Source organism: Neptunomonas phycophila (assembly GCF_001922575.1).
GTDB lineage: Bacteria > Pseudomonadota > Gammaproteobacteria > Pseudomonadales > Balneatricaceae > Neptunomonas > Neptunomonas phycophila.
This window is the reverse complement of record NZ_MRCI01000001.1, coordinates 1614804-2076176: the sequence shown is the minus strand read 5'-3', so window position 1 is coordinate 2076176 and position 461373 is coordinate 1614804. Positions and strand designations below refer to the sequence as shown.

Sequence of the window (461373 nt, the reverse complement as noted above, 5' to 3'; positions counted from 1 at the left end):
AAAGCCTTTGGTGATTCGCCTAAGCAGTACCTTATGAGCCGCTAATAGATTGATTATGAATCTATTTAGATGGTTTATAGGGAATAACTATTAAACTGATAAAATCAATTGGTTACCAATATTCGAATAACTGGTTAATACTGTAGTCCTACTCTTGAACAAGCAACGTACTTCATACGAAAGATAGGATATTCAACATGTCTAATAATAAATGCCCAGTTATGCACGGTGGCGCTACAGAAAGCAGCCAATCAGTAACCGAATGGTGGCCAAAAACATTAAATTTGGACATCTTGCACCAACATGATGTTAAAACGAATCCGCTAGGTGAAGACTTTGACTACCGCGAAGCGGTTAAATCCCTTGACGTTGCTGAATTGAAAAAAGACATGCACGCCTTGATGACTGACAGCCAAGCGTGGTGGCCTGCTGATTGGGGACATTACGGCGGCCTTATGATTCGTACTTCTTGGCATGCGGCGGGCACGTATCGTTTATCTGATGGTCGTGGTGGTGCATCTACCGGTAACCAGCGTTTTGCTCCACTAAACTCATGGCCTGATAACGCTAACACGGATAAAGCGCGTCGTTTGTTGTGGCCGATTAAAAAGAAATACGGCAACAAACTAAGTTGGGCAGACTTGATTACTTATGCAGGCACGATTGCGTATGAATCCATGGGGCTAAAAACGTTTGGGTTTGCATTTGGTCGCGAAGATATTTGGCATCCAGAAAAAGATATTTACTGGGGAGCTGAGAAAGAGTGGTTAGCGCCTAGTGGCAGTGAAGGTAGCCGTTATTCCGGAGAGCGCGACCTAGAGAACCCGCTTGCTTCAGTTATGATGGGATTGATTTATGTAAACCCTGAAGGGGTAGACGGTAACCCAGACCCACTAAAAACGGCTCAAGATATTCGCGTTACTTTTGAACGCATGGCCATGAACGATGAAGAGACTGTTGCGTTAACGGCAGGTGGCCATACGGTAGGTAAGTGCCACGGTAATGGCAGTGCAGAGATCCTAGGGCCTGAGCCAGAAGGCGCTGAATTAGAAGATCAAGGCTTGGGGTGGTTGAATAAAACCACGCGTGGTATTGGTCGCGATACGGTCACTAGTGGCATTGAAGGGGCGTGGACAACCAACCCGACACAATGGGATAACGGATACTTTGAGTTACTACTTAATCACGAATGGGAGTTGAAGAAGAGCCCAGCGGGTGCGTGGCAGTACGAGCCAATCAACATTAAAGAGGAAGACAAGCCTGTTGATGTAGAAGACGCATCAATCCGCCATAACCCCATCATGACCGATGCCGATATGGCCATGAAGATGGATCCAGAATACCGGAAAATAGCTGAGAAGTTTTACAATAACCCGGATTACTTCTCAGAGGTGTTTGCACGGGCGTGGTTTAAGTTAACTCACCGTGATTTAGGCCCTAAAGCGTGCTACATCGGCCCGGATGTACCACAAGAAGACCTAATTTGGCAGGACCCAATACCCGCAGGTAATACCGACTACGATGTTGATGCGGTAAAAGCAAAAATTGCAGCCAGCGGTTTAACCGTTAGCGAAATGGTGTCAACTGCGTGGGATAGCGCACGAACATTCCGTGGCTCTGATAAGCGCGGTGGTGCAAATGGTGCGCGCATACGCTTAGCTTTCCAACGAGCATGGGAAGGCAATGAACCGGAGCGTCTTGCTAAGGTGTTGCCTGTGCTTGAAGCGATAGCGGCTCAAACGGGTGCCAGTGTAGCGGATGTTATTGTGTTGGCGGGTAATGTCGGTGTTGAGCAAGCGGCTAAAGCGGGTGGTTTTGACATAACCGTTCCGTTCTCTCCTGGACGCGGAGATGCGACCGAAGAGATGACTGATATTGAATCATTCGATGTACTTGAACCAGTACATGATGGATACCGTAACTGGGCTAAGCGTGATTACGTAGTCAGCCCAGAAGAGATGTTGCTTGATCGCACTCAATTGATGGGACTAACCGCACCAGAAATGACCGTATTGGTTGGAGGTATGCGTGTAATAGGCACCAATTACGCTGGTACTAAACACGGTGTGTTTACTGACCGTGAAGGCGCATTGAGCAATGACTTCTTTGTGAACTTGACTGATATGAATTACACATGGAAGCCGTACCGCAAAAACCTTTATGAGATCCGCGACCGCAAAACGGATCAAGTTAAGTGGACCGCAACCAGTGTTGATTTAGTGTTTGGTTCTAACTCAATCTTACGCGCTTATGCAGAACTATATGCGCAGGATGACAGCAAAGAGAAGTTCGTGAAGGACTTTGTCGCTGCCTGGACCAAGGTTATGAACGCAGACCGGTTTGATTTGGTGTAACGTCATAAATTAACGTGTAACCCGCGAGCCAATATCCCCACCTGTCTAAGGCAGCGTGGGGATTTTTTTTGTCATATGTTGGGGTGGTTATTCATATGCCTGTTTATAAAAGCGCATTTAGCTTTTGAGTTTAAGCGGCTACTTGAGTTGCAATGTGAACTTTATAATTAGATGCTTATCTTCCTATGTAGACAATAAAAATAACAATAATGGGTACTACTCAAGCTATACAGGAATCTTAACGTTATGAATCAAATCCTTATCTACTCCGACAGCCTGACTTGGGGCATTATTCCTGATACTCGTGAGCGCTTGGCATTTAATAAGCGCTGGCCGGGGGTGTTTGAAAACGCGTTGAACTCGTCTGGGAAGAATGTACGTGTGATTGAAAACTGCCTCAATGGACGCCGGACAACATGGGAAGACCCTTTCAAAGAAGGCCGAGACGGTTCGCAAGGTGTTGCTCAAGTGATCGAAATGCACTCTCCATTGAGTTTGGTAGTCATCATGCTGGGTACTAATGACTTCCAAGTAACACACAACAATACTGCTTGGTTATCGGCTCAAGGCACGGGCAAAATCATTCAGATTATTCGTCAAGCACCGGTTGAGCCGGGCATGCCGTTACCGGAAATTATGGTCGTTGCCCCTCCACCCATTACAAAGCCAACGGGAGCTATTGCTGATAAGTTTGACGGGGCTGAGAAACGTGGCGCTGGTTTAGCGATGGAGTTAGAAAACATTGCCAAAGTACATGATACCTATTTTTTTAATGCGGGCAGTGTTACTAAGGCCAGCGTTAAAGATGGGATTCATTTAGACGAAGATCAACATCAGGTCTTAGGTAAGGCGATTGCGCAGGCCGTAGCTGAGCGAATAGACCTGTGGTAAAGGTTAATCCGTTTAATCGCGACTAATGTTCTATAGGTGAGGCTTTAAAAAAGTAAAAATCCAACGGTTAAGAGTGTTAGTTTATACAAAGAAACCTTTGGATATTTTTATAAGAGATTGTTATGGAAGCTAGTTTTTGGCATCAAAAATGGGAGCGTAAAGAGATTGCTTTTCACGAAGGTGATACAAATGCCTTGTTATTAGCACACTTTGATAAGTTGAATTTAGCGCCTAGTAGCCGCGTATTCATCCCGTTATGTGGTAAAACGCGAGATATAGCTTGGTTATTGGCATCTGGCTATCAGGTTGTGGGTGCCGAGTTAAGCGAGCTGGCTATTAAAGCGTTATTCGAAGAGCTGGGCGTTGAGCCAAATATTACATTGCACGGCAATTTTATGCGTTATCACGCGCCTGATATTGATATTTTTGTCGGTGATTTTTTTGATTTAACCGCTGAAATCATTGGAGAGGTTGATGCTATTTATGACCGGGCTGCTTTGGTGGCGCTTAATGACAGTTTACGTGGTCAATATGCCGAGCACCTTATCAATATTAGCCGTGCAGCGGCGCAATTAATTATTACTTATGAGTATGATCAAACGGTTATTCCGGGACCTCCTTTTTCGGTAGAAGAATCGCAAGTCCGCGAATTTTATGAAGCGACCTATCAGCTTACATTTGTCGAGCGCCAAGCTATAGAAGGCGGTTTAAAAGGGAAGGTGGCGTCTTCGGAAGCGGTTTGGCTACTTAAAGCCAGCGTCTAAGCTTATGAGTTGATAACGGTCATGTTGGGCTGCTGACCGTTATCAATAGTAAAAATCACAATGGGTTATCCTTTCCAAAATGGCTTGTTGGCTTCATTGAGTGCTTCTGCACGGCTGACACCAATATCTTTTAATGCATCATTATCAAGTTCTCTTAGCGCAAGGCGGGTGCGACGGCGCTGGTTCCATGTTGTTAAGTCTTGACGTCGTTGCGCGATAAATGTGCGAGCATGCTGTGCAAGTGGCGTAAAGAATACGGCCAACGAGTGGGATAGCGGTGCATGCGTGCTGTGTATGGCTAGCGTGTTAAGTGGTGCTTTCATGGTAAATCTCCTTAGTGGAATTGTCGTTCTTGGTGCTGGATGTAGATTGCTACTAAGGGGAAAGTAAATCTAATCGTTCCTTTTTATAGGGGTGTTCAGTAATTGTGATCATAGGCTGTGGTTACATGTGCTTTAATAATGCAGGACTAGCACGCAACTGATCATGAGGGATTGGCAGATGGAGTTATATCAACTGAAATCATTCGTTAAAGTAGCTGAGCTGGGTAACTTGACCCGCGCATCCGAGGCTCTGTTTACAAGCCAACCCGCGATTAGTGCCCAAATTAAAGCATTAGAAGAGTTTTTAGGAGTTCAGCTCTTTGTTCGTTCGGCTAAAGGCATGAATTTAACTGAGGCGGGTAATCGCTTATATGATGACGCCTGCGTTACGCTGGCGGCGGCCGATAAACTGCACCAACGCGCTTTGTTATTGCGTGATGAAATTGTCGGTGAGTTAAAAATTGGTATCCATACGGACTTTGACTTTGTAAAAACAGGGGCGTTATACCAAGCCATGAAAGCGCGCTGTCCTCAATTGAATTTGCATTTTTATCAAACCTCCAGCGCAACAATTATAAGGCCCTTACGCACCGGCGAGTTTGATGCGGGCTTCTCATTTGGTCCTAAAAAAAGTGGAGAGTTGAGTGTTGAGGTGCTAACCCAGGTACCATTGAAGGTGGTGATCCCTAAAGTATTCTCACCTGAGTTAGGGCAGGCTGACCTAGCCACCTTGGCCGAATTACCGTGGGTTTATACCTCTAATTCATGTCCTTTTTACGGTATTTGCGAAGCATTATTTGCGGGCGAGTCCGTGTCGCCGCAGCAACTGGCCTGGGTGGATACAGAAGAGGCAATGGTTGCACTCGTTAAAGCGGGCGCTGGTTTATCCATTTTACGAGAAGACATGGCGGCTCGGTTGGAGCAAGAAGGTTTGGCGTATGTATGGGAGGGAGAGGTGCCTGAAATTGAATTTAACTTTGTTACCACGTTGCGTCGTCAGCATGATCCTCTCATTTCATTGTTCCGCGAATGTATTTATGACTGTTGGCAGCTAGAATTCCCAAAAACTACAGACGTACAAAGTGCATAGATGACGATAAATACCATTGAACAGACTCTGTGCACGGAAGCAGGAAAAGGAAAGAAGACATGTTAGGAATAGTTGTTTGGGGGCTAGCGCTAGGGCAAGCATTATTGATCACGGGGAATATTCTTTTAGTGTCGGTCACTGCTTTAATAGGCCAGAGCATCGCACCGCAGGGGTTGGCAACTGTGCCTGTGGCTCTACAATTTTTGGGTTTAATGAGCAGTACATTACCCGCCGCGTTATTGATGGGGCGTTTAGGTCGTAAAAAAGGCTTTTTACTAGGTAATGTAGTGGGGGTAATCGGAGCTGGTTTAGCGTTTTATGCCGTTAGTGAATCGCTATTTTTGCTGTTTTGCTTATCCACCTTCTTACTAGGGATTGCTATTGGCTTTGGGCAGCAATACCGGTTTGCTGCAACAGAGCATGCTCCTAGCCATAAAGCACCGCAAGCAATCAGTTTGATAATGGGGGCCGGTGTTATTGCTGCTGTTTTAGGGCCTAATATGGCAATTTGGTTTGAGTATTTGTTCCCTGATGTGCAATATTTGGGAGCTTTTGCCGTGTTGTTTGTTTTGTATGTACTAACCACCTTGCTCATTTACTTTTTGCCGCTTAAACCATTGAGTGTCGACGAGCGCGCTAGCTCACCACGCTCATATGGGCAGTTGTTGCGACAGCCGCCACTGATTGGAGCCATAGCCGCTGGGGCTATTGGTTATGGTGTTATGGTGCTTATTATGACGGCAACGCCATTGGCGATGCACTCAGGGGGCTTTAAATTTGGTGATACCGCCATTGTTATCCAATGGCATGTGTTAGGTATGTTTTTACCCTCGTTTTTAACGGGTAAGCTTATTTCCCGATTTGGGTCTTACGCCATTATACAACTCGGCTGTGTGTTGCTTTTGGCCTGTATTGTTATTAATCAGTTGGGGCAAAGTTACTCAATTTATATGGTGGCGTTGATCTTGTTAGGGGTGGGCTGGAACTTCACGTTCATTGGTGCAACCACGTTACTCACCCAGTGTTATGAGCCTGCTGATAAAGCGCGCGTCCAAGGTGTTAATGATCTAATTGTTTTCTCATTTAGCGCTGCAGCGAGTGTCTTAGCGGGTTATTGGCACAATTTGTTTGGTTGGGAAATGCTTAATTTAATGATGGTTCCAGCCATAGTCGTGGCTATGTTGGCATTGATCGTGACACAACGCAGACCAATAAAGGAAATGTCGGCACTTAATTAGGGAAGAATGCTTGAATGCAAATTAAAGGAAAAATTGTCTCTTGGGATGATGACAAAGGTTTCGGGTTTGTAGAACCTTGTTTGGGCGGCCGTAAAATATTTTTACATGTTAAAGCGCTTAGCAATCGTAGTTTGCGGCCAAAGATAGGGCAGTTGGTTACTTATCGGGAGTCTACTGACGCGCGAGGCCGCCCATGTGCGGCTGATGCGCTCCTAGCGGGTGAACGAGTTTCGATTAAGTCTAATAGAAAAACACATCGTGCTACTCAATCTTCTGGCGGACATTTTGCTCTTTCTGTGGCTGCAATATTTTTAGTGGGGGTTGCCGCTTCGGTTATTTGGTTGGGTACTCCTATTGTGCTTTTAGCGGCCTATGTGGTGTTAAGTTTAATCTCATTGGCGATTTATGCTGGCGATAAAGCTGCCGCTGAAAGAGGACATTGGCGTACAGCAGAAAGTACGCTCCATCTGTTTGCGCTTATGGGGGGCTGGCCGGGAGCTTATGTTGCCCAGCAAACCATGCGGCATAAGACTAAAAAGGAATCATTTCAGGTAGTCTTTTGGGCTACAGTGCTGATTAATGTGGGCGCTTTTTTATGGTTGTCTTTATCGGGCGGTGCTGAACCACTTCGCTCGTTGTTAAATAGTATTATCTAATCGCTTTTAGCGGTCTTAAGGTCGAGGTTAGGAGAAGTCATGCTTTCGCAAAATGATACCGGCTTAATTATTGTTGATATTCAGGGTAAGTTGGCCGAGATTGTTCATCAGAGTGAATCCGTGATTGCCAATGCCACGGGTTTAGCCAAAGGGGCTAATTGTTTAGGCTTGCCTATTGTGTGGTTGGAACAAAACCCCAGCCGGTTAGGCGCTACAACGGCAAGCTTGAGTGATGCTTTAGGTGATTATCAACCTATACCCAAAATGACGTTTGATGGCTGTGGGGCTGATGCATTTAATGAGGCGATTGAAAAAGCCGGTGTTAAAAGCTGGCTAATCTGCGGCATTGAGACACATATCTGTGTATATCAGACGGCGATGAGCTTGCTACAAAAAGGCTACAACGTAGAGATTGTCAGCGATTGCGTGGCGTCGCGAACCGCGCAAAATAAGGACATGGCAATCACGAAGCTACTGTCTAAAGGTGCGGGTGTCACGAGTTTGGAAATGTGTTTGTTTGAGATGATTGGCGATTGTCGTTCACCAGCATTTAAGGACGTGTTACGGCTTATTAAATAAGCAGTACCGCCGATTTTAACTAGGCGGTACTGCTCATCACTTAAGCGTTATCTAGCTCAACAGCCTCTAGTAGTTGTTCAGGTAGATCAGGGAAAGCGCTAAATACACGGTTCCAGTTAGGAATAAACGGTATCTCCATTGGGTTATGCAGGTACTTTTCGCCTGCATCTAAAATGCTGCCTGAGAAAAACTCAATCGTGCTAGTTTCACTATTGATATCAATCGATAATCCATTGATATGGGCGTCTGCATCGTATTTTTCCAACATATCTAAGGCTTCACGCAAGTAAACTGCCTTTAATGCACGGAAGAACGAGCTATCCATTGTGGTGCCTTCTGTTCCTAACTTGCGGAAGACAGCTTTGGCAATCTCGTATGTCATGCGCGATAGTCCGCCGTCGTGGTCGGAAGTGCCCATGTCTTGATGTTTGTGGTCATAGTTATCGGCAATATCAACCTGACACACACGGCGTGGGGTCATGTTGCGGTAAGCTTCCGACAAGATCCCAATCTCCAAGCCCCAATCACTGGGGATTCGGATGGCACTGAGTAGGTCTGTACTGAGCGAGAATTCCCCGGAAAGCGGATATCGGAATGCATCGAGAAATTCGAGATAATCAGTGTTGCCCAATAGTTTTTTCAGGGAGGTAATCAGTGGTTGTACAAATAAGCGAGTTACGCGGCCACTGAGTCTGCCTTCGCTGTTAACACGTGTGTAGTAACCCTTACAAAACTCGTAGTCTAATGCTGGGCTAACAATGGGGTAGAAGAGCCGAGCGGGGATATCACGCGAATAGGTTAAAATATCGCAATCGTGTAATGCCACCGCTTTACTGTTATTGGCCGCTAGTATGTAACCAATGCAGTACCATACATTGCGCCCTTTGCCGGGTTCTGATGGGCCTAACCCTGCTTTTTCAAGTGAGTCCGCTATGGCACGCAAGCGAGGGCCGTCGTTCCATAAAATCATTTTCTTTTGCGGTAAACGGTCGAAAAACTTTTTAGCTTTTTCAAATTGTTCTTCATCGGCTTGGTCGAGACCAATCACAATTTGGTTGATGTAGTCTGCTTTCTTAAGTTCTTCGATAATGTTTTCTAGTGCAGGACCTTCTAATTCTGAATACAGCGAGGGTAATAACAAGGTCATTGGGTTGCGTTTGGAATAACGACGCAGTTCTTTTTCTATCTTTTCTAATTCGTAACCCGGAAGACGATGAAGCGTTGTAATGGATCCGGTTTGTTTGTAATCAGACATGGTTCTCTCCGTATTATTCTTGTAAAAGCATCATAATGGCGGTGTTCCATCCGAGTGGCCCTGGTTCTTTTGTTCGGATAATTCGACGACCTTCCGCTTTTGCGCTCTGTTCCGATATAGCAAGAGGCGTGCCATCAGGATTTAAAATAACAATCCCGATATCTGCTGCCGAAATCATTTCTTGATCATTGGGGCCATCACCCAATGCAATGACCGTTGGCTTTATTTGGTGTGTTGTTTGGTATTCATTGATAAGGTATTGCATGGCTTTAACCTTATCGGTATCGCCCATTACATGCCAAAAGCGCCCACCGCGTTTTAAGGTGAGGCCTTTTTCGTTGAGTTGGGTTGTAAAGCGTTCGAGTGCTTCTTTGGTGTCTTTCCAAATCAGTGGTTCTGACGCTTGTCGTTTGGCCGCGCGTGCTGCGGATTCAAGAGGTAACCCCGTGATATCGGATATTTCTTGGTCTGTCCAATCATGGAAGCCCGCAAACAAATAGTCATGTGCTTGCTTTAGCTCGTCTAATGTTTGGCAAATAAAGTCATAATCTTTGCCTAGGATAACGGGGGCCGCGTGGTTGGGCTGTTGGATAATACTGCCGTTTTCAGCAATTATGGCGGTATCTAAGCTCAATTCACCTGCAATTGCTTCAATTTCGGCAATCGTTTTGCTGGAGTTTAAAATGACGGGGATGTGCCTTTCGTTCAGCTGTGCCAAGGCGGGTTTTGCAGGCGCAAAACTATAAGAGTGGTGATCCAAAAGCGTGCCGTCGAGATCGGTAAAGACCAGTGCATGTGTCATCATTGGCGGCTCTCCTTATCGTGTATCGCATTCACTTTATCAAGGCGTGATGCCGTCTAAAAACGGTATCAAATCTACCAGCTACCAATTTACTCTCATGAATATTTGTGGTGCGCTTACTTCATCGAGAGTAGGCCATTGAGTTTCTATTTAACTGATAAATAATGATAATTTAATGACATAAAAACATGATGAAGATTTTTTTACCAGCTATCTTATTCTGCTTAAGCGAATTCTGGACCCGTTCTGCATGTTTTTGTGCTTAATAACTTTTGGGTACGTGAACGCTAAATGATAAGCCCTGTACGGTTGTATTTTTTTCCATCGCTAATCAATAGGTAAAGAGGATGGTCTCTACGCATGCGTCGCTGAACAAAGGCGTTAATTAGCAGACTAAAAAGCTATTCATGCTGCGCTGCAGCTAGTTATACTGACGTCACAAGCTAACATTGCTACTTAAAGGAAACACCATGCTTGAAGATCTGCATCTGAAAATCCGCAACCTTGAAAAGTCAGATTACCCTCAACTAAAGGAGTTGATGGATTCTATCTATGACGATATTGGGGGGGCGTGGCCAGAACATACAATCTTTAAGTTGATGGAAGATTTACCTGAGGGGCAAATTTGCTTAGTGGATCACGACCAAATCGTCGGCGTAGCACTCTCTGTGCAAGTAAACTACCTTCGTTTTAGCAACCCGCATACATACGATGATCTTATTAGCGCAAAAGAAACCATTTTGAATAATCCTGATGGCGATGCGTTATACGGGCTAGATGTACTTATTCATAAGGATTATCGGGGGTATCGTTTAGGACGACGTTTGTATGAAGCGCGTAAAGAGCTATGTCGTCAACATAACTTGCGCGCCATTCTGGCGGGTGGGCGCATACCCAATTATTACCAGTATGCAGACGAAATGACGCCAGTTGAATATATCGAAGCGGTTGACCACAAGCGAATTTATGATCCTATTCTAACTTTTCAGTTATCAAATGACTTTCAGGTAACACGGTTATTGAAACAATACCTACCTGAAGATGAAAAATCTCAGGGGTATGCAACGCTATTAGAGTGGCGGAATATCTTCTTTGAGCCAGAAGGCAGTGTTCTTGAATCCCGTAAAACGCTTATACGTATTGGTGCTATTCAATGGCAAATGCGAGAAGTGGAGTCTGTTGAAGAAATGCTCAAACAGGTTGAGTATTTTATTGATGCGCTTTCAAGTTATAAAAGCGACTTTGCTTTGTTTCCCGAGTTTTTCAATGCACCATTAATGGGCTTGAGCCCAGATCAGCGCAACCAAACAGAAGCCATTCGTTTTGTGGCTAGTTTTACTGAGTTATTTAAAAACGAAATGTCTCAAATGGCTGTGAGCTATAACATTAATGTGATTACAGGGTCGTTGCCGTTAGTAGAAGATGATCAACTGTATAACGTGAGTTACTTGTGCCGTCGAGATGGCACCATTGAGGTGCAAAGTAAGATTCATATTACACCGCATGAACGTCGTGACTGGGTTATTCAGGGCGGTAATGAAGTTAGGGTATTTGATACTGATGCGGGCCGAGTGGGAATATTGATTTGCTATGATGTCGAATTCCCTGAACTGGGCCGTATCTTGGCTGAGCAAGATATGGACATATTGTTTGTACCGTTTTGGACAGACACAAAAAATGGGTATTTACGCGTGCGCCATTGTGCTCAAGCGCGCGCAATTGAAAACGAGTGCTATGTGGTTATTTGTGGTAGCTGCGGAAACCTCCCTCAAGTTGAAAATTTGGATGTTCAGTACTCGCAAGCGGCGGTGTTCTCCCCATCGGATTTCTCCTTCCCGCATGATGCTGTCATGGCGGAAACAACACCCAACACGGAAATGATCATGTTTAGCGACCTCGATTTGGATAAGCTAAAACTGGTACGCAGTGAAGGGTCAGTTAATAATTTGAAAGATCGCCGGACAGACCTTTACAGCCTCGCTTGGAAGAACAAAACGCTGTAATTGCTTTGAAAAGTTTGAGAAGAGCTCAGTTCGGCTCTTCTCAAATGTTGGGTGTGACTTTACTGGCTGGCTAGGTACACATCGTAGAAGAAATACAGGGTTGTAGCGACACTCGCCACAATGACAAAAGCGCGAACCCCTTTTTGTGGCAAACGACGAGATAGATGTGCTGCAAAATATCCCCCCGTGAGCGTCCCCAGTAGCACTAGCGTACCCGCGTACCAAGCGATGACGCCGTCCCAGATAAATAATGCTACCGCAATGATTGATACCGCTGATGAAACCAATAACTTGATTCCGTTCATTGCGTTAATGTTGGTATAACCCGCTAAGGCTAAATAGCTTAGGCTTATAATGCCTAAACCGGCATTAAAAAAACCGCCGTATGTGGATACGCCAATTAATAACAAACTTAATAAAAAACCACCCAATGCGGATGCATGTTTATGATGCGAGGCGGTATGTTTGAGCCAACGGTTTACATCGCCCCCCCAAATAAACATCACTGTCGCAAATAATAATAGCCATGGTATCGCTTGTCTGAAGGTTGCATCAGAGGTGTGCAGCAGTAAATACGCGCCTGCTAGTCCGCCAATCAAACTCAGTACTAAGATTTTAGGAAGTTCCGCTTTGTGCTCTATCAGCTCTTGGCGCAAAGCAAACGTACCGCTTAAATAACCAGCCGATGACGCAAAAGTATTGGTGGCGTTTGCGCTGACAGGGGGGATCCCCATAAAAATAAGGGCTGGGAAGGTAATAAAACTACCTCCACCGGCAATGGAGTTAAGAATGCCGCCTAAAAAGCCTGCAACAAATAAAAATACAATTTCAAACACAACGACCGCTCCGTGGAACAAACCAAAGGGGCGCACATTAGCATTGCGTGGCAGGGATGAGTAGATACAGATTGCTTCGTTATGAGCAGAACAGTTCACAACAATTTAGGTGTTTTTGTTGCTAACAGGGACACCGCGCTGATAAGTCAGTAAAATGCGGCCTTTACTATAACTAAGTAACCCTCGGTCTAATTTTACGAAACTAGCGCCGCGTGTGTGGAAGCCAACATGATACGCCTTACAAATATTCAACTACCCTTAGATCACGATGAGTCTGCTATACGCTCTGCGGTGCTTGCGTTTTTATCGATTAATGACCACGAACTCATCAGTTACCACATACACCGGCGTGGTTATGATGCCCGTAAAAAAACAAATATTATTCTTATCTACACATTGGATGTAGAAACGACCAAAAATGAGAGCTTGCTCGAAAAATTTGCAGATCATCAGTTAGTTAAACCCACACCCGACATGAGCTACAAGTTTGTTGCACAAGCACCAAAACAACTGGAAGAGCGTCCTATTGTTATAGGTTTTGGCCCTTGTGGTTTGCTAGCTGGCTTGGTTTTGGCTCAAATGGGTTACAAGCCGATTATTCTCGACCGTGGTAAAGAAGTGCGCGAGCGCACTAAAGATACATTTGGCTTCTGGCGCAAAAAGATACTGAATACTGAATCCAACGTACAATTTGGTGAAGGCGGTGCCGGTACTTTCTCTGACGGTAAGCTATACAGCCAAGTAAAAGATCCCAACCACTATAGCCGTAAAGTACTGCATGAGTTTGTAGAAGCCGGAGCGCCCGAAGAGATCCTGTTTGTGAGTAAACCACACATAGGCACTTTTCGTTTAGTTTCTATGGTAGAGAAAATGCGCGCCCGTATTATCGAACTCGGTGGTGAGATACGCTTTAGTGCACGTGTTGATGATATCCAAATCGAGGACGGAAAAATTTCAGGTGTGGTGTTAGCAAATGGTGAGGTCATTAAATCGAGCCATGTTGCTCTAGCCATTGGCCACAGTGCGCGTGATACCTTCGAAATGCTGCATGCAAAGGACGTATACATCGAAGCGAAGCCGTTTTCGGTTGGCTTCCGTATTGAGCACCAGCAATCACTAATTGACGAAGCCCGTTTTGGACCTAATGCAGGTAATGAGATTTTAGGGGCTGCTGATTATAAGCTAGTACACCATTGTAAAGGTGGTCGTTCAGTTTATAGTTTCTGTATGTGTCCTGGAGGCACGGTAGTGGCGGCCACATCAGAGGAGAACCGTGTAGTCACTAATGGCATGAGTCAGTACTCGCGAGCGGAGCGTAATGCGAACAGCGCCATTGTTGTTGGCATAGACCCAACGGACTACCCGGGCGGCCCTCTGGCGGGTATTGAGTTCCAGCGTCAGTTAGAAAGCAACGCCTATCGGTTAGGTGGTGAAAACTATGATGCCCCAGCCCAAAAAGTAGGGGACTTTCTTAAAGGGGTATCTTCTGAAGCACTTGGTACGGTGGAGCCTTCATTTAAGCCGGGCATTAAATTAACCGACTTGTCTCACGCGTTACCTGATTTTTGTATTGACGCTATACGCGAAGCGATACCCGCATTTAACCGTAAAATAAAAGGCTTTGCACTGGACGATGCGCTGTTAACTGGCGTTGAAACGCGAACGTCAGCGCCTATTTGTATTAAGCGAGGCCCAGACTTCCAGAGCATAAGTACAAAAGGTTTATTTCCGGCAGGAGAGGGCGCCGGTTATGCTGGTGGGATCATGTCGGCGGCAATAGATGGCATTAAAGTAGCAGAAGCAATGGCGTTGAGCATCAATGCGCAGCGATAGCATAAGTTAGTCAATCGCTCACGCAGATTACTTGCGTGAGCGGTGTTTTACCACATTATTGTGCCGAGCGGCTTTTGCTAACCTTGTGGCGTGTATTAACGTTCCGGCTACAGCGCTTTTTTCTTGCCTTCTCGCATCGCCAGCCACCACATCACCAATCCACATACACTGAGAAATGATGCGGCATAGCCTGTATCAGCAATACTGAATCCCGCTGTGATCACTAAGCTACCCGCCCAAGGGCCAATGGCGTTAGCTAAGTTAAAAGCACATTGTACGAGTGCACCCGCCATAGCTTGACCTTCGGGCGCGATATCCATGAGGCGAGGTTGGATAATGGCGGCAAGGCCTATGCTGCAACCAATCAGAAAAACGACCGGCACTAGTGTGAGTAGGCTGCCCGCTGCGCTGGGGTAGATAGCCAGTACAATGGCAGAAAAAATAAGTATGAACAGTGCCGCTTTCATTGTGGACTTATCGGCCGCCCAGCCACTGACTAAATTACCGATGGTTGAACCCAAACCAAAGATGACCATCATAATAGGTATCCAGGCTGCCGGAGCGTGGGTTACTTGTCTTAGTGTTTCTGAAAGATAGGTATAAACACAAAAAAGGCCGCCACCGCCAATGGCAGCTATACCTAGGGTGTACCACACTTCGCGGCTTTTGAGCGTTTCTAGTTCTTTTAACGGACTAGCGCCTTCTTTAGCGGGTGGGTTAGGCGCAAAGACATAAATCATGATGGCTGCCATGATAAAAAGTAACGTGACCATAACGAAACTCCAACGCCAGCCAATGTTTTGTCCCATCCAGGTGGCTAAAGGAACACCGGCGATAGTGGCAATGGTCAACCCTAAAAATACCTGCGACATAACACGTGCTTTCATTGTCGAGGGGACCAGAGACGCGGCAAGCAGCATAGCTGTGCCAAAGTAGGCTCCGTGAGATAAACCACTGAGGAAGCGAAAAAACACTAACCACCCCAACGATGGTGATAGGGCACTTAAACCGTTGGCAACCGCCATAGCGGCTGTAAGTATAAGAAGTAATTTGCGGCGCCTAACCCTTACGGTCATCACCATTATAATAGGTGAACCAACCACCACGCCTAAGGCATAAGCACTGATAGCATAACTAACATGCTCAACACCAACCCCTAGGTTTTCGGCAATGTATGGCACCATTGTCATGGATGCGAACTCTGTCGTACCCAGCGCAAATGTACCCAAAGCAAGCGCAATAACAACCCACACAAGTCCTGCCTTAGGTGGTGTCGAATGAGTGATTGATGTGTCCAATGTCGTTAAGTCCTGTTATCGATCGTTACGAACACGATCAGGCATCATGTAAGAAGCGTATTTTGTGCTAGAAGTTTCAGAATGGGAAATGATTTGATGCAGTGAGATTGGAACAGTGTAATCTAGTCTTCAGTTGCTTAGCGTTCGCTTTAAAAAAGCAAATAGCTAAGGTCACCTAGAGTACGGCTTTTTGGTGGTTATTCGAATGACAGTACACATTGAGCTACCTGATAATTTTTCTGTTGATGCATTTTTATCTTTTCACCGACGCGATAACGCTATTGTCTCCGAGCAGATCACTGAGCGCACTTTGCAAAAGGCAATCATGCTCAACGCTAAGCCGGTAGTGTTAACTTTTATGTTTGGTAATAAGACGGTACAGGTTAGCGCTAAGGTCGCTGGGAGTGGCCCGCTTGTAAATAAGGGGGCATTGGAGAATGAGCCGATCGAGCATCTAGCTATTCATATGCTAGGACTAAGGCAATCGAGTGGGGAGTTTGAACATAAATTTTCTGATCACCCTCAAGTAGGGGAGCTTATACAACGGCAACGAGGTTTGCGTGTGCCGCAAACGGCAACTCCATTTGAGGCACTGAGTTGGGCCATCATTGGTCAGCAAATTAGTGTTGCCGCTGCTGTTAGTATTCGGCGCCGGATGATTATATCGGCGGGTCAATCGTTAACTGGGGAGGCACTATCGCACGCTTATCCAGATGCCAATGATTTGCTCTTACTAGGGCATGACGGGTTAAGAGCTTCTGGCTTCTCGCAAAACAAAGCGGCCACCATGATACGCGTTTGCGAGGGGGTGGTAGAGTACGATTTGTTACCAGTCCATGTATCATCCCAAACTGAGATGCAACGTGTGGTAGACAAGTTAGTTGCCATTAAGGGGATTGGTCCGTGGACGGTTAGCTATGCGTTACTTCGTGGATATGCATGGCTGGATGGTTCATTACATGGAGATGTTGCGGTAAGACGTAATTTGCAACCGTTCTTGTCGCTAGATGAGCCGCCAAGCGCAAAAGACACCGAAAAGTGGCTCAATCAGTTCTCACCTTGGCGGGCATTAATTGCAGCTCATTTATGGCAAAGCCAATCATTGTCGGGCTTTTGATTGGCTTTGCATATTAGGGAGGTCGGTTTACAAGCTTGCTAAATAAGCTCTCCAGCCTCCAAAGTGAGTAATGTCTGTAGCACCTTGTGTACCGATAGGCTCGCAAATGAAGCCGGCCACCCGTCGACCATCTAACAGTTCGACTTTACCTATCCCCAAGGGTTCTGGAATACCCGCCACAAAGCTTCCAAACTGCTCGGACGGCATTGCCCATATCTCAACTTCAATGGCAGCGCCATCGTTGCTGTCGGTATAAATAAGCCCGGGACGTAATGGAGGACCTCCTGCTAACGCCACCATTTTGTAATTCGGTGACGTTGTTGTTGCTTCCAATAAAACAGCGCCTCTCTCAGTAAGCTGCCAATTTAAGGGTTGTCCGCTAAGGTGAGCGCCGCATACCATCACGTTAATGACACGGCTATCAGCAACATTTGATTGTGTTAAAGCCGGTTGCGGACAATTAAAAGCACCTGTGGGTAAGGGGAATGTCTGTTGTACGCGGTTTGCAATGGATAGCAAAGCACGGTCGCTGAGTGCGGCGCCTACTAATGTAATACCAAAAGGCATTCCGTCGGCAGTAAATTGGGTCGGTACGGCAATCGAGGCCATATCCAATAGGTTCATAAAGTTGGTGTAATAACCCAGTTGGCTATTATGCAATATGGGTTCGGCTAGCATTTCTTCAATAGTAAAGTGGCGCCCAGCTGTGGGGGTTAGCAGGCAATCCAATGCATTTAATTGCGCGTAGCAAACTTGCTTTAGGTCATGCAGGCGGTACTCGGCGCTAAACAAGTCAGTGGCTTTAGGTTGGCTACCTTGTTCAATAATTTGGCGAACTACCGGGAATACCTGCTCAGGCTGCTCATCAATAATGGGTTGCGCGGCAAGGTAGCGTTCAGTCACCCAAGGGCCTTCGTATAGGAGCTTAGCCGCTTCATCGAAAGGTGCATAATCAATCTCTATCAGTTCAAAGCCGTTAGATGAGAGCGTATTGATCGTATCAAAATAGGCTTTTTCGTAAGCATCACTGCCAAAAAAGTTAAGTTGTTCTTTCGGGATAATACCCACTTTGAGCGGGCCTGATCTTAATCCGTATTGTCGTGTTTGATTACTGTATGGATTAGCGCGGCTATAGCCATCGGTAAGATCAAAACCTTCGGCAACCGAGAGCACTGTGTTGGCATCGTCTGTGTTGTATGCGAAGACGGTCATGCAGTCGAGGCTTCGGCAAGCCGGTACCATCCCCGTAGCGGAAAGAAGACCGACAGAAGGTTTCAGGCCGATGAGGTTATTAAAGCAAGCCGGAACCCGTCCAGAGCCTGCGGTATCCGTTCCAAGGCTAAACGTTGCTAGGCCCAAACCTACCGCGACGGATGAGCCAGAACTGGAACCTCCACTGACATAGGCGGGGTCAAAACTGTTATGGCAAGGCCCAATAGGTGATCGTGTGCCATTTAGGCCGGTAGCGAACTGATCTAAGTTCGTCTTGCCGACTGGAATAGCGCCAGCATCAATCAGTTGTTGAACCACTTTAGCTGATTGCGTGGGGGTATAGGCAAAGGCTTCGCAACCAGCTGTGGTCGGAATATGCGCTAAATCGATATTATCTTTTATTGCGAATGGAATCCCCCAAAGAGGATGAGTCTCTATCGGTTTGTGTTGTAATGCGTCTAAATAGATTTGAATCTCGCTATTGGTGAGAAGATGAATCCAAATATTGTAGTGGGATACTTCAGCGGCTCGTGCGTGAATATCAGCGATGAGCGACTCAGGCGTTTGTTTACCTGCTAGGTAGTCTGCGCGCAGTTCGCTGATTGTCATCGGCTGTTTAGCCGCCCCTAGGCGTTGTGTTGACGTGGATGTGTTCATGCGGATTCCTCCATAACAATAAGAGCGTGCCCTGCCTGCATTTGTTGGCCAGAAGAGACTAAAACGTGAGTAACAGTGCCTGCCGTTGGCGCATAAATGGGGATTTCCATTTTCATGGATTCGAGTATGAGTAGTTCTTGGCCTGCGCTAACGGTGTCACCCACTGTGACACTGGATTGCCACACGCTCCCTGATACAGGGGAGTCGATAACGGTACTGGATTCAGGCCATTGTGCTTCTGTCTGTTGGATTGTTTGTTCTTGCGCGGTGTAATTAAACTGCCCATCGCGATGCCAGCGTGCAAGCTCGTCACTAAAGGCTTGTTGGCGTTGTTCTGTGAATTGTTCGGTAGCGGCTGTGTTGTCAGCTAAGAAAGCCTCGTATTCAGATAAACTAAAGCAAGTCTCTTCAATGCGAAGGGGGTAACGGCCTTGCGGGAAGTCCTTGCGTATTTGAGTAAGCTCGTCATGCGATACTTCATAGAATCGGATTTGATCAAAAAAGCGCAATAACCAAGGCTGTTCAAATTCTTTAGTTTGTTTAAAACGGTTCCACATTTGCAGTGTCCGTCCAACAAACTGATATCCTCCGGGGCCTTCCATACCGTATACACACATATATGAGCCGCCAATACCCACAGAGTTTTCGGCAGTCCAGGTACGAGCCGGGTTGTATTTTGTAGTCACTAGGCGGTGGCGAGGGTCGACCGGTGTGGCTACAGGCGCGCCTAAATAAACATCGCCTAGTCCCATAACTAGGTATGAGGCGTCATAAACAATAGATTTAACATCCTCAATGCTATCTAACCCGTTAATTCGGCGGATGAACTCTAAATTACTTGGGCTCCATGGCGCGTTTTTGCGTACGGATTGATCATACTTTTCTATCGCCAGACGACAAGCATCATCATCCCAAGATAAGGGAATGTGTACTATGCGAGAAGGCACCGATAGTTCGGTAAGTTGTGCGTATAGTGCAAGCTCGCCTGTTTGAAGGTGAGTTAACAAATCCGATAAGCTGAGTTGCTGGCTGTCATAATGTATTTGTAATGAGCGGATACCCGGGGTGAGCTCGGCCATGCCTGTTAAGGGGTTTTGCTGAAGCCATTGCATGAGGGCATGCGCTCTAAACCGCAAACGGATATCAAGTACTTTGTCTCCATATTCGACAAGTAAAAAATGATCGCCAGCGGTGCGGTAAACGACATCGTCACCGACACGATCGGCGGACAAGTGCGCTACGATAGGTGAGCGAATATCAGCCGTTTTATAGTGACTAACTATGGGTGTTAGGCTTTCAATCGCTTGATTTTGCGTCGCTTCTAATTGGACGGCTTCTTCGATACTGACAGGGTGAAAGGCTATTTTATCTCCGGCTTTGAGCTGACCCAGTTTCCATAAATCGGCTGTGATGACGGTAGCCGGGCAAACAAACCCACCGAGTGAAGGGCCGTCGGGGCCTAAAATAACAGGCATATCGCCTGTGAAGTCGATGGTTCCAAAGGCGTAAGCATTGTCATGGATATTAGACGGATGCAGGCCGGCTTCTCCGCCATCTTTACGAGCCCAGTCAGGTTTGGGGCCGATCAAACGCACGCCTGTGCGGCTGGAGTTGTAATGGACCTCCCACTCATGCGCCAAGAAGGTGGTGATATCTTCTTCGGTAAAGAAGTCGGGGGCTCCATGAGGCCCGTATATAACGCGTATAGTCCAGGGTGCTTCTTGACTGGAAGGGAGTAACTCAGAATAGAGTGCTTCTGGGCTTACTCTGTCTGGTGTGGTTTGTTGGCAGCAAGACTCATCCATTGAGAGCACATCTCCAGCTCGCAAGGATCTGCCGTTATGGCCACCAAATTGGCCTAGGGTAAATGTGGAACGTGACCCCAAGTATTCGGGACAGTCGATTCCGCCTTTAACCGCTAAATAGGCCCGTGCTCCTTGCTCCTTTATACGCCCAAGCGTGAGTGTTTGTCCGGCCTGCACTGGTACGGTTTGCCACATAGGCACAGCCTTACCATCCAGTTCGGCGCTAATCTGAGCACCCGTGATGGCAATGGTCGTCTCTGTGCTAAACAACAGCTGTGGACCTTGAACGGCAATTTCGAGACCAGCACTATTTTCTGTGTTGTTGAGTAAACGATTGGCTAGCCTGAATGATCGTGTATCAAATGGACCTGAGGGCGGAACACCAACGTCCCAGTAACCTCGTCTTCCGGGTACATCTTGGATGGTCGTTTGTGTGCCTCCTTGAAGCACATCAATACGGCTAGGTGTAAAACGGAAGTCGTTGAGGTAGCGTGTAGTCACCTTACCTTGCGTTAAGGTTGGATCAACTGCCAAGGCGCTTAAGTAACTAATGTTGGTGACGCAGCCATAAATATGAGTGCTGGCAAGTGTATTGGATAAACGCGAAAGTGCTTTAGGGCGGTCGTCAGCATGTACAATAATTTTCGCCAGCATAGGATCAAAATACGGTGGTATTTCAATACCCGCCTCAATCCAATGGTCAATACGGATACCCTCACCGCAAGGAAACTCTACTTGGGTTAGTTTATCGGCACTGGGTTGGAAGTTTTTGTAGGGATCTTCAGCATAAACGCGAACTTGGATTGCATGGCCTGACGGCGATAATTGTGGGCGTAAACGCTCTATATCCCGTAATTCGTTTGCGGCTAGTTTTACCATCCATTCGACGAGGTCGATCTCATAAACCATTTCGGTTACGCCGTGCTCCACTTGCAGGCGAGTGTTGACCTCTAAAAAGTAAAACGCATTTGTGTCGGCATCCACGATGAATTCGACGGTTCCTGCGCCGCGATAGTGGGCATGTCGGAACAAAGACTCAGCGGTCTCATGTAACTGTTTGGCAACGCTGGCTGGTAAGTTAGGAGCTGGGCATTCTTCAACCACTTTTTGGTTGCGGCGCTGACTAGAACAATCTCGTTCGCCAATCGCTAGTGCGCCCCCCTCACCATCGCCAAACATCTGTACTTCAATGTGACGCGCTTTTGCGATAAATTTTTCAAGAAAGACGCCATCATCAGAAAAGTTATTAGCACCTAACCGCTTGATCGAATCAAATGCGCGAACAAGCTCGTCGCTGCTGTGGCACAGCTGCATACCAATACCACCGCCGCCTGCTGTAGTTTTGAGCATTACGGGGTAACCAATATGCTCAGCTGCTGTTGTAGCTTCTTCGATATCAGCTAATAATTCTGTACCGGGTAATAATGGAACGTTTGCATTGATCGCGAGAGCTCGTGCTTCGTGTTTAAGGCCAAACTTGCGAATCTGCTCGGGTTTGGGCCCTATAAAGCATAGGTTGTTGGCTTCACATGCTTCGACAAAGCCGGCGTTCTCACTGAGGAATCCATATCCAGGGTGAATCGCTTGCGCTTTTGATCGCCGGGCGATGTCAAAAATTTTATCTTGGTTTAAATACGTATCCGCTGCAGAACCTTCGCCTAGGGAGTAGGCCTCGTCTGCCTGCTGTACATGCAAACTATCCGCGTCACACTCGGCATAAACAGCAACACTAGTAATTTGCATGGCTTTGAGTGTGCGAATGATACGGGTGGCAATAGCACCACGGTTCGCGATCAGTATTTTAGTAAACATTGTTCACCTGATCCGGGCCGTCCCGGTGTGTTGTACACTGCAGGGTCGTCCATGCAGCGATGATCTGTTTGACTTGGCTTACCTATGTTTTGACCTTGGCTTAGTCCCACACAGCAATTTGGACTGGTGTAGGGTTATAGCCATTGCATGGGTTGTTGAGTTGAGGGCAGTTTGAAATCAGCACAATGACATCCATTACGGCTGTTAACTCTACATATTTACCGGGCGCCGAGATCCCGTCCTCAAACGTTAAACCACCTTCAGGAGTCACGGGTACATTCATGAAAAAGTTAATGTTGTGACTAATATCTCGTTTGTGCAGCCCATATTCAGGGTGTTCGGCAATAGCTAACATCCAACTATCACGGCAGGCGTGCATACAGCGTTTTTCCAAATCGTAGCGCACGGTATTACTCTCGGTAGCACAGGCACCACCCAGCGTGTCATGTCGACCACACGTATCCGCAACAATGCGGAGTAGGACATTGTTTAAGTTAGAGCGCAGCTCTGATCCGGTAGTGAGGTACACATTGCTTTGCTCGCGAATGGTATCCATGGCGCTGTAGCGTTCGGAAGGGTCGTTAGCGTTGAAAAACAGTGTATCAGCCGCTTGGTTACCCTCTAGGTCTACTATGCGAAAGGTTTGCCCCGCTTTAATCGTGCCTAGGTAGTAATTACCCGCTTTTATTGATTGGGTGTAACGTGCGTTGTCTATGAGTAAGTCGCTAGCAATAACTGACATTTTTGAGCTCCTTATCGGCCTAAGTGGTAAAGCGCATTGTTTTGGAAGCCACGACGGTTTTCATCGCAGGCAGTAAGGCATGCATCAGTGGTTGTGACTGGTTCTGCTTCCCCTAGTTGGATGTGCACTGGCTTGCGCGGGTAGTTGTCTGCTTGGTTCATGGGGTGAGGGCAGGTATGTAAAATGACGAGTGTGTCCATTTCAAATCGTAAAGTCAGCTGGGCTCCAGCGGCTTTGCTGGGGGCTAATTGCATCTTGCCGGTTTCATCGGTCACGATTTGGCTAAACCAGTTAACGTTGGCGGCTAGGTCTGCTTGCCCCAGGCCATATTTTGCTAGTTCAACGAGGAAGGCATCATGGCCATTTTGCATCCAGTCGTTACGGTTGCTTTGGTAATCCCTAACACCCCAGCGCTTAATATGGTTCGCATGGCTATTACCGCATACGGTGTCGTGCCAGCCGTGAGTATCTTCAATAATCGATGCAAAAATACGACCCATATCTGAGTAAAGACAGTGCCCTTGGGTAAGTTTGAAAGTATGTTGGCACTTGAGGCTGTCAGGCGCGTTATAACGCTCTAACAGGTTCTCAGGGTTATAAAATAACATGCCAACATTTGCGCCACCTTGCGTGTCGGTTAGCCGCATGATGGTTCCTTTACGCATACGCAAGGACCAATGGCTCGCACCGGGGATATCTGTGCTGTAGTCCATTGAACGTATCAGTGAGGGATTAGGGCGTGACGAATCTATTGAATTAGACATAGTAAGTTCCTTCAACGGGTCGAGCCGCTTACCGCAGCAAAAATAGAAAAAAGCACTATAAAATGTGTGCTCACGGCAAGGCGTGTTGGGGGAAGTAGGAGCGGTATTGCGAATGATCTAAGTTGTGTCATGCAGAGCCTCTCTTGTAGATAACACGTTGAATACACATGGCATTTTGCCAAATGAATCTCCCGGGCTTTTGTCCCGCCGTGTAACCTTTGCAAGAAAGGTCGAGTGCTCTTGGACCAGGCATTAATCCCACATTATTTTCAATGTTGGGGATATAATCGGAACCCTAGCGCTCTATTAATCAGATTGTATGTCTCGTAACCACTAGGTTACCGACCCTGTAGATTAAGCAATTTAAATTCCATTTTTTATAAAGTCATTTAATATCATGGAGTTATGTTTGTTTTCGAAATTTGTAAATGTACAAAAACTGAGTACATAAGTGTTTTTATGCACTAGAGTGCGCCATTTTGTCGGTTTGTAAATCAATATGGTGCGCCTTAGCGTAGGGCAAGCTTTAGTTTTTCACTATAATGATGCTTTAAGCTGCCCCACTATGTCTTAATTGGGCACTATAACAATTTAAAAATAACAGAGTGCTCATTTACGTTGACGTGGGCGCTGGGATTGGATTTTCATCATGACGTATTCAAAATTTGAAGATGATGCGGCAGTTGTCGCGTTTGTGCGTGCGCATACTGATCAATTTACCGCTGATGAGCCTCTGCACGTCGAAGAGATTGGCGACGGCAATATCAATTACATTTATCGGGTAAAAGGCAATGAGGGCAGTGTCATTGTGAAACAAGCATTGCCTTACATTCGAATTATTGGCACTGATTGGCCGCTTTCCATTGATCGTATCCGTATTGAGGCGCAAGTTCTTCAAACAGAAGCGATGTGGGCGCCTAATTTTGTGCCTAAAATGTATGCGTTCTCTGCTGAAGAGTCGGCGTTTGCCATGGAAGATATTGGCGATCACGAGAACCTGCGTTTTGCCTTTATTGAGCGGCACCCATTGCCATCATTAGGTGAGCATTTAGGCCTGTTTTTAGCTGAAACCTTATTCCATACGTCTGATTTTTATCTGGATTACGAGACTAAAAAACGCGCTGTAGCCAACTATATTAATCCTGGCTTATGCAAAATTACTGAAGATCTGTTTTTTTGGGATCCGTATTGCGACCATGAACGCAACAGCATTAGCCCACCGGTATTAGAAGCTGCTCAGGGCTTGTGGAATGATAAAGCGCTTAAGATAGAAGTGACCAAGCTAAAGCGTCAGTTTATGAACTGCCCAGAGGCTCTGGTTCATGGTGATCTACATGCGGGCTCTGTTTTTGTTCGGGCTGATAGTACTAAAGTCATTGACCCTGAATTCGCCTTTTATGGCCCCATGGCGTTTGATATTGGATCGATCATTGGTAATGTTTTGCTGAATTACGCAGGGCAGTTTGGTCTTGCAGGCCCCAAAAACGAACGAGATGATTATCAGGCATTTTTGTTAGGTGAGATTGTTAATTGCTGGTCTGCTTTTCATAAACGCTTTACAGACCTCGTAGCCGAAAAGTCAGACGAACCGACAATGAGTCAGCCCGATTATGTTCAGGCATTTTTGGCTGATGTGTGGTGTGAGACCGTTGGGTTTGCCGGTACTGAAGTGATCCGACGCACTATTGGGCTGGCTCACATTGCGGATATAGACTCAATTGACGACATTGAACTGCGCGCTAAGTCTGAGCGTTGGGCGTTAGCGTTAGGGCGTGAGATGATTGTTAACAGACACTCGATTTCTAGTCCAGATGCGTTGAATGCCATTGCTTTAGCCTTGCCCTACTGAATTGTGTATTAAATATGTCAGTTTGATTAAGTTTTGATCAAATTGGCAGGGTGATCTAGCCTTGTGATGCATTTATCGCTAGATTACCCGCCACTTTTAAATTACCTACCAAATGACCGGTCCGCTATGTGGATGGGGCATTTTTAAATTTATCAAATACGAGCTTAATCACACACATGATAACTAAATCACGGGGGCTGGCGCGTTTATATTATGCGTCAAAGTATACGGTCCAAGGCATCAAAGCTGCTTTTCGGCATGAGCCCGCTTTTGAATACGAGGTGTATGCCTTTATTGTTTTGTTTCCTGCTTCATTTTTCGTAGCACAATCACCAACTCAATGGGCTTTGTTGGTGGGTAGCTGTGTTCTTGTCTTTGCTTTTGAGTTAATTAACTCAGCTATAGAGGCGGTCGTCGACCGTGTTGGGGCTGAGTATCATGAGCTAGCAGGCCGGGCTAAGGATTTAGGTTCCGCCACTGTGACCATGGGGCTAATCATTGTCGTCCTTATGTGGGGGGCTGTAATAGCAGAGAACGGGAGCCTTTTTTGAAAAAAGGCTCTGATGCTTCAAGCTCGCCTAATTGAGTCCGTGCCCTTAGGCGGCAGTTTCTTTGGCTTGGTGCTCTAGGGTTAACGCTCTCAGTTCGGGTATACAGGAGCCGCAGTTAGTGCCGCACTTCAGGAGAGCTCCAAGCGATTCAACCGAATCCGCTTCGCCGTTTAATATTGCATTAATGATCGTTTGCTCGCCCACTTGATAACACGAGCACACGGTACGTCCTGTCTGGCTAGCAGGGTCAGCAGGGACACCCGCCAACAGGCGTAAACGGTCACTTTTGGTTTCGAATTCTGTTCCTATTTGCGCTTTTAACCAATTGCGATCCATCTCAGGCAGGTCTGGCTCACTCATTAGCACCACGCATAAGCGGTTATTTTTGAAACCTGCTGCACTTAAATAACGCCCTTCCGTGTCTTGCAGATGAACCCAATCATCCATATCACTGAATTGAGTTCTTAACCACGCCATATCCGGCAGGCGTTGCTCAGAAATCAATTCCCATAATGTGCAGTTGGCTAACGGTGTTCTGAACCATTCTAGGTCGCTATCGGGAGTGAATGTTTCATTGGTCATCAGCCAGCCTTGCCACTGGGCAACCAGTGGTGTGATAGTCACCGGGCTATGCTTAAACTCAGGTTGTCCTGATAGCGCATCGCTAATAGGGCGAACTAAGCTATTTGCGCGCGCATGACTGGCAAACATATCATTCCAATGCATTGGGATGAATAAAGAGTCAGCCCTGACCGACTCGGTAATTTCAGCGCGGGCAATATAACTAATGCCTCGATCACTCAACTTAACTAATGCGTTGTTGGCAATGGCTTGCTGTCGGGCCGTTTCTGGGTGAATTTGTACAGTGGGGGAGGCGATGTGCTCCAGAAGGCGTGCTGATTTTCCGGTGCGTGTCATGGTGTGCCATTGATCGCGTATGCGCCCCGTATTTAATGTGACTTGCCCACTGTTGGGGGTATAGGTCGGTAGGCGAGGCTGAACGGCTATTAAGTTGGCTTTTTTATCGGCCGTATAAAAGCGTCCGTCATCAAAGAAACGTGAACGCCCATTAGGGTGACGTGTGTTAACCGGCCACTGTATGGGAGTTAAATTGTGGTATTCGGCATTACTGATTTGGCTGAGTAAAGAGATATCAAAATCGCGTTCATCATCATTTTCAAACCCAGAAAGGGCGGCATGCTCGCGAAAAATATCAGCGCTGTTCTCATAGTTAAAGGCTTCTTCAAAGCCCAATCTTTTGGCTACTTCGCAGATCGCTTGCCAGTCGTGCTTTGCATCGCCAGGGGGAAGTAAATAACCCCGTTGCCGGGAAATAAAGCGTTCGGAGTTGGTTACCGTTCCGTCTTTTTCGGCCCATGTAGTAGCAGGGAAGCATGCATCGGCATATTGAGAGGTGTCTGTCATAGCTTGCGAGTCAGACACGATAACAAGATCACATGATTGTAATGCCGCTTTAATTCGGTCGGCATCTGGCATAGATACCACCGGATTAGTAGCCATAATCCAAATGGCTTTGATACGACCATCGGCAACGGCATCGAACATGTCTACGGCTTTTAAACCCTCATTTTTGGCCATGTTAGTGGCATTCCAAAATCGAGCCACACGGTCAATGTGCTCGGGTTTTTTGAAATCCATATGCGCCGCTAACTGGTTAGCTAACCCTCCGACTTCACGCCCGCCCATCGCATTGGGTTGGCCGGTAATAGAAAAGGGAGCCGCTCCAGGTTTACCTATTTTTCCGGTCAATAAATGACAGTTGATAATTGCGTTGCCTTTATCAACCCCACTGGACGATTGGTTAATGCCTTGAGAAAACAAGGTAACAACCCGTTCATTGTTCGCAAATAGTGAATAAAAGTGATTAATTTGATCTTCAGTTAAATCACAATCTTGAGCCGTCTGCTGCGAGGTTTGGTCTATGACGGCCTGTTGAATCGCCTCCAGTCCATTGCAGTGGTTGGCTAAAAAACTATCATCTAATTTGTTGTGCGCTATTAGGTGGTGCGCTAGGCCGTTGAATAAAAAAGCATCACTACCGGGCTTTAGCGGTAAGTGTAAATCGGCAATATCACAACTGGCTGTTTTACGTGGGTCAATAACGACCACTTGTAAAGACGGGTTTTGCTTTTTGGCGTTGGCCAAACGCTGATAAACAATGGGGTGTGCCCACGCTAAATTGGAGCCTGTTAGGATGACAACGTCAGCATGGTTAAGGTCATCATAATTACCAGGTACGGTATCTGTTCCAAAAGCGCGCTTGTGAGCAACAACAGCTGACGCCATGCACAGGCGAGAGTTCGTGTCGATATTAGCCGTGCCAATAAAGCCTTTAATGAGCTTATTAGCGACGTAATAATCCTCTGTCAGGATTTGTCCTGACACATAAAATGCGAACGCATCTGGGCCGTGCTCCGCAACAATGGCTTTTATTTTGTCACTGACATAGGCCAGTGAGGTATCCCAATCGGTAGGTTGCCCGTGTAGCATGGGCGTTAGCATACGACCTTCGTGATCCACTGTTTCATGCAGTGACGAGCCCTTCACACATAACTTACCGTGATTAGCAGGGTGATCTGTTGTGCCGCTAACGGCTATTAAGTTGCCGTTTTCTAGCTTGGCATCTACACCGCAGCCAACACCGCAATAAGGACACGTAGTTTTTACGATCGACGAAGTCATATAATTTACCCAAAAAAAAAGGCGCCTACAGATACGAATATCTGAAAGGGCGCCATTGCCATTGCTCCTAAAACCGATAATGTAGACTCGGTATTATTTTGTTAAAAGCATAATTTATGCCATCTACGGTTTTTTTATTAAGTTGCTGATTTTTATTGATTTTGTTTTTTATTAGTTAGTTGGATCGAAAGGGATTGCTGTGATTTTATAAAAAGTTGATGCGCTAAATGTGTGCGCGCACCAAATTAGTACGCTTTTGGCGTCCGTATTGAGGGGGGCTTAGCCCTATTTTTTGTACCGTTCTAGACCTTGGGTTAGTCCAACCATACAGTTTGAAAACCTCAATGCCTATTATTAGTCATTGTCACCTTTGTCAATCACTTGTTATAAGTAGACTAGTGACAAGGATGAAATCACATGAAATTGAGTGTTTTAATTGTTGAAGACGATGACGCGACTCGTGAGCGGCTAGAAAAAGCGATTAACGAAGGCGGCCAATTCCGTCTGGTAGGATCGGTTGGCTTTTTTAAAGCGGCTGCGTTCTTTTTGCAACACACCTCTCCCGATATTCTCTTAACCGACTTAGATCTCCCTGATGGTAACGGTCTTGATTTAATACGTATGCTACGAGAGCCAGAGGTAAAAACCGAACTGGCCGTCGTCATCACTATTTTTGGTGATGAAGAGCACGTGATCAATGCCCTCAAAGCGGGTGCCTCTGGCTACCTGTTAAAAGACGACGACTTTATAGAAATCAATAACGCTATTCAGCAAATGGTGGAAGGCGGAGCGCCAATAAGCCCGAGTATTGCTCGTTACTTATTGTCTGAGTTGAGCTTGCCTGAGCCGCAAAGCTTGATCAATTGCTCACACCTGAGTGTTCGTGAGCAGGAAATTTTAGTGCTAGTAAGCAAGGGCTATACCGCAAAAGAGATTGGAGGGATGTTGGACGTATCCTTCCATACGGTTAACGCCCACGTGAAAAACATTTATAAAAAGTTATCCGTTAGCAACAAGGCAGAGGCAATCTACGAAGCCACCCGACAAGGGCTTATTTAACGTATTTGCAGTGCAGCCTCTCTGTAAGCCGGTTGACAAAGGAGAGTCATGATAACGAAACCCCCAACGCTTTTGTGCTGGTTGTACCTGCTGATGTTCAGCCCTGTTGTCGTATTGGCAAAGCCTTTAGTCGCCTTAACGAATGACACACCGTTATTAAACGATAGTTTTGATGCCGACTTACCTGTCGTTATTAGTGCCAGCCGCTTAAATCAATCGATTCTTAAAGCACCTTCGGCTGTAACTGTATTAGACCGCGAGATTATTGAGGCGTCTGGTTTTACCGATATCGCTGATCTTTTTAGGTTAGTACCGGGCTTTCAGTCTGTTCGTGCTGACGGTCGTACGTTTGCATCGACTTATCATGGCGGTGGTTGGGAGATGACCAGCCGCTTACAAGTGCTGGTAAATGGGCGTTCAACGTACATGCCGACGTTATCTACCGTTGATTGGGATATTTTAGGCGTTCATATTAATGATATTGATCGCATAGAGGTTGTACGCGGGCCTTCCTCATCGGCTTATGGCAGTAACTCTTTTTCAGCGGCTATCAATATTATTACCCGTCCAATAGCACTCGATAGTCGCTTCGAAACGCAAGTGCGTGTGGGGGATCGTGGTGAGCGGGAAGTTTTCATTAAAACGAATCAACTGGGTGATTTGTTAAACTATCGCTTAAGTGCTTGGCATCATCAAGATAATGGCTTTGATCATTACCCTGATGATCGACGTTTTAATAACCTCAGCATCCAATTAGACCCTATGTTAAGTCCCGATCAAGATTTATCACTGTATCTTGCACTGGCTGAAGGTGATACGGGCATTGAGCATAACCAGTTCTATCCAAAGCGTGATCGTGATGTTAATGCAGCAAGTGCGCATATTTCATGGGCGAACAAGCTCAATAGCCGGTATGAAACAAAACTGAATTTTTATCACAATTACTCCAAAAATGATGACTTGGTAGAAAGTTTGCCGCTCTCAGAAGTGTTTGGTATCACGCCTGATCAATTTGAAGCGTTATTTGCTTCACCAGATCAGACGTTGTTAATGGGGACGCATACATTTACTACCGCTAAAACTGATCTAGAATGGCAGCTCAGTGGTATACAGGATTCAGGCTTACAGTATGTGGTTGGTATTGGGGGGCGTTACGAAACTTTCGGAAATTCTGTTTTCCTTGAAGATGATGTTTCGGCAACGACCTTGCGGGCGTTCAGTAATTTTCAGCTACCTATAGGAGGACGCTGGACAGTTAATGGCGGCGCGATAATAGAACGTGATGATTTTCAGCGTAATTATTTTTCCCCGCGTGCAAGCATTAACTGGCGCTTTTCAAACTTACAATCCTTACGCTTGGGGTATGGAAAAGCGTGGCGTATTCCTTCTTTATTGGAAAAGAATTTTGCGATGAAGACGACCCTTGATAATGGGGTGGTGGTTGATGAACGCATATTGGCGGACCCGTCATTGAAAGCAGAAGAGTTAACAAGCGTTGATTTAGGTTGGATAGGAAAACACCAAGAATACCCTTTGCAGTGGGAGTTAAAACTTTACCGAGAGCGTATCGATAATATAATGCGCTTCGTTTTAGATGAGTCAATCACTAATCCTATCGGGATTGAGCGAGAACAGATCGCTAATGTTGGGTATTACATTACTGATGGTTTTGAGGGAGAGTTGATTTACAGACCATTAAAAAAGAGCTTTTTACGCTTTCATTTTAATTGGGGAAGGAACGAAGAATATGCAAGGCGTCGGGCTATAGCGCCCTATAAATACATAACCAATACCAATCGCGCGCCTCAATCGAGTGTAGGGCTATTATTTAGCCATGCTTGGCGTAATTGGCAGGTGAGTTCGGCTTTGTATCACGTAGATTCGATGCGCTGGACGGGGAAAGGAGATGAAGTGGATGCGTATACGCGTTTTGACATTTCGGCCTCCCGTGTATTTTCAATAGGGCCCAAGCAGTCGTTATCTTTTAAATTAGCTGCTCAAAATTTAGGTCAGTCGTACCATGAGTTTTCTTTTAGACAACGGGTCGAGCCTAGGTACTACATCAGCGTTACTTTTTCAAAACACTAGATGGTAAACATACTTAAATACTTAATTTTTCTACCGTGCTTACTGAGCGCACTCTTTTCTGGCGCTGCGATCGCGGCAAAGCCTGTTTATTTGGTCTTATCGGATAACACCCCGCTGTACGACGAAGTGACCACGCTTATCAAGCATGGTCTTTCTGCTGATGTACCGTTACAAGTGGTTTATGCTGATGATTTTAAAGGCAGTAACGTTTCGTCAAATAGCTTACTTGTTCCTGTTGGTCGTCGTGCGGCTGAGGATGTCGCTCTAATTGAGGGCGGTAATTCTGTGATTTACAGTTTTATTGAAGCACAAACTTTAAACCGTATCCTCGAAGGTCGACCAAAGCAGCATTGGCAGGCTTCCGTTATAAATCAGCCTTTGGAACGATTAATAAGAACAGCTAAGCCGCTTATTCGAAATGACTATCGCAATAAGTTATTGATTGTTATTGCTGAATCAAATTTATGGGCTAGAAAACAAATTGAAGAATTACCTTCTGATTTGCGCGAGTTTATTGAAATTTTAGTCGTTGAGAAAGGTGAGGTAGCAGCTCGCCTTATTGATGACTCTTTTTATAAAGTGGCAGCCGTCGTTGCGGTGAACGATACCGCTATTTGGTCGGGCAATAGTGCTAAATGGATTCTGCACCAGGCGTATAGCTATCAAGTTCCGGTAGTGGGTTATGCGCAAACGTTTCAGAAGGCCGGAGCCATGATCGCGGTGTATTCGTCACTTTCTCGTATTGCTGAGACAACCTCAGGGTTAATCAATAACTGGATGTCAACCGACCAATTATCAGGCCAAGGTTTTGTTTACTCTGATTACCAGGTCGAGGTAAATGAATTTATTGCACGCGCATTGAGCTACCAGCCTGATAAGATAAAAATAAAGCATGACTGAGTCTAATGTTTGCATCCCGGATTAAAACGCAGCTGTTATTGATATCGCTAGCGCCCTTGCTGCTGGTGATGCTGTTGGTGTTGGGCTTTTTAGTAGGGACTACGCGTGACGGTATAGAGGAGCAAGTACAGAATCGAGGAGATGAAATAGCCGCTCAGATAGTCAGTATGTCCGAATTCTTTTTTTACACCGGAGACATGGAAAAGCTCAGTGAGGTTGTCGAGCTTATGATTAATATAGATGAGCTAATCTCTATTAAATTTAGTGATGCTAAAGGGCGTATCCTATTAGCCAGAGAGTTAGATAGTGTTAATCAAACGATTCGTACGTTTCGGGTAGCGATTCGAAATCAAGATCCGTTGGTCGATGAGCTTATCGAATTAGCCGCCACATCAGAGCCTGCGACTATATTGGGCTATCTTCATATCGGTATTTCTGAAGACCGCATTACAACCCAGCTGCAAGCTTTTTACATCCGTACCTTATTAATTGGCCTAGTGGCACTGTTACTCGGTTTGGTTTTAGCCTATCTGATGAGCCGGAAAATGACGTCGGCTTTGTCATCTCTTGCCGTCACGGCGCGCGAAATAGAACTTAAATCTTTGACTGCGCGTTGCCCTGAAAACGGACACGGAGAACTACTCGAACTACAGCACATATTTAATGAGATGGCTGAGTCCTTAGAGCGGAATGAGCAGCATATGTTGCGCCGCATAGAAGAGGCAACGAGAAGTTTAAATGCGTCTGTCGATGAACTGTCTCAAAAAAATGAAGAGTTGGCAAAGCAGCGTCAAGAGGCCATAGAGCTTGAACGCTCTAAAGCTATTTCGGATGAACGCGCGCGCATTATGAAAGATATGCATGATGGGGTAGGTGGGCAACTGGTGAGTTCTTTAGCGATCATAGAACGCGAGAGCGATTCTGAGGCAAGAAACAATATAGCGGCCACCTTAAGAGAGTGTTTGGATGATTTTAGGCTGATTATTAACTCGCTCAATGTTAATGCGAACAACCTTGATGCCATTATGGCGGACTTTAAATACCGATTAGATAAGCGTATTAAGTCACTATCGATTAGTTTGCACTGGCAAATTGATCCTAAGGCCGATCAAATTACGTTGCAGCCCCAGCAGGCATTGCATTTGCTACGAATACTTCAAGAAGCTACGACGAATATAATTAAGCACGCTGACGCCACCCGTATCAGTATCAGTTTGCAGTCTGATGGCGATGGAGTGCAGTTGATGATTTGCGATAACGGGAATTGCCGACTACTTGAGCGCAACGACTATGATGCTTCTGTCAGTTCTGAGGGATATGGGTTGACTAATATGCAGTGGCGGGCGCGACAGTTAAAAGGAACCATCAGTTTCTTGAATAACGAACCAAGTGGTTTCTGCGTGAAACTCATTCTGCCTGAGTTTGTTATTCACTGATTGCCTATCCCTTATTCTAGTGATGTTCAATCTCACGTGGTGGGCATATGATGGGCTTGTGGGTTGCCAATGGATTGATAATCTACTCAGCTGCATTGAGAAAACAGCGGCAGACTTTCAGGGAGGTCTGCCGCTGTGATCTTGTTTGATCACTCATTAATTATCTATGTAAATCAACACGTTTTATATCCGCGCTTGTTTCACTGTTATGACAATAAACAGTCCTACCCCCGTCAACATGCCAACAATGTGCACGTCTGATGCTACCGCAATACCATACAAATTGTTGTCGATAGGCATTAACCATTGGCTAAGGCTTTTGAATATAAGAAAGCCAATAACGGCGAGGCTGATGACCTTAGTAGTCTTAAAGTGAATCAAAGCCGCGATGCTAAATAGCCCATATAAAATTGAAGAGAAGCCAAGATAAAAGGCTCGTTCATACGCAAAATACAGATAGACATCACAACTAATAATGATAGCTAGGCAGTAAGTTACAAACGATCTAGCCGAAAGATAACGTCCATAAATCGCTAAAAAAGTGATAAATGCGCATAAGTTAGTCCAAAAATGTGGCCAAGACCAATGAGCAAAGTGAGCACTCAATACCGACCATGGGTATGGCTGGCTATTGTTCCATACCCAGAGTTGAGTCCATTCAGTGGCCCAAGGTGCGCAGGCTAAAAAAAGGGCTACACAGAGCACAGCAAACCAATGAATAGGCTCTAGTTTGCTGATGAATGTGTCCCCCTTTCTTTGCCGCCACTCCTTTTTTAGCAATAGCAACATGGCTTAACGAGCAAGATAGTCGCTGTTAAGTTGCGTGGCTAAATATCGGTTATATTCGGCGGCATACTCTATCCAATGGTCACGCTCGTGCTTATCTTGAGCCGACTGTAATGCATCAGAAACAGGAATATTTTGTGTTCCGTATTGAGTATTAATGGAGCTGACGTGTTGTTGCGCTATGCCCGGCAATATTATTTCGCGCCCAGGAATAGCAAAAAAACGATAGTCGTTATGTTCCATGGCGTGTTTGGCATCGGCTTGAGCACGAGCCGTATCTCCCGTACTAGGATGATGATGGCTACCATGATGAGGGTCTACGGGGGCATGTGGACTAGCTACCGTTTTGCAGCCAGTTAGGCTAAGTGCACCGGCTATCACTAAAGCGAGTAAGGCAAATGGGGGAATACTACCGCCGCCACCGCCACTATTCGACGAGCCTGAAGATGGCGGGGTGACCTCGGTTGTGGGCGTAGTGTATGGATCTGTATCAACCGTAGTTAAATCGGTATTGCCTCCAGATACTATAGAAAAGCGACCCGGATTAATCGCAAAAAAGATATTGTTAGTGCAACGCACCATCAATCGTGCGTCATTACTGGTTACTGCTGGCATCACAAAAGTTTGCTCGCCGTTATTGGTCGTGCCAGATAATAAAGCAGTTGGGAAGCTGGCTCCGCCATCAGTTGATAATAGAATATCCACGGCGGGACAATTAACCGGGCTGGTATTCGTCCCTGCTACGTCCCACTCCACGCTAACTTCCTCACCCGTTGTCCATTGTTCGTTTAGCACAGGGCTGTTAACAGTAAAAGGCCCGGAATCCCGATCAACGGTAATGACATTCGCATCATAACTAACGCCTCCATTACCATCGCGAACTGTGACTTGGAAATTGAGGTCTCGGTTTGTGGTTGGGTAAGCTTCTCCTAACGACGTGGTGTCATCAAGAAGGTCCGTTAGTTGAGGAAAATATCGGATAGCCGAATCGGTGGGTTCATAGGACCTAAAAAGAGCGCCTGAGCCATTGTCTATCATGGTTGCAGCACTAGATGATGCGCTACCTGCGTCCAACTCTTCCCAAATATAGCTCAGTGTATCGCCATTGGTATCAGATGCTGATGCCTCTAGCATAAACGGCGTTAGCGCCGGGATAATATAATCGCTACCGGCTGAAACGGTGGGGGCAGCATTGTTTAAAGAGCGGGTAGCCGCACACGATGTGCCGCTCAGGTAGCTTTGAATCTCTTTAATCGAGCCGCCATGAAAAAAAGCGCTAGAATCATTCTGTATGTTTTCGCTATCGCACAAGCCAGAGTAGGACATGATTGTAGAGCCGCTTCCGGGTTCCCATGCCGTCTCTGCATTGCGCCCTGAACTGCACACAGCTTGCGTGCCATTAAAAGAATGGTTGGCGCCAAATTGATGGCCTAGCTCATGCGCCAATAGCCCAATGTAGAAAATATCTGAATTAGGCTGTGAAAGCCCAGAAACGGCACCTGCTTTATAATAACCGCCTCCGCTGATTTGTGAGTTATCACAGACGCTTCCCACATAGGCGAGGCCGCTACCTGTTGTGGTAAACACATGGCCCAAGTCAAAGGCATTGACGCCCAGCACATTAGCCGCAAGCACCATATTAGTATCTATATCAGAGTTAGGGTCATTGTTGACAAACGGGTCTGTGTTCGGGTTTGTGTAAATTAGCTCATCACTGTTGCTGACTAATTCAAGTTGTACCGCTAAATCTTGTTGAAAAATGGTATTAACACGGTTGAGTGCAGTTGTTATCCCGGCTATCGCATTGGCTTTTGTTCCCCCAAAAAATTGGGTGTACTCGCCCGTAGCACTGACTGCAATACGATAGGTACGTAATTGAGATCCTGACGCCGTTGTTTGAGCAAGCGATTTAGCCTGCAGGGCATTGTTAGCGTAATTACTGAAAGGATTAAGGGCTTCATCCTGTACAGAAGTAGACAATGGGATGGCGTTTTTAGCGCTATAACTGAGGTATGCTTGTGTATCTTGGTGGTTGGCAGGATCAATTAATACCCATTCACCTTGGTGTAGAAACATGCCATGAAACCCAAGTGGTGTGATATCAAAACGACCTTTGTTAGCAGGGTTGGCTAAATCGACCCCTTCAAAGGTTTTGATATTTGGATATTTGTTGCCCAAATCAACGGCCATGAGCTGTGTTAATGTCAGTTGGTAGGTAGCACTGAGGCCGTCGGGTAATGGAATCACTACATCAATCGGGGTCGCATCTGTTATGGCTAACAGCGTTTGAGTGAGCTGGTCAAAATCAGCATTAAGGGCACGTGCTTGCTTGGCCGAAACATTAGGGCGCTTGTCACTATATGATTTTGCTTGTACTGACGGTGCGTTGCTGTCTATCCAGGGGTTGAGAGGGGCCGCTACACTTGATAACGAGGTGAGGGTAGACGTAAAAAAAATAGCCGCGAAAGATGCTTTAAAGAGATACATATTATTAGCCTAATTATATTGTGCGTTAACTATAGACAAGGAATGTGATGGAGCCTACTAGAAAGCAAAAATCCACTATCAGTTAGGATTTTATGTATCCAATTGAAGACTTTCTTCGATTCTGATGCGAAAAAAAAGGGCTTAAGGGTAATAATTATCCGTTAGCCCCAAAGGTAGGAGGAGGATCGCTTTTCTGCTGGTTAACGAGCAAAACTGCCTAGGGTTTGCTGGGCATGCTAGTTAGCAAAATGACCAACATTGCCCCTGTGCGAGTTATGCTTGAATTTTGACGCGGTTATCAACTATCTGCGCTGTCCAGCACGGAAGTGATACCGTCTCGTCATCTAAACATACGCCGTCGTTTAGGCGAAAACGCTGCTTATATAAAGGTGAAGCTACGTAAATATCATCACCGCTTGATCCAATAATGCCACGAGACATGACATTCGCTTTGCCGATAGGATCAAACTGACCTAACGCAAATACCTTATTTTCGGTTGGTAGATAGAAGAGTGCGACTTGCTTGTCGCCGAGTAGCGCACAAACGCCACTATCGCTTACTAAATCTTCAACTCCGCACAAATCAATCCAATTAGCTGTTGTCATCGTTTTATACCTCACCCAACCAGTTTGATCGGTTCTGCTTTTTCTTCATCGCGTGCGGGGCGTATTTGGCCACGCTCTTCGACGAACAAAATGTTGTTATCTTTCTCTTCACTATTAACAAATGTACGGAAGCGTTTAAGTGCAATAGGGTCTTCAACCGTACGTTTCCACTCACACTCATAAGTCCCTACAATGCTGTCCATTTGATCTTCAAGCTCTTGCGCAACATTGAGATGGTCATCGATAACCACTTTTCGTAGGTAATCCAGCCCACCTTCTAGGTTTTCCATCCAAACGGATGTGCGCTGTAGGCGCTTACCGGTCTTAACGTAAAACATTAAGAAGCGATCGATGTACTTGATGAGGGTATCTTTATCGAGATCGGTTGCAAAAAGATCACCATGACGGGGTTTCATCCCACCGTTACCGCAAAGATAAAGGTTCCAGCCATTTTCGGTTGCAATGATACCGACGTCTTTACTTTGTGCTTCGGCACATTCCCGGGTACAACCTGAAACAGCAAACTTAATCTTATGCGGTGCACGTAATCCCTTGTAGCGGTTTTCTAATTCGATCGCTAAACCCACACTGTCATCGACACCGTAACGGCACCAGGTGCTGCCGACACAGGATTTAACCGTACGCAAAGACTTGCCGTATGCGTGGCCAGTTTCTAAACCGGCATCGATTAGTTTTGACCAAATAGAAGGTAGCTCTTCTAAACGGGCGCCGAATAAGTCGATTCGTTGACCGCCAGTGATTTTAGTGTAGAGGTTGTATTCTTTGCCTACTTGTCCAATAGCAATCAATTGATCAGGTGTGATTTCTCCACCCGGTACACGAGGCACGACTGAGTAAGTCCCATCTTTCTGCATGTTGGCTAAGAAAGTATCGTTCGTATCTTGCAGGCTTACATGCGGCGTATCTAGCACGTATTCATTCCAGCAAGAGGCCAGAATAGAGCCAATTAATGGTTTGCAAATTTCGCAACCATGACCGCCATTTCCGTGCGAGTGGAGTAGGTCTTTAAAGGTTTTTACGCCTTCTACACGGATAATGTTGTATAGGTCTTCTCGCGTATATGAGAAGTGCTCGCAGATATCAGTACTTACTTCTACACCGCGAGCGGATAACTCGTGATTTACAAGGTCGGTTAATAGTTGTACGCAACCGCCGCAGCCCGTACCAGCTTTGGTGTCGGCTTTTACATCCCCAACAGTTTGAGCTCCATTATCAATTGAGCAACAAATGCCTCCTTTTGTTACATCGTGGCATGAGCATATTTGCGCTGTTTCAGGGAGGGAGCTAACACCTAAGCCGGTTTGTGCGTCGTCACCACCAAAGTTAGGGACGATTAACACTTCTGGGTTGGCAGGTAGTTCGATGGCATTTAACGCGTATTGCAGTAATGTGCCGTACGCTTCGGCTTCACCGACTAAGATAGCTCCTAGAAGAATTTTGCCGGATTCGCTAACCACGATTTTTTTGTAAATCTCGTTAACTTCATCGTTGTACACATAGCTTTTGGCACCGGGAGTATGCGCGTGTGCATCACCGATGCTCGCAACGTCAACACCCATTAGCTTTAACTTGGTGCTCATATCGGCACCCAAGAATTGTGTATCGCCCTTATTGAGCTGTGAAACGACCACTTTCGCCATGGCGTAGCCAGGAGCCACTAAACCAAAGATACGGTTTTCCCACAGTGCGCACTCACCAATGGCATAGATGTTTTCGTCTGAGGTCTGGCAGTTGTTATTGACGACGATACCACCACGTTCACCTACGTCTAAGCCACATTGGCGTGCCAGATTATCACGTGGTCGTATACCGGCGGAAAACAGCACCAAGTCCGTTTCTAATGAATCCCCGTCGGCAAATTCCATACGGTGGTAAGCATCTTCACCGTCGACAATTTGCTGAGTATTTTTGCCGGTATGCACTTTAACGCCCATACCTTCTATTTTGCTACGTAGTAAGTTACCGCCACCCTCGTCTAGCTGAACAGCCATTAGGCGGGGTGCAAATTCGACGACATGCGTTTCTAGGCCTAAGTCTTTTAAGGCTTTTGCTGCTTCTAGCCCGAGCAGTCCACCACCGACGACAACCCCAATTTTACCTTTTTCAGCAGACGCTTTGATGGCTTCTAGGTCTTCTATTGTACGGTAAACTAAGCAGTGTTCACGGTCATGCCCTGGCATTGGCGGCACAAATGGATAAGACCCTGTAGCAAGCACAAGTTTGTCATAGAAAAGCTTGGTGCCTTTATTGGTTAGTACGTGCTGGTGGTCACGGTCAATGTGAGTAACCGCTTCGCCGATCAGGACATTTAACCCCCAGCTTTGGTAGACTTCTATGTGACCCATAGCTAAGTCATCGGCGGTAGCGCCAGAGAAATAACTGCTCAGATACACGCGGTCATAAGCCAAACGTGGTTCTTCACAAAACACAGTGACGTTAAATTGTTCTAACTGCCCGCTATCAGCAAGGCTTTGTAGGAATTGGTGTCCTACCATGCCGTTACCGACAACCACGAGATTTTGCTTATTCATAACGATGCTCCTGTCAGCGCATTCTCAGGCTGATTGTTGTGTTCTAGTGCTTGTCGGCAAAAGGCTTGCCCAAACATCAGGTGAGGCAGCAAATCATCAACCTTGCTCTGCTGCTCAAGTAGTTCGAAATACCAGTTGCCATCTTGAACATCGCCAAACAAGACAATGCCCACCAGCTTTTGGTCGCGGATAATTAATTTGCGATACGCCCTTTGGGAAGGGTCTTGTAATATCACAATGCGGTCTTCTGGAAGGCCGTTAACCTCGCCTGCCGAGAACAGGTCAATGCCTGACACTTTGAGCTTGGTTGGGACTGCCGAAGAGAGATACGGAAGTTGAGTATTGAAGACCAAGCGATCTGCGAGTAAACGCGCCTGATCCCAGATGGGTGCGACCAAACCAAAGGTTTCGCCACGATGTTCTATGCATTCACCTAAGCCACTAATGTGTGGGTCGGATGTGACCAAGTAGTCATCAACAATAATGCCACGACCAACATTTAAGCCTGCTGCGTGTGCCAAGGCTGTATTGGGAGTGATCCCAATAGCAATGATTACGAGGTCGGCGGCGATTACTTCGCCGCTTTCTAGCGCAACGCCGGTAACGCGGTCGGAGCCGGTAAATTCTTTAATGTCAGCGTTTAATGCGGTGTCCACGCCTTTTTCAAGCATGGCTTGGCGTAGCATTTCGCCAGCGGCTTCATCGAGCTGACGATTTAGAACATGGCCAGCACGGTTAACTACAGTCGTTTTAATTCCTTTAATCGCTAGCCCATAGGCGGCTTCTAATCCTAATAAGCCACCGCCGACAACAACGGCAGATTTGGCCGATTTGGATGAGTGGATAATAGAATCCACATCCGCCATCGTTCTAAACGCATAAATATGATTGAGGTGCTGACCTGGAGTAGGGATGCGTGCAGGTAAAGATCCGGTGGCAAACACCAGATGATCGTATTCAAGCTGAGTGCCTTGATCGCCAACCACTCTTTTAGCGGCTTTATCAATACCAACAATGCGCTCACCCGCGTAAAGCGTAATATTGTGCTCTTTGTACCAGTCCAATGGGTTAAGAACGATGTCTTCTGCTGAAACTTCGCCCGCCAGTAATGGTGAAAGCATAATGCGGTTGTAATTAGGGTGCGGTTCTTCGCCAAAAACAGAAATAGTGAAGTGGTCAGTACTTCGGCGCATCAGCTCTTCTAGTAAACGCCCACCAGCCATACCGGTGCCGATAATCACTAAATGTGGTTTTGATGTCGCTGCTGTCATGTTAGCCGCCCCTAAAACGAAAAAAGGCGTTCACCGCGGCACTTTTAATATGCACGAGGTAGAACGCCTTTGTTCAATATTCGAATTGTATAATTTTACATTTTTAGTAACTTTAAATTGGGTGGTAAGTTACTAAAGCAACAAGAGAATCTCTGTTGTTAAAGTTTAATAAGCTAAAAGTGTGCCAGTTTTTAAATGTGTTTTAAAACAAAGGCTTATCATTATCTTGAGTGGTTTTTATATTGAATTAGCGCACCAAAACCGTGATTTTTTAGTATTTTGCTCGCCTTTGGTGCGTAGTGGTTAGAATAACCATTGATATATATTTAAAAGTACCAGCGCAGCGCAGCAGCTTTGCCAAAACAAAGTAGGGTTGCGTTCCATGAGTGGTTTGGCTTTGATGCTGGCTTCCAGTGATCGGTTGGGAACAGTCAGGTCGTGCAAAAATTCTGAAAAAGCCGCGTATCGATGGGATGGATTAGGTTGAAGAGCTTTGCGTAAACAGCCTTCTATCCAAAGAGGTAGGTCTTTTCGGTGCTGGATAGAAGGTAAATAATCCAGCTCACTGTAGTATTTTAGTTGAGCTGCGTTAGGGGGACGCTCTTTGTAGGGGAGCTTGCCAGTGAGCATTTCGTAAACAATAACGGCCAGCGAGAACAGGTCAGATTGCGAGTTTCCACTTTCACCCATTAAATATTCAGGTGCGATGTAATTAACACTTCCCTGCGGAATCGATTTATCCAAAGGGGAGATGATTTCATTGCTGCCAGCCACTAGGACGGTTCCAAAATCCAAAATCTTGATAGTGCCATCGATCGTCAGCATGATGTTTTCGGGCTTTAAATCCTGATGGACCATGTCCTTACGTTGAAAGGCTCTTAGCCCTGCAATTATCTGCTTGGTGATTTGGCGAACCACATCAATCGAGGGTTCAGGGTTATCTCGCATCCATTGCCGTAAATCGGTGCCTTCAATGTACTCACCTAAATAATACATGAACTGTTTAGGACGTAGGGGGCGAAAGGTTTTCATCACATTATTATGGTCTAGGGTTTGGCCAACCCACTCTTCACGAATAAAACCATCGAGGTAGACTAAATCCTCTGTAAAATTCTCTGAAGGCGCTTTTAAAACGTATTTGTCGTTTGATTCTATGTCCTTGACTAGATACATGTGACTGCGTGTACCGCTAAAGATAACCTGCTGGACTTCGTAACCGTCTATCTTGTTACCGACGGTTAAAACAGGAGGGATAGGTAAACGTGTTAACCGTTGCTGTGTTTCGTCTAGCGTTTCTATACCTAACTGCCTTATATCGAGGATTAAAGCGGTCAGGTTGTCATCACTGCCGGCTTCAACAGCAGCATTAACTATTGCTTTAGCGTGCTCTTCAAGAGTCTCGTGCTCAGCCAGCATGAGAGTTTTTAATTGGCTTTGTGATAAAAAGCCATGCACCCCATCGGTTGTCATTAAAACGCGATCCCCCTCGTTTAAAAGCCGCTTAAAAAAATCGACTTCTAAGTGTGAATCAGCACCCAGTGCGCGGGATAAATACTCTTGTGATCCACCGTTCAACACATGGTCAGTTGAAAGCTGCTCCAAGTTACCGTTACTCATCAGGTAAATACGAGAGTCGCCCACGTGAAAGCAATATAAGCTCGATGACTTGATCACGACCGATGAAAACGTGGTGAGCATGCTAGAGAGATGACCTTGCCGGCTTTGGTTTTCTTGAAATAGCCAGCGATTCAAACTGGTGAGGACGCGAGAAGCGCTGGTACTGACACTCCAGCTAGGAGAGGTGCTTAAGTAGTCAGAAATAAAGCTAGTCACTGCGGTTTGGCTTGCAATGTGAGAGTCCTCGCAGCTGCTTACGCCATCGGCAATAGCAGCGGCAATGCCTTTAAACTCGCGTTCATTTCCCGTTGGGTTAGAAGCTGCAAAGGAGTCTTGATTTAGGCTTTTAAGGCCGGCAATGGAATAACCACCAAAATTGACATCTAATTTCTGACTCATTAAACCTATTGACCCATTGTTTCAATTTTTAAACGAAAAACGGCTACCCAAGTAGCCGCTGTTATGTATTCAGTATAGATGGCCCATTAGCTAACTTGGATTAGCTCAACAGTACCATCTTCGTTGACTTCCGCCATATGACCTTTAGGTTCTTTTAAGAACAATAAGGTAACAAAACCAATGACAGCCGTCGCTGCAATCACCATGAAGAACGTGGAGTAATCAACCATGGATAGCACGGTTAAATAGAATACAGCACCGGTGTTGCCGTATGCGCCTGTCATACCTGCGATTTGCCCTGTTAGGCGACGTTTGATCAACGGCACTACCGCAAAAACGGCGCCTTCACCTGCTTGAACAAAGAAAGAACATGCCATAGCAGCAACCACTGCCAATACTAAAGGCCAGCTGCTATCGATCATCGCCATAAGGGCGTAACCAGCAGCGAGGCCAGCCGTTAGAATGAGTAGTGTCTTTTTGCGACCAAATCTATCACTCAACCAGCCTCCACCGGGGCGCGACATCAGATTCATAAACGCATAAGCTGACGCTAATAAGCCCGCGTAAACCATATCAAGGTTAAAGGTATCTGAGAAAAATAGCGGTAACATAGACACCACGGCCAGTTCCGAACCAAATGTTGCAAAATATAATATATTTAGCACAGCAACCTGTTTAAATGGGTAACGCTGGATTTCGGGTACCGGTGTGGCAAACATGTCACGGTTAACATTGTACGCGCTGTAACAGTCGTAGATAAAAATAGCGATCAAGATCAGATAGATAATCGTGGTCACGCCTTCGGATAACATCGAGACACCGTTAGGCGACAATTTCCATGCGAGTAGCGCAAGGGCTGCATACATGGGAACTTTCATGATTAGTAGAAAAACAAAATCACCTTTACTCGTGACCTCTAAGCCCCCAATCTTTTTAGGTTTGAAGTAGGTTGAGCCTTTAGGTGTATCACTAACATTGGCATACCAAACAAAGCTGAATAAAAAACAAATAACACCGGTAAGGCCAACGGCATAGCGCCAGCCATCTTCACCACCAAAGATCAGGGCCAGTGTCGGTAAACTCATGGCTGCTGCTGCAGAGCCGAAGTTGCCCCAGCCACCATAAATACCTTCAGCGGTGCCTAGCTCATTAGCGGGGAACCACTCGCTGACCATACGAATACCGATGACAAAACCTGCGCCGACAAAACCGAGTAAGAAGCGCGAAATAGCCAGTTGCGTGAAATCCGTTGCCATGGCAAACCAAAAACATGGCAAGCTTGAGAAAAAAAGCAACGCCGCATACGTAATACGGGGGCCGTACTTATCGGTGAGCATCCCAATTAAAATACGTGCAGGAATGGTGAGTGCCACGTTTAGGATCAATAGGGTTTTTAACTCTGACTTAGTCAAGCCAAGTGACTCGGCAATTGAGCCTAATAAAGGTGCATGGTTAAACCATACAAAAAACGTAATAAAGAACGCTAACCAACTGAAGTGCAGTACCTTCATTTTGCCGGTGAACGACAGCAGATTAAATGATTTATCGTGGTTCATTGTCGGGTATCCGTATTTGCTTACACGCCAAAAACGAAAAACGCCCGGAAAACCAATAATTATTTATCGGTTTGCCGAGCGTCTTTGCTCTGTAACAGTGCTTTTTATTGAGCCATTGATTTAATTTGCACCATAATGATGCTGGCTAAATGGCGGCTTTCTCTAAAAATGCCTATTAAATCATGCAGCTTCTGAGTTTGAAGCGGATCTTTTAACAGGATCTTTGGGTTCCGTTGAATCAGGATGCAGGTTCTGTGCCGGTTTTTCAGCCGAGGCTTCATCAGGCTTTCGCTGCTTTTCGTAAAGGAAGCTCAGTACTTCGTGACGGTAATGGTTATATTCAGCGTCATCGGCTAACTCAATACGGTTACGCGGTCGTTCAAGCTTAATGTCCAACACTTCCCCTACCGTAGCGGCAGGGCCGTTGGTCATCATAACGATGCGGTCAGATAGCAGCACCGCTTCATCGACATCATGTGTGATCATAATGACGGTGTTGTTTAGGTCATTTTGGATGTCCATTAAGGAGTCTTGCAAATGAGCGCGCGTTAGCGCATCTAATGCACCAAAGGGCTCATCCATTAACAATACGGTAGGTTCCATCGCCAGTGCGCGAGCTATACCAACGCGCTGCTTCATACCGCCCGAAATTTCATCAGGACGTTTATCAAGAGCATGGGACATGTGCACTAGATTTAGGTTGTGCAAGATCCACTCGCGCATTTCGGCCTTCGTTTTCTTGCCTTTAAAAACCTGTTTAACGGCTAATTCAACATTTTGATAAACGCTAAGCCACGGCAGCAGTGAGTGGTTTTGGAACACAACGGCACGTTCAGGGCCTGGTTCGTTTACTTCTTTGCCATCCAGCACCACGCCACCACGAGTGGCTTGGTATAGGCCTGCCACAATGTTGAGAACGGTTGATTTACCGCACCCTGAGTGACCTATTAGGGAGATGAATTCTCCTTGCTGGATTTTTAGGTTGACCCCGTCCAGGGCCACATATGGGCCTTTTGGAGTGGGGAATTCGATTGAAACGTCTGTTAAGTCTAAGTGAACCATCTTTTTTCTCCAATTAGCGCAAGGCGACTGATTTGTCCCAAGAGACTTTACGTTGAATCATGAGCATTAAGCGGTCTAATAAGAATCCGATAAAGCCGATAGCAATGACAGCGACCATAATGCGTCCCAGTGATTGCGAGCTGCCATTTTGGAATTCATCCCATACAAATTTACCCAAGCCAGGGTTCTGAGCTAGCATCTCAGCGGCAATCAACACCATCCATGCAATACCCAGCGACAAGCGCAGGCCAGTAAAGATAGACGGGATTGCTGACGGAATAACAATCTTAATAACATGTGTAATCCAGTTAAGTCGCAGTACTTGGCTGACGTTTTGCAGATCTTTACTGATGCTAGATACACCAACTGCCGTGTTTAAAAGTGTTGGCCAAATAGAGCATAAAGAGACGGTAATCACCGATGTAACAAAGGACTTGGCAAACATAGGATCGTCTGTGACATACACTGCCGAGACGACCATAGTCACCAGCGGTAACCAAGCCAAAGGCGAAACTGGCTTGAACAGTTGAATAAGGGGGTTGATAGCCGTGTATAACGTTGAATTTAATCCAATCATGATGCCTAGAGGTATCGCCACCAACGAGGCGACTAAAAAGCCCGTCATGACTGTGCCTAAACTGGTCCAGATTTGATCAATAAATGTTGGTGCACCTGTGTAGGGGCGAATCTTTACTTCTGCATCTGGGTTCTTAGCCAGCTTTTTTTCGTTGCGCACTTCTTGGCGCTCGTAAAATGCTTTTTCTTTTTCTCGCTCTGCGTTGTGCTCGGCAAACAAATTAACTGTTTGCTCATACACCGCAGCAGGGCCGGGGAAGGTACCGAGCGATGTATTGATATTTTTGGCGCCAACTTGCCAGATGAATAAAAAGATCACTAGTCCAATTAACGGCACTCCAATTGATCGAAGTATTACCATTAATTGATCACCCGGACGCTCGCCCTGTGCGATCTTAACAAACGGCTCAAGCCAACTCATTTTTAATAATATAGCGCTCATCATTCGGCTCCTGTAGGTGCCCCACCAGCCGTGGTGGGGCAGGGTCAGGTTTTACTGTGATCTACAATTAGATCTTTTCGTCGTTTTTCAAACCAATTTTGAACTTGGTGAGGTAATCGTTTGGTTGCTTACCATCATAGGTAATCCCATCGATAAAGCCTGTCTGCGGTGGTTTGAAACCATCTTCTGTTGCGAAGTCTGGAAAGTCAGACGCTTCCATCGTGCCTTCTTCAATTAAGGCTTGAGCGGCTTGGGCGTAAATGTCAGGACGATACACTTTTTTAGCGATATCCATGTACCAGCTATCAGGCTTTTGCTCGTCAATTTGCCCCCAACGGCGCATCTGCGTTAGATACCAAATGGCGTCTGAATAGTAAGGGTAGGTTGCGTTGTAGCGGAAGAATACGTTGAAATCAGGCACATCACGCTTGTCGCCTTTTTCATACTCAAATGTACCTGTCATCGAGTTGGCGATAACGTCGTAATCTGCACCCACATAGTTGGGCTGCGACAATATTTTCACCGCTTCAGGACGGTTGGCGTTGTTGTCTTCATCTAGCCATTTAGCGGCGCGGATCATCGCTTTTACGACACGTAAGTGTGTATTGGGGTATTGATCAGCCCATTGGCTGGATACGCCAAAGACTTTCTCTGGGTTATCACGCCAAATTTCGTAATCGGTCACCACAGGAACCCCAATCCCTTTAAATACAGCTTGTTGGTTCCATGGCTCGCCCACGCAATAACCATAAATAGTGCCAGCTTCCATTGTGGCGGGCATTTGAGGTGGTGGCGTTACCGATAGCAAAGCGTCAGCATTGGTAATGCCTTGCACATCAGAGCCTGAAGAGTAGAACCCTGGGTTTATACCGCCAGCAGCTAACCAATAACGTAGCTCGTAATTGTGGGTCGAAACAGGGAAAACCATACCCATTTTGAAAGGTTTGCCTTCTGACTTAAACTTTTCGACGACAGGCTTTAAAGCATCTGCTTTGATGGGGTGTACGGGTTTTCCATCATCGCCTGTTGGAATATTGGGTTTCATTTGCTCCCAGATATCGTTAGAAACGGTAATTGCGTTACCGTTTAAGTCCATGCTGAATGCAGTGATGATATGCGCTTCAGTACCGTAACCGATGGTTGCACCTAAGGGTTGGCCTGCGAGCATATGAGCACCGTCAAGCTGGCCGTCGATTACGCGGTCTAGTAAGACTTTCCAGTTTGCTTGTGCTTCGAGAGTGACATACAAGCCTTCATCTTCAAAATAGCCTTTCTCGTAAGCAATGGCCAAAGGCGCCATATCCGTTAATTTAATGAAGCCGAACTTAAGATCTTCTTTTTCCGGCTCGCCTATTTCTGCGTGAGCAGGTGTGAAAGCCAATAGGCTTGAAACCGCAGCCGCACCAAATGTCATAACGGTTTTGCGTAACAAGTTACGGCGGCCGATGACAGACTTCAGAACATTCTTTTTCAGAAAATCGTTGGACATGTTTCAAGCTCCCTAAGTATAAAAACAGAAAAGGCGCCCCGACCGGAGGGTGAGATCCGGTCCAAAGGGCGCCTTTGCCTAAATAAATTATGTGTACATATGTAATGATGTGTATGTACTTAATTTGATATAGCAGAGAGCGTGCCAAATATTTAAAAAGCCCGCTATAACGGGCTTTTAAGAGAAAAGCTATGTGAGTTTAGTGGGGATGATCTAGCTAATTGTGCATTAATTTGTGCATTTTTTGAGCGCCACTACCCAGTTAGGCACTAGGTTGGCGCACATTTACTAGGCCTTTAGTCCTCTATCGAAAACGAATATCGGACGGCATGACAATAGGGTGGTGTGTGCCGGCTATTTCCCAATTGCCAGCATGAACGCCTTCGTCTTTTGTGTTCTCACAAGGGAGGTTTATGTCGAGCGCACTAGCCACCTCGCGGTATAAGCTCGTTAAATAGGTTTGTTCGACAATGTTATCCAAAGATTCTGGAGCCTGATTGTGATCGCTGACATTGAGAATGTGTTGGCTAAACCATCTGGCCTGCGATAGCCATGGGAAGGTAGCAATGGGCGGAGTAAAACTATGCTGCCCAAATAGCAGGTTTATACTATCAATGTCATCAATAGGGATGTAATCGTTGTTTAATAACAGTGCAAATCCACTCAGTTTATTTGTTTCGTTATCTAACCACGAGCAAGCCTTTAAAAGAGCGGCAATGAGGCGTTGGTGGGTTGCAGGGTTGCTTTCGCTCCAAGCTTTAGTCACACCGAGCACTTTATCTGGTGCATTTTCCCAAATTTGATGGCCGCTTAGCAGCTTGTGTCCAACGCCTTTGGCCTGCGCCAAACTGTTCCAAGGTTCGCCCACACAAAAAATATCAATCACGCCGCGCTGCATGGCATCAACCATTTGCGGAGGAGGCACAACGATCAGTTTTAGTTTCCCTTGCGGGTCTATATCGAAGTGCTGCAGCCATTCCCGTAATAGAAAGTGATGAGTGGAATACGTATGGACAGAAGCAACGTTTAGAGTACCCTCAAAACCTTCAAGGTAGCTTTTTAGTGCCAGCGCCGCTTGCTCGCTATTGAGTGCAATATTGGATGGGTTGATTGCCTCCCATAAGGTATTTGATACCGTAATGGCATTGCCGTTTAGCCCCAGTCCCATAGCCGTCACCATAGGTTGGCTAGCGCCTAAGCGCATAGCACTGGCCAACACAATACCTGCCGGCATTGGGGCGGCGTCTAACAGGCCATACTGCACTTTATCCCGAATGCTTGCCCACGATGATTCGCGGCTAAGTGTTACGGATAAGCCCGCTTCTTCAAAAAAGCCTAACTCTTTTGCAGCGACTACGGGTATACAGTCGAGTAGGGGGATATATCCAATGTTCAATTCAGATTTTTCGGCAGCAGGAAAATCGTCAGGTAAACGGATATCGGTGGTTGCTGAATTCATGACACCAACTCCAAAACAGAAATAATATTTTTAGCAATATCGTTTAATGGCTTTTGTTGATCCATCGCCATTTTGCGCATTGCTTTAAAGGCTTGCTCTTCTGAGCAGCGGTTATGTTTCATGACTAAGCCTTTAGCACGCTCAACTATTTTACGGTCAGCTAACTCATTTTTGGCGTCAGCTAACTCAGAGCGTAATGCTTGGAACTCTCTAAAACGTGCAGCGGCCACATCTAAAATGGCTTTCATACGGTGATGTTCTAGTCCATCAACAATATAAGCACTTACACCTGCACGAATCGCCTTTTCGATGGTTGGCTGATCACCCTGTTCGGCAAACATTACAACCGGGCGCGGCGAACTCTGGTTAAGGATTGCCATGTTCTCTAGGACGTCGCGATCGGGCGAGTCTAGGTCCACAATAATCATATCGGGTTTTAGCTCTTCCACTCGGTCAGCTAAATGATCGGTTGTATCAAGGCGGGCTAAAACGTCATAGCCTTGATCACGCAACGCCTGCTCAACCAGAGCGGCACGTCCTCGATCTTCATCGATAACCAGTACAGATAAACGTTTCTTCAATTGAGAGTCCTAAGCAGCTTTCATCATAGATAAACAAGAATACTGGCCGGTGGAGCCAGCGAACCTCACCCAATTCATTATTCCCGCTATTCTACACATAGGCGGGATAAGCAATAAATACGCCATGCGTCCCATTGTTGCTCAGAAAAAATAAACCATTAGCTAGGTGGCATGTCGATTAGCACGGCGCGGTTTGCATGCGTATAATACCGCTTTTTCGTATGTCTTATTTCATTATTAAGCTTTACGCATTGATTCACTCATATATTCAATCATCGTTGTTGTGGTAGGAAGAGAATGACTGTACGTACACGTGTTGCACCATCGCCGACAGGCGATCCTCATGTAGGCACAGCCTACATAGCCTTGTTTAACTTGGCGTTTGCGCGCCAGCATGGCGGGCAATTTATCCTCCGCATAGAGGATACCGACCAGACACGTAGCACGTCAGAATCGGAACAAAAGATCCTCGATTCATTGCATTGGTTAGGCCTGGAATGGGATGAAGGTCCAGATGTTGGAGGCCCTCATGGTCCTTACCGCCAAAGCGAACGTAAAGACATGTATGCGCAATATGCTTACGATTTAGTAGAGAAAGGGCATGCGTTTATCTGTTATCGCACGTCAGAAGAGCTAGACGAATTGCGCGAAGCGCGTCGCGCTGCGGGTGGCCACACCGCGCTAAAACAGAGCGATTTAGCCTTACCGGCAGACGAAGTCGAAAAGCGTAAAGCGGCAGAGGCTCCTTTTGTTATCCGTATGTGCGTCCCTGAAGATGACGGCGTCTGCGTGGTTGATGATCTATTACGCGGACCAATCGAATTAGAGTGGGGCATGGTTGATGCTCAGATCTTGCTAAAATCAGATGGTATGCCAACCTACCACCTTGCAAACGTGGTTGATGATCACCTAATGGAGATCACTCACGTTATTCGCGGCGAGGAGTGGATCAACTCGGCACCTAAGCACAAGCTGCTGTACCAATACTTTGGTTGGGATATGCCAACGCTATGTCACATGCCGTTGTTGCGTAACCCAGATAGATCCAAGCTATCTAAGCGTAAAAACCCGACCAGTATTTTGTATTACCAGCGCATGGGTTATATGGCCGAAGCCTTGCTTAACTACTTGGGTCGTATGGGCTGGTCTATGCCGGATGAGCGCGAGAAGTTTACGCGTGACGAGATGTTCGCCAACTTTGACATCACTCGTGTTTCACTGGGTGGCCCTGTTTTTGATCAAGAGAAGCTTAGCTGGCTAAACGGCACATGGTTACGTGAGAACTTAACCCACGCCGAGTTTGCAGAGCGTTTTCAACAGTGGGCACTTAACCCTGAGTACCTGATGCAGATCGTTCCATTAATCCAGCAACGCGTCGAGAAATTCTCGGATGTCGCGCCATTAGCCTCGTTCTTCCTCTCGGGCATGTTGCCAATTAACGAAGCGGACTTTGAGCATAAGAGCCTAACGATTGATGATACCAAACGTATCCTTCAATACGCCGTATGGTTGCTTGATACCGAAAACAACTGGGAAAAAGACCACTTGTTTGCTCAGATGAAACAACTGTCTGAAAAGATGGGCTACAAACTACGTGATTTCCTATTCCCGTTGTTTATTGCCGTGGCAGGAACAAACCAAACCGTATCGGTCATGGATTCGATGTCCATTTTAGGCCCAGACATGGTGCGTGCTCGTTTACGTCATGCCGTTAACACCGTCGGTGGTCCATCTAAAAAAGAAGCAAAACGCTGGGAAAAAGAATTCCGCGTTATTGCAAACGAAATCGCATAAACGACTTCATGATCATCAAGCCCGCCTATGCGGGCTTTTTTATGAGTGCGCCGCTATAAAATCGATAAAAGTCATTGACATGGCCGTCAAATCTATAGATTATAAGCGCCGATTCCAAGGCACACATCAACACCCCTCGTGCTAATCAATGGGGCCTTAGCTCAGCTGGGAGAGCGGTTCGCTGGCAGCGAACAGGTCAGCGGTTCGATCCCGCTAGGCTCCACCATTCTAAAATACCAGTGCTTCTAAACCATCCTAAGTAATCTCAATAATCTAGTCATCTGTCGGTACGCTACATAAATTAGTGTTTTATCTCCTTTGTTGTCATAACCCCTGTCTCATGTTCCTGAGCAGTATTACGTCAACCGCCAAACATGATCTCTATCAATGCAGATACTATGTATTAGTATAATCTAATGTTATGTATTCAGTGCTGATAGGGATTTCATATGCGTAAAGTCAATATTGCTGTGATCGGTGCTGGTAGCGCGGGCCTTACCGCCTATCGTTCGGCTCGTAAATATAGCGATTCGGTTCTACTGATTGATCCGGGTCCGCTTGGCACTACGTGTGCGCGTGTTGGTTGTATGCCCAGTAAGCTTTTGATATCCGCAGCCGATGCCGCGTGGAACATCCAGCATGCCAGTACTTTTGGGATTACTGCACGTCAGGTGCACGTTGATGGCGTTGCCGTTTTGGAACGCGTGCGTCAGATGCGTGATCGCTTTGTAGCCAAGGTGCTGAAAGGGATGGAGTCCATTCCGGAACTGGATAAATTGGATCAATCAGTACGCTTTGTAGCGGATCACCGGCTTGAAACGTCTGAGGGTGAATTGATAGAAGTTGATCGGGTGATTATTGCTACCGGCTCGCGTCCTGCCGTGCCGGATATGTTGCGGTTAGCTGGCAAACGGTTGTTGCTGAATGATGATCTGTTTGAGCTGTCGACTTTACCTAAGTCCGTAGTTGTTTTTGGTCCTGGAGTTATTGGTCTGGAGTTGGGCCAGGCGTTGTCTCGTTTAGGTGTGAGGGTTCGGATGTTGGGTGTGGGTGGCTCTGTGGGGCCTCTTGGAGATACGGACATTCGTCAAGCCGCACTTGAGTGCTTTAGCCGTGAATTTCCACTGGACCCTGATGCACAGGTAAATGGCATCAAAGAATTTGCTGATGGTGTTGAAGTGACTTTCGTAAACAATGGCCAACTAAAGACAGAGACCTTTGATTACCTCCTAGCAGCGACTGGCCGTCGTCCTAATGTTGATCATTTAGGTCTAGAAAATACAAGCCTAGCGTTAGATGAGCGTGGCGTCCCTGTTTTTGATCCTCATACACTGCAGTGCTCTCTTGCACATATTTTTATTGTTGGTGATGCCAACAACCACTTACCACTATTGCATGAAGCGGTTGATGAAGGCGCTATTGCTGGGCGTAACGCAGCCCAGTTGTCTGATGTACAGCGAGGGCGAAGGACTGTTCCGCTTGCTATCGTGTTCTCAGACCCACAAATGGCGACGATAGGTTTACAACCTTCGCAAATTGAGCAGGCTTATGCCGGTAATTATGCGGTTGCCAGTTTTGATTTTGCTAATCAGGCTCGGGCGAAAGTATTAGGTCGTGATTACGGCCTTATGAAAGTTTGGGCAGAAAAAGAAAGTGGGGTCCTCCTTGGTGTTGAGATTTTGGGCCCTGATGCTGAACATTTAGCTCACCTCTTGGCATGGTCGATACAGCAACAGCTCAGCGTTGATGATTTATTAGGGATGCCCTTCTATCATCCTGTATTGGAAGAGGGGGTGCGTAGCTTGTTAAAAGAGTTAAAAGGCCTTATCTGATGATGAGCATGATTAGTTTTTACTATAGGTGTAATTGTCATGATAAATTACAAAAAGTTATAAGCTTATAATATTATGTTCTTAATGAGGAGCAATTATGCCCTTCAATTTAAGACAGCTGGAGAGATAAAAATGGCACTTCGAATTAATGACATTGTACCCAATCTCGATTTGAAAACTGATCTGGGGGATTTCACTCTACATGATTTCATTGGTGACAGCTGGGCTATCCTGTTCAGTCATCCAAAAGACTTTACGCCAGTTTGTACTACTGAGTTTGGTGCTGTAGCCCAATTATCAGCCGAATGGGAAAAGCGGGGCACTAAGGTTATCGGGCTGTCGGTAGACGGTGTTGATGAGCATGTAAAGTGGAAAGCAGATATCGAAAAATACTCATGCGCACCTGCTACGTTTCCAATCATTGCCGACGATGATATGGCCGTTGCTAAAGCATTGGATATGTTACCCGCCGATGCTTATCTGCCGGATGGCCGCACGGCTGCAGATTCAGCTAGTGTACGTGTGGTTTTTATTTTTAGTCCTGATAAGAAGCTACAGCTTGCCATGACTTACCCTATGTCTGTCGGGCGTAATTTTGCAGAAGTGTTGCGTGCTTTAGATGCTTTACAAGCTACCTATAAAGTACCTATTGCTACGCCTGCCAATTGGAAAGCGGGGGAAGATGTCATTGTTGCTTTGTCGTTAAATGATGAAGAGGCAAAGGCTAAGTTTGGGGATGTTGACGTAAAATTGCCTTATTTACGTACCGTTAAACAACCGTAGTTAGTGTTTGGTTGATCTTTAATAACCCAGCTCGCAGTTTCAAGTTGCGCGCAGGGTTTTTTGCTAATAAGCAATTCATTGTTTTTTCTTGGCGCGGGCTAAGTGAAATTTTTCTTAAACCCCCCTTATTTTTTCCTTCATGTTAATCTTTGCTGCATGTTTCGCCAGATATAATCGGGAAAATTATCGTCCAACGTTAGCGTTGCCCTTTCTTTGTTACATGGAGTTCTTATGTCAAACATCACATTTAAGTATCTTGATAAAGCACTAACGCAGGTTCGTGAGTTGGGTTTAATGCCCGAAAAGGTAGATGAAGCACCTGTGGTCGCTCTTATCGAACGTTTGTCTGATATTGATGAAATGAAAACACTCGCTATAGCCCGCACCCTAACGCAAGCGTCTGTTTTTAATGAGATTGTGCGTGAGCAAGTGTCGCAAATGCGCATTGGTGAGCGTTATGAAGAAATTACCGAAGCGTTTAATAGTATCCGTACTGATGCAAAAACCATGGTTGAACAGGTTGAAGATGGCAAAATTGATACCTTTGAGCGCGTCAATAATATTTGGATGAAGGCTACACGCGGGGATATCGCGACACGTTTCGATAAAATCAAAGACACCTTTTTAGAAGTGGCGAGTGACTCTAAAGAGCAGATTGAACGTGAGCATATTATTTTGAATGCGTATCAGGATTTCCGAGGTGCGATTAAAGAGTCAGAAATCTATGCATTGGATTTGTTAAAACAAACCGAAGCCATATGGAACAGTGAAAAAGGCTCATTGCAGCAGGCCAGTGAAGCCGTAGCCGCTTATGCGGGTGAAGATTTAGCCGAGCGCGCGAAGCTAGAGTTGGCGCGAGATGAGCGTATGCGTAAGTTGCAGTTTGCAGAAGATCGCTACCAAATCGCGAAAGATTTAGCGGATAATTTAACCGTCAGCTATAACACCTCCGAAGTTATCATGGCGCGCTTGATGCAAACGAACAGTGCAAAACAACGTGTATACCAGCAGTCTATTACTTTCTTTGGTACGAATGAATCGGTCTTTACGGCGCTAACGGCATCATTTACCGGTATGTTTGGTTTACATGAAAGCACCCAAGCATTGAATGCGATGAAAGATGGCGTATCGGATAGTCTAGAGGATTTAGCGTCCATTGGCGGCAAGATTCAAGAAGCGGCGGTCAAAGCCGGTTATGGCCCGACAATCCGTGCAGAGTCTGTTAAAAAATTGGTTGATTCGGTAGTGAACTTCCAAGAACGCTCGCGTGAGATTATTGAAGAGATGCGCGTGTTATCCACCAAAAATGCAGATGAGATCCGTGACTCTGTTGAAGATGGTAAAAAACGGTTAGCCAATGTCATTCAACGTGGCGGTTCGTTACCGTTGCCGGATATGGCAACGTCTGTTTAAACACGAAGAGCTTTGTTAGATGGGGCGGCGGGAGCTTGCCCCTCTAACCAGTGTGTAAATAGGGTTAAGCGAATATGACTACTACGAGTAATGGCATGGAAAATACGGCTTCAGCTACTGAATCAGCGGCTACATCCGCTAGCGAATCATCAGCACCCAGAGCTAAACTTGAAAATGTAATGGCGGCAATGGATGTGGTAGATACCTTACGCCACCGTCAAGGCATGGTTGAACGAGAGTTAGATGCCGATAGCCGCCGTTCGCAGCTGCTTGAGCGGCTACGTACGATCTACGCCGATCAAGGCATGGAGGTGCCGGATCATATTCTAGAAGAAGGCATCAAGGCGCTTGATGAGGATCGCTTTAAATATCACCCAACCAAAAAAAGCATCTCTACCGCGTTAGCACACGCCTATGTCAGCCGCAAAAAATGGGGTTTACCCTTGGGGGCTGTTGCGCTTGTCGCATCGTTATTATTCGGTGGTAATTACTGGCTCAATGAGCGGCCTCAGCAACTAGCGTTGGAAGCTTTGCCGTCCAATTTGCAGCAAACTTATACTGAAATCCAGACCTTAGCCAAACAACCCGATATAGCGGTACAAGCCAAAGGATTGCAGAATTCGGCTAATGCCGCTTTGCAAAATGATAAACAGGATACGGCTGAAGCATTACTAGCCGACATGGAAAACATGTTGGTACAGCTACGAATGTCTTATCACATTAAAGTGGTGTCGCGAGCGGGCGAGCAGTCAGGGGTGTGGCGTATTCCGGATATTAACTCTACAGCACGTAATTATTATCTGATCGTTGAAGCCATTGATGGGAACAATAATGTACTGACATTGCCTGTGCTCAATGAAGAGACGGGTAAACAAACCTCGGTTGATAAATGGGGATTACGTGTCGACTACAAAACCTTTAATCAGGTTGCCGCTGACAAACAAGATGATGGCATTATCCAAGGTAATGTAGTGGGTGAAAAGCGTGTGGGTTACCTGTCACCTGAATATCGAATAGCGACTTCTGGCGCGACTATCACCGCGTGGTAACTTTAAGTATCCATATGTTATGCATATATCAATAAAAGGGTTTAGATAATGTGGAGCGGTTCAACAGCCTTAAATAATATCGATAGCGCGTTAAAAACCGTGCGTGATGATATTGCTCGTCTTGATCAAAACTTAACACGCCTCACCGAGAGCTTAACCGAGAATCGCCTTCAGCAGAGTAAGGTGATTAATGAGATTGCGCGGGTTCGTTTGCAGGAAATAGATACCGGACAGTTGCAAGAAACGCTAACAGCGGCTGACCATGACGCAAAAAAAATTCTGGGTGAGCGTGTACACAAAATCGAAAGCCTTCAGCAAGAAACAGACGCCGTAAAGCAGCAATTAGAGCAAGCTGAGCAACAGCGGGAAGTGTTGCTGGCATCTGCAAATGTTATTGCTCAGGAGCTTGCTGATCGAGAAGCATCGGTGCAAGCCAATTTAAAGATGGACGCAAACTACCAAGCACAGTTTGAGCGAGCCAACAAAGCCGAGTCCATTGCGGATGAAGCTCACAGCAAAAGTGAAGTGGCTCAAGTAGATATGGATAAAAAGGATGAGCCATACCAGCAAGATAAGTTGTTTATGTACCTTTGGGGACGTAAGTATGGCACTGCGGATTACGAGGGTGGCGTATTAACTCGCAGTTTAGATAATTGGGTTGCTAAGCTGATTAAGTACGAACGTAATCGCGTAAATTATTGGAATTTGCAAGAAATCCCTAAACGTCTAAGTGCGCATGCAGAGCACGTAAAGCGAGAAGCAGAAGCCGAATTTAAGGCGCTGCAATTGATTGAGAATGCCGCGTTGGCTGACGCTGGTGTACCCGAAATATTGCAGCGTTTAGACAAGGCTAGGCAGGCGCTCGATGCTCACGATGATCAAATTGAAGCCACAGAAAACAAGTTGCATCTCATATTAGAACAGCGAGCCTCGTTTACGGCGGGCTTAGATGAATATATGCAACGCTCACTCCATTGTTTAAATACCGCTATGCAGCATAAAGATATCTATCAGATAGAGCGTTATGTACGAGCAACTCGTTCATTGGTGGATGATGGTCTTGTCAATGAGCTACGTGATTATCGTGATAATTATGAAGATAACGAAGACGACTTAGCTGATTTGCGAAAAGCCCATTCTGTTAAACTTTCAAAGCTAAAAGAGTTAGAGGGTGTAAGGCGTAACTTTAAAAACAACCGTTTTGATGATGTTCGCTCGGGCTTTGGCAATGAAAGGCTTATCCAATCAGTATTGAGCCAGTTTGTTCAAGGTGTATTGAGTGGTGCAGAAGTGTGGCGGGTGATTCAGCGTAATCAACGCTACAGCGATATTAATGCCCGTCCTGATTTTGGCAGCGGTGGTATCAGTGGCCGATCTCCACGCCGGTCTACCTCAAACAGCAACACCACTTTCCATTGGCCCAGCAATCGCAGTGGCAGTGGCGGTTTTAGAATGCCTGGCGGCGGTGGCGGTAGTCGACGATCAAGCAATAGTGGTGGTGGCTTCAGGACAGGTGGCGGGTTTTGATGTTAATCGTCTAAAGCGAGTTATGTTCAAAGTTTTTATCACATAATGATCAACTAATAGAGCATTCTATAGTATTGTTATATATAGGATTTATAGTGTTGAGAATGCAAATTTGAAAGGGAAACTTCGGTACGAACTAATTTACCAGACCTTAGACGAAGCCATAAGGTCGGGTACGTTAACAGAAGGGTTAGTTTTACTGGAAGGTCCGCTAGGAGATTTGTTTGGAACTAGCCGGGTTCCTGTACGTAAAGCGCTAATGCTTTTAAATGATGAGTTAAAAATCAGTCGCTTTGATGGGCGGGGCTTTGTTGTTGGTGATGCTAACAGCAAGGATATAAAGCCCATCAGGCGCATGGTTACTAAGGTCGACGTAGGGCTTGAGTCTGATCAGGCGGTTGATAATCGAACACTCAGCGAGAAAATCTTTGAAGACCTGTTTGAGCAGATTTCCACATGCATGGTGTTTGGTCATTACCGTGTAGAGGAGGGGCGCGCGGCTGAGTATTACGGCGTTAGCAAGATGGTTATACGCCAGGCTTTGCTGAGGTTGCGGGATAGAGGCGTGGTCGAAAAAGAGCCTTATTCATCTTGGTTGGCCGGCCCGCTAACAGCTCGTGAGATAAGAAATGATTATGAAATTCGTGCTGAGTTAGAGCCAGCGGCTTTAAAGTTGTCGGCAAAGCACATTGATCAATCGCTTATCGCGCAAATGGTAACAAAGCATGAAGAAATGATTAACGGACAAGAGATTTCAATTGAAGACATTACGACGGTTGAAGATTTCTTGCACGGTAGTTTGATTAAGCATATTGATAATAAAAAACTGTTGGATGTGTTAAATCACTGCCGCAGTTCTGTTGTATTAAACAAAGTCTTTTTTACCAGCTTGAATTTATCTATGGATGTGGCTGCACTTAAAGAGCATAAGCTGGTGTTAGAACTGCTTTTACAAGGGGCGGTTGAGGCGGCTTCAGCGAGTTTAAAAGATCATTTGATTAACGCGCGAAAGCGTTCACTCCAACGTTTGAAGGTGGTCTCTGTACTGCCTGACCCTAAGCTGCCGGCGTATTTGGTTAAGGTGTAGTTGCCGAATTATCTGATGTAGTTAGCGGTAGCGCTAGACTTTTGTAAGCTCTCGCCACTTACGGACAAGGTAATTATGCTCGTCCATTACGGAGTTCCACACAGCTATGTTTGACATGCGTTGTGTGTAACTTCCGCCTGACCGCACAGTGCCTTCTGGTATTAATGGGTGGTCATCGATACCGTTTAGTACTTTTAGGGCGGGTTTACCTTCGTACCAGAATTGCCACTCTTCTTCCGACAGGTAGTTTTTTACGCTCTCGGTATTTGATATGTAATAACCTTGCTTGGCAATGATCGACCCCGGCCATCCAGATAGCCACCAGTTTAAGTACTGGTAAACCATATCCAGCTTTTTGCCCGAAGCACACTTTGATACGGATAACCCACCGCACCAAGCTCTGTAGCCTTCAATAGGGCAGGCGAGTTTGTATCCGTCTATATTGCAACGGTTACTGTAGTACATGGGGGCCCATATACTCTGAATGTAGGAACGTTGTGATTTAAGCAAGTTTACGGACTGCTCATGATCTTTCCAAAACTCGACAAATTGACCTTGGTCCTTTTTCCCTTTCAATAGCTTTATGAGCAGATCGATCTCTGAGAGAGTTAGATTTGACGGGTTTTTAAATTCGGCTAACCCTGCCGCATTAATCGCGATAGCAGCATCAATCGTCCCCATGGCTGCATCATCTTGAAAGGCTGACCTGCCTTTCATGGCGGGAGAAAGTAACCATGCCCAGCTCTCGGGTTGCCCCTTAAGTACTTCTGGCAATTGGGCGGCATTGTAGGCAAAGCTATCTACATTATGCGCTAACGGTAGCATGCTAATCTGTTGAGTAGGCGTTGCGCCGAGAGTCCCGTTGTGTTGAACATACAGGCGGCCCGAAGGTTCTGAACCGGGAGCAAGAGGCTGCGAGGGGATAACGCGACCAGTTTTAGGTAAAGAGTTAACTTGTGACCAATTATCTATACGATCGATGTCAATTGGCTGAATAGCCTGTGCTGGCCAGACAAAATCAACGTTATGAAACCATTGGTCATATATGTCATAGCTCTGCGGTTGCATCACGGCAATGCGTTCAGCATCCTTAACGCCTCTCACATCAAATTCTATTTCGATATTGAGTTCTTTTTCAGCTTGTTTTCTGATTTTTTCGATCAAGGTGACCGATGTACCTAAAACGCGCAGAGGGCTAGTTTTTTTTGACATGGTGCTTCGCTATGCAGTCTCAATTGTGTGAGATATCAAATGCGTTAAATGACGCCGTAATATCGTTAGGGGTGAGTCCTCGTGTTATGAAAACAAGGCCTAACGACGGTGAGTTTAAGGTTTCTTTATCGATAATCTCTAAGGGCGCAAGGATCTTTCTGACTGAGTTTAGTAATACATAATTCCCTGTATTGCTGTCTTTTAATATCCCTTTTACTCGCAATATTTGATCATTGTAACGGTAGAGTATCATTGAAAGCCAGATTGAAAAGCGTTGCCAATCAACCGATTCTACGTTTATAGCTTCGGTTTGAATTGCGCTGTGGTTCGCCATGCTTCGAATAGAAAAGTAAGCGGGTTGCTCGTGAGTGGCCTGTAAAAGTCTGGGCGGCGTTGTTGAGTGGATTGCCTGAGCAAGTGTTGCTGTGTTGTTTGGGTGCTTTATGTAGAAGCTGGCAAATGGATTTGTGGCTGAGCACAGGTTTTGTAACCTGTGTATATCAGACTCAGACAGTTTTTCTGTTTTAGTAAAAATTAGGCTGTCGGCACTACTGAGTTGATTAGCCCATTCGGGGATATCGCGCGCGCATTGCTCGGCGGTTAATGCGTCCACGGTGGTCACTATTTTGCCTTTCACGACTGCTTGGCTTAATTCTCGGTCATTGAAAATGGTAGCCAGAATGGGAGCGGGGTTGGCTAAGCCGGTGGTTTCTATGATGATTTGTTCAAGGTGCTCGTTTGTATTTTGGTTGAGCAAGGCTAGCAATGATGCTTTTAAGTCGTTTCTTACTTCACAGCAAAGGCATCCACTTTCGAGCAAAAGAGTTTCGCCATCGAGACGCTGAGTGAGGTGATGGTCAATGCCTATGTCGCCTACCTCGTTAATAATAAAAGCAGTATGGTGTGCCGAGCCCTGCTCGATGTACTCCCTTAGCAGCGTTGTTTTGCCGCTCCCTAAAAAGCCAGTAAGAATATGAACAGGGATTCTTTTATTCTTATTAATCATTATTGTGTCCTCGTTCTAGGTGCTGCAATAACTCGTTGTTAAAAGGGTCTAGAGGTTCTCCTGTGAGCTTTTCTATGCTTTGCCATAACTCATGTAGATTGGAGAAGAGTTTTTGGTTGCCCTTAAAGTCTTCCAGCAGATAGTTAACGCCATGAACATCACTGACTCTTAACCGAATGTGGGTCAATATCGTTTGTAAGTAGTTAATTTGGATAAGCCGGTTACGCCTGAGACTATTAGCATCGGTATTGGGTGATTGATTCCATAAATCCGGCTCTGAAAAAATGCCACATAGTCCGCACATAAGATATTCCGTTGGTAGCTGAGGGGGCCTTGGTAGCCCCCCTTTGAAGATTAGGGCATCACATCGCCCGAATTCGGACCGAGTGTCTGTCCTACAAACAAGTTGCCGCCTGGCGAGCTGGCTAGCAATAATGCTGTAGGGGCTATTTCTTCAGGCTGTCCAAAACGCCCGAGTGGGAGTTCTTTGGCTTTGGACTCTTTCCAAGAAGCGCTAATCCCTTCAACGAGCGCCGTTTCGATAGGTCCGGGAGCGATAGCATTGACCAATACACCATAAGGGGCGCACTCAATGGCAAGAGATTTTGTAAGCCCTATGACGCCTGCCTTTGCGGCGACATAATGACAAAGCTCAGCGCCTCCTTTAATACCCAACTGTGATGAGATGTTAATAATTCGTCCATGCTGCTGGCTTTTCATATGAGGTATAGCCGCTTGGGAGGCTAAAAACACGCTGCGAAGGTCAATGTTAATCATGTTATCCCACATGCTTAACGTTACTTCTTCACAAGGTGCTTGAGTTAATATACCAGCGTTGTTAACGAGAATATCGATACCGCCTAATGCTTCTACACATTGGTTAACACCGGCAATAGCACCCGATGGTTTGCTCACGTCGCTTGTTACGGTGAGTACCTGAGCCCCTTCTTGTTGGCAGCAATGTGCGGTCTCGTTCAGTGCATCCGCGTTGATGTCGGTCAGTACTAGGGTGGCTCCTGCCTTGGCATACTCAATGGCAATCGCTTTACCTATACCGCTTCCGGCACCGCTGATGACGGCGCGTTGGTTTTTAAGCTGCATTTATTTCTCCTGTTACTCGGGCCATTTAACCGTTAGACCGCCGTCGACAATGAAGGATTGGCCTGTAATGTAAGAGGCATTATCCGATGTCAAAAAGTCGATCAGGTTAGCGACTTCTGATGGCTTACCAACACGCCCTAGTGGAATAGATTTGGCGGCTTTAGCTAAACCTTCAGGGCCTAACGAGTTCTTTTTATCCAATGATTGAGGTGTTTCGATAAGGCCAGGGATAACCGCGTTGCAGCGGATATTACGGTGAGCTAACTCAACAGCAACACTTCTGCATATGCCCGGAACGCCAGCTTTGGCAGAAGCGTAATGAACATGGTCTCCCCATCCATAGACACCGCCTGCAATGGAAGAGATGGCTACTAAGCTTGCGCCGTCCGACAAATGCTGGGTGCTGTCTCTAAATAATCGAAAGACACCCGTAAGGTCTACATCGATCATCTCGTACCACTGCTCATCTGACATGTCCGCCAGCGGGGAGCTACGTAGTAGGCCTGCATTCGCCACGACGATATCTATTTTTCCAAAGCTGGATACTGCTTCGTTGATGAATTCTTTAACTGATTCCTTAGATCCCACATCCAGAGGCAGCCACGTGGCATTATTGCTGAATTCGCCCAATGTAGCGGCAGCTGCTTCTGGGTCGTGTGGGTCTTTATCATAAAAGCCCGCGACTACTTTGTAGCCTTTTGCACAATAGAGTTGGGTCAATGCCAAACCTATACCGCTAGCGGCGCCACTGATGAGAGCTACTTTTTCGTTATTCATACTTTTACAAACTTCCTTAAGCAGGCCTCCGGTGCGGGAGACCTGCCTTGACGATTTTATTTAACAGTTGCTGGGTCGACGTGTCGTGCAAACAGAATGATCAAGCCGGATAAGAAGCAAGGAACGGCGCCAAAGTACAAAGCCGATGTCTGCCAGTCACCACCGCTACTGAGTACGGCAGTAGAGCCAAAGCTTGCTAATACCGCGCCCACTGGGCCCATCGCATTGATGATGGCACCTGCTGTTGCGCGGATAGACGTTGGGAAACTTTCGCTGATAAAGAATAGTGCTGCAGCGTAAGGGCCGATAAGGAAGAACAAGCCTAGGCTGTATAGCGCAATCACGGCTAATTGGCTGCTAGGTCCGTACAGCATGGCACTGAAGGCCAAACCACCCATTACCCAGCCAATCGCGATGGTGTTACGGCGGCCAATTTTGTCACCAAACCATCCGTGAGCCATGTAACCCAAGTAGCCTAGCAAGTTAGATGCAACGAGAATGATCAGCGAGTTTTCAAAAGACACGCCATGAACACGCGTGAGCACGGTTGTACCCAAAACGCTGAAGATTTGGATAGCAAACCAGTTCAGTAAGATCGCACCGCCCAATACCAGAGTTGCACGTAAAGAAGTGCCCTTAAATGCAGCTGAAACGCCTGCGCTTTTGTGCTCTGAGTAGTCTACTTTATGTTCTACGGCTAAATTTTTAGCAGCAATTTCGTCACCGGCTTCGCGTAGCTCGCGAATACGTTTATGTACCTGAAACTGTGGTGTTTCTTTCAACTTCATGGCGAAGAAGATAAGAATAAAAGAAGGAATAGCGGCGAAGATAAAATTGCCTTGCCATCCAACAATCGGTAACAAGATGGCGGTAATGCCAGCGGCAATTAATGCGCCAATAGGCCAGCCACCTTGAACAAGGCTATAAATGAAACCTTTCTTCTTTTGCAGCTCTGGGTCATCTACGGCTGAGTACATCTCAGTTAAATACGTAGCATTGACAGTTTGTTCTGCATAACCTAATCCGGCTATTGAGCGGATTAATGTTAAGGGGCCTTTACCTGCACTGGCACCAAAGGCAGTGAGCAAAGAGCATAGACCCGCACCGCCTACGGTGAAGATCAGCCCTGGTTTGCGTCCCATTCGGTCAACAATAGGGCCGATAAGGAATGCTACAACAGCGCCGCCTACGGCAACCCACGTAGCAATTTGTGCTTGTTCTACTTCTGACCAACCATAGTCGTTGCCCATTAACGGTAGTAACGTACCGAATAAAATAAAGTCATAAACGGCTAGTACCCATGCAATGAATGCAATCCACGTTGCAAACTTCACATCTTTCTTTTGCAGTTTGTTGGGTTGCCAATCACTTTTTGCGCTCACAGGCTTTGTGTCTTGGTCGAGCGTTTCTGATTTGTTCATGATAGAAGCTCCGTATTGTTATCGTTATTTTGGATTGCGTGTTAAAAAGTCATCTGCGATTTCGTCAAAAGTGACGAAGCGAACACCCTCGTGGCTTTTCATATGCTTAATCAGACGCTCTAGCATTAAGAGAGCTTGCGGACGGCCCGAAACGTCTGGGTGGATTGTCATCGTGAATACGGCGTAATCGTTCTCGCGATAAACCCAATCAAATTGGTCTTGCCACATTTCACCCAAATGACGAGGGCTGACAAAGCCGTGGCTGTTCGGGGATTTTTTGATAAACATCATGGGTGGTAGGTCATCGAGATACCAGTTGGCAGGGATCTCAACCAAGTTGGTTTCTTCGCCTCGAACGAGTGGCTTCATCCATTCGTCAGGGTGTTTGGTGTAATCAATTTTGGTCCACTTATCGCCTACGCGAACGTAGTAGGGGTGGAAGTCGTTGTGCATCAAGCTGTGGTCGTACTTAATTCCTTTTTTAAGCAGTAACTCGTTAGTGACGTTACTGAACTCCCACCAAGGTGCTACGTAGCCCGTTGGTCGCTTGCCGGATAATTGAGTAATTAGCTCAATAGATTTATCCAGTACTATTTCTTCTTGTTCAGGTGTCATGGCAATCGGGTTTTCATGACTGTAGCCATGAATGCCGATTTCGTGGCCAGCTTCTGCCACGGCTTTCATTTGTTCTGGGAAGGTTTCTACTGAGTGGCCAGGAATAAACCATGTTGTTTTGAGGTCATGCTCTTTAAACAGTTTTAATAATCGCGGAGCGCCTACTTCGCCAGCAAAAAGGCCGCGTGAAATATCGTCTGGGGAATCCTCACCACCGTATGAGCCCAACCATCCCGCAACTGCGTCGACGTCTACACCAAATGCACATAAGATTTCTTTAGCCATGATTATTTCCTTTTGATTGTTTAATTAAAAGTGAGGCAATGGCCGGCTCAATGGTCTTGGCAAGGCTAATGAGCGCGTCGTCATTACCTGAGCACTGCGAGAGCAGTAAACTGGTAGGGAGTCCGTTCGAGTTGTATCCATTAGGTAAGGCGATACCGGGGCAATCTAGGTAGCTACCAATCATTGTTAAACGCAGAGCATTGATGTTGTGTTCGTTAAATGACTCTACTGATTGGGTAACCTGAGATAGCAAAGGAGCGGTAGTCAGCGTGGTAGGCATCAAAAAAGCGCGACCTGCTAGCTCGTTTGATAACCGTTGTTGTAGTTTTTCACGCTGCTGATATAAGTAAGAAATTTGTGTGGCGGGCAATTGGTTGGAAGCGGCAAGTCGCTGAGCGACTAGAGGGTCAACCTGCCCAAGTTTATCGGTATTAATTAAGTCTTCGTATGTTAGGTAGGCCTCAATACTGCCTAACCATCCAATGTTTTTGATTAAATCTAATGTGGCATCAAGCGTACTTAGCCTTACGTCTTCAACGGCAACTCCAGCGTTTTGGAGTGCATCTAGGGATAAATCAAAAGCGCGTCGAGTATCACAATCTAGGGGTAGTTGTTGGCAAAATTGCGCATCAAATACTAGACCAGAATGACTAGAACCGGCGGGCTGCTCCGTTGGCGAATACAGTATGCTGTCTACTAAAAGAATATCGTCAACACAGTGGCCGATGGGGCCTGTTGTATCCAAAGAAGGTGATAAAGGGGCAATACCTCTATTGTCGTAACGTTTACGAGAAGCTCTAAAGCCAACCAACCCGCAATAAGATGATGGAATGCGAATAGAGCCTGCCGTATCAGTTCCGAGTGTGAACGGCACGATATTTTCGAGCACCGCGGCGGCTGAACCGCAAGAGGAGCCACCTGTGATGTAAGCATTATCGTTATATGTCTGTGTGGGGGTTCCAAAATGAGGGTTAAGCCCCAGCCCGGAGTAAGCAAATTCGCTCAGGTTGGTTTTGCCGATAAGTACGGCACCGCTTTCTATTAATGCTAACACTTGTGGCGATGTTGAATCGGATAACGCGCTGTATAACGTAGAGCCTCTCGTGGTTGCATAACCTTTGATATCAAATAAATCTTTAACTGCAAAAGGGATTCCATCCAGTTCACTGGCTGGTGTTCCGTGGCGCCAGCGTTGTGTTGATTCATTCGCTTGTATCAGCGCTTCTTTTTCACACACTTGAGTAAATATCTGTGAGTGTGCTCGCGCTTGTTTCAACGCGTGCTGAGTCACATCCATCGGCGTGAAACGCTTCTCTCGAAAGCCTTTCTGTAGGAAACAAATGCTGTATTTAGAATCAGATGATTTCATATTTAATAACGTATTTTTAATTTAAAGTACGTTTTTAATGTATGTTAATACGCTTATTGATTGCAAATAAAATTTAATAAAATTTTAAGTTGTTGTTTTTAAATGATTAATTGTTTTTGTATTAAATGTATAAATAATTAAAAATGCTTTAAAAGAGTGCTCTTTATAATCAGGCTTCACTGTTTTGGTGCAAGATGGGTTGGGCTACGCTCGAATGCAGTCAGTGCTTCTACCGGTGAGTAGGGCGTGCTAAAAAAGATGATATGTTGCTAATGTCAGGGGTGAGTAGATTGGTTTGCCATGTATGAAGGCTGCTTTACGGGCTGTGTTAATTAATTGAATGGTTAGAGGGTCTGCTTATGCAGTGGTAAAAGATTGCTGAAAAGGATGTTGCTATGTTGACTTTTTGCAAGCGCTTGCATTAATGTTTGTTTGATCCATTAACACGACATAGGAAGTATAAAAATAATGAAGCTTCAACTATCAAATGCGCCTTGTTCATGGGGTGTCGAGTTCGCCGATAATCCTAGCAACCCTTCATGGGAAACTGTATTACAAGAAATATCACTGGCAGGTTATAAAGCTACAGAGCTTGGACCGTTAGGCTACTTACCTACAGACACGGGTGTGTTAGCGGCAAAGCTGGATGAAAACGGCCTAGGTCTTATTGCGGGTACTATTTTTAAGCATTTACACAAAGCAGAAAAACGAGCTGAAATTTTAGAGTATACCGAGGCGACCTGTAAGCTACTAAAGGCTCAAAATGCACAGTATATGGTTGTGATTGACCATGTTTCATCGCCGAGAACGGACCAAGCAGGCCAAGTGGAAACGGCTTATCGTCTGCCTGATGAAGAATGGTTTGAAATGATGAAAACCATTACTGAGCTGTCTTTAATTTGTCGAGAATACGATATTGTTCCTGTTATACACCCGCACGCAGGGACCTTTATTGAATATCGCGATGAAATTGATCGTGCTATGCAGGATTTGGATAGTGATTTGGTTAAGTTGTGTGTTGATACAGGGCATAGTAAATATGCGGGTATTAATCCGGCTGAGCTGATTGAGGCTTATCAAGATCGCGTAGCTTATATCCATTTTAAAGACATCGATGAAATGGTGTTGGCTCATACCGTGGAAAATCATGTGGATTTCTACAAGGCCATTGGCAACGGTGTTTTCTGTCCACTGGGTCAAGGTTGTGTTGATTTTTCTGCAGTAAGAAATACGCTGGAGAAGATTAACTATACCGGCTGGATTACCGTAGAGCAGGACGTCGACCCTACCAAGAACAATAGCTCTTTAGAGAATGCGCAAGAAAGCCTTCGCTTTATCAATCAGCATTTTACTAACTAAAGCGGTTCTCGCTCAGTGCTGGCAACGGGAGCATTGTTGATCTTGAATCAGCAGTGCTCGACAGTTGTTTTAGTGCCTGAAAGTAGTTTTAAAGGACAGATATATGACCAATCCAGTGATTAAAGCTTTAGGGCGAAAGTTAAGGCTTGGGGTGATTGGTGGGGGGCCAAGCTCGTTTATTGGGATTGTCCACCGAGGAGCCTCGACACTTGAAGAGTACTACGAAGTGTCGGCAGGTGTGCTTTCATCTAACCCAGAAAAGTCGGTAGAGCACGCGCGCGAAATGGGGATAGAGCGCGGATATGCGACCGCGCAAGACATGATCTTAGCCGAAGCTAACAGGGATGATGGGGTTGATGTTATAGCGATTATGACGCCCAACAACAGTCATTATTCTATTGCTTGTATGGCGGCTGATCATGGTTTTCACATTATGTGTGAAAAACCACTAACCAATGATCTAGATGAGGCAATGGCTTTAGTCTATAAGATACAGGCAAGCTCGGTTGAGTGTTGTGTGGCTTATGCGTACTCGGGTTATCCCATGGTGCGGGAAGCGCGGGCGATAATTGAAGCTGGGGAGTTGGGAGAGGTTAGAATGGTTCAGTGCGATTATGTGCAAGGCCATTTGGCGGAACTTACCGAGTCCGAGAAAACGAATACCAATTGGCATATGGATCCGGCTATGGCGGGGCCGTCGTTGATCTTAGGTGATATAGGTACTCACTGTTACCACTTGGCTTCGTTTGTTACAGGTATGGTGCCAGCCGAGCTAAGTGCTGATTTAGCTTCGATTGTGCCGGGGCGTGAGGCCGATGATTATACCGGTATTCTAACCCGCTATAAGAATAATGCGCGTGGCTCTTTTTTTATTACTCAGGCTGCTGCAGGTGCTGATCATGGCTTGTATTTACGAGTTTTTGGTAGCAAAGGCGGTTTGGAGTGGCATCAGGAGCAGCCAAACCAGCTATTGGTGCGTCGCATTGGGCAGCCTACTCAGTTATTGCAAAAGGGTGGGCCTGGTTTGCACGAAGCGGCTAATCGGGTCTCACGAATTGCAGTAGGGCATCCAGAAGGCTACCGTGAAGCGTTTGCTAATCTGTACACTGATTTGGCCGAAGTCATCATTGCGCAAAAAACAGGTGTAAAAGAAAACCCCTTAGCCCGCTACTTTCCTGATATACAAGATGGAGCGCAAGGCGTGGCGTTTGTGAGAGCCGCTATTAACTCGCACCAAAAGAATGGAGAGTGGGTGAGTCTTGCGTCTAATGCCTAGCCGCTATTGGCCTGTTACGAGGTGTGCTTTTGCGATGTTTTGAGCGTGCCTCGTTCTATGAGCTTGCAAGGTAGTAGGCGTGTTTCCGTGGGTAGATTTGGCTCCTCAATGCGCTTAATAATAATGTCTACAGCGGCTGTCACCATTTCTTTGATTGGCTGTTTGATTGTCGTTAAGTTGTAGGCGTTCCATGAGGCCATCGACATATCATTAAAGCCTAGGACGCCGAAATCTTCTGGACATTTTTTACCTAGCTCCCGTGCCGTGTCTAGTGTGGCTATCGCTAAGATATCATCGCCACAAAAAATGGCTTCTAAACTAGGGTTTTGTTCTAGTAATTCTAATGCTTTCTGCTTGCCCGCTTCGTATGAGTAAGTTTCACAATGTTCGATTGCAACCAGCTTGAGCTTATGGGCTTTTAGCGTTTCTATAGCGCTTTGTTTACGGTCAATGGTGGTGGTTGCATTCATAGGGCCGCCTAAAAATGCAATTTTTTTATAACCGCGATCGATTAATAATTCGATAGCCATTTTGCCGCCATTATAATTATCAGCCGTAACCGTATTAATTGAGTCGCTATGGCTAGACCGGCCAAACATGATAGCGGCAGGGAGCTTTGCCTTTTCGCATACTTCAGCAAAAATAGTAGGCAGCACAGAAGATAAAAACAATACGCCGTCAACGCGGTATTGAAGTAGCCGCTCTAATACGTCTTCGGGTTTGGACTCTGTTGTTAGGTTTTCAATCAAGGATCGATAGCCTCTTGATTGGAGTTCTTTAGTGATTAGGTCGAGTACTTCAATAAAGGCTGGATTTTCAAAGTTGCTAGAAATAACACCCATTAGCCGCGTGCGATTGGTCATCAGTGATTGGGCTAAGATGTTTGTTTTATAGCCTAGCTCGTTAGCGGCTGCTTCTATTTTTTTTCGTGTTTTTTCTGAAACGCTTGCTCCCGGCGTAAAAGCTCTTGAAACGGCCGATAATGAAACGCCTGCTTTGTCAGCGACTTCTTTTTGAGTGATGTGTTTATATCGGCTTTGGTCCATAGGTCACCTGTAATAAGTTGGGCGATGCACGGGTTTTCTATCGTGCAACCCTTTGTTTAATAATACATTCCAGTTTGGATAAAGGCTATTTTTACAGAAGATTAAGTTATTTCTGGATTAGCTTTTAGCTCTGTTTTTCGTGCGTGGTCATACGCTGACTTTTATTTTTATTGTCTTTATAAACTATAGATTAAAAGTTTATTAAATACTTTTTGCAAGCGCTTGCAAAGCGTATTTCATATTGTTAATCTTCAGGTAAGCGGTTTCTGTATAGCTGGGAATCGCGGATCCTTATTCATCAATAAAAACAAAAAAGGACTGGATGCAATGATCAAGAAAACTCTATTAGCTGCTTCTGTTATCTGTTCGATATCGAGCTTCGCCATAGCAGACTCCTACGTTATTGGCGCTCCTATGCCAAGCTTTGCTGATAAATGGTTAAGTTACCTGTTTGAAGGTGTTAGCGATTTTGATGCTGAGCACGATAACGTCGATATTAAACTGACGGATGCAAATGAAGATCCGAGCAAAATGCTAAATGATGTGGATAATTTTATTGATGCTCAAGTGTCGGCGCTGCTCGTTGTTCCTACTGATGTGGCTATTGTGAAACCCATCGCTAAAAAAGCGAGTCGTGCGGGTATTCCATTGGTTATAGTCAATCGCCTTCCCGATAGCGACACCATGGATAATGTGGACGCCTATGTGGGTTCAGAGTCGATTCAAGCAGGCATTATCCAAGCGGAAAGTATCGTTGGAATGCTGGATGGTAAGCCTGGCAATGTGGCGATTTTGATGGGCGTTTTAGGGCATGAAGCTCAAATAAACAGAACTCAAGGCAATAAACAAGTTTTCGATAAACACCCCAATATTAAAGTCGTGGCCGAACAAGAAGGGCGCTGGGATCGAGCCAAAGCTCTGCAAATTACAGAAGATTGGCTGCAGGCAAACCCGGATATCAATGTCATCGTTGCTAACAATGATGAAATGGCCATTGGCGCTTTGTTAGCTGCTAAAAAAGCAGGGAAAACAGATGCTGATCTTATTATTTCAGGCGTGGATGCAACGCCAGATGCGCTCGAATATTTAGGTAATGGTTTAGATTCTACTGTTTTTCAGAGTGCGAAAGGCCAAGGATATAAAGGGGCAGAAATAGCTTATAAGTTAGCACAAAAAGAAGAAGTCCAGAAAATGAATTGGATAGACTTCGAACTTGTAAAAGAAAGCCAAAAAGAAGCGTACTTATCTCAATATTAAATAAGTGTTAACGGCTTTTTTGCCATTAAACGCCAAGGTCGCTATTGATTTTTATTTAACGAATGAATGCCTTTTATAAGCAGTATTCAATAAGCGACCTTTCTATTTTATAACGCTATTAATAAAAATAATTAGGCTTATGAAAAACTCAGATTGCATATTAGAAATGATTAATGTGAGTAAAACCTTTCCGGGAGTTAAAGCGCTGGATCAGGTTAACTTATCAATCAAAAAAGGCAGTATACATGCGCTAATGGGAGAAAATGGCGCAGGCAAATCAACATTAATGAAAATCCTATATGGGCTTTATACGCCGGATGCAGGCGGAGACATTTTCTTTGATGGTCAGCCGTTTACCCCAAAAGCCCCCATTGATGCTATCCGGTCGGGTTTGGCTATGGTTCCTCAAGAGATAAGCCCTTCTGCCAACCTTTCTGTTGCTGCTAATTTTTATTTGGGGCGCGAGATTAAGAAAGGCATTTTGATGGATCAAAATGCCATGAATAATCAAACTAATAAAATTTTAGATGAGCTCGGAATCCCCATGAGTGTGGAAACACTTATGCAGGATGTTTCCGTCGCTAAAGCGCAATTGTTGGCTATTGCTACGGCTGTCTCCTACAACGCCAAGCTCATTATTATGGATGAGCCAACAACGGCATTAACCGAATCAGAAGTGCATCAGTTGTATCGAATTGTCAAAAAGGTACAGCAGCGCGGTATAGCCATTATCTATATCTCTCACAAGTTAGGTGAGGTTTTTGAGCTATCAGATGAGGTATCGGTGATTCGTGATGGGCAGTATATCGGAACTAAAAAGACGACTGACATTAGTAAAGAAGAACTCATAAATATGATGGTTGGTCGTGAAATGGACGAAATGTTCCAGCGCGAAGATGTCACGATCGGAGAAACGTTGCTGGACGTTCGCCATTTGAGTTTACCTGGTAAGTTTGAAGATATTAGTTTTACTGTTCGTAAAGGAGAAATTTTCGGTATTGCTGGCCTAGTTGGCGCGGGTCGTAGCGAGGTCGTTGAAGCCATCTTTGGTTATAAAGCGGCTAAAAGTGGCGAAATTCACCTGCATGGTGAGCAAATTGATATTCGTAAACCTTCCGATGCTATACGGCATCGCATTGGTTTTGTAACAGAAGACCGGAAATTAACAGGCTTGATGTTAAACATGAGTGTTACCGACAACATGATCATGCCTGAACTGCACCCTTACGAAAAAAATCACCTTATTTCTGAATCCTTAGCCAGTGATGTGGCTAACACGATGAAACAGCAGTTACGTATAAAAACGCCAACGGTGGATACCATTATCGGCAACTTATCGGGCGGGAATCAGCAAAAAGTGCTCATTGCTCGTTGGTTGTTGTTAGAGCCTGAAATTCTGATTTTAGATGAACCCACTAAAGGTATCGATATTGGTGCCAAAGCCGAGATCTATAAATTAATTGTTGAATTAGCGCGCCTAGGTAAAGCCATCATCATCGTTTCTTCCGAAATGCTAGAGCTCCTGTCGCTAAGCGATCGTGTAATGGTCATGGCGGAGGGACGAGAGGTAGGCATTGTTGATCGAGAAAATGCAACACAAGAGTTGATCCTAGAAATGGCAGCCGGTGGTGATGTGCCAGCGGTACACGAACAAGAAATGGCATCTCAATGTCAGATTAAAGGAGTGGCATGATGGTTAAGGCAATGGCTGCAACAGTGCGAAAAACACACTACACCGAGATTCTTAATAAGTATGGAATGCTGCTTATTCTGGTTTTATTGTTCGCCGCTTTATCGATAAAAATTGAAGGGTTTGCATCCTTACGCAATGTGTTCAGTATTTTGGAACAAGTTTCCATGTTCGGGATTATTGCGATAGGTGTGACTTTTGCGATAGTCACTGGCGGTATCGATCTATCTTCGGGGGCTGTAGTGGCGTTAGCTTCCGTTGTTGGGGCTACTATTGTGACTGGTAGTGAAGGCTATGGCATGGCTATTTTTGCTTTTGGAGCAGCCATGTTTGTGGGCAGTATTTGTGGGCTTATTAACGGCTCGATTACTGCTTTTGGACGAATCCCTCCTTTTATCGCCACGCTCGGCATGATGACGATGGCGCGCGGTGTCGCTCAGTTAGTGAGCAACGGCCGGCCTATTGATGCAAGCTCTGATGCTTTTACCTCAATTGGTGATGGTTCGGTTTTTGGGGTACCCGGGCTTGTAGTTATATATGTCATTGTGGCTGTGGTTTGTCACATTATGATGAGCCGCATGACCTTTGGTCGCCATGTCTTCGCGATTGGTGGCAACGTTAATACCGCTAGAATCTGCGGCGTTAATGTTGAGCTTACCTTACTTAAAGTTTATGTGTTGGCGGGTGCTTTGGCAGGGCTAGCTGGAGCGATGCTGACCTCACGAGCTTATGCTGGCAACCCTACATTCGGCAACATGTGGGAATTGGATGCGATTGCTGCCGCTGTAATTGGCGGCACGTCGCTGGCTGGCGGTGTGGGCTCTGTTCCTATGTGTATTGTTGGTGCGTTGATTATCGGCGTGATGAATAAAGGCCTAAATATGCTGGGAGTAGACCCTTACTGGCAGCAAATCATCAAGGGCATGATCATTATCGGTGCCGTGTTATTAGATGCTCAAAAACGCAAGAAAGCTTAATCAATAGCTTCATAATTTCATTATCCATTTAAGAATAAAAAGAGAAATATTATGAATACAGTCCGTCTAACTGTAGCGGAAGCGCTTGTAAAATATTTAGTGGCCCAGCACATAGAAATTGATGGGCAAGTTCAACCACTGTTTGGCTGTTCATTTGCAATTTTTGGACATGGGAATGTGACTTGTCTAGGGCAGCAGCTGAAAAATGTGGAAGATCAGCTACCGACCTGGCGAGGTCAAAATGAGCAATCCATGGCTATGGCCGCGGTAGCTTATGCGAAGGCAAATAATCGTCAACGGATAGGCATTGCGGCCACATCGATCGGCCCTGGTGCCACTAACATGGTTACTGCTGCGGGTATTGCGCATACTAATCGCTTGCCACTATTGATGCTTTCTGGTGATGCGTACACTAGCCGTTTACCCGATCCAGTACTACAGCAGACAGAGCATTTTCATGCGCCGTCCATTACAGCCAATGACACCTTTAAAGCGGTAACGCGCTATTGGGATCGTGTGATTCATCCTGCTCAGTTATTGCAGACGTTACCTTTAGCAATAGATACGTTGCTAGACCCCGCTGACTGTGGCCCAGTTTTCCTTGGCTTGCCGCAAGATGTTCAAGGTATGGCATACGATTATCCCACACGTTTTTTTGAAACGAAGGTTCATCGTATTCGTCGTCCTCAACCCGAAATGTGCGATTTGGAAGCTGCCGCTGACATTTTACGTGCCGCTAAAAAGCCGCTTGTGATTAGCGGGGGCGGTGTTCATTACTCACGGGCAACTGACGCGCTAGCCTCGTTTATTGAAAACCATCAAATTCCAACCGTAGAGACCATTGCTGGTCGTGCTTCTCTCCTGCAAGAACATCCTTTAAATGGTGGCCCTATCGGAGCGACCGGCTCTGATTCGGCAAACTATCTGGCTGCACATGCGGATGTGGTGTTGGCGGTTGGCACACGTCTACAAGATTTTACGACAGGCTCTTGGTCGGTATTTAGAAACCCTAATCTAAAAATTATCAGTATTAATGTGGGCCGAACAGACGCCATTAAGCATTTAGCCATGCCTGTCGTGGCGGATGCCAAAGATACGTTGGTGCAACTCGATGCTGTTTTAGGCGATTGGAAAAACGATACCGAATGGGCGGCTACCGCGCAGTCGCAAGCAAGCGAGTGGAAGGCATTATGCCACCAGAGAGCTAAAGTGATGGGCGATGAAATGGCATCCTATGCGCAGGTGGTTGGTGCTGTTAACCGTGTGGTTGAGCCCGGAGACACCGTTTTAACCGCCGCAGGGGGCTTGCCTGCGGAGCTCAATATGAACTGGCAAAGCCAGCAAATAGGCAAGTTTGATATTGAGTTTGGTTTTTCGTGTATGGGGTATGAAATAGCTGGAGGGTGGGGAGCCAAAATTGCTAATCCAGACAACGATGTTGTTGTTTTAGTGGGCGACGGCTCCTACATGATTCTGAATTCTGACATTTATAGCTCTGTGTTAACCGGTCACAAAATGATTGTCATTGTGTGCGATAACGCTGGCTATGCGGTTATCAACAAGTTGCAAAACAACACAGGCAACGATTCGTTTAACAATCTTTTGGAAGACTGCCGTCGGCCCGATGGTGAGTTGGCTCGTGTCGATTTTGCTAAGCACGCTGAAGCTCAGGGCGCTATCAGCGAGAAAATTAGCAACATGCAGGAGTTTGATGCGGCATTTGCGCGCGCCAAAGCCGCTGATCGCACCTCCGTTATCGTTATTGATATTGATCCAACCAAATGGTCTAGCTGCGATTGCTGGTGGGAAGTAGGTCTACCGGAAATAGCACGAACAGAAAAAGTAGAAAAAGCAGTCGCTAACTTTAGCGAAGGTCGAGTACACCAACGCCCTGGCGTATAAGGAGAATAAAAAAATGTTTAATGAAGAAATGCGTTCTGAACAACCTATTCGTTGGGCAATGGTTGGCGGCGGTCGTGGCAGCCAAATTGGCTATGCTCATCGCTCCAGTGCTACCCGAGACGGGCACTTCACATTAGTTGCCGGAGCATTTGATATTGACGCTGAGCGTTGCCGCGATTTTGGGACAAACTTGGGGCTTAATCCTGAGCGTTGCTATGCCGATTACCAAACAATGTTTGCTGAAGAGGCAAAGCGTGAGGACGGTATTCAAGCGGTTTCTATCGCAACGCCTAATTCCACACATTACGCTATTTCGAAAGCGGCTTTAGAATCCGGTTTACACGTAGTGTGTGAAAAGCCTGTGACCTTCACGGTAGCTGAAGCCGAAGATTTAAAACGTATCGCGCAGGAGCATGGCCGTATTTTTGGGGTTATGTATGGGTACACTGGGTTCCAAATGGTGCACCAAGCGCGAGAAATGATACAGCGCGGTGATATTGGCAAGGTCCGCGTTATCTCCATGCAATTCGCCCATGGTTTTCATAGTGAAGAAGTCGAAAAGGATAACCCTGGCGCTAAATGGCGCATGAACCCTGAAGTTTCGGGGCCAACGTACGTGTTGGGAGATATAGGTACACACGCCTTTTACATGGCACAGCTCATGACTGGCTTGGATGTTGAACGTTTGTGCTGCACACGCCAGAGTTTTATTGCCTCAAGAGCGCCTCTAGAAGACAACGCTCATGTCATGATGCAATTTTCAAATGGCGCAGTGGGTACTTTATGGGCAAGCGGTGTTAATGCTGGCTCTATGCATCAGCAAAAAATACGTATCGTCGGCGAAAAAGCAAGCATCGAATGGTGGGATGAGCGGCCTAATCAGTTAAGTTTTGAAGTGCAAGGCGAGCCAGCACGCGTGTTAGAGCGCGGTATGGGTTATCTCCATAACGACGATTCAGCCGTGAGTAGCGATCGCATAGGTGGAGGCCATGCCGAAGGCTTCTTTGAGTCGTGGGCCAACCTTTACAGCCGATTTGGTACGGTTATGAAGGCTGCTAACAGGGATGATCAAGCTACCGTTGCTGCAACCTGGTTCCCAGGTATCGATGCTGGTATTGAAGGGGTCAGATTACTCGAACGCTGTGTAGAGTCTGCTGATAATGATGCTCAATGGGTGAAGTACTATGAGTAAGCTGTCTATCCCAACTAGTCGCTCTCTCGATGTGATCTGTTTAGGACGTGCGGGTGTTGATTTATATGCCAGCGAAGAGAACGTCGACCTGACCAATGTATCAAGCTTTGATAAACATGTGGGCGGATCGCCCGCCAATATCGCGGTAGCTTTGTCTAAACTGGGCGCTAAAGCCGGAATCATTAGTTGCGTATCAGACGACGGTTTAGGGCATTACGTATGCGACTATTTACGCCGCTTAAACGTGGATCTCCAAGGCATGTTGGTAGACAACAAAGGATCCAGAACCAGCTTGGCAATTACAGAAATGAAAGCTTCGAATTGTGAGGTGGTTATCTACCGCAATAACGCGGCTGATCTGACGCTATCAATTGAGCACATTGATAAGGCTTACATAGCGCAATCAAAAATCCTGCTGATTTCAGGTACGGCGTTATCGTCCAGCCCATCTCGCGAGGCTACGCTAGCGGCGATTCGTTACGCGAGAGAAGCAGGCACTCTGGTTGTCCTAGATGTTGACTATCGTGCTTATTCTTGGCGCTCAGAAGAAGACTCCTCTTTGTACTATCAAATGGCTGCGAGTATGTCGGATGTCGTGATAGGTAATCGCGAAGAGTTTGATGTGATGGAGGCTTTGGATAGAGATTCCGTTAAATCGGACGATGATCAAACCGCTGCGCGTTATCTCCAAGGAGCGACTCAAATACTCATTATAAAAGCCGGTGAGCTTGGCTCCACTGTGTATACCCGAGATGGGCAAAAGTTTGCTCAGGGAATTTACCCCGTGGAGGTTAAAAAGCCATTTGGAGCCGGTGATTCGTTTGCTGGTGCCTTCATGTACTCAATCCTGCAAGGGTACGACTTACAAGAGAGCGTGAAGATGGGGTCTGCCTCAGCGGCGATCAATGTGTCCCGAAAAACCTGTACAGATGCTATGCCGACGTTGGATGAGTTATTGAGCTTTATTGCAGTGCGTGAAGCGGCTTAATCCTGACCAGAGCAGGGTGCAGGTCGCGTATTACGTAGTCATTAGGCTAACAGCACCCCGCTTTTATTGATAAAAATTTTGAGTGAGACACACATTATGGGCAAACATATTCCAGCTTATGACAACAAGAATGAACCAATTATTGATGTAAACGACGACACAACGCCGCTTATCTATTTTAACCAAGTGTTTTTAGAAAAAGGTGAATCGTACCAATACCAACTCGACGGCTATGAAACAGCCGTGGTGTTAGCGGGTGGCACCTGTTCGATCAGCGTAGATGATAAGGTCTTTACCGATATCGGTAGGCGCAAAAACGTGTGGGATGGTAATCCGGCAGCGGTGTACGCACCTTTAGGTGCTTCGGTAACGGTTACCTGCACGTCTGAGAATGCGGATGTAATGATTGCGGGCGGTCGCTATGAAGAGGCACTAGAGGCGTTTGAGGTAAAACCAGAAGACAGTGATCAAGTTCAATACGGTAGTGATGATACAAAAACGCATCGCAAAATTAAGCATATATTAGGGCAAAAAAATGCCGACAAACGTGGCCGCTTGTTAGTCAGTGAGCTGTTTACGGTGGGGGCTGGTGGTTGGTCGGGTTTCCCCGCCCACAAGCATGATACGGAACGAGGCACTGATGAAACACGATACGAAGAGGTTTACCAATTTAGGTTTAACCCAGACCAAGGCTTTGGTGCTCAGTTTTTGTATGAGCACGAAGATGATTTAGGGCCTGTTTATCATATTAAAAACCGCAGTGTTATCGCGATTGATAAAGGGTATCACCCCTGTGTCGCAGCACCGGGTTATGAAATGTACTACTTCACCATTATTGTGGGTGAGCATTCTAAATCACTGATTCAACACTTTGATCCGCACCATGAGTATCAGGTTCATACCATACCCGGTATCAAGGACATGATTAAAAAATTTAAATAGGGGGGTGTTGGAATGCTAGTCACGCTAAATGATATTTTGCCCGCAGCCGCTAATTCTGATTATGCCATACCCTGCTGTAATGTATTTGGATATGAGGAAGGGCGCGCTATTGTAGAAGCGGCTGAGTCGTTAAACAGTCCTATAATTTTAGCGGCGAATAAAGACATGGTCGATTTTATGGGGGTGGAGGCGTTAGCTAAAATGCTGTTGTCTTTAGCGAACGCGAGTTCCACCCAGGTTTGTGTGCATTTAGATCATACCTACGAAGAAGAGATCGTTTATAAAGCGATGCATCATGGCTTTTCGTCGGTCATGTTTGATGGGTCACAATTACCGCTAGAGGAAAACATAAAACGAACTAAGCAAGTAGCTCAGGTCGCTCATGCGTTAGGGGTGAGTATAGAAGGGGAGATTGGCTCTGTTGCTTACAAAGAAGGCAGAGATCATATTAAATCGATCAATACCTCACCGGACGATGCTTACCGCTATGCGAGTGAGAGCGACCTTGATGCGATGGCAATTGCTATCGGAAACGTACACCGGTTGACGACGCCTGATTCGGTTATTGATTATACTTTGCTCAATGCGATCACCGAGAAAGTCACGCATGTTCCTTTGGTGATTCATGGCACTACCGGTATTAAAGAAGACGATATTAAAAAACTTAAAAAAACACGAGTATCCAAATTTAACATTGGAACCTCACTACGTATGGCGATGGGATCAAATTTGAGGCGTCTAATGAACGAAGAGCCTAACAAGTTTGATAAATTGTATTTTATGCAAAAAGCGATGCCGTATGTCCAAGCTGAAGCGCAACGTATTATTCAGCTACTGCGATAATAGCACTATCCTCTTTTAGGGCCTTTGGGCCCTTTTTTTGTGGCTGTTAAACACGCAAGGTGTATTTTTCCTCATATTTTTTATTAAGACTAAACAGAGTAAACTGAGCCAAATTTTTTAAGGTTATGTATCCATGTCACTCACGCTTGCACTCGCTATGGTCGTCGCTATTGTTGATGGCGACTCTATTAAAGTTACGGATAAACAACAGAACCAATATGATGTTCGCTTGGCGTATATTGATGCGCCAGAGTTGAGCCAGCCTTATGGTGAAATGTCTAAAGAAATTCTAGGCAGTATGATTACTAACGAGCGTGTGACATTGCGTTGCCCAACACAAGATGCATCAGGCGAGTGGGTGTGCATTGTATGGAAAGAAGGCTACGACACCAGCCGCCGGATGATTAATAAAGGCGGTGCTTGGGTTGATCCAACCTCAGATGCTGGCGCCGCTTGGTATCGTGATGAGCAAAAAGCCCGTAAAGCTAAGAAAGGGCTTTGGTCACTCCCTGAAGAACAGCGTGTTTTGTGGTCATGGAAGCCTACAAAATAGCTTAATTCGTATGTCTACATCGGGGCGCGCTCGGCGTCTCGATAGCGTCTTCGCTTCAACGGTTCACATGTTTGTCCGTTGCGTGTATTGCAACATATCGTCCCGTCCTAGTTCACGAAATTGTATTCCCAAAATGAGATAATGATAATTATTATCAAATAAGATAATGAATCAATTATTCTATAGATGGATACGTAGGTAACGGTGAAAATGATAAATATGCGTAAAATTATGGCTGCAGGCGCGTTATTGGCGGCTACTCAGTTGACTGTTGCTGATCAATTACCCACCACTGTAGCGGTGTTTGATCATGGAAGCTTAGACACTTTAACGGCGCTTGGGTTACAAGCATCCGTAGTGGGAGTGCCAAAACAGGGTCTGCCTGATTATCTAGAACAGTATAACAATGTTCAGTACACCGATTTAGGTGGATTGAAAGATCCTGATTTAGAGGCATTAACACGAATAAAACCTTCCTACATTCTTATTACTGGGCGTCAAGCGGCTAAAAAAGCAGATTTAGAGGCTATCAGTGAGGTTAAACAGATAGATGTGTCTGGAGAGAACTATTGGGATGCATTCAGGAACAATGTGAAGTCTGTGGCCGCTTTGTTTGATAGCGAAACGTTTGATGCCCAGAAAGAGTCGGAAGCGGCCTTAGAACAACTGCAAAAATATATATTGGCGCAAAAAAGTGGAATTAAAGATAACCCAAGTGTTTTAGTGGTAACGCATAATAAAGGCTCGTTTGGGTTACGTAATGAGCCAGTTATTACCCAGTTACTCGGTTTGAGTGTGCCTGCGTTGCCTGCCGATGTTAAATCTAAGACACGAGGTACGCGTACCTTTACCCCGCTCACTTTAGAAAACATGGTAGAGATGGGACCGGATGCCCTTTATATAATTGATAGAAGTGCTGCTATCGGAAATACGGGTGAGGCTCTAAACATTAACCAGTTCACTGGTCAATTATCAGAGAAGGGCGGGACTTCAATTAACGTGGTCTACTTAACCCCTAAGCTCTGGTATCTATCAGGTAATGGTTTGCAAAGCGTAAGGCTGCAAGTTAAGGAGGTAACCGACGCTTTATGAGTTATAGCGAATAATCTTGTAACAAAAACCTCTCTTTGAATCAAAGAGAGGTTTTTGTGTTTAACGAGTGGCGTTGCTAATGCAATTTGAGAAGGGATAAAAAGCCATTAAAAAGAGTAATTGAGCGCAAATGTATAGCGCCGCCCGTCTGCTACATAGCCATATTCATCATATATAATTTCCTCGTTAAATAGGTTGTATACACCGGCCTTGAGGGTGAAAGCGGGTGTTAACTGGTAGGCTAAGCCGGTATCGACCATTGTGCTGGATGGCGCGACAATTGCGCTGGTAGATGGGCCTGTATTGGGTTGGCTTTCTTTGCCGCGGTAGGTGATACGCGCCCATGAATTTAGCTTGTCACTGTTTTGCCAATCGACTCCTGCGCTGAAAAGGTGTTTTGGTAACTGTGTAAGAGGTTCGCCTTTATATTCGCCTGTTTTCTGCTCTGAATAGGTGTAGGTATAACTCGCGTTTGCATTGATAGTACGCGTGAGCGCGCGGCTAACGCTGGCTTCTACACCGCGGGTTATGGCTTCGTCTACGTTAATTCGATAAGTGGGGTCGGAACCAAATGAGTTGGGCCCATCAGTACAAATAGTGGAAGGGCAAGCAACACGAGTAATCTTGTCTTTAAACTCGTTATGGAAGATCGTTATTGAGGCGTTAAGCTGATTCGCGCCGCTGTAGTTTAAGCTTACCTCTTTGCTGACCGACGTTTCGGGTTTTAGATCTGGGTTGCCGTATACATCACCCCCACGACTGGTTTGTCCCCAATCTGCCGTTACTTCGCGAAGACTCGGGGAGCGGAAGCCGCCCGATATACCCCCTTTGAGAATTAAGTCGGGTGTCATTTGCCAAACAGCATAGATGCGCGGGCTAACATGGCTGCCATAATTCTCATTATGGTCTAATCGAGCGCCCCCGGTGATACTGAGTTCATCAGTAGCGTACCACTCGTCTTCTGCGAAAATAGCCCACTGTGTGGTTTCGATTTGGGTGCGGTCAGAAATTTGGTTAGAGTTTTGGTCGTTGAGTTCTGCATGTTCATAATTGACACCTAGCGATAACGTTTGAGTGTTTAATGGAACAACTAACGTACTTTTAGCCGATGTATTTGTGATACTGATATCTCTACCTTTGTTAGTGGTTTTTTCGCGTTGGACAAAGGTGTCTGTTGTACCTAATTCCCAGCGTCCTGTATGCGATAACGCGACATGCTCTTGCGTTGTTTTTGTATCTGAATCGGTGCAGCCACCTCGGCAGCCTTCACTTGCGGCTGTTCTACCCATCAAGGAAACACGATGCTGGTTTGTGCGGCCTGCTTCTACTGTAAAATCATGATCGGCTGTCGGTGTAAATGTGAGTTTTGCGGTTAGGCTATTGAGGTCCTTGTCTTCGTAGCCATTTAATATGTTGTCTTCTTTGCGGCTATAGTTACGACCATAAAGCTGCAAGCCTAGTGTGTCTTGCATTAGGGGGCCTGTTACGTTGAAGCTCGTTTGATGATAGTTACCTGAATCATCATGGGTTTGGAATGTCATTTCTTGCTGAATGCTGCCTGCCCATTCTGTTTGTGTTTTACGGGTAATAATGTTGATGACACCGCCTATGGCATCCGAGCCATACAGAGTGGACATGGGACCTTTAACGACCTCGATGCGTTCGATTGCATCTAGCGGTGGGAGCCAGTCGGTTTCGTAACCAGCGTTACCGTTAGGGCGGCTCTCTCGGCTTGCGACGCGCTTACCATCTACCAAAATGAGAGTGTAGTTGGCCGGCATGCCTCGTAAGCTAATATCTACTCCACCATCGCCAGCTCCACCACCGGTGACAATTACGCCAGGGACATTACGTAATGCATCCGTTAAATCTGTATAGGATTTAGATTCAATATCGTCGCGACTAATAACACTGATGGACGCAGGTGCGCTTGCGGCTTGTTGTTCGTAACCTGTTGCGGTTACAACGAGCTGATCTAAGTTTGTGGCATCTTCTGCAATAGCTACTGAAGAAGCTATAGCCATACTAATACCTAAAAAAATTCCTGTCCGCTTAAGTTTGTACTCAACACCTGTAGCAATGCTCATAAAGTCTCCATGTTGTAAAATATATAAAGCATCTAAATGATAATAGTTCGCATTAATATTTGACACGGTGTAGACTTGAACGTTGCGTTCCGTTTTCTAAAACTTGAGGTGTGGTATGTTCGATCTGAAAGAGCTGGAAGCTTTTTCATCAGTGATGCAATCAGGCAGTTTGACGCAAAGTGCTAAGCTATTAAATCTTCCTAAGTCGACGCTGAGTCGCCGTATCCATCAGCTTGAAAAGGGGCTTGATCAAGCTTTATTACGTCGCGAGTCTAACCGTTTATTGCCGACTGAAGCGGGGTTACTCTTTCACGATTATTCCCAAGGCATTCTCAACCTTGCTTGCCAGGGACGAACCGCGTTAGAAGAGCTATGTCATGAGGTTTCAGGGGAGTTAAACCTGTATTGTCATGATGCACTGTTGCGTTCTTGGTTTGGCCCGACTGTCACTGCCTATTTATCCGAATATACTGGGGTCAACATTTCGCTTCAGGCGTACAGTAAAGATATTGATCCTGAAATGAATAATGCGATTGGTATATGTGTAGGAGAGGAGCCTGTCACAAGCTTACGTACCGAACTAATAGGCACTTTAAGACAAGGTGTCTATGCTCAGCCTCAGTATTTATCCCGCTGCGGTCGTCCACAGCATCCACGAGATTTAAAGGGGCATAAATGGGTTAATTTGATGGGCAACCCTGACAAGGTGATTAGGTTTTCAAGCAAGGAGCTTGGGGAATATGATATCGAAATGCCGACCTCTCGCCTAAAAGTAGATCGCTTTGTACTTCAAAGTGATGCCATCGTTAAAGGTACAGGCTTAGGTTTGTTGCCACATTGGTTAGTCAAAGCGCGGTTACGTCATCACCCGGGCTCGCTCGAATTATGTATGACTCAATGGTCTGGCCCCGATCTTAATGTTTATATTCTTTATCCTTTTGGACAAAAGTCGAAACGCGTTCGTAGTTTTATTGATTACGTACGTCGAGCGGTGCCGGCACAATGGCAGATTGATGGCTGATAGCTTGTAAATCCCCGCTAGTTTTCTATCTCGCTTGTAAAGAAATGTAAAATAAGCATTTTTTTATTTAAGATTTCATCAAATAAGGTGATATTAGGAGCCTCTACCTGAGTGCTCGTGGCGAGCATATTGTATCAACAAGGAAAACTAGTTACGTGTTAAGTCCCCCTTGTCTACTTAAACAACCCAGCCTAACAATGATTAAACGGGTTTGGCCTGCTGTAATAGCAAGCCTGCTAGTTGGGTGTGCAGCTCCTCAGCCTTTATCGATTCAGCCTGATGCCATCGCACCTGAGCAATGGTCCTCAGCACAAGGCATGCAGCTTGATGCACACGATAGTGCCAAAGGTCTTGATGCCGAGGCGCAGATGGCTAATTTCTTTGGGCTGCATACCCCTCAGTTACTGACGTTAGTTCAAGAAGCGTTAGCGCATAGTCATACGCTGGCATCGGCCCGGGAGAAAATGCTGCAGTCAGAGCTAGCGTTGCGTATCGCTAAAGCTGATCGTTTTCCAACGGTGGGGCTTACGTCAGGTATAGATCGTGTGGAGGACAGTGGTAACACCGTGTCTTTAAGTGCTAACGCGAGTTGGTCAGTTGATATTTGGGGGGAGCTCAGTGCCTCGCAGAAGCAAGCTCAGCTTGAGTATGCAGCGGCGGTTGCGACTTTTAATCAAGAGCAAATAACGCTGATTGCGGATGTTTACCGTCAATGGTTTCAGCTTCAAGAAGCTCAGTTATTAGTCGATTTACTAACAGAGCGCTCACAAAGTCTCCAGTCTGATTTGGAAGTCATCGAATCAGGTTATCTAAACGGCCTCTATGAAGCACTGGATTTGTATTTAGCTAGAAATGACGCAAACGCTCAAGTCGCCGCCTTGGCAGAGCAAGAGCAGGTGTTAAAAGAGACTCAGCGCTCGTTGGAGCAGTTGCTTGGGCGCTATCCTGATGCGGCTATTGGTGCGGACGAAGCTTTACCGTTGATTCCTATGATGTCGGATGTGCCTTTACCGGCGAGTATTATTAAACAAAGACCGGATTTGCAGGCCAGTTGGTTAACCTTGTTAGCAACAGATCAAGCACTTGCTGCAGCTCACCGTGCACGCTTCCCTAGTTTAACGTTGACGGGCAGTTATGGTGGTAGCAGTGATGCTTTATCGAATTTGGTGGGCAGTAATCTAGCGTGGAGTGTGGGAGCGTCATTAGCGGCTACCATTTTTGATGCGGGCCAACGTGAAGCGAACCAGTCAATTAAAGCTTCTCAACGCCGAGAGCAAGAGCAGGTCTATCTTGATGCGGTTTATACAGCGTTTACTGAAGTAGAAAATGCCCTGACGGCAGAAAGCTCGCTGCGCAAGCAATACACCCTGTACTTAGAGGCTCAGGACAATGCAAAACAGGCGGAGAGTTTGTCTTTTGAGCGCTACCAGCGAGGGCTTGAGGACTACAATACCGTTTTAGAAGCGCAGCGGCGCTCACTTGATGCACAGACCAATATTTTGTCTTTAAGGCGTGCATTGTTACAGAATCGGGTTGATCTCATGGTGGCTTTAGGTGGCCAGCTTGATCCGTCATTGACCGTAGAGCACACCCCCGTTAACACTTCGCAAGTGGAGATTCCTCACTCATGATCAGGCGTATCATACCTGTTTTATTAATTGTTGTTGCTGGGGTTGCTAGCTACGTTATTTTAAATAATCCACCACAGCTTGGGCGAGGAGCTCCGCAACGGGTAGCCAGTTTGAGCATTGATGTCGACACAATAAGCGCTAAGCCTTACTCCGTTACTATTGATAGCTACGGTAAGCTACAGCCCCGCACTGAGGGTGAGCTGTTGGCTCAAGTTTCAGGTCAAGTTGTTTGGGTGAACCCTGCATTTAGAGCCGGTGGTTTTTTTGAAGAAGGTGATGAGCTGCTTCGCATCGACGACCGCGATTATCAAGCGGAGTTGGCGACGCAAGAAGCCACACTAATGACAGCCTATCAAACATTAAGTGAAGAAAAAGCACGCAGTGCGCAAGCAAAAGCAGACTGGAAGCGCTTAGGCAATGGTGGAAAAATTCCAGATTTAGTGGCGCGGGCGCCTCAAGTGAAAGCAGCCGAAGCAACGGTGGCTTCGGCTAAAGCCGCCGTTGCTCAAGCTAAATTAAACCTTGAGCGCACACACATTCGTGCGCCTTATGCTGGTCGAGTATTGAGCAAATCTGTAGCGCTAGGGCAAATAATAACGACAAGTACCTCATTAGCCACTTTATATGCTGTTGATGTAATTGAAGTACGCCTGCCGTTACAAGCCAGAGATTTGGCCTACATCGACTTGCCAGAGCGCTATCGATTTAATGATAAAGTGGCGGACAATTTACCGAGCGTCACTTTGATTTCTACTTTGGTTAATAAGGAGGAATGGAAGGGGGAGGTTGTTATGACCGAAGGTGCAATCGATGAAGATAGCCGCCAATTGTACGTGATTGCCCAGATTACAGATCCCTACGGCGAAGGTAATGAAGACAAGACCCCGTTAAAAATTGGCCAGTATGTACAAGCAAAGATTCAAGGAAAGACGCTTGAGCGCGCCATCGTCATTCCTAACCGGGTTATTTATCAAGGTACCTATGTCTATGTATTTGAAAACGATGCAGTGACGCGCCGGGAAGTCAGTATCGCATGGCAAAATGAACAAGAAGCTATTATTGCCTCGGGTTTGGTTGAAGGCGACACCATTGTGACGACGGCATTGGGCCAAGTGATATCCGGGACTCCCGCTCAGTTAAGGTCGCAAGAACAGGAAGGTGCACGGCCCAACAAAACCGGTGGTAGACCTGAGGCGCGGAGTGCTGTGCCCGTTACCGGAGGGCAGGCGCAATGATTGCTTGGTTTGCGCGCAACCATGTAGCGGCCAACCTATTGATGGTATCGATTGTCCTTGCGGGCTTAATGTCGCTTAATTTTCGTATCCCATTAGAAATATTCCCAAGCTTCGAATCAGATACCATTAGTGTAAGTGTGAGTCTCAATGGGGCTACCCCCGAAGATGCAGAACTAAGCTTAGCCACACGTATAGAAGATGCCGTATCTGATCTAGAAGGGGTTAAAGAATTAAGCAGTCGCTCTGTTGAAGGGGGGACTACCGTCACTATTGAGGCAGAAAAAGGGTATGACGCTCGGGAGCTATTAGCGGATGTTAAAGCTCGTGTAGATGAAATTAACTCTTTTCCTGATGATGCCGAAAAACCCGTTGTCGCGCTAGCCACAAGGGTGCGGGAAGTGATCAGTGTGGCTTTGTCTTCGGATAACCTGACTGAAAAAGAACTCAGGTCCTATGCCGAAAAAGTACGTGATGATCTATTACGTTTACCTAATATTACCCAGGTTGAATTGGACGGTGTGCGAGATTACGAAATATCCGTAGAAATCGCGCAGGATAATTTACGAGAATACAACCTCACGTTGTCCGAGGTGGCCGATAAAATAGCCAATAGCTCACTGGACTTGTCTGCGGGTAGTTTGGATACGGATGGCGGAGAAATTTTAATACGCTCTAAAGGCCAAGCGTACAACCGCGACCAGTTTGAATCGATGGTCATAAAGAACAATGCTGACGGCAGTGTGCTGTATTTGCGTGACATTGCCACGGTCAATGATGGATTCGAAGAAAGTGCAATGCGCAGCCGGTTTAACGGCTCTTTGTCAGCTATGATCGATGTTTACCGAGTTGGTCAGCAAAGTGCGATTACGGTTGCTGATGAAGTTAAAGATTATGTGTCAGAGCAACAGGCATTGTTACCCAACGGTTTAAAAATGTCGTTTTGGGATGATGATTCCGAAATTGTTAAAAGCCGATTAGAAACGCTAATCGTTAACGCCTGTCAGGGTGGGGTGCTTGTACTTTTATTGCTCACGCTTTTCTTGCGGCCCTCCATCGCTTTCTGGGTGTTTATTGGCATCCCTGTTAGTTTTATGGGCGCTTTTTTGGTGATGCCTTTGTTTGGCATTACGTTAAATATTATCTCCTTATTTGGTTTTATATTGGTACTCGGTTTGGTTGTGGACGATGCCATCGTGACCGGAGAAAATGTATATACGCACCTAAAAACGTCAGAAAGCGGCCTAGAAGCCGCTATACGAGGTACTCAGGAAGTTTCGGTGCCTGTTACCTTTGGTATCTTAACAACCATAGCGGCCTTTTTACCGATCGCGTTTGTGGAAGGGGATCGAGGCCCCATTTTTGCGCAGCTACCTTTTATTGTGATCCCTGTTCTGTTGTTTTCGTTAATCGAATCTAAGTGGGTTCTGCCTGCTCACTTAAAACATGTACGTATTCGTAAACATCAATCTGAAGGCCGCTTCGCACGTTTTCAGCGCCGCTTTGCGGACGGGTTTGAGTCCTTTATTCTCCGTTATTATCACCCTTTGTTAGCTGTGGCTTTGAAAAATCGCCTAACAACTCTGATGTTGTTTATTGCTGTGCTCATGTTATCGCTGGCTATGATTTTTAGCGGTTGGACTCGCTTTGTTTTTTTCCCGCGGGTTCAAAGTGACACGGCAGTGGCTACACTCACAATGCCGGCGGGGACACCTTTTGAAGTGACTGACCGTGTCGTGGTTAAAATGGTAGAAGCGGCCCGTAAGTTAAAAGCGGATTACAGTGATGAAGAAACAGGTGAAAGTGTCGTACAAAATATATTTTCAGCGAGTGGACGCGGTGGCAGTGCTGAAAACGGCATGGTGCGTTTTGAACTAACACCAGCAGAGGATCGTGATCCGGCATTGACCACGACACGTTTAGTGCAAGAATGGCGGCAAATGATAGGAACAGTGCCTGGGGCTGAATCTTTAACCTATAGAGCGGAGCTTGGTCGCGGGGGCGACCCTGTTGACATCCGCATGAGCTCTAGCAATGTGGCTGATTTATCGGCCATGGCAGATCAGGTAAAAGCTCACTTAAAAACCTACCCCACGCTATTTGAAATAGTCGACAACCTCTCAGATGGTAAGGAAGAACTACAAGTAGAGTTGACTCAACAAGCATACGCGCTGGGGCTTACGCGCGGCGATATCATTCGCCAAGTGCGTCAAAATTTCTTTGGCATTGAAGTTCAGCGTGTACAGCGAGGCAGTGATGAAGTGAGCGTGTATGTTCGTCTGCCTAAAGATGAACGACAAGCGATCAGCAACTTACGTAATATACAAATCGAAACTGATGCGGGCTTTGTGCCGCTCAATGAAGTGGCCTATCTTGTGCCGTCCCGCGGGGCTTCAGCTATTTATCGGATTAATCAGCAGCGCACTGTCAGTGTGACGGCGGATTTAGATAAAACGACGACTAATACGACGGTTTTGCAGCGTAACTTAGCTGAATTTATGGACGGGCTAGTATCTCAATATCCTGGTTCAAGTTATACCTTGGAAGGTGAAGCCCGAGAGCAGCAGGAATCGTTCTCGTCACTGATAATTGGGTTGGTTTTTGTGTTCTTTGCCATTTATGCCTTGCTGGCTATTCCCTTTAAATCTTACGCTCAGCCATTAATTGTCATGTCGGTGATCCCCTTTGGCGCTATCGGAGCCTTGGCCGGACATTGGCTAATGGGGATGGATTTAACCATTATGAGCCTGTTGGGATTGTTGGCGCTGGTGGGGGTTATTGTTAATGATAGTCTTGTGCTAGTGGAGTACTCAAACCGGCGTCAGCAGGAGCTTAGTAAAACAATGTCGGCTTTTGAGGCTGTTGAAGAAGCAGTGAAAACGGCTGGCGTTGCTCGTTTTCGTCCTGTTGCTCTAACGTCGATGACGACATTTTTAGGGCTAATGCCGCTCTTGTTTGAGAAAGCCGTGCAGGCGCAGTTCTTAATTCCTATGGCCGTATCTTTAGGTTTTGGAATTTTGTTTGGTACGTTAATTACTTTGATTATGGTTCCTGTCAACATCATGCTGTTAGAGGACGCTAAACGCTTTTTTCGTAAGCCGCTAGAAGAGCAAGTGACCGTCAGCAGCTAGCCACAAAAAAAGCCAGTTAGGCAGCACGCGCTAACTGGCTTTTAACACATTTATCCATTGTCCACATCAGTATTACGATAAATACGCCTAGCCGTAATGAGAGTAAAGAGTACTGCAGCCTGTTTTGGGTTTCTGTTGATACTGCGTGCGACATTCTGGGGTTCCTTATCGATGAAGGTTAGTTTAGTGTAAGTAAACTAAGACGCTTTTAAGTAGTTTTGGTTTCTAATATTGTTCCGTTTTGTGCCGATACTATAAGTAACCTCGGTGCATTACGTGTGAGTTATGCATCATTATCCTTAAAGGCTTGTTGTAGGTGCGAAATTGTCGTCATTGACACAATGGTTAGAACTGGTTTGTAAGATGGTTCCTGATACTCAGAGTGCCGTGTTGCAGCACATTAGTGAGCAGGCCAACACAAAGCCTGTGTACTCATCGTGGCCTAACTCTAAAAAACCATCCGAAAAACTATTGGAGACTCTCGTATTTTCCTCTCAGAGAGGCGCCGTAGTGACGTCTTATTCGGACCCATACCTGATTGTATCTACTCATATTTCAACTCAGCAGGGGAACTATCCTTTTGCAATACGAGTAAAAGTGAAAGAAGACTCTGTAGAGGCGACTAAAAAATTAATTCAATGGTCCATTCGATGGTTGGCGGAGCTATTAAATCAAGCGGCAGATCCCTTAGCAGGGCCTAGCACAAAAACGGCAGTTGACTCTGTCAGTGATGCGTCGGTGCAAACGTCTTCTCTAGAGAACACTACCTCATCAAGCTCTTGGTACATCAGATGGAAATACGGATTGTTGGCACTTATCTGCTGCGCCATTTTAGTGTTTGTTCCGGTTAATTATCGTGTAGCGGTCGACACTGTAATTGAGGGCAAGGTGCAAATGGCTGTTGTGGCTCCGTTTGACGGTTATATTAAATCAGCGACTTTAAGTGCTGGTGATACCGTCAATGAAGGAGATGTGCTGGCGATGTTGGATGACCATCCACTTCGTTTAGAGCAATTGCGCCTTGAAAGTCAGTTGCAAGAGTATGACAAAGGTTACAGAAAGCATTTAGCGGGGCGCGACTATGGCCAAGCTAACGTAGCGAAAGCTAAACGCGATCAAGTCCAGGCGCAGCTTAACCAGGCATCTTTGCGCGTTGAGCAGGCTCAGCTTAAGGCGCCAATGTCAGGAATAATTATAAAGGGTGATCTCACCCGTCAGATAAATGCTCCTGTCGACAACGGCGATGTCTTATTTGAAATATCACCGCTTAATGCTTACCGAGCCATGTTGAGCGTAAAAGAAGCAGATATTCGTTTCATTAAAGAGGGACAGAGCGCTGAGCTTAAATTGGCGGCGCTGCCTAATCAGATTTTTACACTAACCTTGCTGCACGCAACGCCTTTGTTTGATGATCAAGACGGTGCGCCGGTGTATTTGGCTGAAGCACAACTGGAAGATGACGATTTAAATAATTTACGTCCCAATATGGAAGGGGTAGCGCGAGTCGAGGTTGGGAAAGCGCCCATTGGTTGGGTCTTGTTTCATCACTTTATTGATTGGTGCCGTATTCAGTATTGGCGGTGGCTACTATGACGGCGCCAGCGCCTCAGAATACGCTGTCCACGGGTTTGTTGTCTCGGTTAGCCGCCGCTAGTCTTTATGTGGCTAAAGAAGTGGAGTTCATCCCTCAAGCTTCGCACACTGACTATCCGTATCTACTCTATGTGAAAAACAGCGATGCTTATTTACGTTGCGCAGAGTGGGCACGTGAATTAATTGTCCGTTGCGATGGCGAAACACCACTCGCTTCTATACTCGCCACGTTGCCTGATACAGAGGTTGAGCACCATCGGCGCGACGTTGAGGATACTCTGAGTTTGTTAATAAGCATGGGGGTTTTGGCCATCGCCGATGAGGAAGACTCATCTTTGTCATGGTTGCAAAAATTGAAACAGCCCATGGCGGTTAAAGTTCCTCTTCATAATCCAGACCACTGGTTGGCGTTGTTAGGTCCACTCAGCCGCGTGATTTTTAGCCTCCCTTTTATGTGCTTTTTTGGGTTGCTCTTGCTTTATTCTGTGTCTGTTTTTGCAATTGAATGGTCAGCGATTACTTTGCACTGGGAAAGCCGGTTTTTTGACCCGAGCAATGCATTACTCATGATCTTAATTTACCCATTGATGAAATTTTGTCATGAGCTTGGCCATGGCCTAGCGGTGAAACGATTTGGTGGTCATGTCTATGAATGCGGTATTGTTTTTTTAGTGTTTATACCGTTACCTTATGTTGATGCATCATCCAGTTATCGTTTTCCACGCCGTCGCCAGCGCGTGATTGTTGGTTTGGCCGGTATGTTAATTGAGTTTTTTCTGGCCTTATGTGCTCTAAATCTCTGGGCTTATTCCTCAAGTGGTACTTTGATGTCTGATCTGTTGTTCGATGTGTTCTTTATCGGCACCTTTTCGACTCTCGTTTTTAATATTAACCCCCTTATGAAATTTGATGGTTACTACATACTGGCCGATGCGTTAGGCATTGATAATTTGAGTACGAAGGCTAAAAACTATGTTGGAGGCTTATTGGCGCGTTGGGTTTTAGGTTTGTCTGGCAGGGTCGAAAATTACAGCCGTAGAGAACAATACTGTTTTTTTATATACGGAATATTGTCGATACCGTATCGGTTATTTATCAGCCTGTGGATTACTCTGTATTTAAGTACTGTGTTTTTTGCGTTAGGTAGTTTATTGGCTCTGTATGTGCTGTTTCAGCAATTGTTGTTCCCGATTATCCGTGGCTTGAGTCGAGTCTATAAAGACGTAACACTACAGCAGCAACAAGCACGTTTTTATACGGTATTAGGTATCGTGGTTTGTTGTGTTTTTGTAGTGGGTTTTATTTTTCGCTTCCCGATTACGTTGCCCGCCTCGGGAATCGTGCTGCACGATAATAACGAGCGGGTTATAGCTAAAGCCAGTGGTGTTGCTCAGCGCCCATTGGTGCAAGCGGGTGATTGGGTTGAAAAAGGGCAAGCTATTCTCCAGCTAACTAACCCCGTTCTTCGTGAGCAGCAAACAAATTTAGAGGCGCAGTTATCCGGTTTAGAAGCGCGCTATGACCAATTTTTGTCTCAAGACCCGCTAGCGGCCGCCGATATGTGGGAACAAATAGCGAGTATGAAAAAACGTTTGGTTGAAGTCAGTGCTCAAGTCGACGCCCTTACGGTTACATCTCCAGCGAGTGGTTTTTTAGAAAAGGCGCGCTGGCAGGATATTTCCGGGCGTTATTTGGAAAGGGGAGAGGCCTTCGCTGCTGTATTTAATGCCAATAATGTGCAGATAACAACGGTCATTGACCAGGCGGATATCAACAAAATAAGGCATGGTTTAAAGAGCGTACACATTTTATTTGATGCCTTACCTAGCCGGTCGCTAACGGGGAAAATCGAGCGCATTGTCCCTGCGGCGGCCGACCAACTTCCATCAAAATACCTAGGCAGTTTAATGGGGGGCGGTATAGCGGTTGATGATCGTGATGCGTCGGGAACTCGCTTGTTAAGCAAGCATTTTATTGTTGATGTGCAGGTCGAAGCCGCTTCTGTTTCTGACTTGGATTTTAAGCCAATTAATGCACGAGTAAAATTTGAGTTTGAAAATGTCAGTTTGGCTAATCGTCTACTAGACTGGCTATATGTGAATCTTTTGCGTACATACGGTTGGGCTCTTTGAGTGTTAGTTTTGTAGTCAATGTCTTACGTGGTTGGGTTAAGAACGAGTGAATTTTTAAGGGACATTAATGAATTATAAAGAGCTATTCACAGGTTGGTTTTTTTATAGCGCCTCAGCAACGTTAATAAGTGCTGCCATAGTAGGCTCTAACTCTGCGTGGGCTTTGGATTTGCCTGCTGTGGACTGTGTGATTACTCCCAGTAAGTCGGTAGATTTAAGTGTGGCTACCTCAGGTGTGATCCGTCACATACATGCAGAGCGCAGTGAGCATGTTAAAGCTGGGCAGCTGTTAGTTGAGCTGAACTCCCGTGTGGAAGAGGCCAATTTAAACTTGGCTAAGTTAAAAGCGAACATGAAGGCAGAAATTTCGGCTGAGGAGATCAACCTTCGTTATGACCGCTTGCAAAATGAGCGTGTTCGTAATTTACAAGAAAAGAAGCTAGTGTCCGGTCAAAATATCGATGAATCAAAACGCTCTGAGCAAGTGTCGTACTGGCGCTTACAACAAGCCAAAGATACTTATGCTGTTCGCCAGCTAGAGTTAGAGCGAGCGGCAGCTCAGTTAGATAATACTCGCGTATTTGCACCCTTCGATGGTGTCGTGACACAGGTATATAAGTCAGAGGGCGAGTACGTTGAAGACAGCCCGGTTATGCAATTGGTACAACTTAATCCGCTGCATGTAGAAGCGGTGCTAGGCATGGAATACTTCGGCCAAATACATAACAACATGTTGGGCGATGTTTACCCAGAGACAAACCTAAATACACCTTACAGTGCGCATATAGAAGTGGTTGACCCCGTGGGGGACACGGCCAGTGGGACATTTGGTGTTCGGTTAACCATGGACAACCCCGGGAACCATATTGTGTCGGGCGTGAAATGCATTCTAAAGTTAAGTGATGCGCTTTACACCGAACCTAATAACTCCGAACAGGCGCCCAGTGATACAGCCTCTGCCAGCGAAGCCCCCTTAACGGACAGTGCTAAGCTTCCTGCTTCTGCAACATCCAGCGAAGAGTCGTCTAAAGAGTCAATGACGCAAAGCATTGAGCTGTCAGGTGGCGTAATACCTAGTTATAAGTTTGGCCCTTTTGCCAGCGACAAAGAGCAAAAAAAAGCCGCGCAAATAATCGAGTCTTATGGGTTTGATCCTCAACGTGTTGATGCGGATTTTGATTTTATTAAAGGTTATTTGGTGTTGTCGGCGGACAGTTATCGGCAACCATCTTCGCAGCTACTAGCTCAGTTTGGCCGTTTGGGGGTTAAAGATATGATGGTCATGCCACAAAAAACCTACCAAGGCCGTATTTCGTTTGGGGCATATAATGGCCCTCAAAGTGCCAATATGCGCCAAGCGGCATTGACGCGCATGGGTATTAAGTCCGAAGTGGTAGCGCGTACCGAAAAAGAATCAGCCACGTGGTTAGCAGTAGAGTCCATTAACGAAGCTAAACGAGAGGCTATTCTGCAGAAATTGGGTAGTTTATAAGCCTGCATTCCTCACTAGAGCTGACATGTAAGCTCTGTGCAGGGTGAGAAATAGAGGTGGTTGCGGCTATGATAAGTGATAGAAAACAGCGTTTAGTTCATAGAGCTTATCGTATAGAACGATTAGAGCCACGTGTGATGCTGTCTGCAGATCCGTTGGGCGTTGCTGACTCAGCCCTGGATTTATTAGTGCAGCAAACAGACAAGATCAACAACCCCGTTGATGTCGATTTGTTTGTTGAGGAGTTCGCGCAGAACCAGCACTCGCCCAATAACTCAGATTTAACCCATGACGACTTCTCTGGATTACTTGTTAGTGAAGCTGATACTTTGCTGGCAAGCGCCGATAGCTTTTTAGACCCCATAGATAAAACAGGCTCAGTTGAGCTTATTGTTATTGACGCGGGCGTTGAAAATCAGACTGAGCTGCTTAGCCAAATTACTTCTCATAACACGCCCAATGCCTACGAAATTGTCTATTTAAATGCTGATGAGAATGGCCTTGAGCAACTGTCATCTATCGTGACAAATTATGAAGAGATTAGTGCTATTCACTTACTTTCTCACGGTAATAGCACTGGCTTACAGCTAGGTAATAGCTGGGTTACGCAACAGACCTTAACTGAGCAGGCCGATCTGCTGGCTCAATGGGGGGCCTCTGTTACCGAAAACGCTGATCTACTAATATACGGTTGTGATTTACTATCAACAGATGGTGGCGTGGCTTTTGCTGAGCTTTTCCAGCAGTTATCTAGCATGGATGTGGCTGCCAGTGATGATACAACAGGCGCAAGTGATTTAGGTGGCGATTGGCACCTTGAACGATCATTTGGTGCGGTTGAAGCCGTTAGTTTACAGCTGAATGACGATTGGTCATCTACATTGGCGGCACCTTCAGTCGGCCTTATTCTGGCCACTTCTGATGACATTGATGACTCCGAGGTTAATGGTTTGGAAGCATGGGAAGCCGGTGATGTCCTCAGCTTATCGGGCCCTAATTTGAACTTTGGTGATGACTCCGATGGTACGTTAAGTGTTTATTTTTCGTTATCCAATTTAGGTGATGGTGATGTCACCATTTCGGGGCTGCATTATGTTACTTCGTATGTCACTGTGGGGACCGACAGCAGTGGTGACCCTGTCACGTTGATGCCCGGTGATTTACTGTTTTCGACAGCTGACGATGAGAATTTCGATGATGTAGCTGTCAAGAAAAAAGACATTGCTCTCTTTAGGCCTGACACCCCAGGGGATTACACCAGCGGGACCACCTCTGTGTTACTGGATGACCTGACCAGTAAAGATCTTTTTGATTTTGCTCTTATTGAAAAAACAGTAACCGTAGCGGGTGTGACTTTAAATGCAGGTGATTTGGTTTTTAATGATAGCGATGATAAAAATGGAGAAATTCAAGCCCTAACCATCGAAACCGTAGGTGAGGATAATACAAGCTATAGCAATAATTTTGTGCTCTTCGATTCAGGAGATGCTTTTTCGACAAGCACGGCTATTCGCGGCATTGAGGTGATCCAAGAAGATATCACGTTGGGAGGGGCGAATTTTACGGCAGGTCAAATGCTCTTCTCCTTTGAAAAAAATGAAAGCACTTTACTGGGTTTGATTCCTACGATCAGAGCCACCGATATTTATGCTCTGGATGCTACATCATCGACCAGTGGAACAGCAACCCTTGCATTCGACGGTTCAGATATTGAATTGGATGACCAAAAAGAGTCGCCCGATTCTATAGCACTCATCCCATATTATAATGACCCTGTCGGTGCACCAACGGTAACGGGTAATACGGTCGAAGGGGACGTACTATCGGCCGATTTGTCAACGATGTCTGACGACGATGGGATAGCCCCAGAGCAGGTTAACTATCAATGGCAAGTATCAACGGATGGCTCTACTGGCTGGAGTGATATATCCGATGCAACCGAATCGACGTTATCCTTATTAGAAGAATACGCTAATCAATATATACGTGTAGAGGTTTCCTATATTGATCAACGAGGCCAATCCGAAGGACCTATCTACAGTGATGCTAGTGCTCAAATAGCCGCGTTAAACGATCCTCCGACAGTCTCTTTGACTCCACGAAACCCTGTGTTTTGGGAGGGAGATAGCCCAGTAGCCTTGTTTGCAGATGCCAACGTGGATTTAGGAGAGAGCTTTGATTCGGTAGCGGCGTTTACATTCAGCCTAACCAATGTTGTGGATATAGGCTCCGAGAAGCTAAGTTTTAGTGGCTACGATATTATATTAACGGGTGGAACTGCTGGCAGTATTGCGTCAGCGGATTTTAGTTATGCCTATAATGTTTCGTTGGTCGGTGGGACCGCGACAATAAACTTTACGGCCTCTGGAGTATCGGGGAGTGAATTGGCCGATGCCTTAAATGGACTTACCTATGAGAATACAAGCTCAGGCCAAACCGATGCCACTAAAGTGTTCACCTTTGAGTCTTTACAGGACTCTGGTGGAACCAGCAACGGCGGTACTGATACGATAACCCCCAATATAGTATCGACAATCACACAAAACTCAGTTAACTCGGCACCCACTAGTAGCGGCCCTGTGGTTCTCAATAATACTGAAGAGGATAATTCGTTAGAGATTAGTCGAGCTGATCTTGCACAAAATACTACCGATCCTGAAGGTACATTGTTAGACGTACGTGACTTAACTATCTCGATAGGTGGGGGTAGCCTGCTCGATAACGGCAATGGGACCTGGTCTTATACTCCCGCTACTGACTACAACGGACCTGTCGAACTTTCTTATACTGTTTCTGATGGTGCAAACGACATTTCAACCTCTGCTTCATTTGAGGTGACTGCCGTAAACGATAAGCCAGAGAGTACGGTTGTTGTATTATCCCCAATTGTCGAAGACAGTGGCGCCCGTACGATTAACCAAGAGCAACTATTGGTTAATACGACGGATGTTGATAGCGCTGCATTTACGGCAAGTGCACTGATTATTACTTCAGGTAGCGGAAACCTAAACGATAATGGCGATGGCACTTGGAGTTACACGCCGGCCGCAAACGATAACGGTACAATTGAATTTAGCTACACCATTAGTGATGGTACCGATGACATTGTTAATACCGCCTCGTTAGAGATTACGCCGCAAAATGATGCGCCAACCAGTACATCGGCTACGTTAGCTCCCATTCTAGAGGATAGTGGCACTTACACAATTACGCAGGATGATTTGTTAGTAGGTTATGCCAATGATGTGGATGGTGACAGCCTTACGGCTAGCGATTTATTGATTATCGAAGGTAATGGTAGCCTTGTAGCTAATGCTGATGGGACATGGGACTACACACCGACTACGAACGATAATGGTACGATTCTTTTTAGTTATACCATCAGCGATGGAACTGATAGCGTCGTTAATACCGCCTCTTTGGACATTACGCCGGTTAACGATGCGCCCACCAGTACCCATGTTACTTTGTCGCCAACCAATGAAGATGACAGTGGTTTAGTTTTCCATAAAAACGAGCTTACAAGCAATGCCAGTGATGTGGAGACTACTGATAACCGAGACTTATTAGTTGAAAACTTTGTTATCGATTCTCCCGAGTGGGGCAATGTATATCGGGTAGGCAATCTTTTTTATTTTAATAGTGCAGAGAATTACAACGGGTTGGTAACGTTTAGCTACACCATCAGTGATGGAGATAAAACCACTGAAGGTACAGCGAGTATTTTTGTAAACCCTGTAAATGATGCGCCCGTTAGCACTCCCGCGACGCTTACTCCCATCGATGAAGATAGCGGTGTTCGTGTGATCACCCAAGATGATTTATTATCCGGTTATGCCAGTGACGTGGATGGCGATAGCCTAACCGCTAGCGATTTATTGATCACCGAAGGTAATGGCAGTGTGGTAGCTAATGCTGACGGTTCATGGAACTACACACCGGCTGCTGATGATAATGGCACTATTAGTTTTAGTTACACCATTAGTGATGGAACCGATAGCGTCAGTAATACAGCCACACTCTATATTATCCCAGTGAATGATGCGCCGGTCAGCACGCCTGCCACGTTAGCGCCGATAAACGAAGACAGCGGTGTTCGTGTGATCACCCAAGATGATCTATTAGCCGGTTATGCCAGTGATGTGGATGGCGATAGCCTAACCGCTAGCGATTTACTGATCACCGAAGGTAATGGCAGCTTGGTAGCTAATGCCGACGGTACATGGAACTACACGCCGGCTGCTGATGATAATGGCACTATTAGTTTTAGTTACACCATTAGTGATGGAACCGATAGCGTCAGTAATACAGCCACGCTCGATATTATCCCTGTGAATGATGCGCCGGTCAGCACGCCTGCCACGTTAGCGCCGATAAATGAAGACAGTGGTGTTCGTGTGATCACTCAAGATGATTTATTAGCCGGTTATGCCAGTGACGTGGATGGCGATAGCCTAACCGCTAGCGATTTATTGATCACCGAAGGTAATGGCAGTGTGGTAGCTAATGCCGACGGTACATGGAACTACACACCGGCTGCTGATGATAATGGCACTATTAGTTTTAGTTACACCATTAGTGACGGAACCGATAGCGTCAGTAATACAGCCACACTCTATATTACCCCAGTGAATGATGCGCCGGTCAGCACGCCTGCCACGTTAGCGCCGATAAATGAAGACAGCGGTGTTCGTATGATCACCCAAGATGATTTGTTAGTCGGCTATGCTAGTGATGTGGATGGCGATAGCCTAACCGCTAGCGATTTATTGATCACCGAAGGTAATGGCAGCTTGGTAGCTAATGCCGACGGTACATGGAACTACACACCGGCTGCTGATGATAATGGCACTATTAGTTTTAGTTACACCATTAGTGACGGCGCGGCTAGCACGAGCAATACGGCGACTCTGGTGGTCAACCCATTAAATGATTTGCCAGTGAGTACGCCGCTAACCTTAAACCCCATTAATGAAGACAGTGGCGTACGCATTATCACTCAAAATGAATTGTTAGCGAACGCTAGTGATATTGATAGTGTGGGTCTTGTGGTAAGTAATCTAGCGATAACGCAAGGAGAAGGTCAGCTCGTCAGCAATGCGGATGGCTCTTGGAGTTTTGTGCCTGCTGAAAACTATAATGGCCGTGTTTCGTTTAGTTATTTGATCAGTGATGGTACCGGCAGTATTACTAATACAGCTAGCGTAATGGTTACCCCTGTCAATGACGTGCCCGTGGGTTCAATAACACTGGTGGGACAGCCTGTAGAGAATACGACAGTCACCATTGACGACCGGTTATTCGATGCCGATGGAGTGACGAATCTCAGTTATCACTGGTTACGTAACGGCGTTTCCATTGGCGTCATTGGTGATAGTTATACATTGGTAGATGCTGACGTTGGGCAATCTATTCAAGTAGAGGCTCGGTACATTGATGGCTTGGGTAACAGTGAACGTTTCTTGAGTGATGAATTACGTGATATCGCAAATGTTAATGACCTGCCAATGGGTTCGTTTGAGGTGGCAGGTGATTTAGTTATTGGCTCAGTGCTAACAGCAAATAGCCAAATTGCAGACGAAGATGGCTTAGGTGACTTTAGTTATCAATGGTACCGCAATGGAGAAATGATCACAGGTGCTAATCAGCCAAGCTATACATTACAAAGTTCAGATGCAGGGCAACAGTTTTCAGTAGCGGTAAGTTACGTGGACGGTTTTGGCACCGCTGAGTTGGTCGTCAGCGCCAACACTGATGCTATCACCGAAGGCGACAGCATAGCCCAGCCCCCCGTAGTTACAGAACAAACTGAAGAACTGGCTGAACTGGTTATGTCCCCAGTGGCGCCTGTTGAAGCGTCCGAAACTTCGGCGGCAAAAACAGAGATTACGGCCACTGAATCAGCCGATAGCAATGACGAGGTGAGCGAAGAACAATCGTCAAATCAGGCAGGTGCGGATGTGCAAGACCCGTCTTTGGTTCCATCAAATGAAGGGGGGCGTAGCTCCGCTGTGGCTGCGCAATTATTAACCGATGAAATAGAAGTGGTTGGCCAAGTGACATTATCCGAATTGGCTAACGCAAAGATCAACATACTCGCGGTAGAAGTCGGCAAACAAATAGCGTTGAGTAATCAACTGCAGCAGAGTTGGGCGCAATTATCTGATCCGATGATGTTAATGAAGTCAGAGGGGTTAATGCAGAGTTTAGATACCATGAATAACCAGGTGGCTGAGCAACTGGCTTTGGATAAAATGGTCGTGGGTGGTGGTATCGCCGTATCTTCTGGTTTATCAATAGGTTATGTAACATGGTTACTACGTAGTGGCGTGCTTTTATCAAGCGTTCTGTCGTCGCTGCCAGCGTGGCGCTTTATCGATCCATTGCCTGTGTTATCGGGGTTAGGTGCAACGGATGTAGACGCAGGTGACAACACCTCTCTAGAAGATTTAGTAAAAGAAGCACCAGAAACGGCTGTAGGATCAGATGATCTAGATGCCCAGCATACAGAAGGCGAGACGCCGAAGTGATAGAGCGCATTTTTGGAAAGCAAAGTTCAATAGCGCGTATTGCTATTGGCCAAATCAGCATTGTTATTAGTATGGTAATGGTCGCCGCTTTATTGGGGCTTTTTCCCGATGTATCTAATTCGACTAGATTGCACCGAGTTACCTTAGCTGAAACCATTGCGGCTAACGGTTCAATTTTTATTACGCGCTCTGATTTACAACGAATGAATGCCACTTTAGAGGTAACTGTATCCCGCAATGAAGAACTACTCAGCGCTGGTGTACGACGAAAAGATGGACGGCTCATGGTAGATGTTGGTGACCATTCTCAAGTATGGGAGCCTCTAGAAAATGATATTTCCAGTGATACTGAAATTATGGTGCCCATATGGGAAGGGGCAACTCAATGGGGGCAGATTGAGCTACGATTTACGCCCATAGAACACGAAGGCATCATTGGGTTCTTATATAAGCCTGTGGTTTTATTCACGCAGTTCTTGGCCTTGGGGTGCTTTGTACTATTTTTTTGGTATTTGCGTAGGATGCTCAAACAGCTGGATCCATCGCAGGCGATCCCTGATCGCGTAAAATCGGCACTCGATACCATGGCTGAAGGTTTGTTGGTCATGGATGTAAAACAAAATATCGTTTTGGCAAACCATGCATTTGCCACGTTAAGTAACATGCCCGCTGAAAAGTTAGTGGGTGTAAAAGCGGATATTTTTCCCTGGAGCCTACCTGAGGATGCCGAGTTTTCTGATTTACCTTGGTCACGCGCATTAGCGTCTGGTGATCCGCTGATCAATAGCATCGTTAAGCTAGAATTGCCTGACCAACCTAAACGAACCTTTATGGTGAACTGCTCTCCCGTGCTTTTGCCTGGCGGAAAAGTGGGCGGGGTTTTGGTCAGTTTAGATGATGTGACAGCCTTAGAAGAAAAAGAAATAGAATTGCGTCGTTCTAAGGATGAAGCGGAGCAAGCAAACCGAGCTAAAAGTGATTTCTTGGCTAACATGAGCCATGAAATCCGAACGCCGATGAATGCTATTCTTGGCTTTACTGAATTACTGCGACGTGATCGAAATGGACTAGAACCCGATCAGCAAAAGCACTTGAATACGATATCTTCAAGTGGTGAGCATTTGTTAAATCTGATTAATGATATTTTAGATTTATCAAAAGTAGAGTCGGGCCACTTAGATGTGGAATCGATCGACTGCAAGCCAGCACAGCTGATCCAGCAAGTGCTACAGGCCATGAAGGTGAAGGCAGATGAGAAGGGCCTAGCCTTAATTTTTGAAGCTGACACAGCGCTACCCTTACAAATCTTGACTGACCCAGGTAGGGTGCGGCAGATCCTTACCAATTTAATTGGTAATGCTATTAAGTTCACTGACACAGGTAGTGTGACCGTGAACGTTAGTGTGCTCAATAATGCAGTACCACAATTAAAAATATCGGTGAATGACACTGGTATAGGGATGACTGAGCAGCAAGTAAACTCAGTATTTGATCCATTTGTTCAAGCCGATAGCTCTATTACCCGTCGATTTGGCGGAACGGGGCTTGGTTTATCAATTAGCCAAAAATTCGCACATGCTTTGGGTGGGGATATTGAGGTTAGCAGTGTGATGGGGCAGGGCAGTTGCTTTGCTTTAATTTTAGATGTGGTAGTGGCTGATGATGCTATCATTGAATGGATTCAGCCAGAGCAAGTATTGGTCAGTTTAGACGATACGTCACATCAAGAAGGAACGCGCTGGCAATTTAAGCCTGCCAACATTTTGGTGGTGGATGACGGTAATGAAAACCGTGAGTTGCTGCAATTGGTATTAGAAGACTACGGTTTTACCATTACTACGGGTATTCATGGTCAGGAAGGGCTTGAGAAGTCGTTGGCCGAGTCGTTTGATGTGATTTTGATGGACGTTCAAATGCCTGTCATGGACGGCTATACAGCCGTAAAAGCGATGCGTGAAGCGGGCTTAACCCAGCCTATTATCGCGCTGACCGCTCATGCAATGAAAGGAATAGAAGCTCGCTGTTTAGAGGCCGGTTATAGTCACTATATGACCAAGCCGATCAATATTGATGAGTTGTTAGCCACATTAGCTGATTTGTTGGGTGCAACCCAATCTGACGCAATTGATACACTGGTAGAAACTAACACTAACACCGCTACGCCTGAGCAGGTGAGCCAACCTACAGCATTATCGGGATCAATGACGCCTTTGATCTCTACGTTAGCTACTCATGAGCGCTTTGCCGGTTTAATTAAACGGTTTACCGATAAGTTACCAAGCCAAGTGTCAGCAATGGAGCATGCGTTAAATACTCACCGCTTTGATGATCTAGCTGATTTAGCGCACTGGCTAAAAGGCTCTGCTGGTAGTGTTGGCTTTGCAGACTTTACCGAACCGGCTAAAGAGTTAGAATTAGCAGCAAAAGCTAAAGATTACTCAAATGCGAATGCGCACCTAGAGAAAATTTCTGTATTAGTTAAGCGCGCTAAAATGGGTGTTGGGTCCGTTTCCGAACAAACTGCGCCAGTTTCGACAAATCACAACATAGCTAAGACTCCCATAAAGACAGCGGGGCTTGCTAAAACGCATCCTAAATATCAAGCAATCAGCCATCAAGTAACGCAAAGGCTGCAGGAGCATATGCTCCTCATGCATGCTGGGTTAGAAGCACATAATAGTGAGCCACTTAAAGAAGGGGCTGTCTGGATACTGAGTACAGCGAGTAGCTTAGGATATGCAGATCTGATTCAGCACGCAGAAGATTTAAAACGCGCGGCTGACGCCGATAACCGAGAAGGTCAAATTCAAGCGTTTATGCACCTGAAATCCAGTGTCCTTAAGTTAGATGGTGTTGACACGCAGCATCTGATTGATGCACTAAAACTTACCGATGATAACGTCGGTGAAAATGAGTTAGCCCATAAAATTCATTCCAGCTTATTAGCTAAGAATGAAAAATTCAGACCCATTGTGGAACGATTTGTTACGCGCTTGTCTGAGCAGGTTGGCTTAATGCAATCGGCACTGGCTGAGCAAGACTTTAAGTCGCTAGCTGAGCTTGCTCATTGGTTAAAAGGATCGGCAGGTAGTGTTGGTTTTGATGAGTTTACAGAACTTGCTGAAGAGTTAGAAAACTGTAGTAAGAGTCGTGATGAGAAAGCCGCAGAGCACGCATTATCGATGATAGCTCACATGGCTAAGCATATTGATCTAGACTAGTACTATAGTTGTAGAATAATTCTTTTTTGACCTAACAGGCTTAACCAGCCGAATTACGGTTAGGACGCGCTACAAGATATTGAGGTAGGTAATGGTGGCTGAACAAGGAACCGTTTTAGCGGATTCTTTTATAATGATGGTCGATGATGAACCCATCATGTTAGATCTTATTCAAGTTTTCCTTGAAGACGCGGGCTGCGAGCAATTTATGGGCTTGAGCGAGTCGACTCAGGCCGTAGAACAAGTGACTAATAATCAGCCAGACGTTTTATTACTCGATTTAGTCATGCCGGAAGTGAACGGTTTTGAGGTACTTCGCAGTTTGCGTAACCAACCAGAAACCAAGCATCTCCCTATCGTTGTGCTGACTTCTTCTAGTGATGGACCAACAAAGTTAGAAGCTCTTGAGTTAGGTGCGACTGATTTTTTAGCTAAGCCCGTTGACCCCAGTGAACTGGTTTTGCGAGTTCGCAATATATTAACTGTTAAAGCCTATCAAGATCAGTTGGCTTACTATGATGCGTTGACGGGGTTGCCTAATCGTATTCTATGCCGTGACCGTTTATCAGCGGCGTTGAGCGCTCCGTGCGCTGACGATAGTCGTTCAGCAATTTTAGTACTGCGCTTATCCGGCTTTAAACGAATCAGTGACAGTTACGGTTCTCGTATTGGAGATGCGTTACTTAAAGCGGCCTCTAAACGTTTAATAAATACCTTGATGTCGATCGATTTTTTATCGACAGAAAATGTTGCTGACGTTCAGCGATTAGTGGCGCGCATTGGTGCCGAAGAGTTGGCTGTATTGGTCCATGATGTAGGCACACCAGAGAATGCATCGTTTATTGCCGAACAGCTCGTTAATGCATTTGAACGTGCTTTTCAAATCGACACCTTTGAACTTTTTATGAACATTAGTATTGGTATTTCGTTAGCCAAAGATGATGGTGATGATGCTGATACATTATTGAAAAATGCTAGCTATGCCGCCGACTTCCTTGCAGAAGAAGGCGTGAGCCATATTAACTTCTACAGTGTAGAGGCCAATGAAGACTTAAAAGAACGCGTGGATCTTCAGCAAGATTTGAGAAAGGCGTTACAGACTAATGAAGAATTTTTCTTGCTCTACCAGCCTCAAGTTGATGCTCAAACGGGTGTGGTTAAAGGGGGAGAAGCGCTGGTACGTTGGCGTCATCCGGTCAATGGTATAGTGCCGCCTTTTCTCTTTATCCCGGTAGCGGAGCAATACGGTTTAATGGTCGCGCTAGGAGAATGGATATTTAGACGTGCTTGTACACAGGCAGCGCAGTGGCAGCAAGAGGGAATGAAGGACGTTTCCATATCTATTAATGTATCTGGAAAACAGTTTAGTGCCCCCAATTTTGTTGATTTTGTAGCCCAGTGCCTTGCCGAGACTCAAGTTGACCCTTCGGGCATCATCATAGAGCTGACAGAGAGTTTGGCAATGGATGATGCGGCAGCAACCATAAATTTATTGCATGAGCTTAAGTCGTTAGGTTTGCAGATATCCGTAGACGACTTTGGTACCGGCTATTCATCGCTCAGTTATCTTAAGAACTTCCCATTGGATGAGCTTAAAATAGATAAAGCGTTTGTCGATGGCTTACCTAACGATAAGGGCGATCAAGCGATCACCTCTGCCATTATAACAATGGCGAAAAAGCTGAGTTTTAAAGTGGTAGCAGAAGGGGTTGAGCACAAAGAGCAGGCAGACTACCTCGCGCAGGCCGACTGCGATTTAATCCAGGGATACTACTTTTCTAAACCGATATTACCCGAAGAGTTCATGTCGTTTTATCGAGAACATTCTTAGGGTGGTTCAGGCATTTCAAAAAACGCTTCTCAAGGGATTACTGCATCGTAGAGCATCGTATTGCTCCACTCGTTGATGAAGCGTCTTTGTTTGAGTTGGTCTAAATACACCATCAATGCAGGCCCGAGAGGGATGGGCTTAAAGCGTAAAGGATAGTCCTGAGTCAGTTTGCCGCTGGTAAAGGGGCCTTGTGCTTGCGGGTGCAACGCAATTAAACCGCTGTCATCTGCGATAATTTGCTGCCCTTCAATGGACAGCAGAAAGCGTAAAAATGCCTTAGCATTGGTTGGATTAGGCGCCTGCTTTGTAATAAAGGCGACGCGACTCATGACCAAGGTGTAATCTTGCGGGAAAATTACCCCAATATTAGGGTCGGTTTCGGCATGTTTCATTACGTAAGAGCCTAATAGATTGTAACCTAGCACTGATTGGCCATTGGAGAGGTTTTCGATGATTTGGCTGGTACAGCAATGCAGGTGGGTGACCACTCGGCCTAAATTTTCTTTTAAGCGGCTACTAATACTTGAGTTAATTTCGTCCTGCGAAGCAAATAAGTAACCAACACCGGAAAGGCGTATATCGTAAGAGTCCACCCTGTTAGTGTAAAACTGGGTGTGGTTGCGTAATGAAAGCGCTAATTCCTCATGGGTTTCAGGAGGAATCAATCCAGTGAATGCTGCTTTATTGTAGGCAATAACGACGGGTTCGAAGGTGAAGCCAAAAGCTTCGTTTCTCCAGTTTGCCCATTGAGGGAGTGCTTGCGTTACTGGGTCGGTGAATGCCTGAGCATAACCGTCATTCACTAATTTGATTTGTAAGTCCATCGCAGAGCTAATAACTAAATCGGGCATTTGCTCTGACGTTAAATGTTGAATGCTATGGTAAAGCTCGCTCGTTTGATATTCCTGATAATCGACGGTGATGTGTGGCATGCGTTGTCGAAACGCAGCAATCACAGGCTGGATAGCTTCGGTGTCAGTCGCACTGAAGATAATGAGTTTTTCTTGGGTATTGCCATCCGTTAGCGCGCTGACAGGTGTGGTTGTCAAAAAATAGCTCAATAAGATAAGTAACCCTGTTTGGCGAAGTCTTACTATCATGATGCAGTGCTCTTGGGCAGTTGAATCGTCACCGTTAATCCGCCTCTTGCGTTAGTCGACAAAGTCAGTATTCCATTATGAGCTTGGACAACCGTTTCTACTATGGCTAGCCCTAATCCAGACCCCGTTGTTTTTTGAGATAGCCGAGTAAATCGTTGCAGTGCTTGGCGGCGCATGTATGCCGGAATACCGGGGCCAGAATCATCGATTTGGATAATAAATTCAGCCGCCGTTTTATGAGTTAAAACGATATCGATATGGTTGTTGGGTGGTCCGTATTTGATGGCGTTGTCGAGCAGGTTCTTGATAGCTTCACGTAGGCTTATGTTGTCACCTAGTAATTTACAATCTGCTGCATCGGCGTGGTATGAAAACTCAATATCAGTATGGGCATGGTCGCGTACTACCTCTGTTAAAACGCTTTGCATGAGTATATTGATATCAATGATTTGCGGCTCTTGGGTGTCACTACGATGGGTGACCAGTGCATGAGCTAACAATTGATTGGCTAAACGCGTTAGTTGTTGTAGTTGATCCTTTATTTTCTTTAAACGTGCTGACATCTCGTGGGGATCGTCTGTTTGCAGTGCAATGTCGAGTTGTCCTTGTAATCCACCTAAGCTACTGCGAATTTGGTGCGAGGCATCAGCGATAAATACTTTCATGGTATCTAGGTTGTTAATGAGCTGCTGCTGATAGCTATTAATGGCGTCAACCAACGGTGCTATTTCGTGAATCGGTGTGGCTTCTAAATTATGGTGTTGAGTGGCGCTGTGCGATTTTAGTTTTTGTGACAGCGTACTTAAAGGCTCTAAGGCTCGCCTTACCCCTAACCAGACAAGTATTAATGTGAGCAACAGGATGCCTAGCAAAGTGGCTATGGCGCTATAAAATATTTCGTCGGCTAGCTCTTGTCGGGCTAATCGGGTTTGGCCTAGTTTGATAGTGACCCAGCCATGAGCTTCGGGTGCGATGAGACGTTTGCTTTGTGCAACTAAACTAAGGGCTTCGCCGCGGTAATTTGCGGTATAAAACTCAGGTTCGTTGTGTGGGCGATAATCGTTAGGGGAGGGGATGTTTTTATGCCCAGTAAGGTGCTGTCGGTTATGGTCAATGACTTCATAGAACACTTTATCACTGGGCGCTAATTCAAGCATGGAAAGTGCCGCGTAGGGTAGGTCTAAATCAATTTGCCCGTTGCTGACGGTGACACGTTCTAAAATGGACAAGCTAGCGCTGTTGAGTAGCCTATCAAAAGAGATGTCAGCCGCTCGGCGAGCGTAATCCCATACGCCAGCACTGAGGATTACAAACACTAACGTCATTAGCAGAGCGGTGCGTACAATCAGTTGCTGACGTAATGAATAACCCGCTTTAGTCATCGATATGCCCTAAATAACCGAGTCCACGAATAGTCTTTATTAATAACGATGAATTGGCGAGTTTTCTTCGTAAGCGAGTTAACGTTTGCTCAATAGCGTTAGGTGTGTGTGCTTCGTCAAATGTGTACAAACGGTTGGCTATTTCTTCTTTCGTTAGTACGCGGTCTAAATTATTTAGAAAAAGCTCCAGTAGCTGCACTTCGCGTAAGCGTAATTCGACGAGCTCGCCGTTCACTGTGACTTGGTGTGTCGCTAAATCAAATACGAGATTTCCGCAAATCAGGGCGTTGCTGGCTTCGCCTCGTTCACGACGAAGTAAGGCACGGCAACGGGCTGCTAGCTCACGAAAGTCGATGGGTTTTACCATGTAATCATCTGCGCCTAAATCTAAGGCGCTTACCCTATCATCGATTTCGGCACGTGCAGTAAGGATGAGTACCGGTATTGTTTTTCCTTTACTGCGTAACGATTGCAATAGCTGGTAACCACTACGCCCGGGTAGGTTTATATCTAAAATCAACAGGTCAAAGTCATCCCAGGATAGCGTGCGTTCGGCTTGCTCTACCGAAATAGTCCAATCCAGTGGATGGCCTATTTGACGGAAGTATTCTTGGGTGGCGTCTGCCAGTGTTTCATTGTCTTCTATGAGGAGTATTCGCATCCGCTAAGCATATCGGGGCCGATAAATTGCGCAATCTCTTTGTTATTTTTTCTGTGCTTGTCAGGTAGCTGTCAGCTTGAAGGATTATATTTCATGGGCGCTAAGAAGCGCCTATAAAACTAACAACAAAAAATATCTATTCTGGAGATGCTCCCATGAAGTTAAAACTTCACGCGCTAGCGATAGCGGCTGGTCTAGCAACGGCTATGAATGTTATGGCTTACGAACCTTCAAAACCTGAATGTATTGCACCGGCTAAACCGGGCGGTGGTTTCGATTTGACGTGCCGTATCGTATCTAACGGCTTTAAGGAAGCGGGTATTACCGACATCCCTATGGCGGTTACATTCATGCCAGGCGGCGTGGGTGCAGTGGCTTATAATTATATCAATTCAAACCGTCGTGATGATGGCAACGCTTTAGTGGCTTTTAGCTCTGGCTCGTTGTTGAACATTGCTCAGGGCAAATTTGGTCGTAAGTTAAGTGAAGATGATGCCCGTTGGGTAGGCGCGGCGGGTGTTGATTACGGCGCCGTTATTGTTAAAGCTGATGCTCCTTGGAATACATTAGCTGAGTTAGTGGCTGATGTTAAAAAAGATCCGACTAAATATGTATTGGGCGCTGGTGGTGGTGTTGGCAGCCAAGATTGGATGAAAGCCGCTATTTTGATGAAATCGTCTGGTGTGGATCCAAAATCAATGCGCTATGTTGCCTATGAGGGCGGTGGTGAAGCAACAGCGGCGTTACTGGGCGGACATATTCAAATTTATCCGGGTGATGTGGGTGAAATGGTTGGTCAGCTAGAAGCTGGCAAACTTAAAATGCTAGCGGTAATGGCTCCTGAGCGTTTAGAAGGTGAGTTTGAAGCCATTCCTACTGCCAAAGAGCAAGGCTATGATGCTGAGTGGACTATTCTACGTGGTTTTTATCTAGGCCCAGACGTGTCTGACGAAGCTTATGATTACTGGGCTGCCCAGTTTGATAAAGCGTATGAGAACGAGGCCTTCTTGCAAACGGTACAAGATAAAGGGCTTATTCCTTTCAAAATGTCGGGTGATGAGTTCGACTCATATGTTAAAAGTCGCGTAGGTTATATGCGTGATCTTGCAAAAGAAGCTGGCTTAATTAAGTGAGACTAGGCATGTATGACCGCATTTTTGCGGGTGCATTGCTGCTGCTGTCCGGACTGATTGTCTGGGCAGCGCTTAAGCTAGATGTACCCTTCCAGTACGAGCCTTTAGGCCCTAAAGCGTTTCCAGTAATTTTGGGTGTGATCTTAGCCATCACATCTGTGTGGCTACTTATTAAACCCAGTAAGAATGATTGGCATCCTTCCAAAGAGATCTTGGGGAAAATCCTAGCAGGTCTTGTCCTAATGACCGTTTATGCCGCTTTGTTTGAGCATGCAGGCTTTATTGTGGCGACATTCATTGTCGGTGGTGTATTCAGCTGGTTATTTGGCGAAAAGCCGATTCGCGCTGGCGTTTATGCACTGGTAATGAGCGTGGTTAGCTACTTCTTGCTGTCTTCTTTGTTGCAGCTCAATGTTCCTTCTGGCACTTGGTGGGCCGGCGTCTTCTAGGGAGTTGATCGATGGATGTTTTAAGTTATTTAGCGACCGGATTTTCCGTGGCGCTGCTCCCGCTCAACCTTTTATTGGTTTTGATGGGATGTTTTATTGGCACCTTGATCGGTTCTTTACCGGGGATCGGTCCTATTAACGGTGTTGCTATTTTATTGCCACTGGCTTATGCCTTAGGTTTGCCGCCTGAATCAGCATTAATATTGTTGGCAGGTGTTTACTACGGAGCCGAGTATGGTGGCCGGATCTCAAGTATTTTGTTGAATGTCCCAGGGGATGCGGGCGCGATTATGACAACGCTTGATGGTTATCCGCTTTCACGCAAAGGTGAGGGTGGTCGAGCATTGGCGTTATCAGCGGTGAGTTCGTTTGCTGGGAGTATGGGCGCCTTACTTTTAATGGTATTCACGGCTCCGCTTTTAAGCCAATTGGCGATTAAGTTTGGTCCATCTGAATACGTTTGGTTAATGGTTTTTGCCTTTACGTGCTTAGCGACTATGGTGGGTAGTCGTCCCGTTAAAACGTTGGTAGGGGTGGTTATTGGCTTGCTTTTAGCGACTGTAGGGATCGATTCAGGTACAGGCGTTTTACGTTTTACAATGGGTATCCCCAATTTCTTCGATGGCATCGACTTTTTAGTGGTTGTTATTGGGATGTTTGCTATCAGCGAAGTGTTTGTTCTTCTGGAATCTTGGGCACGTAATGATCTGAAAATAACACCTGTGGGTAAAAGCTTTGTGACCTTTGCTGACTTAGTTGCGGTTAAATGGGTTGTATTGCGCTCAACGCTATCGGGCTTCTTGATAGGGGTCTTACCAGGTACGGGGGCTTCTATTGCCAGCGCCGTTGCCTACGGTACCGAAAAACGGTTTGCTGAGGGTAAAGACGAGCACTTTGGTGAAGGTGATATCCGCGGTTTAGCGGCACCAGAAGCGGCTAACAACGCATCTGCTGCGGGAGCCATGGTACCTATGTTGACGTTGGGAATACCGGGTAGCGGAACCACCGCTATTTTGCTGGGCGCACTCATGATGTTTAACATTACACCTGGGCCACTATTGTTTGAGCAACGTCCTGAAATTGCTTGGGGCCTAATTGCATCGATGTTTGTGGGCAATATCGCGTTATTAGTCATGAACTTACCAATGATCGGTTTGTTTGTTCGCTTGTTGTCTATTCGCCAAGCTTACTTGGTTCCTGTAATCGTGATGCTTACCTTTATTGGTATCTATTCGATTCACGGTGATAGTTTTGATTTGTTCTTTATGGTGGTGCTGGGCGTTATTGGCTTTATCCTTCGTAAGCTTCACTTCTCATTGGCTCCAGTTATCTTAGGGCTTGTGCTAGGCGAGGTATTGGAAGAAAACTTACGTCGTGCATTGTCAATTAGTGGAGGCGATTGGAACATTTTACTCAATGGGCCAATGACCTATGGTTTAGCGGTTGCTACGGTGTTAGCTATTGTTGCTCCTCTGTCCATGCGCGTGCTTAAGAAGCGTAAAACGATGGCTACTGCTGCCGAAGTGGATGAGTAGTTTGTTGTAAAGGTTCTGTCGTTTTCTGCCTAGCAGGAGATTTTTGGGGTGGCCTTTGGTTGCCCCTTTTTTTGGTTTAAGGAGATTAGCTCAGTATGTGGTTAATCATTAGGACACTGTTTATTGGTGTTTGCGGGGCGTTCCTAGCTCATCTTGTTGGTTTGCCATCGGCGTGGCTAGTCGGGGCGCTGATTTCTGTTGTAGTGGTCGCGATCAGTGGCATTAAAGTCGCTATGCCTAAGTCAACCTCGTCAATGGTCAGTTTGTTTTTGGGTATATCTGTTGCGCTTAACATCGAAGCTGATTTGATTGATCAACTCATCTACTGGGGACAGTCCGCCGTGTTGATGTGCGGTATGATGGTTGCGTTACTGGCAGTGACCTACCGTTATTATGCCCGTTTACCGGGCTGGAAAATGAATGAGGCTCTCTTTTGTGCGGTGCCGGGTAACTTAGCGATAATGTTGGCCATGGCACAAGATACTAATGCAAATGTGCGTCGTATTGCACTGACTCACAGCGTTCGTTTGTTGTTTCTTGTTTTTTTGGTTCCTCTTTTCTTACCTCTTGCCGAACGTGAAGTTACCCTTAGCGGCTTTTATATTGAGCATCCAGAACAAATGATAGCCACGGTGTTTTTAGCCGTTATCCTGGGCTGGATTTTGGGTAAAGTACGAGTTCCGGCAGCCATGCTGGTTGGGGGGATTGCCGCAACACTCATTTTGAAACTGAGCTTTGGGTGGCATTGGAAGTTTCCGGAAATGATGCTTCTCACTCTACTGGTGTTTTTGGGCTGTGCGATCGGGTCTCGCTTTGATGGTTTGGTGCTAAGAGAGGTTATTCCAGAACTAAAAGCGGCAATGGGCGGCTTGATTATTACACTCATTATTTCCGGGAGCTTTGCGGCTATTTTGCATTATTGGAATGATATTCCTTGGACGCAAGCAATGCTGGCTTATGCACCTGGAGGAATGGAGGTGATGGTCGCTATAGCGATGAATCAAGAGGTGGATGCTTTATTTGTTGCAACCCATCAAATGTTTAGGATGTTAACCATGAGTATGGTTATACCTGTGCTGATGTATTGGTTGGATAAGAAGCGTACCCTCACGTGATTTTGCGATCATCGCTGAAACGATGATACCATCAATGAAAAGCCCTGTTTCCCGCAGGGCTTTTTAGTTATACACCTGCACCTTAATGAAAATTAGTCTCTCTTGGAAGATTAGGGTATATGCCAGCCAGCCCATTAACCGTGTTTGAAGCACAGCTGTTAAAAAACAACTTTGCACGTGACCCCGTTCAATTAGCTGCCGTGAAGCGGTTGGACGACATTCATAAAGAGTTAACACTCCCGCCTAAAAGAAAGGGTTTGTGGGGTGCGACTCCTCCTGTAAAGGGGCTTTATATGTGGGGCGATGTGGGCCGAGGTAAAACGTTCCTTATGGATTTGTTTTACGATAGCTTGCCTGAAAAGGGAAAGTTACGGATGCACTTTTATCAATTTATGATGCATATCCATGCTGAAATGAGGCTGGTGAGTGGTCAGAAGAACCCTTTAGACGTTGTCGCGCGGCGTTTAGCTAAACGGTGCCGTGTTTTATGCTTTGATGAGTTTTTTGTCACCGATATTGGTGATGCCATTTTGTTGGGAGGTTTATTGAAAACCTTATTTGAAAGTGGTGTCACATTAATTACAACGTCTAACATCCCTGTGCGTTTGCTATTTATGGATGATTTACACAAGCATAAATTTGACCCAGCCCGGGCATTATTACAAGAGTACATGCATGAGTTTCATTTAGACGGTAAGGAAGACCATCGCCTACGGCATATGGAGTTAAAAAAGACGTTTTTTAAAACGCATGAAGTACTACCCGATGCACTGTTTGATCAGCTTAATCAGAATGCGTCTTACGAAAAAAACAGCGCTTTACTCATTAATCATCGACAAATGAGCCCTCAGCGGTATTCGGATCAGGTCGTTTGGTTTGATTTTAACGATATATGCTCAGGCCCAAGGGCGCCGCAAGATTATGTAGAGCTGGCGAACAAATTTTCCACGATATTGATTACTGGCGTACATGCTTTAGGTGGAGAAATACGAGACTGGATTAAAGCGCGTGGCACGGAGGACGGCAGTGGCGAGCCAACTGAGACAGGCAATAGAGTGGTAAAATATGCGCGTTTAGACGACGCTGCGCGCCGGTTTATTGCCTTGGTTGATGAGTTATATGATCGGCGTGTTAATTTGTATCTAGTAGCAGACGTAGCCTTTGAAGACCTTTATGGGGGCGGGGCGCTAAGCTTTGAATTTGCACGAACTCATAGCCGTTTGATCGAGATGCAGTCTCTCGAATATCTCAATCAAACGCCTATTAATAACGCTGTATAACGCGTCTTTATTGCGCTAGCTGTAGAGCCATTGGCCCATGAGTAAGCTACCGACATAACCAACGCTGTAGCAAAGCAAGAGTAAAAAGCTGTACTTCATATAACGGAAGAAGCTTAGGCCGTTCACTTTACTCATAGCGACTATACCAGCCGCAGAACCTATCACTAACAAGGAGCCGCCTACGCCAACAGCGTACGTTAGGGATAGCCATTGCGCAGGGTTCATCATAATGCCTGCTTTTAGCAAAGCAGCGGTTAATGGCACGTTATCTACTAAAGCTGACAGTAACCCTAGGAAGTAATTGGCTAGTTCGGTTGGTAGTAAATCGTAAATTTTTACCATCTGATCAAGTACGCCAATATCTTTAAGCATACCTACCAGTAACAAGATGCCTAAAAAGAAAAGTAGTGTGTCGTATTCTATGAGCCGCACATAGTCGAGCAAGCTTTCACGCTTTTCATCTCGGTATAAAATTTGTCCCAGCAAGAACATTACCGATAAACCGAAGAGGAACGTAAGTACAGGAGGAACACCAGCTATCAGGTTTAAGAGAATGGTGGCTAAAATAGTGCATAAAAATAGAGCCGCAATACCGAGGCCCGTTTTATCGTATTCTACGCTTTTTCTCTGTAAAACAACGATATTGTTCGAGCCAATACTTAACAGGCTTGCTAGTAATAAGACACTGCAAAAGGAAGGGATACTGAGCCATAACAAGTTATCAATTGATGCTTTTCCTTCTAGGAAAATCATCAAAGTAGTGACGTCACCTGTGATTAAGGAAACTCCTCCCGAGTTAACAGCAAAGACCGATAGCACCGCTAATCGCATGGTTCGATTTTTAGGTAGGCCCAGTGACATGACTAACGTGATCGATACTAAAGTGGCGGTGATGTTGTCTGATAATGATGAAAACACAAATGCGAAAGCAGCGACTAAAAAGGTTACACGGCGCTCTGAAACCTGCTTTGGTAAACAACGGTGTATGATCGATTCAATTAGGCCTTTTTGGTTGAGGAAAGCCACAAAGGTCATAGCGGCCATTAAGAACAGCCACAGCGAAGCTATCTCCATAAGGTTTTCACCTAGAGCCTCGTTGAGAGACTCTGGGCTTGCACCGTGGGGCGGCGACAAAAATAAGATTAACCAAGCCAACGTACCAAAAAATAGAGTAGTTTTGGCTTTATTGATATGAGTGACTTCTTCGAGTGCTATGAACAAGAAGGCTGCCAATGCGATGAGCAGGAGCAAGATGGTCATGGAAAGTATGATCCAAAATTATTGTTAAGGTTGAACAAAAAAGGCCCTTTTATTTTTCCTGAGTCGAAGAAATAAAAGAGCCTTACCTAAAAGAATGTGTTCACATATTTGCCGCTAAGCAAATAGAAACAAAACTATCGGCTTTGAGGGAAGCGCCGCCTATCAGTCCGCCGTTAATATCGGGTTGCCCAAATAACGTTGCTGCGTTATCTGCATTGACGCTACCGCCGTATAGAATGGATAAATCCGAGCCTATAGTTTCGTTATGTTCACGCACAAGACCTCGAATAAAAGCGTGTATGTGCTGTGCTTGCAGTGGTGTGGCGGTTTTACCGGAGCCTATTGCCCAGATAGGCTCATAGGCGATAACTCCTTTGGAGAGTGCCTCTACGCCAACAGCGTTAATAACTGCACTCACTTGCTCAGCAATAACTTGCTCTGCGTGGCCCGCTTCGCGTTGCTCAAGTGTTTCGCCAACACATAGCACGGGTATAAGGTCTGCCTCGAGTGCAGCGGCAAATTTATTGGCAACCACCTGGTCTGATTCATTGTGCATGGCGCGGCGCTCAGAATGACCTACTAATACAAAACGTGTTTTAAGGTCTCGCAGCATGTCGCCCGACACTTCGCCAGTGTAAGCTCCTTCTTTTGCGCAGCTCAGATCTTGAGCGCCCAATAATATTGGGCGACGGAAAAGCTTATCGCTAGTTTGCTGCAGATACGGAAAAGGGGGGCAAATAGCCACATCAACTTTTGTCAGAATAGGGAGCTTAGATAGAATCCCTTCTATTAAGCGGCAATTGGTTATTTTGGAACCGTGCATTTTCCAGTTCCCGATAACATACATTTTAGGCATATTAACTACTCCGCTTAACGTTGGCCTGGTAGTTCTGATCGCCCACGATAAGGAGCGCTTCCTGCGGTTTCCTCTTCAATGCGTAGTAGGCGGTTATATTTAGCGACACGGTCGGAGCGGCAAAGAGATCCCGTTTTTATTTGGCCTGCACAGGTTCCAACAGCAAGGTCTGCAATCGTTGTGTCTTCTGTTTCACCAGAGCGGTGGGAAATGACGGCGCGATAACCCGCATCTTGAGCCATTCGTATCGCGTCGAGTGTTTCAGTCAGCGTACCAATCTGGTTGAATTTAATCAGAATAGCGTTCCCAATTTTCTCATCAATGCCGCGTTTAAGAATTTTGGTATTGGTAACGAATAAATCATCGCCAACGAGCTGAGTTGTAGCACCTAACTTACGCGTTAAGTAATTCCAACCCGCCCAGTCAGACTCATCCAAACCGTCCTCAATTGAAACAATAGGGTGTTTGTCCGTAAGGCTGGCTAAATAATCGCTGAAGCCTTCGGCGTTAAATGTTTTCCCCTCACCGTTTAGCTGGTATTGCCCTTCGTTGTAAAACTCGGAAGCAGCGCAATCTAATGCTAGGGTGAAGTCATGACCTAAGCTGTATCCCGCTAGCTCGATAGCTTCGCGGATGACCACTAGGGCTTCTTCGTTACTGCTTAAATCCGGAGCAAAGCCGCCCTCATCACCAACCGCTGTATTTAAGTTGCGGCTCTGGAGGACTTTTTTTAGTGCGTGGAAAACTTCAGCGCCCATGCGAAGTGCTTCACGAAAACTGGTGGCGGACACCGGCTGGATCATGAACTCTTGGATATCAATATTGTTATCGGCATGCTCTCCGCCATTAATGATATTCATCATGGGAAGTGGCATGCTGAACTGTCCAGGTTGTCCGTACAATTCAGCTATATGCGCATACAAAGGAATGTTAAGGTCAGTAGCGGCCGCTTTTGCGCAAGCCAGTGATACCGCTAAAATTGCATTAGCCCCTAAATCCGATTTGTTCTCTGTGCCGTCCATTTTGCACATAGCATCATCTATTGCGCGTTGGTTTCTGGCATTTAAACCTTTGAGTACTTCGCAAACGCGATTGTTAATATTATCTACGGCTTTTTGGACACCTTTTCCCAAATAGCGACTCTTATCTCCATCGCGTAGTTCAAGAGCCTCGCGGGAGCCTGTGCTAGCACCTGAGGGCGCACAGGCGGTGCCAACAATACCGTTTGTTAGTATTACATCGGCTTCAACAGTGGGGTTGCCGCGAGAATCCAATATCTCGCGGGCTTTAATTTCCTGGATGATGCTTGTCATTTTTATAAGTTCCGGGATCATTTTTAAAACGGATTTAGTGAATGTCGCTACCTACCTTAACGACTTTCATTGTGTTGGTTCCGCCCTGTGCGTTGACATAGTCACCTTTGGTAATGATAACGAGATCGCCTTCTTCAACCACGCCACGACTGACTAGCTCGTCGACGGCTAAGCGGTTGATTTGTTCGTTAGGGATATCGTCAGCATTAAACGGCACGGTTTTAACGCCGCGGTAAATGGTGACTTTGTTTTGGGTACGCGGATGACGTGAAAAGGTAAAAATCGGTTGGCGAGATCGAATACGTGACATTAATAACGGAGTTGCACCTGTCTCACTCATGCAGATGATCGCCTTAACACCCTCTAGGTGATTAGCTGCATACATCGCGGATAGGGCAATCGTCTCGTCTACGTAAGTAAACGCTTCATTGATTCGGTGCTTAGAGGTTTTACTGTGCGGGTGGCGTTCTGCGCCCACAATGACACGTGCCATCGCCTCTACCGTTTCGATAGGGTAATCACCGGCCGCCGTTTCGCCTGAAAGCATGACGGCATCAGTACCATCTAACACCGCATTCGCGACATCGAATACTTCAGCGCGTGTAGGAAGAGGGGCATGAGTCATCGATTCCATCATTTGTGTCGCTGTAATGACAAATCGGTTAAGTGTGCGCGCACGGTCGATGATCAGCTTTTGTACGCCAATCAGTTCGGCATCACCAATCTCTACGCCCAGGTCCCCACGAGCAACCATCACACCATCAGAGGCTTTTATAATACCGTCAAGGGTTTCTACATCGGCTACTGCTTCGGCGCGCTCAATTTTAGCAACTAGCCCAGCGTTGCAACCGGCTTCTTTCATCAAACGGCTGGCTTCTTCCATATCAGCGGCATCACGAGGGAAAGATACTGCTAAGAAATCAACACCGATCTCAGCCGCAACATAAATATCGCGCTTATCTTTTTCTGTTAATGCTGCCGCGGATAGGCCACCCCCTTTGCGGTTGATGCCTTTATTGTTTGAGATAGGCCCGCCCACTAATACGTGACAGTGAATCTCTTGGCCTTCCACAAACTTAACCTCAAATTCTAATCGGCCGTCGTCTAGCAACAGGATATCGCCAGGACGAGAGTCAGCGACAAGCTCTTTATAATCGATACCTACGCGCTCGGACGTGCCTGCATCACGATCAAGGTCTGCATCTAGAATAAAGTTTTGGCCGTTCTTGAGGATCTCTTTGCCATTTGCGAAGCGAGAAATACGAATTTTAGGGCCTTGCAGATCGCCTAAAATGCCGACAAAGCGTTTATGTTTAGCCGCAAATTCGCGTACCAAGTTAGCTCGCTCTTTGTGGTCTTCTGGGCTTCCATGCGAAAAATTCATGCGGACTACATTAACGCCCGCGATGATCAAGCCTTCAATAGCCTCAGGGGAGTTAGTTGAAGGGCCTAACGTAGCGACAATTTTAGTTCTGCGTTGCATGAGAAACCTCAGTGTGATGCGTTCATCAATGCTAGGGTGTTATCCAGCATGCGGTTAGAGAAGCCCCATTCATTGTCATACCATGACATGACTTTGACTAAACGGCCGTTAACTCGCGTTTGGCTCGCGTCAAAAATAGAAGAGGCAGGGTTGTGGTTAAAATCAACAGACACTAGCGGTAGAGAGTTGATTTCTAAAATGCCTTTTAACGCGCCGTTAGCGGCCTTGCTTAGAATGGAGTTCACTTCTTCTACAGTGGTGTCGCGACTTGCTACAAAGCTTAAGTCAACCAATGAAACGTTGATGGTTGGAACGCGAACAGCCATGCCATCCAATTTCCCGTTAAGTTCTGGTAACACTAAACCAACGGCAGCGGCAGCACCTGTTTTTGTCGGGATCATTGAATGGGCAGCTGCACGAGCACGATATAAGTCTGTGTGATATACATCGCTTAGCTTTTGATCGTTAGTGTAAGAATGGATAGTGGTCATCAAGCCGTTTTCTATGCCTAACTCATCATTTAGCGGTTTAGCGATCGGGGCTAAACAGTTAGTAGTGCAAGAAGCGTTAGAAATAATTTGGTGATCGGCATTTAATAAGTGGTGATTGATGCCGTGAACAACGGTTAAGTCTGAATCATTAGCAGGTGCAGAAATGATTACCTTTTTAGCACCGGCTTCGATGTGGGCTGCGGCTTTTGCTCGGCTTGTAAATATGCCAGTGCACTCGTATACGACATCGATGTCGTTTTCGCCCCAAGGAAGATCGCTTGGGTTGCGTTCAGAAGTGATTTTAATGATGTCACCATTGACGATGATGCTGTTATCGCCAAGCTCTACTTCACCATTGAACCGGCCATGCACGGTATCAAACTTTAAGAGATGCGCATTGATCTCCGCATCGCCTAAATCATTGATAGCGACGACTTGGATTTGTTCACGGTAGCCAGACTCATATAAAGCTCGCAACACGTTACGACCAATACGTCCAAATCCGTTAATAGCAACTTTAATTGTACTCATGGTGACTCCTGTTATTTTTTTTGATTCACGCATCAGTGTGTTGAGTGACTGATTTGTGAAACGTTTATTTTATATAATACATTATTGGAATTAACATTCTAATAATTATGTAGTTAGTTAACGCACTTTTGGGCTATAGCCGATTTTAAGAAAGCCACTGAGTGCTTAATATGTAGTAAAATAACATAATAAATGTTCTTTTTGTAAGCGCTTAAGCTTAAATTTTTGTTTTATTACGAAAAGATTTTGTTTGAGTTACAAGTTTCATGTACTGGCTTGTTACAATGGCTTACGGGAATAAATATTTCATTTTGAAAATCAAATGCTTACAATCGAACATTAATGAAAATAAATAAACATTAACGAACGTCTGATGCATACATATTGAAAAGAAGGGAATTGTGAATCTAACCAATGCTACTAAATCAGATTGCATTCTAGTGTGCGTAACCTTGCTCGCCGCTGCGGGATGGATTTTTTCAAAAGAGGCTCTTTCTGGTTTACCTCCTCTTTTTTTTATTGGCTCGCGCTTTTTGATCGCAGGTCTAGTCTTAACGGCTTTCGGATGGAGGCCTTTGTCGAGATTGGGGCGTCGAGGCTTACTCAGAACAGCGTTGGTCGGGTTATCGTTTGGCGTAGCGATGATTTTTTGGATCTTAGGTTTACATTACGCTAATCATATTGGTGTAGGGGCTTTTATTACCAGCTTGGGTGTTATTTTAGTACCCGTTGTGGCGCTATTTTTTGGAGACACACCCAGCAAGGCTATTTGGCAGTCATTACCTTTTGCCATTGCGGGCTTGGCAGCCTTATCATTGGATAGCCACTTTATTATCGGGTTTGGAGAGTTTTGCTTTCTTTTGTCGGCTGTCTTTTTTGCGTTCACTTTTAACCTTAATAGCCGCGCCGCTGCTAAAACGTCGCCTATAGCATTAGCGGCGATTCAATTAATAGTGGTGGGTCTCGTTGCTCTTCCCGTTTCGTATGTAAGTGAAAGCTGGGCATTTGATGTGAGTACTTCAATTTGGGGTTGGTTTTTTGCCAGTATCTTTATTGCCACTAGCTTACGTTTTTTTATGCAAACATGGGCGCAAAGCTTATCAACCGCCAGTAACGCTGCAGTTATTATGACATTAGAACCCGTCTGGACAGCCATGCTAGCCGCGTTGTGGTTCGGTGAAACTATGTCGTTCATGCAGTTATTAGGTTGTTTGTTAATTTTTAGTGCTTTATTAGTCAGCCGTTGGCGTAGTGTTCGGCAGGTGTTGAGATCTCTGCTCAAATAAAATTGATGACGGCGCTGCCGTAAAAATGACACTCCATTTATTTGAATTACCTTGTGGGCCAATGGCTGTATAATCCGCGCGTTTGTACGGCGTAAACCAAATGGACGTTATGATGAGCGAAGCTAAAAGACCGGTTCAAATATGGGTAGATGCTGATGCATGCCCAAAAGCGATGAAAGAGATTCTGTTTCGTGCAGCAGAGCGCGTGGGTATTATGACGACACTAGTTGCTAACCAGTCTCTACAGGTGCCTCCGTCTCGATTTATCAAAGCGAAAACGGTGCCAACAGGTTTTGATGTAGCGGATAACGAAATAGTGCGCCAAGTGCTCAAAGGGGATTTAGTGATTACCCAAGACATTCCGTTGGCTGCTGAAGTCATGGAAAAGGGAGCCGATGCGCTGCACCCGCGTGGTGAGATGTATTCTCGCGAGACTATCAAAGCAAAAGTGACTATGCGTGATTTTAATGAAACCCTAAGAGCCAGTGGTATTCATACTGGAAAGACGGCAACGTTAGGGCCAAGAGAAAAGCAACAGTTTGCAAATCAATTAGATAAATGGATAGTTCAGAATTTTTCTCATCGTTAGTCTTTAGACTATGTCGTGTTTAAATTCTATGTCAGTTGTTTAAATAGAGTACAATGGAAGCCTTGCTCAACGGTTAAGCTTCACTGAAAGCGCGCTGGGCTTCTCTTACCTTTAGGTACTTTATGTCCTCTCCACGTGTTAAGTATCAAACAATCGAGTTTGATAACACGGATATTCACGTGCGCTCTCTACGTGATAACCAAGAATTTTCCGATGATGATGGCATTGCCGAAGCATTAGGTATTTCGTCAGCTTCTTGGCCTTTATTCGGCGTTTTGTGGGATTCGGGTTTAGTCTTGGCGCATCAAATTAATACTCGTGAGTTCGCTGGTAAACGTATTTTAGAAGTCGGCTGTGGGTTAGCTTTAGCGAGCCTGCTGCTTAACCATAGAAAAGCCGACATCACAGTCACAGATTATCATCCCGAGGTGGGTGCTTTTTTGGATGTGAATACTGAACTTAACGGCGACCCTAACATACCATTTTACCGTGTTGGTTGGGCTGACGCCGCTAATGATATGGGTAAGTTTGATATTATCATTGGTAGCGATCTGCTGTATGAAGCTGAGCATATTGAGTTGTTAGCTGCATTTCTAAATCAGCATGCTAGTGAGCAATGCGAAATCATTCTTATTGATCCCGGTAGGGGGAATCACGCTAAGTTTAGTAAGCGAATGACGCACTTAGGCTGGGTGCATACTCAGGCTCGTCCTATCGAGTGCGACTACACGGTAAAGCCATTTAAAGGGCAAGTTCTTAATTATCAGCGATAGCGATATAGGCAGTGTGCAGTTTACTCGCCGCTATACCTTGGTTACTATCGACAGCCTTTTTATGGCCGTGCTGCCATTGGAAAAAGTAACTTTTGATGGAAGCTCTATATATGCCCGAACCTCGCGTTAGTATTGGCCTTGTTAACCCCAAAAGCCCAACCAATGTTGGGGCTGTGTTGCGGGCGTCTGGTTGCTTCCAAGCGGAGGCTGTTTTTTACACGGGCGAGCGATACGATAGAGCCGAGCGTTTCCATACCGATACTCAAAACAGAGCTCAAGCGATACCCTTGCAGCGAGTAGCGAATCTTATCGAAGCTGTCCCCCCGACCACTAAGGTGGTTTGTGTTGATTTGGTGGATGGTGCTGTGCCATTAACTCGGTTTGAGCATCCGGCTGAGGCGCTTTATATTTTTGGCCCTGAGGATGGAACGATTAGCCAGGACATTATTGATCGTGCTGATGATGTCGTTTACATCCCTGCTAATGGATGTCTGAATTTGGCCGCAACGGTCAATGTGGTCTTGTATGATCGCATGAGTAAAACGGAACATGATTTGGCTAATAATGATCAAATTCTAGCTATTCGAGACAGGAATAATCGTGTACGAGTAAAGTCGTGATTCAAGGGGATCGTATGCAGGTTGATATTTCGTTAACGGACGTTATTGCAACGGATGAAGTTATTGCTTTGTATCAAGCGAATGCTTGGTCGGCGGCTGATAAGCCTGAGTCGTTAATGGCCGCCTTACGCAATTCTCACTCATTAGTAACAGCCAGAATATCAGGGCGTTTGGTCGGGTTGGGTAATGCGATATCAGATGGGCATTTAGTGGTGTATTACCCACATTTTCTGGTTCATCCCAGTGAGCAAGGCAAAGGTGTCGGTAGGCTTATGATGGCAGCCTTACAAGACGTTTATGCTAATTTTCATCAGCAAATGCTAACGGCTGATGGTGACGCTGTTCGGTTTTATGAATCATTAGGGTTTGAGCGGGCGGGTAAAACGGAGCCTATGTGGGTATACGCAGGAAACGATCACTAACCTAATTGATCTGAAGAAAACCAATTTTGTATGCCTAGTGGAGATTTTCTGATCGTTAATCTTCATTAATACGGGTAAACACTCAATTCTCTCTTATAGTTATTAGTAAGCTTCACAGGTTGTGATAGGCTCTTTTGAGGAACTATTACAAGGAATGTGACATGTTTGGGGCTTACCGTGCTTTTTTGGCGATGGCCGTCGTTATACAACATCTGTTGTTGGTGCCCGTTATTGGGCAATATGCGGTACATGGCTTTTTTATTTTAAGTGGCTATCTAATGACCTATGTGATGCAGCACACATATGGTTATTCATGGATGGGCTACAAGCGTTTTGGTGTTAATCGTTTTTTACGTTTATACCCTGCTTATTGGGCTATTTTGTCGCTGTCGTTGGTGATTATTCTTATATTGGGTGAAGATATTACTCGAAGTTATCGCCGCTTTATTTATCTGCCATCGTCAGCACAAGAGTGGTTTCAAAACATTTCCTTGTTGTATTTCAGCGTATTTCCTGGGCAGGTCGAGCCCCGTTTTTCCCCTCCAACGTGGGCGCTAACAATAGAGTTAATTTTCTATGTACTCATAATGTTGGGTATCTCTAAAAATAGACAAATTACTTGGGTATGGTTTTATACAAGTGCGTTGTATATGGCGCTTACTCATATTCAACAGTGGGGTGATAGTGCTCGTTATTCATCAATATTGGCTGGCAGCTTACCGTTTGCGGTAGGTGCGTTGATTTATCACTATCGCCAACAATTAGAGACTAAGAGCATGTTCCTAGCGTCTAATTATGTAGTACTGGCTTTGCTTTTGGCTTTTATTATCAATGCCTTTTTAGCCGCTAGTATCCGATATGAAAGAGATGAGAGTGTGCTAATGGAGCTGGCTCACCATGTTAGCTTCTACCTTAATTATATGGTTAACGCTTTGCTGGTAGTTATGTTAATTAGAGGTCGATTCCCATTAGTTAACCGGCGAGTTGATGGCTGGTTGGGGGATTTAAGTTACCCTACCTATCTCTTTCATTGGCTGGCAGGGCTGGCTGTGTCGATGATGATTTGGGGCGAGCCGCTTAGAGGAGATTCGTATCAAGGGATCATTACTTTTGTGGGGGCTTGTCTATTGTGTGTTGTGTTATCGGTATTCATTACTTACGTTGTTGATAGGCCGCTGAAGCGCGTTCGTGCAGCCGTAAAAGCGTCAGCCTAGCGTTGTTGTGAATAAAAAAAGCCCATCTAAACGATGGGCTATAAAACCACTATCAATGATGTGGCAACAGAGCATTACTCTTCAGGCATGGAGAGCAAGGGACAACTTATTTCATGGTTGGCATTGAAAACTCAGCTCCAGCACGTAAGCCGGTTGGCCAGCGAGCGGTTACAGTTTTCATGCGCGTGTAAAAGCGAACGCCATCTGGGCCATGCATATGTAATGGACCAAACAACGAGCGTTTCCAACCACCAAAGCTGTGGAAGGCCATCGGGACTGGAATTGGCACGTTTACACCGACCATACCAACTTGGATTTCCTCGCAGAACTGACGGGCTGTATCGCCATCACGCGTAAAGATAGCGGTACCGTTGCCGTATTCGTGCTCATTGATCATTTGCACGGCTTCTGCATAGCTTTCGGCGCGGACTACACATAGAACGGGGCCAAAGATTTCTTCTTCGTAAATGCGCATACCGCGTTTTACGTTATCAAACAGGGTAGGGCCTACAAAGTAGCCATTTTCGTTCCCTTTGCATACAAACTCGCGGCCGTCGCGTAATAGGGTAGCGCCTTCTTCGACACCAGAGGTGATGTATTCTTTTACTTTGTCAGCATGGACTTTTGAGATAACAGGGCCCATATGTGCTTCTTCAGGTAAGCCTACACCCGGGCCCACACGCATAGTGTCTATTTCTTCACCGATACGTTTTACTAGGTTGTCTGCCACTTCATCGCCAACGCACACGGCAACAGAGATAGCCATGCAGCGCTCACCAGCCGAACCGTATGCGGCTCCCATAAGTGAGCCAACCACTTGTTCTGGATCGGCATCGGGCATAACAATCATATGGTTTTTAGCGCCACCGAGTGCTTGTACGCGCTTGCCGTTGGCTGATGCTGTCGAGTAAATGTATTCGGCAATAGGCGTTGAGCCTACAAAGCTTACGGCTTGTACACGATCATCGGATAAAAGCACATCTACCGATTCTTTATCGCCGTTCACTACGTTGAATACGCCTTCAGGTAGGCCCGCTTCTGTTAGCAGTTCAGCCAAGCGCAATGGCACTGAAGGGTCTTTTTCTGATGGCTTCATCACGAAGGTGTTACCGCAAGCAATAGCAACTGGGAACATCCACATAGGCACCATGGCAGGGAAGTTAAACGGTGCGATGCCTGCACAAACGCCAAGAGGCTGCATAAGTGACATGCTGTCCACACCACGGCCCACATTAAGGCTATGCTCTCCTTTTTGAAGGTGCGGAATACCGCAGGCAAACTCGACCACTTCTAAGCCGCGTGTTACTTCACCTTTAGCATCGGAGAAAACCTTACCATGCTCAGCCGTAATCATTTCTGCTAATTCATCGGCGTGCTGCTCTAGTAAGGCCTTAAATTTGAACATAACACGTGCACGATTAAGCGGTGTAACAGCACGCCATTTAGCAAAGGCTTCTTGTGCAGAGGCGATAGCTGCTCGCGTTTCATCAGCGCTGGACAACACGACTTGTCGGGTTTGTTCTCCCGTTGCGGGGTTGAACACCGGCGCTACTCGGCCGCTATTACTCTCTGTGTGTTGGCCATTGATGTAATTGCCTAGTGTATTCATGGATGTGTTCCTTCTTATTTGGGTAGCGCTGGCTTTTCGCTCAGCACTACTTTCATGATAAGTATCGTTATCTGCATTAATCGACGAGGTTTAATCCGGATTCCGCGCAGAATTTTTTAAGATTGTTAGCACCTAATGTCGCGTAGGTGAGCGGGTGTGCGACGGCAGGGTCTTGTTCGGCCTCAACAACTAACCAGCCTTGATAGTTCGAGGCTTTAAGTCCATTAAAGATGCTTAGATAATCAATAAAACCATCTCCAGGGACAGTAAACACACCGTTTAACATCGCATCAAGGAAACTCAAGTCACGGTTTTTGGCATCTTTGAGAACGGCTTCACGTAGGTCTTTACAATGAACATGGACGATGCGATCGGCATGTCTTTTTTGAACGGCGATCGGATCACCACCGGCAAATGTTAAGTGTCCTGTGTCCAGCAGCAGTCCAACGGCGGGGCTGGTGTACTTCATTAAAAGATCCACCTCGGCTTCGGATTCAATAACCGTCCCCATGTGATGGTGGTAGGCAATCTGGACACCTTGAGACAAGGTATATTCGGCAACCTTAGTGAGTTTTTCGCCTAATGCTGCTATCTCTGCTTCACTAATACGTGGGCGATGAGAGAGGGGAGTGCCCTGTTGACCATGAATACAGCCTGTTACCTCGCAGTAGACCATTACTTTTGCACCTAAGGTTTTTAATAGATGCAAATGATCTTCGATAGCTTCGATCTCTTCTTCGACGCTACGGGTTAGTAACTCACCGCTAAACCAACCAGAAACAAGATCTAGTTGGTGGCTGTCTAGAATGGGACCAAGCACTTCGGGTTGGCGTGGAAATTTATTACCTAGTTCAAAGCCTGAAAAACCAGCTTGTTTACCTTCACTTAGACAAACTTCTAATGGCGTTTCTGCACCCAGTGTTGGCAGGTCATCATTGGTCCAAGAAAGAGGGTTTATACCGATGCGTACACTCATTATTATTCTCCTGCAGCACTTTTATGGCTTACAAAATTAAGGCTTATAGTTAGATTGTTCGGTTTACATCACAAATTTTGGAGCTGGCGTGCTTTAAAGCTTTCGTAGCGTTTGCGGGCTTCGTTGACATGATCTCTTTGGGATACTTCAGCAACAGCAACATCCCACCAAGTACCACCGTCTTCCCACTGCGGCGTCACATCAGTATCTAGCGTGATTAAATAGCTGATATCCGATGCTTTCGCACGCTCTAAGGCGGCTTCAAGTTCGCTAATATTGTTGACCTTTTCGGAGCGCGCTCCCAGTGCTGCTGCATGGGCTGCAAAGTCAGTTTTAGGGGCGCCGTTTTCTGTGGTTAAGCAATCATCAAGCAAGTTGTTAAAGCCCGGACCGCCGCACGATTGCTGTAGACGATGAATACATCCATAGCCGCGGTTATCAAGTACAACCATAATGATCTTTTGCCCAAGCATGACGGAGGTGGCAATTTCGGAATTGAGCATTAAATAGGAGCCGTCTCCGACCATCACGAATACTTCGGATTGAGGCTTAGCCATTTTTACACCTAAGCCGCCGGCTAATTCATATCCCATGCATGAATAGCCATATTCCATGTGGTAGCCTTTGTCATATCGTGTGCGCCAGAGCTTTTGTAGTTCGCCAGGTAGGCCGCCAGCTGCACAAACGACAATATCGTTTTCGCCAGCAGCACGGTTAACGGCTCCTACGCATTCAGCATCCGTAGGGAGGTTTGTTCCACGGTCTGTAGTCGCGATATCGACTGATTTCTGCCATTGCGCACGCAACTGTTCCGCTTTCTCAATCCACTGGCCATCAGGGGCCCAATCGTCGAGTGCGTCAGTGAGTTGTGCCAATGTCAGTTTTGCATCACCTACTAAAGGTTGAGCTTTGTGCTTGATGGCATCGAATGAAGCGACGTTTAAACAAATAATTTTGGCATCGGGGTTCAATAATGCTCTAGAGCCGGATGTGAAATCCCCTAAGCGAGTCCCCACGGCGATAATCAGATCGGACTCACTGCATAACGCATTGGTAGAAGCGGCACCTGTCACACCGATACTGCCCATGTTTTGCGAATGATCCCATGGCAAAGCGCCTTTGCCCGCTTGGGTCTCACCCACCGGTAAATGATAAGTGCTCACAAATTGATCAAACTCTTTCAGTGCACCGGAGTAATGCAAGCCGCCCCCAGCAATGACCACTGGCTTTTTCGCCTGCTTGATCATAGTAATGGCGTTTTCTAGCTCTCTGTTGTCAGGTGCTTGACGGCGCAGATGGTGCACTTTTTCGTCAAAAAATGAGGCAGGGTAGTCAAACGCCATTGTCTGAACGTCTTGGGGCATACCCAGTGTCGCTGGGCCACATTCGATGGGGTCTGTGAGTACACGAATAGCTTGTGGCAATGACGTTAACAATTGCTCCGGTCTTGTTATGCGGTCAAAGAAGCGGCTAACAGGTCGGAAACAATCGTTTGATGTGAGTGTTTGGTCATGGAAGTTTTCCACTTGCTGCAAAACAGGATCAGGCATGCGTGTTGCAAATGTATCGCCCGGTAAAAACAAGACAGGTATACGGTTCACATGCGCAACGGCGGCTGCTGTTACCATATTCACGGAGCCAGGGCCTGCGGATGCTGTGCACATCATCATTTGTTGGCGATTCATGGTTTTAGCATAAGCAATGGCTGAGTGTGCCATTGCCTGTTCGTTGTGCGCACGGTAGGTAGGGAGTTCCTCTTTTACGTGATACAGCGCTTCGCCTAAACCGGCGACATTTCCGTGGCCGAAGATTGCCCAGCATCCCGCAAACATGGGTTTAATTTCGCCTTCGATTTCTACTTTTTGAGCCATTAGATAGCGGATTACCGCTTGTGCCATGGTGAGTTTTATTGTTTTCATATCCTTGCCTTGTTAACCGCGCTGTAAATGATTTGGCTTTAGCTGCATAGACTAGCTAGATTGGCTGTTTCGTAGTTTCCAAGTGGCCACTAACTCAAGGTAGTTTTCGACAATAGCGTTGATGAATTGCTCGTCGTTATATTCGCCACCTAACCACTTTCGGCTAGGCTCGCTGAAGATAGTGCGTCCTATAGCAAAGCCTTTGCAGATATCAAACCCTGCGCTATCCATAAATCCTTTCTTAAGCTCTTCAGCGGGAGCATCGAGCCCTAACATTACAACACCACGACAATGAGGAGCCCTGTTTGCAATTAAATCGCTGATTCGCTGCCAGTTGGCTTTTGATTGAGGTGGTAATTTCCACCAGTCAGGACGGACGTTGAGGTTGTAAAAACGCTGCATGGCGTTGATGTATATATCATCATTAATTTCGCTATCTTTTGGCGGAATTAACTCCAGTAATAACTCGTGGCCGGATGCGCAACAGGCATTGTATAGCTCAATAACTTGGCGTTCTTGCTGTGCGCGCATATCGATTTGGTCAGCGGGGTGATAAAACACCAAACATTTAACAATATGCTCACGAGGCCAGTTTTTTAGCCGTGATCCGATGCTGCGTCCACCTTCTAATTCAATAGGGCGGGAGCTTGGAAACTCGACAGGGCGTCCAATCCACCAATCGCGACCCGTAACATCATTCAATGCGGCTTGTCCGTATGTGTCATCACAAAGGACACCCACTTGGCTTGAGCCAATGCGCTGAGAACCGATTTCCGTAGCTTTGACCAATAAACGTTTTAAATCACTAATACGGGCAGGATCGGCACCGACTTCGCGCGCCATGTCGAATAACTGCTTGCGGTGATCAAACGCTAATATGCATAGGTCTTTCCATTCTATGGCCTTTCGCTGGGTAGTCACGCGGTGCAAATAATTGAGTTCGTTGTCTAAATCGGGGCGCGGAATAGACTCAGCTCTAGCGATATAGGCATCTAACTCTTCTGCGCTAGGAATGGCTGGCGCACAGCCGTGTCGGGAAACGACTAAGGCGCCGCATGCATTGGCGTAGGTACAAGATTGCTGATGCGTTTCGTTGCGTAGCCAGCCACGAAGAAAGCCGCTTAAAAATGCATCTCCGGCCCCAAGTACATTGAGCACGTCCACTCGTACACCGGTGAAGACATCAAAGTCACTTTCACTGCTTGGAATATCGTCATCCAAGACGGTGCAGCCCAATGCGCCTAACTTTAACACTATGGTTGCAGGGGTTAGCGAGCGGATAGTTTTAAGTGCTGTAATCGTATCGGTACTGCCACCTGCTATATGAATTTCTTCTTCAGTTCCGACAATCAAATCAAAATCCGGCAGGATACTTTGAAGGTGTTTGCTGATGCTTTCGTTGGAGACAAAGCGTGTTTCACCATCACCTAGGCTTGTTAAGCCCCAAAGTACCGGCCGGTAATCGATATCCAGAACACACTTTGTACCGTGTGCTTTGGCGTATTCTAGTGCAGTTTTACTGGTGGTTAGTGTCTGTTCCGTAGATAGATGGGTGCCTGTTATTAATAGTGCTTTTGAAGAAGCTATAAACTCAGGCGAGAAATCGCTCGAGTCGACGGCCATGTCGGCACAGTCTTTGCGATAAAAAATGAGTGGGAACGTTTCCTGGTCTTTAATCCCTAGAAGTACAAGGCCAGTTAAGCGCTCTTTATCAGTAATAACATGGCTGGTATCAACGCCAGCACGGGCTAACTCTTCGCGAACAAAGCGCCCCATGTGCTCATCACCTACACGAGTGAGCATGGCGCTTTTTAGACCTAGGCGGGCAGTGCCAAAAGCGATGTTCCCTGATGAGCCACCTAAGTATTTTGCAAAACTATTTACATCTTCAAGTCGGCTCCCAATTTGTTCGCCGTAAATATCCACTGCCGCACGACCGAGGCAGATCAGGTCCAGAGTCTTTTCAGTACTCATAATTATTTTTCTCCTGTAACACATGCGAGCATGTGCTGTACTTCGAGTCCCCTCGGCCTGGGCAAAAACAACCCTGCAACAGTGCCGACATTTCATTTCACAAAATAATAGAATAAAAATTCTAAAACAGCAATACGATAGAAAATATTTTCTTTAATTTTTCAAAAATAGAATTTTTGTTTCATTAACAAGCGCTGATAAATTTTTTATGTCGGTGCTAGAGAAAATCAAAAGTTCTTTATCTATACTTGAATAAAAATTCAGCTTTTGTTCATTTTGGCTGGGTTTAGAAAGTGCGCTACGGATGGTGTCGGATTTTTGTCTGGTAGTCGTAGTGCTGTTTAGTTGTAGTTTTTAACCAAGGATGGCTCTTATGCTCCTCAAAAGGTTTTTCGCAGTCGCGTGCTTTGCGCTATTTTTTTCAGTTCCCTCAATCGCTGCTCAAATAAAATTGGGTGTATCCATACCGTCGTTTGAAGATAGATGGCTTACGATTTTACGCAATGCTATGCAAAATCATGCACAAAATTCTGATATTGAACTGGTTTTTATGAATGCAGAAAACCAAGTGGATATGCAGTTCTCGCATGTAGAGGCATTTATCGCTGACGGGGTAGATGGCTTAATCGTTATTCCTGTAAACACGGATGCCACTGTTCAAATAAGTGATGATGCATCAAAAGCGGTTACCCCTTTGGTTTTCTTAAACCGAATGCCAATTAATGTGGACTCGTTGCCGAGTCTGCAACGGGTCGTTTTACCTGATGAGCAAGAATCAGGTGAGCTGCAAGCTAATCAGGTATGTAAAGTCTTAGGTGGGCAAGGGGCTATTGGGATCATAACGGGTGATATTTCCTCGGCTTCGGCGCTAATGCGCACTAAGGATATCCATGATGTTATTTCTATCCGTCCCTGTAATCAGTTAATCCTAAGAGCAGAGCAAGAGTCTGATTGGACAAGGGAAGGGGGTTATCAAGTAATGAAAGGCTGGCTGGAGTCTGGTATAGAACTAGACGGAGTGGTCGCTAATAATGATGAAATGGCTTTAGGGGCTATTCAGGCGCTAAAAGAGGCACAAGTGCCCATGGAAAGTATCGTGGTAGCTGGGATAGATGCTACACCCGCTGCATTAGCCTCGATGCAAAAAAATGAACTGGATATATCGGTCTATCAGGATGCCAACGCCCAAGCCGCAACAGCGATTCAAGTGGTAATGGATTTGTTGCTTACAAAGATAGACCCCGGAGGTTCTATTGTTACGTGGATTCCATTTAAGTTGGTCGTACCCAGTAATTTGGGGGAGTTTACCAGCCAATAGAGTGTCGAGCTCTTGGCCTGTATTTAACACGCCCTCGCTTTCAAACCTGTTATAGGCAAGGGCGTCTTTGTTCTATTTATTGGTTCAACGGTAGAACGCCGGTTGTTCAGGCATGGTTATCGGTTCTATTTGTTGGCTTTGCTGTGCTTTGACGCACGCATCGCTGGCGACAGAGGCTGCCATTCCATCCCAAGCGGATGGCCCGGTCAGTTTGTCATTAGCGATGCCGTTAATGAACGCTTGTAGCTCTACATCATAGGCCGCTATGAAGCGATCCTTCCAGTCCATTAAAATATCATTAGAGAGTTTGGCCTCTTTGCGCAGTAACAGGCTTTGTGGCTCAGGCAAGTTTGCGATGCCTTCTTCGCCCACTACAGAGCATTGAATGTCGTATCCATATTGGCAGTTTACAAATACTTCGACATCGATTCGGACGCCTTTTTTAGTTTCTAATAAGACGATCTGCGGGTCAGCCAGTGCGCTGTGCGCGTATTTGGTCTTGCGAGGGAATACAACTTGGGCTGAGACAAACTCGTCATTTAATAACCAGCGAAGTACATCTAATTCATGGATCAGCGTGTCATGAATAGCCATTGGGGTGTGGTAAGTGTCCGGTACGCTTGGGTTGCGATGTGCGCAATGAACTATTAATGGTTCGCCAATTAGGCCTGAGTCGATCGCATTTTTTAGCTGTAAGTAACCCGAATCATAAGGGCGCATAAACCCAACTTGCACAAGGCGTTTTTGAGCCTGCATTTCGGCCTCAATTATATTTCGACAACCCTGTGCGCTGGTGGCAAGCGGTTTCTCACAAAACACATATTTACCGGCGTTTATAGCGGCCACAACAAAATCTTCGTGTGTGGGGCCCCATGAGGTAACTAATACTGCATCGACGCCGTCATCATGGATTAAATCATGGCCGCTATTGTGAATGGTAGCGCTCAAGCCCAGTTCATCAACAAGACTTTGAGCTTGGCTAATATTTACATCATTAACCGCTACTATTTTGCCGCCGATCAGCGTTTTGGAAATGCGCCGGGCATGGTCAGCACCAATGGCACCTGTGCCGATAACACCAATATTAATTGTCATAAGTGGTTCTCTTTATTTTTATGAGGAAAAAGCCTCGTCGCCGTGGAGGTGTGTCGAGGCAGGTAATTGGTTGTGTGCTCTTATTTCCAGTATTTATCTACGTAGGTTTGTATTTCGTCTCGCATGAAGCGTGATGAGTCTTCTGCGCGTTCTTCCCAGGCAAAAACACAGCTGGATAACACGCCATCAAAGCCAATTTCGCTGAGAGTTTTAAAAAAGGTATCCCAATTAATTTCGCCTTCACCCATATCTAAGTGTTGATGGACGCGCGCTGTCGATCCTGGTGGGTTAACAATATATCTAAGTTGGGACGAAGCTTTGTGGTTGAATGTATCCGCAACGCGAGCATGAACTAGCTCACCTTGGGTCATACGAATGGTCTCTGCTAAGTCATCACCATAGTAAAAAGTATGCGGCGCAATATACGAGGCTTTAACCGAGGTGGAGTTGATTGTGCGGATAATATCTATGGCTGGTTCCATTGTCTCAACCCAGTCTTCAGGGTGAGGCTCTATGCTTAAAACCAGACCTTCGCGCTCCAGGATAGGTACTAGCTCATCCATTGAGCGCCAAAAGGCATGTTCACACGCTTCAGCGCTATGAATGCCAAGAGTATCGTTTAGTGATCGCTCAGGAGAGCCGCCGCGGCCAAACTCGGAAATTAGCAAAGGGGAGTCTAGCTCTACCGCTATTTCGATCGTTCGTTTCCAATTGTCTATTGCCATTTTACGCTCGTCTTCAAATGGGCTTGACCAGCGATACATAGGCTGCAATGTTGAAACCGTTAATTCATGATCTTTCAATGCTTTTTTAAAAGCGTTTAAGCGCTCAGGGTAAACGCGTGGACGGGTCCACCATTGTAGAAAATCAGCTCGGGGCGATAGTTCTATATGATCGTATCCCATCTCTTTTGTGGCTTTGCATAACTCACTGAGTGATAAGTGACGATGCATATAAGGGTCAAGTGCGATTTGCATAGTTACCTCTCCTTCTTATTGTTGGTCTGACTAAAGCGTTATCTGTTGAGAGCGCCGTTTAGGTAGCGAATGCTATCGAGGACAGCGGTGGCAGGGTCATTCAGCCCCCAAACCTGTTCAGAAAAAGGCTCGAAAGAGACTGGACCGTTAAAGCCAGTTTTATGGAGTTGTTGTAACTGCTCAACATTTCCAAGACGGTCTTTAGGGCCTACTAGTAATCTATGGCTGTCTAGCATGTCATCAAAAGAAACGTCTTGATCTTCAAGCCCCGAGATATGAACCAGCCCTGTATGGTCAGGGAAATAGTCATCCTCGCCAGCTCCTCGATGATGGAAAGTGTCATGCACTAGCTTAAAGCGACTGCTTTGGCCTATAGCTTCTATGGCCTCAACGGCCTCGCGTTTTGTGCGCAAAGATGAAATGGGGAAGCCAAGCGGTTCAATAAAACCTATCAGGTTGTGGTCTTCTAAAATTGGCGTGATGGCTAGTAGCGCCTCTTTCAACATGTCAAAACGTTGCGGCGTTGCTTGTGTGTAAGATCCGTCATTTAAGGGACACATGACCAGGCCAACAGCGTCACAGGCTTGTGCAACCTTGGCCATTTCTACTGCTTGGGCAGCCCGATCAGAATTCCAGATGTTAAAAGGGTACAGAGCGTTAATGCTGAGAACGGTAATTCCGAGTGATTTTGCTTGCTCTCCAGCTGCTTTAGCAGTGGCGAAGTTAGTTAGGCTATTGGTGCCGATATCGTTACGAAACTCGACGGTTTCTACTCCTAATTGATGTGCGGTTTCAATAAGTTGTTGAATAGTTAATGACGGGCAAACCATATGGTTTAAGCCGTAGCGTGGAGACACTATAGACATCGTTTTTTCCTGCGGTGGTGATTACGCCTTGTCGCTTATAAAAAGTAAGGCGTTAATCTGCTTTGTTAGAGTTATTGTGTGGGCTGATAGTAGTTTTCTAAAATGAAACCAGTCAACGAAACCTTTCTTTTTTTGATGAGATAACATCAAAAAATATCATTCTCTGTGAATTTAGAATTATTTGATGTTTTTATCGCAATAGAACAAATAAAAAATGGAATATTCTACTTTTTCTTGTTGGTGGTATTTTTTTGCCAAGGATCCGCTTAAAAAATGTACTTAATTTATCGGTTTTAGTGGCAGTGATCTAAAATTAAGGGGCTTTACCCAATTAAGGGCGAGGAAGTATCTGCTAAACAGGCAGCCTGACTCTTTGCTGACCTTCTATTTAACAATTTAGGGTTGACAAAAGCCCCTAATCGGTTCAAATTGGAATATATGTTCTAACTCATGAATTTATTGGAATGAATGTATTGGGTTTTGAATATATAAAGAGCCACTGTTGCAGTCACTTGCTTCTAAGGATCTCTTGTAAGCGGGACATGCTTCTCCGGTTCTAATAATAAAAAGATAGGTGCAACCGGGCATCTAAAAGAGGATAAAAATAAGATGAAAAAACTAGCTCTTACTGCATTAGCTACGGCAATTATCTCTACTTCTGTGTCAGCGGCTGATTTAAAAGTCGGTGTTTCAATGGCATTGTTTGATGATAATTTTTTAACCGCTCTTCGTAACGGCATTGAAGATGCAGCTGAAAAGCAGAACGTTGATGTTCAGATCGAAGATGGCAAAAACGAAGTCGGCACTCAGCTTAACCAGATTCAAAATTTTATCGCTTCTGGCGTTGACGCCATCATTGTGAACCCCGTTGATACAGACGCTACGGTTTCTATGAGTAGTGACGCAGAGGCCGCTGGTATTCCTTTAATTTATGTAAACCGCCAACCTATCAATATCGATATGCTGCCGGATAACCAAGCATTTGTTGCGTCAAACGAAGTTGACTCAGGCACTTTCCAAACCCAAGAGGTCTGTCGCTTGCTAGGCGGTAAGGGCAAGGTTGTCGTGATGATGGGCGAGCTATCTAACCAAGCAGCTTTGCAACGTACAAAAGATATCCATGATGTGATTGAAACTGAAGAATGTTCCGGCATGGAAATTGTTGCAGAGCAAACAGCTGAGTGGTCTCGTGTAGAAGGTAATGATTTGATGACCAACTGGTTATCAGCGGGCCTTGAGTTTGATGCAGTAATTTCCAATAACGACGAAATGGCAATTGGTGCGATTCAGGCACTTAAAGCATCCGGTCGCTCTATGGATAGCGTTGTTGTTGCGGGTATTGATGCAACACCTGACGCTCTAGCTGCTATGAAAGCCGGTGACTTAGATGTAACGGTTTATCAAAGTGCTGTCGGTCAAGGTTCTGGTGCTTTAGAGGCGGCTGTTAAGCTTGCTCAAGGTGAAGATGTTGATCAGAAAGTTTGGGTTCCATTTGAGCTAGTCACACCAGCTAATCTTGAAGAGTACCTCAACAAGTAAATAACAATAATAAAATGGAGGGATTGCGTTATGACTAGCGCATCAGTAGTGGGATTGGTGTCTGAAAGCAGCGCAATTCCTGCATCATCACAGTCTGAATATGTTCTAGAAGTGGTTAATGTCCGAAAAGAGTTTCCGGGTGTTGTAGCTTTAGATGATGTTCAGCTGAAAGTTCGTCCAGGCACAGTGCATGCTCTGATGGGTGAAAATGGTGCCGGTAAGTCTACCTTGATGAAAATTATTGCCGGCATTTATCAGCCAGATCAAGGTGAAGTGCGCTTGCATGGTAAGCCACTTAAATTAGAAACCCCGTTAATGGCGCAAGAAGCAGGGATAGCCATGATTCATCAAGAACTTCTTCTTATGAATCAAATGACAGTAGCAGAAAATATATGGATACGTCGTGAGCCAAAAAATTCGTTTGGTTTAGTGGACCACGATGAAATGAACCGCATGACACTTGAGTTGTTTGAGCGGTTGAATATCCAGATTGATCCTGAAGTTGAAATTGGTGAGCTGACAGTTGCAAACCGCCAAATGGTCGAAATTGCAAAAGCAGTGTCTTTTAATTCGGATGTACTCATTATGGACGAGCCGACATCTGCAATTACTGAAACTGAGGTCGCCCATCTTTTTGAGATTATTCGGGGTCTTCGTGAGCGTGGAATAGGGATCGTTTATATCACACACAAAATGAATGAGCTGTTCGAGATTGCTGATGAGTTTTCAGTTTTTCGTGATGGGCAATATATAGCGACTCATTTATCAACTGATGTAACACGTGACGATATTATCAGAATGATGGTAGGTCGAGATGTGACTCAGATGTTTCCTAAAGAAGAAGTCGAAATAGGAGATGTTGTTTTATCCGTAAAAGACTTAACACTAGACGGTGTGTTTTCTGATATTTCGTTTGATGTCCGCGCGGGAGAAATCCTAGGCTTTGCAGGCCTTGTTGGCTCGGGGCGCTCAAACGTGGCAGAGGCGCTTTTTGGTGTTACGCCAGCGGATAGGGGAAGCATTTCCATTTTGGGTGAGGAGGTGAAAATTGCTAATCCTCACGATGCCATTTTGCAAGGAATGGCTTTTCTTACTGAGGACCGCAAAGAAACGGGGTGTTTTCTTCCTTTGGATATACAAGAGAATGTCCAATCAGCCGTGCTCCATGAAAATTTCGTTAACGGTGGTTTTGTTTCCGAAGCGGAGTTGGCTGTTAAAAGTGAGGAAATGTGCAAAAAATTGCGCGTTAAAACACCGAACATGGAAGAGACTATTGAAAACCTTTCTGGTGGTAACCAGCAAAAAGTACTGATTGCGCGCTGGTTGCTGACTCACCCTCGCATACTGATTTTAGATGAGCCTACCCGCGGTATTGATGTGGGTGCTAAAGCTGAAATCCATACACTTATTACACAGTTAGCCCATAAAGGGGTAGCCGTAATCATGATCTCATCTGAGCTGCCCGAAGTGCTAGGGATGAGTGACCGGGTGCTTGTTATGCATGATGGACGCATAACAGGCATTGTCGATAGGGAACAGGCTGATCAGGTAACTATTATGAACCTGGCTGCTCAATAATCCGCCTTATAAGAAATATAACGAGGTTAACATGACTACAACAACAAGCAGCCCTTCGATGGCAGGTAACGAGCCGCAGGCACCAAAAGCAACAAAAAAGAAGTTGCCCGCAGAGGTTAGTATCTTTTTGGTTTTGGTGGGTATTTCTGTTCTGTTTGAAGTGCTAGGTTGGTTTTTGGTTGGGCAAAGCTTTTTGGCCAACATGAGCCGTTTACAAATTATTATTCTACAGGTGTCGGTGATCGGGATCATCGCAGTTGGTGTAACACAAGTCATTATCACTGGGGGTATCGATCTATCATCGGGCTCTGTGGTAGCCATGTCGGCGATGATTGCCGCTACTTTCGCTCAAAGTAGTGACTGGCCAAAGATCATTCATCCATCCTTGGTGGACTTGCCGTTTATTGTTCCTATTGTGGTAGGTTTGCTGATCGGTGCGCTTGCAGGCTTTATTAATGGTTGGTTGATCACGAAAACGAAGATTCCACCCTTTATTGCAACCTTGGGTATGATGGTATCGGCACGTGGTGTAGCGCGTTGGTACACAGATGGCAGCCCTGTATCTGGCTTTACCGATAGTTTCGCAATGTTAGGTAATGGTTTAGATCGCTGGATGCCTGTTGTTGTTTTCCTTTTTGTAGCCGCTTTTTTTCATGTTGTTATGCGTTACACCCGCTTTGGTAAGTTTACGTATGCGATTGGCGCTAACCCACAGGCTGCTCGTGTTTCGGGTATTAATATCGATGCGCATCTAATTAAAGTTTATATGATAGCAGGTTTACTCGCAGGCTTAGCGGCGATGGTTGCCATTGCTCGTATCAAAACCGCACAGGCCGGTATGGGGCTAATGTATGAATTGGATGCGATTGCCGCCGCTGTTATCGGTGGGGTCTCATTGTCAGGTGGACGTGGACGCATTACCGGTACAGTGATTGGAGCCTTGATATTAGGGGTTATGTTATCTGGTTTCACGTTCTTACGTATTGATGCTTACTATCAAGATATCATTAAAGGTGCAATTATCGTGGCTGCGGTTGTAGTTGATATGCATCGTCAAAACAAACGTAAGAAAACAACTTGATGTCTTTGGCGATGCTTTGCACGCAATGATAGATACTTAATGAAACAACATATGAAAACCGGCTTTATAGCCGGTTTTTTATTGCGTGTATGTTGGTCATTTCAATAAACAAGTGAAGATTGTCGAACCTAAGGGAGGCTTAACCGCGGTTAAGTGAGTGCGGCGGCTAACAGTTGTTGGGTGTAGGCCTGTTGTGGTTGCGTGAAGATGTTATGGGCACTTCCTTGTTCAATAACTTTGCCTTGCTGCATGACCATAACTTGATGGCTCATGGCACGTACAACAGTAAGGTCGTGGCTAATAAAGATATAGCTGAGGTCGTATTTAGCTTGTAAAGAGCGAAGTAGGTCCACAATTTGAACTTGCACGGTACGGTCTAAAGCTGACGTGGGTTCATCCAGAATAATGATTTCAGGCTTGAGAATTAACGCGCGAGCTATGGCTATACGTTGGCGTTGACCGCCAGAAAACTCATGGGGATATCGGCAGTGGACATCATAATCTAGCCCCACTTCCGATAAAGCGTTAGCAATCTTTGATTCACGTTCTTGAGGCGAGCAGATGCCGTGGATATCTAACCCCTCTGCAATACACTCACCTACTGTCATGCGTGGGCTAAGGCTTCCGTACGGATCTTGGAACACGACTTGTAGGTGTCGACGCATAGGCTTAATCTGTTTTTGATTTAAGCAGTCAATAGGGCGTTGGTGAAACTTAATAGATCCTTTGCTGCTGATGAGTCTAAGTAGAGCCATCCCTAAGGTTGTTTTCCCCGAGCCTGACTCGCCGACAATACCTAATGTCTCACCTTTGCGGACGTGCAGTGATACGTCATTAACTGCTTTAATGTAACTATTTGTACGCCCAAAAAAGCCGGTTTTAATTGGAAACCATACCCGTAGATTGGTCGTTTCTAATACTGTGGGAGCATCTTCATCGACTGGCGCAGGAGCACCTTTGGGATCAGCATTGAGTAATGTTTGGGTGTATGTGTTTTTGGGGGAAGAAAACACGCCGTCAACAGGGCCTGTTTCAACCACTTTTCCCTGATACATCACGCACACGTTGTGAGCGTAATGCTTCACTATGTTGAGATCGTGTGTGATTAGCAAAATTGCCATACCCAGCTTTTCTTGTAGCTCTTTTAGTAGCTCAAGAATTTGCTTTTGCACGGTGACGTCTAGTGCTGTGGTTGGCTCGTCTGCGATAAGTAGTTCGGGTTCATTGGCTAGCGCCATCGCGATCATGACGCGCTGGCGTTGACCGCCAGATAACTCATGAGGATAGCTTTTTAGTCGCGATTCTGGGTCACGAATGCCAACCAGTGACAGTAGTTCAATAATACGCTCTCTAACCTGTGTGGCATTGAGAGGTTTATGAAGAGTGATGCTTTCGCCAATCTGCTTTTCTATTCGATGTAACGGATTCAGCGAGGTCATCGGCTCCTGAAAGATATAGCTAACTTTGCCACCGCGAAGTTGGCGCAACGTAGATTCCGTAGCGCTTAAAATATCAATGCCGTTAAACCGAATACGTCCAGAAGGGTGGGATGCTTTGGGGTAGGCAAGAAGTCTCATGATCGATAAAGCGGTAACAGACTTTCCTGAACCAGATTCTCCAACTAACGCGGTTGTTTTTCCGGGCTCTATCGTAAAACTAACAGACTGGACTGCATCTACGGTTTTCTCGCCCTGAGTAAAGCGAACGCTCAGGTCTTCGACTTCCACTAGAGGTCGTTGGTTGTCAGTTATCTGAGTCATGATAGGGTCTTCCTTGGATCAAACGCGTCTCGGACGGCTTCGCCGATAAATATAAGCAGAGTGAGCATGATCGATAAAACCACAAAGGCGGTTATGCCAAGCCAAGGAGCTTGTAAGTTATCTTTACCTTGAGCGATTAGCTCACCCAATGACGCTGAGCCAGGAGGTAGTCCAAAGCCTAGGAAGTCCAGTGCGGTTAATGTCACGATGCCGCTATTAAAAATAAATGGCATGAAAGTTAATGTAGCAACCATGGCGTTAGGTAAAATATGCTTGAACATAATGGTCGAATTGGACGCTCCTAACGCTCTTGCGGCTCTCACGTACTCTAAGTTTCGGCCACGTAAAAACTCTGCACGCACAATATCAACTAAATTCATCCACGAAAAAAGCAGCATAATGCCCAGTAGCCACCAAAAGTTAGGTTCGACCAAACTGGCTAAAATTATTAAGAGGAAAAGTACCGGTAAGCCAGACCAGATTTCGATAAAACGCTGAAAGAATAGATCAACCTTACCACCATAATAGCCCTGAACAGCACCCGCTATTACGCCAATGGCAGAGCTGACTATGGTTAGAACCAGTGCGAAAAGTACTGATATCCGAAACCCATATATCACCCGAGCAAGCACATCGCGGCCTTGATCATCTGTACCTAGCCAGTTTTCGCTGGTTGGAGGTGAGGGAGCAGGGACGCTAAGGTCATAATTAATGGTTCGATAGTTATAGCGGATCAATGGCCAGACTATCCATCCCTGGCCTTCTTGTGTGATTAGGTCTTGAATGTAGGGGTCTTTGTAATCGGCCGGAGATTCGAAGTCTCCACCGAACTGAGTTTCATAATAATCGTACAAGACAGGGACATAAAGCTCGTCTTTGTATTTCAGTAGAAGCGGTTTATCGTTGGCCACAAGTTCTGCACCCAACGCAAATATAAACAGCGCGAGAAAGATCCACAGTGACCAGTAGCCCCGTTTATTGGCCTTGAAATTGGCTAAACGACGTTGGTTGATCGGGCTCATGGTTATGACTCCCGACTTTCAAAATCAATACGTGGATCCACGGCAACATAAGTCAGGTCACTTATTAACTTCATGATTAGACCTATCAGCGTAAAAATATATAAGGTGCCAAAAATGACGGGGTAGTCACGATTGATGACGGCTTCGTAGCCTAACAACCCTAGGCCATCAAGCGAAAAAATAACTTCTATCAGCATAGAGCCGGTAAAAAATATGCCAATCAAAGCGGCAGGCATCCCAGCAATAATAAGCAGCATGGCATTCCTAAAGACATGCCCATAAAGTACTTTATCTTCTGATAAACCTTTGGCTCGTGCCGTTAGGACGTATTGCTTGTTAATTTCGTCTAAAAAAGAGTTTTTAGTCAACATGGTTAGCGTCGCAAAACTGCCAACAACTGAAGCTAAAACAGGTAATGATATATGCCAAAAGTAGTCTGCTATTTTGCCCCCAAATGTTAACTCATCAAAGTTGGGGGATGTTAAGCCTCGCAGCGGAAACCAGTCTAAATAACTGCCACCAGCGAATAGTACGATAAGCAGAATAGCGAAAAGAAAATTGGGGATTGCGTAGCCGATAATAATGACACTGCTGCTCCAGACATCAAATGGCGTACCATCTTTGACCGCTTTGCGTATACCAAGCGGAACAGAAATCAAATAGGTGATAAGCGTGGTCCATAAGCCTAACGAAAGCGATACAGGCAGTTTCTCGATTATTAAATCGGTGACGGGTTTGTCACTATAGAAGCTTTTACCAAAATCAAAAGTGAGGTAATTGCCCAGCATATGGAAGTAACGTTCCCACGCGGGTTTGTCAAAGCCGTATAGTGCTTCGATCTCTTTGACAAGTCTCTCATCAAGTCCTCGTCCGGCGCGGTAGCCACTTTCACCGCCAGAAGCCATATCGCCAGAAGCAGAGCTGCCGGGAATGGCGGAATTAGCCATCCCTTCCATATGGGCGAGCGTTTGTTCTACCGGGCCTCCGGGGGCGGCCTGTATGATGATGAAATTGATCGTCAGTATGCCTATCAACGTTGGAATAATGAGGATCAAGCGCCGTAAAATATAGGCTGTCATTACTTCGTTGGTTCCTTAACCCACCAGGTATCAAAGCCTATGTCATATAACGGTCGAGTTTTTGGCATGCCAAAGAAAGGTTTATAAGCGATGCGGTAACTAGTGCTGTGGAATTGGGGGATCACATAGTAATTCCATTGCAGTACTCTATCTAGTGCACGGGTGCGGTAGACTAGCTCTTGGCGGCTAGGAGCTTCTATGATTTTTTCAATTAACGCATCAATCACTGGGTTTTTAATACCAATGATGTTTCGGCTGCCTTTCATGTCCGCGTTATAAGACCCCCAGAACTCTCGTTGCTCGTTGCCGGGTGATGACGATTGTCCAAATGAACTGACGACCATGTCAAAATCGAAGTCGCGAAGGCGGTTGATGTATTGAGACACGTCAACAATACGGATGTTGGCTTCGATACCCATCTGTTTGAGGTTTTTAAGCATTGGCGCCACAATACGTTCAAATTCTTTTTGCACTAGCAATATTTCAAACGTAAATGCTTGTCCGGTTTCTTTGTTGAGAAGCTTGCCGTTCTTTAACTCCCATCCTGCAGACTTGAGCAAGCGCAGAGCGGTGCGTAACTCTCGACGGTTGTTGCCCGAGCCATCATATACCGGTGCTTTAAATACATCGGTAAAGACTTCGGAAGGTAACTGATCTTTAAATGGCTCTAGAAGGGCAGTCTCTTGCGGAGTTATGGGCTGTTCTGCTGCCATTTCTGAGTTGGAAAAATAGCTGTTAGTACGTGCATACGCGCTGTAAAAAAGATTTTTATTTGTCCATTCAAAGTCGAATGCATAGCTTAACGCTTTACGTACATCGGGGTTGCTAAAAATATCACGGCGCGTATTGAATACAAATGCCTGCATCCCCGTAGGGCGGCTGTGAGGTATTTCGGCTTTAATAATTTGCCCGTTATCAAACATGGGGCCAACGTAACTAGTTGCCCAGTTTTTAGAGGAGGTTTCTTGGCGAAAATCATATTCACCGGCTTTGAAGGCTTCTAAAGAAACCGTGGTATCGCGATAATAATCGTAGGTAATGAAGTCGAAATTATAGCGGCCTTTATTGACCGGGATGTCTGCACCCCAGTAATTCGGGTTACGCTTGTAAGTAATAGACCGGCCGGCTTCATAGCTATCTAGCATATACGGGCCAGAACCCACAGGTTTGTCTAATGTAGGCGCATTAAAGTCTTTGTCCTTCCAATAATGTTCCGGCAGTACAGGTAGCTGACCAATAATGAGCGGTAATTCAGCATTTTTAGTGCTCTTAAATTCAAATCGGATCGTATGCTCATCAACGATAACCACGTCTTTTACATCACCGTAGTATATACGATAAACCGGACTACCTTCGGTGGTAAGAGTCTTAAAGGTAAAGGCTACATCGTTTGCAGTAACCGGCTCGCCGTCCGAAAATTTAGCGTTTTTATTGAGTACGAACGTAACGCTGCTGTTATCGTCAGCGACATCGATAGTTTTTGCGATGAGCCCGTATTCAGAAAAAGGCTCATCGGTAGATTGCGAGGTAAGGGTGTCATAAATAAGCCCTAAGCCGTCAGCGGGAGTCCCCTTAATAATAAAGCTATTAAAACTATCAAATGTCCCCAATGCCCATTGCTTCACTGAGCCCCCTTTAGGGGCGTCAGGGTTTGTGTAGTCAAAATGGGTAAAGTCACTTGAGTACTTTAAGTCGCCATGCATGGCGATACCATGGGAAGGAGCGGCAAGAGTAAATGAGGAATAGCAAACCAACCCAGCTACAACAATTAACTTTTTCAATGAATACGACGGCATAAATTCTTTTCCAAACGATCCTTGCAGGGATGAGGTGAATAGTTATATCAGTGGATTCAATGTTTTACCATACCGATATGGAGTAGGAAAAAAAGGAATAGTTCTACTGAGCTTGCTGGAGAGGCTGTCAAAACGACAGAATGGGCAGGGTTAGGAGGCTTTTTCTGTGGTTAGTAGCTAAGCTGAACAACCACAGAAAAAGTAATAGAGATATGTTTAATCAACAAAGAGGGTTAATTCTTGACCCGCTTTGATGGATGTACCCGAAATTTTATTCCAAGCTAAAATATCATCGATGGAAACGTTATAACGTGAGGCGATAACTGATAGAGAGTCGCCGTTTTGTACTTGGTAACCGATTTTGCGCAGCGCTTCTGCCTCATCTCGTGCTATTGAGAAAGGTAAGCTACCGATACGTAATGAACGCCCAGCGACCAAAGTATCGCGTGTGCCCATATTATTCCATTGCGCAATTGTGCTCGGCTCTACACCGTATTTACGCGCAATAGACCATAACGTGTCACCCGACTTAATTTTGTACTGGGAAATGCTGTTGTCATTAAAGCGCGGAGTTGTTGAAGAAGCGCTAGCAATTTTCTGGGTGGCGGAGCTGGTTTGCGTGTCGTTAATTAATTGAGGAATGATTAGGCTTTTTCCTGCAATCAGTAAATTTGAATTAAGTTCGTTAGCTGATTTTATGTCGGCTACTGAGCTTCCAAATTTATCTGCAATAGTACTGAGCGAGTCGCCGCTTTGGATAGTGTAGCTTGCCCACTCTGTGATTTGTCCTGTAGAGGTACCATTGAGGGCCGCGATCATTTGGTTGGCTTTATTGACGGGCACTAGCAATCGGTGGGGGCCAGCAGGGTCTGTATTTAACTCTGAAAAGCCTGGGTTCAATAGCTGCAGTTCAGCTAGTCGCGTGCCAGATAACTTGGCCGCTTGTTTTAAATTCACAGCCCCTTTTGTTTTTACAATATCAAAATACGGCTCATTCTGAATGGCCGGTAACTCCATATTATGTTCATCTGGGTCGCTAACGAAGGATGCTATCGCTAGGATTCGAGGTACATAAAGGCGTGTCTCTTTAGGCAAAGGCAATGACCAATAGTCGGTTGGCTTCCCTTGGTTTTTATTTTTACGAATCGCTTTAGATACGGTGCCGCCGCCAGCGTTATACGCTGCCATTGTTAACAACCAGTCGCCATCAAAACGCTTATTTAGTTTTTCTAGGTAGTTTAGTGCAACCCGTGTAGAGTCGATTAAATCACGGCGGCCATCGTACCAGCGTGTTCGCTTGATACCGAAGTATTTGGCAGTGCTTGGGATGAACTGCCAAATACCAGCGGCATGCCCTTTGGAGTAGGCATCTGCATCAAAGTGGCTTTCTACGGCTGGTAATAAAGCGATCTCGGCTGGCATGCCGCGCTCGAGCACTTCGTTGAGTATGTAATAGTAATAGCGAGATGCATTTTCTGTGATGCGGCGCATGTGCCCAGGGTATTTACGATACCAGTCTATCTGGATTTGTACGGCATCATGTTGAGCTTCGTTATGAAGAGCTAAATGGCTGCGTGTTATGTCCCAAAGATTATCACTCTCGGGCGGGTGGTAGACGGCATCAACGGGTGGTGTAGCTCTGTCGGGGGGAGAAATTAGAGTGCCTGAGGCGAGCTGATCTATGGTCTGGATAGAGGCCAGCTTTTGACCTGGTGGATTCTCTTGGGCACTTTTAGCCGTTATTGAGGTCTGAAGTGTTTCGAGATCATGATTAAGAACACCAGCGTCAGTCGGTTGTTCAATAGGCTCAAACATCTGACAGCCAGACATTAATCCAGCTATTACTAGCAGAGGAGCGAGTGTACGACTACGCATAATGAGTTAATCCATCAATTTAAACGCGCGATTTTATCAGGGCGCAGGTTAAGGTCAATGTTAGTAGCTATTTTTCCATTCGCGGATCGCCGAAAAAACAGCCACTTCATCCATATTCGAAACTTCCTTGTACGCCTTGGCTGAGGCTACAACGCTGGGTTTGCGCGTCCTCATAAAGGGGTTTATGGCTAACTCTTGCTCTATGCTAGAAGGTAGCGTGGGCTTATTTTGCTCACGAAGTTTTTTGCATTGGTTCAGTGTCTGAGTAATTTTTCCGTTATTGGGTTCAACTGCGTTAGCAAAAGCTAGGTTTGCTAACGAATATTCGTGTGTGCAGTATACTTCTGTTTGGAGGGGGAGTTCACGAAATTTATCCATTGCGGTTAACATTTGAGCAGGCGAGCCTTCGAAAAGTCGGCCGCATCCTGCTAAAAAAAGGGTATCACCGCAAAATAGTTTGGGCGTTTGGGTGCTGTTGGTATAAAAAGCGATATGGTCCAAGGTATGCCCGGGCACCGCTAATACTTCAAAGCTTTCGTTTAAGATCATCAGCGTGTCCCCATCGCTTAGCGTTTGGGTTATGCCTTTGTAAGGGGAGTTTTCAGGCCCATAGACCGGTACCTTATAACGTGATTTTAGCTCGTCTACACCGCCAGTATGGTCGTTATGATGATGCGTAATTAAAATGCCGTTAAGTATCAGTGATTCTTTAGTTAGCTCATCGATAACAACGTTTGCATCACCTGGATCTACAACGACACAGTGCTTCCCATCGTCGTGCTTTAGTAGCCAAATATAGTTATCCGTAAAGGCAGCTAAGGGTTTTACAGTCAACATGTTGGGCTCTCTTTAATTTTAATTAGCTAGAGATTACCCTAAAGCGAGTGGGCTGTTAATATGTGGAAATCTTTACAGGTAATCGCAATACAGGGCTTTCATGAAGTTTAAACAACAGCTCAGCAGTGATGAGTTAACAGACCCGCTTCGCTCTTGGCTATCCAAAGGTCTGGGCAATGAGCTTTGGGAAGCAGAGCAAGATGTCTTAAATCGCATTTTGTCTGGTCTATATGGAAGCCATATGGCTCAAATAAGCTTAAATCCGCTAATAGATGTAGCCGAAAAAAGTACGGTTCCGCATAAGGTCATTGTCTATCATCGTTTAGAGCTGGGAATGCATCCATTTAGCATTGTTGCGCAAAGTAATGAGCTACCGATAGAGCATAACAGTATTGATGTTGTGATTTTGCACCATGCTCTGGATTTCTCTTCTACGCCTCATCAGGTATTGCGTGAGGCTTCACGTATATTGCGCCCAGGTGGTTACATAGTCATAGTCGGATTTAATCCTTGGTCTTGGTGGGGGTTACGCCGCAAACTTAGTCGTAAACAAACAAAGCCAATCTGGCATCATGCGCATTTCATTGGTCATGGCCGTTTAAGTGATTGGATTAGCCTTTTGGAACTAACGGAAGTTAAAGCCGAAAGTCATTACTTTTACCCGCCTTACCAAACGGATACTATTCGCCAGCGTTTTAAGTGGATCGAGCCAGTTTTAAAACGATTTGTGCCAGGAGCCGGCGCTTTTAATGTTGTGCTTGCTCGAAAAGATGTAGGTAGTATGCGGGTGATTCAAAATAGAAAACGTTCCCGTCGTTTTATTAAATTACCGGTAGTCGAACCGGCAACAAGAGGTCAAACACGTGGAACCCGTTAAGATTTACACCGATGGCGCTTGTAAAGGAAATCCAGGCCCGGGGGGCTGGGGAGCTCTTTTGCGTTATGGTGAGAAAGAAAAGCAGTTATGGGGTGGGGAGTTAGACACTACCAATAACCGTATGGAATTAATGGCTGCTATTAAAGCGTTGGCCGAACTAAAGCGCAATTGCCACGTTATTTTAACCACCGATTCTCAATATGTTCGCAAAGGTATTACCGAGTGGATCACAGGGTGGCGAAAAAACGGTTGGAAGACCGCCGCCAAAAAGCCGGTCAAAAACGCAGACCTTTGGCAACAATTAGATGCGCTAACAAAGCAGCACACTATAGATTGGCGCTGGGTAAAAGGTCACTCGGGCCATCCAGAGAATGAGTTAGCTGACGAATTGGCTAACCGTGGTGTTGAAGAGATTATTCAAAAGGCATAAGCACGATGCGTCAAATAGTACTGGATACAGAAACAACGGGTTTAGAGTGGTCGCAAGGCCATAACGTAATTGAAATTGGTTGCGTTGAAATGGAGCGTCGCCGATTAACAGGACGTACTTACCATCAGTATATAAAGCCAGATCACGAGATAGATGCTGAGGCTATGGCTGTTCACGGCATTACCAATGAATTTTTGGCGGATAAGCCCAAATTTAGTGGTATTGCCCAAGAGTTTTTAGACTTTGTGACCGGTGCCGAGCTAATCATTCACAACGCAGCATTTGATATTGGTTTCTTGGATGCTGAGCTAGCGCGTAATGGAATAGACATTAAGATACGTGATGTCTGCTCAGTGATTGATTCATTATTAGTTGCGAGAAAAAAGCATCCGGGGCAAAAGAATAACCTAGATGCGTTATGTAAACGTTATGGTATCGATAATACGCACCGCGAATTGCATGGCGCGTTACTCGACTCCGAGATTCTGGCCGATGTTTATTTAGCGTTAACTGGTGGACAGCGATCTTTGATGCTCGCGGATGAGGATGGAGACGGTGGTGACGATGTCGTTGTACTCAAACGAGTAGGAGAAGAAGCGCAAGGTTTAACAGTGCTAAAAGCGGATGACAGTGAGTTGCAGGCCCACGAAGCTTTTTTAAGAAAGTTGGATAAAAAAGTAGATGGGCAATGCTTGTGGCACACGATTGATGAGGCTTCTGTCGTTAAAGGTTAGCACGACAAAACACTAAAAAAGCGGGCGAAAATGCCCGCTTTTTTGTATGCCTGTATTAAAGGGCTATAACAACGGCTGAATAGCCGACTAAACTCATCACGATTGTATATGGCAAAGCCATCACGACCATTTTTCCGTATGACAAACGAATTAATGGAGCAAGTGCAGAGGTGAGCAAAAATAAGAATGCTGCTTGACCATTGGGAGTGGCAACGCTCGGGATGTTGGTCCCTGTATTGATGGCAATGGCAAGCGCATCAAAGTGCTCGCGAGTGATTTCGCCTGCATTAAGCGCTGCAACTACTTCATTAATATAAACGGTTGCTACAAATACATTGTCACTAATGGCTGATAAAACGCCGTTGGCGATAAAAAATAGGCCGGGTTGTGCATCAATATCCATTGAAAGAACAGCATGGATGATAGGTTGGAACAAGTGCTGATCGTGTATGACAGACACGATCGAGAAAAAGACAACCAGTAGTGCTGTAAAGGGTAGCGCTTCTTCAAATGCCTTACCGATTTGGTGCTCTTCTACTACGCCGTTAAAGGCTGTAAGCAAAATAATAATAGTGAGACCAATCAAGCCTACCTCGGCTAAATGAAGTGCCAATGCAAATACTAGAAATATAGCGACTACAATCTGAACACCTAGTTGGGCTTTATCACGTAATGTGCGTTTAGCGTCTTCTTTAGCCGCAAAGTCTTCCAGAATAGCGCGAACGTTATCGGGCAGTTTCGCGCCATATCCGAAGGCTTTTGTTTTTTCGAGTAAGGCACATGTTAGCAAACCTGCAACGAGAACAGGCATGGTGATAGGGGCCATTAGTGTGAAAAAGGTAATAAAGTCCCAACCCGCTTTTTCTGCAATAAGCAGGTTTTGTGGTTCCCCAACTAGGGTGCATACACCACCCAACGCTGTGCCGACCGCCCCATGCATGAGTAAGCTGCGTAAAAAACCGCGAAAGTCTTCTAGCTCGCTGCGATTGACTTCGTGGATGGCGTCATCGTTTCCGTGATCATGCGCGTGGTCGCTATGCTTGCCAGAAGCTACTTTGTGATAAACAGAGTAAAAACCAACACCGACACTAATTAGAACCGCTGTGACGGTCAGTGCATCTAAAAAAGCAGATAAAAAAGCCGAAGAAATAGAGAATAATAAAGAAAGGTAAATCTTAGAGCGGACGTTTAACAAAATTTTTGTAAAGATCCACAATAACATACCCTGCATGAAGTAAATCCCTGCCACCATAAACATAAGTAAAAGGATAACTTGCAGGTTGCCACTGACTTCATGGTATACGCTCTCAGGTGACGCTAACCCAATAGCAATAGCTTCTATGGCCAGTAAACCGCCGGGTTGAAGAGGGTAGCATTTAAGCGCAAGAGCCAATGTGAAAATGAATTCAAAAATAAGTACCCAACCAGTAGTAACAGGGCCTGCTACCATTAATAAAATTGGGTTAAGGATTAGAAAGCCAATAATAGCTTGCTTATACCAGACAGGCGAATTCCCGAGGAAATTCCGCATAATTGCCTGAGAAAAAGTGGTGGTCATGGGTCATCTTCCTATTAATGAACAGACTTTTGTTCACTTGTTGAACATAAAGCGCGAGCTAGCCTAGCAGTAGATGGTTGAAATCTGAACAATTTTCTGTAAAAAGAGCTAAGCTCGTGCATCATAAGTAATAATTTTGATTTGTCATTTAGGCTTTTGTCCATAAATGTTAACTATATGATTTAGAACAAAAGTATTGGTTTTGGGGTGTGTTTTGGTTAATAAGTATTTTATGGCAGTCAATGGCACTTTGCTGGAAACGCAAACGGGGAGTGCTGTTGTAGAACTTTCCAGTGCTCAATTAGCGGAAGCTGAAGCCGTCTACGCCGTCGGGGAGTTAGAGAATACCCTTTACAGTGTGGTTGTTTTAAACGAGATGGGCAGTCAGCAGTACAGCCCTTTGAATCTGCGCAAGCTTCTGGGTGAAGCCACTAGTGAAGCTGAGTACATTATTTTTTCGCGCGCTTCACAAATTTCGGTGTGGCATGATCAGCATCGTTTTTGTGGGCGTTGTGGCGGTGTTATGGAACACCATTCAGTTGATTTGGCGAAACACTGCGCTGCCTGCGGGTTAGTTCAGTACCCGCGTATCTCTCCGTGTATTATTGTGCTGGTAACTGATGGGGATCGCTGTCTGCTCGCGCGCTCACCTCATTTTCCACCTGGGCGTTTTAGCACCTTAGCCGGTTTTATTGAGGCAGGTGAAACAGCCGAGGCAGCGGTGCATCGAGAAATAATGGAGGAAGTGGGTATTCAGGTAAAAAACGTGCGCTACCATCAAAGCCAATCTTGGCCTTTTCCTCATGCTTTGATGTTGGGTTACTTTGCTGAATACGCAGGCGGTGAGTTAGCGCCTGATGGTGTTGAAATAGAAGAGGCGCATTGGTATCACAGAGATCATATGCCCGACTTGCCTCCGTCATTTGCAATATCATATGCCTTAATCGAACATTTTATGTTAGGTAAAGTGTAATAACGGTTTTATTGGCTGTGCGCGGAAAATTTCGGCTACGGTGTTTACGCGCTAGGCCTTAAATAGCTTACTGAGTTTAGTCGCCAACATGACATTCCCTTCAGCCCGTAAGTTACCTTTGAGAAAAGCACTCATGCCGTCTTGTTGCCCTGTAACTACCCGTATAAATGTTGCACTGTCCATGCGAAGCACAATAGAGGGGTCGTCATGTTGTCCGTATTCTGGTGTGCACGTTTGATCATCGATATGAATGAAAAAGTCGTCGCCATCTTCTAAAACAAATTGAAAAACACTGCTCATGCCTTTTGCGGCATCGGGTTGAAAGCGAGATGTTAGCTTACTGATTACTTTTTCAACGGTAATATCGCTACTCATTACAAACTTTTCCTTAAAACATCAACATGAGATAGTGCGGAGTATATCAGGGTCTAGGCGGCTTTTGTGTCATTGCTTATCTCGCTTGTGTTACATTACGCGACTGATTGCTGGAACCCAGCGCAAAATTTTTTGGAGAGTGGAAGTTGTCTGAATTTTTCTTTGAGTACGGTCTGTTTTTTGCCAAAGCTCTTACCGTATTGGTAACTATATTGATTGCTTTAGCTGGGATTATCGCTATTAGTGCACGTGGACGTCGTGATAACAGTGATGGTGAAGTTGAAATCACTTCGATGAATGACGTGTATGACGATATGAAGGATGCGGTTGAAGCGGCTGTGCTAGATAAAGATCAATACAAACAACAGCTTAAACTTCAGAAAAAGCAAGAAAAACAAGAAGCTAAACAGCGCAAAAAAGAATCAAAGAAGGCTCCGCCTTCTAATGACCAAGACAATGTAGAAAAGAAACGGGTCTACGTGTTGGATTTTGATGGTGATGTGCATGCTAGCGATGTTGAACCTATGCGTGAAGAAATTTCTGCCATTTTAACCTTTGCTAGACCAACAGATGAGGTTGTGCTTCGTTTAGAAAGTGCAGGAGGATTAGTCCATACCTATGGCTTAGCCGCGTCTCAGCTTGAGCGTATTAAAGCCAAAGGTATTCCGCTAACAATTATCGTCGATCAAGTGGCTGCCAGCGGCGGTTATCTCATGGCGTGTTTAGCCGATAAGTTGCTAGCAGCGCCGTTTGCTTTGGTTGGTTCGATAGGTGTAATCGCTCAACTACCTAATTTTCATCGTGTGCTTAAAAAGCATGATGTTGACTTCGAAATGTTCACGGCGGGTGAATACAAACGCACCGTAACCATGTTTGGTGAAAACACTGAAAAAGGTAAAGAGAAGTTCGTAGAAGAGCTTGAAGATACACATGCATTATTTAAAGAGTTTGTAAGCCAGTATCGTCCTTTAATGAATATTGAGGTCGTCGCTACGGGCGAAGTGTGGTTTGGTAAACGGGCCTTAGAACTGAAGTTGGTTGATCAGTTAGCAACCAGTGATGATTACATCATGGCTGCTTGCGAAAACGCTGATGTCTACAAGGTGCGTTATGAAGTTAAAAAATCTTTGCAAGAGCGCTTAAGTGAGCTGTCAATTAAAACAGCGGATGGCGTTTTTTCTAAAATTTGGGAGCGCGCCTCAAATAGCCGTTTCTTGTCCCGTTAATAGTTGATTGCATACGTAAATTTGGTGTTTTTTTAAAACATGGTCTATTGTTTTTTATGTATGTTTAAAACAACTATTTGATCGGAGACTCGGGCTTGTCGCAATCCAAAACTGCTCGGCAAATACAAGCTGCCGCTGAAACCCTTTTTGCAGAACAAGGCTTTGCAGAAACGACGATGCGGCAAATCACAACAGCAGCTGATGTAAACCTCGCTTCGGTAAATTATCACTTTGGTTCTAAACAAGGGCTTATTCAAGCGGTAGCGGAAAGTTACTTGCATCCTCTTTGTCAGTATATCGAAGATGCTATTCATGAGCGGCTTTCATTAAACAGTGACGATACCGTTACGCTTAACGAATTGATAGAAATGCTAATGCGTGGGTTATTGCAAGTGCATAACCATAACACTCATGCTTTATCGATGTTCTCGCGGCTGCTTGATCTGGCTTACATGAAAAATCAAGAAGAGCTGCGCACCTATTTGTTGGGTTTGTATCGCAGCCGTTTGGCTGGTTTTTTGGAACTCTTGCGTCAAGATTCTTCGCCAATGGATGATGATGAGTTCTTTTGGCGATTGCATTTTTTATTAGGTTCTATGGTGTTTACTTTTTCAAATATTCATACCATTGCGCGCATTGAAAAAAGCGAGTTAAACAAAGATATAGAAATCGAACTTATTTTCCATCGTATGATTCCCGTGATATCCGCCGGATTTATGGCGCGTTCGGAACAAACACATTTTTGCAGGCTCTGATAGAATCCAGCCTATAGTGGATTAAACAGGGATTACTTGATGAAACTGCATCTTAATATAAAAGAGCAGCAGCTAACCTTAATTGAGCCGGGTCGAACGACCCGGTTTTCTATTTCAACCGCCGCTAATGGCGCCGGAGAACAAACCGGTTCCGGTTGTACCCCACGTGGTTTACACATTATTCGCGCTAAAATTGGTGCGGGCCTTCCAGAAAACGCAGTATTTATTGGCCGTCGTTTTACAGGGGAAATTTACTCATCAGCACTTGCGCAATCTAACCCTGGACGAGATTGGATACTGACACGTATTTTGTGGCTCAGTGGCTGCGAGCCTGGCGTTAACCGCTTGGGTAATGTCGATTCAATGCGTCGTTATATTTACATACATGGTACGCCGGAAACAGAGCCTATGGGGGTTCCTGCTTCGCATGGTTGTATCCGTATGCGCAACAATGATTTATTAACATTATTTAATCGTGTTTCAGTGGGGACACCGCTGTTGATTGAGGAGTCATAATGAGTACCGGTTGTGTCATGTTAGATGTGGCAGGTCATGAGTTGACCGATATGGAGCGCCAGCGTCTGCAGCATCCGCACGTGGGTGGATTAATTTTATTTGCGCGCAATTATCAGTCCAAACAACAACTGCGCTCATTAGTGGCCGATATACGTCAAGTAGCGCCTGATATTATTATTGCAGTTGATCAAGAAGGGGGGCGGGTACAACGATTTAGAGATGAATTTATGCGCTTGCCCGCCATGAAAGTTATCGCGGATCGCTGGCTAGATAGACCTAAAGAGGCTGTCGCATTATCGGAAATGATTGGCTGGCTAATGGCCGCCGAGCTTATTGATCTGGATATTGATATCAGTTTTGCGCCGGTTTTGGACTTGAATCTTGAGCGTAGCCAAATCATTGGTGATCGCGCTTTTGGTTCCACACCAGAACAAGTTATGGCCTTAGCCTCTGCTTTTATGAAAGGGATGCACTCAGCAGGCATGGCTGCTACCGGTAAGCATTTTCCTGGGCATGGTTGGGTTATTGCGGATTCGCATTTGGCGGTTCCTACAGACGAGCGTCCGTTTTCTGTGATTGCCCAGCAGGATATGCAGCCGTTCAAATTCATGATTGAGCAAGGCTTAGATGCCATTATGCCCGCCCACGTGATTTATACGCAGGTAACGGAAAACACCGCAGGGTTTTCGCCATTTTGGTTGCAAGAGGTATTGCGTCAACAGCTTGGGTTTGAAGGCGTTATTTTTAGTGATGACCTCAGCATGGAGGGAGCGTCTGTCGCTGGTGGATATCCAGAGAGAGCCGCGGCCGCTTTGAAGGCCGGTTGCGATATGGTGTTGGTCTGTAATAAACCGGAGGCTGCTGATCAAGTGCTGGGGTATTTGGATTCGCTGGAAGATGGCGGCCTTAGTCACCGTAGTTTACGTATTTCACGGATGCGTCATAAAAATAAAGTATTAGATCAGCTGAGAATAGCTGATGTTAAACAGCAAGTAGAAATGGAATTAGCGTAATGGAATTTGATGGTAAAGAGATAGCGCAACCCATACAACAATGGATAACCGAATCTTTCTCATTGAATCAGGAAAATGCTTGGATTGTTGTTGTTTTTGCTATTGTGCTGGTGACACTCATTGTGGCATTTATTCTGGGACGTTTTTTTAACCGTCTGCATAAGTCTTTAGCTAGAACACGAACAATTTGGGATGACCTGCTAATAGAGGCGATGCGCAAGCCCGTTATTATTCTTGTATGGGTAATTGGTGGCGGTTTTGCCTTTGATGTCATTGATGCTTCTACAGGCACTGTACTATTAGATGTTGTAACTCCCATCCGAAAAGTCTCCGTTATTATCTTAATTGGTTGGTTCTTAGTACGTTTTGTCGGTTTAACCGAAAAAGCACTGATTGATCCGGTTGGAATTAACACCAGCATGGACGAAACCACCGTAAGCGCATTGGGCAAGCTAGTAAGGTTGGCGTTAATCATTACTATTGGTTTGGTGGTTTTACAGACCTTTGGCTACAGTATTTCGGGGGTTCTGGCCTTTGGTGGGATTGGTGGTATTGCCGTTGGTTTTGCCGCTAAAGATCTGTTAGCTAACTTTTTTGGCGGGCTTATGATTTATCTTGACCGGCCCTTCAAAGTAGGTGACTGGGTGAGAAGTCCTGATAAAAATATTGAGGGCACAGTTGAAGACATCGGTTGGCGTTTAACGCGCATACGTACTTTCGACAAGCGTCCTTTATACGTTCCAAATGCGACTTTCACAAGTATCTCGGTCGAAAATCCATCACGTATGACGAATAGACGTATCTACGAGACAGTAGGTGTTCGTTATTGTGATGTTGCTACGGTTCGCCAGATAGTCACAGATGTTAAGAATATGTTGAGGGGGCATGAGGCTATCGATCAAAACCAAACAATGATTGTTAACCTCAATACATTTGCGCCTTCCTCGCTCGACTTTTTTATCTATACCTTTACCAAAACAACCGATTGGATTGAGTATCATGAAATAAAAGAGGATGTTCTGTTGAAGGTGATGGAGATCATTGAGTCGAACAATGCGGAGGTGGCATTCCCAACGTCTACCGTCCACTTGGTGCCTGAAGGAGAGATTCAGGTGCCATCTGTTGGCGTTCAATCTGCTCCTCAGTCCTAGTTGAAATCAGGGATGTCCATCCTTGGGTATCCCTGTTCGTTAATGTCCGTATGGTGCTTTACATCACCCTTTAGGGGTTAACGCTGTTAATAAGTCCTCGATGGCGCTAAAGCGTGACTCTGTGTCGTCCATAGGCGCGGTAAAACGAAGGTGGCTTGCACCTTCAAGCTTGTAGCGTTTAGGTTGTTTTTGAACCAGCGTGACCAAGGTGAATGGATCAATTTTGGTGTCGCTGCCAAACTCTAGTCGCCCACTGCCGCTTCCTGCGTCCAGTTTAACGATACCTAGATCATTAGCTATGAGCTTAAGACTTGTTAGCCTAAATAAGTTCTTAGTCTGCTCGGGTAGCATGCCAAAACGGTCGATCATCTCGATTTGTAGTTCTTTAATCTCGATATCATTTTTCGCACTCGAAATTCGTTTGTACATGATGAGCCGGTTGTGTACATCCGGTAAATAATCATCGGGGATAAGAGCGGGTATGCGTAGATTGATTTCTGCCCCGTGGTGCAGAGGTTTGTCGAGGTTAGGCGTTTTGCCATCTTTAATGGCTTGGATCGCTTCTTCAAGCATTTCCATGTACAAACTGAAGCCAATGCCTTGTATCTGGCCGCTCTGTTCTTCGCCTAATAACTCACCGGCACCGCGAATCTCTAAGTCATGAGTGGCTAGCGTAAAGCCTGCGCCCAGGTCTTCCGCAAGTGCTATAGCCTCCAGTCGCTTTTGGGCGTCAGTTGAAATGCTTTTGGGTGGCGGTGTCAGCATATATGCGTACGCTTGGTGATGTGAGCGCCCAACGCGTCCGCGTAACTGATGCAGTTGAGCTAAGCCAAATTTATCAGCACGGTCGATAATAATAGTGTTGGCATTAGGAACGTCGATACCTGTTTCTATAATCGTGGTACACAGTAAAACGTTGTGACGCTTGTGGTAGAAGTCTGACATGACTTGCTCCAGCTCACGTTCACGCATCTGGCCATGGCCTACGCCTACACGCGCTTCAGGAACTAATGCGCGCAACTCTTCAGCGACTTTTTCTATGCTCTTTACTTCATTGTGTAAGTAGTAGACTTGTCCACCGCGCAGTAGCTCGCGCAAAATCGCTTCTTTAATGGTTGGGTTGTCTGATTCGCGGACAAAAGTCTTCACGGCTAGGCGTCTAGCGGGTGGTGTAGCAATAATTGATAAGTCTCGCATACCACTCATCGCCATATTCAGTGTTCGAGGAATAGGCGTGGCAGTCATGGTAAGGATATCAACCTCAGAGCGTAGCGATTTAAGCCGCTCTTTTTGTTGGACGCCAAAGCGATGTTCTTCGTCGATAATAACGAGTCCAAGGTTCTTAAACTCTATGTCGCCCTGTAGGAGTTTATGGGTGCCTATGATGATGTCGATTTGGCCATCATTAAGCTTTTCTATTACGGCAGATTGTTGTTTTGCCGTTCTAAAGCGCGAAATTAATTCAACTGTTACGGGCCAGTCAGCAAAGCGATCTCTAAAGTTCTCGAAATGTTGTTGTGCTAGGAGTGTGGTAGGTACCAGCACTGCCACTTGTTTGCTGCTTTGTGCGGCCATAAACGTAGCTCGCATGGCCACTTCGGTTTTGCCAAACCCAACATCGCCGCAAATTAACCGATCCATGGGCTGAGGGGATGTCATATCACGCAATACAGATTGGATGGCCGTTTCTTGATCTGGCGTTTCTTCAAAAGGAAAGCTGGCAGCAAACTGTTTATAATTTTCATCCGGATCATCGAACTGAAAGCCCTTGCGGGCAGCGCGGCGGGCATAGATATCTAATAACTCTGCTGCCGTATCACGGATTTTTTCTGCCGCTTTTTGCCGAGCTTTGCTCCATTGTTCGGTGCCTAAGCGATGGAGAGGGGCGAGCTCGTCGGTTGTACCGCTATAGCGACTGATTAAATGGAGCGATGAAACAGGGACAAATAACTTGGCATCGTTAGCATACGAAAGCGCTACAAACTCATTCTTCTGTCCGTCAAGTTCGATGGTTTCTAAGCCAAGGTAACGACCCACACCATGATCAATATGGACCACAGGAGAGTTGGGTGCTAGCTCGGCTAAATTGCGAATGACCAAGTCGGATTGATCTTTTTCGCGGGCGCGACGGCGACGTTGAAATACTTGACCGCCAAACAGTTGCGACTCTGTTATCACTTTTAGGCGGTTGGGTATGTTTAAACCGCGATCAAGTGGGAAGACCGTCATGCCTATTGCGCTGCTTCCTGTTTCGAAATCAGCCCAATTCTTAATCTGATCTGGCTTTATATTGGCTTTGGATAGCAGCTCCAGCAATGATTCTTTGCGCCCGGGTGATTCGGCGCAGAATAACCATTTTTGTTGTGGATTATCATCCATATAGTGGGTGAGTTTTCCCAATGGGTTGGATGATTGGGCGTTGACGCCAAGGTCTGCCGTGGCTTGGCTGGCAAAGTTGATGCGGCCCGCATTTATCTCCAGTTCTTGAGCGCAGAACTGGAGCCGCTTAAATGGTTTTAGGGCGCTGAATAACTCATTCTCCGGCAAAAATACGCGGTTTGGAGAGAGGATAGGCTTTTCGATATCATGGCGGCGGTCTTCAAAGCGGCTATTGGCATCGCTCCAAAACTGTTTGCAGGGTGTCTCAAGCGATTCCTCTGTAATGATGAGTGTATCGGCTGGCAAAAAATCAAACAGTGTTGCTGTTTCATCGAAAAAGAAAGGTAAGTAATACTCGATACCTGCTGGCGCTAATCCTTGGCTCACATCTTGATAAGTTGGGCAGCGACGGTAATCAACATCAAAGTTAGCACGCCAGTTTTGCTTGAAAAGGGCGATAGCCTCTTCGGTTAACGGAAATTCACGTGCAGGTAGCAATCGAATTTGGTCTATTTTGTCGATTGAGCGTTGTGATTCCGGATCAAAAGTTCTGAGGGTGTCGATCTCATCATCAAACAAATCGATTCGAAATGGGGTGTCTGACCCCATGGGGTATAGATCGATGATAGAGCCACGAACGGCAAATTCACCGTGCTCGTATACGGTTTCAACGGCGCGATAACCGGCATTGGTTAATTGTTCGCGCAAGCGATCAATATTCAAACGTTGCCCTGTATCTAGCAGCAATGAATGGGCTTGTAAGAATGACGGGGGAGCAATGCGATGCAGAAGCGTGCTCAGTGGAACGATAACGATACCGCGTTCTATCTGTGAAAGGCGGTTGAGTGTACTCACACGCGCTGAGGTTATATCTTGATGCGGTGAAAATGAGTCATAAGGTAGAGTTTCCCAATCAGGAAATGGCAGTACTTCTAATGCGTTATCAGCACTGTAAAAACGAATCTCGTTTTCGATCAATGCAGCGCTATCACTGTTTTTGGTAATGACCAGTGTTAATCGTTGGTGCTGTTGAGCCGCTTTGGCAACAACCAAGCCGGCTGCGCTTTCATGAACATTGCCTAGCCATTTAATATCGCCGGCTTTTGTCGGCATTGGAAAGACCCAATCGGTCACTCGCTTTCTCCCCATATCAACGATTTGTTACAACACAGGCGCTAATGGTACAGACTCAATTACAAAGTTTCGACAATAAAAGTAGGACACCTAAAGCCTCTTTTTCTTGCAAATGAGGCCCACTAAAGTACTTAAATCAACGTCCGGCTAAAGTATAGCGAGACTGATTTGCCCGATTGTGTGTAAAAAGTGATAATACGCCCCACATTTTTAAATGTGCGTTGATGTTAAGTTGGAGAAACCTGTGAGCCAAAATCAAGTATTCGCTGATTGGAAAGAGCGCGAAGCAACTGCAGAAGCCATGGTTCCGGTCATTGGTCGTTTGTATCGTGACCGTAACGTAGAAACTTCTGTTTATGGACGTCTTATTGTTAAGCGTTCTGTTATCGATATCCTGAAGGCGCACCGTTACGCGCGTCAGGTTGAAGCCAGTGAGTTATCTGTACTAGATACTTACCCGGTGATTGAAGCGTTAGATACACTAAATCTAAATAGCGCTCATGTTGATATCGGAAAGCTGGCGGTTAAATTCCGCACAGAAGGCAATGGACGTAGCATGAAGGCTTTTCTTGAGGAAGAGCTGGATTCAGTAATCGGTAAAGAAGAGCATCAGGGTACTGATGTGGTGCTATATGGCTTTGGCCGTATTGGCCGTTTACTTGCACGTTTGTTAATCGAACGCACTGGTGGAGGTCAGTCGTTACGTTTACGTGCCATCGTTGTCCGCAAAGGAAAGGCGTCTAACGATCTGGAAAAGCGTGCAAGCTTGTTGCGTCGTGACTCTGTTCACGGTTCATTCAAGGGCACTATTCAGATTGATGAAGAGCGCAATGTGCTAATTGCTAATGGTAACGAAATTCAAGTTATCTTTTCTGACGGGCCCGATCAAGTCGACTACACGCAGTACGGTATCGATAATGCATTAGTGATCGATAACACGGGTATTTGGCGTGATAAAGACGGCCTTGCTTTACACCTGAAATCTAAAGGTGTTCAGCGAGTGTTGCTAACGGCACCTGGTAAGGGTGTTAAAAATATTGTTATGGGCGTTAACCACCATGACATAACGCCCGACGATAATATTTTGTCAGCGGCGTCGTGTACTACAAACGCTATCACTCCTATTTTGAAAGCGGTTAATGATGAATACGGTGTTGAAAACGGTCATGTAGAAACCGTTCACTCGTATACAAATGACCAAAACCTAATAGATAACTACCATAAAGGTGATCGTCGCGGCCGTGCGGCAGGTCTGAATATGGTTATTACCGAAACAGGTGCAGCAAAAGCTGTATCTAAAGCTCTGCCGGTTATGGAAGGCAAGCTAACCGGTAATGCTATTCGTGTACCTACACCGAACGTATCAATGGCTATTCTTAACCTTAATTTGGGTAAAGAAGTTGAGCGTGAGAGCTTGAACGACTATTTGCGCACCATGGCATTACATTCGCCATTGCAAAAGCAGATTGATTACAGCAACTCTCCTGAAGCTGTCTCTACTGATTTTGTGGGCTCTCGTGCAGCCGGCGTTGTGGATGCATTAGCGACAATCGCGACTGGTAATCGTTGTGTATTGTATGTGTGGTACGACAATGAGTTTGGCTACAGCTGCCAAGTTTTACGTATGGCGCAGTTTATGTCTAACGTTACTTTACCTGCCTTCCCGAAGGCTAGTAAGTAAGTTGTTGATTTAGTGAGAAAGCCGCGAAAAGCGGCTTTTTTTTGGTCTAATCTTTAATATTTCCTATAATTATATAGATATATTGAAAGCGTCTAGCGAATTTCCTGCCGTAAAGGGTGTCTTCTGCCCGAATAATCTAGCCTGTTTGTAGATATGCGGTATGTCGCTCAGGTATACTTGTCAGGTTTTTTGGTGGGGTAGTAGGTTTTCCGAATAAAAATATCAGAAACGGATGCAATCTAACCACAGCGTTAGTTGAAGTTTGTTATCTGTGTAAAACGAAAACTTAGCCTCAAAATTTTTTTTAATAGTGTTTTGGGTGAGGTGTATGATCAAGATCAATAAAGGTCTGGATCTACCGATTACGGGTGCTCCGGAGCAAGTAGTGTCTTCTGCTTCTCCTGTGATTCGTTCGGTCGCCGTGAGTGGACCAGATTATGTTGGTTGTAAACCAACAATGGCCGTCAAGGTGGGTGATCGTGTCAAACTCGGTCAATTGATCTTTACCGATAAGAAAACTGAAGGTGTTCAAGTTACTGCGCCAGGTGCTGGTGTAGTCACTGCGATTAATCGTGGTGAGCGACGTGTACTCCTTTCGGTCGTTATCGAATTAGACGCTGAAGAAGAAGCGGTAGAATTTGCGCGCTATGATGCCGCGCAATTGGGTAGTCTGACACGTGAACAGGTCGTAGAAAACTTGCAGGTGTCAGGGTTATGGACGGCTTTCCGTACTCGTCCATTTAGTCGAGTCCCAGCCGTTACTGCAATTCCATCGTCTATCTTTGTTACCGCAATGGATACTAATCCACTGGCTGCTAATCCTGAGCTGTTCATTAATGAGCATGCACAAGCGTTTGAGCAAGGCCTTGGATTGTTAACAAAACTTACCGAGAATAAAGTGTTCTTGTGTAAGGCACCAGGAGCCGCAATACCGACCGCTCCAGGTGTAACTGTCGAAGAGTTCGATGGTCCTCATCCTGCTGGTAACGCCGGTACTCATATACATCACCTTGATCCTGTTGCACGCCAAAAGTTTGTTTGGTCTATCAACTATCAAGACGTTGTTGCCATTGGTAAGTTGTTTACAGAAGGACGTTTATTCACTGAACGCCTAGTTTCTGTAGCCGGCCCTGCTGCTGTTAAGCCAGCAATTATTAAAACGCGTGTGGGTGCTGCATTATCTGATTTGCTTGACGGGGCTGTTGCCTCTGATAACGCTCGTGTTATTTCGGGTTCTGTATGGAACGGTCGAAAAGCAGAAGGCGGTTTGGCCTACTTAGGCTATTACGCTAATCAGGTATCAATACTTGAAGAAGGTAACGTGCGTGAGTTTATGGGCTGGATTTCTCCAGGTGCTAATAAGTTCTCTGTACTTAATATCTTTGCTTCTTTCCTTTCATCTGGCAAAAAATTTGATTTCACGACCACTACCAATGGTTCTGAGCGTGCAATGGTTCAAGTAGGGCAATTTGAACGCCTTGTGCCAATGGATATTTTGCCAACTCAATTGCTGCGTGCTTTGGTCACGGGTGACATCGTTTCTGCGATGCAGCTTGGCTGTCTGGAACTTGACGAAGAAGATTTAGCCTTGTGTACGTTTGCCTGTGCAGGTAAGTACGAATACGGCCCGATCCTTCGCGATAACCTGACGCGCATCGAGAAAGAGACTTAAGAGAGGCAGCGAATGAACATCAGAAATGTTCTAGATAAAATGGAGCCGCACTTTCATAAAGGCGGTAAGTATGAAAATTGGTACGCGCTTTACGAAGCGGTAGATACCATTTTCTATACGCCTGGCGCGGTGACTAAGTCGGCATCACATGTGCGTGATGGTATCGACCTTAAGCGTATGATGATTACGGTATGGCTATGTACATTCCCAGCGGTTTTTGCCGGTTTGTGGAACGTAGGTTTTCAGGCTAATACCGCTATGGCAACGTTAGGCTTAACAGAAGCCGAAGGGTTGCGTGGCGCAATTGTAGCTTCGTTAGCAAGCTTTGACCCCACGAGTATCTGGGCAAACATCGTGCATGGCGCGGTGTATTGGATTCCTATTTATGCCGTAACTTTCGTAGTCGGCGGTTTTTGGGAAGTCCTGTTTGCTATGAAACGTGGACACGAAGTTAACGAAGGCTTCTTTGTTACTTCTATCTTGTTCTCATTAATTCTTCCTGCCACTGTGCCTTTATGGCAAGTAGCACTGGGTATCACATTTGGTGTGGTAATCGGTAAAGAAGTCTTTGGTGGTACAGGTAAAAACTTCCTAAACCCAGCCTTGACTGGCCGCGCGTTCTTGTTCTTCGCATACCCTGCACAAATGTCTGGTGATGCAATTTGGACCGCTGTCGATGGTTTCTCTGGAGCGACACCGCTTGGTTTGGCTGCAGCTGGTGGCGTAGACGCTATTCTAGCGACTAACCTAACTTGGTTTGATGCGTTCTTTGGGCGTATTCAAGGCTCTATTGGTGAGACATCCACTTTAGCTATTTTGCTTGGGGGTGGTGCATTATTATTGACCCGAATTGCCGCTTGGCGAATAGTCGCCGGGGTGTTGGCTGGGATGGTCGGTATGTCCTTGCTCCTCAACATGATTGGTTCTGAAACCAACCCTATGTTTGGTATACCTTTCTGGTGGCACTTTGTGTTGGGTGGTTTTGCGTTCGGTATGTTCTTTATGGCGACCGATCCGGTATCGGCATCTATGACCAACACAGGTAAGTGGTTCTTCGGAGCTCTTATTGGTGTGATGGTGGTGCTGATTCGAGTGGTTAACCCAGCATTCCCAGAAGGCATGATGTTGGCAATTTTGTTCGGTAACTTGTTCGCACCGCTGATTGACAACTTTGTTATTCAGGCAAACATTAAGCGGAGGTTAGCACGCAATGTCAGCTAATAAGGACTCGATCGGTCGCACGATTCTCGTCACCGTTTTGCTATGTGTTGTCTGCTCTGTAGTAGTATCTGCTGCGGCTGTATTATTAAAGCCTCAGCAAGTCGCTAACAAAGAGTTAGACCGTAAAACTAATATTTTGGCGGCGGCTGGTTTGTTAGACCCGTCAAAATCAGTTGATGAGCTCTTTTCTCAGATAACAACTAAAATTGTTGATATTGAAACGGGTAAATTCAGCGATGCTGTTGATGCTGAAACCTATGATGCTCGCAAAGCGTCTAAAGATCCTGAGATGTCTCGTGCATTATCGCGCGAAGAAGACATCGCATCGATCAAGCGTGAAGCGCGTTATCAAACAGTGTATCTTGTTGAAAAAGAAGGGCAGCTAGATAGCATTATTTTACCGGTCCACGGTTACGGTTTATGGTCTACCTTATATGGTTTCCTTGCTCTTGAAGGCGACTTAAACACCGTTGTTGGTCTAGGTTTCTACTCGCATGCAGAAACACCAGGGCTAGGTGGTGAGGTTGATAACCCTCAATGGAAAGCGTTGTGGCCTGGCAAGAAAATTTATGAAGAAGGCTCTTGGTCTCCCGAGATTCGTCTGATTAAAGGTAATGTCGATCCAACTTCGTCATCAGCTCCTTATCAAATCGATGGTTTGTCAGGTGCAACTCTGACGAGTAATGGTGTTACACATCTTGTTCAGTTTTGGATGGGTGAAAACGGTTATGCACCCTTCTTGAAAAACCTGAAAGCAGGGGAGGCGTAAACTATGTCGGCTACTAAAGATGTATTGGTAACCCCAATCGTTAAGAACAACCCAATTGCATTGCAAATATTGGGTATCTGTTCTGCTTTGGCAGTAACATCAAACTTGAATACAGCGTTTGTTATGACGCTCGCCGTAACCGTTGTTACCGCGTTCTCTAACTTTTTTATCTCGCTGATTCGTAACTACATTCCTAGCAACATCCGTATCATTGCGCAGATGACGATTATTGCGTCGCTGGTAATCGTTGTTGACCAAATCTTGAAAGCTGTAGCTTATGATGTATCTAAGCAATTATCGGTTTTTGTGGGTTTGATTATCACCAACTGTATCGTAATGGGTCGAGCTGAAGCCTTCGCTATGAAAAACCCTCCGGGCGTTTCCTTCATGGACGGTATCGGTAATGGTTTAGGTTACGGTGCTGTTTTGATGTTTGTTGGTTTTGTTCGTGAATTGTTCGGCTCTGGTAGCTTGTTCGGTTTCGAAATTCTGCCACTCATCAATAACGGCGGTTGGTATCAAGCTAACGGTCTGCTGTTGTTGCCACCGAGTGCTTTCTTCATTATTGGTATGTTGATCTGGATTATCCGCACTGTGGATAAGAAACAGGTTGAAGCACCTGAGTTTGAAATGGCGCCTAATACGAAAAGGGAGACTGCATAATGGAACAGTATATCAGTCTGATTGTTAAAGCGATTTTCGTTGAAAATATGGCTTTGGCGTTCTTCCTAGGGATGTGTACATTCCTGGCGATCTCTAAAAAGGTACAAACAGCGTTGGGCCTAGGTATTGCGGTTATCGTCGTACTGGCTATTACAACACCTGTTAACAACTTACTGTATAACGGTTTGCTGCGCGAAGGCGCTTTAGCATGGGCTGGTTATCCAGAAGTAGATCTGAGCTTTTTGGGATACATTTCTTATATCGGCGTAATCGCAGCGATCGTTCAGATCCTTGAGATGGTGTTGGATAAGTTCTTCCCTGCGCTATATAACGCGCTGGGGGTATTCCTTCCGTTAATCACTGTAAACTGCGCCATTATGGGTGCGGCACTGTTCATGGTTGAGCGTGACTACAACTTTGGTGAAAGTGTTGTTTATGGTGTTGGTGCGGGTGTTGGTTGGGCGTTGGCTATTACAGCGCTGGCCGGTATTCGTGAAAAATTGAAATACAGCGACGTTCCAGCAGGATTACGTGGCCTTGGCATTACCTTCATTACAGTAGGTTTGATGTCTTTAGGTTTTATGTCTTTCTCTGGCGTACAGTTGTAGTTCTGCTCAGACATGATCAACAGAAGGATTTAACCCTATGGAAATCGTTCTAGGCGTTGTCATGTTTACCGCGGTAGTGCTTGCACTTGTCGCGGTAATTCTGGCAGCTCGCTCAAAGTTAGTAAGCTCCGGTGATGTGACAATCCACATCAACGAAGATCCAAAAAAGGCAATCACGGTTCCTGCTGGTGGTAAATTGCTACAAACCTTGGCTGAAGCTGGTATTTTTGTACCGTCAGCTTGTGGTGGCGGTGGTACGTGTGCACAGTGTAAGTGTCAGGTTCTTGATGGTGGTGGTTCTATGCTACCAACGGAAGAATCTCACTTCACAATGAAAGAAGCTAAAGAGGGCTGGCGTTTGTCATGTCAGGTTGCTGTTAAGCAAGACATGAACATTGAGCTAGAAGAAGAAATCTTTGGTGTACAGAAATGGGAGTGTACGGTTGAGTCTAACCCTAACGTTGCTACCTTCATTAAAGAGTTGACCCTGCGTCTACCTGAAGGTGAAAACGTAGACTTCCGTGCTGGTGGTTATGTGCAGCTTGAAGCGCCACCTCATGAAGTACACTATAAAGACTTTGATATTGAAGAAGAATATCGTGGTGATTGGGATAAGTTTGATCAATGGCGTTTTGTGTCTAAGGTTACTGAACCAGTAATCCGCGCATACTCTATGGCTAACTATCCTGAAGAGCGTGGTGTTGTTAAATTCAACATCCGTATCGCGTCTCCACCTCCGGGTAAAGATGTGCCGCCAGGCTTGATGTCTTCTTATGTATTTAGTTTAAAACCGGGTGATAAAATCACTGTATACGGGCCGTTCGGTGAGTTCTTTGCAAAAGACACTGACAACGAGATGGTCTTTATCGGTGGTGGTGCAGGTATGGCGCCAATGCGTTCTCATATCTTTGACCAGCTCAAGCGTTTGAACTCTAAGCGTAAGATCTCGTTCTGGTATGGTGCTCGTTCATTGCGTGAGTGCTTCTACAACGAAGAATATGATCAGCTTCAAGCTGAGAATGACAACTTCACATGGCATTTAGCGCTGTCTGATCCGCAACCCGAAGATAATTGGGACGGTATGACAGGCTTCATTCATAACGTGCTGTACGAAAACTATCTGAAGGATCACGAAGCGCCTGAAGATTGTGAGTACTACATGTGTGGACCACCGATGATGAACGCGGCTGTTATCCAAATGCTTGTTGATTTGGGTGTTGAGCGCGAAAACATCTTCCTTGATGACTTTGGTGGTTAATCAATGAAGGATGCTTTAAAAAGTATCCCACATTGGCCGGCAGCTTTGCTGCTGGCCTTTTTGTTTTTAGTGGGATGTAGTCAGCAAAAAAACGATGTCATTGTCTCTACAGCGGGCATGACTATGGGTACAACCTACTCGGTAAAATGGGTCGATAGTGACGATAACCGAGTAACTGATATCCACAACAAGATTGAAACACTGCTAAAAGCTGTTAATCAATCGATGTCTACTTATATCGATGACTCAGAGTTATCGACATTCAATAAAATGCCTGCTGAAAGTACAATTACGGCTTCTGATGGACTGTTTCACGTACTGTCTCTAGCGCAGCAAATTAGTCAGCATTCGGACGGCGCATTTGATGTAACAGTGGGACCTTTGGTTAACCTTTGGGGGTTTGGGCCAGACGGCCGTATTGTTAAAGCTCCAAAAGAAGACGAGATTAACAACTTACGTAATCGTATTGGTTACGAAAAGTTAGAGTTGATTCCAGAGAGCCAGCAAGTCACTAAACACGCTAATACTTATGTTGATCTTTCAGCGATAGCTAAAGGGTACGGTGTCGATGCCGTGGCGCAGTTATTAGAGGAGCAAGGTATCCAACGTTACTTAGTCGAGATAGGCGGTGAATTACGTGCTTCTGGGCTAAAGCCTAACGAAGAAACATGGCGGATCGCTATAGAAAGTCCTGCTGGGGCTGAACGCTCGGTACAACGCATTGTCCATGTTAGTGATACTGGGATAGCCACCTCAGGTGATTACCGAAATTACTTTGAAGAAGAGGGGATCCGGTATTCCCACACTATTGATCCGTCAACGGGGCATCCAATTACTCATAAGCTTGCTTCTGTAACGGTATTGAGTGCAACGTGTGCTGAAGCTGATGCGCTGGCCACTGCATTTACGGTGATGGGGGAAGAAAAAGCCATGGCTTATGCTAAAGCGCATAAGATAGATGCGTTTTTTATAGTAAAATCAGAAAATGGTTTTAAAGAAATGATGACACCGGGCTTTGAAGCACGCTTGGTGAAGTGAGGTTAATGTGGAAATTTTTGTTTTTGTACTGGCCGGTTTGTTGCTGATTGTTATTGCAATGTCCGTGGGTGTACTGATGGGAAGGAAGCCAATTAGTGGCTCATGCGGTGGCATGGCAGCATTAGGAATGGATACCGCGTGTGATATCTGCGGCGGCGATAAGGCTATTTGTGATGATGAAGATGAAAAGCAGCGCCGTATAGCGGAGCTGGCTGATGCAGATGCCTTAGGCTATGAGATTAAAACAAGTCGTTAAGTTCTGCCGATAGAAGTTAACGCTTGAATACATAACCTATATCTTGAAGTACAATGTTATAAATAATTGATATTACAGATAATTAGAGCAACAGAGACCAGCAAGGGGAATTGAATGGCTGTTTATGACTATGATGTGGTGGTGATTGGTTCTGGCCCAGCGGGTGAGGGCGCTGCGATGAATGCAGCAAAGCATGGCCGACGTGTCGCTATCATCGAGGAGCAAGAAGCGGTAGGTGGTAACTGTACGCACAAAGGTACTATTCCTTCTAAAGCGCTCCGTCACTCTGTTAAACAGATCATTGAATTTAATACGAACCCTATGTTCCGTGATATCGGTGAACCGCGTTGGTTCTCGTTCTCTAAAGTATTAAATCGTGCCGAAAAAGTGATGGCGAATCAGGTAATGCTACGCACTAATTTTTATGCACGTAACCGCGTTGATGTATATTTTGGTAGTGCGCAATTCAAAGACCAGAATACAGTACTGGTTAAAGGAACAGCGAAAGGCGATGAAGAGCTGCGTGCTAAAAATATCGTGATAGCAACAGGTTCGCGTCCTTATTGCCCGCCTGATATCGACTTTAACCATCCGCGCATTTATAACTCTGATACTATTCTAAAGCTTAGCCATACACCTCGTACCATGATTATTTACGGTGCTGGCGTTATTGGTTGTGAGTATGCTTCTATTTTTAGTGGGTTGGGCGTAAAAGTCGATTTGATAGATACGCGAGACCGTTTGTTGTCCTTTTTGGATGGCGAAATTTCGGATGCACTGAGTTACCACTTGCGCAACACCTCCGTTAAGATTCGTCATAACGAAGAATACGATAGCGTTATTGGTGACGGTCATGGTGTCATCATGAACTTAAAATCAGGTAAGCGTATTCGTGCCGACTCTTTCTTGTGGTGTAATGGTCGTACAGGCAACACGGATAAACTCAACATCGAAGCGGCTGGTTTAGAAGCGAACAACCGTGGTCAGCTAGAGATTGATGACCATTACCGCACGAAAGTTGAAAGCATTTATGCCGTTGGTGATGTAATCGGCTGGCCTAGCTTAGCATCAGCGGCACTCGACCAGGGCCGTTCGGCGGCAGCAGATCTTGTTGGTGCGGACAATTTCCGCTACATCAATGAAGTGCCGACTGGGATTTATACGATTCCTGAAATTAGCTCGATTGGTAAAACTGAAGAAGAGTTAACTAAAGAGTGTATCCCCTATGAAGTGGGGCAAGCGTTCTTTAAAGACACCGCTCGTGCGCAAATCTCCAGCCAACCGGTAGGTATGTTAAAGATTTTGTTCCATCGAGAAACGCTAGCAATACTCGGTATCCACTGTTTTGGTGACCAAGCATCAGAAATCGTTCACATCGGCCAAGCGATTATGCGTCAAGAAGGCAAAGCTAACACGCTTGAGTATTTTGTAAATACAACCTTCAACTATCCGACCATGGCAGAAGCTTATCGCGTTGCTGCGATTGCAGGTTTAAACCGAATATCTAATCTATAGGTTTTAGGCCGCCCAACAGAAGCCTCTGTGTGTTTCACTCAGAGGCTTCTTTGTATCTAGTATTCAATCGAGAAGGTGTGCCTTAGCGAGCCTAAACTCATCCATATTAATGCTGCCAGACGGTCAGTTCAGCAAACCAAGATGTAGATGATAATGCGGCATTGAGTTGTTGGCTTAAGTCTCGCGTGCTGATCTTGTCTGATGCCAGTTGTGCTGATCCTGTGTCTGGGAGTTTTAGATCAATCTCAATTAAATCATGATGATAATGGAGTGTTAGATAGTAATCTTTTAGATGAGGTGCAATGTTTGCTAAGTGCTGGTTAAGCTCACTCTGCACTTCGGCTCTTAATGGCAATATTCGACAGAAGTGCTCTTCTTCGTCATTATAAGTATCAATATGAAAGATCACATGCCCTATATCATCAAAGCGTTGTAATAAGGCCATAACGGCCAAGTCACCCAACCAATGACCCTCTGAGGCGCTTAGATAGGGGGCAACCTGTATATGCATCTCTAATTGACTTTTACCGCCCATATTTCGGCTCTTAAAGCTATGAACGTTGATAATGCCGTCAACAGATTGGGCGGTCTCTTTAAACGCCTGCACGCGCTCCTCAGGCAGGGAGGTATCGACTAGCTCTTTAATGCTAGCCCAGGTTAAGTCCCAACCTATTTTGGCGACAAAACACGCTACGGCAATCGCTGCGACGGCATCAAACCAACTAATACCAGCCATTGTGCCTATTATGCCTATGAGCACAACGATAGATGAGAACGAATCCGTTCGGCTATGCCAAGCATTTGCGATGAGTAAATCAGACTTTAAACGCTTACCTGTTGCTAGTGTGTATCGAAAAATCCACTCTTTCGACAATATAGACAAACCCGCTACCACTAATGCGGGCCATGTTGGGCTGGCTAACGTTTGACTGTTGATTAGGTTTAAGATGCTATCGAAGGCCATTGCCCCGGCAATAGCAATAAGAACGCCACCCAAGATAACAGTGCCTATTGTTTCGAATCGGCCATGCCCCCAAGGATGGTTCTCGTCAGGTTCTTCGCTTGATATATGAAATACAAATACGACTACAAAGTCGGTTAGTAAATCAGAGAAAGAGTGTATTCCATCAGCAACTAAGGCGCTTGAGTTAGAGAGGAGGCCGATAATGATTTTAGCAAAGCCCAAGCAGGTATCTAAAATGGCACCAATAATCGTTACTTTCTGTGCTTCACTTTTTCTTTGCTCACTGATAGGGCGTGTCATATTTAAGTGCCTTTTGTTTGGGCGAAATCGTGTTTCGTTATGGTGCGATTTTTTGACGGTTCAGTGTTAGTAAACGTTAAAAAAATATCATTTTTTCACTTGACATAAGCATTCTCATTTAACAATTGGATATTATCACCAATTGAGCAAAAAACGGGTGATATCTTGACTTGTTTTTTGGTAACTTATTGATTTATAAAGGATAATACATCTGGTTAAAAAATGATCAATTTAAGTAAAGTCTCGGTATTATAGGCTCTACAAGACGTTTTTCTTACAGTGTTAACAGAGTTATCCACAGGAACCGTGGACACCTTGCTAGACGCTAGTTATAGCGTAGCTTTGACCAATATTATGTATGGGTTTGTTGCGCTGCACAATGAAAGCGCCTTGTTTGTTTTGAGCCTCAACTAAAAAAATCGCATATTTTTTAAAAAATAGTATTTGGAAAAATCAGTACTCTGAGATGATTATTACTCTCAGTGTAGTGCAGACCTATTAAAAAGGGTAATACGCGCTACACAGTCGGTTGGTTAATCGATACCAACAATTTTGTGAGTTTGTAAACTCATTTTCCAGCGAGGATGTCGCATGCAATACTCGACAACTTGTTGTAGGTGATCTTTTTGGTTGTCGTCATCGAGTGCTTGCAGGTATCGGTGGGTAAAATCAAGATGATCAAAGCGATCGGGCATGGCCAATGCTTGGGGGTAAACCAGCTTTAGTTCATGGCCTTGGGTTATTATGACCTCTGCATCCGCTTTTGGGCTTACACAAATCCAGTCAATGCCTTCGGGTAGAGGTTTGGTACCGTTAGTTTCAATGGCAATCTCAAAACCGGCATCATGCATAGCATCCACTAAGGCTTTATCAAGTTGTAAAGCGGGTTCGCCGCCAGTAAAGACAACAAATGGAACCCCTTCAGGTGCAGGCCAAAAGGATTGAATACGCTGTGCTAGCTCTATAGCCGTTTTAAATTTACCGCCGTTTTGACCATCAGTACCGACAAAATCGGTGTCGCAAAAGCTGCAAACAGCGTTATTGCGATCTTGCTCGCGTCCAGACCAGAGATTACACCCGCTAAAACGACAGAATACAGCCGGACGGCCAGCATGTGCGCCTTCGCCTTGTAGGGTATAAAACATCTCTTTAACGCTATACATGAGGGTCTCGCTATAAAAAAGGGGCTAGTCTACCGTGGCATAACTAGGTTGCAATCATTATAGCGATAAATCCGCGCTATCGCTTACGCTAGCGCGGTGATAAGACTGTTGCAAAGCGAGTTAGCGTTGAACTTCGCCGCCAAAGGCGTCCATCAGTTGAGGGTATAAACGTTGACATTCTAACGCTAAGCGGGCGGTATCACTGTCTAAGCGAACTAACGGGTCTTCTGAGCTTTCTTGATTTAACGTTTCCGATAACTCATCACTGAGTTTTACACGCTTGATACTCAAATCATCTTGTAGCATGAACGATAATGTTTCATCCCACTCCAATGCTAGTTTCACCACTTGCTTGCCCGTATCTAAATGGGCAATCATTTCATCCGAATGTAGGTCATCTCCTTTAACGCGAATGGTGCCGCCTTCGTCAGTTGGGTCTTTCATTTCGCATTCGTCTTTGGGAGTAAAGCCAATGGCTGTCTTGGTTTGTCTAAGCCATTCAGACATGACAACGGCAGGCGACTGATGAACATCGGGTAATACAATGGGTAAAGTGCCGAGGCTATTGCGCAATAGGTTTAGTAGTTCTTCAGCACGTTTATGGTTGGCGCTGTCCACTACAATCAAGCCTTCGCGGGGTAACAGCAGTGCGCTAGTCTGCTGAAACTTGCTGAATGCTCGCGGTAGCAAGTCGATGACGATCTCATCTTTAAGTTGTAATTTTTCTTTACGGTAAACTTTGCGTGCTTGCTCGCTTTCAATTTGGCTAACGCGCTCATTTAGCAAACGTTTGATAACATTTGCAGGTAGCATCTTTTCTTCTTTTTGTGCGGTGATTAGAAAACCGCCACCAGAACTAAAAATCGTTTGCTGGTCGAGTGCTGAATGTGGGGGAACCCAACCGTAACGGCTCAGCTCTTGGCTTTTACACGGGGTAAAAAGGTGTTCTGCAAAGGCTGTTTCTAGCTGGTCTTGTGTGTAGTCGGTGGATTCGGTGTAACGATAAAAAATTAAGTTCTTAAACCACATAGCGTGTCTCTAAATATCCGTAAAAACCGCCATAGCTTAGAGGTAAATGCTTAAGAATGACAGGTATAAAACAAATAAGCGCCTGCTTGGTAAACATGCTTTATGGCATCTATTAATAGGCTGGTAATAGACGAAACTATATCGCACTATACCGCTCTACAGTGACCTCATATTTTTTGTAGAAGTAGCCAGTAACATGATCAGCTTTTTTGCACACTTAAGCGCTTATTTTAATACACGCCGATTTCAACTTTCTTTTCTGATAATAACGTGTCTGTTCGGTGTTAATGCTCCGCTAGCGTTTGCGGACAAAACAGATGAACTCGATTCGACATTAGCTCCATTAATGGCGCAAGTCAGACAATCCGCAAAATCCTCTGTAATGGTAGAGGCCTCTATTGAGCGGCCCGCTATTCATATTCGTGAAGACATGCCGTTGTTACCTGCATCAACACTTAAAATACTAACGGCTTATTTGGCTATTCAGCGTTGGGGGTTGGACCACCATTTTACGACTGACTTTTATGTCGAGGGATCTACCTTGTGGATTAAAGGTTACGGTGATCCTTATTTAGTATCGGAAGAATTATTGTTGATTAAGTCTGCGCTCGCGCCTTATTTAAGGGATAAAACTATTCTAAAAATAGGCATAGATACCAGTGCATTTCCCGATGTGGATCTGGGGCGCGGCGATAGTGATAACCCTTATGATGCAGGAAATGCGGCGCTAGCCCTTAACTTTAATAGTGTCAATTTGATACGCCAGCAGGGGGTTATACAATCGGCAGAGCCACAAACGCCTATCACGGCTTTAGCCCAAACCTTGGGACAAGAGATGGCTGTGGGCAGTAAAGCAAAACGGGTTTCGCTTCCTGGTGGGCGGGAAATGTCAGCGCAATATTTTGCAGAGGTGTTTAGCCAGATAGTATTTGATCAGGATTTACCTATTCGCATTGGCCTCTTACCACAACAAGCACAGCCTATCTACCAGCACCATAACTCTAAAAATTTAGAGCAGGTTTTAATTGCGATGCTTAAATACTCGAATAACTTTATCGCCAATCAATTATTTTTAATGATGGCTTCAGATCAGTTAGGCACAGCGCTATCCGCGACTGAATTGGTCAACAATGCCCGCCATTATGCGATGACAGAGTCAGCTGAAGCTTTTGGGTGGAAAAGCTATGCGGTTGTTGATGGTGCTGGTTTGTCGCGTGATAATTATCTCAGTGCCGAGCAGATGATGGTGTTGTTAGAGCATTTTCGTCCATGGCGTTATTTATTACCGCAGCGAAACAGTCGTGTACAGGCAAAAACAGGCACCCTGACGGGGGTTAGAACCTACGCTGGCTATTATCAAGATGCTAGCAACGAGTGGCGTGCTTTTGCATTGATGATGAATGAGCAGATCGCTTGGCGTTTTCGCTACGCCTTTGCGGATGCACTCGCAAATTGATTGGTACGCATTCGTTAACGATATCTAGCAAGTAATAGCTCATATCTAAACAGCTAGAACGTTTACGGGGCCTCATGGCAAGGAGGTCTGAAGGGGGCGGATGTGAGCTGTATAAAATTTGTGCTACGGTTATTCTCGATAATTATCGATCGAGTAGTCATTTCTAATGGTTTGCGCTGTGTAGTGTAACCTCATGTTCGGTCGTGTTTCAAAGCTGAGGCGTATCTCGATTCAACAAGGAGGATGTATGAAAGGTAAGTGTCTGTGTGGAAATATCGAAGTAGAAATGGCCGACCATAATGAAGTGGGGTTATGTCATTGCTCTATGTGTCGTCGCTGGGCGGGTGGCCCAATGTTTGCGGTGCACGGCGGCTCAGATGTTAGCTTTACAGGAGAAACACCAGCTAGATACAAATCGTCTGACTGGGCTGAGCGCGGTTTCTGCCAAAACTGTGGTACGCATTTATTTTATTATCTGTTACCCGCTAATGAGTACATGCTTCCTGCTGGTCTATTTCAGGATCAAGAGTTTTCTCTATTAAGTGAAATCTTTATTGAAGAAAAGCCTGAGTATTATGAGTTCCGTAATGAAACGGACAAGTTAACAGGGCAACAAGTTTTTGAGCATTTTGCACCTAAGGCATAAGCCTAGGCGCATCTGAAAGATGCTCCGGTGCTAGAAGCCGGAGCATCGATCTATTAAGCGGAAAGCTGTTTAACAATTGCTTTCCCAACGGCATGAGCGCTGCTTGGGTTTTGACCGGTAATCAATAGGCCATCCTCGATGACAAACTCACCCCATGGCTGTACCTTGCTATATCGTGCGGCTGTGCGTGCTAATGACTCTTCTAGAAGAAACGGTACGTCGTTAATTGTGCCGTAATCGATTTCTTCTTCTCGAGTAAAACCCGTTACTGATTTAGTAGCTAGTAGAGGCTCGCCAGAGCTTAGTGTGATCGGTAATAACCCCGCTGGGCCGTGGCATACGGCGCCAATAATACCGCCATTTTCGTAGTGTGTGGCGCTGAGTGCGGCAAAGGCTTTGTCAGTGGCTAAATCAGACAGCAAACCAAAACCACCTGGATAAAAAACCGCATCGTAATCATCAATATTGATTTGCGTAACAGGGATCGTGTTATTGATACGGTTTTGGAAGCCCTCATCAGCTAAAACGTTATCATTGACAGAATCGTCTTCAATGTCAGTTCCGTAAAGGGGAGCCTTACCACCTTTTATTGAGGCGATATCATATTCGATCCCATTTTCCATAAATACATGAATGGCATGTGTGATTTCGGGTGAATACGTGCCGTTAGTTTGGTCAGTGTCGCCCAATGTGGCGTGATTGGTCACGGGTATGAGTATCTTTTTCATGATATTCCCTCAATGAATTATGAGTTTCAAAATTTACGTTGTCATTACTGTAAAGCATCTCCAAACGGGTGATAATGGGTCGTATTTGATAATTACAATTGCTATATAGCAATAATAAGGGATGTGATGGACAGTTTTGAGGGCATCATTGAGTTTGTGGCGGTTGCCGAGAGTCGTGGCTTTTCGGCAGCGGCTAAGCAGCTAGGCTGCAGTACTAGTCATGTTAGCCGCCAAGTCGCTCGCCTTGAAAAGCGGCTGGGGTGTTCTTTGTTGGCACGCTCGACCCGTTCAGTTAGTTTAACTGACAATGGCATGGCATATTATCAGCAAAGCAAAGAGCTTGTGGTTGGGCTGCAGCAGGCCAATGAGCAAATAACTCTACAACAGTTCCATTTAAGCGGTACATTGCGCGTTAGTGCTGCGGGTGGTTTTGCTGAACATTTTGTCGCCCCAGCGTTGATGGCCTTTGGCCGTGAACATCCTAGTCTATCCATTGATTTTGATGTGAATAGTAACGTGGTCAACTTTGTTGAGCAGGGGATAGATTTTGCGATCCGCTATGGTGATTTAAACGACTCGAATTTAATTGCTCGCCAGTTGGTAAAGCGGCCCATGATGGCGGCCGCCAGTCCGGATTATTTAGAACAATTTGGCACACCTAATAACCCAAAACAGTTAAAAAGCCATAGTTGTATTATCTCTAACAACGATCATTGGTTGTTTAATAATAACGGTGCTTACGAGAATATAAAGGTCAGCGGGCGTTGGCGCAGTAATAACTCAAATATTGTTGTTAACGCGTGTGAAAGAGGTTTGGGTATCGCATATATGCCAAAAAGTACATTTGATAGATCGCTTAGTAGTGGCCGCTTAGTTCCTGTGCTTGAGCCTTTTTGGAGTAATGGCGCTAGTAGTTGGATTGTTTATCCCAATAGACAGTTTCTTCCCTTACGTGCACGGCTGGCAATTGATTATTTACTGGACCATTTTTCTGATTGGCAGGAGTAAAACTTGATTGTAGCCGAGCAAGGAAGCTTGAGTTCTAGGATGAAGAGAGATGAAATATGGGTAAGCGATTGATAGTTAATGGTTGCGTGGTAAGCTCTTGTTATCAAATTAAATACTGATGGAGTTACGGTCGCTCTTATGAAAAGTTCTTTAACTAAGTTGTGTTGGCCTGTTCTCAAATTTTTTGAGACCGGTATAGAATCGGCAAACTACAAAAAGTCTCACCGTGTGGCGTTAAACGTGCTGGGTTCTTTATTTATCATACTGTCTTTTGGTGCCGCATGGGCTGCGCTCGCTAGCGGTGGGCTAGGTGGTTTCATCCCTGTTGTTGTCTTTTTTGGGCTAGGAGTCGTCGCTGTGATTGTTGGAACTTTAGGGTCTAGTCGCGCTGTATCCAAAATTTGGGGCACTAAGTAGGTGATGAGCAGGCGCAGGTAGTACCAAAACAGGTTTAGATGTTTTAAAAGTACCTTGGGTTTAATGCAGTACAGGCGCATACTGAACTGATCTCAAGTTGTGGTCTGCTTGCAAACTCAAACAACACACATAGGTACTTATGAAGCGCTATAAAATCATTCACCGTACCTACTATAATTATACGGATACTGTTTCTTTAGGGGCGCATCATTTATTGTTACGTCCTCGTGAAGGTTACGAATTACGTATCGAATCTTTCGCGCTTAACATTTTGCCTGCCGCCCAAGTTTTTTGGCACAGTGATGTGGAAGGTAACGCAGTGGCTATTGCTAATTTTTCTGAGTCAACTCAGCGGCTAGCGATAGAAAGCGAAGTGGTTATTCAGCAATATAATGAGTCGCCTTTGGACTTTATAGTCGCTAACTATGCGATTAACTATCCTTTTTCCTACGATGAAGCCGATCAGTTTTTATTATCTCCTTATCGGGTATTACCTGACCAAAAGACCAGAGAGTTATTGAATCATTGGATCTCGTCCACTTGGCATGCCAATGATCCAGTTCAAACGTATACCTTATTACAAGGTTTAACACAGACTATTAATCAAACCTTGATATACAAAGCGAGAGAAGAGCCGGGCGTTCAGTCGGCGCAAGAAACGCTCGCTTTAGGTTCTGGGTCGTGTCGAGATTTTGCCTTACTCTTTATGGAAGCGGTTAAATGCTTGGGCTTGGCTGCTCGTTTTGTGAGCGGGTATCTGTATGCGCCGTTGATGTCTAGCCAAGTGGGCTCTACACATGCGTGGGCCGAAGTGTACATACCGGGAGGTGGTTGGAAAGGATTTGATCCGACCATTGGAGATATTGTGGGAGCAGATCATATACCGGTAGCCGTTTCCCATCGGGCTGAGTCTGTACCTCCTATCTCAGGATCCTTCGCAGGCTCGGCTACGGCAAAGATGGATGTCGGTGTGTGGGTGAGTGAGTGTTAGCCGCTTGAGTCTAACCAGACCAGCTAGAGCCCATTGCCCGTTTCGTTCGGTGCGTGGCTACCGCCGTTAACGGGTCATCTGGCCACGGGTGCTTTGGGTAACGTCCCTTCATTTCTTTTTTTACTTCGGGGTAGACATGCTTCCAGAAGTGCGCCAAATCTTGTGTAACTTGCAGTGGTCTTCCGGCGGGTGACAGTAAATGTAATTTGACGGGCGCGCCACATACGACAGGCGTGCTCGTGCAACCGAACATAGATTGTAATTTAACAGCCAACACGGGAGGGGTTTCACTGTAATCAAGGGTTATAGATTGCCCTGACGGTACTGATACGGTGTTAGGTGCGAGTTGATCGACTGTTTGCAGCTGTGACCAGCTAAGCTGATTTTTCAGCAGCGATAGGAGGTCTATTTTTGCTAGCGTATGCTGGTTGCGCACTTTTCCTAGATAAGGGATCAGCCATGAATCTACCGACGCTAGTAAACCTGCATCACTATAATCTGGCCAAGGCTCTTCCCTGGCAAACCCGTTAATAGAGCGTTCATTGGCCGAGTTTATGAGGAAACGCACTCGTGCTAGCCATGCATGTGTCGTGGCATTCCATGGAAGTACTTCCAGTCCTGATGCTTTAATCCAGCGGCTTATCGCTGCTTGAACTTCTTCATCGGGTAATTGGCTAAGGGCATTACGGTTGAGGATGATTGCACCTACCTTGGTTTGCTCTTCAGCAACTAGCCGTCCATTTTTCGTGCTCCATTCCACGGCCGTTTCATGTTTTACTAATGGTTTGAGCATGCCGGCTAACAGTAAAGGGTCAAGCGCCAACGCAAGTGTAATACGATCACCAGACGTGGTTTCTTGTTGTATCACTTCAGCAATGGCTAACCATTCTGATTTATTAAGCGGGTCGGGCGAATAAAAGCGTGCTCGGCGGCCATTGGCCAGTTGGTAAACTTGTTGTGTGCCATCATTGTTGATGCGTTTCGCAATGCGATCTGGCCACGCGGAGGCTACCAGTAGGCTAGCACGCTGTGCTATGTCCATTGGGGCCGTTAAGTGATTCTCGGCTGGCGGTAGATCACTTTCTTGTGACGTGATGAGCTGCTGAAAGCGTTGGCTTTGTTGTTTGACCGAGGAGCGTAAGTGCTGACTTTCTGGTGTATTAGCCCTGAGCCATGTAAGGCGCTGATGGATGTCGGCTGTGTTCGATTTAAACGGATCCCTTTCGCTGAGTAAGGCGGCCAAATCGGCAGCAAGCGTGAGGGCGCCTATCGATCTTCCTGTGATTAGAAGGTGAGCTAGGCGGGGGTGCGTTGGTAGCTTTGCCATATACTGGCCATAAGGCGACAACCTGTATGTTTTGTGCGTTGTTGCTTCAAGTGCGCCTAGTTGCCGCAGTAAGTCGCAAGCCTGTTGGTAACGGCCGGCGTTGGGCGGGTCTATCCATTGTAATTCTTGCGGAGTGTCGCACCCCCATTGGAATAGCTGCAATGCAAGTGGTGCTAAATCGGCTTGACTTATTTCTGGCGGCGTAAAAGCGCTCAACTGCTGCTGTTGGTCTTGGCTCCAAAGGCGGTAACATACGCCTGGCTCCAAGCGACCTGCGCGGCCCGCCCGTTGATCAGTCGCTGCACGTGCCGCTTTTTTTGTCACAAGGCGGGTCATGCCGGTTATTGGGTCATAAATGGCTTGGCGGCTGAGTCCCGCATCAATCACCACACGGATCCCTTCGATTGTTAAACTAGTTTCGGCAATGTTAGTGGCCAGTACTATTTTTCGCTGACCATTGGAGCTGGGCGCAATGGCGCGTTGTTGCTCGGCAAAATTAAGGTTGCCGTATAGCGGCGCTACAATCACACCGGATGATAAAGGCGTTTGATCTGCTAACAGCGATTCGACTCGACGTATTTCACCTTGACCCGGCAAAAACACTAACAAGCTACCGTGCTCATCTTGCAGGGCTTGTTGGATAATACGTACCACGCGTTTTTCGATGGGCTCTGGATAACCAGCGGTTTTTGGGGGAGCAAAGTAACGGATATCCACGGGGTAAGATCGCCCCTCGCTGCAGATTACCGGGGGGTTATCCAATAACTGGCATAATGCTTGGCTGTCTAAGGTGGCAGACATGACTAATAGTTTAAGTGGTTGTTCTTCATCTCGAAAGTATTCACGACTTTGTAGCGTGAGTGCTAAACCCAAATCTGCATCTAAACTCCGTTCGTGGAACTCATCAAAGATGACCAAACCCACGCCTTCCAGCGCCGGATCGGTTTGGAGCATGCGATTGAGTATGCCTTCCGTGACAACCTCTATTTTTGTATGCCGGCTGACTTTTGTGTCTAACTTAATTCGATACCCAACCGTGTGGCCGACGGGTTCGTTAAGCAATGAAGCCATGCGCTCCGCTGCGGAGCGGGCCGCCAGACGTCGAGGTTCTAACATGATGATTTTTTGCTCGCCAAGCCATGGCTCGTTCAACAAGGCCATGGGTACTTGAGTCGTCTTACCTGCGCCGGGAGCGGCTTGTAGAATCGCCGTATTGGATTGATTTAGCGCGGAAATCAGTTCGGGAAGTACGTCGAAAATTGGCAGCGTGTTCATCAATTAACCTTGATTACACAAAAAGGTAGGGGAAAAGCACAGTGGCTAATGCTGCCGCTGTGCTGAAGTGGCTTAGGGAGATTATAAACCTTCGTAAGCTAACATGGTGTAAACAGGGAAACCGGCATCTTGTATACGCATCGAGCCGTTGAGATCAGGCAGATCAATGAGTGCGGCACATTCAACGACTTCAGCGCCCAATTTTTTGATTAAAGTGCAAGCGGCTAGGATAGTCCCGCCTGTTGCGATTAAATCATCAAAGACTAAAACACGATCACCGGCAGCTACCGCGTCTTTTTGCATTTCTACAGCAGACGTTCCGTATTCTAGTTTGTATTCTTGGTGGATGGTTTCGCCAGGTAGCTTGCCTTTTTTACGCACTAACACCAACGGTTTCTGCATTTGATAAGCCATGATTGATGCGATTAAGAACCCGCGTGCATCGATGCAGGCAATGTGTGAGACATCGGCGTCCATGTAACGTTGGATAAAGGCGTCCGCCACCATGCGTAGTGCTTTTGGCTCTTTGAAAATAGGGGTGATATCACGAAACATCACACCGGGCTCTGGCCAATCTGGCAAGGTACGGATAACCGATTTGACGTAAAACTCGTCGTAAGACATGGATGCTTAGCTCCTGGGCTTGCTTAAAACAGAAAAGCGCTTGTGTACCACACAAGACATAAAAAGAGATTATATCGTTGAAAGGCAAGGGCGGCAAAAGTAGCCGCCCTTAATTACGTGGTTTTGAAACGAAACTGTATGCAGTAGCGTTCGCTAGAGAATGGTTTGCTGTTGTCCGGTTGGGCCTATTCGGATGGCTTGGTAGGCGCATTCTCCATACTGTCGCATGAACAAGGAGTTGGCTATTAACCACACACGCACGACGCGTGTGGCGGGTCCATTAATGATCGTTTTGTAGTCGTCATATAAATTACGTTGCTCTGATACCCATTGGCCTAACTGGGTTGTTCCGCTTCGTTGAACAACATGGGTTTCTACTTGATCCCACCCCGGTATGGGGCAGCGGAACACTTTTCCTACCGGTAAACTGGAACTCCACATATAGGTGATGTCTTGCCCGTCATCAAACTCGACCGCCATGGATAGGTAATCGTGAGCAAGGAGTGTATCTTCAGGCTCTGTGGAGGGGAGCTGATGGACAATCCAATCCCAATCTAGCTGCAAGTTGCTCACTAAGGGCTGATCTGCAAGAGGGTACTGCAAAATGCCTACATTCTTGTGTGTCTCGCAGTCTATGTGTCCTTTGGCGTTTTCGGTGTAGATGCTTCCATCGCCAAACATGAAAATATTGCTCCAGCCTTTAGGCATTAAACTTAACAGACGTTGGCGCTGAAGTTCGGCTTTTAGCATGCCTTGCACATCCCCCGCACTCGACAGCTGAGTCAGGCCTTTTTTGGGGTCGCCTTCCCAGATGATGGCGATGCCTTCCACGTGGCCTTCGCTGGCTTGATACTGCTCAATAGGTACCCATAAATCACCTTGTGGTGATGCGAATTCGCCAACCGAGCGGGCTATTTCTAAAGAACCGTTACGGTCAGCATAAAAAGTCCCTGTGTTTTGCATGGCGTTGTAAATAACACTGCTACCCGTCTTGTTGGTGGTACGTGCGAAAAATACAAAACCAGGTTCAAGCCAGCGACTTTGTTCTTTAAAAAACCACCAGTGTCCAGTAAGCAAAAACGTGACTGCTTGGCCTTGCTCTAGTTTCCCTAAACTTTTTTGCCAGGGTAAATCGGTTGGCGCTAGTTGGAAGCGCTTTATCCGTTTGATCGGTGCATTGGATAGGGTTTGGAGTTGGGTTACGGATTCTTGAAGGGACTGGCCGCTGACTGGCGAAGGTGGTGGTTCCGGTGCGTTAGCGAATGCGCTAGCGCAAGGGGCGAGCAAAGGAGCGGCGGCTAGGGTTTTAATGGCATTGCGTCGGCTGTGGTTGCAGCGATGAGTTTCTGACATGGCTATTATCCTTATCATTATGTCGTTGATGGCGGCAGTACTGACCGTTTCTCCACGATAATAAAAGGAGCGAGGCGCTGAAGTGTCAGGCTTATGTAAGATTTAGCAATTTAGGCTGTAACCCAGCCCGCGGACGGTAACAATGTATCGATGCTCGTGTGATGTGTCGCGTAACTTGTGCCGTAATCCAACCATATACTGATCTAACGCGCGGCTGTTAGGCAGGTAGTGCTGGCCCCATACAAAGTCATACAGTTCGTCCCGCGTGACTACTCGGTTTGTGCTTCGTTGCAGGCGCTCTATTATACGGGCTTCTTTAAGTGTTAACGTTTGAGTGGAGCCGTCAATAAACGTCACTGTGTGCGTATTTAGATCGATTATCGTATCGCCTAGCTTAAGTTGGTTTGAAGGTGGGGTAGGGATAAGGTACGGAATTCGGCGGCGTATTGCGGCTAAGCGAGCAAGCAGCTCCTCAGGGTTGAAGGGTTTGGTTACATAATCATCGGCACCGCACTGTAGTCCTCTAATTTTATCAGAATCGCTGTTTTTACCGGATAAGATCAAAACGGATAGGGCAGGATGTTGGGCTTTGATTGTTTGGCAAAGTTTATCTCCTGACATTTTGGGGAGTTGGCGGTCTATTATGCAAATATCTGGTTGATTAGTGGATAACCAAGTGACGGCTGATTCAGCGCAAGAAAAATCATAACAGCGGTACAGCGAGGCTTGCAGTAAATTACATAAACCTTGGCGTAAGGCGGAGTCATCCTCAACTATTAAAACGCGATACATGAAGTGTCCTGTTGGCGTTTTTTAAGGTTGGTCTGTTTGGGTAGTGTGAGTGTTACAGATACAAAGCACTCATCGCAATCAATTAATAAGTGCCAACCAAATGCTTTGCATAAGGATTTACAAGAGGCGAGCCCTGTACCATCGTTAATTGTTATCGGCGTTTGCACATGTGGCGAGCATCGCTCATTTTTTAACAAAAGAGACAGGCTGTCATCGTCCTGATTGCAGTGATAGATGAATAGCCCTTTGTTTGAGTGTTGAACCACATTATCCAATAAATTAGAAAGAATACGGTTGAGTGCTTGAATTGCACTGTGCGTATCATCGCGTCTGTATGACGTGGCGCTGATGGAGTCGACGGTGATCTCCATAGTACGACGTTGCTGCAAGAGCGTTGGTAAATACGTGTGTATGTGCTTATTTATGATGTCGATTGGAGTAAAAAGGTCGCCGGGTGTGCGGGTGGTGCTGTAATTGATGGGTGGGTTAGCTTTAGGGGGCCTTAGTGATGGTCGTCTCATAAGGTGGTTGAGTTGATAGAGAAGATGCTTAGCTTTGTTCGTTTCTTGTTGTAACGTGTCCAGATAAGGTTGAGGCGAAGTGAAATCGATGTGTTGACCCAATAGATAGGTGTATAGGTGAACATTTGATAAAGGCGATGCAAGGTCATGTATTGTCTGGATTAGTTTGTCGTAGTAATTCAGAACAAGACGTATAAAGCCGATGCACGAGAATAAGATCGCCAACCACAGTGTCGGCATAAATATGGCTGTTGTGGTGTATGTAGACCAAGTGCAGACGGTGTAACCATTCTCCCAACAATGATATTGACTACTGTTGATTATCAAAGGGTGAGAAGTCTGTGACTTCAACAATTGTGTGAAATACGGGAGAGCCATTTTTAAGCGGCTCAATTCAGCCAGTGTGTTATCTAAACCCTCACCCGGATAAATAAGGTCATTATCCTTCCAGAGCGTGATTAATGATAAGTCGGGTTCCTGATATAACAACCGCCTAAGAGACTGTTCTATGGGGTAATCATCTGATAATACTTGATCGATTGTCGCTTGAAATAATTGTGTACGCTGCATGTTATTAATAACCAGCGCATAGCTACAAAGTGCGGCTAGCAGGGCTAAACTAAACCACAGGCGATATTGGCTAAGGCATTGTAGACTGATTAATTTCATGGTTATCCCTTGTGAGCTAAGAGCGCGCACGCACGGTTAACGGTATGGCGGCGTTAACTCTGTTTCTGTAACCATGATTAGTTGAATAAGGCCGGTTGTCTGTCCTTCAAAAGGAGAGTTTTTGAGCGCAATTAGTGCTGTTTTTATTTGAAAGGGCAATGCCGTTTGAGTCCGGCATTGCAGTATATGAGGTCAGCCCTAAAGAAAGAGCAATGATAGAATGCTTTATATAGATAACTCTTGCGTATCGGTTGGCTCTGAAGTGCCAGGGCATTCGCCGGATATTTCATAGAGCTTGTCGATACTTAACAGCTCAATTTCTTTGCCATCAACAGCCAGAATTTCGCTTTTCTGGAAACGTGTAAAGATACGGCTCACGGTTTCGACGGCTAAGCCTAAATAATTCCCTATTTCATTGCGTGACATGGAAAGACGGAAGTTGTGCTCGGAGTAGCCTCGGGCTTTAAAGCGTTGCGATAGTTTTAATATGAACGTGGCAATACGAGCTTCAGCGTTCTTTTTAGAAAGCAAAAGCATCATTTGCTGGTCGTCTTTAATCTCTTTACTCATGGTGCGCATAACTTGGCGACGTAATTCCGGCAGTTGGCCACAAAGGTCATCTAAATTATCAAACGGAATTTCGCAGACGGCAGTTGTTTCAAGCATTTTAACCGAGATCGGATAAATGCCATCGTCATACCCGCTTAGGCCGACAAGTTCACCAGGAAAGTAAAAACCGGTAATTTGCTCTTCGCCTTGGTCCGTAATTGTGTAGGTTTTGACGCTACCGGCGCGAATGGCGTATACGGATTTAAAAGCATCACCTTGGTGAAAAAGGTGATCCCCTTTCTTTAGCGGACGGCTTTTTTCGATAATATCATCGAGACGGTCCATTTCGGTCATGTTGAGTGATACAGGCAAGCACAAAGAGCTCAAACTGCATGTTTTGCAGTGTGACTGATGAATACTATGAACTTTCCCTTCTTTACCGCAATCTGTCATGACAATTTCCTGTCGTAATTAGCCAATACTGCCTCGTTTACAAAGCAGATTATGGACTATTTAGGAAAGCGGGTGAAGGCTATATTAGATAATTCTTGAATAACCGAGAGTGGTATGCTCCTTTGGTATAAAGGCATCGAAGGCCATGCATATGCGCCTGATCAATAATCGACCAGCAGGCGAAACAATAATTTTGTCTTTTTTAACCGATAACAGCTTGTCTTCTTTAAACTGATTGATTTCAGGTAACACATCATTGAAATAGTCAAAGAAGTCGATGTCGTATTTTGTCTCTATCGCGGTAGTATCCAGTGAAAAATGACAAATAAGTTGGGTGATAACATCACGACGTATATGGTCGTCTTTAGTCAGCTGTATGCCACGCCTAATGGCACGGCCTCGATCCTCAATGGCTGCACTCCACGCCGTGATATCATGCTCGTTTTGGTAATACACGTTTCCTACTTGGCTAATAGCCGATACGCCCATGGCGATTAAATCGCAATCGGCATGTGTGGTGTAGCCTTGGAAGTTACGGTGTAATTTGCCTGTTTGTTGAGCGATAGCTAATTCGTCTGTCGGCTTTGCGAAATGATCCATGCCAATATAGACGTAACCGGCATTGAGCAGTTTTTGAATCGTTGACTGTAAAATAGCTAATTTTTCATTGGCGCTGGGCAAGTCGGCTACATTGATATGTCGTTGTGGGCGAAACCGATCAGGCATGTGGGCATAGTTAAATACCGATAAGCGATCGGGGCTCATGTCGATAACTGTATCGAGTGTTTTATTGAACGTTTCGAGTGTTTGGTGCGGTAATCCATAAATTAAATCCATGTTAATGGATTTAAACCCCAATGAGCGGGCCTCATCAAGAATGCGCTGTGTATCTTCAGTTGACTGAACGCGGTTAACGGCTATTTGTACCCGAGGATCAACATCTTGGATGCCTAAACTAATCCGGTTAAAACCTGTAGCGCGCAATGTTTTTAGTGTGTTTGAAGAAGCTTCACGCGGGTCTATCTCGATTGAATAATCGCCTTTATCGTCATTGCGCAGAGCAAAGTGATGACGTAAATGTGTCATCAGTTCTTGCATTTGCTCGTCACTGATAAAAGTAGGCGTGCCGCCGCCCCAATGCAATTGGTTTACAATACGCTGGTTACCGTACCAAGCAGCGGCTTGTTCTATTTCTTTGTAGAGAGTGTCTAAGTAAGGCTGGGCTTTATCGCGGTTGCGCGTAATCACTTTATTGCAGGCGCAGTAGTAGCAAACATGCGCGCAAAAAGGGATATGTATGTATAAAGAAAGCGGCGCATGAACATCACTGGTTTTCAACCCAGTGCGAATTAAATCAATTTCGTTATGCTCAGTATCAAACTGTAAAGCCGTTGGGTATGAGGTGTACCGAGGGCCTGCTAGGTCATAGCGCTTGATTAAATCTGTATTCCAAGCAAGTTGAGTTGGTTGAGCCACAAATAGATCCTCTGTACATCATCATAGTATTGACGCCATGTTAGAGGATACGGATGTGTGTTGTTTTGACAGGAGTCAAGCTAGTGCGTTAATCCCGTCCATGGAATGGTGTAAATGCCAAAGGCGATAATCACGATACCAGCTACAGTATGAATCCATTGGCGCTGGAGTAATTGTTTGATCTCATTAGCTAATAACCCAGTTGCCAGCATGGCAGGTAGGGTACCCAAACCAAAGGTAAACATGAGTACAGCACTTTCTAATGGATGTTGTGCAGAGGCACTCCAAATAAGCGTGCTATAAATAAGACCGCATGGCAGCCAGCCCCAAAAGAAGCCAAGCAGTAGAGCTTGGCTAAGAGTCTGAACGGGCAGTAGTTTGCTGGCGGCGGGGCGGACGATAGACCATAACCCTTGCCCCAATTTTTCGATTCGGGTTAGCCCTTTCCACCATTGCCCGATATAAAGCCCCATGGCGATTAACAAGAGACCTGCACCCGTGCGCAGTATAAGTCCGGTCACGGGATCTTTGATCATGAATCCAAGACTGCCCACCAAAAAACCAGCCAAAGCGTAACTGAATATTCGCCCAACGTTGTATGCAACCAAGTAGTAGCGACGAGACTGCGTCATGGCAATAGAGGCTGCAATACCACCGCACATACCCAGGCAATGAGCACTGCCAAGCAAACCTAATATAATAGCCGTGGTGAGTGTGAGGCTGGTGGGCACGTTATTTACTTCTTATCTTGTTTTGCTTCGTCGGGTATGAGATCGTCATCGTCGTCATATAAAATGCTGTGCGCGGGTGAATCAAGATCATCGTATTGGCCGGTATTTACACTCCAAAAAAAAGCCCAAATAGCAGCGCCCGTTAAAATAACAGCGAGTGGGATAAGAAAAAAAAGAATTTCCATAATTAACGACTCTTCTGGCCTGAGTGTAGCGGTTTACGACGGGGTAACCGAGTGAGACGCAAAGCGTTGCCTACAACAACCAGTGAACTTGTAGACATGCCAATAGCTGCCATATAAGGAGCCACAAAGCCCAAGGCTGCTAGGGGAAGCGCCAGCAAATTATAGCAGATTGCCCAGCCTAGGTTTTGACGAATAATGCGCTGCGTTTTACGTGCTAGGACAATAGCGTCGACTAAGCAGGTTACTTCACTGCTAATCAGTACAGCATCGGCGTTCGTTTTGGCGAGATCGGTTGCGCTGCCCATCGCTATAGAGGTTTGAGCACCGGCTAACACGGGAATGTCGTTGATTCCATCGCCTACCATGATAACTTGCGCCCCTTGGCGCTGTAGTTGCTGTATGTGCGCAAGCTTATCCTGCGGAGAAGCATTGCTGATAATGTCTGTGATAGCGAGTTGTTCGGCTACTGCGGATACAGCCGATGAGCTATCTCCGGTGAGCATGCTAACGCTAAACCCTAGGCGCTTTAATTGCTTAAGGGCTAATGGAACGTCGTTTCGAATTTGATCACTCAGGCTAAACCAGGCTATTGGGGCTTGATCGTTACATAATAATAGCCACTGCTGTTCTTGGTCGGGGGCGTCACGGTAACTGATCGATTGATTGCACAGTTGAGAGGCGAATTCAGGCTTTCCTAAACGGTACTGTTGTTGGTTATATTCGCCGCAGATACCTTGTCCTAAACTCGCCTTTATGTTGTCGGCTGATTGGGCTCCGAAGCGGTGAAACGCTTTAGCGATTGGGTGTTCAGAGTGGGCTTCTAATGCGGCCGCTACCGTTAACGCGTGCTCAGTATCGTAATGCCCGAACGTTACTGTTTGCTGTAGAGAAAGGTTACCTTCTGTCAGTGTGCCTGTTTTATCAAAAACAATATGCGTTGCCGTTGAGAGGCTTTCGAGCACATGCCCGCGAGTAATGAGTAAGCCATGTTGGCGCAGTGTACCGGTAGCCGCTGTTAGGGCGGTTGGAGTGGCTAATGATAGAGCACAAGGGCAAGTGACCACCAGTACTGAAAGAGTGATCCAGAATGCGTTCTCTGGAGCGATATGCCACCAAGCGTAACTCACAACAGCAGCCGTAATGAGTACGGCGGCTACGAAATAGCTGGCTACTTTATCAGCTATTTGTGCAGCCTTTGGCTTTTCTTGTTGGGCACGATCTAATAAGCGCACAATGGCTGATAATTTTGTTTCTGTTCCCACGCTTGTGAGCTGTATTTGAATGGGGTTCTCTACATTAATTGTGCCGCCGACAACAGGGTCGTTGATATGCTTGCTTAATGGGCGATACTCGCCAGTTAATGCAGATTCATCTACCGATGTGCCGCCCACACAGATTGTACCGTCCGCCGGAATTATATGGCCGGGTTTGACTAATACTACATCGCCAACGTTGAGCTCTGTTGCTGGAACCAATGTTTCATTGCCGTTGATGATACGAGTGGCACTGGAGGGTAAAAGGTTGAGTAATGCGTTTCCGGCGCGACCTGTACGGTGACGTGCTTGCATTTCAAGGTAGCGGCCAATCAATAAGAAGAAGGTAAACATAGTAACCGAGTCATAATAGACTTCTCCGGTTTCCAGCAGGGTAGCGGCAGCACTCGCGAGGTAGGCTCCTCCCACTGCTATCGATACAGGCACATCCATACTTAAATGGCGGGCTTTTAAATCTCGTAAGGCAGCCACAAAAAAAGGTCGGGCAGCATAAAACACGACAGGGGTGGCGATAATCAAGCTGACCCATCGAATAAATGCTTCGTAGACCGGCTCTATCCCTTGTAAAGCACCTGCATATAACGCCATAGCCAACATCATTGACTGCATCATACCTAAGCCAGCGACACCTAAGCGGCGAATAGCACGTTTCTTTTCAACCTCAAGCAGTTGCTCTTCTTTATCAGGGTGATAAGGGTGGCCTTTATAACCGATACGATAAATGGACGACATTATATCGCTCAGTTGTATATCGGTTTCTTTCCAACGGATACGAGCGCGGTGGTTCGTTAAATTGACTGAAGCTTGGATGACGCCCGCTTGTTTCGCTATATGATGCTCTAATAGCCAGACGCAAGCGGCGCAGGTGATCCCTTCGATCACGAGAACGGCTTCTTTGATTTCAGGCTCTACTTCAGAAACAAACTCTTTTTGAATAGAAGGGTTGTTATAGAGAAGTAGCTCATCTTGAACACTGCTAGGTAACTCTTGCCCAGCGAGTTCAGGAGGTAGGACCAGTTCACCTTGACGATGCTTGTAATAATGCGTCAAGCCGCTGGAAACAATGGTTTCGGCAACGGCTTTGCATCCGGGGCAACACATAGGTTGCTCTTTATCGTTAATAAGCGCGCTAAAGTGTGTGCCGGATGGAATTGCCTGTCCGCAGTGAAAGCAGCGTTCGTTGGTAGAGCTTTGCATGTTTAAGGGCTCTACTGCTCTGGTTTCATATCAACTGTTTTTTGATCGTAGGGCGGCTGCATTTCTTCATGGAGATGCCAGCTTTCGTCTGCAGGGAATAAAAACAAAAAGCGTTTGCCAGTGATTTTTCCTGTTAGGGAGCCCGTGTATAAATTTTGAGCGCCAACGGCTTTTAACGTAATTGCTTGGTCATATTTTTGGTGCGTGGGGTGAACAATATCGAGGGTTAGCGATGCAGGAGCAGGGTTCAGGTTTCCAGAAAGCGAAACCATAACATCACCGGTAATAGTGTCTAGTTTGACTTGCGCTTCGATATTTTGATCCAACGCTCGTTGGTTCTTTTCTGATTTTACTTCGTAGCCACGGGCGATACGGTAATAATCATCTTTGACTACGCCGTCCATCGTTACGATTGACAGGTATAAAAAAGAAAAGCCGTAAATAAAAACAGCAATAAGAGGGGTAAGGATGAACCATAACCAAGGTTGTTTGTACCACGGTGCTATTACTTCGTTTTCTTCAGTCATATCTCTACTGCTTGTATAAAAATAGCTGCCATTAAGTGTGGCAGCCATTTTACCTGAATTAACGCTTGGGTCGACTATCTGCGTGGGGCAGGGCCGATAAAGCGATTCTCTTTCGTTATTTCAATACCGCTACCATCGGTAGCCTCCGCTGTTATCTTAATGTCATAACTCGGGTGCTCTAGGTTAGCTGGATCAACGCGCAAGCGAATTGTTTGGTTGATGAGTTGGCCTGCCTCAACCGTAACGAGCTCTTTACCTATGAGTTCGATACCTTTAATTCCGCTTACCGAGATACGGTACTGATGGGCTACTTGTTCTTTATTGGCAATTTTGAGTGTGTAAATGTTCTCAATCATGCCATTGTTTGTTTCTTGGTACAGCTGTCCTCTGTCACGAATACATTCAAGCTCAATTGGAACACGTGTACCAATAGCGTAAACGAAAGCTGCACACATCAGCAGGAGCACTGCAAAATAACCGATTAGGCGAGGGCGTAAGAGGTGTGTTTTTTTACCTGTTAGCTGATGCTCAGTTGTATATCGGACAAGCCCTCTTGGGTAATTCATTTTGTCCATGATTTCATCACATGCATCGATACATGCACCACAAGCAACACATTCGTACTGTAACCCATCTCGAATATCGATTCCGACAGGGCATACATTGACACAATGTCCACAATCAATGCAGTCGCCTAGACCTTCAGCTTTATAATCTGCATTTTTTTTGCGCTTACCTCTTTTCTCTCCGCGCTCTTCATCGTAAGAAATAATGAGGGTGTCTTGGTCAAACATAACACTCTGAAAACGAGCGTATGGGCACATGTAGATACAGACTTGTTCTCGAAGCCAGCCTGCATTGGCATAAGTCGCTACAGCAATAAAGCCGATCCACCACATTTCCCATGGGCCAAGCGAGAAATTAGCAACATCCTGTACAAGCTGTCGAATAGGTGAGAAATAACCCACAAAGGCGATTGCGGAGGTAATGGCAATAATGAGCCAAAGAAAGTGTTTTACCGTCTTCTTGCGCAATTTGCTGGCATTCATGTTGCTTTTGTCTAGCTTCATGCGTTGGTTGCGGTCACCCTCTGCTAAGCGCTCAGCCCAAATAAATAACCAAGTCCATACAAATTGTGGGCAGGCATAACCGCACCATAAGCGCCCAGCGAAAACAGTGACAAAAAATAATGTAAACGCCAATATGATGAGTAGCCAAGAGAGAAGCATAAAGTCTTGCGGCCAGAACGTCATTCCAAATACATGGAACTGACGATTAGGTAGGTCAAACAAAACGGCTTGCTTGCCATCCCATTGAATCCAAGAAAAGCCATAGAACATTATTAGCATAATGGCGCCGCTAATAATGCGTAGGTTTTTAAAAATACCCCGGTAGAACTTTACGTAGATGTGTTCGCGTTTGGCGTACAAATCATAGCTTTCAGTTTCTGGTTTTTTGGGGTTGGTAACATCTTTTATAGGTATCTGGTTCATGCCTGTGCTCGCAAGCCGAATAGAGAATTGGGGTCGTGCTAATTAGCATGTGCTAATGTTTATTAGAAGATCTTAATATTACCATGGTTTCTACAAAAAAAGGCGACACGGTATTAACCCTATCGCCTTTTGATTGATAACCGTCAATAACTACTTAGACAAGCTATATACATACGCCACGATTAGCTGGATTTTATCTTGGCTGAGTAGGTCTTTGTGCGCCGGCATTACACCAGCACGACCCGCACGAATAGTGTGCGCTACATCAGCAAAGCTATTGCCATATAACCAGATATCATCGGTCAGGTTTGGCGCCCCCAGCATTTGCATCCCTTTACCGTCTACACCATGGCAAGCGGTACACAGTGATTCAAATGACTTCTTACCGTTGGTCACCGCTTCGGCATCAACTTCTTTACCACTTAAGGAAAGAACGTAGCTTGCCACATCACGAACACCGTCTTCACCTAAAACAGCGCCCCATGCAGGCATGGCTCCTTGGCGGCCGTTAACGATAGTTTGAGTGATTGTTTCTGGTTCACCACCATACAGCCAATCGTTATCGGTTAGGTTAGGAAAGCCGTGTGCACCTTGCGCCGCTGTGCCATGACAAACCGAGCAGTTGTTGGCAAACATACGCTGACCCATACGCAAACCTTCTGCGTTTTCAGGTTTTTGTAAGTCTTCAACACTCATGGCCGCATATTTAGCGAACACTGGTTTGTAAACCTCTTCAGCGTGGGCCATTTCTTCTTCCCACTGGTTGGCAGAAGTCCAGCCTAGTAAGCCTTTGAAGTTTCCTAGACCAGGGTAAAGTGCTAGGTAAACAAGACCAAATATAACGGTGCCAAGGAATAACATGAACCACCAGCGAGGTAGGGGGTTATCGTATTCCGCTATGCCGTCAAACTCATGCCCAAGTGTTTCTTCTGTTTCCTCTTTAAAGCTTTCGCTTTTACGAGTTTGCAGGAGTAACCAAGTGCAACCAAAAATTACTGCTAAGGTAATGACTGATACCCAAGCGCTCCAAAAAAAGCTCATTTTTCCACTCTCCTGTTTGGATCCATCGCCTCTTCGGTGGCTGCCTCTTCTTTATCGTCTGCAAAGGGCAGTTGAGATGCTTCATCGAATCGCTTTTTGTTACCAGGTAATAGCACCCAGATAAACAAGCCAACGAAAGTCAGTAGCATAATTACCGGAATAAATGGACCGTAAACATCGTAACTCACTGTAATTACCGCTTATTGTTGTAAACAGAATGTGTTTTACCCAACGCTTGCAGATATGAAACCAATGCGTCGATTTCATACTTGCCAGCCACGTCGTCTTGCGCGGTTTCCATTTGCTCTTCGGTGTAAGGAACACCTAACTTTTTCAGAACAGCCATTTTAGCAGCGGTATCTGATCCTGTTAGCTTGTTCTCGAATAGCCAAGGATAGGATGGCATTTTAGACTCAGGGACCACATCACGTGGGTTATACAAGTGAGCACGGTGCCAATCATCAGAGTAACGACCACCAACACGGGCCAAATCAGGACCGGTACGCTTCGAACCCCATAGGAACGGGTGCTCCCACACGTGTTCGTTGGCAGTAGAGAAGTGACCATAACGCTCAGTCTCGGCACGGAAAGGTCGGATCATCTGCGTATGGCATACATGGCAGCCTTCGCGGATATAAATATCACGCCCTTCAAGCTCTACAGCACTATAAGTACGTAACCCTTCAATAGGCTTTGTTGTTTGTGCTTGGAAGAACAATGGAACTATCTCTGCAAGACCACCACCGCTGATAACGAGGATGATCAGCAAAATCATTAAGCCAATGTTCTTTTCAATAGTATCGTGTTTAATCATCTATTCTGCTCCTTCGCTTAGGCTGCCTGCGCAGCAGCAGTCGCTACTGGGGCGTTGCTGTTCTTGCGAACAGTCTGCCAAGTGTTGAAGGCCATCAGCAGCATACCGGTTACCCAGAACATACCGCCCATCCAGCGAACCATATAGCCGTAATGTGATGCCTCAAGTGCTTCAACGAAGCTGAACATTAATGTTCCGTCTTCATTAACAGCGCGCCACATTAGACCTTGCAGAATACCGTTAACCCACATCGCACAGATGTAAAGTACAGTCCCGACAGTAGCCAACCAGAAGTGAGCATTGATTAAACCGACACTCCACATTTGAGCTTTACCAAATATCTTTGGCAGCATGTGGTAAGTCGCACCAATAGAGATCATCGCAACCCAGCCTAAAGCGCCCGCGTGAACGTGGCCGATGGTCCAGTCTGTGTTGTGAGAAAGGGCGTTAACCGTTTTGATAGACATCATCGGACCTTCGAAAGTCGACATGCCGTAAAACGAAAGAGAAACAACTAGGAAGCGAAGTACAGGGTCGGTACGAAGCTTATGCCAAGCTCCTGAAAGCGTCATCATACCGTTGATCATGCCACCCCATGAAGGAGCGAGAAGAATCAAAGACATAACCATAGCAACAGACTGGGTCCAGTCAGGAAGGGCTGAGTAATGAAGGTGATGACCACCAGCCCACATGTAAGTCGCGATAAGCGCCCAGAAGTGAACGATGGATAGGCGGTACGAGTAAATTGGACGTTCCGCTTGCTTAGGTACAAAGTAGTACATCATGCCCAAGAAGCCCGCCGTTAGGAAGAAACCTACAGCGTTGTGTCCGTACCACCATTGAACCATGGCATCAACGGCACCCGGGTAAACTGAGTATGATTTCCACATGCTGACTGGAATTACCATGCTGTTTACTATGTGCAGTACTGCCACGGTAATGATAAAAGCCATGTAGAACCAGTTACCTACATAGATGTGGGATGTTTTACGCATTTTAACTGTGCCCAAGAACACAATTGCATAAGAAACCCATACCACTGCAAGTAAAATGTCGATTGGCCATTCAAGCTCTGCATACTCTTTTGATGAGGTCAGGCCCATCGGCAGTGTGATTGCTGCCAGCACAATAACGGCTTGCCAACCCCAGAAGGTGAATGCAGCCAAGCCATCTGATATCAGACGGGTTTGGCATGTACGCTGAACAACGTAGTAAGACGTTGCAAACAGCGCGGAACCACCAAAGGCGAAAATAACCGCGTTGGTGTGTAGTGGGCGTATACGACCATAGGTTAGCCACGGAGTATCGAAGTTTAGTGCAGGCCATACCAGTTGGGCAGCGATTAAGACGCCCACTGACATACCGACTATGCCCCATACCACCGTCATAATGGCAAACTGGCGCACAACTTTATAATTATAAGTTGGGTGTTCAGTTACAGTGCTCATGTCAGGCTCTCATCAAAAGCTTAGTTTTACTATCTTAGTTTACAATAGAGTTCCACGGGCAATTATCTTGGAATAGCCCTGCAGTTTCAACGTGATTCCATTGTTGAATGGGGCGTATTGTCGCACATGAAGTGTGGGAAATATATTCCCTGTAAGTTCTATATGGATAAAATGTGTTTTTTTAAGTGATTGTTTTTTAAGGTTTTTCAAATAATATTTTTGATTCTTTATTCGAGGCGCTACTAATGTCTGCGTACAATAGGCCTTTGGTCGAGGGGCTTTGGTAGCGTGGAACCCTATTAATATTGTGGCTTTACTTGATTTGCATCAACATGGTGGAACGAGTGGCTTTCAAAAATGAACGAGAAATATGACATTCCTAACCCACGGTACACCTAAAAAGGCTCGTATTCTGTTTATGCATGGTGCTGGTGCGCCAATGGATAGCGAGTTTATGAACGATATGACACTGGCTTTGGCATCCGATGATATTCAAATAATACGTTTTGAGTTTCCTTACATGGCCAATAGGCGCGTAACCGGAAGGAAAGCACCGCCTCCAAAAGCCGAAAAGTTGATAGATGATTGCCTAGAGGTGATAGCTCGTTATGATGATGTTCCTCTCTTTTTGATGGGGAAATCCATGGGGGGGAGAATTGCTTCGATGGTATTGGAGCAAACTTCTGCGATAGCGGCGTTTGCGTTGGGTTATCCTTTTCATCCATCTGGCAAGCCAGACAAATTACGCATATCACATTTTGAGAGCCTGTCTAAACCCATGGTTGTGATGCAGGGCACGCGTGATCCTCTAGGCAATAAAGAAGAGGTAGAGGGCTATTGTTTGCCTGAAATCGTGACGGTTCACTGGTTTGCTGATGGCAATCATGATCTAAAGCCGCGTGTTGCTTCTGGGTGTACTCAGCGTCAGCATCTGGAGCAGGCCGCTGTGTTGATCCGATCAGAGATCCGTAAACTTTTAGCCGATTGAGGACACGGCTTCCGCTAGGTCCGTTTATTTGCGACAATAGGGGCGCATTGAATATGGAACTGAACATGATAGATATAAAAGAAGATAGCCTGTTAGATGCGACAGGGCTCTACTGTCCAGAACCTGTAATGTTGTTACACAACAAAGTGCGAGAGCTGGAATCAGGGAATGTATTGATGGTTGTTGCCACCGATCCTTCTACTGAGCGTGACATTCCGAAGTTTTGTACATTCCTCGGACATGAATTGTTAGAGCAGATCCATGAAAACGAAACATTCAGATATTATATTCGCGTTGGCGAATCCTAAGGTGACTGAGTGGGTCAGAATGTAGAATCAGTCATTGCCTCTACTCTGTCTTTAATTGATGAGTGTGAGTCAAGATTAGATCGGCTAGAACAGCAGGCCGAAAGTACGAATACACGTGTTATTGAGCGAGTTATTGAGAGAAAAGTTGTGAACGACGAAGTTACCCCAAAGAACAAAACTAAAACTAAAAACCGCGCGGCAAACCAAGCAGCACTTAAATTGTTGATGGAAACCTACCCTAAAACGTTTAACCGTGAAGATGTTAAACCGCTTAAAATTGGTATCCAAGATGATTTGTTAGCGGAAGAAAAAGTAGCAAAGAACAAAATCAAACGAGCACTGGCATCTTATGTTCGTTCGCCTCAATACTTCCGTTCAATGGTTGAAGGCGCTGACCGCGTTGATTTGCAAGGTGAAGCTGCAGGTAAAGTCACGGCTGAAGAAGCTGAGCATGCCAGAAGTCAGTTAAAAGAGTTTCATCAGCGTCGCCGTGAAGCGGCTCGCGAACAAGAAAAGCAAAAGCGTGCTCAAGAGCGTGAAGAGCGTATTAGCAGCAAGCTAGATCAATTAGTGGCTTTGAACAAGCGCTAATTAGGACATGTATAGCTCAACCAATGGGTGTATTTATAGGTAAGCTCTGCTTAGTCTAGTAACCCAAAAGGTGAGCGTATTCTAAAAAGCCCGATTACAGTAAAAGTAATCGGGCTTTTTGCGTGGCTCTAAATAAAAATTGATTGCTAATTGAGTGCTTCGGGTTGCCCATAAAGGAAGCCTTGTGTGCCATCAATTTTAAGTAGGTTTAATTGCTGAACCTGTTCATTGCGTTCTACACGCTCGGCGTAAACTTGAATGTCCAAGCTATGTGCCGCTGTAATCAGGCTGCTGATCAGGAAGCGGTCTTCTGCGCTGGTATCCACCTCACGGCTTAATGATCCATCTATTTTGATGTAGTTAGGCTGAACCGAGTATAGATAGCTGAAACCACTCGGATGCACACCAAAATTATCGACACCAAATTGAACGCCTGTTGGTCTTAGTAGGTTTCGAAACCAGACAATGTGCTCAATATCATTCAGCGCAGCGGTTTCATTAATCTCAATATTTAGTCGGTTACCTGGCGCGTATTGTTTGAGAAGTTGAGTTATCCATGTGCTAAAGCCATCCTCGTGGATGGTTTGCTGGCTCAAGTTGACCGTCAGAGGGCCGCCTTCTGGGTATTCAGCTAAATGAATAACTGCTTTTTCTAAAATAGCGCGGTCCAAAGCTGAAATTAGATTTAAGGATTTTACTACATGGATAAACTCGCCAGCAGAGCAAGGCTCTCCTGCCTTATTCAGGATGCGAGCAAGTAGTTCGCGTTGCAAAATAGTCGGGTTGTCTTGGGTGGAATGCGATGAGAATACTGGTTGGAATTGTATGAAAATATTCTTGTTCTGAATGGCTTTGGCGACATGCTGTTGCCATGATTCAGAAGCGACTGTAGAACCGGTAAACGTGTCGGGTAACAAGAGAGCCGTGCTTTGTTTTTTGGCTACTTGTATAGCCAGTTTGGCGTCTGACATCACGAGATTAGCACTTGCTAGTGTATCGAAAGTGGTGACTGCGATGTGGAATGGCATACCGTCATCTTGCGGTGAAATAAAATTACTCTGTGTGGTGAGTTGTGCAGCTAGCGCATTAAGTTCTCTTTTTATGAGTTCTTCATCAACGGTCGGAAGAATTGCGGCAAAGTCTGACCCTGTTAATCGGCCTACAATATTGGGGTCAAAACGCATAGCAAGTTTAGACAGTGTACCGCCAATATGCTTCAAATAATTATTGGCTTCTTCTTCGCCTAAGGCCGAGTTCAGAGCCTGTAAATCGTTAACATGCAGGTAAATACAACATCCAGGCCCAAACTCTTGGCGGTTGTCTAACCAGTCACTCAGCAACGCCATTGTAGATCGTTGATTAGCTAAGCCCGTAAGGTTGTCTTGGTAGGCCGTTTTGCGCAATTCTTCAATATGCAGCGATTGTTCGGCAAACATTTTTTGTACGCGCTTAACCATGCTGTTCATGGCTAGGACAACCCGCTTAAGTTCTCGGGTTTTGGGGATGTTTTCTTGTTCTATGTACTGCCTTTCTGCCAAGGCTTGTGCCTGCTCTTCTACGCCACGTAGAGGGCTTAAAATATAACGGATGAGCGTACTTAACAGCAGGACACTTAATAAAGATAAAGAGACGAAAAGTATTAATGTATTCTGTGCCCCTTGCCATAACTGAGAATAGGCGTAATCGGCTCTGCTTTGAACGAGTACAGAGCCAACTTTACGCCATTGAAAGCTGATTTCGCGACTCATTGAGGGTGGCGTTAACTGGACTAAGCTGACGAACCAGTTTGGCACGCTTTTCCCTGATTGGGGGAGGGTGCTGGTTTCAAACAGCGTTTCATTGTCGGCAGAGCGAATCACTATTTTTTGATAGAATCCACTATCAAAGATAGCGTTAACGGTTGCTTCGATGGTCGCTGTGTCTTTGTCAGCCACATAGGGGGCTAGATAAAGTCCTAGGTGAGTTGCCGTATCCTGACCATGCGATTCTAATTGAGTAAGAAGCATATTTTTGGAGCTGTCTGACATAATAAATAACGTACCCGCGACAAGCCCGATCAGCACGGCAAATACGGCAGCAATAAGCTGATTAACCAGTGACATAAAGATCTCCTAGGTATGCTGTTGTGTATAGGGTGATGTAGTTAGTTAACATTAACATGCTTATTCTCTAATCGTGACTGCAGTTTAACCCAAGGGCCTAGTCGTTCTGATGTACCTACTAACTGTGCGCGGCGTCCTTTTTTTGATAGCCATAGATTATCACCATTGAAACTATAAACGTGAAGTAAATCAGGGCGTTGCGAGGCTGGTTTAATATCGGCTATCAAATTATCTAACACCAATGGTACCGAGCTGGGGGTGTCATAGTAGGTTAAAACCATGTGGGCTTGATTGAGTTCTAGCGCTTTAACATAGGCGATACTCATTTTGTCGATGTCGACGCCTAATTCACGCAACGTGTAGTATTTAGCAATGGAAAAGTCTTCACAATCACCACCATTACTGATGAGGAACTCCAGTGGTGTGGCCCAGTAATCTTTCTGTTTCCAATGGTCGATGTCGTCTAAAAAGCGTACCTGATTAAAGAAGTTGTTTACTCGTGTGAGTTTCTCTTTTTCGGGTAGGTCTGCGCTTTCTTTGATCAGGTTTTGCCAAGCGATTAAACGCCTTTTCGCTTCCTCACCGTATTCGTTGCCTAGCTGATTTATGTAGGCTGTGGTTAGCTTTACACTGATATCGCTTACCGCTATCAGTGAAAAGAAAGAGAGACCAGCCAGTACTACTAAGCACATAAAATAGCTCTGTAATGTGCGAGAGGAGCGGTGCTTGGGTATGTTGATAAGCTCTGTCACGGTTGACTGCGTATCCATTAGCTGACTGATGTTTCGTGGTTATCAATAAGCATGGTTCACAAAACGCGATACAGCAAACTCTGTTAGCGATTATTTGCGTTGGGCATGAGGTTGCATTGGCTAAGAATATGTTGCCATGCCTGCGTATGCCTATTTCGAGCATTTATGTATTGATTCCATAGACTTATGTCGGTTGCGCGAGTAAAAACTTTAGCGTCGTAGAGGCGTGTGCTTGCCGGTGGCGAAACAAATTCACGAATCTTTGTATGAGCGGAAAACCATTGCTCTGACAATCGATGAACCGTGGCCATGTAGGGTTGAATAGTTGTCGCATAAAAGCGTGTAAATACAGTTTTAAGTATGTCTGCTTTTGGATTGCTCATTTCATTAAAGCACAAAGGCCGGCGTTGTAGCCGCGCTTCGATAACATCAGCTGTCGTATTGAGATAGTGCGTTAGTAGCATTAAAGAGCGTAGTAGTGGTGTGCCGGCCGGGTTTTTATACAAATCTTCCATGTGCTTTTCGATATCAGTGAGCATCTGATTCGCACGAGAGTAATCCTGTTGCTTCAACATTTGGGATAATTGTGCAAAATATTCCCAGCTAGTTAGTGCATTTTGGATGGGGTGTTCATTATTCACTCCCAAAGGCAGCGTGGCTTGGTTGAGAGCTAATGACTCGTCGATCTCCTGCCCTGTGTAGAGAGCGTTCCAGAGATACTTAGGCTGTTCTTGCAGTTTAACGTGCGCAATGTGGTGCAAACGAGCGATGGTCTCAGGTTTGGTATCTGGATTTTTTTCCAATATAGAGACGCACTCGATAAGGCGCTGATAAAAAGTTATTTCATAAATCAGTATTTGGCTGGGAGAGGAAACTTTACCTAAGGAGCTGTTTCGTTTAGCAATTAAGGGGATTAAGTTGCATTCGCTTAGCTCTAAAATATCAAGTAGCCCCTCGCGCAGGTCAGTGGTTGGTTGTAATCGCTCACGCAAAGCAGGAAGGGCAGGGAAGTTAGTCTGAGGGGTTGGACTAGCTATTGGTTGATCTAGAACGTTTGCCACACGTTCTTGATAGGTCTGCATGACAGCCTGTTCTTCGGGATGGTGATCACACCCCGTTAGTAGGATGAATATGCAGATGCTTCCCATGTTGCATAACGTGTTCGCTAAGTTCGACAACAAACATTGACGCATGGTTAAAGCCTTATGTTTTATGCATGTGCTAGCTTAGCGCTACTGGATTAAGCTATTGCATTGCGAGCCACGCTACGTATACGAATGATCAGTAACCCTGCTGAAATGCTTAGGGCAATGACGAGAGCATACCAAAAGCCGGCGGCACCCATCGAAGGCGTGATGAGGTCCGTCATACCTAAAATATAGCCTAATGGTAAGCCAATCCCCCAATAAGCAAAGCAAACGATAATCAACGGTATCTTTGTATCTTTATAGCCACGTAAAGCACCTGCCGTAGTCACCTGAAGCGCGTCGGAAATTTCAAAGAATGCAGAAATGATTAGTAGGCTGGTTGCTAATTCTATAACGGGTAGTTCATTACTAAAAATGTCGGCAATGTTCCATGCAAATAGCCAAACACCGATGCTTGTAAATATAGCTAAAGTAGCTGCTGTACACAGGGCTATTCTTGCAACAATCCAAGCTTTTTCTGCTTGTTTTGCCCCCATTAGGGTCCCTATACGAATAGTGCTAGCCATCGCGATGCTTAGTGGAATCATGAAAACCTGACTAGTAAAGCTCAGTGTAATTTGGTGGGCAGCAACAATGGTGGTACCTAAAGGGGCAAGCGCCAGAGCAATCACACTAAACATGCTGGTTTCAATCATGATGGACGCCCCAATGGGAAGGCCTAGCATCAATAGTTGCTTTGTAACACCGGGAACCCAAAGGCGACGCTTTTCAACCTTAGGAAGCTTGAGTGGGTGGCTGGTTTTTAATAAAAAGATCCCACTAAAAAGCATAAACCACATAACAATAGCCGTGGCCCAGCCACAGCCTTCGCCCCCCATTTCTGGGAGACCAAAATATCCAAAAACAAAAATAATATTGAGCGGGATATTTAGCAAGAGAGCGGTGATAGAAATAATTAACGCTGGGCGTGTTTGACTGATTCCATCACAGTAACAACGGATAACTTGGTACATAAACATTGCCGGTAAGCCAAATGAGACTGCTTTTAAATAGGCAAGGGTTTCTTTTGTTAGGTCGGGCTCGACACGCATTAAGTCGAATAAAGGGGCGGCTGATCGCAAAAATAAGACGCTAACAATTCCAAGAATAAGCGCTATCCAGAAAGCCTGTTGGACTAGCCCCGGGGTTTTATCTCGGCGTTTCTCACCTACGCTATGGGCTACTAACGGGGTGGTAGCCATAAGCACGCCCGTAAAGGTCAAAAAAAGTGGAAACCACAAACTCGTACCTAGTGCAACGGCCGCTAATGATTGGGTGCTGTGCTGGCCTGCAATAATAGTATCAACGAATCCCAAAGATGATTGCGCAATTTGGGTGAGCATAATGGGCAAGCCAAGAGCGAAGAGATAACGAAGCTCGTTGATGAAAAGTAGTTTTTTCACGAAAGAATCACTTAATCGGAGGTGTAACAAAAAATGCCATATGTGTTGATGGCATGCGTCCATTTTTTCCGGGGTATAGTAACAGTAATGGGAGCTAAGCAATTACTAAATTTGTAGGCTTTATCCATAAAAAAGCCTCTGTTTTACAGAGGCTTTGTATGTTTTTGGAAAAGTGTTAGTCGATTCTTACGGCAACATAGCGGCCCGGTGCGGGTTCGATAGGTTTAAAGGAAGCGTTGCCATAATCTTTAGGTGCTTCGATTTTCTTGCCGGCACGACGACGTAACCATTCGTGCCAATTTGGCCACCATGATCCTTCCACTCGCTCCGCTGTTTCTAGCCAATGATTAGCCCCTTTACCTTGTTCTCCTTTGGTCCAGAAATTACGGCGATTTTTAGAGGCGGGGTTAATGACCCCAGCTACATGACCACTCGCGCCTAAAACAAACTCTATTTTTGATCCGAAGGTTTCAGTTGCCTTGAAAGTGCCTTTCCAAGGAGCGATATGATCCTCGGCCGTGGATAGGAAATAGCATGGTATTTTGATTTTTCCTAAATCAACCGGCGTACCGCAGACCTTTAGCTTGTTGGGCTTAGATAGGTTGTTTTCGAGATACATATTTTTTAAGTAATATGTGTACATCGCAGCAGGCAGGTTAGTTGAATCGCTATTCCAATACAAAATATCAAAGGGTGCTGGTGTTTGGCCTTTTAAGTAGTTATTGACGACATAAGACCAAATGAGGTCATTGGAGCGCAGCATATTGAAAGAGGTGGCTAGCTCGCGGCCCGATAAATAACCTTGAGACGTTACCTTTCCTTCTAGCTTTTTAACTTGTTCTTCATCAATAAACACACATAGGTCACCCGCATCTTCGAAATCAGTAAGGGTGGTTAAGAAAGTTGCGGATCCTACACTGTCATCACCTTTGTCTGCCATAACAGCAAGTGCTGAAGATAATAGCGTGCCACCAATACACCAAGCCACGGCGTTAATCTTAGGTGTCTGAGTTATGTCTTTAACCACGTCTATGGCTTTGAATATACCCTCGCCCACATAGCTATCCCAACCGATATCACTTTGCTCTGGTGTTGGGTTTAGCCATGAAATCAGGAATGTATTTTGCCCCTGATCGACGCAGAATTTAACAAACGAGTTATGCTCTTGTAGATCTAGAATATAGAATTTGTTGATACAAGGCGGAATGATTAGGGTTGGCTTTTCATAAACCTCTTCACCGCTGGGTTTGTAATGGATCAACTGGAACAGTTCGTTTTCAAAAACGACGGCGCCTTCAGTGGTTGCTATGTTTTCGCCGAGTGTAAAAGCACTTTCATCCGTCATCGAGATGCGGCCTTTCTCGATATCGGAGAGGAGGTTCTGCAGACCATCTATCAAGCTTTGGCCTTGAGTGTCTACGGCCTGTTGTAGGACTTCAGGGTTCGTAGCCGCGAAGTTAGTTGGAGACATCGCATCAATGTACTGCTGTGTGTAAAAGTCGAGCTTTCGCTGTTCTGTTTCGTCTAAGTTAGCGTTTGATGCCATGCTTTTTAGCAGGTTAGAGCTTAGAAGGTACGATTGTTTGAGGTAGCTAAAAACAGGGTTCGTTGTCCATTCCTCGCCGTTAAATCGACGATCTCCTTTTTCGGGGTTTGCTACAGGCGCTGCATCTGGCTGGCCGCTAAAAAAACTCTGCCATAAAGACATGTGAGCTTGTTGGAATTCGGTAAAGGCTTGAACCCAAGTAGAGGGGTCTTCCATTGAACGCGTTATCAAGTCAGTCCATGATCGGCTGAATTGACTGAACACATCGTCACCGCCGGCCGCTGTATAGTTTTCGAGTATTTTCTGTGTTTCGTGATTGATAAACTTAAGGAATTCTTGAGGGTCGTTCAGTGCCGTACTAGAGTCATTTTCCATGTGAGTGCCTTTTCCTAAAACTGCCTGCCGCTTAAACCGTGTGAGCGGGGAGCTACGTGTTAATGTCAGAGTAACTCTTGTTATATGCTGCTCTCAGAATAGCCTTGAGCAGGGCGGGCTTGCAACCCCGTTACGCCCTTGTTTCATAGCACTTTAGGCCAGTGCTTTTTCACAAACTGCGCTTAATTTTTATGCCTTGGTACTTTTATGACAAACAGGTGCGCCATGGCGCTGTAATGAAGTCCAATAACTGCAATAATGATTTTTTGGTCACGATATTAAGCAGGGAAATGGTGCGTACATTTATTTTATATGGATCTGAAGGTTGTCACTTATGTGAACATGCAGAAGCGTTATTGGTCGCGTGCTTGAACCCGGGGAAGCATCAAGTCGACCTGATTGATATAGCGTATGATGATCGTTTGATGGCTCGTTTTGCGACGCAAATACCCGTACTTGAAGATGAGCAAGGCGACGTGCTGAATTGGCCCTTTTCGGCGGAACAGTTGCGGGCATTTGTTGGTTGATGTGGCAGCCTATGATTGTTTGTATTTTAAGGTCAATTGTTATTCATTTAAAAAAGGCCCCGTAGGGCCTTTGTTAATGAGAAAGCTCACCGGTAAAAATAGGTGATACTTACTGTATTTGTGTACTCGGTACTTTAGTCTCTAAAGGCCCTTTTTTAAGGTTGAGACTAGACAGGGCGAGTGAGGCTGTTTCTTTATCATTGAGCAGCCGGCTCGGGTTTGAAGATAGTACGTCATAGATAACGCGGTATGTCAGCACGTTTTGGACGTATTTGCGTGTTTCGTCAAATGGAATAGTTTCAATCCACGCATCCAAAGGCAGATCACCGCGTTGCTCTAACCAGCGTTTAACGCGATGTGGACCTGCGTTATAAGCCGCTGTTGCATACACCGTGTTGCCATCAAATCGTTCTAGCATTTGAGATAGGTAGGCAGTTCCAAGCTCTACGTTCGTCCTTAGCTGAAACAGCTCATCAGGGTGTTTGTAGTCAATATCGTATTTTTTGGCCGTTTCCCGTGCAGTAGCAGGCATAAGTTGCATTAAACCTCTGGCTCCAACGCGAGATCGAGCTGTTTGGTGATAGGCGCTTTCTTGACGAGCGATAGCGATAGCCCATGTTCTATTAATATTACGTGCAGTAGCTAACTCGGCAAAAAGCGGAAGGTGTGGCTTTGGAAAACGGATGTCTAGATCGTCCCATGCTTTAACTAAGGCTGCACCACGTATGGCTTGGTCGTACCAGCCCCAATCATAGGCGATATGTGCGGCAGCGTGTTTGTCAGACTCGTCTAGTTGCTTAACTAAGGCATTCCATTCAACCCGAGCATTATATTCCAAACCAAAAGATAGTAACTCACGCATGCGTTGCATAGCGGGTAAGCCTAGGATGCGTGCTTTTTGCTCTTCGGTGATTTTAGCCGGGCGGTGGTTCATACGAAACGGATCGTTAGATAGCTCGGACGCTAAAAAGCCATAGAAACTACGCTCTTTTACAACCTGAGAGTAGTCGGGCGTATAGTTGCTGTCGAGACGCGCTTTAAGCGTTTCGCGCCAATAACGCCAGCGGTCACTACTGCGCATGTCATCAGGTAGCAAGGTAATTAAGCCTAAAGCGCCTTTCCAGTCTTTATCCGCGAGCTCTAAGCGAATACGCCATTCAGTTAGTTCGCCTTCTTTAAAGTCTGGGTCAAGCTTAGCTAGAACTTGTTTGGCGTTAGATCGAAACCCTTTAGCGTAACGTTTACCAAAATAGTCGTTTAGGGCATGTTGTTTTTCGGGAGTTACGGCTAAGCGATGGCGGTCACGAATCCAGACATCGGCTGCTGCATGGATATCTTTTCGGGCTAATTCGCGAACTGCGTACGCTAAAATGATGCCGTGTTCTGGTTTGTTATCGTGAAGTAGGCTTTTATCTTCAATCAGGGAAAGATCATTTTGTACTTTCCAAAAGAGAGCGGCGTCTTGTTTATCGGCTGTATCAGTAATGAATTTTTCAGCGTACTTAGCAATTGAAAAGTTTTTGCTCGAAACGGCGTTCCAGAAACGAGTCTTCCCTTGGTCTGATGTTGGGTGGCCTTTTTTCATCCATTCTGCAAAGAGTGGATCGCATGCGCTATCTTGGGAGTAACCAACAACCCACATTGAATCGGCAAGGGTCATGGCTTCTTGGATTTTACCCGTGGCTAGCGTGGCGTAGGCTTTATCGCATTGGTATTTGCTTTTGGAGAGTGGGTAGTCTTCAAAGGCCGATAAGTAAGCCGCCCAATTTTGTTGGCTTTTAAGATTGTTTAAACGCGCTATTTGAACGTCATCACCAAAAGGGGTTGCTCTATTTGCTACGACAAACTGTTTAACAGACTGGTCATCCAGGCGGCTAATATCGCGTTTGATTTGACGCACGGTCAAATAGGGAACGAGAGGATAGTCGCCTAATTGTTGTGTAAGCCGGTCGGCGAGTACGGAATCACCTTTGTTAAAAGCGGCTTTGGCTTTGGTGTACAGAGCACGTTGTTGGGCGTCAGTGGCGGCGTATACTGAAGGAGCCGAAACTAATAGCTGTGAAACGCCTAAAAGTGCGATGAGGTGGAAACGAGGCTTTAAAGAGAACGTCATTGTATAAGTGCCTACAGTAGATCAGTTAATAGCCGTGTAATTGAGCTATGGGAAAATGATAGATATGCCGCCAAAATGTTTATGTTGTTGGCACGCCTTATGTTTAGGCTATCGGTGTATTGTATGAATTCTTTATCCAAAAGCCTCGTTATTTTTTTGGGTTGAATTAGGTCTTGTGGTCATTGGGTCGTCTGCACGTATTGCGCTTAATTTAAAAATAGAAAAGGGCAAACTCATAAAGTTCCACTCAACTCCTGCAAAATAATGCATGCATTTTTTAACGTTACGGTGCTTGGCAGTTAAAATGGATGCTGTCATCTAAGTCTTCAGAAAGAATAAGCGTGCTAAATGCAAGATTATTCATCGTATCGCATAGCGCTTTTCTTGCGGAAGCACTGTTGACATAGGTGCTATTGTACTCTGCGGATAGTACCGGTTTGTTTGCTTCAATAAACGGCAGGAGCAATTCACATTCATTGAACTCCGTGCATTGCTCGTTGACCGCGAAGTCGAAGTAGCTAACTAAGTCATTCACTTGCTCTAGGTCGTTTTTTAAACCGATAGCCAATCCCAATCGATGGGCTTGGGTGGCTAAAAAACGGTTAAAGGTGAGTTGGTCTGCCGCTGTTAAATTAAAACCCGAGTCATTAGCGTAGCCGTCGACGTTGTCTGGTTCAACGCCATCACATCCTTTACTAGACGCTAATTCAAGACGGCTTTGCATGAGTTGAGTGACTTTATTTGATCGGATATCTAGCCAGCGTTCATCTGGCCATCCATCCATAGGGTAACCTAGGTCTGCTGGCTCAAATTGATCCGCGTCTGGTCGCCATGGCTCGTATGACCCCGCTGAAAAATAACAAATAACATGATGGCCTGACATGTGTAGCTCAGAAATGAGCTCGGAGCTGGTATCGAATAGATCAATATCATAAATGTCGACACTGTATTCTTGGTTAATAGTTCCGGTAAGTTGCCATTGCCACGAAGCTCCTGCTTGAGGCTGGTAATGGCCTTTTTCCGTAGTTTCGTCCGTCTTGCTACCACCACCGCATGCAGTTAAAAAATAAGAACAAGCCAAAACTCCTAATATTGAGACTGCCTTGTGTGACGATTGATTTCTCATCTGTGTCCCTAAACGTTCGTGTTTTTACCTAGTAACTCTTCATACTTAACTATACTGGTTAAAGGCTAGCGTCATTTTTGCCATTGAAAGCCCAGAATAGCCAGCATTCGATCAGGTTAACATGGTTGTGAATTGTTAGTGATCAATAATTAAATTAAACGTTTGTATGTTTGTAAATTGTTGATTTTGTACTATCTTTTATGTGATTTGGATGTTTTGGGCTGCATTTTTGAAGGCGTGTTTGTTTAAAATTCTAAGTTTGCATGAGGTATTGTGAGGGGTTGGTACTACCAAATGTTTGAATGGTAGATCAGTAATGGATCAATGTTTTGGTTAATGGGTAGGTAATAATGTCGGTGGAAATACCAGAAGAAAAAAAATTAACGGTGATTTGTCGAGTTGAGGCGGGATGTTTGGGGCCTGAAGGAGATAAACTCGTAGCACGGTTTTGTGGTTTTGCTTTAGATAACTTTGAGCGGACATTGCCTGCGCATATTGCTATTAAGGTTCTGCCGCGCATGGATAAAATGTTGCCCGAGCTGGATTATCAAGTGATGGGGCGAACGTTGAGTCGAGAACAGTCGACTAAATATCTACAGCTCTTTGATGATGACACGGATCAGTTAGAAGAACGCTTAAATGCCCAATTAATTGAGCTGATTAATCAGTATCTAGGCCGTTAACGGCAAACTCCCCATCCTGTTTTTCCACGCTGAGCTTGGTCAAAGTGGAAGTGGTCGGCATGTGCGGCGTTGTATTCTGGAGATAATACCGTCGCATAGACATCACAAGCGCCATCGCGAATAGCCTTAAGAAAGTTAGATTTCTGTCCCGCGTTTTTCCAATCACGTTTAATACTAATACGCTCACCGTTTTTTAGAATAAATCCTGCAATATCAATAGCATTGCCTGTTGCGTGTTGACTCCAACGACCGCTAGCTTGCCCGTACATGCGTCGGCAATTATAAGATCCATAATGCTCAATGCCAGTAACCGGCTGTTGGAAAAACTCTAAAGCAGCGGTTTGCACAATTTGCTGCTCCCAAACAACATAAGCAGCCACCACTGAACAAGCAGGGGCTACATTAGGTGGGGTTAGTTTGGATACAAGGGGCTCAGAAGGCAGTGTTTTAATTAGGTCGTTTGCTAAGCATTCAGCACCGCCGCGTGAGGGTAGGCGCTGATAATGAATCCCCGCTTCTTCGAGCAGCGTTTCACATTGGTTAAGGTCATCCCTCAGTGCAACTAATTTCATGCGAGTTGATAAACCTATTGGTTTACTTAAATCTAATCGTGTCCAAGGGAGATCAGTTTCATAGCGCTTGTAAAAGTTAGCAATATAAGGATCGTAAAAGAAGTAGGCCCCTGCTAAGCAGGTGAACAGTAAAATAATAGAGATACGTTGTTTCAAAAAAAGGGCCTTTCTACTCAATAATACTTTGCCAGTTTACGAGTAAACACATAACCAGCAAAGTATTGAGGTTTGTTACGCTGCTTAATACCGATATTGTAATCAGTTATTTAACGTTTGACGAAAAAAACGAACAACCTTGCGCTGAGATTTAATTGCCTGTCGTAAGTTGGGAGTAAACGTAACTTCACAGCCCGACCCTAAACATGCATAGGGGTCGGTAACGATCATCTCGGGTTGTAATCTGTCCCAAGCATGAGTTGCGCCGCGATATTGGCGGTGTGCCAATACCCCTTGCGCATCGTTTGGTAATGAGCTGACCAGATTGCTACATGTATCTGGTAGATCGTAGGTGTCTAGTTCACCTGATTGGATTAGCACTGGAGCACCTGTTAAGTGGTAGAACTCATAACCAGGGACAGTGTTGTAAGCCCAGCAAACTGGATAATTAGCGATATGACTAGCAAATCTAAGATTCTGCCCAAATTGGTCTGCATAGGGTTGAGTTGCCGCTAGCATGGTAATGACGCCTCCCCAAGAAAAGCCTAATATGCCGATATTATTAGCATCAATTCCAGGTTGCGTGGATAGGAATTTTAGCGCGCCAAAGGCATCCGGGACTGTTTCGGGAACGCCGCTCGGTCGCCCGCTAACGCTGCCTGTCCAACCACGAGCAGCCCAAAGATCAACCTCCAATGTCGCTATGCCTGCTTCATTAAGAGCTTGCGTATAAAGTGAACCGCGGCTGTCTACTCCGGCGCTGCCATGCATGATAACGACCGCAGGAATTTTTTGGCTTTCATAGCCTTTTGGGATACGCAGTTGAGCTGATATCTCAATAGGGTTGGCTTCTGTTGCTGAAGGGAAGTTAACGTATGATGTGTAAGGTAATTCAGGAAAGCTAAATTGGTGCTGTTTTAAGTGGGAGGGGCCTGCGAAGCTGTTAACAGTTAATAAAGTACTTATCAGAGTGATAAAACACCGTAATGTAATGGCACAAAAGCGCATAAAATTCTCCTTTTAAAAGCGCGTTTTGAATAGAACAGATAATATGAGCTAGTCCTGCACTCTTCGTATGGTCGGCCAAAAGCCAAGCTCTATTCTTGAGTTAGTAATCGTGAGCTTTCATGTATAGCTTGTCAAACGCTTGTTTAACTCAAAAGCAAGCTTAGCTTTATCGGATAGTTATAGCTTGGTAGGCGTTAATAATTGGCTCGATTTCTTGCGAGGAGTTGAGCATTGAGCGTTGGTAATGGCCGATGGTTTTGGCTAGATACTCGGCGGCAATTTGTTTTTGTTCAGGAGAGGTTGTTGTCCAGATACGTTCGCCAACAGGCGTTATTGTGTTGCTAGATAAGGGCGGCTTGTTAGCAACCAAAAGTAGCTCATAAAAACGTTTGTTCTCTTTGACTAACTGCTCCTCAATCAAGGCAAAGTCTAAGTCTATCAGTGTCTCTCTTAGTGTAAATTGATGATGAACCGGGCAGAGTAAGTAATCTATTTCAACATCCGAATTTTTTTGGTTAATCGCAGCGATAAGGTCAGCCATTAAATCACCACCAATACCGGCAATAATAATTAGGTGTTTTCCGGTCTGTTTTGGAATAGTGAGAGTCGCTACATCTTGGCAATGAACCTCCCATACCGAAGTGCTTGCCGTGTTTATTTTCTTTGGGTGGAATTGCTGTAACTTCCGTTCCACTTCATTCATTAGCTCGGGCAATATATCTACGAAATGCACAACCGGAGCAGCTTGTCGGGCGAGTAGAGAGGCCCCTAGCAATCCATGATCACAGCAGCAATCCCAAATTTGGGTGTATTGATCAGTGACTAAGCTTTCTATTGCTGATAAACGTTTGCCGAGTTTCATGGGGGGAACTTCTTAAGTGATATCAGATGTGTCTTGTTGTTTTAAGTTGTTTATCAATTGGTTAGCAGTTTGTTTGAATGTGTTTAATTGGTCTTCTGATAATCCGTTTGTCATCGTTTTAATGATGAGCTTCTCTTCTTGAGCAATTAATGTCATGAGCGACTCACCTTGGTCCGTCAATGCGAGTAGCTGGCTTCGTTTATCGTGAGGGTTAGGTGTTTTAATAATCCACCCATTGGCAATGAGCTCTTTGATTAACCGGGTAATTTGGCCTTTGTCACGATTTAAACCGACCGAAACATCCAAGGCTGTACATGGTTGCTGTTGCTCGATTAGACGCAGTGTACGCACATGCATACCATTTATATCTTTTGTGTGTTCGCGAATGACATGACGTAAACGTACTTTGAATACATACATGAGGGAATAAATGGTTTCGCTAAAGTCGTTTGAGTCCTGCATGTGGCTCCCTAGGGTGTGATAGATCAAGGGCTATTGGTCAATAAGAATACTGAAAATGGTTGACTTTATCAATTAAAATAATATGATTGATAATGTCAACTAAGTGTTGAGGTGTGGTTATGACTTAGCACTTCTTATTAATCTAACAAACGTGATGGGGTAGAGGCTTAAGGCTCTCTAATAATTATTGTTGTGCCTCTGTCATGGTGAAGGAAAAAGCATGGTAAATAAAGAAATACAGACAGCTAAACAGAGTGCCCCTGAGCAACGTGGTAATGGTCGTCGTGGTGGAAGAGGTGTGGTGCGCGAAGTGGTGGTGTCAAGAACGCAGCAACTGTCTCCTCACTTGAAGCGGGTTGTTCTAACGGGCGATTCGTTGAGTGATTTCCCAGAAGATCAGGAAGGTGCTTATGTTAAGTTGCGAATCGACCAAGGCTCTGAAAAGTTGATTATGCGCTCTTACACTATACAAGCGTTTGATCCCTCTACACGAGAGTTGGCACTTGATTTTGTGGTTGGTCAGCATGTTGGGCCAGCGACCGATTGGGCTGATACGGTATCGGTGGGTCAAAAAGTATCTATTGGCGGTCCTGGGCCTCGTAAAATGCACTACTTTGATGCATCTACTTACTTGCTGGTGGGGGATTTAACATCCATTAATGCCGTAATTGCCTACGCAAACCTCATTGATTCTAGTGCCACGGTTCATGCGTTTTTAGAAGCGCCTAGTTCAGAAGATTTTTTAGCGATTGACTGGCCAAAGAATGTTCAAGTGAGCTGGCACTTAGCTGAAAAAGGAAAGCATGACAGCATAGTTGAGGCTGTAAAACAAATGGAGAGCTTACCAGTAGATACTCATGTTTTTATTGCATCAGAAGCGAGTGTGTTTCGTGAGTTACGCCGTTTCGTTCGCGATAATGTAGGTTTGCCGAATGAGCAGCTTTTTGCTTCGGCGTATTGGAAGGAAGGTAAAGATAGCGACCAATTATCGATGGATAAGCTACAGGATACGATTTAATCCATTTAATTTGCGGTAATTCAGGACAGAGATGGTATTAGCACTGCATAGCGAGGCGCTTTCCGTTAAAATGCCCAGCTGTTTTTACACCAACTTTCATTGAGTTCATTATGCCGCTAATTCGAATTGACAAAGCCTCGCTTGCTTTTGGTACACGCCCACTATTAACAGAAGTTGAGCTTAACATTGAACCTGGCGAACGAATTGGCTTGGTGGGTTTAAATGGAGCGGGTAAATCCACGTTGATGAAAGTGATCAACAAAGAAGTAGCACTAGATGGTGGCGACCTTTGGATCGATCCTGCCTGCCGAATTGCGCAGTTGCCTCAAGCTTTACCTGCAGCCGACGAACGTCGTGTTTGGGATGTCGTTGCAGAAGGTTTACAAGATATTGTGAATTTACGTCGAGAGTATGATGAAGTGGCATCACAAGACGATATTTCAATGTCTAAATTAGAGTCACTTCAGCAAAAGATTGAAGCCTTGGATGGCTGGCAGCTAGAACAAAATGTAGAGCGAGTGCTGACTCAACTGTCGTTAGATGGCGAGGCGCTAATGTCGTCATTGTCTGGCGGTTGGCGTCGTCGTGCCGCATTGGGCGCAGCGTTGGTTCAGAACCCTGACTTGTTGTTATTGGATGAGCCAACAAACCATTTAGATATTGGCACCATTGAATGGATGGAGCAGCAACTGATTGAGTTTAGAGGCGGCTTATTATTTGTATCACATGACCGAGCATTAGTAGATCACCTGGCTACACGTATTATTGAATTAGACCGAGGTGTGTTAACCAGTTTCAAGGGTAACTACACGAGTTATGTAGAGCAAAAACAAGTATTGCTTGAGAACGAAGCCCGTCAAAACGCATTGTTTGATAAAAAATTAGCGCAAGAAGAAGTATGGATACGCCAGGGTATCAAAGCACGACGTACCCGGAATGAGGGCCGTGTTCGCACGCTGGAAAAGCTACGTAATGAACGTGCTGAGCGGATGAATCGGCAGGGCAAAGCGAGCTTTAATTTAGAAGAAGCTCAGAAGTCCGGCAAATTAGCTGCCGAGCTAGAGCATGTGAGTGTTGCTTTTGAGGGTAAGCAGGTTATTCGTGATTTTTCTATGACGCTGCAGCGGGGAGACCGGGTTGGATTAATAGGCCCGAACGGTGCTGGTAAAAGTACGCTGTTAAAATTAATTTTAGGTGATATCGAGCCTGATTCGGGCAGTATTAAACGAGGCACTAAATTAGAAGTTGCCTATTTTGATCAGTTGCGTGGTCAGCTGGATATGGATAAGACGGTTATTGACAATATTTCTGAAGGCCGTGAGTCGATCGAGATCAACGGGAATACTCGTCATATTATTGGGTATCTAAATGACTTTTTATTTTCGCCTGAGCGTGCCCGCACACCAGTAAGAGCACTTTCGGGTGGTGAGTGTAATCGCGTTTTACTGGCTAAATTGTTTAGCCAACCTGCTAATTTACTGGTGCTCGATGAGCCAACCAACGACCTTGATGTAGAAACTCTTGAGCTACTGGAAGAGATTCTGATGGAGTATAAAGGCACGGTATTGCTGGTAAGTCATGATCGGGCCTTTCTTGATAACGTGGTTACGAGTACGGTGGCTTTTGAAGGTAATGGTCGCCTTAAAGCTTATGTAGGCGGGTATAAAGATTGGTTGCGCCAACGCCCTGAACCAACTGCTGTGGGTAAAGAAGCGGGTAAAAATGCGCCAAAGCCTGCAAAAGAAGCTGCAAAAGTAGAGCCAGTCAAAGCCGCTCCTGCACCCAAAAAAGCATCTGTGAAACTGAGCTACAAACTGCAGCGCGAGCTGGAAAGTTTGCCAGCTGAAATAGAAGCGGCCGAAAACTCATTGGAAGCTTTGCAATCTGAAATGGCTGATCCAGCTTTTTACGAGCAAGATCACGCCAAAGTTGCAGAAAAAGTGGCTCAGCTATCTGAGCAAGAAGCGACACTAGAGCGCTTGATGGAGCGCTGGGTTGAGTTAGAGGCAATGCAAGAGGGCTAAAAAAGCCCTCGATGTTTAGTCGGTTACTTCGATGCGAATAGCAAGTACATCACAAGGTGCTCCATGTAAAACGCTGTTGGCCGTTGAACCCAGTAGTAGGGCAAGGCCATGACGCCCGTGGCTACCTACAACAATTAAATCGCAGTTTTTAGCTTCGGCTATACGATGGATCTCTGTTTCGGTATGGCCTACCAAAACCATTTGATCCGCTACGGGAAAATCAAGCTTTTTAGTAAAAGCGGCTAGGTTAGTTCGAGCGTGTTCATTGAGCTGATCTTGAACGGTGGTTAGGTCCATAGGGACATCGCCGCCATATGCAAAACTCAGAGGTTCTATAACATGTAAAACCGTCACCGTAGCGTCGTTGTTACGAGCTATAGCACGTGTTTTTTCGATGAGTTGATCCGATTCATCGGATAGGTCAACAGCAAGTAGTATGTTGGAATAAACGCCCATGATCTGGTTCCTTATTCGTATGACGTGACTTGAGCTTACCACAGGCTATTTTAAATTTGCATGATGCTTATCAAAGGTCATATATCTATTTTAACAGCAGGGCCTATACGGTTCTTGGCAGAGGTTGATTGATGGAAGTAACAATCATAGTGTTTGTGGTCATGTCGCTTTTAGGCTCCCTCATGTGGATGATGCCTTCTAAGCGTGAAAAGTTGTTAGCCACATTGCGACTAGACGCTCGTAAGGCGGGCTTTACGGTGCAATTAGTGCATGTTGAGCCACCCCGAGCCGAAGGCGAATATGAAAGTGACACTATTAATGTCGCGGCGTATCGAATGAGCCGCAATAACTCTCATAAGAAACAGCCCGAAACAGTGCCATGGCAAGTGTTCCGTGTAAAAGCAATAAGTTGTGATGGTTTGACTGAAGGCTGGAGTTGGAAAATAGGTGAGCGGATGCTGTCTTCTTCTCATCTAGCTGTGCTTAACGAGGTTATTAAAGCCCTACCCGATGATGTGGTTGGTCTGGAATCTACTCCTATACACGTATCCGCCTATTGGAAAGAGTTATCGGGTATTGAGTCAATGGAAGTCATTAAAAACGAGCTAGAGAAGCTAAAGAAGGCAAATTTATGAATACGCAAGCAGATAAACCATCAGATTTAATTAAGCCTATTCTTGCTGTAGGAAGGTATCAGCATTATAAAGGTGCTGAATATCAAGTAGTCGATGTTGTTTGTCACTCCGAAACTCAAGAGTGGTTAGTTTTGTACTACCCCTTGTATGGTAATCGTCAGTTATGGGTCCGACCTTACGATATGTTTACTGAGTCGGTAGAGCTATCAGACGGCACTACGCAATCAAGATTCACACTGGTTGAGCCAGAGTAAAGCCGGAAAAGCGGTATGATAAGTCCTTAACTGAAGCGTCTGCGCGTCCTGCGGTGGTGTTGGATGGTTGCTTAGCGACGAGAGATTTCGCGCATTAAGCCAGAAAGATCTAGCCCCATTTCCTCTGCCATTTTCTTTATATCATTACTTGTTCTGGGTGGTACTTTGATTGCATGAGCGCGACGTTCTTTTTCTTCTTTTTTAGCAGCTGCCTTCGCCTCAACCTTTACAAGAAGGTCCGAAAGCTGCTCTAAAGAAAGCTCGCGTAGCCGCGTTAGATAATCTTCTTCTGTCATTAGCTGAAAATAGCCTGTGTTTTATAAAGTGCTTGCTGTGTTTTGGTAAAACGAATACGTGATTGCTGTACAGGAAGTACATCCTCATAATAGCATAAATTTTAGTGATTATTAGAGGGTAATGTTAAGCCACAGCCACTCAATACCATCTTGGTAATCAGTTCGGCAGCGGTTTGATAATCATTCTTACTTAACTTCTTCTTGCCTGTCACTCGCCCAATCTGCCAATCAAAATCGGCATATGTTTGTGTTGATGCCCAAATAGTAAAGAGTAGGTGGTGCGAGTCTACTCTATCCATCTTTCCTTCATCCATCCAAGCGTTTAATCGCGCGGTAGTACTGACGGTTTGTTGCATAAGTTTATCGGAAATATCAGCCGGTAAATAAGGTGCGCCATGCATGATTTCGCTAGCAAATACCTTGGATGCATGTGGGTGTTCTTTTGAAATACGAATTTTAGTATGTATATATGCCTGCAGCGCTGCGGCGGGGTCGTCATATGTTGCAAATGGGGTGGAAGCTTCTAGTAAAGGCTCGATAATTGACTCGAGAACACAACGGTATAGGTTTTCTTTACTTTGAAAATAATAGTAGATGTTGGGTTTGGGTAATTGTACTTTTTTAGCGATATCGATAATTTTAGTGGCGGCAAACCCTTTATCTGCAAACTCTATGGCTGCAGCCTCTAAAATACGTTCGCGGTTACGCTCGCGGATTCTACTCATTGTGGAGAAAGTTCTGTACTGCTCAGAAGGAGAGTCATAGTAACGGCCTTTATCAGTTAGCTCAAGTTTGCAGTACAGGACTTTGGTCACTGTTAAAAAACACTTCAATACAATTATTGCCAGTGCCAGAGCGGTCAACGACTAAAAACTCGTCATCATTATTTAACGCAATAACAGGGTAATGCCATGTCCCTTTGTGATAATTAACCCCTTGTAATCCATTGGTAATAAACGCTTTTAAGTCGTGGGGTGTTACGGTATCGCCAGGCGGAGCAACTACCACCAGAAAAGCTTGTTGGTTTAAAGGGATGAAAGCTTGGCTGCCAAGCGGGTGTTTTTCCATCATATTGATCTGTAAAGGGCGAGGATAAACCTGCGCCCTAAAAATGCTAATGATGGCAGATCCGTCTTTGTCTGTATCGACGTCGGCTAAGCGGTGATAACGTCGAGTATAATCCTGATTAATGAGAAAATAGTCGCGATCAGCCGTTTCAATTACATCGCCATAAGGTGCAAATGCTTCAGCCGTGAGTGGCTCAGGTTGTAATAATTTATCCGAAAGAGCTGTTGTCGATTCAGAACTTGTCATGCTTTTATTCCTCTTTAAGCAGGCAGTTTGCCGATTACACGTATACGGCTGATGCCACCATCTGGGAAAATATTAAGTTTAATATGTGAAACTACGCCGAGGTCATTCAGCTCGCTGTTGAAGGTATGCTCACGATCCATTTGTAGCTTTTGAGCGGGTAGTAGTTCTCGCCAATATAGGCTACGAGTGGCTACCTGTTCATCTGTAGCACTTTCAACAAGGGCAGCTTGTATTGAGCAGCTATCGGGATAGTTACCTTTAAAAAAGTGGGTGTCCACGATTATCTCTTCGGGTAGGCATGGCTTAGCTAGTTGGATGATAACCCAGTCGTTTCCGGGTACCCGTCGACGAGCAGTCTCCCAGCCGTCACCCATGTTAATACCGCGCCCAGGGTTTAGAATATTGCTCATTTTTCCATAGTGCTCGTCACTGCAGGCAAGAGAGCGAGCTCCAAGAAGAGCGGATGCAAAGTCGTAGGTTTGATCTAGGTTTTGAGACCAATCAACAAAAGGTGTCCCATAAATGCGCAAACGAGCAACACCGCCATCAGGGAAAATGTTAAAACGAACATGGGTCCACGGTTGGTCAGAGTCAATATCAAATAAATTGTTGCTATCGCCTTGAAGATTGACAGGCGCTAGCACTTGAGTCCATTGCGTAGAGTCGTCCGGTTCGGCCTCTGGGCTATTGCAGGCTTCAAGTGAGGCAGAAGGAGGATAATTTCCGGTAAAAAAAGTGGTATCAATATCAACACCTTTAAACACGCCTGCAACCCCAAGTTTTATAATGGCATGATCATAGCCTTCATAGCGTTTGCGGCGAGATTCCCATCCATCCATCCACTTGCCATTGTCGTCAAATACCCCTTCTTTCCAAACAGGTGGCTGTGGCTGAAGCATTCGGTTTACGTCTGCAAACCAGTCGTCGGTGACAAAGGTAGCGATGGAGCCTAGTCGTGCATCCGCTAGGTTTAAGAGGTGTGTAAATTCAGTGTTGTTCGTCATTTGTTTGTATCTCGTCAATAGTACTTGGTCTTGATAAAGCACTTATCATTAAAGGGTTTCTAAGCGAAAACGTGCAATTTTATTGATCTCTTCTAGTGCTGTTTGAAATTCCACATCAGGGGCATTCGTGATGCGTTGTTCAAACGCGTCGAGTATCTGGTAGCGGTTACTACCTTTAACGGCTTTGATGAACGGAAAGCCAAAACGTGTCTTGTAGGTATCGTTAAGACGAGTGAAGCGATCAAATTCTTCAGGTGTGCATTCGCTAATGCCCGCGCCTGACTGTTCTGCCGTGGAGGAGGCCGTCAACTCTCCTTTCATGGCGGCGCGACCGGCTAGGTCAGGATGAGCATTTATTAGTGCTAGTTGCTCGTCATAACTGGCGTTAAATAAGCACTGCGACATCGCTTGATGTAAAACATCAATTTCATCGAATTGGTTAAGCGGACCTAATAAAAAGGCCTTTTCGGCAACCCATGGGGAGTGCTCGTAAATGTCCGCGAAGGTTTCTACAAATTCATCCAAGCTCATAGTGCTGGGTTTGATATGGGTAAAGCATTGTTTTGTGTTCATCGCTTAACCCTTAAATGGATGATGTGTGTGCCAGTGGGTAGCGATATCTTCGCGCCGCGCATACCAAACACCTTCAAATTGTTTGGTGTATTCAACGAAGCGTTTAAGTGCTGCAAGCCTGCCAGGACGGCCTATTAGACGACAATGCAAGCCGATAGATAGCATTTTGGGCGCAGTATCTCCCTCTTCGTAAAGCGTGTCGAAGCTGTCTTTTAAATACTGGTAAAACTGCTCGCCTGTATTAAACCCTTGTACTTGCGCAAAACGCATATCGTTGGTGTCGAGTGTATAAGGGATGACGAGGTGACCTTTCCCGTCGTTATTGATCCAATAGGGGAGGTCGTCATCATAGGCGTCTGAGTCATATAGAAATCCGCCTTCTTCCATTACCAGATCACGAGTGTGGATACCGTTGCGGCCGGTGTACCAACCAACTGGTCGCTTGCCAGTAATATCAGCCAGTATTTTAATGGCTTTGATAAGGTGCTCTCGTTCCTCGTCTTTGTCCATGAACGCGTAATCTATCCAGCGATACCCATGGCTACAGATTTCATGTCCTTCATTCGCCATAAATTTGATGATTTCAGGATAGCGCTCAGCGGCCATTGCCACTGCAAAAATAGTAAGCGGGATGTCGTTTTTCTTAAATAGGTTAAGAATGCGCCAAACACCAGCACGGCTGCCGTATTCATAAATGGATTCCATGCTCATGTGTCGAGCATTTGGAAATGGTACGGCGGATGGCATTTCTGATAAGAATGCTTCTGATTCTTCATCTCCATGGAGTATGTTCCGCTCTCCACCTTCTTCGTAGTTGAGTACAAAAGAAAGAGCGATCTTTGCATCATTTGGCCATTGTGGATGGGGAGGTTTTCCGGCGTAGCCGATCAAGTCGCGTGGATAGTCCATGGCAGCCTCTTTAAATTTAACATTGTATACAATTTATAATTACCTTTATAAAGACAAATGATTATAAAATCGATATCTTTAAGGAAATAATCGTTATTTTTTTAGCATAATCAAATTTCTGCTCTTTTTTGGTTCGATTTTAGATGGTCTGTGATTCAAAATTGTGCACAATTTTTTTCGTTTGGCGATGTCTACTAATGTTTGAAGAAAGAGTCGCTAAAGTGAGAGCTATAAGTTGCCACTGGGTTGAGCCGAGAATGAACAAGAGGAAGTAATTATATGGGATACTTAACAACACATGTTTTAGATACAGCAAAAGGGTGTCCTGGCAGTGCTATGCAGGTCCGGTTGTATCGTATTGTTGATGGTCGGTCAGAGCTGTTAAGCGAGATTGTGACCAATAGTGATGGCCGTTGCGATTCACCTATACTTGCCGCTGATGATTTTAAGATGGGCAAGTATGAGTTGGTCTTCGAGGCTGGTGATTACTTTAGACGTTCGGGGACCTTAGGCTCAGGGCCATCATTTGTAGAAGATGTAGTGATTCGTTTTGTGATTTCTGATGAGTCCGATCATTATCACGTGCCGTTAATTGTTTCGCCTTATAGCTTTTCAACGTATCGAGGCAGTTAGCGTTATAAGTAAGCGCTATGAGAATGATTGTTTTGGTTAAAAAACAAACAAACTACTGTTTTTGATAGCTAAATCGCTCTTTTTGGGGACTAAAATAGAGGTTTTACCTGTTTTTTAGTCTTTAGGTGTTTTAGTGCGTGTATGTTAAAAAAGCATTTAATGGTTGTTCACTACTTCTCTTTGACGTTAAATCGGCGAGCTTTTTTTTAAAAAGAATGGAAACATGAAAAATACAATGGCTTCTCCTCCTGAACGCAAACGTGCTCAACAAGATGAGGCTATTTACAGCCATATTTTTGATGCGATTTTAGAGCAGAAGTTGGCACCAGGAACACGCTTGAGTGAAGAAAAGCTTGGCGAGTTATTTGGTGTCAGTCGTACGATTATTCGTCGTGTGCTTTCACGTTTATCATCAGAGCATATAATAGAGCTGCGCCCTAACCGAGGGGCGATTGTTGCTTGCCCGACTGTGGATGAAGCGGTGCAGGTTTTATTCGCGCGGCGTATGGCTGAAAAAGCCATCGTTGAACTTGCCGCCGGCCGTTGTTCTGCTAAACAAATTCAACAATTGCGTGATCATGTGTCACATGAAGATGATTTATTTTCAAAAGGTGACCAAGGCGCCGCTATCCGTATGTCTGGCGAGTTTCACTTGTTATTGGCAACAATGGCCGGTAATGCGCCTCTCGAACATTTTATGCGTAGTCTGGTGTCGCAAACCTCGTTGGTTATAGCCTTGTACGAAATTAGGGGTAGAGAGCACTGTGCAGGTGATGAGCACAGCCAATTGATTGATGTTCTCGAGCAGGGAGATAAGGCTAAAGCGGTTGAGTTAATGGATGTGCACATGGACCACATTGAAGCCAAATTACGCTTGGATAAAGCGCCCGACACGTTAGATAGCGTATTCGGGCACTTGCAGGCTTAACGCTTAGCGTTGATGCACGCATCGACCACCACTGTAAGTGGCTTTGATGCTGCGGTCATCTCCTAGCATCATTAGGATAAATAGCTGTTCAGATATGCTATTTGCGTTGGCCATGCGTGCTTTTATTAATGGCGTGGATTCAAGATCCAAAACGACAAAATCAGCTTCGCTCTTAGGCAGTAACGTGCCGATCTTATCGCTTAGTCTGAGCGAGCGCGCCCCACCTAGTGTTGCTAAATAAAAGGATTGTATGGGATCAATACGTTGTTGTTGAAGTTGAGTTACTTTGTAGGCTTCTTGTAAGGTTTGAAGCATCGAAAAGCTTGTGCCACCACCCACGTCGGTTCCCATGCCTATATTCACCTTATGCGATTCTAGTTTCTTTACATTAAACAGCCCGCTGCCTAAAAACAGATTAGAGGTGGGGCAAAAAGCAACCGATGATCCGGTTTGGTGCAAACGGCAGCAGTCCTCGTCATTTAAATAAATGCCATGCGCAAAGACTGATCTCTCTGTCAGGAGTTGGTGTTGGTCATACACGTCTAAGTAAGAGCGGCTTTCAGGAAATAGCTCGGCTACCCATTCACATTCATTTTTGTTTTCAGCTAAGTGGGTGTGTAAATATAAGTCTGGGGCAAGCTTAAGTAGCTTGGCGGCAACATCTAATTGTTCTGGGGTGCTTGTGGGTGCGAATCGGGGCGTCACAGCATAAGCTAAGCGGTCTTTGTTATGCCATTTCTCGATCAGCTGCTTGCTTTCGTCATAGCTGCTTTGGGCTGAGTCGGTTAAATAGTCTGGTGCATTGCGGTCCATCATAACTTTGCCGGCAATCATCCGTAATTGTCGTTTTTGTGCTTCATTAAAGAAAGCGTCAACGGACTCCGGGTGAACGGTGCCGAACACCAGAGCGGTCGTGGTTCCGTTTTTCAGTAGTTCGTCTAAAAACAACGAAGCTACACGCTGGGCATGCTCGGGATCACTAAACTGCTTTTCAGTTGGGAAAGTGTAGTTTTCAAGCCAATCCAGTAATTGTTCGCCGTAAGACGCGATCATTTCGGTTTGCGGGTAGTGGATATGCGTATCAATGAAACCGGGGGTGATTAAGCTGTTGGGTAGTTCTACGACCTTGATATGGGGCGGTAACTCCTTGAGAAGGCTTTCAGCGTCGCCGCAGTGGGTTATTGTGCCGTTCTCGACGACTAATAGCCCGTCAGCAAAATATTGGTGAGCCTCTCCTGCTGGTTGGTGAGCAGGGTTATCGAGTGTATGGAACAATGCTGATCGGTAGGCGGTTTGGGTATCGGTCATAGTTTGTCAGTAGCTCGTTTAGTTCGCTAAAGGAATAGTAGAAATCCACTTAGCCAAGGTGGTGTATTTCGGCGTGGCTGGAGGTGTTTTGTGTGCCTTGTTTGCACGCAGTAGCCACCTGTTGTTGATAGGTCTGAATCAAGTGGGCGGCAACGGATACGGCAATTTCCCCGGGTAGTTTGCCGCTAATGCTTGTTAATCCAATCGGGCAAGTTAACTGCATAATCTCTTGTTCTGTAAAGCCTTTGTGGCGCAATCGGTGTTCGCATTTTCGCCGTTTTGTGTCTGATCCGATCATACCCAGATGCAGCGCGTCTTTGCGAGCTAGCACAGTCTCAACAATAGCTTGGTCGAGTTGATGGTTGTGTGTCATTACCAGCACGTAACTGTTTGGAGGTAGATCTTGCACGTCATCAGTCAGTTGCTCACTAATAATGGGCTGAGTGTTGGAGGGTATAATTGACGGGAATTCGTGTTCACGAGAGTCTATCCACCTTACTTGGCAAGGCAGGTGCCCGATAATAGGCACTAGCGCTTTAGCTACATGACCTGCACCAAAAATGGCGACTGTTAGCGCGGGCGGGTTGATCGGTTCGAATAGCAACGTGATCGCGCCTCCACAGCATTGGCCTAGCGAAGCGCCTAAAGCAAAATGTTCTATCTGCGACCGCTGTGCACGATTCGCTAAAAGCAAACGAGCATGTTTAATTGCTTTGTGTTCTAAGTGCCCACCGCCAATCGTATCGTAGCACTGCTCTGTGGTGACAATCATTTTAGCCCCAGCTTCTCGTGGCGTTGACCCTTTATGTTCTGCCACCGTAACTAAAACCGCTGATTCGCCGGCGGCCGTGATTGTTGCTAGTTGCTGGATCCAGCTCGTCGATGTCATGCCTTACCACCGGCCGTGGCTTGTTGGTTGGCAGATTGCTCATGACGCAGCTTGTTGATGCCCATCAGGATGCGTTCTGGTGTTGCTGGTGCATCGATAGAAGGGTGAATCGTATAATCCGCTAAACTTGCTACAGCGTCTTTTAATGCACACCAAACAGATATTCCTAACATGAAGGGGGGTTCGCCAACGGCTTTGGAGTGGAAGACGGTATCTTCAGGGTTTTTCCGATTTTCTACCAGTTTTACATTAAAAATAGGAGGGGTATCGGCAATGGCGGGGATCTTGTAGCTGGCTGGTCCGCTCGTCATTAGCTTTCCTTGGTCGTTCCAGACAAGTTCTTCTGTGGTCAGCCAGCCCATACCTTGAATGAAACCACCCTCAACCTGCCCTATGTCTATAGCGGGGTTTAATGAGGCTCCTACGTCATGAAGGATATCAGTGCGTACAACACGGTACTCGCCAGTTAGCGTATCGATAACGACTTCGCTGCAGGCAGCGCCATATGCAAAGTAGTAAAAGGGGCGACCAGCGGCTTTGTCACGGTCATAGTAAATTTTGGGTGTTTTGTAATAGCCAGTGCTCGATAACGATATTTGCCCAACATAGGCTAGGGCAATGAGCTCATCAAAACTAATAATCTGCTCGCCTGCTTTAACATGGTTATTGTTAAATGAGACCGCTGTTTCGTCACAGTTAAAATGCAAAGCGGCAAAGCTGATGAGCCGCTGTTTTATAGTCGTTGCTGCGGCTTCGGCCGCCTTACCGTTGAGGTCTGTCCCGGAGGAGGCCGCCGTTGGTGATGTGTTAGGTACTTTTCCTGTATTGGTTGCCGTGATTTGAATACGCTTAAGGTCCACCTGGAATACTTCGGCGACGATTTGCGCCACCTTCGTGTTTAGGCCTTGCCCCATTTCAGTCCCACCGTGGTTAAGGTGGATACTGCCGTCGGTGTAGATGTGCACTAGAGCGCCTGCTTGGTTAAGGAAGCTACTCGTAAACGAAATGCCAAACTTAACGGGCGTCAGGGCTATCCCTTTCTTCATTAACCGGTTACGGCTGTTAAATTCTTTAATGTGTTCGCGTCGTTGTTGATAATCGCAACTGTGCTCCAGCTCGTTGATCATCTCGTCGAGCAGGTTGTCTTCTACCGTTTGGTGATAGTGGGTAATGTTGCGCGCGGTTTTTCCATAAAAGTTGCGCTTGCGGATCGTCAGAGGGTCTGTTTTTAGGTGGTGTGCTATGGCATCCATTATTTCTTCGATGACGACCATACCCTGCGGGCCTCCAAAGCCTCTAAAGGCCGTGTTTGAGGCGAGGTTTGTTTTGCAGCGATGTCCTGTAATTACAGCATTGCCAAGAAAATATGCGTTATCCGCATGAAACATGGCGCGGTCGACGATAGCGCCTGATAAATCAGGTGAGTATCCGCAATTACCGGCTAGCTCAATATCAATGCCTTGGATGATGCCAGAATCATCAAAACCCACTGTGTAGCGGCTATAAAATGGGTGCCGTTTACCCGTCATGGTCATATCTTCATGGCGCGGCAGGCGCATTTTAACTGGTCGACCTGTTTTTAAAGCGGCTACGGCACATAGGCAGGCGAGTGACGCAGATTGTGTTTCTTTACCTCCAAACCCGCCTCCCATTCGGCGCATATCAACAACTACTTTATTCATAGGCACGCCAATAACCTCGGCTACCAGTTTTTGCACTTCTGTCGGGTTTTGGGTTGAGCTGTATACGATCATCCCACCGTCTTCCGTCGGCATAACGCTGGCGACTTGTGACTCTAAATAAAAGTGCTCTTGCCCGCCGATATGCAATTCGCCTGACAGCGTATGAGTGGCGTCACTGAGGGCTGCTTGTGCATCGCCAATCCTGTGTTCATGGCTTTCTTGAACAAAGTGTTTTTTAGCTAGCGCTTCTTCAACATCAATAATAGCGTCCAGAGGCTTGTACTCGATCAATGCGGCTTTAGCGGCTGTACGAGCAATCTCCAAGCTAGTGGCAGCAACAGCAATAACGGGTTGGCCTAAAAACTCGACTTTGCCGTCCGCTAATAAAGGATCTCCGGGAAATACTGGGCCTATATCTAATTGGCCGGGCACATCTTTCGCCGTTAATACACAAGCAACACCGGGTTGGTAGCAACCGGATAAATCCATGTGGGTGATCTCAGCATGGGCGTGAGGGCTCATTAGCGCATAGATGTGCAATTGGTTTGTAAAGCCAAGCCGATCATCAACGTAGGTGGCTTCGCCTGTGACATGGCGTTCGGCGCTTTCATGAGGGATTTTTTTGCCGACACCGGTTTTTAAATCCTGCTTAAAGCGCTCCAGCATGGCTTCGTGCGATAACGTTGGCGTTGGTGTATGGCTCATGATGCATCTCCTTGGGCTGAGGCGGTTGTCCCGACATCAATAGCTAAATCATAGGGCGCTAAAAGCGATGCATCTGTAATACGTGTGCTGGCCACTGTTTGGTCGGTGCTGTGGGTGGACTCTATCCAGCACTTTTCAAGTAAGTTTTGGGCAATGAGTAGTCGGTATTGGGCGCTCGCACGAAAATCACTCAGCGGCGTAAAGTCATCAAGCAGGAGGTCTTTCGCGGCTAATACGTTCGCTTCATTCCATTCTTTACCCAGTAAAAATGCTTCTGTAATCTGAGCCCGTTTGGGGGTTGCAGCCATTCCACCAAAAGCTAAACGACAATCGACAATGACATTCTGGGAGTTGCAAACAATTCTAAAGGCGCCTAGTACAGCAGAGATATCGTCGTCTAAACGCTTAGAAATTTTATAAATTTTGTAAATAGCCTGTGGCGGTTGTGGCGGAATGTGAATAGATTCTATGTATTCTCCGCTGGCTAGTGCCGTTACTTTGTAATCGACAAAGAAGTCTTCAAGGTTGATTGTACGGGAGCCACTGGCTGATCGAAGTGTTAGGGAGGCGTCAGCGGCGATCAAAGCGGGTGGGGAGTCTCCTATTGGAGAAGCATTGGCTATGTTTCCGCCAAGGGTCCCTTGATTGCGAATTTGCAGAGAGGCAAATCGATTAAGTAGTTCGGCAAAGTCTGGCAAGTGTTGCTTTAGTGCGTTTGCGCTGTTTGATAACGTAGCGGCAGCGCCAATGACGAGCGTACCGTTTGCCCAACGAATGTGTTGTAGCTCCGCTATTGAGCCTACATAAATAATAGTGCTGAGTGCTTCGTGAAACTGTGTGATCGAGAGGCTTAAGTCCGTTCCGCCGGCTAATAGGTTGGCTTCTGGATAAAGGTTTAATAATTCACATAGTTGCTGGGTGCTGGTGGGCGAAAAAGCACGGTGTGTTCCATCAGAGAGAGAATGTTGCTCGGTGGGCTTAATGCTCAGCAGATCTTCGGCCGTTCGAGCACTATTACGCGAAAACTGATCGGTGTTGGATAAGGTTGATAAGGCTTTGGCTGCGTTAAATATAGGTTGGTAACCTGTACAGCGGCATAAATTACCGCCTAGTGCGAGTTCAGTGGCATGACGATTATAAGGGGTGTCTGCAGCCGCGTTCTTGTAGTGAGCAAATAGAGACATGACAATGCCAGGTGTACAGAAACCGCATTGAGAACCGTGCTCATCAACCATGGCTTGTTGAACGGGGTGTAATTGCTCGTTATGTTTAAGGTTTTCGACGGTGATAAGCTGCTTACCATCTAATGCGGGTAGTAATGTAAGACAGCTATTGATGGTTGTGTAAATGAGTGGCGGCGTTGACTCGTGGTTGTTCGGGTTGAGCTCTGCTAGCACCACTGTACATGCGCCGCAATCGCCAGAAGCGCATCCTTCTTTTGTTCCTGTTTTGCCAAGCGTAAGCCGCAAGTAATCGAGTACGGTTGTGTTGGGATCTACATCGTTGAGTGTATGAACTTGCCCGTCTAATAAAAACCGTATCACGTTTTCCCCCTGAGAGCGCTGATGGCATCTGATTTTGTCATATTAGAATATTAATTTTCTGACTTTTGAGTCAAGTTTTATTCGTCGACATGTCGCTAATCAGTAAATTTAGCAATCAATATGCCAGCTTTGCTTTTTTAATCAGTTATCAGGTTTTCGGGAGCTTACTGGACTGTTTGTTTTTCTTTAATCATGGCTTTGGCCAATAAACCTAGCTGTTCAACGGCTTTGTCGGAGCGTTCGTCACCGCGTTGGGCAAAGTTGAGTCGCATACAGTTCCTGTATTTTCCGCTAGCAGAGAACAGTGTGCCTGGAGCAATGCTGGTGTTAAACAACTCGGCCCGCTTATTCATTTCAACCGTATCGATATCCCCTGGTAGCTCAACCCATAAAACAAAACCGCCGAGTGGGTAACTCATACGCGTGCCGTCAGGGAAGTGCTCTGTAATGAGGCGTATTAAGTAATCACGGTTGTTCTGATACTGCTGGCGCATTTTGCGTATGTGGCGTTCGTAGCCACCTTGTGCAATAAACTCTGCAATGCCTAATTGAGCTTGTGTCGATGTACTTGCCGTGACAACGTACTTCATATGCATTACTTGGTTGAGGTAGCGACCGGGAGCGACCCAGCCAACACGTAAGCCCGGCGCGAGTGTCTTTGAAAAGGATGAGCAGTACAGGACACGACCTTCTTCGTCCATCGATTTAATAGAAGGAGGGCGCGGCGATTGATAGGCAAGGTCGCCATAAATATCATCTTCAATGATCGCTAGATCATAAGGTTTAGTGAGTGCCAACAGCTTTCTCTTGTGCTCGGTTGGCATGGTGTAGCCCAGCGGATTGTTGCAAGTTGGCGTTATTTGTAAAGCTTTGATGGGCCATTGTTCGAGTGCCAGCTCTAAAGCTTCTAGGCTGATGCCTGTCTCAGGATGTGTGGGGATTTCTAGTGCTTTTAAGCCTAGTGCTTTGATGATCTGTAACGACCCATAAAAATTAGGTGAATCCACTGCAATGATATCACCGGGTTTACAAAGCGCGAGCAAGCTTGAGGAAAGCGCTTCTTGGCAGCCGTTAGTGATAACTAGATCGTCGGGATGTAATTGGCAACCAGAATCCACCATTAATCGGGCAATTTGAAGCCGTAGCTTGTCAGAGCCTCGTAGTGTTTCATAAGAGAGCAAATCGCGCGTGGGTAGTTGTCGGTTAATATCGGCGAGTAATTTGGTTAACGGTTTAATGGACGGGGCGTCTAGGTCGGGTATCGCTCGGCTTAATTGGATGCTGTCGGGTTGATAATTTGCACATAACAGGTTTAAAACCTCCTGCCAGTGAGTAACTTCTAATGGCCGTTGAGAAGGGCGAGTGATATTAGGGAGATTAAGCGGCGTGTTCTGCCTATCCAGCACGTAATAGCCTGATTTTGGGCGTGACTCAGCCCACCCTTGATCTTCAAGTAACCGATAAGCCTCTTGCGCGGTTGAAATGCTGACCGAATGAGATTGGCTAAGCTCTCGTATAGAAGGAAGTTTGTCACCTACTAGGAAATAGCCTTTTTCAATACGCTCGCTGATCTGTAGAGCAGTTTGTTCATAGAGTTTCACGTGCAGTTACCTTTTTGCGTCGGTTTTCCATAGTGCAGTGACAGATTCACGTTTTTTTAGCAGTACAGATCAGTTTTTGTTTATCTGTACTGTTTTTAAAAAATTGTATTTGGATCTGTAATGGTTTCAGTTTACTCCGTAATCTATACACATCGCAACGAGAAAACATACGGAGGTTTCTTATGGTTATTATAGGGTTGGTTAAACGTGTAGTAGACGAATGTCTTCGGCTACTCAATCGTCAGAGAACACGTCGACAATTGTTATTACTCGATCAAACATCTTTAAAAGACATAGGGTTGAGTCGAAGTGATGCATTAAAAGAGGGGACTAAACCTATGTGGCGCAGCTAATAAAACGTCAGAATAAAGGTAGACAGGAACCGTTCATCGAAACACCAGTAGGGAGCAAAAGCATGCAGTCATTAACGTACTACACTTTAGATGTATTCACTCACACTCAATTTGGTGGGAACCCCTTAGCCGTTTTTACTGATGCTGTAAATTTGCCTACCCACGTAATGCAACAAATAGCTAAAGAACTCAATTTGTCAGAAACCGTTTTCTTAGGTGAAAAGTCATCCATTACCAACCGCTGGCCTGTTCGCATCTTTACCCCCGATCGTGAATTGCCGTTTGCCGGTCATCCTACAATAGGGACGGCATGTCTGTTACGTGAGTTGAGTTGGTTAGATATGTCGAGCCCGCTCGTGCTAGATGAGGGTGTAGGCCCTGTACCTATAGAATTTGAGCCTATTGAACATGGCGGCTACATTGCGCGTTTCCAATGCGCCGTTGATCCCATAGTTGAGGCGTCTAAATATGATCAGCATCAGGCTGCAGCTTTGTTGTCATTAGATGAACAGACAATTGCAGATCTACCCTATATTGCTGACTGCGGTATCCCTTTTTTAATGATTCCGTTAACGCACCCAAAAGATGTTGAAAATGCTGTTTTTAATTTCAATTTTTGGGCTGATCACCTAAAAGGTGAAAGAGTTGAAGATGTCTGTATTTATGCGGTCTGTAGCGATAAAAATGATGTAAAAATGCGCATGTTTGCGCCAGCATCAGGTATTGCAGAAGACCCCGCCACGGGCAGTGCTGCGGCCGCATTATCGGGAGCCTTAGCGCTACGTGAAGAGCAGAAAACGGGGCAAAGAAAAAGCCATAATCGAATGATATATCAAGGGACGGAAATCGGGCGGCCAAGTTATATCGGAACTTTCGTGAAGCCCCTTGAGTCTAGTGGTTACAGGGTTGAGGTGTTTGGGCAATCACTATTGGTTTCTCAAGGTACTTTTTACTTACAAAGCACAGTCTAATGGCCCATTTAGATTTTAGATTGCGACTGGCAGGTTTTAGGGAGCACGCCTCAATTTTTTTAACTCAGTCCCCTAAGGAGGCCGGCGATGTTAAAAGATTTTCGCCAAGTTCGTTTGCAAGATATCGCTGATGTTTCAGAAGTTGTTACCCCAAAAATTGTCAGTGAACAAATTACATTAGCAAGCCCCGCAGAAAAAGTTATGACCGACTTTAATAGGGTTATGCCAATTACCGCATCAAAAAATATGCAAGTTGATCACGCATTACAGTTGATGAAAACTCAACATGTGCGCTTATTGTTGGCTACTAATGATCAAGGCGAGTTTGTGGGTATTATCACAGCACGTGAGATTTTAGGCCGCAACGTTATGGCTTACATGAAAAGTAATGACATTCCTCGAGAAGATGTTTTGATCAAACACGTGATGATTGCTAAATCCCGCCTAAAGGCTTTAACCATGGAGCAAGCACGACAGGTTAAAATTGGTGATGTAATGGAAACCCTTAAAGGTTCTGGTGAGCAGCATGTATTAGTGGTTGATAATGCCACGAGTACTAAAAAGATCTGCGGTATCGTATCAGCCAGCGATATTTCTCGCCAGCTGAAGGTTGGCTTTGATGTACTTTACGAAGCTAAATCGTTTGCTGATATCGAACAAATTGTGACACACGGTCGAACCATTTAGATAGGAACAGGTCTTTGTGGTCAGGCTGCTTTTGATCTATACTCCGCAGCCAATTGAAAGCTCGTAATGTTACCCATTACGGGCTTTTTTATTAATTGTTTTACTGAAAGATAGATGAGGTTGATTCAATAGTGAATGCTCGTGATCAAATAGCTCCAGCGTTTTGGAAAAGCGTAAAACACTTAGCCGAGACTAAAGAGGCTCCTTTTCTGGTAGTTGATTTACAAACTATCCAGCAAAAATATCTAGAGTTGGTCAAAGGTTTTGATTACGCCAGTATTTACTATGCCGTCAAGGCGAATCCCGCACCAGAAGTGGTAGGGTTGCTAGCAAGCTTAGGGGCTAACTTTGATATTGCGTCAATTTACGAGCTGGATCGAGTGCTTCAATTTGACGTTGAACCCCATCGTATAAGCTACGGAAACACCATTAAAAAACGCAAAGATATAGCCTACTTTTACGAGCGCGGCATACGTCTGTTTGCGACAGATTCTGAAGCCGATTTGCGTAACATTGCTGAGTTTGCTCCGGGGTCTCGTGTGTATATACGTATCTTAACGGAAGGTGCTGAGGGGGCGGACTGGCCGTTGTCCCGCAAGTTCGGGTGCAGCCCAGAAATGGCTATTGAATTAGCAGTATTAGCAAGGGATCTGGGCTTACAGCCCTACGGAGTCTCATTCCATGTAGGCTCCCAACAGCGCGAAATAGATACGTGGGATGGGGCAATAGCCAAAGTCAAAGTTGTGTTTGAGCGTTTATTTACTGAGCATGGCATAGCTTTGAAGATGATCAATATGGGAGGCGGATTTCCAGCGCAATATCTCCAAAAGAACAATGATATATCGGTATATTTGGAAGAGATTTCTCGCTTCTTAACCGAAGATTTCCCAGAAGAAGTTCCCGAAGTGATTCTAGAGCCAGGCCGTTCGCTTGTCGGAGACTCAGGTGTAATGGTCTCTGAAGTCGTTCTTATTTCACGGAAATCGTCAACGGCATTAGAGCGTTGGGTTTACACCGACGTGGGTAAGTTTAATGGGTTGATTGAAACCTTAGACGAATCAATAAAGTACCAAGTGCTTACTGATAAAGCAGGTGAGACAGAAGAAGTAGTGATAGCCGGTCCAACATGCGATAGCATGGACATCATGTATGAAAATCACAAGTATGCATTACCCTTGTCACTAGAAATCGGTGATAAGCTTTATTGGATGTCTACTGGTGCCTATACAAGCAGTTATTGTGCCGTTGAATTTAACGGCTTCCCGCCGCTACGTACTTACTTTATCTAGTGGTTAGGCCATTGATCAATAAAACATAACCCATGTATGTTTTATTGATCATGGCCAGTAAAAAGTACTATTAATGTGGAAGGATCAGGAAAACTGAGTATTATTTAAAGTACAGATAGGCGGAAATTTAAGATAGGTTTGGAATTTTGAAAAAGTACGCAGGCTATTTTCTAATTTGGGTGGAATGATAGATGAGTACTGTAAAATCGACGTTACCAAGCAAAGATTCAATAGAAATCATTTTCTTTATATCAGGGTATTATCAACCTGAAGCTGGTATTTTTTCTGTCGATGCTGACTCAGACCCATTTTTAGGCTTTATTCCTAATCAGTGGCAGCAACCTCACTTCATTGACAGCTTAATTCATCCTGATGACATGCAAAGCTGGTCTCAACTCACCGCGCAAGGCTCAGAATCTGGCACTAAGGGTTCCCGAGTTCTTCGGATAAAAGATGCCAGTGCTCAATATTGCTTGGTCACTTTGCAGTTGACTTGCGAAGTGCCTTCAAACCCCCGTTTATTATTATCTATCCAGTCTTTTCCTAAAATGGAGCAGGCTATTCGGTACAGTCTCTCTGAAAATTCACCTGTGCTAGTTTCAGAGCAAGCCAATCATTATTTGAATATTGTTGGTGTCATTATTTTTACGCTTGATAAAGCAGGTTGCATCACATTGTTAAATCGATTTGCCTGTCGTTTGTTGGGGGTAACGCACCAAGAAGCGATCGGCCTAAATTGGTTTGATTGCTTCATTCCAGAGGCCGATAGAGATGCTGCCCGCTTAGCGTTTTCAAATTTAATGAAAGGGGAACACGCGCCTAATCAAGAGGTTGAGCGCCCTATTGTGAACAGTAGAGGGGAAACCCGCTTAATTCGCTGGTATAACCAAGTGCTCACGACGGCTGAAGGTGATCGGTACGGCATTTTATCATCAGGGACTGACATTACTGAGCAGCGACAATCAGAGCAGGCGTTGGCAAAAGCGGAAGAGCGATCTCGTTTATTACTCGAAAATAGTAAAGAAGGTATTTTTGGGATCGATTTAGATGGGCTTATTACCTTTATCAACCCAGCGGCAATCAATATGCTGGGCTTTTCGTTTGATGAACTCATCCTGCAAGATGGACATGCTCTTTTTCATCATTCAGACCGTTTAGGTCGCAAAATTAGTGCTGATGAGTGCATGATGCTAAGCGCAGCTAGAGATGACCATAGTTATCGCGTGGATTCTGATGTGTTATGGCGCAAAGATGGAAGCTGCTTTCCTGTAGAGTACTGGAGCTCTCCGATTAAACAACAGGATATGATTATAGGATCTGTTGTTACTTTCCATGATATTACTCACCGCAAGCAGGCTGAAGAGCAGATTCGCTACTTGGCGTTTCATGATGCACTGACGGGGCTGCCTAACCGTCGATTATTCCAGGATCGGTTTGAACACGAGTTGTTATTAAATCGCCGTTCTGGCCATATTTGTGCGTTGCACATGATGGACATCGATCACTTTAAAGAGATTAACGATACTCGTGGGCATCCAGTCGGTGATGCGCTTTTAGTGGAAGTTTCCCGCCGAATATCTAAATTGCTGCGTGCCGAAGATACCTTTGCACGTTTGGGAGGTGATGAATTTGCTATTTTGCAAAGTGATGTTCGTGACCCTGTAGATGTTGCGGCAATGGCGGAGAAAATTATTCAGTGTTTCTCAGTTGTCTTTGAGCTCAATAGCCATGTCATTAAAACCTCAATTAGTTCGGGGGTTGTTGTTTGCGATAAAGACTTATCGGTCGATGAATGGATCTCCAGAGGAGATATCGCACTCTATCGAGCAAAAGAGAACGGTCGCTCGTGTTATGCATTTTATCAAAGCGAAATGACCGATTTGGTAAAGAGGGATGCCGAGCTGGCTCACCTGCTAGGGAGCGCGCAAATCCGCCAGCAGCTTTACGTCGAATATCAGCCGCAGTACTCATGCCGGACGCGAGCCTTAGAAGGCGGGGAAGCGCTTTTGCGCTGGCGTCATCCTGAGCAAAAAATAATTAGTCCCCAAGTGTTTATTGCCATCGCAGAAAAGCGTGGAATGATCGATGACATCGGCTTATGGGTGGCGCAGCAAGTGTGCAATGATGCGTCTCGATGGTTCTCGAACCAACTCGAATTTGGTCGCATATCGTTTAATTTATCGCCTGTCCAGTTGCGCAGCGAAGAGGGCATGAAAGCATTGCTGCAACAAGTTGACGAGAGCAAGGTGCCGCTGAGCTGTTTTGAAATAGAAATTACTGAATCGGCTTATATGGATGCATCGCCGCAGACATTAGCATTACTTGACTCCTATGTATCTGAAGGGATGGGGCTTGCTATCGATGATTTTGGTACGGGGTATTCTTCTTTGGTGGCTTTGCGTAAGTTAAGTGTTAGCCGCTTGAAAATAGACCAAAGCTTCGTAAAGGATATGTTGCTCGATCCCAATGAGGCGCTGATTGTCAGTGCAACGGTATCCTTAGGCCATGCATTGGGCTTGAATGTTGTCGCTGAGGGAGTAGAAACCGAAGAGCAATTAGAGAAATTATGCTCGCTTGGCTGTGATTCTGCACAAGGTTATTACTTGAATCGCCCTATGTCAGCCGAGTGCTTTGAATCCTTGTTACAACAAAAAAAGCAATAACCCTTGTCATTTGGTAAGCCTTCAACGTTGTTTGAATATCCTTTGTATCATTTCGTTTTACAAAGACGATTTTGTGGGCAATGACTGCGAAAACCACTGAATAAACTCGTCAGGTGGAATAGGTCTGCATATATGAAACCCTTGTGCATGTTCGCAGTTCAACGCTGAAAGCGCATCAAGCGTGTCTTGGTTCTCCACACCTTCTGCAATTACGGTTAGTCCGAAACTGTGTGCCAAGCCAATGGTAGAATGGACTATCGCTGCATCTTGCTCATCTTGGAGCATATCGTCTACAAAGCTGCGGTCAATTTTTAAGGTTTGTATGGGCAAACGTTTTAGGTAGCTCAAGGATGAGTAGCCGGTACCAAAATCATCTATCGCCATCGAAATACCCAATTGATTAATATCATTCACTACTGATTCGGCCCGGCCCGGGTCAGATATAAAAGCGCTTTCGGTGATTTCTATTTCTAGCCACTTACTCTCAACGTTATTTTGTTCGAGTAGCGTTTCAATTGTGTCAGGCAGCGATAAATCTACAAGGTTGCGGGCTGATAAATTAATAGCAACAGGGATGTTTATATTGACGGATTGCCAAATCTTTATTTGTTGTATGGCATGTTCGATTACCCAATGACTTAACGCGTGTATTGTTTCGCTCATCTCCGCTAAATGGATAAACTCATCGGGTGGCACTCGCCCTAATTCGGGATGGTTCCAGCGAATTAGGGCTTCGCATCCAACACATAGCCCTGTTTTTACTTCGATACGGGGTTGGAAAAAAAGTGTTAATTGGTTCGTACGAATTGCATTGCCAAGTTCTGCCATCATTTTGAGGCGGCGAGGGCTGTGCGAGTCAAGAGAGTTGTCGTACATAGTAAAGCTTTGTGATTGTCGTTTCGCGCTGTACATGGCGACATCAGAACAGCGTAATAGCTCGTGAATATTACTGCCATGTGTGGGGTAAATAGCGATGCCGATGCTTCCCGCTAATTCCAGTAAAATACCCTCCGCTTCTATAGGTTGTCGAATGCAGTCGCTGAGCCGTTGTGCAAGACTGTAAGCTTGCTGAAGTGAGTTAAGCGATGAATATAGAATCGCAAACTCGTCGCCGCCAAGACGGTACAAAGTGGCATTATATTGTTGCAAAACGTCTTGTAGTTGGGTTGCAAGGGCTTTGAGTAATAGGTCACCAGTATGATGTCCTAAGGTGTCGTTGATTTCTTTAAAGCGGTCAAGATCTAGAAGCATTAATGATGTGAGTTGCTGATCTGATTCGCTTGCTTGTATTTGAGTTTTAGCATCTTCATGCAGTTGCGTGCGATTTGGCAGCCCCGTTAACGAGTCATGATTGGCCCGGTGCTCCAGCTTTTTTTGATAAGTAATTAGGTCTCTTTCCGTTTTTTTCCATGCCGTTAAGTCATAGGCAATACCTAAATAGCCCACCACTTTGCGGTCATTGTCTTTGAGCACGGTGATGGAGAGCATAACGGGTATTTCAGTACCGTTCTTATGTAGGTATGTCCACTCTTGATCGTCAGAGTATTGAGTGAGCGTGACTGGGTCCCGTAGTGAGAATGAGGATAATTTAGCGTTCAGGTTGGGTGCTCTGGTGCTGACTTCTTCTTTTTTGAGTAAGCTTGTTACATGCATGCGGTTGATAACTTCCGTATGCTGATAGCCTAGTAATTGTTCAGCGGCTGGGTTGAATGATTGTATGATGCCATCTGTATCGGTAGAAATGATGGCGTATTTAGCGCCGGCCACAATGGCTTTTTGTAAGGTGTTAAGCTCTATAATGCGTTGTTCTGCGTTATGAAAGGCGTCCACGTCATGTATGGTGCCTATGAGGTGAGCTTGTCCATTTAATTCCACACAAGAGAGTTTTACGCGTGTAAAAAAAGGTGTGCCGTCTAGCCGTGTATGAAGCCAATCATAGATAGGGTGTTTTCCTGATAAGGCCTCGTGTATGTGATGTTGAGCTTTAATAAAAGAGTCGGCGCCATCCGCTTGGTGGGGAGGAGAATAAAAAGCAGGGTGCTTACCTAAAATATCATGCCGTTGGCAACCAAACATTTCTAATGCCGTTTCGTTACAGTCAATCACTGTATTATTACGGGATATAAATACGGCATCTGCACATTGATTAAAAAGTATTTTATAACGCAATTCGTTGTCTTTCATCGCGTAATACATATACAGCTGTGCGGCTAAATCGGCGGCTGACGCTGCAAAGTTTTTTTCGTCTTCGCTCCAATGGCGTTGAGGGCCAATGTGTTCAAAACATACATCTCCCTCAATGATCCCTTTATTATTAATAGCCGCATCCAAAATAGAAGTGATACCCATGGGCATAAGGTAGTCAGCGGCGAGTTCCTGAGTTCTGGTATCTTGGTGCGCATCGTGCGCATCCACGACTCGTGAACTTTTAATAGCATTAAAATAGATAGGGAGGTCGAGGATAGAAAGGGACTTGCCAGTTTGGTAGCTTTGTAGTTCTGCGTTGTACATTTGAGCGCAGGAAATTTTATTATGCTCAGTAAATTGCCAAATGCTGCAGCGAGATACTTGCATACAAAGTGCGCAGTGCTTAACAACTGTTTTTAATGCATGGTCGAGCCCGTCAGACCATAAAGAGCGATTTTGAACTAAATCTATGTAGGCCCGCTCTAGCGTCGTAGGGCTGCTAGTTTTAGCGGCGTGTGATTCAAACTCCTTGTCCATAACTAGGTTCACTCTTTTCTTTATTGTACCGAGTTTGAGAACTGATCCTAGTCCTTAGGATGCAGGCGCTTTATTAAAGTATTTCTCTGAGAGGTCCCCTTATAAACATACCTAGCAATTTGTGATAAGGCTAATTTAGGGGTGAAATGTCAGGTAGATTAATTTTGTAAGAAAGGGTGACGATCAAGAATAAGCCTAGCTTATTTTTTGAGTTTTTAAAAATAAGCTAGGCTGTTTGTGGCTAGAAATTATTGAAGATTGCCGTCGGTATCATAAAACATTTGCGTGCTGTATTCGCTACTAGGTAGCTTGCTGATACTGCCTTGCTCTTCGACATAATCAACAAACGATTGAGCGTAGTCTAAGAAGGTATCGACAACGCGTCCTTGTGCGGAAATAACGCCAAATGTATCGTAACCATCGCGACCTTGGGCAATATAGTTATTGGTGACAACGGTGTAAGTTTCCGTTTCATCTATAGCACGCCACACGGCCTCGTCTTTAAGCTTCACTTGCACATTGGTAAAGCGGTTCCCTTTCGTTTGAGAACTATCGACATCCCAACGTAAGCCGGATGCATAAGGGTAGGCACCAGTAGATCCGTCGGGGGACAATGCGTAGTCATAAGCATCTTCAAGGACAGCAATGATTTCTGCGCCGGTCATGCTTAGTTCGGACAGTGTATTGGCAAATGGTAATAAAGTGTAAGCATCACCGATGGTAATGTCACCCATGGCGATATCAGTGCGAACACCACCGGCATTCTGGATGGCGATGTCAGACGTAATACTCATTGTTTTGAAGGCCAGTGCAACAAGGTTAGAAATATCGCTACCTTGAGACTGCGTTTCGCTAGTGGAACAAAGAGTGCTCTGTCCCTGACCTGGTATGCGTTCTAAACATAGGTCGTCATTCGAACTGCCAATCACCGTTGTTTTAAGTACGTCGACTTGCTCAGAATAGCCTTCCAGGATAGTAGCGGATGTCGCGTCTTCTTCAACGATATCGAGTACAGGAGATGCTTCAATACTGGATTCGATAGCAGCAAGCTCGTTGCCAGTTACGCTTACAGAATCACCATTAATGTCGTCGCGCGAAAACTCGTTGCCGAGTAATAAATGCGGCTGCCCAGTACAGGATTCGATATTACCTTCGTTGTTAAATTCAACGTTGAGCTCGCCAACAACATAGGAGTACTGCCATGCTTGAACAACACATACCGGGTTGCCATCTTTGTTGGTAACCTGGGTAGGGTATGGGCCTGCTGGGTTTAAACCAAAGTCTTCAAATTCGTTACCCAGTAAGGTGTGAGAGTCGCCGCCTACAATAACGTCTACGTCTGTAAGGTTAGCCGCTAATGTTAAATCATTTTCGTATTGATAATGAGTTAACAAAATAATCTGATTAATCCCTTGTTCTTTAAGTTCGTCAATGTAGCTCTGAGCGGTAGCGGTTTCGTCTAAAAACTCGGTTGTAGCATCAGGGCTTGATGAATTCTTCGTTTTAGAAGCAATGTCTAACCCGATGATGCCTACTTTTTGATCTCCGTAGCTTTTGATGAGGTAGGGCTGAATGTAATCAGTTGAGGTGTTTTGTGCTAAAGGTGAAACACCGACCTCGGGAACTACGTTGGCGCCCAATACAGTGGTATTGCAGTTACCGCTATTTAGGTCGTCAAGAAAAGAGACAAGACCGCTGTCCCCGTCATCAAATTCGTGATTGCCCAGTTCAAAAGCATCGAAACAGACTTGATTCATGAGTGCAGCGTCAGCTTCACCTTTAAATAGGGTGTAATACAAGTCGCCAGTAATTGCGTCGCCAGCATGAAGTTTTAACACTGGATCGCTGCTGTTGCTGAGTTGATTAATCATGCTCACAACACGTGGGAATCCACCAAGTGTTACGTCGGTTTCTACACCGTCGATCGTCAAAGAAGCTGACTCGCTTTGTAGGTGTGAATGGTGATCATTGATATGGACGACTCGCAGTGACAATGTGGATTCATCGTCCTTGCTGTTGTTGCAGCCTGTTAAAGCAGCCATTGTGACAGCAAGTGCTATAGGTGCGAGGCGAGGGTGACGATAAAAGCTCATAAATCTATTCTTCCCTAATGATTTTTTAAAAAGGAAAATAGTAACGAGCTTTTATTACAAGTATTCGAGCTTGATAGCACCTAACGTGCTATCAAGTGTGGTTGGTGCTTATTTGTTTTTGTTAAAACGTTTTTCCCAGAAATCTGCACCTTCAATATCGAGAGATTTAGGGTCGAAGGTGTATTCATCTTTACCTTCTTTACGCTGCTTCTCATAATCAATAAGTGCTTTAAGCGCGGGTTTAGCCATAAAGAAAATAACTAAAATACCAACGATGTTTAGCCAAGCCATCAAGCCAACGCCCACGTCACCGAGTCCCCACGCGAGGTTCGCTGTTTTAATTGCGCCGTAAAAAGTTGAGGCAAGTAGAGCTACTTTTAGTAAGAAATCAAACCCGGGTAATTTAAGCGTGCGCTTTAGGTAAGCAAGGTTCGTTTCAGCTATATAGTAGTACGCTAAAATAGTGGTAAATGAGAAGAAGAACAGCGCGAGTGCTACAAATGGCTCGCCGACACCCGGTAGAACGGTCTCAACAGCGGCCTGAGTGAAGGCGGGGCTGTTTGCTGCCAGTGTGGCTGGTAGGTTCTGAATAATGAACGTGTCCCCAATGCCATGTACGTTATAAGCACCCGTGATCAGAATCATGAAGGCCGTTGCTGAGCATACAAATAGAGTATCAATGTAAACAGAAAAGGCTTGAACAAGACCTTGTTGCGCGGGGTGTTGTACTTCGGCAGCGGCTGCTGCGTGAGGACCTGTACCTTGTCCTGCTTCGTTAGAGTATACGCCGCGTTTTACGCCCCAACCAATGGCCGCACCAAATCCAGCTTGTGGAGTAAAAGCATCCGCTAAGATCATACCAATAACGCCCGGTAGCTGATCTATGTTTAACGCCACGACCGAACAAGCGATAACGATATAGGCTAATGCCATAAAAGGTACAACAATTTGAGTAAAGCTGGCGATGCGCTTCACTCCACCAAAAATGATAAACGTGAGAATTAATACAATCGCGACAGCCGTCATGATTTTAGTAACGCTCAGGTCTCCCATCGAGGTGCTTATCGTGCCGCCTGCACCAAAAGCGATCTCGGCAGCATTACCGATACTGTTAGACTGGATACCAGGAAGCAGCAACCCACAGGCGGTAATAGTGGCAATCGCGAAAATCCAAGCAAACCATTTCTGCCCCATCGCTTTCTCGAAGTAAAAAGCTGGACCACCACGGTATTGGCCTTCGTGCTCTTCTTTATAGAGTTGGCCTAATGTTGATTCGATATAAGCGGTAGCGGCGCCCAAAAATGCCACAACCCACATCCAAAAAATAGCACCAGGGCCACCAAAACCAATTGCCGCTGCGACACCGGCAATATTCCCGGTACCAACGCGTCCAGACAATGAAACCGCTAACGCCTGAAATGATGAAATACCTTTGGCTGAGCTAGATCCTGAAAATAATAAACGCCACATTTCGCCAAACATACGTACTTGCACAAAGCGTGTAAGTACGGAGTAAAAAAGCCCGGTGCCAAGACACAAATAAATCAGTGCTGGGCTCCAGATGATGCTGTTTAGGCCATCAACTATCGCTTGCATAATATTTCTCCGATCAATTAATAAGTCAGGGAGGCCCCCTGAACATAAAAGAGCAAATTCTATAGAGATTGCGCAAGTGAAATTTACTGTTATGTTTAAAAAAATCGAGATGAAACGCCGGTTTAATAGCTTAAGCAGGAAAAAGTTATGTTTTTGGTGTGTTTTAACGCTATTTAACAATCTCATACGGTTGAATAAACGATTATTAACATCATTTTATGTGTAAGCTCCTAATCAATCGCTAGCATTGCATTCTATCGGGTGGGGTGCTTATATCCGCTACTATTTAATTTTGGAAGCTTGCCGCAATTGTTTTGTTTTTTGCCTTGCTCAGCGGCTATTTAAGGAAAATAGATGTATTCATTACTGATTTTTGATTGGGACGGCACAATTATTGATTCAACCGGTCGAATTATTTCTAGCATGCAGTCAGCGGCATTAGAGGTTGGGCTGGATAAACCATCAGAAGATACGGTTCGGGAAATAATTGGCTTGGGTTTGCCTGAAGCTTTGCAAGCAATGTTTCCAGCAATTACCCCGCGCGAATCAGATTTAATGCGTGAAAGGTATGCTTATCATTATATAGAAGGTGACAGTACACCAACGGCGCTTTTTCCTTATGTCCGGGAAACGCTGGAGAACTTGCGTGCCAAGGGGTACCGGCTTGCGGTGGCTACCGGCAAAAATCGGCGGGGCCTAGACCGTGTGTTGGCCCAAACGGAATTAGGTCATTTATTTGAAATAACGCGCTGTGCTGATGAGACAACCTCTAAACCCGACCCACATATGCTGCACGAGATTTTAGAGCAGACGGGAGTTGCTCCAGAGGCGGCGATCATGGTTGGGGATACCGAGTTCGATATGGATATGGGGCGACGAGCAGGGGTTGGGCGAATCGCTGTGAGTTATGGAGCGCATCATATAGATCGTTTATATCAATACGATCCTCTATTATCTATGCACCATTTTAATGAATTAGAACATTGGCTTACTAAAAAAGGAGATCTCGCGTGAGCGAAAGCGACAACCATTGGGGCGAAACACGACCAGAGGCTTTGCAGGCTCAATTAGATAAGGCGTCTGCAAAGAGCGAAGGTAAAGAATGGAAGCTCATAGAGAAGCTACTTAACGGATTATTTGTCGAACAGCGTAGAGCTCGCCGCTGGGGAATCTTTTTTAAAGCATTAACATTCCTCTATTTATTTGGGTTGCTCATTATGTTTTGGATGGGCCCTAGCATTTCATCAGACTTGGCAAAAGAGAGTGAAGAACATACGGCCGTAATCGATATTAACGGCCCAATATCTGCCAGTGAAGAAGCAAATGCCGATAGTATTGCATGGTCTTTGCGTAAGGCGTTTGAAAATGAACACTCAAAAGCCGTTGTTTTACGTATTAATAGTCCTGGTGGTAGTCCAGTACAGTCGGGTTATGTATACGATGAAGTTAAGCGTTTACGTGCGCTACATCCTGAAAAACCGCTTTACGCTGTGATAATGGATATTGGGGCATCAGGAGCCTACTACATAGCGGCCTCCGCTGATGAAATTTATGCCGATAAGGCTAGTTTGGTCGGGTCAATCGGGGTTATTTCTAGTAGCTTTGGTTTTGTTGATTTGATGGATAAAGTAGGCGTTGAGCGTCGAGCGCTCACAGCGGGCAGCAATAAAGGCTTTTTAGATCCATTTAGCCCATTGAAGGAAAGTGACAAAGCGTTTTGGCAAACGGTATTAGACACCACGCATCAGCAGTTTATTGATCAGGTTAAAAAAGGCAGGGGAGATAAACTAGTCAACGACCCGGACTTGTTTTCTGGTTTGGTGTGGACAGGTGAGCAAGCGCTAGAAAAAGGACTGGTTGATGGTTTAGGCAGTACTGGCTATGTCGCGCGTGAAGTGGTGGGAGTCGATAACATCGTTAACTATTCGCCTAGAATGAGCCCGTTAGATGAAGTCATTGATCGTTTTGGTATTTCGTTTGGCGAGGCAATTGCTAATTCATTAGGTCTGCGCCAATCCTATCAGTTACATTAAGTGTTAAATAAAAGGTGCGCCTCATAAAGTTGAGTGCGCACCTTTATTGTTAAAAAGTTCTCCCGTGCGCCGCTTTATAATACAGAGAATTGATTTTGTTCTAGGAAGCTAATTAGCTTAATTAGTGGTAAGCCAATAAGCGTATTTGGGTCATCACCTTCCAGTTTTGAAAAAAGTGCGATGCCTAGCCCTTCGCATTTAAAGCTGCCTGCACAGTTCAGTGGCTGCTCCTTTTCGATATAGGCTCTTATTTGCTCATCGGTTAATGTACGAAAATGCACAGTAAACGGAATAGCCTCGCTGAGCATGGTTTGCTGGTCTGCATTAAATACCGCTAAGCCTGTATAGAACGTTATTCGTTGGCCGCTAGAGGCTTTCAGCTGGTCGAAAGCTTTTTCTGAGGTATGTGGCTTCCCTAAAATTTGATTGTTTAGGCTGGCGGCTTGATCAGAGCCTATAATTAAGCCATGAGGAAACTGTTCAGCTACGGCAAGTGCTTTTTCTTCGGCCAGTCGTTTTACCAAATCTGGTATAGACTCTCCAGGTTTTGCTGACTCGTCAATATCAGGACTTGAATGGGTGTAATTCAAGCCTAATTTGTCGAGGATTTCACGTCTGTAAGGTGAACTAGAGGCTAAAATCAGTGATTGCATGAATCTTTTCCTTAAAGACTTATCTATTGCGTCGTGAAAGCGTAAAATACACTCGATTTTTTTATGAATCTACCTTGATTCCCTTTGACAGGAGGGGCCTTGAGCCCTAGAATTGCGCGCTTATGTCGTACGGTAACTTACCGAAAATAATTGACCCGCGAAAGCTAGCTGAGCGGGGAATACGGTTAACTGGCCAATCCAGTGTTGAGAAGATGCCTAATTTTGCGTCTTCTTTATGCAAACATGATGATCCCATTACTGTGGATCTTCAGTTTGATTTGGATGAACTAAGGATCCGTACCATCTCAGGCAATGCTTTTGGTAAAGTTCATATGACTTGCCAACGTTGCTTGGAGCCGGTCGAAGTCGATGTCCAGGCAGAGTTTAATCTGGCTATCGCGTTTAATGAGGAGAAGGCAAAGCAACTGCCTCGCTATTACGACTCATTAATCGTTGAGGACGAAGAGATCGAACTGTTGCAAATAGTTGAAGAAGAGCTAATTCTCAGTCTGCCTATTGTTCCATACCATGCAGATTGTAGTGTTCAGACCTCCTTTGGCGACGAGGACATGACTGAAGAATCGGTCATCGAAAAAACGAACCCGTTTAGTGTGCTGGCTCAGTTAAAAGCCGGCAAGAAATGATTTAGGAGTTATCTACCATGGCTGTACAGAAAAACAAAAAGTCACGCTCACGTCGTGACATGCGTCGCTCACACGATGCGTTGACTGGTCCTACTCTGTCTGTAGACGCGACTACTGGTGAAACTCACCGTCGTCACCACGTTACAGCAGATGGCTTTTACCGCGGTCGTCAGGTTGTAAACCAAGACAGCGAATAAGCTTGATCAATCGCGTCATTCTCTCTGTTGATGCGATGGGTGGGGACCACGGTCCCCGCGTTACCCTTCCCGCGTCGCTTTCTGCTTTATCCCGTTATCCTGATCTCTCGATCCGCCTTCATGCTGAACTAGATGTATTGCAGCCGATTCTCGATAAGCTTAGCTTGTCAGATGAGTTGTTGTCGCGTCTAGAAATTGTTGCGTCTGGAGCATCGGTGGCTATGGATGAGAAGCCGTCGTCTGCTGTTCGGCATCGCCAAGACTCGTCAATGAGTCAGGCGATTAAGTGCGTAGCGCAGGGGCGAGCACATGCTTGCGTAAGTGCTGGAAATACTGGCGCGCTTATGGCGTTCGGTCGTCAGCAGTTGAAAATGCTACCGGGTATCGATCGTCCCGCTATTATTACGTCAGTGCCAACCTCTGGTGGGCATTGTTATATGCTGGATTTAGGGGCGAATGTTGATTCGAGCGCAGAGCATCTGCTTCAGTTCGCCATTATGGGGTCGGTGCTAGCTGAGGCTGTGGATGATATAAAATCGCCTGCGGTTGCTCTGTTAAATAACGGAGAAGAGGTGATTAAAGGTAATGAACAGGTGCGCTTAGCGAATGAGCTTATTGCTGCGAACAAGTCTATTAACTATATAGGCTACGTCGAAGGAGGCGGGGTATTTAGTGGTCGTGCTGATGTGGTTGTGTGTGACGGTTTTGTTGGAAACGTGGCACTAAAAAGTAATGAAGGCCTTGCCAAGCTCATTGGTCGTAAAGTGCGCCGCAGTTTTATGAAGAATATGTATCGTCGCCTAGTTGCTACGCTGGCTGCACCTATTCTGCGTGAAATTGAAGAAGAAATGGACCCCTCAAGGCGCAATGGTGCTACATTGATTGGCTTGCAGGGTATTGTTCTTAAAAGTCATGGTAGTGCTAATGCTAAGTGTTTTGGCTATGCGCTGGATCAGGCTGTCATAGAAGTTAGAAAAAATGTACCCGAACTTATAGCTGAACGTCTCAAGAGCTATCGTAAGTATTGAGGCGAAGGGAACTGAGCGTTCTAATTCTCGTGCATTCATGTAAAATACACATCCTTTGTTATGGCCGCGTTTATTTGCTGGCTTATCGTATTTAGTTTGAGTCGAGGGCGCTATGTCGCAGTCTTTTGCATTCGTATTTCCAGGTCAGGGATCCCAGCATTTAGGTATGTTAAGTGAGCTGGCGGCTGACAATCCAATCATCCAAGATACCTTTACGGAGGCGTCGGGCGTATTAGGTTATGATCTGTGGGATTTGGTACAAAACGGACCTGAAGAAACGTTAAATCAAACAGATAAAACGCAACCCGCTCTATTAACTGCAGGTGTTGCGTTGTGGCGTCTATGGTTGGAAAAAGGCGGAGCTAAGCCAGATGTTGTTGCTGGGCATAGCTTGGGTGAATACACCGCGCTCGTGTGCGCTGGCGCTATGAGTTTTGTCGATGGCGTTAACTTGGTGCGTTTACGTGGCGAGTATATGCAAGAAGCTGTTCCTGCCGGTGCAGGTGCAATGGCTGCGGTTTTGGGTTTATCTGATGAGCTAATAGCATCCAGTTGCGATCAGGCAGGCCAGGGGCAGGTTGTTTCTCCTGTTAACTTTAATTGTCCGGGGCAAGTGGTTATTGCAGGTGAAAAAGCGGCAGTCGAGCGTGCGCAAGTAGCTTGCAAAGAGGCGGGTGCTAAGCGCGTTGTGCCTCTGCCTGTTAGCGTGCCTTCCCACTGTGCATTAATGAAACCTGCTGCTGAAAAGCTTGCTGCAGCATTAGCAAATGTACCTGTGATAATGCCTGACATACCTGTTATTCAAAACGTATCAGCGGGTGTTGCAAGTGACGTGGATCAATTAAAAACTAATTTGGTTGAGCAGTTGTTTAGCCCTGTTTTATGGACTAATTCAGTCCAGACTATGGTGGAGCAGGGTATAGAGCGGACAGTAGAGTGTGGACCAGGTAAAGTGCTCTCGGGCTTGAATAAAAAAATTCATAAGCCGCTTACGCTTGCTGCGATAAATGATATTGCCGGAATGGAAGGCGCTTTAGCGCAATAATAAAAAGGGTTTGTGTTATGAGTATTGAGGGTAAAGTTGCATTAGTTACGGGTGCAACGCGCGGTATCGGTAAAGCCATTGCGCTGGAGCTGGGTAAGCAAGGGGCAGTGGTTGTTGGTACGGCTACGAGTGATGGTGGTGCAGAATCAATTTCTGCGTATCTGTCTGAAGCGGGTGTCACAGGTAAAGGCGTTAAGCTAAATGTCGCTGATAGTGACTCAATAGAAAGCGTTATCAAAGCCGTTCAAGATGAGTTTGGGGCGATTGTTATTCTAGTGAATAATGCTGGCATTACGCGTGATAATATTATGCTACGCATGAAAGACGATGAGTGGGATGATGTTATAAATACCAACTTATCTTCTGTGTATCGTTTAGTGAAAACTTGCTTGCGCGGTATGACAAAAGCCCGCTGGGGACGTATCATAAGCATTAGTTCAGTTGTTGCATCGATGGGTAACGCAGGTCAAGCTAACTATGCGGCGGCTAAATCAGGTATGGAAGGCTTTACGCGAGCACTGGCCCGTGAAATTGGCTCGCGTAACATTACTGTTAACTGCGTAGCGCCAGGCTTTATTGATACCGATATGACTAGTGGTTTGGCTGAGGAGCATAAAAATGCGCTTCAATCTCAGATTCCTATGAATCGTTTGGGGCGACCTGAAGAGATTGCAGCCGTAGTCGGTTTCTTAGCTAGCGAAGGTGCGGGCTACGTAACAGGTGAAAGTATTCAAGTAAATGGTGGTATGTACATGAACTAAGGCGATTCTTGTCGCTTTAAAGATTGTAATTTACGGCGATTTGTTGATAATTGGCCGTCAGCTAATAATGAATTTAAGCTACCTCCTTGCTAAGACGAGGTTGGTTCTAATAAAATCACGAACTCATGCCTTCGGTGTGAAGGGTTGATAAAAAGATAGGAAGAGTTATGAGCAATATTGAAGAGCGCGTAAAGAAAATCATCGCAGAGCAGCTCGGTGTTAAAGAAGAAGAAGTCACCAATTCAGCATCTTTCGTTGAAGATCTTGGCGCTGATTCTTTAGATACAGTTGAGCTTGTTATGGCGCTGGAAGAAGAGTTTGAAACTGAGATCCCAGACGAAGAAGCTGAAAAGATCACTACCGTTCAGCTGGCAATCGATTACGTTACCGCTCATCAGTAATCGACTCGTCTTCGAGTTATAGTTTGATCGAAAAGCCGCATCTATTTTTTAGACTGCGGCTTTTCTATTTTAGGTTTTAGACGGAGTGGCCTTATGTCTCGCAGAAGAGTGGTAGTTACTGGCCTTGGTATGCTGACACCGGTTGGTAACACTGTAGAGAGCACCTGGGAAGGTATTCTGGCCGGTAAAAGTGGCGCCAGCGCTATAGAGCAATTTGATGCTTCCAAGTTTGCCACGCATTTCTCTGCATCAGTAAAGAACTTTGACGTTTCTGAGTATATGAATCCTAAAGATGCTCGGAAAATGGATTTGTTCATCCAGTATGGTATGGCTGCCGCGCATCAGGCTATTAAAGATGCAGGGCTGGAAACAAGTGATACTGATCCAGAACGTATCGGGTGTGCTGTTGGTTCGGGTATTGGGGGGCTGTCCCTCATTGAGAGTACTTACGCAACCCTAAGAGATAGCGGACCTCGTCGTGTATCTCCATTTTTTGTGCCGGGTAGTATTATTAATATGATTAGCGGTAATGTGGCTATTCGTTACGGCTTTAAAGGCCCGAATATCGCTATTACCACCGCATGTACTACGGGCACACACAATATTGGGTCTGCAATGCGCATGATTCAGTACGGTGATGCTGATGTCATGGTTGCTGGTGGTGCCGAAATGGCAACAACTGAGCTAGGCATCGGTGGTTTTGCTGCTGCAAGAGCGCTCTCAACACGTAATGATGATCCTGCTGCAGCGAGTCGTCCTTGGGACAAAGATCGAGATGGTTTTGTACTAGGTGATGGCGCTGGTATTGTCGTGCTTGAAGAATATGAGCATGCCAAAGCGCGCGGTGCACATATCTATTGTGAAATAGTTGGTTTTGGTATGAGTGACGATGCTCACCATATGACAGCTCCACCTGAGACAGGAGAAGGCGCGGCTCGCTCAATGGCTAATGCTATTAAAGATGCCCGTTTAAATGCTGATCAAGTGCAGTATGTTAATGCGCACGGAACGTCAACGGCAGCTGGAGATTTGGCTGAAACCAATGCGGCCAAAAAGGTGTTTGGTTCGTCGGTTGATAGTTTGCGAATGAGCTCAACAAAATCGATGATAGGTCACCTTTTAGGGGCGGCTGGTGCAGTAGAGGCTATCTTTTCTGTCCTTGCTATTCGGGATCAAGTTGCGCCGCCAACCATTAACTTAGATAACCCTTCTGATGGTTGTGATCTCAATTATGTGGCTCATCAGCCGCAAGAATGTGCGATAGAAGCAGTGGCATCAAACTCCTTTGGTTTTGGTGGAACGAATGGAACACTTGTTTTCCGTAAGCTCTCATAACCAGATAAGGTATTGGATGATCACAGGGGCATAACTCTCTGTTATGCTTCACATCTATGACTAAACTTCCGTTACCCGCCATCCTTATTAATGGGGCCCTCGTAGACCAAATTCCGGTCAATGATCGAGGGCTTCAGTATGGTGATGGTTTGTTTGAAACGATCAAAATACGACAGGGGCGACCGTTACTCTGGGATGCGCATTTAGCGCGTCTTTTATTAGGTTGTGAGCGGCTCGGTATTAGGTCGGATGGCTTGTTGAAAAGGATTGAGCAAGACTGTCAGTCTTTTTTCTCGCCGGCTCTTCAAGAAACTTGTATTTTAAAGTTAATTGTAACTCGTGGGGTGGGAGAGCGAGGATATAAACCGAGCAATCACGTAAATCCTACGGTTATTGTATCAATATCACCCTACACACCTAATGTGCCGTGCCAAGAAACAGGGGTTACAGTGCGCATTTGCGATACCGCGTTGGGTATTAACCCTTTGTTAGCTGGTATAAAGCACCTCAATCGTCTCGAACAAGTGTTGGCTAGACAGGAATGGGATGATCCACATATCTCAGAAGGCCTTATGTTGGACGTCGATGGGAACCTCGTTGAAGGCACAATGAGTAACCTGTTTTGGGCAAAAGACGGTGTATTGTTTACGCCGTTGTTGGATCGGTGCGGCATTCTTGGCACCGTTCGCCAAAAACTGCTAAGTATTGCAGAACAATTAGATATTACTGTGGTTGAAGGGCGATTTTCACCTGATGTGTTGAGTAGCGCAGAAGAAGTGTTTTTGTGCAATTCGGCCATTGATATTTGGCCTGTTGTTAAGCTGGCACACAAAACGTGGTCCATAGGACCTATCACTCGTCAATTTCAGGCTAAATTAGAAGAGGTTTACGTTTGTTAAAGAAGTTGTTTTTATCGTTATTGGTATTGATCTTAATTGGTGCAGGGGTTGCTGCGTTTGCTTGGCAGCAGTTTAATCGATACATGACTTCACCTCTAGCGCTTGAAGAGCCTATTGAGTCTTATATCGTAGAGCGAGGGCGCTCTTTCAACGGGCTATTACAAGATTTGGAGAAACAAGGGGTGATTAGTCAGCCCTTGTTTGTGAAAGTCTATGCGCGCATGAACCAGCTAGGTAACAAAATTAAAGCGGGTGAGTATTATATAGATAAAGACTTAACGCCGATTGCTTTGCTGGATAAGTTTGTTGTGGGTGACAGTGTCCAGCATAGCTTTACCATCGTTGAAGGGCATACGTTTAAACAAGTAAAGCAGGCGCTTGCGAATAATGATGTCTTGGAGCAAACCCTGCAAGGTAAGTCGGATGCAGAAATTTTAAAATTGATCGGTGCTAAAGAGAACCACCCGGAGGGTTTATTTTTAGCAGAAACGTATCAGTTGGTGCGTGGCACGAGTGATTTGGACTTATTAAAGCGCAGTTATAAAGCGCTAGAAGCCGAGTTAGAACAGTCTTGGGCTGGTAAAGCTGAAAACCTACCGTATAAGTCGCCGTATGAGGTGCTAATTATGGCCTCTATCGTCGAAAAAGAAACGGCTGTCCCCGCTGAGCGCCCAAAAATAGCGGGTGTCTTTATCAAGCGGATGCAAATTGGTATGCGCTTGCAGACTGATCCAACGGTTATCTATGGTATGGGTGATGATTACAAGGGTAATATCCGTCGTAAAGACTTACGTAAGCCCACCGCTTACAATACCTATACCATTGACGGTTTACCGCCGACGCCTATAGCAATGGTTGGGCGTGATGCTATACAAGCGTCTTTGCATCCAGAGATCGGGCGTGCTCTTTATTTTGTCGCTCGTGGTGATGGTTCTCATTATTTTTCATCATCCCTAAAAGAGCATAACAGGGCCGTAAGAGATTATCAGTTACGACGCAAAGAAGCGTATCGTTCAACACCGGAGAAATAATGCAACCGACAGGTCGTTTTATAACAGTAGAAGGCACAGAAGGTGTGGGTAAAAGCACTAACATCGCCTTCATCAAAGCGTTGCTGGAGTCGTCAGGGGTTGAGGTGGTGCTAACAAGGGAGCCGGGAGGGACGCCCTTGGCAGAAGAGATTCGTGCGTTGCTATTAAGTCCTCGTCAGGAACTTGTGAATGATGATGCTGAAATGCTTCTGGTATTTGCTGCGCGTGCACAACATATTGATCAGGTCATAAAGCCAGCTCTTTCGCGTGGTGCTTGGGTGCTTAGTGACCGCTTTACGGATGCAACGTTTGCCTATCAAGGTGCGGGGCGAGGTATCAGCTGGGAGCGTATTAAGTTGCTCGAGAGCTTTGTGCAAGCAGGTTTGAGCCCGGATCTTACGGTGTGGTTGGATCTCGATGTTGAGATTGGGATGGAGCGCGCAATGGCGCGTAGTGAGCCTGATCGTTTTGAGCTTGAAAAAAAGACTTTTTTTGAGAAGGTACGCGCTGGCTACCAACGACGTTGTGATGAAGACCCCGATCGTTTCGCGGTCATTGATGCGAGCCATTCATTAGCGGTTGTCCAGCAGGAGATCGCCCGTGCGTTAAAAGAAAGGTTGCATCTGGCATGAGTGAAATGGCTGATCGCTACCATGCATTAAATGCTGAAGTATTTCCTTGGTTTTTACCTCAATGGCAGCGTGTCTTATCGTTATTTGATCAAAATCGGCTGCCCCATGCATTGCTGCTTAATGGCGCCCCCGGTATTGGTAAAGCACGGCTGGCTGAATCAATAGCTGGTTATGTTATGTGTCATCAGCCAGTAGATAGCAAAGCTTGTGGTCATTGCCGTAGTTGTGAGTTGTTGGCAAGTAGTGGGCATCCCGACTTGTATTATTTGCAACCAGATGAGGCCGGGAAGGCAATAAAGGTTGATCAAGTAAGAGAGCTGACAGAGTTTATGCAAAATACCGCGCAGCAGGGCGGTTATCGCGTTGTTGTACTTGAACCAGCAGAAGCAATGAATATTTCGGCGGCCAATGCGCTGTTAAAAACACTTGAGGAACCGGGCAAAGATACCTTATTGATTTTAATAACGCATCAATTAGGGCAGGTGTTGCCTACAATTAAAAGCCGTTGCCAGCGTTTAGATTGCGCAATCCCGTCCTCTGAGCAGTCTGTTCCATGGCTTATGGCGCAGTTGTCGATAGAAGAGGCAGAAGCGTCTCGTTTATTAAGCGTAGTTCATGGGGCTCCGCTAACCGGTTTGGCTTTTAAATCAAGCGGTCAGCAGGCATTAAGAGCCGATCTTTTATCGTCATTACGTGATATGTTACGTGGACGTAAAACCCCAATCGAAGCCGCGGAACAGTTTGTTAAAACAGATGTCGAAATTGTACTAAGCTTAGTGTTAGGCGTGTTGTCAGATGTTGCTCGCATGAAAGCAACTGACGAGCTTGAATGTATAAGAAATGGCGACATGGAAAAAATGATTAAAGGTGTTGCTAAAAACACGACGCCCGATAAAATCTTTATCTTAATGGACGCAATACAAGAAGAGTTGTTAGGATTGAAGCGTAGGCATAATCCCAATAAACAACTGTTACTTGAACGAATATTTTTAGATTGGCTATCATTAATACAGCCATAGAGACGGAGTTCCATATATCTAATGTCAGTAGTACCGCGTATTAGCCATGGTATTTTGTCACTGAACATAGAGACAAAAGAAGATCTGTACAAAGCGTATATGCCCTTTGTGGAGAATGGTGGCTTGTTCATTCCCACCACGCGGACTTACCAGTTGGGTGAGGAAGTCTTTGTGCTGCTTAATCTAATGGATGAGCCTGATAAAATCCCCGTCACCGGAAAGGTCGTATGGGTAACACCCAAAGCGGCTCAAGGCGGTAAGAAGCCAGGTATTGGTATTCAAATGTCGGCAGAGGATACGTCACTGGTTCAAAAAATAGAGACGCATTTAGCCGGCGCGCTTAATTCCGGCCGAAGAACCCATACACTGTAATCTCCGTTTATAAATAATCGCGTCATCGCAAGAGCCCCCGTTATGTTTATCGATTCCCATTGTCATCTTGATAAGATAGATCTTAGCCCTTATTCCGGGCAGTTCTCTGAAGCTGTTTGCGCAGCTCACGCACGCCAAGTTAATGAAATGTTGTGTGTTTCTATTGATAAAGAGCACTTTCCCAGCATGTACCAGCTTATAGCTGATCAGCCAACGATTCATGCTTCGTTTGGGATCCACCCGTGTCATGTTGAAAAAGCCGAAGATGTGCTGTCCGAAGCGGAGTTGACGAAATGGGTAAAAGATCACTCTAAGGTTGTTGCCTTGGGGGAAAGTGGGCTCGACTATTACTACACAAAAGATACCAGCGAACTGCAAAAAGAAAGTTTTGCCAATCATTTGCGGGTTGCAGACCAATTGGCGTTGCCTGTCATTGTTCACACGCGTGATGCAAGGGAGGATACGTTGTCCCTCATTAAAAAACATGGGGGTGAATCAGGTGGGGTGTTGCATTGCTTTACCGAGTCATTGGCTATGGCACAAGCGGCTATTGAAATGAACTACCTGATTTCTTTTTCAGGTATTGTTACCTTCAAAAATGCTCAAGAGTTAAAAGAGGTCGTTAAAGCGATCCCTCTTGAGAAAATATTGATAGAAACAGACTCTCCCTATTTAGCGCCTATCCCTTATCGTGGCAAAAAGAATGAGCCAAAATATGTTGTAGAGGTAGCGCAGTGCGTGGCAGATTTAAAGGGTGTGAGCATTGAGGAAGTGGCAGAGGTTACCTCAGCTAATTTTCATCGGCTATTTAGCCAAGCTCGGTCTTCTTAATTTTTGTAGGCTTTACAATACCCATGGTTATGCAAATAGAGGTAATAACAGGGTCTCAAGGTTTGTTTGAGTGTACATCTCAGGTGCAAGAGCAAGTCTATGTGGCGGGTATTGACTCTGGGATTTGTAACATCCTCGTTCAGCACACAAGCGCGAGTTTAACTATTCAAGAAAATGCAGACCCGAGTGCTCAAAGAGATCTTGAGCGTTGGTTGAACAGGCTTGTCCCTGAGAATGATCCGCTATACATGCATGTGTTTGAAGGGGCGGATGACATGCCAGCCCATATTAAATCTTGTTTAACTGCCACGAGCTTATCGATTCCTATTCTAAATGGGCGGTTGGCATTAGGAACGTGGCAGGGTATTTATGTATGGGAGCACCGCCATAAAAGCCGGTCTCGTCAATTAGTATTGCACATAGGCAAATAACTGGTTTCGTTAATTGCCTATGTATAAACCTCAAAGGATTAGTGAAAATCCTCTTCGTTAATAGGCGTGATGCTAGCCATCATTTTGCTAAGGTCCATTAGGATCGTCAGGCTACCATTGTAGTAAGAGACTCCTTGTACATAGCGGCGGCTCGTTTCATCGCTTGTCACGCTAGGCGCTCGTTCAACTTCGTTTTGCGGGATGTTTATAACTTCATCAACGCTATCGACAACCAGGCCGATCACTTCTTGCTCGTTAAACTCAACCATGATGATGCGGGTGTCGTCATCAAGACCGACCGAAGGCATATTAAAGAAACGGCGTAGATCAATTACCGTTGCTACATTGCCTCGTAGGTTGATAATGCCCATGATGTAATACTCTGAGCCAGGAACCGGCGTAATTGCTGTATAGCGCAGCACCTCTTTTACTTGCATTACATCTATGCCATACAGCTCGTTATTTACTTTAAATGTTGCCCATTGTAGGTAGACAATCTCTTCTTGGTTGGCGCGTTTGGCACGTTCTTTTTTATCTTTGGTAGACTGCTGAATGCTTTCATTCATACTCATACGGTCAGAATCGGCTTGTAAGCTCATGTCGGTGTATCCGCCTTTTTAGTGAAGATGCCATTGTGCTAAATGCGATAGGCCTATCTCAGTTGTTTTTTCTGGGAAGTACTCAAAGCTGACAAACCCCTTGTAGCCCATTTGATCAATAGCGCTAAATACAGTGTCGAAAGGGATCTCTCCCGTGCCCGGTTCATGCCTGCCAGGCACGTCGGCGACTTGTATGTGAGCTATCCATTGCTGGAGCTTTGTAAGGGTGTCTATTGGGTCCTCTCCCATCATCTGCATATGGTAAATATCACTTTGTACGCGAATGCTTGAGTCTGATCCGCATGCTTTAATGATATCGACCGCTTGCTGAGTTGAGTGTAAGAAAAAATCAGGAATATCTATTGTGTTGATCGGCTCAATAACGAGCGTTATTCCATATTCTTTCAAATAAGATTCAGCATAGCGCAGATTTTCTATAAGTGTACTTTCGGCCGTTTTTGCATCGACATTAGCAGGAAGTTTACCGCTGAGGCAGTTTACGAGTTTAATATTTAAATGGTGTGCATATTTGGCGCATAGATGGACGCCTTTTCTGAACTCGGATGTGCGTTTTGGATCGCATGCCATTCCTCTATCGCCACGCGCCCAATTTCCAGCCGGGATATTGATGAGTACGGCTTGTAAGTGGTTGTGTGTGAGCGCGTCTTGTAGCTGACGTATCTCTAAGGAGTATGGAAATTGAATTTCGATGTGGGTAAATCCGCATTGAGCTGCTTTGCTAAAGCGTTCAATAAGAGGGTATTCAGTGAAAAGGGTGCTCAAGTTGGCAGCAAAACGGGGCATAAAAACTCCAATAGAGACATTGTGATAATGGGCTATTTGGTTCTTTAATTTACTGAAAAAAAGCGCCCGTTTTTATAGACAATTAGTCGGTTTCGGTAAGCCGGCTATTTTGGCTGATTGCTTGGCTGGGCTTTCAGGGAATAGCTTCATCAAGTAAATGCTTTTTCCTTTCGTTTCGCCTAAAGCCATTTTAACGGCCTTAACTAGTGGGCGCATGGCGGGTGATAAATCGTAAGTGTTATAGAAGTCGCGTACTACGTGAATGATTTCCCAGTGTGCCTCGGTTAGCTTTATGCCTTCCTTATGAGCAAGGTGCTCTGCCAAGGCTTCATTCCATAGGGATAAATCAAGTAAATACCCTTCGTCATCAAGAGTAACTGAGCTTTCATGTATGTTGACAGTACGCATTAGAACCAGCTTACCACTTTATGGTGTGAGCAGCTTAATTCTACAAATTGTTTATCAGAGATGAGCTGCGATGGAGAGGTAAAAGCGTGTAAGCCGCGCGCTTCAACATCGGCTTTTAAATATAGCACTGACGTTGCTTGATTGTGATTAAGCAGTTGAGTAGAGCTGGCAAGCGCATAGACACCATCCTCAATCAAAAGAAGGGTGTCGTCTGGTTTTATGGCGGCTAAGCAGCTTTGCCATAATGCTGAGTGGCTATTTGGAGCTTTGTTGAGTGTGTGAAGTGTCGTTTGGCTCATTGTGTGGCTCTCGTAAATGGGCGTGACAATATCAATAAACGAATCTAAAAACGCAGAACAATATCATGTGAGCGAATGAGGTCCGCTATTTCTTTATCATCCACATAAATCAAAGAATTTGGGATAACGGATTGGTGCGGCGCTAAATGGCTTTCAGCATGGCTCTCTATGTAAAGAGATTCTATATCGTACATTGGCAATGCGGCTAATTGTTTATTAATAGCTTTTTGTCCAATTGCTAAAGGCGATTGATTGGGCAAAAGGGCCAGCACTGAGTTATCGGTCAGCAGCACGCTGATCACTTGTTCAAAAGCAGCACACGTTAGTGCTATGTCCAATGCTTCTTTGATAGTAGGCGATTGATACGCTGATTTGCTAATGATAATGAGTATCGATTTATCGGCTTTGGTTGGTGTTAATGACATGGTTTTTCCTTATTCACCAAAACTAATAATACGATCAGAAGACATCATTGCATCGGTAAGCTGGCCAAGCCCGGAAAGCTGAAAAGGAGGGGCTACATTGAAGTGTGCTTTCTCGTGTCTTTTTGCTTCCTTTTCATCTAATACGCCTCGCTTTAATGCAGCAGCAATACAAACGACGAGGTCTAATTGATACTGATCAGCAAGGTCTGCCCACGCTTGGTATGTATTCCATTCATCACGTTGAGGAGCGTTTAATTGCGAGCTTGAAAATACGCTGTCGCCGTAAAAAAAAACGCGATGTATTGTATGGCCAGCTTCAAGTGCAGCTTGGGTAAATCGAAACGCGCTTTGTGCGCAGGAACTATTGAAAGGAGAACCATAAACTAACACAGAAAAAAGCATAACAAGGCCGCAGTCAAAGTTAGAGGTTAGGGTGTAAATAAAAACGCCCCGCTATCCTACCAAAGAAAGCGGGGCGTGTGAGCCGTTAGGTTATTAGTCTTCGCTAAACACACCAATCAGGCTCATTAGATGAACAAATAGGTTGTAGATGTTCAGGTATAAGCCAACCGTTGCCATAACGTAGTTGGTATAAGTACCGTTAACGATGTTGCTAGTGTCGTATAGGATGAAACCAGCCATCAATAATACAACCAGTGCCGAGAATGCAATGCTTAGCCCGCCAACATTAACGCCAAAGAGCGGTAGGATGAAAAGTGCTAGCATCGCGACAATTAGTACAATTGAGCCGGCAGCTAGGAATCCACCCATGAAGCTGAAATCTTTTTTAGATGTCAGTACGTAAGCCGAAAGTCCAACAAATGTTAGAGCTGTCATGCCCAGTGCCGTCATAATGATCTGGCCGCCATTTGCCATGCCCAAGTACATGTTGAGTATTGGACCTAAGCCAAACCCCATCAAACCTGTGAACAAAAACGTTAGCGGGAGAGCCGCTGAGCTGTTTTGTTTTTTGTTGATGATAAACAGCAAGATAAAGCTGGTTATCACACTCCCAAGGTAAACGATGAATGGCGGGTTGATAGCCATCGAGATGCCAGCGGTTACGGCACTGAAAGCCAGAGTCATCGCAAGCAGCATGTAAGTGTTGCGAATTACTTTATTGGTTTGCAGTACGGATTGTTCCGTTTGCGAAGTATTAATAGTACGAGTATTACTCATATCGTCCTCTGAAGTGTTTTATTAACTAAGCCTATAATGGCAACATCTTCGTGTATTTCAACTATTAAGACGCTGTTACGGGTAAAAGATTCAACGTAGAATCTCTTGCACCTCATAAATCTTATAAAAAGTTTACGTTTATATGCCCTATTTGGATATTTTATATCAAGACGATGATTTGATTGCTATCAATAAGCCTGCGGGCTTGTTAGTGCATCCAAGCTGGATAGCGCCCAAAAAAACACCGAACCTTGTTTACTCGCTCAGTCGATATTTTAGAGGCGAGCCTGTTTATACGGTGCACCGATTGGATAGGGCAACGTCCGGGGTGATTGTGTTTGCCAAGCGTAAAGCGGTTGCAAAAGCACTCAATCAGCAGTTTATGGATCGAGAGGTAGAGAAAACGTACTTATGTGTGACGCGTGGCTTTACTCCCGAGTCTGGTGTGATTGATTACGCGTTAAAGCCTATTTTTGATAAGAAAGAAAGCCCACTAGCTGATCAAGATAAACCTGCCAAGCCTTCTGTGTCTTACTATCGGCGTCTTGCGACGGTTGAGCTGCCAATAGCCGTTGGGCGTTACCCTTGTGCGCGTTATTCATTGGTACAAGTTAAACCTAAAACGGGGCGCAAACACCAGATACGACGACACATGAAGCACATATTTCATCCCTTGGTCGGGGATACTAATTACGGAGAGGGTCGTCATAATCGGCTATTTAGAGAGCATTTAGATTCTCATCGGTTGTTGTTGATGGCTACAGAGCTAACTTTTACGCACCCAGGTACCGATCAGCGAATTACGATTAAAGCACCTGTTTCTCATAAAGTTGCCAGTTTGTTTGATCGATTAGGGTGGGCGGGTCTGTATCCGTCGCCGATCGATTTGGGAGATGCAGAGAAGGTGGAAGCCTTAGCGGGAGAGGTTGAGCATGAAGGTATGTTGGCTGGAGAAGAGTTAGAAACAATGTCTGAAGAATAACAGCAGCTCAGCTATTACGCTTGCTGCTGTTTTGTGTGGCTGCCAGTTAAGAAAGCCAGTTATCAGGGTCTTTTTCGTCTACGAATACGGTTGGCCATTCATCGCGTTTAGCTAGCATGTCGCGAGCAATGACTTTTGCGCCTTCTAGATCGTGGCTAGCGGCCCAGCCGCACTGAAGTTCATTGCATGCCGGCACTTCAGTTGCAATCAAGACATCGTTGAGTGCTTTCTCGACGATGGTTAAGACTTCTTCATAATCGCTATGGTTTAATAGTGAAAAGTAAAAGCCGGTTTGGCAGCCCATCGGGCCAAAGTCCAGTACGCAGTCGGTATGGTTGCGAGAAAACTCGGCAATCATATGTTCTAGTGAGTGCAATGCTGGCATAGGCATGTGTTCTTTGTTTGGCTGGCAAAAGCGAATGTCGTATTTATGAACGGTATCTTTTTCGCCTTGGGTTACGCCAACAAGACGTACATAGGGCGCTATAACTTTAGTGTGGTTGAAATTAAAACTTTCTACGTTCATTTTAGTTTGTTCCGGTGGTTAAATTGCGTATCCTTTAGTTTTGAAATACTACCACGAGTTCAGCCTTTCACATACAAGGCATCCAGAAGGAAAGTTGAGTTAGATGACTACACTTCGGTCTTTAAAGGACCTTATAAAAGATAACAAGAAAATTACTGTTGGGATTATTGGCGCGATGGATCAGGAGGTTGAAATCCTCCGTAACACGCTGGAAAACCGTAAAGAGCATGCCATCGGTGGGTACGATTTTTATACCGGTCAAATAGGCAATCTAGATGTTGTGTTATTAAAGTCTGGCATTGGTAAGGTGAATGCGGCGGTTAGCACAACATTGCTGCTTCATGCGTTTATGCCTGACTGCATCATCAATACTGGCTCGGCTGGTGGTTTTGATCCAGAGTTAGAAGTAGGCGATATCGTTATTTCTTCTGAAGTTCGCCATCATGATGTTGATGTTACTGTTTTCGGGTATGAGCCTGGGCAAGTACCAGGCTTGCCGGCGGCTTTTGAGCCAGATGTACTCATGGCCGAGCTCGCGGAGCAATGCATCGAGAAGTTAGCAGGAATGAGGACAGTAAGTGGTTTGATTGCGACAGGTGATACTTTTATGAATGATCCTGCCCGTGTACAGCATGCTCGCGCCTTATTTCCCGCTATGAAAGCGGTTGAAATGGAAGCCGCTGCGATTGCGCAAACGTGCCATCAATTTGGTACGCCATTTATTATCATTCGTGCCTTATCTGATATTGCAGGTAAAGAGTCTAATTTGTCGTTCGATCAATTTTTAGAAACCGCTGCAAAGCATTCTGCCACCATGGTCATTGAGATAACTCGCGCCATTGGTCGGTTAGTTGTTTAATGTGCCTGTTTTGGTCAGTAAACTTGCACTAATGGCTCATTAATCCTTTGAATCAAACGCTTTATGATTAAGCGTTTGATTTTATCCGATTTGAGATTTTCCGATCTAAAGAGAGCAACTACCATGATTACATCGTTTCATCCTCCGATTAGAACTCTAATGGGGCCTGGCCCATCAGATGTGAGCCCGCGTGTTTTGGAAGCTATGGCTCGGCCTACTATTGGTCATTTAGATCCTGAGTTTGTCCGGATGATGGATGAAATTAAAGAGCTATTAAAAAAAGCCTTTAAAACAGAAAATGAGCTAACAATGCCTGTATCTGCACCAGGTTCAGCAGGCATGGAAGCTTGTTTTGTCAACTTGGTTGAGCCGGGTGATAAAGTTATAGTGTGCCAGAACGGTGTTTTTGGCGGCCGCATGAAGGAGAATGTAGAGCGTGCGGGCGGCGAAGCGGTTATGGTGATGGATGCATGGGGTTCTGCGGTGAGCTTGGATAAAGTAGCTGCTGCTTTTGATGCGCATCCGGATGCCGCTATTTTGGCTTTTGTTCATGCAGAGACTTCAACCGGTGTTAGCTCTGATGCCAAAGCTCTTTGTGCTTTAGCGCAAGAGAGAGGGGCACTGACTATTGTTGATGCGGTTACATCCCTAGGGGGAACAGAGTTGCGGGTTGATGAATGGGGGATTGATGCGATTTATTCAGGAACGCAAAAATGTCTCTCGTGCGCGCCGGGGATTTCACCCATTAGTTTGAGTGCCAAGGCGGTAGATAAGGTTAAAAACCGCACGGCAAGTGTTCAGAGTTGGTTTTTAGATACCAATTTGGTCATGGGGTATTGGGGAGGAGAAGGTAAGCGAGCTTATCACCATACTGCTCCTGTTAATGCTTTGTATGCGCTGCATGAGTCGTTGGTTATTTTACACGAAGAGGGCGTAGAGGAGTCTTGGCAGCGTCACGCGTTTCATCATCAAGCTTTAAAAGCTGGCTTAGAAGCAATGGGCATCGGTTTTTTGGTTGATGAAGCTAATCGACTGCCTCAGCTAAATTCAGTCATTATTCCTGAAGGAGTAGATGATGCTAAGGTTCGCTCGACTTTGTTAAGCGAGTACGGCCTTGAGATTGGAGCCGGTTTGGGAGATTTAGCTGGTAAGGTATGGCGTATTGGCTTGATGGGTAGTTCAGCTAATCGCCGCAATGTAACCTTATGTCTTTCTGCGCTGGAAAGTACGTTGCTGGGAATGGGAGCTTCTGTACAAGCAGGCAAAGCGCTTAAGGCTGCAGAGCAGGTGTACTTGCAGGCTAGTTAATTCGCTTACCATTCACATATAAAAAAGCCGACTAATCGTCGGCTTTTTTGTGTCTGCATAGTTGGACAAGCTGGTACTCAGTTACTGTAATGGCTTACCAGCCAGGGCATTTTCAATGAGCTTGATTTGTGTTTCGTCATCCCACTCTCGACCACCCATAATAGTTAAAATGCTTTTACCGTCTTTGTTTAATAGGAAGCTCATAGGGAGTCCTTTAATGCCGAGTGCCATAAATGATATACCTTTGGCATCAACTAAAATAGGAAAGGTAAAATCGGTGTTCAAGCGAGGTAAAAACTCAGTAACTGCTTCGCTTTCTTCCCCAGCAGAGATCGCGACAATCTCAAATGGTTGGTCGGCAAAGTGATTTTTCAAGCGTTGCATAGAGGGCATTTCTTTAACGCAAGGAGGGCACCAGGTCGCCCAAAAATTTAACAGTACAATCTTGCCTTTGAAATCTGTCATGTTGATTGTTGTGCCATTTGTGTCTGGAAAAGCAAGTTCGCTAAACATCATACTGTCATCTGCTTTGGCAGTATTTAATACATTAAGCAAAATGATTAGGCTGGGTAAAAAATAGCGCATTAACAATGCTTTTTGTAACGTAGGGCGCATACAAGCTCCATGGTAAATGACAAAGGTACAAACTATTAGCTGCATTTTAATGCAAATAAAATGAGTATACGGTTAATAAACAAATAAGGATTAATAATATGAAAGTCGCTTTTATTGGTTTAGGCACAATGGGATACCCTATGGCGGGGCACTTAGCTGCCGCCGGGCACGATGTCACTGTATATAATCGCACGCAATCAAAAGCGCAGAGTTGGGTGGCTGAGTTCTCTGGCCAGCTGGCCTTAACGCCAAAAGAGGCCGCTAGAGAGGCGAGCATTGTTTTTGTATGTGTCGGTAATGACGATGACTTACGTGAAGTGACGTCAGGCAGCGATGGTGTGCTGAAGTCTTTAATGCCTGGGGCTATATTGGTTGATCATACAACCGCATCAGCAGAAGCGGCGCGAGAAATCAGTGAAAAAGCGGCTGAAGTTAACGTTCAATTTTTAGATGCCCCCGTTTCCGGTGGTCAGGCTGGAGCAGAGAATGGTGTTTTAAGTGTAATGGTGGGAGGCTCTGACGAGGCATTTGCTATTGCTAGACCTGTGATGGAAGCCTATGGTAAATCGATTAAATTATTAGGCCCAGTTGGTAGTGGTCAGCTCGCTAAAATGGTTAATCAAATTTGTATTGCTGGTCTTTTGCAGGGGTTGGCAGAGGGCGTTCAGTTTGCTCAAAAAGCCGGTTTAGATGCTCACCAAGTCTTTGAGTTAATTCAGCACGGCGCCGCTGGCTCATGGCAAATGGCTAACCGTCACAAAACAATGTTGGCTGGTGAGTATGACTTTGGCTTTGCGGTTGACTGGATGCGTAAAGACCTAGGCATTGCGTTGAATGAAGCGTCTAGAAACGGTGCGCAACTACCCGTGACAAAGCTTGTCGATAGCTATTATGCTGAAGTTCAGACTTTGGGTGGGGGTCGGATGGACACGTCAAGCCTACTAAAGCGATTTGAGCTAGATCAATAAATGACTATAATTGCTGTATTCTTGTGACAATAAATAAAGGTATATGTTTATGTTAGGCTTCGATAAATACAGTATGATGTCGTTTGTTCCCAGTGTAGCTATTGTTGTTGTATGTATTGCGCTAGTGGTAGTGGGGGTGCGTTTTTTAAAGAAAAACATCGCTGCTGATGCTGAAAAAGCTGAAGCTGCCCAGTCTGCTGGAAAGTAACTCCTAGCCGATTAGTTGCCGCACAAGCCCCCCCCAACTTATCAACAAGGCAAGTTATGCTATAAGCGCTTAAACTAAGCCTTGAAGAGTATGGCGTGTCATGTTGATAGGTTTTTGCTATTTTGATCTGTCTGTTTGTTGCTACCAGAGGGTGTGTGCGGCCAGTTATCTTCTACAATAAATCCCCTTGCGACGGCTTTAAAGCCATCTTTATGTTTTTGTATACAGGCAATCATAATAGGTAGTGCGATATGACGCTTATCTAGCATTGCTTTCAATGCAGTAAAACTTAAGCTTTTATTCTCTATTTCTTGCGCATCATAGTGCGACGCTCCCGCTATCCAGTGGTGTTTGGGTAATAATAAAAATTGCCAATGTTCGTTCAGTGCTTGAGTTTTAATTTGGTCGATTTCTTTTCTGGGTAGCCACCATCCATGCTGGTGGTTGGGGTGGATGACCTCTTCTAGTCCTACATGTTGTTTAATTAAATCAAAACGATCGGCTTGATACGGATAAAATAGAATACCGGTTAATAGAAGCTCACTTTTATGAGGTAAAGGTAAGTCTAGGGCTGTTAGTGCGGCTTGAGTTACTGGGTTTGCAGTGAGCTGCAGCTGATGGCTGGTAAGGCGCGACCATTTTTTATCGAGTCTATCTTTACTGCCTGGCCCGATAAATTTCGCTAGGCTCGGTATTGGTAATGCTTCGTTGAGGCATGTGTCATCAGGGAAAAACAAATAAAATTTAACAGCGACTTCTAAATGCGTGATAGACCCGTCAATACAATTTCTGTAAAGAAAATCTAGCTCACCTAATGTGGTTTTGCTGTTACGTATTTGAATGTTGCGCGCTACCGTCTCAAGTTTAGAGGTAAGGCTAATAAAGCGGTCGACAACCTCCTCAAATAAATGCCCTAACCTGAAGGTAGGTGGCTTACCGTAAGCGACTAAGCTTTGGGTGTTTTGGGTTAATGGCTGATGTGTGTTAAAAAAATGGATGTTGCTATGCCGCATGAGAGGCTGAGATGCCTTGAGCCAATCAATATCGTTTTTAATATCAATTATTAGACGGTCTGTGGTCACAATTAAACGTCCATCTGTTGGTATATTTAATGCGTAAGCTTATTGTCTGTGGTGCCTCACTATAGCGATGGCGTGTTAATAATGACATCATATCGTTACAGACTATTTTTGAGCTAGGGCGTGAATATGATCGATATCTCTACTAAGGGTGAGCCAGAACTGGATCAGCGAGAGCTACACCGTTTTCCGGTTCTTTCTGACACTAACATCAATACAATATTGATGAACGGCGCTCAAACCTCCATGGCAAAACTAAAGCGCGCTAAATCATTTAATGCTCGCTTGTATTATTTTGCAGAAATTAGCGTTTATCTTGAGGTGTCGCTATCTCGTGGTGCCGGTATTAATGATGAAACACGAAAGCGTCTAGAAGCTATACATCAAAAGGCAACGCATATTCATATGCAGGCTAATAAAGCATTACACGAAGTAAAAACAGAGAGCTAATGGCACAGTCACGTAATAACAACGACACCACATTAGATGGCTTTGATAGTCAGGCATTTCTCGCTCGCTTAACACAGCGGCCTGGTGTTTACCAAATGCGAGATGCTGCCGGTGAGCTGCTATATATTGGTAAAGCGAAGAATCTAAAAAAGCGAGTATCTAGTTATTTTCGAGCAACAGGGCTGACAGTTAAGACGCAAGCGCTGGTCAGCCACATACGCACGATAGATGTAACAGTCACTAACAGTGAAACTGAAGCGCTGTTGCTAGAACAAAATTTGATTAAGGAGTACCGGCCTCCCTACAATATTTTGTTGAGGGACGACAAAAGTTATCCCTATATTTTTGTTTCTGATAAAGATACTTATCCGTTGCTAAGTTTTCATCGTGGAGCTAAACGTAAAAAAGGAAGCTACTTTGGGCCCTTTCCAAGCCGCGCGGCGATTAACGATACATTGGGGATCTTGCAAAAGCTGTTTAAAATTCGTCAGTGTGACGATACGTTTTTTAAAAACCGCTCAAGACCTTGTTTGCAGTATCAAATAGACCGTTGCAGTGCACCCTGTGTTAAGGCCATTACGGAAGAGGCTTATCAAGAAGATGTTCGGCATGCGAGCATGTTTTTGCAGGGAAAAAGCCATGTGATTATGAAGGAATTAGCGGATCAGATGGAAGTGGCCGCTGCATCATTGGATTTTGAAAGAGCTGCTGTCTATCGTGATCAAATCAGCAGTTTGCAGCTTATACAAGAGCAGCAGTTTGTTGCTGGCGATGCGGGGGATGCTGACGTAATTGCCTGCGCTATATTGCCCGGGGGTGTTTGTGTGCATGTTCTGTATGTGCGAGGTGGGCGGATTGTTGGCAGTAAAGCGGTTCACCCCAAAGTCTCTATAGAGGATAGTCCTGAACAAGTGTTATCAGCCTTTATAGCTCAGTGGTACTTGGGCAGTGCGCGAGAGTTGCCAGATGTCATTATTTGTAGCCATGACTTGGATGATAAAGCGTGTTTAGAAGAGGCCTTGACGGAGCATCGTGGTAAAAAAGTGAGCGTCAATTACCGTGTGAAAGGTGAAAGAGCCGGTTGGCAAAAGCTGGCATTGACCAATGCTGAGCAGCAGCTGTCTAGTCATTTGGCCAGTAAGCAAACTATGTATCAGCGATTTGTTCAGTTGCAAGAGGCTTTTAACCTTGATGCTATTCCCAAACGCCTTGAATGTTTCGATATATCCCACAGCTCAGGTGAGGCAACGGTCGCCTCTTGTGTTGTGTTTGATCATAACGGACCATTGAAGAAAGACTACCGTCACTTTAATATCGAAGGTATAACTGGCGGAGATGATTATGCCGCTATGCATCAAGCGCTAACTAGGCGTTACACTCGCATTAAAAAAGGTGAGGGAGCTTTGCCTGACATACTGTTTATCGATGGCGGTAAAGGTCAGGTCACGCAAGCAGTGGATGTTTTACGTGAGTTGCAGATTAATGAAGTGCAGATTATAGGCGTTGCGAAAGGGACGACCCGCAAGGCGGGTTTTGAGACGCTAATTGTTGCTGAAACTGGTCAAGAGGTTACATTGGCGTCGGATTCATCTGCTCTTCATCTTGTTCAGCATATACGTGATGAAGCGCATAGATTTGCTATTACAGGCCATCGGGCAAGGCGCGGAAAAGCCAGGAACCAATCACGTTTAGAAGGGATTCCCGGTGTAGGGCCTAAAAGAAGACGAGAGTTGCTGAAGCATTTTGGTGGTATTCAAGCAATTGAGCGAGCGAGTGTTGCAGAAATTGCCAAAGTCTCTACCATAAGCAGCGCGCTCGCAGAGGAGATCTATGGAGCGTTACATCCAGAAGATTGACAGGGAACTGTCAGGACAGGTGCTGTTATCCATGAATATACCCAATCTATTAACCTTGCTGCGGATTGTTTTGATCCCGGTATTTATTCTTATTTATTATTTGCCAGTTCCGTACGCGCATTTTTCAGCAGGGGTGATTTTTGCTTTGGCTGCGATTACGGATTGGTTTGATGGTTATTTGGCGCGTCGTTGGAATCAGACCTCAGCGTTAGGTGCTTTTCTAGATCCAGTTGCGGACAAGTTGATTGTTGCTGCGGCGCTGGTCGTGCTAACGCAAACTTTTTCGGCGTTATGGATGACTGTTCCGGCCATCATTATAATTGGGCGGGAAATAGTGATATCAGCATTGCGTGAATGGATGGCTGAAGTAGGTAAGCGGGCTAATGTGGCTGTATCTTACATAGGTAAAATAAAAACGGCCCTTCAGATGATTTCAATATTGTTGTTGGTTTCGTTTACGCCATTTTCCGCTTTGTCCTGGGTTGGTATCGTGGCGATGTATGGTGCTGCTATTTTGACTTTATGGTCTATGATCATTTATTTGAAGGCCGCATGGCCTGTTCTCACGAGTGAAATGTAAGTATTTAATCTTTAAGTAAAAATTTATTGTAAAAGCGTGTTGACACCGTCTCAGATCTCTCTATAATACGCCCCACGTTTTGAGTGATGCGGGAATAGCTCAGTTGGTAGAGCACGACCTTGCCAAGGTCGGGGTCGCGAGTTCGAATCTCGTTTCCCGCTCCAATCAAAACGTAAGGCGCGGTGGCAGAGTGGTCATGCAGCGGACTGCAACTCCGTGTACGCCGGTTCGATTCCGACCCGCGCCTCCATGTTTAAGCTCTGCTTAAGCTGGAAAAGAAATTTTGCCCGGATGGTGAAATTGGTAGACACACAAGACTTAAAATCTTGCGACTTAACGGTCGTGCCGGTTCGATTCCGGCTCCGGGCACCAATTTCTAAACATAAGAGTCTTGCGCTCGTAAGGCTTCTCTGAAATGTTATCTTTCTTATCTTTCTAATTCATTCATATACTTTGCCCTGCTGTTTGATGGCTTAAAATCTTGTGTATTTTATTCGCGTACTCATTCTGCATTATGGGTCGGAACGTTTATAATCCATCAAATAAATTTTAAGCGCTGATGTTAGGAGTGGCTGTGACATTTTTCAGACCTTGTATCGATCTTCACCAGGGCCAGGTTAAGCAAATTGTTGGAGGTAGCTTGAGCGATCAAGGTGCTCAAACCAACTTTATAAGCCAGCATGATGCCGAATATTATGCTGGCTTATATCATCAGCATGGCTTGCAGGGCGGACATGTTATTGCTCTGGGGCCGGGTAATGAAGAGCAGGTGTTAAAGGCATTAGGTGCATGGCCTGGTGGTTTGCAGTTTGGTGGTGGTGTTAACCATGCTAATGCTGCGTCTTATCTTGAGGCAGGCGCCTCTCATGTCATTGTGACTTCTTACTTGTTCGAGGATGGTCAGTTTTCATGGGCTCGTCTTGATAAAATAAAGCAAGAAGTAGGTGTCGAGCGTTTGGTTTTGGATTTGAGTTGTCGCCAAACCAACAAAGGTTGGCAAATCGCGACTAACCGCTGGCAGACAGTAACAGACACCATTATTGATGGCGCAACCTTGGCTGAGCTAGAAAAACATTGTGCTGAGTTTTTAATTCATGCTGCTGACGTTGAGGGGTTGCAAGCGGGAATCGATGAGCAATTGGTAGATAAGTTGGGTGACTGGTGCTCTATACCTGTTACTTATGCTGGTGGCGCTCGTTCTTTAGCGGACTTGAAGTTGGTTAATCAGCTTTCATCCGGAAAGGTGGATTTAACCATTGGAAGTGCCCTTAATATCTTTGGTGGGTCAGGTGTGACGCTAGAAGAATGTATTCGCTGGAATCAGGCGAAAGGGGCAAGCTGATCCTCTGTTATTCCTTTAAGGAATCGTTTGTATAAAAATAATGAATTTGTGTTATTTGGCGGGCTTCTATAGCATAACCATATAATTTGGGTGGCTTTCGAGCGGCTGCTTAACGAGAACAATAATGCCTAATTGGGGAGTATTCCTATGGCTGGCAAGACCTTATATGACAAATTGTGGGATCAGCATTTAGTTCGTCAAAACGATGATGGTAGTGCGCTTATATATATTGATCGCCATATTTTACACGAAGTGACATCACCTCAGGCGTTTGAAGGGTTGCGCTTGGCTAATCGTAAGCCTTGGCGTATCGATGCTAACTTGGCAACACCTGACCATAATGTGCCGACCACTCCGCGGGCAGGCGGTGTTGATGAGATAGTTGATTCAGTGTCGCGTATTCAAGTTAAGACGCTGGATGCTAACTGTGATGATTTTGGTATTTTTGAATTCAAAATGAACGATACTCGACAAGGTATCGTGCATGTCATAGGGCCGGAGCAGGGTATGACCTTGCCTGGTACAACTGTGGTTTGCGGTGATTCACATACGTCGACTCATGGCGCTTTTGGTGCCTTGGCCCATGGTATTGGTACCTCTGAAGTTGAGCATGTATTAGCAACGCAGTGCCTGATCGCTAAGAAAATGAAAAATATGCTGGTGCGTGTTGATGGTGAGTTAGGTTTTGGTGTTACAGCTAAAGACGTTATCTTGCATATTATAGGTGTTATAGGGACAGCTGGCGGTAACGGGTGCGCTATCGAATTTGGTGGAGATGCTATCCATAGTATTTCTATGGAAGGCCGCATGACCATTTGTAATATGGCTATCGAAGCCGGTGCTCGCGTTGGTATGGTGTCTGTTGATCAGAAGACCATCGATTACTTTAAAGACCGCCCATTCTCTCCTAAGGGTGAGCAATGGGATGCAGCGTGTGCTTACTGGAAGACCTTAGTTTCGGATGATGATGCTGTCTTTGATAAAGTTGTCGTTATCAAAGCTGAAGATATCATTCCTCAGGTCACATGGGGAACGTCGCCAGAGATGGTTGTCGACGTTAAGGCTACAGTGCCTAACCCATTAAACGAAGCTGATGAAGTTAAAGCAGATGGTATTCGTCGCGCTTTAACCTACATGGGTCTGGCGGCAGATCAGAAAATTACTGATATTCAGTTGGATCGCGTCTTCATTGGCTCTTGCACAAATTCGCGTATTGAAGACCTTCGCGCTGCAGCAGAGGTGGTAAAAGGGCGCAAGGTAGCTGGCACTATTAAACAGGCGTTGGTTGTACCTGGCTCAGGGCTGGTTAAGCAGCAAGCCGAACAGGAAGGTTTGGATAAAATATTCATTGAAGCGGGGCTGGAGTGGCGTGAACCCGGTTGCTCAATGTGCTTGGCTATGAATCCGGATAAGTTAGGCAATGGCGAGCATTGCGCTTCGACTAGTAACCGAAACTTCGAAGGGCGTCAGGGCTTTGGTGGTCGTACACATTTAGTTAGCCCAGCTATGGCGGCGGCAGCAGCAGTCACGGGCCATTTTGTTGATGTTCGTGAGTTAATGGGCGCCTAAGTAGCGGAGATATAAAATGAAAAAGTTTACAGTGCATACCGGTATCGCTGCGCCATTAGATCGCGCCAATGTTGATACAGATATGATCATTCCCAAGCAGTTTTTGAAATCTATTAAGCGTTCAGGTTTTGGTCCTAACCTGTTTGATGAGTTGCGCTATTTGGATGAAGGGCAGCCAGACCAAGATTGTTCAGGCCGTCCCTTAAATAAAGAGTTTGTCCTTAACCTACCTCGCTATCAAGGTACATCTGTTCTGCTAGCTCGTGAGAACTTTGGTTGTGGTTCTAGTCGTGAGCATGCACCTTGGGCGTTAGAAGATTTTGGGATTCGTTGTGTTATAGCGCCTAGTTTTGCGGATATTTTTTATAACAACTGCTTTAAAAATGGTCTATTGCCAATCGTTTTAGACGAAGAGCAAGTCGATCAGTTGTTTAATGAAGTCGAGTCCCAAGAAGGCTATCAATTATCTATCGACTTGGAAAAGCAAGTGGTGGTTACTCCTTCTGGCACAGAAATGACTTTTGATGTCGATGGTTTTCGTAAGCATTGCTTGCTAAACGGTCTGGACGATATCGGCCTTACATTGCAAAACGCAGACGATATAAAGGCTTATGAGGCTCGTCGTCGCCAAGAAACGCCTTGGTTGTTTGACGCGATCAAGCCTTATTAATAGTTGACTGAAGAGATTTGGAATATATATGTCTAAGAGTGTACTGATTCTGCCGGGTGACGGCATAGGTCCAGAAATTGTTACTGAAGCTAAACGCGTTTTAGAGTTAGTTAATCAGCAAGATAAGTTAGGGTTGGTTTTTTCTGAAGCGTTAGTAGGTGGCGCAGCAATTGATGCTGATGGTGTGCCGTTGCCGCCAGCCACGTTGGCGGCTGCTCAGTCTGCAGATGCAATACTACTTGGGGCTGTGGGTGGCCCTAAGTGGGACACGATTCCAGACTTTCAAATCCGTCCTGAAAAGGGTTTGTTGGGTATTCGTTCTAATTTGCAGCTGTTTGGTAACTTGCGTCCAGCTATTCTTTACCCGCAGTTGGCGCATGCGTCATCGTTAAAGCCTGAGATTGTGGCTGGTTTAGATATATTAATTGTTCGTGAATTAACGGGTGGTATTTACTTTGGTAAGCCGCGCGGTATTCGTGAGAAAGAAGGCGGTATTCGCGAGGGTTATAACACCTACGTATATGATGAAAACGAAATCCGTCGAATTGGTCGTGTGGCTTTTGAGGCAGCTCGCCAGCGTGGTAAGCGCTTGTGTTCAGTTGATAAAGCGAATGTACTCGAAGTGACCGTTTTGTGGCGCGAAATTATGGAGGAGCTTGCTAAGGATTATCCGGATGTAGAGCTTAGCCATATGTATGTTGATAATGCAGCGATGCAATTGGTACGCGCGCCTAAGCAATTTGATGTTGTGGTTACCGGGAACATGTTTGGTGATATCCTGTCGGACGCAGCAGCGATGCTAACCGGCTCTATTGGTATGCTGCCCTCAGCATCATTAGATGAGAACGGTAAAGGCATGTACGAGCCGTGTCACGGTTCAGCACCCGATATTGCTGGTCAGGGTAAGGCTAATCCTTTAGCGACTATCTTATCGGCTGCAATGATGTTGCGTTATTCGTTAAATGCCGGTGCTACGGCAGACCGTATAGAAGCGGCTGTGAGCCGAGTGTTAGATCAGAATGTACGTACTGCCGATATAATGTCAGAGGGAATGCAGCAAGTCAGTACTTCTGAAATGGGCGATGCAGTAGTAGCTGCATTGAGCGCTTAATCATCGTACAATAACTATGTCGACACATTCAGGTTGGTTCTTTGCAGAATCGGCCTTTTTGTGTCGCTAATTTAAGAATTTATTATTGGGGATTCCAATGAAACGTGTAGGTTTTGTCGGTTGGCGCGGAATGGTTGGTTCTGTGCTGATGCAACGCATGCTAGAAGAGCGTGACTTCGATTTTATCGATGAGCCCGTCTTCTTCACCACTTCACAGGCTGGACAGGCTGGTCCTGATATTGGCAAATCAATTCCAACGTTGAAAGATGCAACGGATATTGATGAGCTGAAACAGATGGATGCCATTATTTCATGCCAAGGTGGTGACTACACAAAAGCGGTATTCCCCAAGTTGCGTGAAGCCGGCTGGAAAGGGTATTGGATTGATGCTGCATCTTCATTGCGCATGGATGATGAGGCGCTGATCATTTTAGATCCCGTGAACCGGGACGTTATCGATAAGGGCTTAGCTAATGGAGTTAAAAACTTTATCGGAGGCAACTGTACCGTATCGTTAATGCTAATGGGGTTAGGTGGTCTGTTTAAAGCGGGTCACGTAGAGTGGTTAACTTCCATGACGTACCAAGCTGCTTCTGGCGGTGGTGCACGTCACATGCGTGAGCTGATTGCGCAGATGGGCATGGTGCATCAGTCAGTGGCTGATCAGCTTGACCCGTCAAGTGCCATTTTAGATGTTGATCGCCGCGTGGCGGAGACCATTCGAAGCAACGATATGCCGGTCGATAACTTCGGTGTGCCTTTGGCTGGTAGCTTGATCCCGTGGATTGATGTTGCTTTGGAAAATGGTCAAAGCAAAGAAGAGTGGAAAGGTTTCTCTGAAACTAACAAAATTTTGGGTCGCTCTAGCTCACCAATCCCTATTGACGGAACTTGTGTCCGTATAGGTGCCATGCGTTGTCATAGCCAAGCATTCACTATCAAATTGAAACAAGACATCCCTATGGATGAAATTGAGTCAATGCTGGCTGAGGCAAATGATTGGGTTAAAGTTATTCCAAATGAGCGTGATGTGACTATGAGAGAGCTCACGCCAGCTAAAGTTACCGGTACACTGTCTGTACCCGTTGGTCGTTTGCGTAAAATGAATTTAGGGCCTCAGTACCTGAATGCATTTAGTGTTGGTGATCAGCTTTTATGGGGAGCGGCAGAGCCGTTGCGCCGTATGTTGCGCATTTTGTTAGAAGCTTAACCGCTCTTTGGTTATGCCTGCAGCCCGACACTCGTTCGGGCTGTTTTGTTTGAACTTAACGTTATTAATAGGAATTTCATGCTTAATATCGCAATTGTTGGGGCCACCGGTCAGGTGGGAGAGCATCTTTTAACAGTACTAGAAGAACGCGATTTTGAGATAGGTGAGCTTTACGTGTTCGCCAGCAGTAACTCGGTAGGAGAGTCGATCTCGTTTGCGGGGAAGTCCTACGTTGTTCAGGCGTTAGAAGGCTTTGACTTTTCAAAGGTGCAGGTTGCATTCTTTAATGCGTCTAAAGCCATTACCGAGCAATATGCATCACTAGCCGCAGAAAGCGGTGCCTTGGTGATCGATAGTACGGGTGCGTTTAGATACGATCCATTAGTGCCTATGGTGATAGCGGGTGTTAATGATGAACGTATCGCTATGAGTAGCCAAAAACATATTATTACTAATCCATCCCCTGATGCGCTTATGCTGATGCCTGTATTAAAAGCGATGGTTCCAAAAGCGCCGGTGAATGATATTACTTTTACAGCGATGCATTCAGTGTCAGGATCAGGCAAATCCGGTGTTGATGAGTTGGCGAAACAAACAGCGCAGTTACTTAATGCACGCGAGTTGGAAAAGCGTTGCTATACTGAACAAATCGCTTTCAATGTGCTGCCAATAGTGGGTGATTTAGAAGCCAATGGCTACACTAATGCTGAAATAGCGTTAATGCTTGAAACTAAAATTATAATGAACAACCCAGGGTTGTCTATTGCGCCTAGTTTTGTCCGGGTGCCTGTGTTTCATGGAAATAGCGCGTCTGTTGTATTAAATACAGAGGCGGCCATATCGTCTGCGGAGTTTTCAGCGTTGATTGATGAGCTGGAGGGCTTTGAGCTTGTTAATGGCGAGAACGAACTTGCCACCCCAGTAAGTGACTCTGTCGGTACGGATACCGTTTTTATTAGTCGTGTGAAAGAAACATTGGGCGATCATACAGGTATAAGTTTTTGGATGACGGCCGATAACCTGCGTTATGGTTCAACAGTAAATGCGGTAAAAATAGCTGAGCTTTATCAGGAATCTTTTCAATAAATTAAGCTGAGTTTAATAAAAGCCTTAAAAAAACAACTGTTTTCACGGGTTTCTTGACCCGCTAGCAGTTTTTAATAATACTTTGATCAAACATCTGACCGGCAACTTGCTGAATATCAAGAAAAATTCAGCAAGTAACTTAAGGAAATGGAAATGCTGCGCAAACTTGCACTAAGTATGGCTGTTGCGGGTGCAATCGCATCGTCACAGGCAAACGCTTTGGGGCTAGGTGATATTCGTATCAAATCGGCCCTAAATGAACCCTTAAATGCTGAAATTCAGCTCAGCCAAATTAGGGATCTCAACCCATTGCAGATCCGCCCTCGTATGGCAGGGCAGGATGAGTTTGCATTGGCGGGCATTAGCCAGCAAAGAGCATTAAATGGTGTGCGCTTTCAGGTTAAGGTTAATCCTAATGGAACGGGTGTGATTGAGCTAACATCACGCGAGCCTGTCAAGGAGCCTTTCCTAAACTTTTTGGTCGAAGTTAATTGGCCTAGCGGTCGGTTAGTGCGTGAGTATACAGTGCTTTTGGATCCGCCAGTTTTTGATCCGTCGCCCACTCAGCGTCCTGTTATTCCTGCAGCAGTTCCTTCGCGTCAGCCGGTCGTACCTGCTGTTCAGCCGCAGCCTAAGCGTCAATCACCTGTGCAGCCAGCCGCTAGGTCTCAGCCTGCTGCGGCTAGGGCTAGCAATATCCAAACTCGCGCCAATCCTAAAACAGAAACCTATGTGGATTCCAAGGATACGCTTTGGGGCTTAGCTATCGAGCACCGGGCGGCGCCGGATATATCTTCTTATCAAATGATGGTCGCTTTGTTTAAGAAGAACCCCGAAGCATTTCCAGATAACAACATAAACAATTTAAAAGCGGGCTTAGTGCTCCAGCTACCGACCGAAGCAGAAGCGCGAGCAATCACTTCAAAAGAAGCCGCCGCCGAAGTGAGGCGACAAACGGCTGCTTGGAAAAATAGAGGTAAGCCTTCGGCGCCGGCGCCAATTGACGGAAGTAAACCCAGTCTAAAGAGTGAAGCCGCTGATTCCAAGGACGTTGAAGCAGCTCCAGAAGGGCAGTTAAAAGTAATTACCCCGACGGATGCCAGCAAGGATGATGCGGCGCAGAACTCTCAGAACCCTAGTGCAGAAACGGATGCTGAAAAGAAAGCTCAAGAGCTTGAAGCGAAGAATGAAGAGCTTGAAGAAAAGCTTGCTGTTTCACTCGAGTCTATCGACAGGTTGGAGCGAGATAACTCCGACTTGAACAATAAGTTGGATGCTATTCAACAGCAGCTTGATTCCTTACAGCGCTTACTTGAATTAAAAAATGACGGCTTTGCAGAGCTAGAGGCGTTATTAAGAGAAAAAGAAGCAGCAGAAACAGCACAAGCTAATGCAAGCAGTGAAAGCATACTGGATAAAATCTTAGGTACGCCGGCTTATTTGGCAGGCTTGGGTGGTGGTGCTATCGCCATTTTAGCCGGTCTTTGGTTGTTGCTTCGTCGTAAACGTCAGTCAGCAGATGATGAGGTGGATGAGGCACTTATTGCTCCTGTCGATTTAGAACCTCAAGAAGAAATCAGTGATGACGAACTCGCCGCTGCACTGGAAGAGAGTGCCGACGAAACAGCTGAAATACCAGAAGCTGAGGAAGAGTCAGAGTCGATTGACTTAGATGATATTAACAGCCTAGACGAGCTAGAGTCTTTGGATGATCTTGATGACTTGGAAGATTTAGATCTGGATATGGATCTTAATCTCGATGAGTCATTCGAAAATGATCTCGATGCTCTATCAGAGGACAGCTTAGAAGATGAATCCCTTGAAACAGCGCTAGAGGATGACGAGGCTAATCTCGATGAGCTAGACGCAATTTTAGGTGAAGATGTCTCTGAAGAGGTTGATGATGACGAATTTGACCTTGGTTTAGATGACGACTTAGAAGAGCTGGACTTGTCGCTGCCTGATGAGCCAACTGACACGGCCGTAGATGCTGCCGTTGCTCCTGCCGAGCCGGAGCTTGATCCGTTAGATGAGAGTCTAGATGCTATGCTCGCTGAGGATCTAGATGACGAAGGGCTGGACATTGCAGACGATACTGCCTTGGATGAGCTGATCTCGCTTGATTTGGACGATGAAGTTGAACAAGAAGCTTCTCGCCAGCGCAATGAGCGCTCTGGTATGGGCATGGTCGACTCCATCGACGATGATGAAGATAGTGCCGAAGAAACGCTTGAGTCCCTAGGCTTGACACAGCTGGCGGATACGCCATTTGAGTCGACAGAATCTGAAGAGGCATCGCAAGACCTAGACTTTGACCTTGATGATCTATCAGGTAATAACCTAGAAGATGAAATGAGTAAGCTTGAGGCCGAATTAGAGGGCTTGGACTTTGCTCTTGATGATGAGTCTGAGGGTGTGTCTGGTGACAAACCAGCGCAAGCGTCAACTGACTCGGCAAGTGATAACGCATCGGATGATGAAACGACGCTGGCTGATCTAGATGCGTTATTGGATGAGGACAGTGTTGAAAGTGAGGTGGTCGCCGAGGCAGAAGAAGCTACTATTGATGAAGAAGATCTCATGGCAGATCTTGATAGTATGCTTGATGGTGAAGACGACCTTGAAAATCTATCCGCTGATTCAAATGACCACTCAGAAGCCGTTGAAGTCCCTAATGAAACTCTGGAGTCGCTGAGTGATGATCTAGACGACTTGGATTTGGACTCTTTGTTGAGTGAAGAAGAGTTGAGCTTGGATGATGCTGATGCCGATCTAGGTTTGGTTGACGCAGAGCAGGAAAGCTCAGAAGCTTCGCTGGATGAGCTTTTGGATCTAGAAATTGATGATGCTGCAGAGATTGAAGCAGACGTCGATTTAGCAGGCTTGGAGCTCGATGATGAGCTACCCAAAACGCCTTCAGATACAGAGGTAACACAAGAGCTAACGTCCAATATTGAGCATGATCTTGATGCAGAGTTGGATGATGAGTTAGATGCGCTTCTTAATAGTACTGATAACGATATCGCTCTTGAAGAGACCTCCTCGGCGGAAGAAGAGATAGATGAAGATCCATTTGATGCCTTAGGGTTGTTAGACGGGGCAGATGAAGTTGAAACCAAGCTAGATTTAGCGCGTGCCTATATAGATATGGGTGATGTTGAAGGTGCTAAGGATATCTTGGATGAAATAGCTGAAGAGGGTAATGAGGCGCAAGTATCAGAGGCGCGGGGTCTATTGGAGGGGTTGGCTTGACGGAGCGAAAACTTCCATCAATAGACAACCAAGGGGCGATTTCGATCGCCCCTTATCGTTATGCTGCATGCGTAGAATATGCAGGCAGTGCCTACAAGGGGTGGCAGCGACAAAAGGCAGGCAATGTGCCCACTGTGCAACAATACGTGGAAGAAGCACTTTCTAAAATTGCAAATCACCCTGTTTCAGTGGTTTGTGCTGGTCGTACAGATGCCGGGGTAAATGGGACATATCAGGTTATCCACTTTGATAGTCTTGTATCCCGCCCGCAGCGGGCTTGGGTCATGGGGGCTAACACGCATTTACCTAATGATATAGCGGTCCATTGGGTAGTCGACGTCGATGACTCTTTCCACGCGCGCTTCAGTGCATTAGAACGTCGTTATCGCTACTTAATTTTGAGTCAGCCTGTACGACCTGCGATTTTGAATAAAGGTGTTACTTGGACGCATAAAACGTTAGATATAGAGCTAATGCGTAAAGGAGGTGAGCATTTGGTAGGAGAACATGATTTTACTTCTTACCGGTCTGTTAACTGCCAAGCTAAAAGCCCTATACGTCACGTTAAATCCTTGAATGTGTATGCCTCAGGGCAGATGATCGTGATTGATGTGGTTGCTAACGCTTTTTTGCAGCATATGATTCGAAATATAGCGGGTGTCCTGATTGCTATTGGTGCTAAAGAAAAACCCACACATTGGGCGAAAGATATACTGGATGCGCGTGATCGTCGGGAAGGCGGGGTAACGGCTCCTCCGCATGGGTTGTATTTTGTTGATGTTAAGTACCCTGATACCTATCAGCTCCCCGCCTCACCTTTGGGGCCGCATTTCTTAAACACAAGTGGCTAACGTTTGGGTGCTCAATCTGTTAACATTGTCCGCAATTTGATGTGATGATTGTTTCATGAATGTTCGTGTAAAAATTTGTGGTATAACGCGTTTAGAGGATGCCCTTCATGCCATTGCAGCGGGGGCTGATGCCCTAGGCTTTGTTTTTTACGAACCAAGCCCGCGGTATATAACACCACAAGCTGCAGCCTGTATCATCAAACAGCTCCCTCCTTTTGTGGCGACAACTGCATTATTTGTTAATGCTGAACCTGCGCTGGTCAATACTGTCATTGATGAATGTAAAATTGATTTGCTGCAGTTTCATGGTGACGAAAAGGCTGCTTTTTGTGAGCAGTTTTCCCGACCTTACATCAAGGCGCTGAGAATGAAGCCTGGTGTTGAAGTAGATAAGGTTGCTAAGCAGTATGCGACAGCCAGAGGGCTTTTACTGGATGCCTACAAAGCTGGGGTGCCCGGCGGTACTGGGGAGTCTTTTAATTGGGATATGATTCCCTGCTCGATGCGGTCCTCTATTATTTTAGCGGGTGGTTTAGATGATAAAAATATCCGTGAAGCAATAACATACGTAAAGCCTTATGCCGTTGATGTCAGTGGTGGTGTAGAGGCCAGTAAGGGAATTAAATCTCCCGATAAATTACAACGATTTTTTGATGAGGTAGCTTGTGCTAACAACGAATGATCTAGCTGCGCTAAAGCAGTTGCCTGACGAAAGAGGGCATTTTGGGCCGTACGGTGGTCGTTTTGTATCAGAGACGTTAATGGGCGCTTTGCAAGAGTTAGAAGCTTTATATGCAAAACTGTCTGCAGACCCTGCGTTTCAGGCGGAGTTTGATCGAGATTTGGCGCATTATGTCGGTCGTCCCTCACCCTTGTACTTTGCTGAGCGGTTAACGCGTGAAGTGGGTGGCGCAAAGATCTATTTAAAACGCGAAGATTTAAATCACACGGGCGCTCACAAAGTAAACAATACAATAGGCCAAGCATTGCTGGCTAAGCATATGGGCAAGCCGCGGATTATCGCTGAAACGGGCGCAGGTCAGCACGGCGTAGCATCAGCGACAGTCGCTGCTCGCTTGGGCTTAGAGTGTAAGGTTTACATGGGTATAGATGATGTTCGTCGTCAAACACTCAATGTCTATCGTATGAAGCTGCTAGGCGCTGAAGTTGTTGCAGTCGAATCAGGTACAAAGACATTAAAAGACGCGATGAATGAAGCAATGCGAGATTGGGTTACTAATGTCGATAATACATTTTATATCATCGGTACGGCTGCAGGCCCACACCCTTATCCAAAACTTGTTCGTGATTTCCAAAGTGTAATAGGCCGCGAGGCTCGTGAGCAATGCCTTAAGCAAGAAGGTCGCTTACCTGACGTGCTGATTGCTTGTGTAGGCGGCGGGTCCAACGCTATTGGTTTGTTCCATCCCTTCATAGAAGATGCTGATGTGCGAATGATAGGCGTAGAGGCAGGCGGTCATGGTGTTGAAACCGGTGAGCATGCAGCACCTTTATGTGCGGGTCGTCCAGGAGTCTTACACGGGAATCGTACTTACCTGATGGAAGATGATGCAGGGCAGATCTTAGGAACGCATTCCGTATCTGCCGGCTTGGATTATCCTGGTGTAGGGCCTGAGCATGCTTGGTTAAAAGACTCAGGGCGTGCCGAATACGCTTCGGTTACTGACGATGAGGCATTAGCGGCTTTCCGTATGCTCACGCAAGTAGAAGGTATTATGCCAGCACTTGAATCTAGCCATGCCATTGCGCATGCGGTAAAAGTTGCCAAAGACATGGATAAAGACCAAATTATTGTGGTCAACCTGTCGGGGCGCGGAGATAAAGACATCCATACTGTTGCTGGTATAGACGGCATTGAAATTTAGGAGAGTAGCGTGAGTCGTATTAATTCATATTTCAGCCGGTTAAAAGCTGAAGGTAAAAAAGCGCTAATCCCTTACGTGACAGCGGGAGACCCTAATCCATCGGTAACAGTCCCGTTGTTGCATGCTATGGTTGATGCGGGTGCGGATATTATTGAGTTGGGTGTTCCTTTCTCTGACCCTATGGCAGACGGTCCTGTTATTCAGTTGGCTTGCGAGCGTGCTCTGAGTCACAATGTTCGTTTGCTCGATGTGCTAGGTATGGTTAAAGCCTTCCGTGCTGAAAATACAACAACACCTATCGTGTTGATGGGGTATTTGAACCCTATTGAAGTGTTGGGGTATGAGCGGTTTGCTCAATTAGCTAAGGAAGCAGGTGTAGACGGTGTTTTAACCGTTGATTTGCCACCTGAAGAGTCAGTTGAGTTTGCCGGCGTGATGAAGGCAAATGCATTAGATGTTATCTACTTGTTAGCTCCAACCACACAAGAAGATCGTATTGAAAGTGTATGTGAATACGGATCAGGTTACGTTTACTATGTTTCGGTGAAAGGTGTCACTGGCTCTAGTGCGCTTGACGTGGATGAAGTAAAAGGCAAGCTTGATATAGTTCGCCGCCATACGGATATGCCTGTTGGCGTAGGTTTCGGTATTAGAGATGGTAAAACAGCGGCAGCCGTGGCCACAATTGCTGATGGTGTTATCGTCGGTAGTGTTCTGGTCAATGCTATTGCAGAGAATGCTGATAATCCGGAACAGATTTCTGCAAAAGTAACTGGTATCATTGCCGACATGCGCCACGCGATGGACGCTTGATTTATATAATTTTACGCATTGGATTTAGATAAGAATGAGTAACTGGCTAGACAAAATTGTTCCTTCACTTGTCCGTTCTGAGAACAAGCGCACTAGTGTTCCAGAAGGGCTTTGGAAAAAGTGTCCTAAATGTGAAGCAGTGTTGTACCTTCCGGAGCTAGAAAAAAACTTAAGCGTTTGTACCAAGTGCGAGCATCATATGCGCTTAGGCGCGCGAGCACGCTTAAAAACTTTCTTTGATGCTAACTCTTTCACTGAAATCGCGAGTGAAGTAGAACCTGTTGATCGTCTCAAGTTTCGTGATTCTAAAAAGTATAAAGACCGCTTAAGTGCAGCCCAAAAAGCAACGGGTGAAAAAGATGCGCTAGTGGCTATGGAAGGTACGCTTAACGAAATGCCTATAGCGGCCGTAGCGTTTGATTTCCAGTTTATGGGCGGCTCCATGGGTGCTGTCGTGGGCGAGCGGTTTGTACGTGCGGTCAATGTTGCACTTGAAAAACAAATGCCGCTTGTTTGTTTTTCGGCATCGGGTGGTGCTCGTATGCAAGAGGCATTAACGTCATTAATGCAAATGGCAAAAACCAGCGCGGCATTGGAAAAAATGCGTTTAGCTGGATTGCCTTACATCTCTGTACTAACAGACCCTGTCTATGGCGGTGTTTCTGCCAGTTTGGCTATGCTAGGGGATTTGAATGTTGCTGAACCGAAAGCCTTAATCGGTTTTGCTGGTCCGCGAGTAATTGAGCAAACAGTTCGAGAAAAGCTGCCAGAAGGTTTTCAGCGTTCTGAGTTCCTACTAGAGCATGGTCAAGTTGATATGATTATCTCGCGTTTAGAGTTGCGAGATCGCTTGTTTAATGTGCTTTCTATGTTTATGGGGCGTTTTGAAACGTCTGAAGAAGTAATTGAGCCGCAGGAAGTAGAAGAAGCAGACAATGAAACGGTTGTAGCTGAACAGCAGCCTTAATTTATTGTTCCAGTGCGTAGGCCGGTTTACCGGCCTTTCTTTTTGGATGTGTATCAAGTAAATGAATAGATCTGAATTTACTTTGGCTCAATGGCTTTCTTGGATGGAAGCTAGTCACCCTGTTGCTATCGATATGGGTTTAGACCGCTGCCGCCAAGTGTATGATAGCTTGAACCTCTCATTTGAGGGCGTGACCGTTTTTACAGTAGCGGGCACTAATGGTAAAGGCTCTTCGGTCGCTATGCTTGATGCAATCTTGCAGGCAGCCGGTTATGCAACGGCTTGTTATACCTCACCTCATTTAAGCCGATATAACGAGCGCATACGTTTTAATAGCCTATTATCAACAGATGACCAGTTAGTGTCAGCATTCAACGCAGTCGATCAAGCGCGCGGGAATATCTCGCTAACTTATTTTGAAATGGGCACGTTGGCGGCCTTGTGGTTAATAGCTCAGCGCAAGCCGGATGTTGCACTATTGGAAGTAGGGCTAGGCGGGCGGTTAGACGTTGTTAATTTGGTTGATGCAGACGTCGCCGTTATTACAACAATCGATATAGACCATGTTGATTGGTTGGGTGATAATCGAGAAAGTATCGGTCGAGAAAAAGCAGGGATCTTTCGTGAGTCAACCCCTGCTGTTTGTGGCGATCCAGTTCCACCTAATAGTATCTCCGATTATGCGCGATTAATTAGTACTCCTCTATTTCAAGTTGGGCAAGACTTTAATTTTACGCACGAAAGCAATTCATGGGATTGGAGCGGCGCCGATAGCAAAAAACAACCGCTTACTTATACGAATTTACCTATTCCTTCTTTGCCGCTACAAAATGCGGCAACCGTGCTTCAAGCGATAGCATTATCAGGTTTAGATGTAACTGAGAGTGACATTTCGCGTGGGTTGACGGTCGCTAAAGTGGCAGGGCGCATGGATCGCTTTGCGCATAATGGGCAGCAGTATTTATTAGATGTCGCGCATAACCCGCAATCTGCTCAATACTTGGGCGAACAGCTCGCCAAGTTGAAAACGCCGATTACGTTAGTGTTGGGAATGTTGAGCGATAAGGACTGCACCGCGGTGATTGAAGCTCTAGCCCCAATCGTTAATGAGTGGCATTTTGTAGGTTTGAGCGTTAATCGAGGCCAGACTGCAGATCAATTAAAAGCCTGTTGGGAAAAAGCGAATAAGCCTCAGGCAAGCGATGTTCCTGTGTGTCATCATGATGTATCAACTGCATTGGCTTATTTGGAACAGCGTGCAGAAACTAAGCTTATCGTTGTGGCTGGATCGTTTTACACAGTGGGTGAAGCTTATGCAGCCTTAGGAAGGGATGTGATTTAGATGGATATAGACCGAAAGAAAAGAATTGTTGGTCTGCTTGTTGTCGGGTTGGCAGCGATTGCTATTTTGCCTTGGTTGCTAACCGGAGAGGGTTACAAAGAGCGTCATTTATCTTCTCGTATCCCTGTTGCGCCTCAAATGCCGGAAATGGTTGATATTGAACCTCAATCTAAACCTTTGCCGGATACAATGGAGGTGGCTCCTGTTAAGGAAATTAAGCCTCCGGTAGTCGTTCAAGTTGATGCTCAAGCGGCGTCCGCTGACAGCGATGAAACCGTGGCAGAAGAAGCGAAAAAGCCTGTTGTTGGCACCAATGAGCCAGCACCGCAACTTGATGAGCAAAATGTACCTGTTGCGTGGACATTGCAACTAGCCAGCTTTAAAGATGAGGCAAACGCTAGAGCTTTACGAAAGCAGTTGGTTGGTGCAGGGCATAAGGTATATACCCGTCGTCAGGCTGAGCTGTATAAGGTGTATGTGGGGCCTGATTTAAAACGTGATCGTTTAGAGGCTCTAAAAGAAACCTTAAAAAATGACTTTGCTTTAGACGGCATCATTATTCGTTTCACGACTCAGTGATTGGGTTACGCTGAGGTGTCTGGTAGAATGCGCGCAAAATTAATTGGGTATCTATGGAATCAATGAACTGGGCTGATTGGACAATCATCGGTATTGTTGTTATTTCAGGGCTTTTCAGCCTGCGTCGTGGCTTCATGAAAGAGGCTTTGTCGCTTGCCACATGGGTTGCCGCTTTTATAGTCGCTCGTCTTTTTGGTGAAGTATTAGCAAGCGTATTGGTCGACTACATCCAAACACCTTCTTTTAGAATAGTGACGTCTTTCGCCATTTTATTTGTGCTTACCTTAATTGTTGGCGCGTTACTGAGTAATTTGGTTGAAATGCTTGTTCATGCAACAGGTTTAAGTAGCACAGACCGAATCTTGGGTATGGGGTTTGGTATTGTGCGTGGTGGATTAATTGTTGTGGTGATAGTGGCGCTGCTTGCTAACACCCCAGCTGTACAGGACATTTGGTGGAATCAATCCCAATTGATTCCGCATTTTGTGTTAATGGAAAATTGGACCAAAGAGATCGCCACAGAAGTAGGGCAGGTCATTTGGAACGCAGGACGTTAATTAAATTTTGTGGCCTGCTTATCAGGTCTGACGCTTATTTTATTTCCTCTTGAGGTAGTTTGCATGTGCGGTATTGTCGGCATTGTAGCCAAGTCTTTTGTTAACCAGACTATTTTTGATGCACTCACAGTGCTTCAACACCGCGGTCAGGATGCAGCCGGTATGGTGACCTGTGAAGGTAATCGTTTTTACATGCGTAAAGACAATGGACTTGTGAACGAAGTGTTTCGCACACGTCACATGAAACGTTTAATGGGCAACATGGGTATTGGCCATGTTCGTTATCCTACAGCGGGCAGCTCGAGTGCGGCTGAAGCTCAACCGTTTTATGTGAACTCCCCTTATGGTATTGCTTTATGCCATAACGGTAACCTCACCAACGCTGATGAGTTGGCTGATCAAATGTTCCGTGCAGATCTTCGTCATATTAATACTACTTCGGATTCTGAAGTTTTATTAAATGTATTTGCTCATGAACTTCAGCAGCAAGGTAAGCTTGTGCCTGATGCTGATGATATTTTTGCTGCAGTTGCCAATGTACATAAGCGAGTAAAAGGTGGTTATGCGGTTGTCGCTGTGATCACAGGCTATGGTATTTTAGCTTTTCGCGACCCTAACGGTATTCGTCCCCTAGTATACGGAACTCGCTCTATTGAGGGAGGCGAAGAGACGATGGTTGCCTCTGAGAGCGTTGCTTTAGATATTTCTGGGTTTACTCGCGTGCGTGATATCGAGCCTGGTGAAGCAATTTTTATTGATATGCAAGGCAATATTCATACACGTCAATGCGCAGAGAAAACGTCACTGACTCCATGTTTATTTGAGTTTGTATATTTGGCTCGTCCGGACTCTATTATCGATGACGTTAATGTTCACCAAGCGCGTATGCGTATGGGTGTAAAGCTTGCTGAAAAAGTGCAACGGGAGCGCCCAGAACACGATATTGATGTCATCATTCCTATCCCCGATACCAGCCGTACGTCGGCGCTGGAAATGGCAAAGCACCTTAACGTGACTTTCCGGGAAGGTTTCATTAAAAACCGTTACATCGGCCGTACCTTTATTATGCCGGGACAAACTCAGCGCAAGCGTTCAGTGCGTCGTAAACTTAACCCTATTGAATCTGAGTTCAAGGGTAAGGTAGTTATGCTGGTAGATGATTCTATCGTACGCGGTACTACCTCAAAGCAAATTGTACAGATGGCCAGAGACATGGGTGCGCGCAAAGTATACTTTGCTTCTGCAGCACCTCCAGTGCGTTTCCCTAACGTTTATGGCATCGATATGCCTTCGCCTACCGAGTTTATAGCTCACAACCGAACTGAAGACGAAATTGGTGAAGCTATCGGTGCTGATTGGATGCTCTATCAAGATCTGTCAGACCTGCAGGCGTCTGTTTCGGAAGAGCACTCAGGTATTACACATTTTGATAGCTCAGTATTTGATGGGCATTATGTGACGGGCGATATTGATGAGCGTTATCTAGTACGTCTAGATCAAAAACGTAATGACCTTGCGAAGGTTGATGAGGAGACGTCTGAACACGCCGATGAGGCGTCAGCCGATCTTCATACAAAGATTCAGTAGGAACACATAGGTTATGGCAAAGTCTGGTTTTGAAAGAGAAGAACGTATTCAATTTGACCTTCCCGAGGCTGAGTTTTCAACGTTGGCGGTACGATCGGGCCAAAACCGTACTATGGAAGGTGAGCACTCTGATGCGATTTTTCCTACCTCCAGCTTTGTCTATTCAAGCGCTCGTGAAGCTGCTGCGCGTTTCGGTGGGGAAGAAGAAGGGAATATTTATTCCCGTTTCACTAATCCAACGGTAGCCGCATTTGAGCGACGTTTGGCTGCGTTGGAAGGTGCTGAGCGTGGTGTCGCTACCTCTTCAGGAATGTCGGCCATCTTAAGTGTTGGCTTATCTCTGTTGCAGCAAGGTGACCATATCGTATGTTCACGCAGTGTATTCGGTTCAGTTATCTCATTATTTGATAAGTACTTAAGCCGAGCAGGGATTACGACGACTTACGTTGATCCAAAATCGTTAGATGCTTGGCGTGAAGCTATACAGCCCAATACTAAACTGTTTTTTCTTGAATCCCCATCTAATCCGTTAGCTGAGATTTGCGACATTCAAGCGATTGCTGATATTGCCCATGGCGTAGATGCTCTGTTAGTTGTTGATAACTGTTTTCTCACGCCTGCACTTCAGCAGCCGTTGAAGTTAGGGGCTGATATTATTGTGCACTCAGCGACTAAATACCTTGATGGTCAGGGGCGTTGTATCGGTGGTGTAGTGCTTGGCTCGCACCAGCTAATGGAAGCAATCTACGGTTTTATTCGTACAGGTGGTGCGTGTATGAGTCCGTTTAACGCTTGGGTTTTTCAAAAAGGTTTGGAAACGCTCAAGTTGCGTATGGATGCTCATAGTCGGGCTGCTCTTGATATTGCGCGTTGGTTGCAAGCTCGGCCTGAGGTTGAAAACGTATTTTATTCCGGCCTTGAGGGGCATCCACAACATCTGTTGGCTAAAAAACAGCAGAAAGCTTTTGGCGGCGTTTTATCTTTTGAGGTGAAAGGGGATAAAGAAGCGGCTTGGCGCTTTATTGACTCAACCAGAATGATGTCCATTACGGGTAATCTAGGTGATGTAAAATCGACAATCACCCATCCTGCCACAACAACGCATGGACGAATGACACCAGAAGCGCGTGCTGAGGCTGGGGTAAACGATAACTTGATTCGTCTTTCAGTTGGTTTAGAAGATTTAGACGATATACGTCGTGATTTAGAGTTAGGTTTAGCTGCAGTTTGATCCTATAGCGCTCAAGTTAGCGAGAATATAGCTAGCTTGAGCCACGTTAAGTCTCGCTGGAAATATCTGAGCTCGAACATAAGCGCGGCTGTTCTCGTTCTACCGTTCATCTTTCTTTTTTCTACCTTATCAAATAGTGAAATAGCATGCGTACCCTCAACACCGGTCGAATTATCCTTGCGCCTATGGAAGGTGTTGTCGACGCTTCTGTACGGCATTTGATTACTCAGTTTGGTGGGGTAGATCAATGTGTGACTGAGTTTATACGTATTACGGATCAGGTCTTACCTAGGCATGTCTTTACACGTTTTGCACCCGAACTACTCACCTCTGCAAGAACGTCTCACGGTGTTCCGGTTGCAGTGCAATTACTAGGCAGTAACCCCGAGACACTGGCGGGTAATGCAGCCAAAGCGGCTGCATTAGGTTCCCCATCGGTTGACCTTAATTTTGGTTGTCCCTCTAAAACGGTTAACAAGCATCGAGGTGGTGCGGTACTGCTGGATGAACCTCAAGTCATACATGACATTATCTCAGCGGTTAGAGCCGCGGTCCCCAAAGCGACGCCTGTTACCGCGAAGATGCGGCTGGGAAATAAAGACAAGTCACTTGCGTTAGAGAATGCGTTAGCTATTCAAGAGGCTGGAGCGTCAGAAGTCGTTATTCATGCACGAACCAAAGTAGAAGGCTATAAGCCACCTGCGCATTGGGAATGGATAGCACGTCTTAAAGGGCATTTGACTATTTCAGTGGTGGCAAACGGCGAAATTTGGACGCCTGATGATTACCAACGCTGCCGCGAAATTAGTGGGTGTGCTGATGTAATGATTGGTCGCGGGTTGATCGCACGCCCTGAGCTGGCAATGATGATCAAAGCTATCAATAATGGAAATCAGAGCGAATCTGCACAGTGGCAAACTATCATCAATATGCTGTTGCAGTACTTTACGATGGTAGAGTCGCAAATGATGCCTCGCTATGTGCATGGACGTATCAAGCAATGGCTCAAAATGATGCGCTCGCAGCGAGAAGAGGCTGACGGGCTTTTTGAAGAGATCAAACAAATTAAAGATTTGAATGAGTTACGCCGGCATCTAGAAAGCAAACAAGAATGATGCTTTCTTCTACAGAGTAAACGAGCACTCGCAGCGATTGCGGCCATTATTTTTGGCCCTATAAAGCGCTTTATCCGTCAGAGCGATTAAGCAGTCAGGCGGAATGAATTCACTTGGCCTAACGGTGGCGCAACCAATGCTCACGGTCAGCTTGATTTTGTGGCCATTAAAACTGACATGGCTGTCTGCTACATCCTTGCGAAGAGCCTCAGCGATGATGACTAAATCCTTTTCATGGGTTCCAGGTAGAACAATCGCAAATTCTTCTCCCCCGTACCGAGCAATACTGTCTGTAGCCCTATTAATATGCTTCTTCAATATGCCAGCAATTTTGACTAAGCAAGTATCGCCGGCTAGATGTCCATAAGTGTCATTAATATTCTTAAAATGATCAATATCAATTAGCAACATGGAGAGCGTGCTGTTTGCGCGGGTAGCTGATTTAGACACCATTTCCAAGTTTTGATCGAGGAAGCGGCGGTTGTTTAAATTCGTGAGCGGATCCGTAAGGCTGATCTCTGAGAGTTGTTGATTCGCTGTTTCTAGTTGGTGTGCTAAAAACTCAAGCTCATGGGTTCGGTGAATTACCTTCTGCTCGAGTAATGCGTTTTGTTCATCTTGCGCTTTAAGAAGCGCCTTGTGCGCTGCTAGCTTGGCGGCACGCTCATTACTCACTTGCTTTTCTAGCTGTAGAGCTTTCTCTTGCGCCACAATTCTATGCAGCCGTTCAACATGAAGGTTGCCTGCCAAGGCTAGTGATATGGTCAGTACTGCCGTAACAAAGCCCATCATTTGTCCGTACTCAATAATGGGGCTGTACGGCAAAAAGCCGATAACCATTAATAGGAGTGCAATAGCCGATAGGGTGAGGAATACCCATGCAATACAGAAGTACAAGGCATTACGATATCCTCTAATGAATAAGTAATACCCAGTAAATAGGGCGATTAGACAAGAAAGCGCGGCTACTATTTCGGAGACTTGCTGCGGTATTGAATAACCCATCAGTAAACTTAGGGTCGCCATTGACCAATAAATGATGAGTATTGAGTTGACGCGTTTTAAGTTTCTTTTGAGGTGTAGAAAGTAACGAATAAAAACGTTACAGAATAAAAAGCCCAAATAAACAGATAACTCATAACATATGAGCTTTAGCGGTATGTTATTGAACCATAATAGGTTTTGGCCGTAGCCGGTAACGCATAACTGATAAAAATTTATGCTTAAAATATACATTGAATAGAAAATATATGTTTTGGAACGTAATTTAAGAAATAAAAATAGATTGAAAATCAGCATGGCGCTCAGTGCGCCAAAGCATAACGAGTAGATAATAATTTTTGATTGTAATTGCTGTTGGAAAAGCGTTTCCGCCCAGAAGGTCATTGGGACATACTGGAAATAGCTTGTTTTAACGCGCAGATAAAGCACCGTGGACTCATGTGGCGCTAGCGTAAAATAAAAAGCGGGTGTGGGTGAGCTGGTGCGGTTAGGAATAGGTTGGGTGCTCAGCCCTCTGTGCTGCACAGCGTAAGACAATAAATTGGTGTTATAGCGGTAAAGCTCGGCGGAATATAAATTAGGCCATTGTATTTCTAATACCTGATTTATAGTGGTGGCATTTGTATTCTTTATTGGTATTCGATACCAGATAGCCATATCTCTACGGCCTAGTGATAGGTGCTTGGATTCAATTGTCTTCCACTGGCCTAATGTCGAGTTGAGTAAATCGTTTGTATTAATTGAGCTATTTTCTGTCAGATAAGAAATGTGTTCGGCTTTGACTACAACGGGAGAATAGTTCGAAAGGCTAATATCGCCTTTATTGGTAACTGGGGAGCCTGTATTAGTCGATACCATCAAGTATTGATTGATTGTCAGGAGTGCACAAATAACTAATGTTGTTGCCAATAATGATATGTAGAAGCGCTTTGTTACGGCGGCTTCCTTGAATCGTAAATCCATCTAACAATACCCGTAGCTGAATCATGATCATATATGATTATGTGGGCAAAATAGAACAGTTATTGGCGTTTAATTGATCAATCGGTCAATTATTATTAGCGTTTGTGTCTGCTAGATAATTTTGGAACGGCTGGCGAGCCAGTTAGGCGTCCGTTTCTAGCGCTTTTAGTAGATTATTGATCTTATCGAACGTTTCTTGATATTCTGCACTGGATACTGAATCAGCAACAATTCCACCACCGGCCCACGTATACATAGCGTTATCTTCGGCTAACAACGTACGGATAGTAATACTGGTATCCATACGCCCACTGTTACATATATAGCCGATGCTGCCGCAGTAAATGTGGCGTCGGTGTGATTCTAGTTCGTCAATAATTTCCATCGCTCTAATTTTGGGCGCTCCTGTGATGGAGCCTCCAGGAAAGCAATGTTCAAGTAAATCGATCGGGGTTTGCTGGGGTTGCAGCTGGCCAATTACGGTGCTGACTAGGTGGTGAACATTCTTGTAATGCTCTACATCAAACAGCTTTTGCGCTTTCACACTACCGGCTATACATGTTTTGCTAATATCGTTTCGTAACAAATCAACGATCATTACATTTTCTGCACGGTCTTTTTCAGAGGTGATTAGGTCGTTTATATAGGCATTGTCTATTTCAGGGTTGTTATCCCGAGGTCGTGTGCCTTTGATAGGCTGCGTGGTTACTTTGCCTGTTTCATCGCACATCACAAAGCGCTCAGGTGATAGAGATAAAATCGCGCCTCTGTCGGTATCGTGATAGGCCGAAAAAGGAGTAGGGGCAGCAGCTCGAAGTGTTTTATACCCCTGCCATGGGTCACCTTCGTACTCGGCGCGAAAACGATGAGCAAAATTGACTTGATAACAATCACCCGCGTGGATGTACTCATTTATTTGCTTGAGTCGCTGATGGTATTGATCTTCTTGTGTGTTGCTCGCAAAAGCTTGGGTTATCTTAAAACGAATAGACTTGCTCTTGTCGTTTGAAGAGCAGATGAGGTCTGCGAGCTGTTTTAGGCTGCTTTCAGGAAATTGATCATGCGCGACCAGCGATGCTTTTTGTTTCTCATGGTCAACAATGATGGCCCATTGGTAATAACCTACCTCCATATCAGGGATGTGTAACTCGTTTGCTGCATGTTGGGGTAAGGTTTCTAGTGTGCGGCCTAGATCGTATCCAAAGTAGCCTACAAACCCTGAATAAAAAGGTATTTCTTCATGGGTGCTTTGACGCTGAGCTAGCAATAAATACAGCGATTTAAGCAGGTTAAATGGTTTGGTAGCGCTAAGGCTTGTTTCGCTATAGTGATGTAATAATTGTGCCAGTTCTGGGTGTGTCTGTGTAAAGCGGGTGTTGTGCTCGTTGATAGACCACGCTTCATTAGCCGTCCCTGCTAGTATTTGCGTTGCTCCTTGTGCGTAGCGAACACGAAATGCTGGTTGAGCAACAAGTATATCAAACCGTCCTCGTTCGCTATCTGGCTTTCCGCTGTCCAGTAGCCAAGCTCCGCCAAGCGAGCGGATGCGCTCAAAGTATTCGGTACTCGACGTGCTGTAACTAAGTGGAATTGGGCCGGGCACGGCTAATCCTTATGTTAGGAATAATAGAAGCGCGTATTTTAAGGAAATAGGCGACATCATGCGAGCATGATAAGACAAATCATAGTGCGCCAGTATAATGAGCACCCATAGTGCGTTGTTAGGAGTTGGCAGGAAATTGTCGACACATGAGTTTACGTGCTGAGTTATTACTAGGTTTATAAACTACATTCGTTATTCTGCCGTCATTCGACGGGGCTAAACGATTGACTGAAGAGATTTTGTTCCATGATTGATGACATGCAGTGGCCGGCTTTGACACTAGAAACCAATGGCCAGTCTATTACTTATCGTTTGTATACTAACCCAGATGTTAAAAATGGACGCCGAATTGTGTTATTGCATGGCGCGGGTGTTGCGGGCATGGATACATGGTCATTTATCGCGAAGATGTTAGATCAATGGCAAGAAGTCCTGATTCCAGATCTGCGCGGTATGGGGGATACATGGCCTTCAAGTGGTGAAGAAGAGTCATTTACAGCATCTGATCTCGTTACTGATCTGTCTTCTTTGGTTGACTACTTAGGCTGGTGGAGCTTCGATTTAGGTGGCTATTCTATGGGAGGTATGGTCGCTATGCTATATAAGCAGCAGTATCCGAGCCGCATAGGTAAGCAGTTCTTATTAGAGTCTGCTTTATTAGATCGACCAACATGGGGCGAAACAAAAGCACTACGTAAAAAATACAGCGAGGCGACTCGTCACCTCCGTGCAGCGGATAAAAGTGTTGGGATTTTAGCGTTTATGAATACGATTTCTCCCAATAGGCGCATCTCCAAGCAGGTAGAAGCCTTAACGATGTCACGTTTAGGTCATAGGCCCATTGGGTTTGCTAATGCGTTAGATTGCGTTACAGCGACGATTAATGAGGTAGATAGGCCTGCGCTTATTGCGGCGCAAGGTGATGTGACGAGCTTTATAGGCGGGCTGAGTGTGGATGCCATGCATGACTATCATCAGCATCTGGATGATACTTTGCCAAATTGGCATTACGTTATGGTGCCAGGTACTGATCATTCTTTGCCTTATCAAAAGCCTCGTAATATCGCTAAAACGATGAATAACGAAGCAAAAAGGTTCTACGCCAGCTAATTTGAATGACTCCTAAAACTTAAATTATGTAGACAATCTTAGACTTTAGGTTTGTTGACGGCCTAATTTTGCTGCGCTATCGTACTTCTCTGTAAATATTGTCGACAATCTGTAGAGAGTACGGTTATGACAACCAAATCAAATATCCGTGAATTACCGGTAGAAGTCATCACACTTGCTGATCGTGTATGTGCTGAAATTGTAACGGCTATTGTTAAAGGCGAGATTCCATCAGGCCAAAAAATAAGTGAGCCTGAATTGGCGCGTACCTATGGTATTAGCCGTGGTCCATTACGAGAAGCGATGCGACGCCTTGAAGGATTGCGCCTTATAGAGCGTAAACCAAATGTTGGTGCGCGCGTGGTTCAATTGTCGATAAAAGAGCTAGTCGAAATTTATCATGTCCGCGAAGCTTTAGAGGGCATGGCTTGTCGCATGGCTGCCCTACATATGTCGGATGAAGAGATTGCCGACTTGCGCTCGTTACTCGATGAACATGAGCGCAGTGTGCAGGAGCTTGATGGACGCTCCTATTTTCAAAAAGAAGGTGATCTCGATTTTCATTACCGCATAGTACAAGGTAGTAAAAATGAGAAACTGCTAGAACTGCTTGGCAGCGATCTATATCACCTTGTCCGCATGTACCGATACCAATTTAGTGTATCAAGCTCTCGCCCGAAACGTGCTTTGAAAGAGCATAGACAGATAGTCGATGCGATAGAGGCGCGTGATCCTGAACTGGCTGAACTGTTAATGCGTCGTCATATCAGCGCAGCACGTCAGAATATTGAAAACAAACTCAATTTGTCATCCAACATCAAAGGGGAAATTCATGGCTAATCCAAGCGCTGGTGCTCGATTTCGTCAAGCACTTAATGAAACTCAGCCGCTGCAAATTGTCGGCACGACTAACGCCTATCATGCCATGATGGCTGAGCGAGTTGGCCACCGAGCCATTTATTTGTCTGGCGGTGGTGTAGCCAATGCTTCCTACGGTTTACCTGACCTAGGCATGACGTCAATGAATGACGTGTTAGAAGATGTTAGGCGCATCAGTAGTGCAGTAGAGACACCGCTACTTGTCGATATTGATACGGGCTGGGGTGGTGCCTTTAATATCGGGCGTGCAGTTAAAGAGATGATTAAGGCTGGGGCGGGCGCTATCCACCTTGAAGATCAAGTGGCTCAGAAACGGTGCGGACATCGACCTAATAAGGAGATTGTTTCTAAAGAAGAAATGGTCGATCGCGTTAAAGCAGCAGTGGATGCGAAAACCGATGATGATTTTTTTATCATTGCACGAACTGATGCATTTCAGATGGAAGGTTTAGAAGCCGCCGTCGAGCGTGCTCAAGCGTGTTTGGAAGCAGGAGCCGACGGAATTTTCGCAGAAGCCGTTCATACGTTAGATGATTATAAAGCCTTTGCAGATGGCATAGGCGGTGCCCATTTACTAGCCAATATCACAGAATTTGGCGCGACTCCGTTGTTCAACAAAGAAGAGTTGGCTCTGCATGGAGCAACAATGGTGTTATACCCTTTGTCGGCGTTCCGTGCTGCCAATAAAGCTGCACTTAATGTATTTGAGTCGATCTTGCGTGATGGAGACCAGAAAGCCGTCATTGATACTATGCAAACCCGTATGGAGCTTTATGACTTTTTGAACTACCACGATTTTGAGCAAAAGCTCGATGCGCTCTTTGCTGAAGGCAAAAACAAGTAAGGCATATTAAAAGATAATAAAGATAAAAAATGGCACGAGTACAGCAACAGAACTACTCGATGTCATAAGGAGAAATGACAATGGCAGAAGCAAAAAAATTGACTGGAGCAGGTCTGCGTGGCCAATCAGCAGGGGAGACCGCCCTCTGTACAGTGGGTCAATCAGGTGCAGGTTTAACGTATCGTGGTTATGACATCAAAGCGTTAGCTGATCATGCAGAGTTTGAAGAAGTTGCGTATTTATTATTGTACGGAAAACTTCCTAATCAAGCGGAGCTTAATGCTTATAAAGCGAAGTTGAAGTCTTTGCGTCAATTGCCTTCTGCCTTAAAAACGGTACTAGAAAATATTCCGGCAGATGCTCATCCAATGGATGTTATGCGTACGGGTTGTTCGATGTTAGGTAATCTTGAAACTGAACATGATTTTAGCGAGCAACACGAAAAAATAGACCGTATGTTAGCTGTATTTCCAGGCTTGATTAATTATTGGTACAACTATAGTCACCACGGTAAGCGTATCAATGTTGAAACAGAAGCAGACTCTATTGGTGAACAGTTTTTGTGGACCCTTCATGATAAGAAACCTGAACAATTACATATAGATGTAATGCATGCTTCACTTATTTTATATGCTGAGCACGAGTTCAATGCATCCACTTTCACAGCGCGGGTTTGCGCCTCAACCTTGTCGGATATTCATAGCTGTATCACGGCTGCAATAGGATCTTTACGCGGGCCTTTACATGGGGGTGCCAATGAAGCTGCGATGGATATGATTGAGCAGTGGAGCGATGCTGATGAAGCTGAAGACGCCATTATGGGGATGCTATCCCGAAAAGATAAAATTATGGGGTTTGGTCATGCTATCTACCGTGATAGCGACCCTCGTAACAGTATTATTAAGGCATGGTCTAAAAAGCTATCGGAGCAAGTAGGGGATACCTCGCTTTACGCTGTCTCTGAGCGAGTTGAGTCGGTCATGTGGCGGGAGAAAAAGCTGTTTTGTAATGCAGACTTTTTCCATGCATCGGCCTATCACTTCATGGGCATACCTACTAAGTTGTTTACACCGATTTTTGTTTGCTCTCGTGCTTCCGGCTGGGCGGCACATGTAATGGAGCAACGTGCTAACAACCGGATTATTCGCCCCAGCGCAGATTATACCGGCCCTGATTCTAGTGAGTGGGTTCCCATTGCTGAGCGTTCGTAAGCTCAGTCCATTATACGCGCTTTAAAAATCGTAAAGCGCGGTATACCCACTGTTTGCTTTTATCCCTGACTTTCTGAATATCAAAAGAATGAAGCCGGGTGATAGCTGCATAATCACTTTTAGGATGCTGTTATGAATACTAATTATCGAAAACCACTGCCTGGTACGTCATTAGACTATTTTGACACTCGCGAAGCGGTAGATGCAATTGAGCCCAATGCTTACGCGGCTTTACCTTATACTTCACGCGTTTTGGCCGAACAACTTGTACGTCGTTGTGAGCCAGAACTGCTGACTGACGCCCTCAAACAATTAATTGAACGCAAACAAGATCTGGACTTTCCTTGGTACCCAGCACGCGTCGTGTGCCATGATATTTTAGGCCAAACTGCTCTTGTTGATCTAGCGGGTCTGCGTGACGCGATTGCCGATCAAGGTGGTGATCCTTCAAAAGTTAATCCCGTCGTCCCTACGCAGCTTATTGTAGACCATTCGCTTGCGGTAGAGGCTCCTGGCTTCGATGCAGACGCATTTGAAAAAAACCGTGCTATTGAGGATCGCCGTAACGAGGACCGTTTTCATTTCATTGAATGGACAAAAACAGCCTTTGAAAATGTGGATGTCATACCTGCTGGCAATGGCATTATGCATCAGATCAACCTTGAGAAGATGTCTCCGGTTATCCAATCCCGCGAGGGAGTTGCTTTCCCCGATACCTGTGTTGGAACCGATAGTCACACTCCACATATTGATGCATTGGGAGTGATAGCGATAGGGGTTGGGGGGTTAGAAGCCGAGACAGTCATGCTTGGGCGCCCGTCAATGATGCGCTTACCGGATATTATTGGGGTCGAGCTGGTGGGCAAGCGTCAGCCTGGTATTACGGCAACTGATATAGTACTGGCCATTACCGAATTTTTACGCAACCAAAAAGTCGTTTCTTCCTATTTAGAGTTTTTTGGAGACGGGGCCAAAAATTTAACGATTGGAGATAGAGCGACTATCTCGAATATGACGCCTGAGTTTGGGGCGTCGGCAGGCATGTTTTATATCGACGAGCAAACGATTGATTATCTTAAATTAACGGGTCGCGAGCCTGAGCAGGTTGCTCTTGTCGAAAAATACGCAAAACAAACAGGTCTGTGGGCAGATGATTTAGCTGGCGCACGCTATGAGCGCGTTCTAACCTTCGATTTATCGAGTGTTGGTCGTAACATGGCAGGACCATCGAACCCTCACCGCCGTTTACCTACGTCCGATCTAGAAGCCCGTGGTATTGCGGGGGCTTGGAAAGAAGAGTCGGGTCTAATGCCTGATGGGGCGGTAATTATCGCGGCCATTACTAGTTGTACCAATACCAGTAACCCTCGCAATGTGGTGGCTGCAGGCTTGATTGCCCAAAAAGCGAATGCCTTAGGCCTTGTGCGAAAGCCATGGGTTAAAACGTCTTTTGCTCCTGGATCTAAAGTTGCTCAATTGTACTTGGAAGACTCTGGATTGCTGCCTGAGCTGGAGCAGCTTGGGTTTGGTATTGTTGGCTTTGCTTGCACAACATGTAACGGAATGAGCGGTGCACTGGATCCTAAGATCCAGCAAGAAATTATTGATAGGGACCTGTATGCGACCGCGGTGTTGTCGGGCAACAGGAATTTTGATGGGCGGATTCATCCGTACGCTAAGCAAGCATTTTTGGCTTCTCCACCATTGGTTGTTGCGTATGCGATTGCTGGGACGATCCGTTTTGATATTGAAAAAGATGCGCTAGGAACTGATAAAGATGGTAAGCCTATTACGCTAAAAGATATCTGGCCAACAGATGAAGAAATCGATGCGATAGTAGCCTCAAGCGTTAAACCTGAGCAATTTAATCAAATCTATATTCCAATGTTTGATCTAGGAAAAGCGCAGCGCTCAGAGAGCCCTTTGTATAACTGGCGACCACAAAGTACTTATATACGTCGTCCACCTTATTGGGAAGGAGCGCTAGCAGGCGAGCGAACCATGAAAGGTATGCGTCCATTAGCCGTGTTGGGAGATAACATTACCACTGATCATTTGTCGCCTTCCAATGCCATCATGTTGAACAGTGCCGCTGGGGCGTACCTGCATAAAATGGGCTTGCCAGAAGAAGATTTTAACTCTTATGCAACTCACCGTGGAGACCACCTAACGGCACAACGTGCAACGTTTGCGAACCCCAAGCTTCTCAATGAAATGTGTACTGATGAACAGGGTGAAATTAAACAAGGATCATTGGCACGTATCGAGCCTGAAGGTAAAGAAAGCCGGATGTGGGAGGCTATCGAAACTTATATGGAACGCAAGCAGCCACTGATAATTATTGCGGGTGCGGATTATGGACAAGGTTCCTCACGTGATTGGGCAGCTAAAGGCGTTCGTTTGGCTGGTGTCGAGGTTATCGTGGCCGAAGGGTTTGAGCGTATTCACCGTACCAACTTGGTTGGCATGGGAGTACTTCCTTGTGAGTTTATTGCCGGAGAAACGCGTCATACATATCAAATTGATGGCACCGAAACCTTTGATGTAGAAGGTACGATTAAACCGAGAGCTGAATTAACTTTGATTATCCATCGAAGAAATGGTGAAGAGCTCCGTGTGCCGGTAATTTGCCGTTTAGATACGGCAGAAGAGGTGTCCGTTTACAGTGCTGGCGGCGTTTTGCAGCGCTTTGCACAAGACTTTTTAGAGTCGTCTGCAGCCTAGCCTTCACATTATAAGCAGGTGCTGATCATTAATGAGTAGTATTGGCACCTTGTTTTAGGAGTATTCATGATGAGTAGTTTGCCTCAAATAAAAATCCCGGCGACATATATGCGCGGCGGCACTAGCAAAGGGGTGTTTTTTAGCTTAAAGGACCTGCCTGTTTCCGCGCAAACACCCGGCGCGGCGCGTGATAATTTATTACTACGCGTAATGGGTAGCCCAGACCCCTACGGCAAGCAAATTGATGGTATGGGAGCGGCGACGTCAAGTACCAGCAAAACGGTTATTTTATCTAAAAGTGAGCAAGCTGATCACGATGTCGATTACCTGTTTGGCCAAGTATCTATCGATAAGCCGTTTGTTGATTGGAGTGGAAATTGTGGCAATTTAACGGCCGCGGTTGGTGCGTTTGCTATTAGTAATGGTTTAGTGGATCTCAGTCGTGTCCCTGAAAACGGAACGGCCATTGTACGTATTTGGCAGGTTAATATTCAAAAAACGATTATTGCTCATGTTCAAATGACGGATGGTGCCGTCCAAGAAACAGGCGATTTTGAGTTAGATGGCGTTACTTTTCCAGCAGCTGAGGTGCAAGTAGAGTTTATGGATCCGGCCGACGGGGAAGGCGCTATGTTTCCAACAGGTAACCTAGTGGATGACTTGGTGGTTCCGGGTGTGGGGACGTTAAAAGTAACACTCATTAATGCCGGTATACCGACGATTTTTGTTGAGGCTCAGGCCCTCGGTTACAGTGGCACGGAGTTACAAGATGATATTAATAGTGACGTTAAGGCGCTAGCGACCTTTGAATCCATCAGGGCTCATGGCGCGGTTAAGATGGGGCTAATATCCCATATATCCGAGGCGTCTACGCGCCAGCATACACCTAAGGTAGCTTTTGTTGCTCAACCGAGTGATTACGTATCGTCCAGTGGAAAGTCGGTGACGACAAACGATGTGGACTTGTTAGTACGGGCGTTATCAATGGGTAAGTTACACCACGCCATGATGGGGACAGCAGCTGTAGCAATAGGAGCCGCAGCCGCTGTAACGGGCACTTTGGTTAATCAAGCCGCAGGTGGTGGTGAACGAACGGCTGTGCGTTTTGGGCATCCTTCCGGGACACTGCGAGTGGGGGCAGAAGCTACGTTAGAGTCTGGTCAGTGGCAGGTTAAAAAAGCGGTAATGAGCCGCAGTGCCAGAGTGCTCATGGAAGGCTGGATCCGAGTTCCCGGCGATAGTTTTTAATTATGCATTGATTGTAAGTTTGAAGTAGGCCCATAGCTGGTTATGTTACCTATCAGGGATAATTAGCTACTACTTCTTTAGCCCCGCTTGAGCGGGGCTTTTTTTGTTACTAGTTAGTGAGAGAGAGCCGCCCCATTTGGTTGTTCACCAATGAGTAACAAGCTCTCTTCTGCAAAACCGATACCCGCTTCTGTGTAGAAGTTAAATACGTTATCAATACCTGCTTCGAGTAACTCATTGCGTTCGTCAGGGTAGCGAGCGATGGCGGCTATTTTCCCGTTAAAGTTAGCTTTGTGGAGTTGATTGGTGATGTTGCGATTATCATCAATAGATGGCAGTGCAAGTAGCACTAAGCTGATGCCGGACAGGTCAAAGCTCTCCCATAAATCAGCATCTTCACCGTCACCAAAAAAAACATTAAGCCCTTCTTTTTGATAACGTTCTACTCGTTGACGGTCCGCATCAAGGCCAACAACACGCTTATCAATCATGTTCTGCAAAGCTTTAAAAGAGCCGGTACCCACACGCCCCAAACCAATGACCAAAATATCAGCTTCAGGCGGTTGAATGAACTCATCCTCAGGTAGGCGTTTAGCTGATTGGAAAGTCTTGATGGTATCTTTATAGACCAAATAATAATGATGGGCATTGCGATAAAGTAAGCTAGTGACAATAAAAGAAAGGGAGACCGAAAGCGCCAAAATGACTAACCATTCTTTGTTAAGCCATCCCGAATCCACGCATAAAGCCGCTACGATCAGGCCAAATTCGCTGAAGTTGCTCAGGGCTAGAGCACCAAGAAATGAGGTGCGCCCACGTAGCTTAAACCGCGTAAAAACGGCGAAGAACATTAACGCTTTTACGAGCAATAATATGCACAACAAACTGGCTATTCCTAGCATTGACCACGTTGGCAATGCGGTAAAGCCAATGGATAAGAAAAAACCAATTAAGAATAGGTCTTTAAAGCTTAATAAAGATTTAGTGAGCTCAGTAGCTTTGGGGTGATGGCTTAGTAAGACACCAAAAACGAGCGCTCCAAAATCACCTTTTACACCCACCAATTCAAATAGTTGATAACCACCTATCGCTAAGAAAAATCCATACAGTGGCAGCATTTCGCTGTGACCTACACGAAGCAATAAAACATCCAGTGCTGGTCGAATAAACACTAAACCAAAAAGCAACAAAGCCCATGGTGAGGGGATTTTGCCTGTAGCAAACACCAAGAAAACGACCGCAGCAATATCTTGCACGACAAGAACGCCAATGGCGATTTGTCCATGGCGCGTTTTCATTTCACCGCTTTCTTCTAGCAGTTTAACAATGCACACGGTGCTACTAAAACTAAACGCAAATCCTAAAAGAGCCGCTGTTTTGAAGTCTATGTCGATAAAGTACGGCAAGCTAAGGATGCTGAGCCCAATAATCAAGGTGCCCATGACCAGAGTCCAGGCTCCCATATGTAACAGTGAGGTGGCCCAAACTTCTTGTTTCAATAAATCTTTAACATGCAGTTTTAGCCCAATGGTAAACAGCATGAGTGTTATACCCAAATGCGCCAACGTCTCTAAGCTTTCCGTAGGCTCAAAGCCTAAGAAATTTAACAAAAAGCCAGCAATCAAAAAGCCGATTAGGGCAGGAAAGTTGAAGTATTTAACAAGTAAGCCGCAGACAAATGCGAAAAGTATCCAAATAAATTCCATAGACGTGACAAATTTCCATCAATAGGTTTGTACAGCGGCTCTCTATGATAAGATTAGCCCTTTCAAATCATACCAGTAACAACAGAATAGTTAGCCTTTCTTTTTTGGTTCTTTCAATAGGAGATTGGTTTAGGTGTTTGGGGATTATCCATGTTCAAAAAGCTGAAATCTATCTTCTCTTCTAATGAAGATAAACAGGACGTTAACGAATCAGATGTACAGCAGGGAGAAGTAGTATCAGTTGAAACCGCTGACAAGCTTCCTGAAGATAAAGTAGACGAAGCGTCCCAGTCGAGTGAGCAAGTAAACGACACCATCCCAGATACGCTTACAGAAGAATCAACCGAAGTGGTACACGATGCCGCTGCCGCTATAAACGATGAACTTCCCGTTTCCGCTAAAGAGCCTGTGTCTGCCCCGCAAGACATGCAAGCAGAAAGCGTGCAAGAGCCTGACGTGACCGAAGTGCAAACAGAGCCTGAAGCCGATAAGGCCCCAGAGCCTGTAGTGATTGATACGCCAGCTGCCACACCCGCTGTTGTAACAGACGAAGCGCCGCAAAAGAAAGGCATGTTTGCTCGTATTAAAGCCGGGTTAAGCAGGACCAAGGCTAATTTGACTGAGCAATTGGGTACGCTTTTTCTTGGTAAAAAAGAAATAGACGATGAGCTACTCGAAGATATAGAGACTCTGCTGCTAACTTCCGATGTAGGCGTAGAAGCAACAACGGATATTATTGATCGGCTTACTTCGCGTGTACAACGTAATCAGTTAGCGGATGCACAAGCTTTGCATCAAGCTCTTAAAGATGAACTGGCTGGGTTATTAGGCGACGTTGAACAGCCGTTAGTTGCCCAGGCTGAGAATGCTCCTTATGTGATTCTCATGGTGGGTGTTAATGGGGTAGGTAAGACAACGACGATAGGCAAGCTGACAAAGCGTTTCCAAAGCGAAGGGAAAAGTGTGATGTTGGCTGCTGGCGATACCTTCCGAGCCGCGGCTGTTGAACAACTGCAAGTGTGGGGCGAGCGCAATAATGTACCGGTCATTGCCCAGCATACAGGTGCCGACTCGGCTTCCGTGTTGTTTGATGCGGTGCAATCAGCTAAAGCTAAATCTATTGATGTATTAATTGCTGATACGGCAGGACGTTTGCAAAACAAAGACCATCTAATGGAAGAGCTGGAAAAGGTTGTGCGAGTCATGCGCAAAATCGACCCCGCTGCACCACATGAAGTTATGTTGGTTCTGGATGCAGGCACCGGCCAAAACGCCATGAGTCAGGCTAAAATCTTCCAAGAAGCCGTGGGTGTCACTGGTATTACGCTGACTAAGTTAGATGGCACAGCCAAAGGCGGCATTATTTTTGCAATTGCTAAGCAATTGAAGTTACCTATTCGTTTTATTGGGGTAGGGGAGCAAGTAGACGACCTACGTCCTTTTAAAGCTGATGAGTTTGTTGAAGCACTTTTTGACGAGTAATCCTAGGGTTTAAGCAATAGTTTCTGCGAGTGTGATAAGTATCGCGACTCGCAGTTGGTATTTTTAAACGGCTACTGTATATTCATACACTGTTGTTGGCTTTGTGAAATAGGGTAGGTAGAGACGTGATCGGACGCTTAAAAGGTGAATTAGCAGAAAAACAGCCGCCTCATATCATGGTAGATGTGAATGGAGTTGGGTATGACGTCGAGGCGTCGATGAATACGTGCTTCAAATTACCAGATCCCGGTTGTAGCGTTACACTATATACCCACTTTGTAGTGCGAGAAGATGCTCAGTTATTGTATGGCTTTTATGATAAATACGAGCGCACTTTATTTCGGGCGTTGATTAAAGCCAGCGGTGTGGGGCCTAAACTTGCACTATCTATTTTGTCCGGCATGACAGCTCAAGAGCTGGTGGCTTGTATGCAGCGCGAAGATGCCGCCGCGCTTACACGTATCCCTGGAGTGGGTAAAAAAACTGCCGAGCGCCTAATAGTCGAGTTAAAGGATAAGCTAAAAACATTACCGGCCGCTGAGCCTGCCGACTTCCAGCTAACGGGTAATGACTTACCTGAAGCCGCGTCAGCTGCTATTGATGGATACCGCCAAGAAGCAGAAAGTGCTTTGGTATCGCTGGGCTATAAGCCTGCCTTGGCTGCTAAAGCGGTTGCCCAAGCCGAGAAACAATTAGGCGATATTAACAGTAGCGAGTCGTTAATCCGGTTAGCACTTAAATCAATGGTCTCTGGCTAAAACTTCTTCATACTGCAGGCCACTGAGAATAAGTAAGTACAATGGTAGGTTTCCCGATGTTATTGCGAGGTTGTAAATGATCGAAGCGGACCGCTTTATAGCGCCCACACAGACTAGTAAGGTGGAAGAGCAGTTCGATCGTGCAATTCGCCCGCAAAAACTATCGGATTACACCGGTCAGCCCGTTGTTAAAGAGCAAATGGAAATTTTTATCCATGCGGCTCGTAATCGCGGTGAGGCGCTGGATCATACACTGATTTTTGGGCCTCCTGGGCTTGGTAAAACAACGCTGGCTAATATTATCGCGCATGAAATGGAAGGCGATATTAAAACAACATCTGGCCCTATTTTAGAAAAAGCCGGAGATTTAGCCGCCTTACTAACAAACTTAGAAGCCGGTGATATTTTATTTATTGATGAAATACACCGCCTTAGCCCAAATGTAGAAGAAGTTTTGTATCCTGCTATGGAAGACTACCAGCTGGATATAATTATTGGTGAAGGGCCTGCCGCTCGATCCATTAAGCTCGATTTGCCTCCTTTTACTTTGGTTGGGGCAACCACCCGAGCTGGCTCACTCACTTCTCCCTTGCGAGACCGCTTCGGTATCGTACAACGTCTTGAGTTTTATAATATCGAAGACTTAACCAATATCGTGATGCGCTCAGCCCGGTTATCAGGAACGATTATTAGTGAAGAGGGGGCAAAAGAGGTAGCCAAGCGCAGCCGAGGTACTCCACGAATTGCTAATCGCCTATTACGACGGGCACGGGACTATGCCGAAGTTAAAGGCGATGGTGAAATCACCAAGCCTATTGCTGACCTTGCGCTGAATATGCTGAGTGTGGATGAGCAAGGGTTTGATCATATGGACCGTCGTTTGTTGTTAGTCATGATCGAGAAATTTGCGGGTGGTCCAGTGGGAGTTGATAACTTAGCGGCTGCGATCAGTGAGGAACGAGAGACAATAGAGGATGTTTTAGAACCTTATCTGATTCAGCAAGGCTATATTATGCGAACACCGCGAGGACGTGTCGTTACCGATCATGCTTATCTCCATTTTGGCATCGATAAACCCTCCATCGATTAGCCTGCCTCTTGGTTTTATCCTCCTAAACAATTGTTTTTAAAACACACCGCCAGTATTGAAAATATATTAGCGGTTTGGCTCTTGCGTATCTTGTATAAATTTGCGCGCCTGATATTGTGTGCACACTTAAATAGGGTCTTTTCGTCGCTAAAAGCGTCCTAATTACCTCATCTGCTGAACTTTTACCAAGGTCGTCAATCACAGATTTGTGCCTAGGGAATAGGTTTGCAGGATATTCGTGCATCTTTTGTTGTTTACTTATGAATTGGCATAAGTAAGAACGGTTTGGTATTGGAGATTTTTACAGTGGGTGAGCAGCTTTCGATCTGGAGTCTGGTAGTCGAAGCCAGTTTGGTCGTACAAATTGTAATGGTTATCTTGGTGTTGGCCTCTTTTCTTTCTTGGATCGTTATCTTTCAGCGGATTTCTGTTTTTGGAAAAGCAAAAAAAGGGTTGCGCACATTTGAAGAGCGATTTTGGTCTGGCGTAGATTTGGGGCAGCTTTACCGAGAACTTAGCGACACTGATAAAGCGCTAGAGGGCGCAGAACATATTTTTTGCTCGGGTATCAAAGAATACACGCGCATGACACAACAAAAGAATTATGATCCCGACGCTGTGATGGACGCTGTGCAACGTAGCATGCGTGTGGCTTTGTCACGAGAGGAAGAAAAGCTAGATCAGCATCTTCCCTTTTTGGCTACTGTGGGGTCGACAAGTCCTTATATAGGTTTGTTTGGTACGGTATGGGGAATTATGAACTCATTCCGTGGTTTAGCTAATGTACATCAAGCAACCTTGGCCTCTGTTGCGCCAGGCATATCTGAAGCGCTTGTCGCTACCGCTATTGGTTTGTTTGCTGCTATTCCGGCTGTAATTGCTTATAACCGTTTTTCTGCTCGATCAGAAGGGATGATGAGTCATTACGAAACCTTTGCCGAAGAGTTTTACGCTATTTTGCATCGTCGTATTCATTCACCGCTGTAATCGTTTTCTCGATAGGTATTTATCATGATTAGACGCCAGAAGAAAAAACGGAAACTTAACGCGGATATAAACGTCGTTCCCTACATCGATGTGATGATGGTGTTGCTGGTGATCTTTATGATTACGGCTCCTATGCTGACGCAAGGTGTCAGTGTTGATTTGCCTCAAGCCGCTTCTGACCCAGTAAACGATCAGGATCAAGAGCCGGTGGTTGTAACCGTGGATAAAGACGGGGCTTATTATATTAATATTGGCGGTGACGATACGACTCAGGTCTCTCAAGAGGAAGTTTCCGAAAGAGTCGAGAAAATTTTAAATGAAACACCAAACCAATTGTTGCTTGTTCGTGGCGATAAAAACGTAAGCTATGAAAAAGTGGTTGGTTTGATGGCATTGTTGCAACAGGCTGGTGCAGCCAGTGTTGGCTTGGTAACTGAGTAAATATCTGTGCGTATACGTAGTTATATATTACCGATTGTACTTGCGTTACTTGTGCACGTTTGTGTGGTGCTCTTGTTGGTTCCTCATTGGTTTCAACACAAACAAGACCCGCGTCAAACACCGCGGCACATCCAAGCCACGATGATTGATTTAAAATCATTGGCCACAGAAGTCGCAAACCAACAACAAATTGCCGAAGCTAAAGAAGAAGCCGCCCAGAAACAAGCCGAGCAAGCGCGCCAAGCGGCAGAGTTAGAAAAGCAGGAACAAGCAGAGCAGGCAAGACAAGCTCAAGAAGCTGAGAGAAAGCAGCAGGCTGAAGCTCAAGCTCAAAAAAAGAAGCTTGAAGAGCAAAAGCAGCAAGAAGCTCAAAAAAAGTTGGAAGAATTAAAAAAACAAGAAGAGAAGAAGAATCTAGAAAAACAGCGTATTGAAGAGAAGAGGTTAAAAGAGGTTGAGGATGCTCGTATAAAAGAGTTTGATGAATGTATCGCCAAAATTAAAGGTTTAGATATCACCGCAGAACAAAAGGCTACGTTAGAATCTCTGTGTAACTCTAAGCCAAAAGAAGTAGAGTCTGCCATAAAAGCAATCCTGGAAAAAAAGGCAGATGAAGCAGAGAAAAAGAAATTAGCGGAAGAAGCTAAAAAGAAAGCCGCTGAGAAACAAAAGCAAGAGGCCGCGCAAAAAGCCGCTGAAGCTGCTAAGAAAAAAGCGGAGGCTGACAAGCAACGCAAAGCCGAAGAAGCTAAACGTAAAGAGGCCGAGCGTGTTGCTGCTGAAAAAGCAGCGGCAGAAGCGAAACAAAAAGCAGAGTTAGAGAAACGTCGTCAAGCGGCATTAGAAAAGAGCAAGCAAACAGTCGATGAGTTTACTGCTTATGTACGCAGTGAAATATCGGGACGCTGGATTCGTCCCGCTACAGCCCGTAATGGTATGCAAGCAACGGCATTGGTTGTTTTATTCCCTTCGGGAGAAATAGATAGCGTTGAAATTGTAAAAAGTAGTGGCGATCTGGGATTTGATCGTGCGGCCGAAAATGCGGTATACAAGGTAGGACGATTCTCGCGGGCGTCAGAAATTGATCCGGTGTTGTTTGACCGGAACCTACGTCGTATTCAAGTGATTTTTAGGCCAGAAGGCTTACGGTATTAAGGTGATTAAACAATGAAAAAATGGTTCATAAGTGCGTTTTTAATGATGATGGCTGTCACGGCACGTGCAGATCTAGTCGTTGAAGTAACGCAAGGTGTGGATGCGCCAACTCCTATTGCTGTCGTACCGTTTCAGGCAACTGGTTTAGCTTTAAATGAAGACATTGCTCAAATCGTTTCTGATGACTTAGGGCGTAGTGGTTTTTTTAAGCCAATGAACCGTTCTAATATGTTAGGCACGCCGTCAACTGAGGAGCAGGTGTTTTTTAGAGATTGGCGGGTATCTGGCAATGATTACATGGTTATCGGGCGTGTAGCTCCTGCGGCTAACGGTCAAGTGCAAGCCAGTGTTGAATTGTATGATGTACTAAAAGAGCGGAAAGTGTGGTCTGAGGCGGTTACCGGTAATAGCAACAACTTACGCGACGTTGCTCATTATATTTCTGATCAAGTTTTTGAAAAGCTGACAGGCTTAAAGGGCGCTTTTTCTACACGCATTGTTTATGTAACAGCGAAGATGAACACGCCTGGTAATTTTACGTACAAACTACAAATGGCTGATTCTGATGGGGCTCGTCCAAGAACTATTTTGCAATCAAAGGAGCCTATTTTATCGCCAGCATGGTCTCAAGACGGCTCTAAATTAGCGTATGTGTCTTTTGAAAGCAGCCGCCCAGCTATATATGTGCAAGAGTTAGCAACTGGCCAGCGCCAGAAAGTTCAAACGTTTCGTGGTTTGAACGGTTCTCCTGCGTGGTCTCCAGATGGGTCGCGGTTAGCATTGGTTTTATCAAAGGATGGTAACCCTGAAGTCTATATTTTGACATTAGCGACGGGGCAGCTTGACCGGGTAACGCATCATTACGGCATAGATACTGAGCCAACGTGGGCACCTGATGGACAGTCTATTTTATTTACATCGGATAGGGCGGGATTACCGCAAATTTATTCACTAAATCTTCCGACTCGCGAACTGAAGCGCTTAACTTATGAAGGCAAGTATAACAGTCGTGGTCGATTGACTCAGGATGGTCGTTTCCTGACGATGGTTCATCAAGACGGTAGTGGTTTCCACATTGCTGTTCAGGACCTAAAAACAAACCGACTGGATATTTTAACAAGTTCTAGTCTCGACGAGTCTCCGACAATTGCACCTAACGGCAGCATCATTATGTATGCGACTAAAAAAGGTGGAAAAGGGGTTCTCGCCGGTGTTTCTCTTGACGGTCGTGTACGTTTTACCATGCCTAATGGTGATGGGGATGTGCGTGAACCGGCATGGTCACCGTACTTGCAATAAATGTTATCAACCATTAATTTAATTGAAAAAACTATGGCATTTTGCCATTTAATTAGGAGTTATCATGCGCGCATCAAATGCTGTTAAAGCGTTAACCTTAGCTGTTTCCGTAGCATGGATTGCGGGTTGTAGTTCACCTAGCACTCTATCCGAAGACGACTCTTCTATGGGCGGCTCAGCAACAGGTTCTTCATCTAACACTTACGGCACAGGCGACGCTTCTGGTGTTTCTGGCATGGGTACAGATGGCAATCTAGACGTTGCTAACTTAAAAACTGTGTTTTACTTTGACTTCGATGATTCCACTGTCCGTGCAGACAGCGTGGCTGATTTAGAAGCTCATGCTCAGTATCTAGCTTCTCATCCGTCGGCTTCTATTCGTTTAGAAGGTCATGCTGATGAGCGCGGTACACGCGAATACAATATGGCACTAGGTGAGCGTCGTGCGAAAGCAATTGAGCGTTTCTTAGCGGTTAATGGTGTATCTGGAGCGCAAGTTGAAACTATCAGCTACGGTGAAGAAAAGCCGGTAGTATTAGGTTCAGGCGATGGCTCTTGGTCACAAAACCGTCGTGTTGAATTGAAATACGTGTCTCGCTAATGAATGTAAAGAAAGCACTCATTACATCGGCTGCTTTCATGGCTGTAGCTTCGGCTACAGCCAGTTACGCGGAAGATGTACAAGTTATCCAAGTTAACTCGGGTGGCTCCGCGTCAGGGATTAACCGTGCTCCATCTAACAATAGCCAATTGATCATCACCATTCAGCAGTTACAGGATGAAATGCGTCAATTGAGAGGCATGGTAGAGTCTCAACAGTATACAATTGATCAATTACAATCGAAGCAGAAAGAGCGTTACAGAGACTTGGATCGCCGGATAAGCGAGGTAATGCGCCAACAATCGGGCTCATTAACCGATGAATTAGCGTTGGGTGCTTTGCCGCTAGCTCCCGAACCTGAAGCATCAGTACCCGCCACTGAAGCCTCTAATGAAACACCTTCTACCCAGCTCGCGCCTGCCTCCTCTTCTCAAAGCAATACAAGCGAATCATCTTCAAGTGCGGGCAATGATCAAGACGATTACCAAGCTGCATTTGCACTCGTAAGGCAGCGGTCTTTTAGTGAAGCTATAACCCAGTTCGATGATTTCTTAACGAATTATCCGCAAAGCCCGCGCGTACCTAACGCACATTATTGGTTAGGCGAATTATATTTGGCGACTAGTGATTTAGACAGCGCTGAGACGGAATTCCAAACTGTCGTAAAAGCCTATCCAGATAGCCGTAAAGCATCGGATGCCTTGTATAAATTAGGTATACTATTCAAACAGAAGGGTGATACTGCACAGTCGGTCTCATTCATGGAGCGGGTTGTTAAAGAATACCCAGAAAGCTCCGCTGCACGTTTAGCTGAGAGCGCTTTACAATAAGCGCTTCTCGCTTATTTTATTTTTTTAGACGTAGGACACTGTTTTATGAGTAAGCCTTCACCAAAGGCTGTGGTTTTGTTGTCGGGTGGTTTGGATTCGGCAACCGCGTTAGCAATGGCTAAAGATCAGGGCTTTGATTGTTATGTGCTCAGTTTTGACTATGGTCAACGCTCTTTAACTGAGTTGAATGCGGCCCGCAAAGTAGCGCAGCAATTAGCCATAACTGATCATCGCGTGATCCGTTTACACCTTGAGGATTTTGGTGGTTCAGCACTGACTGATCACTCCATTGAGGTGCCGGAAGAAGAAACGTCCGGTATTCCCGTGACTTATGTTCCAGCTCGTAATACTGTTTTTTTATCGTTGGCATTAGGTTGGGCTGAAGTATTAGAAGCAGACGCTATTTTTATTGGCGTTAATGCGGTTGATTACTCGGGTTACCCGGATTGCCGTCCCGAGTTTATTAATGCATTTGAAACCATGGCTAATTTGGCGACTAAAACGGGCGTGACCGGTCATCCAATTAAAATCCACACCCCGTTAATGACCTTGTCAAAGTCAGACATTATCAAGGTTGGCCACGAGTTAGGCATTGATTACGCCGATACAATTTCGTGTTATCAAGCGGATGATGATGGTCGTGCCTGTGGTATTTGTGATAGCTGCCGTCTTCGTGCGATTGGCTTTAAAGAGGCGGGGGTTGATGATCCTACCCGCTATATGCCTGCGTAGTCTGATTCTCTACTATCTTGTGATTAATGCACTTGTTATTTGCGTGGCAGCAATTTAAAGCTGCCATGGTATAATATCGCCACAATGATACTCACAAAAAAGAATGGCAAGACCGACTATGTTGAGCAAACAGGACATTTCTGACCGTATCCTGATTCAAGAGCATTTCGCCCAAGAGCATCTCCCGGACGAAATGAGTCAGGAACAAAAAGACCAATATAAAGCACGTATTAAGCAGTTACTAAAAGAGAAAGATGCTTGTCTCGTCGCTCATTATTATACCGATGCTATCGTGCAGGAAATCACCGAAGAAACCGGTGGTTGTATATCTGACTCGCTAGAAATGGCACGTTATGGTACGACACGCCCCGAGAAAACGCTGGTTGTAGCGGGTGTTAAGTTTATGGGTGAAACTTCTAAAATATTGAACCCAGAAAAGCGCATTTTAATGCCGACACTTGAGGCAACTTGTTCGCTGGATATTGGTTGTCCAATTGATGAGTTTTCGGCCTTTTGCGATGCCCATCCAGATCACGAAGTCGTAGTGTATGCTAATACCTCGGCTGCGGTTAAAGCCCGTGCTGATTGGGTCGTAACCTCCAGTATTGCGCTAAAAGTAGCTGAGCATTTAGCCGATCAGGGTAAAAAGATTATCTGGGCACCCGATAAACATCTTGGTGATTATGTCCAGCGTGAAACGGGCATAGAGATGTTGATGTGGGACGGTGCTTGTATTGTTCATGAAGAGTTTAAAGCTAAAGGGATCTTAGATCTTAAAAAAGTTTACCCTGATGCGGCTGTTCTTGTTCATCCTGAATCGCCTCAGTCGGTTGTCGAGATTGCTGATGCAGTAGGTTCGACGACACAGTTGATCAAAGCGGCAGCAGAAATGCCCAATGAAACGTTTATTGTGGCGACTGATCGCGGTATTTTTTACAAAATGCAACAAGCTGCGCCGGGTAAAAGTTTTATAGAAGCACCCACCGGTGGTAGTGGCGCAACGTGTCGAAGCTGCGCTCACTGTCCTTGGATGGCGATGAACGGTTTAGAAAATATTATCTCGGCATTAGAGACGGGTGAAGGGGAAGTGCTTGTAGATGAAGCATTAATTGAAGATGCTCGTCGTCCATTGCAAAGAATGCTGGATTTTTCTGCCAGCCTGCCGAAATAACTACTGCTTTAGTTAGTTTTAACTTGCCGGACTCTTGTCCGGCTTTTTTTTGCCTTTCAGTCGGTCAAAGTACCATTTTGGTAATCCTGAATGGCTTGCTCAACCTCTTCCATCGTGTTCATAACAAACGGCCCGTACTGTGCTATGGGTTCATTAATGGGCTTTCCAGATAGAACTAAAAAACGCGATGTTTTGTCACCGGATACTACGGTAACAGTATTTCCTTGAGTTAATACAGCGGCATTATGCGGCTCAACCGGAGTGTCATTAATACAAGATTCGCCCTCAAATTGATAAATAAATGCTTGGTGATCAGTGGCTATTGGTAAATTGATATGAGTATTCGAGGGTAAAGTCACATCAATAAAAACAGGTTCGGTTGTAATGCCTGATATAGGGCCTTGAAGAGATTGCCCTTCAACGTTAATCGACCCAGCAATGGCTTTAACAGTAATGCCGTTGGGCAAACTAATAGAGGGTACTTGTTCTGCAGGGATGTCTTGATAGAAGGCTGGCTTCATTTTTTCGTCAGCAGGCAAGTTAACCCATAACTGAAAACCACGCATGACACCATTGGTAAGCTTAGGGCGTTCCTCATGAATTACGCCACGTCCGGCGGTCATCCACTGTACACCACCCGATTTTAGATTACCCTCGTTTCCCATATGGTCTCGATGAATCAAATGACCTTCTAGCATATAGGTCACTGTTTCAAAGCCTCGGTGAGGATGTGCCGGAAAACCTGCTATGTAGTCATTGGGATTAGCTGAGGAAAAGGCATCTAGCATCAAAAAAGGATCGACACGAGTATTGCCGCCGCGCCCTAGGCTTCGTTTTAGTTTCACACCGGCACCGTCTTGAGCGTCTATGGCAGGTATCAGTCTGGCGATGGTGCAGGGAAGGGATTGTATGGTTGCCGAGTTCATTATGCGTCTCTCCCGTGAGGTGTATCAAGATTATATTGCGGCCCCGATGGGATGATTCCAGTTGGGTTGATGGTTTTGTGGCTGGCGTAATAATGCGTTTTTATGTGATTAAAGTTGACGGTATTGGCTATGTTTTGTGTCTGATAAATATCTTTCATATATCCGAATAAATGAGTGTAATCGGCTATACGCCTAATATTGCACTTAAAGTGCCCGTGATAGACTTCATCGAAACGTATCAAGGTGGTGAACAGCCGGATGTCAGCTTCGGTCATGTCGGATCCTGTAAGAAACCGCTGATAACTGAGGACTTTATCGGCTTTATCAAGCGCTGCAAACAGAGGCATAACGGCCTCGTTATACGCATCTTGAGTGGTGGCAAAGCCAGCTTTGTAAACCCCATTATTGATGTGGTCGTAGATCCAGTTGTTGAGTTGGTCTATCTCTTCGCGTTTGTTTTTAGGGTAGTAATCGCCTTCAGTGGCCCCGTACTCATTAAACGCATCATTAAACATGCGAATAATATCAGCGGATTCATTGCTGACTATGGTGTGGGTCTTTTTGTCCCATAAAACAGGGACAGTCACACGCCCGCTGTAATCACTTTTAGCTCTCGTATATACTTGATGTAAGAAGTCGTGTTGATACAATGAATCTCCTGTTGCACCAGTGAAATTAGATGCAAGCGTCCAGCCGTTATCTAGCATCAGAGGGTGTACGACATCTACGGTAATGAGCTTTTCGAGTCCTTTTAAGTGACGGGCAATGAGTGTGCGGTGCGCCCACGGACACGCTAGAGACACATAGAGATGATAACGGCCTGCCTCGGCTTTAAAGCCCTGTTGACCGTCAGGGCCTGCTTCGCCGTTGGGAGTCAGCCAATGGCGAAAGCGAGAGTCATCACGGACAAACTTCCCATTAGTTGAATCAGTGTCGTACCACTGGTCTTTCCACTGACCGTTAACTAATAATCCCATGATTTCACCTCGCTAATTACTACTTATACCTTTGAAGCTGAACGCTATATACCCGGCCGATTAAGGCGAGCCAAGTTTACAATTGTGAAGCGGCTGCAATGACAGCGTTCGTGGCTGCATCACGCGCTTTATCTGCTATTTCTTCGCCCATGTTTAAGCCTTCGGCATAAATAGTTTCAACGCTCGTTAGCCCTAAAAAGCTTAAATATTCTTTAACATAAGGTACTTCGAAATCGCCGTTATCCTTATGAACACCACCGCGGGTTGTCAGGAGATAAACAGGCTTATCTTCAATAAGACCAATGGGGCCTTTTTCTGTGTACTTAAAGGTGATGCCTGCACGCGCAATTTGATCAAAATAAGCTTTAAGCTGAGATGGAATACCGTAGTTATACATAGGCAGGCCTATGACGATGTAATCGGCTTTTTTTACTTCGGCGATTAGGTTGTCAGAGCGTTCAACGATCGCTTGCTGTTCGTTACTACGGTCAGCTTCGGGTGTAAAAAAAGCACCAGCAATTGCTGCGTCGATGTGTGGTAGATTATCGGCAACAACATCGCGAGTGATTACATTTATATCCGGTTGCTTGGTTTGTAATGTATCGATAAAGCGAGAAGCAAGTTGGCTTGATTGGCCATTTTCCTGAAAGATACTGCTTTGAATATATAACAATGTAGCCATGTAAATCTCCTGTTGGGTGGTGAAGAATTCGATTTGGGTTTAGTATATATTGATAAATAAGGTTGTTAACTAGGATAAATAGTGCTTTTTGATCTAAAATTTAGATCTAGATTTGTACTTTGTTTCTTATGGTTACCTTAATGTCGCAATTAGGTGTCTAAATTTTTTATATGTAAGGAGCGGTATGCAGGTCTCTTTAGAGCAGTGGTCAGCATTAATAGCGGTAGTTGAGCAAGGTGGTTATGCCGCTGCGGCAGAGCATCTTAATAAAAGCCAATCGACGGTAAGTTATGCGATTCAAAAATTAGAAACACAATTAGGGGTTCGCGTTTTTACATTAGCCGGCCGCAAAGCAAGCCTCACACCCGCAGGGGAAACCTTGTACCGTCGCGCTACGGTATTAGTAAAAGATGCTGAACAAATAGAATCAGTGGCAGGTCAGTTTGCAGCAGGTTGGGAGCCTGAAGTTCATATCGCTATGGATGCCTTGTTTCCTCAGTGGCTAATGCTCGATATTTTAAAAGAGTTCAGCGATGAGCATCCTAATGTGCGTATTGAGCTGAAAGAAACAGTGCTCAGTGGCAGTGAAGAGGCATTGTTGACGCGTTCGGCTGATATTGTCATTGGCGGTAGAGCGCCACCAGGGTTTATGGGTGATCCGCTCATGATCGTTGGGTTTACGGCTGTTGCGGCGCCTACACATCCTTTACATCATTTAGGACGAGAAATTAGTGTGCAAGATTTGCGATTGCATCGCCAACTCGTTGTGATGGATTCTGGTAAGGCGGATCTAGACCGAGGCTGGTTAGGCGCGCAAAAACGTATGAGTGTGAGCCACGTGGGTTTGTCGATTAGTTCGGCAGTCGCCGGCTTGGGCTATGCATGGTTGCCAGAATTGAAAATTAAAGATCAGTTAGATCAAGGTACGTTGAAACCCTTGCCATTGGAGGTGGGAGGTGAGCGAACTGAACAATTGTATTTAATGTACAGCGGTGCAGATTATGCAGGACCTCTTACACGTAATTTAGGTGAATTGATCAAGTCTCGTGCAAAACAGTGCTGTAAGGCGGGTCCTAAACCGGTTTAGTTTTCTACGGGAACGGTATCAGCAATTTCGTTGTCTTAGCGCACACAGGGTAGCGGTACGACCAATCTCGAATAAACAAAGTCCTAAAGGGAATTAATTAGATGAGTATACAAATTAGCGGGTTGTTGGGTTTTATTATTTTTGTCCTTGATATTTGGGCCATCATTCGGGTGATACAAAGCCCAGCTAGTACGGGAACTAAAGTATTGTGGACGGTATTAATTCTGCTGATGCCCGTGTTGGGCTTGGTGCTTTGGTTTTTCTTAGGGCCTAGAGATAGATCCTAGTCTCGCTGAGTCTGTCTCGCAAATAATGAGTCACCAAGGGGCTTGGAATGAATATTGGGCAGTTTGCTGAGGTGACGGGGCTTTCTGCCCATACACTTCGCTACTACGAGAAAATTGATTTGCTGACTCCTGTTAGTCGAGATAGCAGCGGTCACCGCCAATTTTCACAAAAAGATATAGAGTGGGTTGCTTTTATCAAGCGGCTAAAACAAACCGGTATGCCGCTTAAAGGAATTAAAGAATACGCTGTGTTGCGTAGCGAAGGGGATGCAACATTGGCTTTACGTCAACGATTATTAGCATCGCATGCCGAATTCTTAGCCCAAAAAATTAAAGAAGATCAACAAAACCTCTTGGCATTGGAGCAGAAGCTAGCATGGTACGCTGAACGTCTGGATCATTAAATGATGGGGTGTTCGATAATTGACGCTTGACTTAGAGTTAACTCAAAGTTGTAGCCTAGTTGTTAGATATTTATCAAACGGCTAGGAGGCAAAATGTCAAATACATCGAATAGATCAGAGATTGCTAAGGATGGGGTATCGCTGCGTTACGAACAAGGGCTGGCAAAACTAACCGAGATAGATGGTCAAGCAGGGCACAAGGTTATTGATAGTTTAGCGGGTATTTGCCCTGATCTTGCGCGCTATGTAATAGAGTATCCCTTCGGTGATATCTATCAAAGAGAAGGCTTGGATTTAAAAACTCGCGAGTTAATCACCGTTGCAGCGCTAACCGCGCTGGGTAATTGCCAACCTCAATTGAACGTTCATATTCATGGTGCGTTAAATGTAGGCTGTACCCGAGAAGAAATTGTCGAGGCTATTTTACAAATGTCTGTCTATGCCGGTTTTCCTGCTGCCTTAAATGGTATGTTTGTAGCTAAGGAGGTATTTGCGGAAGTAACAACTAATTAGTTGTTTATTAAATAAAAAAGCCTAGGAATTATATAACCTAGGCTTTTGCTAAACCTTATGGCTAAACAAGGTTAAGCGTGACATCCACATTCCCGCGGGTGGCGTTAGAATAAGGGCATACTTGATGAGCTTTTTCTACCAAAGATTCAGCGGCGGCTTTATCCATATTTGGCAGGCTGATATTAAGCGTAACACTCACGGCAAAGCCAACGCCTTTAGGGTTTTCGCCAATACCCACTAGGGCGTTGACGGATAAATCTTTGGGTAACTTAGTTTTGTCTTCAGCGGCAACAAATTTCATCGCACCTATAAAGCAGGCTGAATATCCCGCTGCAAATAATTGTTCGGGGTTAGTACCTGCGCCGTCATCTCCACCCAGTGCTTTAGGAGTGGATAGCGTGATATCTAATTTGTTGTCGGAAGATGTAGACTGGCCTTCGCGGCCGCCGGTTGTAGTAACTTCTGCCGTGTAGATCGCTTGCATAATATTGCTCCTTAGTTATCGCGATAACTATTGTTGTGTCGTAGTGAATAACATCGAGGCTTTGAATCTTACCTGATAAATTAGTTATTGCAATAACTAAAATAAAAAGCAGTGCTTGTAAGGTGCTCTCGGTTAATTGGCTGGGTTGATGCTGTTGAGTTGGGAACGGAGTTGATCTAGGCGTGTTTTTAGCTCATTTAGATCGTCTAAGCTCAAGTTACATGACGATACAAGGCAAGCATTAACGGCTAATGCTTCTGTCTTTAATGACCTACCATGGTCAGTTAAATAAATTTCAAGCTGCCGTTCGTCCTCGGCATTCTTCTGACGAAGGACTAAGCCATCTTTTTCCATGCGTTTAATGACAGGCGTTAATGCTCCGGGTTTTTGTGACAAGCGCTCACAAATGTCTTTTAGACCAAGCCCTTCTTTTTCCCACAGAATTAGCATGATCAAATACTGAGGATAGGTTAGCCCTAACGGCTCTAATAAGGGCTTGTAGATTTGTGTGACTGCCAGAGACGTTGAGTAAAGGGAGAAACATAATTGGTTATCGAGTAATAGAGGGTTCATCGTCATGAGCGGCCAGTTAAAAGTTAATGAATATCCAACACACGGTGTGGTTGGTGGAACTGGCGGGTAATGCGCTTTCCTAGCATGTCTATTTCGCCGATGTAGCGTTCATCTCCTGTGGAGGCAAATTCAAAGCTATAACAACGGAGTAGCTTTACCATACCATCAGTATCACGTTGTAAACGTAATTTTTTTAACCCTACGCTCTCGTCCAAAAGCTGAAGCCCCATTTGCTTACAGCTAGCACGTGCTGTACGCAGGGCTAGGTCTCGATGTTTAAGCGAGGACCACCAAAAAGCCACGGCAGCGATAACCAAGGTTAATAAAAATATATCGAATAGTTCGAGGTACATAAGTTACCTAACAAGATTGCGTATACGCATTGTAAAGCCAGAGTTTATTGTAAATCGTACATAAGATCATGGGGTTATCATAAGCATTTAACAAGCCTAACTACATTAGAGCGCGCCTTTGATGGGCTAGGCTATCATTTTACTGAATATAGTTGAGCGTTTTGGTAGGATAATATCTCAGCGTTAAAGCCTCTAGGACCCACGTATGTCACCTGTGTATAAGCCACTAAGTAAACTAACCTTCGACAATAGTTATGTTCAACTCCCCGAACATTTTTATCACCGAGTTAACCCAGTCGGGTTGAAAAATGCACATTTGATAAGCTTTAACCCAGCGGTTGCTGAATTACTTGACTTAAATCCGTGTGAAATAAACCCGTCTCAACTCGCCCAGTATTTTGGTGGCGGAGAGTTACTTGAAGGCAGTGAGCCACTTGCCATGAAATACGCTGGCCATCAGTTTGGTTATTATAATCCCGATTTAGGTGATGGGCGCGGTTTGTTGCTAGGTGAAGTGATTAATAGCCAAAATGAGCGCTGGGATTTGCATTTAAAGGGAGCGGGTAAAACTGCATTTTCTCGCATGGGGGATGGTAAGGCTGTATTGAGATCGAGCATTCGCGAATACTTAGTCAGTGCAGCCATGACTGGCTTAGGTATTCCTACCACTCAAGCGTTATCGTTGGTTGGCAGCGAAACCTATACGATGCGAGAAGGCATGGAACCTTGCGCACAAGTACTACGAGTTAGCCAGTGTCACATTCGCTTTGGACACTTTGAGCATTTTTATCATCGTCGAATGGAAGATGACCTTAAAATACTGGCTGATTTTTGCCTCGATCGTTTTTACCCTGTGTGCAAGCAGGCATCAAATCCTTACCTTGCGATGTTCCGTGAGATCCGAGACCGTTCCTTATCTATGGTCGCAAAATGGCAAGCCTACGGTTTTGTGCATGGCGTAATGAATACGGACAACATGTCTATTCTGGGAGAAACGTTTGATTATGGCCCCTATACCTTTATGGACACCTATGATCCTAATTTTGTGAGTAGCCATACTGACGAACAAGGGCGTTATGCTTTTAAAAACCAACCTAATATTATGGGGTGGAACCTTTCTTGCCTGGCTCAGTCATTGGTCGGTTTGGTACCTAAAGAAGGGTTAATAGAAGCGTTGGATGAGTGCGGAACGTTATATGATCGTTTTTATTATGGATTAATGCGTCATCGTTTAGGGTTACTGAGTGAAGAAACCGCTGATAAATCATTGATAGATCAACTTAATAGTTTATGTGCAGCTCATCATGTGGATCAAAATCGTTTTTTACGTGATTTATCCCGTTTAAACCCCGAAGATGACGCCACTATTCAAGCTTGTTTATTACACGCGGCTGATCCAAGTGCGCTAACGGGCTGGTTATCCGCATACAGTAACCGGATAGATAACGAAGCGACGAGCGCTCTCTTAAGGCAGCGGCAAATGCAATCGGTAAACCCGGTTTACTTGTTACGTAATTACATGGCTGAAGAAGCCATACGAGAAGCTCATCAAGGCGACTATCGATTAGTGAATACGCTATTGGCTGTCTTGAGAAACCCATTTGTAGAGAAAGATGAATATGAGCGCTATGCCGCCAAGCCGCCGGAGTGGGCAGGTGGTATTTGTTTGAGCTGCAGCTCTTAGTTTTCGCTATACGTGGCTGGCGCGATTGTCATGCGGTTGTAACTGATTAGACACGGTTTATTAATGGGAATGACCCACAAAGTTTTTATTCTCTTGTCGATAAACTCTATCGATATACAAAAGGATAAAACATGAAACTTCGCATGCTACCCGCGATAATCGCTTCAATTATATCTTCATCGGTCTCAGCTAATGTGTTTATTTCTGAGTACATTGAAGGAAGCGGAAATAACAAAGCGATCGAGCTGTACAATAACTCCGGACAAGCTCAAAACTTAGATGGATATGCGCTAAAGTTTTACTTTAATGGCAGTACTTCCGCAGGGACGACTATTGATTTAAGCGGTCATACAATCGAACCTAACAGCACGTTTGTTATCAGCCATGCTGACGCTGTGTTTGCAGGTATGCCTTACATCAACCTCACTAACTCGGCCAGCTGGTTCAATGGCGATGACGCTATTATTCTAGAAAATGGTGAGCAAGTAATCGATAGCATTGGCCAGCTAGGTGTTGATCCTGGTAGCCAGTGGAGTGACGGCGTCGCATCTACACAAAACAACACGTTGCGACGCGCTGACGGTATCCAAGCCGGTGATACCGTTGCTGATGATGCATTTTATCCGTCTGTGGAGTGGGACGAATACGAACAGGATAACAGCGATCATTTAGGCCAATTTGGTACTGATGATACTGTAGGGGAGCCAGACACGGGTGATAGTTCCTTAGTGTGTGGTGTTGAAGCAACCCCAATCCATACCATTCAAGGTAGCAGCGATGTTTCAGCACTGGTTGACCAACCCGTTCAAATTGAGGCCATAGTTACCTTCTTAGCCCCTGACCTAGGTGGCTTTTTTGTTCAGATGGCTGACAACGAAGTTGATGCGAATGCCTCCACGTCTGAAGGCTTATTCATCTATTCTGCTAATGCCACAACTGATGTGGATGTTGCTGTTGGTGATCGTGTCCGTTTACACGGCACAGTAGGTGAGTATTACAACAAGACACAACTCACCAATGTCCAAGCGTTTGAAGTTTGTGCAACGGATCAAATACTGCCCAGCCCTGCGTTAGTTTCTCTGCCTGTGTCATCCAGTGACGAGTGGGAACAGTGGGAAGGGATGCAATTGGCTTTTGAACAAAGCTTGGTTGTTAACGAAACCTATAATCTAGCTCGCTACGGCATGCTTACCTTAGGTAGCGAGCGTGCCTTCATTCCAACTCAGGTTGCCACGCCAGGGAATGACGCAGTAGCAATGAGTTTGGCGAATGACTTAGACCAGATACTGATCGATGATGCTTCCAACACTCAAAACCCAGCCCATGTCGTTTATCCATCACCGGGCTTAGCTGCTGATAACACGGTTAGAGTAGGCGACTCCGTCTCAGGGCTTATTGGGGTGCTAGATTACAGTTACAGTGAGTGGAAAGTAATGCCCGCTGTTGAGCCGGTATTTGAGCCGACAAACCCGCGAACTGAATATCCTGAGTTGTTGCATCAAGGTAATGTCACAGTCGCATCGTTCAATGTGTTGAACTACTTCAACGGTGATGGTTTGACGGGTGAAAATGCAGATTCTGGTTTTCCTACAGCACGCGGGGCCAGTACTGTAGAAGAATTTATTAAACAACAGGCTAAGATTGTATCGGCGATCAGCCGTATCGACGCTGATATTGTTGGCTTGATGGAAATCGAAAATGACGGTTATGGTGAGCAATCAGCCATTGCGTCATTGGTTGCGGCTCTGAATGCTCACATGGGCGAAGGAACCTATGCGTTTGTTTCCCCAGGTCGTGAGCTCTTAGGCGATGATGATATTGCTGTGGGGTTGATTTATAAGCCAGCTCGAGTGTCATTGTCTGGACCGGCTATTGTCTTGGATGAAGCTAATTCTCCATTAGATAATTCCGGCGCGGTATTATTTGATACGACTAAAAACCGTCCTGTGCTTACTCAGCAGTTTGGGGTTCTGCCTGATGAAGGTAGTCTTGTGGTTGCGGTGAACCATTTTAAATCTAAAGGCTCAGACTGCGAAGCGTTAAACGATCCTGATCTTGGGGATGGTCAAGGTAACTGCAACCTGACTCGGACTAGGGCTGCTAAAGCGCTTGGTGAATGGTTAAATAACACCTATGGTGAAGAGCAGGGTTCTTTGATCATTGGTGATTTGAACAGCTACGCAAAAGAAGACCCAATAACGGCGCTCGCAGAATTTGGCTATAACAACCTGGCTGATACGCTAAACATTCAAGATTTTTATACGTATGTTTATGACGGTGAAACCGGTCAATTAGATCATGCTCTAGCCAATGCTGCACTTCAATCATCCGCTGTAAACATGACGGCTTGGCATATAAATACCGATGAACCACGCGCGTTAGACTATAACGAAGAGTATAAAACCAGTGACCAAGTAAGTGATTATTACTCTGCTGATCCTTATCGCTCATCAGATCACGATCCTGTGATTGTCGAGTTGGCGTTGTCCACGCTAAATACAGCCCCTGAAGCGGATTTTACTTTTAAAGCAAACCGCAATGGTCGCGTTAATTTTAAAGCGTGGGCACAAGATGAAGACGGAAAAGTGGTTAGCTATCGTTGGGACTTAGGTAATGGGCAAACGGCGAAGGGACGACGTGCACATGTAAACTATCGTGTTGCGGGTGATTATGATGTGACATTGACGGTAGTTGATGATCAAGGCGCAACGACGCAGGTCACTAAAACGGTTCGTGTTGAGTCACCACGTCAAACGCACTTTTGGTCTTGGTTATCGTACCTATTTTCTAAATGGTTTTAATGAGTGACCGATTAAGGGACCATCGTTAATGTATAAATGCTCGGTACTCAGTACCGAGCATTTTTTTGTTGTTTGATGGTTAATCGCTCGGTTTCTTGCCCAGTAATGAAATTAAGCCTTTTGCTAGGTTATTACGCCACTGATAATAATCATGGCCGCCTGAATATTCCTCGTATGTTGCTGTGTAGCCCTTCGTTTGTAGCAGGTTATGCAAATGCCGATTGCTCTCTAAGATATCAATAGTGCCGCGGCCCGTTTCAAATACACCAGCATTGATATAAAAACGAATAGGTTTGGTCGGTAAATGTTCAATCTGACGCGTTAGCCACTCTGGCGGTTCGTCTACCGGTGCCCACCAAAATGAGCCAGATTGGCTTAGGACAAGACCAAAGTTATCAGGATATGCAAAAGCAGTGCAGGCAGAAGCTAAACCTCCATAACTGGACCCTGATAACAGTGTGGTCTCAGGAACAAAGCTATACTTGGTTTGCTGTGTTATCCATGGTAACAACTCTTTGGCTAATGCTTTTGCAAAGATAGGGTTGCAAGGAAGCTCGCTTGACCGGGTTTCACGGCTTGGGTTGTCAATAAATACCGCAAGAGTGGGAGGGATTTGTTTGGCATTGATTAGGTTGTCCAGAATTAGCGGTGTTGGAATTTTGTGTTGATAGGCTTGGCCATCAAAAAAAATCGCTAAGGGAAAAGTGATCTGTGCGTTGTTTCTAGTTAGCTCGTCAAGCCCTGCAGGTTGGTAGATTGTTATCTTGCGTGTGTTATCAAGAAGCTCACTGTAGAAGGTTGTGTGCGTTAATTGTCCTTTAGCTGCACTTTGTTCCGTTAACCAAGACGACTGTTTCGCTTGCGGTAGTGACAATGTGGACAGTTGAGAAAATTGATCAGATGGTTTGTTTGAGTCATAAATCTCCATAATGTGGGGGTTGAGCGGGTCTTTTTGGGCCGTGCTTAATATTGAAACACGGTGTTCTGGATGTTGCTTGGGTAGCTCAGGTACATCAGGGGCCATTTGATAGGATAGACGGGTATCGTTTGGCAGCACATAACTACGAAACCAGATGTCTGAATTGCCCAAACGGTAGAGTGGATCGTGGTCAGATGAGGGCGCTCCTAAAATGCGCACGTTACGTTGTGCTCCTTTCCAAAGAAAGGTTACTAAAGATTGGTTGTCATCTATAGGCTCGATTAGAGGGGTGCCTTGTCGGGACAGTGTTTGCCAAAATGACAGAGTGGATTGTGTGTTTTGGTATGTTTGCAGCGCCGTTTTTACTAATGGGCTGGAAGGTTCTGCTTGGCTTGCTATTTGGATTTGCGTGGTTTGGTAAGCGCTTTCTGGCTTTGCTATGGTCAGTGTAAATTTGTCATCATCAGATGCAGTGACTGTAAATGTATACTTCCCTTGCTCATGGCTCACAAAGCTAAAACGTTCAAGGCCGTTCATTGATAGAAGCTTTAATTTTTTTTCATCTTTCCAAAGACTTAGCGATGACTTCTCATGTGTAGTCTTAAATTTTCCTGTTATGTATTCATCTTTGTGCAGCACGATTGAAATCGTTGCCGGAGCTGTGTCGTTGATTGATTTTTCAATATGTAATGGGCCTTGTGAGTCGCTAGACCAAGCGGTTGATGTAAACAGGCACGTGAGAAGAGCGCCTGTTAAGCTAGCGTGTTTTATTGACATAGGTTTGGCTCGGATTATTAATGATTAGGGCACGGTTGTGCCCTGATTAAGCGTTAAAATTGATAATCAAGCGTGACGCCGAGTGTGCGTGGAGCTCCTATGTTGGCTTGGCCGTTGGTAGTTACACGGTATATAACCTCTTCATTGGTTAAGTTGTTTACATAGCCACTGAGCGTCAGATCAGGGTTGATCTTGTAAGCTGTGTGGAGGTTTACGGTTGTGTAGCCATCAACTTCTGTTTCTTCTGTATTTGATGCATCTGAATAATACCCATCTACAAAGTGCGCGTTGGCACCCCACGACCACTTAGCGTGTATATCATGATCAAAACCCAAATTGGCAGTTAGGTTGGGTGCATACCCAAATTCGTTACCTTGGAGGCTTTCATATCCAGACTTGGTGTCAGTGATCTTGCTATTTAGCCAGCCCAAGGAGCCAAATACACGCAAACTTGGAGTAGGTTGCGCATTAGCTTCCAATTCAAGGCCATAACTTTCTGCTTTGGATAAATTAGTAAAACGTGGAGCAACGTAAGCGAGGTAACCGTCGAATTGATTATAAAATACGCTGGCACTGAGGTTGAGTCGGTTATCCAGTAAAGCTGAGCGTATGCCAGCTTCGTAGGTTGTTACCCGTTCTTCATCAAACGTATAAAACTCACTATCATCCCAGTCTAATGCTCCGCCACCGGCGTTGTATCCGCGACGCGCCGTTAGGCTCAAGGTCGAGTTAGCTGATAGGTGGTAAGCGAGACCAATTTTAGGTAAGAAGATATTTTTTGCATGGTCTAAATCTACCTCGCCTTGCCATGCGGTACCAGGCCAAGCCACTATGTCCCTGGTTTGATGCTCACGTTCTAGACGCCCGCCGGCAATGAGGTCTAATTTATCACTGAGACTCAGCGTGGTTTCACCAAAAAGTGCAACGGTCGTTATCTTATCGGTTCCGTCGAAACCGCCATCGTAGATTAGAATGTCTTCATTTTTTGTATAGTAGTAAAGCCCAACTACACCCGAGAGTAAGCCCTCAGCAGGCTCGTAGGTAAGGCGTGATTCAAAAGTGGTGCTGTTTTCTTCTAAATCCATGTAAAACAAGCTTGGGTATTGAGTAAACTCTGATTGGTAGCGTTGGTGACCGAGTAAAAGATGAGCTGTCAAATCATCATTCAGTAGATATTGAATATCTAAACTTAGCCCTGTTTCTTCGGAGTTTTGAAGGCGTGTGTTGTTATTGTCGCCATCAAAGTTATAGTCACTGAAATCAGGACCGTTGATGTAGTTTAAATATTCACCATCAGCATTTCGTTGGGTTAGTGTCAGTTTTGCGGATAGCTCGGGGATGGCTAAAGGTTCCCATAACAGTTTGGCGCGGATGCTCTGAGAGGTTGATTCATTTGGGTCTTTAGGCCATTCACTTTCTGATAAGTGGTAGTTGATGAAGCTGTCACCTGATAAGCGTTCAGCAGCAATACGAACAGCTAGCTCATCTTCAATTAATGGGCCTGAAATAACGGCTGCAATTTGGTATTTTCCATCTTGGTTTTCATAGCCTGTGCGTACTTTGCCTTGCCACTCATAATCAGGATCATTAGTCGTGACAACTATGGCACCGCCTAGGGTGTTACGGCCTTGCGTAGTGGATTGTGGCCCACGTAAGACTTCGACTTGTTTCGTATCCCACAAGCCTGTGTTGATATAGCGAACGCCAGTCCATGATTCGGATAAGCCATCAACTGATGTGCTTACGCGCGGTCTGCCTCCTGATATAAAGCTAAATACGCCCTGTGCAGCCCCCGCACCATCAACACCTCGGATATTAGGTACACCAAACGGATGTTGAATTACGTTAGGCACACGTTCAATCACTTCATTTACTTCTTTGTAATGGTTTTCTTGAAGCTGGTCGCCCGTTATTACGGAGACAGATGATACGGTTTCACTTAAGGAGCGATTAACTTTTTCGCCGGTTACAGTAATGTTATCCATCTGCCAAGTGGTTGCCGAAGATGGAATTAATACTTGCTCTTTCATCAGCGTGTAACAGCCGTCTGCGTTTCGAATAGCCGCTAGTCCAGAATCATGCAATAGTGCATCAAGAGCCGCTTGAGGTGTATATACGCCTTGGATTGGCTTCCCTTGCTTGCCGCGAAGTAATGAGCCATCAGCGGCTAGATAGATGTGTGTTGCAGCCGCTAAATGATTTAATTGTGACGCTAAATCACCTTGCTTTATGTTTAACTCATAAGCGTTGGGCTGCGCAGCGTGTACATTGGTTGATATGGGCAAGCTACTGATGGATATCGCGGTAATAGATAAGCCTACCGCTAAGCATTGAGCCGGTAGTTTCTTCTTACGAGAGAGTTGTTTTTTAACATCGAAAGTCATAGTCAATAGCGCTCATTTGGGATTCAAATAATATGTTTAGGGGTGTGTAAACAGCAAAACAGCTCATACCTAACTGCTTGTGTTATTTATAAATCGAACCAAATGAGAAAAAGGGAACCCTGCTATACATGTTTTTAGGCGACAGGCTCTATGAGGGTCCACAAAGGGGTTAGGTGTCTTATTTGAACGGGTAGAACGTTTTGTAGCATGCTCAATGCCAGTGGAGTGTTATCAAGCGGGAAGCTGCCCATCACTAACAGTTGTTTTATAGAGGGGTGACAGTTTACGTAGCTTGAGTGGTGTTGGTTAATCACGGATGCCCAATGCTCTAGCGTCATGTTGTTTGCTTGTAGAATGTTGTTAGTCCACGCTAAATCTATCGGCGATACTTCCTGGATCGAGCTAAATGCGGTTCTCGAACAGAGCACTTTTTGTCCAGCGTCTAGCACTAAACTAGCCTTATCATTGTGCCGGCAAATATCGGCGCTGCCGTTAATAACAGCCACGCTGGTAGTGCTGTCTTGAACTTGAATATCTGGTGATTGGCGAATCACGAGGTGTGTATGCTGTAATTTAATAGCGTGGTTCTTCATCATAATTGTTGCAGGGACACTTGAGGCTGCCTGTTGAATGGCTAAGTCTCCAGCAAGCAGCGTGATATGGCTTTCACTAGGGGAGTGTGACCATTTTATTCCGCTATTAATGGCTAGTGTTATTCGTGTTCCGTCTGCCATTTGATAGTTAATTGCTTTGCGTTGGCTGTTACTGAAATCGCTGCGATAGGGCAGAGTCCATTCGTTGATAAGCCCCATTTCATGTGCTTGCCATGCGCCAGCAATAAAGGGAAGTGACGCTAACCCCTTTACAATACTCCGGCGAGTGGTTTTTGTTTTATTAGCTGGGATATCGAAATGGTTGGCGTTTATCAGTTGTTGAGAGATGCCGAGTTCGTTTGGCGTATCGAAACTGCGCAACGACGATAGGCTGTCAGTGATCGACTCAACTTGTTGCCAAGCTGCTCGGTTGTCTGGGTCTTGATTGAGCCATTGTGCCCACTGTTCCTGATCGTGTGTTGTCGTGTTGTCTGAGTTAAGTATGCTGTACCAGACGGCGGCTTCATTGAGGATCTTGTAAGATTCGGGTGGCTTCATGGTTCGGTGGTAGCCGTATCGAGCTGAGCTTTAAATATAAGGCACTTTAGCATGGCCTCTGCCATATACTTTTTTACCATGCGTTCAGAAACATGTATTACGGCTGCAATTTCTGCATAGGTAAGACCGTCGAGCTGGGATAACAAGAATGCTGTACGAGCATTGCTTGAAAGCTCTCGCAGCATACAATCGACGTCTATCATCAGCTCTAACAGTACAGCTTGTTGCTCAGGGGAATGGACGGTAGCGTGAGGGCGAGCAGCTAACGTCTCTAACCATACTTGTTTGATTTGTTCATGACGCCAGTAATCAATACACATCCCGTTAGCCATTTTGCTTAAATAAGACTGAGCTGCTGTGTAACTGTCAAAGTTGATGGGACGTTTGAGCAACCGCAGAAAAGCATCCTGCGCTAAATCGGCGGCGTCGTCGCAATTACCCAACTTAAACCGAAACAAGTTTAGCAACCACGGCTGATGCTGCTGATACATGGCCGCTAAGTTTTTCAAATGGAGGGTAGACATTTAGCCGCCTGTTTCACTGCTGTTATGATAAGATTAAGCCTAATGATAATAATTATCATTAATAATTCAAGATGAATTAAAGCCTTTAATAAAATAAGTGAGTCATTCGGGCTTAGATAAATCATGTTAGGATTTACGCTTAGGATTAAGCGCTGTATAACTAGCGATGAAAGGGTTTACGATTAAAAGGATTTTGGATGGCTCCCATGAGGGATATACCCGTTAAGTTACGTCCGTTATTTTTGGTTTTTGCGTTGGCATCAACCTTATTTGTTGTTTACGGCAGCTTAGTTCCTTTTGTTCTTCGTCCACACTCATTTGCAGAAGCCTTAGCGCTTTTTTCTGATATTCGATACCTACAGTTAGGCGCCTCCTCGCGTGCGGATTTATTAGCTAACGCCATCATATATATCCCGGTTAGTCTATTTTGGATGGCTGTATTAGCACCGGACGGACGTTTTAGGTTTAAACGGGCTCAAGTTATTATTGCATTAGCAGCCATGGTGGCATTGAGTGTGCTTGTTGAATTTATTCAGGTTTATGTTGCCCCGCGAACCGTATCTAAAAACGACATTATTTCTGAGTCTGTAGGTATCATTACTGGGGCGCTCGTTTGGGCTTTTTGGGGCAGTTGGCTGAGTCAGGGTATCCAACGTTTATTGCTCAAAGGGCGCATATCATGTGATAGCTTGTTACTGTTTTTTGCCTTAGCGGTATTGGGCTACTCTTTGTTACCGTTTGACTTCTTCATCTCTGCTGGCGAAATTAAACAGGCTATCCAACAAAGGGGGATGCCGCTGTTGGGGACATTCAGCAGTGGCGATTCTTTTGGTATGTCGGCTCGTGAGGTGTTGATCGGGTGCCTTGAGTTTTCAATCGCAACTGCGTTGGGTTTTGTTACTTACCATACAAATATTGCTAAGCGTTTTGCTCGCGGCCAAATTGTTTTATTGGCCTTTTTGCTCTTTGCTTTTATTGAAGTGTTACAGTTTTTTGAGTATTCAGGGAACAGTACGTTAACGTCCGCGTTAGTTAAAACGGGTGGTGTTTATGTCGGTTTGCATCTAGCTGGCTTGCTGACGCATCAAACATTTTTAGATTGTCTTCGTATTTATCGTGATCGCTTTCCCTTTGTATGGCCTGCTTATATGGCATTGGCTCTTTTTATAAAGGGCTGGTCATTAATGCCTGCGTTTGATTTGCCTGCTATCGCTCACATTATGTCCGAAATGTCCTTTATTCCTTTCTATTATCACTATTTCACAACTGAGATGGCTGCGTTTAAAAGTGCATTGCTGCAAGTTGCCCTGATTAGTCCATTGACTTTGTTTTGGTGGAGTATTGATAAAACGGCAATAGCGAACCATCTGTTAATCCCTACCCGGCAATGGAAACGTCTTCCAAAACGTATGTGGTTGGGGGCATTGTTAGCGTTAGGGGTTGAAGTCGGTGGTTTACTTTGGGCGAGTTTGCGACCTGACTTAACAAACATTTTAATTATCGCAATGGCAATTCCCTTTATATATGGCTTTTTGGAGCTCATGTATCGCAGTGTTTACCGTGTAGATTCTAAAGTGTTCCAGTTTACAGGGCGTACTTTAACGAGAGAGACGTCATCTACCCATGAAGATCCCTATCACTTTGCCAACAACTCGGTGATTTCTGGGTGGCGTGCTTACATTCCTAATTTTAGTCAGGCGAGTTTAGGGCGAATTAGCTTTGCTATGGTGGCGTGGGGAGCTGCAGGTATTTACTGTATCAATTATCCCATATCACCTGTTTTATTATGCCTCTTTGGGTTGGCATATATCGCGGTTTTACAGCGCTCTCCGATGATGGCTTTGGTGGTTATTCCGGCGGGGATCCCCTTGTTGGATTGGTACCCTATGTCGGGCCGGTTCTTTTTGACTGAGCTAGACTTTATTATTTTGCTAACCCTCGGTAGTCAATACTTAGCAGGTCACTATGATGTAAATATTGTGCGTAAAAATAGACCATTATGGTTGCTGGTTATTATTACGAGTCTCGTTTATGTGGTTAGTGTGGTTCATGCTCTCTGGGGGCACACTCTATGGGATAATAACGCGACTACTTCTTTTTACAGTCCGGTTAATGCAGTTCGTTTGAGTAAAGCATGGATATGGTTTGTGCTGTTGTTACCTGTGATTGCGTTCTTTTTTAAACATAATCAAAAGAGTTTTTTGCGCTTCACACAAGGCGTGCTACTTGGTCTTGCTGGTTTGTTGTTAGCGGTAATAGCTGAGCGTTATTTATTTACGGGATTATTTGATTTTGAAACAGTGATGCATCGTGTGCGTGGGAGCTTTGTTACCATGCATACGGGTGGCGGCCATATCGATATTTTTTTAATCACTACCATTCCGTTCCTTTTATATCCATTTATAACCCGTGCCGGTCATAGAATGCGCTTGCTGGCCTTATGTGTGTTATTGGTGGCCTTGTATGGTGTGTTTGTGACCTATTCCCGTGGGCCTTATTTGGTTGCTAGCCTAGTTGGCTGTGTAATGTTAGCTAGCTACATGTTGGCGGTGAGGAAGCATGTTTCTGTTCGCTGGGTGGCAGGCATATCTGTATTGGTATTTAGCTTGGCCGCTAGTTGGGTGGCCATCCCGTTTGTTTTTGATTCGTTTTTGACTCAAAGACTGTCGATAGCCACTCAAGATAAGGACACACGTGTTAATCAATGGGCTAGAGTTGCGAATCTAGTTAATGGTTCGGCTATGTCGTATGCCTTTGGAAACGGACCTGGGACGTTACCGCGTTCTATTATGCTAGATAATATTAATACAGACATGCCCAATGCGATGCATGACCTGATAACGAATGAAGATAATACATTCTTGGCTTTGAGTGCAGGTCGTTCATTGTTTACCAATCAATATGTATCGGTAGAGCAGGGTAAGCGTTACGAGTATCATTTTCGGTACCGCAGCCCAGAAGCTCGTGCTTTGTTACGTTTCTCACTGTGCGAGAAGTGGATAGATGACTCATTTAGGTGCCAAGAAACAGCTACCGAACTGCCCCCTAGTAATGAGTGGAAGAGCGCGACTTACTCCGTGTTAATTGATGCCTTTCCAGCCGTCCCTTTACGCGACAGCGCTGTAAGTATGCGCCCTAAAACGTTAGGTATATCAGTGGCAGGGCAAACTCGAATGCTGCTCGATGATCTTGAACTTTTAGACATGTCGGGTCGTTCGTTGCTGAAAAATGGTAACTTTTCGGCGGGCAACGATTTTTGGTTCATTACCAGTGATAACCATTTAGATTGGCATGCTAAAAACCTTATCGTCAATATCTATCATGATCAGGGAATTGCTGGGGTATTATCCTTTGCCGCTTTTATTGCGTTTAGCTTATGGGTCTTATTAAAACAGTTACTGAACCATAATCGACATGCAGTGATTATGCTGGGGGCGTTGTCCGGATATCTAGGTGTGGGTATGGTCGCGAGTGCTTTTGAAGTACCACAGTTAGCTTTGTTGCTTTATTTGTTGCTCGCTGTGATTCATACGCTGCCCCTAATGCCATCGGCCTCTAAAGAAGCATCAGGAAGTATTAGTTAGCGATAAATATATTCTAATATCAGATAGATACATTGAGAATCTACAAGCTTGCTCTACAATAGCCAATATTAGACTTTATATGGATGACGCCATGTCGCTGGTGAATGTTTTTTTTCAACAAAATGCTATGAATCTTGTTGCGCTATTGTGGTTTTTTCTATGTTTTCGCGGCTACATGATTTATGCGAAAAAAGCGATGTATACCACGCCGTGCTTGTCCAGTGTGCTTCACATGTATCGTCACGAATGGATGGTGAAGCTACATGAACGCGAAAACCGTATCGCCGATAATGCGGGTATTGCCAACTTAGAGCGCAGTGTTTCGTTTTTTGCGTCGACTACCATGCTGATCTTAGCTGGCTTAATGACGGTTTTAGGCTCGACTGATAAGGCTATTGATGTGATTGCCGATATTCCCTTTGCTGTTCAGGCAACCCGGGAAGAGTGGGAGATCAAAATAGTCATGATGATTGTTTTATTTGTTTATGCCTTTTTTAAGTTTACCTGGAGCCTACGTCAGTACGGCTTCGTCACGGTGATGATCGGTGGTGTTCCGCGTCCTGCGGATGGCGTCTCTGCCCAAGTCTGCCAAGCCAATGCTGCCCGCATAGCAAAAATGACATCTTTAGCCGCTAATAATTTTAACAATGGTTTGCGGACTTATTACTTCAGCCAAGCGATGCTAGGCTGGTTTATTAACCCTATTTTGTTTATGGGGCTGTCCACTTTAATTGTCTATATCTTGTATCGACGTGAGTTCAAATCGTCCACTCTTAAAACATTGATGATGTCAGTGGAGCCTGACACTAAGTAATTTTTTACGGTTTTCTGCAGGTTAATTTCCGATAGCCCTTGAAGTTTGTTCGTATGTCCCCATCTTCGGTGTAAGTCATTAACATTCCGGAAAGAGATAGGGTACGGAAATTATGAGCACTGAAACGCAGAAAGAAACACGTGGCTTTCAAACAGAAGTCAAACAACTATTAAATCTTATGATCCACTCTTTATATTCCAATAAAGAGATCTTTTTGCGCGAGTTAATCTCGAACGCATCGGACGCTTCAGAAAAGCTTCGTTATGAAGCGCTATCCAATGGCGACCTTTACGAAAATGATGGCGATCTAAAAATACATGTCAGCTTTGATGAAGCGGCTAAAACCGTCACTATCGAAGACAACGGTATTGGTATGTCACGTGATAACGTGATTGAGCATTTAGGTACGATTGCCAACTCAGGTACAGCGAATTTCTTAAACCAATTAAGTGGTGATCAGGCTAAAGATAGCCAATTGATTGGTCAGTTTGGTGTTGGCTTTTACTCAGCTTTTATTGTGGCTAAAAAAGTAGATGTTTTCACACGTCGTGCAGGTCAGCCAAGCACGGAAGGTGTGCATTGGAGTTCTGAGGGTGAAGGCGAGTTCACAATCGAAAGTATCGATAAGCCAAGCCGTGGTACAAAAATTGTTTTACACCTAAAAGAAGGTGAAGAAGAGTTTGCCAATGGTGCTCGTTTACGCAACTTAGTGCGCAAATACTCAGACCATATTGCTCTACCTGTTGTAATGCAAAAAGAAGCGCCTTTAGGTGAAGAGCAAGACGGCGAAGAAAAAGCCGTAGCAGAGCCAGAAGACGAAACAGTTAACAGTGCAACAGCGCTGTGGACTCGCAATAAAGCAGATGTAACAGACGAAGAGTATGCTGAATTTTATAAGCACATCTCTCATGATTACAACACGCCTCTAACGTGGGCACACAACCGCGTTGAGGGTAATCTTGAATATACAAGCTTGTTGTATGTGCCTGAACATGCGCCTTACGACCTGTGGAACCGTGAAGCGCCACGCGGTTTGAAATTATATGTTCAGCGTGTATTTATTATGGATCAGGCTGATCAATTCTTACCGTTATATTTGCGTTTTATAAAGGGTGTTGTTGATACTAATAACCTTTCCCTAAACGTATCGCGTGAAATATTACAAAAAGATCCTAATGTCGATAAATTGCGTACGGCATTAACTAAGCGCGTTTTAGATATGCTGGCTAAAATGGGTAAAAATGAGCCAGAAAAATACGCTGAGTTTTGGTCGCAGTTTGGCGGTGTGCTTAAAGAAGGCCCAGCTGAAGATTATACAAACCGTGAGAAAATTCTTAAGCTTCTGCGCTTCGCTTCAACACAAAGTGAAGGCAAAGAGCCTACTGTTTCACTAGAAGACTATGTGGGCCGTATGCAAGAAGGTCAGAAGAAGATCTACTATGTAACGGCTGAGAACTACAACACGGCTAAAAATAGCCCGCATCTTGAGATTTTCCGTAAGAAAGGTATTGAGGTTCTTCTACTAACTGAGCGTATCGACGAATGGATGATGAGCCATATCTTCGATTTTGAAGGTACATCCTTCCAAGACGTTGCTAAAGGCGAGTTAGAGTTAGACGATGCCGCTAGTGAAGAAGACAAAAAAGCTCAAGAAGAGGCGGCTAAGAAGAGTGAAGGCTTAATTGAGCGCTTAAAAGAGCGCTTAACCGAAAAAGTATCTGACGTTCGTGTCACTACGCGCCTGACCGAATCTCCTGCCTGCCTAGTGCTTAACGCCTACGATATGGGTGCGCAAATGCGCCAAATCATGCAGGCGGCAGGGCAAGAGTTGCCAGATACTAAACCTGTATTCGAAATTAATGTTGAGCATCCATTAATTCAGAAATTGGACCAAGAAGTAGACGAAGATCGTTTTGGTGAGTTGGCTCTGGTTATTTTTGATCAGGCTGATTTAGCGGCGGGCGGTCAGTTAGATGATCCAGCTTCTTACGTGGCTCGGTTAAATAAATTGCTGCTTGAGTTAAGCCAGTAATGTAAAAAGTGGTGTACAAAAAAGCGGGCTTTAGGCCCGCTTTTTTATGCTGATTCTTTAAGTTTTTTTAAAGTAATCCGCAATCGAATACAACATGCTTGGTTTAGCTTTCGGTCTAGCCATTGCCATCTCTGCATATCAGAGGTGGTATGGAATTCAGGCAGAGCCCACGACTCGTAAGCTTCAACCTTCTTTAAAATATAGTTTGGGGACATGCCGCACCTCCTGTGCAAACTTAATCCTAACTACGTTGATCGTAATGAATCGATATTATATTAGTACACAATTTTAATTCGGGGTTCATTAAAAATTGTTTTTTTAATCAATTATGAACAATTGTAAATATTTGATTTTAAATGGTGACAGTTTTCGCGTTTTAATAGGACGGCGTCTTCTTATTTGTATCTAAAAAAATACACTTTAATTATCGCCTTCTTTTAGAAAGCGATAATTAATAGAGTTCACTCATACTGTCAGGTGTTGGAATATAACTAAGGCTTAACGACTGAACTAATGGCTTCTGCGACATAATCAATATTGTGCGGGTTTAAACCGGCAATACTGATACGGCTAGAATCTACCATATAGATCGAATAATCGTCCCTTAACTGATGTACTTGCTCTGGTGTAACGCCCAAAAATGAGAACATGCCTTTTTGCTTTGGAATAAAGCTGAAGTCAGTTTGACAGCCAGTTGCTGCTATTTGTTGGCTTAGCCGAGCACGCATATCGTTGATTCGAACACAGACGTCGTTGAGTTCTTGCTTCCACATCTGTGTCAGCGAAGAGTCGTCTAAAATGGTTTCTACAATCGATGCGCCATGGGCTGGTGGCATGGAGTAGTTACTGCGAATAACGTTCATGAGGTTGCTTGCGGTAACTTTTGAGGCGTCAGCTGATGCTGAAATCACCATAACTGCACCCGTGCGCTCGCGATACAAACCAAAGTTTTTAGAACACGACGATGCGATAATCATTTCGGGCAACTGGTTAGCCAATAAGCGCAGACCGTAGGCGTCTTCATCTAAGCCGTCGCCTAACCCTTGATAAGCGATGTCAATGAAAGGAATCAGGTTTTTACGTAGCAGAAGATCGGCTATTGTTTGCCATTGTTGTTGGTTTAGGTCAGCGCCGCATGGGTTGTGACAGCAACCATGTAATAGAACAATGTCTCCTTCTTTAGCTTCTTCTAACGTTGCTAGCATACTATCAAAGCGTATTTCTTTAGCTGCATTGTCATAGTAAGGGTAGGTTGCTGTGGTGAGGCCTGCAGCGCTAAAGGTCGGAACGTGGTTGGCCCAAGTAGGGTCACTTACCCACATGGTAGCTGAAGGAGCGCTGCGGTTAATTAATTCCGCGGCTACACGTAAAGCACCACAGCCACCGGGTGTTTGAGCTGAAACTAAGCGGTTATCTTTAATGGTAGGGTGGTCGTAACCTAACAGTAAGCCAGCAATATGGTGGTTAAATAGTTCGGATCCGGCCGGCCCTATGTAAACCTTACTGGTTTGTGATGAGAGCATTTTTTGTTCGGCTTCTCTTACCGCTGCCATAATAGGTGTGTGCCCCTGCTCATTCTTGTAGACGCCCACACCCAAATCTACTTTAAGTGGGTTTGGATCGTTTCTACACTGAACCATGAGTTTTAAAATGGGGTCAGCCGGCAGTGCACGCAAGGCTTCGAACATGATGATCTCCTTAAGCTCCCTTATACAAGGTAACGCATGAAATAGGGGAGTCGATTTTTTTATTAGCGTAAATGATGCCGCGCATTTTCGCTAGACGTAATGGGGATTACAAGGGGAATGGCTCTAATTTATTAATATATGGCCGATATAATTGGTTATAATGGTTGTCGTGTAAATGATTGAATGTATGGGGGCTTTAGAAGAAGGATGAAGTGGAGCGTTGGGGATAACCTAAGCATTCTGACCGCGCCCTTTGTGTTTGGGGTCATAGGATTGCACTTAATGGCGGCGGGCAATTGGGCTAGCGCAGGTGAGATACGTAAAATTGTGCGTGCTGATGGGGTTGTCGAGTACACTAACGTCCCAACTAACCAACGAAAAACACCTATTAAAACCAATGCTTCAAAGGCTGAATCTATTTACAAGTATCGGCAAGACAATGGTGTTCTTACTATTACCAACGTAAAGCCGAAAAAAGGTATTCAGTACGAAACTATCCGATATGAATGTTATGCCTGTAACCCTTCGTCTACAGTGGACTGGTATAACACGCCCATTAATACGAAAGCCTATTCATCATCCGTTGCGGCGGCGGCTAAAACCTATAATGTTGACCCTGCTTTGATACGGGCCATTATCCATGCTGAGTCCTCGTTCAAAGTGACAGCTAAATCGCATCAAGGCGCACAAGGGCTTATGCAGCTTATGCCTGCGACGGCCCGTTATTTAGGGGTTGGGAACCCTTTTGATGCATCAGAAAATATTATGGGTGGTGCGAAATACCTAGCCGAATTGCTAGCGCTATATGCGGGTGATATTAAACGAGCCTCCGCTGCCTATAACGCTGGACCGGGAGCTGTTAAAAAATACAATGGCGTACCGCCTTATGCCGAGACTAAAGCGTACGTAAAACGGGTGGGAATACTGCATAAGCGCTATCAGCAGGCGCTGCGTTAGTACAGCTTCCTATTCAAAACGAAAGCCGAGTTGCTCTTCAGAGCTGATCGTTTTTTTATAGCCTTGGGCACGCATCTCTTTATTGAGTGATTTAACTAGGCTCCGTGCCAGCATGTAGTCATTCATGACGGTGTGAGTGCAGACTTCTTTATGTGTAGACTGCACTATGCCTCTTGTTTGAGAGACTACCCAGTCACCCACCAGATCTTGATAAAGGCGAATAACGAGATATTCCTGATTTTTACGCCAATAAATTAACACAAAGGATTACCGTTCAACGTTGTGCCAATGCACACTATAATGGCGCGCCATTGAGCCTTAAAGCTGCGCATTTGTAAAGACCGGAGAGATAGTAATTGAATAACCCATTAAAAATAGTGGCAGATGAAAACATGCCAGCATTGGATACGATGTTCAATGGCTTTTCTGTGACAAGGGTAGCCGGTCGTACCATGTCTGCCAAAGATGTTGAAACAGCTGATGTGTTGTTGGTTCGATCAGTAACTCAAGTCAATGAGGCACTGCTATCGCGTGCTAAACACTTGAAGATGGTAGGAACTGCAACCATTGGAATGGACCACCTTGATCAAGCGTATTTGTTGGATAGAGGTATCCCTTTCTTCAATGCACCAGGGTGTAACGCTGAAGCGGTTGTTGATTACGTGCTGGCCGCCATTCATAACTTATTACCAGAGGATTTCCCGTTGCGAGGGCTAACGGTAGGCATTATTGGTGCCGGTAATGTTGGTGGTCGTTTACAGAAAAGATTGAGCCTCGCCGGTATAAATACACTTGTCTGTGATCCGCCAAGAGCGCTAGCAGAAGGGGAGGAAGGCTTTACACGTTTAGATACGTTACTGTCTAACAGTGATGTTGTTTGCATGCACACCCCATTAACGACGGTCGGAAGCTTTGCAACTTATCACATGTTAGGTGAAGCGGAACTTAGACTGTTAAAGCCGGGAGCTGTACTCATTAACGCCGGCCGTGGGCCTGTTGTTGATAACCAGGCACTATCTCGCGTCATGGATCAACGTAACGACTTAATTGTTGCGCTGGATGTGTGGGAGCACGAACCTAGCGTAGATAAAGACTTAGCGGATAAAGTAGCCTTGGGTTCTCCTCATATTGCCGGATACAGCTTAGATGGAAAGTTGCGAGGTACTTATATGTTACGTGAGCGACTTTCTGAACTCCTGGGTATAGCGGCTCCACCACCATTACGTGAGCTTCTGCCCCTAGCCCCCATTTCTTCGGTTACCGTTACGGAGTCTGCTAGTGTGTTGGATGTCATATCCGTTGTTTACTCAGTAGTCAGTGATGACAGGCGTTTTCGACGGAGCTTGTCAGCGGTTAATCAAGCCGCTAGTTTTGATCTACTGCGAAAAAATTATCCAGTGCGTCGTGAGTTTTCCACGTTAACAGTGAATGGGGTGGTTGATCCTTACAAGCGTCAGTTGCTGTCTGCATTCGGTTTTAATCTTTCGCCCGTTAGCACGCATGTACCGTCAGAGTAAGGCCAAATAAAAACTATGATACGTCAGTTATCCAGTAGTCAAACAGCACTATCATTTACCGAATTAAACCCCGATCCGGGTGTGAAAATGACTCTGAGCTTCCAGAGCCCCCGCAAAAGCTTTACGGTTAATTACATCGGTGTAAAGTCGGACGCGAGCGTGATATGTACTATGCCCAAAGCTGCAGCCTCGCTTAACCTTGAAGGTCAGCGTCTTACGGTGAAAATGATGGCGGGTAACCGGATGTGTGCGTTTAGTTGTCGACTTATAAAGTCATTTGCACATCCTTACCCACATTGGCATTTAGAATATCCTAGTGTGGTTAATCATCATACGGTTCGTTACCATCCGCGCATACCGGTCAATATGGCCGTGTCGGTTGATCATCAAGATGAGCAACAAGGTATCCATTTAGGTTTGCCTCGCATTGTTCATACACGTGACATTTCGCTTGAAGGAATGGGGTTAGAATCGCCAGTGCCTTTGGGCCAAGTCGGTGATGAGCTATTTGTGACGATGCGCTTTGACCTAAACGGGTTGGACCAAGTGCTGTTACTCGCAGTACAGTTGCAAAATGTAGAAGAAGTTGAGCTAGGCGTTTTCTTGCATGGGGTAAAGTTTGACCACATGGAAGAAGACTCTGCTTTGATTATGACAGCGTTTGTTTATCAATGTTATTTGTCTGAATTAGGTTATCTTCATGAGCACCCCTAAAACTCCAAAATTTACGTTAGGCTTGATCATTAACCCTGTTGCTGGTTTAGGCGGGAGTGTCGCATTAAAAGGCAGTGATGGTGCCGCGACCGCTAAAATTGCTGTTCATTTGGGGGCAGAACCTAAAGCACAAGACCGGGTCGCTACCGCATTAGCTGTCCTTAAGGGGCTGCCAATTGATGTGATTACATATCCATGCGAAATGGGGGAGTGGGCGGCTGAGCAAGCAGGCTTTGCCCCACAGGTTTTAGGTAGCATCAATAGTGGAGAGTCTACGCCAGACGATACGGAACAAGCAGTCAAAGACCTGACAGAAGCAGGAGTGGACCTTATTTTGTTTGCTGGTGGTGATGGGACCGCACGCAATGTTTGCCGAGCTGCCTCAGAAGGCTCGGCCGTGCTGGGAATCCCTGCTGGCGTAAAAATCCATTCGGGTGTTTATGCTGTCACACCTAAAGCGGCAGGAGAGATTGTCGCTATGCTAGTGCGCGGCGAGCTAGTGACACTCGCCCCTCAAGAAGTGCGAGATATTGATGAGGTTGAGTTTCGGGCGGGACGTGTACGCGCGCGCTATTATGGTGAGCTGTCTGTTCCGCAAGAGCATCGCTATTTGCAACATGTTAAAAATGGAGGCAAGGAGTCTGAAGCATTGTCGCTGGACGATATCGCTGCCTATTTAGTGGAATCAATGGAGCCAGATACTCGTTACATTATGGGCTCTGGCACTACAGTCAAGGCTGTGATGGATGAGCTTGGGTTGGAAAACACTTTATTAGGTGTAGATGTTGTGGAAAATGGTGAGTTAATAGCCAGCGATTGCACGGCGCTTCAACTAAACGAGCTTACCAAGGAACATGCTTGTAAAATTGTTATTACCGTTATTGGTGGCCAAGGACATATATTGGGGCGAGGGAACCAGCAACTTTCGCCCGAATTAATTAAGAGTGTGGGCCGCGCCAATCTGGTTGTTATAGCGACAAAGACAAAGATAGCGGAATTAGAAGGGCGTCCACTCATTGTTGATACAGGCGATGCATCTCTGGATAAAGAACTGTCGGGGTTAATACCTGTTATTACTGGTTATCGTGATTCAGTACTGTATCGCGTCGCGGACATTTAAATGTCCGTGGCAGTCATGTGTTGTTAATTTTTGAGTGGTATTAAGCGGTGACCACACAATTTCGACCATTGCCTTTGGCAGCATAAAGTGCCTTGTCAGCTCGCTCAATTAATTGCTGAGCGGTTTCATTTGATTCCTTCATGCAAACACCAAATGACGCAGTGATTGAACTGATTACTTTGCCTGTTTTTTTCTGTTTAATACGAATTGATTGAATTTTTTCACGAAGAGTTTCCGCGATAGAGATAGCTTGGTCTTGATCTTTGCCAATCATTAGAATAGCAAATTCTTCCCCACCAAAGCGCACTGGTAACATAGGTTCTGGGCATTCTTCTTTTAGAAGCTTGCCAAAGTATTGTAAAACTTTGTCGCCCATTAGGTGGCCGTAATCATCGTTGAAGCGTTTAAAATGGTCTACATCAATCATGACCAAGGTTGCACTTTTATCACCCCTGGCGCCAATGATTTGTGACAGCTCTGTATCAAATACTCGGCGATTGAAAAGCCCGGTGAGCGGATCGATACTGGCATCATGACGAGACTTTTGAAGCTCTTTTTTAAGTTTGAGGATTTCGGCTTGGGAGGCTTCAAGCTCTTTTTGAAAACGAATAGTTCCCTTATTTAGGGACTCGGTGTGCTCTGACAAGTTGTTAATAATGTTGTCGAGAGAGTTGGCGTTTTCTGGGTTGTTAAGCGCGATGAGCGACTCTTCTAAAATGGTACGGAATTCGGATGTTTCTTGAGCGGCGGCATTGGCTTTTGAGCCTAGCTTAGTAGCGATACTAATAAACTCAGCTTGAGCTTTTTCAGAATGCTCTATCTCTTCGTTAATGACATGCTGACGAAAGAGCTGTTCACTCATCATAGTAGGGCAAGTACCATAGGTTTCTATGGTTTGGTCAATTTGGAAATTGAGCGTAGGTATACGGTTAGAAACATAGGTATACCACAGAGCATAGTTGAGTGGATTGGGCGGTATGTTGTACTTCACCATCAATGGGATTGCTTGACGGAGGTATTCTGCAGACTGCGTTGGATTCTCAACGAATTTCATATTTACCCTATACTACTTAAAAACATTTGTCGTTTCAGGAATGAAGTAAAATAGGAGTCTATCGTATCATCTATCCTGTTGATTTAAACGACTGTTTTAATACCACTACAAGTCAAAACAGCCTGCTTAGATCATCGGCAAAAAAGTATAAATCTTTATTAGTTTTTAGAAATAAACAGTATAGAGCATGAAAACAATCTGTAGTATTAATGTAGGCTTAATGCGTCAGTTTATTTGACAACTCTTTCTCGTGTCCAACCAGAGGGTGTGCGTTCGAAGTGCTGTTGTTTACGAGAGATAAAATGCTCTCCGTTCCATTCAAACAGCTCAATAATCAGGTGTGATCTATCACCGGTAATGCGGTTAAAGCTGTTAGGCTGTTCAGGGATAAGGCGGTCAGACAGTGTTGTGCCTGCATGTGAGATAATCACCCCTTCAACGACTTCCGCATAAGACATATGTACGTGGCCGCTCATGATGATATCCAATCCATGCTGGCTCAGTTGAGATAGCGCTTTATCTCGCCCTCCAATAAGGTGTCTAAATTCGTAAACAGCGGGTAACCAGAATGGATGATGGGCGACTAAGAAGCGCACTTGTGTAGAGTCTGCGTTTTGTAAGTGAGAGATCGTGTTATTTACTTGGTATTGATTAATACGTCCGCGTGACCAATCTAGATACCAGCCCATACGTCGGGCGGTATTGGCCCCTATAACCATGTATTTATCGTTCGTATACAGAGGTTCTAGCTCAGTAGATATGTACTTTTTCCATTTGCGCCAAGGGTATGCAAAACGTTCTATTAAACGGTGAGCCGAAAGGTCATGATTACCCGGCACAATAAAAAAAGGGATGTTTAGAGACTGTAAAAAGTGTGCGGCATTTGAGAACTCTTCGTGCTTTGCTCTTTGGGTAAGGTCGCCACTGATGATGACTCGTTCCGGTTGTATCTCTCCCAAAATGTCTTTAAGGCCGTTAATGACTTTAGGGACTTCACGGCCAAAGTGTAAATCTGAAATATGGACAAGATTAAACATTATAGATCCCGTTTCTGCGGTACATTCGGTTTCAAGATGTTGAGTGCATTAGGCCGCACATGAAAGTGATACGGTGGAGCTAATTTATGCAGCTCTCCATCAATCATGACCTTCATCGTACGGTGTGTATCAATGTAAATGTCGGCTTTTGGGGTTTCTATATCGAGGATGTCGGTGTCTTGCTTCCAGCTCCCATTGATAAACTTCAAGACCAGTTTTGGCAGTGTCCATAACGATCGGCTTCGGGTTATGTATATACCAAGCAACCCTTTATTGAGGTGGTAGCGCTCAGGTATTAGGCCAATACTTTCTCCAAGCGGGTTGTTGCTGACAGAAAGAGCACGAGTCCTAATGTTAATTTCGCTATCAGGTGTCACCACTCGTATTTTAAGTGGCGGGTACACAAACATGTTCTTTATAGTTTCAAAGGCTACACGCGGCCATCTAATCCACCCGGGTTGTTGGCGAAGGGCTTCGCGCGTTTCGGTAAGTCGCGTTGATAAACCTATGTTTGCAATACAGAAAAAGGGTTCATCATTGAGTTGGGCTACATCGATATAGCCTGGTGTGGAATCTATTAACTGGTATACAGCTTGTGTTAAATCGAGCGAAAAACCTAAATCACGAGCTAGTAGGTTCATGGTACCGCCGGGAATTATCCCTAAGGGTATATTGGTTTCTTTAAGCATTTTGGCAACGGATATAATAGTACCGTCACCACCGGCCGCCCACACTTCATCGTATTGCTGCTCAATAACTTGTTGCTGAATGTCGGCCAGTTTGCTGGCGGAAAATTGGATTGCATGAATATCTACTAGGTTATTACTTTGAGTGAGTTGATAGATGAACTCCTCAAAGCTCTTATCGGCATGCTGCAGTAAAGTCCCTGCATGAGGGTTATAAATTACGGCAACGAGTCGCTGCTTCATAGATGTCCTTATTACGCTATTGCGTATCCATTATTGTTGCTGTCGTAGTCGTAGTCGTAGTCGTAGTCGTAGTCGTAGATGTAGTTTGGTCGGTTCGTTGGATTTTGCTCATAGGAGTTGTCGGCGTTGATGCTGAGTCGTTATGTCGTTCTAAGTTCGATAAAAAATGAGCTATGTCGTCGTAGCTGTCGCCCATAAAGCGTAATGGCGCCGCTATACTCGCTATTATCTTGACATGATCGACGCCCGAATAGATCCGCAAGGTAACCGCAACAGACTGTTTCTCGATCTTCGCAGCGAAGTCTTTACTGTGTTTAGGAATAACCCTGTCATCATCAGCCCCGTGAAGCAGCAGTGTTGGCGGCATCCGTTGATTGACGTTAAGTAGAGGGTTTACATTCTCGGCAGGAGCACCGCCGAAAACAGGTTCTACCTCTGGGTCATCCAAAGGTAGATCGTAAGGGCCTGATAGGCCAATGAGACCTATTGGTTTATGCATCACGCCATTGTTGTGTAGGAAAGATTCTTGAGTGGCTAGTAACGCCGCTGTATGAGCACCAGAGGAGTGCCCCATAAGAACATAGCCATGTTTATTTATATCAACAGATAAATGGGCAGCGTGTGTTTCGGCATAAGCTATAGCTAGAGCAACGTCGTTAACGAATGTTGGAAATGTGACCGACGGGTACAGTCGGTAATTAGGAATGATGACGGGGTAACCCAGGCCCGTTAAAGCATGGGCAATAAACTTATATTCTGAGCTTTCACCCATTTTCCAAGCACCACCGTAAATGAAAATGACAACGGGTTTTTCGGTCGCAGTGCTCGGCTGGTAGATATCCATTGTTAATCGCGGGTCTTTGGCAAAATGCACCGTCTCCCGCGTGTAATGATTGGAGGGGAGAACAAAATTAAGAACATCAACCGATTTCACCTTACTACACCCAGTAATAGTTACTAAAACCAATAAACTAACGCAGAGACTTCTGAGCATTTGTCATCCTTCACATCCAAACAACGACAATGTCAGTTGATGGCTTATTTTTCTACGTCAGGTAATGTCTTCGCCATCCAAGCACCAATTACACCTAGCATGGAAAGTACCAATATGATCTGGCTGATACTTAAAAAGGTCGCTAATGTGCCGGTAAGCCCCATTAATAAAAGTATGACTCCGATGAGCGTATTACTGACGGACACATAATCTGTACGTTTGTTTCCTTCAGCTAGATCAACGACATAAGTTTTGCGGCCAACCCGTACACCTTGATGCGCTATGCTCAAGAAAAAATAAACCAAGGGTAAGACCCAAATGAGTGATAACCATTCACTTTGTAGTGAATCAATCATGAAAACGCTTATGCCTAAAATAGCCGTGAGAGCAGCTGCAATTATCATGACATTTCGGCTTGATACATCAGCAAATTTTCCCCAAATAGGACCTGAGATAAGTCCGGCGGCGCCGTCGGCAATCACAAATAAGCCTAACAGATAAGCAGGGGATCCAAGCTTATCTTGTGCTAGAACTACGTAATAAGGGGCTGTTAACGCAGAGCACAGCAGTAAAGAGCGTGTAATAACAAATTTACGGAAGGGTTTGTCTGTCTTGAGAATATTGACGCGTTTTATAGCTTCAAGAAAACCATTAGCGCCACCGGATGTTTCACCCGGAAATTCTTTGATTTTTGCGTAAACAAAAGCACCAGCTATCCAAAAAAGCGCAGCGCTCACCAGCATGAGGCCGTATACCGCCGGAGTAAAGTTATCCGTTGGCGTAAATACTAACACGATACCATAAGCTAAGGTGATTAACCCCGCAGCGCTAGCAGACCAGCCTGTGACTTTGCCACGTTGGCTTTTGGGAATAGTTTTTCCTAGGACGTCTTTCGCGGCGACTGAGCTTAAACCGCGTGAAAGACTAAATATAATCAGCAAAGCGATTATCATCCATCCACCTGCGGCCCCTTCCATAGTCCATGCCACAAAACCCATGCCTGCCATTGAGGCAGCTTGGAGAACACTCCCTAAGACCCAAACCCACTTCCTAATCTCCATTTTCCGGATAAAACCAGCGATAACCAACTGTGGAATCATTGATCCAGATTCGCGAATAGGCACCAAAAAGCCCAGTAAAAAAAGAGGGGCACTGATAGTTTCCATAATCCAAGGAAGAACAATTTTAGGGTTAGATACAGCATCCCCTAGCTTTGAGAAAAAATTACTCACAATAGTGAGAACAAAGTTTCCGGGTACTACTTTGCAGGCAGACTCATCAATGGCTTTGCATGCGCGAGCATCCTCTTCGTCTACCATCTTTTGATACAGGTCTTCAGTAAACGTTTTGCTATTCATCAACAGTCCTTTGGATTGATAAGGATAGATAAAAGATATGAGGCGATCTTTATACTACAGACAGATGCGCTAATTGTTAAAATGGATCAAAAAAAAAGCCCGGCGGTTGCCAGGCTAAGTCGAGAACAAATAGATTTTTTAAAACGTGCTGGGATTAAAAAATCATCTCGGGAACATGATCAGGGACGATCATCTTGCCCGCAGTCTTAGATACAATTTCTTCAACCGATACACCGGGCGCGCGTTCTTTTAAAATGAATGCGCCGTCCTCTATTTCTATGTAGGCAAGGTCGGTAACCACTTTTTTAATACAACCAGAACCCGTCAGGGGAAGAGAGCATTCTGGTAGTAGTTTGGATTCACCGTGCTTCGATGCGTGAGTCATAGTAACAATAATGTTATCAGCGCCCGCCACAAGATCCATTGCACCACCCATACCTTTGATGAGTTTGCCTGGAATCATCCATGAAGCAATATTGCCATTTACATCTACTTCAAACGCACCCAGAACGGTTAAGTCCACATGACCACCACGGATCATAGCGAATGATTCTGCAGATGAGAAAATTGATGCGCCTTTAACCGTTGTCACGGTTTGTTTGCCGGCATTGATCATGTCTGCATCAACTTCTTCTTCGGTTGGGAAGGGGCCCATACCAAGAAGACCATTCTCTGATTGCATCATTACTTCCATACCCTCTGGTACAAAGTTAGCAACAAGAGTCGGGATCCCTATCCCTAAATTCACATAAAAGCCATCTTGCAGTTCGCGGGCAACGCGTTGAGCGATTTGTTCACGTGATAAAGCCATTTGTATTGCCTCCTTAACTGCGTACAGTGCGTTGTTCGATGCGTTTTTCAAAAGTACCGAGGATTAAGCGATCTACGTATATGCCCGGTGTGTGTATTTGTGTAGGGTCTAACTCACCTGGTTCTACTATTTCCTCAACTTCAACGACTGTTATCTTTCCTGCTGTTGCGGCCATTGGATTGAAGTTTTGCGCGGTATGGCGATACATAACATTACCATAACGGTCAGCTTTCCAGCCTTTTACAATGGCAAAATCACCTGTAATCGATTCTTCCATGATGTAAGAACGACCATTAAATTCGCGAACTTCTTTACCTTCACCAACAGGCGTACCAAAACCCGTCGCGGTAAAGAAAGCAGGGATACCGGCTCCTCCTGCACGCATTTTTTCGGCTAGGGTGCCTTGCGGTGTTAATTCAACTTCTAGTTCGCCAGCTAATAATTGCTTTTCAAACAGTGCGTTTTCACCCACATAAGAAGAGATCATTTTTTTGATTTGCTTGTCTTCCAGTAAAATACCTAAGCCAAACCCATCTATGCCGCAGTTATTAGATACCACTGTAAGATCAGTAGTACCTTTTCGCTTAATCTCAGAGATCAAGTTTTCAGGGATACCACATAAGCCAAATCCGCCGGCTATGATTGTCATGCCATCTTCTAGACCAGCCATTGCTTCTTCATAGCTGTTAACTACTTTATTAAACCCTGACATCGAATCCTCCATGCCTTTCAATAGTTGTTGCTTTTATGTGGGTGACCCAATTCTGATTAGGATCGCTATTCCATCGCGTTGGAAAATCATTATGCATCTAGTGTCTTACACTCTATATTATTTATCCAATGCAATTAATCGAATAAATAATAAATTTTATTTATAAATGGCTTGTCATTGATCTGATCTAGGGTTCTTAGAAAATGAATATTACAGTCAAGCAGTTACGCGCTTTTGTAGCTGTAGCTAAAACTCGTAGTTTTACAGAGGCGTGTTCGCAAATTCATATTTCGCAGCCGGCGTTGAGTGTTGCTATCAAAAATTTAGAAGACGCGCTCGGTGGGCCTTTGCTCTCCCGTACAACCAGAACGTTGGCTTTGACCCCTGAAGGCGAGGCTTTTTTACCTACTGCACAGCGGTTGCTAGCAGAACTGGATGAGGCATTGGAGGAAATGCACAACCGATTTGCGTTGTTTCGAGGAAAAGTAGCCATCGCAGCCATGCCTTTTTTTGCCTCAAGTTGTTTGCCCGATGTGTTGTTGAAGTTTAGGGCGCACCATCCACATATCAACTTGACGGTTCACGATGTGATAGCTGAGGACGTTATCGATATGGTCCGAACGGGGCGAGTAGAGGTCGGTATCGCATTTGATCCTGGGGAAGCTGAAGACCTAGTCTTTCAAAAGCTTTACACAGATCGTTTTATGGCGGTTATTCCTAGACAGCATGTTCTTAATACGAAGGACGAGATAACCGGTGCTGATATTTTACCGAATGATTTTATTGTGCTTCAGCGTCCGTCTAGTGTGCGCCTTTTAGTTGATGCGCGCTTAGAGCAAGAAGGGTTGCACATATCACCGCAGCTCGAAACCCATCAATTAACGACCATTGGGCAAATGGTATCTAAGGGATTGGGTATCAGTATTATGCCTTCGTTATGTGAGGCACAAATGCTAGAGTTGGGGGCTGTGTGCAAACCCTTAAGTAGCCCTGTTATTAGTCATGATGTGGGTATCATTACGCGTCGGCGATATCCATTGTCAACCGCCGCACGTGAGATGATTATTAACCTTCAAGGGTTGAAATTAGATGTGTTGCAGTGCTAGTTCGATGGAGCGGGAGGCGGAGTAACATAGGCTTTTGTGCCCCATAAAGGCACCGTAGACAAGCTGTGCTTAAAGCTACCTGTTGTTTCTTTAGTAGAGTATGACAAGTACATCAGCGTTTGATTTTCTGGATCCAGAATACGACGTACCTTCATATTTTTAAAGAAGATGCTTTTAGATTTCTTTAAAATAACTTCACCTGATTTGCTTTTATCGATTTGTGCGATCATCTCTGGGGTTATTTCACCGGTTTGGCGGCAGGCAATTGAGCTGTCGCTTGGGTCTGATAGGCTTAAATTAGCCTCCACCGATGCAATATGACAAGTAACCCCTGTCACGATAGGATCAACCATCTGATCAAGCTTAATATCTTTTAAAGTAAATAATCCAAGGCTAACGTCACCGACTTCGTTATCGGAGCAGCCTGTGAGTAATAACAGGGTAGAAAGACATAAAACGGCCTTTTTCATGGTCAAGATCCTTATGGCGAATATCTAAATTGTGATTAGTGTAAGCGCATTGGCGCTAAAGTCTACAAAGAGAGAATCTGAAATGAATATTGCCGTCTTTTGCGGTGCTTCCCTAGGTAATAACGCCGGTTATGCCAATATAGCCAAAGAGTTGGGCACTAAGTTAGCCACACAAGGACATACGTTAGTATACGGTGGTGGGCACACTGGGTTGATGGGGGTGATAGCTGACAGTGCATTAAAGGCCGGTGGTCAGGTCTATGGTGTAATACCGGATGCACTGGTAAAAAAAGAAGTAGCGCATCCAGGGTTAACCCAGTTATTTGTGGTTAAGGATATGCATCAACGCAAGGCTAAAATGGCAGAGTTGGCGGAAGGTTTTGTAGCTTTGCCAGGCGGAATAGGGACGCTTGAAGAAATATTTGAAGTTTGGACGTGGTCTTACCTCGATTATCACCAAAAGCCTGCCATTTTTTTAAACGTATTGGGTTATTATGAGCAACTTTTTGGCTTTTTAGCGCATACGGAACAAGAAGGCTTTGTTTCTGCATATAGCCGAGGATTAGTTTCATTAGAAGACACTGTTGATGCGGCTTTATTGTCTTTGTCAAAGTCACATCACTCAGCCATGTAATAACAGTTATAGAGAAGAAAAAAGATGCTTGTTGCAAAAAATACAGTGGTTCGTTTTAGTTACCAATTAAAAGATCAGGCAGGGGAATTGCTTGAAGCTACAGATGAAGGTAAACCGGTGGCCTACCTACATGGCCATAATGGATTGATGCCAGCGCTAGAGGCGGAATTTGAAGGCAAAGCGGCGGGAGACTCTTTCTCAGCAACCTTAGCGCCTGTCGATGCATTTGGAGAGCGTGATGATAGTGCAGTACACCGCGTACCGGCAAAACACTTGCAAGGAGCAGAGCCTGGTCAAAAGCAATGGAAACCGGGAATGGTTGCGCTATTAGAAACGGAAGAAGGTAAGCGTCAGGTTACTGTTGTTAAGGTGGGTAAATTTATGGTGACAGTAGATGTTAACCACCCCCTCTCTGGTAAAACGGTAACGTTTGAAATAGGTATAGAAGATGTGCGAGAAGCAACTGCAGAAGAAATACAGCACGGGCATGCGCATGGTGAAGGCGGGCATCACCATTAAATGAAACTTCTGCGTTGAATGCGTAGTCTGAATTACTCGTGGTCACTAGAGGCTGATGATGCTTGTCTTGAGCTTATGCCGATAAGCAAATATGGCTTCTAGTGATACGCACTTTTCATCATATAGTGTCGTTGTTTGAATATGAGGTTGTGATGGAGTACCCAGAATCACACATTGATCCGCAATCGAAAAACCTGTCTAAAGATAAAGATTTAACTACGCTCATCTATGCCCTGCAGGCGATTGGTTATTTTATCGGTATCACGGCGGTGGTTGCTGTGATTATGAATTATGTTAAAAAATCCGATGTTGAAGGGACATGGCTAGAAAGCCATTTTAATTGGCAGATTAAAACCTTTTGGTTCTCGATTTTATGGTTTGTTGTTGGGCTGCTGACCGCTATTTTTATTGTGGGATATTTTATCCTACTGGCCAATTGGGTTTGGGGCATATACCGCATTGTGAAAGGGTGGTTGGCCCTTAGCGATAATAAGCCAATGTACAGTTAACAGACCTCACTTTTTGAACACCTAAATAGACCATATGCGCACCTTTTTATGCGCATATGCTTTAAAATCAAATTGCTTATGATGATTTCTTTAGGAATTTACTAACGAGTACTATGCGCGTTCCATTTACCCGTCCTTCGATGTGTTCTGGGTTGGATGTCAATGAAATGCCTCTGACGACAGTGCCTCGTTTAGCGGTAAAACCTGCGCCTTTAACGTCCAGGTCTTTAATTAAAGTCACATTGTCGCCTGCTTGTAATGGAGAGCCATTAGAGTCTAGCGTTGGCTCTACATCATCGGTCTCGGCACCTTGATGCGCCCACTTAGTCGTATCGTCATCCAAGTACATCAGCTCTAATGCATCTTGAGCCCAAATTTCTCCCATGCCCGCTAATCGAGTCAGCTGACGCCAAGCCAATACTTGAATGGCTGGTTCTTGGCTCCACATGCTGTCTGTTAAGCAACGCCAGTGATTGATGTTAGTTTCATCAGCATTTTTAATCTGTGTTGTACATGTTTGGCAGAGGTAAGCCGATTGATCCAAACTGCCATCGGAAGGCTCTACGGCGAAGCTAGTTAAGTCGTTTGTTGAGCCGCATAACTCGCATGTTGATTGGCTTCTTTCAGCCAAGCGTTGTTCTAATGACATATCTATTAACCTTATAAAATGTGCGCGCATTATGCCAGATTTGACTATAAAACTGTATAGGGGATGCTATTTAGTGGGATGAAAAAGCTGGTGGGCTGACGGAAGTACTTTTATACTGCTTTTAAATCATTTTGTTGCTACAAACGTGGTTTTTTTACGACGACCGGTATAAAAGCAAGGAATCGCATGCCTGTTAAAACATACATTAATGTTAAGAGTGTAGCTTTGGTCTTTGTTGCTTGTGCCATGGCAGGAATCGGTCAAGCGGATATCTACCGCTGGGTAGATGAACAGGGTGTGGTTCATTATAGCGACCAAGCGCCCGCAGGCGTGGATGCTCAAAAAAAAGCATACAATAATGTAGCTACTCCTTTCCGTAGCGTTCCTTCGTCCGCTTTTCCTAAGGAGCAGGATAGTCAACCAGCGCCTACAGTCAATCCTGAGAAAACAGACGAAGAGCAAGACTTAGGCGAAGGTGAGAAGGACCCAAAAAGTAAGCAAAGTCGTGGCACTGCCGATTTGACGGATGCAGTTAAGTATAATGATGCTGATAAACAAACGTTGAGTGAGCGAAAGCAGCAAATTATTGAAGATACTGATGAACCGGCATCTAAATTAAGTGAAAGAAAGTCTCAAATTAATGCTGAGTACAAAAAAATTCTTAATGAGTATCGCGCCCGTCGGCAAACAACTGATTAGTTTTATATCGAACCGAATATGAGAAAAAGACTCTATACGGTCATTATTAATATTAACTGCAAGATGGAGGAAGTACTTTTGCCGTATTTCCGGACATCTTTAAACACCACTTTTGGTATTTAACGCGTTTCTAACGCGACACTTTTGGAGGGCTACACCATGCATCAAGATGAATCATTACATCCTAAATTTGTCGAGGCTATGCGTAAACTTACAGCAATGTCAGAAGAGGACCGCCTGTCAGATGATAACAAGGAGCTTTTTGAACAAGCCATGAATTATGCCCCCCTTGATATTCAGCCTCAGCTGATCGAGATAAAAAAGAAGTATGACAACCTTCACTAATCTGGTGAATATTCTAGATAAGCCATGATTATATATCGTGGCTTTTTTATACCAAACTCATAGTCTGCCTACATCAATCCCTGTTTCGTTATATTGCAGCTTTATCCTTAAGTTTTATGAGTGTTTAGCCGATAAATATCAGCAAATATAATTTTTGCTTCTATATTTATAGTGTTAGCCATTGTTGGTTGCGCTTTAGCGCTTTCAACAGAATGAATAATAAAACATCAGATGCAAGGTAATGGAAGATGGGATGGTTCGGACGCAGCTCGAAAAATAACATTAAACGTAGCTCAAAAGCTCCTATTAACATAGTCTCGATTACAAGCCAAAAAATAGCACCTGAGTCGCTTGAGTCGTTAGCGTTTGATCAGGATGAATGTTCTCTTGTAATTGCTTATGTGTCTCCACATTTAGATTTTGAAAATACAATGCGCCGATTAAAATCCGCCATGCCCTTTGCGAAGAAAGTGATGGGTGTTATGACGGCCGGTGAGCTAAGCACATGCCAATCTTCACTTTATCATTCGGCCGAAGGGCATTGGGATAATATTGTTCTGCAAAGCTTTAGTAGTGAGATATTCACTCACGTAGAAATCAGATCAGTGCCTCTACTCTGTGAGGATATCCAGAGCGGCCAGGTGTCTATATCCAGAAAAGAGCGTGTCGAAAAGTTGTCGGCGGAAATTTCAAAGGTCACTTTACCCTTTGATGTGAATTATCAAGACACCCTTGCCATTACTTTTTTCGATGGGTTAACCGCCAGTGAAAACTTCTTTATGCAAGGGTTGTATGAGAGTGGTTTGTTCCCATGCTACTTTATTGGTGGCTCAGCTGGCGGGAAACTAGATTTTAAGCAAGCGCTAGTCTTTGATGGCGATAGGGTTGCTAGGAATTCGGCTGTTATTGCCTTTGCTAAATTAGCGCCTCAAATACGTTACGGCATTTTTAAATCTCATAATTTTGAAGAAACAACAACGGCCTTTACGGTTATTGAATCTGATATATACACTCGGCAGGTAAGCTCAGTTGTCTCTCAAGGCTCATCTGAGTTAAAAACATTTGTTAACGCCTTGTGTGATCATTTCCGATGCCAACCCGCTCAGTTAAATGATGCATTGGTTGGTTATTCTTTTGCTGTAAAAATCGGCTCAGAATTATTTATACGATCCACCGCTGGCATTGATACTGACAGTGGTAGTATTTCATTTTTTTGCGACATGGAGTTTGGTGATCAACTCTTCTTAGTGAAAGCCAAAGATTTTGCAAGCACAACTCGCTCAGATTTTGATGCGTTTATGGCCACCAAGTCAGTTAAACCAATCGCAATGCTTGCTAATGACTGTATCTTACGCCGGTTAAATAATGCGAATAACTTAAGCCAGGTTGTTAACTTCTCAGATATTCCTGTGGCGGGTTTCTCGACTTTTGGTGAGTTGTTGGGCGTTCATATGAACCAGACACTAACCGCATTGTTATTTTTTAAAGTGGAGGAAGGGCAACGGTTTAAAGATGAATATGCTGATCGTTTTCCGCAGCATTACAGCGACTTTAGGCAGTTCTTTTTAGAATCTCGTACCAACAGCTTAAAACATATAAACACGGTGCAATCGAAGCTTGTTGAGTATATGGGCGAATATCGTCCACTGTTGCGAAAAATGGTAGATAGCTTTAATGATGTTTCTGACTATGCGGTAACAACCGGTAGAGTCGTTGAAGATATACAGGGACGTTTTACGGAGTTTTCTACCAGTATAGAAAGCCAAAATGAAGACCGAAAAGCATTGCACGACAAAGTAGAGCACCTAAAGCATAACTCAGAAGAAGTGTTATCGATTTTGAGTGTTATATCGGGCATTGCGGACCAAACAAACCTTTTAGCTCTTAATGCTGCTATTGAAGCGGCAAGGGCTGGCGATGCGGGGCGAGGGTTTGCTGTTGTAGCAGATGAAGTACGTCAGCTGTCTCATAATACGCAAAAAAGTTTGAATCAAACGGGTGACACCATTAATGCGGTTACTGGCTCGATTGATGAGATTCGTAAAACCATTACCAACACAGAAGAGTCCATGGCTCGTATTGCTGAAGGGGCTCTGGCCTTGGGCGATGAGATGCAAAATTTGGTTGGCTCCTCTCAAAAAGCGGGCGAACAAATGCGTGAAAGCGTGGATTACATCAGCCACATCACCCAAGAAATGGATCAAATTGATAAAGAAGTCGAAGCTATCGAGCGTCTTAAAAGTCTCGATCAAAGCCGATGATTTTTAAATATAGATAAAAGGAGCCATTGGCTCCTTTTTTTATGGTTTAGATTGGGCGTAGGCGTGACATCTGGTAAGGTTGCGCTTTGTATTAGCACAGTAATAAGACAGGTAAGCACAGTGATTGAAATAGGCAAAAACAACACCCTAAGCATAATACGTGAAGCTGAATTTGGTGTTTATCTGGATGGCGGTGAATTTGGTGGAGTGTTGCTGCCCAAGGCAGATGTGCCCGCGGGAGTGACTGTCGGCGATAAAGTTGATGTATTTTTGTACCTTGATACAGATGATTTTATTGTCGCTACAACACGTGTCCCTTTAGCTAAAGTAGGCGAATTCGGTTACTTAAAGGTTGCTGAGGTTAATAACATAGGTGCCTTTTTGGATTGGGGGCTTCCTAAGCAGTTGCTGTTGCCATACGGTGAACAACGCAAGCCCTTAGAAGTTGGTCAAAAGGTGTTCGTACGTGTTTACATTGACAACAGTGACCGACTGGCTGCGTCGGCTAAAATTGAGAAGTTTTTAGAGCCTGCGCCTGAGCATCTAAAAATGGGCCAGCAAGTGAGTTTATCTGTTTGGCGCCGAAGTGATCTTGGCTTTTTGGTTCTTGTCGATGGTCAGTATCAGGCTTTGCTGCACAATCAAGACCTGTTTAGAACAGTCCGTGTTGGCCAAACTCTCGATGGATATATCAAACGCGTACTCGAAGATGGCAAGGTCGATGTGATGTTAGATAAACCCGGATATGGCAAAGTAGATGAATTGTCGCGTCGTATACTAGAAGATTTAGAAGATCGTGGTGGCCATAGCCCGTTGGGTGATAAATCCGCGCCAGAAGATATTTATCAAACATTTGGGGTCAGCAAAAAAGCCTATAAGATGTCTATCGGTGCTTTAATGAAACAGGGGCTCATTACTATTAGCCCCAATGGCATTGATTTAAAGTAACTCATACCAATAGGTGTGCTGCCTTCTCGACACCAGGAGGCAGCGTTATATCTTTTAATAATTCTATAACCCTACGCATCAACTCTTCGCCTGCTGGGCTTAACGAGCGGCCCCTGCGAGTTATCAAGCAGAGTTCTCTATACATATCGGGTTGATCCAACGGCACAAATGTCAGTTCGGTAAACGCCGAGGTAGAGGCGGCTAGTGCCGGTAAAATGCTCACTCCCATTCCCGACTTAATCAATGAAGCTAAGGTTGCAGGTGTTGTGGCCTCGACGGCTGCACGTTTACTTATTGTGGGCCACTGTTGCAAATACTCGTCTAGTTGTAATCTTATACCGTTATCTATTGTTAAAAATATTTGTGGAAAGTTTGTGATATCTGAAGGGTTAATCAGCGAAGGGTTTTGGTCAAGAATAGGGTGGTCTTGAGGGAGCACTACCCCGTATTGGTCTTTAATTAGGGGGGTGTAGTGAAGGGTGGGTTGGTTGCTGTGGTTGCTCCCAATTCCAAAATCGGCGCGGTTGTCATCTACACCGGACTCTATACCACTAGCACCTTCCTCGATTATTGTCATCGCTACGTTCGGAAAATCCTGTCGGTATTGCGCAATAACATTGGGTAGTAGAGTGCTTACCACCGAAGCTGAAGCCGCTAACGATACACTGCCTTGTTGTTGTAAGGCGCTTGCTTTTAAATCCGATAAAGCAGCATCGAAGTCGGATACTAGACGTTCGGCGACAGGAAAAAAGCGTTCACCGGCTTGTGTCAGGTGGACACGTCGTGTGGTCCTGTCCAGTAATTGTATGCCGGTCTGTGACTCTAATTGTTTGATGGTGGCCGTTAGAGTGGATTGAGTGACATGTAAATGCGCAGCCGCTTGCGTAAAGCTTCCTTGGCGCGAAACAGCGATAAAGGCAATAAGGTGACGATAGTTGATGGGGAGCATGAGTTGATACTCAGGTTTATAGAGGTATTTAATTTATCATTTTTAGCGATTAATTCATTAAATTTTATCGTTTGAATGATTAATAAGACTTCTGCATTATGTGTGCATTCTAATTATATTGATGACAAGAACCCATGATCCCACGTATTTCTGTTGTTGAAACCACGGCTCAACGCTATCTGGATTTTATTAACACCCTAAAAGCTAAAGGCTTTAAAGGCGAGTTGAATAATGATTATGCGAACCGCATAGCGCTATCAACGGATAACAGTATTTATCAAGTATTGCCGCAAGGTGTTATTTATCCTAGATCAACTGATGATTTGGTGCTGATTGCACAGCTTGCTGCGCAGCCTTCTTTTAAAAGTGTGGTATTAACACCTAGAGGCGGTGGTACAGGGACGAACGGACAATCGTTAACCGATGGTTTGGTTGTTGATGTATCCAAGCACATGAACAAAATTCTAGAAATTAATGTGCAAGAGCGCTGGGTTAGGGTGCAGTCTGGCGTTGTTAAAGATCAATTAAATGCAGCTCTAAAACCTTATGGGTTATTTTTTGCACCGGAATTGTCCACGAGTAACCGAGCGACTGTCGGTGGAATGATTAATACCGACGCTAGCGGGCAAGGCAGTTGCATGTATGGTAAAACGCGCGATCACGTTTTATCTCTGACCAGTGTTTTCCTCGATGGCACGGTGTGGGATTCGTTTGCTTTAGAGGAAGATGAGCTGGAAGAAATCAAGCAACAAGCTGGGCTCATCGGCCAAGTGCATCGCGATCTTGATCTGCTATACACTGAAAAAAAATCGGTAATTGATGCCAAATTCCCACCTCTGAATCGTTGTTTGACCGGATATGACTTGGCGCATATTCGAGATGAATCAGGCCGCTTCAATTTAAATTCTATTCTGTGTGGGGGGGAAGGTTCATTAGGCTTTATTGCAGAAGCCAAACTAAATGTTCTGACTATTCCAAAATACTCGGCTTTGATCAACATTCAATATGACAGCTTTGAGACCAGCATGCGTGATGCTAAAGCGCTGATGGATTGGGGACCAACGTCAATTGAAACGGTAGATTCCAAAGTACTTAACTTGGCTATGGGCGATATTGTGTGGGATACGGTACGTAGCTATTTCCCTGTCAACGAAGGAGACCCTGAAATACAGGGGATTAATTTAGTTGAGTATACGTCTGATGATGAAGAGGAGCTGCGTGCTAAAGTTGACCGCCTAACGGCACACTTGGATGATGTTTCGGGCCAGCCTGGTAAGAGCTTTGGTTATACGGTTGCCTTAGGCGCGGGCGAAATAAACAAAATCTGGGGCATGCGTAAAAAGTCTGTGGGTTTACTGGGTAACGCAAAAGGCGAGCGACGACCTATACCGTTTGTTGAGGATACGGCAGTTCCTCCGGAGAACCTCGCTGATTACATCATGGAATTTAGAGCTGTGCTCGATAATCACGGATTAGCTTACGGGATGTTTGGGCATGTTGATGCGGGCGTTTTACACGTGCGTCCGGCTATTGATATGAAAGATGAGGCGCAAGAGCACTTAATTCGAGAAATTACAGATCAAGTGGCGGCGCTGACTCAAAAATATAATGGCTTGCTATGGGGCGAGCATGGTAAGGGCGTTCGTTCTGAATATGCCCCTGCATTTTTTGGTGAGCTATATCCTGAATTGCAGCGCATAAAGGGTTGGTTTGACCCAAATAACCAGCTTAATCCGGGTAAAATAGCGACGCCTCTGTTAGCCGGTGTAGAACTGCTAAAAATAGATGAGGTGCAAACACGCGGGCAATTGGACCGTCAGATTCCAGATGACACACGAGCGGCTTATGGGTCCGCTGTGTATTGTAACGGGAACGGTGCTTGTTATAACTATGATCCAAAAGATGCCATGTGCCCTTCGTGGAAAGGTACGCGTCAGCGTATACACTCACCTAAAGGCCGTGCATCTTTAACGCGAGAATGGCTACGCTTAATGTCTAATCAAGGCGTTAGTCTGGTGGATGCCAGTGAACAGGTGAAACAATCATCGTTCATCAAGTCACTTCCGGTGCGTATTAAAAACTCCCTGAATAAGAAGAAGGGTGAGTACGATTACTCGCATGAGGTACATGAGGCCATGAAAGGCTGCTTGTCATGTAAATCATGTGTGGGTCAGTGTCCGATTAAAGTCAATGTACCTGACTTTAAAGCTCGTTTCCTTGAAGTGTATTACAGCCGCTACCTGCGCCCAGTGAAGGACTATATGGTAGGCGGGTTAGAAATGATGATCCCGACTATCGCTAAATTCCCCGCGCCGTATAACTGGGCGATGGAAAATAAAGTCGTTAAACGAGTTCTGCGCCAAACAGTGGGTATGGTTGATAGCCCAAGTATTAGTGCACGTTCTTTGGTTAAAGGGCTACAAGAGAGGGCTGTGGAATTAGCAACACCACAGGTGATAGCTACCTTGTCTCCTGCTCAGCGAGATAAAGCTGTGATCATCGTTCAAGATGCATTTACGAGTTATTTCGAAGCATCATTGGTGCTTGATATAGTCGATTTGTTGCGTGAATTAGGCTTTTTTGTACTGGTCGCCCCTTTCATGCCAAATGGGAAGCCATTACATGTGCATGGTTTTATGAAAGCTTTTGAAAAGGCGGCTATAAAAAATGCAGACATGCTTAAAGCGCTAGAATCGCATGGCATCCCATTAGTGGGAGTGGATCCTTCTATGACATTAACTTACCGTCAAGAGTATGTTCAAGTCGTTGAGGTGACCCCGCAAGTTAATCTTATTCAAGAATGGTTAGCCACTCAGTCTGAGCGCATTAAAGAGCGTGCTGTGAATGTACGAAGCGGTGAATATAAACTGTTATCCCACTGCACAGAAAAGACATCGGCAGCACCGTCTTTACGTCAATGGCAATCAATTTTCACCGACTTAGGCCAAACATTGTCTGTGCAGCCTGTGGGGTGTTGCGGTATGTCCGGTACTTATGGTCATGAAGCCGATAACTTAGCGACCTCTCAGACCATCTATAACTTAAGTTGGAGTGATGTGGTTAACGACCCGGACAACAAAGGGAAGTTAGTGGCTACTGGTTACTCTTGCCGAAGCCAGGTTAAGCGGATGGACAAGCAGGTAATACCGCATCCTGCACAAGTATTGTTAGATTTGCTAAGGGCTGCCAGATAGAAGGCTAATCACTTTTATAGGCATTAAAAAGGGGCCCATAGGGCCCCGAAAGGTTTAGGAGTTATGCTACTCCTGATTGTGTACAAACGACGGTTGCATTCGGTTAGTCAGTTCAGCTATGGCATCTAGCTGGCTGTTATAACGATTTTGCTGTTCACTATCAGCCTCTCGATATCTTGCATCCTGCGTTACCAGTGACTCTAATAGTGTTTGGCTAAATTCGCGTATCTCCTTCACGAAGTCTAGCGTTGGTGCTGCGCTGGCATTTTCAAAGCTTTGTGCGTAGTTACCTAAGCGCTTAGCGGCATCTTGTGTCACCGCGTTTTGGTTTTCTACTTGGCTATATTTAGCCACAGAGCTGTATTGCTCAGTTTGTTTGAGCTGTAAGTTCATAGAGGATAATTCGGATTTATCCATCTGGTACTCACTCGCAATATCAAAGGCTTTTTGGATATCACCATCGAAAAATTCGCCAGCGATTTCATTCACGTCTTTAATTAGATTTTGAAGTGCGTCAATCTCATCATTATCTAAGTCGCCATTGACCGAAAATTGGTAGTTGCTTGCTTCGCTTCGGCTTATGTTGAATAGGGCAGATGTGTTTGAACCATCAGACTCAACGCCAAACGACTGCTCATAGCGGCTTTGATTGGAAAAGTTGATCGTTACTTCGTCGCCATCTTGGGTTGTTACTTTTAAAGACAGCGATTCTGACTGCTCATAGCGTTCGGCGGCTGTTAGTCGGCTGATAGTAGCGCTATTGGCCGCATCTTGAGCTGATGGGTTGATAGCATCCAAAGCAGCAAACGTTTGCTTTTCTGTCTCATCAATATTTTCTGCTATGGAGCCCTTAAGAGCACCTAAGTTGTCGAGAATATCTCTTGCTTCAGCAAAGCCTTTTTCTACGCCAGAAACGGCAGCGTTATACATATTCTGGATGTCTTCTTCTGAACGTCCACTACGACGAGCGGCTTCTAGCCCTTGAGCAACAAAATCTCCGATCCGGTTAGCTACCTTCTCAGGCGAGAAATCATCACTGTCCAATGATTTAAGATCCCCAGCACTCATGCCTGGAATATTTTCGGCTAATCGGTTGAGTACCGTATCTTCAGAAGCGGCTTGTGGCGTCCGGGCATTTAAAGAATCTTGGTAACTTACCATAGAGTTCTGAACACCGGATGTGAATTGTGAATACAATGTGATGGACATGCTCCCGCCCCAAACTTGATTTACTTATCATTTATATCGACTAAGCCTAGACTATCTAAAGTGAATCAAACGCCTGATTGAAAAACTTTCATCTTAATGCGTGCCTCACAAGGGTAAGGCTCAGTAATCAGCTAATGTCGAACTCTTAATGCCCCGGTGAGTAGGTCAATGGTTGTAGTGCATTTTGCAGGTGCGAAATTTACAATAGTAATGTCATGTCTTTTATTGCCTTAAGGAGAAACCCATGGAAGATTTATTGCCGGAACTATGTGATCAGTTTCCTGATTTAGTACAAGTTGTTGAGCCAATGTTTGGTAATTTTGGTGGGCGAGAAACCTTTGGGGGGCAGATTGTGACCATCAAAGCTTTCGAAGATAACTCTCTCGTGCGTGAACAAGTGGCTTTGCCTGGCAAAGGCAAAGTTTTAGTTATTGATGGCGGGGCTTCTATGCGCCGTGCCATGTTAGGGGATATGTTAGCTGAAAAAGCTGAAAAAAATGAATGGGAAGGCATTATCATTAATGGCTGTTTGCGTGATGTGAATGCCATAGGGCAGCTCGATGTGGGTGTCCAAGCGTTAGGTACACACCCAATGAAAACGGATAAGCGTGGTTTAGGAGATTTGAATGTCCCTGTCACGTTTGGTGGGGTAACTTTTGTGCCAGGACAATATGTGTATGCTGATAATAACGGTGTGCTGGTGTCTGCAGAGCCACTGACTTTGTCAGCTAAGAGCTAAGCAAGGCTGCCTATATGAGAGTTAAGCCATAGATGAAAGTTAATTGTCTATGGCTTATAAATCAGTTGGTTACGTAGCTTTTCTGTAGTGATTTCACGAATCGTTTTCAGCGTCTGATGCAAAGTGTGGCCACTTCCTTTTTACAACTGGGCCGCTTCGGCTCCACGAGTGGCAGGTATCCATAATTTTGGGTACAGGACCTGTCTCTGTCCAATCTTGCGTTTGGCGACGTATTTGATGGGTCGTTTGGAATGCGGTTGTTGCCATCGGGCCAAGCAATTCGATTAAATGGGTGCAGCCATTAATGCCCCCAAGCAAGGCTTTAACTTGTTTTGTAAAACCCCCTTTGATTTGTAATCCAATCAACTGTTTGTAAGCTGGGGTTATCTGGGGGCAATACTCAAACGGCGTACTATCCATTGCCGCTTCGGCATCATGTATTACCAAGTCCATATCTACGGTAATACGTAACCACATATCGTGGAGTGCCTGATTAGCTTTAAGCGTTTTATCTGAGGTATCAGGGTGTGGCATATCATAGGCTTTTACATCAGTCATATGGCCTTCAATGTCCCATAACCCGTCTTCACGTTTATAGCCTTGGCATTTGACGGAGCGGGTATGAAATAATGATCGATTTGAAGGTGTCGATAAAGGCATAGTTAAAAGCTTCTGTTAAGTTGTATCAAGGTCGGCAAAGCTAGTTATTTGCCTGCATTAATGAGTGCTGTCAGCGTTGCATAGTCAGTTATTTTTTTACGTGGTCTATCTTCTGTTGCTGCATTTCGTTCATGTTCATCGATACGTTTCCAGTCACTAAAAGACGTAATGAGCACAAGTTGAGTATCTAATATTGCTTTTATACCATGATAACCAATCTTGTCGCAGGGAACGCTTTGTTGCACTGCATTAATAATGTCTCTTGCTGTATTTACCGCATCAACCCGGTTGCTTTGAATGACACCCTTTGCCCCATTTTTACACCAGCCTACCGAATAAGTGGGTTCGGCGAAATTAAGCGAAGTCGGCGATTGCTCAAAGCCAATCGCAGTTATTAACGTATCGATCGGTAGTCGGGTCATGGTGTCATCAGAGGTACGTAAGTCGATAGCTTCTACTCGTTCTTCGCCATTTAATTTGACTGGTGTAGTTTCAAATATAAAGGTTAATCGTGGCGAGTGAGCTGGCCTTATCTTTACAAGGTCACCGTTGAGAACAGGTATTTTCCTAAATAACGCTAGGTTTTTTAGTCGATCTCTGTGGTGCTCTTTAGGTATCAGCTTGAGAACATCGGGTGGTAATTCCTCGGGTATGTTTGTGTCAGTGCGATAGCAGGCGACATTGGGAAGTTCTAAAATTTCGGCGATCATTCCTGAGGAAAAGTGAGCGTTCGCAGCGCTGCCTCGGCCAATTAAATAAATATCGCGGTTAGGTTGGGATTCGGTTAGGGCATTGATTACATGATCGGGCATGTCACTCTTTAAAAGTTGTTCGCGAGTTTTGAGTAATAGCCGAGCGGCATCTAAAGCAACGTTCCCATGCCCAATAATGCCAATTTTTGTACCAATATAGGGATGCTGGTTCTGAGTTAGATCCCCGTTATACCATGCTGCCAATGCCCCGGAAGGGTAGATCCCTTTTATGTCTTGGTTTGGTAAATCTAGCTGCCTATCGTGTGTGGCTCCTGTTGCCAACACGATAATGTTGTAGTGCTTTTCAAGCTCTAAAGGCGTTAATGATGCGCAGTAAGAGTGAGCTTGAGGGGTAGATTCTATACGCACACCTCCAATAAAACGCACATTGGGTCGAGCAAATGCTTTTTCTAATTGACGAGTAATGTTTTTGGTAATGAGATGGTCGGGAGCAACCCCATTTCTAACCAAGCCAAACGGCGTTGGTTGCTGATCAAATACGTCAATTTGGGCGTTATCGAGCTTTTTAGCTAAGTAATCAGCGATGTAGCAACCACTGGGGCCGCTACCTATGATGGCAATGTGTATCATGTTCTACCTTGGCGCTACTTGAATACATTCAACAATAGGTAGAGTGTAGCGTAGCCTGTAACGTGAGTAGAGAGGCCAGCAGCAATAAGCTTGAACTGGCCTTGGTCTGAATGAAGTGAGGTGGGCGTTAGTCTGTTTCGGCCATCGCTTGCATGGCTTCACGTGTCCAATCCAGTGATTCTCGGTAGGCTTGATCGTATAAGTCGGCATCAAAGTCTATTGGTAGGGTGTCCCAGTTCCCCGCAATAAAATCAATAACGCCGGTCAGTACTTGACCTATTTGCCCTTCGCCTGTGGTAATGGCCTTCTTAATTTCATCCCCTAGAGGCACTTGTTCCAACAGTTGATCCTGTTGTAGGTCGAGCAAGGCATCGAGTCCAGACATCATGCCAGCCATAAAGTAACTGGATGCATGATTGCTTTTTTGCGCTTCAGCAATCAGTTCAGCCATTCGACCGCGGATTAATAATGCTCTGGATAGCTCTTCGGGTTTGTCTGGGTTGGCTGTCATTGCGATGAGCGTCGCCCATTTTTTGACTTGTGGTATTCCCAACAAAACGATGGCATCACTAATCGACTCTACATTACGTACCAATGAATTAGCCGCCGAATTAACAATCCTGAGTAGTTTATAAGTCAATACCGGATCTTTGATAATTAGAGCTTGGAGTGCTTCAGGTTTGGCGTCGGGCTTTTGCAGCTCTTGAATTAGCTGCAGAAGTGCGACTTGACCGGTGTTAATTTTACGCCCAGTAATTAACTTGGGCTTACTCAAGAAGTGCCCTTGGAATAACTTAAACCCCAGAGAAATACACTCTTCTAGTTTCTCGTGCGTTTCTATTTTTTCGGCCAGCAACGTGACTTTAAAAGGCTTAATTTGTTTTAGTAAGACCACAACTTCATCGTAGCTATGATACATAACATCAACTTTAACTATGTGGGCTAGTTTCAAAAGGGGGTCGTATTTAGGGCTATAAATAAAATCGTCCAGTGCGATACGGTACCCGTCATCTACTAGGGCTTTGACGCCAGCAATAAATGCCTCATCAACTTCGGCGTCCTCTAGCATTTCAAGTACAACTTGTTTACGAGGAAGGTCCGGTATTTTTCCTTCTACAACAATATCATAGGTAAGGTTGATGAAAGCGGGAACACGCTTTAACGCACCGGCATCCGAAATTGAGGTATATGCATTAAGTAGCACTTCAGTAGTAGCCGCGCTTCCACCTAAAAAAGTTGCTTGTTCAGAATCTGCCTCACTGCGGTATAAAAGCTCATAAGCAACAACACGTTGCTTTACATCAAATATGGGTTGTCTAGCCATGAGAATTTGCGGTTGCAAATTAGCGTCGGACATTTGGCAGGTTCCTGTTCGCGTTTCTTAGAATATCAATATAGAAGCTAACGGCTGTTAATGCGAAAAATTGAGTGTAAATCAGCGTCTTCCTTTAGAGACTGGTATAATGTGCGCATCTACAGCAGGAGAATACGATGGCAATTAACTGGTTTCCCGGGCACATGCACAAGGCACGCAAAGAAATCGCTCAAGTGATCGATGAAATTGATGCCGTAATAGAAGTGCTTGATGCCCGCTTACCTAAGTCGAGTGAGAACCCGTTAGTTGAAAGTCTACGCAAAGGTAAACCTGTGCTTAAGATTTTAAACAAGGCTGATTTAGCCGATCCGGTTAAAACACAAGCTTGGTTAGACTTTTATAATGCACAAGAGGGCATTAAGGCGATCGCGCTTAGCCAAGATCAAAAAAAGCTGGTTCAAAAGATCCCAGATATGTGCAAATTAATGGTGCCTACTCGTGCTAACCATGATCGTCCCGTTAGGGCGATGATCATGGGGATTCCTAACGTAGGGAAGTCTACGTTAATCAATGCGTTGTTAGGACGTCGTATCGCTAAAGTAGGCAATGAGCCGGCTGTCACAAAAAATCAAAAACGGTATACCCTAAAAAACGGCATGGCGCTCTCAGATACGCCAGGTTTTTTATGGCCCAAAATTGAAGATGTCGATTCTGGATACCGTTTAGCGGCCAGTGGTGCAATTAGAGACACCGCCATTGAGTATGAATTAGTAGCCCTGTATGCCGCTAAGTTTCTGCTAGATACATACCCTCAGTATTTGGAAACACGTTATAAGTTAAAAAGTATTCCCGTTGGAAGTGATGAGTTGCTCGATGAAATAGGTCGTAAGCGCGGAGGCCTGCGCCCCGGCGGAGTTATCGATCGCCACAAAGCGTCAGAAGTGCTACTGCATGATATGCGTTCGGGTAAAATGGGTGCTATCAGTTTTGAAACAGTAGCAGAGTGGGAAATTAAGTGGGCAGAGCAGGAGCGTTTACGTTTAGAAGCGCAGGCGTTGGCCGAGGCGGAAGCAGAAGCTGAAGCAAACAAGAATGAGCGTACGGGTAATAAACCCTACTAATAGATTTAAGAGCTAAAGATTATGAGCCGAACAAAGAAAAAACGCCCAACTGTAGGGCATTTAGACATCCGTATATCACCTGATAAGCGCGATAAATTAACTGAAGAAGACAGCTACGAGACACGCCGTAAACGCGGACTCGAGAAAAAGAAAAAACATAAATCCGTGTATCAAAAAGTAAAAGAAGCGGAAGAGGCTAAAGCAGATAGTAACGAACAAAAACAGCCTAAAGGCGGACGTTTAGCCGAAAAAATCAAAAAAATGGCGCAGCAGCAACAAGCCGAACACAACAGCGATAGCGAAAAAGGTTAACTCATAGCGTGAAAACAGATGTGGTTGTTATCGGTGCTGGCGCGTCGGGGCTAATGTGTGCAGCGACGGCGGGTTACCGCGGCCGCTCGGTGCTTGTGCTAGAACACACTAAAAAAATAGGCCGTAAGATTTTAATGTCGGGTGGTGGGCGATGCAATTTTACTAATCTGCACAACACGAATGCTAACTTTGTGTCCAACAACCCCCACTTTTGTAAATCTGCTTTAAGCCGTTATCGAGTATCGGATTTTATTGAGTTAGTTGAGCGCCATGGCGTGGAATACCACGAAAAAACGCTGGGCCAATTATTTTGTAATGACAGCAGTAAAGAGATCCTGCAAGTTTTATTGACCGAATGCGACTGGGCTGGTGTAGACATCAAAACAGAAGCGCAGGTTGCCACTATTGAAAAAAAAGGTGATCGTTTTCTCATAACGAGCTCTATCGGTAAAATAGAGGCTGAATCTGTGGTAATTGCAACGGGTGGCTTATCTATCCCCAACGGTGGAGCGACCAGCTTTGCTTATGATATAGCTAAGCAATATGGCCTGACTGTACTGCCAACCACCGCTGCGTTAGTACCTGTGACTCTGCAGAAGGAACTGTTGGAGGTACTTAAACCTCTGGCTGGTGTGTCACACCCTGTTGAAGTGTCGGTAGGTGAAACAACGTTCCGTGAAAGTATGTTGTTTACGCATCGCGGTTTAAGCGGCCCCGCAATTTTGCAAATTTCATCTTACTGGACTCCAAACACCTATCTGGAGATCAATTTTTTTCCTGATGAAGATTTATACGCTTGGCTAAAAGCTCAACGTGAGGAGCGGCCTAAGTCAGATATCAGTACTGTTTTTGCACAACGCATGAGCCGCCGTATGGCGCAAATACTCTGTGAACTTTTTGACTTTTCAGGCCCGCTAGCCGAGCACAGTAATGAACAACTAGCGGCTATCGCTAACGCGTTTACCTGCTGGCATGTAAAACCATCAGGCACCGAAGGCTATCGAACCGCAGAGGTCACGCTAGGCGGCATCTCAACGGATGAAATCTCCCAAAAAACCATGGAAGCGAAAGCAGTCGAAGGCTTGTACTTTATTGGAGAGTGTTTAGATGTCACTGGGCATTTAGGCGGCCATAACTTCCAATGGGCATGGGCCTCAGGGTTTGTGGCTGGGCAGGCGGTTTAGTGGTTTTCTGGAATACAATGGACTGCTCAATCCAGTAGGTAAAAGTTTTTTCAGTACGTAAACGCTCACCACGAACGCTCATGGACTGGCGAATACTGTTAAGAAAAGGGCTTGTTTTCATTCGGCTCTTCTTGTGGATAAAAAATTAATAAAGCTATTTATTTCATACAGTATATTTTGGATAAGTTCAAAATATGGCACGGTTTGTAAAACGAGCATGCTCGTTTTTATACTGGACAACTTTTAGAAAGTCTATAAAATCAATGAGATATGAAAATGCTAAGGGAAAATGGCGAGCAACACAGGGAATGTTAACGCGCATGCGCGTCTTTGTTCTACCCCAATTCTTCTGCTTCTCTGAAATTAGCTAAATTTCAATGGGTTATGCGTATTTCTGACCAAACGATCAGGAATATTAACGCGCATGCTCATGAATAAAACTGTTATATGTCAGTGTGACGATGGATATAGTTACTAAATCAACTCGCAAGCATTTTGCCGTCGCTTCATGTATATCGTGTGTCGTCGCGCTAGCGTCATATGAATGGCTTTTTGTATTAGTCGCCCTATGGGGAGTTCTGGCAATGGGGGGCATAGGTCTTTTTGGTTTGAAAAGGCAAGTGTTGGTTTCAATTCAGTGGGGAAGCTTCTTCGGCCTTACCGCTGCTCTTGCATTTCTAATCTGGGGGCCTTTAGGGCTTTATGGTTAATGCCATATAACAAATCAATCAACTTCGCGGCTACGGCGCCGGACAGTCAAAACTTCGCTTCGCTCCATTTTGGCTGCCGGTTATTGAGGCGTTATGTTCTAGGAGAGCCATGAAGTACGTTTTATTCATCCTGGTTTTTATAGGAAGCATTTTTGCAACCTACAAAATTACATTTTCAATGACACAAGAGATCATGGGTGCTCTCAATATCCGCACTCACATTGCTAATCATAAAGTGATGCTGAAGTTATCCGAAGTAACGAAGGAAGGAGATATTGAGAAAATTGAAGAGTTCGTGGAAAATCTAGAGCAATTTGAAATTGGTACTATTGAACAGTTAACTGAGCTTCTGGAATCAGGAAGCTATACGTTTGCCACCCAAGACGAAATAAACGTTGGTAAAGAATATCTTGAGCAACTGGAAAAATAAACATAACAAGGCTGTCAACCATCGCCCACTGCGTGGGCTGGACCTCCAAACCGCTGCGCGGTTTTCCGGCCGGTTACAGCGGCGTTAGGTATACGGAGCATGCATGGACGATTTTGATTGGATTGATAGAAGCTCAGGTGAACGATTCCACTCTGCAATATACAATTGTCCTGAATGTAATAAAAAGGTTTCGTTTGGTGATAATTTCTGTCGGCATTGTGGTGTGAAATTTACCCCTGCAATGTGTAATCACATGAAGCAAAATTTAAAATTACTTAGTGATAGCAATTTTAAACACTTAGTCATAATAATGCTTATAGTGTTAGTTTTTATATTAGGTACAGTACTTTCTTAGTTTGGTTATGTTGTATACCTAAAAAAAAAATTCAAGTGGACTAATTACAGCTGGCTAGCTCACTTCGTTCGTTATTTTAGCCAGCTATAATTAGCCTCTTAATGTAGGCGCTAGTTTGCTAAAGGCAGCGGTTAAATAACCAAAGCCTGCTCTTACATCAGCAATGGTGATGAATGGTTTATTTTCAGCGTCTTCAAAGGCTTGAAAACCATAGAGTTCATAGAAATATTTCGCACACTCTTTGGCACCAACTCTAGCGGCAATGCGAGGCTAGGCGCTAGCCATTTTGTTAACTCCTGTTGTGTCAAAATGACACATAGGTATTTTGGTCTTAGAGTGTTTAATACGCAATCCTGTGTCACTTTGGCACGCAAGCTTTTCGGCATAACGTTTGGCTTAAGTGTCTATGGTGTCATTATTAAGTTTGGTGGTCGATTCAGCTCCTCATTAATAATAAGCAGCTATGCCTGTTTTATCTTTGTATAGTAGTCCCGAAAGAGTGCTGCTGATTCGTCACTGAGGTAGGGGTGTTGTGTGTAAACGGTGAAGATTTCAGTTGGGACTTCTGCATTGTTCTGATTGTCAATTTGCTGATGCTCAAGTGCGATCATGGCGACATGCGGACTATGCTGTTTGCTTGTTCTAATCAATACATGCTGTTTTAACGTTAAGCCAAAGTTAGCTGCTCGGCTGATGCAGCTGTTAGCTTCTTCCAAAGGCAATAGTATCCAAGCTGTTCCTTGTGTAGCCAAGAGCTGCTGAATTACACCTAACAAGTCGTGTAAGGGGAAGTGTGCATTATGGCGCGCTAATGACTTTTGGGTGTCAGGGTTTTGGGTTGATTTTGTAAAGAAGGGTGGGTTAGTAATAATGACATCGTAGCGGGTGGGGCATTGGTTTGCATAATCGCGTACATCGTTTGTTATAACGTTAATGCGCTCCGGCCATGGTGAATTTTTAGTATTGAGGGTCGCTTGTTGAGCAGCATTGGGTTCTATTTCGATTGCGTCTATCGTAGCCAACGATCGTTGAGCGGCAAATAAGCTTAAAATTCCTGTTCCTGTGCCAATATCCAGAATGGTTTTGGCGTTTTCTACCGGTACAAAAGCACCAAAGACCGAAGCATCGGTTGTGACTTTCATAGCGCAATCGCTTTGCTCGATTGTAAATTGTTGGCATTGAAAATGGCTATTACGGCGGCGACCACTCATAGGTAACTAATCTCTGAATTCGTAAGGGTGTTATGCGGTAACGGCTAATGTTCGGCCTTGTTGGCTACTTTGCATGGCCAACTCTATTAGCTTAATGGTCCACAAGCCATCAGATGCGCTAATTGGGGCGGTGTCTTCTTGCCTAATTGCTTTAGCTAAGCCAGTAAAATAATGCTGGTATCCACCTGTTTCTGTTTTGATATGTGTTTGTGATGTTCCGGAGAAGAAAGTACCGTATTCATCAGAGGGAACACTGGCCCATGAAGGCGTTTTAGGTTTTACTCCGGCCTTTAAACGATCCTCTTGTGGGTCTAAACCATAGACTTCATAACTGCCCAGTTCACCTTTTACTGTAAATCGTCTATTGGCGCCGGCGCTATAAAGGTCGCTGTGTAGTACGGCTTGTTTGTCAGGGTAATGCAGAACAATATTAAAAAAATCTACATTGGTTGATCCCTTGCGCTGTATAAGGCATTGGGCTGTGATGGCCTCCGGTAAGCCAAACAACTGCAATGCTTGATCTATAAGGTGAGGGCCAAGGTCGAACAGTATACCGCCGCCGTTAGGTGATTGCTCACGCCAGCGTTGTCGCACTGCAGGGCGAAAGCGATCAAAGTGAGACTCAAAATACTTAACCTGGCCAAACTTACCCTCATTAATCAGTTTTTGTACAGTTAGAAAATCACCATCCCAGCGGCGATTATGGTAAACGCTCAGTACGCGCGCTTTCTCTGCTGCTAATGCGATAAGGTGCTCACCGTCGCTGACATTAGTTGTGAACGGCTTTTCAATTACAACATGCTTATTATGTTCTAAAGCAAGTTTTGCTAGAGGATAGTGGGTATCGTTTGGTGCGGTAATGATAACAAGATCGATATCGCTGTTACCTATAAGTGCGTCAGGGGTTTCGTAATAGCTGCACTTAGGATGATTTTTTATCACTAAATCGCGTTGTGAGCTGCTGATAGCAGTGAGCTCAAAGTCAGGTGAAGAGGTTATAAAAGGGAGATGAAAAGTAGTTGCAGAAAAACCATAACCGATGATGCCTGTTTTGATGGTTTTTGTTGTCATAAAAAATATGCTCCCTTATCTGTCCGCATGCGAAAAAGAGAGCTTATTGAAAAATGAAAGCGTTGTCGCCTAAGGAGGGTGAAACGGGCCAAATTTCAGCTGATTGAGCCCTAAGCTGAGTGTCGATTCATGCTTAAGTCAAAGGTTGTAATAAACTCCAGCAGTTGGTCTATTTCATGTTCATTGTAAACAGGAAAACCATGACGTTGCAGTTCTGATGCGGCTACACCACTGCCGGGTATTAATGTATTTGTGAATTTACCATCGTAGATCTCGCGGTTTCCACAAGAGGGGCTGTTGCTTTTAAGCACGGCACAACATGCACCCACCTCTTGAGCTTTTTCAACAGCGAGCTCAGCGCCAAGTAGAAATTGCGGAGTGACATCTTCTTGGTCAGCAGTAGTCACTAAGATAGGGTAGCGGGATTTAATTTCAGCGGGTGCTCGTGGTGTCGGTAGGCCGCCAGCAACTTCAGGGCAAAATACTACCAATCGACCTTGCTGCTTCAAAGATTGGATCACGGGGTGTGTGATTAAGCTGTTTTTCCCGTCATATCGAACGTTTTGACCCATTAGGCAGGCGCTGATGAGTATTTTATTCATTAGAGTATCACTCAAAGATCATTTAAACCGCCGCAAATATTACAGTTTGATTGTTATAGCTATGTTAAATAAACAAATTAATGTTTACTAAGCTGTATCATCATTCTGAATTGCAACGACTTAACTTTGTTATTTTTATTTGTGAAGTCGAACGTCACGTCGTTAAGTGCTAGTCAGACGGCCCATATTAACACATAACTGATTAGTAAATGAGCAATAACAGGTGGTCTAAAAGTATGATTGACACTAATTGTTTAAGTTGATCAGGCTAATTCGGCTTTGTTTTGCTTACCTAATTCCATTGCAAAATTTACTAAGGCGGGGAGGCTGTCAGCCTGCATTTTGCCCATAACTCTTGAGCGATGAACCTCAACGGTTTTAGGGCTGATCCCTAAAGTTTCTGCGATCTCACGGTTAGCATAACCGTTAACTACTAACTCCATAACTTGTTTTTCTCTTCGGCTAAGTAGCTGATAATTGTTGCGCGTAGTGGCTGTTCGCTGCTGCTCTTGATGTTGTTCCGAAGCAAGCTGTAATCCCGATTCCACAACTGATAGTACTTTATTCTGATCACATGGTTTGGGAATGTAGTCGAGTGCACCAGCTTTGATAGCGGCTACAACTTGAGGGATGTCACTTTGGCCGCTGATCATTATGACGGGCAAGTGAATATTACGAGTACGCATTGTTTCCATCAACGTAAGGCCATCCGTATTTGGCATAGATGGATTTAATAGCATGCAGCCCATTTCGCCTTTATAGCTATCTAGGAAAGTGCGCGTATCGGAAAAATAGTACGCTGGATAATTGCACGACTCTAAAAACCACTGCATTGATAGGCCAAAATCAGCATCATCATCCACGATAAAGACACTTCCGGTAACACGTTTACTCATTAGGATTCCTCTGCCGCTACTTCTAAATAAAAACGGGTCTCATTGATACGATGCTTAAGGGCGAGTTAGTGCCGTAAAATCGACAATGATCATCCTTGATATAGTTAATCCCAAACCGTGTACGGAGGGTCGACGAATATAACCCGATTATTATTCATAGACACGGGGTTATAAAGCGCTGTAATAGTCAATTGTAACAACTTGAACATTAGCTGAACGAGAGGGTACTACAAAAAAAACCTTTTATCGAGTGTTTTAAGGTGATTTTTTCCCCTGACTATCCTTCGTACATCATTTGTATGCTTTTTAGGCTTAGCGAAGATCAAAAAACACACAAGAAATTCATGGTTTTTTACTCGCTTACATACTTCCTTTTAGGATTTAATGCTTTATATACAATCAGATATATTAAGGCTTTAAACTTATCAGTGTAATAGGGGATAGTGTGTATCCTGCTCTCTTTTTCCTAGGCTACGTTGTATTATTTAAGCAAAATTATCTGAACCGATTGTAATTATAGTGTAACCTTATGGAGACGGTTGTGTAACTGTTGTCAAAAACACGACGAAAGCTGGATATAGTTCTTGTGCGTAGTCGATAGCCTTTTTATCAGGAACACAAGGGCCGTAAAATGTTGAATGAGTGCAATATTGATGATCTATCAATGCTTGCAAATCCAGCTTGGGTTTATGATGTTGAGCGTTACTGTATCCATTGGGCGAACGCGTCTGCAATTGAATTTTGGCAGGCCGAAACATTAGATGATTTAATGCAGCGGGATTTTCGCTCCTCTATGTCTGAGGCTATCTTCGAGTTGCTTAAATCCAACCTTGATCAGTACCGGCAGGGTAAAGAACATACACAATGGTGGACCCTCTACCCAAAAGGTCATGAGAAAGAGGTTTATTGCCACTTTTCTGGGATACGGCTGCGTGATAACCGCATGGCCATGGTCGTTCAAATCATTTCTGGGCTACAGGCTCTTGGCACTGAGCTTTCCAATCCTCCATCAACCATTATCGCTTCCTTATGGGATAAAAATGGCCTCTTAACAAGCGCCAACCCGCTATTCAATGACCTTTATGGTTCAAGTATTCGTGAATTTAGTGAGCTGTTTTATTCAAAAGAAGAAGCCAGCCGTTTGTGGGCCAGAGCGCTAAAAGAAAGGGAATACGAAACAGAGTTGTATGTGCCGACACCTTCAGGCGAACAGTCCCATTACATACAAATTCGGGTGAATCAAAGTAAAGCAGGGAATCTCTTTGTAGTAAGGCAATTTATTAAGCAGGAAGGCTTTCTCAATAAAAAGGGAGCCAGCGAAGAGTCTGCTGTTTCTCTGACCTATCGACAACAGCAAATGCGTCACCGTATCTGCAAAGCTATGTCAGCAGGTGAGTTTTGTGTTGATTACTTATCGGTTAAGTATGCTAAAGAGGATCGGCTATACGCGGTTGAAGGGATGGTAACTTGGAAAAGCCCTGAATTGGGTTCAATACCAGCCGCAGAGTTTATGCCTATGGCGGATGACCATGGCATATCTGCTTTACTGGGGCACTATGTGTTGGAAAAGGCTTGCGATCAGTTAATGCAATGGGGGAGTGATGGAAAGCCACTGGCTAAGCTGATAATGACACTATCGCCTTCCCAAATTCTAACTCCTAATTACCTAAAGGCTATGTCGCAGTTGCTGAAAAGAACGGGTTTTCCTGCCGATCAGCTAATTATTTTCATTGATGGTGAAGCGTTGATTAAACGTTCTCCTATCTTGCTTGATACTGTTCGGTCGCTGCGTCTGATGGGGGTAATGCTCGCCAGTGATGGCGCAAGATTTAGCCGATATAAAGCTGATGGGTCAACAGTCGTAGATACACTAGAAGACATTCCGTTAACACACGTAAAGCTTTCCCCTGCAAAAGATTCCCCGGCTATTGATGAAGCAGACATTGAGCGTGTCATGAGTGAAGCGCACAAATCGGGGTTGCAAATTATCGCCTCCAATATATCAGCAACATGGGAGTTGCAGCTGATGACGGTATTAGGCTGCGGGTTATATCAAGGCGCTTTGGCAGGCCTAGTTAATGTGAACTAGGCGCATCGCTTAAGAAGAGCAATGCGCCGCGTTTAATTAAGCGTCGGTTGGCTCGGTTGGTCGGCGATCTACCATCAACGTGGCTGTCCCTGTTGCGACGACTTTACCTTTAACAGTGACATCCGATTTTAGTACGACGCGGCGATGGCGCGTGTTGATGTCTGTGATGGTGAGTGTTGCAGTCGCAGTATCACCAAAATAAATAGGGGATTTGAATTTAATTTGTTGATCTACATAAATAGCACCGGGGCCAGGCAGTTTAGTACCGGCTACTGTGGAGATAAGTGCTGCACTAAACATTCCATGAACGATTCGCTGTTCGAAAACCGTCGTCTCGGCATACTCCGCGTTTACATGTAACGGGTTGTTATCACCTGAAATACCAGCAAACATATAAACATCGGCTTCAGATATTGTTTTAGCGTAAGACGCACTCATACCTACTTCTAGATCTTCTAAATAGTAACCGTGTAAATGATGCATCCTATCCACCTCAGTGTCATTCTTAAAAGTCGCCTAATGTACCCAAAACCGCTAATAAAATCTTTATAAATCCTGAAATTTATAGCGTTTGCGGTGCTAATCAAATGCACAGTCCTGTGAGCATTTGCGTATATGAAACCATTCTAGCGCTTAATTATTACGAAGTTTTGAGTGCCTTGTATTGATCTAGTACCAGGTATGCGCTTTTATGTGGGATTTACTTATACACTTGTTGATGCCTATTGAGCCGTTAACTGTTAAAGAAAGCGAAAATCGGGTATGGTGGCAGCCTAAAATTTGCTAGAAAGAGATACGTTTAGCCATGATCATTACTCCGAAAATTCGTGGTTTTATCTGCACCACAACTCACCCAACAGGCTGCGACCTGAATGTAAAAGAGCAAATCGACTTTGTTAAACAGCAAGGTCCTTTGGCTGATGGCCCAAAACGGGTTTTGGTTGTGGGTGCGTCCAGTGGGTACGGTTTGTCTTCGCGCATTGAAGCTGCCTTTGGTTCAGGTGCCTCAACAATTGGCGTCTTTTTTGAGAAGCCAGCCACTGAGAAGAAGCCAGGAACAGCTGGCTGGTACAACGCGGCGGCGTTCGAAAAATACGCTCACGAACAAGGCTTGTATGCTAAAAGCATCAACGGCGATGCTTTTTCGCATGAAGCAAAGCAAAAAGTCATAGATTTAGTTAAAGAAGACCTAGGTCAGATCGATTTAATTGTTTACTCATTGGCGTCCCCAGTTCGCAAAATGCCGGATACTGGCGAAGTAGTTCGCTCCGTTTTAAAACCGATCGGCGAGCCGTATCGTTCCACTGCAATTGATACCAATAAAGACGTGATCATCGATGCAGAGATAGAACCTGCAACGCAAGAAGAAATTGCTAACACAGTTACCGTGATGGGCGGTGAAGATTGGGAGCTGTGGGTTAACGCGCTCAATGATGCTGGTGTCTTAGCTGATGGCTGTAAAACAGTCGCTTATAGTTACATTGGTACTGAGATTACGTGGCCAATCTATTGGGATGGTGCATTAGGTAAAGCGAAGCAAGATTTAGACCGTGCTGCAGCTGAGCTTAATACATTGCTTTCCGCTAAGGGTGGGCAAGCTAACGTTGGTGTGCTGAAATCAGTAGTTACGCAGGCCAGCTCTGCTATTCCGGTTATGCCATTGTATTTATCTATGGTATTTAAAATCATGAAGGAGCAGGGCGTTCACGAAGGTTGCATGGATCAGGTGCATCGTTTGTTCCGCACGGGCTTATATGGCGATACGGGTCTAATTGATGAAGGCAACCGTTTCCGCATGGATGATTGGGAATTACGCGATGATATCCAAGATGCATGTAAAGCGCTGTGGGCTGAAATATCAACTGAAAACCTATTCGAAAAAACCGATTACGCTTATTACAAATCAGAATTTCTGAAACTCTTTGGTTTTGGCGTTGATGGCGTTGACTACGAAGCCGATGTAGATCCCATCGTAAAATTTGATGTTATCGATATCTAAACGGTATCCATAAGAGAAAGCCCTGTTGGTACTCGCGATGAGTGTTGAGGGGGCTTTTTTGTAGGTGTTTTTCACTACGAGACAGCCTTGACGGGTGTTTTTTCATGTGCTGATTTCATCTAAACGTTAATTCATTCATCTCGACGCGAATTTCATTCATTTTATGGGTAATTCACTAGGCGTTATCACTCCTTTCTGGGACAATACGCGATCATTCATATAGTTATACCGGATCCCATGATCAAGACTGCTCCCAACCTTTTTTCGTACACTCCTTACTGGGCTGAATGCTTCGGTACGGCATCTTTTTTGCCCACAACTCGCCAAGAAATGGATCAACTTGGTTGGGATAGCTGCGATATTATCATCGTCTCCGGTGATGCGTATGTCGATCATCCTAGTTTTGGTATGGCTGTTATTGGTCGAGTGTTGGAAGCACAAGGGTTTCGTGTGGGTATTATTGCGCAACCCGATTGGCGTTCGACGGATGACTTTAATGAGTTAGGCAAGCCGAATTTATTTTTTGGCGTAACGGCCGGTAATATGGACTCAATGATCAACCGTTATACGGCTGATTTGCGCGTTCGCCATGACGACGCCTATACGCCTGATGGTGCTGAAGGCAAACGCCCAGACAGAGCCGTATTAGTGTACTCGCAGCGCATTCGCGAGCTATATAAAGATGTTCCGCTGATCATTGGTGGTATTGAAGCCAGTTTGCGACGTATAGCTCAGTATGATTACTGGAGCAATAAGGTGCGCCGCTCGGTGCTCGTTGATTCCGGTGCTGATATTTTATTATTTGGTAATGCTGAGCGGGCAATTGTTGATATTGCACATCGATTAGCGCAAGGCGAGCGTATTGATCAAGTACAAGATATTCGAGGCACGGCTGTTATCCGTGAACATCTGCCCGATGGTTTTACTGAAATTGACTCTACTCGCGTAGATTGGCCGGGTAATATCGATAAGTTTCAGAACCCGTATGAATATATCAAAGAGCCTACGCAGTGTGCGAGTGATAAAGCCAAAACGGACCCTGATGAGGTTCAGCCGCTGCGTATCATTCCTGAGCCTCTTAAAGGCAAGCAGCGTTTAAACAAAGAGCAAACCTACATCCGTCTGCCATCATTTGAGCGTGTGAGTAAAGACCCCGTTCTGTACGCACACGCTTCACGTGTACTGCATTTAGAGTCCAACCCGCACAATGCTCAAGCGTTGGTGCAAACGGATGGTAAACGCGAAATTTGGATTAATCCGCCGCCCATTCCGCTAGAAACATCTGAAATGGATGCTGTTTTTGGTTTATCTTATCAGCGAATTCCACACCCTAAATACGGTGATAAAAAGATCCCAGCTTACGACATGATCCGTTTTTCTGTGAATATCATGCGTGGTTGTTTTGGTGGTTGTACTTTCTGTTCTATTACTGAGCATGAAGGCCGTATTATCCAAAGTCGTTCTCAAGAATCAGTCTTGAACGAGATTGAAGAGATTCGCGACAAAGTACCAGGCTTTACCGGCACAATTTCTGATTTAGGTGGCCCGACATCTAACATGTACCACTTAAACTGTAACGATGATGAGATTCAGGCGTCTTGCCGTAAGTTGTCGTGTGTTTATCCTGTTATTTGTAAGAACTTAAAAACCGATCACAGCGAAACAACCCAGCTATATCGTAAAGCACGCAAAATTGAAGGTGTTAAAACGGTCGCCATTGCCTCTGGTTTGCGTTACGACTTAGCAGTAGAAGATCCCGAATATGTTAAAGAGCTGGTGACTCACCATGTTGGCGGTTATCTGAAGATTGCGCCGGAGCACAGCGAAGCTGGCACTTTATCTAAGATGATGAAGCCGGGGATGGGGACGTACGATAACTTTAAGCGTATGTTCGAAAAGTACTCTAAAGAAGCAGGCAAAAAACAGTACCTTATTCCGTACTTTATTGCGGCTCATCCCGGCTGCGAGGATGAGGATATGCTTAACCTAGGTCTGTGGTTGAAAGAGCACAAGTTTCGTGTGGATCAGGTACAAACTTTTTATCCGTCGCCAATGGCGTTGGCAACAGCGATGTACCACTCAGGGCGAAACCCACTTAAAAAGGTTAATTATAAAAGCGAAAAGCTCTACATTCCTCGTGAATTAGAGCAGCGTCGTACTCAAAAAGCTTTGTTACGTTATCATGATCCAGATAACTGGCCGCGTTTGCGTCAGCAGCTTCGTGATATGGGCAGAACAGATCTGATTGGTGATGCTGCTTGGCAATTAGTACCTGCCGAAGAGGAAGTCAAAAAGCCACGGTATGCCGCTAAAGGTCAGGCTGCTGCGAGTCAATCCCCAGTTAAGAAAAGTGGTGGGCGCAGCCAATCTGCTTCTGCTGGTGATAAGCCTTCATTGGCTAATCGTCCTACAGCGTTAGCGCGTAAGAAAGCAGCCTCTAAAAATGCTAAAAAGAGCAAAGCGAAGAGCGTTAAAAAAGCACAACGCTAACTAGCGTTTTAGCAATAAAAAAAGACCATATAGCTTTCGCTTATGGTCTTTTTTTTACTGAATATGCAGTGTCATATTCAGTAGAGTTTAAATGGCTTCTACACGTTGAACATCCACCGATACACTAAGTATCTGACTACCACCGCCTTCAAATATCACGCCTTGTAAGGGAGTGACATCTGAGTAATCGCGCCCCCATGCAGCGGTAATATGCTGTTCTCCTGGCATGTTGTCGTTTGTTGGATCAAATTCAAACCAACCTTCGCCCGGTGAGTACACGGCAAACCAAGCGTGAGAGGCATCAGCACCAATGAGTTTGACTTGCCCAGGTGGTGGAAGGGTTTCTAGGTAACCGCTGATATATCGTGCTGCAAAGCCTAAGGAGCGAAGGCAGCCGATAGCAACATGCGCAAAGTCTTGGCAAACACCGTGTTTTAATTCAAAGGCTTCATTTAGAGGCGTGGCAACTGTTGTTGATTCCGGATCGTATTTAAATTCAGAGAATATTTTAGAGGTAAGCGCCATTGCCGCAGAGAGAAGGGGGCGATTATCATCAAATAGATCAGCGGCATAAGCACGTAACTCTTCTGAGCGTTTGATCATGGGAGAGTCCATCACAAACTCTCGTGCTTGTATCACATCAGGGTCTGTCGCTGTTTTAAGCAAGTGTTTTGCATCGCCACAGCTAACTCCCATGTCTAAATTCATAGAAGAAAAAATAGGATCAGTGCTAATCTCACTTGTTACATCTATCGTTAATGACTTATGTGGCTCTTCAAGAGAAAAGTAATAAGTGCTGTTGCCAAAGTAGTCTAGGCGCTTTTGTCCATAGGTGGGTTTTGGCGTGATATGAACTAATGTGCTTTGGCAGCGCTGATTATCAGTGTGCCGAGGCACAAGATGCGCCAAGTTATAGCATAAGCTTACGGGGCTGTTGTACTTATACTCTGTGATATGACGGATTTTATAAATCATATGTCATTATCCCATTGTGTCGTTGCGATTTGTTGTGGGCCAGCCGTATGGTCAAAGTACTTGGTGCTAATGATGGAGGTAAGCTGCTCTAATTGGTCTTTAAGGTTGTCCATTAGCATGACTAGGCGATCACGCTGCTTAGTTTTTGGGTTAACTGTCGCTAGCGTATCGAGTTCGGCGAGTTGAATATCGTTTAGCGATTTAACGATTAAGCGCTTTTCAAGGCTCAGGCCAGGTCGGTATGAGGCCGTTTGTGGTAAATCATCGATATATTTACGTAACTGATCAATTTGATAAAACAAAGAGCGTGGGTTTGTTTCGTCAACCATCAAAAGATCTAACCCATGTGACACATCACCGCGCTGGCGATATCGACGACGGAATGAAATGAGTGCTTCCACGCTGAGTAAAACACTTTCTAATATTTGTTGCTGTTGTAGTTCATCTACGCCGGTACTTAGCGCTGTAGAAATCAGAGTGGCGGTTTGCAAGCTTCGCTCAGTGCGTCGGCCTATTTCTTGGAATTTCCAGCCGATACCACGCAGCATGCTTTCATGGTTTAGGCCTGATAGCGCCAATAACGATGTCACGAGCGGGTCTAGCGTTTCGTCAGGAGCCGACGGCATGCCACGGGCATAGGCGCGGTCTAGCTCGTTGAGGTTGTCACGTAGGTCGTTAATGATCCGCCGAGTATCGGCAGAGAGCATTTCCTTCACTTGCTCAGTACACATAAGCAGTGACAGTAGGCTAGATTTAATTGTTCCTGGGCGCTTACCATCCAGAATGATGCTCATTAGCTCTTTGTCAGGATTTTTGAGAAGCGCTGGATCTTGCGTTGTAAACCCGGGTAGGCAAGCGGTTTGCTCCGATAAGCAAGACAGTAAAATCGCTCGGCTTTTTTCGGGAAGTATATCTATACCATTAAGTTGAACCAGTACAGTACGCATAAGGCGCATTGAGGCCTCTGCGCGTTCGGCGTAACGGCCCATCCAGAATAGGTTCTCGACCACTCGGCTAGGTAAGTTGGTCTGTTGCGCCGCTTCGTGTGTTACGTTTGGCTGCGCACCTATTAATGACATCTGTTTTTCTGGCTCAGAAGCAATGATCCAAGTGTCCTTGCTAAATGATCCACTGTGATTAGTCACGATAGGTTCTGAGTTTGAGGAACCTACACGCGTTAACCCACCAGCCATCACGTTATAAGCTGTTTGGTTGGACACAGAAAACGTTCTAAATATGGAAGGGCGCGCTTGTATTTCGCCGTCTTGCCACGAAGGTAAGCACGAAGGAGCCACATAGCTTTGAGCGACAAAGTTGTGGGGCTGAGCCTCAATTTGTTTAAGTATTTTTACCTTTTGTTCTTTGGTTAGGCGATGGCCGTATAAACTGGGTTTGTCAGGACGTCTGACTGCCGGTTTAATAATGAGGTTATCAATGTGGCTGCGCACATAACTCATATCAGCTTTGTCGCCACACCACCACGTCTTAACGGAGTTTAGTTGGAGATCTCGACCAATAAAGTAATTACTAATTGCCGGTAAATACTTAAGTAGAGCAGGCGTTTCTAAAATGCCAGAACCGATAGGGTTCGCAATCACTACGTTGCCTGCGCGTGCTGACTCTAGCAGGCCGGGCACACCAAGGTACGAATCGGCTTTAAGCTCGACTTGGTCGCAAAAATAATCATCCACACGACGCAATATAACGTCGACTTGCGATAAGCCATTAAGAGACTTCATCCACACGTGGCCATTACGCACGGTTAGGTCGCTACCCTGAACTAACGGAAAGCCTAGGTAGTTAGATAAAAATGTATGCTCAAAGTAACTTTCGCTGTAAGCCCCGGGCGTTAATATGACGATTCGTGGCGAGTCGGTTCTATCACTGGCTAGTTGGGATAAGGTGATGCGAAGCGACTGGAAAAAAAGTGATAGGCGGTGTACTTGGCTATCACGGAATAAACTCGGCAAAATTCTAGACAGTACCGTGCGGTTTTCTAGCGCATAACCTGCACCACTAGGTGCTTGGGTACGATCACCAATGATGCACATTTTTCCGTTTTGGTCGCGTACCATGTCAGCGGCGTGCAGAATAAGGTTGTGCGAGCCGGGCATGGTAATATCGTGGCACTGGCGCAGAAAGCCGGGGTGTCCATAAATGATTTCGGCAGGAATGATTCCTTGCCTAATCAGCTCTCTAGGTCCGTAAATATCTTTTAGAATTAAATCGAAAAGCTCAGACCTTTCGATCAGGCCGGCTTCAATATCATTCCATTCCTCACTGCCAATAACCATAGGAATGGGGTCAAGCGCCCATACCTTGGTGTCGAGTGGCTCAGCGGTGAGGTTATACGTTGCACCATCATCTCGCAGAATACGCTGAGCTTTCTGAAAGCGATCGTGCAGTCCTGCAGAGCCTAATGTAGTAATACTCTTAATTAAGTATTCCCAATGTGGGCGTGCAAGTCGTAATTCATCGTAAGCCTCATCATAGTGTCCGGGCGAGGCCGGATACCATGATGTGCTTAGTGTTGGCTCAATAATTGACGCCATAGGGTTTCTGACTTCCATATAATGTTAGCTCAGTCATCATTATAGATCAGAGCGCATTATACTGTTTCCTCAGGTCAAGTGTATGCGGATATTCGTCCGGAGACTCCTCAATAGGCGGTTGCATAGGTCGAGGCACGTCTTCATGAGGGAAAAATTCGCGTAAAGCGTTGAATTCAGGGCGTGGCTCAAATGGGCCTTGCGTGAATCCATGATCCCAATAACGGTTCCCGCGACGCGATTCTGCTTCTTGCGCATTAACCGGTAGGCTGTCATAACTGCGTCCACCAGGGTGCGACACGTGATAAGTACAGCCGCCTACGGATAGACCATTCCATGTGTCGATCAAGTCGAACACCAACGGTGCATTGGTGCCTATGGTGGGGTGAAGTGCAGAAGGTGGTGCCCATGCTCGATAACGAACAGCCGCTACAAACTCGCCTTTGCGACCCGTGGAGCGCAATGGAACTCGACGACCATTACAGGCCAAAACATAACGACCTTCTGTTAGGCCACTCAATTTTACCTGTAAACGTTCGACGGAAGAGTCTACATAACGAGATGTACCCATTGCTGAAATCTCTTCGCCTAGGACGTGCCAAGGTTCAATAGCCCAACGTAGTTCTAACTCAATATCATCGACTTTAAGGCGACCGTAGTGAGGGAAGCGGAACTCTTCAAAAGCAGCCAGCCATTCCAGTTGGAAAGGTAAACCGTGCCGCTGTAAATCTTCGACCACCTCTTTAATGTCCTGCCACACATAATGCGGCATCATAAAGCGGTCATGCAGGGAGGTTCCCCAGCGAACAAGAGGTTTCTTGTAAGGTTCTTTCCAAAAACGGATGACTAAGCAACGCAATAGCAGCATTTGTACAAGCGACATACGTGAGTGGGGCGGCATTTCGAAGCCACGAAACTCGAGTAAGCCTTGTCGTCCACTGGCGGTACCTGCAGCGTATAATTTATCGATACAGAATTCGGAACGATGTGTGTTACCCGTGATGTCGATAAGTAGGTTGCGCATAATGCGATCAACTAACCATGGTTCGTCAACCAGACCTTCGGGCATTTGCTGGAAAGCGATTTCCATCTCATACATCATTTCGTCGCGGCCTTCATCAGGACGTGGCGCTTGGCTTGTTGGGCCAATGAACATGCCAGAAAAGAGGTACGATAATCCTGGGTGGTGCTGCCAAAATGTTACCAAGCTACGCAATAGATCAGGGCGGCGAAGAATTGGGCTGTCGGCAGGCGACTGCCCCCCTAAAGTAACGTGGTTGCCACCGCCTGTACCTGTATGGCGGCCATCTAACATAAACTTCTCTGTGGTTAAGCGCGCTAGCCGTGCTTCTTCATAGAGAATACCGGTGTTGGTAACTAGTTCATCCCAACTGCCGGTGGGGTGAATGTTGACTTCAATAACACCAGGGTCAGGGGTGATTTGGAAGCGTTGTAATCGCGGATCGCGCGGCGGATCATAACCTTCAATGACGATTGGCATCTCGAGTTTATCAGCGGTTTGTTCCATGGCTTGCAGGAGTGCAACGTAATGCTCCAGGTATTGCAGGGGAGGTAAAAACACATAAATTTTACCTTCTCGTGCTTCAATACACATGGCTGTGCGCACAACATCGGTGGTCACTGCTTTGGACTCTGGTTGCTTATCGGCTGTCGCCATTTTGCTTTGCGGGTTTGATGCCGGTGGCGTGTTTGACATCAAAGGCTGGCGTGCTTCAAACGGATCGGCTTCAGGCTGAAAGAGATCTTCTGCTGTAAAGGGAAGTGAATTAAGCGGTAACCGATAACCCATTGGGGAATCGCCCGGTATCAGGCTAATCACTTTATTTCGCATTGGCCACAGTGAACTTCCCCAGGTATTTTTGGAGTAGTCCCACGTGAGAGGGATAATATAACCTGCCGGATTATTAAGCCCTTTAGATAAAACGCGAGCGATACGTCGGCGTTCTAAATCGTCTTTGAGGTCGGCCTTTAACGGATTGACGTTATCAGGCAGGCCTTGCTCCTTCCAAAGATAATATAATGTGTCTTCGAAGGTGGGCTGACAATAACGCTTTTTGAGGCCAAGATTACGGCATAATAGAGAAGCGAACTGCTCAGCATGTTCATGGTTGAAGTCGTAATTTTTGTCAACGCGAGCAAGCAGGCTAGAGTCTTTCCAGAGAGGCTCGCCATCCGTACGCCAGAAGCAGCCCAGCGCCCAACGAGGGACTTCTTCGCCGGGGTACCATTTACCTTGGCCATATTGAAGAACGCCATTAGGGCCGAAGCGTTTTTTCAAGCGAATCAGTAGGTCTTTAGCTAGTTTTAGCTTGTCTGCTCCTAGCGCTTCAGTATTCCACTGATCAGAGTCCATATCGTCTATCGAGACAAATGTTGGCTCACCACCCATGGTTAAGCGCACATCAAGCGCTTCCATTTCTTTGTCAACGGCAGCGCCAAGGGCTTTGATGTTTTCCCATTCATCTTCAGAGTAAGGCTTTGTGACGCGCGGGTCTTCATGTATACGCGTGACTTCGTTGACAAACGTAAACTCACATTCACATTTGTCGGTAAAACCGGTTACCGGAGCAGCGGAAACAGGGTCAGGAGTGCAGGCTAGAGGGATGTGGCCTTCACTGGCGAATAAGCCTGAAGTAGGGTCTAGGCCAATCCAGCCAGCGCCAGGGATAAATACCTCACACCAAGCATGTAAATCGGTGAAGTCTTCTTCCGGACCTGAAGGACCATCGAGTGCTTTTATATCGGAAGTGAGCTGAACAAGGTAGCCCGATGCGAAACGAGCAGCGATACCCAAACGGCGCATGACTTGTACTAATAACCATGACGTGTCACGACAGGAACCTTTTTTAAGCGTTAAGGTTTCCTCGCACGTTTGTACCCCAGGCTCCATTCGGATGCCGTAACCAATATCTTGGCTGAGTTTAATGTTGGTATTCACAAGGAAGTCATTGATGGGTATTTCTTTTGTATCAATGGTCTCCATGTACTTATCAAACAACTCGCCTTCTTCCGTGACTTCAAGATAGGCTTCTAATTCTTTTTTGAGTTGTTTGTCGTATTTAAAAGGAAACTTCTCAGCATACTCTTCAACAAAAAAGTCAAACGGGTTTATGGCCGTCATATCGGCAATGACTTCTACGTTGAAAGAGAACTTTTTGGTTTTGTTAGGAAAGACCAGTCGAGCTTGGTAATTACCATAAGGATCTTGTTGCCAGTTGATGAAGTGATCCTCTGGCTCAATCTTTAATGAGTAACTATGTACGTTGGTGCGTGAATGCGGTGCCGGACGTAAACGCAACACGTGTGGGGACATGCTTACGAGGCGGTCAAAGTCATAAGTTGTCTTGTGCTGTAATGCTACTCTAATTGTCATGCTGCCGCTCCTTCATCGAAGGCAAACCAGTTTTCGGAAATTGCTGCATTAAGCTCGTTTAAATTGATCTGAAAATCATTTAGATAGTTGCGAAATGCTTCGTCCAGTTCTGATGAGCTGGTAATGGGGTAGCTCAATTTGTCGATCTTCTCGATGACTTTTAGTACACCTTGTGAGCGAGGTAGTTTAGTTGCTGCTTGTTTAATTTCGTTTACACAAAACGAAGCGGCCCTTGGAAAATAAGTATCAGAGAGTAAGTAGCGTGCTACTTTTGCACCGCTAACAGAGGTTCGTACGCTGCGGCGGTAACTCAAATAAGCGCTAGAGGAGCGCAATACATTCCCCCAGACTACTTGCCCTAGATTGACGCTATTTGACTCGTCAGGCTGCAGCATAATTGAAACACCAGCGTCGAGAATACGCGTTGTCATATCTGCGCGCTCTAAATTTCTACCGAGCATAACAAATTGCCAAGTAGCATCACGGCTCATCGCTCCTGCTAATAGGCCATTGATTTCTTGGCAGCCTTTAATGATTGTATTGAGATAGTCATGACGTTGAGTACGGTTGATACCTTGTTTAATGTTCTTTCGAGCAAACAAGTCTAACTCATTGATTAATTCCCAGGTTTCTTGAGGGACTACGTCACGAGTCGTGCGCATATTTTCGCGGACCATCTTGAGTGAAACCAGCATTGAGCTGAAGTTTGTGTCGTCGGCCAGCAAGAATTTAACGACATTACGCTCATCTCTAATCTTGTAACGTTCATCAAAGGCTTGTTCGCCACTATTGATTGTGATGAGGTTGTACCAACCAATATTAAAGTCATGTGGCAGGTCAAATAACAAATTGTCATAAACGCTGACTAAGCGAGCTGTGTTTTCAACACGTTCAAGATAACGTGCACACCAATAAATTCGTTCAGCTACTCGAGATAACATTCTATTTGCTCTCCTTACCTACAATCCATGTATCTTTACTACCGCCACCTTGTGATGAGTTAACTACTAATGAGCCTTTTTTCATGGCGACACGCGTTAGGCCACCCATGGTTACATAGATGTCTTTGCTTTGCAGAATAAAAGGCCTTAAGTCTAAGTGACGAGGCTCTACATTTCCTTTCTCGGTCATGGTTGGTGCCGTAGAAAGAGCTAGTGTGGGTTGGGCAATATAATTACGTGGGTTCTTTTTGATTAAATCCGCAAAAATAGCTTGGTCCTTTTTGGTGGAGTGCGGCCCGACTAACATACCGTAGCCACCGGATTCATTAGCGGGCTTAACAACTAATTTATCCAGATTAGCCAGTACGTATTCTCTGTCCTTTTCGTTTTCACACAAGAAAGTTTCAACGTTCGGTAGAATCGGCTCTTCGTCGAGGTAGTAGCGAATCAGTGCGGGTACATAAGCGTACACAACTTTGTCATCGGCAACGCCTGCACCGGGAGCGTTAGCTAGGGCAACGTTTCCTTTTTGCCATGAGCGAATCAGACCAGGAACACCGAGTACGGAATCTTTGTGGAAAGCTTCTGGGTCTATGAACAAATCATCGATACGTCGGTAGATGACATCCACCCGTTCGGGGCCATTGATGGTTTTCATGTAAACGCAATCATCATCCGCGACAAACAAATCGTTGCCTTCCACTAGCTCTACGCCCATTTGTTGAGCCAAAAAGGCATGTTCGAAATAGGCAGAGTTGAAAATGCCTGGGGTTAAGACAACGATTTCAGGTTCTTCAATATCCCGAGGAGAAAGGGCGGCTAAAGTATCGAATAGATGGGATGTATAGCTATCAATTGGCTGAATGCTATCTTTTTCAAACAGCTCAGGCAGAACGCGTTTGGTAATTGCACGGTTTTCGAGCATATAGGAAACGCCTGAAGGAACACGCAGGTTGTCTTCCAGAACGTAAAATTGTCCATCACCGTCGCGAACTAAGTCCGTACCACATATGTGAGCCCAAACACCGTAGGGAGGTGAAACGCCCACACACTCAGGTCTAAAGTTTTTAGAATCTTTGATGATGTGCTCAGGGATAATGCCGTCTTTGATGACCTTTTGGTCGTGATACAGGTCGTCAATAAACATATTGAGGACTTTGAGGCGTTGCTTTAAGCCTGCCTCGGCAACTTTCCAATCATCCGCAGAAATAGTACGTGGAATAATATCAAAGGGCCAAGCTCTGTCGATGTTGCCCTCTTCGGTGTATACGGTAAAGCTGACGCCCATCTCTTGAATGGTGGCTTCTGCTATTTGACGACGCGCCTCCAACTCGCCTGGCTCTAATGCCTCAATATACTCAAAAAGTTTTTTAGCCGATGGTCTCGGTTTACCTTTCGCATCAACTAGCTCATCAAAAAAATCATTTGTTTCGTAGTCTTTCCAGGTAACAGCCATTCCTTAAGAACCTCTATTTAGTCATCTTCCGCACTTTATTGGTGCTTGTTATAGATATTTTTTTAGCGAGCACCAAAATTGACCGGTGCCGATGTAAATTTCTCTTCTAATACAACTGATACAGTCCATTTAGCGGTAGTAGTAGGACAGCAAGTATCAGGCCAAAGCCCTCTAATTTTTATGAAGGTCCTATTGTGAGTTTCCCTGTTTCGTTTACATAAATAGCTGGTAAGAGTGTTCCTATGTCGAGTTTTGCATCCAATGAGTACTCCACTTGAGATAAGGTGTCGGTCTGCAATAATTTTGTTATTAAGCGCAAGCCGCTGAGTAAATTAGCGGTTGCGAGTAGTTTTATTTCTTCTTGTGCGTACGCATTAATTGTTGGCAGCTGATTCGTCACACCAGAAAGTACTTTGAAATTTTCCAAATTAACGGAGTAAGCAATGCCTTTGAGGGGTAAGGCTTTATCGTTGGGGTTGCTAATGAAGAGTGTAATTTCAAATTGAGGGGCTAGTGAGTCAGAGTTAACCAAACGTACCGATGTAACCGATACATCGGGTTTGTCATAGTGAAAAGGGTGGGTAACTGCACATCCTTGTAGCACTATTAAAGCCATAACAATCAACGAACATAATCGATAGCGCATTGTTTACTCCTTTTGTACTAATGTATTGGTTTTTGTTCAGGTTGCAATAACTTTTGTTTGTGAAAGGAGTTATTTAATGATTTGAAGCCTGATAAATAATTGTAATTAGGTATAATTTTGCTATCTGATAAGTCAAGGCGGTTGCATGAACGAAAAATATGACGTCATTATCATTGGTGGTGGCATGGTTGGAGGAACATTGGCTTGCGCATTGGCTGATAGTGATTTGCGAGTTGCAGTCATAGAGCGAGCCGAGCTAACTCCTTTTGATCCCGATAGTGAGCATGATTTACGCGTCTCAGCGTTGAGTATTGCGTCAGAGCGTATTTTGAATCACCTTGGCGCATGGGATGGGATTGTCGCTAGACGTGCTTGTGCTTATCGTCGTATGAAAGTCTGGGAAGAAAGCGAAACGGCAGCTTCAACCTTATTTACTTCCGATGATATCGGTTATACGCATTTAGGCCATATTGTTGAAAACCGGGTTGTCCAGCTAGCGATAATCGAAAGACTTAAGCAGCTAGACAATGTTGACCTAATCGCTCCTGTGGATATAACGGCTATTGATTACTCACCCGGCTCTTCGCTGATTGAGTTGTCAGACGGTCGTCAATTAATTGCTAAATTATTGGTGGCTGCCGACGGCGGCGAGTCTAAAGTTAGGTCGGCTGTTGGTATAGGCGTGCATCGTTGGGATTATGAGCAGCACGCTTTAGTCGCTTCGGTGACCACAGAATATGGGCAGCAAGACATCACGTGGCAACAGTTCACGCCGACTGGTCCTTTGGCATACTTGCCTCTTACGGGTAATAACGCGTCGTTAGTCTGGTACAACACACCTGAGAATATTGCGCGACTAAAAAGCTTATCCCACGAGCATTTATTGGAGGCTATACAGCACAAGTTCCCAGCGTGTCTGGGTAACGTTAACCATTGTTTATCCGTGGGGAGCTTTCCTTTACGCCGACAACATGCCCTAGCTTATCAAAAAGATGGAGTTGTACTCATTGGTGACGCAGCCCATATGATCCATCCTCTAGCCGGTCAAGGGGTGAACATAGGGTTATTAGATGCTGCCGTGTTAGCTGAAGTGTTAACAGACCAGAGTGCTCAAGCCGATAATGAGTTTTGGTCTAGTCATGTGTTAGCTGTGTATGAAAAACGTCGTAAGCAGCACAATTTAACCATTATGCAGACGATGGATGCTTTTTACCGTGTGTTTAGTAACGATCATTTACCGTTAAAGGTTTTACGGAATGTGGGCTTGAGGGTGGCGGGTAAGCTAACGCCTGCACGAAATAAGGTGATGTCTTTTGCCATGGGCTTGGAAGGGGATTTACCAGCGATAGCACGATAAATGAAGTGGCACGGTTAAAAAAGAATGGGCTGCATTAGCAGCCCAATAAGCTTGTCCTATTGCAACGTGTTTATGTCACGATACATCCGCAATACAACAAGGCACGTTAGCAAGCCATCGGCAACTTGCTAACAGGAGTCAGACTCGAACAAATATTAAGCCGCAGCTTTTGAGCGAGTTGCCTTAGGTGCTGGCTTTTTTGCTGCTTCAGGTGTGAAAGCTTTAGTGGCTTCTTCCATCTTCTCCTGTGCAGTTTGCATGAATTTGTTTACTTCAGTCATCATCGGAGCTTCAGTCATTTCGTACATGCTTTTCTCAACGATTTCAGACAGCTTTTCTTTTGCAGAAGCCAATGCTGCAATTTCTTGTTCAGCCGTGTTCGTCATTTTAGCTTCCATATCCTTGAAAAACTTCATTTGCATTTCAAGGGCAGTTTTTGGCTCTTTAATATCGCTAAGTGCTTTCATTTGGGCGATGCCCGTATTGAAAAGCTCAGTCATGTATTCAGACTGAAGAGAGATTAGCTTTTCAGCTGTCGTCTTGTTGATTTCAGCCATTTCGGTTACAGGTTTCATTTTGTCCTGCATGTCTTTCATAAGATCTTCGTACATTTTTGAATCCTCGGTCAGCAGCATTTATAATTTGTTGCATTGCAACATTTTGTTCAGATACTAGACAGCCGGAGTCAGCCTGTCAAGACTATTTTGTGCGCCGCACAATAAGAAAGTCAATGGATAGATAGTGGTTTTCTGACAAAGGTTTGACTTATCGCACTAGTTTGGGGCGTTAATACGATCATTTCTAGAAATAGTCTCTTTATGCAGACTACAAAACTCACAATTCTGATACGCAATTGATGTATAACTCGTTACAATCGAAATGATAATTAATTTGCTGTAACTGTTTTGTTAGCTTTCAAGGTATATCACTTATGTCACAGAGTACCGGCCACCCAAGTTTTGAATTTATTCGTTCGGCACCGATTGAATCTCTCAATGTTACGATGTCCGAATATAAGCATCGAACCACAGGGGCGGCCCATTTTCATATTGCCGCAGAACAAGACGAAAATGTTTTTCTTGTTGCTTTTCGCACAGTCCCTATGGATTCAACAGGGGTTGCCCATATTTTAGAACACACGGCATTGTGCGGTAGTGAACGTTATCCCGTGCGTGACCCTTTCTTTATGATGACGCGACGTTCTCTTAATACATTTATGAATGCGTTTACGAGTTCAGACTGGACGGCGTACCCATTTGCTAGTCAAAACAAAAAAGACTTTCTAAATTTATTAGATGTCTATCTCGATGCTACCTTTTTCTCTCGTTTAGATCCGTTAGATTTTGCTCAAGAAGGTCATCGGGTTGAGTTTAAGGAGCAAGGCAACGCTGAATCAGATTTAGTGTTCAAAGGGGTTGTCTTTAATGAAATGAAAGGGGCTATGAGCTCAGCAACATCAATCCTTTGGCAAACAGTCACTAAACACTTATTCCCAACAGTGACTTACCATTACAACAGTGGTGGTGATCCTGAATCGATTACCGACTTAAGCTATGAGCAGCTGCTTGAATTTTATCGAACGCATTATCATCCTAGCAACGCTGTAATCATGACATTCGGTAATATCCCTGTTGAAGAGCTGCAAACACGTTTTGAAGAGCAAGCGTTAAGCCGTTTTGAAAAACTTGATGTTGATATTTCCGTTCCAGATGAAAAGCGCTATTTCTCGCCTGTTCGCGTCGAAGAAGCCTACGCTTTGGATGATGAAAACACCGAAGAACAAACGCATCATATGCTTGCATGGTTGCTAGGGCCTTCCATCGACCTTAAGGCGCAGCTCAAAGCACACTTACTGTCTCGTGTTTTACTTGATAACAGCTCTAGTCCTCTGCGTCTTGCGTTAGAAAGTACAGAGTTAGGTAGCTCACCATCGCCGTTGTGCGGATTAGAAGACTCAAATCGACAAATGTCATTTATGTGTGGTTTGCAGGGGAGTGATCCAGAGCATGCGGCCGCGTTTGAGCAATTAGTGTTAGATACTTTACAAAAAGTGGCTGACGAAGGTGTTGAGCAATCTGTTGTTGAAGCACAGTTACACCAATTGGAATTAAACCAGCGTGAACTCAGTGGTGACGGCTATCCCTATGGATTAAACCTCATCATGGCGGCAATGTCGCCGGCCGTTCATAGAGGTGATCCTATAGCCTTACTGAACTTAGACCCAGTTATTGACGAGCTACGTGAGGATATTAAGGATACTAACTTTATTCCTGATATGATTCGTACGTTATTACTCGAAAACATGCACCGTGTTCGAGTGACGTTACGCCCAGATAATGGCATGACTGCGTTAAAAGATGCTGATGAGAGTGCCCGTTTAGCGGCGATTAAAGCATCTTTGGACGAAGAGCAAAAACAAGCCATTATTGATCAAGCGGCCGCTTTAGAAGCGCGACAGTTGCAAGAAGATGACGAATCGATTTTGCCAAAAGTAACGCTTGAAGATGTGCCAAGTTCGATTTATGTTCCAGAAAGTGAGCAGCTATCGGTTGGGGAGCAGCCTGTTAATTGGTACGGGCAGGGCACAAACGGATTAGTCTACCAACAAATTGTCATTGACTTGCCTGCGTTGACTGATCAGGAGATAGAACTGCTGCCTTTATTCTGTATTGGTATGACAGAGCTCGGTTGTAAAGAGCGTTCTTATCAAGAAAACCAACAGCATCATGCTGCATTAACGGGCGGAATTAGTGCCTACACCACGATGCGAGGCGCCACTGATAGCGAGCAGGACGTTAAAGCGTATTTTGTTCTATCTGGCAAAGCATTGGTCAAGAACCAAGCCGCATTAACTCAACTGCTCGAAGAAACACTCAACCATGCCCGTTTTGATGAAAAAACTCGCATCCAAGAGTTAGTTGCACAGCAACGCAGCCGTAAAGAGCAAGGTATCACAGGGCAAGGGCATAGCCTGGCTATTTTGGCAGCTACCGCTAAGTTTAGTCCGGTAGCGGCTGTTACGCAGAAGACACGTGGTTTAGCCAGCATTAAGGCCATTAAAAAGCTTGATAAAGAAATAGAAGACGCTAATCAACTGCAGCTCTTGAGCGATGCGCTTCATGCATTGCATGAAAAAATTAAATCATCACCTCGCCGTTTCTTATTGGTTGCTGAGCCTGAGTTAAAAGACGACCTAGTGGGTACTTTGAATGATTGCTGGAGCACGGCAACGTCTCCCACAGCTGATTTGCTATCGCTACCAACAACACGAGAACCCGTGAAGCAGCTTTGGACGACCAGTACACAAGTGAGCTTCTGTGCTAAAGCGTATCCTACTGTAGCTGTTGATCATGAAGACTCGGCCGCATTGACTGTGTTGGGTGATTTTTTGCGCAATGGTTATTTGCACCGAGCTATTCGTGAGAAGGGTGGGGCATACGGTTCCGGTGCTGGACAGGATAGTGGTGATGCTGTTTTCCGCTTTTTCTCTTACCGAGACCCACGCTTAATGGAAACATTCGAAGACTTCGATAAGTCAATCGACTGGTTGCTTAGCACTGATCACGATTACAGCCGCTTAGAAGAAGCAATATTGGGCGTAGTGAGTTCGATTGATAAACCAGGCTCTCCAGCCGGAGAAGCCAAAGGCGATTATCACAGTAATTTGTTTGGGCGCGATGCTGAGCATAGAAAAGCATTCCGCCAACGCATTTTGCAAGTGACTATTGATGATCTCAAGCGTGTGGCTAGCACTTACCTAACGGGTGATCATGCGAGCTTGACGGCTGTGACTAGCGCTGAAAAAGCGAAGCCGTTTTCGGATCAATTCGAAATAATCGCTATTTAAATCAATTGCCGTTTGGGGTTTATCGGGGTTTGCCAAAAGCGCCCTGATACACCCTTAGATTGTATTTTAAAGCACTCATCTAGAGTGCTTTTTTATGGCCGGATATGATGTTCGATAAAAGATTACTAACGGGAGCCTTGCTTATACTAGGGTCTGAACTCTTTCTTGTATTATCGGGCATGGTTATTAAGCAGATCAGTGGTGATCTGCCCACAGAAGTTATTGTCTTCTTCCGTAATGCGTTTGGATTGGTTCTGCTGATACCCTGGTTTTTAAAGCACGGTAATCAGGCTATAAGAACCCAATTACTACGTTATCATTTTATGCGTGCCGCTGTTGGGGTATCAGCCATGAGCTGTTTGTATTACGCATGGGGGCATCTACCCTTAGCGCAAGCCGCCTTGCTAAAGCAAACCTCGCCATTTTTTGTACCTTTTTTCGCATTTTGGTGGCTTAACGAGCGCATCAATCGCTACGCCATTTATGCCATTTTGATTGGTTTTGTCGGCGTTTATATTGTGCTTAACCCTCATGGCAGTGATTTTAATCTTGCTGTCTTAGTCGCCGTGTTAGGTGCAATGTTGGGAGCGTTAGCAAAAGTTACCGTTAGGCGTATGGTGCTGTCTGAAAGCCCTCAGCGTATCGTTTTTTACTTTGCGCTATTTAGCACCATGCTTGCGGCTGTCCCGGCGGCAATTGTTTGGGTTATGCCCAACACGCATCAATTTATCTGGTTATTAGTGTTGGCTATGACATCAACAGCTGCGCAACTAATGCTGAGTAAAGGCTATGCTTATGCGCCGGCCGGACAACTAGGGCCCTTCACTTATGGATCTATTCTGTTTGCGACTTTATTTGGGTGGTGGATATGGGATGAATCAGTGGCAATACATACGTGGCTTGGTGTTATTTTAATTGTGATTGCTGGTTTTGTTGCTATGCAAAGTAGAGCAAAAACCTTGTAACTCTGCTCCGATACGGTTTTCGCTTTAAGCGAAAAATCTATCATAGTTAGCGAAACGGATTTCGCTAATCCTGCCCCATAAAAACTGAATCTTTTTCTTTTTTCATCCAATTATCTGATTTAAAAGTAATTTTTCTTAATTGGCATGTTCTTCGCGATAGCTTGCTTGTTACTCACCACAGTTAACAACATTCTAAATGGAGACAACGTCATGTTTGATGAAGAAATGGATTACGAAATGTCAGGCTATCACGATAGCGAAATGGACGATGAGTTTGACGATGAGCTGGATGACGAATTTGATGGATTTATGGAGGATGAGTTAGACAATGAAATGGAGTTGGCGGCTGAATTGTTAGAAATCAGCGATGAAGCCGAACTCGATTATTTTTTCTCTAAGCTCATTAAGTCAGCGAAGGGGTTTGTTAAGTCTCGTGCTGGTAAAGCCCTATTAGGTACGTTGAAAGGTGTTGCAAAAAGTGCATTGCCAACGGCTGGTGCCATGCTAGGTAATGCAATAGCTCCAGGCATAGGAGGCGCTATTGGTGGGCAGTTAGCCAGTGCCGTCGCTTCTAATCTAGAGATGGAGTTCCAGGATCAAGAAATGGATCTTGAAACTGCGCGTCAGGTCGTAAAACTCGCTAAGTCCGCTGCTAACAAACTTCCTGCTTTGCAAACGCAGCTACCGCCTAAACAAGCGGCTCAAGTGGCTGTAAAGCAAGCGTTCAAAAAACTCCCTGCCTCACAACAAGCTTCTCGTGGGTTATCAAACCGAACTCGTTCCAATCGAGCTATTGCGACCAAAGGACGCTGGTATCGCCGTGGCGGGAATATTGTGATTCAAGGCTTGTAATCTACTTATTAGATGAGGTGAACCATGCACGATGTCGACCTGTCGTCAGCACCGCTGATTAACGAAGAAGGCCAAATGGAGTCCAGTCAGCACAGCATAGCTGACACAAAAAGGAAGTCTGTACCTAAGCCGGTGAATGCGAAGCAGCAACCCAGAAGTGGGCGATGGGTAAGGCGTGACAATCAAATAATTTTGATTGATGCAGCTTGTTGCATGCATGACGGCCCAGTAAAAAACAAGGAATAGAGCGATGCATACACTAAACCGAGTGACCGAGGATTCACATTATTATTTGACGCCTAGTCAAAACAAAAAGGCGGCGGCCATGTTAGTGAAGGCTGCAGAAGAAGGGGAGTTAGATTACGCATTGGGCAGTCTGATTCAGTGGGGCGCGAAAAAGTTAGGGCGTTCCATTACTGATAAGCAAAAGAAAAGTATTGATGCGGTTGCTAAGAAGGCAATCCCTTTGGTGGGGACCATTGCTAGCGTTGCGACAGGTAAACCCAAATACGAAAAGATAGCCAAGACTGTGACGCATCACTATGACGATATTGAGCCGACATATCATTTTCTAAAAGACAAAATATCAGGCCTTTTCAATGAGTTGGACGCAGAACTTGATTTTGAGTCTGCTACTAAAGTCGTCAATGCTGTAACTCAAACGTTAGGAACTATCAGCGAACGACCCGATATTAATACACCTCTAAAAATTCAACGATTATTACAATCACGCATACGTCGCCAGGGTGGTCGGCAGCGCCAATCAGGGCGCTGGTATCGTCAAAACGGGCAGGTAGTCTTATCAGGAGTGGGGCGGTGAATACCGTTACGATGACACTGCGTCTCATTAGGGATGAAGTCTTAGCGCTGCAAACTCGCTTAGAGCGCTTGCAGCCGCTAAGCCTCACCATTCCCATGACACGCGCTGCGTTGCCTTACCCAAAAGCGCTATCTGTGATCGACTCGCATCTGCTTAAGCAAAAAAGAGAGCTGAATCAAACTCTGGTCGTTTTACTTCAAGAGTTAGAGCAGATGGATTCGGTGCGTCATTTGTCTTCTAAACGCGTTATTGCTCGCGCTAATCAACAATTTGTCAATTTACGACTGCATTTTAATGCTGTTCTTGAGCAAATTGATATTTTTGCGGACGTATTAACGCAACGAAGTGAGCACCAATATGATCGCTGGTTAGCGGGTTTAGATGTAGCTGCTCAAGATGCACTAGGGCTGCCGAAAGAGACTCCGGCACCCATTTTGTTGAGTTATTTAGACCGAGGTCACGGGGCTGCTATCCGTCGAGCTCATACAAAATTACCGGGCGGTTCATTAAATCCGGTAGGTTTGGTCAGAATACCTCGTGAGCGAATGGTCGGAACGGGGATAGCCGGTTCTCTGTATCATGAAGTTGGGCATCAGTCTGCCGTTATGTTGGGGTTGTTAACATCGCTGGCTCAATCGTTACATGACCATTCTCACCTTGTCCCCCAAACGGTAAAGCATTGGGTTAAGTGGCGATCTGAAATTCTAGCTGACTTTTGGGCGATCAGCCGCTTAGGGGTGGCTGCCAGTCTGGGTTTGATGTCGGTGATCTCTCTACCGGATGCGCTTGTGTATCGCAAGGATTCGCGTGATCCACATCCTATCCCTTGGATTAGGGTTATGTTGAATTTAGCGATAGGTGAGGTCTTGTTTCCTGATCCGCAATGGAGAAGGCTTCGCCAATGCTGGTTGGCAAGATACCCGATGAGCCGATCTAAAGAGCCTAGTCTGTTTTCTGCATTACTTGAAGAAATGCCCGCCTTTATACGGCTACTTTGTCGCCTCTTTGACAGTCATCAAACTCACTTAAAGCAAGGTTTTTTTGCCTTGCCAACGTCGCAGTCTCGATCGATATACAAACGATGGCAGCTAGACCCAAGTGGGATGTTTCAGGCAGCCCCTACGCGTGTTTTTTCAGTGCTAGGCCAAGCAAGAGCGGATGGTGAAATTGATAGCCATGAAGAGTCCGAACTATTGCATCGCTTGCTTCAGCATTGGGCGCTAAATGGAAATCCGAGCAAGAAAATGCAGCTGTTAAAGGCCGCATAATTAAGGAGAAATAACTATGTCACCTACAGGAAAAAGTAGTAAAGCGCCTTTATGTAAAGGCTGTATCGTAGATAGAAATGGACAGCCTGTTAGCCAGGTACAGGTCGTTTCTCATATAGTTAACGCGGCTAAACCGCAAGTGCCGCAATCCGATGTAAGTGATGAGAAAGGACACTTTCTGATTGCGTTTGATGCATTGCAAGCCGCTGGGGATGGGCAGCTGAAAATTGATTTTTTGCGAGAGGGTGTGCCTGTTCGCGTTACACAGCGGCTAGTTGGGCTGGATGATGTAAACAGCCCCGTAATTATGTATGAATTAGATGAGCATACACAAGCCACGGCTGACACAGAGGCCCACTATAATAAACAGGAGAGTATTCCAACTGTTGCCATTACCTCGCATGATTTTATGACGGATGAGCATGAAGCTATGTGGGCTAGTATTCAAAACGTCACCGTTAATATTGGTTTTGCTAACTTTTTGGCCTATGTCGATAAGGAGCTTGCCAATTCAAGCTGTGCTATTAATGGCGCACATCAAACGACGATAGATGAACACAGCCAGTTGTTTAACAACTACGGTGTAAATTCTTATGAGTTATTAGATAGCATTACCGAAAAGTTCATGTACGAGCGAATATTCGATCATGAAGCACCAAAGCATGGCGATTATTTACAACATATTGTTGAAAGTAAATTGCCTGATTGGCAGGTTGAGTCGCGGCAAGATGAATGCTCAGGCTCTCGGTTGCAAATAGGCCGTCAGCATCTCAAGCCGCTGGCATTTTGTCCTATTGAGTTAATTTGGTCTTACTGGATCGAAGAAAGCCTTCTTATGCAGGCCTTTAATCGAATTGCATTACGCTTTCAAAATAGAAGTAGTGTAAAACAAGGGCCAGATCCATTAGCGCATTTGGAGATCGACCCATTGCGTCCGCTCAATAACCTTATTTGGGGCTTTATTCAAAATGAAGGTAAGCGTCTTAGTTTGGTAAGGCGTGCTTATGAATACGATCACCACTATGGCATCCAGCTACAAGGAACCGCTGTGCCTAAGCTTCGGCCCGCAGATAGTCGAGTTGGTTTTCTGGGTGAGTTTCATAAGTTGCTACACATAGCATCAGAGTTCCACCGCCAAACCGATGATGTCACCGTGCGTGCTGATCCATTCCCGGTCATGAATGCTATTTATGACGTGCATATTAAGTTAGCAGAAGGCGCGCATAATCAATTTGGTGATTTGCCTACGGTTGCACGAAAAGAAATGCTGATGATGCAATGGATTATGGCGCGTCCTGAAATGAGAGAGTTTTTAAATGGTCGCTTGATGGTGCCTCAATCAGAGGGCTGGATGGACAGAGTAGAGCACATGAAGCGTATACAAGGTTGGCCAAACCATAGTATGCAGCATTTTGTTAACCTAGCGAATTTTGGTGAGCAATTGATGGTTTCAATCCGTAATGTCAATTGGAGCCAAGTGAAGCAAAGCAGTGTGGCGGGTAGCTGGGCGACCTATTGGCGAGAGTCGATTCAAGGGTATATGCATTCGTACAGAGCGGTAACAGGCATTGATATACTGGATAACGATCCACGTATGAGCGATAACCCGTCTGCCGCGATTTATAAGCAATCGGCTTAGCATGCATTATTACTCGCCATATCAGACTTTGAGCGTGCCTTATGTAATTGTAAGGTACGCTCATGCACACCGAGTATTTTGGCGGCGGCTTTTAAATTGCCGTCATAATGCTTTATAGCCACGGCCTTCGCCGTATCGTTGACCCGCTGCTGTAGTGCTTTTAAATTGATCCCTGAAAAAACAGCCATTTCGACTAGGTTATCAAGTTGCAATAATTGGTTGTGTTCTGGGTTAAAGAAATCTTTTAGATCCGAGCAGGGGATATCAGCTAAGGTGATGCGTTCACCTCCTACAAAGCGATTGGCGATACGCTCGCACAGGTGTTTTAACTCCCGAATGTTCCCTGGGTACTCTCGGGTTAATAAGAATGACTCTACACAGCTATCTAAAGTGATTTTTTTCTTTGTAGCATTTTCTATAAAAAGACGAGCCAAGGGTACGATGTCTGCTAGCCTCTCTTGAAGAGAAGGTAACTTACATTCCCAGCCAGACAGTCGGTAGTATAAGTCTTGTCTAAATTGACCGGTTTTTTGTTGTTCAAATAGGTTCCTGTTCGTTGCTGAAATTAAACGAAAGTTAGACCGTTTCCACGTGTTGCTGCCCACTGGTTTGTAGGTGCCTTCTTGCAGGACCCTCAATAATCCGGCTTGCAAAGGGGTATCCATCTCACCAATTTCATCTAGAAATAGGGTGCCATTGTTAGCAAGATCTAAGGCTCCTTCACGGTTATAATGAGCCCCAGTGAACGCCCCTTTTGCATGGCCAAAGAGTTCGGAACCCATTAGTTCCTTCGATAAACCGGTGCAATCTACTGTTGTGAGTGTTTTAGCTGAGGTAGAAGTGCTTGATGAAGACGGCGGCGGAACCTGAAGCGATACGTCGTTGATCCATTGAGCGGCCAATTCTTTACCCGTACCGTTAGCCCCGGTAATGAGTATAGGGCTGGATGAGAACAGTGCGGCTTCAGTTAGCTCAAATAATGTTTTTTGCCAAGCGTCGCTAATACCATGGACAAAGTAGCTATATTTCGATTGGTTAATGCATTGCTTAACGGCGTGAGTGCGTTGCAAGCGGCAAACTATTTTCTGGCATAGCTCCTTGAACGAGTCGCAGGGTAAAATATCGCTAAAGGTTGTTAGGTGCTCTTGAGTGATCGAAGCCAACAATTCTGGTTTTATGGCCAAAAAGCGTGGTATGAAAGGTGTTGCTGTGGTTAGGTTTAATACCTCTGCTTGGAAGTACTTGAGCTGATCTTTGGTTTTGGCTATGACAACGCCTGGGTGACGACAAGATAGGTTTTTTGTAACCATAAAGCTGTCATCTGCGTGTGTGTAGTTGGCAATGGCCGTTTCCATGTTGGCGTAGTCTTTAGGGTCGCTTAAGCACCCAATTGTAAATTCCATATTAACCTCTTAATAAAACATTCCCTGTGTTTTTATGTGCACCCACGTTAAACGTCTGTTTGAAAAAGTGGTATAGCTAAAACGAGTGAGTCATATGGCATAAAACTTTAATCACGGTTTTGCTAACTTCAATTGACCCATAGCGTGTGTGTCTCTAAAATTGATTCTGTTTTAGGTAACGCAATGGATTTATTGCGTTTTAAACGGGAAGTTGGTGCGTCTCTCGCTTGAGTGACAATGCCTACACTGCCCCCGCAACGGTAATTAGGTTTGTTTTTTACAAAGGCCACTGTGTGTTTGACATGGGAAGGCGTAAAAAACCGAGGCAAGCCCTCAGCCTAAAAGTCCGGAGACCGGCCTAAAATACATACGTCGGCATAGCGGAGGGCTATCGTTACGACAGTCATTTAACGTTACGATAGATCCGCTGTCGTCACTTATGCTGTTGTTCCCATTTCCTTTTGTCTGCCTCACCCGAATATTAGACAAGCTCGCGGCGGGCGAGCACAGGAAAACACCTTTCACATGAAAAGCTTTAATCGTTCTTTATTAGCCCTTGCTTGCTGTTCTTCTACACTGGCTTCCGCTCAAACAACGTCCTTAGAAACGGTGCAAGTAACCGCTTCTCGATATGCACAAACTGCTGATCAAGCGTTGGCGTCTGTGTCTGTTATTACGCGCGATGACATTGAACAATCACAAGCGCTAACTATTAAAGAGTTATTGGTAAAGCAGGCAGGCATATCTGTTACCAATAGCGGTGGCCGTGGTAAAAGCTCTAGTGTGTTTGTTCGCGGTGCAGCTTCAGACCAATTATTAGTTTTGGTTGATGGTGTTCGTGTTGGCTCTGCAACTTTAGGCTCTTTTTCATTTGAAGAAGTCAATTTAGCCCAAGTCGAGCGTATAGAGATTGTTCGTGGACCACGTTCTTCGCTCTACGGTTCAGATGCGGCGGGCGGTGTGATTCAGATCTTCACACGTCGTGGTGAGGGAGAGCTAACCGTTGGTTTATCGGCTTCTGTAGGGAGTGACAGCACGCGTGCAGGAACGATCAACCTGAGCGGCGGTGACGATAACGCTTGGTTTAATGCCAATTTATCCCGTGAAATAACCAATGGGTTTGATGCTACGTCCAATGGCGCCGCGCCTGATGATGACGGCTATAAAACCAATGGCGTAGAGTTAAGAGCTGGTTTTCAGGCGACTGAGAATGTGGAGTTAGGCGCTTTTTACACACTAACGGATTCTGAAAACCAATATGATGGTTATTCCGCCGATACGACGGAGATCATTACGCGCGTAGTAGGTGTTAACGCAGGTGTGCAATTGACCGATTATTGGGATCTGCAAGCAACTTTAGGCCGTTCAACTGACGATAATAAAGATTACGCTGGCAGTGCGTTTGACAGCCAATTTAAAACCACTCGTGACACCTTGACTGTCCAGAACAATATCCAATTGGGTGAAAACGTTCTAACGTTAGGAGGGGATATTCAGCGTGATCAAGTGCGTACTACAACAGCTTATGATAAAGACTCACGCTTTAATCGAGGCCTTTTTGCGCAATATTTGTTAATGTCGGGTCAAAATGATTTCCAGTTTAGCCTTCGTCATGATCGTAATGAGTCTTTTGGTAACCATAATACAGGCAGTGTTGCTTGGGGGTATCAGTGGAATGATGTTTTACGTACCTATGTAAGTTATGGTACTGCCTTTAGCGCTCCTTCTTTCAACGATCTGTACTACGCTGGCGATTACTCTTACGGTAACCCTGATTTATCCCCTGAAAAATCTAAAAATCTAGAGGTAGGCTTACAGGCTGAGTTTGATGCCCTTACGTTAAGTGCTGCTATCTACGAGACTCGCTATAAAAACTTAATTACTTGGGTGGACCAAGGTGGTTGGGTTTATTCGCCAGAAAATACTGAGAAAGCCCGCATTCGTGGTGTTGAGCTTACAGCCGGCTATACCCTAGCCGATTGGGTTCTAACAGGTAATTTGACTTTCCTCGACACTGAAAACCAGTCTGGCGATAACAAAGGTAATGATTTACAGCGTCGTCCATCACGTATCGCAAACGTAAGTGTGGATCGGCAGTTTGGCTCATTCTCATTAGGTGCTGATTTGCATGCAGAAAATCGTCGTTTTAATAATGCATCGAACACAGTGCGTCTAGGAGGCTTTGCAACCACAGATTTACGTCTTGGTTATGCGGTATCAAAGAGTCTTAGTGTGCGTGCCAAGGTGAGTAACGTATTTGATAAAGAGTACGAAACTGTTTCAGGCTACAACCAGCCAGATCGTCAGTTCTTATTGACTGTCGCTTATCAGCCTAAATAACTGCAGGAGCTATTGTTATGGTTATCAGAGATCGACTCTCATTCGATAAAATTTCATTGCCTCAATTAATGATTGGCTTGGCGTTGCTGGTATTGATGGCGGTGACTCGTGGGCAGCATTTTGCAAGTGTAGATGCGCTACCTAGCGCATCGTGGGCTGTATTCTTTATTGCGGGGGTATACCTGAGGTCGCATTGGTCATTCACCTTTTACATGGCAGCGGCGGTGTTGCTGGATCTATCTTCATTAGCTGCAGGTGCATCAATCGCCGACTGCATCACTCCTTCTTACATTGCCTTGATTCCAGCATATGCGTCTCTGTGGTTGGCTGGCCGTTGGTTTGCACAAAAAATGACATTAAATGCGGTTGGTATCTTGCGTCTAACGATGGCAATGGTATGTGGCCTGGTATTGGCGCAATTAATTTCGAGTGGCAGCTATTATTTATTTTCTGGACAGTTCGCGAATCCTACTATTGCTGAGTTTGTAGAGCGCATGGTTGCTTACACGCCACGTCGATTGGAAAGCTTAGCTTTTTACATTGGTATGGCAGCTTGTGTGCATGTCATTAGCTTTGAGTTGCGTCGTTTAGGCAGCCGTTTTGGATTCTCTCATGAATGAAAACAAGCCTAATAATGCCGATGCGATTGATGACAAAGAGGCGCGTTATAAAGCCCGTATGCAGCGCAAAAAAGCGGTCATTGATGAATCCATTGCCCGTGCTGACCACGATAAAGGCGTCTGCCTAGTCTTGACTGGAAACGGTAAGGGTAAAAGTAGTTCTGGCTTTGGTATGGTGGCACGTGCATTGGGTCATGGAATGCAGGTGGGAGTCGTACAGTTTATAAAAGGCTCTTACAGCACAGGAGAGGAAGCGTTCTTTCGCCGCTTTGATGAAGTTGAATATTACGTCATGGGCGAAGGCTTTACGTGGGAAACGCAAGATAAAACACGTGATATAGAAGCCGCTTCAGCCGCTTGGGCGCAAGCAAAAACGCTGTTAGAAAATGATGCAATTTCGTTAGTTGTCCTAGATGAGTTAAATATTGCTTTAAAGTACAAGTATGTCGCATTGGATGATGTGATTACGGCTGTACAAAGCAGGCCTCGCTATCAACATGTTGTGATTACAGGAAGGGGAGCGCCGCAGGCGCTTATTGATGTGGCAGATACCGTGACAGAGATGCAAGTAATTAAACATGCTTATCAAGCGGGTATTAAAGCCCAAAAAGGGGTTGAACTCTGATGGCGGTAGTTCAGTGTCATGCATTGTTTATCAGTGCTCCAGCTTCTGGCCAAGGTAAAACAACCGTAACGGCAGCACTAGCGCGGTTGCACCGAAATGCGGGCAGGGAAGTAAGGGTCTTTAAAACAGGCCCAGACTTTATTGATCCGACAATATTAGCGCATGCCAGTGGACACCCCGTTTATAACCTAGATTTATGGCTGGTGGGTGAGGAGCGAAGCAAAGCTTTACTAGCGGAGGCGGCTAAGGAAGCTGACATCATACTCATTGAAGGAGTTATGGGGTTATTTGATGGTGACCCGTCAAGCGCCGATTTGGCAGAACGTTTTGGTATACCCGTTTTAGCGGTTATTGATGCATCAGCAATGGCGCAAACTTTTGCCGCACTTGCTCATGGCATACAAACGTATCGACCATCGCTTCCCTTTGCCGGTGTGTTAGCCAATCGGGTGGGTAGTGAGCGCCATGGTGAAATACTTAAAACGGCGATCAATGATGACGAACGTTGGTACGGTGCGATTCCGCGTGATGAATCAATCGGTTTGCCATCACGTCACTTAGGGCTTCATCTGAGTCAAGAGGTTAGTGATTTAGACGAGCGGCTGACAAAAGCGGCAGATCATTTGTCAAAAACGTCGGCAGCTATCTTACCTCCGCTCACTCACTTTCATTATACCGACCACAATAACCTAGATACCGGCTACCCTCTCAAAGACACCGTTATAGCGGTTGCTCGCGACAGCGCGTTTTGTTTTGTTTACGCTGACAATATGCGTTTGTTAAAACAGCTTGGGGCGCAACTGGTATATTTTTCGCCTTTGGAAGATGCTGTTGTTCCTGAAGCGGATGCTCTTTACTTGCCCGGCGGTTATCCAGAGTTGTATGCAGAGCAATTGAGCAATAACGCCTCAATGAAAGCATCCATTCATTATTTCGTGTCTACCAATAAACCGGTCATTGCTGAATGCGGTGGCATGTTGTACCTAGCTAATTCCTTAACAAATAAAGCCGGTCAGCGGTTTGATATGTTGGGTATTATTCCAGGCGAAGCGGTTATGCAGACGCGTTTGGTCAGTTTAGCTTTGCAATCGGTTTTGCTACCTGAAGGCCTCTTTCGCGGGCATACTTATCACCACTCAAACTTTACCACTGCATTATCGCCTGTTGCCTTGGGTGAGTGCCCTAATTATCGCCGAACGGCCGAATCTGTTTTTAGACAAGGTAATGTATTAGCCAGTTACATTCATTTTTATTTTCCGTCATCCCCCGCGGCCTGCGTTGCTCTATTTAAGCGATGATAGGAGTTGCCATTGCGTTAGGTGTTTGTCTCGATACGCTACTGGGTGAGCCTAAACGTTTTCACCCTTTGGTTGGGTTTGGGCGTTTAGCATCGCGCTTGGAAAAGCGACTTAATAATCAAGAAAATACAGGCCTAAACCGTTACAGCGGAATTGTAGCAGTGTGTGTAATGGTCATACCCTTTCCATGGGGGATTTGGCTATTAATAGACTCGTTAAGGGCTCAAGCCTCATTATTAAATGACATTTGCATATTGGTTATTAATGCCGTTGTTGTTTACGGTGCGATTGGTCAGAAAAGTCTTAAAGAGCATATTTTACCGATCGCGGATGCACTGAGTTCAGGTGATAGAGAGTTGGCCCGCCGCCTCACTTCGAGAGTCGTCAGCCGGGATCCTGCTACAATGAACATCGAAGTGTCGGCAACCGAATCCGCTTTAGAAAATGGTAGTGATGCGATTTTTGGTGCTTTATTTTGGGCGGTCTTAGCCGGAGCCCCCGGCGCTATAGTTTACCGATTAGTAAATACGCTCGATGCCATGTGGGGGTATAAAACGGATCGTTTTCAAACATTTGGCTGGTGTGCAGCTCGCCTTGATGATGCACTCAATTACATACCAGCACGATTAACCGCATTAAGCTACATGTTACTTGCTCCGCAGCCTTCTCGTGCATGGCGTTGTTGGATGCAACAAGCCCATCTCCATGCCAGCCCCAATGGCGGGCCTGTCATGAGTGCTGGCGCTGGAGCATTAGGCGTACAGTTGGGTGGGCCGACCTGTTATCACGGTCATTGGGTTGATAAACCATTTTTAGGTGAGGGCGCGTCGCCCAATGCGGCGGATATAAAGCGTGCTATTCAATTGGTAACAAAAACAACGGGGTTATGGGTTGTCTTTATAGTGATGGTTGATTTGCTAGGTTTACTCCTCAACGGGGTACCTTTTTCATCTGCTTTATTAGGGCTGTTGAAATGCTAGATAGTGTATTCCATGGCGGAGATATCAGGCGTGCTAGCCAAGAATTTGATATTGCGTTGTGCGACTGGCTAGATTTGTCGACGGGAATTAACCCTTACACATACCCACTGCCTGACGCACCTACATCGGTTTGGCGAAACTTACCTTATGATGATTATTCCTTGTTAGTTGCTGCTAAACGCTATTATAACACTGAGCATATTTTGCCCGTTGCTGGGAGCCAACAAGCGATTGAAATTATTCCGCGGCTTTTTTCAAACGCTCAATCTGCTTTAAAGGTCGCTGTTTTATCTCCTAGTTATGCTGAGCATACAGAGCAATGGTGCCGGTATGGGCATGATGTTTGGCCTGTGAGCCTTGATGAGTTGGAATCTAAACTCGATGTTTGGGATCTAATTGTGGTCGTTCGGCCTAATAATCCAACGACAGAAATGATTGTTCGTGACCGGATAGAGCGCTGGCGCCAAACACTACAGAAGCGCTCAGGCATAGTGATTGTTGATGAGGCATTCATGGATGCAGAGCCTCACCATGCCTCACTAACGTGTATACAGCCTGAGATGCCAGAGGGGCTAATTGTTTTAAGGTCTATCGGAAAGTTCTTTGGTTTGGCGGGTATACGTTTGGGGTTTGTGGTGGCAAATCCAGCGTATCTGAACCGTTTACAAGGTGAGCGTGGTTTGTGGGCAGTGTCTGGACCGGCGCTTTGGGCAGGGCAATCGTGTTTGTCTGACGAGATATGGCAGCAAGAAATGCGAGCGCATTTAAATTCCCAAAGCATTCTGTTATCAGATCTACTGGAACGCATGCATTTACCACACGCAAGAACACCGCTTTTTTGCTACGTACCTACCGCTTCAGCTGAACAGATTTATCGCTTGTTAGCCCAGCAAGGTATTTTGACTCGATTATTTGAACACATTCCGGCGATCAGGATTGGTCTGCCGCCCAACCAAGCAGCAGCGCATCGCCTTGAAGCCGCTTTGCATGACATGACTGCCAGAATATAGATAGTACAATCATGAGACAGTTATTTAAAAACCAAAGTCCAACACGCCAAACGCTTATGGTTCAGGGCACAACCTCAGATGCAGGTAAAAGCACATTGGTGGCTGGGTTGTGTCGTGTACTGTGGCGAATGGATAAATCAGTAGTGCCATTTAAACCGCAGAACATGGCTTTAAACAGTGCAGTTACTGAAGATGGGGGCGAAATAGGTCGTGCCCAAGCCGTACAGGCTCAAGCTTGTGGTTTGGCACCACACACCGATATGAACCCGGTATTACTCAAGCCTAATAGTGATACTGGCGCTCAGGTGATTATCCACGGAAAAGCGATTACTAATATGGAAGCCGCTGCGTATCATGACTATAAACAAGTCGCTATGGCGGCTGTTCTTGAGTCGCATAGGCGCCTAGAGCAGCACTATGATTATGTCATTGTTGAAGGTGCAGGCTCGCCAGCTGAGATTAATCTGCGAGCCAATGACATTGCTAATATGGGGTTTGCTGAAACGGTAGACTGCCCCGTTATTATAATTGCTGATATTGATAAAGGCGGTGTGTTTGCACATTTAGTTGGGACATTGGCGCTCTTATCAGAATCAGAACAGGCGCGCGTGGCTGGTTTTGTTATTAATCGGTTTCGCGGTGATATAGGGTTGCTGCAACCGGGTTTAGATTGGTTAGAGAAAAGAACCCAAAAGCCGGTTTTGGGTGTGCTGCCATATCTGCATGGCTTTCATCTTGAGGCGGAAGACGCTGTTTCTATTGATCAGGATGTAAAAGGGAGCCTGCGAATTTTAGTGCCTGTGCTACCACATATAAGTAATCACACCGACTTTGATCCGTTGCGCTTACATCCCGATGTTGAGCTGATTTATGTCGCGCCTGATCAAACACCACCTTCAGCTGACCTAGTTATTTTACCGGGTTCAAAGTCCGTAAGAAGCGACCTTGCTTGGCTCAAAAAACAGGGCTGGGATCTGTATTTATTAAAACACCTACGTTACGGCGGTAAATTGGTTGGGATTTGTGGTGGCTATCAAATGTTAGGTAAGTTTATTCATGATCCAAAAGGAATAGAAAGTGAGCCAGGAACCTCGCAAGGGTTGGCTTTGTTGGATGTAGAAACTGAATTATTAGATCAAAAGCAGTTAACGCAAAGAACCGGACGTTTATTTAGTGATGATGTACGTATCACAGGATACGAAATCCATTGTGGAGAGACTCATGGCTTGTCTATGCAGCGTCCGTTTTTATCTTTAAAAGCGACGCAGGGCGATTCTTTTCAGCCCGAAGGGGCTACCTCAGAAGACGGTCAAATTGTGGGTACATACCTACACGGTTTGTTCGACTCATCTGAGTTTGTTACACACTTTCTAAAATGGGCGGGGCTGAAAACCGTGCAATCAGTTGATTATGAAACACGTAAATTTCAAGATTTGGACCGTTTGGCTGATAGTTTAGAAGCCCATTTAGACGTGCCGAGCTTGATGGCGATTATGCATGCAAAGCAGGTCAGTGCATGATTCATTTTATTCTGGGCGGCGCTAGATCTGGCAAAACTAGCTACGCTGAAATGCTAGCTCAGCAGAGCAAAAAACCTGTTGTCTATTTGGCCACTGCGAAAGCGCATGATAGTGAGATGCAGGATCGGATATTACATCATCAGCGCTCCCGACCTGAGCACTGGACAACAAGGGAAGAGCCGTTTGATATAGATAAGGTTATTTCTGATAAGTCCTATTCAAATCATTGTATTTTAATAGATTGTTTGACCTTGTGGGTGACGAACCTATTATGCGATGAGAGAGATGTGTCAGCTTACAAAGCTCGGTTATTGTCCGCATTAGATGAGACTCAAACAGATGTTTTTGTTGTGTCTAATGAAACAGGAATGGGGGTTGTGCCGATGGGAAGCCTAACACGTCAGTTTTGTGATGAATCAGGTTGGCTGCATCAGGCGGTAGCCACTAAAGCCGACAAGGTGACCCTGATGGTGGCAGGCATTCCTATGCCCGTTAAACAGTAACATCAACTATATATTAGGATAATATGGTGTCCACTACATTGAGCTGGCTAACACAAGCCAGTAAGTCGTTAAGTCAGCAACATCTTCAGCTTGCCCAAAAGCGACAAGCAGTATTAACAAAACCAGCGGGTTCCTTAGGTGCGTTTGAATTATTAGCCATCCGATTAGCAGCGATGCAAGCGACTCAACGACCCTCTGCCAACAATATCTCTATCAATATTTTTGCTGCTGACCATGGAATTGCTGCCGAGGGTGTATCAGCTTTTCCGCAAGCGGTTACTGCCGAAATGATTAAAAACTTTGCTAGGGGCGGGGCGGCGATCTGTGTTGCAGCAAAACAAAATTCAGCTAATTTACACGTATGGAATCTAGGTACGGTTGCCCCTGTTGACTGCGGAGCTGTCGTAAAAAACCGCATTATTGCGCCGCAAACTGCGAATTTTGCGCAGTCACCAGCTATGAGTAGTGACCAACTAAACAGCGCAATGCTTGTCGGTGTAGAAGCTACCGAAAGTGCTTGTTTGCCTGAAGGCCTCTTTATCGGTGGTGAGATGGGAATAGCAAACACGAGTGCGGCAACAGCAATAGCGACGGTGTTACTTGGTTGCAACGTATCTGATTTAGTTGGCCCTGGAACCGGTTTGAATGCAGATGGTGTTAAGCATAAAGCATCTGTTATCGACCTAGCGCTTAAGCGTCACAACCTATCGGGTCGCGATGCATTGCAGGTTCTAAAATCCTTAGGAGGCTTCGAGATAGCAGCTTTGGTAGGAGGCTATATACGCTGTGCTCAACTAGGGATACCCGTTATTGTGGATGGCTTTATTTGTACAGTGGCGGCTTTAGTTGCGTATCGCATTAATCCTAGCGTTCTTGATTGGTTTATTTTCTCGCATCAATCGGCAGAGCCTGGTTATCAGCTACTGATTAAGGCCTTTCCCAACCAAGTACCTTTACTGGATTTAGGAATGAGACTAGGTGAAGGTAGTGGTGCAGCGGCTTGTATACCGCTCATCCGGTTAGCCTGCGCATGGCACAATGATATGGCAACATTTGAAGAAGCGGCTGTGTCAGAGCAAAGTGAGTATTAATTCAATGGTTGTAGAGGCTTTGCGCCATGGTGAAACCACCGCAGGTCATTGTTATTTAGGCGTGACGGATGCATTGCTGACACCCTTCGGTGTTTCCCAAATGGAAGAAGCTCTGCATGGGCTTTCGGCAAAGGATTATGACTGTGTCATCACTTCGCCTTTGCGTCGCTGTGCTGACTTTGCTCAGGAATGGGCTGGTTTATCATGTCCTGTAGCAATAAATCCGAACTTCCAAGAGTTTAATTTCGGGGACTGGGATGGCCTGACGGCTAAAAAAATCATGGCATTATGGCCTGGACAATTAGAACAGTTTTGGCAAAACCCGCTTGTTTTTACGCCGCCCAACGGGGAAACGCTTAGTCATTTTTTTAAGCGAGTAGGTCGAGGGTTGCAATCGATGCAAGCAACAGCTGACCGCCGTGTTCTCTTGATTACGCATGGTGGAGTCATTAAAGCAATCCACTGCATACTCCACGATAAGCCTGCTAGTGAGATGTTCGCGGTGGAGGTTAAGCATGCCAGTTTGCACCGGCTAATTGGGTAAGCTCCCAGAATCTCGTAGGGTACATACAATGAAACCATATTTATTAGCACACGTTAATGCGTTTCTGGCTGCCACTCAGTTTTTAACATTACTGCCTGTTCCGGTGAGGTTAGAGTGGACTCTTGAACTACAAAGAAGAGCATTACTGTATTACCCAGCTGTTGGCTTAGTTCTAGGTTGTTTGCTGGTGTTAGCGCACGCTATATCAACCTGGGCCTTTTCTGCACACGCTGTCGTTTTGCCGGCAGCCGTGACCCTGTTTGTATGGGTTGCGCTAACAGGAGCCCTGCATCTAGATGGTTTAGCTGATGCTGCTGATGGCTGGATGGGAGGGCTAGGCGATCGAGAAAAGACGCTCAGGATCATGAAAGACCCTTGTGTTGGCGTAACTGGGGCTGTTGTTCTGATTTTAGTGTGCTTGATGAAGTTTGCGGCCTTGGCTAATTTAATGGAATCTGGCAAATGCTCGCACTTGTGTGTAGCGCTTTTAGTCGCCCCCTTGCTGGCTCGGGTCGCTGTCATGTGTTTGTTAGTGACAACGCCTTATGTCAGAGCCGGCGGTATAGCCAGCTCTTGGATTGAACATATAACGCCGTCGACCATACTGTGGCCTTTGGTATGTGCGGTTATAGGAGCTCTTTGGCTATCTCCGCTCGCGCTAGTGATAAGCGCAGCGGTGTTATGGATGTGCCGACGAGTCATGCTAAACCGATTGCAGGGCACGACAGGCGATACCGCCGGTGCCACCATTGAGCTGATCGAATTAGCTATCTTACTGGGTATGAATACCTACATCGCCCAGTAATTTCTCAATGATGGGTTCTGCCGAAAATTCATTGGCCCGTTCAATCGCGTTGTTTCTAAAAGCATTTTGTTTTTTGGGATTACCCAAGTATTTGATGGCCTTATTCGCCATTTGCTCTGGGTCATCTACAAGATACCCAGTTTCATTATCAAGGATTATTTCTTTAGGGCCTTTTTCGTCAAACGCGATGACTGGTAAACCATTGCTCATGGCTTCTAGAACAACACAGCCAAAGGTATCGAACCGAGAGGGAAGCAGTAATAAGTCGGCATGTTGGTAGTGCATATAGAGTGTTTTTTTATCAATCCAACCCGTGAATGATGCATTGGGTAGGAGCATCTTGAGTTGCTCTTCAGCTGGCCCTGTACCCGCAATAATTAGCTTTACATCGGGTATGTGTTTGGTGATTCGTTCCATTATTTCTGGAAGATCAAAAACCCCTTTTTCCTCGCTAATGCGCCCTGCGTACAAGAGTATAGGGCAAGTAGAAAAGCTGGATGTTGGCTGCTTGTTAGCCGATTTCTTCTTTTTATCAGGTTGGTGAGTTGGTTCCACCCAGTGAGCAGTTAAAAATACTTTGTGTGCTTCCAGTCCCATATCTGGGCTGATGAGCCAATCTCTATGATCGTTGTTGAGTGTGAAAATGCCATCAAACTGTTGGTAGTAAGCCCTTAACATGCGTCTAATACGATCGGATTCATGAGTGTTTAATTGTGTTGTTCGATTAATAAATTCCATCCAGTCTGTGTGCATGTAAAAGTAAGCAGGGACACTAAATGCCTTACTTAAAAATAACGCAAATGCTCCCATAAAGAACTCAGTCGAGCAGATAATTCTGTCGTAGCCGCCTTGCTCAAAGATGCGCTGCAACGTCAAAATGTCAGGGATATGAAATGCTTGATTATCAAACCGGCGAATTTTAAATTGGCTTACAGGCTCCATTACGATGAGGTGATCTTCACTTTTTAGCTCAGGATGGCACGTTAAGATATCAATAGGGTAGTCGTTTTTCTGAATGGCTTTTAACGTGGTTTGCAGAGCGGATGAGACGCCGTTACGATCGCAAAATGAGTCGGTTAACCACAGAACGCGCTCGGGATGTTGAGCCGTACCTAAGTTATCAGCAAGATCGTTAAGAAAGGTACGATTGTTATAGATAACTTGGCTGGCCGTGAATGAAGCACCGACTAAAACGCCACAGGCAAGCGCAGGAAATGTGATCTGGTCCATGAGCTTGCCAACATTAAGTGATGTCATGTCATCGGGTGTAGACCTTTCTCCTAAGCTGTTTCGGCTACCGTTAATTAAAGCACGGATATGTGTAGGGACTTCAAAGCGTTTAACCCAATCATCGTTCATTTGTATGGGCTGGTGATTCAGTTCTGACTGCAGGTGCTCGTTTAGTCGCGAAAAGAACAAGCTGGTAACCGTGTGGAAAATTTCGGGAACCGCCTGACGGATCACGTTTAAAAATTGGTCGGGGTCTTTGCGCTGGGTTTTAGCAATTTTTTTGACTGATTTGATAACGGGTTTGAATGGCTTGCTAACGCCAAGTTCGGTGAGTAAAGCAGGCTTAGTGCCTGATAACGCTTCATGGAATGTTTTAAGGAACGTGAGTGTGTATTTGTGTCGCTTCAGCTCCTGCATGGCATTGCTGATGCCTAGACATAAAAGCTTATCCTTTAAGTCACCTTTGTGAAGCATAAGCCTTATCAGTCCAGGATCTTCCATATTAATAGCGACTTGCGCAAAATAATCGAGGAATGTGACGGTTAGCTTCTCTTCTTCCCCGACTTCGCCATAAGGGGCGGTGCGCCCTTCACGTAGCCCTTGTAAAATCAATGAAGATTTGGACTGTGTTTTTAACTTTTCTTGTAGATTAGGTATGTGAACCAAGGTGCCTGTTCGCCCAGCAAAAATACCGTTATGGTCGTCTGATCCACCGGTCATACTTTTGTGAAAAGGGGCTTCGTTGAAATCAAAGGGGTTTAAATCGTGCTTCTTAGCATAGGCTTCGACGGTATCTTGATCCAAGCTCAATACCCATTGACGTGTTAACTGGTTTTGCCAGTAGCCACGTTGTCCGTTAAGCACTTCAAAGCGTGTAAAAAGTACGGCAAATAACTCCAGCAACTCAATATCAGGTTTATTCTTATGGGTGTAAAAATACAGTGGGTGAGGAAGAACCGTGACTAACTCGTTGCGATGACAATAACGAGCAAATTCAATGATGTTATGACGAAGCTCATTTAGTTGTGCCTCTTGCTCGCGTGTGAATCCATACGTGAGAACGTGAATACTTAATTCGTTATTAGGGAAGTGACAAGTAAATTCGGCACCGGTCAGGTTATCAATGCCTTGCTCTTCTAGTTCCCAGCAGGAACGGGCGTTATTGTGATTGGTGATGGTGATGACATCAACTTTACTCCGGTTGAGTGATTTCACCAGATCATTTGTCTTTAACCAAGTCTCCGGGAGTCTAAGTAATCTTCCCCAAAGCTCATCGGGTATGTCACTGTTTTTATCATGGCAATGTAGATCGATTTTTAACGTTTCGTCGGCAGGAAATGCTGTTGCTTGTTGAGATAAAAAATTTTCGAAGTCTGCTCGAAGGGAGAGATAAAATGTTGAGGGCGTAAAAGAAGTCATTACATACCTGCGAAAAGTGGTTTTATGATAAGCAGTTTACGCAGAGTTTTTGTAAGAATTGTGACAGGTAAGAAATAGCGGACACTAAAAAAGGAGATGTGAAAATCTCCTTTTTTGATTGTGCGGTGCGCTGTTTGGTATCTAGTGCCAGATCTTAGCTTTCGATAGGAATTTGGCGAGCTTTCATAGCTTCAGGGACTTCCCTTACTAGATCGACATGCAGCAGGCCGTTCTCAACACTTGCCTTAACCACTTTGACGTGATCAGCTAGTTGGAAACGACGTTCAAAATTTCGACCCGCAATACCTTGGTAGAGGTAAGTGCGCTCTGCTTCGTCAGCGGCCTTAGCGCCCTTAATAGTTAGGCTGCCAGACTCTGATTGGATGTCCAGCTCTTCTTTTGAAAAGCCTGCAATAGCCATCGTAATCCGATATTCATTCTCGCCTAATAGCTCAATATTATATGGCGGAAATGCTGGCTGTTGCTCGTTACGATTAGCGGTATCAATCATGTTGGCTAGGCGATCAAAACCAATAGCAGAACGGTATAAAGGTGTTAAATCAAAATTACGCATTTTCATATCCTCAAATTTAAGCAATATGTTTTAAAAGAATGCCGACCTTGCGATCCGGCTAAATAACCGGCCTCTTATGAGCCCCGGTTAACTTTTATATAAGGCGTAATTTTGTGCTTTCAAGCGCTAGTAAATAAAAAATTACAGAACTTCGGGCTGGTTAAAGCGATCTACATCGTTGGTAATATCAACATCAACGGCAGGTGAAGGGATCTTAAAATCGTAAACTCGCTCCCACCCATTTTCACTATCGGGTGCACGCTCCCATACAGTACCTGCATTGTAAGTGACCAGTTCTTTTAAAGAACTGTCCATGGCGGTCATTTTGTCTAATGGAATGGGGACTAAGTTAGCCAGTTCATTCTCGACGTATTCTTGTGATTCGTAACCTGTATACATGCGCCATCCGGTATCGTTTAGGTGCTCGGGCACTGTCTTAAACATGAACCTGATGGGTAATTGCTCATCAAATGCCATTTTCGATACAAGCGCTAAAAAGCCATTTTTAGTCTGATTGGTTTCGTTAGTCGCGGTAATTGGGGTATCAGTATCGGGCTTTTGCATGGTTATCTTTCCAGTACGTAGTCTAAAAACACTATTGTAATAAAATTTGTTCTAAAACAAAAAAGCCCGTCTAATGACGGGCTTTATAAGAATGCTTAGAGCATTCGGTAGTTGCGCTTAGGCCTCAACTGTTTTGATGACAGTAGAAGCTTTTGACGTGTACGCATCCATCTTATCGAAGTTTAGGTAGCGATAGATATCACCAGCCATGCTATCGATGCGGTTAGCGTATTCCATGTATTCAGCAACGGTCGGTAGCTTACCTGTTACGGCTGCAACAGAAGCAAGCTCAGCTGAAGCTAGGTATACATTCGCGCCGTTACCTAGACGGTTAGGGAAGTTACGAGTCGATGTAGAAACTACAGTCGATTTGTCAGCTACACGCGCTTGGTTACCCATGCACAATGAACACCCTGGTGTTTCAATGCGCGCACCGGCTTTGCCAAAGATGTTGTAGTAGCCTTCATCAGAAAGCTGAGCCGCATCCATCTTCGTTGGTGGAGCAATCCACATACGAGTCGGGATAGAGGTACCTGCAGCATCCAACAACTTACCAGCGGCACGGAAGTGACCGATGTTAGTCATACAAGAACCAACGAACACTTCATCGATCTTTTCGCCTTGGACAGTTGATAGCAAACGCGCGTCATCTGGGTCGTTAGGCGCACACAGAATAGGCTCTTTGATATCTGCAAGGTCGATCTCGATAACGGCTTCGTATTCTGCGTCTGCATCAGCACGCATCAAACTAGGGTTAGCTAGCCACTCTTCCATTCCTTCAATACGACGTTCAATAGTACGAACATCACCGTAACCTTCAGCGATCATCCACTTCAGCATCACAATGTTAGAACGTAAGTATTCAGCAACTGAGTCTTCACCTAACGTGATGGTACAGCCTGCAGCAGAACGCTCAGCAGAAGCATCAGATAACTCAAACGCTTGCTCAACGGTCAGGTCGTCAAGGCCTTCGATCTCAAGAACGCGACCAGAGAAGATGTTTTTCTTACCTGCTTTTTCAACAGTTAAGAGACCTTCTTGGATAGCGTAGTATGGAATAGCGTGTACAAGGTCACGTAGCGTGATACCTGGGTTGCGTTTGCCTTTAAAACGAACCAATACTGATTCAGGCATATCCAATGGCATAACGCCTGTCGCAGCAGCAAAGGCAACAAGGCCTGAACCCGCTGGGAAAGAGATACCGATAGGGAAACGCGTATGAGAGTCACCGCCTGTACCTACTGTATCTGGAAGTAGCATACGGTTTAACCACGAGTGGATGACACCGTCTCCTGGACGCAAAGATACACCGCCACGGTTCATGATGAAATCAGGAAGAGTGTGGTGAGTTTGCACGTCAACAGGCTTAGGATACGCCGAGGTGTGGCAGAAAGACTGCATGGTTAAATCTGCAGAGAAGCCAAGGCAAGCAAGGTCTTTTAGCTCATCACGGGTCATTGGTCCCGTTGTATCCTGAGAGCCGACAGTCGTCATTTTTGGTTCGCAGTACGTACCTGGGCGAACACCCTCGATACCGCAGGCTTTGCCTACCATTTTTTGAGCTAGGGTATAACCTTTACCTGTGTCTGCTGGCTGATCCGGAGTACGGAAAAGGTCAGAAACAGGTAAGCCTAGTGCTTCACGAGCACGCGTAGTCAAACCACGGCCGATGATCAATGGAATACGGCCGCCAGCACGAACTTCGTCTAGCAAGACTTGAGTCTTAAGGCTGAAAGTACAAAGCTCTTCACCCGTTTCGTGATTAACGGCTTTGCCTTCATATGGGTAAACGTCGATAACGTCGCCCATTTTCATTTTGTCTACGTCCATTTCGATTGGCAATGCGCCTGCATCTTCCATTGTGTTATAGAAGATAGGAGCAATTTTACTACCGAAACAGAAACCGCCAGCACGCTTGTTAGGTACGTGTGGGATATCATCCCCAAAGAACCACAACACAGAGTTGGTTGCAGACTTACGAGAAGAGCCCGTACCCACAACGTCACCTACGTAAGCAACAGGGAAGCCTTTAGCTTTAACGGCTTCGATTTGCGCGATAGGGCCTTTAACGCCATCGACCTCAGGCTCAATGCCTTCACGAGACATTTTAAGCATTGCATTGGCGTGCAATGGAATGTCTGGGCGAGTAAATGCGTCAGGTGCGGGTGATAAATCATCCGTATTGGTTTCACCCGGTACTTTAAATACCGTTACAGTGATTTTTTCAGGTACTGCTGGCTTAGAGGTAAACCATTCAGCATCAGCCCAAGATTGCATAATTTTTTTAGCGTGTTCATTGCCTGCATCTGCTTTTTCTTTAACGTCATAAAACGCATCAAACATAAGCAGAGTGTGAGATAAAGCATGAACAGCTGTTTCTGCTAGTTCATTATCATCTAGTGCAGCAATCAACGGCTGGATGTTATAACCACCCAACATAGTACCCAACAATTCAACAGCTTTTACTTTACTGATCAGAGGGGAGGTTGCTTCACCCTTAGCGATCGCCGCTAAGAAGCCTGCTTTAACATAAGCAGCTTGGTCAACACCGGCTGGAACACGATTGCTCAGCAAGTCAACGAGGAACTCTTCTTCGCCAGCAGGTGGGTTTTTTAGAAGCTCAACTAGTGATGCAGTTTGATCAGCATCAAGTGGCTTTGGTGGCACGCCTTCAGCGGCGCGTTCTTCTACATGTTTACGATAAGCTTCAAGCACGATATAGCCCTCATCAGTTATTCCCGCCGGTCTTTGCTCAACACCCTGCCGGCGGCTTGCAGAGATTGTATCTCATTATGTCGATATGGCGGCGTGGATTTTATATCAGAACCCCTCTAAAGTTAAGTATTGTCGACAATCTAAACGCTTAGACTTTATGCCTAACACTTCTGTGAAATAAGGTCTATTATTTTGAATTATATAGAAAATGAGGTTTTCGGGGTTAGGTAAGCAGTATATGATGTTACTAACCGGATAGTTTGATACCTCTGTTCTTTAATTGCGAGATGCATTAACAGTCGATGTATTAGGTGGAAGAATAGTCGTTACCATGAATGATAAACCCTCTATTGATAACAAGAGTGCCACAGAGTCTCACATTTGGCGTGCTATTTCTGATTGGGATTTAAATGAAGAGTTAGAAAGCAGTCTAGCTGACAGCATTCAATCTACATTTGATTCATTGGATCAGAAAGCGTTGATCTACAAGGGAAAACATCCCGAACTAGGTCTTAAACAGATGTGTCGCCATATAGCGCGCAAGCCTGATGATCTGCCAAGCCATATTAAACGTTTTTATTTGGCTATGCAGACGCGTTCAATTGCGCAGGTAGAAGGGGCATTGGTAGATATCATCATAATTCTTCGATTTCACGGTAAATCGCTTTCCGAGCGTTTGATTAGAGAGTCACTCCCGCTGCTCGGTCAGGAAAAAGTCGAGGTTTTTACCTCCATTGTCAATGACAAAACAGTGAATGCAGTTCTAAACATGGATGTGAGTTTTTCGGTGCTAGTCAATGGGAATAGCTTACCCGCTACTTTTAAGAGGAAGGAAGTTTCCTGATGAAAAAAAGAACAGCTAAACGCCCTGTACAGGTGATGTTGTACGGGTTTTCAGGAGCAAGTCTGTATACTCTCGAGTATTTCTTTAATGAAAAAAAATCGGGTAAATACAAGCTGGTCAATGATGTACATTATGCTGATTGGTGTATTTTCAATGCTGACCAACCGCAGACTAAGGAAGTGCTCCACAAGCTGTTCGTTCGAAAAATTAACAAGCCATCTATTGTTATTTCGATTAAGCCGTTGATGTGGGAAAACACAACCACTTTGTTGAAACCTTTTACGTCGCAAACGTTAGAGGCGTCAATCGCTGAAGTCGAGTTGCTGGTTGCCGATGCTCAAAAGACGGCGACAGAAGAATCCTCGGCTGAAGTAGAAACAAGTAAAGAAGTAAGTGACACAGAAGAAAACACGCAAGACCTAAGCCTTTCTGAGGGCAGTGATACAGCTGACGATAAAATAAGCAACGCAATCAATACTCCTGCACAACCAAGTGCGTCAACTGAGGGGGAGTTGTCGGCTAATGCTGCTCCAAACGTGATTGCAGAAGACAATGCTTCAGTGAACGAGGCTGTCGCCGATGAAAATACCGAAAAGAGCAGTAAGGTTGCTTCTTTAATTTTAGCCGCTCAGAAGCGCAAGGCGCGTTTAGCCGCTGAAGCTAAAGAACAAAATGCCCAGCAATTAACGGATAGCAATGCACCTAAAGACCCTGTACCTAACCCATCTGGTATGGCCACAGAGGCTAGTTCTTTGCAGCGTTCTTCCATGCTACCTGATCCGCGTGTGGGGAGTGTTAGAGCGCAGGTTGTTGCACGCTTATCCAGTCCTCAGAGTAATGTAGAGGCTCCAGCTGAAGCGCTTTTGGCGGATGTTCCAGACAGCGTTGAAGAGGTGTCTGTCGAAGCTGACATTACGCCTTTACAAAACGAGACGGCGAACGACGTGCCCGATGAAGCGGTAAAGGCATCGACTGATAAAAAAGACACAGTAGCAAAGCCAGCGCTCACAGTGGAAGAAAAAGCTAAATTACGTGCCAAAAAAGCACTGATTCAAAAAAAGATACAACGCGCCAAGATGCAAGCAGAGATCAACAGTCGTGCTGTGGATACGCATCAAACGCCTTCAATTAGTAAAAAGTCTGCTAACCTTTCGGTTGAGCCTTACTTAAAAGAAGAGAAGCCTTTAGCTAAAACTGCTGTTAAGAAGCCTACAGAAGACGCTAATAGTAGGGCATTGAACACACAGACATTGTTTGGTCACTTACCTAATTTAGACTGGACCAATGTTTCTGATAAGCGCCGTATGAGCCTGCATTTAGATGGCATGTTGCTACCTTGGCTATCAAAAGCAGTTGAGCAAGGTAAGGCTAAGCAAAGTGCATGTAAGATATCTGGAATTCATGTGCATCTAGAGTATTTGCCATGGACTGACTGCTTTATTTGTGACGGTGATGATGATTTGTTGAATGCAATGATGTCTAGCCGATTCAGTGTAGGGGAGTTAGGTATAGAAGAGGGAACAACCACGGAAGCAGAGCTTTTTGATGGTCTTGGTACAGAATATAGAACCGTATCATCTGAAGATTTGTTGTGGCTGGCTGGCTTATGGACTTCACACGGTAGAGTGTTACCCAACGATGATCCAACAAGAACTCGTAAATTATCATATTCGCCTGAGTGTGCTCGAGAGTTACAGATTCCTGAGCTGCATGCCATCCTTAAAATTTGGCAGTCGCGACCAATGTCGGCATTTCAGGTAATAGAAGCGCTAGATATGCCGCAGCGATATGTGTTCGGTGTAATGGCGGCGTGTACCTCAGCAGGTTTGTTCAAATATTAAGTGTCATTTTGTGAGTAGTAATAGTGAGTGATCAAGGTAGTCAGACGCGTTATTTGCAAGTCACCCCGAGTGGGGCATTTTACGCTACAGTAAATTCTCATCCTGATGAAGCACGTGCTATTTTATTGCAGCTGTTAAGTAGTAACGAGCCGATTGAGTTTTCTTATGACATTTTTGCCGAAATAGCGGATCTCGAACTTAATCATGCAAAAACTTTGTTCAACCGATTGTTAGCTAGGCGCTTTTTGGTGCTTACGGGTACACCAATTGAACAAAAACGTGATAGTCTTGAGACAGTTTTAGCTAGTATACTGCCGGCATTATCCTCCAGCGGAAAAGTTATACTAGGTGATGATCAAGGCTTTTGTCTTGCTTCATCAGGATTTGATGCAAATCATGCAGAATCATTAGCTGCGTTGTCCGCAGATTTGATTTCGCTTCATCAGAGGCACCAACATATTCTAAATGATGATTTAGAGTTGATGGGACAATCGTGGGGCATGTTAGACCCGGTTGGTAATAGCCAACTGGGAAATTGGATAATACATATAGGATCACAAGTTTTTGTACTTGTAATTCAGGAGCAACCGCTTTTAAATCAGCACCAATTTGTAGAATTGCTGTCCGCGCTTGCAAGTCGTTATTTAGATAATTAAGCCGGTACAGGCTGAATACTGGAATGGAGTATAGTTTTTATGCGTTCGGAAATGATGGGTTCTATTCTTTCTGACCTGAATGGCACATCGGCAGAAATTGAAGCATCAGCCGTCATCTCAACAGATGGTTTGATGATTGAAGCGCTGCTGCCTGCTGACATGGACGAGGATCGAGTAGGCGCAATGAGCGCAGCTATGCTCTCTTTAGGTGAGCGTACTGCCCAAGAATTGGCGCGGGGAGAGTTAGAACAAGTGTTGGTAAAAGGAATCAATGGGTATATTTTGATGACACACGCCAACAAGGACTCTGTCTTAACTGTTGTCGCTAAACCCAATGCGCGTTTAGGTTTAATCTTTCTTGATGTAAAACGTGCTGCTGAGGCTATTGGTAAGTTGCTCTAGCTTGCAGTCGTTGCCAGTGAGTCTATAGGTGTAACAGAGTTTTTGATTGCATCCTATAGGCTCATATCTACTTCTAACATTCCCGCCAGTAAAACCACTTCCCTTATTGCAATCTTATTACTTATAACATTTAGGCCTGCGGTATAAATGGTTATAATACGCGCGCATTATTTAAAGGCAGGGCTATGGACGCGTTAACAGAGATAAACCAATTTCTTGCTTGTGAAACACCGCAAGCGTGGATAGATGAAGCTATTAAACAGCAAGAGTTACTTCTAGTCGATCATGCTCATTGTGAAAAGAAGGCTGCTTCTACGGCGATGACACTGATGTTTCGTTATGTAGATCGCTCCGATCTACTGAATAAAATGTCCCGCTTAGCACGTGAAGAGCTGATTCACTTTGAGCAAGTCCTCGAAATTATGGAGCAACGTGGTATCGAGTACTGTCACCTTTCGCAAGCCCGGTATGCCGGTGAAATGCGTAAACATGTGCGGACATCGGAGCCAGGTCGGTTAATTGACACGATGATAATAGGGGCTTTTATTGAGGCTCGCTCTTGTGAGCGCTTTGCTAAAATTGCACCCTATTTAGATGATACGCTGTCTAAGTTTTATCGTTCTTTGTTGAAGTCCGAAGCGCGTCACTACCAAGATTATCTAGGTTTAGCTGAAAGTTACGCAGGTGAGCCAATTGATAGGCGAGTTGCCTTTTTTAGGAAAGTTGAAAAAGAACTGGTAGAAAAACCCGATACTGAGTTTAGATTTCACAGCGGTCCACCCGCACCAGTCGAATCGGTGAATTAAGTGCCTAGTGTAGTCGGGTCGGTTGGATGAATCGGCTCGTCTATCAATGTTAGGGCTTGATGATCGCTCACCAGATACCATAGCTTTTTATCCCAATCGCCTAGGACAATTCGAGTGCCGACATCTGCTTTGATCTGATTATGGTGTACTGCAGGCCGATGTGTATGTCCATGAATCACAAGCTCAACTTGGGCATCAACTAATGCTTGGCGAACGCTATTAGGATTAACATCCATGATATCGTTTGATTTTTCAGCGCCTTTCTTTTTGCTAGCTTCACGCATTTGCCGTGCAATGTGCAATCGTTCATTGATGGGTTTATTTAAAAAATCGGTTTGCCATTCGGGGTTTCTCACCATTGAGCGAAACGCTTGGTATTCTACATCGTCGGTGCAGAGTTGATCTCCGTGCATCAATAATGCGTCACCAGTTGGCAGGTTAACAATGTGCTTAGGCGCTAACAGTGTGCAGTTGGTAGCGGTTGAAAATGCATCACCAACCAGAAAATCGCGATTGCCATGCTGAAAATAAAGAGCCGTGGTAAGAGAGGCTGATTGAAGGGCATCGATGACTGACTGGTAAGCAGGTATGCCGCCGTCATCCCCAATCCAAGCTTCGAAAATATCACCTAACAGATAGAGCTCATCTGCATCATTAGCTGTATTTTTGATAAAGTGGAGAAACGCCCGGGTGATATCCGGGCGCTCTGTCGTGAGATGAAGATCTGCGATGAAATAACGCTTCATTCCGTAGTGCTTGCCTTTACTTAGACAATCTCAGCCTTCTCGATAATAACGTCCTCTTTTGGAACGTCTTGGTGGCCCGCACGCATTGTTGTGCTCACACCTTTTATTTTCTCAACTACATCTAATCCATCTACCACTTTGCCGAATACAGCGTAGCCCCAGCCTTCGGTGGTTTTAGACGTGTGATCTAAAAAGCTGTTGTCTGATACGTTGATAAAGAACTGCGCTGAGGCTGAATGAGGGTCCATTGTGCGTGCCATAGCTAAGCTGCCTGCAACGTTTGGTAGACCATTATCTGCTTCGTTTTCGATTGTTGCGCCTGTTTCTTTAGGCTGCATGCCTGGCTCAAAGCCGCCGCCTTGTATCATGAAACCATCAATGACTCGGTGAAAAATCACACCATCATAAAAACCTTCTTTTACGTACTTCTCGAAATTAGCTGCCGTTTTGGGTGCTTTTTCATGATTCAGCTCAACACTGATATCACCATGATTGGTATGAAGAATGATCATTCTTATAATTCCTTCTGAACTCTGTCACTGCCGTATTATACTCAAGTCTTACTATGATGCACTGACTAAGCAACCTTTACCGAGATATTTAGCATGAATCCCTGTGTGCAGGGCATATCGATGTGTTTATAATGCGTTTTCAGTTGCCAAAACCGATTTGGATAGACCGTATACCATGTCAAAAAATGACCCGCAGTTAAAACCGACCAACTTTATTCATCAAATCATTGAAGATGATTTAAAAAACAATACACATGCTGGAAAAGTCGTAACACGTTTCCCGCCTGAACCTAATGGCTATTTGCATATCGGTCACGCTAAATCCATCTGCTTAAATTTTGGTACTGCCGAGAAATACCAAGGCAAGTGCCATTTACGTTTTGACGACACTAATCCGGGAAAAGAAAGCCAAGAATATATTGATTCTATTATCAGCGATGTTGAGTGGCTCGGTTATCAATGGGCAGGTGAAATCCGTTATACATCCCATTACTTTGATCAGTTATATCAATGGGCTGTGTATCTCATTGAGCAAGGTAAAGCGTATGTTTGTGACCTTTCTCCAGAACAGACTAAAGCCTATCGCGGTAACTTTAATGAGCCGGGTAAGAACTCGCCTTACCGTGATCGTTCTGTAGAAGAAAACCTAGCACTATTTGAGAAAATGCGTGCCGGTGAGTTTAAAGAAGGTGAATGTGCTCTGCGTGCAAAAATTGATATGGCCGCGCCTAATATGAATTTACGTGACCCAATGATTTATCGCATCATTCATTCAGGGCATCACCAAACGGGTGATAAATGGTGTATTTACCCTATTTATGATTTCGCACATGGCCAATCTGATGCAATAGAAGGGATTACGCACTCACTGTGTACTTTAGAATTTGAAGATCATCGTCCTTTGTACGACTGGTTTATTGAAAACCTTCCTGTTCCGGCTACGCCAAAACAGTACGAGTTTTCTCGCTTAGAGCTTAATTACACCATTACAAGTAAGCGCAAACTCAAGCAGCTGGTTGATGAAAACGTTGTCGACGGCTGGGATGATCCTCGTATGCCGACGATCTCAGGCCTGCGACGTCGTGGATATACCCCTGCAGCTGTCCGTCAATTCTGCGAAATGATCGGTGTAACCCGCTCGAACGGGGTTGTAGACATGGGCATGTTAGAGTCGGCGATTCGGGATGACCTAGATGCCAATGCACCGCGAGCTATGTGTGTTACACAGCCATTGAAAGTTACTCTGACTAATATGGAAGAAGGCGTGGAAGAGTGGTTTGAGCTTCCTAACCACCCGAAAGATGAGAGCATGGGCTCTCGCCGTGTAGGGTTTACGCGCAACTTGTTGATTGAAAAAGATGACTTTATTGAAGTTAAGCCAGTGGCTAAAAACAAGCATGATAAATGGAAGCGATTAGCTAAGGGTGATGCTGTCCGTTTACGCGGTGCTTACGTTATTACGTGCCAAGAAGTGATCAAAGACGAAGCTGGTGAAATTGTTGAGCTGCTATGTACTTATGATCCTGCAACAAAAGGTGTAAACCCAGAAGGGTACAAACCTAATGGTGTCATTCATTGGGTATCTGCTGAGTTATCCGTGCCGTGTGATGTCCGTTTGTATGATCGTTTATTTACAGAAGCAAACCCTGATGGTGACAAGGAGCGTAATTTCCTTGACTTCGTTAACCCTGATTCTTTAGTTAGCCTACCCGATGCGCGCGCTGAGATTAGTTTGAAAGGTGCTAAACCGGAAAGCAGCTTCCAGTTTGAACGTAATGGTTACTTCAGTATCGATAAATCTTCCACGGATGAAAAGCTAGTAATTAACCGAACTGTTGGGCTTCGAGATTCTTGGACGAAAGGAAAGACTGCCTAACAACCCTTAATGTTTGATGAGGAAAAAGAGCACTTAGGTGCTCTTTTTTATAGTAAGAACCACCTTGCCAATACAGGCCTCACGCGGAAACCAGCCCATTTCTTGGGTGGATATGCTGTTTGTGTTTGTCCCGCTTAACTGAAACTCTTCTTTGTCGTTCAATGTAACAACGCGTTTAATAATTTGCCCATATTTAGGGTGAATAGCCACAACAATGCTGCCCAGTTTTGGGCGAGTAGTGCGGCGGACAATAACAAAATCTCCGCAGGACAGTACGGGGCTCATACTTAGCCCCGTTACTTTGATAATGTTAAGCATTATCCAATACTGGATAGACCACAGCTTGAGCGGGTGGATATGGGCATTGAGCTGTGTAAGTTTTTAGCCCTTTTGTTGTCCAAAATGCTTCAGCAAATTGGTTGACCAGTGCAAGCAGCTCCAATCCATTCTGTCGATCTATGTGCTGTTTGCATTGCGATGCTTTAAGCATAATGTTGTGAACTAAGTCGTGTATGCCGGCAACTTGATCAAATTGAGGCTGTTTAAAATAATCGCCCCAAATTACTCGTATTTCATGTTTTACATTACCCGCGTGGGATTCTTTTTCATTCACTAACCGGGCCAGTTGTGCCTGGTCGGCAATGGATAACGGTGTTTTATCTTCTAGCTCAGCAATGAGATCGCACATCCGAATAACGGTTAAAGCCGCAATTTGTGCGCTAATCGGATCGTATATTTTACACGGAATATCGCAGTGCGCGGATGCTGTTTCAAACGGTTTTGCTTGATCTATGTGGTTCAGTAAAGCGTGCAGCATCTTTATTTCTCCTGTTTGATAGTACTACGCGCGCGTATTTTTCGAGCGCCTTGGCGAATAGCCCAGCCTGTGGCTACTAAAACGGCAGCAATAGCTGCTAGGGTGAGCAAGTGAATAGGCTCGCTTAGCCAATGACCATGGTCGTGCCCTGGGTGTGCATTAGCAAAAGGGGCTAATAAAGCGGCAATGATGAGCAGTAAATAGCGCAAAATAGATCTCCTTGTTATTGGTTGTATTTTTGAATGACCAGTTGTTCTTTGATCATTACAGGGGGCGACTGATGTGTTGCAGCGCTCGATTTTTGAATGAGACTGGCCCACTCAATGCGCAAGTGGGACGCCGCATGTAACAGGGCAACTTGTTGAAGCTCTGATAAGAAAAGGCATGAGAACTGCTTTTGCAAAAATAAACTCGCTTGTTCAAGTGCTTGTTGAGCAGAGCTCCATGAGTTGAGTGCAATATGAGCGTCCGCGATGTTGAAGTAGCTGATAACGACAGCCGCCACAGCACGTTCGGGCTCTAGCTCGAAAACGTTATCAAATAAATTTAATGCTATTTCGATCGCATTTTGATTAATTGACAATGCTTGGTTGAAGCGCTCTTCACTGTAGGCATCACGGCCTTGATTAATTAGCAGTTCCCAGTTTTTCATAGTGGTATCCTTGTCCTATAAGCCGCCGTATGTCAGTTTTGCTGGATCTAACAGCTCCTCTAATGCCTCTCGTGATAAATCAGTATGTTCAACAGCGACATCAATAACGGGGCGACGTTCTTTGTAAGCTTGTTTTGCTATATTGGCCGCGTTTGCGTATCCAATAATTGGGTTGAGTGCCGTCACCAAAATAGGGTTGCGTGCTAACGCTTCGTTTAATTTATCTTCATTCACTACAAAGCTTGAGATGGCTTTATCAGCGAGTAAGCGAGCTGTATTAGTGAGCAAGTTAATACTAGAGAGCAAATTATTGGCCACTAAGGGCAGCATAACGTTAAGTTCAAAATTACCAGACTGGCCGGCAATGGTAATGGCGGTGTCGTTCCCGATAACCTGTGCGGCAACCATAGCTGCAGACTCAGGTATTACAGGGTTAACTTTGCCCGGCATAATAGATGATCCTGGTTGCAGGGCTTCCAATTCTATTTCGCCTAAACCTGCCAGAGGCCCTGAGTTCATCCAGCGCAAATCATTTGCGATTTTCATTATGCTGACGGCTGTGGTCTTAAGTTGCCCTGATACAGCGACGGACGTATCTTGTGACGCGATTCTGGCAAAAAAGTCTTCAGATGGGGTAAATGCTAGGCCGGTTTGCTTACTTAGCGCCGCACAGAACTCCTTTGAAAAATCTGGATGAGCATTAATACCTGTACCAACGGCTGTTCCCCCTTGGGCTAGCTGAAGTAAGCTGGGAAGTAAGGCTTCAAGATGACGTATATTATCTTCAATTTGCGTGGCCCAAGCTCCCAACGATTGGCTTAAGCGGACAGGCATAGCATCCATTAAATGTGTGCGACCTGTTTTAATGCAGTTATCGACGCTAGCGGCTTTATTACGAATCGCCGTTGATAAATAGTGCAGGGCAGGGAGTAAAGAGAAATGCATCTCTATCGCAGCACTGATATGAATGGTCGACGGAATAATATCGTTACTGCTTTGCCCATAATTTATGTGGTCGTTTGGGTTTATGGTCAAGCCAGATGCTTTGGAAGCCAGGGTCGAAAGTACCTCATTGGCGTTCATATTAGAGCTAGTACCAGAGCCTGTTTGGTACACATCAACGGGGAAGTGGCGTATAAAGTTTGGGTCTTCCAATAAGCTATCCGCTGCATTGACAATGGCATCTCCCATTGCTTTGTTGATCAAGCCTAGTTGTGTGTTGGCGGTTGCAGCTGCAGACTTCGCCAAAATTAGTGCACTGATGAACGCAACGGGCATAGGCGTTCCGCTGACCGGGAAGTTGTTAATAGCACGCTGTGTCTGAGCTGTGTAAAGCGCATCGGCAGGTACCGCTAACTCTCCCATGCTGTCGTGCTCAATACGTGTCGTTGTCATGCGGTCTTGCTCCTGTAGATTGGCCATTAAATGTTGAGGCTTGATGTGATAGTCCGGCACTTAAATAATGAGTCATGGTGCGTATCTCATTAGCTAGTGCGTTGTAATGTTGAATTTCATTAGCGCTACGAGCATAAGCTTTCATGTTGAGTAGTGGCTTATTCAAGGCATCTAAACAGCAACAACGCCAATGGCTAGGTAAGAACTCGTCGCAAACAGTTTCTAATAACAACCGGCATTGGTTTGCATAAACCGTAAAATACGAACCAGATAGACAGAGCAGCTCTTGTTCAAGCTGAAGCCATTCGTTAATAAGGTTAGGGGTATCAGGTTGCGAAGCGTTTCTGATTGCTTGTCTCAACTTTCTTTGATGATTCCGTAACCACATCTGTGAGTAAGTATTGGTAAATCTGTTCTGTGCCATAAATAAATGCTAATGATAATGATTCTTAAAACCAAGATAGCTAAATTATCGCGTTAATGCAATTGTTTCTCATTTGTATTTGTCGGTGGTGCTATGAAAGGCTTTGTTGTAGGAGAACATGAAGCGCTAGATAATATTGAAAGCGAGGGTGTGAGGACGATTGAGAGAGTTGCGCGAACATGGAGTTTAGCGGCCTTTAACAATCATTAAAGGCCGCTTTAAACACAAGGGTTGTAACTACCGTCCCATAACGACGCCTTCTCGTCGGGGGTCGGCTGCACCGATTAACTGATCCGGTGTGATTTTAATGGCATGGAGGCCTGAATTAAGAGCTCGGCGGTTAACTTTATAACCCATCTCCTGTAAAGAAGTGGCTAATTGGTCTGCTGATGGGCCTTCTTCTATGTCATAAGTGCCAAAACGGTTGATCAGATGCGGGCTATTCAATGAGTCTTGTAAAGGCTCGTCCCAGAGTAAATGCCTGATGAGTGCATTTGACACGTAGCTAATAATTCGGGAGCCACCCGGGGAGCCAATGGCCAGAACAGGTTGGCCCTGTTTCATAACAATAGTAGGGGACATTGACGAGCGAGGTCGTTTGTTAGGCTCTACTCGATTAGCGACAAGCTTACCATCGGCTTTAGGTACAAACGAAAAGTCAGTCAGTTCGTTGTTCAAAAGGAACCCGTTTGTCATGAGCCGTGAGCCAAAGCCATTTTCAATGGTGGTTGTCATGGATACGATATTCCCTTTGTTATCAATAATTACAAAGTGGCTTGTTGAAGGTAATTCAATGGCTTGGTCTTGGGCTAAGGCAACGGCTTTATCTTTCCAAGTAGGCTGCCCGGGTTCTGCTTTGCTTAATGGAGTGCCGGGTGTGATAAGGCGGGCGCGTTCAGCAAGGTAATTTGCATCTAGTAAACCAACAGGCATAGTCACAAAATCGCTATCTGCCATGTACAAGCCACGATCAGCAAATGCCAATTGAGTCGCATCCCCTATAACTTGCCAACTATTAGGATGATTTGGCCCCCATTGTTTTAAATCAAATGAGGTAGTCATGCTGAGTATTTGGCCAACGGTTAATGCGCCAGAGCTAGGTGGACCCATACCACACACTTCATAGCTCAGGTAGGGGGCACACACGGGAGCCCGCTCAATGATGTTATAGTTTGCTAAGTCTTCTTTGCTTAGAACCCCAGGATTGCCTTCGGCCGTTTGAACTCTTTTAGCAATAGATTCAGCAAGGCTGCCTGTGTAAAACGCATCAGCCCCCTTAGCGGCTAATAATGACAGTGTTTCTGCGTACTCAGGATTTTTTAAGAGGTAGCCAGCGGGTAGGGGGGCTCCTTGCGGGGTAAAGAAGTATTGTTGAGTATCAGTGTAACGGCTGAGTCTCTCTTCATCATCCGCTATGGCCCCTGCAAGGCGTGGAGAGACTGAAAATCCCTCCTTAGCTAGTGTAATGGCGGGCTCCAGTAATGATTCCCAAGGCTGTTTGCCGTATTTTTGATGAGTATCGTACATTAACTTAACGGTACCGGGGGTGCCTACAGAACGACCACCGACAACAGCATCATAAAAAGCTAAGGGTTCACCGTTCTCCATAAAAAGTTCTGGAGTTGCGTTACTAGGCGCAGTTTCACGGCCATCGTAGGTCGTTAGTTTTTTGTTTTTAGCGTCGTAATAAACTAAAAATGCTCCGCCTCCTAACCCAGAAGATTGCGGTTCAACGAGGCCCAGTACGGCTTGTACAGATACCATGGCATCGATGGCACTGCCACCCTTAGCTAATACATCGAACCCCGCTTGAGTAGCCAACGGGTTGGCTGTGGCCAACATAAACTCTTTTCCAGTTTGGCTTGCTGTTATGTGTAAACCTGATGCCTGCTCGGGTTCTATGTAGTCAGACTGTTGGGCTACTGCACTGGATACAGAGAACACCAATAAGGGTGCGACAAGGCTAGCAATTCTTTTTTTTATGAGAGGTGATGTTGGCTTATTTGAATAAAGGGGCATTAATCTGTCCATGAAAACCTCTGTTCTATATGAAAATGGCCGTCTAGGGAAAGCTAAACCTTTCATGGGTATTGATAGGATTAGCATGAAAGCATAGCTTTTAATGTACTGCCTTATAGGTAAGTCTGTGAAGCGATAGATGACTTAATGTGATAACCGAGTCTTTAAAGGTCTATAATGTTCGCTATGAAGGGTTTTACTCAATAAATAGCTATCGGGACCGATAACTTATCTAAAAGAAATGACGCGATATCAATCAGCAAGCGTTGCAGGCGATTGTTAGGAACCTAAAAGCACATGCACAAACAAGCGGTAGCCGACTTAAAGTATATTCACCAGCATATCGAGCGTTTGCCGTTGCTCCCTAATGTACTTTTTGAGCTAATGACTCACGACCAAAATGATGAAAAGTACTATGAGATGGTACTTGGTCTGGCAAAGGCGGATCCGCCTCTGGCAAGCTTCATTATCAGTTATGCTAATTCGGCTAGCTCGTCACCTAATCACGCAATAACTAATTTAAAGACAGCACTTACACGAGTGGGTGCTTTGCGTGTTGTTAACCTACTTACCGCAAAGTCTGTAGCTAAAGTATTTGTGCCTAAAACGGATGACAGTAAACAGCTGTGGCGACATTCTATACAAGTGGCTACGTTTAGCTCTTTTTTATGCCGCACGGCTCCTACGTTCACTGTTAATCCTGAAACAGCCTATTTGGCCGGTTTATTTCACGACTTAGGTCGTTTCGTAATGATGGATATAGTGCCAGATGCACTTGAAGCAACGGTTGCATCTAGTTGGGCTACACCTCAGGAACATCCTGAAGTAGAAACGGCTACCTTAGGCTATAACCATTGTGAAGTAGGGTACTTGGCGTGTCGGCGCTGGCGTATGCCTGAACTGATTTGTAATACTACACGCCATCACCATCATTACACGGTTTGTAACAACGCAAAATTACCAAAGGAGTTTAGAGAGCTGATTATCCTCATGACCTTTACGGATCATGTGAGTGCGTTGCTGGCTAAACACCCGGATTGGGAAGATTGGACAAACGAAAAGTTATACGATTATGTTCAGGTTAATTGCTTAAGACCTGAAATTGTAAGCGCCTCTTTGCCTATCAAAATCTTTGTAGATGCTTTACCTGTCTTGTATCAAAAGTGCCAGCAATTGCTTGAAAGTATTGGTCAGTGACCCAATATATGCATTTTGTATAGGTAGGTTGGACTATGAATAAAACAAAGAACTTGGTAGCAAAGCATGCCGTAAATTATCAGAAAAGTGCTGTTTTTAAAGACAAAAAGAAACAGTTAAAGCGCGGGGATACTCGCAAACATAAAGGCCAGCAGTGGCCTGTTTTAAATGGCGGCATGGCGGCTACTTAAAACAGGTTTCTGCTGGAAGCTCTTAGTTTTAGTTGAGCACCTCTGTACCATTCCCCATTTTTAGCCATAACAAATCAAGTTGCCGCTTTGCTTTTTCTAGAGGCAGAGCTGTTAAAGAGCTGTCATCATTTTTTGTAACAAGCCCCATTTGCACTAGCTTGCGCATGGCATCGCAGATCTCGAAATTAATGTTGGCCACCCAGCGCTCTTTTAACCAAGTTTCAATAGCGCTATCGAGTTGCTCTTCATGAAGCGGAATAGGAGAAGTTAGTAAAAAATAGTACGCCAGTATAGCTTCTTTGCATTCTTCTTCTTCTGCTTCATCAATTAAACGATGGAATACGCCAGCATTATTATCTAAATTTTTAAAATATAGGTTTTTTGTTAGCGATTGAACAAACCGTAACTTGCGGTTTTTAAAATTGTTAAACTGTTTAAATAGATAGCTGCCAAGTGCGCCTATGCCCGCAAATAACGCGATAAGCGCTGTGTTATCGATCGTAACTTCTGCGTTATGTAAGCCCAACCAGAAGCCCAATAAAGAACCCAATAATATTAGCGAACCGCCTAGCTTGGTGGTGATTACAATCCCTCCGCTGATGGCGGCGGGCACTCCAATAAGTAGCTTATCTAATAGGCGCATCCGTATTTGCGTATTTGGAAATAGCATTTCTAAATCGGCTTTGGGTACGTTTTTGAATAATTTTAAAACAACTCCACCCGGCTCTAACCCCAACGCTTTTTGGCGCTCTTCATCAAGGTGTTCATTTAAACGTATATAAATTGCTACGCGTTCATAAGTTGTGAACTCTATGCGTTTTTTAGATAAGCCAAAAAAACGAGGAACGTCTTCATAAGCGCTGTGCTCACTGCGCGAAAACAGCAACACCTCGGCAAAGTCATCAAAATCAACTTGTAACTGAACTTTAAACAGAGACGCCTCATCTAATGCTCTATTGAGCGTGGATTCTGAAATTTGATCGTAGTTCGCTTTGATCAATAAATCCTTCAATTGATCAACAAACGACAATGGCTCGTGGTGCATTGTAGCTGGCAATTCCACCTGCTGGGTGTCAGCATCGGGGTTAATGCGAGAAAAAGTATCTTTAAGCTGCTCTGTTTGTGTAAGGAAAGAAGCATGAATGAACCGCGTTAATTGCCCTGCAATTTGCCTAAATTGTTGCCTTTGGGCTTTATCAAGATCGTTCTGTGCTAAACACATTTCGATTAGATCGGATTTGCGAAATGGGATGAACTTCATTAAATCGGATGTGCGGTTTTCCATAGTATGAGTGCTGGTCTGGCTCCATTGGGGGCGCAATTCTAACAGTACTAGCGGTAAAGCATAAGTATTCTAGGGAACAAGTAAATGGAAAATGTTCTGAGCCAGATAGGTTGTTATTAAATCAGCTACAGTTACATGAATTAAAAGCAAGGGCTGATTCAGATCAAGTTGTATAGCGAGAGGCTAATTGATAATAGTACTACGCCACTCAACTGACAGGAGAGTCAGATGGACGCTCAAACGAATTTAGTTGCTTTACCGCAAAGGTCTGCCATCAAGGCTTACACCGATTTTATTGATAGTACCCTCAAACCTGCAGTCGAACATGATGATTACCAATACTTCTCTTTCAAAGCCATTGATAACGCTTATAAAGCCGGGTTGGCTCGGTCAACTGCTGGAATATCTCCCGCAGGGTTGAGTAGCCTATATTACACATGGCTTTCTCATTTGGCTTTGTCGCCAGGTAAGCAAGTAGAGCTGGTTGAAAAAGGTATCAGGAAGGCTTATCGCTCGTCACGTTATCTTCAAAGCGCTATGCAAGATGGCGCCCCTTGTTGTATAGAACCCTTGCCGCAAGACCACCGTTTTAGCCATCCAGGCTGGAGTCGCTGGCCATTTAATTTTATACAACAAAACTTTTTGCTTACTCAGCAATGGTGGCACAATGCGACCACCAACATAGACGGCTTATCCGCTGAGGATGAGCGCAGCATATCATTTATAGCCCGCCAGATTTTGGACCGCTACTCGCCCAGTAATATGCCATTGTTAAATCCCGAAGTTTTGCAAGTCACGCTGGAGCAAGGAGGGGCCAATTTAATCACCGGTTTGCAGAATTTAATGGATGATATTGAGCGGCAATCATCAGGCAAACCTCCTGCAGGTACCGAACAGTTTATTCCGGGGCAGCAGGTTGCTGTGACACCGGGCAAAGTGGTTTACCGCAACCATATAATGGAGTTAATTCAATACACACCGACAACTCAGATGCTTTACCCTGAGCCTGTCTTGATAGTGCCTGCGTGGATCATGAAATATTATATTTTGGATCTTTCACCCTATAACTCAATGGTTAAATACCTCGTTGATCAAGGCCATACCGTATTCATGATCTCTTGGTTCAATCCTACCTCGGATGACAGAAACCTTGAAATGATCGATTATCAAGAGCAAGGCGTCATGAAGGCTATTGATGCCATTAGCTCTCGATGCCCTGAAACTAAAATTCATGCGGCCGGTTATTGTTTGGGGGGGACTTTGCTTTCTATTGCCGCCGCCACCATGGCACGAGATGGCGATGATCGACTTAAAAGCATGACGCATTTTGCTGCGCAAGTTGATTTTTCGGAGGCTGGCGAGCTTATGCTGTTTACCAACGAGAGTGAAATTTCTTATCTTGAGAAAATGATGTGGGACCAAGGCGTACTCGATGGCTCTCAAATGGCCGGAGCTTTTCAGATTTTAAGGTCTAACGATCTTATATGGTCAAGAATCGTGCACCAATATCTCTTAGGTGAACCATCGACCATGAATGACTTAATGGCATGGAATAGCGATTTAACGCGCATGCCTTATAAAATGCATTCCCAGTATCTACGTCGGCTCTTCCTGAATAACGATCTGAGTTCTGGTCGCTATATTGTTGATGAAAAGCCGATCGCAATAAGTGATATTCATGTTCCAATCTTTTCCGTAGGTACGGAAAAAGATCATGTGGCGCCTTGGCAGTCGGTTTATAAAATTCATTTAATATCGGATAGCCCAGAAGTGACTTTTGTGCTGACGAGCGGGGGGCATAATGCGGGAATCGTTAGTGAACCAGGGCATAAGCATCGTCATTACCGCATTGCACGACAAAATGAAGCTGACAGGTATATCGACCCCGATTCTTGGATCAGCCAGAATAGTCCAGTTGAAGGCTCTTGGTGGCCGCGATGGCACACTTGGTTGGCAGAGCATTCCGCACCACAGCAAAACCATCAAAGTTTAAGCACTCAGTGGCACGACAGGGGGTTGTGTGATGCGCCAGGGACCTATGTCCTACAACGTTAAGGAGCATCGACTGCATCAATTACCCTGTAAACAAAGGGTACTAAAAAAGTACAAAATATTTATAAAAGATGTTGCGGCGCACAATAGACCTAAGTATAATACGCACATTGGCTTACTTGTGGGCCTGTTTGTAAACAATTCCTTGATGTTGTTTGTACAACTCTCCGGGATTATTAGGTACTTTTATGGATTCGAAAATTCGTCAACCAGAAAACTGGTTGGAGCAGCAACAGTCTCTTTTAGATGCGTACATTGAGCGCGTATTCGAATCAGAGTCTATTGATGATTGGTTTGGGGCCGCGCATTGGTATGTCGACGCCATCTCAACACTGTTTGGTTCTAATCTTAAACGCACCTAGTTACCTCTCCATTTTGAACCTGCCAATTGGCAGGTTTTTTTTATTCAAAAAATACCGTTCAAAGCAACGATGTATTGCTATTTCTTCAATGATTTAGGCTGACTTTGAGGTAGGGATTTGGTGTAAAGTAGCAGCCTATTAAATTCGGTATCGCGAGTAGGCCATGTTAGAAATATCCATATTAGCCGTTTTTATTCCAACATTTTTATTTGTATCGGCAACCCCAGGAATGTGTATGACACTGTCTATGACTATGGGTATGACGATTGGTGTTCGCCGCACAATGTGGATGATGCTAGGTGAACTGGTGGGTGTAGGACTAGTGGCAACATTAGCTGTCATAGGGGCCGCCGCCATGATGCTAAACTATCCATCAGTCTTTACAGTCTTTAAATACATTGGCGGTGCCTATTTATTTTATCTCGGTTACCAAATGTGGTGCTCACGAGGCAAAATGGCGATCCCTTCGGATATAGAGTCACAGCCACTGGTTAAGCGGTCCGCTTTGGTCTCGCAAGGGTTTATAACGGCCATTGCTAACCCCAAAGGCTGGGCATTTTTTATCTCGCTACTTCCACCGTTTATTAACCCAGATAAAGAAATGCCTACTCAGTTATTACTGTTAATTAGCCTAATACTGCTTATCGAATTTTTTTGTTTGCTAGGGTATGCCAGTGGTGGGCAAACATTGCGTCGTTTTTTAATGAAGAGTGGGAATGTTCGTTTGATGAACCGAATAGCAGGTACGTTAATGATGGGTGTTGGTGTTTGGTTGGCCTTTGGCTAAGAAAGAAGAAATACATATACATTCAGGACGAAAGTATTTATTGATTAAATAGGTTGTTTACTTGTTTTAAGCCATATAAGCCGTTAGTTTTCAGACATCGATCACATTATTAAAAGCGTTGAGGCAAACGTCTAATTCTTCTCAAATTGCTGTTTATAAATTGCTGAGACATGGATTGCGTTTTCCTGAATACATTTGAGGGTCAGATTATGGAAACCATCGTTGTTGTTGGCGGAGGAGCAGGCGGCTTAGAGCTTGTTACCAGCCTAAGTCACAAGTTAGGCAGGAAGAAAAAAGCTAAAATTATTTTGGTCGATAAGAATAGAACGCACATTTGGAAACCTCTTTTACATGAAGTTGCCACTGGTGCTCTGGACACGAGTACCGACGAAGTTATTTATCGTGCTCATGCTAGTCGTCATCATTATGATTTTAAGCTGGGTACTATGACCTCAATGAATAATGAGGAAAAGTACATTACCTTAGCGCCTTTGGTTGATGAGAATAAAAAGCAAATTGTGGGCGAGCGTAAGCTCCACTTCGATAAGCTAGTACTCGCCGTTGGAAGTGTCAGTAACGATTTTGGCACGCCAGGCGTGTCTGATCATTGTTTTTTTCTTGATTCACAAAGCCAAGCTGAGAAGTTTCACAAAGCCTTATTGAACCAGTTTTTACGAATGGACCAAAGCCCTGACGATAGTTTGCTGCATTTAGCCATCGTAGGTGGTGGGGCAACAGGAGTAGAGTTAGCCGCAGAGATGTACCACGTGGCTGACTTGCTGAAAATTTATGGCTTACCGGCTATGACTAAACAACGCTTAAAGTTAACGCTTATCGAAGCCGGGCCTCGAATCCTTCCCGCATTACCAGAGCGCATTGCCGCTTCTGCTAAACAAGAGCTGGTTAAATTAGGCGTTAATGTACGAGAAAATACGAAAGTTACCAGTGCGACTGAACTGGGTTTTGCGGCAAATGAAGATGAGCATATTAATGCTGATATGATGGTATGGGCTGCAGGTGTTAAAGCGCCTGAATTCATAACCAAAATGGGTTTGTTTGAAACCAATAGAATGGGACAGATTCTAGTCAAACCAACGTTGCAAAGCACTATCAGCGATGATGTGTTTGTCATTGGTGATTGTTGTGGTTGCCAGCAAGCTGATGGAAAATGGGTGCCGCCACGGGCTCAATCTGCACATCAAATGGCAACCCAAGTACTTAAAAACTTAATTGCACAACAGCAAAATAAACCGCTGAAAGACTATGTTTATAAAGACCATGGCTCTTTGGTTAACTTAAGCCGTTACAGCACGGTTGGTAGCTTGATGGGCAATTTGAGTAAGGGGACTATGTTTGTTGAGGGGCGTTTAGCCCGTATTGTTTATGTCTCACTATACCGTATGCACCAATTTGCAGTTCATGGCTGGTTGCGTGCCTCTGCGATTATGTTGGCTCAAAAGATAGGCCGTACTGTTAAACCTAAAATGAAACTGCACTGATTGGCCCGTGTAGTAATTTTTTTGACTGAGTAATTTATGTTTTCATTTTTTGAGCGGTTAATTGCGCCGTTTCCTTCACACGAACCGACGCAACCGCCCAAAGGGTTGCTGGCTTTTTGTCGTCATTACACAAAAGGCGCAGAGCGTTACCTGATTTTAATGGCGTTGCTGTCTGGCGCTATCGCAATGACCGAAGTTGCATTATTTGGGTTTATGGGGGATTTGGTTGACTGGCTGATCGCTAAAAACCCGGATACGCTCTTGCAAGAAGAAAGCGGGCGTTTATGGGGAATGGCCTTTATGGTCATTATCTTCCTTCCAGCGCTTGTATTGCTTCATGGTTTGATCGTCCATCAGACGCTATTGGGCAATTACCCTATGCGGATCCGTTGGTTATCACACCGGTACTTATTGAAGCAAAGTGTTTCATTTTACGGTAATGACTTTGCTGGCCGAATTTCTACCAAGGTCATGCAAACGTCGTTGGCTATCCGTGAAACCGTTATGAAATTGCTCGATGTACTGATGTTCATCGTGGTTTATTTTGTCTCTATTGTTTTTCTGGTAGCGCAATCTGACTGGCGATTAATCTTGCCAATGCTCCTTTGGTTAGTTTGCTATGTCTGTATCCAAGTTTACTTTGTGCCCAAGCTGCGCAAAGTCTCGACTGATCAAGCCGATGCTCGAAGCTTGATGACGGGGCGTATTGTAGATAGTTACACCAATATTCAAACGGTTAAGCTGTTTTCACATACTGATCGTGAATCTGACTATGCAGAAGAGGGGATGCGCGGCTTTCTAAAAACCGTTTACCATCAAATGCGCTTAGTAACCGGATTGAATTTCTTTGTTCAATTCATCAACTATTTATTAGCGTTTGTTGTTGCGGCCACCTCTGTATGGCTATGGACATTAAATGCAATAACGATTGGTGAAATAGCGGTAGCGATTAGTTTGGCGTTGCGTATTAATGGTATGGCGCAATGGATCATGTGGGAAATAAGTGCTTTGTTTGAAAATATAGGCACAGTAACGGATGGTATGGCTACGTTATCTAAGCCCCTAGAAGTACAAGATTTATCTGATGCTAAAACCTTACATGTGCAGCACGGCGCTGTAACCTTTGATCATGTTAAATTCCATTATGGAAAAGGTTCGGGTGTATTAGATAATTTAAACCTCTCTATAAAAGCCGGCGAAAAAATAGGCGTTGTTGGCCGCTCTGGTGCTGGGAAGTCAACATTGGTAAATCTGCTTATGCGTTTCTATGACGTTGAATCAGGCCGCATATTGATCGATGGGCAAGACATTAGCCAAATGTCACAAGAATCATTACGCCAGCAGATTGGTATGGTGACGCAAGACACGTCACTTTTACACCGATCAGTACGCGATAATATTTTATATGGCCGACCCGATGCCAATGAAGCGGATCTGCAAGATGCGTTGACACGAGCAGAAGCTGTTGATTTTGTGTCTACGCTGACAGACCCTCATGGTCGCGTAGGGCTGGACGCCCAAGTCGGTGAGCGCGGTGTTAAACTTTCGGGTGGCCAACGCCAACGAATAGCTATTGCACGTGTGCTTCTTAAAGACGCACCTATACTCGTACTCGACGAAGCGACCTCCGCTCTCGATTCTGAAGTAGAAGCCGCTATTCAGGCCAGTTTGTATCGTTTAATGGAAGGTAAAACGGTGATTGCTATTGCGCATCGACTATCGACCATCGCGGCTATGGACCGATTGATTGTAATGGATAAAGGACAAATTGTTGAGCAAGGCACGCACAGTGAATTGATCGCGAGTAAAGGGATATATGCTCAGCTTTGGGCACACCAAACCGGTGGCTTTTTAGGGTTAGACTCAGAGTAATGTGTCAAACAAATTAATGAACTCACCCTTATTAAAACGGCCCATGTGGGCCGTTTGTCGTTAGTGCGCGATCATTACATCACATTAATGTCTTTCCCCGTAAGATGAGTATTGACGGTTATCTTTTTGGAAGCCGCTTTTAGAGCGTGAGTCATTCCGGCCTTTCTCCTTGCGATCCTTGGCTGATTTTCCGTGGCCGTTCTTGCTGTTATTGTATGCATTTTTTTGGTGTTTATTCTTATCAGAATGATGTGCTTTCTGGTCTTTGAAGCCCTTAGAGTCGCGTATTACGGTTTTGGTTGAATGGTTGATGACGCGATAGCCATTAGGGGTTTGTAAGTAGTAGACATTACCGTATTTAAAATGGTTTGCTTCTCGTTTATACCCTTTAGGCAGCACAGGTATCACGGCGCCGATTGGAGCTTCTACTAAGCGATAGCGTCCTTTGCCGGTAGGTCGGTAAAAGCTTCCCTCATAAAACCCATAAAGAAGATCACCTACCTGTATATTGACCATCGCGTTACTGAAAGGAATAGTAATGTTTGCTCCTACCTTGATGTCAGCCTTGGCAGTAGTGGCGGAAAAAGCGACAGCTAGTACGGAGGTAAAAGACAAGGCCAACATTGTCCGTTTGAGGGAAATCTTCTTCGTTTTTAATTGGCGGTTGGTTGTCATGTTAAACATAAGTAAGCCTCTCGAATCATGAAGTCGTCTATTCATAAACATTATGACCAGTAAAGAACTGATAAGTGCGTTACTGATGATTCCATCCTATTGAAGTAGGTCTTTTGCGACTAGGAGATCAAGGCAAAGTAATGTTAACAATTGTTAACTATCAAGTTTTTACAATCGGTTATTAGCGTGTAATTTTTTTGTCACCTAATTTGGGTAGGATTTGCGCAACTATAATGAGGTGATAGACATGAACCCAAATGACGTGAATGCGCAGCCAACAGATTCAATTGAAACAACCGATTTCGATACATTAGTCGATAAGGCTATTAGCCGTCGCAGCCTTCTGAAGGGTGCAATGGCAACAGGTATCGTTGGATTCTTTACTTTATCCCCAATGGCCAAAGCCGTAGCTGATACGATGGCTAGTAGTAAGCTTATTGGTTTTGAAGGCATACCGGCATCTACAGAAGATGCTATAAAGTTGCCGCAAGGTTACCGCCATACGGTGTTAATGGCTTGGGGCGATCCAGTATTGCCAGGAGCACCTGCTTTTGATCATTCGGGCAAGCAAACAGCTATAGATCAAGCCATGCAGTTTGGTGATAACACCGACGGTATGACGTTGTTCCACTTAAAAGATGAAGCTGGCAATATTATCCCTGACCGTGCTGTGTTAGCGGTTAACAACGAATATACCAACAACAAGATTGTTATCTCGGCGGACGAAACAGGTTCGGCAGAAGACGTAGCCAAGTTGCAAGCTGCTCATGGTGTGACAATTGTCGAGCTTAAGCGTGATAGCAACCACCAATGGCACTATGTGAAAGACTCGAAAATGAACCGTCGTCTGCATGCCAACAGTGAGTTTGAGATCACAGGGCCCGCAGCTGGTCATGACTTATTAAAAACGATGGCCGACAAAACAGGTACTAAAGCGCTCGGAACCATAAATAACTGTGCCAACGGTCAAACCCCTTGGGAAACCTACCTTACTTGTGAAGAGAACTTCCATAACTACTTTGGCGCCTCTGATGCAGAGAAACTACCCGCTGAGTTAGCCGAATTTTATGGCGCAAAAGCGGATGAGAGTAAAAACAAATGGTGGAAGTACGACGACCGCTTTGATTTGGCTAAGAACCCAAATGAAGCCAATCGCTTTGGCTGGGTGGTAGAAATAGATCCTTTTGATCCAACTTCAACACCTAAAAAGCGTACAGCTCTGGGCCGCATCAAGCATGAGAATGCTGAAGTTGTGGTCAACGGTGATGGCCATATTGTTGTATACATGGGTGATGATGAGCGCGGCGAACATATTTATCGCTTTGTTTCTAAGAACAAATATCAACCAAATAACCCGTCAGCTAATCGTGATTTATTAGACGAGGGTACATTATATGTAGCTAAGTTTAATGGTGAACTGGGTGAACATGACGGTAAAGGCGAATGGATCGCGTTAGTACATGGCCAGAACGGTCTGACTAAAGAAAATGGCTTTGCTGACCAAGCTTCTATCCTTGTGAATACGCGTAAAGCTGCAAAACATGTTAAAGCGACGACAATGGACCGTCCGGAGTGGATTACTCATAATCCTTCTACCGGACAAGTCTTCTGTACGTTAACTAACAATAAGCACCGTGGTAATAAAGAGAACCAGCCACTTAATGCGGCTAACCCTCGTCAAAGCAACCACTATGGTCAAATCATACGTTGGTCAGCTGCGGGTAATGATCATACAGCAGATACATTTGTATGGGATTTGTTCTTGCTTGCGGGTAACCCTACAGTTCATCCTGATACACTGTATGCAGGCAGCAAAAATATCACAGCAGATAACATGTTCAATAGCCCTGATGGTATTGGCTTTGATAAAGGCGGCCGTTTATGGGTGCTTACTGATGGTGATATGAGCAATGAAGGTGATTTTGCTGGTCAAGGCAACAACCAAATGTTGTGTGCAGATCCCAATACAGCTGAAATCAGACGCTTTTTGGTAGGGCCTGTTGGATGTGAGGTAACAGGTTTAACGTTTGCAGATGATAACCGAGCTATGTTTGTTGGCATTCAGCATCCAACAAAAGGCTTCCCAGATTACTTGGACGGCGGTAAGCCTCGTTCGAGTATCTTGGTGATCACACGTGAAGATGGCGGTGTTATTGGAGCTTAAGCACTAAAGCTTAAGCCACCATTGGCTTCATCTTAACGATGGTAACTAAGGGCAGAGCAATCTGCCCTTAGTTTTTTAAGGCTGCTAAAAGATCAGCGGTTTATCTCTAGCGTGGACTTTTATAGCGGTCCATTGGCGTTAAACGTTTACGAAGGACGACTTGGTATAACTGCAGAGATCGGCTGCGGAATGAGCCTGCACAGCATTTTAAGTAATAGCTCCACATCCGATAAAACCGATTATCATAAGCGGTAGATAGCATTGGCCAAGCGCGCTCAAAGTTGTCATGCCACGCCATTAATGTACGGTCGTAATCCTGACCAAAATTATGTACATCCTCTACGACAAAATAGGGCTCGCATGCTGCGCTTATCTGGCGTAATGAAGGTATGGCACCATTTCTAAAAATATATTTGTCGATCCAAGGATCTGTCCCTAAATCAGATTTATCTTTGCCAATAGTATGTAAAACAAAAATACCCTCATCTTTCATTAGGCGATGAGCCGATCGCATATAGGTGTCGTAATTCTTTTGTCCAACATGTTCAAACATACCAATTGAAACAAGCTTGTCGTACAGGCCGTCATGGTGACGGTAATCTTGAAGTAATATGTCCACGGGCAGGTGGTTACATCGTTCATCGGCTAAACGTTTCTGTTCTTTCGATATGGTCAAGCCTGTTATTTTAGCTCCATAGCGGGTCGCTGCGAGTTCGGCGAAGCTTCCCCAACCGCATCCTATTTCTAAAACGGAATCATCCTGTTTGAGCTGAAGCTTTTGACAAACTAGATTTAGTTTTGCCAGTTGCGCTTCATGCAAGCTGTTTGCTTCCTGCCAATAACCACATGAGTATGCCATGGTTGGATCGAGCATAGCTGTATAAAGGTCGTTACCCGCATCATAGTGCTGCTCTCCAACTTGGAATGCGCGTTTGATGGATTGACGGTTCATCAGGCGAGCAGCTAACCAGTGTTTAATGAACGTCCAGCGGCCTGTTAGCGTTTCATCAAGTTGTGCAGTCATGGCACGAGTCATGAGTTCATCAACTTGTTCGCAGTCCCACCAGCCATCCATATAGCTTTCGCCGATTCCTATCGAACCTTCGGATAAGACGCGATGAAAAACTTGTCGATTATGTATTTGTGGATCCCATGGGTTTGAGCCGTTGAGAGTAATACCCGCTTGATCCAGTTGTTTTGCTAACCAATATTCGGCTTTACGAGTGGAGTCTATAACCAGTTCGCGATGGTTAGGAGTAGAAGGGCTGTTGGGCGAAAATTCCCGTGTTATACGATCAGCAGTCACTGCCATGGTAATCTCCTTGTTGTATCTGCATAGCAAATACGTCTAAAAGAATAGGCTGGTATGCCGTTGGCAACCATATCAGTGCGCAGTGGTAAAGGATGGCTAAATGCTGAGCTTAAGCTCGTGTAAATAGCTGTATCAATGTCGGGGATTAATAAATAATCGGCATCTCCACTTATCACTGCAGTGAATGTTGTTGGTTTAGTCGCTTTAAAAAGCGTTTTTAATGATCACATTTTTATCAAGCTGATACACAAGCATGATGAGTATTGTGCGCTTGCGTAAACTTGTGATCCTTTAATTTACAACGAAGTCGGGAATAAATGCTGCTATGCAACAGATTGTTGCACGTTTTATAAATTATTCCGTTGCTTTGACGTGGCGATCAGGTTGGGCTGTATTGAGAACGTGCATAAGTCCCCTCCAGTAAAAGAGGAGTGACTTGACGTAATAACTGCGGGGTAGTGGGCGATTGCAAATGCCCTTGGGTGGTTAGGTGTTTCACTAGCACCTCCTTGTGCTTAATGATGACCTTGTGTTGATGTGCCTAATGCTTAATTAGGTATCCTCTGGCTCGTACCCTAAGTTGGGAGCAAGCCATCGTTCAGCCTCTTGCTTATCCATCCCTGTTCGTTTGGCGTAACTATCTAGCTGGTCTTCGCCAATCTTAGCCACACCAAAATATTGCGCTTGCGGATGGCTAAAGTACCAACCGCTTACGGCTGCCGTTGGTAACATGGCGTATGATTCAGTAATTGTAATGCCCGTGCGGTTTTCAACATCCAGCAGCTTCCATAGTAACCCTTTTTCGGTGTGATCTGGGCAGGCGGGGTAGCCAGCAGCAGGACGAATGCCTTGATATTTTTCTTTTATCAGAGCTTGGTTATCTAGGTCTTCATCCGGTGCATATCCCCACGCTTCTTTACGAACAAAGCGGTGTAAATATTCTGCAAAAGCTTCGGCTAAACGATCCGCAAGTGCTTTAACCATAATGCTGTTGTAATCATCGTGATCAGCTTCGTACACGGCTACCAATTCATCAACACCGAGCCCAGCAGTTACAGCAAATGCGCCAAAGTAGTCTTTAACGCCTGAGTCTTTAGGGGCGATAAAATCCGTTAGACACATATTGGCTTTACCGGCGACTTTCTCTGTTTGCTGACGTAGGTGATGAAGCGTCATTAATACTTCGCTGCGAGACTCGTCGGTATATAGCTCTATGTCATCATGATCGACGCTATTAGCCGGGAATAAACCATACACGCCTTGGGCGCGGAGCTTCTTGTTTGAAATTAAGTCGTCTAGCATAGCTTGTGCATCTGCAAACAACTTAGTGGCTTCTTCGCCAACGACTTTGTCAGTGAGGATGCGTGGGTAGCTGCCTGCTAATTCCCAGGCGTGGAAAAATGGACTCCAATCAATAAATTCACGCAGTAAATTAAGGTCTAGATTGTCAATAACCTGCACACCAAGTTGTGCAGGTTTAACCGGCGTGAAGTTATCCCAGTCGGCAACAAATTTATTATTGCGAGCCGCTTCTAAACTGACGCGGCGCTTATCATTTTGACGAGCGGCATGGCGGTCACGTGCTTTCTGATAATCTTCTTGTATCTCTTTGATATAGCTTGATTTTCTATCTTTTGATAACAGGGCGGATGCAACGCCAACAGCACGTGAAGCGTTGGTTACGTGAACCACTTGATCTCGCTTGAAGGCCGGTTCTATTTTAACGGCTGTGTGAGCTTTGGATGTAGTAGCCCCACCAATCATTAACGGGATATCAAATCCTTGACGCTGCATTTCTTTGGCGACGTGTACCATCTCATCCAATGAAGGGGTGATCAATCCTGATAGGCCGATTAAATCCGCTTTTTCTTCTCTGGCAGTAGTAAGAATCTTCTCAGCTGGAACCATGACGCCTAGGTCTATTATTTCGAAGTTATTACATTGTAAAACTACGCCGACGATATTTTTTCCGATATCGTGAACGTCGCCTTTAACCGTGGCCATCACGACTTTACCGGCGGAGCTCGATTCATTTCCGCTTTTTTCTGCCTCAATAAATGGCATGAGGTAAGCTACTGCTTTTTTCATGACGCGAGCAGACTTAACCACTTGTGGAAGGAACATTTTACCCGAGCCGAATAAATCGCCCACAATACCCATGCCGTCCATAAGTGGACCTTCAATAACTTGTATAGGGCGCGGATAGTTTTGGCGGCATTCTTCTACATCGTCGTCGATAAATTCTGTTATTCCTTTTACAAGCGCATGTGATAAGCGTGCGTTGACTTCCCAGCTGCGCCACTCTTGAGCCTCTGGAGCGGCTTCAGCTGAGCCATCTCCACGGTAGCGCTCGGCTACGTCTAGCAATCGTTCGGTTGAGTCGTCGCGGCGGTTAAGGATGACATCTTCTACAAGATCTTTAAGTTCGGTTGGCAAATCGTCGTAAATGGCTAACTGGCCTGCGTTAACGATACCCATATCCATGCCTTGCTTGATGGCGTGGTATAAGAATACACAGTGGATGGCTTCACGCACTGGGTTGTTGCCACGAAACGAGAACGACACGTTAGATACACCGCCTGAGATTTTTGCATAAGGCAGGTTTTTCTTAATCCAGCCGGTAGCCTCAATAAAATCGACAGCGTAGTTGTTATGTTCTTCAATGCCGGTAGCTACAGCAAAAATGTTAGGGTCAAAGATGATGTCTTCAGGAGGGAAGCCAACTTCGTCTACTAAAATTCGGTAAGACTTTTCACATATTTCAATTTTGCGTTCACAGGTGTCTGCTTGGCCGATTTCATCGAATGCCATCACGATGACTGCTGCACCGTAACGGCGAACCAGTTTGGCTTGTTCGATAAACTTATCGACACCTTCTTTCATGGAGATGGAGTTAACAATCCCTTTGCCTTGTATGCATTTAAGGCCGACCTCAATTACCTCCCACTTGGAGGAGTCGATCATAATTGGAACACGGGAAATATCCGGCTCAGAGGCGATGAGCTTTAAGAAACGCTCCATGGCAGCTTCAGCATCAAGCATGCCTTCATCCATATTGATATCGATGATTTGTGCGCCGTTCTCTACCTGCTGGCGAGCAACATCTAAGGCTGTTTCATAGTCACCTTCTTTGATGAGCCGCTTAAACGCCGCCGATCCCGTAACGTTAGTTCGTTCACCCACGTTAACGAACAGGGTATCTGCACCAATGTTCATCGGCTCTAAGCCCGCCAAACGCGCTTCTCTGGGAATATCAGGAACTACGCGAGGGGGAAATTTTTCAATAGCTTCACGTATAACACGTATGTGCTCGGGTGTTGTTCCGCAGCAGCCACCTAGAATATTGAGATACCCTGACTCCGCCCATTCACTAATTTCGCGTGCCATTTCTTCTGGAGACTCATCGTATTCACCAAAAGCGTTAGGCAGACCGGCGTTAGGGTGCGCAGAGACAAAACAGTTAGCAACACGTGACAACTCTTGTACATATTGGCGCAGCTCTTTCGGGCCGAGTGCACAGTTTAAGCCAATGGAAATAGGGTTGGCATGACTAACTGAGTTCCAGAAAGCTTCGGTTGTTTGTCCAGAGAGGGTCCGTCCAGAGGCATCCGTAATGGTGCCCGAAATCATAACGGGTAGCCGTACATTGTTCTCGTCAAAATATTTATCGACAGCAAAGATCGCGGCTTTTGCGTTGAGTGTATCGAAAACAGTTTCGATAAGAATTAAATCGGAGCCTCCTTTTACTAAGCCATCAGTAGACTCGTAATAAGCATCGACAAGCTCATCAAAAGACACGTTTCGATAACCGGGATCATTGACGTCCGGTGATATCGAGCAGGTACGGTTAGTAGGGCCGAGAACGCCGGCCACAAAGCGCGGGCGCTCAGGTGTTTGGGCGGTGATTTCGTCACAGGCTTGCCTGGCTAGCTGCGCCGCTACTAAGTTTATCTCATGGCTTAGTGATTCCATTTCGTAATCGGCCATGGCGATTTGCGTGGCATTAAAGGTATTGGTTTCTAAAATATCAGCACCGGCCAACAAGTAATTGCGGTGTATGTCTTTAATGATCTGCGGTTGAGAAAGTACTAAGAGGTCGTTGTTACCCTTTACATCGCATGGCCAGTCCGCAAAGCGCTCACCACGATAATCGGCTTCTTCAAGTTTGTAATCTTGAATCATAGTGCCCATACCGCCATCAAGGATCATGATGCGCTGTTTGAGGATGGAGTTTAGTTGATCGGTGATCATCTGAGACATGCAATTACTACCTGTTGGATGGCTAGCTAAATGGCGAAACGTAAAGGGGACATATAATAAAACATTTTAGGTATCAATTACCTGAGTTCATTTCAAGAATTGATGAAAAGCGTTCATTAAGTGAATAAAAGAGCGATTTTTGGGGAGTTGATATTTTTTTAGCGGTTATCACTTGTGCCGCTGTATTGAGTGAAAAAGGTCAATTCTACAATATTTAGGATTGATCCAAATCAGTAGATTGTCGACAATATTTTTGAGGCGGAGCTAGGATCTGCCTATTTTTGTCTAAAAAACGGCCTATTCGCCCAATGTCTTAGTTAAATTGTCGGCTAGTTTAGATACATTACTTAGGTACAGCGGGCCGACTGTCAACAATAATAATAAATCGGCTCACTTACGTAGTCCTGATAGATAACATAATAAAAGGGCCGTACGATGTCGTATCGAGCAGAATACTCACACTCAATAGAATCACCCGAAACTTTCTGGGAAGAGAAGTCAGAACTCATTCATTGGTTTAAAAAGCCAAAACAAGTGCTAAGTACGGATAGCAATGGTATCCACCGTTGGTTTGCTGATGGGGAGCTTAACACTGCCTACCTTGCATTAGATTATCACGTGGAAAATGGCCGGGCCGAACAAGACGCTATTATTTTTGACTCTCCTGTAACGGGAGTTAAACGCCGCTATACCTATCAAGAACTACGCGATGAGGTAGCTAAGTTTGCAGGTGTACTAAAAGAGCAAGGTGTAGAAAAAGGGGATAGGGTCGTTATTTATATGCCAATGGTTCCAGAGGCATTGATTGCGATGCTAGCCGTTGCGCGTTTGGGAGCTATTCACTCGGTTGTTTTTGGTGGCTTTGCACCAAAAGAGTTGGCTGTTCGTATTGATGATGCCGAGCCTAAAGTGGTGGTAACGGCTTCATGCGGCATCGAGATCAATCGGGTGATTGAATATAAACCTATGCTTGATGAAGCCATTGAACTGTCGGCGTTTAAGCCTGAGCGATGCATTGTGTTGCAGCGGCCACAATGCACCGCAAGCATGGAGATAGGAAGAGATTTGGATTGGCAGCAAGCAATGGCAGCAGCAGAGCCTGCAGGCTGTGTTGCCGTTAAAGGGACTGATCCGCTATATATATTGTATACCTCAGGTACAACCGGCAAACCAAAAGGGGTTGTGCGGGATAACGGTGGTCATGCTGTCGCATTAAAGTACAGTATGAAAGCTATCTACAATATGGAGCCGGGCGAAGTCTTTTGGGCTGCATCTGATGTCGGTTGGGTTGTGGGGCACTCCTATATTGTTTATGCGCCATTGTTAGCAGGTTGTACAACAGTGGTGTATGAAGGTAAGCCGATCAAAACCCCTGATGCCGGTGCTTTCTGGCGCGTATGTGATGAGTATAAAGTTAAAGCATTATTTGCAGCTCCCACAGCATTTAGGGCGATACGTAAAGAAGATCCTGATTCTGATTTATTAGCCCCTTATGATTTAAGCGCATTAGAGGCCGTGTTTATGGCAGGTGAACGCTTGGATCCCCCGACCTATGAATGGACAAGCCAAACGTTGGGTAAACCTGTTATTGATCATTGGTGGCAAACAGAAACCGGTTGGGCTATTTGTGGCAACCTAACGGGTATTGAAAGGATGGCACCTAAAGCTGGATCGTCAACGGTACCCATCCCAGGCTTTAATGTG

400 protein-coding genes, 4 tRNA genes and 2 riboswitches (2 of these 406 running past the window's edge) are annotated in these 461373 nt (G+C 45.2%); of the genes, 230 read left to right on the top strand and 174 right to left on the bottom strand.

Going from position 1 to position 461373, the window contains the following annotated elements:
• The 4 genes from BS617_RS09375 to tmpT all read left to right on the top strand — a co-directional run.
• Positions 1–45, top strand: the 3' portion of a protein-coding gene (locus BS617_RS09375) for an AraC family transcriptional regulator (RefSeq protein ID WP_212667421.1). 759 nt of this gene lie to the left of the window's left edge; only the last 45 of its 804 coding nucleotides appear in the window; its start codon lies beyond the left edge, outside the window; its stop codon occupies positions 43–45.
• A 152-nt stretch (positions 46–197) separates the two neighbouring features.
• Positions 198–2354 carry a catalase/peroxidase HPI gene (katG, locus tag BS617_RS09370; RefSeq protein WP_075172555.1) on the top strand — a complete coding sequence of 719 codons (2157 nt, stop codon included), beginning with the start codon at positions 198–200 and terminating at the stop codon, positions 2352–2354.
• A gap of 246 nt (positions 2355–2600) precedes the next feature.
• Positions 2601–3245: an SGNH/GDSL hydrolase family protein gene (locus tag BS617_RS09365; protein ID WP_075172554.1), complete on the top strand. Its 645-nt coding sequence runs from the start codon at positions 2601–2603 to the stop codon at positions 3243–3245.
• A gap of 122 nt (positions 3246–3367) precedes the next feature.
• Positions 3368–4009 (top strand): thiopurine S-methyltransferase, encoded by a 642-nt coding sequence (tmpT, locus tag BS617_RS09360; protein WP_075172553.1) that lies wholly within the window; start codon positions 3368–3370, stop codon positions 4007–4009.
• Positions 4010–4074: 65 nt separating this feature from the next.
• Here tmpT and BS617_RS18000 read toward each other — a convergent pair whose 3' ends face one another.
• Positions 4075–4332 carry a DUF1127 domain-containing protein gene (locus tag BS617_RS18000; protein WP_083609984.1) on the bottom strand — a complete coding sequence of 86 codons (258 nt, stop codon included), beginning with the start codon at positions 4330–4332 and terminating at the stop codon, positions 4075–4077.
• Positions 4333–4510: 178 nt separating this feature from the next.
• On the opposite strand from BS617_RS18000, the gene BS617_RS09350 reads away from it, so the two are divergent.
• From BS617_RS09350 to BS617_RS09335, 4 genes are read left to right on the top strand one after another with little or no spacing between them, the layout of a single operon-like run.
• Positions 4511–5422 (top strand): LysR family transcriptional regulator, encoded by a 912-nt coding sequence (locus tag BS617_RS09350; RefSeq protein WP_075172552.1) that lies wholly within the window; start codon positions 4511–4513, stop codon positions 5420–5422.
• Positions 5423–5481: 59 nt separating this feature from the next.
• On the top strand, positions 5482–6660 hold the full coding sequence (locus BS617_RS09345; RefSeq protein ID WP_075172551.1) for an MFS transporter: 1179 nt from the start codon (positions 5482–5484) through the stop codon (positions 6658–6660).
• Between the two features lie 14 nt (positions 6661–6674).
• Positions 6675–7316 (top strand): DUF1294 domain-containing protein, encoded by a 642-nt coding sequence (locus BS617_RS09340; protein ID WP_075172550.1) that lies wholly within the window; start codon positions 6675–6677, stop codon positions 7314–7316.
• 39 nt (positions 7317–7355) lie between these two features.
• The gene (locus BS617_RS09335; protein ID WP_075172549.1) at positions 7356–7895 is read left to right on the top strand and encodes a hydrolase; all 540 of its coding nucleotides are present in this window, start codon (positions 7356–7358) and stop codon (positions 7893–7895) included.
• Between the two features lie 40 nt (positions 7896–7935).
• Here the strand turns inward: BS617_RS09335 and BS617_RS09330 are convergent, their stop codons facing one another.
• A complete protein-coding gene (locus BS617_RS09330; RefSeq protein ID WP_075172548.1) occupies positions 7936–9150 on the bottom strand; it encodes a glycosyltransferase family protein in 1215 nt (404 codons plus the stop codon).
• Between the two features lie 13 nt (positions 9151–9163).
• Positions 9164–9955: an HAD-IIB family hydrolase gene (locus BS617_RS09325; protein WP_083609982.1), complete on the bottom strand. Its 792-nt coding sequence runs from the start codon at positions 9953–9955 to the stop codon at positions 9164–9166.
• Positions 9956–10422: 467 nt separating this feature from the next.
• On the opposite strand from BS617_RS09325, the gene BS617_RS09320 reads away from it, so the two are divergent.
• Positions 10423–11955 (top strand): carbon-nitrogen hydrolase family protein, encoded by a 1533-nt coding sequence (locus BS617_RS09320; RefSeq protein ID WP_075172547.1) that lies wholly within the window; start codon positions 10423–10425, stop codon positions 11953–11955.
• Positions 11956–12014: 59 nt separating this feature from the next.
• Here the strand turns inward: BS617_RS09320 and BS617_RS09315 are convergent, their stop codons facing one another.
• The gene (locus BS617_RS09315; protein ID WP_212667420.1) at positions 12015–12791 is read right to left on the bottom strand and encodes a sulfite exporter TauE/SafE family protein; all 777 of its coding nucleotides are present in this window, start codon (positions 12789–12791) and stop codon (positions 12015–12017) included.
• A 228-nt stretch (positions 12792–13019) separates the two neighbouring features.
• Here BS617_RS09315 and BS617_RS09310 point away from each other — a divergent pair, with 228 nt between their 5' ends.
• Positions 13020–14624, top strand: coding sequence for an NAD(P)/FAD-dependent oxidoreductase (locus BS617_RS09310; protein ID WP_075172546.1), 1605 nt, complete (start codon positions 13020–13022; stop codon positions 14622–14624).
• Positions 14625–14731: 107 nt separating this feature from the next.
• On the opposite strand, the gene BS617_RS09305 is transcribed toward BS617_RS09310, so the two are convergent.
• Positions 14732–15922, bottom strand: coding sequence for an MFS transporter (locus tag BS617_RS09305; RefSeq protein WP_075172545.1), 1191 nt, complete (start codon positions 15920–15922; stop codon positions 14732–14734).
• A gap of 205 nt (positions 15923–16127) precedes the next feature.
• Between BS617_RS09305 and BS617_RS09300 the strand changes: the two genes are divergently transcribed.
• Positions 16128–17039: a DNA-3-methyladenine glycosylase 2 gene (locus BS617_RS09300; RefSeq protein WP_075172544.1), complete on the top strand. Its 912-nt coding sequence runs from the start codon at positions 16128–16130 to the stop codon at positions 17037–17039.
• A 27-nt stretch (positions 17040–17066) separates the two neighbouring features.
• On the opposite strand, the gene atzF is transcribed toward BS617_RS09300, so the two are convergent.
• The 4 genes from atzF to BS617_RS09280 form a co-directional block, all read right to left on the bottom strand.
• Entirely contained in the window at positions 17067–18908 is a 1842-nt protein-coding gene (gene atzF, locus BS617_RS09295; RefSeq protein ID WP_075172543.1) for an allophanate hydrolase, read from the bottom strand.
• Positions 18905–22525 carry an urea carboxylase gene (gene uca / locus BS617_RS09290; protein ID WP_075172542.1) on the bottom strand — a complete coding sequence of 1207 codons (3621 nt, stop codon included), beginning with the start codon at positions 22523–22525 and terminating at the stop codon, positions 18905–18907. The genes atzF and uca overlap by 4 nt, the downstream gene beginning before the upstream one ends.
• 100 nt (positions 22526–22625) lie before the next feature.
• Positions 22626–23267: an urea amidolyase associated protein UAAP2 gene (locus tag BS617_RS09285; RefSeq protein ID WP_075172541.1), complete on the bottom strand. Its 642-nt coding sequence runs from the start codon at positions 23265–23267 to the stop codon at positions 22626–22628.
• A gap of 11 nt (positions 23268–23278) precedes the next feature.
• Positions 23279–24031 carry an urea amidolyase associated protein UAAP1 gene (locus BS617_RS09280; RefSeq protein ID WP_139303154.1) on the bottom strand — a complete coding sequence of 251 codons (753 nt, stop codon included), beginning with the start codon at positions 24029–24031 and terminating at the stop codon, positions 23279–23281.
• A gap of 186 nt (positions 24032–24217) precedes the next feature.
• A riboswitch (guanidine-I (ykkC/yxkD leader) is annotated at positions 24218–24341 on the bottom strand.
• Between the two features lie 339 nt (positions 24342–24680).
• Here BS617_RS09280 and mtnK point away from each other — a divergent pair.
• Both mtnK and BS617_RS09270 read left to right on the top strand, forming a co-directional pair.
• Positions 24681–25880: an S-methyl-5-thioribose kinase gene (gene mtnK, locus BS617_RS09275; RefSeq protein ID WP_075172540.1), complete on the top strand. Its 1200-nt coding sequence runs from the start codon at positions 24681–24683 to the stop codon at positions 25878–25880.
• A 176-nt stretch (positions 25881–26056) separates the two neighbouring features.
• The gene (locus BS617_RS09270; RefSeq protein ID WP_139303153.1) at positions 26057–26431 is read left to right on the top strand and encodes a diacylglycerol kinase; all 375 of its coding nucleotides are present in this window, start codon (positions 26057–26059) and stop codon (positions 26429–26431) included.
• Positions 26432–26476: 45 nt separating this feature from the next.
• Here BS617_RS09270 and BS617_RS09265 read toward each other — a convergent pair whose 3' ends face one another.
• Positions 26477–29134, bottom strand: coding sequence for a nitrate reductase (locus BS617_RS09265; RefSeq protein ID WP_075172539.1), 2658 nt, complete (start codon positions 29132–29134; stop codon positions 26477–26479).
• A 417-nt stretch (positions 29135–29551) separates the two neighbouring features.
• Between BS617_RS09265 and BS617_RS09260 the strand changes: the two genes are divergently transcribed.
• The 4 genes from BS617_RS09260 to BS617_RS09245 are packed head-to-tail and all read left to right on the top strand — an operon-like array spanning position 29552 to position 34617.
• Entirely contained in the window at positions 29552–30193 is a 642-nt protein-coding gene (locus BS617_RS09260) for a response regulator (protein WP_075172538.1), read from the top strand.
• Between the two features lie 48 nt (positions 30194–30241).
• Entirely contained in the window at positions 30242–32281 is a 2040-nt protein-coding gene (locus BS617_RS09255) for a TonB-dependent receptor plug domain-containing protein (protein WP_075172537.1), read from the top strand.
• A complete protein-coding gene (locus tag BS617_RS09250) occupies positions 32282–33181 on the top strand; it encodes a hypothetical protein (RefSeq protein WP_075172536.1) in 900 nt (299 codons plus the stop codon).
• Between the two features lie 5 nt (positions 33182–33186).
• Complete coding sequence (locus tag BS617_RS09245) at positions 33187–34617, top strand: sensor histidine kinase (protein WP_075172535.1); 1431 nt, start codon at positions 33187–33189, stop codon at positions 34615–34617.
• A gap of 183 nt (positions 34618–34800) precedes the next feature.
• On the opposite strand, the gene BS617_RS09240 is transcribed toward BS617_RS09245, so the two are convergent.
• From BS617_RS09240 to BS617_RS09185, 12 genes are all read right to left on the bottom strand, one after another.
• Entirely contained in the window at positions 34801–35406 is a 606-nt protein-coding gene (locus tag BS617_RS09240) for a rhomboid family intramembrane serine protease (RefSeq protein WP_075172534.1), read from the bottom strand.
• A gap of 3 nt (positions 35407–35409) precedes the next feature.
• Entirely contained in the window at positions 35410–37890 is a 2481-nt protein-coding gene (locus BS617_RS09235) for a reprolysin-like metallopeptidase (RefSeq protein ID WP_075172533.1), read from the bottom strand.
• 273 nt (positions 37891–38163) lie between these two features.
• Complete coding sequence (gene nirD / locus BS617_RS09230; protein WP_075172532.1) at positions 38164–38496, bottom strand: nitrite reductase small subunit NirD; 333 nt, start codon at positions 38494–38496, stop codon at positions 38164–38166.
• A gap of 11 nt (positions 38497–38507) precedes the next feature.
• A complete protein-coding gene (nirB, locus tag BS617_RS09225; RefSeq protein ID WP_075172531.1) occupies positions 38508–41048 on the bottom strand; it encodes a nitrite reductase large subunit NirB in 2541 nt (846 codons plus the stop codon).
• Positions 41045–42319 carry an NAD(P)/FAD-dependent oxidoreductase gene (locus BS617_RS09220; protein ID WP_075172530.1) on the bottom strand — a complete coding sequence of 425 codons (1275 nt, stop codon included), beginning with the start codon at positions 42317–42319 and terminating at the stop codon, positions 41045–41047. The genes nirB and BS617_RS09220 overlap by 4 nt, the downstream gene beginning before the upstream one ends.
• Before the next feature lie 303 nt (positions 42320–42622).
• On the bottom strand, positions 42623–44335 hold the full coding sequence (locus BS617_RS09215; protein WP_075172529.1) for a bifunctional protein-serine/threonine kinase/phosphatase: 1713 nt from the start codon (positions 44333–44335) through the stop codon (positions 42623–42625).
• Positions 44336–44421: 86 nt separating this feature from the next.
• Positions 44422–45891 (bottom strand): NarK family nitrate/nitrite MFS transporter, encoded by a 1470-nt coding sequence (locus BS617_RS09210; protein ID WP_075172528.1) that lies wholly within the window; start codon positions 45889–45891, stop codon positions 44422–44424.
• 180 nt (positions 45892–46071) lie between these two features.
• Positions 46072–46953, bottom strand: a complete 882-nt coding sequence (locus BS617_RS09205; RefSeq protein WP_075172527.1) for an ABC transporter ATP-binding protein — start codon at positions 46951–46953, stop codon at positions 46072–46074.
• Between the two features lie 13 nt (positions 46954–46966).
• Positions 46967–47971: an ABC transporter permease gene (locus tag BS617_RS09200; RefSeq protein WP_075172526.1), complete on the bottom strand. Its 1005-nt coding sequence runs from the start codon at positions 47969–47971 to the stop codon at positions 46967–46969.
• 67 nt (positions 47972–48038) lie between these two features.
• A complete protein-coding gene (locus tag BS617_RS09195) occupies positions 48039–49385 on the bottom strand; it encodes a CmpA/NrtA family ABC transporter substrate-binding protein (RefSeq protein ID WP_075173516.1) in 1347 nt (448 codons plus the stop codon).
• 379 nt (positions 49386–49764) lie between these two features.
• On the bottom strand, positions 49765–50919 hold the full coding sequence (locus BS617_RS09190; protein WP_075172525.1) for a CmpA/NrtA family ABC transporter substrate-binding protein: 1155 nt from the start codon (positions 50917–50919) through the stop codon (positions 49765–49767).
• Positions 50916–51500, bottom strand: a complete 585-nt coding sequence (locus BS617_RS09185; protein ID WP_246283237.1) for an ANTAR domain-containing response regulator — start codon at positions 51498–51500, stop codon at positions 50916–50918. The genes BS617_RS09190 and BS617_RS09185 overlap by 4 nt, the downstream gene beginning before the upstream one ends.
• Positions 51501–51797: 297 nt before the next feature.
• Here BS617_RS09185 and gltX point away from each other — a divergent pair, with 297 nt between their 5' ends.
• The 8 genes from gltX to BS617_RS09145 all read left to right on the top strand — a co-directional run bounded on the left by gltX (position 51798) and on the right by BS617_RS09145 (position 60985).
• The gene (gltX, locus tag BS617_RS09180; RefSeq protein ID WP_075172524.1) at positions 51798–53294 is read left to right on the top strand and encodes a glutamate--tRNA ligase; all 1497 of its coding nucleotides are present in this window, start codon (positions 51798–51800) and stop codon (positions 53292–53294) included.
• A 150-nt stretch (positions 53295–53444) separates the two neighbouring features.
• A tRNA-Ala gene (locus tag BS617_RS09175) sits at positions 53445–53520 on the top strand.
• A 223-nt stretch (positions 53521–53743) separates the two neighbouring features.
• A complete protein-coding gene (locus BS617_RS09170) occupies positions 53744–55126 on the top strand; it encodes a dihydrolipoyl dehydrogenase (RefSeq protein WP_075172523.1) in 1383 nt (460 codons plus the stop codon).
• 132 nt (positions 55127–55258) lie between these two features.
• Positions 55259–55909, top strand: coding sequence for a peroxiredoxin (locus BS617_RS09165; protein ID WP_075172522.1), 651 nt, complete (start codon positions 55259–55261; stop codon positions 55907–55909).
• Between the two features lie 231 nt (positions 55910–56140).
• Positions 56141–57322, top strand: coding sequence for a cell surface protein (locus tag BS617_RS09160; RefSeq protein WP_075172521.1), 1182 nt, complete (start codon positions 56141–56143; stop codon positions 57320–57322).
• A 74-nt stretch (positions 57323–57396) separates the two neighbouring features.
• On the top strand, positions 57397–58371 hold the full coding sequence (locus tag BS617_RS09155) for a DUF6384 family protein (protein ID WP_139303152.1): 975 nt from the start codon (positions 57397–57399) through the stop codon (positions 58369–58371).
• A 48-nt stretch (positions 58372–58419) separates the two neighbouring features.
• Positions 58420–59898: a coiled-coil domain-containing protein gene (locus tag BS617_RS09150; RefSeq protein ID WP_075172519.1), complete on the top strand. Its 1479-nt coding sequence runs from the start codon at positions 58420–58422 to the stop codon at positions 59896–59898.
• Between the two features lie 112 nt (positions 59899–60010).
• Positions 60011–60985 carry a GntR family transcriptional regulator gene (locus BS617_RS09145; protein WP_075172518.1) on the top strand — a complete coding sequence of 325 codons (975 nt, stop codon included), beginning with the start codon at positions 60011–60013 and terminating at the stop codon, positions 60983–60985.
• Positions 60986–61018: 33 nt separating this feature from the next.
• Here the strand turns inward: BS617_RS09145 and BS617_RS09140 are convergent, their stop codons facing one another.
• From BS617_RS09140 to BS617_RS09105, 8 genes are read right to left on the bottom strand one after another with little or no spacing between them, the layout of a single operon-like run.
• Positions 61019–62197 carry an ABC transporter substrate-binding protein gene (locus BS617_RS09140; RefSeq protein ID WP_075172517.1) on the bottom strand — a complete coding sequence of 393 codons (1179 nt, stop codon included), beginning with the start codon at positions 62195–62197 and terminating at the stop codon, positions 61019–61021.
• 19 nt (positions 62198–62216) lie between these two features.
• Positions 62217–63203 (bottom strand): CobW family GTP-binding protein, encoded by a 987-nt coding sequence (locus BS617_RS09135; protein ID WP_075172516.1) that lies wholly within the window; start codon positions 63201–63203, stop codon positions 62217–62219.
• Positions 63196–63507 (bottom strand): hypothetical protein, encoded by a 312-nt coding sequence (locus BS617_RS09130; RefSeq protein ID WP_075172515.1) that lies wholly within the window; start codon positions 63505–63507, stop codon positions 63196–63198. Before BS617_RS09130 ends, BS617_RS09135 begins: the two co-directional genes overlap by 8 nt.
• A 50-nt stretch (positions 63508–63557) precedes the next feature.
• On the bottom strand, positions 63558–64304 hold the full coding sequence (locus BS617_RS09125) for an SDR family NAD(P)-dependent oxidoreductase (protein WP_075172514.1): 747 nt from the start codon (positions 64302–64304) through the stop codon (positions 63558–63560).
• A gap of 12 nt (positions 64305–64316) precedes the next feature.
• On the bottom strand, positions 64317–65081 hold the full coding sequence (locus tag BS617_RS09120) for an SDR family NAD(P)-dependent oxidoreductase (protein ID WP_075172513.1): 765 nt from the start codon (positions 65079–65081) through the stop codon (positions 64317–64319).
• A 56-nt stretch (positions 65082–65137) separates the two neighbouring features.
• Positions 65138–66502, bottom strand: a complete 1365-nt coding sequence (locus BS617_RS09115) for an MFS transporter (protein ID WP_075172512.1) — start codon at positions 66500–66502, stop codon at positions 65138–65140.
• Between the two features lie 24 nt (positions 66503–66526).
• Positions 66527–67402 carry a polysaccharide deacetylase family protein gene (locus BS617_RS09110; RefSeq protein WP_075172511.1) on the bottom strand — a complete coding sequence of 292 codons (876 nt, stop codon included), beginning with the start codon at positions 67400–67402 and terminating at the stop codon, positions 66527–66529.
• Positions 67395–68771 (bottom strand): amidase family protein, encoded by a 1377-nt coding sequence (locus BS617_RS09105; RefSeq protein ID WP_083609980.1) that lies wholly within the window; start codon positions 68769–68771, stop codon positions 67395–67397. The genes BS617_RS09110 and BS617_RS09105 overlap by 8 nt, the downstream gene beginning before the upstream one ends.
• 468 nt (positions 68772–69239) lie before the next feature.
• On the opposite strand from BS617_RS09105, the gene BS617_RS09100 reads away from it, so the two are divergent.
• Positions 69240–70130: a TIM barrel protein gene (locus BS617_RS09100; RefSeq protein WP_075172509.1), complete on the top strand. Its 891-nt coding sequence runs from the start codon at positions 69240–69242 to the stop codon at positions 70128–70130.
• A 103-nt stretch (positions 70131–70233) separates the two neighbouring features.
• A complete protein-coding gene (locus BS617_RS09095) occupies positions 70234–71406 on the top strand; it encodes a Gfo/Idh/MocA family protein (protein WP_075172508.1) in 1173 nt (390 codons plus the stop codon).
• A gap of 14 nt (positions 71407–71420) precedes the next feature.
• Here BS617_RS09095 and BS617_RS09090 read toward each other — a convergent pair whose 3' ends face one another.
• Positions 71421–72452 (bottom strand): LacI family DNA-binding transcriptional regulator, encoded by a 1032-nt coding sequence (locus tag BS617_RS09090; protein WP_075172507.1) that lies wholly within the window; start codon positions 72450–72452, stop codon positions 71421–71423.
• A 327-nt stretch (positions 72453–72779) separates the two neighbouring features.
• Between BS617_RS09090 and BS617_RS09085 the strand changes: the two genes are divergently transcribed.
• The 10 genes from BS617_RS09085 (at position 72780) to BS617_RS09040 (ending at position 83888) form a co-directional block, all read left to right on the top strand.
• Positions 72780–73709 (top strand): sugar ABC transporter substrate-binding protein, encoded by a 930-nt coding sequence (locus tag BS617_RS09085; RefSeq protein WP_139303151.1) that lies wholly within the window; start codon positions 72780–72782, stop codon positions 73707–73709.
• Between the two features lie 139 nt (positions 73710–73848).
• Positions 73849–75402 carry a sugar ABC transporter ATP-binding protein gene (locus tag BS617_RS09080; protein ID WP_075172506.1) on the top strand — a complete coding sequence of 518 codons (1554 nt, stop codon included), beginning with the start codon at positions 73849–73851 and terminating at the stop codon, positions 75400–75402.
• On the top strand, positions 75399–76376 hold the full coding sequence (locus tag BS617_RS09075; RefSeq protein WP_212667419.1) for an ABC transporter permease: 978 nt from the start codon (positions 75399–75401) through the stop codon (positions 76374–76376). The genes BS617_RS09080 and BS617_RS09075 overlap by 4 nt, the downstream gene beginning before the upstream one ends.
• Before the next feature lie 51 nt (positions 76377–76427).
• Positions 76428–78278 (top strand): 3D-(3,5/4)-trihydroxycyclohexane-1,2-dione acylhydrolase (decyclizing), encoded by a 1851-nt coding sequence (gene iolD / locus BS617_RS09070; RefSeq protein ID WP_075172505.1) that lies wholly within the window; start codon positions 76428–76430, stop codon positions 78276–78278.
• 13 nt (positions 78279–78291) lie between these two features.
• Positions 78292–79470 (top strand): Gfo/Idh/MocA family protein, encoded by a 1179-nt coding sequence (locus BS617_RS09065; protein WP_075172504.1) that lies wholly within the window; start codon positions 78292–78294, stop codon positions 79468–79470.
• On the top strand, positions 79463–80458 hold the full coding sequence (gene iolC / locus BS617_RS09060; RefSeq protein ID WP_075172503.1) for a 5-dehydro-2-deoxygluconokinase: 996 nt from the start codon (positions 79463–79465) through the stop codon (positions 80456–80458). The genes BS617_RS09065 and iolC overlap by 8 nt, the downstream gene beginning before the upstream one ends.
• Before the next feature lie 96 nt (positions 80459–80554).
• Positions 80555–81400 (top strand): 5-deoxy-glucuronate isomerase, encoded by an 846-nt coding sequence (locus tag BS617_RS09055; protein ID WP_075172502.1) that lies wholly within the window; start codon positions 80555–80557, stop codon positions 81398–81400.
• A gap of 12 nt (positions 81401–81412) precedes the next feature.
• Complete coding sequence (locus BS617_RS09050) at positions 81413–82243, top strand: class II fructose-bisphosphate aldolase (protein WP_075172501.1); 831 nt, start codon at positions 81413–81415, stop codon at positions 82241–82243.
• Between the two features lie 133 nt (positions 82244–82376).
• Positions 82377–82796, top strand: a complete 420-nt coding sequence (locus tag BS617_RS09045) for a thermonuclease family protein (protein ID WP_075172500.1) — start codon at positions 82377–82379, stop codon at positions 82794–82796.
• 219 nt (positions 82797–83015) lie between these two features.
• Entirely contained in the window at positions 83016–83888 is an 873-nt protein-coding gene (locus BS617_RS09040) for an ABC transporter substrate-binding protein (RefSeq protein WP_170870337.1), read from the top strand.
• A 107-nt stretch (positions 83889–83995) separates the two neighbouring features.
• Here BS617_RS09040 and BS617_RS09035 read toward each other — a convergent pair whose 3' ends face one another.
• On the bottom strand, positions 83996–85975 hold the full coding sequence (locus BS617_RS09035; protein ID WP_075172498.1) for a ligand-gated channel protein: 1980 nt from the start codon (positions 85973–85975) through the stop codon (positions 83996–83998).
• Between the two features lie 115 nt (positions 85976–86090).
• Between BS617_RS09035 and BS617_RS09030 the strand changes: the two genes are divergently transcribed.
• From BS617_RS09030 to BS617_RS09015, 4 genes are all read left to right on the top strand, one after another.
• Positions 86091–86996 (top strand): LysR family transcriptional regulator, encoded by a 906-nt coding sequence (locus tag BS617_RS09030; protein ID WP_075172497.1) that lies wholly within the window; start codon positions 86091–86093, stop codon positions 86994–86996.
• 197 nt (positions 86997–87193) lie between these two features.
• A complete protein-coding gene (locus BS617_RS09025; protein WP_075173512.1) occupies positions 87194–88627 on the top strand; it encodes an efflux transporter outer membrane subunit in 1434 nt (477 codons plus the stop codon).
• A complete protein-coding gene (locus BS617_RS09020) occupies positions 88624–89862 on the top strand; it encodes an efflux RND transporter periplasmic adaptor subunit (protein WP_075172496.1) in 1239 nt (412 codons plus the stop codon). The genes BS617_RS09025 and BS617_RS09020 overlap by 4 nt, the downstream gene beginning before the upstream one ends.
• Entirely contained in the window at positions 89859–92990 is a 3132-nt protein-coding gene (locus BS617_RS09015; RefSeq protein WP_075172495.1) for an efflux RND transporter permease subunit, read from the top strand. The genes BS617_RS09020 and BS617_RS09015 overlap by 4 nt, the downstream gene beginning before the upstream one ends.
• Positions 92991–93006: 16 nt before the next feature.
• On the opposite strand, the gene BS617_RS18260 is transcribed toward BS617_RS09015, so the two are convergent.
• Positions 93007–93144: a hypothetical protein gene (locus BS617_RS18260; RefSeq protein WP_170870336.1), complete on the bottom strand. Its 138-nt coding sequence runs from the start codon at positions 93142–93144 to the stop codon at positions 93007–93009.
• A 170-nt stretch (positions 93145–93314) separates the two neighbouring features.
• On the opposite strand from BS617_RS18260, the gene BS617_RS09010 reads away from it, so the two are divergent.
• From BS617_RS09010 to BS617_RS08985, 6 genes are all read left to right on the top strand, one after another.
• On the top strand, positions 93315–94583 hold the full coding sequence (locus tag BS617_RS09010) for an efflux RND transporter periplasmic adaptor subunit (RefSeq protein ID WP_139303150.1): 1269 nt from the start codon (positions 93315–93317) through the stop codon (positions 94581–94583).
• On the top strand, positions 94580–96715 hold the full coding sequence (locus tag BS617_RS09005) for an efflux RND transporter periplasmic adaptor subunit (protein WP_075172493.1): 2136 nt from the start codon (positions 94580–94582) through the stop codon (positions 96713–96715). Before BS617_RS09010 ends, BS617_RS09005 begins: the two co-directional genes overlap by 4 nt.
• A gap of 67 nt (positions 96716–96782) precedes the next feature.
• Positions 96783–98207, top strand: a complete 1425-nt coding sequence (locus tag BS617_RS09000) for an efflux RND transporter periplasmic adaptor subunit (RefSeq protein ID WP_075172492.1) — start codon at positions 96783–96785, stop codon at positions 98205–98207.
• A 68-nt stretch (positions 98208–98275) separates the two neighbouring features.
• A complete protein-coding gene (locus BS617_RS08995; RefSeq protein ID WP_075172491.1) occupies positions 98276–104737 on the top strand; it encodes a cadherin-like domain-containing protein in 6462 nt (2153 codons plus the stop codon).
• Entirely contained in the window at positions 104734–107958 is a 3225-nt protein-coding gene (locus BS617_RS08990; protein WP_075172490.1) for an Hpt domain-containing protein, read from the top strand. The genes BS617_RS08995 and BS617_RS08990 overlap by 4 nt, the downstream gene beginning before the upstream one ends.
• A gap of 91 nt (positions 107959–108049) precedes the next feature.
• Positions 108050–109789: a GGDEF/EAL domain-containing response regulator gene (locus BS617_RS08985; protein ID WP_075172489.1), complete on the top strand. Its 1740-nt coding sequence runs from the start codon at positions 108050–108052 to the stop codon at positions 109787–109789.
• A 29-nt stretch (positions 109790–109818) separates the two neighbouring features.
• On the opposite strand, the gene BS617_RS08980 is transcribed toward BS617_RS08985, so the two are convergent.
• Genes BS617_RS08980 through BS617_RS08970 form a run of 3 tightly spaced genes read right to left on the bottom strand, consistent with a single transcriptional unit; the run spans position 109819 to position 112932 of the window.
• Positions 109819–110889 (bottom strand): ABC transporter substrate-binding protein, encoded by a 1071-nt coding sequence (locus tag BS617_RS08980; protein ID WP_075172488.1) that lies wholly within the window; start codon positions 110887–110889, stop codon positions 109819–109821.
• Positions 110886–112271, bottom strand: coding sequence for a sensor histidine kinase (locus BS617_RS08975; RefSeq protein ID WP_249263589.1), 1386 nt, complete (start codon positions 112269–112271; stop codon positions 110886–110888). The genes BS617_RS08980 and BS617_RS08975 overlap by 4 nt, the downstream gene beginning before the upstream one ends.
• Positions 112264–112932: a response regulator transcription factor gene (locus BS617_RS08970; protein WP_075172486.1), complete on the bottom strand. Its 669-nt coding sequence runs from the start codon at positions 112930–112932 to the stop codon at positions 112264–112266. Before BS617_RS08970 ends, BS617_RS08975 begins: the two co-directional genes overlap by 8 nt.
• A 155-nt stretch (positions 112933–113087) precedes the next feature.
• Here BS617_RS08970 and BS617_RS08965 point away from each other — a divergent pair, with 155 nt between their 5' ends.
• From BS617_RS08965 to zapE, 5 genes are all read left to right on the top strand, one after another.
• The gene (locus tag BS617_RS08965) at positions 113088–114065 is read left to right on the top strand and encodes a Bug family tripartite tricarboxylate transporter substrate binding protein (RefSeq protein ID WP_075172485.1); all 978 of its coding nucleotides are present in this window, start codon (positions 113088–113090) and stop codon (positions 114063–114065) included.
• An 8-nt stretch (positions 114066–114073) separates the two neighbouring features.
• Positions 114074–114514: a tripartite tricarboxylate transporter TctB family protein gene (locus tag BS617_RS08960; RefSeq protein WP_075172484.1), complete on the top strand. Its 441-nt coding sequence runs from the start codon at positions 114074–114076 to the stop codon at positions 114512–114514.
• Positions 114515–114525: 11 nt separating this feature from the next.
• The gene (locus BS617_RS08955; RefSeq protein ID WP_075172483.1) at positions 114526–116049 is read left to right on the top strand and encodes a tripartite tricarboxylate transporter permease; all 1524 of its coding nucleotides are present in this window, start codon (positions 114526–114528) and stop codon (positions 116047–116049) included.
• A 95-nt stretch (positions 116050–116144) separates the two neighbouring features.
• Positions 116145–117164 carry an AbrB family transcriptional regulator gene (locus BS617_RS08950; protein ID WP_075172482.1) on the top strand — a complete coding sequence of 340 codons (1020 nt, stop codon included), beginning with the start codon at positions 116145–116147 and terminating at the stop codon, positions 117162–117164.
• A gap of 119 nt (positions 117165–117283) precedes the next feature.
• A complete protein-coding gene (gene zapE / locus BS617_RS08945) occupies positions 117284–118444 on the top strand; it encodes a cell division protein ZapE (protein ID WP_075172481.1) in 1161 nt (386 codons plus the stop codon).
• A gap of 15 nt (positions 118445–118459) precedes the next feature.
• Here zapE and nhaD read toward each other — a convergent pair whose 3' ends face one another.
• From nhaD to gap, 5 genes are all read right to left on the bottom strand, one after another.
• Positions 118460–119704, bottom strand: a complete 1245-nt coding sequence (nhaD, locus tag BS617_RS08940; RefSeq protein WP_075172480.1) for a sodium:proton antiporter NhaD — start codon at positions 119702–119704, stop codon at positions 118460–118462.
• A gap of 100 nt (positions 119705–119804) precedes the next feature.
• Positions 119805–120560, bottom strand: coding sequence for a triose-phosphate isomerase (tpiA, locus tag BS617_RS08935; RefSeq protein WP_075172479.1), 756 nt, complete (start codon positions 120558–120560; stop codon positions 119805–119807).
• A gap of 14 nt (positions 120561–120574) precedes the next feature.
• Positions 120575–121873 (bottom strand): phosphopyruvate hydratase, encoded by a 1299-nt coding sequence (eno, locus tag BS617_RS08930; protein ID WP_075172478.1) that lies wholly within the window; start codon positions 121871–121873, stop codon positions 120575–120577.
• Positions 121874–121907: 34 nt separating this feature from the next.
• On the bottom strand, positions 121908–123356 hold the full coding sequence (pyk, locus tag BS617_RS08925; protein WP_075172477.1) for a pyruvate kinase: 1449 nt from the start codon (positions 123354–123356) through the stop codon (positions 121908–121910).
• Between the two features lie 8 nt (positions 123357–123364).
• Positions 123365–124378, bottom strand: a complete 1014-nt coding sequence (gap, locus tag BS617_RS08920; protein ID WP_075172476.1) for a type I glyceraldehyde-3-phosphate dehydrogenase — start codon at positions 124376–124378, stop codon at positions 123365–123367.
• A gap of 401 nt (positions 124379–124779) precedes the next feature.
• Between gap and BS617_RS08915 the strand changes: the two genes are divergently transcribed.
• The 6 genes from BS617_RS08915 (at position 124780) to BS617_RS08890 (ending at position 129282) form a co-directional block, all read left to right on the top strand.
• Complete coding sequence (locus tag BS617_RS08915) at positions 124780–125664, top strand: DMT family transporter (RefSeq protein WP_075172475.1); 885 nt, start codon at positions 124780–124782, stop codon at positions 125662–125664.
• Positions 125665–125764: 100 nt separating this feature from the next.
• Complete coding sequence (locus BS617_RS08910; protein ID WP_246283235.1) at positions 125765–126253, top strand: YaiI/YqxD family protein; 489 nt, start codon at positions 125765–125767, stop codon at positions 126251–126253.
• Between the two features lie 122 nt (positions 126254–126375).
• Entirely contained in the window at positions 126376–127026 is a 651-nt protein-coding gene (locus BS617_RS08905) for a class I SAM-dependent methyltransferase (RefSeq protein ID WP_075172474.1), read from the top strand.
• 110 nt (positions 127027–127136) lie between these two features.
• The gene (locus BS617_RS08900; RefSeq protein WP_075172473.1) at positions 127137–127646 is read left to right on the top strand and encodes an RNA methyltransferase; all 510 of its coding nucleotides are present in this window, start codon (positions 127137–127139) and stop codon (positions 127644–127646) included.
• A gap of 14 nt (positions 127647–127660) precedes the next feature.
• Entirely contained in the window at positions 127661–128068 is a 408-nt protein-coding gene (locus BS617_RS08895; protein WP_075172472.1) for a GNAT family N-acetyltransferase, read from the top strand.
• Positions 128069–128229: 161 nt separating this feature from the next.
• Positions 128230–129282, top strand: coding sequence for an acyltransferase family protein (locus tag BS617_RS08890; RefSeq protein WP_075172471.1), 1053 nt, complete (start codon positions 128230–128232; stop codon positions 129280–129282).
• Positions 129283–129388: 106 nt separating this feature from the next.
• Here BS617_RS08890 and BS617_RS08885 read toward each other — a convergent pair whose 3' ends face one another.
• The 4 genes from BS617_RS08885 to BS617_RS08870 form a co-directional block, all read right to left on the bottom strand.
• Positions 129389–130891 (bottom strand): CoA-acylating methylmalonate-semialdehyde dehydrogenase, encoded by a 1503-nt coding sequence (locus BS617_RS08885; protein WP_075172470.1) that lies wholly within the window; start codon positions 130889–130891, stop codon positions 129389–129391.
• Positions 130892–130967: 76 nt separating this feature from the next.
• Complete coding sequence (gene iolE / locus BS617_RS08880) at positions 130968–131867, bottom strand: myo-inosose-2 dehydratase (protein WP_075172469.1); 900 nt, start codon at positions 131865–131867, stop codon at positions 130968–130970.
• A gap of 68 nt (positions 131868–131935) precedes the next feature.
• Complete coding sequence (gene iolD, locus BS617_RS08875) at positions 131936–133786, bottom strand: 3D-(3,5/4)-trihydroxycyclohexane-1,2-dione acylhydrolase (decyclizing) (RefSeq protein WP_075172468.1); 1851 nt, start codon at positions 133784–133786, stop codon at positions 131936–131938.
• A 51-nt stretch (positions 133787–133837) separates the two neighbouring features.
• Positions 133838–135760: a bifunctional 5-dehydro-2-deoxygluconokinase/5-dehydro-2-deoxyphosphogluconate aldolase gene (locus tag BS617_RS08870; RefSeq protein ID WP_075172467.1), complete on the bottom strand. Its 1923-nt coding sequence runs from the start codon at positions 135758–135760 to the stop codon at positions 133838–133840.
• Positions 135761–136124: 364 nt separating this feature from the next.
• Here BS617_RS08870 and BS617_RS08865 point away from each other — a divergent pair, with 364 nt between their 5' ends.
• A complete protein-coding gene (locus BS617_RS08865) occupies positions 136125–137078 on the top strand; it encodes a substrate-binding domain-containing protein (RefSeq protein ID WP_083609978.1) in 954 nt (317 codons plus the stop codon).
• An 84-nt stretch (positions 137079–137162) separates the two neighbouring features.
• Here BS617_RS08865 and iolG read toward each other — a convergent pair whose 3' ends face one another.
• The 3 genes from iolG to BS617_RS08850 form a co-directional block, all read right to left on the bottom strand.
• On the bottom strand, positions 137163–138173 hold the full coding sequence (gene iolG, locus BS617_RS08860; protein ID WP_075172465.1) for a bifunctional inositol 2-dehydrogenase/D-chiro-inositol 1-dehydrogenase: 1011 nt from the start codon (positions 138171–138173) through the stop codon (positions 137163–137165).
• Positions 138174–138253: 80 nt separating this feature from the next.
• A complete protein-coding gene (locus BS617_RS08855; RefSeq protein WP_075172464.1) occupies positions 138254–139150 on the bottom strand; it encodes a sugar phosphate isomerase/epimerase family protein in 897 nt (298 codons plus the stop codon).
• Between the two features lie 38 nt (positions 139151–139188).
• The gene (locus BS617_RS08850) at positions 139189–140016 is read right to left on the bottom strand and encodes a TIM barrel protein (protein WP_075172463.1); all 828 of its coding nucleotides are present in this window, start codon (positions 140014–140016) and stop codon (positions 139189–139191) included.
• A gap of 609 nt (positions 140017–140625) precedes the next feature.
• On the opposite strand from BS617_RS08850, the gene BS617_RS08845 reads away from it, so the two are divergent.
• The 3 genes from BS617_RS08845 to BS617_RS08835 are packed head-to-tail and all read left to right on the top strand — an operon-like array spanning position 140626 to position 144214.
• Complete coding sequence (locus BS617_RS08845; RefSeq protein WP_075172462.1) at positions 140626–141555, top strand: sugar ABC transporter substrate-binding protein; 930 nt, start codon at positions 140626–140628, stop codon at positions 141553–141555.
• A 30-nt stretch (positions 141556–141585) separates the two neighbouring features.
• Positions 141586–143133, top strand: a complete 1548-nt coding sequence (locus tag BS617_RS08840; RefSeq protein WP_075172461.1) for a sugar ABC transporter ATP-binding protein — start codon at positions 141586–141588, stop codon at positions 143131–143133.
• A gap of 31 nt (positions 143134–143164) precedes the next feature.
• Positions 143165–144214: an ABC transporter permease gene (locus BS617_RS08835; RefSeq protein WP_075172460.1), complete on the top strand. Its 1050-nt coding sequence runs from the start codon at positions 143165–143167 to the stop codon at positions 144212–144214.
• 149 nt (positions 144215–144363) lie between these two features.
• On the opposite strand, the gene BS617_RS08830 is transcribed toward BS617_RS08835, so the two are convergent.
• From BS617_RS08830 to gloB, 6 genes are all read right to left on the bottom strand, one after another.
• Positions 144364–145974 (bottom strand): ABC transporter ATP-binding protein, encoded by a 1611-nt coding sequence (locus BS617_RS08830; RefSeq protein ID WP_075172459.1) that lies wholly within the window; start codon positions 145972–145974, stop codon positions 144364–144366.
• Positions 145971–146996 (bottom strand): ABC transporter permease, encoded by a 1026-nt coding sequence (locus BS617_RS08825; RefSeq protein ID WP_212667418.1) that lies wholly within the window; start codon positions 146994–146996, stop codon positions 145971–145973. The genes BS617_RS08830 and BS617_RS08825 overlap by 4 nt, the downstream gene beginning before the upstream one ends.
• Positions 146997–146998: 2 nt before the next feature.
• A complete protein-coding gene (locus BS617_RS08820) occupies positions 146999–148075 on the bottom strand; it encodes a microcin C ABC transporter permease YejB (protein WP_075172457.1) in 1077 nt (358 codons plus the stop codon).
• On the bottom strand, positions 148075–149871 hold the full coding sequence (locus tag BS617_RS08815) for an extracellular solute-binding protein (RefSeq protein ID WP_075172456.1): 1797 nt from the start codon (positions 149869–149871) through the stop codon (positions 148075–148077). The genes BS617_RS08820 and BS617_RS08815 overlap by 1 nt, the downstream gene beginning before the upstream one ends.
• A 216-nt stretch (positions 149872–150087) precedes the next feature.
• Positions 150088–151746, bottom strand: coding sequence for a LysM peptidoglycan-binding domain-containing protein (locus BS617_RS08810; RefSeq protein ID WP_075172455.1), 1659 nt, complete (start codon positions 151744–151746; stop codon positions 150088–150090).
• A gap of 60 nt (positions 151747–151806) precedes the next feature.
• Positions 151807–152583, bottom strand: a complete 777-nt coding sequence (gene gloB / locus BS617_RS08805; RefSeq protein ID WP_075172454.1) for a hydroxyacylglutathione hydrolase — start codon at positions 152581–152583, stop codon at positions 151807–151809.
• Positions 152584–152683: 100 nt separating this feature from the next.
• On the opposite strand from gloB, the gene BS617_RS08800 reads away from it, so the two are divergent.
• The 3 genes from BS617_RS08800 to dnaQ are packed head-to-tail and all read left to right on the top strand — an operon-like array spanning position 152684 to position 154624.
• Positions 152684–153460, top strand: a complete 777-nt coding sequence (locus tag BS617_RS08800; RefSeq protein ID WP_075172453.1) for a class I SAM-dependent methyltransferase — start codon at positions 152684–152686, stop codon at positions 153458–153460.
• Entirely contained in the window at positions 153447–153890 is a 444-nt protein-coding gene (rnhA, locus tag BS617_RS08795; RefSeq protein WP_075172452.1) for a ribonuclease HI, read from the top strand. Before BS617_RS08800 ends, rnhA begins: the two co-directional genes overlap by 14 nt.
• A 5-nt stretch (positions 153891–153895) precedes the next feature.
• Positions 153896–154624, top strand: coding sequence for a DNA polymerase III subunit epsilon (gene dnaQ, locus BS617_RS08790; protein ID WP_075172451.1), 729 nt, complete (start codon positions 153896–153898; stop codon positions 154622–154624).
• 55 nt (positions 154625–154679) lie between these two features.
• On the opposite strand, the gene nhaB is transcribed toward dnaQ, so the two are convergent.
• A complete protein-coding gene (gene nhaB, locus BS617_RS08785) occupies positions 154680–156182 on the bottom strand; it encodes a sodium/proton antiporter NhaB (protein WP_075172450.1) in 1503 nt (500 codons plus the stop codon).
• A 214-nt stretch (positions 156183–156396) separates the two neighbouring features.
• Here nhaB and nudC point away from each other — a divergent pair, with 214 nt between their 5' ends.
• Complete coding sequence (gene nudC / locus BS617_RS08780; RefSeq protein WP_249263587.1) at positions 156397–157155, top strand: NAD(+) diphosphatase; 759 nt, start codon at positions 156397–156399, stop codon at positions 157153–157155.
• A 51-nt stretch (positions 157156–157206) separates the two neighbouring features.
• On the opposite strand, the gene BS617_RS08775 is transcribed toward nudC, so the two are convergent.
• Positions 157207–157530: an SCP2 sterol-binding domain-containing protein gene (locus BS617_RS08775; RefSeq protein ID WP_139303149.1), complete on the bottom strand. Its 324-nt coding sequence runs from the start codon at positions 157528–157530 to the stop codon at positions 157207–157209.
• A 146-nt stretch (positions 157531–157676) separates the two neighbouring features.
• Between BS617_RS08775 and sohB the strand changes: the two genes are divergently transcribed.
• The 5 genes from sohB (at position 157677) to BS617_RS08750 (ending at position 162191) form a co-directional block, all read left to right on the top strand.
• Positions 157677–158756, top strand: coding sequence for a protease SohB (gene sohB, locus BS617_RS08770; protein ID WP_075172448.1), 1080 nt, complete (start codon positions 157677–157679; stop codon positions 158754–158756).
• 95 nt (positions 158757–158851) lie between these two features.
• Complete coding sequence (locus tag BS617_RS08765) at positions 158852–159511, top strand: TetR/AcrR family transcriptional regulator (protein ID WP_075172447.1); 660 nt, start codon at positions 158852–158854, stop codon at positions 159509–159511.
• A gap of 39 nt (positions 159512–159550) precedes the next feature.
• Positions 159551–160027, top strand: a complete 477-nt coding sequence (locus BS617_RS08760) for a L,D-transpeptidase (protein ID WP_075172446.1) — start codon at positions 159551–159553, stop codon at positions 160025–160027.
• Positions 160027–161040, top strand: a complete 1014-nt coding sequence (nagZ, locus tag BS617_RS08755; protein ID WP_075172445.1) for a beta-N-acetylhexosaminidase — start codon at positions 160027–160029, stop codon at positions 161038–161040. The genes BS617_RS08760 and nagZ overlap by 1 nt, the downstream gene beginning before the upstream one ends.
• Positions 161040–162191, top strand: coding sequence for a mechanosensitive ion channel family protein (locus tag BS617_RS08750; protein ID WP_083609977.1), 1152 nt, complete (start codon positions 161040–161042; stop codon positions 162189–162191). The genes nagZ and BS617_RS08750 overlap by 1 nt, the downstream gene beginning before the upstream one ends.
• 63 nt (positions 162192–162254) lie before the next feature.
• Here BS617_RS08750 and mfd read toward each other — a convergent pair whose 3' ends face one another.
• Entirely contained in the window at positions 162255–165719 is a 3465-nt protein-coding gene (mfd, locus tag BS617_RS08745) for a transcription-repair coupling factor (protein WP_212667417.1), read from the bottom strand.
• 229 nt (positions 165720–165948) lie between these two features.
• On the opposite strand from mfd, the gene BS617_RS08740 reads away from it, so the two are divergent.
• From BS617_RS08740 to sthA, 10 genes are all read left to right on the top strand, one after another.
• Complete coding sequence (locus tag BS617_RS08740) at positions 165949–167385, top strand: glyceraldehyde-3-phosphate dehydrogenase (RefSeq protein WP_075173508.1); 1437 nt, start codon at positions 165949–165951, stop codon at positions 167383–167385.
• A 328-nt stretch (positions 167386–167713) separates the two neighbouring features.
• Positions 167714–169057 (top strand): Na(+)-translocating NADH-quinone reductase subunit A, encoded by a 1344-nt coding sequence (locus BS617_RS08735; RefSeq protein WP_075172443.1) that lies wholly within the window; start codon positions 167714–167716, stop codon positions 169055–169057.
• 12 nt (positions 169058–169069) lie between these two features.
• Positions 169070–170278, top strand: coding sequence for an NADH:ubiquinone reductase (Na(+)-transporting) subunit B (locus BS617_RS08730; RefSeq protein ID WP_075172442.1), 1209 nt, complete (start codon positions 169070–169072; stop codon positions 170276–170278).
• Positions 170268–171047 carry a Na(+)-translocating NADH-quinone reductase subunit C gene (locus tag BS617_RS08725; protein ID WP_075172441.1) on the top strand — a complete coding sequence of 260 codons (780 nt, stop codon included), beginning with the start codon at positions 170268–170270 and terminating at the stop codon, positions 171045–171047. Before BS617_RS08730 ends, BS617_RS08725 begins: the two co-directional genes overlap by 11 nt.
• 3 nt (positions 171048–171050) lie before the next feature.
• Positions 171051–171710 carry an NADH:ubiquinone reductase (Na(+)-transporting) subunit D gene (locus BS617_RS08720; RefSeq protein WP_075172440.1) on the top strand — a complete coding sequence of 220 codons (660 nt, stop codon included), beginning with the start codon at positions 171051–171053 and terminating at the stop codon, positions 171708–171710.
• On the top strand, positions 171710–172318 hold the full coding sequence (gene nqrE / locus BS617_RS08715; RefSeq protein WP_075172439.1) for an NADH:ubiquinone reductase (Na(+)-transporting) subunit E: 609 nt from the start codon (positions 171710–171712) through the stop codon (positions 172316–172318). Before BS617_RS08720 ends, nqrE begins: the two co-directional genes overlap by 1 nt.
• A 37-nt stretch (positions 172319–172355) precedes the next feature.
• A complete protein-coding gene (nqrF, locus tag BS617_RS08710; RefSeq protein ID WP_075172438.1) occupies positions 172356–173576 on the top strand; it encodes an NADH:ubiquinone reductase (Na(+)-transporting) subunit F in 1221 nt (406 codons plus the stop codon).
• Positions 173577–173579: 3 nt separating this feature from the next.
• A complete protein-coding gene (locus BS617_RS08705; RefSeq protein WP_075172437.1) occupies positions 173580–174614 on the top strand; it encodes an FAD:protein FMN transferase in 1035 nt (344 codons plus the stop codon).
• 7 nt (positions 174615–174621) lie between these two features.
• Positions 174622–174870: a (Na+)-NQR maturation NqrM gene (gene nqrM, locus BS617_RS08700; protein ID WP_370052494.1), complete on the top strand. Its 249-nt coding sequence runs from the start codon at positions 174622–174624 to the stop codon at positions 174868–174870.
• Between the two features lie 114 nt (positions 174871–174984).
• Entirely contained in the window at positions 174985–176385 is a 1401-nt protein-coding gene (gene sthA, locus BS617_RS08695; RefSeq protein ID WP_075172436.1) for a Si-specific NAD(P)(+) transhydrogenase, read from the top strand.
• Positions 176386–176491: 106 nt separating this feature from the next.
• On the opposite strand, the gene BS617_RS08690 is transcribed toward sthA, so the two are convergent.
• The 3 genes from BS617_RS08690 to rdgC form a co-directional block, all read right to left on the bottom strand.
• Positions 176492–177649: a cation diffusion facilitator family transporter gene (locus tag BS617_RS08690; protein WP_075172435.1), complete on the bottom strand. Its 1158-nt coding sequence runs from the start codon at positions 177647–177649 to the stop codon at positions 176492–176494.
• A 533-nt stretch (positions 177650–178182) separates the two neighbouring features.
• Positions 178183–178812, bottom strand: coding sequence for a 7-carboxy-7-deazaguanine synthase (gene queE, locus BS617_RS08685; RefSeq protein WP_075172434.1), 630 nt, complete (start codon positions 178810–178812; stop codon positions 178183–178185).
• A gap of 120 nt (positions 178813–178932) precedes the next feature.
• A complete protein-coding gene (gene rdgC / locus BS617_RS08680; protein WP_075172433.1) occupies positions 178933–179841 on the bottom strand; it encodes a recombination-associated protein RdgC in 909 nt (302 codons plus the stop codon).
• Positions 179842–180037: 196 nt separating this feature from the next.
• Between rdgC and BS617_RS08675 the strand changes: the two genes are divergently transcribed.
• Positions 180038–181297, top strand: coding sequence for a D-alanyl-D-alanine carboxypeptidase/D-alanyl-D-alanine-endopeptidase (locus tag BS617_RS08675; RefSeq protein ID WP_075172432.1), 1260 nt, complete (start codon positions 180038–180040; stop codon positions 181295–181297).
• Positions 181298–181544: 247 nt separating this feature from the next.
• Positions 181545–181943 (top strand): GFA family protein, encoded by a 399-nt coding sequence (locus tag BS617_RS08670; RefSeq protein WP_075172431.1) that lies wholly within the window; start codon positions 181545–181547, stop codon positions 181941–181943.
• A gap of 53 nt (positions 181944–181996) precedes the next feature.
• Here BS617_RS08670 and BS617_RS08665 read toward each other — a convergent pair whose 3' ends face one another.
• Entirely contained in the window at positions 181997–182671 is a 675-nt protein-coding gene (locus BS617_RS08665) for a type 1 glutamine amidotransferase domain-containing protein (RefSeq protein ID WP_075172430.1), read from the bottom strand.
• 126 nt (positions 182672–182797) lie between these two features.
• Here BS617_RS08665 and BS617_RS08660 point away from each other — a divergent pair, with 126 nt between their 5' ends.
• From BS617_RS08660 to BS617_RS08650, 3 genes are all read left to right on the top strand, one after another.
• A complete protein-coding gene (locus BS617_RS08660; protein ID WP_075172429.1) occupies positions 182798–183679 on the top strand; it encodes a LysR family transcriptional regulator in 882 nt (293 codons plus the stop codon).
• 138 nt (positions 183680–183817) lie between these two features.
• Positions 183818–184096: a hypothetical protein gene (locus BS617_RS08655; RefSeq protein ID WP_075172428.1), complete on the top strand. Its 279-nt coding sequence runs from the start codon at positions 183818–183820 to the stop codon at positions 184094–184096.
• A gap of 139 nt (positions 184097–184235) precedes the next feature.
• A complete protein-coding gene (locus BS617_RS08650) occupies positions 184236–185087 on the top strand; it encodes a transglutaminase family protein (protein WP_075172427.1) in 852 nt (283 codons plus the stop codon).
• 10 nt (positions 185088–185097) lie between these two features.
• Here BS617_RS08650 and hrpB read toward each other — a convergent pair whose 3' ends face one another.
• From hrpB to ccoN, 16 genes are all read right to left on the bottom strand, one after another.
• A complete protein-coding gene (gene hrpB, locus BS617_RS08645) occupies positions 185098–187689 on the bottom strand; it encodes an ATP-dependent helicase HrpB (protein WP_075172426.1) in 2592 nt (863 codons plus the stop codon).
• An 81-nt stretch (positions 187690–187770) separates the two neighbouring features.
• Positions 187771–188313 carry an adenine phosphoribosyltransferase gene (locus BS617_RS08640; protein WP_075172425.1) on the bottom strand — a complete coding sequence of 181 codons (543 nt, stop codon included), beginning with the start codon at positions 188311–188313 and terminating at the stop codon, positions 187771–187773.
• 153 nt (positions 188314–188466) lie between these two features.
• On the bottom strand, positions 188467–189666 hold the full coding sequence (locus BS617_RS08635) for a DUF3047 domain-containing protein (protein WP_170870335.1): 1200 nt from the start codon (positions 189664–189666) through the stop codon (positions 188467–188469).
• A gap of 102 nt (positions 189667–189768) precedes the next feature.
• The gene (locus tag BS617_RS08630; RefSeq protein WP_075172423.1) at positions 189769–190458 is read right to left on the bottom strand and encodes a response regulator transcription factor; all 690 of its coding nucleotides are present in this window, start codon (positions 190456–190458) and stop codon (positions 189769–189771) included.
• Positions 190443–191648 (bottom strand): histidine kinase, encoded by a 1206-nt coding sequence (locus BS617_RS08625; protein WP_075172422.1) that lies wholly within the window; start codon positions 191646–191648, stop codon positions 190443–190445. Before BS617_RS08625 ends, BS617_RS08630 begins: the two co-directional genes overlap by 16 nt.
• Before the next feature lie 225 nt (positions 191649–191873).
• Positions 191874–192650 (bottom strand): fumarate/nitrate reduction transcriptional regulator Fnr, encoded by a 777-nt coding sequence (fnr, locus tag BS617_RS08620; RefSeq protein ID WP_075172421.1) that lies wholly within the window; start codon positions 192648–192650, stop codon positions 191874–191876.
• An 84-nt stretch (positions 192651–192734) separates the two neighbouring features.
• Positions 192735–194126, bottom strand: coding sequence for an oxygen-independent coproporphyrinogen III oxidase (gene hemN / locus BS617_RS08615; RefSeq protein WP_075172420.1), 1392 nt, complete (start codon positions 194124–194126; stop codon positions 192735–192737).
• Positions 194127–194206: 80 nt separating this feature from the next.
• Positions 194207–194857 carry a sulfite exporter TauE/SafE family protein gene (locus tag BS617_RS08610; RefSeq protein WP_075172419.1) on the bottom strand — a complete coding sequence of 217 codons (651 nt, stop codon included), beginning with the start codon at positions 194855–194857 and terminating at the stop codon, positions 194207–194209.
• A 5-nt stretch (positions 194858–194862) separates the two neighbouring features.
• A complete protein-coding gene (ccoS, locus tag BS617_RS08605) occupies positions 194863–195042 on the bottom strand; it encodes a cbb3-type cytochrome oxidase assembly protein CcoS (protein WP_075172418.1) in 180 nt (59 codons plus the stop codon).
• Between the two features lie 2 nt (positions 195043–195044).
• Complete coding sequence (locus tag BS617_RS08600) at positions 195045–197513, bottom strand: heavy metal translocating P-type ATPase (protein ID WP_075172417.1); 2469 nt, start codon at positions 197511–197513, stop codon at positions 195045–195047.
• Between the two features lie 11 nt (positions 197514–197524).
• Positions 197525–198040, bottom strand: a complete 516-nt coding sequence (locus BS617_RS08595; protein WP_075173506.1) for a FixH family protein — start codon at positions 198038–198040, stop codon at positions 197525–197527.
• Between the two features lie 74 nt (positions 198041–198114).
• The gene (ccoG, locus tag BS617_RS08590; protein ID WP_075172416.1) at positions 198115–199533 is read right to left on the bottom strand and encodes a cytochrome c oxidase accessory protein CcoG; all 1419 of its coding nucleotides are present in this window, start codon (positions 199531–199533) and stop codon (positions 198115–198117) included.
• 150 nt (positions 199534–199683) lie between these two features.
• Positions 199684–200574 (bottom strand): cytochrome-c oxidase, cbb3-type subunit III, encoded by an 891-nt coding sequence (ccoP, locus tag BS617_RS08585; protein ID WP_075172415.1) that lies wholly within the window; start codon positions 200572–200574, stop codon positions 199684–199686.
• Positions 200571–200762 carry a cbb3-type cytochrome oxidase subunit 3 gene (locus BS617_RS08580; protein ID WP_249263586.1) on the bottom strand — a complete coding sequence of 64 codons (192 nt, stop codon included), beginning with the start codon at positions 200760–200762 and terminating at the stop codon, positions 200571–200573. The genes ccoP and BS617_RS08580 overlap by 4 nt, the downstream gene beginning before the upstream one ends.
• A 5-nt stretch (positions 200763–200767) precedes the next feature.
• Positions 200768–201388 (bottom strand): cytochrome-c oxidase, cbb3-type subunit II, encoded by a 621-nt coding sequence (gene ccoO / locus BS617_RS08575; RefSeq protein ID WP_075172414.1) that lies wholly within the window; start codon positions 201386–201388, stop codon positions 200768–200770.
• A 17-nt stretch (positions 201389–201405) separates the two neighbouring features.
• Positions 201406–202836, bottom strand: coding sequence for a cytochrome-c oxidase, cbb3-type subunit I (gene ccoN / locus BS617_RS08570; RefSeq protein ID WP_075172413.1), 1431 nt, complete (start codon positions 202834–202836; stop codon positions 201406–201408).
• 370 nt (positions 202837–203206) lie between these two features.
• Between ccoN and BS617_RS08565 the strand changes: the two genes are divergently transcribed.
• The 3 genes from BS617_RS08565 to BS617_RS08555 are packed head-to-tail and all read left to right on the top strand — an operon-like array spanning position 203207 to position 204723.
• Positions 203207–203824: an alpha/beta family hydrolase gene (locus tag BS617_RS08565; RefSeq protein WP_075172412.1), complete on the top strand. Its 618-nt coding sequence runs from the start codon at positions 203207–203209 to the stop codon at positions 203822–203824.
• A gap of 53 nt (positions 203825–203877) precedes the next feature.
• On the top strand, positions 203878–204132 hold the full coding sequence (gene tusA, locus BS617_RS08560) for a sulfurtransferase TusA (protein WP_246813406.1): 255 nt from the start codon (positions 203878–203880) through the stop codon (positions 204130–204132).
• A 9-nt stretch (positions 204133–204141) separates the two neighbouring features.
• The gene (locus BS617_RS08555; RefSeq protein ID WP_139303147.1) at positions 204142–204723 is read left to right on the top strand and encodes a ProQ/FINO family protein; all 582 of its coding nucleotides are present in this window, start codon (positions 204142–204144) and stop codon (positions 204721–204723) included.
• Between the two features lie 146 nt (positions 204724–204869).
• On the opposite strand, the gene BS617_RS08550 is transcribed toward BS617_RS08555, so the two are convergent.
• From BS617_RS08550 to BS617_RS08530, 5 genes are all read right to left on the bottom strand, one after another.
• Positions 204870–206825 (bottom strand): bifunctional diguanylate cyclase/phosphodiesterase, encoded by a 1956-nt coding sequence (locus BS617_RS08550; protein WP_075172410.1) that lies wholly within the window; start codon positions 206823–206825, stop codon positions 204870–204872.
• Positions 206826–206866: 41 nt separating this feature from the next.
• Entirely contained in the window at positions 206867–207595 is a 729-nt protein-coding gene (locus BS617_RS08545; RefSeq protein ID WP_346424304.1) for a transglutaminase-like cysteine peptidase, read from the bottom strand.
• Positions 207596–207660: 65 nt separating this feature from the next.
• Positions 207661–208770, bottom strand: a complete 1110-nt coding sequence (locus BS617_RS08540) for a DUF3080 family protein (RefSeq protein ID WP_075172408.1) — start codon at positions 208768–208770, stop codon at positions 207661–207663.
• Between the two features lie 47 nt (positions 208771–208817).
• The gene (locus BS617_RS08535) at positions 208818–210167 is read right to left on the bottom strand and encodes an MATE family efflux transporter (protein ID WP_249263585.1); all 1350 of its coding nucleotides are present in this window, start codon (positions 210165–210167) and stop codon (positions 208818–208820) included.
• 175 nt (positions 210168–210342) lie between these two features.
• Complete coding sequence (locus tag BS617_RS08530) at positions 210343–212088, bottom strand: PHA/PHB synthase family protein (RefSeq protein ID WP_139303146.1); 1746 nt, start codon at positions 212086–212088, stop codon at positions 210343–210345.
• Positions 212089–212324: 236 nt separating this feature from the next.
• On the opposite strand from BS617_RS08530, the gene BS617_RS08525 reads away from it, so the two are divergent.
• The gene (locus tag BS617_RS08525; protein WP_246283229.1) at positions 212325–212615 is read left to right on the top strand and encodes a glutaredoxin family protein; all 291 of its coding nucleotides are present in this window, start codon (positions 212325–212327) and stop codon (positions 212613–212615) included.
• A gap of 109 nt (positions 212616–212724) precedes the next feature.
• Here BS617_RS08525 and BS617_RS08520 read toward each other — a convergent pair whose 3' ends face one another.
• Together BS617_RS08520 and BS617_RS08515 are read right to left on the bottom strand one after the other, a co-directional pair.
• On the bottom strand, positions 212725–214728 hold the full coding sequence (locus tag BS617_RS08520) for a transglycosylase SLT domain-containing protein (protein ID WP_083609976.1): 2004 nt from the start codon (positions 214726–214728) through the stop codon (positions 212725–212727).
• A gap of 283 nt (positions 214729–215011) precedes the next feature.
• Positions 215012–215854 (bottom strand): endo alpha-1,4 polygalactosaminidase, encoded by an 843-nt coding sequence (locus BS617_RS08515; protein WP_075172406.1) that lies wholly within the window; start codon positions 215852–215854, stop codon positions 215012–215014.
• A gap of 350 nt (positions 215855–216204) precedes the next feature.
• Between BS617_RS08515 and BS617_RS08510 the strand changes: the two genes are divergently transcribed.
• Complete coding sequence (locus BS617_RS08510; RefSeq protein ID WP_075172405.1) at positions 216205–216537, top strand: hypothetical protein; 333 nt, start codon at positions 216205–216207, stop codon at positions 216535–216537.
• Here BS617_RS08510 and BS617_RS08505 read toward each other — a convergent pair.
• The 4 genes from BS617_RS08505 to BS617_RS08490 form a co-directional block, all read right to left on the bottom strand.
• Positions 216534–217265 carry an extensin-like domain-containing protein gene (locus BS617_RS08505; RefSeq protein WP_083609975.1) on the bottom strand — a complete coding sequence of 244 codons (732 nt, stop codon included), beginning with the start codon at positions 217263–217265 and terminating at the stop codon, positions 216534–216536. The two genes, BS617_RS08510 and BS617_RS08505, sit on opposite strands and share 4 nt — an antisense overlap.
• 102 nt (positions 217266–217367) lie before the next feature.
• Complete coding sequence (locus tag BS617_RS08500; RefSeq protein ID WP_075172403.1) at positions 217368–218273, bottom strand: dienelactone hydrolase family protein; 906 nt, start codon at positions 218271–218273, stop codon at positions 217368–217370.
• Between the two features lie 166 nt (positions 218274–218439).
• On the bottom strand, positions 218440–219135 hold the full coding sequence (locus BS617_RS08495) for a tRNA (adenine(22)-N(1))-methyltransferase (RefSeq protein WP_075172402.1): 696 nt from the start codon (positions 219133–219135) through the stop codon (positions 218440–218442).
• A gap of 12 nt (positions 219136–219147) precedes the next feature.
• Complete coding sequence (locus tag BS617_RS08490) at positions 219148–219597, bottom strand: MarR family winged helix-turn-helix transcriptional regulator (protein ID WP_075172401.1); 450 nt, start codon at positions 219595–219597, stop codon at positions 219148–219150.
• 220 nt (positions 219598–219817) lie between these two features.
• Between BS617_RS08490 and BS617_RS08485 the strand changes: the two genes are divergently transcribed.
• Together BS617_RS08485 and BS617_RS08480 are read left to right on the top strand one after the other, a co-directional pair.
• Positions 219818–220615, top strand: a complete 798-nt coding sequence (locus tag BS617_RS08485) for a siderophore-interacting protein (RefSeq protein ID WP_083609974.1) — start codon at positions 219818–219820, stop codon at positions 220613–220615.
• Positions 220616–220725: 110 nt separating this feature from the next.
• Positions 220726–222639 (top strand): ATP-binding cassette domain-containing protein, encoded by a 1914-nt coding sequence (locus BS617_RS08480; RefSeq protein ID WP_075172400.1) that lies wholly within the window; start codon positions 220726–220728, stop codon positions 222637–222639.
• 15 nt (positions 222640–222654) lie between these two features.
• Here BS617_RS08480 and BS617_RS08475 read toward each other — a convergent pair whose 3' ends face one another.
• Positions 222655–223095, bottom strand: coding sequence for a universal stress protein (locus BS617_RS08475; protein ID WP_075172399.1), 441 nt, complete (start codon positions 223093–223095; stop codon positions 222655–222657).
• Between the two features lie 131 nt (positions 223096–223226).
• Between BS617_RS08475 and BS617_RS08470 the strand changes: the two genes are divergently transcribed.
• Together BS617_RS08470 and BS617_RS08465 are read left to right on the top strand one after the other, a co-directional pair.
• Positions 223227–223730, top strand: coding sequence for a hypothetical protein (locus tag BS617_RS08470; RefSeq protein ID WP_075172398.1), 504 nt, complete (start codon positions 223227–223229; stop codon positions 223728–223730).
• Positions 223727–223984 carry a DUF1653 domain-containing protein gene (locus tag BS617_RS08465; RefSeq protein ID WP_075172397.1) on the top strand — a complete coding sequence of 86 codons (258 nt, stop codon included), beginning with the start codon at positions 223727–223729 and terminating at the stop codon, positions 223982–223984. The genes BS617_RS08470 and BS617_RS08465 overlap by 4 nt, the downstream gene beginning before the upstream one ends.
• A 71-nt stretch (positions 223985–224055) precedes the next feature.
• Here BS617_RS08465 and BS617_RS08460 read toward each other — a convergent pair whose 3' ends face one another.
• From BS617_RS08460 to puuE, 6 genes are all read right to left on the bottom strand, one after another.
• A complete protein-coding gene (locus BS617_RS08460) occupies positions 224056–224280 on the bottom strand; it encodes a hypothetical protein (protein WP_075172396.1) in 225 nt (74 codons plus the stop codon).
• A gap of 101 nt (positions 224281–224381) precedes the next feature.
• Positions 224382–225005 carry a TetR/AcrR family transcriptional regulator gene (locus BS617_RS08455; protein ID WP_075172395.1) on the bottom strand — a complete coding sequence of 208 codons (624 nt, stop codon included), beginning with the start codon at positions 225003–225005 and terminating at the stop codon, positions 224382–224384.
• 61 nt (positions 225006–225066) lie between these two features.
• Entirely contained in the window at positions 225067–225594 is a 528-nt protein-coding gene (locus tag BS617_RS08450; RefSeq protein WP_075172394.1) for an ureidoglycolate lyase, read from the bottom strand.
• Positions 225595–225608: 14 nt separating this feature from the next.
• Positions 225609–226598 (bottom strand): allantoicase, encoded by a 990-nt coding sequence (gene alc, locus BS617_RS08445; protein ID WP_075172393.1) that lies wholly within the window; start codon positions 226596–226598, stop codon positions 225609–225611.
• Between the two features lie 48 nt (positions 226599–226646).
• Complete coding sequence (gene uraD, locus BS617_RS08440; protein ID WP_075172392.1) at positions 226647–227171, bottom strand: 2-oxo-4-hydroxy-4-carboxy-5-ureidoimidazoline decarboxylase; 525 nt, start codon at positions 227169–227171, stop codon at positions 226647–226649.
• 3 nt (positions 227172–227174) lie between these two features.
• Positions 227175–228080, bottom strand: a complete 906-nt coding sequence (puuE, locus tag BS617_RS08435) for an allantoinase PuuE (protein ID WP_075172391.1) — start codon at positions 228078–228080, stop codon at positions 227175–227177.
• 279 nt (positions 228081–228359) lie between these two features.
• Between puuE and uraH the strand changes: the two genes are divergently transcribed.
• Positions 228360–228713, top strand: coding sequence for a hydroxyisourate hydrolase (uraH, locus tag BS617_RS08430; RefSeq protein WP_075172390.1), 354 nt, complete (start codon positions 228360–228362; stop codon positions 228711–228713).
• 223 nt (positions 228714–228936) lie between these two features.
• Positions 228937–229641, top strand: coding sequence for a GntR family transcriptional regulator (locus BS617_RS08425; RefSeq protein ID WP_075172389.1), 705 nt, complete (start codon positions 228937–228939; stop codon positions 229639–229641).
• Positions 229642–229644: 3 nt separating this feature from the next.
• Here BS617_RS08425 and guaD read toward each other — a convergent pair whose 3' ends face one another.
• The 5 genes from guaD to BS617_RS08400 all read right to left on the bottom strand — a co-directional run bounded on the left by guaD (position 229645) and on the right by BS617_RS08400 (position 237370).
• Positions 229645–230949 (bottom strand): guanine deaminase, encoded by a 1305-nt coding sequence (gene guaD / locus BS617_RS08420; RefSeq protein ID WP_075172388.1) that lies wholly within the window; start codon positions 230947–230949, stop codon positions 229645–229647.
• Positions 230950–230998: 49 nt separating this feature from the next.
• Complete coding sequence (xdhC, locus tag BS617_RS08415) at positions 230999–231838, bottom strand: xanthine dehydrogenase accessory protein XdhC (protein WP_075172387.1); 840 nt, start codon at positions 231836–231838, stop codon at positions 230999–231001.
• Complete coding sequence (gene xdhB, locus BS617_RS08410) at positions 231835–234225, bottom strand: xanthine dehydrogenase molybdopterin binding subunit (RefSeq protein WP_075172386.1); 2391 nt, start codon at positions 234223–234225, stop codon at positions 231835–231837. The genes xdhC and xdhB overlap by 4 nt, the downstream gene beginning before the upstream one ends.
• On the bottom strand, positions 234222–235769 hold the full coding sequence (gene xdhA, locus BS617_RS08405; RefSeq protein WP_075172385.1) for a xanthine dehydrogenase small subunit: 1548 nt from the start codon (positions 235767–235769) through the stop codon (positions 234222–234224). The genes xdhB and xdhA overlap by 4 nt, the downstream gene beginning before the upstream one ends.
• Before the next feature lie 164 nt (positions 235770–235933).
• On the bottom strand, positions 235934–237370 hold the full coding sequence (locus BS617_RS08400; RefSeq protein WP_075172384.1) for an aminotransferase-like domain-containing protein: 1437 nt from the start codon (positions 237368–237370) through the stop codon (positions 235934–235936).
• Positions 237371–237552: 182 nt separating this feature from the next.
• On the opposite strand from BS617_RS08400, the gene BS617_RS08395 reads away from it, so the two are divergent.
• From BS617_RS08395 to BS617_RS08375, 5 genes are all read left to right on the top strand, one after another.
• Positions 237553–237723 (top strand): DUF1127 domain-containing protein, encoded by a 171-nt coding sequence (locus BS617_RS08395; protein WP_075172383.1) that lies wholly within the window; start codon positions 237553–237555, stop codon positions 237721–237723.
• 62 nt (positions 237724–237785) lie between these two features.
• The gene (locus BS617_RS08390; RefSeq protein ID WP_075172382.1) at positions 237786–238694 is read left to right on the top strand and encodes a PhzF family phenazine biosynthesis protein; all 909 of its coding nucleotides are present in this window, start codon (positions 237786–237788) and stop codon (positions 238692–238694) included.
• Positions 238695–238781: 87 nt separating this feature from the next.
• On the top strand, positions 238782–239381 hold the full coding sequence (locus tag BS617_RS08385; RefSeq protein WP_075172381.1) for a CBS domain-containing protein: 600 nt from the start codon (positions 238782–238784) through the stop codon (positions 239379–239381).
• 131 nt (positions 239382–239512) lie between these two features.
• Positions 239513–240670 carry a type III PLP-dependent enzyme gene (locus BS617_RS08380; protein ID WP_139303145.1) on the top strand — a complete coding sequence of 386 codons (1158 nt, stop codon included), beginning with the start codon at positions 239513–239515 and terminating at the stop codon, positions 240668–240670.
• A gap of 191 nt (positions 240671–240861) precedes the next feature.
• Positions 240862–243333, top strand: coding sequence for a putative bifunctional diguanylate cyclase/phosphodiesterase (locus BS617_RS08375; RefSeq protein ID WP_075172379.1), 2472 nt, complete (start codon positions 240862–240864; stop codon positions 243331–243333).
• Between the two features lie 57 nt (positions 243334–243390).
• Here BS617_RS08375 and BS617_RS08370 read toward each other — a convergent pair whose 3' ends face one another.
• From BS617_RS08370 to BS617_RS08360, 3 genes are all read right to left on the bottom strand, one after another.
• Positions 243391–246057, bottom strand: coding sequence for a bifunctional diguanylate cyclase/phosphodiesterase (locus BS617_RS08370; RefSeq protein WP_075172378.1), 2667 nt, complete (start codon positions 246055–246057; stop codon positions 243391–243393).
• A 248-nt stretch (positions 246058–246305) separates the two neighbouring features.
• Positions 246306–248150, bottom strand: a complete 1845-nt coding sequence (gene nadN / locus BS617_RS08365; protein WP_075172377.1) for an NAD nucleotidase — start codon at positions 248148–248150, stop codon at positions 246306–246308.
• A 108-nt stretch (positions 248151–248258) separates the two neighbouring features.
• A complete protein-coding gene (locus BS617_RS08360; RefSeq protein ID WP_075172376.1) occupies positions 248259–249746 on the bottom strand; it encodes an alanine/glycine:cation symporter family protein in 1488 nt (495 codons plus the stop codon).
• Positions 249747–250100: 354 nt separating this feature from the next.
• On the opposite strand from BS617_RS08360, the gene BS617_RS08355 reads away from it, so the two are divergent.
• Positions 250101–250760, top strand: a complete 660-nt coding sequence (locus BS617_RS08355) for an HAD-IA family hydrolase (RefSeq protein ID WP_075172375.1) — start codon at positions 250101–250103, stop codon at positions 250758–250760.
• Complete coding sequence (locus BS617_RS08350) at positions 250757–251779, top strand: S49 family peptidase (RefSeq protein WP_075172374.1); 1023 nt, start codon at positions 250757–250759, stop codon at positions 251777–251779. The genes BS617_RS08355 and BS617_RS08350 overlap by 4 nt, the downstream gene beginning before the upstream one ends.
• Positions 251780–251853: 74 nt before the next feature.
• Here the strand turns inward: BS617_RS08350 and BS617_RS08345 are convergent, their stop codons facing one another.
• On the bottom strand, positions 251854–252432 hold the full coding sequence (locus BS617_RS08345; RefSeq protein ID WP_075172373.1) for a Maf family protein: 579 nt from the start codon (positions 252430–252432) through the stop codon (positions 251854–251856).
• Between the two features lie 122 nt (positions 252433–252554).
• Between BS617_RS08345 and BS617_RS08340 the strand changes: the two genes are divergently transcribed.
• The 14 genes from BS617_RS08340 to BS617_RS08275 all read left to right on the top strand — a co-directional run bounded on the left by BS617_RS08340 (position 252555) and on the right by BS617_RS08275 (position 263058).
• Positions 252555–253076, top strand: a complete 522-nt coding sequence (locus BS617_RS08340; RefSeq protein WP_075172372.1) for a YceD family protein — start codon at positions 252555–252557, stop codon at positions 253074–253076.
• A 17-nt stretch (positions 253077–253093) separates the two neighbouring features.
• Positions 253094–253273: a 50S ribosomal protein L32 gene (rpmF, locus tag BS617_RS08335; RefSeq protein ID WP_075172371.1), complete on the top strand. Its 180-nt coding sequence runs from the start codon at positions 253094–253096 to the stop codon at positions 253271–253273.
• A gap of 5 nt (positions 253274–253278) precedes the next feature.
• Complete coding sequence (gene plsX / locus BS617_RS08330) at positions 253279–254301, top strand: phosphate acyltransferase PlsX (protein ID WP_075173499.1); 1023 nt, start codon at positions 253279–253281, stop codon at positions 254299–254301.
• Positions 254302–254413: 112 nt separating this feature from the next.
• Positions 254414–255346 (top strand): ACP S-malonyltransferase, encoded by a 933-nt coding sequence (fabD, locus tag BS617_RS08325; protein WP_075172370.1) that lies wholly within the window; start codon positions 254414–254416, stop codon positions 255344–255346.
• Between the two features lie 17 nt (positions 255347–255363).
• Positions 255364–256107 carry a 3-oxoacyl-ACP reductase FabG gene (gene fabG, locus BS617_RS08320; RefSeq protein WP_075172369.1) on the top strand — a complete coding sequence of 248 codons (744 nt, stop codon included), beginning with the start codon at positions 255364–255366 and terminating at the stop codon, positions 256105–256107.
• 167 nt (positions 256108–256274) lie between these two features.
• Positions 256275–256508: an acyl carrier protein gene (acpP, locus tag BS617_RS08315; protein WP_075172368.1), complete on the top strand. Its 234-nt coding sequence runs from the start codon at positions 256275–256277 to the stop codon at positions 256506–256508.
• Between the two features lie 93 nt (positions 256509–256601).
• The gene (gene fabF, locus BS617_RS08310) at positions 256602–257843 is read left to right on the top strand and encodes a beta-ketoacyl-ACP synthase II (protein ID WP_075172367.1); all 1242 of its coding nucleotides are present in this window, start codon (positions 256602–256604) and stop codon (positions 257841–257843) included.
• 56 nt (positions 257844–257899) lie between these two features.
• Positions 257900–258742, top strand: coding sequence for an aminodeoxychorismate lyase (gene pabC, locus BS617_RS08305; protein ID WP_075172366.1), 843 nt, complete (start codon positions 257900–257902; stop codon positions 258740–258742).
• Positions 258736–259773, top strand: coding sequence for an endolytic transglycosylase MltG (mltG, locus tag BS617_RS08300; RefSeq protein ID WP_075172365.1), 1038 nt, complete (start codon positions 258736–258738; stop codon positions 259771–259773). The genes pabC and mltG overlap by 7 nt, the downstream gene beginning before the upstream one ends.
• The gene (tmk, locus tag BS617_RS08295; RefSeq protein WP_075172364.1) at positions 259773–260405 is read left to right on the top strand and encodes a dTMP kinase; all 633 of its coding nucleotides are present in this window, start codon (positions 259773–259775) and stop codon (positions 260403–260405) included. Before mltG ends, tmk begins: the two co-directional genes overlap by 1 nt.
• Positions 260402–261424, top strand: coding sequence for a DNA polymerase III subunit delta' (locus BS617_RS08290; RefSeq protein ID WP_083609973.1), 1023 nt, complete (start codon positions 260402–260404; stop codon positions 261422–261424). The genes tmk and BS617_RS08290 overlap by 4 nt, the downstream gene beginning before the upstream one ends.
• Positions 261425–261445: 21 nt before the next feature.
• On the top strand, positions 261446–261796 hold the full coding sequence (locus BS617_RS08285) for a PilZ domain-containing protein (protein WP_075172363.1): 351 nt from the start codon (positions 261446–261448) through the stop codon (positions 261794–261796).
• A 42-nt stretch (positions 261797–261838) separates the two neighbouring features.
• Entirely contained in the window at positions 261839–262627 is a 789-nt protein-coding gene (locus BS617_RS08280; RefSeq protein ID WP_075172362.1) for a TatD family hydrolase, read from the top strand.
• A gap of 23 nt (positions 262628–262650) precedes the next feature.
• Positions 262651–263058: a secondary thiamine-phosphate synthase enzyme YjbQ gene (locus tag BS617_RS08275; RefSeq protein ID WP_075172361.1), complete on the top strand. Its 408-nt coding sequence runs from the start codon at positions 262651–262653 to the stop codon at positions 263056–263058.
• 38 nt (positions 263059–263096) lie between these two features.
• Here BS617_RS08275 and BS617_RS08270 read toward each other — a convergent pair whose 3' ends face one another.
• The 7 genes from BS617_RS08270 to BS617_RS08240 all read right to left on the bottom strand — a co-directional run bounded on the left by BS617_RS08270 (position 263097) and on the right by BS617_RS08240 (position 266772).
• A complete protein-coding gene (locus tag BS617_RS08270) occupies positions 263097–263657 on the bottom strand; it encodes a chemotaxis protein CheW (RefSeq protein ID WP_139303144.1) in 561 nt (186 codons plus the stop codon).
• Positions 263658–263675: 18 nt separating this feature from the next.
• Positions 263676–264461 (bottom strand): hydroxypyruvate isomerase family protein, encoded by a 786-nt coding sequence (locus tag BS617_RS08265; protein WP_075172360.1) that lies wholly within the window; start codon positions 264459–264461, stop codon positions 263676–263678.
• 72 nt (positions 264462–264533) lie between these two features.
• Positions 264534–264869 (bottom strand): TusE/DsrC/DsvC family sulfur relay protein, encoded by a 336-nt coding sequence (locus tag BS617_RS08260; RefSeq protein ID WP_075172359.1) that lies wholly within the window; start codon positions 264867–264869, stop codon positions 264534–264536.
• Positions 264869–265168, bottom strand: a complete 300-nt coding sequence (gene tusB, locus BS617_RS08255; protein ID WP_075172358.1) for a sulfurtransferase complex subunit TusB — start codon at positions 265166–265168, stop codon at positions 264869–264871. Before tusB ends, BS617_RS08260 begins: the two co-directional genes overlap by 1 nt.
• A 44-nt stretch (positions 265169–265212) precedes the next feature.
• Positions 265213–265593, bottom strand: coding sequence for a DsrE family protein (locus BS617_RS08250; RefSeq protein WP_075172357.1), 381 nt, complete (start codon positions 265591–265593; stop codon positions 265213–265215).
• Positions 265594–265602: 9 nt separating this feature from the next.
• A complete protein-coding gene (gene tusD / locus BS617_RS08245) occupies positions 265603–265995 on the bottom strand; it encodes a sulfurtransferase complex subunit TusD (RefSeq protein WP_075172356.1) in 393 nt (130 codons plus the stop codon).
• Positions 265996–266088: 93 nt separating this feature from the next.
• Complete coding sequence (locus BS617_RS08240) at positions 266089–266772, bottom strand: Bax inhibitor-1/YccA family protein (protein WP_075172355.1); 684 nt, start codon at positions 266770–266772, stop codon at positions 266089–266091.
• Positions 266773–266914: 142 nt separating this feature from the next.
• On the opposite strand from BS617_RS08240, the gene BS617_RS08235 reads away from it, so the two are divergent.
• Complete coding sequence (locus tag BS617_RS08235) at positions 266915–267754, top strand: pseudouridine synthase (protein ID WP_075172354.1); 840 nt, start codon at positions 266915–266917, stop codon at positions 267752–267754.
• 46 nt (positions 267755–267800) lie between these two features.
• Here BS617_RS08235 and BS617_RS08230 read toward each other — a convergent pair whose 3' ends face one another.
• Positions 267801–268280: an S-ribosylhomocysteine lyase gene (locus BS617_RS08230; RefSeq protein ID WP_075172353.1), complete on the bottom strand. Its 480-nt coding sequence runs from the start codon at positions 268278–268280 to the stop codon at positions 267801–267803.
• 103 nt (positions 268281–268383) lie between these two features.
• Here BS617_RS08230 and mtnN point away from each other — a divergent pair, with 103 nt between their 5' ends.
• Both mtnN and BS617_RS08220 read left to right on the top strand, forming a co-directional pair.
• Positions 268384–269139 carry a 5'-methylthioadenosine/S-adenosylhomocysteine nucleosidase gene (mtnN, locus tag BS617_RS08225; protein WP_212667416.1) on the top strand — a complete coding sequence of 252 codons (756 nt, stop codon included), beginning with the start codon at positions 268384–268386 and terminating at the stop codon, positions 269137–269139.
• Between the two features lie 123 nt (positions 269140–269262).
• Entirely contained in the window at positions 269263–270447 is a 1185-nt protein-coding gene (locus BS617_RS08220; protein WP_075172352.1) for a pyridoxal-phosphate-dependent aminotransferase family protein, read from the top strand.
• Between the two features lie 81 nt (positions 270448–270528).
• On the opposite strand, the gene BS617_RS08215 is transcribed toward BS617_RS08220, so the two are convergent.
• Positions 270529–271032 (bottom strand): TlpA disulfide reductase family protein, encoded by a 504-nt coding sequence (locus tag BS617_RS08215; protein ID WP_075173495.1) that lies wholly within the window; start codon positions 271030–271032, stop codon positions 270529–270531.
• A 119-nt stretch (positions 271033–271151) separates the two neighbouring features.
• Between BS617_RS08215 and BS617_RS08210 the strand changes: the two genes are divergently transcribed.
• Together BS617_RS08210 and BS617_RS18255 are read left to right on the top strand one after the other, a co-directional pair.
• Positions 271152–272030: an NAD(P)-dependent oxidoreductase gene (locus BS617_RS08210; protein WP_283159789.1), complete on the top strand. Its 879-nt coding sequence runs from the start codon at positions 271152–271154 to the stop codon at positions 272028–272030.
• A 49-nt stretch (positions 272031–272079) separates the two neighbouring features.
• Complete coding sequence (locus tag BS617_RS18255) at positions 272080–272238, top strand: hypothetical protein (RefSeq protein ID WP_170870334.1); 159 nt, start codon at positions 272080–272082, stop codon at positions 272236–272238.
• Positions 272239–272336: 98 nt separating this feature from the next.
• Here BS617_RS18255 and BS617_RS08205 read toward each other — a convergent pair whose 3' ends face one another.
• Positions 272337–273320: a DUF1853 family protein gene (locus tag BS617_RS08205; protein ID WP_075172350.1), complete on the bottom strand. Its 984-nt coding sequence runs from the start codon at positions 273318–273320 to the stop codon at positions 272337–272339.
• 126 nt (positions 273321–273446) lie between these two features.
• Here BS617_RS08205 and BS617_RS08200 point away from each other — a divergent pair, with 126 nt between their 5' ends.
• The 24 genes from BS617_RS08200 (at position 273447) to BS617_RS08085 (ending at position 297371) form a co-directional block, all read left to right on the top strand.
• The gene (locus tag BS617_RS08200; protein ID WP_075172349.1) at positions 273447–273767 is read left to right on the top strand and encodes an excinuclease ABC subunit C; all 321 of its coding nucleotides are present in this window, start codon (positions 273447–273449) and stop codon (positions 273765–273767) included.
• The gene (gene uvrC / locus BS617_RS08195) at positions 273767–275623 is read left to right on the top strand and encodes an excinuclease ABC subunit UvrC (protein WP_075172348.1); all 1857 of its coding nucleotides are present in this window, start codon (positions 273767–273769) and stop codon (positions 275621–275623) included. The genes BS617_RS08200 and uvrC overlap by 1 nt, the downstream gene beginning before the upstream one ends.
• A 31-nt stretch (positions 275624–275654) precedes the next feature.
• A complete protein-coding gene (pgsA, locus tag BS617_RS08190) occupies positions 275655–276203 on the top strand; it encodes a CDP-diacylglycerol--glycerol-3-phosphate 3-phosphatidyltransferase (protein ID WP_075173494.1) in 549 nt (182 codons plus the stop codon).
• Between the two features lie 88 nt (positions 276204–276291).
• Positions 276292–276367: transfer RNA gene (locus BS617_RS08185), tRNA-Gly, on the top strand.
• A gap of 12 nt (positions 276368–276379) precedes the next feature.
• Positions 276380–276453: transfer RNA gene (locus tag BS617_RS08180), tRNA-Cys, on the top strand.
• A gap of 35 nt (positions 276454–276488) precedes the next feature.
• Positions 276489–276575 (top strand) — tRNA-Leu (locus tag BS617_RS08175).
• Positions 276576–276777: 202 nt separating this feature from the next.
• A complete protein-coding gene (gene hisA / locus BS617_RS08170; RefSeq protein ID WP_075172347.1) occupies positions 276778–277545 on the top strand; it encodes a phosphoribosylformimino-5-aminoimidazole carboxamide ribotide isomerase in 768 nt (255 codons plus the stop codon).
• A gap of 147 nt (positions 277546–277692) precedes the next feature.
• A complete protein-coding gene (leuC, locus tag BS617_RS08165) occupies positions 277693–279114 on the top strand; it encodes a 3-isopropylmalate dehydratase large subunit (RefSeq protein WP_075172346.1) in 1422 nt (473 codons plus the stop codon).
• Positions 279115–279130: 16 nt separating this feature from the next.
• Positions 279131–279784: a 3-isopropylmalate dehydratase small subunit gene (gene leuD, locus BS617_RS08160; protein WP_075172345.1), complete on the top strand. Its 654-nt coding sequence runs from the start codon at positions 279131–279133 to the stop codon at positions 279782–279784.
• Between the two features lie 28 nt (positions 279785–279812).
• Positions 279813–280895: a 3-isopropylmalate dehydrogenase gene (leuB, locus tag BS617_RS08155; protein ID WP_075172344.1), complete on the top strand. Its 1083-nt coding sequence runs from the start codon at positions 279813–279815 to the stop codon at positions 280893–280895.
• Between the two features lie 97 nt (positions 280896–280992).
• Positions 280993–282105 (top strand): aspartate-semialdehyde dehydrogenase, encoded by a 1113-nt coding sequence (gene asd, locus BS617_RS08150; protein ID WP_075172343.1) that lies wholly within the window; start codon positions 280993–280995, stop codon positions 282103–282105.
• A 78-nt stretch (positions 282106–282183) separates the two neighbouring features.
• Positions 282184–283191, top strand: coding sequence for an aspartate-semialdehyde dehydrogenase (locus BS617_RS08145; protein ID WP_075172342.1), 1008 nt, complete (start codon positions 282184–282186; stop codon positions 283189–283191).
• 153 nt (positions 283192–283344) lie between these two features.
• A complete protein-coding gene (locus BS617_RS08140) occupies positions 283345–286443 on the top strand; it encodes a FimV/HubP family polar landmark protein (protein WP_075172341.1) in 3099 nt (1032 codons plus the stop codon).
• Positions 286440–287294, top strand: a complete 855-nt coding sequence (gene truA, locus BS617_RS08135) for a tRNA pseudouridine(38-40) synthase TruA (protein WP_249263584.1) — start codon at positions 286440–286442, stop codon at positions 287292–287294. The genes BS617_RS08140 and truA overlap by 4 nt, the downstream gene beginning before the upstream one ends.
• Positions 287295–287349: 55 nt before the next feature.
• Positions 287350–287976 carry a phosphoribosylanthranilate isomerase gene (locus BS617_RS08130; RefSeq protein ID WP_075172340.1) on the top strand — a complete coding sequence of 209 codons (627 nt, stop codon included), beginning with the start codon at positions 287350–287352 and terminating at the stop codon, positions 287974–287976.
• Positions 287960–289180, top strand: coding sequence for a tryptophan synthase subunit beta (trpB, locus tag BS617_RS08125; protein WP_075172339.1), 1221 nt, complete (start codon positions 287960–287962; stop codon positions 289178–289180). Before BS617_RS08130 ends, trpB begins: the two co-directional genes overlap by 17 nt.
• 9 nt (positions 289181–289189) lie before the next feature.
• Positions 289190–289993: a tryptophan synthase subunit alpha gene (trpA, locus tag BS617_RS08120; RefSeq protein ID WP_075172338.1), complete on the top strand. Its 804-nt coding sequence runs from the start codon at positions 289190–289192 to the stop codon at positions 289991–289993.
• 34 nt (positions 289994–290027) lie between these two features.
• A complete protein-coding gene (gene accD / locus BS617_RS08115; protein WP_075172337.1) occupies positions 290028–290960 on the top strand; it encodes an acetyl-CoA carboxylase, carboxyltransferase subunit beta in 933 nt (310 codons plus the stop codon).
• 61 nt (positions 290961–291021) lie between these two features.
• A complete protein-coding gene (gene folC, locus BS617_RS08110; RefSeq protein WP_075172336.1) occupies positions 291022–292302 on the top strand; it encodes a bifunctional tetrahydrofolate synthase/dihydrofolate synthase in 1281 nt (426 codons plus the stop codon).
• A complete protein-coding gene (locus BS617_RS08105; protein ID WP_075172335.1) occupies positions 292303–292881 on the top strand; it encodes an SPOR domain-containing protein in 579 nt (192 codons plus the stop codon). It abuts the gene before it with no gap.
• A gap of 62 nt (positions 292882–292943) precedes the next feature.
• Positions 292944–293438, top strand: a complete 495-nt coding sequence (locus BS617_RS08100; protein WP_075172334.1) for a CvpA family protein — start codon at positions 292944–292946, stop codon at positions 293436–293438.
• 63 nt (positions 293439–293501) lie between these two features.
• A complete protein-coding gene (gene purF, locus BS617_RS08095) occupies positions 293502–295025 on the top strand; it encodes an amidophosphoribosyltransferase (protein ID WP_075172333.1) in 1524 nt (507 codons plus the stop codon).
• Positions 295026–295038: 13 nt separating this feature from the next.
• The gene (locus tag BS617_RS08090) at positions 295039–296256 is read left to right on the top strand and encodes an O-succinylhomoserine sulfhydrylase (RefSeq protein ID WP_075172332.1); all 1218 of its coding nucleotides are present in this window, start codon (positions 295039–295041) and stop codon (positions 296254–296256) included.
• 146 nt (positions 296257–296402) lie between these two features.
• Complete coding sequence (locus tag BS617_RS08085) at positions 296403–297371, top strand: tRNA dihydrouridine synthase (protein ID WP_075172331.1); 969 nt, start codon at positions 296403–296405, stop codon at positions 297369–297371.
• A gap of 9 nt (positions 297372–297380) precedes the next feature.
• Here BS617_RS08085 and BS617_RS08080 read toward each other — a convergent pair whose 3' ends face one another.
• Both BS617_RS08080 and pabB read right to left on the bottom strand, forming a co-directional pair.
• Entirely contained in the window at positions 297381–299336 is a 1956-nt protein-coding gene (locus BS617_RS08080) for a sensor domain-containing diguanylate cyclase (protein ID WP_075172330.1), read from the bottom strand.
• Positions 299337–299478: 142 nt separating this feature from the next.
• Positions 299479–300939 carry an aminodeoxychorismate synthase component I gene (gene pabB, locus BS617_RS08075; RefSeq protein WP_075172329.1) on the bottom strand — a complete coding sequence of 487 codons (1461 nt, stop codon included), beginning with the start codon at positions 300937–300939 and terminating at the stop codon, positions 299479–299481.
• Positions 300940–301185: 246 nt separating this feature from the next.
• Between pabB and BS617_RS08070 the strand changes: the two genes are divergently transcribed.
• The 6 genes from BS617_RS08070 to prpF all read left to right on the top strand — a co-directional run bounded on the left by BS617_RS08070 (position 301186) and on the right by prpF (position 308955).
• Positions 301186–302049: an alpha/beta fold hydrolase gene (locus BS617_RS08070; protein ID WP_139303143.1), complete on the top strand. Its 864-nt coding sequence runs from the start codon at positions 301186–301188 to the stop codon at positions 302047–302049.
• 126 nt (positions 302050–302175) lie between these two features.
• Positions 302176–302889 (top strand): GntR family transcriptional regulator, encoded by a 714-nt coding sequence (locus BS617_RS08065; protein ID WP_075172328.1) that lies wholly within the window; start codon positions 302176–302178, stop codon positions 302887–302889.
• Positions 302882–303772: a methylisocitrate lyase gene (gene prpB, locus BS617_RS08060; protein WP_075172327.1), complete on the top strand. Its 891-nt coding sequence runs from the start codon at positions 302882–302884 to the stop codon at positions 303770–303772. Before BS617_RS08065 ends, prpB begins: the two co-directional genes overlap by 8 nt.
• An 80-nt stretch (positions 303773–303852) precedes the next feature.
• The gene (prpC, locus tag BS617_RS08055; RefSeq protein ID WP_075172326.1) at positions 303853–304983 is read left to right on the top strand and encodes a bifunctional 2-methylcitrate synthase/citrate synthase; all 1131 of its coding nucleotides are present in this window, start codon (positions 303853–303855) and stop codon (positions 304981–304983) included.
• Positions 304984–305115: 132 nt separating this feature from the next.
• Positions 305116–307707 carry a Fe/S-dependent 2-methylisocitrate dehydratase AcnD gene (gene acnD / locus BS617_RS08050; RefSeq protein ID WP_075172325.1) on the top strand — a complete coding sequence of 864 codons (2592 nt, stop codon included), beginning with the start codon at positions 305116–305118 and terminating at the stop codon, positions 307705–307707.
• 69 nt (positions 307708–307776) lie between these two features.
• Complete coding sequence (prpF, locus tag BS617_RS08045) at positions 307777–308955, top strand: 2-methylaconitate cis-trans isomerase PrpF (RefSeq protein WP_075173491.1); 1179 nt, start codon at positions 307777–307779, stop codon at positions 308953–308955.
• A 113-nt stretch (positions 308956–309068) separates the two neighbouring features.
• Here the strand turns inward: prpF and BS617_RS08040 are convergent, their stop codons facing one another.
• Positions 309069–310661, bottom strand: coding sequence for a cation:proton antiporter family protein (locus BS617_RS08040; protein ID WP_075172324.1), 1593 nt, complete (start codon positions 310659–310661; stop codon positions 309069–309071).
• A 150-nt stretch (positions 310662–310811) separates the two neighbouring features.
• Here BS617_RS08040 and ftsY point away from each other — a divergent pair, with 150 nt between their 5' ends.
• From ftsY to nadA, 11 genes are all read left to right on the top strand, one after another.
• Positions 310812–312143: a signal recognition particle-docking protein FtsY gene (gene ftsY, locus BS617_RS08035; protein WP_075172323.1), complete on the top strand. Its 1332-nt coding sequence runs from the start codon at positions 310812–310814 to the stop codon at positions 312141–312143.
• 125 nt (positions 312144–312268) lie between these two features.
• Positions 312269–312901, top strand: coding sequence for a Holliday junction branch migration protein RuvA (gene ruvA, locus BS617_RS08030; RefSeq protein WP_075172322.1), 633 nt, complete (start codon positions 312269–312271; stop codon positions 312899–312901).
• Positions 312902–312977: 76 nt separating this feature from the next.
• Positions 312978–313991 (top strand): Holliday junction branch migration DNA helicase RuvB, encoded by a 1014-nt coding sequence (ruvB, locus tag BS617_RS08025; protein ID WP_075172321.1) that lies wholly within the window; start codon positions 312978–312980, stop codon positions 313989–313991.
• A 306-nt stretch (positions 313992–314297) separates the two neighbouring features.
• A complete protein-coding gene (gene tolQ / locus BS617_RS08020; RefSeq protein WP_075172320.1) occupies positions 314298–314978 on the top strand; it encodes a protein TolQ in 681 nt (226 codons plus the stop codon).
• 24 nt (positions 314979–315002) lie between these two features.
• A complete protein-coding gene (tolR, locus tag BS617_RS08015) occupies positions 315003–315419 on the top strand; it encodes a protein TolR (protein WP_075172319.1) in 417 nt (138 codons plus the stop codon).
• Positions 315420–315425: 6 nt separating this feature from the next.
• The gene (tolA, locus tag BS617_RS08010) at positions 315426–316574 is read left to right on the top strand and encodes a cell envelope integrity protein TolA (RefSeq protein ID WP_075172318.1); all 1149 of its coding nucleotides are present in this window, start codon (positions 315426–315428) and stop codon (positions 316572–316574) included.
• 12 nt (positions 316575–316586) lie between these two features.
• Complete coding sequence (gene tolB / locus BS617_RS08005) at positions 316587–317873, top strand: Tol-Pal system beta propeller repeat protein TolB (RefSeq protein ID WP_075172317.1); 1287 nt, start codon at positions 316587–316589, stop codon at positions 317871–317873.
• Positions 317874–317937: 64 nt separating this feature from the next.
• Positions 317938–318474, top strand: a complete 537-nt coding sequence (gene pal / locus BS617_RS08000; protein WP_075172316.1) for a peptidoglycan-associated lipoprotein Pal — start codon at positions 317938–317940, stop codon at positions 318472–318474.
• Positions 318474–319304 carry a tol-pal system protein YbgF gene (gene ybgF / locus BS617_RS07995; protein WP_075172315.1) on the top strand — a complete coding sequence of 277 codons (831 nt, stop codon included), beginning with the start codon at positions 318474–318476 and terminating at the stop codon, positions 319302–319304. The genes pal and ybgF overlap by 1 nt, the downstream gene beginning before the upstream one ends.
• Positions 319305–319349: 45 nt before the next feature.
• Positions 319350–320036, top strand: a complete 687-nt coding sequence (gene queC / locus BS617_RS07990) for a 7-cyano-7-deazaguanine synthase QueC (protein WP_075172314.1) — start codon at positions 319350–319352, stop codon at positions 320034–320036.
• Between the two features lie 118 nt (positions 320037–320154).
• Positions 320155–321207 (top strand): quinolinate synthase NadA, encoded by a 1053-nt coding sequence (gene nadA, locus BS617_RS07985; RefSeq protein ID WP_075172313.1) that lies wholly within the window; start codon positions 320155–320157, stop codon positions 321205–321207.
• Between the two features lie 56 nt (positions 321208–321263).
• On the opposite strand, the gene BS617_RS07980 is transcribed toward nadA, so the two are convergent.
• From BS617_RS07980 to BS617_RS07970, 3 genes are all read right to left on the bottom strand, one after another.
• Complete coding sequence (locus BS617_RS07980) at positions 321264–322133, bottom strand: pirin family protein (protein WP_075172312.1); 870 nt, start codon at positions 322131–322133, stop codon at positions 321264–321266.
• Entirely contained in the window at positions 322133–323110 is a 978-nt protein-coding gene (locus BS617_RS07975) for a glutathione S-transferase family protein (protein WP_075172311.1), read from the bottom strand. The genes BS617_RS07980 and BS617_RS07975 overlap by 1 nt, the downstream gene beginning before the upstream one ends.
• A 76-nt stretch (positions 323111–323186) precedes the next feature.
• A complete protein-coding gene (locus tag BS617_RS07970; RefSeq protein WP_075172310.1) occupies positions 323187–323792 on the bottom strand; it encodes an FMN-dependent NADH-azoreductase in 606 nt (201 codons plus the stop codon).
• A 184-nt stretch (positions 323793–323976) separates the two neighbouring features.
• Between BS617_RS07970 and BS617_RS07965 the strand changes: the two genes are divergently transcribed.
• From BS617_RS07965 to BS617_RS07950, 4 genes are all read left to right on the top strand, one after another.
• Positions 323977–324879, top strand: a complete 903-nt coding sequence (locus tag BS617_RS07965; protein ID WP_075172309.1) for a LysR family transcriptional regulator — start codon at positions 323977–323979, stop codon at positions 324877–324879.
• A 101-nt stretch (positions 324880–324980) separates the two neighbouring features.
• Positions 324981–325166 carry a PLD nuclease N-terminal domain-containing protein gene (locus BS617_RS07960; RefSeq protein WP_075172308.1) on the top strand — a complete coding sequence of 62 codons (186 nt, stop codon included), beginning with the start codon at positions 324981–324983 and terminating at the stop codon, positions 325164–325166.
• Positions 325167–325213: 47 nt separating this feature from the next.
• On the top strand, positions 325214–325570 hold the full coding sequence (locus tag BS617_RS07955; protein WP_075172307.1) for a MerR family transcriptional regulator: 357 nt from the start codon (positions 325214–325216) through the stop codon (positions 325568–325570).
• Positions 325571–325663: 93 nt separating this feature from the next.
• Positions 325664–326083 (top strand): carboxymuconolactone decarboxylase family protein, encoded by a 420-nt coding sequence (locus BS617_RS07950; RefSeq protein WP_075172306.1) that lies wholly within the window; start codon positions 325664–325666, stop codon positions 326081–326083.
• Positions 326084–326144: 61 nt separating this feature from the next.
• Here BS617_RS07950 and BS617_RS07945 read toward each other — a convergent pair whose 3' ends face one another.
• The 3 genes from BS617_RS07945 to BS617_RS07935 form a co-directional block, all read right to left on the bottom strand.
• Positions 326145–326567, bottom strand: a complete 423-nt coding sequence (locus BS617_RS07945; RefSeq protein WP_075172305.1) for an organic hydroperoxide resistance protein — start codon at positions 326565–326567, stop codon at positions 326145–326147.
• A gap of 132 nt (positions 326568–326699) precedes the next feature.
• The gene (locus BS617_RS07940) at positions 326700–327146 is read right to left on the bottom strand and encodes a MarR family winged helix-turn-helix transcriptional regulator (RefSeq protein WP_075172304.1); all 447 of its coding nucleotides are present in this window, start codon (positions 327144–327146) and stop codon (positions 326700–326702) included.
• 17 nt (positions 327147–327163) lie between these two features.
• Positions 327164–327493, bottom strand: a complete 330-nt coding sequence (locus BS617_RS07935; protein ID WP_075172303.1) for a DUF3301 domain-containing protein — start codon at positions 327491–327493, stop codon at positions 327164–327166.
• Between the two features lie 205 nt (positions 327494–327698).
• Here BS617_RS07935 and BS617_RS07930 point away from each other — a divergent pair, with 205 nt between their 5' ends.
• Complete coding sequence (locus BS617_RS07930; protein WP_075172302.1) at positions 327699–329177, top strand: protein adenylyltransferase SelO; 1479 nt, start codon at positions 327699–327701, stop codon at positions 329175–329177.
• A gap of 131 nt (positions 329178–329308) precedes the next feature.
• Positions 329309–331978, top strand: coding sequence for an ExeM/NucH family extracellular endonuclease (locus BS617_RS07925; RefSeq protein ID WP_075172301.1), 2670 nt, complete (start codon positions 329309–329311; stop codon positions 331976–331978).
• Positions 331979–332057: 79 nt separating this feature from the next.
• On the opposite strand, the gene fes is transcribed toward BS617_RS07925, so the two are convergent.
• The 4 genes from fes to BS617_RS07905 all read right to left on the bottom strand — a co-directional run bounded on the left by fes (position 332058) and on the right by BS617_RS07905 (position 337733).
• Positions 332058–333674, bottom strand: coding sequence for an enterochelin esterase (fes, locus tag BS617_RS07920; protein WP_075172300.1), 1617 nt, complete (start codon positions 333672–333674; stop codon positions 332058–332060).
• A gap of 53 nt (positions 333675–333727) precedes the next feature.
• Positions 333728–336058 (bottom strand): TonB-dependent receptor, encoded by a 2331-nt coding sequence (locus BS617_RS07915; RefSeq protein ID WP_075172299.1) that lies wholly within the window; start codon positions 336056–336058, stop codon positions 333728–333730.
• Positions 336059–336192: 134 nt separating this feature from the next.
• The gene (locus BS617_RS07910) at positions 336193–337209 is read right to left on the bottom strand and encodes a DUF4880 domain-containing protein (RefSeq protein ID WP_075172298.1); all 1017 of its coding nucleotides are present in this window, start codon (positions 337207–337209) and stop codon (positions 336193–336195) included.
• Complete coding sequence (locus BS617_RS07905) at positions 337206–337733, bottom strand: sigma-70 family RNA polymerase sigma factor (RefSeq protein WP_075172297.1); 528 nt, start codon at positions 337731–337733, stop codon at positions 337206–337208. Before BS617_RS07905 ends, BS617_RS07910 begins: the two co-directional genes overlap by 4 nt.
• 197 nt (positions 337734–337930) lie before the next feature.
• On the opposite strand from BS617_RS07905, the gene BS617_RS07900 reads away from it, so the two are divergent.
• The 3 genes from BS617_RS07900 (at position 337931) to htpG (ending at position 344163) form a co-directional block, all read left to right on the top strand.
• A complete protein-coding gene (locus tag BS617_RS07900; protein WP_075172296.1) occupies positions 337931–341317 on the top strand; it encodes a VanZ family protein in 3387 nt (1128 codons plus the stop codon).
• A 91-nt stretch (positions 341318–341408) separates the two neighbouring features.
• Positions 341409–342131 (top strand): DUF599 domain-containing protein, encoded by a 723-nt coding sequence (locus BS617_RS07895; RefSeq protein WP_075172295.1) that lies wholly within the window; start codon positions 341409–341411, stop codon positions 342129–342131.
• A 112-nt stretch (positions 342132–342243) separates the two neighbouring features.
• Positions 342244–344163: a molecular chaperone HtpG gene (gene htpG, locus BS617_RS07890; RefSeq protein WP_075172294.1), complete on the top strand. Its 1920-nt coding sequence runs from the start codon at positions 342244–342246 to the stop codon at positions 344161–344163.
• A gap of 44 nt (positions 344164–344207) precedes the next feature.
• On the opposite strand, the gene BS617_RS18250 is transcribed toward htpG, so the two are convergent.
• Together BS617_RS18250 and BS617_RS07885 are read right to left on the bottom strand one after the other, a co-directional pair.
• On the bottom strand, positions 344208–344378 hold the full coding sequence (locus BS617_RS18250) for a hypothetical protein (protein ID WP_170870333.1): 171 nt from the start codon (positions 344376–344378) through the stop codon (positions 344208–344210).
• A 276-nt stretch (positions 344379–344654) separates the two neighbouring features.
• Positions 344655–345851, bottom strand: coding sequence for an amino acid aminotransferase (locus tag BS617_RS07885; RefSeq protein WP_075172293.1), 1197 nt, complete (start codon positions 345849–345851; stop codon positions 344655–344657).
• 207 nt (positions 345852–346058) lie between these two features.
• Between BS617_RS07885 and BS617_RS07880 the strand changes: the two genes are divergently transcribed.
• Positions 346059–346808 carry a lytic transglycosylase domain-containing protein gene (locus BS617_RS07880; RefSeq protein ID WP_075172292.1) on the top strand — a complete coding sequence of 250 codons (750 nt, stop codon included), beginning with the start codon at positions 346059–346061 and terminating at the stop codon, positions 346806–346808.
• 9 nt (positions 346809–346817) lie between these two features.
• On the opposite strand, the gene BS617_RS07875 is transcribed toward BS617_RS07880, so the two are convergent.
• The gene (locus BS617_RS07875) at positions 346818–347069 is read right to left on the bottom strand and encodes a hypothetical protein (RefSeq protein ID WP_075172291.1); all 252 of its coding nucleotides are present in this window, start codon (positions 347067–347069) and stop codon (positions 346818–346820) included.
• A 95-nt stretch (positions 347070–347164) separates the two neighbouring features.
• On the opposite strand from BS617_RS07875, the gene BS617_RS07870 reads away from it, so the two are divergent.
• The 3 genes from BS617_RS07870 to BS617_RS07860 are packed head-to-tail and all read left to right on the top strand — an operon-like array spanning position 347165 to position 350159.
• Complete coding sequence (locus BS617_RS07870) at positions 347165–348325, top strand: DUF3410 domain-containing protein (protein WP_249263583.1); 1161 nt, start codon at positions 347165–347167, stop codon at positions 348323–348325.
• A 15-nt stretch (positions 348326–348340) separates the two neighbouring features.
• A complete protein-coding gene (locus tag BS617_RS07865) occupies positions 348341–349039 on the top strand; it encodes a flagellar brake protein (RefSeq protein WP_075172290.1) in 699 nt (232 codons plus the stop codon).
• Positions 349026–350159: an ATP-NAD kinase family protein gene (locus tag BS617_RS07860; RefSeq protein WP_075172289.1), complete on the top strand. Its 1134-nt coding sequence runs from the start codon at positions 349026–349028 to the stop codon at positions 350157–350159. Before BS617_RS07865 ends, BS617_RS07860 begins: the two co-directional genes overlap by 14 nt.
• A 40-nt stretch (positions 350160–350199) precedes the next feature.
• Here the strand turns inward: BS617_RS07860 and BS617_RS07855 are convergent, their stop codons facing one another.
• The 7 genes from BS617_RS07855 to BS617_RS07825 form a co-directional block, all read right to left on the bottom strand.
• A complete protein-coding gene (locus BS617_RS07855) occupies positions 350200–351213 on the bottom strand; it encodes a GGDEF domain-containing protein (protein WP_075172288.1) in 1014 nt (337 codons plus the stop codon).
• Between the two features lie 230 nt (positions 351214–351443).
• Complete coding sequence (locus BS617_RS07850; protein ID WP_075172287.1) at positions 351444–352250, bottom strand: metallophosphoesterase family protein; 807 nt, start codon at positions 352248–352250, stop codon at positions 351444–351446.
• Positions 352250–353179 (bottom strand): diacylglycerol/lipid kinase family protein, encoded by a 930-nt coding sequence (locus tag BS617_RS07845; RefSeq protein ID WP_075172286.1) that lies wholly within the window; start codon positions 353177–353179, stop codon positions 352250–352252. The genes BS617_RS07850 and BS617_RS07845 overlap by 1 nt, the downstream gene beginning before the upstream one ends.
• A gap of 16 nt (positions 353180–353195) precedes the next feature.
• Positions 353196–354113, bottom strand: a complete 918-nt coding sequence (locus BS617_RS07840; protein WP_212667415.1) for an alpha/beta hydrolase — start codon at positions 354111–354113, stop codon at positions 353196–353198.
• 104 nt (positions 354114–354217) lie between these two features.
• A complete protein-coding gene (locus BS617_RS07835) occupies positions 354218–355531 on the bottom strand; it encodes an MFS transporter (protein WP_075172284.1) in 1314 nt (437 codons plus the stop codon).
• Positions 355532–355685: 154 nt separating this feature from the next.
• Positions 355686–356342: a CoA transferase subunit B gene (locus tag BS617_RS07830; protein ID WP_075172283.1), complete on the bottom strand. Its 657-nt coding sequence runs from the start codon at positions 356340–356342 to the stop codon at positions 355686–355688.
• Between the two features lie 13 nt (positions 356343–356355).
• Complete coding sequence (locus BS617_RS07825) at positions 356356–357054, bottom strand: CoA transferase subunit A (protein ID WP_075172282.1); 699 nt, start codon at positions 357052–357054, stop codon at positions 356356–356358.
• Between the two features lie 203 nt (positions 357055–357257).
• Between BS617_RS07825 and BS617_RS07820 the strand changes: the two genes are divergently transcribed.
• Positions 357258–358160 (top strand): LysR substrate-binding domain-containing protein, encoded by a 903-nt coding sequence (locus BS617_RS07820; protein WP_075172281.1) that lies wholly within the window; start codon positions 357258–357260, stop codon positions 358158–358160.
• On the opposite strand, the gene BS617_RS07815 is transcribed toward BS617_RS07820, so the two are convergent.
• Positions 358157–358630, bottom strand: a complete 474-nt coding sequence (locus tag BS617_RS07815) for a CreA family protein (RefSeq protein ID WP_075172280.1) — start codon at positions 358628–358630, stop codon at positions 358157–358159. The two genes, BS617_RS07820 and BS617_RS07815, sit on opposite strands and share 4 nt — an antisense overlap.
• 82 nt (positions 358631–358712) lie before the next feature.
• Here BS617_RS07815 and BS617_RS07810 point away from each other — a divergent pair, with 82 nt between their 5' ends.
• From BS617_RS07810 to BS617_RS07800, 3 genes are all read left to right on the top strand, one after another.
• Positions 358713–359264, top strand: coding sequence for an LOG family protein (locus BS617_RS07810; protein ID WP_075172279.1), 552 nt, complete (start codon positions 358713–358715; stop codon positions 359262–359264).
• Positions 359265–359288: 24 nt separating this feature from the next.
• Complete coding sequence (locus BS617_RS07805) at positions 359289–359783, top strand: FKBP-type peptidyl-prolyl cis-trans isomerase (protein ID WP_075172278.1); 495 nt, start codon at positions 359289–359291, stop codon at positions 359781–359783.
• Between the two features lie 152 nt (positions 359784–359935).
• Positions 359936–360292: a DUF4870 family protein gene (locus BS617_RS07800; protein WP_075172277.1), complete on the top strand. Its 357-nt coding sequence runs from the start codon at positions 359936–359938 to the stop codon at positions 360290–360292.
• A 76-nt stretch (positions 360293–360368) separates the two neighbouring features.
• On the opposite strand, the gene BS617_RS07795 is transcribed toward BS617_RS07800, so the two are convergent.
• Positions 360369–360941, bottom strand: coding sequence for a PhnA domain-containing protein (locus tag BS617_RS07795; RefSeq protein WP_075172276.1), 573 nt, complete (start codon positions 360939–360941; stop codon positions 360369–360371).
• Between the two features lie 186 nt (positions 360942–361127).
• Between BS617_RS07795 and BS617_RS07790 the strand changes: the two genes are divergently transcribed.
• The 4 genes from BS617_RS07790 to BS617_RS07775 all read left to right on the top strand — a co-directional run bounded on the left by BS617_RS07790 (position 361128) and on the right by BS617_RS07775 (position 365194).
• Entirely contained in the window at positions 361128–361640 is a 513-nt protein-coding gene (locus BS617_RS07790) for a DUF4124 domain-containing protein (protein ID WP_075172275.1), read from the top strand.
• Positions 361641–361799: 159 nt separating this feature from the next.
• A complete protein-coding gene (locus BS617_RS07785; RefSeq protein ID WP_075172274.1) occupies positions 361800–361985 on the top strand; it encodes a hypothetical protein in 186 nt (61 codons plus the stop codon).
• A gap of 248 nt (positions 361986–362233) precedes the next feature.
• Entirely contained in the window at positions 362234–364246 is a 2013-nt protein-coding gene (locus tag BS617_RS07780; protein WP_075172273.1) for a methyl-accepting chemotaxis protein, read from the top strand.
• A 120-nt stretch (positions 364247–364366) separates the two neighbouring features.
• Positions 364367–365194 carry a CvfB family protein gene (locus tag BS617_RS07775; protein WP_083609971.1) on the top strand — a complete coding sequence of 276 codons (828 nt, stop codon included), beginning with the start codon at positions 364367–364369 and terminating at the stop codon, positions 365192–365194.
• A 1-nt stretch (position 365195) separates the two neighbouring features.
• Here the strand turns inward: BS617_RS07775 and BS617_RS07770 are convergent, their stop codons facing one another.
• Positions 365196–366143 (bottom strand): LysR family transcriptional regulator, encoded by a 948-nt coding sequence (locus BS617_RS07770; RefSeq protein WP_075172272.1) that lies wholly within the window; start codon positions 366141–366143, stop codon positions 365196–365198.
• Positions 366144–366277: 134 nt separating this feature from the next.
• On the opposite strand from BS617_RS07770, the gene ydiJ reads away from it, so the two are divergent.
• Positions 366278–369337, top strand: a complete 3060-nt coding sequence (ydiJ, locus tag BS617_RS07765; protein ID WP_075172271.1) for a D-2-hydroxyglutarate dehydrogenase YdiJ — start codon at positions 366278–366280, stop codon at positions 369335–369337.
• A 66-nt stretch (positions 369338–369403) separates the two neighbouring features.
• Here ydiJ and BS617_RS07760 read toward each other — a convergent pair whose 3' ends face one another.
• Entirely contained in the window at positions 369404–370546 is a 1143-nt protein-coding gene (locus BS617_RS07760; protein ID WP_075172270.1) for a DUF5610 domain-containing protein, read from the bottom strand.
• A 244-nt stretch (positions 370547–370790) separates the two neighbouring features.
• Here BS617_RS07760 and rraA point away from each other — a divergent pair, with 244 nt between their 5' ends.
• The gene (gene rraA, locus BS617_RS07755) at positions 370791–371285 is read left to right on the top strand and encodes a ribonuclease E activity regulator RraA (protein WP_075172269.1); all 495 of its coding nucleotides are present in this window, start codon (positions 370791–370793) and stop codon (positions 371283–371285) included.
• Between the two features lie 93 nt (positions 371286–371378).
• Here the strand turns inward: rraA and BS617_RS07750 are convergent, their stop codons facing one another.
• The 3 genes from BS617_RS07750 to BS617_RS07740 all read right to left on the bottom strand — a co-directional run bounded on the left by BS617_RS07750 (position 371379) and on the right by BS617_RS07740 (position 374645).
• A complete protein-coding gene (locus BS617_RS07750; protein ID WP_075172268.1) occupies positions 371379–371945 on the bottom strand; it encodes a DUF2889 domain-containing protein in 567 nt (188 codons plus the stop codon).
• Positions 371946–371989: 44 nt separating this feature from the next.
• Positions 371990–373288: an FAD-dependent oxidoreductase gene (locus tag BS617_RS07745; RefSeq protein ID WP_075172267.1), complete on the bottom strand. Its 1299-nt coding sequence runs from the start codon at positions 373286–373288 to the stop codon at positions 371990–371992.
• A 127-nt stretch (positions 373289–373415) separates the two neighbouring features.
• Entirely contained in the window at positions 373416–374645 is a 1230-nt protein-coding gene (locus BS617_RS07740; protein WP_075172266.1) for an EAL and HDOD domain-containing protein, read from the bottom strand.
• Between the two features lie 134 nt (positions 374646–374779).
• Here BS617_RS07740 and ylqF point away from each other — a divergent pair, with 134 nt between their 5' ends.
• From ylqF to BS617_RS18570, 6 genes are all read left to right on the top strand, one after another.
• The gene (gene ylqF, locus BS617_RS07735; protein WP_075172265.1) at positions 374780–375724 is read left to right on the top strand and encodes a ribosome biogenesis GTPase YlqF; all 945 of its coding nucleotides are present in this window, start codon (positions 374780–374782) and stop codon (positions 375722–375724) included.
• Between the two features lie 21 nt (positions 375725–375745).
• Positions 375746–376036, top strand: coding sequence for a hypothetical protein (locus BS617_RS07730; protein WP_075172264.1), 291 nt, complete (start codon positions 375746–375748; stop codon positions 376034–376036).
• An 8-nt stretch (positions 376037–376044) separates the two neighbouring features.
• Entirely contained in the window at positions 376045–377220 is a 1176-nt protein-coding gene (locus BS617_RS07725) for a BaiN/RdsA family NAD(P)/FAD-dependent oxidoreductase (RefSeq protein ID WP_075172263.1), read from the top strand.
• A gap of 461 nt (positions 377221–377681) precedes the next feature.
• Positions 377682–377930 carry a hypothetical protein gene (locus BS617_RS07720; protein ID WP_075172262.1) on the top strand — a complete coding sequence of 83 codons (249 nt, stop codon included), beginning with the start codon at positions 377682–377684 and terminating at the stop codon, positions 377928–377930.
• 109 nt (positions 377931–378039) lie between these two features.
• On the top strand, positions 378040–378360 hold the full coding sequence (locus BS617_RS07715) for a hypothetical protein (RefSeq protein ID WP_075172261.1): 321 nt from the start codon (positions 378040–378042) through the stop codon (positions 378358–378360).
• Positions 378361–378463: 103 nt separating this feature from the next.
• Positions 378464–378715, top strand: coding sequence for a zinc ribbon domain-containing protein (locus tag BS617_RS18570; RefSeq protein ID WP_075172260.1), 252 nt, complete (start codon positions 378464–378466; stop codon positions 378713–378715).
• 461 nt (positions 378716–379176) lie between these two features.
• Here the strand turns inward: BS617_RS18570 and BS617_RS07705 are convergent, their stop codons facing one another.
• From BS617_RS07705 to BS617_RS07690, 4 genes are all read right to left on the bottom strand, one after another.
• Complete coding sequence (locus BS617_RS07705) at positions 379177–379926, bottom strand: tRNA1(Val) (adenine(37)-N6)-methyltransferase (protein WP_075172259.1); 750 nt, start codon at positions 379924–379926, stop codon at positions 379177–379179.
• 30 nt (positions 379927–379956) lie between these two features.
• On the bottom strand, positions 379957–380997 hold the full coding sequence (locus BS617_RS07700) for an oxidoreductase (RefSeq protein ID WP_075172258.1): 1041 nt from the start codon (positions 380995–380997) through the stop codon (positions 379957–379959).
• 110 nt (positions 380998–381107) lie between these two features.
• Positions 381108–381599 carry a 2-thiouracil desulfurase family protein gene (locus BS617_RS07695; RefSeq protein ID WP_075172257.1) on the bottom strand — a complete coding sequence of 164 codons (492 nt, stop codon included), beginning with the start codon at positions 381597–381599 and terminating at the stop codon, positions 381108–381110.
• A 263-nt stretch (positions 381600–381862) separates the two neighbouring features.
• The gene (locus BS617_RS07690; protein WP_075172256.1) at positions 381863–382495 is read right to left on the bottom strand and encodes a response regulator transcription factor; all 633 of its coding nucleotides are present in this window, start codon (positions 382493–382495) and stop codon (positions 381863–381865) included.
• A 631-nt stretch (positions 382496–383126) separates the two neighbouring features.
• Here BS617_RS07690 and BS617_RS07685 point away from each other — a divergent pair.
• Positions 383127–384584, top strand: a complete 1458-nt coding sequence (locus tag BS617_RS07685; RefSeq protein WP_075172255.1) for an EAL domain-containing protein — start codon at positions 383127–383129, stop codon at positions 384582–384584.
• Positions 384585–384620: 36 nt separating this feature from the next.
• Here BS617_RS07685 and BS617_RS07680 read toward each other — a convergent pair whose 3' ends face one another.
• Complete coding sequence (locus BS617_RS07680) at positions 384621–385067, bottom strand: MaoC family dehydratase (protein ID WP_075172254.1); 447 nt, start codon at positions 385065–385067, stop codon at positions 384621–384623.
• A gap of 322 nt (positions 385068–385389) precedes the next feature.
• Between BS617_RS07680 and fabV the strand changes: the two genes are divergently transcribed.
• Together fabV and BS617_RS07670 are read left to right on the top strand one after the other, a co-directional pair.
• On the top strand, positions 385390–386583 hold the full coding sequence (fabV, locus tag BS617_RS07675) for an enoyl-ACP reductase FabV (RefSeq protein WP_075172253.1): 1194 nt from the start codon (positions 385390–385392) through the stop codon (positions 386581–386583).
• Between the two features lie 237 nt (positions 386584–386820).
• On the top strand, positions 386821–389073 hold the full coding sequence (locus tag BS617_RS07670; protein ID WP_075172252.1) for a YgiQ family radical SAM protein: 2253 nt from the start codon (positions 386821–386823) through the stop codon (positions 389071–389073).
• A gap of 87 nt (positions 389074–389160) precedes the next feature.
• On the opposite strand, the gene BS617_RS07665 is transcribed toward BS617_RS07670, so the two are convergent.
• From BS617_RS07665 to BS617_RS07640, 6 genes are all read right to left on the bottom strand, one after another.
• Positions 389161–390048, bottom strand: coding sequence for a transglutaminase family protein (locus tag BS617_RS07665; RefSeq protein WP_075172251.1), 888 nt, complete (start codon positions 390046–390048; stop codon positions 389161–389163).
• Positions 390045–392618 carry a circularly permuted type 2 ATP-grasp protein gene (locus BS617_RS07660; protein WP_075172250.1) on the bottom strand — a complete coding sequence of 858 codons (2574 nt, stop codon included), beginning with the start codon at positions 392616–392618 and terminating at the stop codon, positions 390045–390047. Before BS617_RS07660 ends, BS617_RS07665 begins: the two co-directional genes overlap by 4 nt.
• A 28-nt stretch (positions 392619–392646) precedes the next feature.
• Entirely contained in the window at positions 392647–395991 is a 3345-nt protein-coding gene (locus BS617_RS07655) for a transglutaminase family protein (protein ID WP_075172249.1), read from the bottom strand.
• Complete coding sequence (locus tag BS617_RS07650) at positions 395988–396932, bottom strand: alpha-E domain-containing protein (RefSeq protein ID WP_075172248.1); 945 nt, start codon at positions 396930–396932, stop codon at positions 395988–395990. The genes BS617_RS07655 and BS617_RS07650 overlap by 4 nt, the downstream gene beginning before the upstream one ends.
• A 1-nt stretch (position 396933) precedes the next feature.
• The gene (locus BS617_RS07645) at positions 396934–398388 is read right to left on the bottom strand and encodes a circularly permuted type 2 ATP-grasp protein (protein WP_075172247.1); all 1455 of its coding nucleotides are present in this window, start codon (positions 398386–398388) and stop codon (positions 396934–396936) included.
• 178 nt (positions 398389–398566) lie between these two features.
• Positions 398567–399034 carry an LEA/WHy family protein gene (locus tag BS617_RS07640; RefSeq protein WP_075172246.1) on the bottom strand — a complete coding sequence of 156 codons (468 nt, stop codon included), beginning with the start codon at positions 399032–399034 and terminating at the stop codon, positions 398567–398569.
• A gap of 145 nt (positions 399035–399179) precedes the next feature.
• Here BS617_RS07640 and BS617_RS07635 point away from each other — a divergent pair, with 145 nt between their 5' ends.
• Positions 399180–400391, top strand: a complete 1212-nt coding sequence (locus BS617_RS07635; RefSeq protein ID WP_075172245.1) for a UbiH/UbiF/VisC/COQ6 family ubiquinone biosynthesis hydroxylase — start codon at positions 399180–399182, stop codon at positions 400389–400391.
• A 155-nt stretch (positions 400392–400546) separates the two neighbouring features.
• On the opposite strand, the gene BS617_RS07630 is transcribed toward BS617_RS07635, so the two are convergent.
• Positions 400547–401002: a phasin family protein gene (locus tag BS617_RS07630; RefSeq protein WP_075172244.1), complete on the bottom strand. Its 456-nt coding sequence runs from the start codon at positions 401000–401002 to the stop codon at positions 400547–400549.
• A gap of 320 nt (positions 401003–401322) precedes the next feature.
• Between BS617_RS07630 and BS617_RS07625 the strand changes: the two genes are divergently transcribed.
• From BS617_RS07625 to BS617_RS07595, 7 genes are all read left to right on the top strand, one after another.
• Positions 401323–404238, top strand: coding sequence for an insulinase family protein (locus tag BS617_RS07625; protein WP_075172243.1), 2916 nt, complete (start codon positions 401323–401325; stop codon positions 404236–404238).
• A 104-nt stretch (positions 404239–404342) separates the two neighbouring features.
• Positions 404343–405203: a DMT family transporter gene (locus BS617_RS07620; protein WP_075172242.1), complete on the top strand. Its 861-nt coding sequence runs from the start codon at positions 404343–404345 to the stop codon at positions 405201–405203.
• A 210-nt stretch (positions 405204–405413) separates the two neighbouring features.
• Positions 405414–406055, top strand: a complete 642-nt coding sequence (locus BS617_RS07615) for a hypothetical protein (protein WP_075172241.1) — start codon at positions 405414–405416, stop codon at positions 406053–406055.
• Between the two features lie 24 nt (positions 406056–406079).
• A complete protein-coding gene (locus BS617_RS07610) occupies positions 406080–406301 on the top strand; it encodes a hypothetical protein (RefSeq protein ID WP_075172240.1) in 222 nt (73 codons plus the stop codon).
• Between the two features lie 4 nt (positions 406302–406305).
• Positions 406306–406875: a hypothetical protein gene (locus BS617_RS07605; protein ID WP_075172239.1), complete on the top strand. Its 570-nt coding sequence runs from the start codon at positions 406306–406308 to the stop codon at positions 406873–406875.
• Positions 406872–408143, top strand: coding sequence for a hypothetical protein (locus tag BS617_RS07600; RefSeq protein ID WP_075172238.1), 1272 nt, complete (start codon positions 406872–406874; stop codon positions 408141–408143). The genes BS617_RS07605 and BS617_RS07600 overlap by 4 nt, the downstream gene beginning before the upstream one ends.
• Positions 408144–408159: 16 nt before the next feature.
• A complete protein-coding gene (locus BS617_RS07595) occupies positions 408160–409782 on the top strand; it encodes a hypothetical protein (protein ID WP_075172237.1) in 1623 nt (540 codons plus the stop codon).
• On the opposite strand, the gene BS617_RS07590 is transcribed toward BS617_RS07595, so the two are convergent.
• A complete protein-coding gene (locus BS617_RS07590) occupies positions 409779–411185 on the bottom strand; it encodes a sigma 54-interacting transcriptional regulator (protein ID WP_075172236.1) in 1407 nt (468 codons plus the stop codon). The genes BS617_RS07595 and BS617_RS07590 overlap by 4 nt on opposite strands.
• Positions 411186–411341: 156 nt before the next feature.
• Positions 411342–411561, top strand: a riboswitch (cobalamin riboswitch).
• A 149-nt stretch (positions 411562–411710) separates the two neighbouring features.
• Here BS617_RS07590 and BS617_RS07585 point away from each other — a divergent pair.
• Genes BS617_RS07585 through cobS form a run of 11 tightly spaced genes read left to right on the top strand, consistent with a single transcriptional unit; the run spans position 411711 to position 422521 of the window.
• Entirely contained in the window at positions 411711–413525 is a 1815-nt protein-coding gene (locus tag BS617_RS07585; RefSeq protein ID WP_075172235.1) for a TonB-dependent receptor domain-containing protein, read from the top strand.
• 17 nt (positions 413526–413542) lie between these two features.
• On the top strand, positions 413543–414145 hold the full coding sequence (locus tag BS617_RS07580; protein ID WP_075172234.1) for a hypothetical protein: 603 nt from the start codon (positions 413543–413545) through the stop codon (positions 414143–414145).
• Positions 414138–414770, top strand: a complete 633-nt coding sequence (gene cobO / locus BS617_RS07575; protein WP_075172233.1) for a cob(I)yrinic acid a,c-diamide adenosyltransferase — start codon at positions 414138–414140, stop codon at positions 414768–414770. The genes BS617_RS07580 and cobO overlap by 8 nt, the downstream gene beginning before the upstream one ends.
• Entirely contained in the window at positions 414770–416068 is a 1299-nt protein-coding gene (locus BS617_RS07570; RefSeq protein WP_075172232.1) for a cobyrinic acid a,c-diamide synthase CobB, read from the top strand. Before cobO ends, BS617_RS07570 begins: the two co-directional genes overlap by 1 nt.
• Positions 416065–417048, top strand: a complete 984-nt coding sequence (gene cbiB, locus BS617_RS07565; protein ID WP_075172231.1) for an adenosylcobinamide-phosphate synthase CbiB — start codon at positions 416065–416067, stop codon at positions 417046–417048. The genes BS617_RS07570 and cbiB overlap by 4 nt, the downstream gene beginning before the upstream one ends.
• A complete protein-coding gene (gene cobD / locus BS617_RS07560; protein ID WP_075172230.1) occupies positions 417042–418058 on the top strand; it encodes a threonine-phosphate decarboxylase CobD in 1017 nt (338 codons plus the stop codon). Before cbiB ends, cobD begins: the two co-directional genes overlap by 7 nt.
• Before the next feature lie 11 nt (positions 418059–418069).
• Positions 418070–419578 (top strand): cobyric acid synthase, encoded by a 1509-nt coding sequence (locus BS617_RS07555; RefSeq protein WP_075172229.1) that lies wholly within the window; start codon positions 418070–418072, stop codon positions 419576–419578.
• Positions 419575–420081, top strand: coding sequence for a bifunctional adenosylcobinamide kinase/adenosylcobinamide-phosphate guanylyltransferase (gene cobU, locus BS617_RS07550; RefSeq protein ID WP_075172228.1), 507 nt, complete (start codon positions 419575–419577; stop codon positions 420079–420081). Before BS617_RS07555 ends, cobU begins: the two co-directional genes overlap by 4 nt.
• A 23-nt stretch (positions 420082–420104) precedes the next feature.
• Positions 420105–421172, top strand: a complete 1068-nt coding sequence (gene cobT / locus BS617_RS07545; protein WP_139303141.1) for a nicotinate-nucleotide--dimethylbenzimidazole phosphoribosyltransferase — start codon at positions 420105–420107, stop codon at positions 421170–421172.
• Complete coding sequence (locus BS617_RS07540; protein WP_170870332.1) at positions 421162–421716, top strand: histidine phosphatase family protein; 555 nt, start codon at positions 421162–421164, stop codon at positions 421714–421716. Before cobT ends, BS617_RS07540 begins: the two co-directional genes overlap by 11 nt.
• Before the next feature lie 28 nt (positions 421717–421744).
• The gene (gene cobS / locus BS617_RS07535) at positions 421745–422521 is read left to right on the top strand and encodes an adenosylcobinamide-GDP ribazoletransferase (RefSeq protein WP_075172226.1); all 777 of its coding nucleotides are present in this window, start codon (positions 421745–421747) and stop codon (positions 422519–422521) included.
• On the opposite strand, the gene BS617_RS07530 is transcribed toward cobS, so the two are convergent.
• From BS617_RS07530 to acnB, 4 genes are all read right to left on the bottom strand, one after another.
• Positions 422489–425170, bottom strand: coding sequence for a glycosyltransferase (locus tag BS617_RS07530; protein WP_075172225.1), 2682 nt, complete (start codon positions 425168–425170; stop codon positions 422489–422491). The genes cobS and BS617_RS07530 overlap by 33 nt on opposite strands.
• Positions 425171–425324: 154 nt before the next feature.
• Positions 425325–425744 (bottom strand): Hsp20 family protein, encoded by a 420-nt coding sequence (locus BS617_RS07525; RefSeq protein ID WP_075172224.1) that lies wholly within the window; start codon positions 425742–425744, stop codon positions 425325–425327.
• 141 nt (positions 425745–425885) lie between these two features.
• Positions 425886–426308, bottom strand: coding sequence for an immunity protein Imm33 domain-containing protein (locus BS617_RS07520; RefSeq protein ID WP_075172223.1), 423 nt, complete (start codon positions 426306–426308; stop codon positions 425886–425888).
• Between the two features lie 117 nt (positions 426309–426425).
• Positions 426426–429023 carry a bifunctional aconitate hydratase 2/2-methylisocitrate dehydratase gene (gene acnB, locus BS617_RS07515; RefSeq protein WP_075172222.1) on the bottom strand — a complete coding sequence of 866 codons (2598 nt, stop codon included), beginning with the start codon at positions 429021–429023 and terminating at the stop codon, positions 426426–426428.
• A gap of 331 nt (positions 429024–429354) precedes the next feature.
• Here acnB and BS617_RS07510 point away from each other — a divergent pair, with 331 nt between their 5' ends.
• The 5 genes from BS617_RS07510 (at position 429355) to BS617_RS07490 (ending at position 433572) form a co-directional block, all read left to right on the top strand.
• Positions 429355–429867 (top strand): HMG-box domain-containing protein, encoded by a 513-nt coding sequence (locus tag BS617_RS07510; RefSeq protein ID WP_075172221.1) that lies wholly within the window; start codon positions 429355–429357, stop codon positions 429865–429867.
• Entirely contained in the window at positions 429867–431708 is a 1842-nt protein-coding gene (locus BS617_RS07505; RefSeq protein WP_075172220.1) for a hypothetical protein, read from the top strand. Before BS617_RS07510 ends, BS617_RS07505 begins: the two co-directional genes overlap by 1 nt.
• A gap of 23 nt (positions 431709–431731) precedes the next feature.
• A complete protein-coding gene (locus BS617_RS07500) occupies positions 431732–432364 on the top strand; it encodes a hypothetical protein (protein ID WP_075172219.1) in 633 nt (210 codons plus the stop codon).
• A 39-nt stretch (positions 432365–432403) separates the two neighbouring features.
• Complete coding sequence (locus BS617_RS07495) at positions 432404–432766, top strand: roadblock/LC7 domain-containing protein (protein ID WP_075172218.1); 363 nt, start codon at positions 432404–432406, stop codon at positions 432764–432766.
• Between the two features lie 185 nt (positions 432767–432951).
• Positions 432952–433572 carry a MiaE family protein gene (locus BS617_RS07490; protein WP_075172217.1) on the top strand — a complete coding sequence of 207 codons (621 nt, stop codon included), beginning with the start codon at positions 432952–432954 and terminating at the stop codon, positions 433570–433572.
• On the opposite strand, the gene BS617_RS07485 is transcribed toward BS617_RS07490, so the two are convergent.
• Both BS617_RS07485 and BS617_RS07480 read right to left on the bottom strand, forming a co-directional pair.
• Positions 433569–434318 (bottom strand): UDP-2,3-diacylglucosamine diphosphatase, encoded by a 750-nt coding sequence (locus BS617_RS07485; protein ID WP_075172216.1) that lies wholly within the window; start codon positions 434316–434318, stop codon positions 433569–433571. The two genes, BS617_RS07490 and BS617_RS07485, sit on opposite strands and share 4 nt — an antisense overlap.
• Before the next feature lie 20 nt (positions 434319–434338).
• Positions 434339–434830 carry a peptidylprolyl isomerase gene (locus tag BS617_RS07480; RefSeq protein ID WP_075172215.1) on the bottom strand — a complete coding sequence of 164 codons (492 nt, stop codon included), beginning with the start codon at positions 434828–434830 and terminating at the stop codon, positions 434339–434341.
• A 175-nt stretch (positions 434831–435005) separates the two neighbouring features.
• Here BS617_RS07480 and BS617_RS07475 point away from each other — a divergent pair, with 175 nt between their 5' ends.
• Complete coding sequence (locus BS617_RS07475; protein WP_075172214.1) at positions 435006–436706, top strand: glutamine--tRNA ligase/YqeY domain fusion protein; 1701 nt, start codon at positions 435006–435008, stop codon at positions 436704–436706.
• 33 nt (positions 436707–436739) lie between these two features.
• On the opposite strand, the gene BS617_RS07470 is transcribed toward BS617_RS07475, so the two are convergent.
• The 7 genes from BS617_RS07470 to ggt all read right to left on the bottom strand — a co-directional run bounded on the left by BS617_RS07470 (position 436740) and on the right by ggt (position 442013).
• Positions 436740–437024 (bottom strand): S24 family peptidase, encoded by a 285-nt coding sequence (locus tag BS617_RS07470; protein ID WP_075172213.1) that lies wholly within the window; start codon positions 437022–437024, stop codon positions 436740–436742.
• Positions 437017–437523, bottom strand: a complete 507-nt coding sequence (gene sodN / locus BS617_RS07465; RefSeq protein ID WP_075172212.1) for a superoxide dismutase, Ni — start codon at positions 437521–437523, stop codon at positions 437017–437019. Before sodN ends, BS617_RS07470 begins: the two co-directional genes overlap by 8 nt.
• A gap of 2 nt (positions 437524–437525) precedes the next feature.
• Positions 437526–437732 (bottom strand): hypothetical protein, encoded by a 207-nt coding sequence (locus BS617_RS07460; RefSeq protein ID WP_075172211.1) that lies wholly within the window; start codon positions 437730–437732, stop codon positions 437526–437528.
• Positions 437733–437746: 14 nt separating this feature from the next.
• The gene (locus BS617_RS07455) at positions 437747–438175 is read right to left on the bottom strand and encodes a DUF2753 family protein (protein WP_075172210.1); all 429 of its coding nucleotides are present in this window, start codon (positions 438173–438175) and stop codon (positions 437747–437749) included.
• Between the two features lie 15 nt (positions 438176–438190).
• Positions 438191–439570, bottom strand: coding sequence for a class II fumarate hydratase (locus tag BS617_RS07450; RefSeq protein ID WP_075172209.1), 1380 nt, complete (start codon positions 439568–439570; stop codon positions 438191–438193).
• On the bottom strand, positions 439551–439994 hold the full coding sequence (locus BS617_RS07445; protein ID WP_139303139.1) for a hypothetical protein: 444 nt from the start codon (positions 439992–439994) through the stop codon (positions 439551–439553). Before BS617_RS07445 ends, BS617_RS07450 begins: the two co-directional genes overlap by 20 nt.
• 237 nt (positions 439995–440231) lie before the next feature.
• Positions 440232–442013 carry a gamma-glutamyltransferase gene (gene ggt, locus BS617_RS07440; protein WP_083609967.1) on the bottom strand — a complete coding sequence of 594 codons (1782 nt, stop codon included), beginning with the start codon at positions 442011–442013 and terminating at the stop codon, positions 440232–440234.
• A 297-nt stretch (positions 442014–442310) separates the two neighbouring features.
• Here ggt and BS617_RS07435 point away from each other — a divergent pair, with 297 nt between their 5' ends.
• The gene (locus tag BS617_RS07435) at positions 442311–443210 is read left to right on the top strand and encodes an HDOD domain-containing protein (RefSeq protein WP_075172207.1); all 900 of its coding nucleotides are present in this window, start codon (positions 442311–442313) and stop codon (positions 443208–443210) included.
• Positions 443211–443245: 35 nt separating this feature from the next.
• Complete coding sequence (locus BS617_RS18245; protein WP_170870330.1) at positions 443246–443401, top strand: DUF7230 family protein; 156 nt, start codon at positions 443246–443248, stop codon at positions 443399–443401.
• 28 nt (positions 443402–443429) lie between these two features.
• On the opposite strand, the gene BS617_RS07430 is transcribed toward BS617_RS18245, so the two are convergent.
• Entirely contained in the window at positions 443430–444686 is a 1257-nt protein-coding gene (locus BS617_RS07430) for a TMEM143 family protein (protein WP_075172206.1), read from the bottom strand.
• 228 nt (positions 444687–444914) lie between these two features.
• Here BS617_RS07430 and BS617_RS07425 point away from each other — a divergent pair, with 228 nt between their 5' ends.
• From BS617_RS07425 to BS617_RS07410, 5 genes are all read left to right on the top strand, one after another.
• A complete protein-coding gene (locus BS617_RS07425) occupies positions 444915–446741 on the top strand; it encodes a PHA/PHB synthase family protein (RefSeq protein WP_083609966.1) in 1827 nt (608 codons plus the stop codon).
• A gap of 185 nt (positions 446742–446926) precedes the next feature.
• On the top strand, positions 446927–447100 hold the full coding sequence (locus BS617_RS18240) for a hypothetical protein (protein WP_170870329.1): 174 nt from the start codon (positions 446927–446929) through the stop codon (positions 447098–447100).
• A gap of 163 nt (positions 447101–447263) precedes the next feature.
• Positions 447264–447887: a LysE family translocator gene (locus tag BS617_RS07420; protein ID WP_075172205.1), complete on the top strand. Its 624-nt coding sequence runs from the start codon at positions 447264–447266 to the stop codon at positions 447885–447887.
• A gap of 209 nt (positions 447888–448096) precedes the next feature.
• Positions 448097–449386, top strand: coding sequence for an NAD(P)/FAD-dependent oxidoreductase (locus tag BS617_RS07415; RefSeq protein WP_075172204.1), 1290 nt, complete (start codon positions 448097–448099; stop codon positions 449384–449386).
• A gap of 36 nt (positions 449387–449422) precedes the next feature.
• The gene (locus BS617_RS07410) at positions 449423–451258 is read left to right on the top strand and encodes an ABC transporter ATP-binding protein (protein WP_075172203.1); all 1836 of its coding nucleotides are present in this window, start codon (positions 449423–449425) and stop codon (positions 451256–451258) included.
• Between the two features lie 84 nt (positions 451259–451342).
• Here BS617_RS07410 and BS617_RS07405 read toward each other — a convergent pair whose 3' ends face one another.
• The gene (locus BS617_RS07405; RefSeq protein WP_139303138.1) at positions 451343–451942 is read right to left on the bottom strand and encodes a DUF6515 family protein; all 600 of its coding nucleotides are present in this window, start codon (positions 451940–451942) and stop codon (positions 451343–451345) included.
• Between the two features lie 238 nt (positions 451943–452180).
• Here BS617_RS07405 and BS617_RS07400 point away from each other — a divergent pair, with 238 nt between their 5' ends.
• Complete coding sequence (locus tag BS617_RS07400) at positions 452181–454097, top strand: PhoX family protein (RefSeq protein WP_075172201.1); 1917 nt, start codon at positions 452181–452183, stop codon at positions 454095–454097.
• 106 nt (positions 454098–454203) lie between these two features.
• Here the strand turns inward: BS617_RS07400 and cfa are convergent, their stop codons facing one another.
• Positions 454204–455409: a cyclopropane fatty acyl phospholipid synthase gene (gene cfa / locus BS617_RS07395; RefSeq protein ID WP_083609965.1), complete on the bottom strand. Its 1206-nt coding sequence runs from the start codon at positions 455407–455409 to the stop codon at positions 454204–454206.
• Between the two features lie 552 nt (positions 455410–455961).
• Positions 455962–459669 carry a methionine synthase gene (gene metH / locus BS617_RS07390; RefSeq protein ID WP_428977873.1) on the bottom strand — a complete coding sequence of 1236 codons (3708 nt, stop codon included), beginning with the start codon at positions 459667–459669 and terminating at the stop codon, positions 455962–455964.
• A 435-nt stretch (positions 459670–460104) separates the two neighbouring features.
• On the opposite strand from metH, the gene BS617_RS07385 reads away from it, so the two are divergent.
• A protein-coding gene (locus BS617_RS07385; RefSeq protein WP_075172200.1) for a propionyl-CoA synthetase crosses the window boundary here: on the top strand, positions 460105–461373 show its 5' portion. Its footprint extends 624 nt past the window's final position; only the first 1269 of its 1893 coding nucleotides appear in the window; its start codon is at positions 460105–460107; its stop codon lies off the right edge, out of view.

What these genes read in the sequence shown, in the direction of transcription:
- katG (WP_075172555.1), top strand. Translation starts at nt 198, where the DNA reads ATGTCTAATAATAAATGCCCAGTTATGCACGGTGGCGCTACAGAAAGC.
- BS617_RS09365 (WP_075172554.1), top strand. Translation starts at nt 2,601, where the DNA reads ATGAATCAAATCCTTATCTACTCCGACAGCCTGACTTGGGGCATTATT.
- tmpT (WP_075172553.1), top strand. Translation starts at nt 3,368, where the DNA reads ATGGAAGCTAGTTTTTGGCATCAAAAATGGGAGCGTAAAGAGATTGCT.
- BS617_RS18000 (WP_083609984.1), bottom strand. Translation starts at nt 4,332, where the DNA reads ATGAAAGCACCACTTAACACGCTAGCCATACACAGCACGCATGCACCG.
- BS617_RS09350 (WP_075172552.1), top strand. Translation starts at nt 4,511, where the DNA reads ATGGAGTTATATCAACTGAAATCATTCGTTAAAGTAGCTGAGCTGGGT.
- BS617_RS09345 (WP_075172551.1), top strand. Translation starts at nt 5,482, where the DNA reads ATGTTAGGAATAGTTGTTTGGGGGCTAGCGCTAGGGCAAGCATTATTG.
- BS617_RS09340 (WP_075172550.1), top strand. Translation starts at nt 6,675, where the DNA reads ATGCAAATTAAAGGAAAAATTGTCTCTTGGGATGATGACAAAGGTTTC.
- BS617_RS09335 (WP_075172549.1), top strand. Translation starts at nt 7,356, where the DNA reads ATGCTTTCGCAAAATGATACCGGCTTAATTATTGTTGATATTCAGGGT.
- BS617_RS09330 (WP_075172548.1), bottom strand. Translation starts at nt 9,150, where the DNA reads ATGTCTGATTACAAACAAACCGGATCCATTACAACGCTTCATCGTCTT.
- BS617_RS09325 (WP_083609982.1), bottom strand. Translation starts at nt 9,955, where the DNA reads ATGATGACACATGCACTGGTCTTTACCGATCTCGACGGCACGCTTTTG.
- BS617_RS09320 (WP_075172547.1), top strand. Translation starts at nt 10,423, where the DNA reads ATGCTTGAAGATCTGCATCTGAAAATCCGCAACCTTGAAAAGTCAGAT.
- BS617_RS09310 (WP_075172546.1), top strand. Translation starts at nt 13,020, where the DNA reads ATGATACGCCTTACAAATATTCAACTACCCTTAGATCACGATGAGTCT.
- BS617_RS09300 (WP_075172544.1), top strand. Translation starts at nt 16,128, where the DNA reads ATGACAGTACACATTGAGCTACCTGATAATTTTTCTGTTGATGCATTT.
- atzF (WP_075172543.1), bottom strand. Translation starts at nt 18,908, where the DNA reads ATGAACACATCCACGTCAACACAACGCCTAGGGGCGGCTAAACAGCCG.
- uca (WP_075172542.1), bottom strand. Translation starts at nt 22,525, where the DNA reads ATGTTTACTAAAATACTGATCGCGAACCGTGGTGCTATTGCCACCCGT.
- BS617_RS09285 (WP_075172541.1), bottom strand. Translation starts at nt 23,267, where the DNA reads ATGTCAGTTATTGCTAGCGACTTACTCATAGACAACGCACGTTACACC.
- BS617_RS09280 (WP_139303154.1), bottom strand. Translation starts at nt 24,031, where the DNA reads ATGTCTAATTCAATAGATTCGTCACGCCCTAATCCCTCACTGATACGT.
- mtnK (WP_075172540.1), top strand. Translation starts at nt 24,681, where the DNA reads ATGACGTATTCAAAATTTGAAGATGATGCGGCAGTTGTCGCGTTTGTG.
- BS617_RS09270 (WP_139303153.1), top strand. Translation starts at nt 26,057, where the DNA reads ATGATAACTAAATCACGGGGGCTGGCGCGTTTATATTATGCGTCAAAG.
- BS617_RS09265 (WP_075172539.1), bottom strand. Translation starts at nt 29,134, where the DNA reads ATGACTTCGTCGATCGTAAAAACTACGTGTCCTTATTGCGGTGTTGGC.
- BS617_RS09260 (WP_075172538.1), top strand. Translation starts at nt 29,552, where the DNA reads ATGAAATTGAGTGTTTTAATTGTTGAAGACGATGACGCGACTCGTGAG.
- BS617_RS09255 (WP_075172537.1), top strand. Translation starts at nt 30,242, where the DNA reads ATGATAACGAAACCCCCAACGCTTTTGTGCTGGTTGTACCTGCTGATG.
- BS617_RS09250 (WP_075172536.1), top strand. Translation starts at nt 32,282, where the DNA reads ATGGTAAACATACTTAAATACTTAATTTTTCTACCGTGCTTACTGAGC.
- BS617_RS09245 (WP_075172535.1), top strand. Translation starts at nt 33,187, where the DNA reads ATGTTTGCATCCCGGATTAAAACGCAGCTGTTATTGATATCGCTAGCG.
- BS617_RS09240 (WP_075172534.1), bottom strand. Translation starts at nt 35,406, where the DNA reads ATGTTGCTATTGCTAAAAAAGGAGTGGCGGCAAAGAAAGGGGGACACA.
- BS617_RS09235 (WP_075172533.1), bottom strand. Translation starts at nt 37,890, where the DNA reads ATGTATCTCTTTAAAGCATCTTTCGCGGCTATTTTTTTTACGTCTACC.
- nirD (WP_075172532.1), bottom strand. Translation starts at nt 38,496, where the DNA reads ATGACAACAGCTAATTGGATTGATTTGTGCGGAGTTGAAGATTTAGTA.
- nirB (WP_075172531.1), bottom strand. Translation starts at nt 41,048, where the DNA reads ATGAATAAGCAAAATCTCGTGGTTGTCGGTAACGGCATGGTAGGACAC.
- BS617_RS09220 (WP_075172530.1), bottom strand. Translation starts at nt 42,319, where the DNA reads ATGACAGCAGCGACATCAAAACCACATTTAGTGATTATCGGCACCGGT.
- BS617_RS09215 (WP_075172529.1), bottom strand. Translation starts at nt 44,335, where the DNA reads ATGAGTCAGAAATTAGATGTCAATTTTGGTGGTTATTCCATTGCCGGC.
- BS617_RS09210 (WP_075172528.1), bottom strand. Translation starts at nt 45,891, where the DNA reads ATGAACCACGATAAATCATTTAATCTGCTGTCGTTCACCGGCAAAATG.
- BS617_RS09205 (WP_075172527.1), bottom strand. Translation starts at nt 46,953, where the DNA reads ATGGTTCACTTAGACTTAACAGACGTTTCAATCGAATTCCCCACTCCA.
- BS617_RS09200 (WP_075172526.1), bottom strand. Translation starts at nt 47,971, where the DNA reads ATGAGCGCTATATTATTAAAAATGAGTTGGCTTGAGCCGTTTGTTAAG.
- BS617_RS09195 (WP_075173516.1), bottom strand. Translation starts at nt 49,385, where the DNA reads ATGACATTTGGTGCGGCTGCGGTTTCAAGCCTATTGGCTTTCACACCT.
- BS617_RS09190 (WP_075172525.1), bottom strand. Translation starts at nt 50,919, where the DNA reads ATGAATTCAGCAACCACCGATATCCGTTTACCTGACGATTTTCCTGCT.
- gltX (WP_075172524.1), top strand. Translation starts at nt 51,798, where the DNA reads ATGACTGTACGTACACGTGTTGCACCATCGCCGACAGGCGATCCTCAT.
- BS617_RS09170 (WP_075172523.1), top strand. Translation starts at nt 53,744, where the DNA reads ATGCGTAAAGTCAATATTGCTGTGATCGGTGCTGGTAGCGCGGGCCTT.
- BS617_RS09165 (WP_075172522.1), top strand. Translation starts at nt 55,259, where the DNA reads ATGGCACTTCGAATTAATGACATTGTACCCAATCTCGATTTGAAAACT.
- BS617_RS09160 (WP_075172521.1), top strand. Translation starts at nt 56,141, where the DNA reads ATGTCAAACATCACATTTAAGTATCTTGATAAAGCACTAACGCAGGTT.
- BS617_RS09155 (WP_139303152.1), top strand. Translation starts at nt 57,397, where the DNA reads ATGACTACTACGAGTAATGGCATGGAAAATACGGCTTCAGCTACTGAA.
- BS617_RS09150 (WP_075172519.1), top strand. Translation starts at nt 58,420, where the DNA reads ATGTGGAGCGGTTCAACAGCCTTAAATAATATCGATAGCGCGTTAAAA.
- BS617_RS09140 (WP_075172517.1), bottom strand. Translation starts at nt 62,197, where the DNA reads ATGTCAAAAAAAACTAGCCCTCTGCGCGTTTTAGGTACATCGGTCACC.
- BS617_RS09135 (WP_075172516.1), bottom strand. Translation starts at nt 63,203, where the DNA reads ATGATTAATAAGAATAAAAGAATCCCTGTTCATATTCTTACTGGCTTT.
- BS617_RS09130 (WP_075172515.1), bottom strand. Translation starts at nt 63,507, where the DNA reads ATGTGCGGACTATGTGGCATTTTTTCAGAGCCGGATTTATGGAATCAA.
- BS617_RS09125 (WP_075172514.1), bottom strand. Translation starts at nt 64,304, where the DNA reads ATGCAGCTTAAAAACCAACGCGCCGTCATCAGCGGTGCCGGAAGCGGT.
- BS617_RS09120 (WP_075172513.1), bottom strand. Translation starts at nt 65,081, where the DNA reads ATGAATAACGAAAAAGTAGCTCTCATCAGTGGCGCCGCTAGCGGTATA.
- BS617_RS09115 (WP_075172512.1), bottom strand. Translation starts at nt 66,502, where the DNA reads ATGAACAAATCAGAAACGCTCGACCAAGACACAAAGCCTGTGAGCGCA.
- BS617_RS09110 (WP_075172511.1), bottom strand. Translation starts at nt 67,402, where the DNA reads ATGGCTAAAGAAATCTTATGTGCATTTGGTGTAGACGTCGACGCAGTT.
- BS617_RS09105 (WP_083609980.1), bottom strand. Translation starts at nt 68,771, where the DNA reads ATGAAATCATCTGATTCTAAATACAGCATTTGTTTCCTACAGAAAGGC.
- BS617_RS09100 (WP_075172509.1), top strand. Translation starts at nt 69,240, where the DNA reads ATGAAGCTTCAACTATCAAATGCGCCTTGTTCATGGGGTGTCGAGTTC.
- BS617_RS09095 (WP_075172508.1), top strand. Translation starts at nt 70,234, where the DNA reads ATGACCAATCCAGTGATTAAAGCTTTAGGGCGAAAGTTAAGGCTTGGG.
- BS617_RS09090 (WP_075172507.1), bottom strand. Translation starts at nt 72,452, where the DNA reads ATGGACCAAAGCCGATATAAACACATCACTCAAAAAGAAGTCGCTGAC.
- BS617_RS09085 (WP_139303151.1), top strand. Translation starts at nt 72,780, where the DNA reads ATGATCAAGAAAACTCTATTAGCTGCTTCTGTTATCTGTTCGATATCG.
- BS617_RS09080 (WP_075172506.1), top strand. Translation starts at nt 73,849, where the DNA reads ATGAAAAACTCAGATTGCATATTAGAAATGATTAATGTGAGTAAAACC.
- BS617_RS09075 (WP_212667419.1), top strand. Translation starts at nt 75,399, where the DNA reads ATGATGGTTAAGGCAATGGCTGCAACAGTGCGAAAAACACACTACACC.
- iolD (WP_075172505.1), top strand. Translation starts at nt 76,428, where the DNA reads ATGAATACAGTCCGTCTAACTGTAGCGGAAGCGCTTGTAAAATATTTA.
- BS617_RS09065 (WP_075172504.1), top strand. Translation starts at nt 78,292, where the DNA reads ATGTTTAATGAAGAAATGCGTTCTGAACAACCTATTCGTTGGGCAATG.
- iolC (WP_075172503.1), top strand. Translation starts at nt 79,463, where the DNA reads ATGAGTAAGCTGTCTATCCCAACTAGTCGCTCTCTCGATGTGATCTGT.
- BS617_RS09055 (WP_075172502.1), top strand. Translation starts at nt 80,555, where the DNA reads ATGGGCAAACATATTCCAGCTTATGACAACAAGAATGAACCAATTATT.
- BS617_RS09050 (WP_075172501.1), top strand. Translation starts at nt 81,413, where the DNA reads ATGCTAGTCACGCTAAATGATATTTTGCCCGCAGCCGCTAATTCTGAT.
- BS617_RS09045 (WP_075172500.1), top strand. Translation starts at nt 82,377, where the DNA reads ATGTCACTCACGCTTGCACTCGCTATGGTCGTCGCTATTGTTGATGGC.
- BS617_RS09040 (WP_170870337.1), top strand. Translation starts at nt 83,016, where the DNA reads ATGCGTAAAATTATGGCTGCAGGCGCGTTATTGGCGGCTACTCAGTTG.
- BS617_RS09035 (WP_075172498.1), bottom strand. Translation starts at nt 85,975, where the DNA reads ATGAGCATTGCTACAGGTGTTGAGTACAAACTTAAGCGGACAGGAATT.
- BS617_RS09030 (WP_075172497.1), top strand. Translation starts at nt 86,091, where the DNA reads ATGTTCGATCTGAAAGAGCTGGAAGCTTTTTCATCAGTGATGCAATCA.
- BS617_RS09025 (WP_075173512.1), top strand. Translation starts at nt 87,194, where the DNA reads ATGATTAAACGGGTTTGGCCTGCTGTAATAGCAAGCCTGCTAGTTGGG.
- BS617_RS09020 (WP_075172496.1), top strand. Translation starts at nt 88,624, where the DNA reads ATGATCAGGCGTATCATACCTGTTTTATTAATTGTTGTTGCTGGGGTT.
- BS617_RS09015 (WP_075172495.1), top strand. Translation starts at nt 89,859, where the DNA reads ATGATTGCTTGGTTTGCGCGCAACCATGTAGCGGCCAACCTATTGATG.
- BS617_RS18260 (WP_170870336.1), bottom strand. Translation starts at nt 93,144, where the DNA reads ATGTCGCACGCAGTATCAACAGAAACCCAAAACAGGCTGCAGTACTCT.
- BS617_RS09005 (WP_075172493.1), top strand. Translation starts at nt 94,580, where the DNA reads ATGACGGCGCCAGCGCCTCAGAATACGCTGTCCACGGGTTTGTTGTCT.
- BS617_RS09000 (WP_075172492.1), top strand. Translation starts at nt 96,783, where the DNA reads ATGAATTATAAAGAGCTATTCACAGGTTGGTTTTTTTATAGCGCCTCA.
- BS617_RS08995 (WP_075172491.1), top strand. Translation starts at nt 98,276, where the DNA reads ATGATAAGTGATAGAAAACAGCGTTTAGTTCATAGAGCTTATCGTATA.
- BS617_RS08985 (WP_075172489.1), top strand. Translation starts at nt 108,050, where the DNA reads ATGGTGGCTGAACAAGGAACCGTTTTAGCGGATTCTTTTATAATGATG.
- BS617_RS08980 (WP_075172488.1), bottom strand. Translation starts at nt 110,889, where the DNA reads ATGATAGTAAGACTTCGCCAAACAGGGTTACTTATCTTATTGAGCTAT.
- BS617_RS08975 (WP_249263589.1), bottom strand. Translation starts at nt 112,271, where the DNA reads ATGACTAAAGCGGGTTATTCATTACGTCAGCAACTGATTGTACGCACC.
- BS617_RS08970 (WP_075172486.1), bottom strand. Translation starts at nt 112,932, where the DNA reads ATGCGAATACTCCTCATAGAAGACAATGAAACACTGGCAGACGCCACC.
- BS617_RS08965 (WP_075172485.1), top strand. Translation starts at nt 113,088, where the DNA reads ATGAAGTTAAAACTTCACGCGCTAGCGATAGCGGCTGGTCTAGCAACG.
- BS617_RS08960 (WP_075172484.1), top strand. Translation starts at nt 114,074, where the DNA reads ATGTATGACCGCATTTTTGCGGGTGCATTGCTGCTGCTGTCCGGACTG.
- BS617_RS08955 (WP_075172483.1), top strand. Translation starts at nt 114,526, where the DNA reads ATGGATGTTTTAAGTTATTTAGCGACCGGATTTTCCGTGGCGCTGCTC.
- BS617_RS08950 (WP_075172482.1), top strand. Translation starts at nt 116,145, where the DNA reads ATGTGGTTAATCATTAGGACACTGTTTATTGGTGTTTGCGGGGCGTTC.
- zapE (WP_075172481.1), top strand. Translation starts at nt 117,284, where the DNA reads ATGCCAGCCAGCCCATTAACCGTGTTTGAAGCACAGCTGTTAAAAAAC.
- nhaD (WP_075172480.1), bottom strand. Translation starts at nt 119,704, where the DNA reads ATGACCATCTTGCTCCTGCTCATCGCATTGGCAGCCTTCTTGTTCATA.
- tpiA (WP_075172479.1), bottom strand. Translation starts at nt 120,560, where the DNA reads ATGCCTAAAATGTATGTTATCGGGAACTGGAAAATGCACGGTTCCAAA.
- eno (WP_075172478.1), bottom strand. Translation starts at nt 121,873, where the DNA reads ATGACAAGCATCATCCAGGAAATTAAAGCCCGCGAGATATTGGATTCT.
- pyk (WP_075172477.1), bottom strand. Translation starts at nt 123,356, where the DNA reads ATGCAACGCAGAACTAAAATTGTCGCTACGTTAGGCCCTTCAACTAAC.
- gap (WP_075172476.1), bottom strand. Translation starts at nt 124,378, where the DNA reads ATGAGTACAATTAAAGTTGCTATTAACGGATTTGGACGTATTGGTCGT.
- BS617_RS08910 (WP_246283235.1), top strand. Translation starts at nt 125,765, where the DNA reads ATGGACGTTATGATGAGCGAAGCTAAAAGACCGGTTCAAATATGGGTA.
- BS617_RS08905 (WP_075172474.1), top strand. Translation starts at nt 126,376, where the DNA reads ATGTCCTCTCCACGTGTTAAGTATCAAACAATCGAGTTTGATAACACG.
- BS617_RS08900 (WP_075172473.1), top strand. Translation starts at nt 127,137, where the DNA reads ATGCCCGAACCTCGCGTTAGTATTGGCCTTGTTAACCCCAAAAGCCCA.
- BS617_RS08895 (WP_075172472.1), top strand. Translation starts at nt 127,661, where the DNA reads ATGCAGGTTGATATTTCGTTAACGGACGTTATTGCAACGGATGAAGTT.
- BS617_RS08890 (WP_075172471.1), top strand. Translation starts at nt 128,230, where the DNA reads ATGTTTGGGGCTTACCGTGCTTTTTTGGCGATGGCCGTCGTTATACAA.
- BS617_RS08885 (WP_075172470.1), bottom strand. Translation starts at nt 130,891, where the DNA reads ATGAATACACTAGGCAATTACATCAATGGCCAACACACAGAGAGTAAT.
- iolE (WP_075172469.1), bottom strand. Translation starts at nt 131,867, where the DNA reads ATGAGTGTACGCATCGGTATAAACCCTCTTTCTTGGACCAATGATGAC.
- iolD (WP_075172468.1), bottom strand. Translation starts at nt 133,786, where the DNA reads ATGAAAACAATAAAACTCACCATGGCACAAGCGGTAATCCGCTATCTA.
- BS617_RS08870 (WP_075172467.1), bottom strand. Translation starts at nt 135,760, where the DNA reads ATGAGTACTGAAAAGACTCTGGACCTGATCTGCCTCGGTCGTGCGGCA.
- BS617_RS08865 (WP_083609978.1), top strand. Translation starts at nt 136,125, where the DNA reads ATGGCTCTTATGCTCCTCAAAAGGTTTTTCGCAGTCGCGTGCTTTGCG.
- iolG (WP_075172465.1), bottom strand. Translation starts at nt 138,173, where the DNA reads ATGACAATTAATATTGGTGTTATCGGCACAGGTGCCATTGGTGCTGAC.
- BS617_RS08855 (WP_075172464.1), bottom strand. Translation starts at nt 139,150, where the DNA reads ATGCAAATCGCACTTGACCCTTATATGCATCGTCACTTATCACTCAGT.
- BS617_RS08850 (WP_075172463.1), bottom strand. Translation starts at nt 140,016, where the DNA reads ATGTCTATAGTGTCTCCACGCTACGGCTTAAACCATATGGTTTGCCCG.
- BS617_RS08845 (WP_075172462.1), top strand. Translation starts at nt 140,626, where the DNA reads ATGAAAAAACTAGCTCTTACTGCATTAGCTACGGCAATTATCTCTACT.
- BS617_RS08840 (WP_075172461.1), top strand. Translation starts at nt 141,586, where the DNA reads ATGACTAGCGCATCAGTAGTGGGATTGGTGTCTGAAAGCAGCGCAATT.
- BS617_RS08835 (WP_075172460.1), top strand. Translation starts at nt 143,165, where the DNA reads ATGACTACAACAACAAGCAGCCCTTCGATGGCAGGTAACGAGCCGCAG.
- BS617_RS08830 (WP_075172459.1), bottom strand. Translation starts at nt 145,974, where the DNA reads ATGACTCAGATAACTGACAACCAACGACCTCTAGTGGAAGTCGAAGAC.
- BS617_RS08825 (WP_212667418.1), bottom strand. Translation starts at nt 146,996, where the DNA reads ATGAGCCCGATCAACCAACGTCGTTTAGCCAATTTCAAGGCCAATAAA.
- BS617_RS08820 (WP_075172457.1), bottom strand. Translation starts at nt 148,075, where the DNA reads ATGACAGCCTATATTTTACGGCGCTTGATCCTCATTATTCCAACGTTG.
- BS617_RS08815 (WP_075172456.1), bottom strand. Translation starts at nt 149,871, where the DNA reads ATGCCGTCGTATTCATTGAAAAAGTTAATTGTTGTAGCTGGGTTGGTT.
- BS617_RS08810 (WP_075172455.1), bottom strand. Translation starts at nt 151,746, where the DNA reads ATGCGTAGTCGTACACTCGCTCCTCTGCTAGTAATAGCTGGATTAATG.
- gloB (WP_075172454.1), bottom strand. Translation starts at nt 152,583, where the DNA reads ATGTTGACTGTAAAACCCTTAGCTGCCTTTACGGATAACTATATTTGG.
- BS617_RS08800 (WP_075172453.1), top strand. Translation starts at nt 152,684, where the DNA reads ATGAAGTTTAAACAACAGCTCAGCAGTGATGAGTTAACAGACCCGCTT.
- dnaQ (WP_075172451.1), top strand. Translation starts at nt 153,896, where the DNA reads ATGCGTCAAATAGTACTGGATACAGAAACAACGGGTTTAGAGTGGTCG.
- nhaB (WP_075172450.1), bottom strand. Translation starts at nt 156,182, where the DNA reads ATGACCACCACTTTTTCTCAGGCAATTATGCGGAATTTCCTCGGGAAT.
- BS617_RS08775 (WP_139303149.1), bottom strand. Translation starts at nt 157,530, where the DNA reads ATGAGTAGCGATATTACCGTTGAAAAAGTAATCAGTAAGCTAACATCT.
- BS617_RS08760 (WP_075172446.1), top strand. Translation starts at nt 159,551, where the DNA reads ATGAAACTGCATCTTAATATAAAAGAGCAGCAGCTAACCTTAATTGAG.
- nagZ (WP_075172445.1), top strand. Translation starts at nt 160,027, where the DNA reads ATGAGTACCGGTTGTGTCATGTTAGATGTGGCAGGTCATGAGTTGACC.
- BS617_RS08750 (WP_083609977.1), top strand. Translation starts at nt 161,040, where the DNA reads ATGGAATTTGATGGTAAAGAGATAGCGCAACCCATACAACAATGGATA.
- mfd (WP_212667417.1), bottom strand. Translation starts at nt 165,719, where the DNA reads ATGGGGAGAAAGCGAGTGACCGATTGGGTCTTTCCAATGCCGACAAAA.
- BS617_RS08735 (WP_075172443.1), top strand. Translation starts at nt 167,714, where the DNA reads ATGATCAAGATCAATAAAGGTCTGGATCTACCGATTACGGGTGCTCCG.
- BS617_RS08730 (WP_075172442.1), top strand. Translation starts at nt 169,070, where the DNA reads ATGAACATCAGAAATGTTCTAGATAAAATGGAGCCGCACTTTCATAAA.
- BS617_RS08725 (WP_075172441.1), top strand. Translation starts at nt 170,268, where the DNA reads ATGTCAGCTAATAAGGACTCGATCGGTCGCACGATTCTCGTCACCGTT.
- BS617_RS08720 (WP_075172440.1), top strand. Translation starts at nt 171,051, where the DNA reads ATGTCGGCTACTAAAGATGTATTGGTAACCCCAATCGTTAAGAACAAC.
- nqrE (WP_075172439.1), top strand. Translation starts at nt 171,710, where the DNA reads ATGGAACAGTATATCAGTCTGATTGTTAAAGCGATTTTCGTTGAAAAT.
- nqrF (WP_075172438.1), top strand. Translation starts at nt 172,356, where the DNA reads ATGGAAATCGTTCTAGGCGTTGTCATGTTTACCGCGGTAGTGCTTGCA.
- BS617_RS08705 (WP_075172437.1), top strand. Translation starts at nt 173,580, where the DNA reads ATGAAGGATGCTTTAAAAAGTATCCCACATTGGCCGGCAGCTTTGCTG.
- sthA (WP_075172436.1), top strand. Translation starts at nt 174,985, where the DNA reads ATGGCTGTTTATGACTATGATGTGGTGGTGATTGGTTCTGGCCCAGCG.
- BS617_RS08690 (WP_075172435.1), bottom strand. Translation starts at nt 177,649, where the DNA reads ATGACACGCCCTATCAGTGAGCAAAGAAAAAGTGAAGCACAGAAAGTA.
- queE (WP_075172434.1), bottom strand. Translation starts at nt 178,812, where the DNA reads ATGTATAGCGTTAAAGAGATGTTTTATACCCTACAAGGCGAAGGCGCA.
- rdgC (WP_075172433.1), bottom strand. Translation starts at nt 179,841, where the DNA reads ATGTGGTTTAAGAACTTAATTTTTTATCGTTACACCGAATCCACCGAC.
- BS617_RS08675 (WP_075172432.1), top strand. Translation starts at nt 180,038, where the DNA reads ATGATCAGCTTTTTTGCACACTTAAGCGCTTATTTTAATACACGCCGA.
- BS617_RS08670 (WP_075172431.1), top strand. Translation starts at nt 181,545, where the DNA reads ATGAAAGGTAAGTGTCTGTGTGGAAATATCGAAGTAGAAATGGCCGAC.
- BS617_RS08665 (WP_075172430.1), bottom strand. Translation starts at nt 182,671, where the DNA reads ATGAAAAAGATACTCATACCCGTGACCAATCACGCCACATTGGGCGAC.
- BS617_RS08660 (WP_075172429.1), top strand. Translation starts at nt 182,798, where the DNA reads ATGGACAGTTTTGAGGGCATCATTGAGTTTGTGGCGGTTGCCGAGAGT.
- BS617_RS08655 (WP_075172428.1), top strand. Translation starts at nt 183,818, where the DNA reads ATGAAAAGTTCTTTAACTAAGTTGTGTTGGCCTGTTCTCAAATTTTTT.
- BS617_RS08650 (WP_075172427.1), top strand. Translation starts at nt 184,236, where the DNA reads ATGAAGCGCTATAAAATCATTCACCGTACCTACTATAATTATACGGAT.
- hrpB (WP_075172426.1), bottom strand. Translation starts at nt 187,689, where the DNA reads ATGAACACGCTGCCAATTTTCGACGTACTTCCCGAACTGATTTCCGCG.
- BS617_RS08640 (WP_075172425.1), bottom strand. Translation starts at nt 188,313, where the DNA reads ATGTCTTACGACGAGTTTTACGTCAAATCGGTTATCCGTACCTTGCCA.
- BS617_RS08635 (WP_170870335.1), bottom strand. Translation starts at nt 189,666, where the DNA reads ATGTCAGAAACTCATCGCTGCAACCACAGCCGACGCAATGCCATTAAA.
- BS617_RS08630 (WP_075172423.1), bottom strand. Translation starts at nt 190,458, where the DNA reads ATGTATCGCGTTTTAATAGTTGAGGATGACTCCGCCTTACGCCAAGGT.
- BS617_RS08625 (WP_075172422.1), bottom strand. Translation starts at nt 191,648, where the DNA reads ATGAAATTAATCAGTCTACAATGCCTTAGCCAATATCGCCTGTGGTTT.
- fnr (WP_075172421.1), bottom strand. Translation starts at nt 192,650, where the DNA reads ATGACAGATTGCGGTAAAGAAGGGAAAGTTCATAGTATTCATCAGTCA.
- ccoS (WP_075172418.1), bottom strand. Translation starts at nt 195,042, where the DNA reads ATGGAAATTCTTTTTTTTCTTATCCCACTCGCTGTTATTTTAACGGGC.
- BS617_RS08600 (WP_075172417.1), bottom strand. Translation starts at nt 197,513, where the DNA reads ATGCAAAGCTCTACCAACGAACGCTGCTTTCACTGCGGACAGGCAATT.
- BS617_RS08595 (WP_075173506.1), bottom strand. Translation starts at nt 198,040, where the DNA reads ATGACTGAAGAAAACGAAGTAATAGCACCGTGGTACAAACAACCTTGG.
- ccoG (WP_075172416.1), bottom strand. Translation starts at nt 199,533, where the DNA reads ATGAACCAGATACCTATAAAAGATGTTACCAACCCCAAAAAACCAGAA.
- ccoP (WP_075172415.1), bottom strand. Translation starts at nt 200,574, where the DNA reads ATGAGCTTTTTTTGGAGCGCTTGGGTATCAGTCATTACCTTAGCAGTA.
- ccoO (WP_075172414.1), bottom strand. Translation starts at nt 201,388, where the DNA reads ATGATTAAACACGATACTATTGAAAAGAACATTGGCTTAATGATTTTG.
- ccoN (WP_075172413.1), bottom strand. Translation starts at nt 202,836, where the DNA reads ATGAGCACTGTAACTGAACACCCAACTTATAATTATAAAGTTGTGCGC.
- BS617_RS08565 (WP_075172412.1), top strand. Translation starts at nt 203,207, where the DNA reads ATGACATTCCTAACCCACGGTACACCTAAAAAGGCTCGTATTCTGTTT.
- tusA (WP_246813406.1), top strand. Translation starts at nt 203,878, where the DNA reads ATGGAACTGAACATGATAGATATAAAAGAAGATAGCCTGTTAGATGCG.
- BS617_RS08550 (WP_075172410.1), bottom strand. Translation starts at nt 206,825, where the DNA reads ATGTCACTGGTTAATCAGCTTATTGCTGCCGTATTTGCCGTGCTGATC.
- BS617_RS08545 (WP_346424304.1), bottom strand. Translation starts at nt 207,595, where the DNA reads ATGGATACGCAGTCAACCGTGACAGAGCTTATCAACATACCCAAGCAC.
- BS617_RS08540 (WP_075172408.1), bottom strand. Translation starts at nt 208,770, where the DNA reads ATGCGTCAATGTTTGTTGTCGAACTTAGCGAACACGTTATGCAACATG.
- BS617_RS08530 (WP_139303146.1), bottom strand. Translation starts at nt 212,088, where the DNA reads ATGGAAAATGACTCTAGTACGGCACTGAACGACCCTCAAGAATTCCTT.
- BS617_RS08525 (WP_246283229.1), top strand. Translation starts at nt 212,325, where the DNA reads ATGAAGTCCAATAACTGCAATAATGATTTTTTGGTCACGATATTAAGC.
- BS617_RS08520 (WP_083609976.1), bottom strand. Translation starts at nt 214,728, where the DNA reads ATGACGTTCTCTTTAAAGCCTCGTTTCCACCTCATCGCACTTTTAGGC.
- BS617_RS08515 (WP_075172406.1), bottom strand. Translation starts at nt 215,854, where the DNA reads ATGAGAAATCAATCGTCACACAAGGCAGTCTCAATATTAGGAGTTTTG.
- BS617_RS08510 (WP_075172405.1), top strand. Translation starts at nt 216,205, where the DNA reads ATGTCGGTGGAAATACCAGAAGAAAAAAAATTAACGGTGATTTGTCGA.
- BS617_RS08500 (WP_075172403.1), bottom strand. Translation starts at nt 218,273, where the DNA reads ATGCGCTTTTGTGCCATTACATTACGGTGTTTTATCACTCTGATAAGT.
- BS617_RS08495 (WP_075172402.1), bottom strand. Translation starts at nt 219,135, where the DNA reads ATGAAACTCGGCAAACGTTTATCAGCAATAGAAAGCTTAGTCACTGAT.
- BS617_RS08490 (WP_075172401.1), bottom strand. Translation starts at nt 219,597, where the DNA reads ATGCAGGACTCAAACGACTTTAGCGAAACCATTTATTCCCTCATGTAT.
- BS617_RS08485 (WP_083609974.1), top strand. Translation starts at nt 219,818, where the DNA reads ATGGTAAATAAAGAAATACAGACAGCTAAACAGAGTGCCCCTGAGCAA.
- BS617_RS08480 (WP_075172400.1), top strand. Translation starts at nt 220,726, where the DNA reads ATGCCGCTAATTCGAATTGACAAAGCCTCGCTTGCTTTTGGTACACGC.
- BS617_RS08475 (WP_075172399.1), bottom strand. Translation starts at nt 223,095, where the DNA reads ATGGGCGTTTATTCCAACATACTACTTGCTGTTGACCTATCCGATGAA.
- BS617_RS08470 (WP_075172398.1), top strand. Translation starts at nt 223,227, where the DNA reads ATGGAAGTAACAATCATAGTGTTTGTGGTCATGTCGCTTTTAGGCTCC.
- BS617_RS08465 (WP_075172397.1), top strand. Translation starts at nt 223,727, where the DNA reads ATGAATACGCAAGCAGATAAACCATCAGATTTAATTAAGCCTATTCTT.
- BS617_RS08460 (WP_075172396.1), bottom strand. Translation starts at nt 224,280, where the DNA reads ATGACAGAAGAAGATTATCTAACGCGGCTACGCGAGCTTTCTTTAGAG.
- BS617_RS08455 (WP_075172395.1), bottom strand. Translation starts at nt 225,005, where the DNA reads ATGAGTAGAATCCGCGAGCGTAACCGCGAACGTATTTTAGAGGCTGCA.
- BS617_RS08450 (WP_075172394.1), bottom strand. Translation starts at nt 225,594, where the DNA reads ATGACAAGTTCTGAATCGACAACAGCTCTTTCGGATAAATTATTACAA.
- alc (WP_075172393.1), bottom strand. Translation starts at nt 226,598, where the DNA reads ATGACGAACAACACTGAATTTACACACCTCTTAAACCTAGCGGATGCA.
- uraD (WP_075172392.1), bottom strand. Translation starts at nt 227,171, where the DNA reads ATGAACACAAAACAATGCTTTACCCATATCAAACCCAGCACTATGAGC.
- puuE (WP_075172391.1), bottom strand. Translation starts at nt 228,080, where the DNA reads ATGGACTATCCACGCGACTTGATCGGCTACGCCGGAAAACCTCCCCAT.
- uraH (WP_075172390.1), top strand. Translation starts at nt 228,360, where the DNA reads ATGGGATACTTAACAACACATGTTTTAGATACAGCAAAAGGGTGTCCT.
- BS617_RS08425 (WP_075172389.1), top strand. Translation starts at nt 228,937, where the DNA reads ATGAAAAATACAATGGCTTCTCCTCCTGAACGCAAACGTGCTCAACAA.
- guaD (WP_075172388.1), bottom strand. Translation starts at nt 230,949, where the DNA reads ATGACCGATACCCAAACCGCCTACCGATCAGCATTGTTCCATACACTC.
- xdhC (WP_075172387.1), bottom strand. Translation starts at nt 231,838, where the DNA reads ATGACATCGACGAGCTGGATCCAGCAACTAGCAACAATCACGGCCGCC.
- xdhB (WP_075172386.1), bottom strand. Translation starts at nt 234,225, where the DNA reads ATGAGCCATACACCAACGCCAACGTTATCGCACGAAGCCATGCTGGAG.
- BS617_RS08395 (WP_075172383.1), top strand. Translation starts at nt 237,553, where the DNA reads ATGGTTATTATAGGGTTGGTTAAACGTGTAGTAGACGAATGTCTTCGG.
- BS617_RS08390 (WP_075172382.1), top strand. Translation starts at nt 237,786, where the DNA reads ATGCAGTCATTAACGTACTACACTTTAGATGTATTCACTCACACTCAA.
- BS617_RS08385 (WP_075172381.1), top strand. Translation starts at nt 238,782, where the DNA reads ATGTTAAAAGATTTTCGCCAAGTTCGTTTGCAAGATATCGCTGATGTT.
- BS617_RS08375 (WP_075172379.1), top strand. Translation starts at nt 240,862, where the DNA reads ATGAGTACTGTAAAATCGACGTTACCAAGCAAAGATTCAATAGAAATC.
- BS617_RS08370 (WP_075172378.1), bottom strand. Translation starts at nt 246,057, where the DNA reads ATGGACAAGGAGTTTGAATCACACGCCGCTAAAACTAGCAGCCCTACG.
- nadN (WP_075172377.1), bottom strand. Translation starts at nt 248,150, where the DNA reads ATGAGCTTTTATCGTCACCCTCGCCTCGCACCTATAGCACTTGCTGTC.
- BS617_RS08360 (WP_075172376.1), bottom strand. Translation starts at nt 249,746, where the DNA reads ATGCAAGCGATAGTTGATGGCCTAAACAGCATCATCTGGAGCCCAGCA.
- BS617_RS08355 (WP_075172375.1), top strand. Translation starts at nt 250,101, where the DNA reads ATGTATTCATTACTGATTTTTGATTGGGACGGCACAATTATTGATTCA.
- BS617_RS08345 (WP_075172373.1), bottom strand. Translation starts at nt 252,432, where the DNA reads ATGCAATCACTGATTTTAGCCTCTAGTTCACCTTACAGACGTGAAATC.
- BS617_RS08340 (WP_075172372.1), top strand. Translation starts at nt 252,555, where the DNA reads ATGTCGTACGGTAACTTACCGAAAATAATTGACCCGCGAAAGCTAGCT.
- rpmF (WP_075172371.1), top strand. Translation starts at nt 253,094, where the DNA reads ATGGCTGTACAGAAAAACAAAAAGTCACGCTCACGTCGTGACATGCGT.
- fabD (WP_075172370.1), top strand. Translation starts at nt 254,414, where the DNA reads ATGTCGCAGTCTTTTGCATTCGTATTTCCAGGTCAGGGATCCCAGCAT.
- fabG (WP_075172369.1), top strand. Translation starts at nt 255,364, where the DNA reads ATGAGTATTGAGGGTAAAGTTGCATTAGTTACGGGTGCAACGCGCGGT.
- acpP (WP_075172368.1), top strand. Translation starts at nt 256,275, where the DNA reads ATGAGCAATATTGAAGAGCGCGTAAAGAAAATCATCGCAGAGCAGCTC.
- fabF (WP_075172367.1), top strand. Translation starts at nt 256,602, where the DNA reads ATGTCTCGCAGAAGAGTGGTAGTTACTGGCCTTGGTATGCTGACACCG.
- pabC (WP_075172366.1), top strand. Translation starts at nt 257,900, where the DNA reads ATGACTAAACTTCCGTTACCCGCCATCCTTATTAATGGGGCCCTCGTA.
- tmk (WP_075172364.1), top strand. Translation starts at nt 259,773, where the DNA reads ATGCAACCGACAGGTCGTTTTATAACAGTAGAAGGCACAGAAGGTGTG.
- BS617_RS08290 (WP_083609973.1), top strand. Translation starts at nt 260,402, where the DNA reads ATGAGTGAAATGGCTGATCGCTACCATGCATTAAATGCTGAAGTATTT.
- BS617_RS08285 (WP_075172363.1), top strand. Translation starts at nt 261,446, where the DNA reads ATGTCAGTAGTACCGCGTATTAGCCATGGTATTTTGTCACTGAACATA.
- BS617_RS08280 (WP_075172362.1), top strand. Translation starts at nt 261,839, where the DNA reads ATGTTTATCGATTCCCATTGTCATCTTGATAAGATAGATCTTAGCCCT.
- BS617_RS08275 (WP_075172361.1), top strand. Translation starts at nt 262,651, where the DNA reads ATGGTTATGCAAATAGAGGTAATAACAGGGTCTCAAGGTTTGTTTGAG.
- BS617_RS08270 (WP_139303144.1), bottom strand. Translation starts at nt 263,657, where the DNA reads ATGAGCTTACAAGCCGATTCTGACCGTATGAGTATGAATGAAAGCATT.
- BS617_RS08265 (WP_075172360.1), bottom strand. Translation starts at nt 264,461, where the DNA reads ATGCCCCGTTTTGCTGCCAACTTGAGCACCCTTTTCACTGAATACCCT.
- BS617_RS08260 (WP_075172359.1), bottom strand. Translation starts at nt 264,869, where the DNA reads ATGCGTACTGTCAACATACATGAAAGCTCAGTTACTCTTGATGACGAA.
- tusB (WP_075172358.1), bottom strand. Translation starts at nt 265,168, where the DNA reads ATGAGCCAAACGACACTTCACACACTCAACAAAGCTCCAAATAGCCAC.
- BS617_RS08250 (WP_075172357.1), bottom strand. Translation starts at nt 265,593, where the DNA reads ATGTCATTAACACCAACCAAAGCCGATAAATCGATACTCATTATCATT.
- tusD (WP_075172356.1), bottom strand. Translation starts at nt 265,995, where the DNA reads ATGCTTTTTTCTGTGTTAGTTTATGGTTCTCCTTTCAATAGTTCCTGC.
- BS617_RS08240 (WP_075172355.1), bottom strand. Translation starts at nt 266,772, where the DNA reads ATGAGTAATACTCGTACTATTAATACTTCGCAAACGGAACAATCCGTA.
- BS617_RS08235 (WP_075172354.1), top strand. Translation starts at nt 266,915, where the DNA reads ATGCCCTATTTGGATATTTTATATCAAGACGATGATTTGATTGCTATC.
- BS617_RS08230 (WP_075172353.1), bottom strand. Translation starts at nt 268,280, where the DNA reads ATGAACGTAGAAAGTTTTAATTTCAACCACACTAAAGTTATAGCGCCC.
- mtnN (WP_212667416.1), top strand. Translation starts at nt 268,384, where the DNA reads ATGACTACACTTCGGTCTTTAAAGGACCTTATAAAAGATAACAAGAAA.
- BS617_RS08220 (WP_075172352.1), top strand. Translation starts at nt 269,263, where the DNA reads ATGATTACATCGTTTCATCCTCCGATTAGAACTCTAATGGGGCCTGGC.
- BS617_RS08215 (WP_075173495.1), bottom strand. Translation starts at nt 271,032, where the DNA reads ATGCGCTATTTTTTACCCAGCCTAATCATTTTGCTTAATGTATTAAAT.
- BS617_RS18255 (WP_170870334.1), top strand. Translation starts at nt 272,080, where the DNA reads ATGTTAGGCTTCGATAAATACAGTATGATGTCGTTTGTTCCCAGTGTA.
- BS617_RS08200 (WP_075172349.1), top strand. Translation starts at nt 273,447, where the DNA reads ATGATCGATATCTCTACTAAGGGTGAGCCAGAACTGGATCAGCGAGAG.
- uvrC (WP_075172348.1), top strand. Translation starts at nt 273,767, where the DNA reads ATGGCACAGTCACGTAATAACAACGACACCACATTAGATGGCTTTGAT.
- pgsA (WP_075173494.1), top strand. Translation starts at nt 275,655, where the DNA reads ATGAATATACCCAATCTATTAACCTTGCTGCGGATTGTTTTGATCCCG.
- leuC (WP_075172346.1), top strand. Translation starts at nt 277,693, where the DNA reads ATGGCTGGCAAGACCTTATATGACAAATTGTGGGATCAGCATTTAGTT.
- leuD (WP_075172345.1), top strand. Translation starts at nt 279,131, where the DNA reads ATGAAAAAGTTTACAGTGCATACCGGTATCGCTGCGCCATTAGATCGC.
- leuB (WP_075172344.1), top strand. Translation starts at nt 279,813, where the DNA reads ATGTCTAAGAGTGTACTGATTCTGCCGGGTGACGGCATAGGTCCAGAA.
- asd (WP_075172343.1), top strand. Translation starts at nt 280,993, where the DNA reads ATGAAACGTGTAGGTTTTGTCGGTTGGCGCGGAATGGTTGGTTCTGTG.
- BS617_RS08145 (WP_075172342.1), top strand. Translation starts at nt 282,184, where the DNA reads ATGCTTAATATCGCAATTGTTGGGGCCACCGGTCAGGTGGGAGAGCAT.
- BS617_RS08140 (WP_075172341.1), top strand. Translation starts at nt 283,345, where the DNA reads ATGCTGCGCAAACTTGCACTAAGTATGGCTGTTGCGGGTGCAATCGCA.
- BS617_RS08130 (WP_075172340.1), top strand. Translation starts at nt 287,350, where the DNA reads ATGAATGTTCGTGTAAAAATTTGTGGTATAACGCGTTTAGAGGATGCC.
- accD (WP_075172337.1), top strand. Translation starts at nt 290,028, where the DNA reads ATGAGTAACTGGCTAGACAAAATTGTTCCTTCACTTGTCCGTTCTGAG.
- folC (WP_075172336.1), top strand. Translation starts at nt 291,022, where the DNA reads ATGAATAGATCTGAATTTACTTTGGCTCAATGGCTTTCTTGGATGGAA.
- BS617_RS08105 (WP_075172335.1), top strand. Translation starts at nt 292,303, where the DNA reads ATGGATATAGACCGAAAGAAAAGAATTGTTGGTCTGCTTGTTGTCGGG.
- BS617_RS08100 (WP_075172334.1), top strand. Translation starts at nt 292,944, where the DNA reads ATGAACTGGGCTGATTGGACAATCATCGGTATTGTTGTTATTTCAGGG.
- purF (WP_075172333.1), top strand. Translation starts at nt 293,502, where the DNA reads ATGTGCGGTATTGTCGGCATTGTAGCCAAGTCTTTTGTTAACCAGACT.
- BS617_RS08090 (WP_075172332.1), top strand. Translation starts at nt 295,039, where the DNA reads ATGGCAAAGTCTGGTTTTGAAAGAGAAGAACGTATTCAATTTGACCTT.
- BS617_RS08085 (WP_075172331.1), top strand. Translation starts at nt 296,403, where the DNA reads ATGCGTACCCTCAACACCGGTCGAATTATCCTTGCGCCTATGGAAGGT.
- BS617_RS08080 (WP_075172330.1), bottom strand. Translation starts at nt 299,336, where the DNA reads ATGGATTTACGATTCAAGGAAGCCGCCGTAACAAAGCGCTTCTACATA.
- BS617_RS08070 (WP_139303143.1), top strand. Translation starts at nt 301,186, where the DNA reads ATGATTGATGACATGCAGTGGCCGGCTTTGACACTAGAAACCAATGGC.
- BS617_RS08065 (WP_075172328.1), top strand. Translation starts at nt 302,176, where the DNA reads ATGACAACCAAATCAAATATCCGTGAATTACCGGTAGAAGTCATCACA.
- prpB (WP_075172327.1), top strand. Translation starts at nt 302,882, where the DNA reads ATGGCTAATCCAAGCGCTGGTGCTCGATTTCGTCAAGCACTTAATGAA.
- prpC (WP_075172326.1), top strand. Translation starts at nt 303,853, where the DNA reads ATGGCAGAAGCAAAAAAATTGACTGGAGCAGGTCTGCGTGGCCAATCA.
- acnD (WP_075172325.1), top strand. Translation starts at nt 305,116, where the DNA reads ATGAATACTAATTATCGAAAACCACTGCCTGGTACGTCATTAGACTAT.
- prpF (WP_075173491.1), top strand. Translation starts at nt 307,777, where the DNA reads ATGAGTAGTTTGCCTCAAATAAAAATCCCGGCGACATATATGCGCGGC.
- BS617_RS08040 (WP_075172324.1), bottom strand. Translation starts at nt 310,661, where the DNA reads ATGGAATTTATTTGGATACTTTTCGCATTTGTCTGCGGCTTACTTGTT.
- ftsY (WP_075172323.1), top strand. Translation starts at nt 310,812, where the DNA reads ATGTTCAAAAAGCTGAAATCTATCTTCTCTTCTAATGAAGATAAACAG.
- ruvB (WP_075172321.1), top strand. Translation starts at nt 312,978, where the DNA reads ATGATCGAAGCGGACCGCTTTATAGCGCCCACACAGACTAGTAAGGTG.
- tolR (WP_075172319.1), top strand. Translation starts at nt 315,003, where the DNA reads ATGATTAGACGCCAGAAGAAAAAACGGAAACTTAACGCGGATATAAAC.
- tolB (WP_075172317.1), top strand. Translation starts at nt 316,587, where the DNA reads ATGAAAAAATGGTTCATAAGTGCGTTTTTAATGATGATGGCTGTCACG.
- pal (WP_075172316.1), top strand. Translation starts at nt 317,938, where the DNA reads ATGCGCGCATCAAATGCTGTTAAAGCGTTAACCTTAGCTGTTTCCGTA.
- ybgF (WP_075172315.1), top strand. Translation starts at nt 318,474, where the DNA reads ATGAATGTAAAGAAAGCACTCATTACATCGGCTGCTTTCATGGCTGTA.
- queC (WP_075172314.1), top strand. Translation starts at nt 319,350, where the DNA reads ATGAGTAAGCCTTCACCAAAGGCTGTGGTTTTGTTGTCGGGTGGTTTG.
- nadA (WP_075172313.1), top strand. Translation starts at nt 320,155, where the DNA reads ATGTTGAGCAAACAGGACATTTCTGACCGTATCCTGATTCAAGAGCAT.
- BS617_RS07980 (WP_075172312.1), bottom strand. Translation starts at nt 322,133, where the DNA reads ATGAACTCGGCAACCATACAATCCCTTCCCTGCACCATCGCCAGACTG.
- BS617_RS07975 (WP_075172311.1), bottom strand. Translation starts at nt 323,110, where the DNA reads ATGGGATTATTAGTTAACGGTCAGTGGAAAGACCAGTGGTACGACACT.
- BS617_RS07970 (WP_075172310.1), bottom strand. Translation starts at nt 323,792, where the DNA reads ATGGCTACATTGTTATATATTCAAAGCAGTATCTTTCAGGAAAATGGC.
- BS617_RS07965 (WP_075172309.1), top strand. Translation starts at nt 323,977, where the DNA reads ATGCAGGTCTCTTTAGAGCAGTGGTCAGCATTAATAGCGGTAGTTGAG.
- BS617_RS07960 (WP_075172308.1), top strand. Translation starts at nt 324,981, where the DNA reads ATGAGTATACAAATTAGCGGGTTGTTGGGTTTTATTATTTTTGTCCTT.
- BS617_RS07955 (WP_075172307.1), top strand. Translation starts at nt 325,214, where the DNA reads ATGAATATTGGGCAGTTTGCTGAGGTGACGGGGCTTTCTGCCCATACA.
- BS617_RS07950 (WP_075172306.1), top strand. Translation starts at nt 325,664, where the DNA reads ATGTCAAATACATCGAATAGATCAGAGATTGCTAAGGATGGGGTATCG.
- BS617_RS07945 (WP_075172305.1), bottom strand. Translation starts at nt 326,567, where the DNA reads ATGCAAGCGATCTACACGGCAGAAGTTACTACAACCGGCGGCCGCGAA.
- BS617_RS07940 (WP_075172304.1), bottom strand. Translation starts at nt 327,146, where the DNA reads ATGACGATGAACCCTCTATTACTCGATAACCAATTATGTTTCTCCCTT.
- BS617_RS07935 (WP_075172303.1), bottom strand. Translation starts at nt 327,493, where the DNA reads ATGTACCTCGAACTATTCGATATATTTTTATTAACCTTGGTTATCGCT.
- BS617_RS07930 (WP_075172302.1), top strand. Translation starts at nt 327,699, where the DNA reads ATGTCACCTGTGTATAAGCCACTAAGTAAACTAACCTTCGACAATAGT.
- BS617_RS07925 (WP_075172301.1), top strand. Translation starts at nt 329,309, where the DNA reads ATGAAACTTCGCATGCTACCCGCGATAATCGCTTCAATTATATCTTCA.
- fes (WP_075172300.1), bottom strand. Translation starts at nt 333,674, where the DNA reads ATGTCAATAAAACACGCTAGCTTAACAGGCGCTCTTCTCACGTGCCTG.
- BS617_RS07915 (WP_075172299.1), bottom strand. Translation starts at nt 336,058, where the DNA reads ATGACTTTCGATGTTAAAAAACAACTCTCTCGTAAGAAGAAACTACCG.
- BS617_RS07910 (WP_075172298.1), bottom strand. Translation starts at nt 337,209, where the DNA reads ATGAAGCCACCCGAATCTTACAAGATCCTCAATGAAGCCGCCGTCTGG.
- BS617_RS07905 (WP_075172297.1), bottom strand. Translation starts at nt 337,733, where the DNA reads ATGTCTACCCTCCATTTGAAAAACTTAGCGGCCATGTATCAGCAGCAT.
- BS617_RS07900 (WP_075172296.1), top strand. Translation starts at nt 337,931, where the DNA reads ATGGCTCCCATGAGGGATATACCCGTTAAGTTACGTCCGTTATTTTTG.
- BS617_RS07895 (WP_075172295.1), top strand. Translation starts at nt 341,409, where the DNA reads ATGTCGCTGGTGAATGTTTTTTTTCAACAAAATGCTATGAATCTTGTT.
- htpG (WP_075172294.1), top strand. Translation starts at nt 342,244, where the DNA reads ATGAGCACTGAAACGCAGAAAGAAACACGTGGCTTTCAAACAGAAGTC.
- BS617_RS18250 (WP_170870333.1), bottom strand. Translation starts at nt 344,378, where the DNA reads ATGTCCCCAAACTATATTTTAAAGAAGGTTGAAGCTTACGAGTCGTGG.
- BS617_RS07885 (WP_075172293.1), bottom strand. Translation starts at nt 345,851, where the DNA reads ATGTTCGAAGCCTTGCGTGCACTGCCGGCTGACCCCATTTTAAAACTC.
- BS617_RS07880 (WP_075172292.1), top strand. Translation starts at nt 346,059, where the DNA reads ATGAAGTGGAGCGTTGGGGATAACCTAAGCATTCTGACCGCGCCCTTT.
- BS617_RS07865 (WP_075172290.1), top strand. Translation starts at nt 348,341, where the DNA reads ATGATACGTCAGTTATCCAGTAGTCAAACAGCACTATCATTTACCGAA.
- BS617_RS07860 (WP_075172289.1), top strand. Translation starts at nt 349,026, where the DNA reads ATGAGCACCCCTAAAACTCCAAAATTTACGTTAGGCTTGATCATTAAC.
- BS617_RS07855 (WP_075172288.1), bottom strand. Translation starts at nt 351,213, where the DNA reads ATGAAATTCGTTGAGAATCCAACGCAGTCTGCAGAATACCTCCGTCAA.
- BS617_RS07850 (WP_075172287.1), bottom strand. Translation starts at nt 352,250, where the DNA reads ATGTTTAATCTTGTCCATATTTCAGATTTACACTTTGGCCGTGAAGTC.
- BS617_RS07845 (WP_075172286.1), bottom strand. Translation starts at nt 353,179, where the DNA reads ATGAAGCAGCGACTCGTTGCCGTAATTTATAACCCTCATGCAGGGACT.
- BS617_RS07835 (WP_075172284.1), bottom strand. Translation starts at nt 355,531, where the DNA reads ATGAATAGCAAAACGTTTACTGAAGACCTGTATCAAAAGATGGTAGAC.
- BS617_RS07830 (WP_075172283.1), bottom strand. Translation starts at nt 356,342, where the DNA reads ATGGCTTTATCACGTGAACAAATCGCTCAACGCGTTGCCCGCGAACTG.
- BS617_RS07825 (WP_075172282.1), bottom strand. Translation starts at nt 357,054, where the DNA reads ATGTCAGGGTTTAATAAAGTAGTTAACAGCTATGAAGAAGCAATGGCT.
- BS617_RS07820 (WP_075172281.1), top strand. Translation starts at nt 357,258, where the DNA reads ATGAATATTACAGTCAAGCAGTTACGCGCTTTTGTAGCTGTAGCTAAA.
- BS617_RS07815 (WP_075172280.1), bottom strand. Translation starts at nt 358,630, where the DNA reads ATGAAAAAGGCCGTTTTATGTCTTTCTACCCTGTTATTACTCACAGGC.
- BS617_RS07810 (WP_075172279.1), top strand. Translation starts at nt 358,713, where the DNA reads ATGAATATTGCCGTCTTTTGCGGTGCTTCCCTAGGTAATAACGCCGGT.
- BS617_RS07805 (WP_075172278.1), top strand. Translation starts at nt 359,289, where the DNA reads ATGCTTGTTGCAAAAAATACAGTGGTTCGTTTTAGTTACCAATTAAAA.
- BS617_RS07800 (WP_075172277.1), top strand. Translation starts at nt 359,936, where the DNA reads ATGGAGTACCCAGAATCACACATTGATCCGCAATCGAAAAACCTGTCT.
- BS617_RS07795 (WP_075172276.1), bottom strand. Translation starts at nt 360,941, where the DNA reads ATGTCATTAGAACAACGCTTGGCTGAAAGAAGCCAATCAACATGCGAG.
- BS617_RS07790 (WP_075172275.1), top strand. Translation starts at nt 361,128, where the DNA reads ATGCCTGTTAAAACATACATTAATGTTAAGAGTGTAGCTTTGGTCTTT.
- BS617_RS07785 (WP_075172274.1), top strand. Translation starts at nt 361,800, where the DNA reads ATGCATCAAGATGAATCATTACATCCTAAATTTGTCGAGGCTATGCGT.
- BS617_RS07780 (WP_075172273.1), top strand. Translation starts at nt 362,234, where the DNA reads ATGGGATGGTTCGGACGCAGCTCGAAAAATAACATTAAACGTAGCTCA.
- BS617_RS07770 (WP_075172272.1), bottom strand. Translation starts at nt 366,143, where the DNA reads ATGCTCCCCATCAACTATCGTCACCTTATTGCCTTTATCGCTGTTTCG.
- ydiJ (WP_075172271.1), top strand. Translation starts at nt 366,278, where the DNA reads ATGATCCCACGTATTTCTGTTGTTGAAACCACGGCTCAACGCTATCTG.
- BS617_RS07760 (WP_075172270.1), bottom strand. Translation starts at nt 370,546, where the DNA reads ATGTCCATCACATTGTATTCACAATTCACATCCGGTGTTCAGAACTCT.
- rraA (WP_075172269.1), top strand. Translation starts at nt 370,791, where the DNA reads ATGGAAGATTTATTGCCGGAACTATGTGATCAGTTTCCTGATTTAGTA.
- BS617_RS07750 (WP_075172268.1), bottom strand. Translation starts at nt 371,945, where the DNA reads ATGCCTTTATCGACACCTTCAAATCGATCATTATTTCATACCCGCTCC.
- BS617_RS07745 (WP_075172267.1), bottom strand. Translation starts at nt 373,288, where the DNA reads ATGATACACATTGCCATCATAGGTAGCGGCCCCAGTGGTTGCTACATC.
- BS617_RS07740 (WP_075172266.1), bottom strand. Translation starts at nt 374,645, where the DNA reads ATGTCCGACGCTAATTTGCAACCGCAAATTCTCATGGCTAGACAACCC.
- ylqF (WP_075172265.1), top strand. Translation starts at nt 374,780, where the DNA reads ATGGCAATTAACTGGTTTCCCGGGCACATGCACAAGGCACGCAAAGAA.
- BS617_RS07730 (WP_075172264.1), top strand. Translation starts at nt 375,746, where the DNA reads ATGAGCCGAACAAAGAAAAAACGCCCAACTGTAGGGCATTTAGACATC.
- BS617_RS07720 (WP_075172262.1), top strand. Translation starts at nt 377,682, where the DNA reads ATGGATATAGTTACTAAATCAACTCGCAAGCATTTTGCCGTCGCTTCA.
- BS617_RS07715 (WP_075172261.1), top strand. Translation starts at nt 378,040, where the DNA reads ATGAAGTACGTTTTATTCATCCTGGTTTTTATAGGAAGCATTTTTGCA.
- BS617_RS18570 (WP_075172260.1), top strand. Translation starts at nt 378,464, where the DNA reads ATGGACGATTTTGATTGGATTGATAGAAGCTCAGGTGAACGATTCCAC.
- BS617_RS07705 (WP_075172259.1), bottom strand. Translation starts at nt 379,926, where the DNA reads ATGAGTGGTCGCCGCCGTAATAGCCATTTTCAATGCCAACAATTTACA.
- BS617_RS07700 (WP_075172258.1), bottom strand. Translation starts at nt 380,997, where the DNA reads ATGACAACAAAAACCATCAAAACAGGCATCATCGGTTATGGTTTTTCT.
- BS617_RS07695 (WP_075172257.1), bottom strand. Translation starts at nt 381,599, where the DNA reads ATGAATAAAATACTCATCAGCGCCTGCCTAATGGGTCAAAACGTTCGA.
- BS617_RS07690 (WP_075172256.1), bottom strand. Translation starts at nt 382,495, where the DNA reads ATGAGTAAACGTGTTACCGGAAGTGTCTTTATCGTGGATGATGATGCT.
- BS617_RS07685 (WP_075172255.1), top strand. Translation starts at nt 383,127, where the DNA reads ATGTTGAATGAGTGCAATATTGATGATCTATCAATGCTTGCAAATCCA.
- BS617_RS07680 (WP_075172254.1), bottom strand. Translation starts at nt 385,067, where the DNA reads ATGCATCATTTACACGGTTACTATTTAGAAGATCTAGAAGTAGGTATG.
- fabV (WP_075172253.1), top strand. Translation starts at nt 385,390, where the DNA reads ATGATCATTACTCCGAAAATTCGTGGTTTTATCTGCACCACAACTCAC.
- BS617_RS07670 (WP_075172252.1), top strand. Translation starts at nt 386,821, where the DNA reads ATGATCAAGACTGCTCCCAACCTTTTTTCGTACACTCCTTACTGGGCT.
- BS617_RS07665 (WP_075172251.1), bottom strand. Translation starts at nt 390,048, where the DNA reads ATGATTTATAAAATCCGTCATATCACAGAGTATAAGTACAACAGCCCC.
- BS617_RS07660 (WP_075172250.1), bottom strand. Translation starts at nt 392,618, where the DNA reads ATGGAAGTCAGAAACCCTATGGCGTCAATTATTGAGCCAACACTAAGC.
- BS617_RS07655 (WP_075172249.1), bottom strand. Translation starts at nt 395,991, where the DNA reads ATGACAATTAGAGTAGCATTACAGCACAAGACAACTTATGACTTTGAC.
- BS617_RS07650 (WP_075172248.1), bottom strand. Translation starts at nt 396,932, where the DNA reads ATGTTATCTCGAGTAGCTGAACGAATTTATTGGTGTGCACGTTATCTT.
- BS617_RS07645 (WP_075172247.1), bottom strand. Translation starts at nt 398,388, where the DNA reads ATGGCTGTTACCTGGAAAGACTACGAAACAAATGATTTTTTTGATGAG.
- BS617_RS07640 (WP_075172246.1), bottom strand. Translation starts at nt 399,034, where the DNA reads ATGCGCTATCGATTATGTTCGTTGATTGTTATGGCTTTAATAGTGCTA.
- BS617_RS07635 (WP_075172245.1), top strand. Translation starts at nt 399,180, where the DNA reads ATGAACGAAAAATATGACGTCATTATCATTGGTGGTGGCATGGTTGGA.
- BS617_RS07630 (WP_075172244.1), bottom strand. Translation starts at nt 401,002, where the DNA reads ATGTACGAAGATCTTATGAAAGACATGCAGGACAAAATGAAACCTGTA.
- BS617_RS07625 (WP_075172243.1), top strand. Translation starts at nt 401,323, where the DNA reads ATGTCACAGAGTACCGGCCACCCAAGTTTTGAATTTATTCGTTCGGCA.
- BS617_RS07620 (WP_075172242.1), top strand. Translation starts at nt 404,343, where the DNA reads ATGATGTTCGATAAAAGATTACTAACGGGAGCCTTGCTTATACTAGGG.
- BS617_RS07615 (WP_075172241.1), top strand. Translation starts at nt 405,414, where the DNA reads ATGTTTGATGAAGAAATGGATTACGAAATGTCAGGCTATCACGATAGC.
- BS617_RS07610 (WP_075172240.1), top strand. Translation starts at nt 406,080, where the DNA reads ATGCACGATGTCGACCTGTCGTCAGCACCGCTGATTAACGAAGAAGGC.
- BS617_RS07605 (WP_075172239.1), top strand. Translation starts at nt 406,306, where the DNA reads ATGCATACACTAAACCGAGTGACCGAGGATTCACATTATTATTTGACG.
- BS617_RS07595 (WP_075172237.1), top strand. Translation starts at nt 408,160, where the DNA reads ATGTCACCTACAGGAAAAAGTAGTAAAGCGCCTTTATGTAAAGGCTGT.
- BS617_RS07590 (WP_075172236.1), bottom strand. Translation starts at nt 411,185, where the DNA reads ATGGAATTTACAATTGGGTGCTTAAGCGACCCTAAAGACTACGCCAAC.
- BS617_RS07585 (WP_075172235.1), top strand. Translation starts at nt 411,711, where the DNA reads ATGAAAAGCTTTAATCGTTCTTTATTAGCCCTTGCTTGCTGTTCTTCT.
- BS617_RS07580 (WP_075172234.1), top strand. Translation starts at nt 413,543, where the DNA reads ATGGTTATCAGAGATCGACTCTCATTCGATAAAATTTCATTGCCTCAA.
- cobO (WP_075172233.1), top strand. Translation starts at nt 414,138, where the DNA reads ATGAATGAAAACAAGCCTAATAATGCCGATGCGATTGATGACAAAGAG.
- BS617_RS07570 (WP_075172232.1), top strand. Translation starts at nt 414,770, where the DNA reads ATGGCGGTAGTTCAGTGTCATGCATTGTTTATCAGTGCTCCAGCTTCT.
- cbiB (WP_075172231.1), top strand. Translation starts at nt 416,065, where the DNA reads ATGATAGGAGTTGCCATTGCGTTAGGTGTTTGTCTCGATACGCTACTG.
- cobD (WP_075172230.1), top strand. Translation starts at nt 417,042, where the DNA reads ATGCTAGATAGTGTATTCCATGGCGGAGATATCAGGCGTGCTAGCCAA.
- BS617_RS07555 (WP_075172229.1), top strand. Translation starts at nt 418,070, where the DNA reads ATGAGACAGTTATTTAAAAACCAAAGTCCAACACGCCAAACGCTTATG.
- cobU (WP_075172228.1), top strand. Translation starts at nt 419,575, where the DNA reads ATGATTCATTTTATTCTGGGCGGCGCTAGATCTGGCAAAACTAGCTAC.
- cobT (WP_139303141.1), top strand. Translation starts at nt 420,105, where the DNA reads ATGGTGTCCACTACATTGAGCTGGCTAACACAAGCCAGTAAGTCGTTA.
- cobS (WP_075172226.1), top strand. Translation starts at nt 421,745, where the DNA reads ATGAAACCATATTTATTAGCACACGTTAATGCGTTTCTGGCTGCCACT.
- BS617_RS07530 (WP_075172225.1), bottom strand. Translation starts at nt 425,170, where the DNA reads ATGACTTCTTTTACGCCCTCAACATTTTATCTCTCCCTTCGAGCAGAC.
- BS617_RS07525 (WP_075172224.1), bottom strand. Translation starts at nt 425,744, where the DNA reads ATGCGTAATTTTGATTTAACACCTTTATACCGTTCTGCTATTGGTTTT.
- BS617_RS07520 (WP_075172223.1), bottom strand. Translation starts at nt 426,308, where the DNA reads ATGCAAAAGCCCGATACTGATACCCCAATTACCGCGACTAACGAAACC.
- BS617_RS07510 (WP_075172221.1), top strand. Translation starts at nt 429,355, where the DNA reads ATGAATGATAAACCCTCTATTGATAACAAGAGTGCCACAGAGTCTCAC.
- BS617_RS07505 (WP_075172220.1), top strand. Translation starts at nt 429,867, where the DNA reads ATGAAAAAAAGAACAGCTAAACGCCCTGTACAGGTGATGTTGTACGGG.
- BS617_RS07495 (WP_075172218.1), top strand. Translation starts at nt 432,404, where the DNA reads ATGCGTTCGGAAATGATGGGTTCTATTCTTTCTGACCTGAATGGCACA.
- BS617_RS07490 (WP_075172217.1), top strand. Translation starts at nt 432,952, where the DNA reads ATGGACGCGTTAACAGAGATAAACCAATTTCTTGCTTGTGAAACACCG.
- BS617_RS07485 (WP_075172216.1), bottom strand. Translation starts at nt 434,318, where the DNA reads ATGAAGCGTTATTTCATCGCAGATCTTCATCTCACGACAGAGCGCCCG.
- BS617_RS07480 (WP_075172215.1), bottom strand. Translation starts at nt 434,830, where the DNA reads ATGATCATTCTTCATACCAATCATGGTGATATCAGTGTTGAGCTGAAT.
- BS617_RS07475 (WP_075172214.1), top strand. Translation starts at nt 435,006, where the DNA reads ATGTCAAAAAATGACCCGCAGTTAAAACCGACCAACTTTATTCATCAA.
- BS617_RS07470 (WP_075172213.1), bottom strand. Translation starts at nt 437,024, where the DNA reads ATGCTTAACATTATCAAAGTAACGGGGCTAAGTATGAGCCCCGTACTG.
- sodN (WP_075172212.1), bottom strand. Translation starts at nt 437,523, where the DNA reads ATGCTGCACGCTTTACTGAACCACATAGATCAAGCAAAACCGTTTGAA.
- BS617_RS07455 (WP_075172210.1), bottom strand. Translation starts at nt 438,175, where the DNA reads ATGAAAAACTGGGAACTGCTAATTAATCAAGGCCGTGATGCCTACAGT.
- BS617_RS07450 (WP_075172209.1), bottom strand. Translation starts at nt 439,570, where the DNA reads ATGACAACGACACGTATTGAGCACGACAGCATGGGAGAGTTAGCGGTA.
- BS617_RS07445 (WP_139303139.1), bottom strand. Translation starts at nt 439,994, where the DNA reads ATGGCACAGAACAGATTTACCAATACTTACTCACAGATGTGGTTACGG.
- ggt (WP_083609967.1), bottom strand. Translation starts at nt 442,013, where the DNA reads ATGCCCCTTTATTCAAATAAGCCAACATCACCTCTCATAAAAAAAAGA.
- BS617_RS07435 (WP_075172207.1), top strand. Translation starts at nt 442,311, where the DNA reads ATGCACAAACAAGCGGTAGCCGACTTAAAGTATATTCACCAGCATATC.
- BS617_RS18245 (WP_170870330.1), top strand. Translation starts at nt 443,246, where the DNA reads ATGAATAAAACAAAGAACTTGGTAGCAAAGCATGCCGTAAATTATCAG.
- BS617_RS07430 (WP_075172206.1), bottom strand. Translation starts at nt 444,686, where the DNA reads ATGGAAAACCGCACATCCGATTTAATGAAGTTCATCCCATTTCGCAAA.
- BS617_RS07425 (WP_083609966.1), top strand. Translation starts at nt 444,915, where the DNA reads ATGGACGCTCAAACGAATTTAGTTGCTTTACCGCAAAGGTCTGCCATC.
- BS617_RS18240 (WP_170870329.1), top strand. Translation starts at nt 446,927, where the DNA reads ATGGATTCGAAAATTCGTCAACCAGAAAACTGGTTGGAGCAGCAACAG.
- BS617_RS07420 (WP_075172205.1), top strand. Translation starts at nt 447,264, where the DNA reads ATGTTAGAAATATCCATATTAGCCGTTTTTATTCCAACATTTTTATTT.
- BS617_RS07415 (WP_075172204.1), top strand. Translation starts at nt 448,097, where the DNA reads ATGGAAACCATCGTTGTTGTTGGCGGAGGAGCAGGCGGCTTAGAGCTT.
- BS617_RS07410 (WP_075172203.1), top strand. Translation starts at nt 449,423, where the DNA reads ATGTTTTCATTTTTTGAGCGGTTAATTGCGCCGTTTCCTTCACACGAA.
- BS617_RS07405 (WP_139303138.1), bottom strand. Translation starts at nt 451,942, where the DNA reads ATGTTTAACATGACAACCAACCGCCAATTAAAAACGAAGAAGATTTCC.
- BS617_RS07400 (WP_075172201.1), top strand. Translation starts at nt 452,181, where the DNA reads ATGAACCCAAATGACGTGAATGCGCAGCCAACAGATTCAATTGAAACA.
- cfa (WP_083609965.1), bottom strand. Translation starts at nt 455,409, where the DNA reads ATGGCAGTGACTGCTGATCGTATAACACGGGAATTTTCGCCCAACAGC.
- metH (WP_428977873.1), bottom strand. Translation starts at nt 459,669, where the DNA reads ATGTCTCAGATGATCACCGATCAACTAAACTCCATCCTCAAACAGCGC.